Annotated in this window: 415 protein-coding genes, 8 tRNA genes, 3 other RNA genes, 7 riboswitches and 5 other annotated features (2 of these 438 cut by a window edge); of the genes, 366 read left to right on the forward strand and 60 right to left on the reverse strand. The window is 27.6% G+C overall.

The features are described 5' to 3' along the window. The 3 genes in view from BN1711_RS02650 to BN1711_RS02660 are tightly spaced (at most 25 nt apart) and all read left to right on the forward strand, a layout consistent with a single transcriptional unit that may run on beyond the window. Positions 1-903, forward strand: the 3' portion of a protein-coding gene (locus BN1711_RS02650; RefSeq protein ID WP_050606643.1) for a M16 family metallopeptidase. The gene continues 327 nt to the left of window position 1, outside the view; 903 of the gene's 1,230 nt are visible here — the last part of the coding sequence; the start codon falls outside the window, past its left edge; the stop codon is at positions 901-903. A gap of 20 nt (positions 904-923) precedes the next feature. Continuing rightward, a complete protein-coding gene (gene recX, locus BN1711_RS02655) occupies positions 924-1,760 on the forward strand; it encodes a recombination regulator RecX (RefSeq protein ID WP_050606644.1) in 837 nt (278 codons plus the stop codon). A 25-nt stretch (positions 1,761-1,785) separates the two neighbouring features. After that, positions 1,786-2,967: a transglutaminase-like domain-containing protein gene (locus tag BN1711_RS02660; protein WP_050606645.1), complete on the forward strand. Its 1,182-nt coding sequence runs from the start codon at positions 1,786-1,788 to the stop codon at positions 2,965-2,967. 22 nt (positions 2,968-2,989) lie between these two features. Here BN1711_RS02660 and BN1711_RS02665 read toward each other — a convergent pair whose 3' ends face one another. The 3 genes from BN1711_RS02665 to BN1711_RS02675 all read right to left on the reverse strand — a co-directional run bounded on the left by BN1711_RS02665 (position 2,990) and on the right by BN1711_RS02675 (position 5,087). Next, complete coding sequence (locus tag BN1711_RS02665; RefSeq protein ID WP_050606646.1) at positions 2,990-3,352, reverse strand: tetratricopeptide repeat protein; 363 nt, start codon at positions 3,350-3,352, stop codon at positions 2,990-2,992. A 173-nt stretch (positions 3,353-3,525) separates the two neighbouring features. Next, positions 3,526-4,329, reverse strand: coding sequence for an ABC transporter permease (locus BN1711_RS02670; RefSeq protein ID WP_050606647.1), 804 nt, complete (start codon positions 4,327-4,329; stop codon positions 3,526-3,528). Beyond that, entirely contained in the window at positions 4,326-5,087 is a 762-nt protein-coding gene (locus tag BN1711_RS02675; RefSeq protein ID WP_050606648.1) for an ABC transporter ATP-binding protein, read from the reverse strand. Before BN1711_RS02675 ends, BN1711_RS02670 begins: the two co-directional genes overlap by 4 nt. A gap of 242 nt (positions 5,088-5,329) precedes the next feature. Between BN1711_RS02675 and BN1711_RS02680 the strand changes: the two genes are divergently transcribed. Continuing rightward, positions 5,330-9,616 carry a 2-hydroxyacyl-CoA dehydratase gene (locus tag BN1711_RS02680; RefSeq protein WP_050606649.1) on the forward strand — a complete coding sequence of 1,429 codons (4,287 nt, stop codon included), beginning with the start codon at positions 5,330-5,332 and terminating at the stop codon, positions 9,614-9,616. Between the two features lie 52 nt (positions 9,617-9,668). Here BN1711_RS02680 and BN1711_RS02685 read toward each other — a convergent pair whose 3' ends face one another. After that, entirely contained in the window at positions 9,669-10,697 is a 1,029-nt protein-coding gene (locus tag BN1711_RS02685; RefSeq protein ID WP_050606650.1) for an ABC transporter substrate-binding protein, read from the reverse strand. A 101-nt stretch (positions 10,698-10,798) separates the two neighbouring features. Between BN1711_RS02685 and BN1711_RS02690 the strand changes: the two genes are divergently transcribed. The 3 genes from BN1711_RS02690 (at position 10,799) to BN1711_RS02700 (ending at position 15,458) form a co-directional block, all read left to right on the forward strand. Continuing rightward, positions 10,799-11,065 carry a hypothetical protein gene (locus BN1711_RS02690; RefSeq protein ID WP_050606651.1) on the forward strand — a complete coding sequence of 89 codons (267 nt, stop codon included), beginning with the start codon at positions 10,799-10,801 and terminating at the stop codon, positions 11,063-11,065. 88 nt (positions 11,066-11,153) lie between these two features. Then, positions 11,154-11,364, forward strand: a binding site (T-box leader). Positions 11,365-11,429: 65 nt separating this feature from the next. Continuing rightward, positions 11,430-14,075: a valine--tRNA ligase gene (locus tag BN1711_RS02695; protein WP_050606652.1), complete on the forward strand. Its 2,646-nt coding sequence runs from the start codon at positions 11,430-11,432 to the stop codon at positions 14,073-14,075. A gap of 90 nt (positions 14,076-14,165) precedes the next feature. Then, positions 14,166-15,458 (forward strand): bifunctional folylpolyglutamate synthase/dihydrofolate synthase, encoded by a 1,293-nt coding sequence (locus BN1711_RS02700; RefSeq protein ID WP_050608420.1) that lies wholly within the window; start codon positions 14,166-14,168, stop codon positions 15,456-15,458. A 128-nt stretch (positions 15,459-15,586) separates the two neighbouring features. On the opposite strand, the gene BN1711_RS02705 is transcribed toward BN1711_RS02700, so the two are convergent. Continuing rightward, positions 15,587-15,835 carry a TIGR03905 family TSCPD domain-containing protein gene (locus BN1711_RS02705; protein ID WP_050606653.1) on the reverse strand — a complete coding sequence of 83 codons (249 nt, stop codon included), beginning with the start codon at positions 15,833-15,835 and terminating at the stop codon, positions 15,587-15,589. A gap of 164 nt (positions 15,836-15,999) precedes the next feature. Here BN1711_RS02705 and BN1711_RS02710 point away from each other — a divergent pair, with 164 nt between their 5' ends. Continuing rightward, on the forward strand, positions 16,000-16,884 hold the full coding sequence (locus BN1711_RS02710; RefSeq protein ID WP_050606654.1) for a YncE family protein: 885 nt from the start codon (positions 16,000-16,002) through the stop codon (positions 16,882-16,884). A gap of 3 nt (positions 16,885-16,887) precedes the next feature. On the opposite strand, the gene BN1711_RS02715 is transcribed toward BN1711_RS02710, so the two are convergent. Further along, the gene (locus BN1711_RS02715) at positions 16,888-17,415 is read right to left on the reverse strand and encodes a DUF4364 family protein (protein WP_050606655.1); all 528 of its coding nucleotides are present in this window, start codon (positions 17,413-17,415) and stop codon (positions 16,888-16,890) included. 164 nt (positions 17,416-17,579) lie between these two features. Between BN1711_RS02715 and pdaB the strand changes: the two genes are divergently transcribed. The 3 genes from pdaB (at position 17,580) to BN1711_RS02730 (ending at position 19,832) form a co-directional block, all read left to right on the forward strand. After that, a complete protein-coding gene (gene pdaB / locus BN1711_RS02720) occupies positions 17,580-18,335 on the forward strand; it encodes a polysaccharide deacetylase family sporulation protein PdaB (RefSeq protein WP_050606656.1) in 756 nt (251 codons plus the stop codon). A 187-nt stretch (positions 18,336-18,522) separates the two neighbouring features. Then, positions 18,523-19,017, forward strand: a complete 495-nt coding sequence (locus BN1711_RS02725) for a hypothetical protein (protein WP_050606657.1) — start codon at positions 18,523-18,525, stop codon at positions 19,015-19,017. A gap of 89 nt (positions 19,018-19,106) precedes the next feature. Then, positions 19,107-19,832 carry a single-stranded DNA-binding protein gene (locus BN1711_RS02730; protein WP_129582115.1) on the forward strand — a complete coding sequence of 242 codons (726 nt, stop codon included), beginning with the start codon at positions 19,107-19,109 and terminating at the stop codon, positions 19,830-19,832. 36 nt (positions 19,833-19,868) lie between these two features. Here BN1711_RS02730 and dapD read toward each other — a convergent pair whose 3' ends face one another. Continuing rightward, positions 19,869-20,579: a 2,3,4,5-tetrahydropyridine-2,6-dicarboxylate N-acetyltransferase gene (gene dapD / locus BN1711_RS02735; protein ID WP_050606659.1), complete on the reverse strand. Its 711-nt coding sequence runs from the start codon at positions 20,577-20,579 to the stop codon at positions 19,869-19,871. 134 nt (positions 20,580-20,713) lie between these two features. Here dapD and BN1711_RS02740 point away from each other — a divergent pair, with 134 nt between their 5' ends. Continuing rightward, positions 20,714-21,865: a pyridoxal phosphate-dependent aminotransferase gene (locus BN1711_RS02740; protein ID WP_050606660.1), complete on the forward strand. Its 1,152-nt coding sequence runs from the start codon at positions 20,714-20,716 to the stop codon at positions 21,863-21,865. 80 nt (positions 21,866-21,945) lie between these two features. Here the strand turns inward: BN1711_RS02740 and dapB are convergent, their stop codons facing one another. From dapB to BN1711_RS02755, 3 genes are all read right to left on the reverse strand, one after another. Next, positions 21,946-22,701 carry a 4-hydroxy-tetrahydrodipicolinate reductase gene (gene dapB / locus BN1711_RS02745; RefSeq protein ID WP_050606661.1) on the reverse strand — a complete coding sequence of 252 codons (756 nt, stop codon included), beginning with the start codon at positions 22,699-22,701 and terminating at the stop codon, positions 21,946-21,948. A gap of 68 nt (positions 22,702-22,769) precedes the next feature. Next, on the reverse strand, positions 22,770-23,648 hold the full coding sequence (dapA, locus tag BN1711_RS02750; RefSeq protein ID WP_050606662.1) for a 4-hydroxy-tetrahydrodipicolinate synthase: 879 nt from the start codon (positions 23,646-23,648) through the stop codon (positions 22,770-22,772). Positions 23,649-23,673: 25 nt separating this feature from the next. After that, a complete protein-coding gene (locus BN1711_RS02755; protein WP_050606663.1) occupies positions 23,674-24,672 on the reverse strand; it encodes an aspartate-semialdehyde dehydrogenase in 999 nt (332 codons plus the stop codon). A gap of 468 nt (positions 24,673-25,140) precedes the next feature. Between BN1711_RS02755 and BN1711_RS02760 the strand changes: the two genes are divergently transcribed. From BN1711_RS02760 to BN1711_RS02830, 15 genes are all read left to right on the forward strand, one after another. Next, positions 25,141-26,832 (forward strand): peptide ABC transporter substrate-binding protein, encoded by a 1,692-nt coding sequence (locus BN1711_RS02760; RefSeq protein WP_050606664.1) that lies wholly within the window; start codon positions 25,141-25,143, stop codon positions 26,830-26,832. An 80-nt stretch (positions 26,833-26,912) separates the two neighbouring features. Further along, positions 26,913-27,836 (forward strand): ABC transporter permease, encoded by a 924-nt coding sequence (locus tag BN1711_RS02765; protein WP_050606665.1) that lies wholly within the window; start codon positions 26,913-26,915, stop codon positions 27,834-27,836. A 24-nt stretch (positions 27,837-27,860) separates the two neighbouring features. Next, entirely contained in the window at positions 27,861-28,781 is a 921-nt protein-coding gene (locus tag BN1711_RS02770; RefSeq protein ID WP_050606666.1) for an ABC transporter permease, read from the forward strand. A gap of 11 nt (positions 28,782-28,792) precedes the next feature. Next, positions 28,793-29,815: an ABC transporter ATP-binding protein gene (locus BN1711_RS02775; protein ID WP_050606667.1), complete on the forward strand. Its 1,023-nt coding sequence runs from the start codon at positions 28,793-28,795 to the stop codon at positions 29,813-29,815. Next, on the forward strand, positions 29,815-30,771 hold the full coding sequence (locus BN1711_RS02780; RefSeq protein ID WP_050606668.1) for an ABC transporter ATP-binding protein: 957 nt from the start codon (positions 29,815-29,817) through the stop codon (positions 30,769-30,771). Before BN1711_RS02775 ends, BN1711_RS02780 begins: the two co-directional genes overlap by 1 nt. Positions 30,772-30,977: 206 nt before the next feature. After that, positions 30,978-31,235 (forward strand): alpha/beta-type small acid-soluble spore protein, encoded by a 258-nt coding sequence (locus BN1711_RS02785; protein ID WP_050606669.1) that lies wholly within the window; start codon positions 30,978-30,980, stop codon positions 31,233-31,235. Positions 31,236-31,324: 89 nt separating this feature from the next. Then, on the forward strand, positions 31,325-32,077 hold the full coding sequence (locus tag BN1711_RS02790) for a class I SAM-dependent DNA methyltransferase (RefSeq protein WP_050606670.1): 753 nt from the start codon (positions 31,325-31,327) through the stop codon (positions 32,075-32,077). Positions 32,078-32,105: 28 nt separating this feature from the next. Continuing rightward, complete coding sequence (gene hslO, locus BN1711_RS02795; protein WP_050606671.1) at positions 32,106-32,984, forward strand: Hsp33 family molecular chaperone HslO; 879 nt, start codon at positions 32,106-32,108, stop codon at positions 32,982-32,984. 70 nt (positions 32,985-33,054) lie between these two features. Further along, positions 33,055-33,130 (forward strand) — tRNA-Val (locus tag BN1711_RS02800). Positions 33,131-33,138: 8 nt separating this feature from the next. Then, positions 33,139-33,215 (forward strand) — tRNA-Asp (locus tag BN1711_RS02805). A gap of 3 nt (positions 33,216-33,218) precedes the next feature. Next, a tRNA-Phe gene (locus BN1711_RS02810) sits at positions 33,219-33,294 on the forward strand. A 3-nt stretch (positions 33,295-33,297) separates the two neighbouring features. Next, positions 33,298-33,372: transfer RNA gene (locus tag BN1711_RS02815), tRNA-Gly, on the forward strand. A gap of 6 nt (positions 33,373-33,378) precedes the next feature. Beyond that, positions 33,379-33,452: transfer RNA gene (locus BN1711_RS02820), tRNA-Cys, on the forward strand. A gap of 98 nt (positions 33,453-33,550) precedes the next feature. Further along, positions 33,551-34,246: an ABC transporter ATP-binding protein gene (locus BN1711_RS02825; protein ID WP_050606672.1), complete on the forward strand. Its 696-nt coding sequence runs from the start codon at positions 33,551-33,553 to the stop codon at positions 34,244-34,246. Between the two features lie 3 nt (positions 34,247-34,249). Beyond that, positions 34,250-35,812: a putative ABC exporter domain-containing protein gene (locus BN1711_RS02830; RefSeq protein ID WP_050606673.1), complete on the forward strand. Its 1,563-nt coding sequence runs from the start codon at positions 34,250-34,252 to the stop codon at positions 35,810-35,812. A gap of 51 nt (positions 35,813-35,863) precedes the next feature. On the opposite strand, the gene BN1711_RS02835 is transcribed toward BN1711_RS02830, so the two are convergent. After that, complete coding sequence (locus tag BN1711_RS02835) at positions 35,864-36,568, reverse strand: DUF6873 family GME fold protein (protein WP_050606674.1); 705 nt, start codon at positions 36,566-36,568, stop codon at positions 35,864-35,866. Between the two features lie 146 nt (positions 36,569-36,714). Here BN1711_RS02835 and ytxC point away from each other — a divergent pair, with 146 nt between their 5' ends. From ytxC to BN1711_RS02890, 11 genes are all read left to right on the forward strand, one after another. Beyond that, positions 36,715-37,599: a putative sporulation protein YtxC gene (gene ytxC, locus BN1711_RS02840; RefSeq protein WP_050606675.1), complete on the forward strand. Its 885-nt coding sequence runs from the start codon at positions 36,715-36,717 to the stop codon at positions 37,597-37,599. Positions 37,600-37,665: 66 nt separating this feature from the next. After that, positions 37,666-37,887, forward strand: a binding site (T-box leader). A 53-nt stretch (positions 37,888-37,940) separates the two neighbouring features. Further along, a complete protein-coding gene (thrS, locus tag BN1711_RS02845; RefSeq protein WP_050606676.1) occupies positions 37,941-39,848 on the forward strand; it encodes a threonine--tRNA ligase in 1,908 nt (635 codons plus the stop codon). 81 nt (positions 39,849-39,929) lie between these two features. After that, positions 39,930-40,050 (forward strand) — a sequence feature (ribosomal protein L20 leader region). Between the two features lie 22 nt (positions 40,051-40,072). Next, positions 40,073-40,600: a translation initiation factor IF-3 gene (gene infC / locus BN1711_RS02850; RefSeq protein ID WP_050606677.1), complete on the forward strand. Its 528-nt coding sequence runs from the start codon at positions 40,073-40,075 to the stop codon at positions 40,598-40,600. Between the two features lie 22 nt (positions 40,601-40,622). Further along, positions 40,623-40,820, forward strand: a complete 198-nt coding sequence (gene rpmI, locus BN1711_RS02855; RefSeq protein ID WP_050606678.1) for a 50S ribosomal protein L35 — start codon at positions 40,623-40,625, stop codon at positions 40,818-40,820. Between the two features lie 30 nt (positions 40,821-40,850). After that, positions 40,851-41,210 (forward strand): 50S ribosomal protein L20, encoded by a 360-nt coding sequence (gene rplT / locus BN1711_RS02860; protein ID WP_050606679.1) that lies wholly within the window; start codon positions 40,851-40,853, stop codon positions 41,208-41,210. Positions 41,211-41,320: 110 nt separating this feature from the next. Further along, positions 41,321-42,667, forward strand: coding sequence for a TrkH family potassium uptake protein (locus BN1711_RS02865; RefSeq protein ID WP_050606680.1), 1,347 nt, complete (start codon positions 41,321-41,323; stop codon positions 42,665-42,667). A 10-nt stretch (positions 42,668-42,677) separates the two neighbouring features. Next, positions 42,678-43,340 (forward strand): potassium channel family protein, encoded by a 663-nt coding sequence (locus tag BN1711_RS02870; protein ID WP_050606681.1) that lies wholly within the window; start codon positions 42,678-42,680, stop codon positions 43,338-43,340. Positions 43,341-43,359: 19 nt separating this feature from the next. After that, positions 43,360-44,151, forward strand: coding sequence for a TrmH family RNA methyltransferase (locus BN1711_RS02875; protein ID WP_129582169.1), 792 nt, complete (start codon positions 43,360-43,362; stop codon positions 44,149-44,151). A 58-nt stretch (positions 44,152-44,209) separates the two neighbouring features. After that, positions 44,210-44,427, forward strand: a binding site (T-box leader). Positions 44,428-44,487: 60 nt separating this feature from the next. Further along, positions 44,488-45,507, forward strand: a complete 1,020-nt coding sequence (gene pheS, locus BN1711_RS02880; RefSeq protein WP_050606683.1) for a phenylalanine--tRNA ligase subunit alpha — start codon at positions 44,488-44,490, stop codon at positions 45,505-45,507. Positions 45,508-45,529: 22 nt separating this feature from the next. Further along, positions 45,530-47,908, forward strand: a complete 2,379-nt coding sequence (pheT, locus tag BN1711_RS02885; protein WP_050606684.1) for a phenylalanine--tRNA ligase subunit beta — start codon at positions 45,530-45,532, stop codon at positions 47,906-47,908. Between the two features lie 109 nt (positions 47,909-48,017). Further along, positions 48,018-48,626, forward strand: a complete 609-nt coding sequence (locus BN1711_RS02890; protein ID WP_050606685.1) for a cell division protein ZapA — start codon at positions 48,018-48,020, stop codon at positions 48,624-48,626. A 59-nt stretch (positions 48,627-48,685) separates the two neighbouring features. Here BN1711_RS02890 and BN1711_RS02895 read toward each other — a convergent pair whose 3' ends face one another. The 7 genes from BN1711_RS02895 to BN1711_RS02925 all read right to left on the reverse strand — a co-directional run bounded on the left by BN1711_RS02895 (position 48,686) and on the right by BN1711_RS02925 (position 70,556). Further along, positions 48,686-52,447, reverse strand: a complete 3,762-nt coding sequence (locus BN1711_RS02895; protein WP_050606686.1) for an Ig-like domain-containing protein — start codon at positions 52,445-52,447, stop codon at positions 48,686-48,688. A 175-nt stretch (positions 52,448-52,622) separates the two neighbouring features. Then, a complete protein-coding gene (locus BN1711_RS02900) occupies positions 52,623-55,649 on the reverse strand; it encodes an Ig-like domain-containing protein (RefSeq protein WP_050606687.1) in 3,027 nt (1,008 codons plus the stop codon). A 287-nt stretch (positions 55,650-55,936) separates the two neighbouring features. Then, entirely contained in the window at positions 55,937-60,544 is a 4,608-nt protein-coding gene (locus BN1711_RS02905; RefSeq protein ID WP_050606688.1) for an Ig-like domain-containing protein, read from the reverse strand. 274 nt (positions 60,545-60,818) lie between these two features. Then, positions 60,819-64,214, reverse strand: a complete 3,396-nt coding sequence (locus tag BN1711_RS02910; protein ID WP_050606689.1) for an Ig-like domain-containing protein — start codon at positions 64,212-64,214, stop codon at positions 60,819-60,821. A 102-nt stretch (positions 64,215-64,316) separates the two neighbouring features. After that, positions 64,317-66,860: a DUF11 domain-containing protein gene (locus tag BN1711_RS02915; protein WP_050606690.1), complete on the reverse strand. Its 2,544-nt coding sequence runs from the start codon at positions 66,858-66,860 to the stop codon at positions 64,317-64,319. Positions 66,861-67,050: 190 nt separating this feature from the next. Beyond that, positions 67,051-68,772, reverse strand: a complete 1,722-nt coding sequence (locus BN1711_RS02920; RefSeq protein ID WP_050606691.1) for an Ig-like domain-containing protein — start codon at positions 68,770-68,772, stop codon at positions 67,051-67,053. Continuing rightward, positions 68,757-70,556: an Ig-like domain-containing protein gene (locus BN1711_RS02925; protein WP_050606692.1), complete on the reverse strand. Its 1,800-nt coding sequence runs from the start codon at positions 70,554-70,556 to the stop codon at positions 68,757-68,759. The genes BN1711_RS02920 and BN1711_RS02925 overlap by 16 nt, the downstream gene beginning before the upstream one ends. 193 nt (positions 70,557-70,749) lie before the next feature. Here BN1711_RS02925 and BN1711_RS02930 point away from each other — a divergent pair, with 193 nt between their 5' ends. Then, a complete protein-coding gene (locus BN1711_RS02930) occupies positions 70,750-71,571 on the forward strand; it encodes a hypothetical protein (RefSeq protein ID WP_243128191.1) in 822 nt (273 codons plus the stop codon). 19 nt (positions 71,572-71,590) lie between these two features. After that, entirely contained in the window at positions 71,591-72,730 is a 1,140-nt protein-coding gene (locus BN1711_RS02935) for an aminotransferase class V-fold PLP-dependent enzyme (protein WP_050606693.1), read from the forward strand. Positions 72,731-72,749: 19 nt separating this feature from the next. On the opposite strand, the gene BN1711_RS02940 is transcribed toward BN1711_RS02935, so the two are convergent. Then, the gene (locus BN1711_RS02940) at positions 72,750-74,336 is read right to left on the reverse strand and encodes a hypothetical protein (RefSeq protein ID WP_050606694.1); all 1,587 of its coding nucleotides are present in this window, start codon (positions 74,334-74,336) and stop codon (positions 72,750-72,752) included. 155 nt (positions 74,337-74,491) lie between these two features. Here BN1711_RS02940 and BN1711_RS02945 point away from each other — a divergent pair, with 155 nt between their 5' ends. Beyond that, positions 74,492-75,370 carry a hypothetical protein gene (locus BN1711_RS02945; protein WP_050606695.1) on the forward strand — a complete coding sequence of 293 codons (879 nt, stop codon included), beginning with the start codon at positions 74,492-74,494 and terminating at the stop codon, positions 75,368-75,370. A 127-nt stretch (positions 75,371-75,497) separates the two neighbouring features. After that, the gene (locus BN1711_RS02950; protein WP_050606696.1) at positions 75,498-75,758 is read left to right on the forward strand and encodes a putative Se/S carrier protein; all 261 of its coding nucleotides are present in this window, start codon (positions 75,498-75,500) and stop codon (positions 75,756-75,758) included. A gap of 46 nt (positions 75,759-75,804) precedes the next feature. Here BN1711_RS02950 and BN1711_RS02955 read toward each other — a convergent pair whose 3' ends face one another. Then, complete coding sequence (locus tag BN1711_RS02955; RefSeq protein ID WP_050606697.1) at positions 75,805-76,350, reverse strand: hypothetical protein; 546 nt, start codon at positions 76,348-76,350, stop codon at positions 75,805-75,807. Between the two features lie 155 nt (positions 76,351-76,505). Next, the gene (locus BN1711_RS02960) at positions 76,506-77,042 is read right to left on the reverse strand and encodes a superoxide dismutase family protein (RefSeq protein WP_164995927.1); all 537 of its coding nucleotides are present in this window, start codon (positions 77,040-77,042) and stop codon (positions 76,506-76,508) included. 172 nt (positions 77,043-77,214) lie between these two features. Here BN1711_RS02960 and BN1711_RS02965 point away from each other — a divergent pair, with 172 nt between their 5' ends. The 10 genes from BN1711_RS02965 (at position 77,215) to dltD (ending at position 89,987) form a co-directional block, all read left to right on the forward strand. Then, complete coding sequence (locus tag BN1711_RS02965) at positions 77,215-79,560, forward strand: U32 family peptidase (RefSeq protein ID WP_050606698.1); 2,346 nt, start codon at positions 77,215-77,217, stop codon at positions 79,558-79,560. Between the two features lie 31 nt (positions 79,561-79,591). Then, the gene (locus BN1711_RS02970; RefSeq protein WP_050606699.1) at positions 79,592-81,955 is read left to right on the forward strand and encodes an endonuclease MutS2; all 2,364 of its coding nucleotides are present in this window, start codon (positions 79,592-79,594) and stop codon (positions 81,953-81,955) included. Between the two features lie 28 nt (positions 81,956-81,983). Beyond that, positions 81,984-82,451: a 2-thiouracil desulfurase family protein gene (locus BN1711_RS02975; protein ID WP_050606700.1), complete on the forward strand. Its 468-nt coding sequence runs from the start codon at positions 81,984-81,986 to the stop codon at positions 82,449-82,451. A gap of 117 nt (positions 82,452-82,568) precedes the next feature. Beyond that, positions 82,569-83,591 (forward strand): alpha-hydroxy-acid oxidizing protein, encoded by a 1,023-nt coding sequence (locus BN1711_RS02980; RefSeq protein ID WP_050606701.1) that lies wholly within the window; start codon positions 82,569-82,571, stop codon positions 83,589-83,591. A gap of 235 nt (positions 83,592-83,826) precedes the next feature. Beyond that, positions 83,827-84,729: a phosphate butyryltransferase gene (locus tag BN1711_RS02985; protein WP_050606702.1), complete on the forward strand. Its 903-nt coding sequence runs from the start codon at positions 83,827-83,829 to the stop codon at positions 84,727-84,729. Positions 84,730-84,938: 209 nt separating this feature from the next. Further along, positions 84,939-85,778, forward strand: a complete 840-nt coding sequence (locus BN1711_RS02990) for a hypothetical protein (protein ID WP_050606703.1) — start codon at positions 84,939-84,941, stop codon at positions 85,776-85,778. A gap of 89 nt (positions 85,779-85,867) precedes the next feature. Next, positions 85,868-87,385, forward strand: a complete 1,518-nt coding sequence (gene dltA / locus BN1711_RS02995; RefSeq protein WP_050606704.1) for a D-alanine--poly(phosphoribitol) ligase subunit DltA — start codon at positions 85,868-85,870, stop codon at positions 87,383-87,385. Beyond that, entirely contained in the window at positions 87,385-88,536 is a 1,152-nt protein-coding gene (gene dltB / locus BN1711_RS03000; RefSeq protein WP_050606705.1) for a D-alanyl-lipoteichoic acid biosynthesis protein DltB, read from the forward strand. Before dltA ends, dltB begins: the two co-directional genes overlap by 1 nt. A 24-nt stretch (positions 88,537-88,560) precedes the next feature. Further along, positions 88,561-88,788 carry a D-alanine--poly(phosphoribitol) ligase subunit DltC gene (gene dltC / locus BN1711_RS03005; protein ID WP_050606706.1) on the forward strand — a complete coding sequence of 76 codons (228 nt, stop codon included), beginning with the start codon at positions 88,561-88,563 and terminating at the stop codon, positions 88,786-88,788. An 8-nt stretch (positions 88,789-88,796) separates the two neighbouring features. After that, positions 88,797-89,987: a D-alanyl-lipoteichoic acid biosynthesis protein DltD gene (gene dltD / locus BN1711_RS03010; protein WP_050606707.1), complete on the forward strand. Its 1,191-nt coding sequence runs from the start codon at positions 88,797-88,799 to the stop codon at positions 89,985-89,987. 150 nt (positions 89,988-90,137) lie between these two features. On the opposite strand, the gene BN1711_RS03015 is transcribed toward dltD, so the two are convergent. Beyond that, a complete protein-coding gene (locus tag BN1711_RS03015; RefSeq protein WP_050606708.1) occupies positions 90,138-91,604 on the reverse strand; it encodes an aminotransferase class I/II-fold pyridoxal phosphate-dependent enzyme in 1,467 nt (488 codons plus the stop codon). Between the two features lie 202 nt (positions 91,605-91,806). On the opposite strand from BN1711_RS03015, the gene BN1711_RS03020 reads away from it, so the two are divergent. The 24 genes from BN1711_RS03020 (at position 91,807) to BN1711_RS03135 (ending at position 123,397) form a co-directional block, all read left to right on the forward strand. Then, on the forward strand, positions 91,807-92,343 hold the full coding sequence (locus tag BN1711_RS03020; protein ID WP_050606709.1) for a 50S ribosomal protein L25/general stress protein Ctc: 537 nt from the start codon (positions 91,807-91,809) through the stop codon (positions 92,341-92,343). Positions 92,344-92,461: 118 nt separating this feature from the next. Then, a complete protein-coding gene (locus BN1711_RS03025) occupies positions 92,462-94,183 on the forward strand; it encodes a phospho-sugar mutase (protein WP_050606710.1) in 1,722 nt (573 codons plus the stop codon). 130 nt (positions 94,184-94,313) lie between these two features. Next, on the forward strand, positions 94,314-95,393 hold the full coding sequence (locus BN1711_RS03030) for a tetratricopeptide repeat protein (protein ID WP_050606711.1): 1,080 nt from the start codon (positions 94,314-94,316) through the stop codon (positions 95,391-95,393). Positions 95,394-95,444: 51 nt separating this feature from the next. After that, entirely contained in the window at positions 95,445-96,338 is an 894-nt protein-coding gene (gene galU / locus BN1711_RS03035; protein ID WP_050606712.1) for a UTP--glucose-1-phosphate uridylyltransferase GalU, read from the forward strand. Positions 96,339-96,520: 182 nt separating this feature from the next. Then, entirely contained in the window at positions 96,521-99,334 is a 2,814-nt protein-coding gene (locus BN1711_RS03040; RefSeq protein WP_243128192.1) for an N-acetylmuramoyl-L-alanine amidase, read from the forward strand. Between the two features lie 170 nt (positions 99,335-99,504). Further along, entirely contained in the window at positions 99,505-101,376 is a 1,872-nt protein-coding gene (locus BN1711_RS03045; RefSeq protein ID WP_050606714.1) for a polysaccharide biosynthesis protein, read from the forward strand. A 122-nt stretch (positions 101,377-101,498) separates the two neighbouring features. Next, entirely contained in the window at positions 101,499-102,815 is a 1,317-nt protein-coding gene (locus tag BN1711_RS03050) for a nucleotide sugar dehydrogenase (protein WP_050606715.1), read from the forward strand. Between the two features lie 71 nt (positions 102,816-102,886). Next, a complete protein-coding gene (locus BN1711_RS03055; RefSeq protein WP_050606716.1) occupies positions 102,887-103,993 on the forward strand; it encodes a Gfo/Idh/MocA family protein in 1,107 nt (368 codons plus the stop codon). A 328-nt stretch (positions 103,994-104,321) separates the two neighbouring features. Continuing rightward, a complete protein-coding gene (locus BN1711_RS03060) occupies positions 104,322-105,164 on the forward strand; it encodes a polysaccharide deacetylase family protein (RefSeq protein ID WP_050606717.1) in 843 nt (280 codons plus the stop codon). Positions 105,165-105,486: 322 nt separating this feature from the next. Further along, a complete protein-coding gene (locus BN1711_RS03065) occupies positions 105,487-106,233 on the forward strand; it encodes an N-acetyltransferase (protein ID WP_050606718.1) in 747 nt (248 codons plus the stop codon). Positions 106,234-106,275: 42 nt separating this feature from the next. Continuing rightward, the gene (locus BN1711_RS03070) at positions 106,276-107,376 is read left to right on the forward strand and encodes a glycosyltransferase family 4 protein (protein WP_050606719.1); all 1,101 of its coding nucleotides are present in this window, start codon (positions 106,276-106,278) and stop codon (positions 107,374-107,376) included. Positions 107,377-107,786: 410 nt separating this feature from the next. After that, complete coding sequence (locus BN1711_RS03075) at positions 107,787-108,914, forward strand: O-antigen ligase family protein (RefSeq protein WP_164995928.1); 1,128 nt, start codon at positions 107,787-107,789, stop codon at positions 108,912-108,914. A 29-nt stretch (positions 108,915-108,943) separates the two neighbouring features. Then, entirely contained in the window at positions 108,944-110,110 is a 1,167-nt protein-coding gene (locus tag BN1711_RS03080; protein ID WP_050606721.1) for a glycosyltransferase family 4 protein, read from the forward strand. Positions 110,111-110,327: 217 nt separating this feature from the next. Next, positions 110,328-111,326 carry a GNAT family N-acetyltransferase gene (locus BN1711_RS03085; protein ID WP_050606722.1) on the forward strand — a complete coding sequence of 333 codons (999 nt, stop codon included), beginning with the start codon at positions 110,328-110,330 and terminating at the stop codon, positions 111,324-111,326. After that, positions 111,323-112,699: a DUF7033 domain-containing protein gene (locus BN1711_RS03090; protein WP_164995929.1), complete on the forward strand. Its 1,377-nt coding sequence runs from the start codon at positions 111,323-111,325 to the stop codon at positions 112,697-112,699. Before BN1711_RS03085 ends, BN1711_RS03090 begins: the two co-directional genes overlap by 4 nt. A 27-nt stretch (positions 112,700-112,726) precedes the next feature. After that, positions 112,727-113,788: a non-hydrolyzing UDP-N-acetylglucosamine 2-epimerase gene (gene wecB / locus BN1711_RS03095; protein ID WP_050606724.1), complete on the forward strand. Its 1,062-nt coding sequence runs from the start codon at positions 112,727-112,729 to the stop codon at positions 113,786-113,788. 19 nt (positions 113,789-113,807) lie between these two features. Then, a complete protein-coding gene (locus BN1711_RS03100) occupies positions 113,808-115,037 on the forward strand; it encodes a glycosyltransferase family 4 protein (protein WP_050606725.1) in 1,230 nt (409 codons plus the stop codon). 69 nt (positions 115,038-115,106) lie between these two features. Beyond that, positions 115,107-116,354: an O-antigen ligase family protein gene (locus BN1711_RS03105; protein WP_050606726.1), complete on the forward strand. Its 1,248-nt coding sequence runs from the start codon at positions 115,107-115,109 to the stop codon at positions 116,352-116,354. 76 nt (positions 116,355-116,430) lie between these two features. Continuing rightward, entirely contained in the window at positions 116,431-117,525 is a 1,095-nt protein-coding gene (locus tag BN1711_RS03110; RefSeq protein WP_050606727.1) for a glycosyltransferase family 4 protein, read from the forward strand. 18 nt (positions 117,526-117,543) lie between these two features. Continuing rightward, positions 117,544-119,100, forward strand: a complete 1,557-nt coding sequence (murJ, locus tag BN1711_RS03115; RefSeq protein ID WP_050606728.1) for a murein biosynthesis integral membrane protein MurJ — start codon at positions 117,544-117,546, stop codon at positions 119,098-119,100. Between the two features lie 87 nt (positions 119,101-119,187). Then, entirely contained in the window at positions 119,188-120,354 is a 1,167-nt protein-coding gene (locus tag BN1711_RS03120; protein WP_050606729.1) for a glycosyltransferase, read from the forward strand. A 38-nt stretch (positions 120,355-120,392) separates the two neighbouring features. Beyond that, positions 120,393-121,829, forward strand: a complete 1,437-nt coding sequence (locus BN1711_RS03125) for an oligosaccharide flippase family protein (protein ID WP_050606730.1) — start codon at positions 120,393-120,395, stop codon at positions 121,827-121,829. A gap of 86 nt (positions 121,830-121,915) precedes the next feature. After that, the gene (locus BN1711_RS03130) at positions 121,916-122,569 is read left to right on the forward strand and encodes a sugar transferase (protein ID WP_050606731.1); all 654 of its coding nucleotides are present in this window, start codon (positions 121,916-121,918) and stop codon (positions 122,567-122,569) included. A 111-nt stretch (positions 122,570-122,680) separates the two neighbouring features. Next, positions 122,681-123,397: a WecB/TagA/CpsF family glycosyltransferase gene (locus BN1711_RS03135; RefSeq protein ID WP_050606732.1), complete on the forward strand. Its 717-nt coding sequence runs from the start codon at positions 122,681-122,683 to the stop codon at positions 123,395-123,397. A gap of 88 nt (positions 123,398-123,485) precedes the next feature. Here BN1711_RS03135 and pdaA read toward each other — a convergent pair whose 3' ends face one another. Further along, the gene (gene pdaA, locus BN1711_RS03140; RefSeq protein ID WP_050606733.1) at positions 123,486-124,403 is read right to left on the reverse strand and encodes a delta-lactam-biosynthetic de-N-acetylase; all 918 of its coding nucleotides are present in this window, start codon (positions 124,401-124,403) and stop codon (positions 123,486-123,488) included. Between the two features lie 420 nt (positions 124,404-124,823). On the opposite strand from pdaA, the gene BN1711_RS03145 reads away from it, so the two are divergent. From BN1711_RS03145 to spoVAE, 7 genes are all read left to right on the forward strand, one after another. After that, positions 124,824-126,047: a sugar ABC transporter substrate-binding protein gene (locus tag BN1711_RS03145; protein ID WP_129582118.1), complete on the forward strand. Its 1,224-nt coding sequence runs from the start codon at positions 124,824-124,826 to the stop codon at positions 126,045-126,047. 223 nt (positions 126,048-126,270) lie between these two features. Then, positions 126,271-126,606, forward strand: coding sequence for an anti-sigma F factor antagonist (gene spoIIAA / locus BN1711_RS03150; protein ID WP_050608423.1), 336 nt, complete (start codon positions 126,271-126,273; stop codon positions 126,604-126,606). Between the two features lie 17 nt (positions 126,607-126,623). Further along, a complete protein-coding gene (spoIIAB, locus tag BN1711_RS03155; RefSeq protein WP_050606735.1) occupies positions 126,624-127,046 on the forward strand; it encodes an anti-sigma F factor in 423 nt (140 codons plus the stop codon). A 14-nt stretch (positions 127,047-127,060) separates the two neighbouring features. Continuing rightward, positions 127,061-127,816: an RNA polymerase sporulation sigma factor SigF gene (sigF, locus tag BN1711_RS03160; protein ID WP_050606736.1), complete on the forward strand. Its 756-nt coding sequence runs from the start codon at positions 127,061-127,063 to the stop codon at positions 127,814-127,816. A 119-nt stretch (positions 127,817-127,935) separates the two neighbouring features. Next, a complete protein-coding gene (spoVAC, locus tag BN1711_RS03165; RefSeq protein WP_050606737.1) occupies positions 127,936-128,391 on the forward strand; it encodes a stage V sporulation protein AC in 456 nt (151 codons plus the stop codon). Positions 128,392-128,414: 23 nt separating this feature from the next. Continuing rightward, entirely contained in the window at positions 128,415-129,428 is a 1,014-nt protein-coding gene (gene spoVAD, locus BN1711_RS03170) for a stage V sporulation protein AD (protein WP_050606738.1), read from the forward strand. 14 nt (positions 129,429-129,442) lie between these two features. Next, the gene (spoVAE, locus tag BN1711_RS03175; RefSeq protein ID WP_050606739.1) at positions 129,443-129,799 is read left to right on the forward strand and encodes a stage V sporulation protein AE; all 357 of its coding nucleotides are present in this window, start codon (positions 129,443-129,445) and stop codon (positions 129,797-129,799) included. A 198-nt stretch (positions 129,800-129,997) separates the two neighbouring features. Here spoVAE and BN1711_RS03180 read toward each other — a convergent pair whose 3' ends face one another. Next, positions 129,998-132,475, reverse strand: coding sequence for a transglycosylase domain-containing protein (locus BN1711_RS03180; protein WP_050606740.1), 2,478 nt, complete (start codon positions 132,473-132,475; stop codon positions 129,998-130,000). 203 nt (positions 132,476-132,678) lie between these two features. On the opposite strand from BN1711_RS03180, the gene yunB reads away from it, so the two are divergent. Next, positions 132,679-133,311, forward strand: a complete 633-nt coding sequence (gene yunB, locus BN1711_RS03185) for a sporulation protein YunB (RefSeq protein ID WP_279233083.1) — start codon at positions 132,679-132,681, stop codon at positions 133,309-133,311. A 67-nt stretch (positions 133,312-133,378) separates the two neighbouring features. On the opposite strand, the gene hpt is transcribed toward yunB, so the two are convergent. Then, positions 133,379-133,906, reverse strand: a complete 528-nt coding sequence (hpt, locus tag BN1711_RS03190) for a hypoxanthine phosphoribosyltransferase (RefSeq protein WP_050606742.1) — start codon at positions 133,904-133,906, stop codon at positions 133,379-133,381. 139 nt (positions 133,907-134,045) lie between these two features. Between hpt and hflX the strand changes: the two genes are divergently transcribed. The 28 genes from hflX to BN1711_RS03325 all read left to right on the forward strand — a co-directional run bounded on the left by hflX (position 134,046) and on the right by BN1711_RS03325 (position 160,746). Further along, complete coding sequence (gene hflX / locus BN1711_RS03195) at positions 134,046-135,827, forward strand: GTPase HflX (RefSeq protein WP_050606743.1); 1,782 nt, start codon at positions 134,046-134,048, stop codon at positions 135,825-135,827. Positions 135,828-135,939: 112 nt separating this feature from the next. Beyond that, on the forward strand, positions 135,940-136,161 hold the full coding sequence (locus BN1711_RS03200; RefSeq protein WP_050606744.1) for a hypothetical protein: 222 nt from the start codon (positions 135,940-135,942) through the stop codon (positions 136,159-136,161). A 109-nt stretch (positions 136,162-136,270) separates the two neighbouring features. Then, positions 136,271-137,167 (forward strand): nucleotidyltransferase domain-containing protein, encoded by an 897-nt coding sequence (locus BN1711_RS03205; RefSeq protein WP_050606745.1) that lies wholly within the window; start codon positions 136,271-136,273, stop codon positions 137,165-137,167. Positions 137,168-137,221: 54 nt separating this feature from the next. Next, positions 137,222-138,628, forward strand: a complete 1,407-nt coding sequence (pdxR, locus tag BN1711_RS03210; protein WP_050606746.1) for a MocR-like pyridoxine biosynthesis transcription factor PdxR — start codon at positions 137,222-137,224, stop codon at positions 138,626-138,628. Positions 138,629-138,647: 19 nt separating this feature from the next. After that, a complete protein-coding gene (locus tag BN1711_RS03215; protein ID WP_050606747.1) occupies positions 138,648-139,319 on the forward strand; it encodes a HEAT repeat domain-containing protein in 672 nt (223 codons plus the stop codon). Positions 139,320-139,359: 40 nt separating this feature from the next. Further along, positions 139,360-140,007: a YigZ family protein gene (locus tag BN1711_RS03220; protein ID WP_050606748.1), complete on the forward strand. Its 648-nt coding sequence runs from the start codon at positions 139,360-139,362 to the stop codon at positions 140,005-140,007. A 158-nt stretch (positions 140,008-140,165) separates the two neighbouring features. After that, positions 140,166-140,906 carry a YebC/PmpR family DNA-binding transcriptional regulator gene (locus tag BN1711_RS03225; protein ID WP_050606749.1) on the forward strand — a complete coding sequence of 247 codons (741 nt, stop codon included), beginning with the start codon at positions 140,166-140,168 and terminating at the stop codon, positions 140,904-140,906. A gap of 141 nt (positions 140,907-141,047) precedes the next feature. Further along, positions 141,048-141,659 (forward strand): hypothetical protein, encoded by a 612-nt coding sequence (locus tag BN1711_RS03230; protein WP_050606750.1) that lies wholly within the window; start codon positions 141,048-141,050, stop codon positions 141,657-141,659. 179 nt (positions 141,660-141,838) lie between these two features. Further along, the gene (gene ruvA, locus BN1711_RS03235; protein WP_050606751.1) at positions 141,839-142,429 is read left to right on the forward strand and encodes a Holliday junction branch migration protein RuvA; all 591 of its coding nucleotides are present in this window, start codon (positions 141,839-141,841) and stop codon (positions 142,427-142,429) included. 15 nt (positions 142,430-142,444) lie between these two features. Next, positions 142,445-143,473: a Holliday junction branch migration DNA helicase RuvB gene (gene ruvB / locus BN1711_RS03240; protein WP_050606752.1), complete on the forward strand. Its 1,029-nt coding sequence runs from the start codon at positions 142,445-142,447 to the stop codon at positions 143,471-143,473. A gap of 41 nt (positions 143,474-143,514) precedes the next feature. Further along, positions 143,515-144,540 (forward strand): tRNA preQ1(34) S-adenosylmethionine ribosyltransferase-isomerase QueA, encoded by a 1,026-nt coding sequence (gene queA / locus BN1711_RS03245; protein WP_050606753.1) that lies wholly within the window; start codon positions 143,515-143,517, stop codon positions 144,538-144,540. 14 nt (positions 144,541-144,554) lie between these two features. Further along, the gene (gene tgt, locus BN1711_RS03250) at positions 144,555-145,685 is read left to right on the forward strand and encodes a tRNA guanosine(34) transglycosylase Tgt (RefSeq protein WP_050606754.1); all 1,131 of its coding nucleotides are present in this window, start codon (positions 144,555-144,557) and stop codon (positions 145,683-145,685) included. 147 nt (positions 145,686-145,832) lie between these two features. Next, positions 145,833-146,144 carry a preprotein translocase subunit YajC gene (yajC, locus tag BN1711_RS03255; protein ID WP_050606755.1) on the forward strand — a complete coding sequence of 104 codons (312 nt, stop codon included), beginning with the start codon at positions 145,833-145,835 and terminating at the stop codon, positions 146,142-146,144. Positions 146,145-146,201: 57 nt separating this feature from the next. Beyond that, entirely contained in the window at positions 146,202-146,567 is a 366-nt protein-coding gene (locus tag BN1711_RS03260) for a TIGR04086 family membrane protein (protein ID WP_050606756.1), read from the forward strand. Positions 146,568-146,640: 73 nt separating this feature from the next. Next, entirely contained in the window at positions 146,641-146,778 is a 138-nt protein-coding gene (gene scfA, locus BN1711_RS03265; protein ID WP_034869559.1) for a six-cysteine ranthipeptide SCIFF, read from the forward strand. Positions 146,779-146,884: 106 nt separating this feature from the next. Beyond that, positions 146,885-148,258 carry a thioether cross-link-forming SCIFF peptide maturase gene (gene scfB / locus BN1711_RS03270; protein ID WP_050606757.1) on the forward strand — a complete coding sequence of 458 codons (1,374 nt, stop codon included), beginning with the start codon at positions 146,885-146,887 and terminating at the stop codon, positions 148,256-148,258. Between the two features lie 72 nt (positions 148,259-148,330). Beyond that, entirely contained in the window at positions 148,331-149,599 is a 1,269-nt protein-coding gene (gene secD, locus BN1711_RS03275) for a protein translocase subunit SecD (protein ID WP_050606758.1), read from the forward strand. 1 nt (position 149,600) lies between these two features. Next, positions 149,601-150,461, forward strand: a complete 861-nt coding sequence (gene secF / locus BN1711_RS03280) for a protein translocase subunit SecF (protein ID WP_050606759.1) — start codon at positions 149,601-149,603, stop codon at positions 150,459-150,461. Positions 150,462-150,630: 169 nt separating this feature from the next. Then, positions 150,631-151,509: a DHH family phosphoesterase gene (locus BN1711_RS03285; protein ID WP_050606760.1), complete on the forward strand. Its 879-nt coding sequence runs from the start codon at positions 150,631-150,633 to the stop codon at positions 151,507-151,509. A gap of 109 nt (positions 151,510-151,618) precedes the next feature. After that, positions 151,619-152,137, forward strand: a complete 519-nt coding sequence (locus tag BN1711_RS03290) for an adenine phosphoribosyltransferase (RefSeq protein WP_050606761.1) — start codon at positions 151,619-151,621, stop codon at positions 152,135-152,137. 102 nt (positions 152,138-152,239) lie between these two features. After that, positions 152,240-154,411, forward strand: coding sequence for a RelA/SpoT family protein (locus BN1711_RS03295; protein WP_050606762.1), 2,172 nt, complete (start codon positions 152,240-152,242; stop codon positions 154,409-154,411). 13 nt (positions 154,412-154,424) lie between these two features. Continuing rightward, positions 154,425-154,874: a D-aminoacyl-tRNA deacylase gene (gene dtd / locus BN1711_RS03300; RefSeq protein WP_050606763.1), complete on the forward strand. Its 450-nt coding sequence runs from the start codon at positions 154,425-154,427 to the stop codon at positions 154,872-154,874. Positions 154,875-154,887: 13 nt separating this feature from the next. Next, complete coding sequence (locus BN1711_RS03305) at positions 154,888-155,487, forward strand: MBL fold metallo-hydrolase (RefSeq protein WP_050606764.1); 600 nt, start codon at positions 154,888-154,890, stop codon at positions 155,485-155,487. Positions 155,488-155,550: 63 nt separating this feature from the next. Continuing rightward, positions 155,551-156,987: a coproporphyrinogen III oxidase gene (locus BN1711_RS03310; RefSeq protein ID WP_050606765.1), complete on the forward strand. Its 1,437-nt coding sequence runs from the start codon at positions 155,551-155,553 to the stop codon at positions 156,985-156,987. Between the two features lie 17 nt (positions 156,988-157,004). Next, the gene (gene hisS / locus BN1711_RS03315; protein WP_050606766.1) at positions 157,005-158,252 is read left to right on the forward strand and encodes a histidine--tRNA ligase; all 1,248 of its coding nucleotides are present in this window, start codon (positions 157,005-157,007) and stop codon (positions 158,250-158,252) included. A gap of 34 nt (positions 158,253-158,286) precedes the next feature. Continuing rightward, a complete protein-coding gene (gene aspS, locus BN1711_RS03320; RefSeq protein WP_050606767.1) occupies positions 158,287-160,077 on the forward strand; it encodes an aspartate--tRNA ligase in 1,791 nt (596 codons plus the stop codon). Between the two features lie 97 nt (positions 160,078-160,174). Continuing rightward, positions 160,175-160,355: non-coding RNA, 6S RNA (gene ssrS / locus BN1711_RS12180), on the forward strand. A 100-nt stretch (positions 160,356-160,455) separates the two neighbouring features. Further along, entirely contained in the window at positions 160,456-160,746 is a 291-nt protein-coding gene (locus BN1711_RS03325) for a hypothetical protein (RefSeq protein WP_050606768.1), read from the forward strand. 192 nt (positions 160,747-160,938) lie between these two features. Here the strand turns inward: BN1711_RS03325 and BN1711_RS03330 are convergent. The 3 genes from BN1711_RS03330 to BN1711_RS12510 form a co-directional block, all read right to left on the reverse strand. Next, positions 160,939-161,025, reverse strand: a tRNA-Leu gene (locus BN1711_RS03330). Between the two features lie 195 nt (positions 161,026-161,220). Continuing rightward, on the reverse strand, positions 161,221-161,436 hold the full coding sequence (locus BN1711_RS03335; RefSeq protein WP_050606769.1) for an alpha/beta-type small acid-soluble spore protein: 216 nt from the start codon (positions 161,434-161,436) through the stop codon (positions 161,221-161,223). Positions 161,437-161,593: 157 nt separating this feature from the next. After that, positions 161,594-161,734: a hypothetical protein gene (locus BN1711_RS12510; protein ID WP_164995930.1), complete on the reverse strand. Its 141-nt coding sequence runs from the start codon at positions 161,732-161,734 to the stop codon at positions 161,594-161,596. A 213-nt stretch (positions 161,735-161,947) separates the two neighbouring features. Here BN1711_RS12510 and BN1711_RS03340 point away from each other — a divergent pair, with 213 nt between their 5' ends. The 9 genes from BN1711_RS03340 (at position 161,948) to BN1711_RS03375 (ending at position 169,216) form a co-directional block, all read left to right on the forward strand. Then, entirely contained in the window at positions 161,948-162,376 is a 429-nt protein-coding gene (locus BN1711_RS03340; protein WP_050606770.1) for a SoxR reducing system RseC family protein, read from the forward strand. 114 nt (positions 162,377-162,490) lie between these two features. Then, entirely contained in the window at positions 162,491-163,627 is a 1,137-nt protein-coding gene (gene aroC / locus BN1711_RS03345) for a chorismate synthase (protein WP_050606771.1), read from the forward strand. Between the two features lie 33 nt (positions 163,628-163,660). After that, entirely contained in the window at positions 163,661-166,291 is a 2,631-nt protein-coding gene (polA, locus tag BN1711_RS03350) for a DNA polymerase I (protein WP_050606772.1), read from the forward strand. A 25-nt stretch (positions 166,292-166,316) separates the two neighbouring features. After that, positions 166,317-166,937 (forward strand): dephospho-CoA kinase, encoded by a 621-nt coding sequence (gene coaE / locus BN1711_RS03355; RefSeq protein WP_050608424.1) that lies wholly within the window; start codon positions 166,317-166,319, stop codon positions 166,935-166,937. Between the two features lie 18 nt (positions 166,938-166,955). Beyond that, positions 166,956-167,501 carry a lytic transglycosylase domain-containing protein gene (locus BN1711_RS03360; protein WP_050606773.1) on the forward strand — a complete coding sequence of 182 codons (546 nt, stop codon included), beginning with the start codon at positions 166,956-166,958 and terminating at the stop codon, positions 167,499-167,501. Between the two features lie 61 nt (positions 167,502-167,562). Next, a tRNA-Leu gene (locus BN1711_RS03365) sits at positions 167,563-167,649 on the forward strand. A 134-nt stretch (positions 167,650-167,783) separates the two neighbouring features. Further along, positions 167,784-167,970, forward strand: a non-coding RNA gene (gene ssrS, locus BN1711_RS12185) — 6S RNA. 154 nt (positions 167,971-168,124) lie between these two features. Continuing rightward, positions 168,125-168,562 (forward strand): ACT domain-containing protein, encoded by a 438-nt coding sequence (locus tag BN1711_RS03370; RefSeq protein ID WP_050606774.1) that lies wholly within the window; start codon positions 168,125-168,127, stop codon positions 168,560-168,562. 147 nt (positions 168,563-168,709) lie between these two features. Continuing rightward, complete coding sequence (locus BN1711_RS03375; protein WP_050606775.1) at positions 168,710-169,216, forward strand: GNAT family N-acetyltransferase; 507 nt, start codon at positions 168,710-168,712, stop codon at positions 169,214-169,216. A gap of 44 nt (positions 169,217-169,260) precedes the next feature. On the opposite strand, the gene BN1711_RS03380 is transcribed toward BN1711_RS03375, so the two are convergent. Beyond that, on the reverse strand, positions 169,261-169,956 hold the full coding sequence (locus BN1711_RS03380) for an SPOR domain-containing protein (protein WP_050606776.1): 696 nt from the start codon (positions 169,954-169,956) through the stop codon (positions 169,261-169,263). A 161-nt stretch (positions 169,957-170,117) separates the two neighbouring features. On the opposite strand from BN1711_RS03380, the gene BN1711_RS03385 reads away from it, so the two are divergent. From BN1711_RS03385 to BN1711_RS03510, 26 genes are all read left to right on the forward strand, one after another. Next, the gene (locus BN1711_RS03385) at positions 170,118-170,375 is read left to right on the forward strand and encodes a DUF4321 domain-containing protein (RefSeq protein ID WP_050606777.1); all 258 of its coding nucleotides are present in this window, start codon (positions 170,118-170,120) and stop codon (positions 170,373-170,375) included. A gap of 19 nt (positions 170,376-170,394) precedes the next feature. Further along, complete coding sequence (locus BN1711_RS03390; protein ID WP_050606778.1) at positions 170,395-170,979, forward strand: Maf-like protein; 585 nt, start codon at positions 170,395-170,397, stop codon at positions 170,977-170,979. 16 nt (positions 170,980-170,995) lie between these two features. Beyond that, positions 170,996-171,682, forward strand: a complete 687-nt coding sequence (gene radC / locus BN1711_RS03395) for a RadC family protein (protein ID WP_050606779.1) — start codon at positions 170,996-170,998, stop codon at positions 171,680-171,682. A gap of 23 nt (positions 171,683-171,705) precedes the next feature. Continuing rightward, positions 171,706-172,716, forward strand: coding sequence for a rod shape-determining protein (locus tag BN1711_RS03400; RefSeq protein WP_050606780.1), 1,011 nt, complete (start codon positions 171,706-171,708; stop codon positions 172,714-172,716). A gap of 8 nt (positions 172,717-172,724) precedes the next feature. Continuing rightward, positions 172,725-173,573 (forward strand): rod shape-determining protein MreC, encoded by an 849-nt coding sequence (mreC, locus tag BN1711_RS03405; protein WP_050606781.1) that lies wholly within the window; start codon positions 172,725-172,727, stop codon positions 173,571-173,573. A gap of 10 nt (positions 173,574-173,583) precedes the next feature. Then, on the forward strand, positions 173,584-174,075 hold the full coding sequence (gene mreD / locus BN1711_RS03410; RefSeq protein ID WP_050606782.1) for a rod shape-determining protein MreD: 492 nt from the start codon (positions 173,584-173,586) through the stop codon (positions 174,073-174,075). Positions 174,076-174,094: 19 nt separating this feature from the next. Then, positions 174,095-176,860 carry a penicillin-binding transpeptidase domain-containing protein gene (locus BN1711_RS03415; RefSeq protein WP_050606783.1) on the forward strand — a complete coding sequence of 922 codons (2,766 nt, stop codon included), beginning with the start codon at positions 174,095-174,097 and terminating at the stop codon, positions 176,858-176,860. 147 nt (positions 176,861-177,007) lie between these two features. Continuing rightward, positions 177,008-177,640, forward strand: a complete 633-nt coding sequence (minC, locus tag BN1711_RS03420) for a septum site-determining protein MinC (RefSeq protein ID WP_050606784.1) — start codon at positions 177,008-177,010, stop codon at positions 177,638-177,640. Positions 177,641-177,658: 18 nt separating this feature from the next. Then, positions 177,659-178,456 (forward strand): septum site-determining protein MinD, encoded by a 798-nt coding sequence (gene minD, locus BN1711_RS03425; RefSeq protein ID WP_050606785.1) that lies wholly within the window; start codon positions 177,659-177,661, stop codon positions 178,454-178,456. A gap of 10 nt (positions 178,457-178,466) precedes the next feature. Then, on the forward strand, positions 178,467-178,736 hold the full coding sequence (gene minE / locus BN1711_RS03430; RefSeq protein ID WP_050606786.1) for a cell division topological specificity factor MinE: 270 nt from the start codon (positions 178,467-178,469) through the stop codon (positions 178,734-178,736). A 95-nt stretch (positions 178,737-178,831) separates the two neighbouring features. Beyond that, positions 178,832-179,950, forward strand: a complete 1,119-nt coding sequence (gene rodA / locus BN1711_RS03435) for a rod shape-determining protein RodA (RefSeq protein ID WP_050606787.1) — start codon at positions 178,832-178,834, stop codon at positions 179,948-179,950. A gap of 179 nt (positions 179,951-180,129) precedes the next feature. Next, positions 180,130-180,915, forward strand: a complete 786-nt coding sequence (locus BN1711_RS03440; protein ID WP_050606788.1) for a M23 family metallopeptidase — start codon at positions 180,130-180,132, stop codon at positions 180,913-180,915. A gap of 71 nt (positions 180,916-180,986) precedes the next feature. Beyond that, positions 180,987-181,856, forward strand: coding sequence for a M50 family metallopeptidase (locus BN1711_RS03445; RefSeq protein WP_050606789.1), 870 nt, complete (start codon positions 180,987-180,989; stop codon positions 181,854-181,856). Between the two features lie 83 nt (positions 181,857-181,939). Next, a complete protein-coding gene (locus BN1711_RS03450; protein ID WP_050606790.1) occupies positions 181,940-183,784 on the forward strand; it encodes a TIGR03960 family B12-binding radical SAM protein in 1,845 nt (614 codons plus the stop codon). Then, positions 183,762-184,475, forward strand: coding sequence for a TIGR03936 family radical SAM-associated protein (locus tag BN1711_RS03455; RefSeq protein ID WP_050606791.1), 714 nt, complete (start codon positions 183,762-183,764; stop codon positions 184,473-184,475). Before BN1711_RS03450 ends, BN1711_RS03455 begins: the two co-directional genes overlap by 23 nt. Before the next feature lie 29 nt (positions 184,476-184,504). After that, positions 184,505-185,944 (forward strand): ribonuclease E/G, encoded by a 1,440-nt coding sequence (locus BN1711_RS03460; RefSeq protein ID WP_050606792.1) that lies wholly within the window; start codon positions 184,505-184,507, stop codon positions 185,942-185,944. Between the two features lie 126 nt (positions 185,945-186,070). Beyond that, positions 186,071-186,385 carry a 50S ribosomal protein L21 gene (rplU, locus tag BN1711_RS03465; protein ID WP_050606793.1) on the forward strand — a complete coding sequence of 105 codons (315 nt, stop codon included), beginning with the start codon at positions 186,071-186,073 and terminating at the stop codon, positions 186,383-186,385. Positions 186,386-186,387: 2 nt separating this feature from the next. After that, positions 186,388-186,714 carry a ribosomal-processing cysteine protease Prp gene (locus BN1711_RS03470; protein ID WP_050606794.1) on the forward strand — a complete coding sequence of 109 codons (327 nt, stop codon included), beginning with the start codon at positions 186,388-186,390 and terminating at the stop codon, positions 186,712-186,714. Between the two features lie 3 nt (positions 186,715-186,717). Beyond that, on the forward strand, positions 186,718-187,020 hold the full coding sequence (gene rpmA, locus BN1711_RS03475) for a 50S ribosomal protein L27 (protein ID WP_050606795.1): 303 nt from the start codon (positions 186,718-186,720) through the stop codon (positions 187,018-187,020). Positions 187,021-187,199: 179 nt separating this feature from the next. Beyond that, positions 187,200-188,474 carry a GTPase ObgE gene (gene obgE, locus BN1711_RS03480; RefSeq protein WP_050606796.1) on the forward strand — a complete coding sequence of 425 codons (1,275 nt, stop codon included), beginning with the start codon at positions 187,200-187,202 and terminating at the stop codon, positions 188,472-188,474. 36 nt (positions 188,475-188,510) lie between these two features. After that, positions 188,511-188,801: a ribosome assembly RNA-binding protein YhbY gene (gene yhbY, locus BN1711_RS03485; protein WP_050606797.1), complete on the forward strand. Its 291-nt coding sequence runs from the start codon at positions 188,511-188,513 to the stop codon at positions 188,799-188,801. Between the two features lie 32 nt (positions 188,802-188,833). Next, positions 188,834-189,442: a nicotinate-nucleotide adenylyltransferase gene (nadD, locus tag BN1711_RS03490; RefSeq protein ID WP_050606798.1), complete on the forward strand. Its 609-nt coding sequence runs from the start codon at positions 188,834-188,836 to the stop codon at positions 189,440-189,442. 85 nt (positions 189,443-189,527) lie between these two features. After that, entirely contained in the window at positions 189,528-190,097 is a 570-nt protein-coding gene (gene yqeK / locus BN1711_RS03495) for a bis(5'-nucleosyl)-tetraphosphatase (symmetrical) YqeK (protein ID WP_050606799.1), read from the forward strand. A gap of 10 nt (positions 190,098-190,107) precedes the next feature. Continuing rightward, a complete protein-coding gene (locus BN1711_RS03500) occupies positions 190,108-191,367 on the forward strand; it encodes an LCP family protein (protein ID WP_050606800.1) in 1,260 nt (419 codons plus the stop codon). A gap of 16 nt (positions 191,368-191,383) precedes the next feature. Further along, positions 191,384-191,764 (forward strand): RidA family protein, encoded by a 381-nt coding sequence (locus BN1711_RS03505; RefSeq protein WP_050606801.1) that lies wholly within the window; start codon positions 191,384-191,386, stop codon positions 191,762-191,764. A 98-nt stretch (positions 191,765-191,862) separates the two neighbouring features. After that, the gene (locus tag BN1711_RS03510) at positions 191,863-192,762 is read left to right on the forward strand and encodes an RluA family pseudouridine synthase (protein WP_050606802.1); all 900 of its coding nucleotides are present in this window, start codon (positions 191,863-191,865) and stop codon (positions 192,760-192,762) included. A 26-nt stretch (positions 192,763-192,788) separates the two neighbouring features. Here BN1711_RS03510 and BN1711_RS03515 read toward each other — a convergent pair whose 3' ends face one another. Then, positions 192,789-194,015: a serine hydrolase gene (locus BN1711_RS03515; RefSeq protein ID WP_050606803.1), complete on the reverse strand. Its 1,227-nt coding sequence runs from the start codon at positions 194,013-194,015 to the stop codon at positions 192,789-192,791. A gap of 136 nt (positions 194,016-194,151) precedes the next feature. On the opposite strand from BN1711_RS03515, the gene BN1711_RS03520 reads away from it, so the two are divergent. The 9 genes from BN1711_RS03520 to holA all read left to right on the forward strand — a co-directional run bounded on the left by BN1711_RS03520 (position 194,152) and on the right by holA (position 205,470). Further along, on the forward strand, positions 194,152-194,739 hold the full coding sequence (locus BN1711_RS03520) for a helix-hairpin-helix domain-containing protein (protein ID WP_050606804.1): 588 nt from the start codon (positions 194,152-194,154) through the stop codon (positions 194,737-194,739). A gap of 120 nt (positions 194,740-194,859) precedes the next feature. Beyond that, a complete protein-coding gene (gene selD, locus BN1711_RS03525) occupies positions 194,860-195,942 on the forward strand; it encodes a selenide, water dikinase SelD (RefSeq protein ID WP_082174051.1) in 1,083 nt (360 codons plus the stop codon). A gap of 45 nt (positions 195,943-195,987) precedes the next feature. Further along, positions 195,988-197,376 (forward strand): L-seryl-tRNA(Sec) selenium transferase, encoded by a 1,389-nt coding sequence (gene selA / locus BN1711_RS03530; protein ID WP_050606806.1) that lies wholly within the window; start codon positions 195,988-195,990, stop codon positions 197,374-197,376. Positions 197,377-197,394: 18 nt separating this feature from the next. After that, positions 197,395-199,302: a selenocysteine-specific translation elongation factor gene (gene selB / locus BN1711_RS03535; RefSeq protein WP_050606807.1), complete on the forward strand. Its 1,908-nt coding sequence runs from the start codon at positions 197,395-197,397 to the stop codon at positions 199,300-199,302. 127 nt (positions 199,303-199,429) lie between these two features. Next, positions 199,430-199,526, forward strand: a tRNA-Sec gene (locus BN1711_RS12515). A 169-nt stretch (positions 199,527-199,695) separates the two neighbouring features. After that, positions 199,696-202,305 carry a P-type ATPase actuator domain-containing protein gene (locus tag BN1711_RS03540; RefSeq protein ID WP_050606808.1) on the forward strand — a complete coding sequence of 870 codons (2,610 nt, stop codon included), beginning with the start codon at positions 199,696-199,698 and terminating at the stop codon, positions 202,303-202,305. An 82-nt stretch (positions 202,306-202,387) separates the two neighbouring features. Further along, the gene (locus tag BN1711_RS03545) at positions 202,388-202,657 is read left to right on the forward strand and encodes a hypothetical protein (protein ID WP_050606809.1); all 270 of its coding nucleotides are present in this window, start codon (positions 202,388-202,390) and stop codon (positions 202,655-202,657) included. Between the two features lie 9 nt (positions 202,658-202,666). Beyond that, positions 202,667-204,421: a ComEC/Rec2 family competence protein gene (locus BN1711_RS03550; RefSeq protein WP_050606810.1), complete on the forward strand. Its 1,755-nt coding sequence runs from the start codon at positions 202,667-202,669 to the stop codon at positions 204,419-204,421. A gap of 17 nt (positions 204,422-204,438) precedes the next feature. After that, entirely contained in the window at positions 204,439-205,470 is a 1,032-nt protein-coding gene (holA, locus tag BN1711_RS03555; protein WP_050606811.1) for a DNA polymerase III subunit delta, read from the forward strand. 32 nt (positions 205,471-205,502) lie between these two features. On the opposite strand, the gene rpsT is transcribed toward holA, so the two are convergent. Next, positions 205,503-205,769, reverse strand: a complete 267-nt coding sequence (gene rpsT / locus BN1711_RS03560; RefSeq protein WP_050606812.1) for a 30S ribosomal protein S20 — start codon at positions 205,767-205,769, stop codon at positions 205,503-205,505. A 230-nt stretch (positions 205,770-205,999) separates the two neighbouring features. Between rpsT and gpr the strand changes: the two genes are divergently transcribed. The 26 genes from gpr to ppdK all read left to right on the forward strand — a co-directional run bounded on the left by gpr (position 206,000) and on the right by ppdK (position 232,617). Then, entirely contained in the window at positions 206,000-206,974 is a 975-nt protein-coding gene (gene gpr / locus BN1711_RS03565; RefSeq protein WP_050606813.1) for a GPR endopeptidase, read from the forward strand. Between the two features lie 62 nt (positions 206,975-207,036). Further along, entirely contained in the window at positions 207,037-208,122 is a 1,086-nt protein-coding gene (locus BN1711_RS03570) for a stage II sporulation protein P (protein ID WP_050606814.1), read from the forward strand. A gap of 63 nt (positions 208,123-208,185) precedes the next feature. Next, positions 208,186-208,620, forward strand: coding sequence for a hypothetical protein (locus BN1711_RS03575; protein ID WP_050606815.1), 435 nt, complete (start codon positions 208,186-208,188; stop codon positions 208,618-208,620). 144 nt (positions 208,621-208,764) lie between these two features. Next, positions 208,765-210,573 carry a translation elongation factor 4 gene (lepA, locus tag BN1711_RS03580; protein WP_050606816.1) on the forward strand — a complete coding sequence of 603 codons (1,809 nt, stop codon included), beginning with the start codon at positions 208,765-208,767 and terminating at the stop codon, positions 210,571-210,573. Between the two features lie 30 nt (positions 210,574-210,603). Continuing rightward, complete coding sequence (hemW, locus tag BN1711_RS03585) at positions 210,604-211,749, forward strand: radical SAM family heme chaperone HemW (RefSeq protein ID WP_050606817.1); 1,146 nt, start codon at positions 210,604-210,606, stop codon at positions 211,747-211,749. A 196-nt stretch (positions 211,750-211,945) separates the two neighbouring features. After that, positions 211,946-212,977 carry a heat-inducible transcriptional repressor HrcA gene (hrcA, locus tag BN1711_RS03590; protein ID WP_050606818.1) on the forward strand — a complete coding sequence of 344 codons (1,032 nt, stop codon included), beginning with the start codon at positions 211,946-211,948 and terminating at the stop codon, positions 212,975-212,977. A gap of 21 nt (positions 212,978-212,998) precedes the next feature. Further along, complete coding sequence (gene grpE, locus BN1711_RS03595; protein ID WP_050606819.1) at positions 212,999-213,643, forward strand: nucleotide exchange factor GrpE; 645 nt, start codon at positions 212,999-213,001, stop codon at positions 213,641-213,643. A 56-nt stretch (positions 213,644-213,699) separates the two neighbouring features. Next, positions 213,700-215,562 (forward strand): molecular chaperone DnaK, encoded by a 1,863-nt coding sequence (dnaK, locus tag BN1711_RS03600; protein WP_050606820.1) that lies wholly within the window; start codon positions 213,700-213,702, stop codon positions 215,560-215,562. Positions 215,563-215,709: 147 nt separating this feature from the next. Continuing rightward, positions 215,710-216,849: a molecular chaperone DnaJ gene (gene dnaJ / locus BN1711_RS03605; RefSeq protein WP_050606821.1), complete on the forward strand. Its 1,140-nt coding sequence runs from the start codon at positions 215,710-215,712 to the stop codon at positions 216,847-216,849. 222 nt (positions 216,850-217,071) lie between these two features. After that, on the forward strand, positions 217,072-218,013 hold the full coding sequence (gene prmA / locus BN1711_RS03610; RefSeq protein WP_050606822.1) for a 50S ribosomal protein L11 methyltransferase: 942 nt from the start codon (positions 217,072-217,074) through the stop codon (positions 218,011-218,013). Between the two features lie 24 nt (positions 218,014-218,037). Continuing rightward, positions 218,038-218,796, forward strand: coding sequence for a 16S rRNA (uracil(1498)-N(3))-methyltransferase (locus BN1711_RS03615; protein WP_050606823.1), 759 nt, complete (start codon positions 218,038-218,040; stop codon positions 218,794-218,796). Next, positions 218,796-220,091, forward strand: coding sequence for a tRNA (N(6)-L-threonylcarbamoyladenosine(37)-C(2))-methylthiotransferase MtaB (mtaB, locus tag BN1711_RS03620; RefSeq protein ID WP_050606824.1), 1,296 nt, complete (start codon positions 218,796-218,798; stop codon positions 220,089-220,091). Before BN1711_RS03615 ends, mtaB begins: the two co-directional genes overlap by 1 nt. 79 nt (positions 220,092-220,170) lie before the next feature. Beyond that, a complete protein-coding gene (locus BN1711_RS03625) occupies positions 220,171-220,515 on the forward strand; it encodes a histidine triad nucleotide-binding protein (RefSeq protein ID WP_050606825.1) in 345 nt (114 codons plus the stop codon). 132 nt (positions 220,516-220,647) lie between these two features. Next, positions 220,648-220,824, forward strand: a complete 177-nt coding sequence (gene rpsU / locus BN1711_RS03630; RefSeq protein WP_050606826.1) for a 30S ribosomal protein S21 — start codon at positions 220,648-220,650, stop codon at positions 220,822-220,824. Between the two features lie 32 nt (positions 220,825-220,856). Further along, positions 220,857-221,300: a GatB/YqeY domain-containing protein gene (locus tag BN1711_RS03635; protein WP_050606827.1), complete on the forward strand. Its 444-nt coding sequence runs from the start codon at positions 220,857-220,859 to the stop codon at positions 221,298-221,300. Positions 221,301-221,413: 113 nt separating this feature from the next. Further along, a complete protein-coding gene (gene yqfC, locus BN1711_RS03640; protein WP_050606828.1) occupies positions 221,414-221,704 on the forward strand; it encodes a sporulation protein YqfC in 291 nt (96 codons plus the stop codon). Then, complete coding sequence (yqfD, locus tag BN1711_RS03645) at positions 221,700-222,866, forward strand: sporulation protein YqfD (protein WP_082174126.1); 1,167 nt, start codon at positions 221,700-221,702, stop codon at positions 222,864-222,866. Before yqfC ends, yqfD begins: the two co-directional genes overlap by 5 nt. A gap of 31 nt (positions 222,867-222,897) precedes the next feature. Further along, complete coding sequence (locus tag BN1711_RS03650; protein ID WP_050606830.1) at positions 222,898-224,985, forward strand: HD family phosphohydrolase; 2,088 nt, start codon at positions 222,898-222,900, stop codon at positions 224,983-224,985. Continuing rightward, on the forward strand, positions 224,985-225,485 hold the full coding sequence (gene ybeY / locus BN1711_RS03655) for an rRNA maturation RNase YbeY (protein ID WP_050606831.1): 501 nt from the start codon (positions 224,985-224,987) through the stop codon (positions 225,483-225,485). The genes BN1711_RS03650 and ybeY overlap by 1 nt, the downstream gene beginning before the upstream one ends. 33 nt (positions 225,486-225,518) lie before the next feature. Beyond that, a complete protein-coding gene (locus BN1711_RS03660) occupies positions 225,519-226,217 on the forward strand; it encodes a diacylglycerol kinase (RefSeq protein WP_050606832.1) in 699 nt (232 codons plus the stop codon). Between the two features lie 77 nt (positions 226,218-226,294). Then, a complete protein-coding gene (locus BN1711_RS03665) occupies positions 226,295-226,693 on the forward strand; it encodes a cytidine deaminase (RefSeq protein ID WP_050606833.1) in 399 nt (132 codons plus the stop codon). Positions 226,694-226,710: 17 nt separating this feature from the next. Then, positions 226,711-227,601: a GTPase Era gene (era, locus tag BN1711_RS03670; RefSeq protein WP_050606834.1), complete on the forward strand. Its 891-nt coding sequence runs from the start codon at positions 226,711-226,713 to the stop codon at positions 227,599-227,601. A 66-nt stretch (positions 227,602-227,667) separates the two neighbouring features. Beyond that, positions 227,668-228,429 (forward strand): DNA repair protein RecO, encoded by a 762-nt coding sequence (recO, locus tag BN1711_RS03675; protein WP_050606835.1) that lies wholly within the window; start codon positions 227,668-227,670, stop codon positions 228,427-228,429. A 2-nt stretch (positions 228,430-228,431) separates the two neighbouring features. Then, positions 228,432-229,034 carry a DUF4342 domain-containing protein gene (locus BN1711_RS03680; RefSeq protein ID WP_050606836.1) on the forward strand — a complete coding sequence of 201 codons (603 nt, stop codon included), beginning with the start codon at positions 228,432-228,434 and terminating at the stop codon, positions 229,032-229,034. Between the two features lie 238 nt (positions 229,035-229,272). Continuing rightward, positions 229,273-229,914 carry a transcriptional regulator CcpN gene (ccpN, locus tag BN1711_RS03685; protein ID WP_050606837.1) on the forward strand — a complete coding sequence of 214 codons (642 nt, stop codon included), beginning with the start codon at positions 229,273-229,275 and terminating at the stop codon, positions 229,912-229,914. 69 nt (positions 229,915-229,983) lie between these two features. Beyond that, the gene (gene ppdK / locus BN1711_RS03690; RefSeq protein WP_050606838.1) at positions 229,984-232,617 is read left to right on the forward strand and encodes a pyruvate, phosphate dikinase; all 2,634 of its coding nucleotides are present in this window, start codon (positions 229,984-229,986) and stop codon (positions 232,615-232,617) included. A gap of 17 nt (positions 232,618-232,634) precedes the next feature. On the opposite strand, the gene BN1711_RS03695 is transcribed toward ppdK, so the two are convergent. Then, positions 232,635-233,702 (reverse strand): CotS family spore coat protein, encoded by a 1,068-nt coding sequence (locus BN1711_RS03695; protein WP_050606839.1) that lies wholly within the window; start codon positions 233,700-233,702, stop codon positions 232,635-232,637. A gap of 160 nt (positions 233,703-233,862) precedes the next feature. Here BN1711_RS03695 and BN1711_RS03700 point away from each other — a divergent pair, with 160 nt between their 5' ends. The 13 genes from BN1711_RS03700 (at position 233,863) to BN1711_RS12805 (ending at position 247,803) form a co-directional block, all read left to right on the forward strand. Beyond that, on the forward strand, positions 233,863-234,891 hold the full coding sequence (locus BN1711_RS03700) for a deoxyguanosinetriphosphate triphosphohydrolase (protein ID WP_050606840.1): 1,029 nt from the start codon (positions 233,863-233,865) through the stop codon (positions 234,889-234,891). Between the two features lie 271 nt (positions 234,892-235,162). Then, positions 235,163-236,932 carry a DNA primase gene (dnaG, locus tag BN1711_RS03705; RefSeq protein WP_050606841.1) on the forward strand — a complete coding sequence of 590 codons (1,770 nt, stop codon included), beginning with the start codon at positions 235,163-235,165 and terminating at the stop codon, positions 236,930-236,932. Positions 236,933-236,957: 25 nt separating this feature from the next. Further along, the gene (rpoD, locus tag BN1711_RS03710) at positions 236,958-238,052 is read left to right on the forward strand and encodes an RNA polymerase sigma factor RpoD (RefSeq protein WP_050606842.1); all 1,095 of its coding nucleotides are present in this window, start codon (positions 236,958-236,960) and stop codon (positions 238,050-238,052) included. Positions 238,053-238,143: 91 nt separating this feature from the next. Beyond that, positions 238,144-239,031, forward strand: a complete 888-nt coding sequence (locus BN1711_RS03715) for a PH domain-containing protein (protein ID WP_050606843.1) — start codon at positions 238,144-238,146, stop codon at positions 239,029-239,031. A 24-nt stretch (positions 239,032-239,055) separates the two neighbouring features. Then, positions 239,056-239,739, forward strand: coding sequence for a tRNA (adenine(22)-N(1))-methyltransferase (locus BN1711_RS03720; RefSeq protein ID WP_050606844.1), 684 nt, complete (start codon positions 239,056-239,058; stop codon positions 239,737-239,739). Next, complete coding sequence (locus BN1711_RS03725) at positions 239,736-240,539, forward strand: Nif3-like dinuclear metal center hexameric protein (RefSeq protein WP_050606845.1); 804 nt, start codon at positions 239,736-239,738, stop codon at positions 240,537-240,539. Before BN1711_RS03720 ends, BN1711_RS03725 begins: the two co-directional genes overlap by 4 nt. Before the next feature lie 76 nt (positions 240,540-240,615). Next, positions 240,616-241,350 carry a zinc ribbon domain-containing protein gene (locus tag BN1711_RS03730; RefSeq protein WP_050606846.1) on the forward strand — a complete coding sequence of 245 codons (735 nt, stop codon included), beginning with the start codon at positions 240,616-240,618 and terminating at the stop codon, positions 241,348-241,350. 50 nt (positions 241,351-241,400) lie between these two features. After that, positions 241,401-241,744, forward strand: an RNA gene (gene rnpB / locus BN1711_RS12160) — RNase P RNA component class A. 836 nt (positions 241,745-242,580) lie between these two features. Continuing rightward, entirely contained in the window at positions 242,581-243,024 is a 444-nt protein-coding gene (locus tag BN1711_RS03735; protein ID WP_050606847.1) for a GNAT family N-acetyltransferase, read from the forward strand. Positions 243,025-243,503: 479 nt separating this feature from the next. Continuing rightward, on the forward strand, positions 243,504-244,457 hold the full coding sequence (locus tag BN1711_RS03740) for an ROK family protein (RefSeq protein ID WP_050606848.1): 954 nt from the start codon (positions 243,504-243,506) through the stop codon (positions 244,455-244,457). Between the two features lie 30 nt (positions 244,458-244,487). Next, entirely contained in the window at positions 244,488-245,219 is a 732-nt protein-coding gene (locus BN1711_RS03745; RefSeq protein WP_050606849.1) for a glycerophosphodiester phosphodiesterase, read from the forward strand. 153 nt (positions 245,220-245,372) lie between these two features. Then, the gene (locus tag BN1711_RS03750) at positions 245,373-247,535 is read left to right on the forward strand and encodes a YhgE/Pip domain-containing protein (protein ID WP_050606850.1); all 2,163 of its coding nucleotides are present in this window, start codon (positions 245,373-245,375) and stop codon (positions 247,533-247,535) included. A gap of 136 nt (positions 247,536-247,671) precedes the next feature. Beyond that, positions 247,672-247,803: a hypothetical protein gene (locus tag BN1711_RS12805; RefSeq protein WP_279233056.1), complete on the forward strand. Its 132-nt coding sequence runs from the start codon at positions 247,672-247,674 to the stop codon at positions 247,801-247,803. Between the two features lie 97 nt (positions 247,804-247,900). Here BN1711_RS12805 and BN1711_RS03755 read toward each other — a convergent pair whose 3' ends face one another. The 4 genes from BN1711_RS03755 to BN1711_RS03770 all read right to left on the reverse strand — a co-directional run bounded on the left by BN1711_RS03755 (position 247,901) and on the right by BN1711_RS03770 (position 250,183). After that, the gene (locus BN1711_RS03755; protein WP_129582119.1) at positions 247,901-248,419 is read right to left on the reverse strand and encodes an alginate lyase; all 519 of its coding nucleotides are present in this window, start codon (positions 248,417-248,419) and stop codon (positions 247,901-247,903) included. A 20-nt stretch (positions 248,420-248,439) separates the two neighbouring features. Beyond that, positions 248,440-248,883 carry a cell wall hydrolase gene (locus tag BN1711_RS03760; RefSeq protein WP_050606851.1) on the reverse strand — a complete coding sequence of 148 codons (444 nt, stop codon included), beginning with the start codon at positions 248,881-248,883 and terminating at the stop codon, positions 248,440-248,442. Positions 248,884-248,965: 82 nt separating this feature from the next. Further along, positions 248,966-249,643, reverse strand: a complete 678-nt coding sequence (locus BN1711_RS03765) for a Crp/Fnr family transcriptional regulator (protein WP_050606852.1) — start codon at positions 249,641-249,643, stop codon at positions 248,966-248,968. 27 nt (positions 249,644-249,670) lie between these two features. After that, positions 249,671-250,183 carry a tryptophan transporter gene (locus tag BN1711_RS03770; protein ID WP_050606853.1) on the reverse strand — a complete coding sequence of 171 codons (513 nt, stop codon included), beginning with the start codon at positions 250,181-250,183 and terminating at the stop codon, positions 249,671-249,673. 131 nt (positions 250,184-250,314) lie between these two features. After that, positions 250,315-250,576 (reverse strand) — a binding site (T-box leader). 265 nt (positions 250,577-250,841) lie between these two features. Here BN1711_RS03770 and BN1711_RS03775 point away from each other — a divergent pair. The 13 genes from BN1711_RS03775 to BN1711_RS03835 all read left to right on the forward strand — a co-directional run bounded on the left by BN1711_RS03775 (position 250,842) and on the right by BN1711_RS03835 (position 264,135). After that, complete coding sequence (locus BN1711_RS03775; RefSeq protein ID WP_050606854.1) at positions 250,842-251,123, forward strand: DUF503 domain-containing protein; 282 nt, start codon at positions 250,842-250,844, stop codon at positions 251,121-251,123. Between the two features lie 77 nt (positions 251,124-251,200). Continuing rightward, a riboswitch (TPP riboswitch) is annotated at positions 251,201-251,302 on the forward strand. 81 nt (positions 251,303-251,383) lie between these two features. Beyond that, entirely contained in the window at positions 251,384-252,757 is a 1,374-nt protein-coding gene (gene purF, locus BN1711_RS03780) for an amidophosphoribosyltransferase (protein WP_050606855.1), read from the forward strand. A gap of 42 nt (positions 252,758-252,799) precedes the next feature. Continuing rightward, the gene (gene thiC, locus BN1711_RS03785; protein WP_050606856.1) at positions 252,800-254,113 is read left to right on the forward strand and encodes a phosphomethylpyrimidine synthase ThiC; all 1,314 of its coding nucleotides are present in this window, start codon (positions 252,800-252,802) and stop codon (positions 254,111-254,113) included. Positions 254,114-254,134: 21 nt separating this feature from the next. Continuing rightward, a complete protein-coding gene (locus BN1711_RS03790; protein ID WP_050606857.1) occupies positions 254,135-254,902 on the forward strand; it encodes a TatD family hydrolase in 768 nt (255 codons plus the stop codon). 116 nt (positions 254,903-255,018) lie between these two features. Continuing rightward, positions 255,019-255,126: riboswitch (TPP riboswitch) on the forward strand. Positions 255,127-255,216: 90 nt separating this feature from the next. After that, positions 255,217-255,507: a thiamine-binding protein gene (locus BN1711_RS03795; protein ID WP_050606858.1), complete on the forward strand. Its 291-nt coding sequence runs from the start codon at positions 255,217-255,219 to the stop codon at positions 255,505-255,507. After that, entirely contained in the window at positions 255,479-256,252 is a 774-nt protein-coding gene (locus BN1711_RS03800) for an ABC transporter permease (protein ID WP_050606859.1), read from the forward strand. The genes BN1711_RS03795 and BN1711_RS03800 overlap by 29 nt, the downstream gene beginning before the upstream one ends. 52 nt (positions 256,253-256,304) lie before the next feature. Beyond that, positions 256,305-257,282 (forward strand): ABC transporter substrate-binding protein, encoded by a 978-nt coding sequence (locus BN1711_RS03805; protein WP_050608426.1) that lies wholly within the window; start codon positions 256,305-256,307, stop codon positions 257,280-257,282. Next, a complete protein-coding gene (locus BN1711_RS03810; protein WP_050606860.1) occupies positions 257,260-258,009 on the forward strand; it encodes an ABC transporter ATP-binding protein in 750 nt (249 codons plus the stop codon). The genes BN1711_RS03805 and BN1711_RS03810 overlap by 23 nt, the downstream gene beginning before the upstream one ends. Before the next feature lie 101 nt (positions 258,010-258,110). Then, positions 258,111-258,599 carry a GAF domain-containing protein gene (locus tag BN1711_RS03815; protein ID WP_050606861.1) on the forward strand — a complete coding sequence of 163 codons (489 nt, stop codon included), beginning with the start codon at positions 258,111-258,113 and terminating at the stop codon, positions 258,597-258,599. A 25-nt stretch (positions 258,600-258,624) separates the two neighbouring features. Then, complete coding sequence (locus BN1711_RS03820) at positions 258,625-260,259, forward strand: M20/M25/M40 family metallo-hydrolase (protein WP_050606862.1); 1,635 nt, start codon at positions 258,625-258,627, stop codon at positions 260,257-260,259. 97 nt (positions 260,260-260,356) lie between these two features. Further along, on the forward strand, positions 260,357-261,418 hold the full coding sequence (gene mnmA, locus BN1711_RS03825) for a tRNA 2-thiouridine(34) synthase MnmA (protein ID WP_050606863.1): 1,062 nt from the start codon (positions 260,357-260,359) through the stop codon (positions 261,416-261,418). 521 nt (positions 261,419-261,939) lie between these two features. Continuing rightward, positions 261,940-262,040: riboswitch (glycine riboswitch) on the forward strand. Between the two features lie 141 nt (positions 262,041-262,181). Continuing rightward, positions 262,182-263,567 carry an alanine/glycine:cation symporter family protein gene (locus BN1711_RS03830; protein WP_050606864.1) on the forward strand — a complete coding sequence of 462 codons (1,386 nt, stop codon included), beginning with the start codon at positions 262,182-262,184 and terminating at the stop codon, positions 263,565-263,567. A gap of 163 nt (positions 263,568-263,730) precedes the next feature. Further along, positions 263,731-264,135, forward strand: coding sequence for an HNH endonuclease (locus BN1711_RS03835; protein WP_050606865.1), 405 nt, complete (start codon positions 263,731-263,733; stop codon positions 264,133-264,135). A gap of 87 nt (positions 264,136-264,222) precedes the next feature. Here the strand turns inward: BN1711_RS03835 and BN1711_RS03840 are convergent, their stop codons facing one another. Then, positions 264,223-265,122 (reverse strand): MBL fold metallo-hydrolase, encoded by a 900-nt coding sequence (locus BN1711_RS03840; protein WP_050606866.1) that lies wholly within the window; start codon positions 265,120-265,122, stop codon positions 264,223-264,225. Between the two features lie 144 nt (positions 265,123-265,266). Here BN1711_RS03840 and BN1711_RS03845 point away from each other — a divergent pair, with 144 nt between their 5' ends. The 5 genes from BN1711_RS03845 (at position 265,267) to ribH (ending at position 271,099) form a co-directional block, all read left to right on the forward strand. Next, on the forward strand, positions 265,267-267,162 hold the full coding sequence (locus BN1711_RS03845) for a [Fe-Fe] hydrogenase large subunit C-terminal domain-containing protein (protein ID WP_050606867.1): 1,896 nt from the start codon (positions 265,267-265,269) through the stop codon (positions 267,160-267,162). 67 nt (positions 267,163-267,229) lie between these two features. After that, positions 267,230-267,347: riboswitch (FMN riboswitch) on the forward strand. Positions 267,348-267,472: 125 nt separating this feature from the next. Beyond that, positions 267,473-268,591: a bifunctional diaminohydroxyphosphoribosylaminopyrimidine deaminase/5-amino-6-(5-phosphoribosylamino)uracil reductase RibD gene (gene ribD, locus BN1711_RS03850; protein WP_129582120.1), complete on the forward strand. Its 1,119-nt coding sequence runs from the start codon at positions 267,473-267,475 to the stop codon at positions 268,589-268,591. A gap of 30 nt (positions 268,592-268,621) precedes the next feature. Continuing rightward, entirely contained in the window at positions 268,622-269,275 is a 654-nt protein-coding gene (gene ribE / locus BN1711_RS03855) for a riboflavin synthase (RefSeq protein WP_050606868.1), read from the forward strand. Positions 269,276-269,392: 117 nt separating this feature from the next. Beyond that, a complete protein-coding gene (locus BN1711_RS03860; protein ID WP_050606869.1) occupies positions 269,393-270,598 on the forward strand; it encodes a bifunctional 3,4-dihydroxy-2-butanone-4-phosphate synthase/GTP cyclohydrolase II in 1,206 nt (401 codons plus the stop codon). A 39-nt stretch (positions 270,599-270,637) separates the two neighbouring features. Continuing rightward, positions 270,638-271,099 (forward strand): 6,7-dimethyl-8-ribityllumazine synthase, encoded by a 462-nt coding sequence (gene ribH, locus BN1711_RS03865; RefSeq protein WP_050606870.1) that lies wholly within the window; start codon positions 270,638-270,640, stop codon positions 271,097-271,099. Between the two features lie 154 nt (positions 271,100-271,253). Here the strand turns inward: ribH and BN1711_RS03870 are convergent, their stop codons facing one another. Further along, complete coding sequence (locus tag BN1711_RS03870) at positions 271,254-272,006, reverse strand: sulfite exporter TauE/SafE family protein (RefSeq protein ID WP_050606871.1); 753 nt, start codon at positions 272,004-272,006, stop codon at positions 271,254-271,256. Positions 272,007-272,052: 46 nt separating this feature from the next. Next, positions 272,053-273,915, reverse strand: coding sequence for an LTA synthase family protein (locus tag BN1711_RS03875; RefSeq protein ID WP_050606872.1), 1,863 nt, complete (start codon positions 273,913-273,915; stop codon positions 272,053-272,055). A gap of 239 nt (positions 273,916-274,154) precedes the next feature. Between BN1711_RS03875 and BN1711_RS03880 the strand changes: the two genes are divergently transcribed. From BN1711_RS03880 to BN1711_RS03890, 3 genes are all read left to right on the forward strand, one after another. After that, complete coding sequence (locus BN1711_RS03880) at positions 274,155-274,547, forward strand: hypothetical protein (protein WP_050606873.1); 393 nt, start codon at positions 274,155-274,157, stop codon at positions 274,545-274,547. Positions 274,548-274,570: 23 nt separating this feature from the next. After that, positions 274,571-275,950, forward strand: coding sequence for a 23S rRNA (uracil(1939)-C(5))-methyltransferase RlmD (rlmD, locus tag BN1711_RS03885; RefSeq protein ID WP_050606874.1), 1,380 nt, complete (start codon positions 274,571-274,573; stop codon positions 275,948-275,950). Between the two features lie 445 nt (positions 275,951-276,395). Next, positions 276,396-276,593: a YbaK/EbsC family protein gene (locus BN1711_RS03890; protein WP_050606875.1), complete on the forward strand. Its 198-nt coding sequence runs from the start codon at positions 276,396-276,398 to the stop codon at positions 276,591-276,593. Positions 276,594-276,769: 176 nt separating this feature from the next. On the opposite strand, the gene pepI is transcribed toward BN1711_RS03890, so the two are convergent. Both pepI and BN1711_RS03900 read right to left on the reverse strand, forming a co-directional pair. Further along, on the reverse strand, positions 276,770-277,651 hold the full coding sequence (gene pepI, locus BN1711_RS03895; protein WP_050606876.1) for a proline iminopeptidase: 882 nt from the start codon (positions 277,649-277,651) through the stop codon (positions 276,770-276,772). A gap of 21 nt (positions 277,652-277,672) precedes the next feature. Continuing rightward, on the reverse strand, positions 277,673-278,761 hold the full coding sequence (locus tag BN1711_RS03900; RefSeq protein ID WP_050606877.1) for a M24 family metallopeptidase: 1,089 nt from the start codon (positions 278,759-278,761) through the stop codon (positions 277,673-277,675). 634 nt (positions 278,762-279,395) lie between these two features. Here BN1711_RS03900 and BN1711_RS03905 point away from each other — a divergent pair. The 14 genes from BN1711_RS03905 to BN1711_RS03970 all read left to right on the forward strand — a co-directional run bounded on the left by BN1711_RS03905 (position 279,396) and on the right by BN1711_RS03970 (position 295,430). Beyond that, positions 279,396-280,721: a peptide MFS transporter gene (locus BN1711_RS03905; protein ID WP_050606878.1), complete on the forward strand. Its 1,326-nt coding sequence runs from the start codon at positions 279,396-279,398 to the stop codon at positions 280,719-280,721. 277 nt (positions 280,722-280,998) lie between these two features. Further along, complete coding sequence (locus tag BN1711_RS03910) at positions 280,999-281,331, forward strand: PadR family transcriptional regulator (RefSeq protein ID WP_050606879.1); 333 nt, start codon at positions 280,999-281,001, stop codon at positions 281,329-281,331. Then, a complete protein-coding gene (locus BN1711_RS03915; protein WP_050606880.1) occupies positions 281,332-282,006 on the forward strand; it encodes a DUF1129 domain-containing protein in 675 nt (224 codons plus the stop codon). A 252-nt stretch (positions 282,007-282,258) separates the two neighbouring features. Then, a complete protein-coding gene (locus BN1711_RS03920) occupies positions 282,259-285,042 on the forward strand; it encodes a cell wall-binding repeat-containing protein (RefSeq protein WP_050606881.1) in 2,784 nt (927 codons plus the stop codon). A 179-nt stretch (positions 285,043-285,221) separates the two neighbouring features. Beyond that, entirely contained in the window at positions 285,222-286,370 is a 1,149-nt protein-coding gene (locus BN1711_RS03925) for a hypothetical protein (RefSeq protein ID WP_050606882.1), read from the forward strand. 73 nt (positions 286,371-286,443) lie between these two features. Then, positions 286,444-286,550, forward strand: a riboswitch (TPP riboswitch). Positions 286,551-286,854: 304 nt separating this feature from the next. Continuing rightward, entirely contained in the window at positions 286,855-287,424 is a 570-nt protein-coding gene (thiW, locus tag BN1711_RS03930; RefSeq protein WP_050606883.1) for an energy coupling factor transporter S component ThiW, read from the forward strand. After that, positions 287,369-288,205, forward strand: coding sequence for a hydroxyethylthiazole kinase (gene thiM, locus BN1711_RS03935; RefSeq protein ID WP_050606884.1), 837 nt, complete (start codon positions 287,369-287,371; stop codon positions 288,203-288,205). The genes thiW and thiM overlap by 56 nt, the downstream gene beginning before the upstream one ends. 263 nt (positions 288,206-288,468) lie before the next feature. Then, positions 288,469-289,620 (forward strand): methyl-accepting chemotaxis protein, encoded by a 1,152-nt coding sequence (locus BN1711_RS03940; RefSeq protein WP_050606885.1) that lies wholly within the window; start codon positions 288,469-288,471, stop codon positions 289,618-289,620. 176 nt (positions 289,621-289,796) lie between these two features. Beyond that, the gene (locus tag BN1711_RS03945) at positions 289,797-290,444 is read left to right on the forward strand and encodes a tetratricopeptide repeat protein (RefSeq protein WP_050606886.1); all 648 of its coding nucleotides are present in this window, start codon (positions 289,797-289,799) and stop codon (positions 290,442-290,444) included. Positions 290,445-290,547: 103 nt separating this feature from the next. Beyond that, the gene (locus BN1711_RS03950; protein ID WP_050606887.1) at positions 290,548-290,901 is read left to right on the forward strand and encodes a hypothetical protein; all 354 of its coding nucleotides are present in this window, start codon (positions 290,548-290,550) and stop codon (positions 290,899-290,901) included. Positions 290,902-291,280: 379 nt separating this feature from the next. Then, complete coding sequence (locus tag BN1711_RS03955; protein WP_050606888.1) at positions 291,281-292,276, forward strand: ABC transporter substrate-binding protein; 996 nt, start codon at positions 291,281-291,283, stop codon at positions 292,274-292,276. Next, positions 292,276-293,055 carry an ABC transporter permease gene (locus tag BN1711_RS03960; protein WP_050606889.1) on the forward strand — a complete coding sequence of 260 codons (780 nt, stop codon included), beginning with the start codon at positions 292,276-292,278 and terminating at the stop codon, positions 293,053-293,055. Before BN1711_RS03955 ends, BN1711_RS03960 begins: the two co-directional genes overlap by 1 nt. A gap of 10 nt (positions 293,056-293,065) precedes the next feature. Further along, entirely contained in the window at positions 293,066-293,821 is a 756-nt protein-coding gene (locus tag BN1711_RS03965) for an ABC transporter ATP-binding protein (protein WP_050606890.1), read from the forward strand. Positions 293,822-294,254: 433 nt separating this feature from the next. Continuing rightward, positions 294,255-295,430 (forward strand): class I SAM-dependent methyltransferase, encoded by a 1,176-nt coding sequence (locus BN1711_RS03970; protein WP_050608428.1) that lies wholly within the window; start codon positions 294,255-294,257, stop codon positions 295,428-295,430. A gap of 118 nt (positions 295,431-295,548) precedes the next feature. Here the strand turns inward: BN1711_RS03970 and BN1711_RS03975 are convergent, their stop codons facing one another. After that, the gene (locus BN1711_RS03975; protein ID WP_341472988.1) at positions 295,549-295,779 is read right to left on the reverse strand and encodes a glutaredoxin domain-containing protein; all 231 of its coding nucleotides are present in this window, start codon (positions 295,777-295,779) and stop codon (positions 295,549-295,551) included. 2 nt (positions 295,780-295,781) lie between these two features. Beyond that, positions 295,782-296,717, reverse strand: a complete 936-nt coding sequence (locus BN1711_RS03980) for an NAD(P)/FAD-dependent oxidoreductase (protein WP_050606891.1) — start codon at positions 296,715-296,717, stop codon at positions 295,782-295,784. Positions 296,718-297,044: 327 nt separating this feature from the next. Here BN1711_RS03980 and htpG point away from each other — a divergent pair, with 327 nt between their 5' ends. The 8 genes from htpG (at position 297,045) to BN1711_RS04020 (ending at position 307,568) form a co-directional block, all read left to right on the forward strand. After that, complete coding sequence (gene htpG, locus BN1711_RS03985) at positions 297,045-298,919, forward strand: molecular chaperone HtpG (RefSeq protein WP_050606892.1); 1,875 nt, start codon at positions 297,045-297,047, stop codon at positions 298,917-298,919. Positions 298,920-299,128: 209 nt separating this feature from the next. Further along, positions 299,129-299,881, forward strand: a complete 753-nt coding sequence (locus tag BN1711_RS03990) for a DeoR/GlpR family DNA-binding transcription regulator (RefSeq protein ID WP_050606893.1) — start codon at positions 299,129-299,131, stop codon at positions 299,879-299,881. Continuing rightward, positions 299,878-300,783 (forward strand): 1-phosphofructokinase, encoded by a 906-nt coding sequence (gene pfkB, locus BN1711_RS03995; RefSeq protein WP_050606894.1) that lies wholly within the window; start codon positions 299,878-299,880, stop codon positions 300,781-300,783. The genes BN1711_RS03990 and pfkB overlap by 4 nt, the downstream gene beginning before the upstream one ends. Before the next feature lie 94 nt (positions 300,784-300,877). Continuing rightward, a complete protein-coding gene (locus BN1711_RS04000; RefSeq protein ID WP_050606895.1) occupies positions 300,878-302,761 on the forward strand; it encodes a PTS fructose transporter subunit IIABC in 1,884 nt (627 codons plus the stop codon). 149 nt (positions 302,762-302,910) lie between these two features. Then, positions 302,911-304,137, forward strand: coding sequence for an ABC transporter substrate-binding protein (locus BN1711_RS04005; RefSeq protein WP_050606896.1), 1,227 nt, complete (start codon positions 302,911-302,913; stop codon positions 304,135-304,137). Positions 304,138-304,140: 3 nt separating this feature from the next. Beyond that, on the forward strand, positions 304,141-304,842 hold the full coding sequence (locus tag BN1711_RS04010; protein WP_050606897.1) for a GTP-binding protein: 702 nt from the start codon (positions 304,141-304,143) through the stop codon (positions 304,840-304,842). Next, positions 304,835-305,866: an ATP-binding cassette domain-containing protein gene (locus tag BN1711_RS04015; protein WP_050606898.1), complete on the forward strand. Its 1,032-nt coding sequence runs from the start codon at positions 304,835-304,837 to the stop codon at positions 305,864-305,866. The genes BN1711_RS04010 and BN1711_RS04015 overlap by 8 nt, the downstream gene beginning before the upstream one ends. Before the next feature lie 262 nt (positions 305,867-306,128). Beyond that, positions 306,129-307,568: a DEAD/DEAH box helicase gene (locus BN1711_RS04020; protein ID WP_050606899.1), complete on the forward strand. Its 1,440-nt coding sequence runs from the start codon at positions 306,129-306,131 to the stop codon at positions 307,566-307,568. A gap of 66 nt (positions 307,569-307,634) precedes the next feature. Here BN1711_RS04020 and BN1711_RS04025 read toward each other — a convergent pair whose 3' ends face one another. Further along, positions 307,635-309,638: an oxidoreductase gene (locus BN1711_RS04025; RefSeq protein ID WP_050606900.1), complete on the reverse strand. Its 2,004-nt coding sequence runs from the start codon at positions 309,636-309,638 to the stop codon at positions 307,635-307,637. Positions 309,639-309,819: 181 nt separating this feature from the next. Further along, on the reverse strand, positions 309,820-310,944 hold the full coding sequence (locus BN1711_RS04030) for a hypothetical protein (protein ID WP_050606901.1): 1,125 nt from the start codon (positions 310,942-310,944) through the stop codon (positions 309,820-309,822). Positions 310,945-311,086: 142 nt separating this feature from the next. On the opposite strand from BN1711_RS04030, the gene BN1711_RS04035 reads away from it, so the two are divergent. The 11 genes from BN1711_RS04035 (at position 311,087) to BN1711_RS04085 (ending at position 324,086) form a co-directional block, all read left to right on the forward strand. Further along, the gene (locus tag BN1711_RS04035) at positions 311,087-311,581 is read left to right on the forward strand and encodes a hypothetical protein (RefSeq protein WP_050606902.1); all 495 of its coding nucleotides are present in this window, start codon (positions 311,087-311,089) and stop codon (positions 311,579-311,581) included. 220 nt (positions 311,582-311,801) lie between these two features. Next, positions 311,802-312,962: an alanine racemase gene (alr, locus tag BN1711_RS04040; protein ID WP_423243704.1), complete on the forward strand. Its 1,161-nt coding sequence runs from the start codon at positions 311,802-311,804 to the stop codon at positions 312,960-312,962. 264 nt (positions 312,963-313,226) lie between these two features. Further along, positions 313,227-314,759: a spore germination protein gene (locus tag BN1711_RS04045; protein ID WP_050606904.1), complete on the forward strand. Its 1,533-nt coding sequence runs from the start codon at positions 313,227-313,229 to the stop codon at positions 314,757-314,759. Then, entirely contained in the window at positions 314,756-315,907 is a 1,152-nt protein-coding gene (locus BN1711_RS04050) for a Ger(x)C family spore germination protein (RefSeq protein WP_050606905.1), read from the forward strand. Before BN1711_RS04045 ends, BN1711_RS04050 begins: the two co-directional genes overlap by 4 nt. A 1-nt stretch (position 315,908) precedes the next feature. Beyond that, entirely contained in the window at positions 315,909-317,000 is a 1,092-nt protein-coding gene (locus tag BN1711_RS04055) for a GerAB/ArcD/ProY family transporter (protein ID WP_050606906.1), read from the forward strand. A 150-nt stretch (positions 317,001-317,150) separates the two neighbouring features. Continuing rightward, entirely contained in the window at positions 317,151-317,321 is a 171-nt protein-coding gene (locus BN1711_RS04060) for a zinc-ribbon domain-containing protein (protein ID WP_050606907.1), read from the forward strand. A gap of 83 nt (positions 317,322-317,404) precedes the next feature. Beyond that, entirely contained in the window at positions 317,405-318,976 is a 1,572-nt protein-coding gene (locus BN1711_RS04065) for a DEAD/DEAH box helicase (protein WP_050606908.1), read from the forward strand. Between the two features lie 154 nt (positions 318,977-319,130). Next, positions 319,131-319,988: a pyridoxal 5'-phosphate synthase lyase subunit PdxS gene (gene pdxS / locus BN1711_RS04070; protein WP_050606909.1), complete on the forward strand. Its 858-nt coding sequence runs from the start codon at positions 319,131-319,133 to the stop codon at positions 319,986-319,988. 424 nt (positions 319,989-320,412) lie between these two features. Beyond that, positions 320,413-321,903 (forward strand): spore germination protein, encoded by a 1,491-nt coding sequence (locus BN1711_RS04075; RefSeq protein WP_050606910.1) that lies wholly within the window; start codon positions 320,413-320,415, stop codon positions 321,901-321,903. Further along, positions 321,890-322,987: a GerAB/ArcD/ProY family transporter gene (locus BN1711_RS04080; protein ID WP_050606911.1), complete on the forward strand. Its 1,098-nt coding sequence runs from the start codon at positions 321,890-321,892 to the stop codon at positions 322,985-322,987. Before BN1711_RS04075 ends, BN1711_RS04080 begins: the two co-directional genes overlap by 14 nt. Then, on the forward strand, positions 322,965-324,086 hold the full coding sequence (locus BN1711_RS04085) for a Ger(x)C family spore germination protein (RefSeq protein WP_050606912.1): 1,122 nt from the start codon (positions 322,965-322,967) through the stop codon (positions 324,084-324,086). Before BN1711_RS04080 ends, BN1711_RS04085 begins: the two co-directional genes overlap by 23 nt. A gap of 58 nt (positions 324,087-324,144) precedes the next feature. Here BN1711_RS04085 and BN1711_RS04090 read toward each other — a convergent pair whose 3' ends face one another. The 3 genes from BN1711_RS04090 to hcp all read right to left on the reverse strand — a co-directional run bounded on the left by BN1711_RS04090 (position 324,145) and on the right by hcp (position 327,900). Then, on the reverse strand, positions 324,145-325,377 hold the full coding sequence (locus BN1711_RS04090) for an aminopeptidase (RefSeq protein WP_050606913.1): 1,233 nt from the start codon (positions 325,375-325,377) through the stop codon (positions 324,145-324,147). A gap of 120 nt (positions 325,378-325,497) precedes the next feature. Then, the gene (locus BN1711_RS04095) at positions 325,498-326,100 is read right to left on the reverse strand and encodes a DUF2238 domain-containing protein (protein ID WP_050606914.1); all 603 of its coding nucleotides are present in this window, start codon (positions 326,098-326,100) and stop codon (positions 325,498-325,500) included. A gap of 90 nt (positions 326,101-326,190) precedes the next feature. After that, on the reverse strand, positions 326,191-327,900 hold the full coding sequence (gene hcp / locus BN1711_RS04100; RefSeq protein ID WP_050606915.1) for a hydroxylamine reductase: 1,710 nt from the start codon (positions 327,898-327,900) through the stop codon (positions 326,191-326,193). Positions 327,901-328,251: 351 nt separating this feature from the next. On the opposite strand from hcp, the gene BN1711_RS04105 reads away from it, so the two are divergent. The 7 genes from BN1711_RS04105 (at position 328,252) to BN1711_RS04135 (ending at position 337,027) form a co-directional block, all read left to right on the forward strand. Further along, a complete protein-coding gene (locus tag BN1711_RS04105; protein ID WP_050606916.1) occupies positions 328,252-328,638 on the forward strand; it encodes a GntR family transcriptional regulator in 387 nt (128 codons plus the stop codon). Next, on the forward strand, positions 328,635-329,531 hold the full coding sequence (locus BN1711_RS04110) for an ABC transporter ATP-binding protein (RefSeq protein ID WP_050606917.1): 897 nt from the start codon (positions 328,635-328,637) through the stop codon (positions 329,529-329,531). The genes BN1711_RS04105 and BN1711_RS04110 overlap by 4 nt, the downstream gene beginning before the upstream one ends. Then, positions 329,515-330,570 (forward strand): ABC transporter permease subunit, encoded by a 1,056-nt coding sequence (locus BN1711_RS04115; protein WP_050606918.1) that lies wholly within the window; start codon positions 329,515-329,517, stop codon positions 330,568-330,570. The genes BN1711_RS04110 and BN1711_RS04115 overlap by 17 nt, the downstream gene beginning before the upstream one ends. Before the next feature lie 291 nt (positions 330,571-330,861). Next, positions 330,862-331,566 (forward strand): MIP/aquaporin family protein, encoded by a 705-nt coding sequence (locus BN1711_RS04120; protein WP_050606919.1) that lies wholly within the window; start codon positions 330,862-330,864, stop codon positions 331,564-331,566. Between the two features lie 66 nt (positions 331,567-331,632). Further along, entirely contained in the window at positions 331,633-333,129 is a 1,497-nt protein-coding gene (gene glpK / locus BN1711_RS04125) for a glycerol kinase GlpK (protein WP_050606920.1), read from the forward strand. A gap of 146 nt (positions 333,130-333,275) precedes the next feature. Continuing rightward, positions 333,276-335,357 carry a helix-turn-helix domain-containing protein gene (locus tag BN1711_RS04130; protein ID WP_050606921.1) on the forward strand — a complete coding sequence of 694 codons (2,082 nt, stop codon included), beginning with the start codon at positions 333,276-333,278 and terminating at the stop codon, positions 335,355-335,357. Between the two features lie 242 nt (positions 335,358-335,599). Further along, entirely contained in the window at positions 335,600-337,027 is a 1,428-nt protein-coding gene (locus BN1711_RS04135) for an MATE family efflux transporter (protein WP_050606922.1), read from the forward strand. Positions 337,028-337,340: 313 nt separating this feature from the next. On the opposite strand, the gene BN1711_RS04140 is transcribed toward BN1711_RS04135, so the two are convergent. Further along, positions 337,341-337,763 carry a flavodoxin gene (locus tag BN1711_RS04140; RefSeq protein WP_050606923.1) on the reverse strand — a complete coding sequence of 141 codons (423 nt, stop codon included), beginning with the start codon at positions 337,761-337,763 and terminating at the stop codon, positions 337,341-337,343. Between the two features lie 299 nt (positions 337,764-338,062). Between BN1711_RS04140 and BN1711_RS04145 the strand changes: the two genes are divergently transcribed. From BN1711_RS04145 to BN1711_RS04160, 4 genes are all read left to right on the forward strand, one after another. Continuing rightward, positions 338,063-339,346: a DUF5050 domain-containing protein gene (locus BN1711_RS04145; RefSeq protein ID WP_050606924.1), complete on the forward strand. Its 1,284-nt coding sequence runs from the start codon at positions 338,063-338,065 to the stop codon at positions 339,344-339,346. Between the two features lie 149 nt (positions 339,347-339,495). Beyond that, entirely contained in the window at positions 339,496-340,878 is a 1,383-nt protein-coding gene (locus tag BN1711_RS04150; protein ID WP_050606925.1) for an MATE family efflux transporter, read from the forward strand. Between the two features lie 271 nt (positions 340,879-341,149). Then, positions 341,150-341,249: riboswitch (purine riboswitch) on the forward strand. 71 nt (positions 341,250-341,320) lie between these two features. Then, positions 341,321-342,757: an NCS2 family permease gene (locus BN1711_RS04155; RefSeq protein WP_050606926.1), complete on the forward strand. Its 1,437-nt coding sequence runs from the start codon at positions 341,321-341,323 to the stop codon at positions 342,755-342,757. A 166-nt stretch (positions 342,758-342,923) separates the two neighbouring features. Then, complete coding sequence (locus tag BN1711_RS04160) at positions 342,924-343,514, forward strand: YdcF family protein (RefSeq protein ID WP_050606927.1); 591 nt, start codon at positions 342,924-342,926, stop codon at positions 343,512-343,514. A gap of 17 nt (positions 343,515-343,531) precedes the next feature. Here the strand turns inward: BN1711_RS04160 and BN1711_RS04165 are convergent, their stop codons facing one another. Both BN1711_RS04165 and BN1711_RS04170 read right to left on the reverse strand, forming a co-directional pair. Continuing rightward, positions 343,532-344,101 (reverse strand): GDSL-type esterase/lipase family protein, encoded by a 570-nt coding sequence (locus tag BN1711_RS04165; RefSeq protein WP_050606928.1) that lies wholly within the window; start codon positions 344,099-344,101, stop codon positions 343,532-343,534. 17 nt (positions 344,102-344,118) lie between these two features. Next, positions 344,119-344,436 carry a hypothetical protein gene (locus BN1711_RS04170; RefSeq protein WP_050606929.1) on the reverse strand — a complete coding sequence of 106 codons (318 nt, stop codon included), beginning with the start codon at positions 344,434-344,436 and terminating at the stop codon, positions 344,119-344,121. Between the two features lie 206 nt (positions 344,437-344,642). Beyond that, a riboswitch (purine riboswitch) is annotated at positions 344,643-344,744 on the forward strand. Positions 344,745-344,794: 50 nt separating this feature from the next. Here BN1711_RS04170 and purE point away from each other — a divergent pair. Genes purE through purD form a run of 7 tightly spaced genes read left to right on the forward strand, consistent with a single transcriptional unit; the run spans position 344,795 to position 351,829 of the window. Beyond that, positions 344,795-345,271 carry a 5-(carboxyamino)imidazole ribonucleotide mutase gene (gene purE, locus BN1711_RS04175; RefSeq protein WP_050606930.1) on the forward strand — a complete coding sequence of 159 codons (477 nt, stop codon included), beginning with the start codon at positions 344,795-344,797 and terminating at the stop codon, positions 345,269-345,271. Further along, positions 345,271-345,981, forward strand: coding sequence for a phosphoribosylaminoimidazolesuccinocarboxamide synthase (purC, locus tag BN1711_RS04180; RefSeq protein WP_050606931.1), 711 nt, complete (start codon positions 345,271-345,273; stop codon positions 345,979-345,981). Before purE ends, purC begins: the two co-directional genes overlap by 1 nt. A gap of 22 nt (positions 345,982-346,003) precedes the next feature. Beyond that, positions 346,004-347,410, forward strand: coding sequence for an amidophosphoribosyltransferase (gene purF, locus BN1711_RS04185; protein WP_050606932.1), 1,407 nt, complete (start codon positions 346,004-346,006; stop codon positions 347,408-347,410). Between the two features lie 20 nt (positions 347,411-347,430). Further along, positions 347,431-348,426, forward strand: coding sequence for a phosphoribosylformylglycinamidine cyclo-ligase (gene purM, locus BN1711_RS04190; RefSeq protein WP_050606933.1), 996 nt, complete (start codon positions 347,431-347,433; stop codon positions 348,424-348,426). A gap of 18 nt (positions 348,427-348,444) precedes the next feature. After that, entirely contained in the window at positions 348,445-349,062 is a 618-nt protein-coding gene (gene purN, locus BN1711_RS04195) for a phosphoribosylglycinamide formyltransferase (protein WP_050606934.1), read from the forward strand. Between the two features lie 2 nt (positions 349,063-349,064). After that, positions 349,065-350,564, forward strand: coding sequence for a bifunctional phosphoribosylaminoimidazolecarboxamide formyltransferase/IMP cyclohydrolase (purH, locus tag BN1711_RS04200; RefSeq protein ID WP_050606935.1), 1,500 nt, complete (start codon positions 349,065-349,067; stop codon positions 350,562-350,564). A 23-nt stretch (positions 350,565-350,587) separates the two neighbouring features. Continuing rightward, a complete protein-coding gene (gene purD, locus BN1711_RS04205; protein WP_050606936.1) occupies positions 350,588-351,829 on the forward strand; it encodes a phosphoribosylamine--glycine ligase in 1,242 nt (413 codons plus the stop codon). A 129-nt stretch (positions 351,830-351,958) separates the two neighbouring features. Here purD and BN1711_RS04210 read toward each other — a convergent pair whose 3' ends face one another. From BN1711_RS04210 to BN1711_RS04225, 4 genes are all read right to left on the reverse strand, one after another. Next, positions 351,959-352,837 (reverse strand): polysaccharide deacetylase family protein, encoded by an 879-nt coding sequence (locus BN1711_RS04210; RefSeq protein WP_050606937.1) that lies wholly within the window; start codon positions 352,835-352,837, stop codon positions 351,959-351,961. A 14-nt stretch (positions 352,838-352,851) separates the two neighbouring features. Next, positions 352,852-353,088 carry a hypothetical protein gene (locus BN1711_RS04215; protein WP_050606938.1) on the reverse strand — a complete coding sequence of 79 codons (237 nt, stop codon included), beginning with the start codon at positions 353,086-353,088 and terminating at the stop codon, positions 352,852-352,854. A 154-nt stretch (positions 353,089-353,242) separates the two neighbouring features. Continuing rightward, positions 353,243-353,593 carry a hypothetical protein gene (locus tag BN1711_RS04220; protein ID WP_050606939.1) on the reverse strand — a complete coding sequence of 117 codons (351 nt, stop codon included), beginning with the start codon at positions 353,591-353,593 and terminating at the stop codon, positions 353,243-353,245. 13 nt (positions 353,594-353,606) lie between these two features. Then, a complete protein-coding gene (locus BN1711_RS04225; RefSeq protein ID WP_050606940.1) occupies positions 353,607-354,782 on the reverse strand; it encodes a cation:proton antiporter in 1,176 nt (391 codons plus the stop codon). Between the two features lie 369 nt (positions 354,783-355,151). Between BN1711_RS04225 and BN1711_RS04230 the strand changes: the two genes are divergently transcribed. From BN1711_RS04230 to BN1711_RS04245, 4 genes are all read left to right on the forward strand, one after another. Next, complete coding sequence (locus BN1711_RS04230) at positions 355,152-357,107, forward strand: DNA gyrase/topoisomerase IV subunit B (RefSeq protein ID WP_050606941.1); 1,956 nt, start codon at positions 355,152-355,154, stop codon at positions 357,105-357,107. A 35-nt stretch (positions 357,108-357,142) separates the two neighbouring features. Further along, positions 357,143-360,007 (forward strand): DNA topoisomerase IV subunit A, encoded by a 2,865-nt coding sequence (locus tag BN1711_RS04235; protein WP_050606942.1) that lies wholly within the window; start codon positions 357,143-357,145, stop codon positions 360,005-360,007. A gap of 62 nt (positions 360,008-360,069) precedes the next feature. Next, positions 360,070-360,633, forward strand: coding sequence for a glycerol-3-phosphate responsive antiterminator (locus BN1711_RS04240; RefSeq protein ID WP_050606943.1), 564 nt, complete (start codon positions 360,070-360,072; stop codon positions 360,631-360,633). A 12-nt stretch (positions 360,634-360,645) separates the two neighbouring features. Then, positions 360,646-361,206: a DJ-1 family glyoxalase III gene (locus BN1711_RS04245; protein ID WP_050606944.1), complete on the forward strand. Its 561-nt coding sequence runs from the start codon at positions 360,646-360,648 to the stop codon at positions 361,204-361,206. Between the two features lie 44 nt (positions 361,207-361,250). Here the strand turns inward: BN1711_RS04245 and BN1711_RS04250 are convergent, their stop codons facing one another. Further along, complete coding sequence (locus tag BN1711_RS04250; RefSeq protein WP_050606945.1) at positions 361,251-361,661, reverse strand: GtrA family protein; 411 nt, start codon at positions 361,659-361,661, stop codon at positions 361,251-361,253. Between the two features lie 152 nt (positions 361,662-361,813). Here BN1711_RS04250 and BN1711_RS04255 point away from each other — a divergent pair, with 152 nt between their 5' ends. The 5 genes from BN1711_RS04255 (at position 361,814) to BN1711_RS04275 (ending at position 369,261) form a co-directional block, all read left to right on the forward strand. After that, positions 361,814-363,307: a cell wall-binding repeat-containing protein gene (locus BN1711_RS04255; protein ID WP_050606946.1), complete on the forward strand. Its 1,494-nt coding sequence runs from the start codon at positions 361,814-361,816 to the stop codon at positions 363,305-363,307. 164 nt (positions 363,308-363,471) lie between these two features. Beyond that, a complete protein-coding gene (locus BN1711_RS04260; protein ID WP_082174053.1) occupies positions 363,472-364,680 on the forward strand; it encodes a M16 family metallopeptidase in 1,209 nt (402 codons plus the stop codon). A gap of 147 nt (positions 364,681-364,827) precedes the next feature. Continuing rightward, positions 364,828-367,278, forward strand: coding sequence for a heavy metal translocating P-type ATPase (locus tag BN1711_RS04265; protein WP_050606947.1), 2,451 nt, complete (start codon positions 364,828-364,830; stop codon positions 367,276-367,278). A gap of 109 nt (positions 367,279-367,387) precedes the next feature. Beyond that, positions 367,388-367,603: a heavy-metal-associated domain-containing protein gene (locus tag BN1711_RS04270; RefSeq protein WP_050606948.1), complete on the forward strand. Its 216-nt coding sequence runs from the start codon at positions 367,388-367,390 to the stop codon at positions 367,601-367,603. A 260-nt stretch (positions 367,604-367,863) separates the two neighbouring features. Then, the gene (locus BN1711_RS04275) at positions 367,864-369,261 is read left to right on the forward strand and encodes a thioredoxin-like domain-containing protein (RefSeq protein WP_050606949.1); all 1,398 of its coding nucleotides are present in this window, start codon (positions 367,864-367,866) and stop codon (positions 369,259-369,261) included. Positions 369,262-369,388: 127 nt separating this feature from the next. Here BN1711_RS04275 and BN1711_RS04280 read toward each other — a convergent pair whose 3' ends face one another. Together BN1711_RS04280 and BN1711_RS04285 are read right to left on the reverse strand one after the other, a co-directional pair. Then, positions 369,389-370,204, reverse strand: a complete 816-nt coding sequence (locus BN1711_RS04280; RefSeq protein WP_050606950.1) for a TIM barrel protein — start codon at positions 370,202-370,204, stop codon at positions 369,389-369,391. Between the two features lie 81 nt (positions 370,205-370,285). Then, positions 370,286-371,101, reverse strand: a complete 816-nt coding sequence (locus BN1711_RS04285; protein ID WP_129582123.1) for a dimethylarginine dimethylaminohydrolase family protein — start codon at positions 371,099-371,101, stop codon at positions 370,286-370,288. 109 nt (positions 371,102-371,210) lie between these two features. Between BN1711_RS04285 and recJ the strand changes: the two genes are divergently transcribed. The 52 genes from recJ to BN1711_RS04540 all read left to right on the forward strand — a co-directional run bounded on the left by recJ (position 371,211) and on the right by BN1711_RS04540 (position 425,281). Then, positions 371,211-372,986, forward strand: a complete 1,776-nt coding sequence (gene recJ, locus BN1711_RS04290; protein WP_050606951.1) for a single-stranded-DNA-specific exonuclease RecJ — start codon at positions 371,211-371,213, stop codon at positions 372,984-372,986. A gap of 49 nt (positions 372,987-373,035) precedes the next feature. Continuing rightward, positions 373,036-375,126 (forward strand): PAS domain-containing sensor histidine kinase, encoded by a 2,091-nt coding sequence (locus tag BN1711_RS04295; RefSeq protein WP_050606952.1) that lies wholly within the window; start codon positions 373,036-373,038, stop codon positions 375,124-375,126. Between the two features lie 23 nt (positions 375,127-375,149). Next, complete coding sequence (locus BN1711_RS04300) at positions 375,150-376,223, forward strand: undecaprenyldiphospho-muramoylpentapeptide beta-N-acetylglucosaminyltransferase (RefSeq protein ID WP_050606953.1); 1,074 nt, start codon at positions 375,150-375,152, stop codon at positions 376,221-376,223. Positions 376,224-376,683: 460 nt separating this feature from the next. Then, positions 376,684-380,187, forward strand: coding sequence for a pyruvate:ferredoxin (flavodoxin) oxidoreductase (gene nifJ, locus BN1711_RS04305; RefSeq protein WP_050606954.1), 3,504 nt, complete (start codon positions 376,684-376,686; stop codon positions 380,185-380,187). 203 nt (positions 380,188-380,390) lie between these two features. Next, positions 380,391-380,771 carry a DUF1292 domain-containing protein gene (locus BN1711_RS04310; protein WP_050606955.1) on the forward strand — a complete coding sequence of 127 codons (381 nt, stop codon included), beginning with the start codon at positions 380,391-380,393 and terminating at the stop codon, positions 380,769-380,771. A gap of 68 nt (positions 380,772-380,839) precedes the next feature. After that, positions 380,840-381,499, forward strand: coding sequence for an HAD-IB family hydrolase (locus BN1711_RS04315; RefSeq protein WP_050606956.1), 660 nt, complete (start codon positions 380,840-380,842; stop codon positions 381,497-381,499). A 93-nt stretch (positions 381,500-381,592) separates the two neighbouring features. Beyond that, the gene (locus tag BN1711_RS04320) at positions 381,593-382,423 is read left to right on the forward strand and encodes an aminotransferase class IV (RefSeq protein WP_050606957.1); all 831 of its coding nucleotides are present in this window, start codon (positions 381,593-381,595) and stop codon (positions 382,421-382,423) included. A gap of 47 nt (positions 382,424-382,470) precedes the next feature. Continuing rightward, complete coding sequence (locus BN1711_RS04325) at positions 382,471-383,292, forward strand: PRD domain-containing protein (protein WP_050606958.1); 822 nt, start codon at positions 382,471-382,473, stop codon at positions 383,290-383,292. Between the two features lie 40 nt (positions 383,293-383,332). Further along, a complete protein-coding gene (locus tag BN1711_RS04330) occupies positions 383,333-385,204 on the forward strand; it encodes a glucose PTS transporter subunit IIA (protein ID WP_050606959.1) in 1,872 nt (623 codons plus the stop codon). A gap of 218 nt (positions 385,205-385,422) precedes the next feature. Further along, positions 385,423-387,444: a DUF342 domain-containing protein gene (locus BN1711_RS04335; RefSeq protein ID WP_050606960.1), complete on the forward strand. Its 2,022-nt coding sequence runs from the start codon at positions 385,423-385,425 to the stop codon at positions 387,442-387,444. Between the two features lie 12 nt (positions 387,445-387,456). Further along, entirely contained in the window at positions 387,457-387,903 is a 447-nt protein-coding gene (locus BN1711_RS04340; RefSeq protein ID WP_050606961.1) for a chemotaxis protein CheW, read from the forward strand. Positions 387,904-387,921: 18 nt separating this feature from the next. Continuing rightward, the gene (locus BN1711_RS04345; RefSeq protein WP_050606962.1) at positions 387,922-388,410 is read left to right on the forward strand and encodes a chemotaxis protein CheD; all 489 of its coding nucleotides are present in this window, start codon (positions 387,922-387,924) and stop codon (positions 388,408-388,410) included. 21 nt (positions 388,411-388,431) lie between these two features. Further along, entirely contained in the window at positions 388,432-389,475 is a 1,044-nt protein-coding gene (locus BN1711_RS04350; protein ID WP_050606963.1) for a protein-glutamate methylesterase/protein-glutamine glutaminase, read from the forward strand. 2 nt (positions 389,476-389,477) lie between these two features. Next, a complete protein-coding gene (locus BN1711_RS04355; RefSeq protein ID WP_050606964.1) occupies positions 389,478-390,248 on the forward strand; it encodes a CheR family methyltransferase in 771 nt (256 codons plus the stop codon). A 12-nt stretch (positions 390,249-390,260) separates the two neighbouring features. Then, positions 390,261-392,291, forward strand: coding sequence for a chemotaxis protein CheA (locus tag BN1711_RS04360; RefSeq protein WP_050606965.1), 2,031 nt, complete (start codon positions 390,261-390,263; stop codon positions 392,289-392,291). A gap of 24 nt (positions 392,292-392,315) precedes the next feature. Then, complete coding sequence (locus BN1711_RS04365; RefSeq protein ID WP_050606966.1) at positions 392,316-392,915, forward strand: chemotaxis protein CheC; 600 nt, start codon at positions 392,316-392,318, stop codon at positions 392,913-392,915. A 19-nt stretch (positions 392,916-392,934) separates the two neighbouring features. Then, positions 392,935-393,294, forward strand: coding sequence for a response regulator (locus BN1711_RS04370; RefSeq protein ID WP_050606967.1), 360 nt, complete (start codon positions 392,935-392,937; stop codon positions 393,292-393,294). A gap of 78 nt (positions 393,295-393,372) precedes the next feature. Then, positions 393,373-393,768, forward strand: coding sequence for a chemotaxis protein CheW (locus tag BN1711_RS04375; protein ID WP_050606968.1), 396 nt, complete (start codon positions 393,373-393,375; stop codon positions 393,766-393,768). 26 nt (positions 393,769-393,794) lie between these two features. Then, the gene (fliM, locus tag BN1711_RS04380; RefSeq protein ID WP_050606969.1) at positions 393,795-394,790 is read left to right on the forward strand and encodes a flagellar motor switch protein FliM; all 996 of its coding nucleotides are present in this window, start codon (positions 393,795-393,797) and stop codon (positions 394,788-394,790) included. After that, the gene (gene fliY, locus BN1711_RS04385; protein ID WP_050606970.1) at positions 394,783-395,949 is read left to right on the forward strand and encodes a flagellar motor switch phosphatase FliY; all 1,167 of its coding nucleotides are present in this window, start codon (positions 394,783-394,785) and stop codon (positions 395,947-395,949) included. The genes fliM and fliY overlap by 8 nt, the downstream gene beginning before the upstream one ends. Before the next feature lie 295 nt (positions 395,950-396,244). Further along, on the forward strand, positions 396,245-396,520 hold the full coding sequence (gene flgM, locus BN1711_RS04390; RefSeq protein WP_050606971.1) for a flagellar biosynthesis anti-sigma factor FlgM: 276 nt from the start codon (positions 396,245-396,247) through the stop codon (positions 396,518-396,520). Next, positions 396,520-396,924 (forward strand): flagellar export chaperone FlgN, encoded by a 405-nt coding sequence (gene flgN, locus BN1711_RS04395; RefSeq protein ID WP_050606972.1) that lies wholly within the window; start codon positions 396,520-396,522, stop codon positions 396,922-396,924. The genes flgM and flgN overlap by 1 nt, the downstream gene beginning before the upstream one ends. Positions 396,925-397,057: 133 nt before the next feature. Beyond that, positions 397,058-398,923, forward strand: coding sequence for a flagellar hook-associated protein FlgK (gene flgK / locus BN1711_RS04400; protein WP_050606973.1), 1,866 nt, complete (start codon positions 397,058-397,060; stop codon positions 398,921-398,923). A gap of 30 nt (positions 398,924-398,953) precedes the next feature. Beyond that, entirely contained in the window at positions 398,954-400,120 is a 1,167-nt protein-coding gene (gene flgL / locus BN1711_RS04405; protein ID WP_050606974.1) for a flagellar hook-associated protein FlgL, read from the forward strand. 21 nt (positions 400,121-400,141) lie between these two features. Further along, a complete protein-coding gene (fliW, locus tag BN1711_RS04410; RefSeq protein ID WP_050606975.1) occupies positions 400,142-400,573 on the forward strand; it encodes a flagellar assembly protein FliW in 432 nt (143 codons plus the stop codon). Then, positions 400,573-400,788, forward strand: a complete 216-nt coding sequence (gene csrA, locus BN1711_RS04415) for a carbon storage regulator CsrA (RefSeq protein ID WP_050606976.1) — start codon at positions 400,573-400,575, stop codon at positions 400,786-400,788. Before fliW ends, csrA begins: the two co-directional genes overlap by 1 nt. 36 nt (positions 400,789-400,824) lie before the next feature. Further along, positions 400,825-401,196: a flagellar protein FlaG gene (locus BN1711_RS12195; protein ID WP_082174054.1), complete on the forward strand. Its 372-nt coding sequence runs from the start codon at positions 400,825-400,827 to the stop codon at positions 401,194-401,196. Between the two features lie 17 nt (positions 401,197-401,213). After that, entirely contained in the window at positions 401,214-401,513 is a 300-nt protein-coding gene (locus tag BN1711_RS04425; RefSeq protein ID WP_050606977.1) for a hypothetical protein, read from the forward strand. Positions 401,514-401,545: 32 nt separating this feature from the next. Beyond that, positions 401,546-401,935 (forward strand): flagellar export chaperone FliS, encoded by a 390-nt coding sequence (gene fliS, locus BN1711_RS04430; RefSeq protein ID WP_050606978.1) that lies wholly within the window; start codon positions 401,546-401,548, stop codon positions 401,933-401,935. 42 nt (positions 401,936-401,977) lie between these two features. Next, on the forward strand, positions 401,978-403,576 hold the full coding sequence (fliD, locus tag BN1711_RS04435; RefSeq protein WP_050606979.1) for a flagellar filament capping protein FliD: 1,599 nt from the start codon (positions 401,978-401,980) through the stop codon (positions 403,574-403,576). A gap of 26 nt (positions 403,577-403,602) precedes the next feature. Further along, positions 403,603-403,944, forward strand: a complete 342-nt coding sequence (locus BN1711_RS04440; RefSeq protein WP_050606980.1) for a hypothetical protein — start codon at positions 403,603-403,605, stop codon at positions 403,942-403,944. Between the two features lie 149 nt (positions 403,945-404,093). Next, positions 404,094-404,921: a flagellin N-terminal helical domain-containing protein gene (locus tag BN1711_RS04445; RefSeq protein WP_050606981.1), complete on the forward strand. Its 828-nt coding sequence runs from the start codon at positions 404,094-404,096 to the stop codon at positions 404,919-404,921. Between the two features lie 195 nt (positions 404,922-405,116). After that, positions 405,117-405,944 (forward strand): flagellin N-terminal helical domain-containing protein, encoded by an 828-nt coding sequence (locus tag BN1711_RS04450; RefSeq protein ID WP_050606981.1) that lies wholly within the window; start codon positions 405,117-405,119, stop codon positions 405,942-405,944. Positions 405,945-406,049: 105 nt separating this feature from the next. Further along, positions 406,050-407,789 (forward strand): motility associated factor glycosyltransferase family protein, encoded by a 1,740-nt coding sequence (locus BN1711_RS04455; RefSeq protein WP_050606982.1) that lies wholly within the window; start codon positions 406,050-406,052, stop codon positions 407,787-407,789. Between the two features lie 3 nt (positions 407,790-407,792). Further along, positions 407,793-409,025, forward strand: a complete 1,233-nt coding sequence (locus BN1711_RS04460; RefSeq protein ID WP_050606983.1) for a motility associated factor glycosyltransferase family protein — start codon at positions 407,793-407,795, stop codon at positions 409,023-409,025. A 66-nt stretch (positions 409,026-409,091) separates the two neighbouring features. Continuing rightward, positions 409,092-409,439 carry a DUF8042 domain-containing protein gene (locus BN1711_RS04465; RefSeq protein WP_050606984.1) on the forward strand — a complete coding sequence of 116 codons (348 nt, stop codon included), beginning with the start codon at positions 409,092-409,094 and terminating at the stop codon, positions 409,437-409,439. A 55-nt stretch (positions 409,440-409,494) separates the two neighbouring features. After that, positions 409,495-410,502, forward strand: a complete 1,008-nt coding sequence (gene pseB, locus BN1711_RS04470; protein ID WP_050606985.1) for a UDP-N-acetylglucosamine 4,6-dehydratase (inverting) — start codon at positions 409,495-409,497, stop codon at positions 410,500-410,502. Between the two features lie 20 nt (positions 410,503-410,522). Then, complete coding sequence (locus tag BN1711_RS12200) at positions 410,523-412,010, forward strand: methyltransferase domain-containing protein (RefSeq protein ID WP_082174055.1); 1,488 nt, start codon at positions 410,523-410,525, stop codon at positions 412,008-412,010. A gap of 59 nt (positions 412,011-412,069) precedes the next feature. After that, positions 412,070-413,104, forward strand: a complete 1,035-nt coding sequence (locus BN1711_RS04480) for a hypothetical protein (RefSeq protein ID WP_050606986.1) — start codon at positions 412,070-412,072, stop codon at positions 413,102-413,104. 26 nt (positions 413,105-413,130) lie between these two features. After that, entirely contained in the window at positions 413,131-414,276 is a 1,146-nt protein-coding gene (locus BN1711_RS04485; protein ID WP_129582124.1) for an ATP-grasp domain-containing protein, read from the forward strand. Positions 414,277-414,363: 87 nt separating this feature from the next. After that, a complete protein-coding gene (locus BN1711_RS04490; RefSeq protein WP_050606988.1) occupies positions 414,364-415,800 on the forward strand; it encodes an alkaline phosphatase family protein in 1,437 nt (478 codons plus the stop codon). A 137-nt stretch (positions 415,801-415,937) separates the two neighbouring features. Continuing rightward, positions 415,938-416,987, forward strand: coding sequence for a DegT/DnrJ/EryC1/StrS family aminotransferase (locus BN1711_RS04495; RefSeq protein WP_050606989.1), 1,050 nt, complete (start codon positions 415,938-415,940; stop codon positions 416,985-416,987). A 64-nt stretch (positions 416,988-417,051) separates the two neighbouring features. Next, positions 417,052-418,032 (forward strand): UDP-2,4-diacetamido-2,4,6-trideoxy-beta-L-altropyranose hydrolase, encoded by a 981-nt coding sequence (pseG, locus tag BN1711_RS04500; protein ID WP_050606990.1) that lies wholly within the window; start codon positions 417,052-417,054, stop codon positions 418,030-418,032. Beyond that, positions 418,029-418,760, forward strand: a complete 732-nt coding sequence (locus tag BN1711_RS04505) for a cytidylyltransferase domain-containing protein (RefSeq protein WP_050606991.1) — start codon at positions 418,029-418,031, stop codon at positions 418,758-418,760. Before pseG ends, BN1711_RS04505 begins: the two co-directional genes overlap by 4 nt. Before the next feature lie 207 nt (positions 418,761-418,967). Continuing rightward, positions 418,968-420,017, forward strand: a complete 1,050-nt coding sequence (pseI, locus tag BN1711_RS04510; RefSeq protein ID WP_050606992.1) for a pseudaminic acid synthase — start codon at positions 418,968-418,970, stop codon at positions 420,015-420,017. Continuing rightward, positions 420,017-421,120, forward strand: a complete 1,104-nt coding sequence (locus tag BN1711_RS04515; RefSeq protein WP_050606993.1) for a DUF2920 family protein — start codon at positions 420,017-420,019, stop codon at positions 421,118-421,120. Before pseI ends, BN1711_RS04515 begins: the two co-directional genes overlap by 1 nt. 83 nt (positions 421,121-421,203) lie before the next feature. Continuing rightward, on the forward strand, positions 421,204-422,418 hold the full coding sequence (fliB, locus tag BN1711_RS04520; protein WP_050606994.1) for a flagellin lysine-N-methylase: 1,215 nt from the start codon (positions 421,204-421,206) through the stop codon (positions 422,416-422,418). A 75-nt stretch (positions 422,419-422,493) separates the two neighbouring features. Further along, positions 422,494-422,979 carry a DUF8042 domain-containing protein gene (locus tag BN1711_RS04525; protein ID WP_050606995.1) on the forward strand — a complete coding sequence of 162 codons (486 nt, stop codon included), beginning with the start codon at positions 422,494-422,496 and terminating at the stop codon, positions 422,977-422,979. A 29-nt stretch (positions 422,980-423,008) separates the two neighbouring features. Continuing rightward, positions 423,009-423,185 (forward strand): YjfB family protein, encoded by a 177-nt coding sequence (locus tag BN1711_RS12205; RefSeq protein ID WP_082174056.1) that lies wholly within the window; start codon positions 423,009-423,011, stop codon positions 423,183-423,185. Between the two features lie 333 nt (positions 423,186-423,518). Next, positions 423,519-424,337, forward strand: a complete 819-nt coding sequence (locus BN1711_RS04530; protein WP_050606996.1) for a flagellin N-terminal helical domain-containing protein — start codon at positions 423,519-423,521, stop codon at positions 424,335-424,337. Positions 424,338-424,472: 135 nt separating this feature from the next. Beyond that, positions 424,473-425,033 (forward strand): sigma-70 family RNA polymerase sigma factor, encoded by a 561-nt coding sequence (locus BN1711_RS04535; RefSeq protein WP_050606997.1) that lies wholly within the window; start codon positions 424,473-424,475, stop codon positions 425,031-425,033. A 62-nt stretch (positions 425,034-425,095) separates the two neighbouring features. Then, positions 425,096-425,281, forward strand: a complete 186-nt coding sequence (locus BN1711_RS04540; RefSeq protein ID WP_050606998.1) for a hypothetical protein — start codon at positions 425,096-425,098, stop codon at positions 425,279-425,281. A 31-nt stretch (positions 425,282-425,312) separates the two neighbouring features. On the opposite strand, the gene BN1711_RS04545 is transcribed toward BN1711_RS04540, so the two are convergent. After that, complete coding sequence (locus BN1711_RS04545) at positions 425,313-426,191, reverse strand: FUSC family protein (RefSeq protein WP_050606999.1); 879 nt, start codon at positions 426,189-426,191, stop codon at positions 425,313-425,315. 165 nt (positions 426,192-426,356) lie between these two features. Between BN1711_RS04545 and cls the strand changes: the two genes are divergently transcribed. From cls to BN1711_RS04730, 37 genes are all read left to right on the forward strand, one after another. Continuing rightward, complete coding sequence (gene cls, locus BN1711_RS04550) at positions 426,357-427,787, forward strand: cardiolipin synthase (RefSeq protein WP_050607000.1); 1,431 nt, start codon at positions 426,357-426,359, stop codon at positions 427,785-427,787. 187 nt (positions 427,788-427,974) lie between these two features. Continuing rightward, positions 427,975-428,268 carry a hypothetical protein gene (locus tag BN1711_RS04555; RefSeq protein WP_129582172.1) on the forward strand — a complete coding sequence of 98 codons (294 nt, stop codon included), beginning with the start codon at positions 427,975-427,977 and terminating at the stop codon, positions 428,266-428,268. Between the two features lie 96 nt (positions 428,269-428,364). After that, on the forward strand, positions 428,365-428,706 hold the full coding sequence (locus BN1711_RS04560; protein WP_243128194.1) for a hypothetical protein: 342 nt from the start codon (positions 428,365-428,367) through the stop codon (positions 428,704-428,706). Between the two features lie 119 nt (positions 428,707-428,825). Further along, positions 428,826-430,022 carry an argininosuccinate synthase gene (locus BN1711_RS04565; protein ID WP_050607002.1) on the forward strand — a complete coding sequence of 399 codons (1,197 nt, stop codon included), beginning with the start codon at positions 428,826-428,828 and terminating at the stop codon, positions 430,020-430,022. A 13-nt stretch (positions 430,023-430,035) separates the two neighbouring features. Next, entirely contained in the window at positions 430,036-431,364 is a 1,329-nt protein-coding gene (gene argH / locus BN1711_RS04570) for an argininosuccinate lyase (RefSeq protein ID WP_050607003.1), read from the forward strand. Between the two features lie 126 nt (positions 431,365-431,490). Next, a complete protein-coding gene (locus tag BN1711_RS04575; protein WP_050607004.1) occupies positions 431,491-431,859 on the forward strand; it encodes a DUF8042 domain-containing protein in 369 nt (122 codons plus the stop codon). Between the two features lie 144 nt (positions 431,860-432,003). After that, complete coding sequence (locus BN1711_RS04580) at positions 432,004-432,831, forward strand: flagellin (RefSeq protein ID WP_050607005.1); 828 nt, start codon at positions 432,004-432,006, stop codon at positions 432,829-432,831. Between the two features lie 400 nt (positions 432,832-433,231). Continuing rightward, positions 433,232-433,633: a flagellar basal body rod protein FlgB gene (flgB, locus tag BN1711_RS04585; RefSeq protein ID WP_050607006.1), complete on the forward strand. Its 402-nt coding sequence runs from the start codon at positions 433,232-433,234 to the stop codon at positions 433,631-433,633. 20 nt (positions 433,634-433,653) lie between these two features. Then, entirely contained in the window at positions 433,654-434,088 is a 435-nt protein-coding gene (gene flgC, locus BN1711_RS04590; protein ID WP_050607007.1) for a flagellar basal body rod protein FlgC, read from the forward strand. A gap of 11 nt (positions 434,089-434,099) precedes the next feature. Further along, entirely contained in the window at positions 434,100-434,399 is a 300-nt protein-coding gene (fliE, locus tag BN1711_RS04595) for a flagellar hook-basal body complex protein FliE (protein WP_050607008.1), read from the forward strand. Positions 434,400-434,414: 15 nt separating this feature from the next. Further along, positions 434,415-435,992, forward strand: a complete 1,578-nt coding sequence (gene fliF, locus BN1711_RS04600) for a flagellar basal-body MS-ring/collar protein FliF (RefSeq protein ID WP_050607009.1) — start codon at positions 434,415-434,417, stop codon at positions 435,990-435,992. Positions 435,993-435,998: 6 nt separating this feature from the next. Further along, positions 435,999-437,012 (forward strand): flagellar motor switch protein FliG, encoded by a 1,014-nt coding sequence (gene fliG / locus BN1711_RS04605; protein WP_050607010.1) that lies wholly within the window; start codon positions 435,999-436,001, stop codon positions 437,010-437,012. Further along, positions 436,996-437,769: a FliH/SctL family protein gene (locus BN1711_RS04610; protein ID WP_050607011.1), complete on the forward strand. Its 774-nt coding sequence runs from the start codon at positions 436,996-436,998 to the stop codon at positions 437,767-437,769. Before fliG ends, BN1711_RS04610 begins: the two co-directional genes overlap by 17 nt. 30 nt (positions 437,770-437,799) lie before the next feature. Next, complete coding sequence (fliI, locus tag BN1711_RS04615) at positions 437,800-439,116, forward strand: flagellar protein export ATPase FliI (protein WP_129582125.1); 1,317 nt, start codon at positions 437,800-437,802, stop codon at positions 439,114-439,116. 83 nt (positions 439,117-439,199) lie between these two features. Beyond that, positions 439,200-439,637, forward strand: a complete 438-nt coding sequence (fliJ, locus tag BN1711_RS04620) for a flagellar export protein FliJ (RefSeq protein ID WP_050607012.1) — start codon at positions 439,200-439,202, stop codon at positions 439,635-439,637. A gap of 5 nt (positions 439,638-439,642) precedes the next feature. Next, the gene (locus BN1711_RS04625) at positions 439,643-440,980 is read left to right on the forward strand and encodes a flagellar hook-length control protein FliK (RefSeq protein ID WP_050607013.1); all 1,338 of its coding nucleotides are present in this window, start codon (positions 439,643-439,645) and stop codon (positions 440,978-440,980) included. Between the two features lie 33 nt (positions 440,981-441,013). Then, the gene (locus BN1711_RS04630; RefSeq protein ID WP_082174057.1) at positions 441,014-441,742 is read left to right on the forward strand and encodes a flagellar hook assembly protein FlgD; all 729 of its coding nucleotides are present in this window, start codon (positions 441,014-441,016) and stop codon (positions 441,740-441,742) included. 11 nt (positions 441,743-441,753) lie between these two features. Continuing rightward, positions 441,754-442,158: a TIGR02530 family flagellar biosynthesis protein gene (locus BN1711_RS04635; protein WP_050607014.1), complete on the forward strand. Its 405-nt coding sequence runs from the start codon at positions 441,754-441,756 to the stop codon at positions 442,156-442,158. Between the two features lie 85 nt (positions 442,159-442,243). After that, positions 442,244-443,260: a flagellar hook-basal body complex protein gene (locus tag BN1711_RS04640; protein WP_050607015.1), complete on the forward strand. Its 1,017-nt coding sequence runs from the start codon at positions 442,244-442,246 to the stop codon at positions 443,258-443,260. A 102-nt stretch (positions 443,261-443,362) separates the two neighbouring features. After that, complete coding sequence (locus BN1711_RS04645; RefSeq protein WP_050607016.1) at positions 443,363-443,572, forward strand: flagellar FlbD family protein; 210 nt, start codon at positions 443,363-443,365, stop codon at positions 443,570-443,572. Continuing rightward, on the forward strand, positions 443,569-444,381 hold the full coding sequence (locus BN1711_RS04650) for a motility protein A (RefSeq protein WP_050607017.1): 813 nt from the start codon (positions 443,569-443,571) through the stop codon (positions 444,379-444,381). Before BN1711_RS04645 ends, BN1711_RS04650 begins: the two co-directional genes overlap by 4 nt. Beyond that, complete coding sequence (locus BN1711_RS04655; protein ID WP_050607018.1) at positions 444,374-445,108, forward strand: OmpA family protein; 735 nt, start codon at positions 444,374-444,376, stop codon at positions 445,106-445,108. The genes BN1711_RS04650 and BN1711_RS04655 overlap by 8 nt, the downstream gene beginning before the upstream one ends. Then, a complete protein-coding gene (locus BN1711_RS04660) occupies positions 445,105-445,620 on the forward strand; it encodes a flagellar basal body-associated FliL family protein (RefSeq protein WP_050607019.1) in 516 nt (171 codons plus the stop codon). Before BN1711_RS04655 ends, BN1711_RS04660 begins: the two co-directional genes overlap by 4 nt. 34 nt (positions 445,621-445,654) lie before the next feature. After that, on the forward strand, positions 445,655-446,062 hold the full coding sequence (locus BN1711_RS04665; protein WP_050607020.1) for a flagellar biosynthetic protein FliO: 408 nt from the start codon (positions 445,655-445,657) through the stop codon (positions 446,060-446,062). Positions 446,063-446,075: 13 nt separating this feature from the next. Beyond that, entirely contained in the window at positions 446,076-446,822 is a 747-nt protein-coding gene (fliP, locus tag BN1711_RS04670) for a flagellar type III secretion system pore protein FliP (RefSeq protein ID WP_423243705.1), read from the forward strand. A 12-nt stretch (positions 446,823-446,834) separates the two neighbouring features. Next, positions 446,835-447,104 carry a flagellar biosynthesis protein FliQ gene (gene fliQ / locus BN1711_RS04675; protein WP_050607022.1) on the forward strand — a complete coding sequence of 90 codons (270 nt, stop codon included), beginning with the start codon at positions 446,835-446,837 and terminating at the stop codon, positions 447,102-447,104. 22 nt (positions 447,105-447,126) lie between these two features. Continuing rightward, on the forward strand, positions 447,127-448,950 hold the full coding sequence (locus BN1711_RS04680; RefSeq protein ID WP_050607023.1) for a fused FliR family export protein/FlhB family type III secretion system protein: 1,824 nt from the start codon (positions 447,127-447,129) through the stop codon (positions 448,948-448,950). Positions 448,951-448,988: 38 nt separating this feature from the next. Then, complete coding sequence (gene flhA, locus BN1711_RS04685; protein WP_050607024.1) at positions 448,989-451,055, forward strand: flagellar biosynthesis protein FlhA; 2,067 nt, start codon at positions 448,989-448,991, stop codon at positions 451,053-451,055. Next, the gene (gene flhF, locus BN1711_RS04690) at positions 451,052-452,182 is read left to right on the forward strand and encodes a flagellar biosynthesis GTPase FlhF (RefSeq protein ID WP_050607025.1); all 1,131 of its coding nucleotides are present in this window, start codon (positions 451,052-451,054) and stop codon (positions 452,180-452,182) included. Before flhA ends, flhF begins: the two co-directional genes overlap by 4 nt. Next, positions 452,176-453,036 (forward strand): MinD/ParA family protein, encoded by an 861-nt coding sequence (locus BN1711_RS04695; protein WP_050607026.1) that lies wholly within the window; start codon positions 452,176-452,178, stop codon positions 453,034-453,036. Before flhF ends, BN1711_RS04695 begins: the two co-directional genes overlap by 7 nt. A 14-nt stretch (positions 453,037-453,050) precedes the next feature. Then, positions 453,051-453,713, forward strand: a complete 663-nt coding sequence (locus BN1711_RS04700) for a flagellar brake protein (protein ID WP_050607027.1) — start codon at positions 453,051-453,053, stop codon at positions 453,711-453,713. Between the two features lie 13 nt (positions 453,714-453,726). Further along, positions 453,727-454,473, forward strand: coding sequence for a FliA/WhiG family RNA polymerase sigma factor (locus BN1711_RS04705; RefSeq protein ID WP_050607028.1), 747 nt, complete (start codon positions 453,727-453,729; stop codon positions 454,471-454,473). A 23-nt stretch (positions 454,474-454,496) separates the two neighbouring features. Continuing rightward, positions 454,497-454,952, forward strand: coding sequence for a hypothetical protein (locus BN1711_RS04710; RefSeq protein ID WP_050607029.1), 456 nt, complete (start codon positions 454,497-454,499; stop codon positions 454,950-454,952). Between the two features lie 5 nt (positions 454,953-454,957). Then, the gene (locus tag BN1711_RS04715; RefSeq protein ID WP_050607030.1) at positions 454,958-455,146 is read left to right on the forward strand and encodes a hypothetical protein; all 189 of its coding nucleotides are present in this window, start codon (positions 454,958-454,960) and stop codon (positions 455,144-455,146) included. A gap of 11 nt (positions 455,147-455,157) precedes the next feature. Then, on the forward strand, positions 455,158-455,922 hold the full coding sequence (locus BN1711_RS04720) for a flagellar basal-body rod protein FlgG (RefSeq protein ID WP_050607031.1): 765 nt from the start codon (positions 455,158-455,160) through the stop codon (positions 455,920-455,922). Between the two features lie 22 nt (positions 455,923-455,944). Then, a complete protein-coding gene (locus tag BN1711_RS04725) occupies positions 455,945-456,727 on the forward strand; it encodes a flagellar basal-body rod protein FlgG (protein WP_050607032.1) in 783 nt (260 codons plus the stop codon). A 416-nt stretch (positions 456,728-457,143) separates the two neighbouring features. Next, the gene (locus BN1711_RS04730) at positions 457,144-457,506 is read left to right on the forward strand and encodes a hypothetical protein (RefSeq protein WP_050607033.1); all 363 of its coding nucleotides are present in this window, start codon (positions 457,144-457,146) and stop codon (positions 457,504-457,506) included. A gap of 68 nt (positions 457,507-457,574) precedes the next feature. Here the strand turns inward: BN1711_RS04730 and BN1711_RS04735 are convergent, their stop codons facing one another. After that, positions 457,575-458,513, reverse strand: a complete 939-nt coding sequence (locus BN1711_RS04735; RefSeq protein ID WP_050607034.1) for a manganese-dependent inorganic pyrophosphatase — start codon at positions 458,511-458,513, stop codon at positions 457,575-457,577. Between the two features lie 318 nt (positions 458,514-458,831). Between BN1711_RS04735 and BN1711_RS04740 the strand changes: the two genes are divergently transcribed. Next, positions 458,832-461,373, forward strand: partial view of a calcium-translocating P-type ATPase, PMCA-type gene (locus tag BN1711_RS04740; RefSeq protein WP_050607035.1) — the 5' portion only. The gene runs 8 nt beyond the window's last position; the window shows 2,542 of its 2,550 coding nt (coding positions 1-2,542); its start codon is at positions 458,832-458,834; its stop codon lies beyond the right edge, outside the window.

Genomic DNA, 461,373 nt, shown 5'->3' on the forward strand with positions numbered 1-461,373 from the left:
TCTATATTAGATGAAAAAGAAATAGAAAAGGAAAGAGAAGTTATATTAGCGGAAATAAGATCATGTAAAGATGACATAGAGGACTTTAGCTTTAAAAAAACAAATGAAGCAGCATTTAAAGATAGTCCTTTAAGATATGATATTTTAGGTAATGAAAATACTGTAAAAAGTTTTGATAAAAATGAATTAAAAAACTTTTATGAAAAATATTATGTGCCTAATAATTCATATATAGCTATTGTGTCTCCATTTCCTCATGAATATGTAATAGATCTGGTAAAAAAGTATTTTAAAGAGTGGATTTATAAAGAATTTAATAGAAACACTGTATTGGAAGAGTGTAATATTCCAATTAACAAGATATCCTATAGAAAAGATATAGAGCAAAGTACAATAGTTTATTTATTTACTTTTTATGGACTAGATAAGAAAGAAGAATTAGCCTTAAAAATATTAAGTTATAAATTAGGAGAAAGTTCCAATTCCATACTTTTTAGAGAACTTAGAGAAAAAAGAGGCTTTGCTTATGATATATATACAGATTTAGATTTATCAGCACATGTTAAGACCTTTTATATATATACATCTATTTCCAAGGAAAATTTAGATTCCGCTATTGAAGTTATAGATGAATGTATTAATAATATAAAAGAAAGAAAAATAAGGTTTGAAAAGGATACTATTGATTTAATGAAAAAAACATTAAAAACAGCTATAGCATTTACATTAGAAGATGTTACTGATTTAGGAAACTATGCCCTTCACCAGTCTATAGATGGTGAAGATTTGTTTCAATTTTATAAGGACATAGAAGATTTAAACAATATGGAAAAGGAAGATATTTATAAAATAGCAAGTAAGGTATTAAGAAACCCTACTATACATGTACTTTTAAATAATTAAATTACTTTTGGAGGGTTAATATGGATAAAGTAATAACAAAAATAGAATGGCAAAAAAGAAATAAGGATAGAGTTAATATATATATTAATGAAGAATTTGCCTTTGCTTGTAGTGGAGAATTAATTTATTATCATAACTTAAAAAAAGGATTGAAAGTAGATGAGGATAAATTATCCTCTATTATAAAAGAAGATAATTATATGAAATGTAAAAATTATTCTTTAAAGTTAATAGAGAAAAGCTTAAAAACAGAAAAATATATTGAAGATAAACTTAAAGAAAAAGAATATACAAATGATTGTATAAAAAGAGTTATGGAGTTTTTAAAAAGTTATAATTTTATAGATGACAGTCGATATGTAGATTTATTTATAAGAGAAAAAATTAATAGTTGTGGAAGAAATAAAATAAGATACTCTTTATTAAAAAAAGGTATAAAAGAGGAGTTATTGAATAGTAAAATAAGTGATATTGATATAGATAAAGAAGAAGTAGTAGCATATAAATTAGCTTACAAAAAGTATGATATAATATCTAAAAGAGAAAAAAATCTTATGAAAATATATAAAAAAATATGGGACTATCTAATATATAGAGGTTATACCTTAAGTGTAATAGAAAATGTAGTAAATAAATTAAAAAAGAATAATATAAGTTTAGTAGAAAATAAAAGAGAAGAAAGAAAGTATAATATTGATGAAATATATAACATTGCAACAAGAAGGTATAATATTATAATAAAGTCTGAAAGAGATGAACAAAAAATATATAGAAAACTGTATAATTATCTTTTAAGACGAGGATATGGTTTTGAGGAAGTTAAAAAAGTCGTAAACAGTGTTATTCATAAAACTTAGGATAAGAATGAGGTTGGTGATGTGAATGAAATATAATCCAATAAATTTAATATTGTTGTTAGTATTTTTATTTCCTATATTAAAGGGATTCCTCTATAAATTTTCTTCCAGAGACTTAAAATCAGATATTGAGGAAACTAATAAGACGATAGCTTTTATATTATCCTTATTTTTAGGTGTATATTATGGAAGAAAAATATTTATGGATCATAGTAGTGGTTTATATAAAGAAATATATATTAAAATACCAGACAATATAATTAGATATATAGATAATAATCAATTTATTATTTATATAGTTATAATACCGTTACTTACATTTATAGTATATAAGATTATAGAAATAATTTTACATGCTATAAATTCTGTAACAATATATATATTATTGGATAAACTAGAAAAATTATTGAAATCCACCAGTAGTTTATTTAAGAGAATTTTAGGAGCTATATTTAATCTACCTAAGTCTATATGTTATGTACTATTGGTTACTTTTACATTAAATATATTTTCTATGTTTGTAAAAAATAATAATTTTAATAGATATCTAGAGATGTCAAAACCTTATAAAAGCATATGCAAACAGATAATAATACCTATTACTAATTCAAAAATAGCAAGAAAATTACCGAATATAATAGATAATTCTTTTAAAATACAGATAAAAGAAATACAACCTAAAAATACTGGAAAGAATAGTACAAGTAAAACCCACGGAAGTAAAACTATAGTATATTACAATGGAGTTACTTTAGATGAAGGCGTAAAATCCAATAAAACTATAGACACTTTTGCTAGGGGGTTAGCTGCTAAGGAGGCATCTTCTAAAGAAAAGTCTAAAATTATTTATAATTGGGTTGGCAAGAATATAGCTTATGATCATAATAAGGCTAGTAGAGTTTTAAATGATGATTTCAATGTAAAATCTGGAGCAATAGCAACTTTTCAGACAAGAAAAGGAATATGTTTTGATTATGCCTGCTTGTATGTAGCTATGTGTAAGGCTAATGATATAAAGGTAAGATTAGTTACAGGTGAAGGATTTAATGGAGTAAGTTGGGTAAGTCATGCATGGAATCAAGTATATGTACCGGAAGAAGGAAGATGGGTTAATGTAGATGCTACATTTTATAATGGTGGAAATTATTTTGATACTAAAAGATTTGAAATAGATCATAGGAAGGCTGAGATTATAGGTGAATGGTAATTAAAGACTAGTTAACTAGTCTTTAATTTTGTTTTTCGTGTCTTAAGTTTCTGGTGATTATATTTATAGCTTTTTCACAATCTAAATCATCATTATTTAAAGACCAAGAAAGATTAAAATAAATTAACGCTTTCTTGTTATTTTTAAGCATAGCATAACAATAACCTAAATTAAAAAAATATTTACTATCTTTCTTTTTGTTTATGGCGCTTTTTAACAGAGGAATAGCTTTATTAAATTCTTTTAACTTTATGAAACATACAGCAGCATTATATAGGGAGGAAACTTCATTTTCCTCTATTTTAGCAGCTTTTTTATATAAGTCTATAGCTTTTTTATAATCTTTAGTATTATAATAATGGTTAGCTTTATGAAAGTAACTCATGATTTTTCCTCCTTATGTTTCTAATACATAATTTATATTAATTTATATTAAAAATATTGTTAATATATTCTTTTATGCTTTCGTTAATATGATATCCATAAATGTTATTTTTATACAAAAAGCAATAATAAAGAACAGTATATTCTGCATAATACCGTTCTTTATAGATGGCTTTAATAATTTAATTTTTTGGAAATTTTCTTTTCAAATAATGCTACTCCCTCATACATTAGGTATGCTAGTATAGATAAAATGATTATACTAAACATTACCATATCTAATTGAGAAATTTGTCCACCATATATTATTAAAAATCCTAAACCTTCTTTAGCAACTAGAAATTCCCCCATGATAACTCCTACCCAAGATAATCCTACATTTATTTTTAATGATGCAATTAGTGTAGGAATAGTAGCAGGAATTATTAAATGAATTAATATTTGCCATTTATTTGCACCAAGAGTTCTCATAAGCTTAATTTTATCTTTATCTACTTCATTAAATCCATTTAAAATGCCTATTATAGTAACTACTATAGATATTAATAAAGCTATTAATATTATGGCATTAGTTCCATTGCCTACCCAAAAAATTATAATAGGAGCTAAAGCTACCTTAGGAAGGGCATTTAATACTACTAAATAAGGATCCAATACCTCTGATGCGAAGCTAGACCACCATAGTAGTACTGCTATTAAAGCTCCTAACAGTGTTCCAGATAAGAAACCTACTATTGTTTCATAACAGGTAATTCCTATGTGTCTAAAAAGGGTACCTTCATTATATACTTGTACCATACTTTTCCACATTCTTGAGGGTGTACTTGTTAGGAAAGGATCTATCCAACCCAATCTTCCGGATATTTCCCATAATGCGAAAAACGCTACTAATATTAATAGTCTAGTAATGGTTATTAGTTCTTTTCTCTTGTTTACTTTTTTTATATATATTTGGTGTTCTTTTTTTTCATCTATCATAATGTATTCAGCTCCTTCCATACATTATTAAAATAAACTCTAAATTCTGGAGCTTCTCTACACTTTAAAGGGGAATCATATTGAGTAGAAAGCTCTATGTTTATTTCCTTTTTTAGTTTAGCTGGTCTACTGGATAATACTAATACTCTATCGGACATAGCCACGGCTTCTGAAATATCATGGGTTACCATTATGGCTGTTTTGCCTTCATTTTTTATTATTTTATATATTTCATCACCTATATTTAATCTAGTTTGATAATCAAGAGCAGAAAAAGGCTCATCTAAAAGTAATACTTCAGGATTTAAGGCCAAGGTTCTAATTAGAGCTACCTTTTGTCTCATTCCTCCAGATAATTCATCAGGATGATGATTTTTAAATTCTGATAAACCATAGTTTTCTAATAGTTTTTCTATAAATTCTTTGTTTTTATCATTTAATTTGTGTTGTATCTTAAGACCTAAGGTCACGTTGTGCCAAACTGTAAGCCACTGAAAAAGATGATCTTTTTGAAACATATATCCTATTTTACGAGAAATAGAATTTTGTTTTTCATCATCTATATAAACTTTACCACTAGATGCAGGTATTAATCCTGCAATTATATTTAATAATGTAGATTTTCCACATCCAGAGGGACCTACTATGCTTACAAATTCACCTTCTTTAATAGAAAATGAAATATCTTTTATAGCAGAGGTTGCCCCTTTTAAAGAATGATAGTTCATATATATATTTTTAACTACTACTTTATTCACTATATCATCTCCTAACGAGTTCAATATAACTTTCTTCATATCTCCATTTATTATATGAAAAATTATTAATTTGTGTTATAAAATATAGTGCTTTTACTAGGGTTAAGTGGTTATTTATATTACATAATGTTTAGTTGAATAATGATAATCGAAAGTATATAATATGCATATATATAATATCCATATATAGAAGAAATAGTATTTATAAATTTTAATATATAATAATGTAAAAGGTGAGTGTTATGAAAAAATTATTTCATATGGGATTAGATGTTGGTTCTACTACAGTTAAAATTATTATATTAGATAAAAATAATAAAATTTTATACGGTATTTATAAGAGGCATTTTTCTGATATAAAAAGTACTATAATTGGAATAATTAAAGAAGCATTTAATAAGTTTAAGGACATTGATGTAACTCTTATGGTTACAGGATCTGGAGGACTTTCTGTGTCTAAATGGCTTAAGATACCTTTTATACAAGAAGTGGTGGCTTGTACCAATACCATAAAAAGAATTATACCTCAAACCGATGTAGCTATAGAACTAGGCGGGGAAGATGCAAAAATTACTTTTTTTGACGATGGAGTAGATCAAAGAATGAATGGAACGTGTGCAGGTGGAACTGGAGCTTTTATAGATCAAATGGCATCACTTTTAAAGACTGATGCAAAAGGATTAAATGAAATGGCTAAGAAATATAATGTTATATATCCAATTGCAGCAAGATGTGGAGTATTTGCAAAAACTGATATTCAACCTCTCTTAAATGAGGGCGCTGCTAGAGAAGATATTGCAGCTTCTATATTTCAAGCAGTAGTAAATCAAACTATAAGCGGACTTTCATGTGGGAAAATAATAAAAGGAAATGTAGCATTTTTAGGAGGTCCTCTTTATTTTTTATCAGAACTTAGAAAAAGATTTATAGAAACATTAAAATTAAAAAAAGAAGAAGCTATTTTCCCAGATAATTCTCAATTATTTGTAGCTATGGGAGCAGCTATAGCATCTAAAGAAAAAGCATATACTTTAAGTTTTAAGTCTTTAGTTGAAAGGTTAGAAGCACTAGAGACGGTTAAAGTTGATAGTGTGGAAATCTTATCACCTCTTTTTAAGGATGATAAGGAATATGAAGAGTTCAAACATAGACATAATAAGCATAAAGTGAAACAAGGAGATATAAGTCATTATAAAGGTAATTGTTATCTTGGAATAGATGCAGGGTCTACTACTACTAAAGTGGTTTTAATTGATGAAGAAGGAAAACTTTTATATTCTAAATATGGAAGTAATGAAGGAAGTCCATTAAAATCAGTAATAGAAATATTAAAAGATTTATATGGTAATTTACCTAAAGAGGCTAAGATAATTAATTCTACAGTAACAGGTTATGGTGAAAATTTAATTAAATCTGCTTTGAAGGTTGATATAGGGGAAGTTGAAACTATAGCCCATTATAAGGCAGCAGAATTTTTTAGTCCAGGAGTAGATTTTATATTAGATATTGGTGGACAAGATATGAAATGTTTGATGGTTAAAGACGGAGTAATAGAAAAAATTATGTTAAATGAAGCTTGTTCATCAGGTTGTGGATCCTTTATAGAAACTTTTGCTCATTCTTTAAATATGACTGTACAGGAATTTGCAAGTTGTGCAATTAAGGCTAAGCAACCTGTAGATTTAGGATCTAGATGTACAGTATTTATGAATTCAAAAGTTAAACAAGCTCAAAAGGAAGGAGCAACAGTAGGGGATATATCAGCAGGGTTATCTTATTCTGTAATTAAGAATGCTCTTTTTAAAGTTATTAAAATAAGAGATCCTAAAGCTATGGGAAAAAAGATAATAGTTCAGGGTGGAACTTTTTATAATGATGCTGTGTTAAGAACTTTTGAAATCATATCACAAAGGAAAGCCATAAGACCCGATATAGCAGGTCTTATGGGAGCATTTGGAGCAGCTTTAATAGCTAAGGAAAGATATAAAAAAGGTAAGAAAAGTACACTGAAGACTAAAGATAAATTAGATAATTTTACTGTTAAGGTGGAAATGAAGCGTTGTGGAAAATGTGCAAATAACTGTTTGCTTACTATAAATAGATTTTCAGATGATAGATATTTTGTGTCAGGAAATAGATGTGAAAGAGGAGCAGGAAAAGATATAGAAGATAATAAACTACCAAATTTATATAGGTATAAATATAATAGATTATTTCATCAATATATTCCTATAAAAAAGGAAAAAGCAAAAGATAAGGTTGTTGGAATACCGAGGGTTTTAAATATGTATGAAAACTATCCATTTTGGTTTACTTTTTTTACAACTCTAGGATTTAGAGTTGAATTATCTTCGAGATCATCTAAAAGCTTATACGATTTAGGAATTGATACTATACCTTCAGAATCTGCTTGCTATCCAGCAAAGATAGTACATGGACATATTAAAAATCTTATAAATAGAGGAATTAATTTTATATTTTATCCTTGTATTCCTTTTGAGCAAAAGGAACAGAAAGAAGCCAATAATCATTATAATTGTCCAATGGTTACCTCTTATCCAGAGGTTATAAAAAATAATATGGATTTATTGAAAGAAAAAAATATAAAATTTATGAATCCATTTTTACCTTTAGATAATAAGAAAAGACTTATTAAAAGAATTTATGAGGAGTTAAAAAATAATGGATTTAAATTTGGATTAGATGAAATAAAAAAAGCTATTGAGCTTTCTTATGAAGAAGATTATAAAGTTAAAATGGATATAAGAAAAAAAGGAGAAGAGGTTTTAAATTATTTAAATAGGACGGGCAAAAAAGGAATAGTATTGAGCGGTAGACCTTATCATATAGACCCAGAAATAAATCATGGAATACCTAATATAATCACTTCTCAAGGAATGGCGGTTTTAACTGAAGATTCAGTAGCACATTTAGGAAAAGTAGAAAGACCTCTAAGAGTTGTAGATCAGTGGGTGTATCACTCTAGGCTTTATGCAGCAGCAAGTTTTATAGCTATGCAGAATAATTTAGAACTTATACAGTTAAATTCTTTTGGATGTGGATTAGATGCAGTAACCACAGATCAAGTAGCGGAGATATTAGCAAGATGGGGGAAAATATATACTTCTATAAAAATAGATGAAGGAAGCAATTTAGGAGCTATAAGAATTAGAATACGTTCATTAAGTGCGGCTTTATATGAAAGAAATAAAAAGAATTTTAAGCCAGTTGAACTTTACAGTGCTCCTAAAAGAGTGATATTTACAAAGGAAATGAGAAAAAAACATACTATATTGTGTCCACAAATGTCTCCTATACATTTTCAATTTATACAGGAAGCTTTTAGAGAATCAGGATATTATTTGGATGTATTACCTTCAGTTGATAAAAAATCTATAGATGAAGGATTGAAATATGTAAATAATGATGCATGCTATCCATCCATTATAGTTGTGGGACAAATCATTAAAGCATTAAAATCAGGCAAATATGATTTAAATAATACCTCAGTTATAATAACTCAGACTGGGGGAGGATGCAGGGCTACAAACTATATAGGATTTTTGAGAAAGGCATTAAGAGAGTCTGGTTTTGATAAAATTCCGGTTATATCATTGAATGCAGTGGGATTAGAAAAAAATCCAGGGTTTAAAGTAACACTTTCATTGGCCAATAAATCTTTAATAGCACTCATATATGGTGATCTACTTATGAGAGTACTATACAAAGTTAGACCTTATGAAAAAATTCCTGGTTCGGCTAGTTTATTATATAAAAAGTGGATAAATAGATGCAAAGCAAATATAAAAGACGGATCTATGAAAAAGTTTAAAGAAAATGTTTATGAGTTGGTGAATGACTTTGATAATTTAGAAATAAAAGATATAGTTAAGCCTAAGGTAGGAGTGGTAGGAGAAATATTAGTTAAGTTTCATCCAACAGCTAACAATGATATTGTAAATATTATAGAAAAAGAAGGTGGGGAAGCTGTAGTACCAGATTTATTAGATTTTTTCCTATATTGTTCTTATAATTCTAAATTCAAATATAAATATTTGTCAGGGTCAAGAGGTAATATGATAATGTGTAATATATTAATTAAAATTATTGAGTATTATAGAAAAGAAATGAAACAGGCTCTTAAAAACAGTAATAGATTTTCAGAGCCTAAGGAAATTGATGAATTAGCTAAAGGAGCAAAACAAATATTATCTATAGGAAATCAAACGGGAGAAGGCTGGTTTTTAACTGCGGAAATGATTGAACTTATAGAAAGTGGAGTACCTAATATTATATGTATGCAACCTTTTGCGTGCCTTCCCAATCATGTTACAGGAAAGGGTATGATAAAAGAAATAAGAAGAAAATTTAAGGGAACTAATATAGCTGCTATAGATTATGACCCAGGTGCTAGTGAAGTTAATCAATTAAACAGAATAAAGCTTATGTTATCTGTAGCTTTTGATAAATTAAAGAAGGATGAGTTAAATAAATCTCTAGAACAAACAGCGGTTTCAAAAGAAATATAAAATAAGAGGTAACTTCTTAAATAATTAAGGGGATAATTTATCCCCTTAATTATTATTTTTTTATAGCCTTTTCACCAAATTTATTTGTAACAATTTTATCAAAAGAAGGTCTTTGGGGAATAAGTTCCTTATTAGAAGATTGAATTATGTCCATTAATTTGTTTAATTCTTTTTCTTTAATTATAGGATTAGTAGAATAAGCGTTTATGCTCTTATAATTTTTTATTACATCTACTAATAATTTTTCATCAAATCCTGGGAAGAAGGACTTTATAGATTTAGCAATTTCATCCTCACTATGCTTTTCAACCCACATTTGAGCTTTATAGATAGCATTTGTGAATTTTTGAATTGTTTCAGGGTTCTTTTCCATATAAGATTTTGTAGTAAAGTAGCAAGTATAAGGTAAAGTTCCAGCAGACTTACCAATAGATGCAACTATGGACCCTGAATTATCTTTTTGGAGTCTACTTGCAGTAGGTTCAAATAAAGCTACGTAGTCACCAGTACCAGATTTAAAAGCACCAGCTGTGGCAGTAAAATCTATATTAGTAATAAGGTTAACATCTGATTCGGGATCTAAACCATGATTTTTCAGCACATATTCTAATGACATTTCAGGAACCCCACCAGGTCTACCACCAATTATAGATTTTCCTTTTAGATTTTCCCATTTAAAGTTTTTATCTTCATTCTTACCAACTAGGAAAGAACCATCTGTTTGTGTTAACTGAGCAAATAATATGGGATAGTCTTCTCTTTTTTGATTATAAATGTAAATTATTTGTTCTGGTCCACAGAAACCTATGTCAGCATTTTTACTTAAAACTTGTTGCATAGTTTTGTCAGCACCTTGACCAGTAGATAGTTCTATATCTAAACCTTCCTCTTTAAACATGCCTTCATTAATGGCTACATACATAGGTGCATAAAAAACAGAACGTACAACTTCATTTAATTCAACTTTTACAAGATCTTTGGATTTTTCTTTTTCTTTATTAGCTCCGCAACCAGCAAGAATACTTACAGAAAGTGCTAATACTAAAAGTAAAGAGAGTAAGTGAAATTTTTTTGCTTTCATAAAAACCTCCAAGATAAATTTTATATTAGTTCATAATATGAGGACATTATTAATTATGTTAAATACTCTTATTTAATTTTGGTTTTGTAGGAAATATTAAAATGATGAATCCAATAATACCAATTCAGTATTTAATACATGTTATTTTACTTATAAAAAACTATCATAACAAATATGAAAAAAATATTTTATATACAAGTTTACTAACTACAGAAATGGCTATTATTTTTATTGTGCTGTGCGGACTACAATCAAGTAGTGAATTTACTATATGGATTTGGATTCGAATATTTTTAGATGAACCAACCGGAAATTTAGATTCAAAATCTGCACAAATTGTAATAAATCAAATCATAGTATGCTTTTAACTACATTTATGTTAAAATAATTTTATTGACATATAATACAACCAGATATATAATGAACAAAATGAAGAATTTATAAAATTTAACATAAAATAAAGCTGTGATAAAGAGGAGTAGAGATAAAATATATAAAAGAGAGGAAAATTCTACGGCTGAAAAATTTTCTATATTTAATTTATCTTGAAGGTAGCTTTGGAGCTTCTTTACTGAGTTTAGTAAGTAAAGACGGATTCTTATCCGTTAATATATAAGAGCCTGTGTTAGCAGGAAAAAAGGTGGTACCGCGAGTCTTCGTCCTTTTAAGGATGACGGCTCTTTTTTATTTCATTGAAACCTTAAAATTATAAATACATAAGGAGGAATTAAAATGTCAGAAACAAGGGAAATGGAAAAAACTTATAGTCCTAAAGAATTTGAAGATAGACTTTATAAAAATTGGGAGGAAAAAGCATATTTCACACCAAAGGTGGAGGAAAATAAAATACCATACACTATAGTTTTACCTCCACCAAATATAACAGGAAAACTTCACTTAGGTCATGCATTAGATGATACATTGCAAGATATATTAATAAGAACAAAAAGAATGCAAGGATATAGTACTTTATGGCTACCAGGACAAGATCATGCAAGTATTGCTACAGAAGTAAAAGTAGAAAATGAATTACTAAAAAAAGGTATAGTGAAAAAGGAAATAGGAAGAGAAGCATTCCTTGAAAAAGTATGGGATTGGACAGACGAGTATAGAGGAAAAATAAGAAACCAAGTTAAAAAGTTGGGTTGCTCTTTAGATTTTACAAGAGAAAGATTTACCATGGATGAAAAGCTTGATAAAGCAGTTAAGCATTTCTTTGTTAAATTATATAATGAAGGATTAATTTATCAAGGAAATAGAATAACAAATTGGTGTCCAAAATGTAAAACTGCTATATCTGATGCGGAAATAGAATATAACGAACATGAAGGACACTTTTGGCATATAAAATATCCAGTAGTAGGTAGTGATGAATATTTAGAAATAGCTACTACGAGACCAGAAACAATGCTTGGAGATACAGCTGTTGCCGTTAATCCAAAGGATGAAAGATATGCTCATTTAGTAGGAAAAACCCTTATGTTACCACTTGTAAATAGGGAAATACCTATAGTTGCAGATGAATATGTAGATGTAGAGTTTGGAACAGGAGCAGTAAAAATAACCCCAGCACATGATCCTAATGATTATCAAGTAGGTAAAAGACATGATCTTCCAGAAATTAATGTAATGTTTGATGATGGAAGAATTAATTTTGAAGGTTCTAAGTACCATGGTATGGATAGATATGAAGCTAGACGTTCCATAGTAGAGGACTTAAGAAATGAAGGATTTTTAGTTAAAATAAAAGAACATAATCATAATGTAAGTTGTCATGATAGATGTGGAACAGTAATAGAACCTATAATTTCTAAGCAATGGTTTGTTAAAATGGAATCACTTGCAAAACCTGCTATAGAAGTTGTAAAAAATAAAGAATTAAAGTTTGTTCCTGAAAGATTTGAAAAGACATATTTTAACTGGATGGAAAATATTCAAGATTGGTGCATATCAAGACAATTATGGTGGGGACATAGAATTCCAGTATGGTATTGTAAAGATTGTGGAGAGGTTATTGTAAAAACTTCAGAGCCAACAAAATGTCCAAAATGTAATAGTGAAAAATTATATCAAGACAATGATGTTTTAGATACTTGGTTTAGTTCGGCTCTATGGCCCTTTTCTACATTAGGTTGGCCAGATAAAACACCAGATTTAAAATATTTTTATCCTAATAATACACTAGTTACAGGATACGATATAATATTCTTCTGGGTAGCAAGAATGGTGTTCTCTGGACTTTATTGTATGGATGATATTCCATTTAATACTGTATTAATTCATGGTATAGTTAGAGATTCAGAAGGAAGAAAAATGTCTAAATCATTAGGAAATGGTGTAGATCCAATTGAAGTAATAAATGAATATGGTGCAGATGCATTAAGATTTACTTTAGTTACAGGAAATGCTCCAGGAAATGATATAAGATATTATCCTGAAAGAGTAGAAGCTGCTAGAAACTTTGCAAATAAAATATGGAATGCATCTAGATTTGTTCTTATGAATTTAGATAAGGATTTAATGGATAAATATAAGGATAATAAAAATTATACAATAGCGGATAAATGGATATTATCAAGATTAAATACTGTAGTTAAGGAAGTTACAGAAAATATAGATAAGTTTGAGCTTGGAATAGCTTCTCAAAAAATATATGATTTCATATGGGGAGAATTCTGTGATTGGTATATAGAACTTGTTAAACCAGTATTATATGGAGAAAATGAAGAAGCTAAAGGTATAGCCTTCAATGTACTTCATAAGGTATTAGAAACTTCATTACAATTATTACATCCTATAATGCCATTTATAACAGAAGAAATTTATAATCATTTATATACAGAATTTGAATCAATAGTTATATCAAAATGGCCACAATATGATGAAAATTTAAAGAATGAAAAAGCAGAAAAAGATATGGAATATATCATAGAAGCTATTAAATCTATAAGAAATGTTAGAACAGAAATGAATGTGCCACCTTCAAGAAAAGCTAAATTAATGATTTACTTAACAGAAGGAGAAGCAAAGGGTTCTTTCAAAGAAGGAGAAGTTTACTTTAAGAAACTAGCTTCAGCTTCAGAAGTTAGCTTTATGGAAGAAAAGGAAGCTTCAGATAAAAATGTAGCTGTAGTTACAAGGGGAGCTGAAATATTTATACCATTATTAGAACTTGTAGATATAGAAAAAGAATTAGAAAGATTAAATAAAGAAAAAGAAAAGTTAGAAAAAGAAATTGAAAGAGTAGAGAAAAAATTATCTAATGAAAGATTTGTAAGCAAAGCACCAGAAGCTGTAGTAAATGCTGAAAGAGAAAAAGGTGAAAAATATAAAGAAATGTTAAAGTCAGTAATGCAAAGTTTACAATCATTAAAATAATATTATTAGAGGTAGGAAGAGGAATACTTCCTGCCTTATTTTAAAATAATTATTATGTGGTTTGGAAGTTTATAAATGGGAAGTGATATGATGAATTATAAAGAAGCCATGGAATATATAAAGTCTACCGCTAAGTTTGGTAGTAATTTAGGTCTCAGTAGAACAGAGAAGTTATTAGAACTTTTAGGTAATCCTCATAAAAAATTAAAGTGTATACATATAGCGGGTACTAATGGAAAAGGGTCAACCACAGCTATGATTTCTAGTGTTTTAATGGAATCAGGATATAAGGTTGGTATGTATACATCACCTTATATAGAGGAATTTGAAGAGAGAATTCAAATAAATAAAATAAATATACCAAAAGATAAATTGAGTGAAATAGTAACTAAAGTAGCTTATAAGGTTGAAGAAGTAATTAAACTTGGGTATGATAATCCTACTGAATTTGAAATAATTACTGCAGCTATGTTTTATTATTTTTATGAGGAAAAAGTGGATTATGCAGTAATAGAGGTAGGACTTGGTGGAAGATTGGACTCTACCAATGTATTAAATCCAATTTTAAGTGTCATAACTTCTATAAATTATGATCATATGGAAATTTTAGGACATACTTTAGATGAAATAGCAAAAGAAAAAGCAGGAATAATAAAAGGAGCACCAGTGATATTATATCCACAGTGTGGAAAAGTACAGGAAGTTATAGAAAAAACTTGTAATTATAGAAAAAGTAGATTGATAAAAGTAAATGATTATATAGAAGAAATAAGTATATTTAGTTCTTCTAAAAATATAGGTGTTCAGAAATTCTCTATAAAAACTAAAAAAAGTTTATATAATATAGAGTTACCATTGTTGGGAGAATATCAAATAAATAATTGTTGTACAGCTATTTTAACTATAGAAAAATTAATAAATATAGGGGTAAGTATAAGTAATAAATCTATAGAGGAGGGACTGAAAAAAGTTAAATGGCCAGCTAGAATGGAGATTTTAAATAAAGATCCTTTGGTTGTTATAGATGGGGCTCATAATATAGATGGAATTAAAAGCTTAACTAAAACTTTAAAAAAAACTTTTAACTATAATAATCTTATTTTAATATTAGGAATTTTAAAAGATAAGCAAGTAGAAAATATAGTAAAAGAAATAACTCCTAAGGCCCAAAAAGTAATTACTGTTACTCCACATAATAACAGGGCAGAAAATTGTGAACATTTAATCCACATTGTGGAAAAATATAATAATAATTGTGAGTATTTTAATTCCTACCATAAAGCTTATGAAAGAGCTTTGAGTTACTGTAATAAGGAAGACATGATTTTAGTTTGTGGATCTTTATACATGGTGGGGGATATGAGAAAAATAATTTTGAAGTAGTATGAAGTTTAGTAAACTAATAAAGTGGGAGATTATAACTTTTAAGTTATTTGACAAATTTTAAATTATGATAAATGACTTTGATTATAATTTCCCACTTTTATTTTCTTATAGATTTAAGAAAAATTCTATTTTTGATCTTTAATATTTTGTAGTGCTTTAGAAAGTTGATCAGGACAGGAAGTATTTTTTGAACCACAAGTTATCCCGTTTAATCTTTCTATGGCTTCATCAACATTCATTCCTTCTATTAGTTTTGATATTCCTTTAAGGTTTCCCTCACATCCTCCTTTAAATGAGACATTACTAACAGTATTGTCCACTATATCAAAATTTATTTGTACTGAACAGACTCCTTTTGGTGTATATGTATACATTATTAAATCCCCCTTTTATAAATATAATATATAATTAAACAATTATAATTATATATTAATTAATTATTGCTCTCAAGGTTATTTAAATTCTATTATCTTATAATACTTATCACCAAATGGCTTTAATTTTACATATTATATTATATAAAGCAAGGGGTGATAGGATGAGGCATTTATATATATGTAATACATCTACAGATTGTATTTCTAAAGTAAATATTGAAAATTTTAAAGAAGAAAATAAGATAACATTAAATAACTATAATAATGATAGTATGGGTCCCCATGGCATTTATGCCCACAGAGGGAATATATTGGTGACTAATAGTTATAATAATACTTTATCTATAGTAGATGCAGCACAGTCAAAGGAAGTAGATAACTATTTTGTAGGCATGCATTGTAACGATGTTGTTGCATATGAAGATAAAATCTATGTAATATGTGGAGATTCAGATGTTATAACTGTGTTTGATGCCAATAAAAAAAGAATTTTAGAACAGCTTCCTTGTGGAGATTTACCACATAGTATAGTAATTAATAAACGAGATAAATTAATAATGACTTCCAATATGGGAAATGATAGCATAACGATTGTAGATTGTAATGATACAAATAATATAAAAAATATAAGAGTAGGTTCGTATCCTACAAAAGCTATGTTTACAGTAGATGGTAAATATATACTAGTATGTGAAAGTAATATAGGGTCAGATTATAAAGGTAGTATAGGAATAATATCTGCTAAAAATTATAGACTTTTATATAGAATTTCAGTAGGAAGTTCTCCGGTTGATATGTATTGTGATGAAAAAATATGTGCGGTTTCTAATTTTGGAGACGGAACTGTAAGTTTAGTAGATATAAATTATTATGAAGAGATAAAAAAAATAATAGTAGGTGGAATGCCTAGAGGAATATATAAATTTAAAGACAATTTATATGTAGGTGATAACTATAATAATCAACTCTTAAAAATAAATATAACTAAAGAAACTAAAACTACTATACCTATAGGAGGTGAACCTACAGGTATGATAGTAACATGAGCATTAGTCTGAGTTTAAAATATCTAATATTTCTAAATAAAGCTCAGATGAATTTTTTTGCCATTTAGAGCACATTTTTTTAGCCTTTTCTTTTGAATCTACAGATACTTTTATATCAATTATAATTAAATCATCTTTAATAGCTTTTAAGTTTACAATAAGAGTGTCTTTGTCTTTAGTAGTATAATCTGAAATTATGCTAAGATCTTTTTGTAATAAATTTAATTTATTTTTTAAATATTCATTTATAATATTTAATTTTTCTTCAGATACTCTGTCTATAAACATTGAAAGTACATTACAACCCTTTTGAGTTATAGAGATTTTATGATTATTTTCTTTATTTATATATTTTAAAAAGTTAGCAGAAATTAATTCTGTTAAATTTTGCTGAAGGGTAAAATAATTTATTAAATTATTTTCTAATATAATATCAGTTATTTGATTGTTGGACACAGGAATGTCAAATTTACTAAATATGTATAGAATCAACAGTTTATTTTCTGCTAACTCTAAAGCATCATCAAACATTAAGTTTCCTCCCCAAAATTTTATTAATTAACAATCACATTTAATTATATCATAAATTTTAAACAGGATTGTTAATTAATAAAAAATATATAAAAATAATTTTTAGGAATATATAGAAGGTATTTTATGTATATATTACATAGAATCATTTTTGGGAGGTATATATGGAGAAAAAATTAAAAAATAGGATATATTCGGCACTATTTTTATTATTTATAGCTATTTTTTCAACTTTTGTAATTAATTCTAAGGGAAAAAATGCTGTTTCTTTAAATGTAAGAAAAAAAGTTCCTATTTATAAAGTTGACACTAAGGAGAAAAAGGTTGCTATGACTTTTGATGTAAGTTTAGGTGATGAATATATAGATGGAATTTTAGATGTATTAGACAAATATGATGTAAAAGCTACATTTTTTATAGTAGGGGAATGGATAGATAAAAATGAAGATAAAATGAAGGAAATACATAAAAGAGGACATGAAATAGGTAACCATTCTAATAAACATCCAGATATGGCTAACATATCTAAAGAAAAAATGATAAATGATATAAATATTAATGAAGCTAAAATAAGAAAGGTTACTGGTGAAGGAACGAAGTTATTTAGATGTCCAAGTGGTAACTATAATGATTTAGTATTAGATACAGCAAGGGAGTTGGGGTTTTATTCTATACAATGGGATGTAGATAGTATAGATTGGAAAGAGCAGGGAGCCGATGCTGAATATAATAGAGTGATAAAAAAGACTAAACCTGGATCTATTATTTTATTTCATAATACAGCTAAATATACCCCAGATAATTTAAAAAGGATAATTCCTTTATTGAAAGGAGAAGGTTTCAAATTTGTGAAGGTTGGAGATTTAATATATAAAGATAATTACTATATAGATTCTGCTGGTGTACAAAAAAGGAACTGAATGGCTAAAAAATAAAGGAATACTTGAAAAAATCTAGAAGATTATATAATGTAATGTAATTTATTTCTATGTAAGTTAATAAATATAAATTAGTTCATTTAAGAAGCGTTTATAAATGTAATTGTATAAAAATATACAGACTGATTAAAATAATTAGAAATAGTTGTTTTAATTAGGAGTGAATAGTATGAGAAGCTTATATATTTTTACAGAAGATAATAATTTTAAAGATTTTCTATGGAATTTAATAGATAAGTTGCATTTAAACTTTTATAACGGGGAAATAAAAGAATGTAATATATCAGATATGGATTATATTATTGTAAATAAAGATTTAGAGTTTAGTTGTGATACACTAAACTGCAAGTATTGTTTTATAAATATGGATTTATTTAAAAATAAAGATATAGATATAGATGGGAATGTTATAACCTATGGTTTTGGAAATAAAAATACTGTGACTTTATCTAGTATAGAAGAAAATAACGAATTCTTGTATTGTTTGCAAAGATATTTAAGTAAACCTTTTAATAGCATAATGGAGCCTCAAGAAATACCTTTCAAGGTTTCTTTTAAAACTACTAGTGAACTTTATGCTTATATGGTAGTTATAACTATAGCCCTTATAGAAGGAACAAAAGTTAATGAGCTACAAAAAATTAAACAATATAACAAAAATTAAAAATACTTAATTGGTTATATTTTTATAATTAAAAGAATATTTATAAAGTGTATGAAAGAAAATAATTCAAACTAAGGGAAAGAGGGGTTATGATGGACAATTTAATGTTAAACAATAAGATTTATTTAGAGGGTAAAGTAGTTGAAGGGTTAGAATTTAGCCATGAAATGTATGGAGAGGGATTCTACATGTTCAAATTAGAAGTTTCAAGGCTAAGTGATGTATCTGACGTTTTAAATGTAACTATATCTGAAAGATTGTTAGCAGGTATGGATTTAAAAGTAGGAGATGATGTATTAGTAGAGGGGCAACTAAGATCTTATAATAAATTCGTAGATGGAGCTAATAGACTTATATTAACCGTATTTGCAAGAAATATAGATTATTGTATTGAAAGAAGTAAGAATCCTAATGAAATATTCCTAAATGGGTATATTTGTAAGGAACCGGTTTATAGGACAACTCCTTTTGGAAGGGAAATTGCTGATTTGCTTTTAGCTGTAAATAGACCATATAATAAGTCTGATTATATACCAAATATATCATGGGGAAGAAATGCAAGATTTTGCAAAACATTGAAGGTTGGAGATAACATAAGAGTTTGGGGAAGACTTCAAAGTAGGGAATATCAAAAAAGAATTTCAGAGGATAATGTTATAACTAAAGTTGCATATGAAGTGTCTATATCTAAAATGGAAAGAGTAGAAGATTCGGAGTTAGAAAATGAAATTCTAGAAGAAAAACCAAAAGCTCAAGAAGATAATATAGAAGATATAAGCACAGAAGAACAAGAAAATAAAGAGATAAGTATATAAAATAAAAGTATGTATAGCTTTAAGCTATACATACTTTTATTTTCTTAGATCATCCACTAATTTAGTTTTATCTTTAGTTTTAGTATCTACATTCTTTATTATTTTAGCAGGAGCACCAGCTACTACTACATTCTCTGGCACATCAGAAGTTACTATAGAACCTGCAGCAACTACAGAACCTTTTCCTATTTTTACTCCTTCTAATATAACAGCATTAGCACCTATAAGAACATTATCTTCTATAGTACAAGGATCTTTACTAGGCGGTTCTAAAACTCCAGCTACAACAGCTCCAGCACCTAAATGAACATTATTACCTAATTTCCCCCTGGCGCCTACTACAGCATTCATATCTACCATAGTTCCTTCGCCAATTTTAGCACCGATATTGATAACAGCCCCCATCATGATAACAGCGTTTTTACCTATTAAAACTTTGTCACGTATAATAGCACCTGGTTCTATTCGAGCATCTATTTTTAACATATCTACTAGAGGAATAGCTGATTTTCTTCTATCTTGCTCTAGTTTACAATTTGTTATTTTATCTTTATTATTTTCTATTATAGAAATAATATCTTCGCTTTCTCCAAATAATATATATAGGTTTCCACTGTTGAATTTTTCTATATTAGAAAAGTCACAGTGAGATAAATCCCCTTCTATGTATGCTTTAATAGGAGTTGATTTTTTTGCTTCTTTTATGTATCGAGCTATTTCATATGGATCTGTTAAATTATAACTCATTTAAAGTCCTCCTTTAATTTATTAATAACCTTATTATAATAAATATCATTCCTTAAATAAAGGGGGCGTTTTATATAAGGGAAAATAATAGTAAAATAATATAATAAAGTCTAGTTAGGGGGAAGAATATTATTATGTACAATAAAGAATCATTAATTTCTAAAAATGTAAGAAACATAGAAATTTCAGGTATAAGAAAATTTTATAATAAGGTGATAAATTATGATAATGTTATATCTTTAACCTTAGGGCAACCAGATTTTAAGGTTCCTAAAGCAATAAAAAGAGCTTTGATAGAGTCTATAAATGAAGATAAGACTACTTATACATCTAATTCAGGTATAGTAGAACTTAGAGAAGAAATAAGTAGGTATTTAAAAACTATGCATATAAAATATTCTAAAGAGGAAATATGTATAACTGTTGGTGGAAGTGAGGGATTAATGAGTGTATTTAGTACTTTGTTAAATAAAGAGGATAAAGTATTAATTCCAGAAATAGCTTATCCAGCTTATGATAGTTGTATTAAATTATGTGGTGCAAAATCTATAGAGTATAAACTAAGTGAAGATTTTTCTATAGATTTAAATTATCTATCAAATCTAATAAAAAAGGAAAAACCTAAAGCTATGGTGCTGTCTTATCCAAGTAATCCAACAGGTGCAGTACTTAGTAGGGAGCAAAGGGATAGATTGCATGAAATTATAAAAGGAAATAATATTATTGTAATTAGCGATGAAATTTACAGTTCCTTATGTTTTGAAGATAAATACTATTCTTTAGCTCAATTTGAGGATATAAAAGAAAAAATAATATTAGTAAGTGGATTTTCAAAAATGTTTTCTATGACAGGACTTAGAATAGGATATGTTTGTGCCACTAAGTATTTTATGGATTCTATTATAAAGATCCATCAATATAGTGTATCTTGTGCTACTTCTATATGCCAATGGGGAGCTTATGCAGGATTAAAATATTGTATGGAAGATGTAAAATACATGAAAAATGAATTTAAAAAGAGAAGAAACTATGTATATAATAGATTGGAAGCTTTAGGATTTAAGTCATATAAGCCACAAGGGGCTTTTTACATATTTACATCCATTAAGGATAATTCTTCAAGTAGTGAAAATTTTTGTGAAAAATTATTAAAGGAAGCTAGAGTGGCGGTAGTTCCAGGCTCTGCTTTTGGAAAAGGTGGAGAAGGTTATATGAGAATATCTTATGCTTATAGCATAGAGGAATTAGAAGAGGCTTTAAATAGAATAGAAAAATTTATACATTAGGTTAGTGTATAAAATAAACCCTCTTGAAAAAATAGTTCAAGAGGGTTTAAGTTTATAATATTAAGTATGGAAAGTTAATATTATAAAGCTGATTGTATTACATCATCCATATTATATAGGCCTTTTCCTTTTCCTTTCATAAATAAACAAGCATTTAAAGCTCCTACTGCAAAAACTTCTCTAGATAAAGCAGTGTGCTTTATTTCTATAATTTCACCTTGGCCAGCAAAAATTACATCGTGTTCTCCAACAATACTTCCACCCCTAATGGCATGAACCCCTATTTCATTGTGTTCTCTTTTAGAGTTTCCTTCCCTTCCAAAAGTATATTTTGTTTCTTCTTTTATAGCTTCTTTTATAGTATCTCCCAATAAAAGAGCAGTTCCACTTGGAGAATCCACTTTTTGATTGTGATGTTTTTCTATTATTTCTATATCAAAGTTTTTATACATAAAGGCACTAATATTTTTTAGTACATTGTTTACTATATTTACACCTATTGACATATTAGCAGATCTAAATATAGGGATTTTTTTAGATGTTTTATTTATTAAATTTATATCTTCTTCTGAGAAGCCAGTAGTACAAAGTACTATAGGTATATTCTTTAAAGTAGCAAAGTTTAACAGTCCTTTTAATGCACTAGCTCTTGAAAAATCTAATATTACATCTGCATCTATATTGCATTTTTCTATGGTATCAAATACTGGATAAATAGAGTTTTCATTATTTTTATCTATGCCAGCTACTATTTCTAGATTGCTGTAGTTGTTAGCTAAGTTAGATATGACTTTTCCCATTTTTCCGTTACAACCATGTAGTATTACCTTTACCATAATAAGTCCTCCTCAAATTTAATTTTATTAATAAAGTGTAGAGGATAAACTCTACACTTTATATTATATTACATAAGATTGTAATTTTTTAATTCTTTTTTTAGTATTTCTAAATTTTTATCATTCATTTCACATAAAGGAAGTCTAAGATTTCCTACATTCATATCCATAAGATTCATAGCAGTCTTTACTGGAATAGGATTTGTCTCTATAAATAAGGCTTTAGTAAGAGCTAAACTTTTAAGTTGTATTTCTAAAGCTTCATTAACTTTGCCTTCTAAATAAAGAGAGCACATATTGTGAACTTCTTCTGGAATCACATTAGCAAGAACTGATATAACTCCAATTCCTCCTAAAGACAATATAGGAATTATTTGATCATCATTTCCAGAGTAAATATCTAAGTCATCTTTGCATAAAGCTTTAATTTCAGCTATTTGACTTATATTTCCGCTAGCTTCCTTAACAGCTACTATATTTTTATCCTTACATAATTCTTTTAATGTTTCTGGATTTATATTAAGACCTGTTCTTCCAGGTACATTATAAATGATAATAGGAGTATTAACTTCTTTAGAAATTACCTCAAAATGTTTAATTAATCCACTTTGAGTTGTTTTATTGTAGTAAGGAGTTATTACAAGTAATCCATCTATTCCTATGCTTTCTGCCCACTTACTCATTTCGATAGCGGTTTTAGTATTATTACTACCAGTACCTGCAATTACAGGAATTCTTTTATTAACTTTATCTACTACAAACTTTATTGTTTCTTTTCTTTCATCTAATGTCATAGTAGTTGCTTCTCCAGTAGTTCCACATACTATTATGGCATCTGTTTTTGATTTTATATGCCATTCAATTAATTCATTAAGTTTTTCAAAATTAACTCCATTTTCATTAAAAGGAGTTACGATAGCTACACCTGAACCTTTAAAGATACTCATACAAAAATCCCCCTTTAAAAATCTTTTATTTATTATTGCTATTAATTATGCATTCTGCAATTTGAATTGCATTTAAGGCTGCACCTTTTCTTATATTGTCAGCAACTACCCATAGGTTTAATCCGTTATCTAAACTAAAATCTCTTCTTATTCTTCCAACGTAAACTTCATCTTTTCCAGCTACATCTATAGGCATTGGATATACTAGATTGTCAATATCATCTTGTAATATAATACCTTCTGCATTTTTATATAAATCAAATATATCTTTAACTTCAAAAGGTTTTTCAAATTCCACATTAATACTTTCACTATGTCCATAAAATACTGGAACTCTAGCTGTAGTTGCAGTGATTTTTATATTATCATTATGGAATATTTTTTGAGTTTCTTGGATCATTTTCATTTCTTCTTTGGTATAGCCATTTTCTAAAAATACATCTATGTGTGGAAGAATGTTTCCAGCAATATCATATGGAAATTTTTTTGGAGGTTTCTCATTGTAACCTTCTTTTAAATCGTTGTATCCACTTAATCCAGCACCAGATACTGCTTGATAAGTAGAGTATACTATTCTCTTTATTTTATATTTATCATGAAGTGGTTTTAACGCTACAACAGCTTGAATAGTTGAGCAATTAGGATTAGCTATAATGCCCTTATTATTTTTAATATCCTCAGGATTTACTTCCGGTACCACTAAAGGAACTTCAGGATTCATTCTCCAGGCACTGCTATTATCAATAACTGTAGTACCATATTTTGCAAATACAGGAGCAAATTTTTCACTTGTACTTCCACCTGCTGAAAATAGGGCAAAATCTATTTTTTTATTTTTTATATTATCTTCTTTTAATTCTTCAACTATTACATCATTATTGTTGAACTTTAGGATTTTTCCTGCAGATCTATATGATGCGAAAAAGTAAATATTATTTATAGGAAACTTTCTAGATTGAAGTATTTCTATAAATTTTCTTCCTACCATTCCAGTAGCTCCTACTACTGCTACATTATAATTCATTATTTATACCTCCCCATATTAAAATTAACATAAGTTTATTGTAGTTACTACTATTATATAACTGATTAAATAAAAAAGGTATACTTTTTTATTTATATGTGTATAAATAAAAATGCATAAAGATTATTTAAAATAATAAATTCAAATGAATTTTTGTAAGAAGATTTACTTTCAATTATCAGAAAATAATTCTAAAAACACATATAAAGATTACTAAAAATCTAGTTTTAAAAGCGTTGACATAAAAAAAACATTATGATAATATAATTTAAAATACAAGTGTCCATTCATTTTTCGAAACATTTCAATGCTAATAAATTAATAAAATTACATATTTATGCATAAATATGAGAGGGGATAATAATTATTATATAATTAATTTATTATTGACACTATTTATGTAAATGATGAGTATGTAACTGCTTGTTATTTATAGAAAATATTAAAGACTGAAGAGGGGGAATTATAGTGAAAAGCAAAAAGTTATTAGCCACAATTGTATCCTGTCTAGTAATAGCTTCAACAGCTTTAGTAGGATGTGGTATAAGTACTGGGGGATCATCTGGTAAAGGACTAGATAAAGAACAACACTTAAATTTAGTTTTAGATCGAGAACCTAAAAATTTAGATCCATCTAAATCTACTGATTTATATTCATCACAAGTAATATCAGAAGTTTATGAGGGATTAACTAGAATTGAAGTAGATAAGGATGGTAAGGATGTAGTTAAACCGGCTGGAGCTGAAAAGTGGGAATCATCAAATGATGGACTTAAATGGACATTCCATTTAAGGGATTATGAATGGTCAGATGGAAAGAAAGTTACAGCTAAGGATTTTGAATATGGGATAAAAAGAACATTAGATCCTAAAATAGCTTCACAATATGCTTATTTATTATATCCAATAAAAAATGCTGAAAAATTTAATACTGATAAAAGTGGAAGTTTTTCAGCTAATGAAGTTGGGGTAAAGGCAATAAATGATAAAACATTGGAAATTACATTAGAAAAACCATGTGCATATTTTTTAAAAACAACATATTTTAAAGTTATGATGCCACAAAGACAAGATATAGTAGAAAAGTATGGTGAGAAATTTGGAACAGAAGCAGCAAATATGCTATTCTGTGGACCGTTTACAATAAAGGAATGGGTTCATGGTAATAAAGTTGAATTAGTTAAAAATGAAAAATATTGGGATGCTAAATCTGTAAAATTACAAAAAGCAACTATGAAAATTATAGATAATGAAGGTTCAAGAATGCAAGAGCTTTTAAATGGTTCTTTAGATATTGCAAAAGTTAGAAAACCTGAATGGAAAGAAAAATTTGATAAATCAAAAAATTTTGATTTAGTTAAATTACCAGAACCATCTACTAACTATGAATTTTACAATCAAAAGGATAAATTATTTAAGAATGTAAAAGTTAGGAAAGCCTTCTCGTTAGCTATTAACAGGGAAGATGTTTCAAAAACATTATTTAAAGGTATATTTACACCAGCTTATGGATGGGTACCACCTCAATTGCAAATAGGTGATAAAGAATTTAGAAAAGAGGCTGGAGAAGAACCAATTAAAAAATTAAAAGAAGAAAATAAGGATCCAAAAAAACTTTTAGTTGAAGGTTTAAAAGAATTAGGTATGGATCCAGATCCAAGTAAGATTACAGTTAATTATTTAACAGGAGCAACAGACGATCAACAAAAAGAAATATGCGAATATTTTCAGCAAATGTACGAAAAAGTTTTAGGTATTAAAGTGAAAATTGAATATGTTCAATGGCCAGTATACATGAATAGAATAGATAATGGAGATTATCAAATGTCAGGAATGGGATGGTCAGGGGACTATGATGATCCTATGACAGAATTTGATTTGTGGATGACTGGAATGAATATGGTTCCTACAGGTTGGTCAAATGGAAAATATGATGAATTAGTCAAAAAAGCAGCTTCATTGCCACAAGAAAAGAATGCAGAAAGAATGAAGGCATTTAAAGAAGCGGAAAAAATATTATTATATGATGATGCCGTAGTAGCTCCATTTGTATACAGAAATAAACAAATCTATAAAGGAAAATATGTAAAAGGAATAATGATTCCTTTGTTTGGATCTGAAATAGATATAAAATATGCTTATACAGAAGGAAGAAAATAATATTTAATATACAGCAGGGCATTTAAGGTTCTGCTGTATATCTTATACATACAGATATAAACATTTATGGAGGAGTGAAAATGGGAAAGTATATTTTAAAAAGATTAGGCTATATGATACTTACACTATGGATAGTAATTACTATAACTTTTGCACTTATGCATGCTATACCAGGTGATCCATTAGCAGCCAATGCTAGAAGATTACCACCACAGATAAGAGCTAATTACTATGCAAAATATGGTTTAGATAAACCAGTAACTACGCAATATGTAGTCTACATGAAAAATTTGCTAAAAGGAGATTTAGGTGAATCTTTAGCCTTTGCTGGAAGAAGTGTTAACACTGTTATAAAAGATGGACTTCCAGCTTCAGCAAGAATTGGTGTTCAAGCAGTATTTATAGGATTTGCTTTAGGAATAGCTTTAGGTATTGTAGCAGCATTTAATAGAAATAAATGGCCAGATTATATAGTTATGTTTATTGCTTTATTAGGGGTTTCTATACCAAGCTTTGTATTTGCTGCTTTACTTCAATATTTATTTACTGTTAAGCATATGTTATTACCAACTACTGGGTGGGGTACATTTAAGCATACTATACTTCCAACTATAGCTTTATGTTTATCACCTTTAGCTATATATGCAAGGTATATGAGAAATGAGTGTTTAGATGTTTTAGGACAAGATTATATTCTTACTGCAAAAGCAAAGGGTGTTAGTAAAATTTCTTTAGTTTGGAAGCATGTAATAAGAAATGCCATACTTCCTAGTATAACTATATTAGGACCACAAATAGCTAGTATATTAACAGGTTCATTTGTTATAGAAAGTATATATGGAATACCTGGGCTTGGTAATTCTTTTGTTGGAGCTGTGAATAATATGGATTACTCAATGATTATGGGACTTACTGTGTTTATGGCTGCATTATATATATTATCATTATTAATAGTAGATATATTATATGGAGTTATTGATCCAAGAATAAGAATTGCAGACTAAAATTCCTATAGAGGAGGGAAAATCGTGGCAGAGATAAGTAAAGATGAATTTGAAATTATAGGTATAGATAGAGAAAAAACTAATGAAATAAATAGACCTAACATTACTTATTGGCAGGATGCCTGGAGAAGATTAAAAGAGAATAAAGTTGCTATATTTTCTTTAGGTATACTTATATTAATAACATTAATGACAATAATAGGACCTTATTTAACGAAATATAAATATTGGGCTACGGATTCAAGTATTATAAATATGTCTCCTAATAAAGATCATTGGTTTGGAACAGATATGTTAGGAAGAGATATGTTTGCAAGAGTTTGGAAAGGTGGAAGAGTATCCATTATAATAGGAATTTTAGGAACTATTATAGAGATGACTATAGGTGTAATTTATGGAGGAATTTCAGGATATTTTGGGGGATTAGTAGATGATATAATGATGAGGGTAGTAGAAATACTATTAAGTATACCTTATTTGATGGTTGTTATTATAATTTCTATTGTACTTAAACAAAGGGGAATTATGTCTTTAGTAATAGCTATGACTATAACTGGTTGGTGTGGTATGGCTAGAATAATAAGAGGACAAATACTTCAAGTAAGAGAACAGGAATATGTACTAGCAGCCAGGGCTTTAGGGGCTAGTTCTTCACGAATCATTAAAAAACATTTGCTACCAAATGCTATTGGAATTTTAATTGTTAATATTACATTAGATGTTCCATCATTTATATTTGGGGAGGCATTTTTAAGTTATATAGGTTTAGGTATACAATCACCTAATACTAGCTGGGGTTCTTTAGCATCATCTGCACAACCAAATTTGATGTTTTATCCATATCAATTATTTTTCCCAGCATTATTTATAAGCTTAACTATGTTATCTTTTAATTTATTGGGCGATGGATTGAGGGATGCACTTGATCCTAAATTAAGACAGTAGGGGGGAAGTTAATGGATGAAAAAATATTAGAAGTAAAAAATTTAAAGGTTTCTTATCATACTTATGCAGGAGAAGTACAGTCAGTAAGGGGAATAGATTTCTATCTTAATAAAGGTGAAACTCTTGCCATAGTAGGTGAATCAGGTTGCGGAAAAACAGTAACGGCTAAATCTATTATGAGATTAATTCAAGAACCTCCAGGTGAGATAAAGAAGGATTCTGAGATTATATTTAATAAAAGAAATATATTAGACATGAATGAAGATGAACTTAGAAATTTAAGGGGATCAGATATAAGTATGATATTCCAAGATCCAATGACTTCTCTCAATCCTACTATGAAAGTGGGAAAACAAATAGCTGAAAGTTTAATTATACATCGAGGAATGAATAAAATAGAAGCTTTTCACGAGGCTATAAATATATTAAAATTGGTTAATATACCCAATGCTGAGAAAAGAGCTAATCAATATCCACATGAATTTTCAGGGGGAATGAGGCAAAGAGCAATGATTGCTATAGCATTATCTTGTAATCCTAAAGTGCTTATAGCAGATGAGCCAACTACTGCTTTGGATGTTACTATACAGGCTCAAATAATGGGTCTTATAAGAGAGCTACAGGTTAAATTAAATACAGCAGTTATTATGATAACTCATGATTTAGGGGTGGTTGCTGACGTAGCTCATAGAATTCAAGTTATGTATGCGGGAAAAATTATAGAAAGAGGAACTACAGATGAAATATTCTATAAACCAAAGCATCCATATACATGGGCGCTACTTCAATCTGTGCCAAGATTAGATACAGAACATAAAGGGGAGTTATATTCATTGGAAGGAACACCTCCAGATTTAATTAAACCACCTATTGGATGTCCTTTTGCTTCAAGGTGTGAAAATTGTATGAAAATATGCAAGGAGCGAATGCCAGAAATTACAAAAATAACTGATACTCATGAGGTTTCTTGCTGGCTTATACATTCTTTAGCACCTAAAGTCAATAATCCCATTGAAGACAGAGGTGAAGAGTAATGGTAGAAGAAAATTTAATAGAAGTTAAAAATTTAAAGAAGTATTTTAAGATTGGAAAAGATTCAGTTTTAAAGGCTGTGGATGATATAAGTTTTAATATAAGAAAAGGTGAAACATTAGGATTAGTTGGAGAGTCAGGTTGTGGAAAAACCACTTGTGGAAGAACTGTATTAGGATTATATCCAGCAACTGAGGGAGAAGTACTTTTTGAAGGGGTAAATATTCATAAATTAAGAAAAAAAGAAAAAAGAGAATTTACTAAAGAAGCTCAGATAATATTTCAGGATCCATATGCATCCTTGAATCCAAGAATGACAGTTGGAGATATAATAGGAGAAGGTATAGACATTCATAATTTATATAATGGAAAAGAGCGAATGGAAAAAATATATGAATTATTGAACTTAGTAGGATTAAACAAAGAGCATGTTTCAAGATTTCCCCATGAATTTTCTGGGGGACAAAAGCAGAGAATTGGAATAGCAAGAGCTTTAGCTATAGAACCTAAATTTATTGTGTGTGATGAACCTATATCTGCTTTAGATGTATCAATACAAGCACAAGTAGTAAACTTACTTATAGATCTTCAAAAAAAGTTAGGACTTACTTATTTATTTATAGCTCATGATCTTTCTATGGTACGACATATATCAGATAGAGTTGGGGTAATGTATCTTGGTACTATGGTAGAACTTACGGGTAGTCAAAAGCTATATGATAATCCAAAGCATCCATATACTAAGGCATTATTATCAGCTATACCTATTCCTGATCCTAAGGTAGGTAAGAGAAAGAAAAGGATAATGCTTAAAGGAGAAGTTCCAAGTCCTATAAATCCAAAATCAGGCTGTAGATTTGCAGCTAGATGTAAATATGCAAAATCTATATGTAATGAGGAAAGGCCTAAATTCAAAGAAGTAGAAAAAGATCACTTTGTTGCATGTCATTTATATTAATAATTATATTTAAGTGTTAATATTATTTTTGAAGTTAAATTATATTTAAAATATGCTTACATAAAATATAGAAATAAAATTAATTTAAAAGAGATTGATTATTATATCAATCTCTTTTAAATTGTTTTATAGATATGTCTTAGTATAAAAACCCCCTAAGTTGTGAAAAATAATAATTAATAATTACTTTTAGGAGGGTAAACATTATGGGGAAAACGCCGTTAAAGAAAGTTATTAAAGCTAAAATAAAAGCAAATAAAGAACTTACAAAGCATGAAAAAATAAGAGAAAATATGAAATATGAAATAGCAAAAGAACTAGGATTGCAAGATAAAGTAGATAAATTCGGATGGGGTGGACTTACCTCAGAGGAAACTGGTAGAATAGGCGGTATTATGACTAGGAGAAAAAAAGAACTAAAACTTCCTAAAAATGAGGATATATTAAAAATGGGTAAAGAATAATTTAAAGCTTATTGACTTACTTAGTAAAAATATATAATATTTATTAGTAGTGTAATAATTTATTTAATTTTAATAAGGGGATTTTGTTTATGAACTGCTATAGGGAATTTGCACATATATATGATGATCTTATAAACGACGATATAAATTATAAAAAGTGGAGTAACACTATAATAAATATTTGTAATGAATTGAATATAGATAAAGATAATTATTTAGATTTAGCCTGCGGTACGGGGAATTTAACATTAGAATTGGCTTCAAATTTTAAGTCTATTTGGGCAGTAGATTTATCTTATGATATGCTTACAGAAGCAGAGAATAAATTTAGAAATCATAAGATAAAGTCAAAATTTATTTGCCAAGATATATGTGATTTGAATTTAAATAAAAAGTTTAATTTAATAACTTGTTGTTTAGATTCAGTTAACTATATATTAGATAAAAATAAATTAGAAAGTTTTTTTAAAAATGTTTATAATCATTTAGAAGATGATGGAATTTTTATATTTGATATAAATTCTTATTATAAATTATCTGAGGTGTTGGGAAATAATCTTTTTAATTATGATGATGAAAATATAACATATATATGGGAAAATTATTTAGAAGATGATATAGTACAAATGAATATATCTTTTTTTATAAACAAGGAGGATAATATTTATTTTAGGTTCGATGAAGAACATAAAGAGAGGGCCTATAAAAAAGAAGAGATAGAAGATATTATAAAAAATAAAGGATTTAAAATAGTAAAATTACTAGATAGCTATGAGGAAAAGAAAATAATAGATAAAACAGAAAGAATAGTTTTTGTTATAGTAAAAAATAAACTATTTTAATAATTAATAGGATAGAGGTGCAATACAAATGAGTGATAAATTAGTAAGAGCTATAGCTAAAGATGGGGAAGTTAGAATAATAGGTGCCATAACTACAGAACTTGTAAATAAAGGTGTAAAGATACATAATTGTGCTCCAACAGCAGCTGCTGCTTTAGGAAGAATGCTTACAGCAGGGGTCTTAATGGGTTCAACTTTAAAAAGTGAAAAGGATACTTTAACATTACAAATTTCAGGTGGAGGAATAGCAAAAGGAATAGTTGTTACTTCTTATTCAGATGCTCATGTAAAAGGATATATAGGAAATCCTTTAGCAGATTTAAAACCTAATGATAAAGGAAAATTAGATGTAAGTGGTATAATAGGAAGAAATGGAAATCTACTTGTTATAAGGGATATGGGACTTAAAGAACCTTATATAGGACAGGTACCTATATATACAGGGGAAATAGGTGATGATATAGCGTATTACTACACTGTTTCAGAACAAACACCTTCTGCAGTAGGATTAGGAGTGTTAGTAGATAAAGATCTATCTATTAAATCAGCGGGTGGATTTATAATACAAATGATGCCAGGTGCTAATGAAATGTTAGCGGATTTAATAACTTATAGGTTACAAGAAATCCCTTCGATTACAGAAATGATATCAAAAGGAATGAGTATTGAAGAAATATTAGAATACATTTTTAAAGATATGGATTTAAAAATATTAGATCACACAACTCCAGAGTATAAATGTGACTGTTCTAGGGAAAAGGTTAAAAAGGCACTTATAAGCATAGGAAAAAAGGACTTAAACGAAATATATGAAGATGGAAAAGATGAAGAAATACAATGTCATTTTTGTAATGAATCATATACATTTACCCATAAAGAAATAGGTGATATTTTAAAAGAAATATAGTGAAATTTATTTAAATGCCTGTTGACAATATGTAGAATTTATAATACAATATTATTGTCGTTATTGGTATGGGCGCATAGCTCAGCTGGGAGAGCATCTGCCTTACAAGCAGGGGGTCACAGGTTCGAGCCCTGTTGTGCCCACCATACAATGCGGCCCAGTGGCTCAGCTGGTTAGAGTGCCGGCCTGTCACGCCGGAGGTCGAGGGTTCGATCCCCTTCTGGGTCGCCAAATGGCTGGATAGCTCAGTCGGTAGAGCAGAGGACTGAAAATCCTCGTGTCCCTGGTTCGATTCCTGGTCTAGCCACCAAATGCGGGAGTGGCTCAGTGGTAGAGCGTCACCTTGCCAAGGTGAACGTCGCGAGTTCGAATCTCGTCTTCCGCTCCATTATTTGGCGCTATAGCCAAGTGGTAAGGCAGAGGCCTGCAAAGCCTTTATCCCCAGTTCAAATCTGGGTGGCGCCTCCAAAAAGGTGATATCTTCAGAGATATCACCTTTTTTGTACATTAAAGTATAATTATTCTATAATTTTAAAACAAATAAATAATGAAATGAGGTATTTAATATGCTTTCAGTAAATAATTTATCTAAAATTTATAATAAATTTAAAGCTGTAGACAATGTTTCTTTTGAAGTAAATAATGGAGAAATAGCAGTGCTTTTAGGACCTAATGGAGCAGGGAAAAGTACTACTATAAAATCTATAGTAGGTCTTTTGAAATTTGAAGGAGAAATAAAAATTTGCAATAATTTAAATAAAACTATAGAGGCAAAAAGAAATTTCGCATATGTACCTGAAGTACCAGCATTATATGAATTATTAACTGTATATGAACATATAGAATATATGGCTAAGGCTTATAGTATAGATGATTATAAGGATAAGGCAGAAGAACTTTTAAAAAGATTTGACTTATGGGATAAAAAGGACAAGCTAGGTAGGGAACTTTCAAAAGGAATGCAACAAAAAGTTAGTATTTGTTGTTCACTTATAGTTAATCCTAAAGTCATTTTATTTGATGAACCTATGATAGGTTTAGATCCTAAAGCCATAAAAGAACTAAAAAAAATATTTTTAGAGTTAAGAGAGCAGGGTGTAGCTATAATTATAAGTACTCATATTATAGATAGCATAAATGAACTTTGGGATAAAGCACTTATAATGAATGAGGGTAAAATAGTGTTTTCAAGGACAAGACAAGAACTTATAGATAGAAATGAATCCTTAGAAGAAATATTCTTTGAAGTAACGGAGGGATAAAAAATGAAGTCACTTGGTTACATAGTTAAAAAAAGCATAAAAAATTCTATAAAGAATCTTAAAAATAACCCAACAAAACTTATACTATATGTTTTCTGTATAGGTATTCTATGTCTTATGATGATTTCAACTAAAGGTATGACTAATTTACAATATAATAAAAATTCAACAAAGTTATTTCAAGCTATAGCCACAGTATCAACTTTGATAGTAATATATTTTTCTGTAAATACAGGCTTAAAAAAAGGTGGGTCATTTTTTAGAATGAGTGATGTAAATTTAATATTTACAGCTCCTATTGAACCACAAAAAGTATTGATTTATGGATTTTTGAAGGAAATGTATAAGGATGTTATACTTATATTCTTTTTACTATTTCAAGTGCCTAATTTATATAAATTCTTTCCTATAAAGCCTAATGGGGTTTGGACAATATTTATAGGTATATTTTTACTTCAAATTGTTTACTCTGTTTTAGGAGTATTAATCTATTCTGTATCTTATCGTTCACCAAAATATAAAATAGGTATAAAATATTTAATTAATATTTTGGCAACTTTATTTGCAGGAAGTTTTTTACTTAATGTTTTAAGGGAAAAATCAGTGAAATCTGCTTTTATCTCATTTTTCAATCAGAGATTTTTTGAAAATTTAGGATTTATAACTTGGATTACAAAGGTATTTAATGCATCTGTATATGGAATTAATTTACAATTTTTTATAAATTTAATAAAGATTGTAGTAGTAATTGCACTTATAGTATATGTAGTATATACATTGCATATAGATTATTACGAGGATGCTATATCTAATGCATCAATAAAAGAGAAACAACTAAAGCAAGCCAAAGAAGGCAAGAAAGCTATGGATTTTAACAAAGGATTTAAAGCTAAAAAAGTAAAAGGAGCTTTAAGAAGTAATGGAGCTAAAATTATATTTGAAAAACAGATGTTGGAATATAAAAAGTTGGGATTTTTCTTTGTAGATAAAATGACTATAATTATTGGAATAGTATCTTTTGTATTTGCTTTTTGTGCTAAAATGAGCATAAATTTTACTTTGTATTTTTCAGTATATATTCTTCTAATATGTACTTTTCAAGGTAAATGGGCAGATGAGCTTTCAAAGCCGTATATATATTTGATGCCAGAAGATTCTAAATGTAAAATATTTTATGCAACTATAGCAAATCATATAAAAAATTTAGTGGATGGTACAATTTTATTTTCTATTACAGGAATAATATTAAAAACTAATATTATTTATCTAATACTTTGTATAATGTGCTATGTAAGTTTCGGAGCTATTTTTATATATTCAGATTTATTTATAAGAAGATTTTTTGGTGGAAAAATAAGTAAGACTATAGAATCTTTTATAAAAGTTATTATACTTATATTAATAGTTTCTCCAGGCATAGTTATATCTTCAACATTCATGATAATGTATAAAGGATTTGTTGGAAACTTATATGCTTATCTATCTATTATAATTTACAATTCTTTAATAAGCTTAGGGATTATATCATTATCTAAAGGAATATTTGAAAAGGTAGAAATGAAATAAAATTTATAAATAGAATTGAGTCTATATAAAATATAGGCTCAATTTTTTTAGTTAAAGTTCTGTTATAAGTAGACTACCCCTATCAATTAATTTATTATTGCTTAAAAATACAGGCTTTACATTATGTTTTTTTAAAAAATTTAAAACTTCTCTTTCATATTTATACTTATGTAAATCCCCGAAGAAAGCTATGGTATTAGAGTCTATAAGACCGCAACAACCACCTATAAATCCATAGTCTAATCCAGGAAGTGAAATATCACCAGGAGGTAATAAAAGTACATCTACATTATTATTATTTAAAATATTAGCTATTTTAACATCACTAGTCATTATAGCAGAGTTTGATACTATGGCAGTAGAACACTTAGAATATCCTTGAGATATATTTAATAATTTTTTATTTTTAACTAAATTTAATAACTGAGGATCTGTATATGCTAATTTATGCATAAATAAATTAGGGAGATTTACAGCATTTAATATTATATCATTAGGATATTCATTTTTTAGTGAATTCTTAGATAAAATTACATTAAAACCCAAGCAAGTTAATAGATTTATAAAATTTTTATCTATATCTTTATGAACTAATATTGTAGTATCATCTATTAAGTGAATAAGCATATCAGGATGACCACATACGGCATTATAAAGATTTGATGATAATGGACAACAGATTATTTTAATATTTAATTTTTCTAAATTGTTTTTCTCCTTTAAAGATGTTCTACTATCTATAAAAGCTATTTTCATATAAGATTCCTCCTAACTTATATAAACATTATACGTTTTAAATTAAGTATTATAAATGTTAAAAAATATTGTCGATATTTTTTTTGAAATATTAAGTATATGAATTGAGTTAAAACGCATACTATTTTTAAGAAAGGAGTGAGAGTATGTTAATATTTACTTTAGTTTATAATAAAGATAGAGAAAATATTATAGAAGATACAAGAAAATTAGTTGAAGATTTTAGAAAAAAAGGTGTAATAATAGGAATATCTGAAAGTATAGAGAATAAAACTCACTTCGTGAAGGTATATTCTGAAAAAACTTTAAATGATAGAGTGTTAAAGGACTTTAATATACATATGTCTAATATATTATACAATATTGTTGTGGATGAATTTATAAATAGTAACATGTATGACTTTATAAGAGATACATATTTTTTCTTGAAAAATGAAGACATAGTAAAGATAAAGAAAAGGATTTTACAAGTACTTAAAACTGATAAGTTTGATCTTGAAGATTCTATTTATTGTTTAAATAAAAAAAATGCTATCATAAATAAAATATCAAAAATTATTAATGAAAATAATGAGTTGAATATAGATGGTTTTATAACATTTAGAATAAAAAGTTTAAGTGAAGATTTGCAAGGAATAGTTGAAAAAATAGTTGAAAAATATATGGTTGATAAAGAATATAGTGAATTTATAAAATTACTTAAGTATTTTGTGGAAATAGAGGAAAGCAAAATAGATGAGATTAATATAATTATAGAAAAAGGTGGCAAATATACTTTAAAGGATTCAGAAGGAAAGGATCTAACAGAAGAAGTATATATAGATGTAGATGATATAAAATTTATAGAAAATATAAACTTAGAGGATATGATTATAAGTTGGCTTATAACTAATGTACCAAATAAAATAAAAATTTATGGATTAAATAATTGTAAAAATAAGGAATTTATAAATACTATCAAAAATGTATTTGAAAATAGGGTTTCCTGTTATAATAATACTATAGAGTTATTGAATAAAATTAAATTTTAATTAAAAACTTCAGGTTTATTGACAAGTGTACGTAATGGGAATATAATATATGATAAATTATAATATTAATAGACAATGATGAGGAAGAGTAAATAGGTTACTATTCAAAGAGAAGAAGATCCACTGGCTGAAAGATTTTCCGAATAAGTTCTGTTGAAAACCACCTTGGAGTTATATACTGAATATAGTAAGTATAATCGTTGCCTGCGTTATAAGGTTAGAGTGAGTAGTATTTTATATTAAATGCTATTAATTTGGGTGGAACCACGGTTATTACTCGTCCCATGTTTTGGGGGGAGTTTTTTATTTTGTCTAAATATACATAAAGAGGAGGAGTATTTATGATAAAAGTAACATTAAAAGATGGAAAAGTTATGGAGTTTGAACAAGGAACTACAATATCTGACGTTGCTATGAAGATAAGTCCAGCACTTTATAAAAAAGCTATAGCGGCTAAAGTAGACGGAGAAACTAAAGATTTAATGACAGCTTTAGACAAAGATTGCAATTTAGAAATATTAGATTTTAAAGATGAAATGGGAAAATGGACTTTAAGACATACTGCATCCCATATACTAGCACAAGCGGTAAAAAGATTGTATCCACAAGTAAAATTAGCTATAGGTCCTGCTATAGACACTGGTTTTTATTATGATTTTGATGCGGATTTTACTTTTACACCAGAAATGCTAGAAAAAGTAGAAAAGGAAATAGAAAAAATAGTTAAGGAAGATGAAAAATTAGAAAGATTTGAGCTTCCAAGAGAAGAAGCTATAAAATATATGAAAGAAAAAAATGAACCATATAAGGTTGAACTTATAGAAGATTTACCTGAGGGAGCGGTTATATCTTTTTATAAACAAGGAGATTTCGTTGATTTATGTGCAGGTCCTCATGTACCTTCTACAAAAAAAGTTAAAGCTATTAAACTACTTTCAGTAGCGGGGGCTTATTGGAGAGGCGACGAAAAAAATAAGATGCTTCAAAGAATTTATGGAACAGCCTTTACTAAGAAGAGTGAGTTAGAAGAATACTTAAACATGCTTGAAGAAGCTAAAAAAAGAGATCATAGAAAAATAGGAAAAGAATTAGATTTATTTACTATGCATGAGGAAGGTCCTGGATTCCCATTTTTCCATCCAAAGGGAATTGTTCTAAGAAATATTCTTGAAAGTTTTTGGAGAGAAGAACATACAAAAGCAGGTTATCAAGAAATAAGAACACCACTAATATTAAATGAAGCATTATGGCATCAATCAGGACACTGGGATCATTATAAAGAAAATATGTATTTCACAAAAATAGATAATGAAGATTATGCTATAAAGCCTATGAATTGTCCAGGTGGAATATTAGTTTATAAAAATTCAATGCATTCTTATAGGGAATTACCATTAAGACTTTCAGAACTTGGAATAGTTCACAGACATGAGTTATCTGGTGCATTACATGGATTAATGAGAGTTAGATGTTTTACACAAGATGATGCACACTTATTTATGACAAAAGAACAAATAAAAGATGAAATTGTAGGTGTAATAAGATTAATAGATAAATTCTATAAAGTATTTGGTTTTGAATATTTTGTAGAACTTTCAACAAGACCAGAAGATTCCATGGGTAGCGATGAAGATTGGGATGTTGCTACAGAAGGATTAATAGAAGCTTTAAAAGTTGTAGGAAAAGAATACAAATTAAATGAAGGAGATGGAGCTTTCTATGGTCCTAAGATAGATTTCCATTTAAAAGATTGTATAGGAAGAACATGGCAATGTGGAACTATACAATTAGATTTTCAAATGCCTGAAAGATTTGACTTAAATTATATAGGAAAAGATGGGGAAAAACATAGACCAGTTATGGTTCATAGAACTATATATGGAAGTGTTGAAAGATTTATAGGTATATTAATAGAACAATTTGCAGGAGCATTCCCAGCATGGCTTGCACCAGTACAAGTTAAATTAATGAATATAACAGATAATCAATTTGACTATTTGAAGAAGATTGAATCTGAGCTTAAAGAAAATAATATAAGAGTAGAAATTGATACTAGAAATGAAAAAATAGGATATAAAATAAGAGAAGCACAACTTCAAAAAGTTCCTTATATGTTAGTTATAGGAGATAAGGAAATGGAAAGTGGAAAGGTTTCTGTAAGAAGTAGAAAAGATGGAGATTTAGGTTCTATGGATTTACAAGAATTTATAAGCAGAATAGAAAAAGAGTGTGTTGAAAAAACAAATTAATAAAAATATACTATAAACCTATTGACATTAGATTATATTAATAGTATAATTCATTATTGTAATAAACCTAAATTTAATAGATGTTTAAAGAAGAAACAGGCCGTTTCTCACCTTACAGCATAGCTAGTAGGGTTGTATAGTGTAGAGATATATTTTATACTATGATATATAAGACGGCATATGCCGTCTTTTATTTATATATTAAGTGTTTTCGGTTTAATTATTTGGAGGTGGAAACTATTAATAAAAATTTCCTATTAAACGAGCAAATACGCGAAAAAGAATTAAGAGTTGTAAGTGAAACTGGTGAGCAATTGGGGATATTATCTTCAAGAGAAGCTCAAAAAATAGCTGATGAGAAAGAATTAGATTTAGTTCTTATAGCTCCGTCCGCTAAACCACCAGTATGTAAGATAATGAATTATGGTAAGTTTTTATATGAGCAAACTAAAAAGGATAAAGAAGCTAGAAAAAATCAAAAGGTTATCAACATTAAAGAAATTAGATTAAGTCCTACAATAGAGGCACATGACATAGAAATTAAAGCTAATAGAACTAAGAAGTTTTTAGAAGCAGGAAATAAAGTTAAGGTGACTGTAAGATTTAGAGGTAGAGAAGCTGATTACTCATATAAAGGAAATAAGATATTAAATGCATTCTTCGAAAAAGTAGAAGAAGTTAGCACAATAGAAAAACCAGCAAAACTAGAAGGAAGAAACATGATAATGATATTAGGGCCTAAAAAGGCGTAATAAGTGAGAGGAGGAATTCTAGATGCCAAAAATGAAAACAAATAGAGGTGCAGCTAAGAGATTTAAAGTTACTGGAACAGGAAAGTTAAAAAGAGCTAAGGCTTTCAAAAGTCATATATTAACAAAAAAGAGCACAAAAACAAAGAGAAATCTTAGAAAAACAGGTTATGTTTCAGATTCACAAGAAAAAGTAATGAAGAAAATATTACCATACTTATAATAGAGGATTGATACCAAGGAGGTAGTTTGAATGGCAAGAGTAAAAAGAGCAATGAACGCTCGTAAACGTCATAAAAAAATATTAAAGCTTGCAAAAGGATATTATGGTGGAAAAAGCAAGTTATTTAAAACAGCAAATGAATCAGTTATAAGAGCATTAAGAAATGCATATGTAGGAAGAAGATTAAAGAAGAGAGATTATAGAAAACTTTGGATAGCAAGAATAAATGCTGCTTCAAGAATGAATGGTCTTTCATATTCAAAATTCATGAATGGAATAAAAAATGCTGGTATAGATATAAACAGAAAGATGCTTTCAGAAATAGCTATACATGATCCAAAAGCATTTGCAGAATTAGTAGAAATAGCTAAAAAACAATTAAATGCTTAGATATTAAAATACGGCTTTAAAGCCGTATTTTTTAATATTATTTTTAAATTGACAAAAGTAGGTTAAATGCTATAATGAATTTGTATTTTAAATAGGAGGTATTCACTCAAATGGAAAATACAAGGTATAAAAAAATAAAATTAGCTCCTGTTCAAATATTGGCATTGGGTTTTGCTATAGTTATAGTAATTGGAGCAATATTATTAAGTTTGCCCATAGCAGCTGAAAGTGGTAATAGTACACCATTTCTAGATTGCTTATTTACATCTACATCTGCAGTATGTGTAACAGGACTTGTAGTTGTGGATACAGGAACTTATTGGACTTATTTTGGAAAAACAGTTATTATAATTTTAATAGAAATTGGTGGTTTAGGCTTTATGTCTTTTGCTACTTTATTTGCTCTAATTTTAGGTAAAAAAATTACTCTAAAAGAAAGATTGGTTATGCAAGAGGCCCTTAATGCATTTAATATACAAGGCTTAGTTAAATTAGCTAAGTATATTTTATTATTTACATTTTCAATTCAAGGTTCAGGAGCACTACTTTTATCAACTCAATTTATACCACAGTATGGTTTAGCTAAAGGGATATATTATAGTATATTTCATTCAATATCTGCTTTTTGTAATGCTGGATTTGATCTTTTTGGAAACTTTACTAGTTTAACAGGTGTGTATTATAATCCTGTTATAATACTTGTAATTTCTGCTTTAATAATAATAGGTGGATTAGGTTTTTATGTATGGCAGGAGATATATACTTACAAGAAGAATAAGAGATTGTCAACTCACTCAAAGTTGGTATTAATAGCTACATTTATATTAATAGTTGTAGGTACTATACTAATGTTTATATTCGAACATAATAATCCAGCTACTATGGCAAATATGAATTTAAAAGATAAAATATTATCATCTTTATTTGCAGCAGTTACTCCAAGAACAGCAGGATTTAATTCTATTTCTACCTCAGATATGACAATGGCAGGTAAATTTTTAACTATATTATTAATGTTTGTGGGTGGAGCTTCAGGTTCTACAGCAGGTGGAATAAAGATTACTACCGCAGGAGTTTTAATTATGACTGTGGTTTGTGTGGTAAAGGGTAAAGAAGATACGGAAATAGATAAAAAGAGAATTAGTAAGCAAGTTATATATAGAGCCTTAGCTATAACTGTTATAAGTCTTACTTTAGTTATAACAGTAACTATGATACTTTCTATAACTGAAGTTAGAGTTCCTTTTGAGTATTATTTATATGAAGCCACTTCAGCTTTTGCTACGGTAGGATTAACTTTAGGTATAACTACTAAACTTACTTCCGTAGGTAAAGTTGTAATTTTACTTACTATGTATGCAGGAAGGGTTGGACCTTTAACATTAGCTATGGCTTTTGCAAAAAGACTAAAGTCTAATTCTATTAAATACCCAGAAGGAAAAATACTAGTAGGATAGGGAGGATATTATGAGTAAAAAACAATTTGTAGTTATAGGTCTTGGAAGATTTGGTACATCTGTAGCTAATACTTTATATTCCCTAGGTAATGAAGTTTTAGCTATTGATTCTAATGAAGATATAGTTCAAAGTATATCAGACTCTGTGACTCACTCTGTACAATTAGATGCTACAGATGAAAATAGCCTAAAAGCTTTAGGAATAAGAAATTTTGATGTGGCTGTAATTACTATAGGTTCTAATATACAGGCTAGTACCATGGTTACTTTAATTGTAAAGGAATTAGGTGTAAAATACATTATAGCAAAAGCTAATAGTGAATTACATGCTAAGGTTTTATATAAAATAGGTGCAGATAGAGTAGTACTTCCAGAGAGAGATATGGGAGTTAGAGTGGCTCATAATTTAGTATCTAGTAATATATTAGATTATATAGAATTATCAAGAAATTACAGTATAGCTGAAATAGCAATACCTAAAAAGTGGTATAATAAGACTTTAAATGAATTAAGTATAAGAGCTAATTATGGTATAAATGTAGTAGCTCTTAAAAGAGGAGAAGAAATAAATGTGTCTCCAGTGGCTGAGGATATAGTAGAAGAAGGGGATATAATTGTAGCCATAGGTAGCGAAGAAGATCTTAGTAAGGTAGAGAGTATGAGCGGAGAATAATATAATGTATAAGGAAACAATAATTTCAAGTAAAGATAATTTAATGATAAAAGAAACAAGAAAATTAAAAGAAAAAAAATATAGGTCTGAAAAGAAAAAGTTCCTAGTTGAAGGATTTAGATTTGTAGAGGAAGCAATAAAATCTAAAAGTAATATAGATAGTATATATATAGAAGAGAATTCTTTAAATAAACTACAAAATTTATATGAAAAGTATAAAATAAATAAGGGTATAAAAACTTATGTGGTAACTAACAATGTATTAAAGACTATGAGTAATACTAAAACACCTCAAGGAATTTTAGCTGTAGTAAAGTATATGAATTTAGAAAATGTTAATTATAACAATGGATTCTATATTTTGGCGGATAAGGTTCAAGATCCAGGGAATATGGGAACTATAATAAGAACAGCCCATGCTGCTAATGCATTAGGTGTTATAACAACCAAGGGTACTGTAGATATTTATAATGAAAAAACTTTAAGATCTACTATGGGATCTATTTTCTATATTCCTATAATAGAAGATAACTCTTTAGAAGTTATAAAAGGTTTAAGAGAAAGTGGATTTAAACTTTTAACCAGTTCATTGGATACTAAGCATAATTTCTATAATGTTGATATGACTGAAAATATGATAATATGTGTTGGTAACGAAGGAAATGGTGTAAGCTCAGATTTAATGCAGTTAAGTGATTTAAAGGTTAAAATACCAATGCCTGGTGGATCAGAATCTTTAAATGTATCAGTAGCTTGCTCTATAATGACTTTTGAGAGAGTAAGACAGATGAAAATAGGAAATGATTCATAAATGGGTTGACAATAGATAAAACTATATGTAAAATTATGAAAAGAGTTAAACTTTTATATTTTAAACTATGATAAAGAGAGTAGATATTAAAGTTTTTTAAAGAGAGGAGGGGCTATGGCTGGAAACCTTCTAAAATTTTAATGTTGAAGTTCGCTTTGGAGTTCTAAGTGTGAAGTTGAGTAGCATTTAGCGGGGAAGTCTCGATAATACTTACACAAGAGAGCATAGGTATTCTATGTTAACTAGGGTGGTACCGCGGTTAAGTTCGTCCCTTTTATAGGGAGGGACTTTTTTTATTATAAAAATTAATTATTAATTATAGAAAGGAGTAAAATAATGCGCAATAAACTAGAACAAATAAAAAATAGTGCTATAGAAGAATTAAAGAAATCTTTAAGTAAAGAAGAATTAGAAAGTTTAAGAGTAAAGTACTTAGGCAAAAAAGGTGAACTTACACAAATTTTAAGAGGAATGGGAAGATTAACACCGGAGGAAAGACCTATAATAGGTAAAGTTGCTAACGAAATAAGAGAATATATAGATGAGGGAATTAAAAAGGCAGTTAGTGAAATTAAGAACAAAGAAAAAGCTTCAAGACTTGAAAAAGAAAAAATAGATATAACTATGCCAGGTAAAAAACAAAGAATAGGCAAAAGAAATCCACTTGATTTAACACTTGAAAGTATGACAGATATATTTGTATCTATGGGATTTACTATAGAAGAGGGTCCTGAAATAGAGCTTGATAGTTACAATTTTGAAGCATTAAATATTCCTAAGAATCATCCTGCAAGAGGAGAGCAAGATACTTTTTATATAAATGATAATATAGTTTTAAGAACGCAAACCTCACCAATACAAGTAAGAACTATGGAAAAGCAAAATCCTCCAATCAAGATGATATCACCAGGAAAAGTATATCGTTCAGATTCAGCAGACGCAACACATTCACCAATATTTTATCAAATGGAAGGTTTAGTGGTGGATAAAGATATAACTTTTGCAGATCTAAAAGGAACTTTAGAAACTTTTGCAAAGAGAATGTTTGGAGATACAATGAAGACTAAATTTAGACCGCATCATTTTCCATTTACAGAACCTTCAGCAGAAATGGATGCTACTTGCTTTGTATGTAATGGAGAAGGGTGTAAAGTATGTAAAGGAAGTGGATGGATTGAACTTTTAGGTTGTGGTATGGTTCATCCTCAAGTACTTAGAAATTGTGGAATAGATCCAGAAGTATATAGTGGTTTTGCATTTGGATTTGGTGTAGATAGAATGGTTATGATGAAGTACGGAATAGATGATATAAGACTACTTTATGAAAGTGATATGAGATTTTTAAATCAATTTTAAAATAATAGGGAGGTATTAATTTATGCTAGTTCCAATAAAATGGTTAAAAGATTATGTTAATATAGATATTTCACCAAATGAATTAGGAGATATGCTTACATTATCCGGTTCTAAGGTTGAAGAAGTTATAACTACAGGAGACGAAGTACAAAATGTAGTTACAGGAAAAATAGAAAAGATAGAGAAACATCCTAATGCAGATAAATTATCTGTATGTAGTGTTAATATAGATAAAGAAGAGAATATACAGATAGTAACAGCAGCTACTAATATGAAAGAACAAGATATTATTCCAGTAGCATTGCATGGTGCTTCATTACATGGTGGACTAAAGATAAAAAAGGGTAAATTAAGGGGAGAAGTTTCAGAAGGAATGTTTTGTTCTGAAGAAGAACTAGGATTAGCTGGAGATGAACCAGTATATGGTCTTATGATTCTTCCAAAAGACACTCCTTTAGGTGTAGATATAAAAAAAGTTTTAGATATGGAAAGTGCTACTATAGATTTTGAGATTACATCTAATAGACCAGATTGTTTAAGTGTAATAGGTATAGCAAGAGAAACAGCAGCAACTTTAAATACTAAATATACTATGCCAAATACGGAATACAAAGCATCTTGTATCGAAAATATAAATGATATGTTAAAAGTAGATGTAAAAGATACTTTATGCAGAAGATATATGGCAAGGGGAATTAAAGATGTAAAAATAACTCAATCTCCAGGATGGATGCAGGAAAGATTATTAGAAGCTGGAGTAAAACCTGTAAATAATATAGTTGATATAACTAATTTTGTTATGGTTGAATTAGGTCAACCAATGCATGCTTTTGATAGAAGAGAAATAAAAACTAACAATATAGTTGTAGAAAAATCAAAACAAAATGAAAAGTTTATTACATTAGATGAAGTAGAAAGAGAACTAGATGAGAATATACTTTGTATAAAAGATGGTAGTAACACAGTTGCCATAGCAGGTATAATGGGTGGATTAAATTCAGAAGTAAAAGAAGATACCAATGAAGTAATATTAGAATGTGCAAATTTTGATGGAACTAATATAAGAATATCTTCAAAAAAATTATCTTTAAGAACAGATGCATCCTCTAAATTTGAAAAAGATTTAGATCCCAATTTAGTACAATTAGCTATGGATAGAGCTTGTGCTTTAATAGAAGAATTAGATGCAGGAAAAGTAATGGAAGGAACTATAGATATATACAATGAAAAGGTAGAACCTCACACTTTAACTGTAGATAGTAATTGGATAAATAAATTTTTGGGAACTAATTTATCAAAAGAAGAAATGAAGAATTGTTTAGATAGGTTAGAATTATCAACAAATATAAATGGAGATATGTTAAAGATTAATGTACCTACATTTAGATGTGATCTAAATATAAAAGAAGATATAGCAGAAGAAGTTGCAAGAATATATGGATATAATAATATACCAACTACTACTATAAAAAGTGTTAGCTCTAAAGCAGGAAAAAATGAAAAACAAAAACTAGAAGAAGAAGTTATTAATACTTTAATATCTAGTGGATTAAATCAATCTATAAGTTATTCTTTTGTAAGTCCTAAAGTTTTTGATAAAGTATTAGTAACTGATGAAAGCCCTTTAAGAAAGGTAGTTAAAATAAAGAATCCATTAGGAGAAGATTTTAGTATAATGAGAACTACAACTATACCTTCTATGATGGAAGCTTTAGCTAGAAACTATTCAAGAAATAATGATTATGCAGCTTTATTTGAAATAGGTAAGATATATATTCCTAATGAAGATGCAAATAAACTTCCAGAAGAAAAAAATATACTAACTATAGGATTATATGGTAATGTAGATTACTATAATTTAAAAGGTATAGTTGAGAATGTATTAGAGGTATTTGGAATAGAAAATTATAAATTAAAAAGAGAAGAAGAAAACCCAACTTTCCATCCAGGGAGAACAGCAATTCTTAATATAAAGAAAAAATATGTAGGTATATTAGGGGAAGTTCATCCAGATGTTGAGGATAATTATGGTATAGAAGAAAGATGTTATATAGCAGAATTAAATTTAGATGAACTATATAAACAATCTAATTTAAAAAAAGAATATAAACCATTACCAAAATTTCCAGCGGTGACTAGAGATTTAGCTGTAATTATAGATAAGGAAGTAATGGTTCAAGAAATAGAAAATATCATAAAAAATCAAGGTGGTAATATTTTAGAAAGTTTTACTTTATTTGATGTATATACTGGAAAGCAAATACCAGAAGGAAAGAAAAGTATAGCTTACTCAATAATTTATAGAAGAATTGATAAAACTTTAAAAGATGAGGAAGTAAATAAAGTTCATAATAAAATTGTAACAACTTTAGAAAATAGATTAGGAGCACAACTTAGATAATGTTATTAAAATGTTGTTTTATATAATGCTATTTTATGATAGAATTAGTGTTAGATAATAAATATACTAAAATACATTTATAATAGCAAATGTCTAAGAGGGTGTATTCATGAATATTATAACGGTTAAAATAAATGGAGTTGAATATAATTTAAAAGGTGAGGAGCAAGAAGATTATTTACATAAAGTAGCAAGGTATGTAGACAAAAAGGTAGAAGAAATTTTAGAAAATAATCCTAAGCTTAGCACTTCTTCAGCTTCAATTTTAACAGCTATAAATGCTGCAGACGAAAAATTTAAAACTGAAGAGCAATTTTCTGATATGAAAAAACAGTTTAACAATTTTAAAGTTCAATTTGAAAAATTGGAATCATTAAAAAATCAGGAAATAGAGAAACTACAAAGTTTATTAGAAGAACAAAATAAAGAAAACGAAAGATTAAAAAATAAGTTAATAGAATTAAAACACCAAGATTCTAGTGATAAAAAAGAAGAAGAAGAAATAAACAAAATGAAAGTAGAAATGGATTTAATGCAAGATACGGCTAAAAAATATATGGAGGCGACTAATAAGTATAAATCTCAATCAAAAGAATTAAAGTTTCAAATACAATCTGCTAAATATAAAATAATGGATTTAGAAAAAAAATTATTAGATAGCCAAGTTAGTTTAGCTAAAGAAAAAAAACAAAATAATCCATTAAAGGTTAAAGGGTAACTAAATTTAATTTAGTTACCCTTTTTAAATAAAAGTCATGACGTTTTATTTAATATAAATCATTTTAGACAATAAGGAAATTCCCCTGATGGGTTTATTAAATTTGTAACTACTAAAATATTTATATCTAAAGTTATTGATCCAATATCTGCATTTTCTATTAATATAGAAAATTTATCCTCACCTAAAAAATTTACCTTTGGTGTATATCTAAAAATACCTTTTTCATTAATAGAGGCATATCCATTAGAAGGATAAGTTTCTATTGAATATGATAAGGAATTTGAAGAAATATTAGCGGATATAATTTTCTCAACAAGTGGTATATTTTTAGCAGTTTTATAGACCATATTTTTAAATGCTAGTGGATTAATAGTAGTATTGTTAGTTGCAAGATTAACAGTATTACTATTAATGGTATTAGTTAAATTTCCAACGGGACTAGTAAATGAATAATTTATAGTAAAGAAATTAGGATAAATTCCACCATTACTTGAAGCAGAGGTTACTTTAACTGAATATTTAATAATTATAGAGGTGCTAGTTGGTATAGCATCCAACTCAATAGGATTATTAAAGGCTGAATCTGGATAAAGGTCCCCATTGATAGTTAATGAATTTGATACAAATGATAAACCTTTAGGTAACTTAGTTGAAAAAGTAGCAGTATTAATGAGGGTAGAAGTACTATTTGTAACTGTAGCTGTGAAAGATGCGGTATCACCTACTACAACAAAGTATTTATTAGATTTTAAGTTTAACGTTGGATGTATAATAATAGATGGGGAATAGACTTTAACAGGATTACTATTGATATTACCTGTATTTTCACCTAAAGCGTTTTGAAATTTATAATTCACTTTAACTAAATTTTCATATGTGTTTCCAGTGGTAGGCTCAGCTTCCACAATTGCAGTAAATTTAATGGTGCTACTATTTCCATGATTTAAGGTACCTACAGAAACATTAGTAATAGGATTATTAGAAGAAATACCATCAATGGTTAATGAAGAAGTTTTATAGGATAAACCTTTAGGCAACATATCACTTAAAATTATATCATAAATGGAATTAGTATTAGTGTTAGTAGTTGGATTACTAATAGTAGCTGTATATTCTATGGTGTCTCCTATAGAAGTTACATAGGTTTTATTAGCGCTTAATACAACTGTGGCCCTAATAGGAATATTAATAGTTATACTATCTGTATTACTTCTAAGAGTATAATTTAATTTTCCTGCAACGCTTTGAAAATCATAATTTAAAGTAAAGGTATTAGGATAAGTTAATCCATCATTTGGAACAGAATCAACATGAGCTGAATATTTAACTACAACAGCATTACCGTTTGTAATATTACCCAAAGAAATATTACTTTCAAGGGATGTAGCTGGATTTGGAGTATCATTGATGGTTAAAGTATTTGGAATAAAGGATAAACCATTTGGCAGGCCATTGTTAAAGATAGCATTTTCAATTTCAGTAGCATTATTATTAGTAATTGTAGCAGTATATTCAATAGTATCTCCAAGCACTACAGAGGAAACATTAGAAGTTAAGTTTAATGTTGGTTTTACCACAATAGAAGATGAATAAATAGTATTAGAATTACTATTAGCTGTATTGGATTGTTGTCCAACAGGGCTATTAAATTTATAAGTTAAGGTAGATTGATTTACATATTCAAATCCAGTAGGGGGTTCTGTATTTACGTCAGCTGTAAATTTAATAACAGTAGTTCCACCATGAATTAATTGATTAGGTATATTTATTCCGGTTGTTGGAGAATCGCTTGAATTGTTACCATCAATTGTTAAGGTACCGGTTTTATAAGATAAACCATTAGGTAATGAGTCAGTTAAAACCATATCTGTCATGGCATTAGTATTTACATTACTGGAATCATTAGTAATAGATATAGTATATTCTACAGTATCTGTTCCTGAAGTTACTATTTTTTTATTAGCAATTTTATTAATAGTAGGATTTATAATTATTGCATTTGTATATATAGAATAACCAGGACTTGTATATTCATTATTATATGGAATTGAACCAAAAGTAGCTTGATATGCAACCTTTGCAAAGTTTTCATATTTTTCACCACTGCCTGGAGCAGAGTTTACATCAGCAGTAAATAAAATTTCATGAGTTTCACTAGGAGCCATTGTACCTAAAGAAACACCAGTTGTAACAATATTAGATGAATTATTGCTGCCATCAACAGATACACTATTGTTAGAAAAAGAGAGACCGTTAGGAAGTACATCAGTTATTAGTACATTATTCACAGTGACATTAGAATTATTAGTAACATTTATAGTATATTGTACTGTATCTCCAGTAGGATTGACAATTTTTTTTGTAGAGGTTTTAGAGATATCTACAGGAGCTGAATATAGAGTGATACTTCTACTATATTTGTCCCCTGTATAATCTCCGCCAATAAGATTAGCAAATTTATAGTATACATCTCCATAGACTACGTATTGGTTAGGATATTTAATTGGTTTAGCATAAACTTGAGCCAAGGCTTCTACTGTTATACTTTTTCCTACTTCTAATCCAGAAAGGGCAAATCCTTCATCTATACTAATATGACCTTGATTAACACCATCAACTGTTACAGAATCAAGTACACCCGTTAATCCATAAGGTAAAGCAGCTTTTATTAATATATAGTTGGCATCTGCTTCTCCAGAATTTGAAATACGCATTGTAATTTTAAATGTATCACCAATAGACCCTAACATATATTTAGATACATTTATTAAAATAACTATACTAGGAGATTTTATAGTAGTTACCAGAGCAAATGCATTAGGATAATAGCTATCATTGGAAGTCTGAAATTTTAAAATTGCCTGCTTTTGAGAATTAGTTATATTAGATTCAATATCTATATTTGTAATATCCCATCCTTGACGACCTCCAGAAACATTTGTAGCTGTTAATATATCATGGTTTCTATTACCAAAGGTTCCTGATGTATCTATAGATCCATTATTACCATTAATTTGAGAACCAAAGAAATTATCATCTGGGTTATTAGGACCAGATAATGCCGTCAAATTGGAGGAGTCAGGACCAAATAAAACTTGATCTCCTTTTACATCAGCGGAAGCTTGCATGGCACTTACTAAAAATCTTGCAGTATTTGCTCTAGGAGATGGTTTAGTTTCAAAATTTGTAAAAGTTGTTTCATAATTATCAGAGGTATTTATATGATCAAGACCATAATAAAAATTTATATATCTTGAATCGTATAGTTCAGGATTTTTGTAGATTACTACTAGAGTCCAACCACAACAGTTATATACATTATTAGAGGGGGAAGTTGTGCCTACAACTTGGCTAACTGTATAAGTTCCATTTCCAGCAGGAGCAACATATTTAGTAACATTCGCCATGTGGGAGTATAAAGAAACACTGGGATATGGTTGTGCATAATTAGTTTTATCAGCACTTAGATTACGTGGAGTGGGATTATTTGGGGCTGTAAATTTAATTTTATTATTTGGAGCGGAACTTAAATCAGTTCCTGGAACTACGTAAGTGCCACCCCATATCAAATAGGCAAATTGAATTTCATTTCCTGAACCTAAATTTAAGATAGCTGAAGAAGAATTTTCAGATATATTTAAGGTAGTGCCAGCAGGGTAAGTAGGTACAGTAAGACCTGTATTAGTGGTTATAAATGCACCAATAGCATCAGCGGTACCCATATCTTGACTATCTCGAGCTTTACTAAGTCCTAGGGTATTGCCTATAAATGTAATATTACCATTAATAACATTATTATAACGAGACTCTAAAGCCATAAATTCACTTCCTTTGAAGATTACTAATATTATAATATGATAATTATATTAATGTGATATAAGTACAAATTTTTAATGAAAAAACATAAGAGATTACGTATCTTGTTTTATAAGTATAAATTTTTATATAACAAAGCAAAGTGGTAAAAGAATTAATTTTAGCTTTAATATTTTATTAATTAAGACAGAATTTGCAATTTAAGAAATCGTAAGGTTTTTTTACTATAATAGTTATAGAAGAGATAGTTGAACCAAGATTTTTATCAGTAGATAATATAGAAAAACTATCCTCACCTATAAAATCTACTATAGGAGTATATGACCAAGAGTTGTCTGGATTAATTTTAAGATAACCATTAGTAGGATAAGAATGAATACTAGAATTCACAGGAGATTTATCTAAATTATCTGCATAAATTTTCTTTTTAATAGGAGTATTTTTATAGGTTATATATATAGAATTTTTAGTACAAAGTGGATTTAATTGTATGGCGGTAGCAATTTTAGAAATTACATTATTAATATTTGTATTAACACTATAAGAAAGGTTAGTACCAAGTATTGAAAAATTGTATTTTACCGTAGCTGAATTAGGAAAATTACCACCATCTGGTTCAGTAGTTGCAACCGTTGAAAATTTAACTATAATGGTTTGCTTTGAATTAATATTACCTAAAGGTACACCTTTTGTAAGACAGTCATCTGCAAGGGGAGGGTCTGGAGGATTTCCATTAATAGTTATGCTATTAGGTATATATTGCAAACCAGTAGGTAATAAATCAGTTAATACAGCAGAAGCAACATTTTGTGAAGTTGGATTTATAATTTTTATAGTGTATTCAATATTAGAATTTTTATCTATAACTATAATGGATTGATTTGAATTAATAGTGGCAGTTAATAAAATAGGGGCAAATGAGTCTATTGTATTAGTTGTTATAGTACCAGGTAATACTCCAACGGGACTATTTAAGACATAACTTGCAGTGGCTAAATTTGGATAATTAAGTCCTGTAGAAGGTATTGAATTTACATTAGCTGTGAATTTTACAGTAATAGAATTCTTGGGTAATATATTGCCTAAAGTTATACTTGTATTAAGATTAAAATTTGAAGGATTCCCATTGATTGTTAAACTATTTGGTATATATATTAACCCAGATGGCAAGATATCAGTTAATTTAACAGCTGAGATGGTAATTTTATGGGGATTAGAAATAGTTATTATATAGTCAATATTATCTTTTTGAGGAGTTACTACGGTATTAGTCTTATTAGATTGAATTGATATAGTAGGTTTTACAATATAGTCATTATTAATTATAGTAAGTTTATTACTATAATCTTGAGCAGTTTCGTAAGCTGGTGGAACACCATCTCCTCCAGGAAGATTCATGTTATAGACTAATTCTGCTTGAATAGTATATTCATAAGTATCAGCAGCATTTGAAGTTACATTAGCAGTAAATTGAATTTTAAGTGGAGTATTAGGAACTAAAGTTGGAAGATCAATACCTTTTTCAATTGAATTTGTAATAGGTGAATTATTAAGGGTTAATGAATCTTCATTATATGATAAGCCCAAAGGAAGTTTATTCCCCACAATTTGTAAATTAGGATTAATAGCATTGTACTTAGCTGGATTATTAATTAAAACGGTGTATTCAATAGTATTACCTACATTTACAATGTCTTTATTACAAGTTAAGTTAATTGTTGGTTCAGGTATATAATTTGTAGTATCTAGATATACAATGTTACTCATAAAATTGCCATCAACTTTACCAGTAGGAGTAGAAAAATTATAAGTTAAACTAGCAAAAGTTTTATAACGATTACTTTTAGGTATACCTATTGCAGTGGTGTCAAAGGTAACAATTACTTTCTCACCTACATCTACTGCTCCCAAGGATATACCTGTTATTATTGAACCAGAATTAGAAGTACCATTAATAATTACACTTCCTGGCGTAAATGACATTTCAGGCGAAATATTAGCTTTTAAAATAACATTTTCTGCAGGTAGAGTTCCGGTATTTACAATATATACTTTATAAGATACTATAGCCCCGGTGCTAGCAACATATGATCCGCAACTTAAGGCTGAAGTTAAAAAGTTAGGGGAGTTTACATCTATCTGAAATGCAACTGCATTTGGAACATATATGTTGGATGAAGTTTGATAACGTATTAAAGCCACGGTTTCAGAGTTTTTTAGAATATTTGATGCATCTACATTAGTAATATCATATCCTTGACGACCAGCAATTATATTTTCTCCAGTATTATTAGTAGCATTAATAATTTGATTTCTATTACCAAAAGTACCATTAGTATCAGTTTCGCCTAAATCGTTGTTGATTTGAGATGCAAAAAAGTTATTTGCTGCGTTTTTAGGCCCAGATAAAGGTGTTAAAGTTTTATTTGGATTAGAACCAAAGAGAACCTGATCTCCACCTATTGTAGCATCTCCACCTATTGCAGATAAGGCTATTCTAACATTTGTATCTCCACTTGAAGGAGTTTCAAATTGTCCTACAATTTGATTATCAATATAATCATTATTTATTAATACTAATCCACCTGCTAAATTTATATATCTAGAGGGCATGGTTGGATTTTTATATATTACAGCTAATGTCCAGCCACAACAATTATCAGAATTATTTGATGCATTTACCGTACCTAATACATCACCAACTGTATAAGTTCCACTTAATCCTTGTTGAACTAAACTTGTAACATTTCCTTGGCAACTATAAATACCTACGTTACTAGTTTTATTAACTTGTTGGAATTTATCGAATATAAAAGTGTATGTTATTGGAGGGGAAGTTGGAATAGTAAATTTAATTGGATCCTTTGTCTTGTGAATATAATTTACACCATCAACTTGATAAGTACCACCCCAAAATAATTCAGCATATACAACTTCACTATTACTCGGTAAATTTAATACTGCGGATGAAGAATTTAAGTTCATATTTAAAGTAGTGCCGTAAATAGTTGGATAGGTAGGAACATTAAATGAATTATTAGTTGACATAAAAGCTCCTATAGCATTGGCTGTACCAGCATCTTGACTATTATTAGCCTTACTTAATCCTAATGAATTTCCTATAAAAGTGATGCCTCCGTTAATTACTGTAGAATAAATTTCGGGTATCATGTTAATTAAAGGTGAATAATTATCCTTTTTCATTATCATATAACTCCTTTCTACTTATGTTATAGATACTAATTAATATAATATGATAACTTTTGTGTTATGTTTCATAAATATAGATTTAAGCTATTAAGTGTAGATTAGTTTTATAAAAATAAATTTAATTTAAAATTTATATTTTTTATAAAGTAAATTAAAGCATATATATTTCATATAATTCAACTTTTGATATCTTAAAAAGAACTGCTAAATATGTAAAATGGTAAATTTATGAACTAAATAAGGCTAATGGTGTAAAATCCAAAGCCTTATTTAGTTTTAAATTAACATAGATTATATTTAAAATCACTACTGCTTTTTATAATTACCGTAATAGTTGAAGTAATAGAACCTAATTTTTTATTTGATAATAATAAAGAAAATGTATCTTTACCTATAAAGTCTATTTTAGGTGTGTATATTAAAGTGCCATTTTCTGAAATAGATGCATATCCGTTTAAAGGATAAGTGTTTAAACTGTAAGTTATAGGACTGCTAGTAAGATTAAGCATATCTATATTTTCAATAAGTGGATTATTTTTAGAGGTTATATAAGTAATGTGTTTAAAAATAAGTGGATTAATAATAGTAGAATTAATAAAAATTATATTATTATTACTATTAAGAATATTAGTAAGCTCACCTCCTGGACTTTGGAAGTTATACTTTATAGTAGCTAGACTTAAATATTGAATTCCATCAGGGGGAAGAGAATTTACACTACATTGAAAAATTACTGTTGAAGTTTTATTAGGAGATATATTAGCTAAGGAAATATCATTTTTAATAGACTCTGATGAATTGCTACCATTAATATTTAAACTGTTAGGTATAAAAGCTAAACCATTAGAAATCTTGAATGTTACAATAGGATTTTCAATAATTGTACTATTGTTGTTTTCCACCAACAATGTAAATTTAACATAATCTCCTATACTCACAGAACGTTTACTAGAATTTAAGATTATATTAGGTTTTATAATAATTGCATTACTGTGTATAGTATTGTTAGCAGAAATTTTATTAGATAGGGTTCCTGCAATACTATTAAAGTCATAATCAAGATTAACATTATTTATATATTCAATACCTAAAGAAGGTGTACTAACAACAGTTGCTTTAAATTCAACAGTAACGGGGTTAGTTAAATCAATATTAGGCAAGGTTACACCAGTTTCTAAGGAATTTGTAGATTCAGTACCATTGACAGTTAAAGAATTTGCTTTATAAGTTAATCCTGATGGTAAAGTATCAGTCAAAACTGGATTTTCAATAATAGTGGAAGTATCATTTGAGATAGTAATTGAGTATATTACGATGTCGTTGATATTTACAATATTAGGATTAGCAGAAATATTGATATTAGGAGTAATGACAATGCTATCAGAGTAAATATTGTTAGTAGCAGAAACAGAGCTAGATAAATCAGTATTATCTGGGGATTTAAAAGTGTAAGAAAGTGTAGCAGAATTACTATATTTATTACCAGTAGTAGGATTGGAATTAACATTAGCAGTAAATTTAATAGTAGAAGTAGTATTAGGAGCTATAGTGTTTAAATTAATAGCAGTTATGGGATCTTTAGAATCAGTACCATCAATAGTTAAAGAATCATTTACATAAGAAAAGCCGTCAGGCAGAGTATCATTTAAAGTAACAGAGTCAATAGATTCAGTAAGACTAGTATTTTTAACAGAGATAGTGTACTGAACAGTATTGCCAATAGCAACTACATGCTCAATGGCATTACTAGATTTATCAGAGATGGAAATAGTAGGAGTAATAACAACGCTATTAGAGTAAATGCTGTTAGTAGAGGAAACAGAGCTAGATAAATCAGTATTATCTGGAGACTTAAAAGTGTAAGAAAGTGTAGCGGAATTAATATATTTATCACCAGTAGTAGGATTGGAATTAACATTGGCAGTAAATTTAATAGTAGAAGTAGTATTAGGAGCTATAGTGTTTAAATTAATAGCAGTTATGGGATCCGTAGAATCAGTACCATCAATAGTTAAAGAATCATTAACATAAGATAATTCGGGAGGTAAAGTATCGCTTAAAATAACAGAGTTAATAGATTCAGTTAAACTAGTATTTTTAACAGAGATAGTGTACTGAACAGTATTGCCAACAGCAACTACATGATCAATGGTATTACTAGATTTATCAGAGATAGAAATAGTAGGAGTAATAACAATGCTATTAGAGTAAATATTGTTAGTAGAGGAAACAGAGCTAGATAAATCAGTATTATCTGGAGACTTAAAAGTATAAGAAAGTGTAGCGGAATTAGTATATTTGTCACCAGTAGTAGGATTGGAATTAACATTGGCAGTAAATTTAATAGTAGAAGTAGTATTAGGAGCTATAGTATTTAAATTAATATTAGTTATGGGATCCGTAGAATCAGTACCATCAATAGTTAAAGAATCATTTACATAAGAAAAGCCGTCAGGCAGAGTATCATTTAAAGTAACAGAGTCAATAGATTCAGTAAGACTAGTATTTTTAACAGAGATAGTGTACTGAACAGTATTGCCAACGGCAACTACATGCTCAATGGCATTACTAGATTTATCGGAGATAGAAATAGTAGGAGTAATAACAACGCTATTAGAGTAAATATTGTTAATAGCAGAAACAGAGCTAGATAAATCAGTATTATCTGGAGACTTAAAGGTGTAAGAAAGTGTAGCGGAATTAGTATATTTGTCACCAGTAGTAGGATCGGAATTAACATTAGCAGTAAATTTAATAGTAGAAGTAGTATTAGGAGCTATAGTGTTTAAATTAATATTAGTTATGGGATCCGTAGAATCAATATCATCAATAGTTAAAGAATTAGCAACATAAGAAAGGCCGTCAGGCAGAGTATCATTTAAAGTAACGGAGTCAATAGATTCTGTTAAACTGGTATTTTTAACAGAGATAGTGTACTGAACAGTATTGCCAACAGCAACTACATGCTCAATGGCATTACTAGATTTATCAGAGATAGAAATAGTAGGAGTAATAACAACGCTATTAGAGTAAATATTGTTAATAGCAGAAACAGAGCTAGATAAATCAGTATTATCTGGAGACTTAAAAGTGTAAGAAAGTGTAGCGGAATTAGTATATTTATCACCAGTAGTAGGTGCTGAATTAACATTAGCAGTAAATTTAATAGTAGAAGTAGTATTAGGAGCTATAGTGTTTAAATTAATATTAGTTATGGGATCCGTAGAATCAGTATCATCAATAGTTAAAGAATCATTAACATAAGATAATTCGGGAGGTAAAGTATCGCTTAAAATAACAGAGTTAATAGATTCAGTAAGACTAGTATTTTTAACAGAGATAGTGTACTGAACAGTATTACCAACGGCAACTACATGCTCAATGGCATTACTAGATTTATCAGAGATAGAAATAGTAGGAATTATGGATATATTACTAGAATATATAACATCAGTAGTTGTATCGCTTCTATTTATAGTATCTATAGTACCTGAAGTAATTGTGTTATTGGGAACATCAAAGCTATAATCTATTTTGACAGAGTTAATGTATTTAGAATTACTATGGGCAGGACCATTTACGGTAGCTTTAAATTTTACAGGAATAGTTTGACCGATATTAATAGGTCCTAATGATACACCAGCTGTAGGATCTCCAGCAGTAGATGTATCGTTAACAATTAAAGTATTTGAATTATAGGAAAATCCACTAGGCAATGTATCAGTCAAAGTTACATTTTTAGCATCTACGTCTCCTGAATTTTTTACATAAATTGTGTATTCTACAATATCTCCTATACTTACAATATTTTTATTAGCAGTTATATTTAAATTACTAAATAGAGGAGTGGCTATATCTATTTGTGTAGCTATACCATTAACAAAATACTCACGAGCACTAGCCTTAAATTGTAACACTGCAGAAGTTTGATTATTACTCAATTTATTGCTTGCATCTACATTAGTTATATCTTGACTTTGACGTCCACCAGGGACATTAGTTGTATTTATAATGTCTTGATTTCTATCTCCAAAGGTACCAAAGGAATCTAGTTCTCCTAGGTCATTATTAATCTGTGACCCAAAAAAATTATCCACCATATTTCGTGGACCAGATAAAGGAGTTAAGTCAGAAATAGTTGATCCAAATAAAACCTGGTCGCCGGTATCAACTGCAGAACCACGTAAAGCAGATAATAATATTCTACCTTTAGCGGATCTAGATAATGGTGTTTTAAAATTAGATAAATTTAAGTCAAAAGTAGAATTGGGTGCTATAGGTTGAATATTACTGTATAGTGATATATATCTAGAGGGAAGAGATTGATTTTCATAACAAACAGCTAGTGTCCATCCACAACTATTATAAGAATTATTATCTTGTTGATTGGTTCCAATAGCTCCGCTTAGTACATAAATTCCAGACATGGATCTACTTACGTATTCTGTTACATTTGACCAATTTGTATAAAATGTACAACTGCCATCATCTGAAACTTCCAGTCTCCTTCCGTCCAGCTTAGATTTATCTATAGTTATTGACTGAGGGGGCGTTGTTGGTATAATAAATTGAATTGTAGCATTTAATGTTTCAGAAATATGATCTTCATGTTGTACTTGGCAAGTACCACCCCAAATTAGTTCTGCATGTAAGATAGTACTACCTTCTGGAATAGTTAATTTAGCGGAGGAAGAATTTGAAGTATAAGATAATGTGGTACCATTTGGATAAGTGGGAACAATATCGCTTGTATTGGTAGTTATATAGGCACCTATTGAACTAGCAGTACCAATATCTTGGCTATTAAGTGCTTTACTTAATCCTAAAGAATTTCCAGTGAAAGTAATAGCCCCATTTACGTTTTGAGAAAATACAGTAGTTATAGGCATAAAATACTCCCTTCTTAATTTTATAAAATTCTTATCATTAGTATAATATGAATTTAATTATAGTAAGTTTATAAATATATTAGAAATTTTAATATTATAAATATGTTAATTTAAAATAATAGTGGATATAAATCTTAGATTATAAAAATAAAAAGTATAGATTAAGATCAATAGATAATTAATCTATACTTTTTAAGAAAGTGTTTTATTATATTGAATTTGATAGTTTATGAGAGAAAAATTCAGAAGTATAATCATGAGTTGAATTTTTTAGTTAGTTTTTTAATGCACAAAAGTTATTTTTAACGTTATTATTATCTTTTACAATAACAATAATGGTGGAAACAACAGAATCTAGATCTTTATTTGATAATAGTAATGAAAACGTATCTTCACCTATAAAATCTATTTTAGGTGTATATACTAAAGTGCCATTTTCTGAAATAGATGCATATCCGTTTGCAGGATAAGTATTTAAATTATAAGTTATAGGAGTATTAGTAAGGTTAAGTCCACCTATATTTTGAATAAGTGGATTATTTTTGGAAATTGTATAAATAAGCGTAGGTGAAATAAGCGGATTAACTACAAAAGATTTAATAAAAAGTGAATTAATATTACTATCAAGAACATTAGTAAGCTGACCTCTTGGACTTTGGAAACTATATTTTATAGTAGCTAAGTTTAAATACCTAATACCATCAGGAGGAGTAGAATTTACCCTACATTGAAAAATTACTGTTGAAGTTTTATTAGGAGATATATTAGCTAAGGAAATATCATTTTCGATAGACTCTGATGAATTGCTACCATTAATATTTAAACTGTTGGGTATAAAAGTTAAACCATTAGAAACTTTGAATGTTACAATAGGATTTTCAATAGTTATACTATTGATATTTTCTACTAACAATGTAAATTTAACATAATCTCCTATACTCACAGAACGTTTACTAGAACTTAAAATTATATTAGGTTTTATAATAATTGCATTACTGTGTATAGTATTATTAGCAGAAATTTTATTAGATAGGGTTCCTGCAATACTATTAAAGTCATAATCAAGATTAACATTATTTATATATTCAACACCTACAAAAGGCGTACTAACAACAGTTGCTTTAAATTCAACAGTAACGGGGTTAGTTAAATCAATATTAGGCAAGGTTACACCAGTTTCCAAGGAATTTGTAGATTCAGTACCATTGACAGTTAAAGAATTTTCTTTATAAGTTAATCCTGATGGCAAAGTATCGGTCAAAACTGGATTTTCAATAATAGTGGAAGTATCATTTGATACATTAATTGAGTATGTTACTATGTCATTGATATTTACAATATTAGGATTAGCAGAAATACTAATATTAGGAGTAATTATAATAGAGTCAGAGTATACAGTACTATTAGCTGATACTGTATTACTTAAGGCAGTATTATCAGGAGTTAAGAATTCATAATTAACTACAGTATTAGTAACATATTGGGAACCACTAGATGGAGTGCCAGTAACATTAGCAGTAAATTTTATAGTAGCAGTACTATTAGAATTAATAGTACCTATATCTATAGAAGATATATTATCAGTAGAAGGACGATCATTAACGTATAAAGTATCAGGTTTATAAGTAAGACCTTCAGGAAGAGTATTTTCTAAAATAACATTTTGTACAAAATCAGATGCACTAGGGTTAGTAACTGTAATAGTATAATTAATGGTATCTTCAATTCCTGCCACATTTGGAATGGTATTACTAGATTTAGCGGTTTCTTTAACAGTAGGGATAATTACAATTGAATCGGAATATATACTGTTACTAGTTGACATATCATTACTTAAAGTAGCATTATCGTCAGTTATGAATTCATAGTCAATGTCAGCAGTATTAACATATTTAGAGTCACTAGGAGGAGCTCCAGTAACTTTAGCGGTAAAATTAATATTAATAACAGTTTCCTTAGGAACAATATCTACATTTATAGAAGATAAATCATTGGATGAAGGTTTACCGTTAACAATTAAGGAATTGGCTTTATAGGTTAAGCCTGTGGGAAGAGTATCTTTTACAACAGTATTAATCATTTCAGTAAGTGGCTGGTAATTAAAGATAGTAATAGTATAATCAATAGTATCCCCAGTACCGGCTACTTCTGAAATAGGATTGCTAGATACAGCTCTTTTTGACAAAATTGGTATTACAGCAATGGATTTATTATAGATAACATTAGGAGTAATTGCAAAATTTTTAACTACATCACCACCAGGATTTTTAAATGCATAATTAAGATTTGCTCGATTTATATAGGTATACCCACCTCCTGTAACAGGAGCATTTACAGTAGCAGAAAATGTTAGAGTAGTAGTTTGATTATGAGAAAGCTCCCTTAAAGGAACAACTGTTGTGACATCTGTGGAAGTTTGCCCACCATCAATTACTAGAGAATTAGGAACAAACGAAAATTCAGGAGGTAATATATCTTTTAAAGTTATATACTGAGCCAAAATATTGCCAGTGTTTGTAACTTTTATAGTAAAATTAACAGTATCACCTACAGTTACATATTTTTTATCTGTAGTAATAACTGATGTATCAAATATGGGCGAGTCTATATCTATTTGGGTTCCAAGGGTGCTGATACAATAAGTGTCATTAGTAGTATTAAATCTTATAGTAGCAGAAGTTTGATTATTAGTAAGAGCAGATGATCCATCAACATTTGTAATATCAATTCCTTGACGACCTGCTACTATATTAACTCCAGTATGAATATTTTGATTTCTATCTCCAAAAGTACCAGTAGTATCTGTATTTCCAGTATCGTTATTAATCTGAGAACCAAAAAAGTTATTTGTCAAATTTTCAGGGCCATATAGGGGAGTTAAATTTGATGTATCAGGTCCAAATAAAACTTGATCTCCGTTAATTGTAGCATCCCCATTTAAAGCAGAAAGTAAAAGTCTACCTTTAGGAGTACTATATACTGGGGTAGTAAAGTTTGTTGTAGTAATATCAACAGGTGTTCCTACACCAACGTAATCTATGCCTACATATAAGGAAAAGTTTCTTGCAGGTAAAAATCGGTTATTATATAGTACAGCTAGTATCCAACCACAACAATTAAGATTATTTTCATCTATAGCAGTGGTACCAACTACATTAGAGACTTTAAATGTTCCTGGATGTTGTACATATCTAGTTACATCAGCCCAATTAGTATAGAATGTATAAGGTTGACTAGAGCTAGGGGATGAAGGATATAGTTGCTTACCATCTGGGGAGATGGCTTGTGTTTCATAGGTAATGGAATCAGCAGTAGATGGACTTGTAGGAAATTCGAAATTTATTGGATTTCCTACAAGAGATTGATTATCCTGTGAACCTGACATTCCATATCTAACAATAGAACTCCCCCCCCAAATTAAATAGGCAGAGTGTATAGTAGAACCGTCAGGTATGTTTAATACTGCCTTAGAAGAATTGGTACTTATAGAGGAAGTAGTGCCTTCTGGATAATTAGTAACCTGAGAATTTGAATCAACAATTGTATATGCACCTATAGAATTAGCAGTTCCAGCATTAGAAGTATTATCTTCTTTGCTCAATCCTAAAGTATTTCCTGTAAACGTCATGCCGCCAGTAAGATTGGTTTGATATGCAAGATATAATGACATAGTGATCTCCTTTCTGATATTTATAAAATAATTATACTGATTTAATATCATAATATGAGTAAATTTATAATGGGTTTAAAAAATAAAAGTATAATGAATAATTTAATTATTATCGTTGCAACAATCTAATTCATCCAAAGAATTAGGAAAATCTTTTATCACTATAGTTACAGTTGAAATACTAAAATTACTATATTCGTCTTTTACCAATATATTAAAGATATCCATGCCTATAAAGTTAACTTTAGGAGTATATATCCAGAAACCTTCTTCGTTTATGTCTGCATATCCATTTTCAGGAGATTTATATAATGCATATTTCAATTTAGCATCATTTAAATTAAAGAAATCTATTTTCCCTGTAAGTGAATTGTTTTTATAAATAGTTTTCTTATAATTAAAAGTTATAGGTTTTATATTGAGATAAGAGGAATTATCAATATATACGTTATTTGTAGTTATGATACTATTATTTAATAAAGTGTTACTAGGTGATGAAAATTCATAACTTATACTTGCAGAGTTTTTATAACTAAAACCTACAGTTTTGGCTATATAATTAACTATAACAGTATCATTAGGTGATATATTTCCTAAATTAATACCAGTTTCGATATTTTCAGAGGTAGGTTTATGGTTAACAGTTAAGGAATCATGTTCCATTAATAGGCCATTTGGTATTGAATCTTTAAATATAACATTTTTGATTATTTTATTACTAGGATTATGGATAGTAATAGTGTAGTTAATGGTATCACCTACATTAGCAATATTGTGGTCTGGATTACTGGATACAGCATCTTTAATTAAAATAGGAAAAATGCTAACATTTGAATGGGTTATAATATTTGTAGCTGTAATGTTATTAGAAAGAGGACCATCCAGTGTATTAAATTTATAGCTTAAAGTTGCAGAATCAATATATTCTGAATTTACATTACTAGATTTAGAATTAAAAGTAGCTTTAAATTTAACTATAATAGTTTGCCAAGAATTAATAGTACCAAGAGAAATTATAGTTTCAGGAGTAGAATTTATTAATATATTATTTATAGTTAAAGAATTAGGCAGATAGGAAAGTTCAGGAGGTAGGATATTTGTTAAAATTGCATCTTCAATAGGAATAGTTTCAGTATTACTAATTTTTATTGTATATTCTACTATATCATCTACAGAAATTATGGTAGGATTGGCCGTAATATTTATGTTAGGTTCTACAATTATAGATGATGAATATAATTTACTCATGTTACTTTTAGAAGTAGCAGATACAATATTAGGTGCATTTCCAACTTTATAATTTATGGTAGCAAGATTTACATAGTTAAAATTATTACTGGGATCTGAATTTACCTTAGCCTTAAATTTTACTAAAATTGTTTTAGATGAAGCCAAATTACCTAAGTTGACGCCTGTTACAGGAGAATCATTAGAGGGATTTCCATCAATGATTAAGGAATTAGGAACAAAAGATAATTCAGAAGTCAATGTATCTGTTAAGAATAATTCATTTAAAGTGGCAGTAGTATTATTTGATATGGAAATAGTGTATTCTACAATATCTTCTACAGAAGCAAATGTTTGTGAGACAGTTTTTTTTATGTTATTAAGCTCAGGAATGTCTATATCGATTTGTAATCCTAACATATTCAATAAATAATTATTATTAGTAGTTATGAATTTTAAAATACTTGAATTTTGAGAATTTGAGAGTCCAGATGATACATCTACATTAGTAATATCCCATCCTTGACGTCCACCTACCATATTAGTTCCTGTTAATATATCTTGATTTAAATCTCCGAAACTACCAGATGTATCTATATTTCCATTATCATCGTTAATTTGAGATCCAAAAAAATGATTAGGTAAGTTTCTAGGACCAGATAAATAAATTAAATTATAATCGTTAGGGCCAAATAAAACCTTATTATCACCTAATGTGGCAGATGCATGCATAGCACTGAATAATGCTCTCCCTTTTGGAGAAACCAACTTGGGGGTTTTTGAAAATGAAGATGTTATACTAAAAGGGGTAGAAGAAGTAACTTCTTCCAATCCGCTATAAATAGATATAGATCTAGCAGGAAGGGTTGGATTAGTATATACAACAGCTAGTGTCCACCCACCACAATTATTAGAATTATCAGTGGCTTCACTTGTTACAGGAAATTCAGCTACTGAATATTTAGCACTCATGCTTTTTTTTATTTCATTTGTAACTACTGAATAGCAACTATAGAATACTACATCTTTAGTTTTATCTGTAAAATAAGTTTTATCTTGAAAAATATATTCTGTAGGGTAAGGTGGGTCTACGGCTTTTAATCTTACATTATTTGAAACTGGAGGTATTCGATTTTCACCTGGAACTTTGCAACATCCTCCCCAAGATAGTATTGCAAATGCCACATCACATCCTTTAGGAATGCTTAATGTAGCTGTAGAAGAATCGAATGAATAATTTAATGTTGTATAAGGTGGATAAGTTGCAACTTGGAGATAATCAAGATGACTCATAAGTGCACCTATAGAATTGGCAGTACCTGCATCTTGAGAATTGTCTTTTTTACTTAATCCAATTGCATTTCCAGTAAAAGTAATGCCACCATTAATATTTTGAGAAAAAATTAAATCAGTAGCCATGCAATACTCCTTTCAAATATTATTTATATGCTTATAAGGCTTTGATTTAATATATTTTATGATATAAGAATGATAAGGTGTTAGATAAAGCGTAATTAAAGATAGATACTAAATTAGCCCTTTTATATTATTTATAATATAAAAGAGCTAATTACATAATATTTATTATTAGTAAAATAATATTTTTCTTTTAAAAAAATTGATTTTTGCAACATTTCAAGTCTAAAGTCTTAGGAAAATCCTTTACTGTTATATTTACTACTGAAATAGTTGAACCAGTTCCAGGAGCCTCATCAGCAATTAGCACAGAGAATGAATCTTCTCCTACAAAGTCTACATTTGGGGTATATATCCAACTTCCATCAGAATTAATATCTACAAAACCATTTTTACAATCACTAGCTAGTGTATAAGTTAATGAGTAATCAGTAGGGGTAACAGCAAGAATCATTCCATTTACAGGATTATTTTTATAAGTGGTTTCTTTAAAAGTAGAAGAAATAGGATTTAATACTGAAAAAGTAGCTCCTACCTTAGTAGGTTTAGCACTTACAATCCCAGTAAATGAACCTCCACTATTTGTAAAATTGTAAGTTGCAGTAGGAGTAAGTGTATATAAAGGTTTATTAGAAGGAAGATGAAGAACATAAGCACTAAAAGTATAAGTTTCTGTAGCGGATGCTGCTAAAGTAGGATATGAAGGAAAAGTAGTAGTAGTTACCATATTGTTTTTATCATAAGATAAACCATCTGGAAGACTCCAACTTAAAGAAACATTTGTGGCAGGAGTGGTAGTACTTTTGTTAGTAGTAGTTATTGTGTATTCTATAGTACTACCTACAACAGCTAACTCAGAGTCAGAGCTCACAGTTAAAGATATATCTGGAGCATTTATATCAAATTGTACTGCAAATGCATTTAACAGATAAGAATCATTAGTAGTCATGAATTTTGTAATTGCAGAAGTTTGATTATTAGTTAAAAGCTTTGAAACATCAACAGAGGTTATATCTAATCCTTGACGACCACCTACTATATTTTCAGTAGATAAAATATTTTGATTCCTATTACCGAAGGTACCACTAATATCAGTGTTACCAGTACTATCATTAATCTGTGAACCAAAGAAGTTATTACTTAAATTTTTAGGACCAGATAAGTTAGTTGTAGTAGCTGCTGTGGCTCCAAATAAGACTTGATCTCCAGTTACATCAGCACTTCCATGCAGAGCGCTTATAAAAATTTTTCCATTATGATCTCCAGTTGTAGGAGTTTGAAAACCTAATGAAGATATATCAATTGTGTGTAAAGGACGTATAAAATCTGAAGCTGTAAATAACTTTAAATATCTAGAAGGCAAATTTGGGTTTTCATATACAACTGCTAAAGTCCAACCACAACAATTATCGGTAGAATTTGTTGGTGACGTTGTACCAATTACATTGCCAACTGTATAAGTTCCACCTAAAGATTCTTTTACATATTTAGTAACGTTGGCTGAACATATATAGTAACCAATGTCCTCTATAATGGATGAATCCAGAGTGTTAGAAGTTATTTTGTGTATAGTTGTTGGTGCAGTTGGAGTTGAAAAATTTATTGGTGTATCTAATATATTATAATAATTTTGACTATCTACTTTCCATGTACCACCCCAAATTAAATCTGAATACAGTATTTTACTTCCGGAAGGTATATTTAAAACTGCAGATGAAGAATTATTACTAATATCTAAAGTAGTTCCACTAGGGTAAGTTGGAACATTTATAAGAGAATTAGTAGTTATAAATGCGCCTATTGAATCGGAGGTGCCAATACTTTGGCTATTGGCTTGTTTACTTAAACCTAAAGTATTACCTGTAAATACAATTCCACCATTAGTTGTAGTACTAAAAATTAAATGTAATGACATGATTCAACACCTACCTTAGGAAAAATAATTTTGTTTACTTTAAGATTTATAGGATTTTGATATTTAAATACATCTTTTACAATTATAGTTATAGTACAAATGGAAGAATCCCCATTACTATCTGTAACTGATGTAGAGAAGGTATCTGTACCTGTAAAACCTACCTTAGGAGTATATAACCAACTTCCATCTAAATTAACATTTGAAAATCCATTAGTAGGATTGGAAGCTAATTTATAACTCGATATAGTTGTAGTAGAACTTATAGCACGTAATTTACCTGTGACCGGAGTGTTTTTATAAGTTATTGCTTGGACATTAGGAAGTAAAGGAGGAAGTAAGAATGCTGAAGTTTCTGTAGACAACGAATTACTTTGAGTAAGGCCCTGAATAAATCCAATTGTTGATTGAAAATTATAAGTTAACCTAGCTGAATTTGAATATGATGATTTGTCATATGGAAAATCTGTTGCGGTAACATTAAATGTTATTTTTATAGTAGTACCAGGAGCAATAGTACCAAGTTTAACACCATCTTCAATATTTTCAGTAGAGGCCTTACTATCAACTGTTAAACTATTTGGTACGAAATTCAAACCTTGAGGTAAAGTATCTTTTAATAAACAATTATTTGCAGGAATAGATCCAGTGTTATTTATAGTTATTGAATAAGGAAATACAGTATCATTAGGAATAACAAAATCTTCAGTAGATGATTTTGTTATAGTAAATACAGGGGCATTTATATCAATTTGAGTACCAATGGCATTAGGAAGGTAGGTATCATCAGTAGTAACAAACTTTACTGTAGCAGATGTTTGAGAAGGTGTTAAAGCAGATGTTATATCTATATTAGTAATGTCTAATCCTTGACGACCACCAATTATATTAGTACCTACATCACTTCCAGTTGTTGCAACAATTTGATTTTGGCTGCCAAAGGTCCCCAGAATATCCATTAAACCTTTAGAATTATTAATCTGAGAACCGAAAAAGTTATTAACAGGATTATTAGTTCCAGATAAAGCATTTAAATTATCAGCATCAGGACCAAACAAAACTTGATCACCAGATATATTTGCATCTCCTTCAAGAGCACTTACAAGTATTCTACCATGGGTAGGTCCTGTCGAAGGCGTTGTAAATCCTGAAATAGATATAGAAGACGAAGATGTTGAATCTATAAATTCTCCACCTACAAATAAATTTAAGTTTCTATAAGGTAATGTTGAATTTTTGTATACTACAGCAAGAGTCCATCCACAACAGTTGTTATTATTTGTAGGAGAAGTAGTTCCAACAACATTACCAACAGTGTAAGTTCCACTCAAGGCTTCAGTAACATAGTTAGTAATATTAGCAGAATTAGAATATAAATAAGTGTCGTTATAATTAAATGATGAATCCTGAATTTCAGGGTATATTTTTATAATGTCTGATGAAGAATTAGGTATTGTCAAATCTATAGGATTCTTTAAATAATTTGTATAGTCTTCTCCAGAAACTTTATAAGTTCCACCCCAAATTAATTGTGCATATAATATGGTACTTTCATCAGGTATATTAAGCACAGCAGAAGAAGAGTTGCTAAAATAAGCTAGAGTAGTTCCAGGAGGATAAGGGTATGTGGGAATATTAATTTTAGAGTTAGTACTTATAAAGGCACCGATTGAATCAGAGGTTCCAGCATTTTGACTATTAGGTGCTTTACTAAGGCCTAATGTGTTTCCTGTAAATACTATAGCACCTGTAGTAGTAGTACTAAATATATTATTAAATGACATAAGTCAATATCTCCTTTCTTTAGATGTAATATTTATTTGAATATATAAATCTAATATATATTATGAAGTTTTAAAAATTAAGTTTCTATATTTTAAAAATAATTATTGAATATAGGGTACGAAAAATGAGTAACATTAATATAATATAGTGATGTATGAATATATTTAAATATTTAAAGAGGTGAGTATTAATTTGGATACTAAATTATCTTCAGAAAATTATTTCAATGAATGTATGATAGGTATGAAGGTTTATGATATTTGTAGACAACAAGATTGTTTAGTACCTACCCTTAATAAAGATTTTCAAGAATCAGGAAAAATACCTATAGATCCAGCAAGAAATGGTACCCAACTTCCTGTAGAAATATTAAGTCAAGATAAAATGAGTTCAGTTACTATACAACCCAATGATTTATTTCGTCTTAAAGGATTAGTTTCAGATTTGAAAATTGTTCCTGATAGTTTAGAAACAACAATAACAGTAAACAGTATAACTAAGAGTAGCTGCTTAGGAGAGGGGTATTGGGATGTATCAATACAGTATAGATTTAATTATGCTATACAACTTTTTTATGCAAATGATGAATTAGCACATGTATTTATATTAGGTAAGCCTGCCAATGCAATTCAAGCATATAGCGTATATAAAAAACAAGTCACATTATATGGAGGAAAAGGTGTAAAAGGAGTAGTTAATTGTTTCAGTATATTTCCTAATTTTAATGGAATGAAACCTACACATTTTATACAAGCTAAAGCCGATATATTGTCAGCTAAAGTTGTTGAATTACCAGAAAATCAATGTAATCCTGATCCCGAAACTTGTACTGCCGTATGTGTAACTATAGGATTATTTACTATAATAGCTTTAGGAAGAATAGTAAAATATAATAATCTTTCTTTAGGACCTTGCAATATACCTGAATGTGATCAAGAAATACCTGTTATACCTTGCGAATTATTTAATGAACTTCCATTTCCATTTGAAGAATTTGATCCTGAGAATGAGTAAATTTAAATAAGGAGAAACTATGATATATTTAGATAATGCAGCCACTAGTTTTCCAAAACCCAATGAAGTTTATCATGAGGTTTTAGATTGCATGAAAAATTATTGCGCTAATCCCGGGAGAGGTTCTTATAGTATGGCAATAAAGGCAGAAGAAAAGATAATGGAATGCAGAGAAAGAATTTGTGATTTATTTAATATTAAAGATAGTATGAATGTAGTATTTACAAGTAATGCAACTGAAAGTTTAAATATTGCAATAAAAGGAATCTTAAGACCGGGAGATCATGTAATAAGTAGTTATATAGAACATAATTCGGTTTTAAGGCCTATAAATACTATGAAAAGTAAGGGAACAGACGTTACGTTGGTAAAGGTTAATAAGGAAGGATATATAGATTTAAAAGAATTAGAAGATGCAATAAAATATAACACTAAAGCAATAATAATAAATCACTCATCCAATGTATTAGGAACTGTACAGGATATAGAAAAAATAGGTAAGATAGCTAATGAAAATAATATTATCTTTATTGTAGATGCATCTCAAAGTGCAGGAAATATACCTATAGATGTAATAAAATCTAATATAGATATACTGGCCTTCCCAGGACATAAATGTCTGTTAGGTCCACAAGGGGTGGGAGGATTATATATTAGTAATAATATAGAGATTGCTCCTTATACAGAAGGAGGAACTGGAAGTGAGTCTGAACACATGTGTCAGCCTAATTTTTTACCAGATAAATTTGAAAGTGGTACCAAAAACACCCCAGGAATTGTGGGGTTATGTGAAGGATTAAAATTTATAAAAAGAGTTGGCATAGAAAATATAAGAAGACATGAAATGTATTTATGTAAATATTTAATAGAGTGTTTAAGTGAACTTCCTAATATAACTATATATGGACATACAAATTTTAAAAGTAGAACTTCTGTTGTATCTTTTAATATTAAAAATATAGATAGTTCTTATGTTGGATATATATTAAACAAGAGTAGTATTTGTGTTAGAACAGGATATCATTGTGCACCATTAATTCATAGTATAATAGGTACTAGAAATAAGGGTACTGTAAGAGTAAGTCCTGGATATTTTAATACAAAAAAAGATATAGGACTATTAGTAGAACAAATTAAAAAAGAACTAGAGGTCACATAGTGTATCTCTAGTTCTCATACTAATTAATACCAAAAAATTTTTTTAATAAAGATGAATTTTGTTTATTTATAAATTTATTTTTTGTATTATTAAGTTCATCAGTTAAATAGAAAATTTTTTCTTCATAATTTTTCAATTTACTATTTAAGTCATCTATAATAATTTTATACTCTTCTATTTCTTTTTCAAAATTATTTTTATTTTCCAGAGTTATGCTTTTGGACAATTCTAAATCAGAAAAATTTTTCTTGAACTCAGAAATAACTTTATTTTTTTCTAATAGTAAAGTAGTTAGTTCATTTATTTTATAATTATTTACTTCTAAATTCGATTTTTCATTTAATAAAGTATCATATTTTTGCTTTAGAGAGGAATAATTAGCTTGTATGTTATTTAGTTTATTAAACAACACTGATGATCTACTTCTTTCGTTTTGTATGAGTGAACTTAGTTGATTAATTATTTCATTTTTATTTAAAATTTCTTCTTTATAGGAAGAAAAGTTATCTTTTATATTAGTAATACATTTATTTTGTTTTCTGGGAATGTGTTCTTTATATTTAAAGTTATGATTTAATTCATAACTTTTTTTTATTGAAATAGATAGCGTAGTTGGGAAAAACGTTAATCCGTTATCAGGAGTAATATATAAATGATTTGTGCAAGCATATTTATTATTAAATTTTTCATTATGATAAAAATAAGCAGTTTTTAATAAAGATTTAGGCAAAGGCTCTTTTTTCAAAACGCTTACATTTAAACCATTGTCTTTAGAAAAACAACTATAAATAGAATTATTATTAATCCACATATCCCAAATAGTATCTTTTAATTTAAAAAAGCAAGGCAAGACTATATCCTTCGAGTTTTTAAATATAGTAATATAATTTAGATCTAAAAATAATCCAGAACAATGGATTAGTAGGTTTTGTGAATTATCATTTTTTATATATAAGATGTGGATTGTATTATTATTACAGCACAATGAGAAATTTTTATATGGTTTTAAATTTTTATCTATTGTATAGCAATCTGACCATTTACAATTTTGATGATTAAATAGTTTATATACTAATTCATAATCTTTAACTAATTTTTCATATAGAACTACAAAGCTTCCATCATCTAATATGTTTATATCAAATGGCTTATGGGCATTAATTATATTATTATCTATAACAATAGGTTCAGAAAGATTAAATTTTGAATTAATTGTTTGATAAAAAAGGATTTGAGTAGAGTCGGATGTCAAATTGATACTATAAAAAATATGAATAGTATCATGATAATAAAAAGCTTTTATATTTGCCTTCTTAATTGAAGTTCCTTTCCATTTAAGAATTTTTTTATGAGTCCATGTTTTATTTGAAAAAACACTCATTACAATATTTCCGTTAGTTTTTTGATATATTAAACATAGTTTATTTTTAGGAAGAGGTAATACAGTAAAAGAATTATTACACTGTTTTTCTAAAATAGAAGCGTTAGACCATTTATTATTAATAAGTTGTCTATAGACAATGCCAAATTTCGAATTGTATGTTATATTCCATAAATTTTTGTTAGACATTCTTATTGTATAGAAGTCATTATTTAAAAATTCCATAAAGAACTCCTTTTTAAAATTACTTTTTATAGAATATATGATTATTTGTATTTAAAAATTCATATAAATTTTTTCATATATATCACATAAATTTGGAAAAAACATATTATGTTATTAGGGATTATATATTAATAATTATTTATAGGAGGATATATATGGAAGAAAATTTAGATGTAAAAAGTTTGCCTAAAGCTGATGATACCCCAACTCCAACTGATCAATGTGTAATAGCTATGAAGGTTTATGGAAAATGCAGGCAACAAGATTGTTTAAAACCAGATTTTCTTGTACCGGGAGCTGGCGGAGATTCAATACCTATAAATGCCTCAAGATGTGGAGAAGAAGCAAAAATCCTTAAAATTGGATCAAGTACAATGACAACACCTATACAACAAGGTGGTATAGTAACATTTGCACCTAATATTGTAAGTAGTGCCCAGATAGTGGAAGGTAGTTTTGTAGTATCAGATATTAAAATATCAAACATACAGGCACAAAACTTATTTGTATCAGATGGGTACTGGAATGTTACTATAAAATATAGATTTAGTTATAGGTTAAATTTATTAGATGCAACAGGCGCAATTTTAAACATAGGATTAGGGCCTGATGCGGATGTAACTAAGACTCAAAATTATATTTGTGCATATAGTGAATATGAAAAACAAGTATTGTTATTTGGTGGAGAGGGAGGAAAGGACGTAGTTCTAGCTTCTAATTTATTTTCAAATAGTGGTCCATATTCCTACCAAAATGCACCATATGGATTAGTAGAGGCAAAATCAATGCCGCTTGCGGTAAATGTTGGTACAGTTAACAATCCATGTGCTGCTCAACAATGTGGAAATACTATAATAGGTGTTACTATTGGATTATTTACTATAATTAAGTTATTTAGACTTGTAAATACAACAATGTTAACTAATGGACCATGTGATATACCAGTATGTAATCCTATAGTTCCAGGAGATCCATGTTCATTTTTTAATGAAATACCATTCCCATTTGAAGATTTTGATCCAGCCTCTAAGTAGATATATTAAAATAATTATTTATATAAAACTGTTGATAACTAATAGTATTGTCAACAGTTTTTTTTATTTAATTATAAAGAACACATTTATAATTTTTAAAATACTATAATTAATGGAGGTGGAGAATATGAATAATATATGCATAGCTGTTTTTAATTCATCATCAAATAGTATTCATATGTTCAAAATATTAAAAGATCAAAGGTTAAAAGTGGAACTCATGTCAACTCCATGTACTATAGCATCTAGCTGCTCTAGAGCTATAAAATTCTCTTTAAATGATTTAGAGCGAGTAATAAAAGTTATAGAGGAATATAAAATAAATATTAAAGGTATATATGAGAGGGTATATTCTGGGAATAGATTTTTTTATAAAAAGGTTTATTAAATAATGAAAGGACTATCTAATATTAGATAGCCCTTTCATTATTTAATTATTGATTATTATTTGGAACTTCTATTAAAGTAAAAGAGTATAAATCATTTGCTTGTAAACCAGCCGTTTGTGTAGCATTTACAAGTCCTGGAGTATAAAGGTTAAAAGTATAATTTATTGTAGCACCTGGACAAGCGATAGCAGAATTAGGTGTACTACAAATATCAGGACACATTGATGGTGCTGGTCTTGCATCTAACCAATCAAATCCAAAGTGATTATTAAAAGCTAAATTAGCAGTATAAGCTATATTTTTAGCTTGAAATTCTGTTTGATATATAATTGTTTGAACGCCATCTACTGGACGGGTTACTTGTAAATATACTGGACCAATTTGTGTACCTGCAGCAGTGTCTGCTATACTACAAGTTGCATATGCGCATATTAAAACAGAACTATTAACATTATTTAAAGTTATAGGAAGAGATGCTATTTGTTCAGTTGATGCTGTAGTTCCTGAAACGGTAATTGGTGTAGTAGTTATTTTTTGTGATATATTTTGAATATTATTAGTACCAGTTCCTATAGTTAAATTTTGTGGCAAAATTATTACCTCCTTTGTAGGCTATTCAATATATATTATGAAATTTTATTGTAGTGTGTTACAAAAGAGAATATCAATAATTGAGCATTTAGTAAGTTTTTAAATTAATTACTTGTTTTTAAGATTGAAAATTTAATAATTATTCCATAAAAATTTTAATATAGTTGTTCAATTAATCCGCAAGCAATTCTTTTTCCAGAGTTTCCAGAAGGTTGACTTCTATAATCATCAGGGTTTTCATGTATTATTACTGATAAACCTATTATATCTTTAGGCTTAAATCTGTCTGTGAAGAAACTCATTTTACATATTCCATGGTTAGAGAATAAAACGGGAAAATCACCAGCATGATTGCCATGAGGTTGATTATCGGGATTCCAATGGCCACCTGCGCAGGTGAAAGGATTATTAGGAGTACCTATATCACAACAACCTACAGAATGAATGTGAAATCCAAAAGGACCTATAGGTTGGGAAGTTGGAGTTGCTGGTTTATAATTTGGAAGTCCTTGAATTGATACTGAAACTTCCGTTCCACCTAATACAGGGTAAAAATAGACTATTCCTTTTAAATTGGGATTGTTAGGTCCCCCATTTATATAAGATACTGCAATAATGTTATTTGTAGATGGATGATTAAACTTCCTATACCAAGGATTATATTCATAATTAGAATATGAATCAAAATACATATAATATACCTCCATAAAACTTAGATAATAATATATTCTATGCAAAGGTATTTTCACATGTTAATTTAAAAGGTTCTTTCAATATATTAAAAACACCTAGGTTGTTTAAGGTAGGTTTATTTTGATATAATGTATTATTAGGTGTAACAATAGATCGAGGAGAGATAAACATATGAATAAAATTGAGTTACTAGCACCAGCAGGAAATATGGAAAGTCTTTGTGCAGCAGTACAAAATGGAGCAGATGCAGTATATTTGGGAGGAGCTAAGTTTTCAGCAAGAGCATATGCTTCTAATTTTAATGAAGAAAATATGATTAAGGCAGTAGAATATTCTCATTTATATAATGTTAAGATTTATGTAACAGTAAACACAGCAATAAAGGAAGATGAAATTAAAGAGGCATTAGAATATGTTGAGTTTTTATATAAAATAGGAGTTGATGCATTAATAATTCAAGATACAGGACTTGCACAACTTATAAATAGAAATTTTCCTAAATTTGAAATTCACGCATCAACACAAATGAGTATACATAACGCAGAAGGGGCAATTTTTCTTAAAAATTTAGGATTTTCAAGAATTGTTCTGGCAAGAGAATTATCTTTAAAGGAAATTACTCATATATCAAGGGATTTAAATATAGAAACAGAAATTTTTGTACATGGAGCACTTTGTGTTTCTTATTCTGGACAATGTCTTATGAGTAGTTTAATAGGAGGAAGAAGTGGAAATCGTGGACGTTGTGCTCAACCTTGTAGGCTTCCTTATGAAATAATAGATAAAAAGAGAAAGAAAAAGGAAAAGGGATATATATTAAGTCCTAAAGATGTATGCACTATAGAAAATATAAAAGACATTATTAAAAGTGGAACTACTTCATTAAAGATTGAGGGAAGAATGAAAAGACCAGAATATGTAGCAGGAGTAGTTTCAGCATATAGAAAAGCTATAGATGATGCTAATTGTGATATTAAAAAAGAAAAAAAGAAGTTACTTCAACTATTTAATAGAGGGGGGTTTTCTAAAGCTTATTTATATGGAAATATAGGAAGAGATATGATGTCTTATAAATTTCCTAAAAATACGGGAGTGTTTATAGGAAAAGTAAATAAAGATTTAACAATAGAATTAAAAGAAAACATAAGACTCCAAGATGGAATAAGATTTAAAGGAGAAGGATTTACTATTTCTAAAATTATAAAAGATTCAAAGAATGTAGATGAAGCTTTTATTGGAGATAGAGTAAGGTTAAATCCTACTAAATACAAATCAGGAGATATGCTATTTAAAACTTCAGATAATGTACTTTTAAATTCTCTTGCTAAATCATATGAAAATGTATATGAAAGAAAAAATAAGCTTAATTTAAATGTAGTATTTAAAGTTGGAGAGCCTATTATAATAGAAACTTATTATAATAGTAAAAGATATAGGGCTTTAGGAGAAGAAGTTCAAGTTGCTAAGAATAAACCAATAGACAAAGAAAAATTAGTAAAGAATTTAAGCAAAACAGGAGACACCCCATTTGAATTTAAAGATATTAAGTTTGTTGAATTTGAAGATGGATTTATGCCAGTGTCTTCAATAAATTCAGTTAGAAGACAGCTTATAGATGATATTGTTAAAGATATAAAATTAAAAAATAAAAGAAATTATAATAATGATTTAGATTTAAAATTGAATATTAATAAGCTAAATAAAAAAAAATCTAATAATATATTGGACAATACTATAGTTACGGTTACAACAAAAGAACAACTAAAAGCAACTTTAAAATGTGGATTTGAAAGTATTGCAGTAGAAATATCTTTAAGAAATTGTGATATAAATCTAAAAAATATAAATTGTAAAAACTTATATATAAAAACTTCAACAATAATAAAAGAGGAGTTTGAAAATTTATGTACAGTAATTGAAGATAATTCTAACATAATTAAGGGAATAATTACTTCAAATTCAGGAATAATAAATAGATTTAAAGGTAAAACAGAAATTATTGGAGATTACAAATTAAACATATTTAATAGTTATAGTTTAGATTTTTATAAGGATATTTTAGATATAGCAACTATTAGTTTGGAATTAAATAAGAAAGAAATAAAAAAGATAACACAAAAGGGCAATTTAAGATGTGCATATATGATATATGGTAAACCAGAACTAATGGTTAGTGAATATTGTCCAATAGGATGCGTGTTTGGAGGAAGAAATAAAAATACAACATGTAATTTAGAGTGTCTAAAGGGAGAATATGTATTAAAAGATAGAATGAATGTAGAAATGGAAATAAGAACAGATAAATATTGTAGAAGTCATATTTATAATGCATCTCCTATTAATTTGATACCTAATTTAGATGAAATAAAGAGTATGAATATAGATATTTTTAGGTTGGAATTTTTAAGTGAAAGTTATGATGAAACACTGAATATACTTGAAAGTTTTAAAAAAGAAAAATTTCAGGAAGATTTTAAAAATTATACAAGAGGACACTATAAAAGAGGTGTAGAGTAAGTATAAGCAATACGGAAAGGGTGGTTACACTGTGAATGATAAGGCTATTAGAGTACTGGAATTTGATAAAATAAAGGATATTTTAAAACAATATACTTATACTAAAGCATCAAAAGATATAATAGAAGATTTAAAGCCTTATAATAGTTTATATGAAGTAAGAAGAAATTTAGAGGAAACAAGGGAGGCTTTTAGACTTTTAGTTACAAAGGGATCAGCTCCATTTGAAGGGGTTTATGATGTAAGAGATGGGATTACAAGAGCAGAAAAAGGTTCTGTATTAATTCCAGGACAACTTTTAAAAATAGCTGCAGTTTTAAGAACATCAAGAAAATTTAAAGATTATGTAAGTCATAAGGAAGAAGAGGAAAGTTTTAAATATTTAGAAGAACTTTGTGAGAATATTTTTCCTCTTATAAAAATAGAAAATGATATATTTAATGCTATAGAAGGAGAAGAAGAAATATCAGATAGGGCAAGTTCAGCTTTATATAGTATAAGAAGAAGTTTAAAAGATAAAAATTATTCTGTAAGAGACAAGATTAATTCTCTTGTTAGAAATTATTCATCCTTTTTACAAGATAGTATTTATACTGTACGTGGAGATAGATATGTTCTTCCAGTTAAATCAGAATACAAATCGTCAGTACCTGGACTTGTACATGATCAAAGTTCTACAGGTGCAACTTTATTTATAGAACCTATGAGTCTTGTTAATTTGAATAATGAAATAAAGGAATTAATGTTGAAAGAAAAGGCTGAAATTGAAAGAATACTAGGGGAACTTTCTAAAAAAATATATGACAATATAATTGCGGTTAAAACCAATGCTGATATAGTTTGGGAGTTAGATTTTATTTTTGCAAAGGCTAAATTTGCTAGTGATTATAATTGTACGTGTCCAGTAGTTAATGAGGATGGAATTATAGATATAATAGAAGGAAGACATCCTCTTATTGATAAAAAACAAGTAGTTCCTAGTAGTGTTAATTTAGGAACAAAGTTTAATTCCTTGATTATAACAGGTCCTAATACAGGTGGTAAAACAGTTACATTGAAAACAGTAGGGCTGATACATTTAATGGCTATGAGTGGACTTATGATTCCAGCTAAGGAAAATTCAGTTATAAGTTATTTTGAAGAGGTTTTCGCTGATATAGGTGATGAACAAAGTATAGAGCAAAGTTTATCTACTTTTTCTTCTCACATGAAAAACATTGTAAAAATTATGGAAGAGGCTAATGAAAAATCTTTGGTTTTATTTGATGAACTTGGTGCTGGAACAGATCCTACAGAAGGTGCAGCTTTAGCTCTTTCTATATTAGAAAATTTAAGAGCTAGAAACTGTAAGATAATAGCTACCACTCACTATAGTGAATTAAAAGGTTACGCATTAAAAACTAAAGGAGTAGAAAATGCTTCTGTAGAATTTGATGTAGAAACTTTAAGACCAACTTACAAGCTACTTATAGGAGTTCCAGGAAAGTCTAATGCCTTTGAAATTTCCAAAAGATTGGGATTACCTGATTACATAATAGATTACGCTAGAGAAAATATATCTAAGGAAAATCTTGAATTTGAAGAATTAATTCAAAATTTACAAGAAAAAAGTATAAAGGCTGAAGAAAATTCAAGATTGACAGAGATGTTAAAGATAGAAGTAGAAAAGGAAAAAGAAAAATATAAAAATAAGCTTAAAGCTTTAGAAAAATCCAGAGAAAGAGAACTTTTTGATGCTAGACGAGAAGCAAAAAATTTAATAAAGGAAGCTAAGGAAGAATCAGATAAAATACTTAAAGATATTAGACAACTTGAAATGATGGGATATTCTTCAGAGGCAAGACAAAAGCTAGAGGAAAAGAGAAAGCAGTTAAAGGATAAATTAGAAAAGGCAGAAGAAAAAGAAAATAAGGTTTTAGATAAAGGTAAGGCTGTAAAAGAAGTTAAAGAAGGAGACGAAGTATTTGTACCATCTTTAAATCAAAAGGTTATAGTTATTTCAAAGCCTGATAATAAAGGGGAAGTTTTAGTTCAAGCAGGAATTATGAAAATAACTGTAAAACTAAAGGATTTGAGGCAGGTAGAAGGAACAAGTTCTACTAATAAAAAAGAAAATAAAAGGGTTAAAAAACTTAATTTAAGAATGAAATCTGTAAGTTCATCTGTAGATCTTAGAGGTATGGATTCTGAAGAAGCAATTTATACCACAGATAAATATTTAGATGAAGCTTACATGGGAGGACTTGGAGAAGTAACTGTAATCCATGGAAAAGGAACGGGAATATTAAGAAAAGCTATTACAGATATGTTAAAAAGACATCCTCATGTTAAATCTTATAGATTAGGACAATATGGAGAAGGTGGTACAGGTGTTACTGTAGTTGAATTAAAATAATTTAACATATTAAAGAGAGGTAAGGATAATGATTTTAATAAGTGCATGTTTATGTGGTGTTAATTGTAAATATAATGGTAAGAACAATTTAAATGAAAAGGTATTAAAGTTATTCAAAGAAGGAAGGGCAGTATTGGTATGTCCAGAACAATTAGGTGGGCAAGAAACTCCAAGGGCTGCGCATGAAATAATTAATTCTACTGGTGCAGAAGTTTTAGACGGGAATGCTAAAATATTAGGTCCAGAAGGTGATGATGCCACAGAACAATTTATAAGAGGAGCCTATGAAGCTTTAAAAATAGCAAAGGAATGTGATGCTAAGATTGCAGTACTTAAAGCTAGAAGTCCTTCCTGTGGACTTTCTAAGATTTATGATGGAAGTTTTACAGGAAAGAAAAAGGATGGTAATGGTGTAACAGCAGAATTGTTATCCCGAAATGGTATAAAAATATATACAGAAGAAAACATAGATGAATTACTAGAGAAATTAGATTAAAAATATTATTTAGGTAAACTATATAAAAGTTTAATTATTTTATAGATTATTAAGAAAGTATAATAGAATTCATAAGAGTATTTTAATATTCATTTTAAATAAAAGGGGTAGATTATTATGGATTACAAAGAAGTATTAAAAAATGCTAGGGAAAATTTAAATGGTAGTTGCAGAGTATGTAACGTATGTAATGGAAAGGCTTGTTCGGGAGAAGTTCCTGGTATGGGTGGAAAAGGTACAGGAGAAGCCTTTACTAGAAACATAGAAGCATTAAATTCTTACAAATTAAATATGAGGCTTATACATGATGCCAAAAATCCAGACACTAGTGTAGAGATTTTTAGAAAGAAAATGGACATACCTCTTTTTGCAGCACCAGTATCTGGGACTACATTAAATATGGGAGGAAAATTTACAGAACAAGAATATATTTCTTGGGTTATTAGAGGGTGTATTGATTCTAATATATATCCAATGGTAGGAGATACAGCTGTAGATTCATTTTTAATTACAAATTTAGAAGAAGTTAAAAAAGTTAATGGACAAGGTATTGCCATTATTAAACCATGGGAAAATGATAATGTTATTAAAAAAATAAAATTAGCGGAAGAAGCAGGTGCCTTTGCAGTTGGAATGGATATAGATGCAGCAGGTCTTATTACTTTATCTCTACATGGAAAGCCAGTAGGACCTAAAACTGTAGAAGAAATAAGAGAAATAGCACAAAATACTAAATTACCATTTATATTAAAAGGGATAATGACAGTAGAGGATGCAAAATTAGCTGTAGAGGCAGGTGTTGATGCTATTGTAGTATCTAATCATGGTGGTAGAGTATTAGATCAAACTCCAGGAGTTTGTGAAGTATTACCTGAAATAGCTAAGGCTGTTAAGGGAAAGATTAAAATCTTTGCAGATGGAGGAATAAGAACTGGAGTTGATATGCTAAAAATGATAGCTTTAGGTGCGGATGCGGTTCTTATAGGAAGACCTTTTGTAACAGCCTCATTTGGAGGACAAAGTGAGGGTGTAAAAGTTTATGTAGATAAATTAAAAGGAGAACTAAAATCTGCCATGGTTCTAACAGGATGTAAAACTATAAAGGATATAAACCAAAAAGTAATCTATAATTTAAAATAAGTTATATTAAAGAATAATATATGAGTTAAAAATAATGTTTGATTAGAAGGGAATTTTTATAATGCGTTTTACGCATTGTGAGATACCCTTCTAAAATTTTTTCAAATATATTTTACTATATGTATTTAAATTTTTATATTGACAAAAGGATTTAAGTAGCATAATAATTATTGTAATAGATTACAAGGTTTGAGTACAATAAATTTATTCAACATTTATTATAGGAGGTTTTTATATGGTAAAGAATCTAGAAGAAATTTTAGAATTAGCAAAAGATAGAGAAAAGAAAACATTGTCCGTGGCAGTAGCAGAAGATAAACAGGTTTTGATATCAGTTGTAGAAGCTTTTAGATTAGGAATTATAAATGCTATTTTAGTAGGGGATAAAGAAAAAATTGAAAATATAGCTAAAGAAGAAGAGTTAAATATAGATGGAATAAAAGTTATAGATGAAAAAGATAAGTTAAAAGCTGCTAAAAGGGCAGTGGAGTGCATAACAAAAGGGGAAGCAAACTTTATTATGAAAGGTATGATAAGTACATCAGATATATTAAAGGCTGTGTTAAATAAGGAAGCAAATTTAAGAGGGAAAAATTTATTGTCTCATATAATGATTTATGATGTTCCTACATATCACAAGTTGATATTTGTAACTGATGGAGGTATTGTACCATATCCACAAATTAGTGAAAAGATGGCTATTGTACAAAATGCGGTTGAAGTAGCACATAGTTTAGGTATAAAAATGCCAAAAGTAGCTCCAATATGTGCAGTAGAGGTTGTAAATCCTAATTTGCAATCTACTTTGGATGCAGCAACATTAACTCAAATGAATAAAAGAGGTCAACTTTCAGGATGTATAGTAGATGGACCTTTAGCTTTAGATAATGCTATATCGAAAGAAGCGGCAGAACATAAAAAAATAAAAAGTGAGGTAGCAGGAGATGCAGATATATTATTGGTACCGAGTATGGAATCTGGAAATTTTTTGGCTAAATCTATAACTTATTTTGCTAGAGGAAGAAATGCAGGCATAGTTGTAGGTGCCAAATGCCCTATAGTTTTAGTATCTAGAGCAGATACAGCTAGATCAAAATTGTATTCTATAGCTTTAGGTTCTATAGCTTGTAATAAGTAAAAAATAATTTTATATAATCTTTATAAAGTATTATAAATGAAATTTTAGCCATAAATAAGTATTTATAAAAGAATATTATAAAAAATTCCTCTGAAGTTTTGTGAGGAATTTTTTATTTACATGAATTATGAAAAATATTTTAACTTTAGTATAATTGTATTTAATAAAGATTTATCATTACTATATAAAAGTATATTAGGAGGAATATTATGTTTAAATATAAAATTGCTTCAGAAGAAATTAAAGAAAAGTTATTACCTTATATGAATAAAGGAGAAAAATTATTAGTGTCAGATAGAATAGAGTTCAAAGGTAGTTATTATAGAGAAGTATTATTTAATAAAAAATCTTTTATAGGAGTTATGGAGGAAACAAAGGGGATTATATATATAGATGATAATTTTAATATAATAAATAAAATTAATGTACAAAATCAATTAATTAAATTGGGTTATTATTATGAAATTTTATTTGAAACTGAAAAGAGAAAGAGCATATTTAAGGCTATGAAAAATGATGAAGATCTAAAAAAAGATAAGAATGATATAGATATGTGTTTAATAGGTTTAGATATATTAAAAAATGAAAATATAGAAAATATAGAAAAAATTAAAAAAATAATTTTGGATTTAATTAAATTTAGGGAAGAAGAAAATGAAATTCTATTAAATCTTTATAATTTAGTAAATAGTATTTGGGAACAGGATGGAAAAATATCTGAAGAAAATCTTAAAAAAGTATATGCTTTATATAAAAAATTACTAAGATCGAATTTTAAAAATATAAAAAATATATATATTGGTGCTGATTATTATGATTATATAAAAGATATGACAAATAAAAAAAGAAAAAGTTTTTCTATAAGACTTAATAAAAAAATGTCAGAACCTCTATTTAAATTAGATTATGAAATAAATTATTTTAAGAAACTTTTAAAAACTTATAATAGAATACTTAATATGAATGAAAATGAATATTTTAAATTTATAGAAAAAATGGAGAAAAATAATATTACCGAAAGAATAAAAATTATAAGAAATAAAAAATAAATACCTTTATTTGAAAATATATTTACAGTTTGACATTATAAATATAAAAAAGTAAAATGTTATTAGTATTATAATAAGGAGGTGTATTTATGGATTTTTTAGATAAAATTGATAGTTATTCTAAAAGCAATAGAATAGCTCAGGTTTATAGAGATGATATATTAACTTATAAGGAATTAAAAGAAAAATCTGATGCTTTAGCTTTGTATTTTACGAAAAAACTAAAAAACAATAAACCAATTATTATATATGGACATAAAAGGAAAGAAATGATTATTTCTTTTTTAGCAGCTGTTAAATCAGGGCATGCATATATACCAGTGGATACGACTTTTCCAGTAAAAAGAGTGTATGATATTATAGACAACTCTGATTGTGAAGTAGTATTGAACCTTAGTGAAGAATATATTAAATATAATAATACTCAGGTTATGGAATTAGATGATATACTTAATGTTTTTGAAAAATTTAAAGGTAGACAAGTAGAGAGTAAAAATAGAGTTAAGAAAGAAGATGTATTCTACATATTATATACATCAGGAAGTACAGGAAAGCCAAAAGGGGTTAAGATAACTAAAGGTTGTGTTGAAAACTTTATAAATTGGTTTCAAAAGCAGTGCGTTGAAGGTGACGATTATACTACAGTTATGAATCAGGTATCATACTCTTTTGATGTTTCTGTTATAAGCTTATACATAGGACTATCTAATGGAAAAACTTTATATGTAATAGATAAACATATGATTAATGATTTTAAAGATCTTTTTGAAAATCTAAAAAAGTCAAAAATTTCTCTTTGGATCTCTACACCATCATTTTTGGAAATGTGTATAGTAGATAAAAATTTTAATAGCGAATTACTACCTAATCTGAATAAAATAGTAGTAGCGGGAGAGGTTTTAAATAAAAATTTAGCTGATAGGATATTTAATAATTTTCCTAATGTAAAACTTATAAATGGATATGGTCCAACAGAAACAACTGTTCTAATAACATCTACAGAAATAACTAAGGAAATGATGGAAAGTGAAGATGAATTTCCAATAGGAGTTCCAGGAGAAAATGTAAAATTAATTATTAAGGATAGTAACGGGGAAAATATAGAAGAAGACTGTAAAAAAGGAGAGCTATGTGTATCGGGGGAAAATGTAAGTGTAGGATATTACAATAATGATAAAGCCACTAAAAAGGCTTTTGGATATGAAGAGATTGATGGAAAGTTAAGCTGGATATATAAAACTGGTGATTTAGTATATAGGAAAAAGGGATTGTTTTATTATTCTGGAAGAAAGGACTTTCAAATAAAATTAAATGGATTTAGAATAGAATTAGGTGATATTGAAAAAAATTTATTAAAAATTGATTTTATAGAAAATGCAGTGGTTCTGCCAGTAAAGAAAGATAATAAAATAGTATATTTGGTTGCATTTGTAAAGTTAAATAGAGATTTTGAATTAAAGAATTTTCAAATTGCTATGAAAATAAAAGAGGAGCTTAATAAATTAATACCTAATTATATGATTCCAAGAAAAATAAAAATAAAAGAGGAATTCCCACTAAATACGAATGGTAAGGTTGACAGAAAATTATTGTTGGAGGATTTATAATGATACCATATAGTAACTTGTTATTTTTCTACTTAGCCTTTTTATTGTTAATACCTGCTTTTTTATTAGGTATATTCGAAAAACCCATAAAAAAGTATGGATTAATAGCAACTATAATTATGTTATTTTTATTTGTAGGCTCAAGTAAATTAGAGATGATATGTCTTATATGTTTTTATTTAGGACAAGTTATACTTTTAAAATTTTATTTATATATTCGAAGATTTAGTAAAAACATTTGGCATTTAAGAATAATTTTATTTTTAAGTTTGTTACCTTTAATACTTGTAAAATGTAATAGATTTATAACTGTTAAAACATTAGGATTTATAGGCATATCTTATGTAACTTTTAGGACAATAGAAATATTAATAGAGATATATGATGGACTAATTAAAGAAATAAGTTTAATAGATTATACTTATTTTATATTGTTTTTCCCTACTATTTTAAGTGGACCAATTGATAGATTTAGAAGGTTTAAATTTAACATAGATGAAAAGATATCAAGAAAAACTTACATAGAGGATTATTTTGCAGTTGGATTAAAAAAGGTGTTATTAGGAGCACTTTATAAATTTGTTATTGCTACATTTATATCTAATTTGTGGATGAATAAAATTCCAAGAGTACATACGTGTTCTAATATTTTGAACTATATGTATTCATATAGTTTATATTTGTTTTTTGATTTTGCAGGATATAGTTTGATGGCAATAGGTATAGGATATATTTTAGGTGTAAAGGTACCAGAAAACTTTAATAGACCATTTATTAGTAAAGATATAAAAGAATTTTGGAATAGATGGCACATGTCATTATCATTTTGGTTTAGAGATTTTATATATACCAGATTTGTAATGAATTCTATGAGAAAAAATAGATTTAAAAATAGATATACAGCATCTTACATAGGATTTTTTATAACTATGTTAGTTATGGGAATATGGCATGGAGTATATATTCATTATTTAATATATGGAGTGTATGAAGGAATTTTATTAGCTGGTACAGATTACTTTCAAAAAAATAGTAAGTTTTATAAACGAAATAAGAAGAAAAAATGGTATAAATACGTATCTGTATTTGTAACTTTTAATTTAGTATGTTTTGGATTATTAATATTTTCAGGATACTTATATAATAAATAATCAAAATTTAAGGGGGATTTTTTTATGGAACAAAAGGTTTTAGAAATTTTAGTAGATATATGTGGAGATGATGAAGTTACAGAAGATAAGGATATTAATTTATTTGAATCAGGACTTTTAGATTCATTAGGTATGATAGAATTATTAATAGAATTAGAAAAGGTTTTGAATATAAAAATACAACCTACAGAAATAAACAGAGAAGATATAGAAACTCCTAATAAAATTATTGAGTTAATATCAAAGAGGTAATAAATATAATGAAGAAATTAAAATCAATTTTTTTAGCAGTAATTTTGTTTTTTTCATCTTTATTTGTTTTAAATAGCTTTTTAGAAAAAAATATTAATAAATTTTATTCAAATGAGATATCTAGTATATATGGAAATACAATTAAAGATAAGGGACTTATATTGCAGAAAAAATCCATAGATAATAATAATTTAATGATATATGGGTCTTCAGAATTAGGTGTGAATATAGAACAAAATCCAGTAAAGTTTTTTCCAAATAAAGATAATAAATTTATTGTTGATTTGATAGGTCGAGGGTACTGTCAAAGTTTAAAACATGGTATTAATTTTGGTGCATTAGGCAATAAGTTAAATAATAAAGACGGAGTTTTTGTAGTTTCATTACAATGGTTTGTAGGTTCAGGTATTGATTCTCAACAATTTCTAATGAACTTTTCTGAGATGCAATTTTATAGAATTATGGATAATAAGCAAATAAGTAACAAAACCAAGAAAAAGATTTGTGAAAGAGTATATAAGTTAGTTGGAGAAGATCCTAATTTTAAACATATTTCTATGTATTGTAGTTTATATAGTAGCGGTAATTATGCCAAAAAGGTAGTATTTCAGTTTATGAAACCATATTATAGTTTAAAAAAATTAATACTTAAAACTGACGATAATTTAGAAGCATATAAGCTTGTTTTAAAGTATAAAGATAAAAGAAAATCTAGATTAAATGGTGAATTAAAGAATATTAGTTGGAGTCAAGAATTTGATAAAGCTGAACAACAGGGTAAAAATAAAGCTAATAATAATAAATTTTATATAAATAATGAATATTATAATAAGTATTATAAAGAAAAATTACCCGATTTGAAAAATACTTCTAAAAACACAGAATTATTAGTTTCAGAGGAGTTTCAAGATCTTGATTTAATGATGGATATATGTAAGGATATTAATTTTAAACCTATGTTTGTTTTAATGCCTACTAATGGAAGATGGTATGATTATATAGGAGTAGATAAGAAAAAAAGAGTTGAATTTTATGATAAAGTTTATAATAAAATAAAAGAGAGAGGATTTACTGTTTATAGATATGATCAGTATGAATATCAACCCTATTTTATGGAGGATGCTATGCATTTGGGTTGGAAAGGATGGTTAACTGTTGATGAGACAATTAGCAGATACTATAAAGAAAATGAAAAATAGTGTTTTTATAAATTCTATTATTTATTTTTTAATATTAATATCTATATTAATGGCAGGTATAATTTTTAAATGCGAGTATAGCTATGTGTATTCACAATTCTAAAAATAATAAAACAAATGAGGTTTCAAATATTTGAAACCTCATTTGTTTTATTGTTTTTTTACTACTTTTATAAATTCAACATTAGGATCTTCTGTACCTTGAACATATAATCCTGTTTCTTTTAATTCTTCAACATAATCTATAATTTCTTGAGTTATAATTTCTCCTGGACATAATACCGGAATTCCAGGTGGATAAGCTAGTAAGAATTCTCCACTTATCATGCCTACACTATTTTTTAATTCAATACATTCCTTATTGCTGTTAAAAGCATTTCTAGGAGATGTAGTACTTTTAGGTATTTCGGGAACATCTATGAATTTATTTTGTTTAGAATTTTTATTATAGTATTCTGTACTTATTTCTTGTAATGCAGATATTAATGTATCTATAGATTTTTTAGTATCTCCGAAAGAACCAACGGCTAGTACATTGTATAAGTCAGATAATTCTACTTGTATATGATATTTTTCACATAATATCATATCTAATTCATAACCAGTTATGCATAGGTCTCTACAAGTTATAGTGAGTTTAGTAGGATCTAAAGCATATACTCCAGGTTTTCCAAGTAATTCTTCTCCAAAACAATAAAATCCAGGGATCTTATTTATTTCTTCTCTAGCATAAGTTGTAAGCTCAATAGCTTTGTCCAAAAGCTCTTTTCCATGTAAAGCGATTTGTCTTCTAGCACAATCTAAAGATGCCATTAATATATAAGATGGAGAAGTTGTATGAAGTAAATTTAATACTTGTTGAACTCTATTTATATCTATTCTTTTAGAACGAACTTGAAGTAATGAAGATTGTGTCAGTGCACCTATTATTTTATGAGTACTTTGAGCACACATATCGGCACCAGCGTTCATAGCAGATATAGGTAATTTATTATTAAAACCAAGATGTGGTCCATGAGCTTCGTCTACAATTAAAGGAATATTATAACTATGAACGATTTTTGCAATTTTTTCTATGTCTGTTGATACACCGTAATAAGTTGGGTTTATTATTAAAACTGCTTTTGCATCTGGATTTTCTTGTAATGTTTTTTCAACTGTTTCAGGTGTAACATTATGGGCTATACCAACCCTTTTATCTATTTCTGGTTGCATATATACAGGTACGGCACCACTTAATATAATGCCGGCAGTAACAGATTTATGAACATTTCTTGGAATAATAATTTTATCTTTATCACCTACGACAGATAAAATCATAGCTTGTATGGCACCAGAAGTACCATGAATTGAGAAAAACGCTGCATCTGATCCGTAGGCATCAGCTGCTAATTGTTGAGCTTTTTTTATAGCTCCAGATGGATGATGTAGACTATCTACTAATTTAAAAACAGTTACATCAATTTTAAATGGGTTTTCTCCTATAAAATTTTTAAATTTCTCATCTATACCTTTACCTTGTTTGTGGCCTGGAACGTGAAAAGGAATAGTATCTCTATTTACATATTCCATTAAAGCATCAAATAATGGGGTTTCATTTTGATTTAATTTATACACCGCAATATGCACCTTCTTTCATAATAGTACTCCCGTGAAACTATGAAAGCTCAATGGTTCCCGTGGATATTTTCATTAAAACAATACTATTATAAGTTAAATGATATGTAAATGCAAGATAAATGCAGTATTTTAGTGAATATTTTTTAATTTGAATAATTAAAGCTATTTTGTAAATAATACAAAAAGCGGAGGGATGAAAATGGATAAATTAAAATTAAGTAAAAGAGAAAATAAAAGTGGAAATAATCTAAGAAAAAACGGAAAAATTCCAGGAGTTATTTATGGTGGAAAGTGCCAAAATACCTTATTTGAAGTAGGAGATATTGAATTGAATCGTTGTATCTTACAGGAAGGTGAACATGGAATAATAGATGTAAATTATGAAGGAAAAACTTATAAAACACTTATAAAAGAAGTACAGAAAGATCCCATAAATCATAATATAATACATATTGATTTAGAAAATGTAAAATCAGATAAAAATATAGTAAATACAAATATACCTATAACTTTTACGGGACAAGAATTCATCATGAAAAAAGGTGGGATTGTTCAAAAAGAAAAAAGCGTAGTAAAAGTAAAATGTAACGGAGAAAACATACCTAAATCTATAAATATAGATTTATCAAAGGCTAAGATAGGTAAAGCTTTAAGAATTTCAGATATGGAAGTTTCAAAGGATATAACGTTTATGGAAGATTTAGATACAGTTGTAGCATCTATATCTATAAGTTAGAGATTCAAATTATATACTGTTTTGTCTTAAAATAGGGGGAATATTAAATAAAATGTGTACTTAGTTGCTTATATATCATAGATATATATTAAGCGAATAAAATGGGGGGAATAGCTATATGGACTATAGATATAAATATAATTTATGGCTTAAGTCTTCTTTAGTGGATGATTTTACTAAAGAATCTTTAAAATCCATAACAGATGATAAAGAGATAAAAGATAGATTTTATAAAGATTTAGAATTTGGAACTGGTGGTTTAAGAGGGCTTTTAGGGGTTGGAACCAATAGAATGAATGTATATACCGTAGCTAAAGCAACTCAAGGATTATCAGATTTTTTAATAAATAAATATAAAGATAATATATCTGTTGCAATAGCGTATGATTGTAGGAATATGTCTTTAGAATTTGCTACAAAATGTTGTGAAGTTTTAACTGGTAATAATATAAAGACTTATATTTTTAATTATATTGTACCTACACCTATGTTGTCTTATGCAGTGCGAGAATTAAAATGTAATGCAGGAATAGTTATAACAGCATCACATAACCCTAAAGAATATAATGGTTATAAAGTCTATAATTCTAAAGGAGTTCAAATAACAGATTATTATGCTAATGAAGTATATAATAATATAGAAAAAATTAAGGATTTTTCCAAGATAAAATATATAGAATGTAAAGAAGCTAAAAAGAAAAAATTATATAATATAGTACCTATAAATATAATAAGTAGTTATTTTGAAAAAATAAAAAATAGTTTATTTAGGAATGATATGGTTAAAGAAAACAAAGAAAAATTAAAAGTAATTTATACACCACTTCATGGTACAGGAAATATACCCATTAGAAGAATTTTATGCGAGTTGGGATACAATAATGTATTTGTAGTAAATAAGCAGGAGAAACCTGATGGAAATTTTCCTACAGTAAAATTTCCTAACCCAGAATATAAAGAAGTTTTTAATTTAGCATTAAAAAAAGCTGAAAAGGTAGATCCAGATTTAATTTTAGGTACAGATGCGGATTGTGATAGGATAGGGGTAATGGTAAAGAATTCAGAAGGTAAATATATTGCTCTAACAGGTAATCAAATAGGAGTATTACTTACTTACTATATTATGGATTCAATGAAAGAATTAAGTAGAATGCCAGATAATCCTGTGATTATTAAAACTATAGTTACAACAAATATGATAAAGGTTTTAGCAGATAAGTATAACGTAGAAGTAGAAGAAGTTTTAACAGGTTTTAAATATATAGGTGATAAAATAGAGGAATTTAAGGACAAAAAAGATAAGGATTTTATTTTTGGATTAGAAGAAAGTTATGGATATTTATTTGGAGATTTTGTAAGAGACAAAGATGCTGTAATTACTTCTGCATTAATTTGCGAAATGGCCTTATATTATAAATTAAAAGGAAAAGATCTATATGAAGTAATGTTAGATTTATATGATAAATGTGGATATTTTCAAGAAAAACTCATATCTATAGACTTTAAAGGAATAGAAGGAAAAGAAAAAATAGAAATATTAATGGATAATTTTAGAAATAAGTATAATAGCTATATTGGAGAAAATAAAATAATTAAAAAGTCAGACTATAAAGCCAGTGTAGAAAAAAATATTTTAAATGGAAAACAAAAATCTATAAAACTCCCTAAATCAAATGTATTAGCATTTGTATTAGATAATAATTCATCTTTTATAATTAGACCTTCTGGTACAGAGCCTAAGATAAAAATTTATTTATCTTCAAAGGCTAATAATTTACAAAGTTCTATAAATAATATTAAAAACTTAGAAAAATCTATAAAAAAATTAATGAAACTATAACTTATTATTTAATAAGATATGTACAAACTTATTTTTGTACATATCTTAAATATTGTAGAAGCATTGTTTATTTATTAAGGTTGTTATACAATTATATTTAATAATAAATTATGGGTGTAGGTGGTGTAGAATGGATTTAAAGTCAAATTTTTCAGAAAAATTATCAAAAATATTATTTTTAGAAATAAAAAAACAAAAGGTATATGATATTTTTCATATTAAAGTAGATGAGAGTATTTATTTACCTATTAAATCGGATATGTTGTTAGGTGAAGTGAAAAGTGGAGATAACTTAGATAAAATACCCATGACTTTTTTTGTGGAGGGTATGTTTTATGTATTAGGTTGTGATGATAAGTTTAAGTTTAATAACATATATAAAGATATATTATTAAATATACCTAAAAGTTTAGATTACATAAAGGGAAGAATCTTTGACGAAGTTAAAAAAGAAAGTTATGAGGATGCTTATATATTACTTAATGGATTATCAAATATAGAATCTACAGAAGATGTATACGGTAAAATGATATTAGTACTTGAAAATTTAAGAAGAGTGAATCCTTTATATAAAGAAGAAGAAGTGAAAATTTTACAACAGGCTAAATCTATAAAAGGATATAATACACCTTATTTATATGATGCCATAATAAAAAGAGAAGATGGCAAATTCCAAGATGCTCTTAATTTACTAAATATATATATATCTATGGGAGGAGAACAAAATACACAAATAATAGAATTAAAAGATTCTTTAATGGATATAGTAGATTTAGAAACGGGAAGAGAATTTATGGATGAAGATCCCGTGGAAGCTTTAAAAAAATTGATACCTCTTTTAGACAAATTTGAGGAAGAACCTTCTATTTATTACTATGTAGCTATAGCTTATAGAAATTTAAAAAACCATGATAAGGCTATATATTATTTAAATAAAGCATTAGAAATAGATAATACTTTTATAGATGTAGTAAATGAATTAGCGATAAATTATGCTTCACTTGGAAATTATGATATAGCTATTTCATATTTAAGAAAAGCTTTTGAAGTAGAGAAATCTATAGAAATATGCACAAATCTTATAATGTGTTATATAAATAAGGGAGATTTAGAATCTGCTATAAAGCATATAAATATAGCTAAAAAGATAAATCCTAATGATGAAATATTAAAGGAAATAGAAGGAAACTTACGAAAATATAAAAACTAATTATTAGATAATTATATTTAATATTAACAATAGATGAGAGGAGAATATATTATGAGGGTAAAAAAAGCGGTAATACCTGCAGCCGGATTAGGTACGAGATTTCTACCTGCTACTAAGGCACAACCTAAGGAGATGCTACCTATTGTAGACAAACCAACAATTCAATATATAATAGAAGAAGCAGTAAAATCAGGTATAGAACAAATATTAATAATAACAGGAAGAAATAAAAGAGCAATAGAAGATCATTTTGATAAATCTGTAGAGTTGGAAAAAGAATTAGAAGAAAAAGAAAAAAATGAAATGTTATCTATGGTTAAAGATATATCTAATATGGCAGAAATTTATTATATAAGACAAAAAGAACCTAAGGGACTAGGTCATGCTATAAGTTGTGCTAAAACCTTTGTAGGAAATGAACCTTTTGCTATAATGTTAGGGGATGATGTAGTTTATAGTGAGGTTCCTTGTCTAAAGCAACTTATAGATTGTTATAATGAATATCAGACTACTATAGTAGGTGTTCAAGAAGTACCAGAAGAAGATGTACATAAATATGGAATAGTAAAGGGCAATTTTATAGAAAATAATGTTTATAAGATAAAAGATCTTATAGAAAAGCCTAATAAAGAAGAGGCACCTTCTAATATAGCTATATTAGGAAGATATATAATAAGTCCAACTATATTTGAAATTTTAGAAAACACCTCTCCTGGAAAGGGTGGGGAAATACAACTTACAGATGCTTTAAAAACATTAATTGAACGAGAAGCTATGTATGCATATAGTTTTGAGGGAAGAAGATATGATGTGGGAGATAAATTGGGATTTCTTCAAGCTACAGTGGAATATGCATTAAGAAGGAAAGAATTGAAGTATGATTTTGTTAGATACTTAGAAAATTTAAGGCTTAAGGAAGAATATAAAGAAATAATAAAGAAATAATTTAAATTTTAAGGCCTACAGTTGTTTTTAGTAGGTCTTAAAATTTTAAAATAATTTAATATTTTTGCTTAAATATTATTTTTATTATACGATAAAAGGGAATGTATATATTTTTTTAAGAAAGGATGTAAGTGATGCTTAAAGGAAGAAAAAGGACAATATTTAGTTATATTATAATATGTATGTTTTCTCTTTTGATATTTTCTTCTAATACAAAAGCCGATGGGACAAGCGGTCTCACTAGTATAATGGGACAAGCTCAGTTAAGTAAAGATCAAGCTTTTGAATATTTTAGAAGTAGAAATACAAGTAAAGATGACAAATATATTAGGGAGTTTATTTCAATTGTATGGGAAGAAGGACAAGCTGAGGGAGTTCGTCCAGATGTAGCGTTTATACAAATGATGAAGGAAACGAACTTTTTAAAGTTTACGGGAGATGTAAAAGAGGAACAAAATAATTTTGGTGGAATAGGTGCCACTGGAGGAGGAGTGCAAGGTTCTTACTTTCCAAATGTTAGGATAGGCATTAGAGTAGTTATCCAACATTTAAAGGCTTATGCTAGCAATAAAAGTTTGGTAAATGCTTGTGTGGATCCTCGTTTTCAATATGTATCAAGGGGGATATCACCATATGTAGAATGGTTAGGTATAGGAGAGAATCCTAATTATCCAGATAGAGGATGGGCAGCTGATAATAATTATGGTAAAAATATAATGGAGATGCTGAATTCTGTAAAACCACACAATACAGGACATTATGTGGCTAATATAGAAACCTTTGATATTATGTTAGGTAAGAACTATATATCAGGAACTAACAAATTAGATAAAGGAAAAACTTACACAATAAAAGGTTATGCAAATAGCCAAAATGGAGTATTATATGAATTTTGGGTAAAAGATCTATCTACAGGGAATTCAACAAAAATAAGAAATTATGGAGAAGATAGGTATGCCAATTGGACTCCAAACAAAGATGGAAGATATGAAATAACAGTAAATGCAAAAGATAAATATAGTAGTCAATCAGTAGATAGTAAATGTAGTAAGACATTTGAAATAAGTCAAAGAGCAGGAAAAGCAAGTATAGAAACTTTTGATATTATGTTAGGTAAGAACTATATATCAGGAACTAACAAGTTAGATAAAGGAAAAACTTACACAATAAAAGGTTATGCAAGCAGTCCAAACGGAGTATTATATGAATTCTGGGTAAAAGATTTATCTACAGGGAATTCAACAAAAATAAGAAATTATGGAGAAGATAGATATGCCAATTGGACTCCAAATAAAGATGGAAAATATGAAGTAACAGTAAATGTAAAAGATAAATATAGCAGTCAATCAGTAGATAGTAAATGTAGTAAGACATTTGAAATAAGTCAAAGAGCAGGAAAAGCAAGTATAGAAACTTTTGATATTATGTTAGGTAAGAATTATGTATCAGGAACTAACAAGTTAGATAAAGGAAAAACTTATACAATAAAAGGTTATGCAAGCAGTCCAAACGGAGTATTATATGAATTTTGGGTAAAAGATCTATCTACAGGAAAATCAGTAAAAGTAAGAAATTATGAAGAAAATAGATATGCCAATTGGACTCCAAATAAAGATGGAAAATATGAAGTAACAGTAAATGTAAAAGATAAATATAGCAGTCAATCAGTAGATAGTAAATGTAGTAAGACATTTGAAATAAGTCAAAGAGCAGGAAAAGCAAGTATAGAAACTTTTGATATTATGTTAGGTAAGAATTATGTATCAGGAACTAACAAGTTAGATAAAGGAAAAACTTATACAATAAAAGGTTATGCAAGCAGTCCAAACGGAGTATTATATGAATTCTGGGTAAAAGATCTATCTACAGGAAAATCAGTAAAAGTAAGAAATTATGAAGAAAATAGATATGCCAATTGGACTCCAAATAAAGATGGAAAATATGAAGTAACAGTAAATGTAAAAGATAAATATAGTAGTCAATCAATAGATGGTAAATGTACTAAAACATTTGAAATAGGAATAAAGCAAGGAAAAGCAAGTATAGAAACTTTTGATATAATGTTAGGTAAAGACTATATATCAGGGACTAACAAGTTAGATAAAGGAAAAACTTACACAATAAAAGGTTATGCAAGTAGTCCAAATGGAGTATTATATGAATTCTGGATAAAAGATTTGTCTACAGGAAATATTACAAAAATAAGAGATTATAAAGAAGACAGATATGCAAATTGGACTATAAATAAAGATGGAAGATATGAAGTAATAGTAAATGTAAAAGATAAGTATAGTGCAAAAGAATTAGAAGGAAATATATCAAAAACTTTTAATGTGGGAAATGTTTCCTTTGGACTTACCGGAAAAACTATTGTTTTAGATGCAGGTCATGGTGGCAAGGATTCAGGAGCTGTATCATCTGCTAATACTGGTAATATAAAAGAGGCAGATTTAACTCAAAAGATTACATTAAAGCTAGGAACATTGCTAAAGAATGCTGGTGCTAATGTTATATATACTAGAGATAGAGTAGATAATTGGCACTATCCTACTGTAGCAAAAAACTTAGATGATAGAGTAAAAGTAGCTAATAATTCTAATGCTGATTTATTTATAAGTATACACATAGATGCAGCAGATTCATCATCTGCTCACGGTTGTGGTACTCATTATAGTACTTATAGACCTGGATTAGATAACTCTGGTGTGTATGAGTCAGGTGGAATATATTATGATAGAACTCCTTGTGATGTAGCACTTAAAAGTAAGATATTAGCTCAATTAATTGTAGACGAAATATCATCATTAGGTTTAAGTAATAGAGGTATAAGTGATCATAATCTTTATGTTACTAAAAATACTAATATGCCTTCTGTACTTGTAGAATGTGGATTTATTTCTAATGATGCAGAAGCTAGAAGATTATCTAGCGATAGTATGCAAAGTCAAGTTGCTAATAAAATATATAAAGGTGTTGTAAAGCTATTTGGCATATAGCTTTGTAATATAAAAAACTGTTGACACTATTTTGTCAACAGTTTTTGTTCTTATATTAAAGATATTTAATATAAAAGCTTATTTAAACAAACATAATACAAAAAATTGTTGAATAATTTTATTAATGATGTAAAATAAATAAGTAGAGTTTGATTAAAGGAAGTGAGCTCATGAGAAAAGATAGGAAGTTAATTATTTGTGATATATTTTTAATAATTCTATCATTATATTTAGCTATTTTATTGAGATTTGATTTTGGAATGGCATCCATATTAGAATTAAAAAAATATATGGTATTTTTTAGGTCATCAATAATACCGGTAATTATAATTACTTTAATATTTAACAAAATATTTAACTTGTATAATAGTATATGGAAATATGCATCTATAGAAGAACTAATATCTATAATTTATTCAGTATCTATATCTAATATTATTTTTATAATATATAGTTATTTTATAAACTATAAAATATTTGAAAGTAGTTATTATAGATTTCCATTTACTGTACATATTATATTCTGGATTTTATCTATTGTATCATTAGGTGGATTAAGATTTATATGTAGAGTAATTGAAGATAAAAAAGATGCTAAAAATCATAAATGTACTTGTGAAGGAAAAAGAAAAAAGCTTTTAATAATAGGGGCAGGGGATGCAGCTGCTTTGATTATAAAAGAAATAAAGAGAAATGATGTGTTAAATTATAATATAGTCGGATTAATAGATGATAATATTAATAAAAAGGGTAAACATATAAATGGTATACCAGTTTTAGGTGGACGTGAAGATATTAATAAAATAACTCAAAATAAGAATGTAGATGAAATAATTTTAGCTATACCATCTGTACCTATAGAAGAAAAAAGAAATATACTTTCTATATGTAAGAATACTAAATGTAAACTAAAAACACTTCCAGGAATGGATGAAATAATAGATGGAAAAGTTAATATGAGTAAATTAAGAGAAGTAAATATTGAAGATTTGCTTGGACGTGAAGAAGTTAAATTAGATAATAGCAATATAAATAAATACATAAAAGATAAAGTTATACTAGTAACTGGAGGAGGAGGATCCATAGGATCAGAGCTTTGTAGACAAATAGCTAAGTTCTCTCCTAAAGAGTTATTGATACTAGATATATATGAAAATAATGCTTATGACGTTCAAATGGAATTAAATTATAAATATCCGGATTTAAATAAGGAAGTAATAATAGCTTCTATAAGAGATAAAAAAAGATTAGAGGAAGTATTTGAAGAGTATAAACCTAATGTAGTATTCCATGCCGCGGCTCATAAACATGTACCATTAATGGAAGGAAATCCAGCAGAGTCTATTAAAAATAACATAGTAGGTACTTATAATGTAATACAGTGTTCAGATAAATATAAAGTGGAAAAATTTGTTCAGATAAGTACAGATAAGGCTGTTAATCCTACTAATATTATGGGTGCTACCAAAAGATTCTGTGAAATAATGATTCAAGCTTATGATAAAGTGAGTAAAACAGAATTTGTAGCTGTAAGATTTGGAAATGTTTTAGGAAGTAATGGATCAGTTATTCCTTTATTTAAAAAACAAATATCTCATGGAGGCCCTATTACTGTAACTCATCCAGAAATAAATAGATACTTTATGACTATACCAGAGGCAGCTCAATTAGTTATACAGGCAGGAGCTATGGCTAAAGGCGGAGAAATATTTGTATTAGATATGGGAACACCAGTTAAAATTGCAGATTTAGCTAAAGATTTAATAACTTTATCTGGATATAAACCAAATGAAGATATAAAGATAGAATATACTGGACTAAGGCCAGGAGAAAAATTATATGAAGAACCATTGATGGATAAGAGTGCTTTAAATTCTACAGAGCATAAGAAAATATTTATTGAAAAACCTAAAGATACTAATGTAGAGTTTGTAGAACAATCTATAGAGGAATTTAAGAAAGTAGTATATAAGGATAAAGAAACTATATTTAAATTAGTAGCTGATAAAATTCCAACTTATTCAAGGAAAAAGAATAATTAATAAATGGTAGTAAAAGAATAGTTTTTAATAATATTATAATATTATTAATATTTAAGTGACAAAACAAAAATCATATATTATAATTTTAAACATATGGACGTTTTTACTAGGAGGGATAGAAAATGTCACAATATAAAGAAGTTTTATTAGAAAGATTGAAAAACAAAACAGCTAAACTTGGAGTAGTAGGATTAGGTTATGTTGGACTTCCTTTAGCTGTAGAAAAAGCGAACGCAGGTTATGAAGTAATTGGATTTGATGTTCAAGATAAAAAAGTAGAAATGGTTAATGAAGGAAAGAATTATATAGGAGATATAGTTGATGATGAATTAGCAGCTTTAGTTAAGGATGGAAAACTAAGAGCTACTACAGATTTTTCTTTTGTAAAAGACGTAGATGCATTAGCGATATGTGTTCCTACGCCACTTGATTTATATAAACAACCAGATATATCTTATGTAGTGAGTTCAACTGAAAGTATAGCTAAATATTTACATAAAGGTATGCTTGTAGTTCTTGAAAGTACTACATATCCTGGAACTACAGAAGAGATCTTAAAACCTATTTTAGAAAAATCAGGATTAAAATGTGGAGAAGATTTTTATTTAGCTTTTTCACCAGAAAGGGTTGATCCAGGTAATAAACAATTTAAAACTAAAAATACACCTAAAGTTGTAGGTGGTTGTACAAAAGATTGTATAGAAGTTGCAGCTATGCTTTATAGAAGTGTATTACAAGGAGAAGTATATACTGTATCTTCACCAGCAGTAGCAGAAATGGAAAAAATATTAGAAAATACTTTTAGAAATATAAATATAGGATTAGCAAATGAAATGGCTATTCTATGTAAAAAAATGAATATAGATGTTTGGGAAGTTATAGATGCAGCCAAAACAAAACCTTATGGATTTATGGCCTTTTATCCAGGTCCAGGTTTAGGAGGACATTGTATACCACTAGATCCTTTCTATTTAGAGTGGAAAGCTAAAGAATATGATTTCCATACAAGATTAATAGAAGTATCTGGAGAAATTAATGATAGAATGCCGGAATTCGTAGTAGAAAATGCTATGAAACTATTAAACGGAGCTAGAAAGCCAATGAATGGCTCTAAAGTATTATTGCTTGGAGCAGCTTATAAAAATGATATAGATGATATGAGAGAATCACCAACTCTTAAAGTTATAGAACATTTAGAAAAAAATGGTGCTGATATAATAGTAAATGATCCATATATATCTGAATTTGAACATAAGGGAAAACTATATAAATCAATAGATTTAGATAAGGGATTAGAAGAAGCAGATATAGTAATTATAACAACTAATCATAGTTGCTATGATTATGAAAAGATAGTAGAAAAAGCTAAGATACTTTATGATACAAGAAATGCTACTAAAGATGTTAAAAATAACAGAGAAAAAATACACAAACTATAATATTAGATAATTAAAATATATAGGATAAGTCTGCAAGACTTATCCTAATTGTGAAATGGGAGGGTATTAAAATGAAAAAATTGAAATTTGCAATAATTGGTTGTGGAAGAATTTCATACAAACATGTAGAAGCTATAGTTAATAACAAAGAAGAAGCAGAATTAGTAGCAGTTTGTGATGTTATTGAAGAAAAGGCAATAGAAAAGAAAAATGATTACTTATCTAAAATAGGGGAAGAAGTATCTGTATCAGTTTATACAGACTATAAAGAAATGTTAAATAAAGAAGATATAGATGTTGTTACTATAGCTACAGAAAGTGGATATCATCCAGAAATAGCTATTAATTGCTTAGATGATAAAAAACATGTAATCTGTGAGAAACCAATGGCATTATCTATAGATGATGCAAATGAAATGATAGAATGTGCAAAGAAAAATAATGTTAAGCTTTGTGTAAGCCATCAAAACAGATTTAATAAACCAATACAACAATTAAGAAAAGCTGTAGAAGCTGATAGATTTGGTAGATTAGTAAATGGAACAGCAAGAATACTATGGAATAGAAATATGGGATACTATAATCAAGCGCCATGGAGAGGAACTTGGAAACTAGATGGTGGAACATTAATGAATCAATGTATACATAATATAGATTTACTTCAATGGATGATGGGTGGAGAAATAGACACAGTATATGCTCAATGTGATACTTTCTTAAGAGATATAGAAGCAGAAGATTTTGGTGCTATAGTAATTAGATTTAAAAATGGGGCTATTGGTATAGTAGAAGGTAGTGCATGTGTTTATCCAAAGAATTTAGAAGAAACTTTAAGTATTTTTGGAGAAAAAGGTGCAGTGGCTATAGGTGGCCTTGCAGTTAACAAAATAGAGACTTGGAGATTTGAAGATGGAGCTGAAAATGAGGAAGAAAACATATTAAAAGCTCAAGAAGGCGATCCAGATACAGTTTATGGTTTCGGACATAATCCACTATTTAAAGATATGATAGATGCTATAAATGATGATAGAGAACCATTAGTTAGTGGAGAAGAAGGTAAAAAGGGAATGTCAATAATACTTGCAGCGTATAAGTCAAGACTTACAGGTATGCCAGTAAAATTCCCATTAACAAATTTCTCTACAATGGATATGATAGATGTGCAAAAAATAAAATAGTAAAAGCAGAAAAGTCACTATTGGAATAGAAACTAATATTAAAAATATTAGTTTCTATTTTAATAGTGATTTTTTATTTGACTATTAAATAAAATTGTAAACTATTTGTAACTGAAAAAATTCACAGTTTTAGTGTACAATTAACCATAGGTAATACAATTCCAATTATTAAAAATACTTATTGAAAATTATATGGATTTAATAGAAAGTTATAAATTTGGATATAATTACGAAAGGTTATAGTTATATTAATAAAAAATCAATAAAATCATAAAATTATATAAACAATTAAGTTTCGTAAAATAAATGGGGAGTGAATATTAAGAATATGAAAACAGGCAAATCATTTAACAGATGCGATGAGGGCATTAAATTTATATTGAAGAGTATTATTTTAAATAATAGATTTAAGTATTATGATTATTATATAAAGCTAGCTAAGGAAAAAGGTTATGTAGTAACATCTTTTAAGGATTTCTTGGAAAATTATAAGGATAAAGATAGAAAAGTTATGATATTAAGACATGATGTAGATAACATAGGGGAAAATGTAAAAGAGATGTTTAAAATAGAAAAGGAGAATAATGTTAGATCTACATATTATTTTAGATGGTGTACTTTTAACTCTGATTTAATTAGGGATATGGATAAATCAGGATTTGAAGTAGGACTTCATTATGAGACTTTAGCAACATATTGCTTAGAAAATAATATAGATAAAGTAGATGTAGATATAATAAATATATGTAAAGAAAAATTAAAAGAGGAAATAAAACTCTTTAAGGATAGAACAGGTGTAGATATAAAAACAATAGCTAATCATGGACATGGAAAAAATATAGAGATAGGTGTATCAAATAATATTTTATTAGAAAATGAACAGTATAGCAGCTTTGGGATTATAAGTGAGGCTTATGATAAAGATTTTTATAAACACGTAGATAAACATATAATGGATACTAATATATTAACCAATTTTGGTTTTGCATATAAAAGCAATCCTATAGAAAGTTTAAATAGAGGAGATAAGGTAATAGTATTTTTGGCACATCCAGAACATTGGAAGTTTGATTTTATAACTAAATTAAAATTAATAGTTAAGTTAATATTAGGAAGGTTTACATTAAGCACTAATAGAGAGTTCAAAAGAATAGAGAATAAAGGTATCTAATTATAAGTAGTACAAATAATATCATGGTGAGTATTATAATATAACCCAAAATGGTTAGAATACTTTATAATATAAGATATAATAGTAACAAATTTAAAAATAATAAAGAAAAAATGCACAAATTCTAGTGCTAAATAATGAATAATTAGGATAAGTCTTTTAGGCTTATCCTAATTATTATATTGAGAAAAATTGACACAAAAAATAAAAAAATAAATTATTTAATAACTTTTACATTAAAATTTTTAAATTACCATCAAAATATGATAATATATTAGGGTGGTAATTTAAAAATTTATTTATAAATATAGGAGTTGAAAATATGGAATTAAATTATATATCTGAAAAAGCTAAGGTAGGTTCCAATACATCTATAGGAAAATTTGTTGTTATAGAAGATGAAGTAGTAATAGGTGAAAATTGTATTATAGGAAATAATGTTGTTATACATAAAGGATCTATAGTAGGATCTAATGTAAGAATAGATGATAACACTATAATAGGTAAAGAACCTATGAGATCTGTAAATAGCATATTTAAAGATGATAAGAAGTTTGATGCTTGTAGAATTGCAGACGAGTGCTTAATAGGCGCAAGTACAATAATATATGTAGGATGTACTATAGGTAAAAAAACATTAGTTGCAGATTTAGCGGTTATAAGAGAAGATGTAACTATTGGAGAAAAGACTATAATAGGTAAAGGAGCAACCATTGAGAATTATTGTAATGTAGGTTCTTTCTGTAAAATACAAACAAATGTATACTTAACTGCATATTCGGAAGTAGAAGATTACGTATTTATAGCACCTTGTGTAGTTACATCTAATGATAATTACGCTGCTAGATCTAAAGAAAGATTCGGAAAATTTAAAGGGGTTACAGTAAAAAAAGGTGGAAGAATAGGAGCAGGGGCAGTAGTATTGCCAGGGAAAACAATAGATGAGGATGGATTTGCAGCAGCAGGTAGTTTAGTTACAAAAGATGTAGAAAAGGGTAAGATAGTTTTAGGCAGTCCAGCAAAAGCATTTAGAGATGTACCAGAGGATCAATTGCTTAAAAATCAATAGATTAACAATAAAATGTGTTGTAAAAAATGGAGTGTGTAAATTATGAAATTATGTATGATAACTTCAGGACATAGTCCTTATGATGATAGGATTTATTATAAGGAAGTATTAAGTCTGAAAAAATATTTTTCAGATATATTTATAGTGGCTTCATATGATAAAGATTGTATTACGGATGAAACAATAAAAATTAAGTATTTTAAAAAGAAAAAAGGTATGATTGGAAGAATAAAAAACCTAAAAGATATGTATAAAAGAGCAATGGAGATAAAAGCTGATATCTATCATGCACATGAACCAGATTCATTATTAATTGCATATCTGTTAAAAAGAAAGTTAGGATGTAAGGTTATATATGATTCTCATGAATATCATCCAGAAGCTTTCTCAGAACATTTTAAATTTGGAAAAGGAATTATAAAAAAAATTATATACAATTATGAAAAATTTGTGTGTGCAAGGATAGATGCAGTTATATCAGTAAATGATTTATTAGTAGATAAATTTAAGAGATTTAACCATAGAGTATTATTACTTCCTAATTATCCTGTATACAATAAAGAATTTTTTAAAGAATATAATGAAAAACCTACGTTTATATATGTAGGAGGATTAAGAGAAGATAGGGGAATATTTAAAATTCTAGAGGCTATATATAAGGTGGATTGTGATTTTAAATATTATTTTGTTGGTGGATTTGAAACTAAAGAGTTTGAAGAAAAAGTTAAAAATTTAATAAGTAATAAATCTGAAAAGAAAGATATTGAATTTACTGGACAAGTTTCTCATATGGAAGTATTTAATTATTTAAAGAAAGCTCATGCTGGATTTGTTTTATTACAACCAACAAATTGGAGGTATATAAATTCAGAACCTATAAAGTTGTTTGAATATATGATAAGTAATACAGCTATTATAGCTAGTGATTTTCCTATGATGGAGAATATAATTGAAAAATCACAGAGTGGTGTATTAGTAGATCCTAATTCGGTAGATAAAATAGGAAAAGCTATAAAAGCATTAGGTGAGGATTTAGACAAAACTAAAATTATGGGAGATAACGGTAAAAAAGCTGTTGAAGAATTTTACAATTGGAGTATCTGCGAGGATAAACTATTAAAATTATATAATGAATTATATTAAATTTTAATAAAAATATTTAATGATGCGTACAACATATAGAAGAAAAGTGAGAGGTTAGTGAGGAAATGGAGAGTATTGATGTAATTTCAAAGAATTTTAAATTTCTAATATTATTATTAAATGTGTTTTTACTTTTAATAGCTAGTATTTTTAATAGTACATTAATAGTAGTTAATTTGTTTAGTTTTATATATATTTTTATAATATATAAAAATTTTTCATGCAATAATAGAAAATACTTATATTATATTTTACTATTATATTCTTTGATAACTGGTGGAAATAGTAAATATGTATTTATATTCTATTTTATTTATTTTATATGTTTATTTTTAGAATGTAAGAATAATAAAATAGATATAATAAGAAATAAAAAATATTATATATTTTTTTCAATATTCATATTGTATATGATTCTTAGTATATTTATTGCTAATAATAAGATTGTAGCATTTGATTATATGTTAAGATATATGTTAATGTTAGCTATATTTATTATGATGATAATAGAAAATAGGAATAGAAAAGAGTTAAACGAAACATTCAAATTTTTACTTTTATTTTATATAGGCATGTTATTTTTAGGTGGATTAGAAGTATGTGGTATTAAGTATGGTCTTAGTAATATTTTTATGGATAAACATATGACAAGTAGTTATTTAACCAGAATACCGGAAGTGTTTTTTTATAATCCTAATAACTATTCCATAGTATTAGATGTAGGAATAGCTGCTTTATTTATTAGAAGTTTATTTGTTGAATCTAGAAGAGAAAGATTATTTTATTATTTTTTAATTTTCGTATCAGAAATAGAATTAATATTTGCAAGTTCAAGAATTGCATGGATTGTATTGTATGGAACATTTATACTTATATTTTTATTAGGATTTGTTACTATTAAAAATGATAAAAAGTTAGGGAAAAAATCTATAATTAATAGCATGGTAGCATTTATGCTAAGTTTTGTTTTATTTTTTTGTTTGGCTCTACTACCTAGTATGGCACCTTACTATAAAAAATTTGCAGATTCTATAATAATCAATAATGTTAGGGAAGCTGTATTACCAGATGGGTATGTAAATAAAATAAAAATAGAAGAGGATCATAATATTGATGCTAAAATAAAAATTGGTGGTAAGGGTTCCGAAAATGAAAGAGTAACATTAATAAAAAATGTTATTGATGGTGTTATAGTTGAAAAGAATTATTTAGGTTTTGGTGTTGGAAATATTGGTGTATACATAAAAAATAAAGCAAATACTTATGGAATAATTAATGTACATAGTTTCTGGTTTGAATTCTTAGGTGATTTTGGAATTCCTATGTTTATTTATTTAATAATTATTTATTGTATTATGTTATTGGATACATTTAAATTATATTGGAACAAGCAGGGAAGGTTAAAGCAATATTACATGATTTTACTTTTATTAGGTATTATAATGGTTCCATTGGCTTTTTCACCAAGTAGCGTTATGACAGTTTCACCATTTTGGATTATTTTAGGAATGAATTTTGGAATTGTTTCTGTTAAGTAAAATTATTTATGGGGAAAGGTGGATCCGCTATGAAAAAGGTTTTAATGATTGTGCAAAATGATTTTGTTAATGATTCTAGAATTATTAAAGAAGCTAGTACTTTAAGTAAAAATGGATATAATGTTAAGGTATTAGCACTATATAATGATGGATTAAAAGAAAATGAAGAAATGAATGGTTTTAAAGTTAAAAGGATAGAATTATATACAAGGAAGAGATTGGGAAAAAATAAATTTATTCAGTCAATAAAATATTTAGAGTTCAGGAATAAATGTAGGAAAGAAGCTATAAAATTTTGTCCAGATATTGTACACTGTCATGATGTTTATACATTACCTATAGGAATTTCCGTAATAAGGAGACTTAAAAGAAAAAAAGATGTGAAATTTGTATATGATTCTCATGAACTTTGGCCAGAAGCATCTAATAATTTAGTTATGCCTAAAATATTATTAAAAATACAAAATATTGTAGAAGGTAAGATTATTAAAAGATGCGATAAGGTTATAACGGTAAGTGATTCGATTGTTAGATATTTAAAAGAAAAATATTCTTTAAAGGAAAATCCTACACTTTTAAGAAATATACCATACCAACATAATAATGTAAAAAATAATAAGATACTTCATAAAGACTTAGGTATAGATTTAAATAAAAAGATAGTATTATATCAAGGGGTTGTAGGAACTGGTAGAGGAATAGAGAATTTAATAAAGTCTATGAAGATGGTAAATGAGAATACAGTACTAGTTCTTTTAGGGAATGGTAATAAGGTTAACGATTATAAGGAATTAGCTAAAAAATATGAATTGAATAATAGAGTGTACTTTCATTCGGCGGTAGATCCTAGTACTTTAATAAACTATACAGCATCTGCAGACTTAGGTATGAGTATGATAATGAATGTATGTTTAAGTTATTATTATAGTTTACCTAATAAAATGTTTGAGTATATTCAGTCGGAAATTCCTGTTATTTGCAGTGATTATCCTGATATGGGTAATATAATAAGTGAATATAATGTGGGTCAAGTAGCAAATCCTAATGATATAGAAAAAATAGCGTTAGCTATTAATAAAGTTTTGTCAGATGAAGAATCTATAAATTTATACAAAAATAACTGTAATCATGCTAAAAAAGAGTTAAACTGGGAGAAGGAAAGTATTAAGTTATTAGAATTATATAGTAAATTATAATTTTAATAAATATATATAAATTAATCTGTAAAAGATCATTAATATTTTATGAGAGTTTTACAGATTATATTTTTTATAAAAATATTAGACATAATAAAATAACACATTCTTTGATTTTACAATAACTTTTGATATAATAGATATGTTTTAGATCTTAATATAAAACAAATGCTTACATAAGTAGTTTTGCTAATGATTAATAATTAGGAGCGATTTTATGAAGAATATTACGGTTAGATATTTAAATAATGATGAATATGATAAATGGGATGCTTTTGTTGATGAGTCACCGTATGGTACTATTTTTAGTAAATCATATTGGCTTGAAAAAGTTTCTAAGGAATTCAAAATTTTAGTGGCTGAGGAAAATAATAATATAGTAGGTGGTATAGCACTACCATCTATGTATGGAAAACTTTACAGAAATCCTAAGTTAACCCCTCAACTCGGAATTGTTTTGGCAAGTCCTGATAAAAATCAAAAATACTGTACAACACTATCAAGAGAAATGGAAATAGTAGAAGAGTTAATTAATAAATTTCCTCAATTCAAACAATTAGATTATAATTTCAATTACAACTATACAAATTTTTTACCTTTTATATGGAATGGATTTGATGTTAATATAAATTATACATATGTTATAGAAGATTTGACTGATTTAGACAAAGTATATAATGATTTTGATTATAAGGTAAAAAGTATGATTAAAAGAGGAAATAAAAATAATCTAAAAGTAACTGATAAATTTGGAATTAAGGAATTTTATGAGGTTAATAAGAAAACTTTTGATAGGCAGAAAGTACAAATGCCATATACTCTAGATTTTTTAATGGAGCTAGATAAGGTATTGGAGGAGAATGGAAATAGAAAAATAATATTCGTAGTGGATGATGAGGAGAGAATTGTTGCAGGGGCATATATACTTTACGATGAAAGATGTGCTTATTATCTAATGGGGGGAGCAGATCCTGAATTTAGAAATAATGGAGCTCAAACATTTTTAATTTGGGAAAGTATTAAATTTGCAGCTACTGTATCAAAAAAATTTGATTTTGAAGGATCAATGATAAGAGATATAGAAAAACCCTTTAGAAGATTTGGTGGTAATCAAAAAATAATATATAATATATATAAAAGTGATAAACTTACTGAAATGGCCTATAATTTTGCTAGAAAGAATAAAAATATTATAAGAAAAATATTTAAGGTATGATGATTATGATAAATTTTGTTATTAATTCTAATATTAAAAATAAAAAAGCTATAATATATACAATTTACTATTTAACAAAGAATTTTAATTGTGATATTAAGGTTTCATACGAGAAAATTGAAGATGCTTTAAACATATATTATGGTATTAATTCTAATGATGGTATATATATACCTATAGATGATAAATGGGGAGAAATGTCATTTGTTAAATATAGAGATGATTTATTTGCGACATTTAACAAAGATATAAAGGAACCATTTTCTAATGTAGCAAATAAAATTCAGTTTAATTATGATATATTATTTATTTCAAAGTTTTTATTAACCTGTGAGGAAGAATATAAAATAAAAGATAGAGATGATAAGAATAGATTTATAGCAGCTTTAAGTCTAAGAAATGAAAAAGTAAATATTCCATTTTTTAATATAAATTCTTTTATTTTATTGGAAGCTATAAATGAATTTAATAAATCAATTAAATTTAAGGATAGTAATTTTGAGGTTTTTTTAACTCATGATGTAGATAGTGTTAATAGTAGAAATAGATATGTATTTTTACATAACTTAAAGTCCTTATTATTAAATAAGGAGAATTGTTTTAAAGAAAAAAGTAAAGAATTAATTTTAGATATATTATATAATAGACATCTTCAAATTAATAAATACATGGAAATTGAAAATAAGAGACATGCAAAATCAGAATTTTATTTTATTGCTGGAGAAAAGCATAGACTAGGTAAGCGATATGATTTAATGGATATAAAAAATGAAATAACAAATCTAAAAAATAGTCCTAATCATATAATAGGGATTCATACAAACTTTTTTTCATACAATAATAAGGAAAAGATACAAAATGAAATTAATGAAATTGAAGATAAAGCTGGTGTAATAGTTAAAAGCTGTAGAAATCATTATTTAAGATGCAATAATCCTGAAACTTTAAATATTCTAAGTGAATGTAGAATTATTTCTGATTCCACTATAGGATATTCAGATATAAATGGTTTCAGAGCAGGAATTTGCAATGGTTATGTTCCATATGATTTAAATAAAAATGAATGCATAGATATTTGGGAAACACCTCTTATTGTTATGGATGGAATTGTTATGGAGAAAAGTATACCCTTTAACCAAAAATGGCAAGAAATAAAAAACAATATTGATTATGCAATAAAGTATAATGGAACAGTTTCAGTTCTTTTTCATCAAAGGGTTATATTATCTGAAGAATACAAAAAAATGTATGAAAAGATACTGGATTATGTTGTTGAGAAAAAAGGAAAATTTGTTACATCTTTAGATTTTGAAGAAAGAAAAAATAATGATTTAAGAAAAATTAATGAATTAGTATCTAGTATAAATATATAAAATATTAATAATAAGGAGTAGTTAATTATGAGTAAAATATTAACTATTGTAGGAGCAAGACCACAATTTATAAAAGCAGCTGCAGTTTCTAATATAATAAGAAAAGAACATGAAGAAATATTGGTACATACAGGTCAACATTATGATGAAAATATGTCCAAGATATTCTTTGAGGAATTAAAAATTCCTAAGCCAGATTATAATTTAGGAATAGGTTCGGGAAATCATGGTGAACAAACAGGTAAAATGCTTATAGAATTAGAAAGAATATATTTAAAAGAAAAGCCAGATTTAGTATTAGTTTATGGTGATACAAATTCTACTTTAGCAGGGGCTTTATGTGCAAGTAAATTATTAATTCCTGTAGCTCATGTGGAAGCAGGTCTTAGAAGTTTTAATATGGATATGCCTGAGGAACAAAATAGAATACTTACGGATCATGTATCAAGGTTATTATTTGTTCCTACAGCTACAGCAGAAAAAAATCTTCAAACAGAGGGTGTAAAAAAAGGTGTATATAATGTAGGAGATGTAATGTTTGATGCAGTATTACACTTTAAAGAGTTAGCAAAGAAAAAGGAAAGTATATTAGATAGAATTTCTGTAAAATCTGAGGAGTATATTTTAACCACTATACATAGAGCAGAAAATACTAATGATATAAGTAGATTAAAAAATATAATAGAAGCATTAAATGAAAGTGGAAAGAAAATAGTTTTGCCACTTCACCCAAGAACAAGAAAATATATGGAAGATTATAATTTGAAATTTAATAATAATATAAAATTAATAGAACCAGTAGGTTATTTAGACATGATTACTTTAGAAATGAATTCTCAAAAAATAGTTACAGATAGTGGTGGAGTACAAAAAGAAGCTTTCTTTATGAAAAAGCCTTGTGTAACTATGAGAGATGAAACTGAATGGGTGGAAACAGTAGAAAATGGATGGAATGTTATAGTTGGAACTAATAAAGAAAAGATATTAAATGCTATAGTAAATTTTAATCCCAAAACACATCAGCAGGAAATATTTGGTAGTGGTCATGCAGCTGAAAAAATATTAAGTATAATAAATCAAATGAAGTAAATTATATTGAGGTGATTCAATGAAGATTTTATTTTTAACTCAATATTGTCCACCAGAAGTTGGAGCTCCACAAAACAGAATTTTTGAATTTGCTAAACAACTAAAAAGCTTTGGACATGAGGTTACTATATTAACAGCTATGCCTAATTATCCAAAGGGCGAAATATTTGATGGATATAAGGGTAAAAGGGTTGTAAAAGAAGAATTAGATGGAATAAAAATTGTTCGTACTAGTATATATGCTACAAAAGAAAAGTCTTTTATAAAAAGACTTAGAAACTATCTTTCTTTTACTTTTTCCTCTGTATTAACAGGGTCAAAGCATATAGAAAATCAAGATGTTATAATAACAGAATCTCCACCTTTATTTTTAGGATGGTCAGGATATGTTTTATCTAAGAAAAAAAAGGCTAAGTTTATTTTCAACATATCAGACTTATGGCCAGAATCTGCAGTTAAATTGGGAGTATTACATAATAAAGTACTTATAAAAGCATCTACTTGGCTTGAAGAATTTTGTTACAAAAAAGCAGCAGCAGTTACCGGTCAAACTAAAGGTATAGTTGATAATATTGTAAATAGGGGATTTGACAAAAATAAAGTTCACTTAATAACTAATGGTGTAGATACGGAATTCTTTAAGAAGGAAAATAGAGATGAAACTTTAAGGAAAGAGTGGAAGCTTCAAAATAAATTTGCAGTATGCTATGCAGGTATACATGGATTAGCTCAAGGTTTAGAGGTTGTAATAAAGGCAGCTGAATTATTAAAGAATGAAGAAAATATAGAAATTGTATTTATAGGAGATGGTCCAGAAAAATCTAAACTTATAAATATGGTAAAAGATAAAGGATTAAATAATGTTTCCTTTCATCCAGTACAACCAAAGCCTAACATGCCGAGAATAATAGCATCTATGGATGCTACAGTAGTTCCTTTGAAAAAATTAGATTTATTTAAAGGGGCACTACCATCAAAGATGTTTGAAGCATTAGCATCAGAACTTCCTATAGTGTTAGCTGTAGAGGGTGAAGCAGAGAAACTTATAAATGATGCTAAGGCAGGGATAACTGTGGAACCTGAAAATGAAAAAGAAATTGCAGATGCTATTTTAAAATTATATAAAGATAATGAATTAAAAGAACAATTAGGAAAGAATGGAAGAAAGTATGTCATAGGGAATTATTCAAGAAGAGTTATAACTAAGAAATTGGAAAGTATATTAATAGAATTACAAAAAAACAGTTAATTATAAAAGTAGAATTTATATGTTAATATATAAATTCTACTAAATTTTAATATTTAGGGAGAAAGTAATATGAGTAGATTTACTGATTTTATATGTCATATGATATGTATATATATATTTATACTTCCTATTGTACATAGTAAATTTAACTTTAAAGGGATACCTTTAAATGGGGACGTTATTTTAGCTCTTATCATTATTTTATATTTAATAAGTATATTGATAAGTAGTAAAAATAGAAAAAGATTTAAAAATGGTATAAAGGATTTTTTTACGAATTATAATACTATTTTTATGTTTTTATGGATAGCAATGATGTTTATATCAATTCTATATTCTACAGATATAAAGTTAGCACTAAAGGAATCAATAAGAATTAGTACTTATATGATGTTGTTTTTTATAATTAAGTATGATATGTATAAAAAATGTATGTTAGATAAAATAATATATTCTTCAATATTTGTATCTATTATAATTGGAGTAATTGGTATATATGAATATGCTAAGGGAGTAGGTTTTCAACATACAGGTTCAATGGAGACAGTTAACAGAGTGGCGTCTACCTTAGAGAATTCAAATAATTTAGGTGCCTTCTTTGTATTGTTAGCATTTCCTTACATAGTATTGTTTTTAAAAGAAAAAAATAAAAAGAGAAAAATTTTATTTGGTATAGCCACTATAATATCTATATTAAATGTAATATTCTCCTTTTCAAGAAATGCATGGCTTGGTCTTATAATAGGATATGTAGCTTTAATTTTTGTATTTAATTTTAAGTTGATATATGGTGCTATACTGGGTGGAGGAATTGCTTTATCTGTACCTAAAATAATTAATAGATTAAAAGAAGTAGGAGATACAAATCAAAATTTATCTAGAATTAGTTTATGGAAAGTAGCTATAGAAATGATAAGAGATCATCCAATATTGGGTGTAGGTAATGGAAATTATAGGACTTTATATTCTAAATATTATAAAGATGTGGAAAAGCTAGGATATAAAGCTCATGAAAATTTTCATCCTCATAATGCTTATTTAAAGGCACAATGTGAATTAGGAGTGGTTGGTAGTATATCTTTAATAGGATTTTTAGTAAGTACTCTTATAAAGAATAACAAGTTTTCTAATAAAATTAAAAATGAATTTTATAAAAACTTTTATAAAGGATATACAGCGTCTATAGTAGCATTTATATTTATGAGTCTTATAGATAATTTCTTTTCAGCTCCTAAAGTTATAGCATTTTTTTGGATATTTATAGCGGTTTCTAATTCTTACGAATATAACGTAAATAATGAACGAAATATAAATTAAAGGAGTTTAATAACTCCTTTTTTCAATATATATATTATAATATATATATCAATAATATTTAAGGCAGGGGATTTAGATGAAAATATTGCAAGTTATAACGGGAAATGATAATGGTGGTGGAGGAAAACACGTTTTAAATATTTGTACAGGTTCTAATAAATATTTTGAAACTGTTTTAGGATGTATTGGGAAAGGAGATCTTTATGAAAGGGCTAAATCTATGGGAGTAAAAACTAAATTATTTACTTTAAAGTCTATTATAAATGGTGAGCTGCAACGATATGTAAAAGATAATAATATAAATATTGTTAACTTTCATGGAGCAAAAGCTTTTTTTGCTCATAGTTTTATACATAATAAAATAAATATCCCTACAGTAGCAACAATACATAGTGATTATAAAAGAGATTTTATGAACAATAAATTTAAGTATTATTTTTTTACACCATTAAGTATAAAAGGTATAAAAACCTTTAAAAATTACATATGCGTATCTAATTATATAAAAAATATGTTGATAAAAGATAATATTTCCGGGGAAAAGTTTATAGTTAATAATGGTATAGATATAGATTCTATTAGACCCTGTAAAGATAAAAATAAACTAATAAAAGAGCTAGATTTAAATGAAAAAGATTTTATATATATAATGGTAGCAAGAATGCATCCTATAAAAAATCATAAATCTTTAATAGAGGCATTTTCTAAATTATGTAGGGAATATGATGATGTAAAATTATTGCTTGTAGGAGATGGGGTAGAAGAAGAAAATTTAAAATCTCAAGTGCAAAATTTAAAAATAAGTAATAAAGTTAAATTTATAGGATTTAAAGATAACGTATTGGAATATATAAATTTAAGTGATATAAGTTTATTAACTTCTTTTAATGAAGGAGGTGCTCCACCACTTGTAATATTAGAAAGTGGTGCTTTAAATGTACCAGTTATTGCATCTAATGTATCGGATATTCCCAAAACCATAAATGGTAACAATGGTTTTCTAATTGATCCTAATTCAGTTGATAGTATTTATAATAAAATGAGAGAAGCATACATTAGTAAAGATAAGTTAAAAGAATTGGGATTTAATTTATATAAAGATGTAGTTAATAATTATTCTATAGATAATTTTTGTAAGAGTTATTATAATTTTTACAAAAGTTTAATTTAATTTTGGAGTGAATTTTATATGAGTGAAAAAAAGGTTTTAAAAAGCTCTATTATTGTTATGATTTTAATAATACTAGGAAAAGTGTTTGCATTATTAAGAGACTCGTTAATTGCAGCAAAGTTTGGTGCAACCTATATTACAGACATATATAATTTTGGTTTGGGTATAGTATACCTTCTAACTACTATAAGTTATGGATTAACCACTACTTTTATACCTATACATACGGAAAATATTCAAAATACTAGTAAAAAAAGTAGAAATAAATTTGTAAATAATGTTTTAAATGTATCTACTATAGTCACTATTATTATTACATTATTAATGATTATATTTTCTAAATATATAATTTATATATTTGGATCTGGGTTTCAAAAGGATGTTCTAGTTTTTAACACAGCTATAAAAGTTACTAGGATTATGTTATTATCATTAATATTTGTTACTTTACAAAGTGTAATTACTGGTGTTTTACAATCTCATAAAGAATTTTATGAGCCTGCTGCTATGGCAATGGTATCTAATATAGTATATATTATATATTTACTATTTTTAACAAGCAAATATGGTACTACAGGATTTGCAGTAGCTACAGTTTTGGGATTCTTTACTCAATTTTTAATAAATATTCCTAAATATAAAAGATTGGGATATAATTATGATACCTATATAGATTTAAAAGACAGTAAAATGATAGAAATGTTTAAACTTATGATACCAGTTATAATAAGCACCTCGGTTATACAATTAAATAATGTTATTAATAGAGCTTTTGCTACTAATATATTTTTTGGTGCCCCTACTATACTAGATTATGCAAATAAAATTAATACTTTGGCATATGAGGTATTTGCTATAGGAATAGCTATGATAGTTTATCCAAGTTTATCTCAACTAGCGGCTAAGGGAAATATAAAAGAATATAAAAATGAGTTAAGCAAGGCTATTAACATAATATTTATTATAATGGTGCCAGCAGCTGTGGGAATAGCATTGCTTAGAAATCCTCTAATAACTGTAATTTTTAAAAGAGGTGCCTTTACTGAAAATGCGGCTAAATTAACAGCAGAAACTTTACTTTTATATACACCAGCTATGGTGGCATATGGAGTAAGGGACATATTAAATAAGGCCTTTTATGCTATTAAAGATACTAAAACTCCTATGATTAATAGTTTTATAGGAATACTTATTAATATAGTAATAAATATTTTTATACTTAAATTTATGGGGGTTAGTGGATTATCATTAGCAACTACACTTTCAGCTATTGTAATTACTATAATGATGTGTATAGATTTGAGTAAAAAATTGAATGGAATGGATTTTAGAAGTATATTAATTTCGCTAATAAAGATAATAATAGCTTCTATATTAATGGGAATTATAGTTATTTTTATAAATAAATTTACTATGATGAATTTTGGAAATGAATTTAAAGGTAGTATCATATCTATTTTAACTTCTGCCATATTAGGTGGGGGAATTTATATAGTAGCTATATATGTTTTAAAAGTAGAAGAAATACAATATATAATAAATATTTTATTAAGGAAATTAAAACTTGTAAAATAATAGTTAATTCTATTGTAAAAGAATTTTACTTTTGCTATAGTATAAACAGTGTTTTACAACTTAAATATATGAAGAGGGTAGAGATTTATGAAGAATGAAGATATGCATATTTTGGTGATACCATCATGGTATCCTACAACTGATGAACCAAATAGAGGAATATTTTTCAAAGAACAAAGTCATAATTTATATGATATTAACGTTAAGGTATCAGTAGTATATCCAGAGGTAAGATGGATACCAACATTTAGTTTAAGTAAATTCAAGGAAAATCATTTCCAAATTAGAGAATACAATGAAGATGGAATTATTACTATAAGAAAGCATGGATGGAATACTAGTCCTGGAAATTCTCAAAAGCAAGCTAAAAATTGGGTTAAACAAGCTTTAAAACTTGCAGAAATTTATATAAGTAAATATGGAAAACCCGATTTAATTCATGCTCATAGTACATTATGGGGTGGTTATACTGCAATGTTGGTGTCCCAAAAGTATAATATACCTTATATCATAACAGAGCATTCTACATCTTATGCAAGAAATGCTATTAAAGATTGGGAGATACCTTATATTAAAGAAGCTTTTAATAATGCAAGTAAGATTTTGGCTGTAAGTAGTCCTTTTGCAAAGTTATTACAGAAATATTCTAAAAATCCTATAGAAGTAATACATAATCCTGTTAATATTAGTTTTTTTGAAATACCTAAGAGTAGACAGAAAAAACCATTTACATTTTTAAGTGTGGCATTTTTAGAACATAAAAAGGGTATGGATGTACTAATAAATGCTTTTAATAAAGCTTTTAAAAATCAAAAAGACGTTATATTAAATATTGGCGGAGATGGAGAAGAGAGAAAAAAATTAGAAGAATTAGTAACAAAATTAGAATTAACTGATCAAGTTAATTTTATTGGAGGATTATCGAGAAATGAAGTTAAAGAACAGATGATGAAAAATAATGCCTTTGTTTTACCAAGTAGATTTGAAACTTTTGGGGTAGTATTTATAGAGGCACTATCTACTGGTATGCCTATTATAGCTACAAGATGTGGAGGACCAGAAGATATAGTTTCTGAAAAGGTAGGTAAATTAGTTGAAGTAGAAGATGTTGATGGATTAGCAAATGCTATGGTATATATTTATGAAAATTATGATTTATATGATAGTAATGAATTAAGACAATATTGTAATGATAATTTCAGTAAAGAAGTCATAACGAATAAATTAATAGATATCTATAAGAATATTCTATAATTATTATATAGAATGAATAGTTTAGGAGGAAACACAATATGAGTGAGAGTCCCAAGGATTTTATAAAAAGATTTATTGGATTTTCTTTAGGACCTATAATATCTGCTTTTATTAGTCTTGCTATAGTTCCTATAACCACACATTTTATAATTCCAGAAGAGTTTGGAAAGGCATCTATGTATACTATGGCTCTAAGTATTAGTTCTTTATTTATATATTTAGGTATGGATCAATCTTTTACTAGGGAATTTAATGCGGAAGATGATAAAAAGTGTTTATTTTGGAATTCCTTAATTATACCTTTAATATTTTCTTTTATATTAGGTGCAGTTTATACTATATTTTATAAGACTATATCTATAATAATGTTTGATAGTATTGAAAGATATATAATGATAGTTTTGGCTCTTTCATTACCTTTTGCAGTAATAGATAGGTTTAATTTACTTTTAATAAGAATGCAAGAAAAAGCTAGATTGTATTCTGTTTTAAATGTAATAAGCAAAACTATAAACCTGGTAGTTCTAATACCTTATCTTTTATATGTAGATAAAAGCTTTAAAGGAGTAATAAATGCAGGATTTATAAGTTTAGTCTTAATGTGCATTACAGAATGTTTTTTTGTTAGAGATTATTGGATTACTAAGTTTAAAATAAATAAGAAATTAATAAATAAAATGTTTAGATATGGAATGCCATTAATACCAGCATCTATAATTGTTTGGTTGTTAAATTCTATGGATAAAATGGCTATGAGATATTTTTTAAATGGTAAAGAAGGATTTGAGCAAATAGGTTTATATGGGGCAGCTTTCAAAATTGTTGCTGTAATTAACATAGTTCAAAGTGCATTTTGTACATTTTGGACACCTACAGCTTTTAGATGGTATGAAGAAAAAGTTGAGAAAGAAAAGTTTATAAGAGTAAGCAATATGCTAATGTGTATTATGAACATTATGTTTATGGGAATAGTTGTATTTAGAAACTTAATCATAAAAATATTAGCATCAAGCTATACAAATGCTTCAATTATAGTACCATTTTTATTATTTTTACCAATAATGTATACAGTATCAGAGGCTACTTGTTTAGGTATTTCTTTTTCAAGAAAGACTTATTACAATATAGTAGTTTCAGCAGTAGCTGCAATAGCTAATTATATATTAAATTATATGTTAGTACCTAAATATGGAGCATTAGGGGCATCTATAGCTACAGGAGTATCTTATATTATATTTTTCTGGATGAGGACTTTAATATCAAGAAAATTGTGGTTTAAATTTAAAGTTGGATTTTATTTTTGGAATACAAGCCTTATGTTATTATTGGCTACTTTAGATGTAGTATACAATAATATATTTATAAATTTAATTATCTGTGCATTAATATTATTTGTAAATAGAAAAGAGATAAGTGATATATTAGATTATGTAAAGACATTTCTAGGAAAAAAAAATAATAAGGTAGTAGCTTAAATTTATAATATTAAAAATAGGTTAATTGTAAATAATAAATTATAAAGGATGATTTATTAAAAAATTGTATTTGTAGGAGGGAATGTATGGAGTTTAATATGCCATTAATAGATATTGAAAAAGACATAGAAAGAAAAAAAATACAATTTATTATAAAAAGATTTTGCGATATAGCATTGTCTTTGGTGGGAATTGTAATTTTATCTCCTATTTATTTAATACTATCTATACTTATAAAAATAGATTCAAAGGGTCCAGTTCTTTTTAAGCAAGTTAGAGTTGGAAAAGACAATAAAAATTTTGTAATATATAAATTTAGAACTATGATAGTAAATGCAGATAAAAAAAGAGATGTGGCTTTAGAAATTGATGATATATCTAATTTTGTATTTCAAAGTAAAAGTGATAATAGAGTAACTAACATGGGTAAATTTTTAAGAAAAACTAGTTTAGATGAAATACCTCAGTTATTTAATGTTTTAAAGGGTGAAATGAGTTTAGTAGGACCTAGACCGGAAATACCAGATGTAGTAAAGCATTATTTACCGGAATATAATCAAAGATTATTAGTTTTGCCAGGGATAACAGGACTTGCGCAAATAAGTGGTCGAGGAGAAATAGAGCTTGGTAGGACTATATATTATGATTTACAATATATAAAGAAGTTTTCAGTAGGATTTGATGTGAAAATTTTATTTAAAACAGTTTTTAAGGTATTTAAAAGCGAAGGGGCTTTCTAAAAAAATGTACGATATTAAATTAATTATAATTTTACAAATTTGTATATAGTAAATATAATTAATTTATATTGTACATTTTTTATTAGTAACAAAAGTTAATGGGGTGTAAATATGAATAAGAAGATTTTAGAATATAATATTTTTGGTGGAACTAAAAAAGAACTTTTAAATATAATAAATGATTATAATAAGGTTAATATAATTTCAGGTAATCCAGAAGTGCTTTATAATGGATTAAATGACAAGGACTTATTTGATAATTTTACAGGAGAAAATTCCATAATAATACCAGACGGAGTAGGAGTAGTTTTAGCCTCAAAAATAGTGAAGAATCCTGTAAAGGAGAAGATTGCAGGCGTTGAACTTATGGATAGCATAGTTGAAATTTGTAATAATGAAGAAAAGGGCATATATTTATTAGGAGCTACACAAGAAGTTTTAGATAAATGCGAAGAAAATTTATTAAAAAAGTATTCAAAGTTAAAAATAGTAGGGAAACATAATGGATTTTTTCATATGAATAAATGTGATAATATAGTAGAGGATATCAAAAATTCTAAAGCATATGCTTTATTTGTAGCTATGGGATGTCCAAGACAAGAAAAATTTATAAGCAAGTATATGGACATACTTCCATGTAAGATTTATATGGGAGTAGGTGGTAGTTTTGATATTTTTGCAGGAAAGTCAAAAAGAGCTCCTAAACTAATGATAAACTTAAAATTAGAATGGCTGTATAGAGTTATAAAAGAGCCTACTAGAATAACAAGGTTAGGGGTAATACCTAAGTTTTTATTAAAAGTAGCTTTAGAGAAAAATAAAAGATAATAGAATGTATTTAAATACTTAAAATAAATTTTATGTGGAAAGTATAGTAAAATATTAGATCAATAAAAAAAGCCCTATTTTAGGGCTTTTATTTTTTAGGCAATTCATTTAAGGTTTTAAACTCATAACCTTGTTGTTTCAATTCTTTAAGCACAGAATCTAATATTTCAGTGTTAGTTTTTGATACAGCATGTAACAACATTATACTACCATTATGAGCATGATTTAAAATCTTTTGTTTTGCATTAGATGGGTCAGGTTGTTTGTTTCTATTCCAGTCATTATAAGCAAAACTCCAAAAGATGCTTTTATAACCGAGTTTTTCAGTATAATATAATGATAGTTCACTATATTTTCCCATAGGTGGTCTGAAAAATTTAGGCATATCTTTTCCAACTAGATTTTTATATAAATCTTCAACTACAGTAAATTCTTTTTTGAAGTTTTCTTCACCTTTTAAGGCTGTAGCAGCCATAGAAGGATGATGGTCAGAATGATTACAAACTAGATGTCCTTCCTTTTCCATTCTTTTAATTAAATCTTCATTTTGTTTTATATATGGTGCAGTAACAAAAAAAGCTGCTTTTACATTATTTGCTTTTAATATATCTAATATTTTACTAGTATAACCATTTTCATATCCCTCATCAAAAGTTAAATATATATGTTTTTTACTTGTATCTCCTAAAAAATAAGTAGAATATTTGTTTATTAAATTGTCTATGTTTTCAGGCACTGTAGCAGGTTTATTATCTTTATTAGGTTTAAAAAACCAATCTTGTTCTTTAGTGGATAAACTTGATGGATTTATATTTTTATTTTTTGTGCTGTCTATATTTTTTTCTTTTCCTTTATCCTTATCCTGTTTTTTATCTTCAATATTAGTTTTTATTGTAGTAGAGGTTTTTTTGTTATTTTTATTTTGATTATTAATATAGGCTAAACTGCCACAAGAACATAATAAAAATGAAGAAACTATAAATATAGAAATAATTTTTTTATGCATATATTAATCACCAATCCTTTCTATGTTATACTTTTTATAGAATAATTTTTAATTATAAAATGAGTTATAAGTATTATGAAGTTTTTAATATAAATAATATTATTTATACATTAATGTCTTTTAATAATAGTGTGTACAAATATGAAATTATTAATAACTTAAAAGAAAAATTATGTATTGGTAAATATGAAAATTTGTGTAATTATAAAGAAATGAATAAAATTTATGGCTTTATTTAATAAATTATGAAAATAGTATCTTAATTTTATTAATCATATATATAAATATAAAGAGAGTTTATATAAAGGAAGAAAATATAAAAAGGTTATATTTATACTTCAAATTAAGAAGGAAATAAGCTTAATAGAAAATTAGTATATAGGGGTGATAATTTTGAAAAGCAGATTGTACAAAGCCTTATTGAGTCTTATTATACTTATGTTTTTGATTGGAGGGTGTAACTATTCTATTAATAAAAAATTTACATATAACAATAAAGAGAAAAAAACAGAATTAATTTTGTTAGAGGATAAGGAAGGTTTCTATGATAATGCATTAGATTCTTTAATAAATCAATTTGAGAGTAAAAATAAAGATATAAAAATAATAAGAAAACATTGTGAAGATGTTAATTACGAAATTAAAAATGGAAAGGATAGTTGGGATACAGCCATTACTTTAAATACCCATATAGCAGAGCTTAATAAAGGTAAAAAAATAAAGGATTTAAAGGGTAAAATTCCAGAGGAGTTGATTTTGAGATTAGATCCTAAATCTGTAGATGCAGGAAAGTATAATTCTAAGCAATATTTGATTCCAGATAATATTATTAATTCAGTTACTCTTTTGTATAATAAAAATATAATTAGTAATCCTCCCCAAAGTTTTAAAGAGCTAGAACAAATAGGTGGAGATTTGAAAACTAAAGGAAAAATAGAATATATTATGGCATTTGATACCAATAATCCTTTAGAATATGTTCCATTTTTAGGAGCATTTCAGGGGAAGATATTTGAGGATCCAATGAGTTCAAATACCAAAATTATGCTAAATACTGAAGAAGTGCAAAATTGGATAGAATTTATAAAAACATTAGTGGACAAAAAATATATACCTTGGAATATTAGCGAAGAGGAAGTAGACAAGTTATTTTTAGAAAATAAAATACCTTTTATTATAACCTCAACAGATAAAATTAAAGAATATAAAAAACAAGGAATGAACTTTGAAGTATACACTATACCAAGCATAGAAGATAAGTATCCTAGTCCCTTTATTATAACAGAAGGGTATGTCATAAATGAGAAATTGAAAGACAAGAAAAAAATAAAAGCTTTAGATAAATATTTAAATTTTATTTTAAGTAAAGAAAGCCAAACAAAAATTATGAAAGTTCAAAATAGATTTCCAACAAATATGCAGTTAATAAAAAGTGATATTATATTGAAAGATCCTATTAAATTATTACAAAAAGAGCAATTAGATAAATCTGTGCCTAAACCGATAATACCTGAAACAGAATATGTATTAAGTTCTATGGCAGAAACTATAAATGAATTTATTTATGGAAAGATAAATTCAAAGGAAGCTATAGAGATTATGCAAAGAAAAGCAGAAGATGAAATTAAAAATATGAAAAGATAATTTAAATTAAAAAAATGTATGTATTTGAATTTTATTAGTACATACATTTTTTTAGATTTTATAAATTTATAATATAAAATTAATTTTTAAGTAAATAATGAATATAAAATAAATTAATGGTAATACTAAAAAATAGTAATAATGACAAAAAAAGAAGGAAAATAATTCCATGTATAGAATAATAAATATTGGAAGTAAAAATAAAAATAATGGGGGGAATAGGATGTATTTAGATTTTCAACAACAGGAAAATACACTTATAGTTTCTTTAGTAGGAGAATTAGATCATCATAGTGCAGAAGAAGTGAGAAATATTATTGATGATAGATTAGACAGGGAAAATATTAATAAATTTATTATGGATTTTTCTAAAGTAACATTTATGGATAGTTCAGGTATAGGAGTAGTTATAGGTAGATATAAAAAATTATCTGTAAAAAATGGACAAATTGCTATAACTAATGTACAAGAACCTGTTAAAAGGGTATTTGAGCTTTCTGGCATGTTTAAAATAATAAAACTTTATGATAGTGTGGAACAAGCATTGGAAAATCTATAGTGGGGGGATTTATTAATATGTATGAAAATAAGATGAAAATAGAATTTCTAAGCAAATCAGAAAATGAAAGTTTTGCTAGGGTAGCCGTAGCCGCTTTTATATCTCAATTAGATCCTACAATAGAAGAAATAACTGATGTTAAAACTGCTGTGTCAGAGGCAGTTACTAATTCTATAATACATGGGTATGAAGATAATCAAGGTATAGTTACCATTAGAACAGAAATAAAGGATAGAGAGGTGACAGTAATAATTTCAGATAATGGAAAAGGTATAGAAAATATTGAATTAGCTAAGCAACCATTATATACTTCTAGGCCGGATTTGGAAAGATCAGGTATGGGATTTACTGTTATGGAGACTTTTATGGATAATCTTAAAGTGGAATCTGAGAAGGGAAAAGGTACAAAAATAATAATGAAAAAAGTTTTTAATAATTAAGTTAGGTGAATATTATGAATAGTGAAAATGTAATTAAAGATAATAAGACCTTTGAAGATAACATAGAACTTATAGAAAAGGCGAGAAATGGAAATAAAGATGCCCTAGATAAACTTGTAGAAGTTAATTTACCTTTAGTTTCTGCCATAAGTAAAAAATTTTTAAATAGAGGATATGAATATGATGATATATTTCAAATAGGATGTATGGGACTTGTAAAAGCCATCAATAATTTTGAGTTAAAATATAATGTGAAATTTTCTACTTATGCTGTACCTATGATTATGGGAGAAATAAAAAGGTTTATAAGAGATGATGGTATAATAAAAGTTAGTAGAAGTATAAAAACAGCAGCTAAGAGACTTCATTATTCAAAAGAAAAATTAGCCAAACAGTTAAATAGAGAACCTACAATAGAGGAATTATCTAGCTTTTCTGGATATTCAGTTGATGAAATATTAATGGCTATGGATTGTTTAAATTCACCTCAATATTTATATGATATTATCCATCAAGAAGATGGAGCGCCGGTTCTACTTATAGATAAGATAAGTGAAAATAAAGAAGAAGATGTAAAAGTAGTAGATAATATTGCATTGAAAGAAGCATTAAAAACTTTAGATATTAAGTCACGTCAAATAATAGTATTAAGATATTTTAAAGACAAGACACAAGTAGAGGTTGCAAAACAACTTGGAATAAGTCAAGTACAGGTGTCTAGAATTGAAAAAAAAGTATTAAAAATTATGAGAAAAGAATTAAGTGGATAAAATTAAATTATTTTGAATAAATTAAGGTACTAAATTTTTATTAGTATCTTTTTTTGTTTAAAAATTTTTTTATTGTATAAACTAAATTTAATAAAAATTCTTATAAGGGAAGGGATTTTATGGCTATAGATGAAAAAAACTTAAGAAAGCAGTTTGATGATTTATCAACAAAGGTAGAACCTAAACCACAACTGTTAAAACACTGTATAAGTGCATTTATAGTAGGAGGACTTATTTGTGATGTAGGCCAATTCTTTATGAATTATTTTTTAAGTTTAGGTGTTCCAAAAGATGATGTAGGTACTTATGTATCAATTGTTATGGTGTTTTTGGGAGCGCTTTTAACTGGAGTTGGTATATATGATAAGATAGCTACTTTTGCAGGTGCAGGCACAGTTGTACCTATAACTGGATTTGCCAATTCTATAGTTTCTCCAGCTATGGAGTTTAAAAAGGAAGGTTATGTTTTTGGTGTTGGTGCCAAAATGTTTATTATAGCAGGCCCTGTATTAGTCTATGGTATAAGTTCATCTATAATAGTAGGTATAATTTATTTTATAATGACTAAATTGTAATTTAAAATAGAGGAGAGGGTATTTTGAATAAAAGAGTAGGAGAACAAACAGTAAAATTGGTTACTAATCCTAAAATAATATCTACTATGAGTTTAGTAGGACCTAAAGAAGGAGAAGGCCCTTTAAAAGATTATTTTGATCTTATATTAGAAGATGATATGTTTAATCAAGATAGCTTTGAAAAAGCAGAAAGTAATATGTTATATTCTGCTATAGAAGAAAGTATAAAAAAAGCTAACTTAAAGGATAGCGATATAAATTATTTGTGTTCTGGAGATTTATTAAATCAAACTATTTCTTCAAGCTTTGCGGCAAGAAATGTAGGTATACCTTTTATAGGATTATATGGTGCTTGTTCTACTATGACAGAATCTTTAAGTATAGCATCTATGCTTATAGACGGAGATTTTGCAAATTATGTAGTAGCAGCTACATCTTCTCATTTTGCCTCTGCAGAGAGACAATTTAGATTTCCACTTGAATATGGTTCACAAAGAGCACCTACATCCCAATGGACAGTTACAGGAGCGGGGGCTATGGTTCTAGGAAAAGAAGGTAACTTTCCTGGGGTAACGTATATTACAACCGGAAAAGTAAAAGATTTTGGTATTACTGATGTTAATAATATGGGAGCTTCCATGGCACCAGCCGCTATAGCTACTATATATCAGCATTTTGTAGATACTGGAAGAACACCACAAGATTATGATGTTATAGCTACAGGAGATTTAGGAAAAGTAGGAAGAGAGCTTACAGAAAAGCTTCTCTTAAATCATGGATATGATGTGAAAAATATATATATGGATTGTGGTGAAATAATATTTGATAACGAAAAGCAAGATACTTGTTCTGGAGGAAGTGGTTGTGGATGTTCAGCTGTAGTAGACTGTGGATATATATATAAAAATTTATTAAGTGGGAAATTTAAAAGAGCACTTTTGGTTTCTACAGGAGCTTTAATGAGCACTACATCTTGTCAGCAAGGAGAAAGTATTCCTGGAATTGCTCATGCAGTTTCTATAGAAATGGATGTATAGAAAGGAGTAAGGAGATGGATTATTTAAGAGCTTTTTTAGTTGGAGGATGTATTTGTGTTATAGCTCAAATATTAATGGATAAAACAAAATTAACACCAGCCAGAATACTTGTAAGTTTTGTTACTTTAGGTGTAATATTAGGAGCTTTAAATATATATCAATATGTTATAGATGTAGGCGGTGCAGGTGCAACTATACCACTTACGGGTTTTGGTCATACATTAGCTAAAGCTGCTATAAAAGAAGTAGATGAAAAAGGATTAATAGGTGCATTTACAGGAGGAGCAAAAGGTGCAGCAGGAGGAATAAGTGCAGCTATTTTATTTGGATATATAATGGCTTTAATATTTAATCCTAAAACTAAAGAATAGATAACTTAAAGCTAAGTTATCCTAGAGTGTAAATAAAATCAATACTCTATCATATTAATTTAAGATATAGTAATAAAATTTAAACAATATTATAAAAATACAATTTTTATAATATTGTTTTGAATAAAAGGCATATCCTATAATTTAGGATATGCCTTTTATTTGGTTATAAAGTAACTTAAGTTTTTTACTTCATTTTTAATGTTTATCTTTTGGTTTATTATTATCTGGATTAGGCTCCATGTTAGGACCTACATTATCCGTATTAGTATTATTATTCTCATTTGGTGTGTTTATATTAGTATCTAAGGAAGGTTTATTATTAGTATTGTCTTTATTTTTTTCCTTCTCTTTCTCTTTTTTCTTATTCTTATCTATACTTGGTTTAGGACTATTAATTTTATTTTGTATTTCAGTATCATATTCTTTAGGTAAAACCCATTTTTCATCTAATAAAGAAACGGTAGGTACATAATTTCGTTTTAAGAAAATCCTAGTTTCTGTAAGAAAATTTGGAGTAAAGTTTGAAGCTAATTTTCCAGTGATTTTATTTATTCTAGCTTCTACATGTATATCATCTTGTTCAGTAGGTACAGTTCCATTAATAAATAATTCTGTATAAACTGTACTTCCTCTAGGATCCTTATAAGATAAAGATGTAGGAAGTTTACCAGAAACTTTATCTACACTAGCAGTAACCACTCCATCAGGTTTTTGAACTTGTTTATAAGGTAAGTTTGCGTGGAACTCTCTCATTATATCTCCCCATAATCTTGCGGCAGTACTACTGTACACCCCACTTACTGTAGAAGAATCATCATTACCTATCCATACAGCAGCTGAGTAATAAGGAGTTAATCCACAAAACCATAAATTTTTCATATCACTGGATGTACCGGTTTTACCTCTTATCTCCATATTACCAAAGTTAGCCTGTGGACCGGTACCACCTGAGCTTACTGGGCCTTGAAGCATATCATAGGTTATAAAAGCTGCTTGTGCAGATAAGACCTGTTTTGATTGAGTTTTATTATCTAATAAAATATTACCATTTCTATCTACAACTTTTCTATAAAGTTTAGCATAAGTACAATTACCATTATTACCGAAAGTTCCATAGGCTTGAGCCATAATTAATGGATTGGTTCCTTTATGAAGTTCTCCTAGGGACAAAGATGCAATACTACTTTTATCATGGTTATCTAAGGGAATTCCAAATTTTTCAGCATAAGATATACTAGTCTCTAGATGCATCATATCAACTAGTTTAACAGCAACTACGTTAATAGAATTCATTAAGGCTTCCCTTAAAGTTACATATCCTCTATAAATATTAGGACTATTTTTGGGATTATAAGGATTACTAGAAGATCCATATTTAGTACCTATATCTGTAGGAACAGGTGAATCTTCTATAACTGTAGCTGCCGTAGCCTTTTTAGTGTCAATTGCAGGGGAGTATACTGTCAAAGGTTTAATACTTGATCCTGCAGCTCTTAGATAGTTGAATGAGGCTGCTCTATTGTAAGACCTAACTGGCTGATTTCCACGTCCTCCAATTACAGTTTTTACTTCACCATTATGATAATCCATAACTACAGTGGAGGCCTGAGGTTGTATTATTCCATTTACATCATGTGAATTTAAGTAACCAGCATTATTTATTATATTTTGAATCTTATCTTGCATAGATTTATCCATAGTAGTATAAATCTTAAGTCCTCCGTTCATAAGCATATTCTGAACTTGTTTATCATCATAGTTATATTTAGTTTTTAAATCTTTTTTTACTTGTTCAATAACGGGACTAGTAAACCATTCATAGTTTAGTCTTCCATTATTTGAAGAAGGTTTGCTAAAAGCTAATTTTTTTGCATCTAAGTTTTTTATAGAATCATCGTATTGAGCTTGATTTATATATCCATTTTCCAACATTTTATATAAAACTGTTTTAGTTCTATTTATGTATATAGAGGGATTTTTCTTAGAAGCTTCGGAAAAGGGATAATAAACAGAAGGACTTTGAGGAATACCTGCTAAAAAAGCACATTCTATTAAAGTTAAATCTTTAGCACTTTTATTAAAGTACTGCTTAGAGGCTGCCTCCACTCCCCAAGAATTACCACCAAGAAAGATAGTATTCATATAAGCTTCTAATATTTTATCTTTAGATAATTCTTTTTCTAACTTAATAGCTAAATACATTTCTTGTATTTTTCTTTTAAAAGAGATTTCAGAAGATAAAACCGTATTTTTCACTAATTGTTGAGTTATAGTAGAGGCTCCTTGAATTTTATTACTATTTCTAAATTTATTAGCTATATTAGCTAATATAGCTCCCGTAACTCTTATAGGATCTACACCCTTATGTTTATAAAAACGTTCATCTTCAATACTAGTAAATGCGTTTTTTAAATTACTAGGTATAGTTTTAGAATCCACAACTATTCTTTGTTCATTAGTGATAACTTTATCCATATATTGCGATTTATCATCGTATAACACAGATGGCTCATTTAAGGTTAGTATTTGTTGTACATCTAGTGGAGGAGCTGTTTTTATCATAGCTATAGCTATACCACTAAAAGCTACTAATCCTACTAAAAATAGTATAAGTATGGTTTTAAATATTATTTTAAACACGCTGGATTTGCGTTTCTTTTTCTTTTTTGCCATATATGGTCCTCCTTAGTTTATGTAAATAAAATATTGATTTTTAATATTATAACATATATTAATTTGCTTTGGTTATTAATAAGAGGAATTTGTTAATCTATATTTAGAATGAATATTTTATATTTTTACAAAGTAAAGATAAATAAGATAAATTTTATTAAAATAATAGGGAGGAAAAAAAAATAAAAAATAAAAAAATAAAAATAATACTATTACTTATGATTATAATTTGTGTAATTAACGTTTTTATGTATTTTTTTGATAAGCGTATAACTCCAAATATATTTAAGGTAGCTAATGCTCAAGCAAAGGTAGATATAACAGAAATAATAAATAGAGCAATAATAAAAGAGTGTTCTAAAAATTTTAATTATCATGAAATTATAAAAATAGATAAGGATCATGAGGGAAAAATAGTTTTATTAAGAGCAGATACATTAAAGATGAATAAAATTGCTTGCGATATTACATTAGATTCACAAAAACAACTAGAAAAATTACAAAATATGGGTTTGTATTTCCCAGCAGGTTATATATTTAAAAATAATATCATGGCTTATTATGGACCTAAAATTAAAGTTAAAGTAGAACCAATAGGTTATATTGAAACTAAATACAAATCAACTTTTGAAAGTGCAGGTATTAACCAAACAAGACATACTATATATGTAGAGGTGAAAACAAAAGCAAATATTATTTTACCTTTTAAAAATGATGCTATAGAGGTTAATAATGAGGTTCCTATATGTGAAACAATAATAGTAGGGAATACACCAGATTCAGCAATTGATATGAATTTAGACGGATTAGGATTTAAAGTTAAAAATAATAAATAAAGAGAAATAAAAAAACACTATCAAAAATATTTCTAGATAAATATTGGTAGTGTTTTTAAATAAGATATTAATTATTTTCCCAGTTAAAAACATAGGGTATATTTCTATAATAATCTCCGTAATTTAAACCGTATCCTACAACAAATACGTCAGGAATTTTAAAGCAATAGTAATCAGGAGTTAATTCTACTTTTCTTCTTTCTGGTTTATCTAAGAGAACACAACATTTTACTGAATTTGCACCTAAAGATTTAACATGATTCATTACAAATTCCATTGTTATTCCAGTATCTACAATATCATCTACGATAAGTACGTCATATCCTGTAATATCATCTGGTATATCATTTACTATATTTACAGTGCCAGAAGATTTTTCAGCATGACCATAACTTGAAGTAGTCATAAAACCTATTTTTGTAGGTACAGTTATTTCACGCACAATATCTGCAGCAAAAATAAAACTCCCTCTTAAAAGAGATAATACGTATAATTTTTTTTCTTTGTAATCTTCTGAAATTTCACTACCAACTTCTGAAATTTTTCTTTCAATTTCCTCTTTGCTAATTAATATGTTTCTCTTTTTTTCTTCCATTATAATCCTCCAATAGATATAATATTATGTATATTTACAATATTGTTTTTATAGTATAAAATTATATGAAAGTTGTCAAGTATATGATTAATGCTATAATTTTATGTAGATAATATTTCAACTAGAAAGGTAGATAAAAATGATATATGGAAATATAGAGGGAATTAAAAAAAGTTTCTTACAACAATTAGAATATATATATAATATAAAAGTACAAAAGAATTCCGTCATAAGTGAAGAAATTGTGAATGTAATGTGCAAATTAACAAAAGAATTAAATAGAGAAATTAGTGTAGCAGTTTCTAGAAAAGGAAATGTATTAGCAGTTTCTATAGGAGATAGTACTACAGTAGAACTTCCAGAAATAGATGTAAAGAAAAATAAATTATGTGGAGTTAAAGTGGTTCATACTCACCCTAATGGAAATCCTAAATTATCTTGTGTAGACTTGTCAGCTTTAATAAAACTTAAATTAGATTGCATTGCAGCAATAGGTGTTAATGAAGGAAATATAACAGGTATTACTTTAGGTTTTTGCGATTTACAAAATGATATGTTAGTTACAGAAGAAACAACTCCATTAACATTACAAGAAGTTGTAAACTTTAATATTCAAGGTAAGGTAAAATATATAGAAAAATTTTTAGAAAATACAGAGGATATAAAAGAAGATACTGAAAGAGCAATACTTGTAGGAGTAGATGATGAGGAAAGTATAAATGAATTAGGAGAATTAGCTAAGGCGTGTAATATTACAGTAGTAGATAAGGTGCTTCAAAATAGAAATAAAATAGATTCAGCTTATTATATTGGTACTGGAAAAGTAGAGGAGATATCTCTTAGAAGGCAAGCGCTTCACGCTAATGTAATAATATTTGATGATGAACTTGCAGCATCACAAATAAGAAATTTAGAAGAAGCTATAGGAGCTAAAGTAATAGATAGAAATACATTAATTTTAGATATATTTGCAAGAAGGGCAAAAAGTAAAGAAAGTAAAATACAAGTAGAATTAGCTCAACTTAAATATAGATTACCAAGGCTTACAGGATTGGGATCAGTTTTATCTAGAACTGGTGGAGGTATAGGTACTAGAGGTCCTGGGGAGAAAAAATTAGAAATAGATAAAAGACATATAAAAGAAAGAATATATGAGTTAAATAAAGAGCTAAGTAAAATAAAAAAGGTAAGAGAAACTCAAAGAAGTAATAGAAACGAAGTACCTAAAGTTTCATTAGTAGGATATACTAATGCAGGTAAGTCCACTTTGAGAAATAGATTATGTGATATAGCTTTAGCAAAGTCTTCAAGCAAGGAAAAAGTATTTGAGGCAGATATGCTATTTGCTACTTTAGATACTACTACTAGAGCAATTAGCCTTCCAGATAATGAAATAGTTACAATAACTGATACTGTTGGTTTCGTAAATAAATTGCCACATGAGTTAGTAGAAGCATTTAAATCTACCTTAGAAGAGGTTATTTATTCAGATTTACTTTTACATGTGATAGATATATCCTCTTTCTCAGCTGAAAAACAAATAGATGCTGTTAATAAGGTTTTAAAAGAATTAGGAGTAGAACAAAAACCAATGATATTAGTTTTAAATAAGGTAGATAAGGTTTCAATTGAAACTTTAAACTATTTTAAAGATAAATATAAGGATGAAAATGTAATAGATATATCTGCTAAGTTGAGTATAAATTTAGAAGAATTATTACAAAATATAAGCAAATCCCTTCCATATACTTTAATTGAAGTTAAATATTCTATTCCTTATGATAAACAAAATATAGTAGCATTTTTGCACAGAAATAGTAAAATTGATAAAGAAGAATATAGAGAAGAGGGAACATATATAGAAACTAAGGTAGATGAGGAAGTTTTTAATAAATGTAGGAAGTTTTTAATAGAAGAATAAAATTTTTATTTTTATATTTAAGCCATAATTCTTTTAAGATTTATGGCTTAAATTATTTTTAAAGTAAATGGGTAAAAATATATATAATATACAAATAAGAAAGGAGATTAATATGGAAAATATATGTCCAATATGTAATAAACTAAAAACAATAGAATTTGTTTGCAATAAGTGCGGAGGTAACTTGGTGGATAAAGGAAGAATGCAGGAATACTTAGATGATTATAGTGCTGATAGAGAGATAAAAGATTATAAAGAGTATTGTTTACATATATTTAGTTGTAACAATTGTAATCATAAACAAAGGGAGTATATACATAAAATATTATTATAATAATTGAACTTATAAAGTAAATTGCTTATAATATAAAAAATTAAGATTTTTATTTATACAATTTTTTGTTCTATATTTTAAAGTAATATAAGGGGGAGAGGGTGGCAATTTGAATAAGGATATAATTAGATATCAAAAGGCTTTTAATACTATAATAGAAAGATTAAAAGACAATGATAAGGTTTTAGCAGTTATGGTATTTGGAAGTATGGTTACAGGTGATTTATGGGAAGAGTCAGATATAGACTTGTTTATTATATTAGATAAAAAATCATCTTCCATAAAAAAGATTTATACAGAAGAAAAAGGTGTACCTATACATATTAAACTTTTAGATAGCAATGAACTAAATACAATATATGATGATGATTTAAGGGGAGGAAAAACTCATAGAATATTTGCATCTTCTAGATTAGTTTTTTCTAAAGATTTATCTGTTAACTCATGGTATGATAAGTGTAGGTATTACCCAGATAGGGATAGGGAAAGATGGAATTTAGTTTATTTAGGAAACTTATTTAAAAGTATTGGTATGTGCAAAAAATATCTAAAAAATTCTGGATTTTATGTGGCTTATAATGCGGCAATAAACATAGTAGAAGATTTTTCAAAACTTTATATTAACTATTCAGGATATATGATAAGTAAGGATGCTATAACTATGGCAACAAGTTTAAATGATGAATTTAAGAAAATTGTGGATAGTTTATTTTTTTATAAGGAAAATTTGAAAGAAATAATAAATAAATTAATAAAGTATATAGAAGATTTTTTAAATGATAATATAAGAAAAATTACATCAATATTAATGGATTATATGAAAGAGAAAGAAATATTATTAACTTCAGAAGAAATAGAAAAAGATTCTATTTTTATAAATTATAATATACATATGGAAGAAATATTAAATTGTTTAAATAAGCTAAATATTATAAAAAAAAGCAGTAGAAAAGTTAAGGTAAATACTGGGGAGCTATTATTTGAACAAAATGTTTATTTTATATAATGTTTTTAAACTAAAAATTATTTCGTTATTAAGTTATAAGATAGGGTGGATATTGTGGAAAAGTATAGTGTAACCTTTAGTCAATCTAAAATGCCTAAATATATGGTTGTATATGATTATATAAAAAATATGATTGATTCTAATGAAATTAAAGATAATGAAAAGTTACCGTCTATAAGGAAATTAGCAAATTTTCTAAAGGTTAATAATGTTACTATAGTAAATGCTTATAATAAATTGGTATCTCAAGGATATGCTACTAAAAAAGTTGGGAGTGGTACTTATGCTAAGAGAAAAGAAGTTACTAGAAATTTTAAAAGAGAGTATGCTGATAGATTAAAACATATATCCAATAGTGATAATGAAGAATATATAGATTTCATAGGTGAAGGTGCTTGTGGAGATTTGTTTCCTGTAGAAACTTTTAAAAATATGATTAATGAAGTTTTAGATAGGGATGGAAAAGATGCTTTGATATATCAAGAATCTTTAGGTTATGAAGGATTAAGAGAACATATAGATGAAGTATTTTGGAAAAATAAAATAGGTAAGGACAATATTCTCATAGTTTCAGGGGCGCAACAGGGTATTGATATAATATCTAAAGCTATAGTAAATATTAATGATAATATCTTGTTGGAAAAGCCTACTTATAGTGGTGCAATATCTGTATTTAAGTGGAGAAGAGCTAATATATTTGAAGTAGCTATAGAAAAGGACGGAATAGATATAAATGAACTAGAAAAAATAGTTAAAAAACATAATATAAAATGTTTTTATACTATGAGTTATTTTCAAAATCCTACAGGGGTAAGTTGTAGTTTAGAAAAGAAAAGAGCTATACTTAACTTGGCAACTATATACGACTTTTATATAATTGAAGATGATTATTTGTCTGAGTTAATTTATGATAAAAGTATAAAATATACTACCTTTAAAAGTTTAGATAGAAATGATAAGGTTATATATATAAAAAGTTTTTCTAAGATTTTTTTACCTGGAATTAGATTAGGATATGTTATTCCACCTAAAAAATTAAGGGAAAGCATTCAAAGTGTAAAAGTTAATACAGATATATCTACTTCAAGTTTAATGCAAAGAGCCTTAGATTTATATTTAACAAAAGGATTTTGGATAAGATATATAAATTATTTAAATGATTTTTATTTGTCTAAATATGAATATACGAAAAAATATTTAGAAGATTTATTAAAAGATAAAGTGGAAATTTACGTGCCTGGTGGAGGACTTCATTTCTATATGAGAATAAAAGAAAACATAGAGATTAATTCTATGAGACTTTTTAATGAATGCATAAAGAATAAAGTTTTAATTACTCCGGGAGTATTATTTTATAAAAATCCTAAGGAGGGATTGAGGTATTTTAGGATAGGTTTTTCAGAAAATACCAAAGAAGATATACTTAAAGGTATAACTTTAATAAATAATGTTTTAAAGTAATTTAAAGAAGGTGATTTGTTTGAATAAAAATATGTTAATTATAGATTGGGAAAAGATACAAGATTATTCAGAAGAAGAAATCACCTATTTTTTATACTCTGAGGGTAAATCTATACAAACATTAGCTCGAATAAGAAGACTAGATGAAGCTACTATAAAAAAACATGTGCTAGAAGGTAAGATTAAATATGGAATTTTAGCTAAAAGCTCTAATATAAAAGAGTTATTTACTATATTAAGTTCTTCTGGGAAACAAGATAAAATTGATACTATAAATTATTTAGATAAAATTACAAAAGATAAACTAGTTAAATTTATAAAAGAAAATTATGCGGATATGTATCCTAGAGAAAAGCAATCAGCGGTTTGGATTTTAGGAGAAATAGGTTATATAGAAGGTATTGATATTTTATTAAAAGCCTCAGTACACAAATTTATAAATATAAGAAGAATGGCGGTATCTGCTATGGGAAAAATAGGAGATAAAAAATGTGAGGAAGCATTGATAAGAGCATTAGAAGATGATAATCCACAGGTGGTTTTTTATGCCATAAAATCATTATATAAAATAAAAAGTAGTAAAGCCAAATTAAAGATAATTAGGTTAAAAGATAATGCAAATAAAGATTACATAAAAAATGCAGCAGAAGAATATTTAAGTGAAACGGATAGTGATACTTCTAAAGGTTAAATAAGAAAAGTTATAGGTCTTAAAAGGGAGTGAAAATATATTGACGTATTTTACCATAAGAAATTTCGGAAAAGATGAATTTGAGGAAAAAAAATCTGTATTCATAGGACGAGCCAAAAGAGTTTATACAGAGGATGAAGCTAAAGAATTTATAAATAAAGTTAAAGGAGAAGAAAAAGAAGCAAGACACAATATATATGCCTATGTAATAGGTAAAAATATGGGAATTCAAAGATATAGCGATGATGGGGAACCTCAAGGCACAGGAGGAGTTCCGGTTTTAGATGTTATTAAGAAAAAAGAACTTACGGACATAGTGGTTGTAGTTACAAGGTATTTTGGAGGAATACTGCTAGGAAAAGGTGGACTTGTAAGAGCATACTCAAAAGGAGCATCTATATCTATAGATAATGCAGGTATAGTGGCGAGAGTAAAGGGATCACCAATTTTAATTACTGCAGATTATGATGCTTTAGGGAAAATTCAATATGCTTTTGAACAGGAGTCATGGCATATTGAAAATATAGAATATACAGACAAGGTTACTATAACTATGCTATGTGAATCAAAATTAATAGATAGAGTGAGTAAAAAAGTAACTGAAATTACAAGTGGTAAAAGTAAGATAATTACAGGGGATGAAAAATATTATTTTAAAATGAAAAACAGATTATATAATGATGTATAAATTGTAGATTCTTATTAATTATTTGAATTTGTTACTTTTAATATGCTATAATAATTTAGTGTTTTAAACCTTAATAATAAAAATATTTTTTATATATTAATTAAAATGATTTTATTAACTCAATATAAATACTCGTAAATAAGTTAGGAGGAAAACGTATGTCAGGACATTCAAAATGGCATAATATACAAGCAAAAAAAGGTAAAGCAGATGCAAAAAGAGGAAAAATATTTACTAAAATAGGTAAAGAAATTATGGTAGCAGTTAAGGAAGGAGGACCAAATCCAGATATAAATGCAAGACTAAGAGATGTTATAGCAAAAGCTAAGTCTAATAATATGCCTAATGATACAATTTCAAGATCTATAAAGAAAGCTTCTGGAGAATTAGGTGGAGTTAACTATGAAGAAATAGTATATGAAGGATATGGTCCATGTGGTGTAGCTGTTGTAGTAGAATCTTTAACAGATAATAAAAATAGAACAGCTGGAAATGTACGTCACACTTTTGATAAACATGGTGGAAATCTAGGTGCTAACGGTTGTGTTGGTTGGATGTTCCAAAAAAAAGGACAAATCATAATTGAAAGAAAAGAAGAAATGGATGAAGAAGAGGTTATGATGCAGGCTTTAGAAGCAGGAGCAGAAGATTTTAATGCAGAAGAAGAAGCTTTTGAAATCATAACTACTATGGAAAGCTTTGGATTAGTTAGAGAAGCTCTAGAAAAAGAAGGCTTTGAATTTGCTTCAGCAGAACTTACTATGATACCAGATAATTATGTTGAAGTTAGCATGGAAGATGCAGCAAAAGTTCAAAAACTTATAGATACAATAGAAGATGATGATGATGTACAAAATGTATATCATAATGCTGAATTCCCAGATGAATTTGAAGGTTAGTATGGATACATAAATAAAAAATATATTAATATAGCTACTTTTTAAGACAAACATATTATTTGTTTATAAAAAGTAGCTTTTTTGTATAGCTTTGAATAAATTAGAAACTATATGTCCATAATAGACTATAGGAGGGATATTATGGATCTTAAAAAAAGAAATATAACTATAATTGCTGTTTCAATTGCAGTTTTATTTGTATCATTTTATTACATAAGATTAGTTAAAATAAAAGGAACAAAAGTGGATAGTAATAAAAGGCAAGTTAATTCTTATGAAAAACAACAAGATTCCTTAGCAGTAGGTGGAAATAAAGGTGCTATTTTATCAAAAGGTTGTAAGCTAATATTTAAAATAAAATATACAAAATCTAATGATGAATTAGTACAAAGTGAAGAGCAACTTAAAGAGGGGAGTAACTTATTAGGTAAAGGAAAAGAGGATGTAGAAAATTTCTATAAGGAAGAAGGATTTAAGATAGAAAAGTTTTCATCTAATGAAGTTATATTAGTAAAAAATGAAGATAAATATGCGCCTAATAAATATGTATTAGGTATTAAAGATGGAAAAATAGCCATATACAGAACAGATAAGAGTGGAAATATGCATATTGAAGATGAGCACAAAGATATAACAGATATTAAAGCTAATAGATTAAAAGAACAAGATATTGAAATGCTTACAAAAGGAGATAAGTATTTTCAGTGTAATACAAGAGAGGAAGCAGAGGCTCGTCTTGAAGATTATGAGTAGTGGAAAAATATATCCTTATAATATTTTATAAAAGTTTAAGATTGTATTTTAAATTATTTATAAAATATTAAAGGGGTATGTTTTTTTGTTTTCAGTAAAATGGTTTTAGTTGAATAAAGATTATTAAAATGGTAAAGTATAATATGTCTATTAATATTTATTATGGGGGTTTTTATAAGGTGTACGAGTATATAAAAGGTATATATATAGATATGTATAAAGATTATGTAGTAATTGAGAATAATAAAATAGGATACAAAATTTATACATCAGGTAGTACCATGGCCAAAATGCCATCGCCTAAGGAAGAAGTAATGCTATATACCCATCAAATAGTTAGAGAAGATTTTATGGGATTATATGGGTTTCTTACAAAAAATGAATTAAATATGTTTAATCTTCTTTTAACAATAAATGGAGTAGGGGCAAAAGCATCATTGTCTTTATTATCTATAAGTAGTGTTTCTAATTTAAAATATGCTATAAAAATGGGTGAAGAAAAGATTTTAACAAAGGCCCCAGGAATAGGCAAAAAAACAGCACAAAGAATAATATTAGAGCTTAAAGATAAAATAGAATTAGATAGTATAATTCAAGATGATACGGATGCATCAGATTTTAATAATGATAAAAAGGCTTTAGAAGCCTTAGAGGCTTTAGTAACTTTAGGATATTCTGAAAAAGAAGCTAAAAAGGCTGTAGAAGACTGTGAAGTATCAAATTCTTTAGAGAAGATAATAAAAGAAGCTTTAAAGAATCTAATGAAATAATTAGGGGGAGTTAGCATGGAGGAGAGAATAGTGACTCCTTTTGATGTAAATGATGATAAGGAGCAGTATAGTTTAAGACCTACCACACTAAATGAATATATAGGTCAAAAAAAGGTGAAAGAAAATTTAGATATATTTATAAAGGCGGCTAAAAGAAGAGGAGAAGCTTTGGATCATGTACTTTTTTATGGGCCACCTGGACTTGGAAAAACAACTTTAGCAAACATTATAGCTAGGGAAATGAGTGGAAATTTAAAAGTAACCTCAGGTCCTGCCATAGAAAAGGCTGGTGATCTTGCGGCTATACTTACAACTCTTACAGACTATGATGTTTTATTTATTGATGAAATTCATAGATTAAATAGATCAGTAGAAGAAATATTATATCCAGCTATGGAAGATTATGCTTTAGACATAGTTATTGGTAAAGGTGCAGCAGCTAAATCTATACGATTAGACTTGCCTAAGTTTACTCTTATAGGGGCTACTACTAGGGTAGGACTTTTAACTTCACCTCTAAGAGATAGATTTGGAATGTTATGTCCTATGGAATTTTATACAGATGATGAACTAAAAGAAATAGTTATAAGGTCAGCATCAATTTTAGATGTAACTATGGATGAAGATTCGGCTTATGAAATAGGAAAAAGATCACGAGGCACTCCTAGAATTGCTAATAGACTTTTGAAAAGAGTTAGAGATTATTGTGAAGTTAGAAGTGATGGAACCATAACTATACAAGAATGTAAAAAAGCATTAAATCTTTTAGAAGTGGATAAAGAGGGGCTGGATAAAATTGATAATAAAATATTAGAAGCTATAACGTATAATTTTAAAGGTGGCCCTGTAGGACTTGAAACTCTAGCTTATTTTATTGGAGAGGAACTAGACACTATACAGGATGTATATGAACCTTATTTAATTCAAAAGGGTTTTGTAATTAGAACTCCAAGAGGAAGAGTAGCTTCAGAAAAAGTGTATAAACATTTCAATATACAAAAAAAGAGCCATAATTTAGACCAATTATCTTTAATTAAAGATTAGAAAAATAAATAATAAATGTTTTTGTTTAAGGGGTGGAAAACTTGAAAGTAAAAGATTTTGATTTTTATTTACCAGAGGAATTAATAGCACAACATCCAATGGAAAAAAGAGATGAGGCAAGACTTTTAGTGCTAGACAAAAATACTGGAAATATAGAACATAAAATTTTTAAAGACATACTAGATTATTTAAATCCAGGGGATTGTTTAGTATTAAATGATACTAGAGTTATTCCTGCAAGACTTATAGGTTCAAAGGAAGAAACCGGAGGAAAAATGGAGTTTCTTCTTTTAAAAAGAAAAGAGAAAGATGTTTGGGAAACTTTAGTTAAGCCAGGAAAAAGAGCGAAGATAGGTTCAAAGTTTGTATTTGGAAATGGAGAACTTAAAGCAGAAGTTATAGGCATGGGTGAAGGCGGTAGTAGAATAGTAAAGTTTTATTATGAAGGAATATTTGAAGAAATATTAGATCAATTAGGACAAATGCCATTACCACCTTACATAAAAGCTAGATTAGAAGATAAAGAAATGTATCAAACGGTTTATTCAAAAGATCAAGGATCAGCTGCAGCACCAACAGCAGGTTTACATTTTACTGAAGAGTTACTTAAAGAGATTGAAAATAGAGGAATAAAGCTAGCATTTTTAACTTTACATGTAGGACTTGGAACCTTTAGACCGGTAAAAGCTGAAAATATAGAAGATCATGATATGCATTCAGAATTTTATAGAATAACCAAAGAAACTGCAGACATAATAAATTCTACTAAAAATAATGGTGGAAGGATTATAGCGGTAGGTACAACATCTTGTAGAACTTTAGAAACTGTAGGAGATGAAAGTGGAGAAGTAAGAGAAACTTCTGGATGGACAGATATATTTATATATCCAGGGTATAAATACAAAATAGTAGATGCCTTAATTACTAATTTCCATCTTCCACAATCTACGTTATTAATGTTAGTATCAGCATTGGCAGGAAGAGAAAATATAATGAAAGCCTATGAAAATGCTGTTAAGGAACAATATAGATTTTTCTCCTTTGGAGATGCTATGTTTATTAAATAAAAAGAGGTGTAAAAATGTATAAATTACTAAAGAAATCAGGAAAAGCTAGAAGAGGTGAATTTATAACTCCTCATGGAGTTGTACAAACACCTGTATTTATGAATGTAGGAACTTTAGCTGCTATAAAAGGCGCAGTATCCTCTATGGATTTAAAAGAAATAGGTTGTCAAGTAGAACTTTCTAATACATATCACCTTCATTTAAGACCTAGCGATAAAGTTGTTAAAAACATGGGCGGATTACATAAATTTATGAATTGGGATAGGCCTATTCTTACAGATTCAGGCGGATTTCAAGTGTTTTCTTTAGCAAAAATAAGAAAGATAAAAGAAGAAGGAGTATATTTCAATTCTCATATAGATGGAAGAAGAATATTTATGGGACCAGAGGAAAGTATGAGAATACAAAGTAATCTAGCGTCAACTATAGCTATGGCTTTTGATGAATGTATAGAGAATCCAGCTCCTAGAGATTACGTAGAAAGATCTGTAGCTAGAACTACTAGATGGCTTTATAGATGTAAGGAAGAAATGGGTAGGTTAAATTCACTTCCTGAAACTATAAACAAAAAGCAAATGTTATTTGGAATAAACCAAGGTGGAACTTATGAGGATATAAGAATAGAACATGCAAAAACTATAGCTAAATTAGATTTAGATGGATATGCTATAGGGGGACTTGCTGTAGGTGAAAGTCATGAAGATATGTATAGAATAATAGATGCAGTAGTACCACATCTTCCAGAGGATAAACCTATATACTTAATGGGAGTAGGAACTCCAAGCAATATATTAGAGGCTGTAGATAGAGGAGTAGATTTCTTTGATTGTGTACTTCCAGCTAGAAATGGTCGACATGCTCATGTGTTCACTAAGGAAGGTAAGATAAATTTATTAAATGCTAAGTTTGAATTAGATGATAGACCTATAGATGAGGGATGTCAGTGTCCAGCTTGTAGAAACTACTCAAGAGCTTATATAAGACATTTATTTAAAGCAAAGGAAATGTTAGCTATGAGGTTATGTGTACTTCATAATTTATACTTTTATAATAATCTTATGCAGGAAATTAGAGATGCTATAGATGGAGACTATTTTAAAGAATATAAAGAAAGAAAGTTAACTGAATGGGGCGGAAAAGCTTAATTTTAGCATAAAATATGAAAATTAGGATAAAAATACTAATGAGTAATGTATTTTGTAAACTATAAGTTAATATTGGAAAATACATTTTATATTTTTAAATAAAAATAGTAAAATATATTTTAGTATATAAAATAGGAGGGATATGAAATGCAACAAGGATTTATGGGACAGTTTATGTTTTTAATTGTAATGTTAGTTTTATTTTATTTAATGATTTTTTTACCAGAGAAAAAAAGAAAAAAGAATTTTAATGAAATGATAAATTCATTATCACTTAATGATGAGATTATTACAAGAGGTGGAATAGTAGGTAAGGTGGTTAATATTCAAGATAATCTTGTAATTGTGCAAACAGGACCTGAAAGAACAAGAATACAAGTAAGTAAGAGTTCTGTTTATAATGTAACTAAAAAAAGGGAAAACGAATCAGCAGATGTAAAAGAAAAAGAAGACAAATAATTGGTATAAAACACCCCTATTTTACATAAATAGTAATTAAGAGGGGGTGTTTTATTATTGAGTAAAAGTTATTCAAATTCCATTTTACAAGGAGTCTTAAGAGCGGTTATCTTTACGGTAATTATGCTTTTGATGTTTGCAGTAATATTAACATTTAAAAATATAAATGAAGGTATAAGTTCAATAATATATCTTTCTATAACTGTTTTAAGTATAATGTATGGTACAATATACTCTTGTAAAAAAATAAATAAAAAAGGTTGGTTGGTAGGAATTATTGTAGCTTTTTTATATATACTCATAATGTACATTATATCAATAATTTCAGGGAACACTCTAACATTTGGCAAGGACAAGTTCTTTAGAATAATGCTGGCAATGCTTGTAGGTATGCTGTCTGGCATGCTTGGAGTTAACCTTTAATATATTCTTTATTTTGTATGTAAATTATGTTATAATCAAACCGAAAGTAGAAACAGGATGGGAGGCATTTTAAATGAAACATATTAAAACTATAAATAAGTCAAATATTAAAGATAGTTTAAAGAAACCTGGTTGCAAAGAGTGTGCTAATTCTTGTCAATCAGCATGTAAAACTTCTTGCACAGTAGCTAATTTAGCTTGTGAAAATTAATATAAACTTAAGCAGTAACTTTAAGTTACTGCTTTATATTTATTAAATATAAATGTATAATATAAATGTTTTAAATTATATGTTAGATAATAAGGAGGAAAAACAATTGGCTAATATTCATAAATTTACTCAAATGGGTGAAAACTATGTTATTGATGTAAATTCAGGAGCAGTACATAAGGTAGATAATATAGTTTATGATCTATTAGATGAAGAAGGACTAAAAAGTAAAGAAGAACTTATAGGAAAATTTAAAGATAAATATTCTAAAGAAGATATAGAAGAAACATATAGTGAAATAGATGCTTTAATAAAGGAAGACATGCTATATTCTAAAGATAATTACCAAAATATAGCTTTTTCTCATGAAAAAGGAGAAAATTTTATAAAGGCATTATGTTTAAATATAGCTCATGATTGTAATTTAAGATGCAAATACTGCTTTGCAGATGAAGGAGAATATAAAGGCAAAAGAGAACTAATGTCTAAGGAAGTTGGTAAAAAAGCTATAGATTTTGTAATAGAAAAATCTGGTCCAAGAAAAAACATAGAAATAGATTTATTTGGAGGAGAACCTTTATTAGCATTTGATACTATAAAAGAAATAGTTGAGTATGCAAAAGAACAAGGAAAACTTCATAATAAAAATATACGTTTTACTATGACTACTAATGCTACTTTGCTAAATGATGAAATAATGGAATATTTAGATAAAAATATGGGAAATATAGTATTAAGTATAGATGGAAGAAAAGAAGTTAACGATAGTGTAAGAGTAAGAGCTGATGGAAGTGGTAGTTATGATGCTATAATACCTAATATAAAAAAGATGGTAGATATAAGAGATAAATCTAAACAATATTATGCAAGAGGTACTTTTACAAGAAATAATTTAGATTTTTATGAAGATGTAATGCATATGGCAAATGAGGGTTTTGATGAAATATCTATTGAGCCTGTAGTACTTCCAGCGGAACATCCATTATCTTTAAGAGAAGAAGATTTACCTAAAATTTTTGAACAATATGATAAATTAGTACATGAAATGATAAGAAGACATAAAGAAGGTAATTCATTTAAATTTTATCACTTCAACATTGACCTTCAAGGAGGACCTTGTGTTTACAAGAGAATATCAGGTTGTGGAGCAGGACACGAATATGTTGCTATAGCCCCATCAGGAGATATATATCCATGTCACCAATTTGTAGGTAATAATGATTTTGTTATGGGAAATTTATTCCAAGGATTTGATGTAAATAAAGATATAGCTTTAAAATTTAAAAAAGCTCATATATATAATAAGCCAGAATGTAAAAAATGCTGGGCTAGATTTTATTGTAGTGGAGGATGCCAAGCTAATAATTATAATTTTAATAATAATATGAATATGCCCTATGAATTAGGATGTACTATGCAAAAGAAAAGAATAGAATGTGCTATAGCATTAAAGTCTAATCTAATGGAGATAGAGGACTAAAAATTAACAATAAAATTTTTTATAATAAAGAAAGAAGATGTGTTTTTAATATACATATAAAGGGGGATAAATATGAGTTATAATACGCGCAAAAAAAACAAAAGTAAAAGCACACTAATATTTACAGCAGTAGTAATAATTATAGGCATATTAGCTTATTTAAGTGTTTATGGAGCAACTATAGGAGGATATAGAATTAAATCATTTTCCGAAACTATAAATAAGGGACTAGATTTACAAGGTGGAGTTTCTATGCTTGAAGAAATTCAAGGAAACAATGTAGATCAGAAAACTATAGACAGAACAATTGAACTTATATCTATGAGAGTTAATAAACTTGGGGTTAGTGAGACTACGGTTACAAGGGAAGGTAAAAAAAGAATAAGAATAGAAATACCTGGAAAGTATGATGCTAAATCAGTTATAGATAGTGTAGGAAAAACAGGGGAACTTAAATTTGTAGGACCAGATAAAAAGGTTATACTTACGGGAAAAGATGTTAAAGATGCTACGGCATATATAAGTCAAGATAATAGTTCACCTACTATAGGATTGGATTTAAATGACGCAGGAGCTAAGAAATTTTCAGATGCTACTAAAAAATATTTAGGCCAACCAATATCTATATATATGGACGAGGAACTATTGACAAGTCCTATGGTTCAGGCGCATATAACTAATGGAAAGGCAGTTATTACGGGAAGTAAATCTATAGAAGAAGCTAAAAGACAGGCCAATATAATAAAATCAGGAGCCCTTCCTGTAACAGTAAAACCTGTAGAAGTAAAAACCGTAGGGGCTACATTAGGGGCTAATGCACTTCCTTTAAGTATGAAGGCAGGGGTTATAGGAATTTCTTTTATATTTATATTTATGCTTCTATATTATAGGGTGCCAGGATTATTAGCAGATATAGCATTAGTATTATATATAATACTTGTACTGCTTACTTTTGTGTCAATTAAGGCTACTTTAACTTTATCTGGCATAGCTGGATTGCTTTTAACCATTGGTATGGCAGTTGATGCTAATGTACTTATATTTGAAAGAATAAGAGAAGAAATAAAAACAGGAAAGTCTATAAAATCATCTATAGATTCGGGATATCATAGAGCCCTTTCTTCTATCCTTGATTCCAACATTACTACTATAATAGCTGGTATAGTTTTATATAACTTAGGTTCTGGAGCAGTTAAAGGATTCGCTCTAACTCTTATGATAGGAATAATTTTAAGTATGTTTACTGCAGTAACTATTACAAGATTATTATTAAATTTAGCTTATAATATAGGAATCCTAGGAACACCAGCTGCTTTTAGAGTAAAGAAGGGGGAAGAATAATATGCTAAAGATAATAGAAAAAACAAAGATATGGTTTAGCATATCTTCAATAATAATTATTATTGGGCTAGTATGTTTATGTAAACAAGGATTAAATTATGGTATAGACTTTAAAGGTGGAACTGTAGTTCAAATAAATATAGGAAAAGAATTTAATAAAGAAGATGTAGATAAAATTGTAAAAAATCACACTAAAGATTATGTAACAAATAAGGTTAATAATACACAATTAGAAATAAAAAGTAACTCTTTAAATGATGCTCAAGTAGATGGATTGTTTAAAGAAATAAAAAATAAATATAAATTAAAAGATAAAGATTTAGTTTCAGAACAAAGAATAGGACCAGCGGTGGGACGTGAATTAAAGAAAAAGGCAAGTTTAGCAATGATTGTAGCGGCTGTAGCTATGCTTATATATGTAGGTATAAGATTCGAATTTAAGTTTGGTGTTTCGGCTATTTTAGCGTTAATCCATGATGTTCTTATAACTATATCTGTATATGCCATATTCCAATTACCAGTCAATGCTACTTTTATAGCTGCAATACTTACTATATTGGGATATTCTATAAATGATACTATAGTAATATTTGATAGAATAAGAGAAAATCAGAAGAAAATGAGAAAAACTGATGTGAAAGAAATAGCAAATATATCTATCACACAAACTATGACAAGATCAATAAATACAGTACTTACTACATTGTTTACTATAGTAGCAGTATATGTTTTTGTACCATCTATTAGGGATTTTGCATTCCCTTTAATAATAGGTATAGTATGTGGTGCTTATTCATCTATATTCATAGCTAGTCCATTTTGGATTATATTTAAAAGTAAATTAAGAAAAAAAACTGCATAAAATAATACTTTATAGATATATAGAGCATTATTGAGAAAATCCAGAGTTTATTTAAACTCTGGATTTTTTATTTGATGAATAATGTTGAATAACAACCTAAAGTATTTGTCAAAAATGATAATATAAATTATAATATATATGTTTTCTATAAAATTGGAGGATTATGTGCATGGATAAATTAGTAGATACTTTGAAAGGATATAAAAGTTATAATAAAAATAATCCGTTTCTATTAAAAGGAATGAATAGAGCCTTAGATAGGATAATTAAAGCTGTAAATTGTAGAGAAAAGATAGTTATATATGGATATTATGATTTTGATGGTATAGCTGCTATATCATTATTATTATTAGTTTTGAAATTTTTAAATGCAGATGTAGAATATTTTATACCGGATTATTTAGATAAAGATAGAAATATAAATTCTTATTATATAAAAAATCATATTAATTTTTTAGGAGCAGGATTGATAATAACAGTTGGATGTGGAGTAAATTCTGTTGAACAGGTAGAGCTTTGCAATAAGTTAGATATAGATACAATAATTACTGATTATCATAAATGTGATAGTGTTTTGCCAAATTGCATAGTAGTAAATCCTAACCAGATAGGTTGTTCATATCCTTTTAAAGATCTTTCAGCATCTGGAGTAGCTCATAAATTAGTAGAAGCCATGTCCTTATATTATAAAATGAAATGTGTAAATAAATTTATGGATTTAGTAATGCTCGGTACTATATCAAATCACAATACTATAAAAGAAGAAAATTTATACATATTAAAACAAGGCTTAAAAGCTTTAACTAATACTAATAATTATGGATTAAAGGCATTATTAAAGGCAAACAATATAAATAAAGATAACATAGATGTATATGATTTAAAATCTTTAACTTATAGTATATCTAAAGTTACTTTGCCTATTAATAAAATTGATAATGCTAGGATAGTAGTGGAGTTATTTACTACCACAAATGAGGATAGAGCCAATCAAATAGCAAAATACTTAAAAAATGAGATATATTTCAATAAACATAATAAGATATAAAATTTTAATATTTACTTGAATATGCTGTACAGTTTAATATATAATAGGTTGTGTACAAAATCAATGAAAAAATTTAAAATGTTCGTATAAAAGTATAGGGGGAATAAAAGTGGATTTAAAAAACTATATACGTGTAATAGAAGATTTCCCAAAACAGGGTATAAGTTTTAAAGATATAACTACATTGTTACAAGATAGTGAGATATTTAAATATACGATAGATAAGTTAGCAGAGGGTTTAAAAGGCAAGAAGATAGATAAGATAGTAGGACCAGAGGCTAGAGGATTTTTATTTGGAGTGCCACTGGCTTATAAAATTGGGGCAGGATTTGTGCCAATTAGAAAAAAAGGAAAACTACCATATGAAACTATTTCTGTTCAATATGATTTAGAGTATGGTAAGGACGAGCTTGAAATTCATAAAGATGCCATAAAACCTGGAGAAAAAGTAGTAATAATAGATGATTTACTTGCAACTGGCGGAACTATATGTTCTGTAGCAAAACTAGTAGAAGAATTAGGTGGAGAAGTTGTTGATATGAGTTTTGTAATAGAACTTACAGAGTTAAAAGGTAGAGATAAATTAAAAAAATATGATGTTACTTCTCTTGTAAAATATGATATTTAATATTTTAAAAGTTTGAAAGTTTAAAAAAAATATAATATAATAGAAATAAAAAATAATGGCTGGTTTAATAAACCAGCCTTTGATTTTGAGGAGTAATAAGGTATGCTAAAGGATTTAATGATTAAAATTGATAGTAGCCTAAATGAAAAGGAAAAAAAACTTATTGAAAAAGCTTATACTTTTGCATGTGATGCTCACAAGGAGCAAAAAAGGGTTTCTGGTGAACCTTATATAATTCATCCAGAGGAAGTAGCTATAATACTTTTTGATATGGGGATGGATTCAGATACAATAATAGCAGGGCTTTTACACGATGTTATAGAAGATACATCATATACTTATGAGGATTTAGAAAAAGAATTTAGTACAGAGGTTGCAGATTTAGTTAATGGCGTTACTAAGTTAAGTAAAATAGAATACAAAACAAAAGAGGAGCAACAAGCAGACAATGTGCGTAAAATGTTACTTGCTATGACAAAAGATATAAGAGTTATACTTATAAAATTAGCAGATAGATTACATAATATGAGAACTTTAAGATATATGTCTATAGAAAAACAGAAAGAAAAAGCCCAAGAGACTTTAGACATTTATGCTCCTTTAGCTCATAGATTAGGTATATCTAAAATTAAGTGGGAATTGGAAGATTTAGCTTTTAGGTATCTTAATCCTAATGAATATTATTTCTTAGTTAAGAAAATAGCAGAAAAAAGAAATGAAAGAGAAAAGTACATAGGAGAAATTATAAAAAATTTATATGATAATTTACAAAAGTCATCTATAGAGTCAGAAATTGATGGAAGACCTAAACATTTTTATAGTATATATAGGAAAATGGTAAATAAAAATAAAAGTTTAGATCAAATATTTGATTTAACTGCTATTAGAATACTAGTAGATACAGTGAAAGATTGTTATGCGGCTTTAGGTATAGCACATACTATATATAAGCCAATACCAGGTAGATTTAAAGATTATATAGCTATGCCTAAACCTAATATGTATCAATCATTACATTCGACTGTTATAGGTCCTCAGGGGAAACCGTTTGAAATCCAAATTAGAACTTATGAAATGCATAAAACTGCGGAATATGGAATAGCAGCCCATTGGAAATATAAAGAGGGAGTTCAGGATTCTAATAATTCTGATTTAAAGCTAACTTGGCTTAGAGAAATGTTAGAGTGGCAAAGAGAAGCGGCAGATCCAACAGAATTTATGCAAGGATTCAAAATAGATTTATTTTCTGATGAAGTGTTTGTATTCACGCCTAAAGGAAAGGTTATAAGTCTTCCCAATCAAGCAACGCCTATAGATTTTGCGTATAAAATACATACAGATATAGGGAATAGATGCGTAGGCGCAAAAGTAAATAATAAAATGGTTCCCTTAGATTATAAGCTAAAAACTGGTCAAATAGTAGATGTTTTAACTTCATCTATAGCGAAGGGCCCAAGTATTGACTGGTTGAATATAGTAAAAAGCAATCAAGCTAAGAGCAAGATAAGAGCATGGTTTAAGAAAGAAAAACGAGAAGAAAATATTAATAAAGGAAAAGATATATTAGAGAAAGAGTCAAAGAAACAAGGTTACAATTTTGGAGAACTAGCTAAGGGAGAAATATTAGAAAAGGTACTTACTAGATATAATATAAATAGTATAGATGACTTATTTGCATCTGTAGGTGTAGGGGCATTATTACCTTATACAGTAATAATGAAATTAAGGGAACAATACATAAAGAAACATAAACCAGAATTAAATTGGAATGAAGTTAGAGAGCAAATTAATAAAACAAATAAGCAACAAATAAAAAAATCCAAATCACCAGGAATAATAGTAAAAGGTGTGGACAATTTATTAATTAGATTTGCTAAGTGTTGCAATCCTGTACCAGGAGACCCCATAATAGGATATATAACTAAAGGTAGAGGAGTTTCTATACATACAAAAGATTGTAAAAATATAGAGCAATTAATAGAGGAAGACAAAACTAAGATAGTAGATGTAAGTTGGGGAAAACCAAAGGGAGAAGAGTATATATCAGAAATAGAAGTACAATGTGGAGATAGAGAGGGTGTACTTTCAGATATTATGCAAAGTATTAGTGAAAGTAAAACTAATCTTTATGCTATAAATGCAAAACCGTCTAAAAATAATATTATAATTATAAATATAAAATTAAAAATAAATAATGTAGATGATTTAAAGTCTTTTATAAAAAATTTAAGAAAGATTAAATCAGTAAAAGAAGTTTACAGAACTAAAAAGTAAAGAGGGGATTATTTTGAGAGCAGTAGTTCAAAGAGTGAAATCTTCAAAGGTTGAAGTAGATGGAAAAGTAATTGGAAGTATAAATAAAGGTTTAAATGTACTCTTAGGTATATCTAAAGATGATAGTTATGAAGATATCGAATATTTAAAAAGCAAAATTATGAATTTAAGAATATTCGAAGATGAAAATGGCAAATTAAATAAATCTTTATTAGATGTTAATGGAGATATTATAATTATATCTCAATTTACTTTATATGGAGATTGTAGAAAAGGAAGAAGACCAAGTTTTATAAAAGCATTAGCAGGCGATGAAGCTAATGGTCTCTATGAAAAATTTGTTGAAGAAATTAAAAAAGAGGTTAAGAATGTAGCTACAGGTGAATTTGGAGCAGATATGCTAGTATCTATAGAAAATGATGGTCCGATTACATTACTTATAGATAGTAAAAAAATATTTTAATGAGGTGTATATGATGGAAATTAGAACAATCCCTGTTGGAATATATGGGGCTAATTGTTATCTTATAATTTATAAGGATAAGTGCACTATAATAGACCCTGGCGCTGATGGGGATAATATTATAAATATAATAGAAAAATTAAAATTGCAACCACAATATATTATTTTAACTCACGGACATATGGATCATGTAGGCGCTGTAGAGAAAGTTAAGGATAAATATAACATACCTATATATATAAATGAAAGAGATCAAAACATGATAAATAATGTAGAAAATATATTTGGAAATTTCGGTAAATATAAAGTTGCAGACACATATATAAAGGAAGGAGAAATAATAAAACTTGGAGATTTAGACATAGAATGTATAGAGACTCCAGGCCATACTCCAGGAGGTATGTGTTTTAAGATTAATGATGTTGTATTTACAGGAGATACATTATTTAGAGATTCTATAGGTAGAACAGATTTTGTAGGCGGTGATCATGCAAGTATTATAGAAAGTATAAAAAATAAACTTATGAAATTAGATGATAATACAAAGGTTCTGCCAGGTCATGGACCAGTTTCCTCTATAGGATATGAAAGAAGAGAAAATCCATTTTTTTAATAGCATAAGAATATTTATGACAAGAGAATAAATAAAAGGTTTAGTAAATTAGGAGTAGATAAAATGAATTTGAGAGTAAACCTTAATGACATGAAATATAGATATGGTATTTATCAAATTTTAAATACTTATTATAATCTATGGAATATAACTTTTGAAGAAGAGAATTATGATATCAAGATAAATATAGAAGATAATTTTATTCTAATAGAAGATGAAGAAGGTAAACATATATATGATTTAAAAAAAGATATAGAAGATATAACCTATAATCAATGGGTTAAGAAAACAGTATTTTTATATCTTAAAAATAAAACTCATAAAACGTTACCTTGGGGAACATTGGTTGGAATAAGACCAAGTAAAATTGCTTTAGATTTAATTAATAAAAATTATAATGATAAGGACATAAAAAGGTATTTTTATAATCATTATGTAGCTAAAGAGGATAAGGCTAAGTTATGTGTGGATATAGCAAACATTGAAAATAAAATTGTAAATAAAGAAAAGGATAAAATAAGTGTTTATATAGATATGCCTTTTTGTCCTACGAGATGTTTATATTGTTCATTTACATCCAATCCTATAAGTAAGTGTAAGAAATTAGTTGAGCCCTATTTAGAGGCTCTTTATTATGAAATGAATAAGTTATCACAGTATATAAAGAATAAAAATTTAAAAATACAGTGTGTATACTTTGGGGGAGGAACTCCTACCTCTATAAATAATGAACAATTTCATAGAACAATGAAAAAGATATATGAAAATTTCATAGATAATAATAATGTGGAAGAATTTACTGTGGAATGTGGAAGACCAGACAGTATTACGGAATCAAAACTTAGATCTATGAAAAAATATAATGTTACAAGAATAAGTATAAATCCTCAAAGTATGAATGAAGATACTTTAAAAAGAATAGGCAGAACTCATTCGCCGAAAGATATACAAAATATTTTTAATATGGCTAGAAACTTAGGATTTGACAATATAAATATGGACTTAATAGTAGGGCTTCCAGGAGAAGGGTTAGATCATATAAAAAGAACATGTAAAGAAATTAAGAGAATAAATCCAGATAATATAACAGTACATGGTATGTCTATAAAGAGAGGATCAAGACTTTTTGAAAGAATACTAAATAACGAAGAATTTAAAGTTCCTTCACAAGAAGAATTAAATTCAATGTATGCAGAGACAATTAAATTATCTAAAGATTTAAATATGAAACCATATTATATGTATAGACAAAAAAACATGTTAGGCAATATGGAAAACATAGGTTATACAAAAGAAGGGAAAATAGGCTTATATAATATACAGATGATAGAGGAAAGACAAACCATAATAGCATTAGGTGCAGATGCGGTTTCAAAAATTATATTTTTAGAAGAAAACAGGATAGAAAGATGTCCTAACGTTAAAGATGTTATAGAATACACAAAGAGAGTAGAAGAAATGATAGAAAGAAAAGTTACATTATTAAATACTTTATATTAAAAATTAGGAGGTAAGTTATGTTATTACAAGCGCCAAAGGGAACAAGGGATATGCTTCCACAAAATGCATACAAATGGCAATATCTAGAGAATAAGTTTAGAAAGATAGCTGCGGAGTATTGTTGCAGAGAAATTAGGACTCCCATATTTGAATATACAGAACTATTTCAAAGAGGAGTAGGTGAAACTACGGATGTAGTACAAAAGGAAATGTATACTTTTGAGGATAAAGGTGGAAGAAGTATAACGTTAAAACCAGAAGGAACTTCTCCAGCTGTTAGAGCCTTTGTAGAGGGTAGACTATTTAATGAAAGTCAACCTACAAAGATGTATTATTTTACACCAGTTTTCAGATATGAAAATGTACAAAATGGTAGGTTAAGACAACATCATCAATTTGGAGTAGAAGTTTTTGGTGCACAAGATGCTTCTGTAGATGCAGAAATAATAAGTATACCTGTAAGAATATATAAAGAATTAGGTTTAGAAGGTGTGAAGCTTACTATAAATAGCATAGGATGTGCTAAGTGCAGAAAAAAATACAATGAGGCTTTAAAAGAATATTTAAATAAACAATATGATGAATTGTGTGATATTTGTAAAACTAGATTTGATAAAAATCCACTTAGAATATTAGATTGTAAAAATAATCACTGTAAAGAAATAGTTAAAGAAGCGCCTGTTATATTAGATTATATTTGTGATGAGTGTAAGGATCACTTTGAGAGCTTAAAAGGATACTTAGATGCTATGGATATATCATATGAAGTAGATCCTTTAATAGTTAGGGGATTGGATTATTACAGTAAAACAGTTTTTGAATTTATAATGGATGGTATGACTATCTGTGGCGGAGGAAGATATGATTATCTTATAGGAGAAATAGGTGGAACTGCTATGCCAGCAGTAGGCTTTGGTATGGGTATAGAAAGACTGTTAATTACACTAGAAGAAAAGGGAATAGAAATAAAGGAACCAGTCTATGTAGATTTATATTTAGGCTATATTGGTGAAAAGGCTAAAATGGAATCTATGAAGATTGTTAAAACTTTAAGAGAAAATAATATAAAATGTGATTTGGATCATATGGGTAAGAAAGTAAAGGGACAGATGAAATATGCAAATAAAATAAATGCAGCTTATACCTTAATCTTAGGTGAAGATGAGCTTGAAAATGGAAAGGCTAGTCTTAAGAGAATGTCAGATGGTGAACAAATAGAAATAGACATCTGTAATTTAAATAGTATAATAGAAGTGTTGAAATAAATTAACTTATAATTCTATATTTGGAGGAATTAAAATGGGAGAAGCATTAAATGGACTAAAAAGAACAATAATGTGCGGTGAACCTAGAGAAAATAATGCAGGGGAAAAAGCCACTGTTATGGGATGGGTTCAAAGAAAAAGAAACTTAGGAGGACTAATATTTGTAGATTTAAGAGATAGAACTGGTATAATGCAAGTTGTATTTGGAGAAGAAATAAATAAAGAAGCTTTTGAAAAAGCTGATACAGTAAAACCGGAATATTGCTTAGCAATTACAGGTGAAATAGTTAAAAGACAATCTCCAAACAATGAGATGCCAACTGGTCTTGTAGAACTTAAAGGAGAAAGTATTAAAATATTATCAGAGTCAGAAACACCTCCTATATACATAAAAGAAAATTTAGATGCATCAGAAAATATAAGATTAAAATATAGATACCTTGATTTAAGAAGACCTGATATGCAAAAAATATTTAAGATAAGACACAAGACAGCAAAGATTATAAGAGATTTCTTAGATGAAAATGGATTTTTAGAAATGGAGACTCCAGTACTTACAAAGAGTACACCAGAAGGAGCCCGAGATTATCTTGTACCAAGTAGAAATTATAAAGGAAAGTTTTATGCGCTACCTCAATCACCACAAATATTTAAACAACTTTTAATGGTATCAGGATACGATAAATATTTCCAAATAACAAAATGTTTTAGAGATGAAGATTTAAGAGCTAATAGACAACCAGAATTTACACAAGTAGATATGGAACTTTCTTTTGTAGAAGAAAATGATGTAATAGGATTAAATGAAGAATTGATAGCTAAAGTATTTAAAGAAGTAGCAGGTGTAGATGTGAAGCTACCAATAGAGCGTATGCCTTATAAAATAGCCATGGAAAAATACGGTTCAGATAAACCGGATTTAAGATTTGGAATGGAAATAGTTAATTTAAGTGAAGAAGTAAAAAATTCTGAGTTTAAAGTATTTAAGGGAGCTTTAGATAATAAAGGTTCTGTAAGAGCAATAAAGGCACCAAACTGTGCTAACATGGGAAGAAAACAAATAGACAAATTAGGTGAATTTGTTAAGACTTATAAAGCAAAGGGTTTGGCATGGATAGCTTATAAAGAAGATGAAATAAAATCACCTATAGCTAAATTTTTAACTGAAGATGAAATGAAAGCTATATTAAATAAAATGGACGCTAAAGTTGGAGATTTAATTTTAATTGTAGCAGATAAAAATAGTATAGTCTTTGATAGTTTAGGAGCATTAAGACTTCATTTAGGAAAAGAATTAGATCTTATAGATAAAAATGAATTTAGATTTGTATGGGTAACAGAATTCCCATTATTATCTTACAATGAAGAAGAAGAAAGATATCAGGCAGAACACCATCCATTTACAGCACCTATGGATGAGGATATAAAGTATCTAGAACAAGATCCAGGCAGAGTTAGAGCTAAGGCTTATGATATAGTATTAAATGGTGAAGAATTAGGTGGAGGAAGTATTAGAATACATGATACTAGTCTTCAAGAGAAAATGTTTAATGTTCTAGGTTTTACTAAAGAAAGTGCTTGGGAAAGATTTGGATTCTTATTAGAAGCCTTCAAATTTGGACCACCACCACATGGGGGATTAGCTTATGGATTTGATAGAATGATAATGTTCTTAGCAGGAACAGATAATATAAAAGATGTTATAACATTCCCTAAAAATCAAAATGCATTCTGTCCTTTAACAGAGGCACCAAATCTAGTAGATGATGTTCAATTACAAGAATTAGGAGTAGTTGCATTAAAAGAAGATAAAGAAGATAAATAGAAGAAATGTTAACAAAAATACATTTCTTAAACATATAGGTCTTAAAAAATATTTATATTTTGTAGTATAATATAAATGGACAATAAATAAAAAATTTAAACTCCTACTATGTACGTTAAAGAGGTTTTATTGAGTCAACATGTTTTTGAAGGGAATCTAACTCTTTTTGTGGATTTGACACTCATAATTATTTGAGGACATGAAACAAAAAGGCGATACCCACCTGTGAGAGAAGCGGGTTCAAAAATAATCTCTTATAGCGGCAAAGTGGGAGTTTGTTGTGTTTATAAACGTATATAAGTTAGCTGTTTATAATTCCTTATAATTATTATATTAAGGAATTAAGCAAATAATATTTTAGGATTAGGAGCAAATAAAATGAAACTTACTAAGTTAGATTTTATATTATATATAAAAAATGGTAATTTGAACTTAATATTATATGCTTTAGCATTGTTAGTAATATTTATTCCAATAAGTGTAGTTCTTATTACTAATAGCCCTTTTAGTGCTAATGTTAGTAAAATATTTATAACTATATCAGCTATATTCATTATGGTTGGTAAGCTTATTACAATATTTAAGAAACAAGAAAGAGAATCTAGATCTATAGATATTGGTATTATTGCAGGAATGCTAATTGTACTTTTATTTTATATTTTTATATAGTAAAGATATGATTTATATTATAAAGGTCTATATAAGATAAAAGGGTTGATTTAAAATAATTTTAAAACTATTTTGAGGATTAGCTTCTTTTTATTTTTACTTTAAAATCAGATATGGGTAATATTTATTTCTAAATATTATAGTATTAAGAATGTAAAAAAACACTTTAGATAAAATCTAAAGTGTTTTTTATGGTGCCGGAGGCGGGAGTCGAACCCGCATGGTATTACTACCGACGGATTTTGAGTCCGTTGCGTCTGCCAATTCCACCACTTCGGCAAAATAAGTAATTAAAAACCAACAAAATTATGATAGCATAATTTTTCTATTAAGTCAATAATTTAAAAGATTTTAGATTACAAAAGCTCTTTAGAATTATAATAAATACTATCTAAAGTATCTATTATAAAATTCTAAAGAGCTTAACTAACAGGTTACTTTATATCAAATATTAATTACATCACTATAATTTAACTATTTTTGACTAAGACCTTTTTCATAAGCTTCTACCATCTTCTTAGTCATAGTTCCACCTACATAACCGTTTTGTCTTGCTGTTAAATTTCCTTTATCAACAGTTTCATAATTAGTTAATCCTAATTCATTTGCAGACTCCATTTTTAATTGTTCTAATCTCTTTTTTGCTTCTGGTACGACTAATTTGTTTGAATTTGAATTTGAATTTGCCATTTTTTATTCCTCCCTTTAACTTTTGTTCAAACTTCTTTAATTAAGTTTGTAATATAAGTTTGTGTAAAACCTCCATTAATAAACTAGTAAATTGAATGCATTTAATATAATATATTCCATATGAACCATAATTAAGTTTTAATAATATTAAAAAGCGCTACTCTACAGGATCTCCTTTAAAATTTTCATATTTAGGTTCAAGTTTAGAATCTCTGCTGTCTGCATTATATTCTGGTCTTTTTCCATCAAGTTTTTTAGAACGTTTATGCTTTTCTGTTTTATAACTTTTAGTAACCATTTTATTTTTCATCTCCTAAGTTTTTTAATAATATATTAAAAATTTAATGATAATAATTAATATCATCAATTATTTGTTTCCCATGTTTTAAGATACTTATACAAAAAAATATTTTTGTATAACAAAATTAAATATTATAAAAATTTTACTTGTTTATAAAAAATATGATATAATGAGTAAAAAATAAATGGAAATAATCTAGGAGTTGATTCTATGAAAGAAGTAGGGTATATAAAATCTATTAATAATGGATATGCGTCTATGATGTTTAAAAGAAAATCTGGTTGTGGGGATAACTGTGCGAGTTGTAAAGCTCATTGTAGTGCAGCATCTATAACTACAGATGTAGAGGATACTTTAGGAGTTGCTGTAGGTGATATGGTAGAAGTTGATATACAAACTAAATCCTTTTTCGCTATGACATTTTGGACATACATATTTCCATTAATAATGATGACTATAGGATTGGTAATTTCTTTGATTATATTTAAGAAATTAGGAATTAAGCAATATGAACTATTAAGTACATTAGTTGGACTAGTATTTCTAGCCGTGGCTTATTCTATATTAGGTAAAATCGATAAGAAATTAGGTAAAAGTCAAGAATATAATATAAAAATGTTAAGAAAAATTTATAAATAACTTAAAAGTCTTGTATGTTTGCAAGACTTTTATTTTATTAAATTGTAAGTATAATTAATAGTAGAATTTAGTGTATAATAATATTTATTTAAGTTATTAAGGAAGTGAATAATTATGCTTAGATTTTTAGACGCAGGAGAATCTCATGGAAGAGCTTTAATAGCTATAATAGATGGAATTCCATCCAATGCAGATATAGATATAAACTTTATAAACAATGAGCTTAAAAGAAGACAAGGGGGATATGGCAGAGGAAAAAGAATGAACATAGAAAAGGATAAGGTTAAGATATATTCCGGATTAAGAGGAAATAAAACTACAGGAAATCCAATAACTATGATTATATATAATAAAGATTTTGAAAACTGGAAAAATGCAATGGAACAACAACCTAAAGAAAATGAAAGAATAACTATACCAAGACCAGGGCATGGAGATTTTGTAGGTTATTTTAAATATAATACTAATGATATAAGAGATGTAATAGAGAGAACCTCTGCTAGAGAGACGGCTATAAGAACAGCTGTAGGAGCCCTATGTAAATCTATATTATTTAAACTTAATATAGATATAAGAAGTAAAATTCAAAGCTTAGGAAAAATATGTGATGATAAGGTGGATATATATAATGATAATATATATGATAAAATAGAGAGTAGTCCCTTAAGGTGTTTTAATGAAAATATAGAAGAGAAAATGAAGAATAAAATAGATAAGTGTAGGAAAGAAGGAGAAACTTTAGGAGGAAGTATATATATATCTATAAAAGGTGTTCCTTTAGGAATTGGCAGCTACACTCAATGGGATAGGAAATTAGATGCTATATTAAGTTATTCTATTATGTCTCTTCAGGGAATAAAGGCAGTAGAATTTGGAGAAGGTTTAAATGTAGAAAAAATGGGTAGTGAGTTTCATGATAATATATATTATCATGAAGGAACTTTTATGAGGAATACTAATAATGCAGGTGGAATAGAGGCAGGAATTTCTAATGGTGAGAATATAATAATAAAAGCTTATATGAAGCCAATACCTTCTGTAAAGAAAACTATGCATACTGTGGATTTAAAAAGCAGGATAAATGTGGAAAGTAGATATGAAAGATCAGATATTACAGGAGTAGTACCAGCTTCTATAGTTTTAGAAAATATATGTGCTTTTGAAATACTAAAGCAACTAATAGATAAATTTCCTTCTGATACATTTCAAGAATTAAAAAATAGTTTAAAAGAATATAGAAATAAAATATAAATTGTTTTATTATACCGATTTGGAGGTAGTTTAATGGATAAGGAAAGATTATTAATATTGGACTCTAATAGTCTGCTTAATAGGGCATTTTATGCATTGCCAGATTTTATGACAGCAGAGGGCATACATACTAATGCAGTATATGGTTTTATGACTATGTTATTAAAAATGAAAGAGGAAATTAAGCCAAATTACATAGTAGCAACTTTTGATAGAAAAGCACCTACTTTTAGACATAATGCTTATAAAGATTATAAGGCTGGGAGAAAAAAGATGCCAGATGAATTGGCAGAGCAGTTTCCAATAGTTAAAGAATTGTTAACTTATTTAGCTATAAATATATTTGAGATAGATGGATTTGAGGCAGATGATTTAATAGGAACTTTATCTGTATTTGCAGAAAGTAAAGGCATAGAAGTATATGTAGTTACAGGAGATAAGGATGCACTTCAATTGGCTACAGATAATGTTCATGTAGTTATAACTAAAAAAGGTATTACGGAAAAAGAGATATATGATAAAAATAGAATGATAGAAGAGTTTGGTGTAACTCCTAAAGAATTTATAGATGTAAAAGGTCTTATGGGAGATAGCTCTGATAATATTCCAGGAGTGCCAGGTATAGGTGAAAAGACAGCTTTTAAACTTATAAAAGAGTATAAAAGTATAGAAAATGTACTTGAAAATATAGAAAGTTTAAGAGGTAAAAAGTTAAAAGAAAATTTAATAGAGTATAGAGAACAGGCTATATTTAGTAAAAAATTAGCTACTATTATGTGTAATGTACCTATAGATATAAATTTAGAAGATATAAAATCCAAAGAAGAATATGATGTAGATAAAATTCGAGAAATGTTTGTAAAACTACAATTTAAATCCTTAATGGATAAAATTCCATATGGAAATAAAAATATAAAAGAAGAAGAAAATATAGAATTTAAGAATATAAATTCTATAGAAGACTTTTATTTATTACAAAATAAGATACAAGAAAATTATAACGAAAATGATTTGTTTATCTATTTTGAACTTATAAATGAAGAAGTGTTTTCTAAATCTAATATTAAGAATATTTATTTAAATTTTAATAAAGATATTTTTAAATTAGAGTATTTAAATTTATTAGAGGAAGATGAGAAAACTACCATAAACATTTCCAAAGAAATATTTGAAAATAAGAATATAAGAAAAATTGTTTATGATGCTAAAGGTGCTTATACAGTACTTAGAAAAATGAAAATAGATTTAAAAAAGGTAGATTTTCATATTAATTTAGCAGCTTATTTAATAGACCCTCTAAGAAAAGAATATAATATTTATAGTTTATGCGGGGAATATTTAGGTAAAAGTATAGATATAGAAGATGACTTAATAAAAATAAAAGAAATAGCATTATTACCTGATTTATATAAGATATTACAAAATAAAATAAAAGAGTTTAATATGGAAGAATTATTATATAATATAGAGCAACCATTAACTAAAGTGTTGTCTTCTATGGAAGCTGTAGGTTTTAAGGTGGATAAAAACATTCTTTTAGATTTAGAAATAAAATTTAAAAATGAAATAGAAAATACCCAAAAGGAAATATTTAATATGTCTGAAGAAGAATTTAATATTAATTCTCCTAAACAACTTGGAAAAATACTATTTGAAAAGTTGGATTTACCAGTAATAAAAAAAACAAAGACAGGATATTCAACTAATGCAGAAGTTTTAGATAAATTAAGAGATAAACATGAGATTATAGATAAAATAACATACTATAGACAGTTAACTAAAATTTATTCAACTTATATAGAAGGACTCAAAAATGCTATAGATGTAGATGATAAGATACATTCTAATTTTAATCAAACTGTAACAGCTACTGGAAGGCTTTCAAGTACGGAGCCTAATCTTCAGAATATACCAATTAAATATGAATTAGGAAGAGAAATAAGAAAAGTATTCATACCTAATAATGAACAGTCAGTTATATTGTCCGCAGATTATTCACAGATAGAGTTAAGGGTTTTAGCTCATATAGCTGACGATGAAAACTTAATAAGTGCATTTAAAGAACATGATGATATTCATACTAAAACTGCTTCTGAAGTATTTAAAGTTCCACTAGATAAAGTGACTCCACTTATGAGAAGTAATGCTAAAGCAGTTAACTTTGGAATAGTATATGGTATAGGTGATTTTAGTTTAGCTAAAGATTTAAACATATCAAGAAAAGAAGCTAAACAATATATAGAAGCTTATTTTGAAAGGTATCCTAATGTTAAAAATTATATTGAAAATATAATACAAAAGGCAGAAAATATAGGATGCGTAGAAACTATTTTTAATAGAAGAAGATATATAAGTGAACTAAAATCTAAAAATAAAATAGTAAAATCAGCAGGAGAAAGGCTTGCCATGAACACACCTATACAAGGTAGTGCAGCGGATATAATAAAATTAGCTATGATAAATGTGGATGAGAGACTTAAAAAAGAAAAACTTAAAACAACTATAATACTTCAAGTCCATGATGAATTAATATTAAATGTATATAAAGATGAATTACAGCAGGTAGAAAAGTTAGTAAAAGAGGAAATGGAAGAAGTGTTGGATTTAAAGGTACCACTTGAGGTAGATATACATGTGGGAAACAATTGGTATCAGGTTAAATAAGGAGAAGATTATGATGGAAAAGGGCATTTTAAAAATAGGACTCACAGGTGGTATAGGTAGTGGTAAAAGTACTGTATCTGCTATGATAAAAAATAAGGGGATTCCTGTTGTAGATGCAGATTTGGTAGCTAGGGAGGTATTATATATTTATCCAGAAATTTTACAGCAAGTTAGAGAAATTTTTGGAGAAAAATTTATAAATGAACAAGGTGAACTTAAAAGAAGGGAGTTTGGTAATTTTATTTTCAAATATAAAGATAAAAGAATTGCTTATGAAAAGATAATAATGCCTTTTATAATAAAAGAAAGTTTTAATAAGGTACATTGTATTGAGCGGCAGGGAAAGAAAATATGTGTTTTAGATGCCCCTACTTTAATTGAGCAGGGTCTATATAAAGATATGGACTTTAATATATTGGTGTGGGTAGATAAGAACACCCAAATAAGTAGAGTTATGCAAAGGGATAATTTAAATAAACAACAGGTAGTAAATAGAATGGTCTCACAAATACCAATGGAACAGAAAAGTAAATTAGTAGATTTTATTATAGATAATTCTAAGGATTTAAATAATACTAAGTTACAAATAGATGAAATTTTAGAACTTATAAAATCTAAATTGGAAAAGAGGGGGGGAGTGCTCTAATATTAGGGCAAAATTAAAGTGAAATTTTTTAGAAGACTTATAATATTAGTACTTACCTTAATCGTAATATTTAATATAACTACTATAGCTAAAAGTATTTTCCCAGTTAAACATAAAAATTATATAGTTAAATATTCAAAGGAATATAATTTAGATCCTTATTTAGTAATGGCTATAATAAAAACAGAAAGTAATTTTAAAGAAGATGCAAAATCTAATAAAAATGCACAGGGGCTTATGCAACTAACTCCAGATACGGCTGAGTGGATAGGAAATAAAATGAATATGGACTATTTTACTTTGGATGAATTAAAAAATCCAGAAATTAATATAAAGATGGGATGCTGGTACTTAAATAATTTAAGGCAAGAGTTTAATGGTAATATGGACTTAGTATTGGCAGCATATAATGGTGGAAGAGGAAATGTTAAAAAATGGCTTAAACAAAAAGAGCACTCAAAAGACGGAGAAAATTTACACTATATACCTTTTAAAGAAACAGATAAGTATGTAAAAAAAGTAAAGGTAAGATACAATATATATAAATTTTTGTATAAGAGATAGTGTATAATTTATTGACAACTATAAAAAAATATTATAACATATCTATAAATCATTATAAAAAGCAGGCGTGCTGGAATAGGCAGACAGGCATGTTTGAGGGGCATGTGTTTATATAGACGTGTGGGTTCAAGTCCCATCGCCTGCACCATAAATTGCTATTGAAAAAGTAACTATAATTTGATATATTATAACTCTGGTTTAAAAGTTTTACGTTTAAATAAAAAACTATTGAAAAATTTATTATAAACATTTATAATAAAGAAGAAGAGATACAAAAGTTAATAATTTCTGGAATATACGCTAGGCTCTATATTTTGAACCTACATCATAATTACGGGAGTTCAATATTTAGATATGAATTTGACCTATAAGAACCAAAACATTGGCAAGGACAAGAAGTATCTGTGAGGACACCCACCTATCAGAAGATAGGGTGTCAAAATTGGGGCTACGGTATTTTGGATTATAATAATGAATGCAAAAAGAGGTTTTAAGAGCCTCTTTTTTTGTCGAACTTATTTAAAATTAGTCTATAATAATAAATATGTAAAATTTTTATATAAAAAATTTATTATATGTTATAATTGAATTGTAGAAACTAAAAGGTATTAGGAGGAAAATTTATGGCTAATAAATATTTAATTATAGATGCAAGTATACTCCCAGATGTTTTTGAAAAGGTTGTGAAGGTTAAAGAATTATTAGCTACTGGTAAGGTTAAAGATATATCAGAGGGAGTTAAAAAGTCGGGAATTAGTAGAAGTACATATTATAAATATAAGGATTTTGTGTTTTCTGTAGCGGAGGGTGTAAAAAGTCAAAAGGCTACTATAGGATTATTATTAGGACATGAAAGAGGAACATTATCAAATATATTAGATAGAATAGCAGAAAGTAAGGGGAATATTCTTACTATAAATCAAGATATACCCATAAACAATGCAGCTAATGTAACCATAACTTTTGATATATCTGAAATGAATATAGGACTAAAAGATTTCTTAGAAGAAATAGAAAGTATAAAAAATGTTGTAAGAGTTAATTTAATTGCTATGGAATAGTAAATAATTATTTAAAATTGCTACACTAGCTTAGATATAATGATGTATATATCTAAATTAGTGTAGCAATTTTAATTATAATATAAAAAATGAAAGGAATTTTAAGAGTTTTGTAGAATAAATTATTAAAAGTAAGGGGTGAATTAATTGTTAGATGTAAAGATTAAAAGTGATAATATAGAAATATTAAATGTAGAAGGAAAAGATATTTCTATGTTATTTCACTATATGAAATCAAATAAATTCAATGGAAATTTAAATTGTCATCCCGTAAGTAATGAAGATGAATTAAGAGAAACATTTATTGAATGCTATTTAAGCGAATGTGAATTTTTCATTAAGGTAATGTATAAAGATAAATTAAAGGGTATATTAAAAGGAAGAGCAGAATTTAAAAATCCCAATGAAATATGGCTATTATACTTTTTGAGATTTGAAAATGAAAATATAAATTTTAATTGGGAGGAAATAATAACAAAATTAGAAAAATACTTTTTTATGCAATATGGAATAGATAAATTTTATGTTATTATAAACAGGTTTAATTTGGATATGATTAAAATGTTTAAAAATAATGGATTTGTGCCTATAAGAATATATAAAAAAGTAAAAAATGGAAACTTAGATAATGATAATATTGTGTTTTTCAAATAATATAAAAGCAAGTAAAGATTACTTGCTTTTATATACATGAATTTTTATTTGTTGGCTAAGTTTTTTAAGATATTATATATAAATATATAATTTGTACTAGCTTCTTGTTTTGTTATTTCTTTTGGAAGTTTGTTTATATTAGATTTTAATTTATTTAAGGTTTCTATATTATCACTTTTATTATCTACTTTTTTTAGTGAATTGCACCATTTTTTTAGATTATCAGTTTTTATGGATTTAATATCTTTATCAGATAATTTATTTAATATTTGTAGATAACCATTTATTATTTCACATATTTCAAAATCACAAGAATCTTTTTTTGTTAATGTAAAAGTAATTTTAGAATTCTCTACTTTGCTATCAGATAAAGTTTTTATTATTTTATTTGCTTCATTCTCAGTATAAATTCCTAATACTACTCTTTGTTTGTCTTTATCTGCTACAGAGAAAGGATTGCCATAATTTTTTATAGTATTTATAGATTTTTCTGCATTGTTTTTGTCTTTAAACATTCCAGTTTGAATTGCTATAAATTTGCAATTATTATTGTTCTTGGAATTATTATAAATAGCATTTTGTTTTTTAGAAGATTTTATAGGGGTTTTTGTACTACTGCCAAAAAAGTTAAATAAGATGGTGCCCAGTATAAAAGCTAAAAACAAAATCAATAATACTATTAAAAAAAATACGAAATTAAATCTGTTTTTTTTCTTGAAGTCATATCGAGTGTATCTCATTTTTTCTTCACCTCATTTTGTTTTGTTATTAAATATTTCTCTTTATAAGTGTATATTCACAAAACTTTAAAAATATTACAGGTAAAAAATTATAGAGATACTTGTTTAACTTTTTATTAAATGATAAACTATATTAGATATAATTTTAAGGTGGGGTTATTATGAAAAGTCCAGAAAAAAATAAAAATTTATTTGGGGTTTTTATACTTTTAGGTTCTATATTGGGAACTATTTCGGGTGAAATAATAGGGAATAGCTTTGCTTCCTTAGCTTTTTTAAAAAATTCCTATAAAATAGGAACTTCCGCTCCACTAGTATTAAATCTGAAAATTTTAAATTTAACCTTGGGAATAAATTTTGATATAAATATTATGACTATAATAGGAGTAATATTGTCAATAATACTATATAGGAAGTAAAATTAAGGAAGTGTAGCAATTGAAACAGATTATATTAGCTTCTGCATCAAAGAGAAGACAGGAACTTTTAAAATTAATAAGTAATAATTTTCATACAATAGTGAGTAATTTTGATGAAAGTAGTATAATATTTAGTGGTGATGTAACTTCTTATGTTACTGAGTTGGCAGAGGGAAAAGCTTTGAATGTATTGGAAAATTTACAAGATAAAAAAGATAAAGTTATTATAGGATGTGATACCTTAGTGTATTATAATGATACTATATTAGGTAAACCTAGAGATGAAGAAGAAGCTTATTATATGCTCAAAAGACTGAGTGGGTCTGTACATGAAGTTTATTCTGGACTTGCAATTATAGATTCTGATTCTAAGACTATAAAAAAGGATTATGTTTGTACAAAAGTTAAGTTTGATACTTTGAAAGATGAGGAAATATATAAATATGTAAAAACTGGTGATCCTATGGATAAAGCTGGTGCCTATGGAATTCAAGGCAAAGCATCGATTTTTGTTGAAAATATATCTGGTTGTTATTATAATGTTGTAGGGTTACCTTTAAATAAACTATATAAAATGTTACAGGAGGTGGGGGTAAATCTTTAAAAGGAGAATGTAATATATGAATAGTATATTCAAAATAAAGGATTTACCTAAAGGTGAAAGACCACAGGAAAGGCTTATAAAATATGGGGCAGAAGTTTTGTCTAATGCAGAACTTTTAGCTATTATACTAAGGACAGGAACAAAAAACCAAAACATAATAGTTTTAACAAATAATTTGTTAAAACTAAGTGGAGGTTTAAATGGACTTTTAAGTCAGACACTACAAGATTTAATGGATATTAAGGGTATAGGAATCACTAAAGCATCTCAAATACTTGCTTTATCAGAGCTATCTAAAAGGTTTAAAGCTTATAAATCTGGTAATGAATATAAAATAACTAAACCTAAAGATGCAGTAAACTTAGTTATGGAGGATATGAGATATTTAAAACAAGAAAAATTGAGAGTCATAATGTTAAATACTAAAAATGTGGTTATATTTATAAAAGATGTGTTTTTAGGAACTCTGAATTATTCTATAGTACATCCTAGGGAAATATTTTGTGAAGCTATAAAGAAAAATAGTGCTTCCATAATAATATGTCATAATCATCCTTCAGGACATGTTACACCTAGTAGAGAAGATATAAACATAACCCTTAGATTAAAAGAATGTAGTAAATTAATAGGAATAGACTTATTAGATCATATAATTATTGGTGATAATCAATATATTAGTTTAAAAGAAAAGGGTACTATATAAGCTAATAGAGAGGAGAAAATTTTATGAGATTTTTTGGTATTACGCGTGATATGGGAGTAGATTTAGGAACTGCAAATACTTTAGTATATTTGAAAGGCAAGGGAGTTGTTCTAAGTGAACCTTCTGTTGTAGCTATAAATAAGGATGTAAATAAGGTGCTTGCTGTGGGAGAAGAAGCTAAACAAATGATAGGTAGAACTCCAGGAAACATTGTAGCTATAAGACCATTAAAAGATGGAGTAATAGCAGATTTTGATGTAACACAAATTATGCTTAAAAAGTTTATAGAAAAGGTAAGTCCAAAGGGAGGATTCACTAATCCGAGAATAGTAGTGTGTTTTCCATCAGGAGTTACTGAGGTTGAAAAGAGAGCTATTGATGAAGCTACAAAACAAGCAGGTGCTAGAGAAGTAGTACTTATGGAGGAGCCAATGGCAGCAGCTATTGGAGCAGGACTTCCAGTAAATGAGCCAACAGGAAGTATGATTGTAGATATAGGTGGAGGAACTACAGAGGTTGCTATTATATCACTAGGAGGTATAGTTACAAGCAAATCTTTAAGAGTTGCAGGAGATGAATTAGATCAGTCTATTATAAATTACATAAAGAAAGAATATAGCCTTATGATAGGAGAAAGAACTGCTGAAAATATTAAAGTAGAACTAGGTTCTGCTTATGATACAAATGAAGATAAAACAATGGATATAAGAGGAAGAGATTTAATATCAGGACTTCCAAAAGTTATAACTATATCTGAAAAGGAAGTTAGAGAAGCTTTAAGAGAACCAGTATTATCTATAATAGATTCAATAAAAACTACATTAGAAAAAACACCACCAGAGCTTGCTTCAGATATAATGGACAAAGGGATTATGCTTGCAGGAGGGGGAGCACTACTTAGAGGTTTAGATCAACTTATAAATGAAGAAACTCATATGCCAGTCCACATTGCAGAATCTCCTCTTGACTGTGTAGCTGTTGGTGCAGGTAAAGCACTAGAAACAATAGATAAAATATTAGAAGCTAAAAAATAATAAGAGAGATGAAGAAGTTTTTTAAAAATAAACTGGCAGTAACTATTATTGTGCTGTCAGTTACCTTTTTAATATTAATTACGCAGAGTGTGGGGAGAAGCAAGGTTTCTTTTGTGGAAAGTGGCATAGGTTCTGTTATAAATCCTGTTCAGGGTACATTATATAAAGTAAATAAAAAGATTAGAAATTTTGTAGGTTTTATATTGAATGTTCCAGATGTAAAAAAAGAAAATGAAGATTTAAAAAAGAGAAATAGTGAGCTTGAAAGTCAATTAATAGAGTATAAGGCTTTAAAAAGTGAAAATGAAAGATTAAGAAATATGGTTAACTTTAAGAACCAAAGATCTGAATATGACTATGTAGGTTGTGATATAATTGGAAAAAGTGGTGGAAACTACTTAGATGAGTTTACTATAAATAAGGGATCTAAATCAGGAATAGCTAAAGGTATGATTGCTATAACTGATGAAGGATTAGTAGGACAAGTTACTTCAGTAGGATCTACTTGGTCTACAGTTCAGTCCCTTTCTAATGAAAATTTAGCTGTTAGTGCTATAATTGATAGAACTAGGGAAAATAGCGGTGTAGTAAAAGGTTACAAAGATAGTACTAGTAAGTTATTGGCAAAACTATATTTTCTTCCTTTAGAATCAACAGTTAAAAAAGGTGATGTTATATTAACTTCAGGACTTGGAGGTTTCTATCCTAAAGGCATAAGAATTGGTAAAGTAACAGGTGTAGAAGAAGATAAAGGTAAGGTAATGAAAAATGCTATAATAGAACCTTATGTAGATTTAAGAAAAATAGAAGAAGTATTTATAGTAATACCTAAAAATAAAATAGAAGTTAAATATTAAGGTGATGGATATGAAAAGAAGTTTTATATTAGGGATTATTCTAATTTTACTAACCATATTAGACAATAGTTTTATGCCTTTTATAGCCATAAGAGGAATTTATCCAAGCTTATTATTTATATTTATTATAAGTTATTCTATTATAAATGGTAAGCTAGAAGGAACTTTAATAGGAGTATTTTCAGGGATACTTCAAGATATATATTTTAATAATATATTTGGTATTAATGCTTTATTAAATATGATTTTGTGTTTAATAGCAGCAGAGATAGGTGTTAATATAATAAAGAAAAAAAGAGTTATACCAGTGATAACTTGTTTCATATTAAGTGTGGTAAAAGGACTTCTAATGGTTCTTATAAACTATATTTTAAAGGTTAATATAAATTATAATACAATAATTTATTCCAGCATTTATAGTGCAGTAATAGCTATAATTATGTATAGGATTATATATAATTTTTGTAATACAAAATATATGGAGAAAGATTGGAAGTTCTAAAGGAATGGTGATTTAATTAATGAATTTAGGAAAAAATAATAAATTTACTAGGTTCACTGCTCTTGTAGTAATAATGATATTTATTTTTACTGCAATTGTATCAAGGCTTGTATATTTACAACTAATTAATTCTCAAGAATACAAAGAAAAAGCTAATAATAGATCTATAAGAGAAATACCAGATCCTGCACCTAGGGGTAATATATTGGATAAGAATGGGATAGTACTTGCTACTAATAAGCAAAATTATATGCTTGTATATAATGAAACGCCAGAAAGTAAAAAGATGTTTTTTAATACAATGGTTAAGGTATTTAGTATTTTAGATCAATATAAAGAGAAACAAACAGATGATTTTGAATTAAAAATAAATCCTTATAGATTTGAATTTAGGGCAGATAATGCAGAAGCTAAAAGGCAGCTAGAATTAAGGTTTAAAAAAGATAGGGGATTTGAGGAGGTAGTTGCTAAAAAGTTATTTAAGGATAAAAAACTTGAAGAACTAACTAAAGAAGATAAAATTAAAATAGATGATGCAATACTTAAAATAACTCCTGAAGATACATTTGAAAAGCTGATTAAGGATTATGAAATAGATTCAACTAAATATTCTCTTGAAGATCAGAGAAGATTTATGATGATTAGAGACACTGTTAAAATGCAGAGCTTTTCAGGATATAAACCTGTGACAGTAGCTAATAATATAAAAAAAGAGACAGCTTTTATATTTCTGCAAAAACTAAATGATTTACCAGGTATAGATGTTACTACTCAACCCATAAGAGAATATCCTTATAAGGAAGTAGGTTCTGCAGTGTTAGGTTATATGTCTAAAATAAGCGGAAACGATGAGAAGTATAAAGAAAAGGGATATGATCCAAGTTCAGATTATATAGGAATAAATGGAATTGAAGGAGTATTCGAAAGTAGACTTAAAGGCTCTAAAGGTGCTAGAATAGTAAAACTTAATAAAAACGGTAGAATTATTGAAGAACTGGGTAGTAGGGAACCTTATCCAGGTCAAAATATACAATTAACTATAGATAAAGATGTACAAGAAGCAGCGGAAAAATCATTAGATTCTGTAATGGAAGATTTACGCAATAATCCAGCAAGAGGAGACGTTAATACATCTAATGCCACAAGAGGAGCCGCAGTAGCTGTAGATGTAAATACTGGAGCTATATTAGCATTAGCTAGTAGGCCAGGGTTTGACCCAAATTTATTTGCAGCCCCAGGTAGGCTGACACCTGATTTATACAAAAAGTTTTTTAACCCAGATTTATCGGAATTTGGGAAACAATACATAACTAATAAAGGATTAACGCATTATTATCCAGGAGAAAGTTTAGATCAGGTCTTAGATAGATTATTTCCATTAGATAAGAGCATAAAAAATAATAAGACTATAAGACAAGATTTATATGATATATATCCTAAACCTTTTTATAATTATGCTACATTATCAGTAGTGCCACCAGGCTCTACGTTTAAAGCTATGACAGCTATAGCAGGACTTGAAAGTGGAGTTATAACTCCAGGATATACTATATCAGATAATGGAGTGTTTGATGATGGTAGAAAATTTGTTAAAAAGTTTGCTGTAGGTGGATATGGAGCGGTAGATTTAAGTAAAGCATTAGAAGTATCGAGTAATCCATATTTTATGACTGTAGGAAAATTATTAAGAGAAGCACAAGGTGATGATGTACTTGCAAAATATGCTTGGAAATTTGGACTGGGAGTACCACCAAATTCTAATGAAAAACCTTCTACAGGAATAGAGATACCTGAAAGATTTGGCCAAGTATTTAATACATATTCTTTAAAGAATGTGTATGCTACTCAATATTTATGGGAAACAATGTCTAGCTTAAAGGAAGGAAAAGATGCTAGAGGAAATAAATTTCCTGCTATAGATTTGTATGATAGAGAAGGTGACTCTCAAAAAGTAATTTCAATAAAGAAACAAATAAAAAATGCAATTCAAGAATCTATAAAAGAGGGAACTAAAAAGTTTGACAAGAATAATTATGCAAAATTACTAGGAGATTTAATAAAAGAGGATCCAAAATATAAAGATAAAAATATATCTCAAAGTGATATGAGCAGAATAGTAGATGCTATTTATTATATAACAATATCCGATGCGAACTTCCAAATAGGAGTAGGTGCTAATATGTATAATGCTGCTATTGGTCAGGGTATAAGTAACTTTACTCCTCTTCAATTAGCTAATTTTATGGCTACTTTAGCTAATGGAGGTACTAGATATAAACTTCATTTAGTGGATAAAATAACAGATCCAGATGGAAAATTAGTAGAAAAAGTTCAACCGGAAGTAGTGGAAAAAACTAATATAAGTCAATCTACAGTACAAGCGGTTAAAGATGGAATGGCTAGAGTTAATGAAGGTGTACAAGGTACAGCAGCTTCTGTATTTAGAGGTTTTCCAATAAAGACAGCAGGTAAAACGGGATCAGCGACTTTCAGTAATAGTCAAGATGCTTATGGTAGAACTTCTTATGGTGTTTATATAGGATTTGCACCTTGTGATAAACCACAGATCGCAGTAGCTATTATTATATTTGATGGTGGTCACGGTAATTTTATAGCACCTGTAGCAAAATCTATGTATGAGGCTTATTTTAAGGAACAGCTTAATAAGGGCAAGGAAGAAAAAGTTAAAAGCTCTACTGAAGAAACTAAAGAAAATACAAACAATTCAGATGCAAACGGAAATGATGCACAGGAAAAAGATAAAAAACCTAATGTAACGCAATAAAATAATATGTAGACTTTTAGTCTACATATTATTTTTATATGCATTGAGAAAGAGTAAAAATATTTTTATATTTTAGGAGGATTTAAAGACATTGTGTTGAAATATACATAAGATAGTGCTTTTAAATGGCTTTTTTGGAGGTTTAACATGCTAAGTAAAAATATAATAATTAAAGGTAACAAAGAGGGTCTAAATGCTATAATAAATATGAATAAATTTAGAGATTTTGATGAAATGTTGGAAGCACTAATAGAAAGATTAGCTACAGGAAGAAAATTTTATAAGGGAGCTACTCTTAAGATAACTACGCAGTTAAAATATATAAATGAAAGAAACTTAAGAAGATTAAAAGATGTCTTATTTGATGAATTTTTAATAAAAGATTGTATATTTGAAGATAAAGAAGAAAAAGGTAGCAAGGTTTTTAATGGAATATATGAGGGAAGAACTAAATTTTTAAGGCGAACTATAAGAAGTGGGCAAGTTATCAATTATAATGGCAATATTGTGATTATAGGAGACGTTAATTCGGGTGCAGAAGTGTATGCTGGAGGAAATGTAATAGTTTTAGGTACCCTTAGAGGATATGTACATGCAGGGTTTACAGGAAATACCAAAGCTATGGTGGCAGCTTTTTATATGCAACCTTCTATACTGCGAATAGCTAATATTATGACGAGATCCCCAGAGGATAGTATTAAACCTCAATATCCAGAAGTAGCTAAAGTAAAAGGCGATATCATAATTGTGGAACCTTATGTACCTAATAAATTCATATAAAAAATGGGAGGCGAAAGAATGGGAGAAACAATTGTTGTTACATCTGGTAAAGGTGGAGTAGGAAAAACTACGACTTCAGCAAATATAGGAACAGCCCTTGCATCAATGGGAAATAAAGTAGTTATAGTAGATGGAGATACAGGACTTAGAAATCTTGATGTACTTATGGGACTTGAAAATAGAATAGTTTTTACTCTTATTGACGCTATAGAGGAAAGATGTAGATTGAAACAAGCTTTAATTAAGGATAAAAGATTAAGTAACTTATATTTATTGCCAACAGCTCAAACTAGGGATAAAGAAGATGTAAAAGTAGAGGATATGTTAAATGTAGTTGGTGAATTAAAAAAAGAATTTGATTATGTCATTATAGATTGCCCAGCAGGAATAGAAAGAGGCTTCGAAAGTTCTATAGTTGGTGCGGATAGAGCGTTGGTAGTAGTAAATCCGGAGGTTACTTCAGTAAGAGATGCAGATAGAGTAGTTGGAAAATTAGATGCAAAGGGTATTGAAAATCATGAATTAATAGTTAATAGATTAAATTACGAAATGACACAAAAAGGAGATATGTTAGATATTCAAGACATAATAGATAGTTTGGCTATAAAACTTATAGGGGTAGTTCCAGATGATAGAAATATTACAGTATCAACTAATAAAGGGGAACCTATAGTTTTAGATAATAAAGCTTTAGCAGGACAAGCTTTTAGAAATATAGCAAAGAGAATTACAGGTGAACAGGTTCCTATTATGGATTTTAGTAATTCTGGACAAGGATTTTTAAAATCTTTTAAGAGATTATTTGGTTTAAAATAGGAGGGGTATAATGGATTTATTAAAAATTTTTTCTTCAAGACCTTCCTCAAAGGATCTTGCTAAGGAAAGATTAAAGCTTATTTTAATACAAGATAGGAATTCAATATCTCCAGAAGTGTTAGGTTCTATAAAAGAAGATGTACTTAAAGTTATATCTAAATATATGGAAATAGATGATCAAGATGTGGATATAAAGATGACTAGTACGGAAGAAGTTCAGGGATATTCGCCTGCACTGATTGCAAGTATCCCTATAAAGAGAATGAAAAATATAAAATAAAATTCAAATATTTTTAAAGCTATGTATAAATTTTTACATAGCTTTTTTTATTTTATGTGGTATAATCATATTTGTATTACAAGGGGGAGGATATAATGTTTGATAAGTTTATTATAAATAAAAAATTGTTAAAAGAGCTTGATTTTAGCATTATAATTATATGTAGTATTATAATGATATTTGGAGCTTTTAATATATATAGTGCTACTCACATGAAAAGTGGAACTCATTATTTTCAATATCAAATAATGTGGTTGATTATAGGACTTGCCTTAATTTATTTTATACTTATATTTGATTATGTTAATATAGAAAATTATGCCAATATATTCTATTGGATAAGTGTATTTTTACTTATATTAAATGATACTATTTTTAAAAAGACTGTTAATGGAGCAAGCTCATGGATGAAAATAGGTCCAGTTACTATACAACCTTCAGAGTTTGCAAAACTAGCTTTAATTATAATGCTTGCAAAGAAATTAGACGATATGGAAGGCGATATAAATAATTTACATAACTTTTTTACTTTAGCATTTTATGCTGTAATTCCAATGTGTTTAATAGTGATACAGCCTGATATGGGAATGACTATGGTATGTTTTTTCGCAGTATTAGGAATGTTCTTTATTGCAGGGTTGGATTTGAAGGTTATAATAGGAGGACTTGCAAGTTTGGTAGGTTTAGTAGCCATAATATGGAATTCACCTTTAATGCAAACTTATTGGAAAAATAGACTCACATCTTTTATTAATCCAGAAGCAGACGAATTAAATACAGGACTCCAACTGGTTCAATCTAAAATAGGTATAGGTTCTGGAGGACTATTGGGAAAAGGATTTTTAAAGGGTACTCAAATATCTGGTGGTTTTATACCAGAAGCTCATACAGACTTTGTATTTTCAGTAGTAGGAGAAGAATGGGGATTTATAGGAGCCTGTATATTGATAGTTTTATACGCCATACTGGTTTATAAATTTATAAAAATTGCTCAAAAATCCAAAGATATATTTGGAAATATGGTTACAATAGGTATTATGTCATCCTTTTTATTTTCAATATTACAAAATGTAGGTATGACTATAGGAATATTGCCTATAACAGGTATAACTCTTCCTTTTATGAGTTATGGAGGAAGTTCTACACTGACGAATTTTATGGCTATAGCACTAATTTTAAATATAAATATGCGTAGAAAGAAAATTAATTTCTAAAAATGATTTTATTTAATATAAAAATTTTTAAAACATTTAATAATGTATATATAGGGTTGCCTTATGTAGTATATAGAAGTTTTATGCTATGTAAAGGCAACCTTTATAATTTTATAAAGTAATAAAACCATAAAATTATAAATATAAATAAAAATATAAATGTTATAGGAGGAGCTTTATTGTATAACTCACAGTATGAAGAATATTATAATTCATTAAAAAGAAGAAATTTCTCAAGATACCAACCAAGGAGAGGTAGTTCTTATAATAATACCTTTAGGGATTCCAGATATAACAAAAATAATTTTACAAGAAGAATTATAAGAGATCTTTTAGGTACTTTTTTATTGTTTTTGATTGTTATAGGGATAAAGTCTATAAAAACTCCACATACACAAATGGTTTATAACTACTCTAAAAAAGTAGTAAACCAGAATTATAATTATAAACCTTTATTAGAAAAGACTAAGAACAAAGATTTTAAATCTTTAGAAAAAGAGGCCTTAGATTACATAGAGAAAATAAAAAATAAAATTACAGAAGAAAAAAGCATAGATAGCTTTATAAAAGATGAATTCCAAATACCTATTGAAGGAACTGTGAGTTCTTGCTATGGATATAGGAAAGATCCTATAAGTGGTAAAAAAAAACTGCATAATGGTGTAGATATAGGAGTAGATGAAAATACAGATGTAATTGCTAGTTTCAATGGAACTGTAAAGGACTGTGGATATGACAAAGAATTAGGAAAATATATATTAATAGATCATGGAAGAGGCATAGAAACTAAATATGCTCATTTAAATGGTATTAAAGTAAAAAAGCAAGGGAAAGTTAAAAAAGGTAAGATAATAGGTGAAAGTGGCAATACAGGAAAATCTACAGGACCTCATCTACATTTTGAGATAATATATATGGGAGAAAATAAAAATCCACAAAATTATTTTAAGGACTTTAAAAAATAATATTTGTATTAAGAATAAAAGTTTTTTTATTGAATAATTTAATTGTTGTAAGCATTTTTTAGAGGTAAAGTGTGGTAAAGATAAATAAGTATTTTATTCCATATATATTTTTTTTGCTTTATATAGGATATAAGGGAAATTTATTATTAAGTTTTTGTGTAGTATTTATGCATGAACTTACTCATTATATGGTAGCCAGAAAATTGGGTTTTAAGGGTTTTGATATAGAAATATTTCCTTTAGGGTTTTCTCTTAATTTAGAGGGCTTGGAAGAGGCCACTACTAAGGAAGATTTAATAATATCTATATCAGGACCATTATTGAATATTTTACTCTCCATGATATTCTATTTTTTATATTTTAAATTTCATAATTATTATTTATATAGTTTATATTTAAGTAATTTAATAATAGGTATTTTTAATTTTATACCAGCCTTCCCTTTGGATGGCGGGAGAATTCTAAGAGATATATTATGTTTTAAAACTTTTTATAGAGAAGCTAATAGAATAACTATGAATATAAGTATAATTATAGGAATACTTCTTATGTTTTTGTACATTTTTCTTTTTATGAAAGAAATAAATAATTTTAGTTTAGGTATAGCCTCCTTATTTATAATAATTTCATCATTAAAAGAAAAAGAAAGGATAGCTTATATAATTATGACCCATATAGTTAAGAAAAAGTATAAATTTATTAAAAAAGGGTATATAGAAAATAAAGATGTTTCTATATATTATAAGGTAAATTTGTTACAGGTATTATCTTTAATAGATAAAAGTAAGTATACTGTATTTACTGTATTAGATGATGATATGAAAGTTATAGATATATTATATGAAGAGGAAATAGTAGAAGGATTAAAGTCTTATGGTAATTTAACCTTAGAAGAATTTATAGATGTAGAGAATGAAGAATTTAACAATAAAGATGTATAAGCATGAATGAAATAACTAATTGTTTTCATTCATGCTTATATGTTAAAATTAAATAATGTGAGAAACCATGAGGAGGAATTTGGATGAATAGAATATCCGATGATATATTATATAGGGTAGAGAAACCAGCTAGATATATAGGTGGAGAACTGAACTCTTACAACAAAGATAAAAGCAAGGTAGACATAAGATTTGCTTTTTGTTTTCCAGATGTATATGAAGTAGGAATGTCTCATCTTGGAATGAAAATATTATATTACATATTAAATAATAGAGAAGACATCTTTTGCGAAAGAGTATTTGCCCCTTGGCCAGATATGGAAAAACTTATGAGGGAAGAAAACATACCATTATATGCATTAGAGAGTAAAGATCCTATAAAAGATTTTGATTTTATTGGATTTACTCTTCAATATGAAATGAGTTATACTAATATATTAAATATGTTAGATTTAGCAGGTGTTACTATAAGAGCATCAGAAAGAGGCCAAGACGAACCTATAGTAATGTGTGGTGGACCTTGTGCATATAATCCTGAACCACTTTATGATATAGCAGATTTATTTGTTTTAGGAGAAGGCGAGCAGTTAAATCTTCAAGTGCTTGATTTGTATAAGAAATATAAAGGGGACAAAAAGAAATTTTTAAGAGAGGCTTCTCATTTAAGAGGTGTATATGTACCATCATTATATGAGGTTACTTATAAGGAAGATAACACAATAAAGGAATTCAAACCTTTATATGATGATGTACCTAAAACAGTTAAAAAGGTAATAGTTAATAATTTAGATAATGTATCTTATCCAGACAATCTAGTAGTTCCATATACAGATATAGTTCATGATAGAATAGTTTTAGAAACTTTTAGGGGATGTACTAGAGGATGTAGGTTTTGTCAAGCAGGAATGATTTATAGGCCTGTTAGAGAAAAGAAAACAGAAACATTATTAAAAATTTCAGATGAATTGGTTAAAAATACTGGATATGATGAAATAACTCTATCATCTCTTAGTATATGCGATTATTCAGATATTCAAAATTTAGTATTTTCCATGGTAGAGAAAAATAAAGAAGGTAAAGTAGGTGTAACATTACCATCTCTTAGAATTGATTCTTTCTCAGTAGATTTAATAAAAGAAATACAAAAAGTTAGAAAAACAGGACTTACCTTTGCACCAGAAGCAGGGAGTCAAAGAATGAGAGATGTTATAAATAAAGGCGTAACTGAAGAAAATCTGATGAATTCAGTAAAAAGTGCCTTTGAAGCAGGGTGGTCTACTATAAAGTTATACTTTATGTTAGGACTTCCGTATGAAACAATAGATGATGTTATAGGAATTGCAGATTTAGGTCAAAAAGTAGTAGATAAATATTATGAAGTTCCGAAGGAAATAAGAAAAAAGGGTCTTAAGGTAACTGTAAGTACATCTATATTTGTACCTAAACCATTTACTCCATTCCAATGGGCGCCACAAGATAGAATGGAAGATGTAAGAAAAAAGATTATAACTTTAAGAGAATCTATAAAAAGCAAGCAAATTACTTATAACTGGCATGAATCTTTAGTGAGTTATATGGAAGCTATTTTTGCAAGAGGAGATAGAAGAATTTGTGATGTTTTAATTAAAGCTTTTGAAAAGGGTGCAAGATTTGATGGATGGAATCAATATTTTGATTTTAATATTTGGCAAGAAGCTTTAAAAGAATGCAATGTAGATGGAGAGTTCTATGCTTATAGACAAAGAGAATATGATGAAATTCTTCCATGGGATTTTGTAGATGTAGGAGTATCTAAAGAGTTTTTAATGAAAGAAAATGAAAGAGCCAAGAGAGAAGAGGTTACACCAGATTGCAGAAGAGGATGTAAGAATTGTGGTGTAAATGTCAATTTAGAAGGGAAGTGTTTTGAAGGTGCGTTATTTAATTAAATTTTCAAAAGAAGGTAATATAAAGTTTATATCTCATTTAGACCTTCAAAGAACTCTACAAAGAAATTTTAAAAGAAGTGGTTTAAAAGTAGAATACTCAAAGGGATTTAATCCACATATAATTATGTCAATGGCTCAACCATTAGCGGTAGGAATGTATTCTAGAGGGGAATATTTAGATGTAAGTTTTATAGAAGAAACAGATGAAAAAGAAATAATAAATAAACTAAATGAAACATCACCTTCTGGTATTAAATATTTTAAGGCTGTTAAGCTTAGAGAAGCATCGAAATCAAAACAATTTAAATCTATGGCTGCAGTTGCTGCAGCAGAGTATGTAATAAAGATAAAATATGATGATATAAGTAATTTAGACTGTGAAATAAAAAAAATGTTTTCTAAAGATACATTAAAAACTATGAAAAAGACAAAAAAGACTTGTAAAGAAGTAGATATAAAACCTATGATTAAGAGTTTTAACTATTCAATAGAAAAGCCTTATATTGTAATAAGAACTCTAATAAATTGTGGTAGTGTATCAAATTTATCAGCAGAACTTTTAGCAACTTTTATAAAAGAAAACACAACTAGTGTAAGAGAAAATAGTTTTGTAGATATTGAAAGACAAGAAACTTATGGCGAATATAATGGAGGGCTAGTACCGTTGTATAAATATGCTGAGAATTTTTAGAATTTATTTTTAAAGGAGTGTGCCTTTACATGAAGGAAATATTTATAGAAAGGCAACAGAAAGTTATAAGAATAGTTATAAGAAGTAAAGATAAATTAGAAGAAATATATATGGAACAAGAAATGGAAGGACCAAAGCCAGGGGAAATATATGTAGGTGTAGTAAAGAATATAATTCCTTCTATAAAGAGTGCTTTTATAGATATAGGATTTAATAAAAATGCTTATATGTATTTAGATAAAAAATTTAATAATAAACATATAAAAAAGGGAGATTATGTATTAGTTCAAGTAGTTAAGGAAGAATTAAATAAAAAAGGTGCAAAAGTAACTAATGCTATAAGTATTCCTGGAAGATATGCAGTTATAGAAACTTTAAATAAGGATATAAGTTTTTCAAAGAAAATAAAAGATATAGAATTTAAAGAATACATATTAAAGAATATAGTTAAACCTAAAGATATAGGAATTATGCTAAGAACTAATTCTATAAATGTAGATATGGATATAATAAACTCTGAAATAACAGAGATAGTTAATATATATAAAGATATAATAAAAAAAAGCAAGTGCAAAATGAAAGCTGGAATTTTATTAGATAATGGAGGTATTATAGGTAAAATACTCAGGGACAGATTGGATGATAAAACGGATAAAATATATACTAACTCTGGGAAGGATTATAATTATATAAAGGAGTTTTTAAACAAGTATTCTAAAATAAAAACTCAATTGACTTTGTATGATGGAGAAAGAACTTTATTAGATTATTATGGTATAGAAAAGCATATACTTTCATTAAGGAAAAATAGAGTTTATTTAAAATGTGGAGGATATATAGTAATAGATAAAACAGAAGCTATGTATGTTATTGATGTTAATTCTGGTAAAAATATAAAATCTGGTTCTATGAATAAAACAGCTTTTATAACTAATATGGAAGCAGCGGAAAAGATAAGTGAACAAGTATTACTTAGAAATTTGTCAGGAATAATAGTAATAGATTTTATAGATATGGAACATGAGGAGAATAAAATAAAAGTTTTAAACAAATTACAAGATGGATTTAAAAATGATAAAAATAAAACAGTAATTTATCCATTTACAGAGCTTAGTTTAGTTCAAATAGCAAGAAGAAGACAGGGAAGGACTATATATGAATATATAGAGGAGCCGTGTAATTTTTGCAGAGGAAATGGTAGTATGTTGAAATTTTCTTATATTAAACTTTTAATAAAAAATGAAATAATAACATTAGAAAATAAGAGACAGAAAGATAATATATATATAGAAATAGATGATAGATATAAAAAATACATAGAGGAAAATAAAAAACAATTTATACAGGATATAAATTGTAACGATAAAAAGCTATATTTAAAATATGTAGAAAATAAAGATTATTATAAAGTACAACTCTTAGTATTTAATAGTCAAATAGAAGAACTAAGTGATTTTATGTTAAGTTAAAAAGTTCTTTACAAAATATAGCTATTATGATAGAATGTCTTTTGTAGACCGCTCAGAAAAGGTGTTAAACATGTATTTGTGCATGTACCTTAATTGGCGAGACTGGATTGAGGAGGTGTTTTAATAATGTATGCAGTTATAACTACTGGAGGAAAACAATACAAAGTTGCAGAAGGAGACGTATTATACGTTGAAAAATTAACAGCTGAGGTTGATTCAACAATAGACTTTGACCAAGTTCTTTTATTAGGAAAAGAAAATGGAGAAACTGTTGTTGGAAAGCCAGCAGTAGAAGGTGCTAAGGTTACAGCTAAAGTATTAGCTCAAGGAAAAGCTAAGAAAGTTGTAGTATTCAAATACAAACCTAAGAAGCACTACAGAAAGAAACAAGGACACAGACAACCATACACAAAAATACAAATAGAAAAAATTAATGCATAATTATGGTTGAAGCAGTATTTAAGAAAAGTAATAATAAAATAGTATCTGTGCTAGTATCTGGCCATGCAGAATCTGTGAATGAAGGATATGACATGGTTTGTACAGCAATATCAGCTATTTCAATAACAATAGCTAATGGTATTACAGAAGTTATGAACATACATCCTATTATTAAAGAACATAATGGTTTTTTAAATATAGATTTGTCAGCTTGCACTGGAGAAGAAATTAATAAGTGCAGTGTACTTATGGATACTATGTTATTAGGTTTAAAAAGTATTGAAAAAAGTTACGGTAAATATATAAAAACTTATGTAGAGGAGGTGTAGCACATGTTAGTTATGAACCTTCAACTATTTGCTCATAAAAAAGGAGTAGGTAGTTCAAGAAACGGAAGAGACAGTGAATCTAAGAGATTAGGCGTGAAATGTTCTGATGGACAATTCGTATTAGCTGGAAATATTCTTGTAAGACAAAGAGGAACTAAGATCCACCCAGGAGCAAACGTAGGAAAAGGTGGAGATGATACACTATTCGCTAAAATAGACGGTGTAGTAAAATACGAAAGACTAGGAAAAGATAAAAAGAAGGCTAGTGTATATCCTGTAGAAGTAGAAGAAGTTGTAGCTGAATAATAAAAAAGCACCCTTTTAAAGGGTGCTTTTTTAGAATTTATAATATTAATTACATAAAACCTGAGAATATATAGTATAATATTACTTGGTTAATGGAAAAACTAAGTAATGTAATACTATAGATTATTTAAAATTTTTTGTAAACAATTTAAATAAACAGAATAAGAGGAGTGAAAAGCTTGTTTATAGATACAGCTAAAATATTAGTAAAGTCGGGAAAGGGCGGAGATGGGGCTATCTCCTTTAGACGTGAAAAGTATATATCTTTAGGTGGACCGGATGGGGGAGACGGTGGAAAAGGAGGCAATGTAGTATTAGTAGTAGATCCTAATATGACTACACTTTTAGATTTTACATATAAAAGAAAATATGTAGCGGAACCAGGACAAAATGGATCAGGGTCAAAATGTTTCGGAAAAAACGGTAAAGATTTATATATAAAAGTACCTATGGGAACTGTGGTAAGAGATGCAGAAACAAATAAAATAATGGCTGATTTATCTAAATCAGATGATTTTTATGTAGTGGCCAAAGGTGGAAAAGGGGGGAAAGGTAATGTGAGATTTACAACCCCAACAAGACAAGCACCGGATTTTGCAGAACCAGGTATGCCAGGAGAAGATAGATGGATTAAATTAGAACTTAAGCTTTTAGCTGATGTAGGTCTTTTAGGATTCCCTAACGTAGGAAAATCAACTCTATTATCTACAGTATCAAAAGCTGCACCTAAAATAGCTAATTATCATTTTACAACCTTAAAACCAAATCTAGGAGTAGTAAATCTTCCAGGAATAAAAAATTTTGTTATTGCAGATATACCAGGAATAATTGAAGGAGCGGCAGAAGGTGTAGGTTTAGGATTAGACTTTTTAAGACACATAGAAAGAACAAGAGTATTAATACACGTTGTAGATATATCTGGAATAGAAGGAAGAGATCCTTATGAAGATTTCTTAAAGATAAATGAAGAACTTAAAAAATATAATGTAAAACTTTATGATAGACCACAAATAGTAGCAGCTAATAAAGCAGATATGCTTTATGATGAGACAGTATTTAAAGAATTTGAAGAAAAAGTTAAGAAGTTAGGATATAGTAAAGTATTTAAAATGTCAGCAGCAACTAAACAAGGTGTGGATGAAGTTATGAAAGAAGCAGCTAGATTACTAGATACTATACCTGTTACAGATTTAGAAATAAGTGAAGAAGAAAGATTTATACCAGAAGAGAAGAAATTCACTTATAGTATAAGACAAGAAGGTAACGTCTATATTGTAGAGGGAAGCTTTGTAGACAGACTTTTATCTGCAGTAAATGTTAATGATCCTGATGATTTAAGATATTTTCATAAAGTATTAAAAAATAAAGGTGTTATGCAAGAATTAATAGAAATGGGTATCGAAGATGGAGATATAGTAAGACTTAACGATTTTGAATTTGATTTCTTACTGTAATTTATAATACTTTTAATAAGATAAGGAGGATAACTTATGATAAATACAAAACAAAGAAGTTACCTAAGAAGTTTAGCTAATAAAATGGATGCTATATTTAGAGTGGGTAAGGATGGAATAAATGATAACTTTTTAAAACAAATAGATGATGCACTAGAGGCAAGAGAGATTATTAAGGTATCAATTTTAAAGAATAGTGATTATAGCGCAAGAGAAGCTTCAGAAATTATATGTGATGAACTAAAATGTGATGGTGTTCAATGCATAGGAAATAAATTTGTTTTATATAGGAGATCGAAGAAAAAACCTAAAATAGAACTTCCTTAAGGGAAAGCAATAATACGAGGGGGAGAATATCAATGGTTAAGAAGGCAATATTGGGGGGAACCTTTGATCCTATTCATAATGGTCACATAAATGTGGCCTACGAAGCTCTGGAAAGGTTTAAATTAGACAAAGTTATATTTATGCCAGCAGGAAATCCACCACATAAATTGAAGATAGAAAAAACTCCTGCCAATATAAGATATGAAATGGTAAAAATAGCCATACAGGATGAAGAAAAATTTAGTATAAGTGATTACGAGATAAATAGAAAAGATATAAGTTATACTTATAAAACTCTAAAATATTTTACTAAATTAGAACCAGATACTAGTTGGTATTTTATAACGGGAGCAGATTGTTTATCCTACTTAGATCATTGGAAAAATTTAGAAGAAATACTTTCCATGTGTAACTTTGTAATATTTAGCAGGGAAGGATTTAAGCAGCAGCAAGAGATAATAAATGCAAAAAGGTATATGGAACAAAAATATAAAGACAAAATGCTTTTTATAGAAGCACCTATTTTGGATATATCATCTACTAATATAAGAAATCGTATTGAATCAGGTAAAGAAGTTAAATTTTATATGCCAGATAGTGTTTATGAATTTATAAAATATAAAAATATTTATAAAAAATAAAATAATTATAAAAATATTAAAATAGTATTATACTATAAAATAAAAGGATAGTATTTACTTCATATTTTATGGGGAGGGGTAAAATATGTGGACAGAAGAAGAGATAAACACATATTTAAAAGGAATTTTAAAAGAAAGTAGATATAATCATGTAATTAATGTAAAAAATACTGCAATGAAATTAGCTGAAAAGTATGATGTGGACATGGAAAAAACTAAATTAGCAGCCCTATGTCATGATTGTGCTAAAAATATGACAGATAAAGAACTTTTAAATATAATAAAAGAGCATAATATAACTTTAAGTTGGATAGAATTAAAGAATATTCAAATAACTCATGGACTAGTAGCATCTATAATAATGAGAGAAAAAATGGGAATAGAAGATAAAGACATATTAAATGCAGTAAGATATCATACTACAGGTAAGAATAATATGAGTATGTTAGAAAAAATAATATACCTTGCAGATATTATAGAGCCTTCAAGAGATTTTAAAGGTATAGAGGAACTTAGAAAATTAGCATTTGAAGATTTGGAAGAAGCTTTAATTAAAAGCTTGAATTCTACTATTAAATATGTAATTGAAAGAGGAGAGTTGCTTCATACTAACACAGTTATAGCTAGGAATTGTTTAATAAACGATAAAATGTAGGTGAATTTTTATGGGTGATAACAAGAAAAAAAGAAGAAAAAGAAATACTACAGCAAAAATATTAATAGTTTTATTTTCTTTAGTAATTCTTTTGGGTTCATTAGGATATTTTTACCTTCTAGGATTTGATAAGAGTTCAAGAGCAGGAGAAGGAGAAATAAAAACTAAAAAAGCAGAATCAGGAGAGCCAGTAAATATACTTGTTATGGGTGTAGATATAGGAGATCCTAAATATGCTTCTAAAGATACTCCCAAAAGAACAGATACTATGCTTTTAGTAAATTATAACCCTAAAAATAAAAAAATAAATATAGTTTCCATACCTAGAGATACTCGTATAAATATGATGGGCAAAAAGATGAAAATTAATGCTGCCCACGCAGAAAAAGGAATCAATGGGGCTATTGAAGCTGTAGAGAACCTATTAGGAATCAGTATTAATAATTACGCCAGAGTTGATTATAAAGGATTTAGAAAAATAATAGATTCTATAGGTGGTATTGATATGGAAATTACACGAAATATGTATTATGATGATCCGGGACAAAATCTACATATACATTTTAAAAAAGGAACTGTTGAGCATTTAGATGGTGAAAAGGCAGAGAAATTTTTTAGATGGAGAAAGAATAACAATGGTACTGGTTTTGCAGATGGAGATTTAGGAAGGATAGAAAATCAGCATAAATTTATAGAAAAGGTTATAGAAAAATTTAAAAGTCCAGCTATAATTCCTAAGATACCAAGTATATTATCAACTATTCCAGATTATGTAGATACAGATATGTCCCCTGAAGAAATAGTCAAATATGGATATATAGTTTCTAAATCGAGTGGTGGAAATATTTCAATGTCTACACTGAAGGGAGAGGCAAAATATATACAAGGAATATCTTATTTTATATATGATAGAGAAAAAAATAGGGATTTATTATATACATTAACAACTGGAAACATTACTTCGAATGAAGAAAGTTTAATGGATAAAAGTTCTGTCAAAATACAAATATTAAATGGTACAAAAATAAATGGTTTAGCATCTCAATTTGCTGAAAAATTAAAACAAGAAGGATATACTAATATATCCACAGGTAATAATGCAAAGCTAAGAGAAAAAAGTAAAATTTTATATAACACAGATAATAACTTCTTAATAAGAGAGATAAAAAATAAACTTAATATTTCACAAATAGAAAAAAGTACCCAATCAGATAATAATTTTGATATAATAATAATATTGGGAAGAGATTTTTCCAATAGAAATAATTAAAAAAGGAGTTTTGATTATGGAAAAAGCAATTATAGCTACTAAAAAAGCCCCAGCAGCTTTGGGACCATATTCACAAGCAGTAAAGGTAGGAAATTTATTATTTACATCAGGTCAAATACCTTTAATACCAGAAACAGGGGAATTGATTTGTGATGATATTAAAAGAGCTACAGAAAGATCAATGGAAAATTTAAGAGCAGTTTTAGAAGAAGCAGGAACTTCTTTTGATAAAGTAATAAAGTCTGTAATATTTGTTAAAGATATGAATGATTTTGCTGCTGTTAATGAAGTTTATGGAAAATATTTTACTTCAAATCCACCAGCTAGATCTTGCGTTCAAGTAGCAAAATTACCTAAAGATGCACCAATAGAAATTGAATTGGTAGCTATGGTATAAAATTTATTGAACATATTATAAATGAGGAGCTTTTATAGCTCTTCATTTGTTTAAATGGGATAAAACAACTTACATATATTCTAAAGGAGAAGCACACAATGGATAATAAATTAACTTTTATAGCTTCCAATCAACAAGAATTAGATATAAAAGATTATTTAAAAAATATAGAAAACTTATCTAGTAGATTAGTAAGAAAGGCTTTGAGAGAAGGAAGAATATTTTTAAATAAGAAAAGAGTAATAAAAAAAGCTAAAGTTGCTTTAAATGATATGATAGAGGTATATATGCCAGAGGAAGAACATCAAAATATAGAACCAGAAAAAATGAAGTTACATATTATATATGAGGATGATGATATTTTAGTTATAAATAAAGAACCAGGGATAGTAGTACACCCAACTAAAAGACATCCTAATGGAACCTTATCTAATGGGATATTATATTATTTTAAAGAAAACAATGAAAAATGTATAGTTAGATTAGTAAGTAGATTAGATATGGATACTTCAGGATTAATATTAATAGCCAAAAATCAATTTTCTCATATGGCATTAGCTAGGGATATGGGAAAAGAACACTTTAAAAAGATGTATATAGCAGTAGTTCATGGAAATATGCATGAAAAACAAGGAATAATAAATTTACCTATAGGAAGATCAGAAGAAGATTCTATAAAAAGGGTTGTAACAGATAGAGGACAAAATAGTATAACCAAGTATAAAGTCATGGAAAGTCTAAAAAATGGAGACATAATACAATTAGAATTAGAAACTGGAAGGACTCATCAAATAAGGGTACATATGTCACATATAAATCATCCTTTGTATGGAGATTCGCTTTATGGAAAAGAGGAAAAAGATTATATAAATAGGCAAGCACTACATGCTTATAAATTAGAATTTCCTCATCCTAGAACTGGTGAAATAATAAAGTTAAAAGCACCTATACCGGAAGACATTATTAATTTAATATCTAAAATAAAAGAGAACTGTTAATTAAAATAACAGTTCTCTTTTATTTATTAAACAGATTGTTGTTTTTTATTTTTAATAAATTTTATTAAAAATATTAAAACTACAATTAATAATCCTATTAATGGAACTATAAACTTAAGATTTAAATAACTTTTAGGTATTTCATTATTTAATATTCTTATTACTTGGTGATCAGCTCCGCTTTTTAATTTTAATACACCTAAATTTTGGTCATCACAATTAAGACAGGCATCTAAAACTATATCACCTTTTTTAAAATCTTTTGAATCTAAATCCACATTAGTTAATTCAATATTAGGCTTCTTATGCTCATTTTTTTTACTTAAATAATAAAAATCTTTAGAAGCATATAAAGGTATATTCAAATCCCTAGATTTGTAGGAAGTAACATAAGCATTTTTAGGATACAAAAGTGTTAAAGAATAATTATTAAATCCATAATCAAATAATTTTATAGAATCTTCAAAGAAGGTTTTTTTATTATCATGTACTAAAGCTACAATTAATCTTTGATTATTTTTAGTAACACTAGCCACATAAGAATGCTCTGATTGAGTAGTATAACCAGTTTTTCCTCCTTCACAACCTCCATAATAATAATTAGAACTTTTTTGTATTAATTTATTGGAATTCCACAAGGGCCTACTTTCTTTTGATTTATTAGTAGGAGCAATATTATAAGATGAAGTTGTAGCTATGGTTGTATATTCAGGATGTTTTACTAATTCTCTCATAATTATAGCTAAATCTTTAGAAGAGGTTTTATGATTTTTAGAATATAATCCACTAGGATTTTCAAAATTAGTATTTGTACAACCAAGTTCACTAGCTCTTTTATTCATCATTTTAGCAAAGTTTTCTTGAGAACCACCTATGTATTCAGCTAAAGCTTCAGCACAATCATTACCAGAGGCTAATAAAAGACCATAAAGTAAATCTCGTACTTTAATTTTTTCTCCTTCAAATACGTAAATTTTACTTCCATCAGCTAAAGGAGGATTTTTGCCTATAGTTACTATATTATTTAAGTTTGTTTTTTCTAAAGTTAAAAGGGCAGTCATTATTTTAGTTGTTGATGCGGGGGGATAGGCTTTGTCAGCATTTTTAGAATATAAAAGTTTACCCGTAGTAGCATCCATTAAAACTGCACTATCTGCTGAAACTTTAGGTATAGTTTCTTTAGCTTTTATAGTCATAGAGAATAAAGATATAAATAAAAATAAAGATATTAAAAACGAAAAAGTTTTTTTCATTATCTCCTAGACCTCCTATGTTATGTCATTGATATTCCTAATTATATCAAAAAAATAGGTAATATGCGAATTCAATAATGAAATCTGTCAATAATTAAAGTGTATATATAATTTAAATAATAGGGAGAAGATTTTAATGAAAAGTAAAAAGAAGATAATAGGTTCTATAGCTATACTATGTATTTTAAGTATATTTGCTATAGTAGGTTACTTTACTTCAAGACCCTCTAAAGTTCCAAAAGAAGAAGACATATTTGTAGAAAATACAAAGGATAAAGTGAAATCTAGTAAACAAATTTCAGTTTATATAAATGGAGAAGTTCATAAACCTGGGGTATATAAACTTGAAGAAAATGATAGGGTAGAAGATCTAATAAATAAGGCAGGTGGGTATACAAGTAATGCGGATACCTTTAAGGTAAATTTAGCTAAAAAGTTAAAAGACGAAGATTATATATATGTAACTGAAAAGAAAAATTCAAAAAACAGTGTTGAAGATAAAGAAAGTAATAGTTCATCAAACACAGATGAAGATAAAATAAATATAAATAATGCTAGTAAAGAAGAGTTAAAAACTATACCTGGAATTGGAGATGTAACAGCTCAGAAAATATTAGATTATAGAGAGAAAAATGGAGGTTTTTCAAAAATAGAAGATTTAAAAAAAATAGATAGAATAGGAGATAAAACATTAGAGAAAATAAAGGATAAGGTGGATATATAACAAGATTCAGTTGAATATTTAAAGTTTCTTACAAAATAATATAATCTATGTTGAATAAAATTAAATTATGTTACAATAAAATTATTAATTAAGTTTTTATTATAAAGGGGAGTGCTTTAAATGGCAGTTGATATAAACAATATTAAAGAGGGAGATTCATGCTCAATAAAAAAGAAAAAAGTTAGATTAACGGAACTATCAAGAACCTCAGGATGAGCTGCAAAAATAGGACCGGGGGTGCTATCAAAAATACTTTCTAAACTTCCTAAAATGGAAAATGAAAATTTAATAGTAGGGATAGAAACATCAGATGATGCAGCAGTTTATAAAATGGATGATCAAACAGCTATAATACAAACTTTAGATTTTTTTACTCCTATAGTAGATGATCCTTATATGTTTGGTCAAATAGCAGCAGCAAATTCATTAAGTGATGTATATGCTATGGGTGGAAAACCAGTTGTAGCATTAAATATAGTATGCTTTCCTTCTTGTTTAGATATTGAAATATTAGGAGAAATATTAAAAGGAGGAGCGGATAAGGTATTAGAAGCTGGAGCAGTGGTTATAGGTGGGCATACAGTAGATGATAATGAACCTAAGTATGGATTATCTGTTACAGGTATTGTACATCCAGATAAGGTTTTAAAAAATTATGGATCTAAAAAAGGTGATGTTCTTATAACCACAAAGCCTTTAGGTATAGGAATCATAAATACGGCAATTAAGGGAGAAATGGCATCAGAAGAAGCAAAAGATATGGCAGTAAAATCTATGAGCACTTTAAATAAATATGCAGGTGAAATAGTTACTAAATACCCTATAACAGCGTGTACAGATATAACAGGTTTTGGCTTTTTAGGACACGCTTATGAAATGGCATCAGCATCTGATGTATCTTTTAATCTATATTGGGATAAGATACCTTATATAAAAGAAGCCAAAGAATATGCTGAATTTGGGCTAGTGCCTGCAGGAGCATATTCTAATAAGGATTATATAGAGGGAAATTTTCAATTTGAAAATGTTCCTACATATATGCAAGATATATTATTTGATCCTCAAACATCAGGGGGACTTTTGATTTCTTGCAAAAAAGAAGATGCAAAAAATATAATGGAAGAGCTAAATAAGTTAGAATTGCAATCCGCTATTGTAGGAGAAGTAATTCCTAAAGAGGATAAATACATAATAGTTAAATAAATTAATGGCTAAAAATAAAAATTAACATAAGAATGGAGAACGTATATGGAAAAAAGAGAGTTATTAAGGAATTTGCCTAAAATTGATGAGCTTTTAAAAGAAGGTAAAGTTATTAATGATTTAAAAAGAGTTTCCAGAAACTTAGTTGTAGATAGTTTAAGGCAAAGTATAGAATATTACAGAAAAAGTATATTGAAAGGTAAAGTAAAATACTATGAAACAGAAGATATTTTAAATTATTATGATGATGTTTTATATGAAAATAAAGAGACAAAGTTTAAAAAGGTTATTAATGCTACAGGGGTTGTAATACATACTAACTTGGGGAGATCTCTTTTGGCTAAAGATGCTATAGAGAATATAATTAAGGTTTCAGAAAACTATAGCAATTTAGAGTATGATTTGAAGGAAGGAAAAAGAGGTTCAAGATATAGTCATGTAGAAGAACTTATTAAAAAAGTTACAGGAGCGGAAGCCGCTATGATAGTTAATAACAATGCTTCAGCAGTAATGCTTGCTTTAAATACCATTTGTGAAGGAAAGGAAGCTATAGTATCTAGAGGACAACTTGTAGAAATCGGAGGTTCTTTTAGGGTACCTGATGTAATGAAATTTAGTGGCGCCACATTAGTAGAAGTAGGAACAACTAATAGAACTCATTTATATGATTACGAAAATAATATAAATGTAAATACTGGAGTGTTATTAAAGGTACATACTTCCAACTTTAAAATATTAGGTTTTACAGAAGAAGTAACAAGAGAGCAGTTAGTTGAATTGGGTAAAAAATATGACTTACCTGTAATGGAGGATATAGGTAGTGGAACTTTAATAGATTTCTCTAAGTATGGATTTACTTATGAACCTACAGTGCAAAGTAGTTTAGAAAAAGGAATAGATATAGTTACTTTTAGTGGGGATAAAATGCTTGGAGGACCTCAAGCAGGTATAATAGTAGGTAAAAAGAAATATATAGACAAAATGAAAAAGAATCAATTAACAAGAGCACTAAGAATAGATAAGATGACTTTAGCAGCTTTAGAAGGAACTCTTAAATATTATTTGGATGAAGAAGAAGCTATAAAATATATTCCTACGCTTTATATGATATTAAGTTCTAAAGATATACATAAAAAAAGAGCTCAACGTTTAAAAAGAAAGCTACAAAATAATGTAGAAGATTTTAAAATTAAAATAGAAGAGGATTATTCTATGGTGGGCGGAGGATCTATGCCAGCAGAAAAAATTCCAACTTATGTTTTAAAAATAGCTAGTGATAAAATTACTGCAGAACAAATTGAAAAGAAACTAAGATTAAGTAGAAATCCTATCGTAGTAAGGGTTAATAAGAATGAAGTAATTTTAGATGTAAGGACTTTATTTGATAAAGACTTTGATATAATAGTAAATGAATTTAAAAAATTACTAAAATAAGTGAAAATGGTGATGTATATGAAAAATGTGATAATAGGAACAGCAGGACATATTGATCATGGTAAAACTACATTAATAAAAGCTTTAACAGGTAGAGAAACAGACACTTTAAGAGAAGAAAGAGATAGAGGAATATCTATAAACTTAGGATTTACTTTTTTTGATTTACCTTCAGGTAAAAGAGCTGGTATTGTAGATGTACCTGGTCACGAAAAATTTATAAAAAATATGCTAGCAGGAGTTAGTGGCATTGATATAGTACTTATGGTTATTGCAGCAGATGAGGGAGTAATGCCACAAACAAAGGAGCATTTAGAAATATTACAATTACTTAATGTAAAAAGAGGAATTATAGTTCTAACAAAAATAGATATGGTAGAAAAAGAGTGGCTGGATATGGTTAAAGAAGACATAAAAGAAGAACTAAAAGGTACATTTTTAGCAGATGCTCCTATGTATCCAGTATCATCAAAAACTAAAGAAGGATTAGAGGATTTAATAAAGACTATAGACAATTTAACGGAAAAAATAGATGTAAAAGATATATATGGTCATTTTAGATTACCTGTAGATAGAGTTTTTTCTATAACTGGTTTTGGTACTGTTGTAACAGGAACTGTAATTAGTGGAAATATAAAAGAAGGACAAACAGTTCAGATATATCCATCAAAAATAACTACTAAAGTTAGAGGAATTGAAGTACATGATAAAAAAACTAAAGAAGCTGAAGCAGGACAAAGATGTGCACTAAATCTATCTAACATAAAAAAATCAGATATTAATAGAGGGGATATAGTATCTATAGAAAATCTTATGGAGCCCTCTATGATGATAGACTGTAAACTTTATTATTTAAAAAGTGCTTCAAAACCATTGGAAAATAGACAAAGGGTTAGATTATATAATGGAACTAGTGAAATTATATGTAGAGTAGTAATATTAGATAAAGAAGTTGTTAACCCTGGTGAAGAAGCCTATGTACAATTAAGATTAGAAAAACCTTTAACTTGTCAAAGAAACGATAGATATGTTATAAGAAATTACTCTCCTATGGTAACTATAGGTGGGGGAACTATAATAGAACCTGTAGCAAAAAAAGCTAAAAGATTTAATGATAAATACGTAGAAGAGTTAAAATTAAAAGAAAGTGGAGATACAGGTAATATATTAGAAAAAACTATAGAAAAGTTAAGTGGTAAATTCCCAAGTAAGGAAGAAATATTAAAAGCTTTAGGAAAAAATGAAGAAAATATAAATGAACAGATAGAAGAACTTCTATCAAGTGATAAAATAATATCTCTTAAAAATGGAGATAAGTTTGTATATGCTCATAATATTTTTATAAATACTAAGTTAAAAGAAATGGAAGACATATTAGAGCAGTTCCATAAAAATAATCCTTTAAAGTGGGGTATTTCTAAAGAGGAAATGAGAATAAAAACTTTAGGCAAAGAAGTTAAACCGAAAACTTATGATAGTGTATTAAAGTGGTTGGAATCTAAAGAAAAAATAAAAATTCATGGTAAATATGTTTCAAAATATGATTTTGATATAGTTTATACGAAAGAGCAAGAAAAGATAAAGGATAAGATTATAAGTGAATATAAAAAAGGAAAGTATACTCCGCCTAAATATGATGAGTTATTTTCCAAGGAGCAAAATAAAGAAGAATTTAAAAGGGTTTATGAAGCTTTATTAGAAGAAGGAATCTTATTTAAAGTAAATGAAGAATGTGTACTTTTAACTGAATTCTATAATGAAGCAAAAGAGAGGGTAACAAATTTTATAAATGAGAATGGAAGCATAACTGTAGCTCAATTTAGAGATATGATGAATACTAGTAGAAAATATTCTTTAGCTATATTAGAACATTTTGATGGAATAAAATTGACTAAAAGAGATGGAGATAAAAGAACTTTATTTTAATATAAAATAAAACTATAATTTTAGGTATGTCAAATAAGTTTATTTAATATTGACTTTATGAAAAATTATATGTATAATATAAATCGTATTAAAAATAATGTAATATCTTGTTGATATTAAATGAAATGGGAGTAGATAGGTGCTGGTGTGCCTACCGGTCTTCAAAACCGAGTTGTCGTGCTAAGACCATGATGGGTGGGTTCGATTCCCACATATTCCCGCCAAAAAAGTTATATAAGGTTTTAAACAGAAAAATCTCTGTTTAAAACCTTTTTTAATTAAATTAATATGTTTGTTATAAATTAAAGACTTTATATATGTATACGAATATAATGAAGTATATACAAAAATATAAAAAGAGATTTTCATTTTTTATTTTGGGGGTAGAATATTTTGAATAATTACTATAATCGTACATGGATAGATGTAGTTAAATCCCTACATAGTAATGCTTATTGTGGTTTAACAGAAGATCAAGTTTTAATGCACAGAAAAAAATATGGAGATAACAATATAAATATACCAAAGAGAAGAAGTATTTTATATTTTATATTTAATGAATTAAAACAGTTTTGGGTTTTATCTATTATATTAAGCTCAATTTTATTTTTTATTTTAAAAGATTTTGTTTATTTATCCATTGGTGTATTTATTTTAATTATAGATATAGTAATAATGGTATACCTACAAAATAAGGAACAAAAAAATATAAAAACTTTAGAAAATTTGAATATAACCTCATCAAGGGTTTTAAGGGGAAGTTTAAGTAAAAATATAAATTCAACAGAGCTAGTAGTAGGGGATATTGTAAGAATAAGGCCTGGAGATATTGTACCAGCAGATATAAGAATAATAGAAAGTGAAAGAATTAGAGTTAATGAAGGAGTAGTTACTGGAGAAGACTATATAGTAGATAAGTATGCTACTAAAATAGAGGATAAAGAAATAACTACATCAGAAATGAAGAATATACTTTTTAAATCTTCAAAGGTAGTATCTGGTGAAGGTATAGGAATAGTTATAGCTACAGGAGATAATACTGAAATTTCTAATATAATAAGTAAATTTTCAGAAGAAGAAGAAGAAAAAGTTTCTTTGAAAATGAGAATAGAGAGAATAGCTAATGTATTTTCGTTAGCAATGTTTTGTATATTATCAATAATTTTTATTGTTAATTATCTTGAAAATAAAAGTATAAATGATATTCTATCTATAATAGCTGTATTAATGATTTCCTATATACCCTTAACAAACATTATAATAATATTATTGTCTAAGAATATTGTGCTAAAAAAGCTAAGACAAGAAGGTCAAATATTTAGAAATGTATCGTCTATGGAAAAGTTTTCTAAAACTAATATAATCTTTTTTAATAAATTAGGATCTGTATCAGAAAACTCTATGATGGTAAATAAAATATACACAAATGGTAATTTTGTTCCTTTGAATGAAGAAACTTTAAAAATAGAGGACGAGTTCAGAGAAGATTTAAATGTAGAAAGAATTTTAGAAATAGGTACTTTATGTAATGATACGGACTTTAGAATAGGTGAAGGAATTACAAATCCTAAGAATGATTTAATAGAGATTGGTCTAATACAGTTAGCTATAAAAAATAATATAAATAAAAATACTTTAGAAGATGAGTATAATAGAATATTAAAAATACCTTATGATAGAGACAAAAGAATAATGACGTGTATTAATAAAGTAGAGAATAATTATAGAGCTAACATAAAGGGTGATTTAGATAGTTTATTAAATAAATGTACTCGTATAATGAAAAATGGTATAGAAGTGGAAATAACAGAAGAAGATATACAACAAATAAAAATGGCAGATATGGATATGTCTAAAAATAGTTTATTTTCTATAGCGTTTGGATATAGAAGTTTTAATTACGAGCCAAGTCCAAAAGAAAATATAGAAAGTAACGTAGTATTCGTAGGAATAATAGGTTTTCAAAATCCATTAAGAGAAGATTTAGAGCAGACATTTATGTTATCTAGGTATCTTTGTGTGTCACCTATAATGATAACAGAGGATAATAAATTTACTGCTTATCATATAGGTAAAAAGATGGGATTTATAAGAGATATAAATCAAGTTACATCTGGTGTAGAAATTGATAATATGAAAGAAGAAGAGTTTTCTGATATGGTAGAAAAAATAAAAGTTTTTTCTAGAATAAATTATAAAAATAAAACTAAAATAGCTGAAGAATATAAGGAAAAGGGATATGTTACAGTAATGGAAGCTTCAAATTCTACAGATATTTCGGTTTTAAAGGTAGCAGATGTAGGCGTTACAGATGATGATAATAATTTATTAAAGAAATTTTCAGATATAGTATTAAAAAATAAAAGCTTAAAACAGTTATTATTATGTCTTTCAGATTGCAGGAGAATAATGGAAGTATTTAAAAACATAATTTTATATGTTATGATAGCCATGTTATCTACATTTTTATTTTCAACTATTATGTGTTCATATAGTAATATTTATAATTTTAGGCATGAAATATTGTGGATAAATTCTATTACTATACTTATTTCTTCTTTAGCTATGATAATTCAGTATAAAGATGAAGAGTATGATATGACAGATTATTATATAAATAAAAATATATTTATGGAGAATAAGACACAAATAATGATTACAAGTATTTTAATAAGTGCTTTTTCATTTTTAAATTTTAAGATTGTTTCAAGTTATTCTATAAATATTAACACTGCCATAGTATTTTCCTTTTTAATACTTAATTTTTTAATAGATACATTAATTTTAGGGTTTGCAAGTGGAAATATATTTAAAAACAAAGCATCTAATATTTTAATGATAATAAATATGATATTACCAGTAATTTTAAACATAATATTATATTATGATTTAACTATAAAGATATTTAATCTTATGTACTTAAAGTTTTTAGGAATTACTGCTGTCATTTGGATTTTAATACTTTTATTCTATAAAAAAGAAAAGAACGGAGCATTGTTATAAATAATAAAATTAAACCATTTTTATAACTGATTAAAGTGTATATATACTGGTTAGAATAATGTTATGGAGGTGGGCTAAAACTATGGATAATATTTTTGAAACAGTGGTTAAAGGAAGTAATATAGTATTTTTAAATGTACCTTATGAGGAATATTTTGCAAATTACCATAAATTGGATGGGAAATCAGCTGAATATATAATAGAAAATTATTTTAAAAATAAGGGAAAAAATTGTAGTGCAAAAATTTTAGATATTGAATGTGATGATGAAATTAATAAGATAAAGATAGCCACAGAGGTTAAGCAAAAAAATATAAGTGATAATAAAAAACACTATAATTCATTCAATTAGGGGAATAACATGGAAAGACCATTAGTTTATTTTGCTGTTTCAATTTTTATATCTTGCATTTCCACCTTGATATTTTTAAATAAAGCATTTTTAGGTGCAGTATTAGCTGCATCTTTTTTAATATTAATTTTTTTTACTCTAAACTATAAAGAGTTTATTGTAGTATTACTATTTTTTATCTTAGGTTGTTTTAGTTTTATAAATTATTTTAATGTGGATATAAATAAAGAAATTACTGTTAGGATTTTAAGAAAAGATAAGTTTTATTGTATAGCTGATTATAAGGGAAGAAATTTATCAGTTTTAGGAAATTTAAATAAAGTGGAAGAGGGAGACAAAGTAAGAATTAAAGGTGATTTTAAAAAGAAAGATATATATAGATTAGGTTCTATAGGAAGCTTTAAAGTTAAGAAACATTGCAGAGAAAAAAGAGATTTTATATACAAAATATATAATTTAAAAAAAATAGCTTATATTAAATTTAAACAATATTTAGGAGAAGAAAAAGCTGCTACTGTAATGTCCTTATGTTTTGGAGAAACTAAATATATGTCTAATAGTGAAAAAGATACATTAAAAAAGCTAGGGGTAGTACATGTAATAAGTGTGTCTGGTTTTCATATGGCTTTAATTTATAATGTTATAGAGAAGATAATAAAGTTTCCATTTTCTATACCAGTTGCCCTTTTATATGTAGTATTTACTGGAATGAAAGCATCATCTATAAGAGCGTTTATTATGATATTAATATTAAAATCTTCTAAAAAGTTTTTTAGAAAATATGATAGTTTATCAGCCCTTAGCTTAGCTTGTATTATAATTTTACTAAAAAAACCTTATTACATATTAGATATAGGATTTATGTTATCATTTTTATGTACTTTAGGAATTATATTAAACAACAAAAAAATGTCTAGATATTTATATAAATTACCTAGGAAATTAAATGAATCTTTAAGTTTAACATTAAGTGCTCAGATATATTCTTTCCCATATATATGTTTTACCTTGAAAAATTTTGGACTAGGTTTTATAATAGGAAATTTAATATTAGTACCTTTATATGCACCAGTAGTTTTATTAGGAAATCTAGCCTTATTTTTAATTAAAGTTCCTGTTATATTTCCAATTATAAATAAAATAATATATACTATTTTAACAATTATAAGAGGAGGTCAATTAATATTAGATAATTTAACTCCTTCAATTATGGGTGTATCCTATATACATGGTATACTTTTTAGTATAATATATATTAGTTATTTACTATATAATCATGGCTATAAAAAAATAAAATATTTACCTATATATTTTTTCTTTTTTTTAATGTTTTTAAATTATAATATTTATCCTAAACTTTATTATATAAGAGGAAATGGATATGAAGTATCGATTATAAAATACAAATTTGAAACTACTATGATTTGTAGTTATAATATAAATTCAGCTAAAGATATATTAAAAATAAAAGAAGAAGTAAAACCTAAAAAAATAATAACTAATCCTTCCATAAGTAAAAAACTAAATTTAGATAATAATTTTCAATTTTATATAAATCCTTATTTAAAAGAAGAATGCAGAAAATATAATTTAATTTTAAGCTATAAAAGAAAGATATATGTTTTTTCTCAGGATAAGCATAGTTTACCGAATATTAAAAATAAGTACACTATGATAAATTTAAATAACAAGAATGGATTAAGTAAAGAAAAAAATGCTTCTTTTATGATATTTTTAGGAAAGGTATATAGTTTTAATTATTAGTATAGAGGGTGAGAGGCTTGATAGATTTATTAGAATTAAAAACCTATATAAATGAGAATCCAAATGAAAATTGTTACATATTTACGGGATATGATGAACAAATTATAAAAGATAGTATAAAAAAAATAACAAATAATATTGTAAATGAAAATTTTAAAGAATTAAATTATATTACTTTTGATGGTAATTCTTTAGAAGAATTTGATGATATTTTTAATGCTTGTGAAACAGTACCTTTTATGAGCGAAAAAAAGGTAATAGTTATATATAGAGCGTCCTTTTTAGAAGATGATAAAAATGATTATAAATCTAAAAATTTATATAATAAAATGGAAAAGTATATAGAAAAAATGCCAGATTATTGTACCTTAATTATGTACTCCGTATTAAATAACAAAAGAGATAAAATAAGTAGTAGAATAAAAAAATTAGATAAAAAATCTTGTGTAGTACAGGTAGATAAACTAAAAGGAAATAATTTAGAGAAAATAATAGAAAAGCTTTTTATAAATAAGGGCAAAAAAATAGACAAAGTATGTTTAAAGGTTTTTGCACAGAATATGAAGGAAGAAAATTTAAGTATAATAGAAAATGAAGTACAGAAAATTTGTGATTATACTTTAGGAAAAGATATAGAAAAAAAAGATATAAATGAAATGTATCAAAATATTAGTGATGAAGATATATTTGATTTAATGAACTTTATTTCTCAAAGAAAGACTAGGGAAGCTATAGAAGTATTCAATGAATTATTGTTTAAAGGACATAAAGTCAATCATATACTAGCTATGATAGAAAAACAATTTAGAAATTTGTATTTAGTTAAAGCAGGTATAGATAATAATAAGACAAAGGATGAATTATCAAGAGAATTAAAAATTCATCCTTATGGATGTAGTATACTAATAAGTCAAAGCAAAAAATTTACGTTAAAACAAATAGAAAAAGCCATAGGGATGAGTTTAGAAGTGGACAAAAAAATAAAAACTACTTCTGTAAATCCAAATACAGAAGTAGAACTTTTAATTATTAACTCTATATCTTATTAAAATAAATAACCCGTGTTAACGGGTTTATTTATTTAAGCGTTTAATGCATTTAATTTTGCAGCTAATCTAGATTTTGTTCTAGCAGCTTTGTTTTTGTGTAAAATTCCTTTTGTAACTGACATATCTAAAGCTCTAGCAGCTTTTTCATAAGCAACTTTTGCTTCATCATAATTTTTTCCTTCAACAGATGTTAAAAAGTTCTTTATTATAGTTTTTAAAGATGATTTTAACATTTTGTTTCTAAGAGTTTTAGTTTCTATAACTTTTATTCTTTTCTTAGCTGATTTTATGTTTGCCATTTTTTCACCCCCTTGTATTTTTGGGTTCCGCAGCTTTTGGGGAAAATTTGCGTATGTAAATTAAATTTCAACACATGATATTATAACATTAAATCAGGTATACTTCAAGGGGATTTTAAATAACTTTATAAATGGAATAATGAAAATTATTAAGGGAAAAATAATATCAAATTTGCCTTTATTATATATTATAGTAAAAAATAAATTAATATAAAGAAGGGATGAAAAAAATGTTTAATGTAAGAACAGATTTAGCTATAGAATCAAAGGAACTTTATGAGAAAAAGAATAAAAGTTCAATATCTGGAGTAGAGGTTAAAAATACAGAATGTAATGATATAAAGATAACAGAAGTAAAAATATTAAATGAACAGGGAGAAAGATCTATGGGGAAACCTAAAGGTACATATACAACCTTAGATATTCCTGATTTTACGCATTATGATAGTGATACTATGGATGAAGTTAGTGAGGCTTTAGCAAAAACTTTAAGCAGTATTATAAATATAAATAAAGATATGACAGCTTTAGTAGTAGGACTTGGAAACTGGAATATAACAGCAGATGCACTAGGGCCCAAAGCAGTATCTAAAATTATGATAACAAGACACTTAAAAGAATTAATCCCAGATCAAATTGATGAAAATGTAAGACCAGTATGTGGAATATCACCAGGGGTATTGGGGATAACTGGAATAGAAACCGGGGAAATAATAAAGAGTTTAGTAGAAAAAATAAGACCTAATTTAGTAATATGCATAGATGCATTGGCTTCAAGAAAAACTGAGAGAGTAAATAATACTATACAAATAGGAACTAGTGGAATATCGCCAGGATCAGGAATTGGTAATAAAAGAATGGAACTTAGTGAAAAAACATTAGGTATACCTGTTATAGCAATAGGAGTGCCTACAGTAGTAGATGCAGCTACTCTTGCTAATGATACTATAGATATGGTGGTTTCTGATATGATAAACCAGTCGAAAGAGGGAGGCGAATTTTATAAACTATTAAAGTCTTTACAAGAGGAAGAAAAGTTGAGAATGATACAAGAAGTTTTAGATCCTAGATTAGGAAATTTAGTAGTTACCCCTAAAGAAGAAGATGCAGTGATAGATTCTATGTCAAAAATAATAGCTAATGGCATAAATATAGCTCTTCAACCAGCTTTAACATTAGAGGATATAAATAGATATTTAAATTAAAGGTAATAAATAAAAACCCCCCTGCATATAATTTTATATAATTACAAGAGGGGGATTTAAGAATGGATTACAAAAAGATAAAACCTAAAGTAAATAAGAAATTTAATTCTATATTGCTTTTCTTATTTATGATAATTATATTTTTTATGGTAGCATTACCGTGCGTAGTAAAAGCTAAGGAAAAAATAAATTTAAACAGAAGAAACATGTTTTATGTTCAAGTATTAAATTATGCTATGCCTACGGTTAAAGTCACTTCATTTAATGAAGAAGATATGGCAGAGAATAATTTTAGTTGTAAAAATATGTTACTTCAAATGCTAGGGGTAAATATAAATAATCCTATGTCTTTATTAGAAAAGGAAATACCAGTATTTTCTCAAAGTTCATCTAAAGATTTGGCTTATAATAAACAAGAGGCTCCGTGTGATTCTTTTAAACTAGAGGATAAAGAAATTTCAAAATATGATAAAGAAGTTAAAGATAATTTAAATATGCCTAATAAAGTAGTTAATGTTCAAGAACCTAAATTAAAAAAGAAATTAGATCCTAAAAAACCAGAAGTTTTTATATATCATACTCATACTACAGAAAGTTATAGACCAGGGGAACCTACTAACTTTGATACAGATAAAAATGTTTGTGCAGTAGGAGATGAACTTGCAAAAGAACTTTCAAATAATTATGGTATAAATACATTGCACGATAAAACAGTACATGATGCTCAGGCTTATACTCAAAGTTATGCTAGATCATCTGTGACTTTAGACAAATATTTGAAGCAATATGGGGACTTTAAATTAGTTATAGATTTACACAGGGATTCTGTAGATAATAAAAAAGCTGTTACTATTAAAATGAATGGAGAAAATGTAGCTAAATTTATGATGGTAATGGCTAGAAAGAATCCTCATTTTAATAAAAATATGCAAATGGCTAATAATATTATGAAAAATTCAGATAGGTTATTCCCTGGATTTTGTAAAGGCGTATTTTATTACAACTATGGCACTAGATATTTTAATCAAAATAAAAGTAATAATGCATTACTTATAGAAGTTGGTGCAGATTGTAATACTACTTTAGAAGCTAAAGGTTCAGCTAAATACTTGGCAAGGATCATAGCAGAATGTTTAAATAAAAATTAATTGAATAAAATTAACAAAAAAGTACATCCTTATAATAAGAGATTAGAAAGGGTGTACTTTTTTATGGAGATATTAAAAAGGAAAAGAAGATTTAAGATAAAGTGGAATAAATACAAAACAATTATTTTATTATGTTTTTTATTGTCTTTAGTAGGTTTTTTATGTATTGAAAATAGGATGCCCCAATTTATAAAGAATAGATCTAAGTTTTCTATATATTTTTCTATATCTCCATTCGATTTAAGATTTAAAACGGAAAATTACACATTATATTTTAATGATAAGGTATTAAATAATTTACAAAATAGAAGTTATAAAGTATTTAACAACGCAAAAGATTTTTCAAAAAATATTAATCCAAATAAAATAAAAATAAATACGGGATTTAATATAGGCAACAAATTAAATTTAAATGATAAACTAAAAGGTGTAGAGAATGTATTTTTACAAATTAAGTACAAAATAGAAGATGCTTTTTTTAGTGGTAGAGTAAAATAATATTTATATTATAGAACTTATAAAATGTAAAAGCGTATTAAGTTGACATAGTACAGGATGTTTATGATATAATTTACAGTGATTAATTAGCATTTTATTAAAACATATGCAAGTATACATTCTTATTTTGGGGGTAAATATATAATGCAAAGTGAAAGACAAAAACATATAAGAAACTTTTCAATAGTCGCACATATAGATCATGGAAAGTCTACTTTAGCAGATAGATTAATAGAAAAAACTGGTACATTAACAAAAAGAGAAATGGATACTCAAGTACTAGATAATATGGACTTAGAAAGAGAAAGAGGAATAACTATAAAGTCTCAGGCAGTAAGATTAATATATAAAAGAGAAGATGGAAAAGAGTATATATTAAATTTAATTGATACTCCTGGGCATGTAGATTTTAACTATGAGGTTTCAAGAAGTTTAGCAGCTTGTGAAAGTGCTATATTAGTAGTGGATGCAACTCAGGGTATACAAGCTCAAACACTTGCAAACTGTTATTTAGCTTTAGATAATGATTTAGAAATAGTTCCTGTTATAAATAAGATAGATTTACCAAGCGCTAGGCCAGATGAAATAAAACAAGAGATAGAAGATATAATAGGTATAGATGCAGAAGATGCCCCATTGGTATCTGCAAAAACAGGATTAAACATAGAAGATGTATTAGAAGCTATAGTAGAAAAAGTGCCAGCACCAGAAGGTGACGAAGATGGACCTCTTAAAGCTTTAATATTTGATTCTTATTATGATAGTTATAAAGGTGTAGTATGCCATGTAAGAGTTAAAGAGGGTACTATAAAAAAAGGCATGGAAGTAAAACTTATGAATACAGGTAAGATTTATGAAGTAGTAGAAGCAGGTGTCTTTGTTCCAAATTACATGCCTGTAAAAGAACTTAAAGCAGGAGAAGTTGGTTATATAACAGCTTCTATAAAAAATGTTAGAGATGCAAGAGTAGGTGATACCATAACTGGAGCGGAAATATCAGCTAAGGAGCCATTACCAGGATACAGACCTGCTGTTCCAATGGTGTTTAGTGGAATATATCCAGTAGATGGAGCTAAATATGGAGAATTAAAAGAGGCTTTAGAAAAATTACAAGTAAATGATGCAGCTCTATCTTTTGAACCAGAAACATCTATAGCATTAGGATTTGGATTTAGATGTGGTTTCTTAGGATTACTTCATATGGATGTAATACAAGAAAGATTAGAAAGAGAATTCAACTTAGATATTATAACTACAGCACCATCAGTTATATATAAAATAACTAAAACAGATGGAACGTTGATAGAACTTACAAATCCTACAAATATGCCAAGTCCATCTGAAATAAAAACTATGGAAGAACCTATAGTTAAAGCATCTATAATTACTCCATCAGATTATGTAGGAGCAGTTATGGAACTTGCTCAAAATAGAAGAGGAATTTTTAGGGATATGCAATATCTAGATACTACTAGAGTATCTTTAAACTATGAAATACCTTTAAATGAAATAATATATGATTTCTTTGATGCATTAAAATCTAGAACAAGGGGATATGCTTCCTTTGATTATGAACTTTATGGATATAAAGAAGCAGACCTTGTTAAGTTAGATATTTTATTAAACGGAGATATAGTGGATGCTTTATCTATGATAGTCCCTAGGGAGAGATCTTATGCAAAGGGAAGAGGTATAGCTCAAAAGTTAAAAGAAATTATACCAAGACAATTATTTGAGATTCCAATACAAGCTGCAGTTGGGGCTAAAATAATAGCAAGAGAAACAGTAAAAGCTATGAGGAAAGACGTACTTGCCAAATGTTATGGGGGAGATATATCAAGAAAAAGAAAGCTCCTTGAAAAGCAAAAAGAAGGTAAGAAGAGAATGAGGCAAGTAGGTTCTGTTGAAGTACCACAAGAAGCATTTATGGCAGTGCTTAAAACAGATGAATAATCTATATTTTAAAATATAGGAGTGATATATTTGAATATAAGGGATGAAAATAAAAAGATTTCCTTGTACATTCATATACCGTTTTGTAAACAAAAATGTTTGTATTGTGATTTTACATCTTATACTTGTAAGGAACAATTAATGATAGATTATATTAAATCTCTATCTAAAGAAATTTCTATAGTAACTGATAAAAAAATTATAAAGACTATATTTATAGGTGGGGGAACTCCCACCTATTTGTCATTAGAGGCTTTAAATTTATTAAAAGAAAGTTTGGATAAGGTACAAAAAACTAAAGATGTAGAATTTACGGTGGAGGGAAATCCAGGAACATTCACAGAGGAAAAGTTAAAAACTTTAAGGTCTATGGGAGTTAATCGATTAAGTATAGGACTTCAATGTTTTCAAAATTCAATGCTTAAAATGTTAGGAAGAATTCACACTGTAGAAGAATTTAAAGAAAGTTTTAAAATGGCAAGAAAATTAGGTTTTAATAATATAAATATAGATTTAATGTTTGGACTTCCAAACCAAAAATTAGATCAGTGGAAGGAAACCTTGGAAAGTGTTGTAAAGTTATCTCCAGAACATTTATCTTGTTATAGTCTTATTATAGAAGAGGGTACTCCTTTCTATGAAATGTATAAAAAAGATATCCTTAGTATGCCGGGAGAAGATGAAGAAAGAGAAATGTATGATTACTGTATAAGTTTTTTAAGAGAAAATGGTTTTTTTCAGTATGAAATTTCAAATTTTGCTAAACCTAATAATGAGTGTAAACATAATTTAGTTTATTGGAATTTAGAAGAATATTTGGCTTGTGGAGTATCTGCCCATTCATATATAAAAGGGAAAAGAATAAGAAATACAAATAATATAGAAGAATATATAAAAAGTATAAAAGAAAATATATTGCCACAAGCAGAAGTACATATAAATACACAAAAAGAAGAAATAGAAGAATTTATATTTATGGGACTTAGAAAATCGGAGGGGATTTCCATAACTAAATTTAGAAAAAGATTTAAGCAAGATATATTTTCAATTTATAAAAATCCAATACAGAAATATTTAAAATCAAATTTATTAGTTATAAAAGGAGATAATTTATATTTATCAAAGGATGCTATAAGTGTGTCTAATACTATATTATGTGATTTTGTGTTAGACTAATTTTAGAAAGATACAGATATCTAGAGAAAAAATGAGATTTTAAATAGTTAATTTAAAATTTTAGAATCTATCTGTTTTAAAAAAAGAATAATGTGAAATAGTTAGGTTGACAAATTATTTATACAATGTTAGATTTTAATCATAGTAATTAGCACTCGGCGATAATGAGTGCTAATAAAAGAGGTGGCAATAGAAAATGGATGAAAGAAAAATAAAGATACTTCATGCAATAATAAACGATTATATAAATACTGGAGAGCCAATAGGATCAAGAACTATTGCCAAAAAATATGACTTGGGAGTAAGTTCTGCTACCATAAGAAATGAAATGGCAGATCTTGAAGATATGGGGTATCTTGAGCAGATTCATAGTTCATCAGGAAGAAGGCCATCTGACAGAGGGTATAGATTGTATGTAGATAAACTTATGACATTATGTAGATTATCAGAATATGATGAGAAGTTAATTAAAGATAGTCTTATAAATTCTGAATTATATGAAGTAGATAAGTTAATAAGGCAATCTATAAGTTTGTTATCAGAACTTACTAATTTAACTTGCTTAGTGAGAACTCCTTCTATGGAAAGAAGCAATTTAAAATCATTACAAATAGTAAAAGTAGATGAGAATCACTTGCTTTTAGTAATTATAACTGATAGTGGAGTTATAAGAAATAATATATTGAGGATAAAAAATAACTTAGATAATGATGGTATTTTAAAATTAAATAATATATTAAATTCTAGACTAAGAGGGCTTAATTTACGTCAAATAAATACAGAATTAATATATGAATTAAAAAATACTTTATTAGGTTATGATGTTATATTTAATTCAATTATACTTTCAGTTTATGATATGCTTACAGAAATAGAAGGCGAAAAAATATATATGGAAGGTGCTACTAATATATTTAATTATGTAGAATATAATGATGTTTCTAGAGCTAAAGAATTTTTATCTATGTTAGATGATAAAAGCAAGTTAGATATGTTGTTAAATGTAGATTCAGGAATGTCTGTTAAAATAGGTGCAGAGAATTTTATAGAAGATGCAAGAAACTGTAGTGTAATTTCTGCAGTTTATAGTATAGGAAGAAAACCAATAGGAACTATTGGTGTTATTGGACCTACTAGAATACCTTATGGTAAGGTAATATCAACGGTAGCCACTATAGTAAAAGAAATAAATTTAAACTTAACTAAGGATAAAAATATAGATATTTAATTTAAGAATGGAGGTATATACTTGGAGGAAAAATGTGATTGCACACAAAATGAAGATATTAAAAAACAAAATTTTAAAGATCAATGTAATTGTAAAGAAGAGAAGTTAAATAAAGAAGTGGATGAAGCAGAAAAAGAAGATAAAGAGTTTGAAGGTATTGAGGAAAATTCAAATGAGGATAATAAAGAAAAGGAAAAAGATGAAATGATAAGTACTATAAAAAACTTAAAAAGTGAAAATGCTAAATTCCAAAATGAACTAGATGAATTGAAGGATAGACTTACTAGAACTGTAGCAGAATATGATAACTATAGAAAAAGAACAACTAAGGAAAAAGAAGCTCTATATGTAGGAGCTTGCGAAGATGTTTTAAAAGAAATGTTACCAGTTTTAGATAATCTAGAAAGAGCTGCAGAGGTTGATGGGAATTTAGAAGATATAAAAAAGGGTATAGAAATGACAATAAAGCAATTCCAAACTTCTTTAGAAAAACTAGGAGTAGAAGAAATTCCTACAAAATGTCAATTTGATCCCAATATCCACAATGCAGTAATGCATATGGAAGATAGTGAATATGGAGAAAAAGAAATAGTGGAAGTATTCCAAAAGGGATATAAAAAAGGTGACAAAGTTATAAGATATAGTATGGTAAAAGTTGCAAATTAGCTTAACTTTTAAAATAGAAATCTAACAAAAAAGTTTCATAATAGGAGGTAATATAAATGGCAAAAATAATTGGTATTGATTTAGGAACAACAAATTCTTGTGTGTCTGTTATGGAAGGTGGGGAACCAGTAGTTATAGCTAACTCTGAAGGAGCTAGAACAACTCCATCAGTAGTATCTTTCCAAGCAAATGGAGATAGATTAATAGGTCAAGTAGCAAAAAGACAAGCTATAACAAATCCAGAAAAGACAATAATTTCTATAAAAAGATATATGGGAACAGATCATAAAGTTAAGATAGATGATAAAGAATATACTCCACAGGAAATATCAGCTATGGTACTTCAAAAATTAAAGTCAGATGCTGAAAGTTATTTAGGAGAAAAGGTAAATCAAGCAGTTATTACAGTACCAGCTTACTTTAATGATAGCCAAAGACAGGCTACAAAGGATGCAGGTAAAATAGCAGGACTTGAAGTTTTAAGAATAATAAATGAACCAACAGCAGCAGCACTTGCTTATGGATTAGATAAAATGGATACAAATCAAAAGATATTAGTTTACGATTTAGGTGGCGGTACTTTTGACGTATCTATATTAGAACTTGGAGATGGAGTATTTGAGGTTAAAGCAACTAATGGTAATACAAAATTAGGTGGAGACGACTTTGACCAAAAACTAATAGATTATATAGCAGAAAACTTTAAAGCAGAAAATGGAATAGATTTAAGAAATGATAAAATGGCAGTACAAAGATTAAAAGAAGCTGCTGAAAAAGCTAAGATAGAATTATCTTCAGCTACACAAACTAATATTAACTTACCATTCATAACAGCAGATGCAACAGGACCAAAACACATAGATATGAATTTAACTAGAGCTAAATTTAATGAATTAACACATGATTTAGTTCAAGCAACATTAGAACCAATCAAGAAATCATTAAGCGATGCAGGATACACAGTTTCTGATGTAGATAAGGTTATAATGGTTGGTGGTTCTACAAGAATACCTGCTGTTCAAGAAGCAGTTAAACAATTTATGGGAAAAGAATTAACAAAAGGTGTTAACCCTGATGAAGTAGTTGCTATGGGTGCAGCTATACAAGCGGGAGTTTTAACAGGAGAAGTTAAGGACGTATTACTTCTAGATGTTACTCCATTAACATTAGGAATAGAAACATTAGGAGGAGTTGCAACTCCATTAATAGAAAGAAATACAACAATACCAACAAAGAAGAGTCAAGTGTTCTCTACAGCAGCAGATGGTCAAACATCAGTTGAAATACATGTAGTTCAAGGTGAAAGACAAATGGCTGCAGATAATAAGACACTTGGAAGATTTACACTATCTGGTATAGCACCAGCACCAAGAGGAATTCCTCAAATAGAAGTTACATTTGATATAGATGCTAATGGAATAGTTAATGTATCAGCTAAAGATAAAGGAACAGGAAAAGAAGCTAATATTACTATTACAGCATCAACAAATTTATCAGATGATGAAATTGATAAGGCTGTTAATGAAGCTAAAAAATTTGAACAAGAAGATAAGAAGAAGAAAGAATCTATAGAAATTAAAAATAATGCAGAACAAGTAGTATACCAAACAGAAAAAGCTTTAACTGACTTAGGAGATAAGGTGTCTAAAGAAGATAAAGCAAAGATAGAAGAAAAAGTAAAAGCAGTTAAAGATATAAAAGATGGAGAAGATTTAGAAGCTATAAAGAAAGCTACAGAAGAATTAACTCAAGAATTCTATCAAATATCATCAAAAATGTATCAACAAGCAAACCCACAAGGAGCACAAGGTGCAGGATTTGATCCTAACAACATGGGTGGAGCAACAGGAAATAATGAAGAAAAAAAAGATGATGATAATGTAGTAGATGCTGATTTTAAAGTAGAAGATGATAAATAAAATAATGACATATTATAAAAAGTATGTATAATATATAGTGTAACTATAAGGGAGGGAGTTTCTACTCCCCCCTTAATTTGAGTAAAAATAAAATTTACTATAGTTTATGCTAGCCTAGAAATTTATAATTAGGTGGTGAGAAAAAGCATGGCAAGCAAAGATTTTTATGAAGTATTAGGAGTAGAAAAGGGAGCTAGTCAAGAAGAAATAAAAAGAGCTTTTAGAAAACTAGCCATAAAGTATCATCCTGATAAAAACAAAGGAAATAAAGAAGCAGAAGAAAAATTTAAGGAAATAAATGAAGCTTATCAAGTGTTATCCGACCCAGATAAGAGATCTAAATATGATCAATTTGGTACTGCAGATTTTAATGGAGCTGGAGGATTTGATTCATCAGGATTTGGTGGATTTGATTTTTCAGATCTAGGTGGATTTGGAGACATATTTGATTCTTTCTTTGGAGGTGGATTTTCATCCGGTAGAAGAAGACCAGATGGACCTCAAAGGGGAGCAGATATAGAATATACAATTAATTTAACTTTTGAAGAAGCAGTATTTGGAGCTGAAAAAGAAATATCTATAAATAAACATGATAATTGTGATACATGTAATGGTACTGGTGCAAAACCAGGAACTAGTGCGAAGACTTGTGATAAATGTGGTGGAACAGGTAAAATTAAGGTTCAAAAAAATACCATACTTGGAAGTATGGTAACAGTAACTACTTGTGATAAGTGTAATGGTACTGGAAAAGTTATTGAAAATCCTTGTCATAAGTGTAATGGTACAGGCAGAGTTAAGAAAAACAAAAAAATAAAAGTTAAGATACCAGCAGGAGTAGATACAGGTAATGTAATCCCATTAAGGGGTCAAGGAGAACCAGGAGTAAAAGGTGGTCCTGCAGGAGATTTATATTTAAATATACAGGTAGCTCATCATAATACATTTAAGAGAAAAGGCTTTGATATTTATATAGAAACTCATATAAGTTTTGCTCAAGCTGCTTTAGGAACAGAAATAAAAGTTCCAACGGTAGATGGAAGTGTAAAATATGATATACCATCAGGAACACAACCTGGAACTATATTTAGATTAAGAAGTAAGGGAGTACCTAGAGTTAATAGTAACTCTAGAGGAGACCAATATGTTACCGTAGTTGTAGATATACCTAAAAAATTAAATAATAAACAAAGAGATGCATTATTAATGTATATGGAAGCTAGCGGAGAAAATGTATCAGGAAAAGGAAAAGATTCTATATTCCATAAGTTTAAAAAAGGATTTTAAAAATATTTAAGATTACAATAAGAATAATTAGAATATGGTAAACGTGAAAAGTGAAAATTAGTATCAGAGTTATATAAAGTTTTTTGTATAACCTCTGATTACTAATTTTTTCTTTTTTAATATGTTTTTGGAGATACTTTAATTCACAATATTTTTAGCTTTTGTTGTATAATATATAAAGGACAGTTTTAATAGCAATAATTTTTAGGAGGAATTTTTATAATGAACAAGGAATGGTTAGAAGTTATTATATATACAAGTAGTGAAGCCATAGAAGCAGTATCTGGAATAATGTATAATACTGGAGTGGAAGGGGTTTCTATAGAGGATCCTAAAGATATAGAATTTAAGAAAAAACATCCAGGAGATTGGGATTATTTTGATGAAACTTTACTTAAGGTTACTGATACAGCTATAGTTAAAGGATATTATAAAGAAGATGAAAACTTTAATGAATATGTAAAATACATAAAGAAAGCTATAGAAAATTTAAAGGATTTTGGGATAGATAAGGGTCAAGGATTAGTTGAAGTACATAAAGTTAATGAGGAAGATTGGGAAAATAACTGGAAAAAATATTATAAACCAACTAAAGTTTCAGATAAGATAGTTATAAAACCTATATGGGAAAGTTATGATAAAAGTCAAGATGAAATAGTGGTAGAATTAGATCCAGGTATGGCCTTTGGTACAGGAACACATGAAACCACAAGAATGTGTATGGAATCTTTAGAGGAATATGTTAAAGAAAATTCTATAGTATTTGATATTGGCTGTGGTTCAGGAATATTGTCAATAGTAGCATCAAAGTTAGGGGCAAATAAGGTTATAGGAGTAGATTTGGATCCTGCTGCAGTGAAATCTTCAAAAGAAAACATAAGCTATAATAATTTAAATAACATAGAAATATTAGAAGGTAATCTTATGGAAGTAGTTGATGGAAAGGCTGATATAGTAGTAGCAAATATTATAGCAGATATTATAATATTTTTAACAGATGGAGTTAAAGATTTCATAAAGGATAAGGGTTATTTCATATCTTCAGGAATATTAAATTCTAGAAAGCAAGATGTAATAGATAAATTAGAAAACTCTGGTTTTGAAATTGTAGAAGTTAAAGAGCAAGGCGAATGGGTTTGTATAATTTCAAGAAATGTAAATTAGTAATTTTATAAAGTAGGTGATTTTTTGCATAAGTTTTTTGTACCTTCTGATAATATACAAGAAAACACGGTATATATTGAAGGAGAAGATGTAAAACATATATACAAAGTTTTAAGACTAAATGTTGGGGATACAATAAATGTAAATAATTGTAAAGGCACAGAATATGAAGTTAAGATAAATGATATAAACAAAAAAGTGGTTTCAGGTGAAATAATAAAAAAGATAGATATCAATAATGAAAGTCCACTAAATATTTATTTATATCAAGGCTTACCTAAGTCTACAAAAATGGATTTTATAGTCCAAAAAGGTACTGAATTAGGAATTAAAGAGGTAATTCCTATAATAACAAAACGAGTAGTAGTAAAAGGGGATTTAAAAGAGTTTAAAAAGTTAGATAGGTGGAACAGAATAGCATTAGAATCCTGTAAGCAGTGTAAAAGATCCTTTATACCTAAAGTAAGAACTCCAATAACATTTGAAGAACTTATAGAAAATATAAAACTTATGGATTTAATTTTAGTTCCTTATGAAAATAAAGAGAATTATGGTATTAAAAAAGTTATGGAGTATGTTGCAGGACAAAAGGATAAAATAAAAAATATAGCAATTATTATAGGTCCAGAAGGTGGCTTTGAAGAAGAAGAAATTAACATATTGGAAAGTTTAAAGGCACATATAATTACTTTAGGGCCTAGAATATTTAGAACGGAAACTGCAGGTATAATATGTTCTACAATAATAAGTTACGAACTTGGAGACTTAGGAGGAAGTTTATAATGAAGGTTGCTTTTAATACATTAGGCTGTAGGGTAAATCAGTATGAAACAGAGGCTATGGCTGAAAAATTTTTAAAACAAGGTTATGAATTAGCATCTTTTGATGAGTTTGCAGATGTATATGTTATAAATACTTGTACTGTAACTAATATGGGAGATAAAAAATCAAGACAAATGATACATAGAGCAAGAAGAAAAAATGCTGATGCTATTATTGCTGTAGTAGGATGTTATTCACAGATAGCTTCTGAAGAAGTATCAAAAATACAAGGTGTAGATGTAGTATTAGGAACACGAAATAAAGGCGATATTGTATACTTTGTTAATAAGGCAAGAGCAGAAAAAGAACAAATTATAGAAGTTAATGATGTTCTTAAAAATAGAAAATTTGAAGAGCTTAATATAGAAGAATACCAAGACAGAACTAGGGCATTTTTAAAAATACAAGATGGTTGCAACAGATTTTGTTCTTATTGTTTAATACCTTTTGCTAGGGGAGCCGTATGTAGTAAGGATCCTAAAAAGGTAATTGAAGAGGTTAAAAGACTTGCAAGTCACAATTTTAAGGAAATAATATTATCAGGAATAGATATAGCTTCCTACGGGGTGGATTTAGAAGGAAAATGGGATTTGACATTATTATTGCAAGAATTAGATTCTATAGAAGGAATACATAGAATAAGAATAGGTTCCATTGATCCTACATTTTTTACAGATGATGTAATAAATAATATAAGTAAATTAAATAAGTTATGTCCGCATTTTCATTTATCTTTACAAAGTGGATGTGATGACACATTAAAGAGAATGAATAGAAAATATAAAATAGAGCAGTATAAACACATAGTAAAAGGCCTTAGAAAAAATATAAAAGATGTATCTATAACCACAGATATTATAGTAGGATTTCCAGGTGAAACAGAAGAAGAATTTAATAAGACCTATGAATTTTTAAGGGATATAAAGCTATCAAAAATGCACGTATTTAAATTTAGTCCAAGGGAAGGAACAAAGGCAGAGACAATGCCAAATCAGATAGATGGAAATATTAAAGAATATAGAAGCAGTAAATTAATAGAATTAGATAAGCAATTAGAAAAAGAATTTATGGAAAATTTCATAGGTAGGGAAATGCCTGTTTTATATGAACAAGAAAGCAGGGAACAAGGTTACTATGAAGGATATACTCCTAATTATATAAAGGTCAATTCTAAAAGTAATGTGGATATTTCTGGGAAAATTATAAATACTAATATAAAACGCTTAAAAAATGAATCACTATATGGCGAAATTTAGTGATATATAAGCTTTTAAACATAATATACAGAAGGAATTTAAAATATTTTATTGAATATTTTATGGAGGAGGTGAGAAAATGGAAGATTGTATATTTTGCAAGATAATAAAGGGAGACATACCAAGTAATAAAGTCTATGAAGATGAGTTAGTATATGCTTTTAAAGATATAGATCCTGTAGCACCTTGTCATGTGCTTATAATTCCTAAAAAACATATTTCAAATTTAAATGAGGTAAATGAGGAGAACAGTAAGGTGATTTCTCATATATATGTAGTAATAGGGAAATTAGCAAAAGAATTAAAAATAGATGAAGAAGGTTTTAGAGTAGTTTCAAACTGTAATGAAGCTGGAGGTCAAACAGTACCTCATATACATTTTCATTTAATAGGTGGTAGAAATATGCAATGGCCACCAGGCTAAAAATAAAATTTCTAACGAGTATTAAGTTGTTGACAGTTTCCCAAAATATGTTGTATAATAGCTAGTGTGTTATTTTCACCGCAATAACTGCTTTGTTTTATTAAATTGAACTAGCGGAGGGAGGGAGAAAACATGTCAGAAATAAAAGTTAGAGAAAACGAATCACTAGAAAATGCATTAAGAAGATTTAAGAAACAATGCGCAAGAGCTGGTGTTTTATCAGAAGTTAGAAAAAGAGAACACTATGAAAAGCCAAGCGTAAAAAGAAAAAAGAAATCAGAAGCTGCAAGAAAGAGAAAGTTTAAATAATCCATTCTTTTGAAAGAGGGTATTGGAAAATAATGTCTCTTAAAGAAACCTTACAAGAAGATTGGAAGCGAGCCTTAAAAGCCAAAGAGAAAGACAAAGTAAGTGTTATAACTATGGCTAAGTCTGCTATACTTTTGGCAGAAAAAGATAAGGGAGAAGCTCTTGACGATTCAGAAATAATAAGTATTTTATCTAAGGAAATAAAGCAAAGAAAAGAAGCTTTAGAAGATTTCAAAAAGGGAAATAGACAAGACTTAGTACATCAGAATAATTTTGAAATAGAAGTTTTATTAAATTACCTTCCTCAGCAATTGACAGAAGAGGAAATTACTGAAATTGTTAAAGAAGCAGTTCAAGCGGAAAAGGCAAATACTATAAAAGATATGAAAAAAGTTATGAGTGTTGTTATCCCTAAAACTAAAGGCAGAGCTGATGGAAAACTTGTAAGTGATATTGTAAAAAGTATGTTAAACTAATAAGAAAAAGCTGAGAGTTAAATCTCAGCTTTTTATTTATGCTTATTTTACTTAGTCATTTATTAAAAGATACTTTCATAAATTAATATGAAAGTATTTTTTTAGGGAGAAATATGAAAAAGAAATTTTATAAAACAAGACAAACCATGGCAGAAACATTTGATTTACCTAAAGATGTTATTTTAGATATGCCTAGAATAATAATAACTGGAGATAAAGAGATAACTATAGAAAACCATAGGGGAGTTGTAGTTTTTGAAGATGAACAAGTTAAAGTAAATTCAGGAATAGGACTAATATCTATATATGGTAATAATTTTGAAATTTTATTCATGGGGGGAAGTACAATTACATTAGGTGGAATATTTAAATCAGTAATTTATGAAGGAAATGGTGAAAATTAATTTTAAAAAATATAAAAATGCCTATATTACTATAGAAATTCAGTCGATGATTCCTGAAAGATTTATAAATTTATTATGGAAAAATGGGGTTCCTATAAAGAATGTTGTTAAAAAAAGTATAACCACTTTTTATATGGAAGTAAATTTAAAAGATTACGATATGATAGATAGCATAGCTAGAAGAACAGGAACCAAGATAAAAATAATAAAAAGAAGAGGAGTTTCTTTTTTACTATTATTTTTAAAAAGAAGATTTGCTCTTTTAATTGGAGCAGGTATATTTATATTTATTTTATATTTTATGTCTAATTTTATATGGGGTATAGATATAGTTTCTGATCATAAGGTTGCGCCTTATGAAATAAGGCAGCAACTTAAAAGTTATGGTATAAAGCCAGGTATAAATAAAAATACTGTAAATGTATATGAAATAGAGGAAAAGCTTACAAAAGATGTGGATAATATTATGTGGGTAAGGGCAAGACTTGAGGGGTCTAAATTAGTTGTTAAAATAGAAGAGAGGCAATCGCCACCACAAATAGTAAAAGATGAAGAACCATGTGATTTAGTAGCTAAGAAAGATGCCCAAATACAGAGAGTTTATACAACAGGGGGGACAGCTGTTGTAAAAAAAGATGACATTGTAAAAAAAGGAGACCTATTAGTAAAAGGAGAACAAGGCAGAGAAGAAGAACAAACCTATAAAGTTCATGCAGAGGGAAAAGTAATTGGAAGAACTTTTTACGAAAATATTAAAAACATAAAAGATTATAATATAAAAAGAAAGAGAACAGGTAAGAGTATAGAAAAAATATATATAAATATTAAAGGAAAAAAAATATATTTAAAAAATAATATAAATAAATTTGATAAATATGATAAAATAGAGAATAATAAGTTTTTTATAAATAAAGATATCTATTATGAGGTTAAGGAATATAAAGATAATGAAAATTTAAAAAAGATAGTAGATAAAACTTCTAATGAAATGTACAAAGATATAAGCAAAAACTTAGATAAGTCTGTAAAGATAGTAGATAAAGTTGTAAACTATATGCCAGAAGGTGACAACTGTACAGTAAGAGTGTTAGTTATAGCAGAAGAAGATATAGCTGTACCTCAGAAGATCATTGAAGATGAGACACCTGAAAGTACAAAATAAACGGTGTATGTTATAAAGGTGGTATATGATAATGAAAAAAGTTACTATGGGAAAAATGTTTAAAAATTATAAACTAAAGAGAAATTTAGTTTTTTTAATTACATTTATTTTTATGTATGTTACGTTAATAACAACATTAGTGACAAAAAAGTATGATTTAAAAGAAGGAGATATAGCAAAAGTAGATATAAAAGCGCCTAGGGAGATTAAAGATGAAGTGTCTACAAAGGCAAGAATGCAGCAAGCACTAGAATCTGTTCCAGTACAATATAGCAAAAGACCAGAGATTAAAACTGAAGTATTAAATGAAATAAATAGCTTTCTTTCTCAAGTACAATCTGTAAAATCTAAATCAATAAGTGACAAAGAGAAATTACAACAACTTTCAAAAGAGGCAAAAATAGATTTATCTAGTGATGATTATATGGAGCTAATAACACTAGATAAGGATAAGTTTCAATCTTTACAAGAGTCTTTGATTAAACTTATGTCGGATCTTTATGAAAATTTAACTATTAGTGATAATTCTCAAAAGGATAATCAGCAAGATATTAAAAAGGCACAAGAATATATATTTAGAAAAGTAAGTACATTTAAGTTATCTAAAAATTTAAAAACACTGTGCATAACTATATCTTATACTCAAATAAAACCTAACTTTTTTTATGATAAAGAAAAAACTGATGAGCTAAAAAAAGAAACAGTTAAAAATACATCACCAGTTATGATAAAAAAGGATCAAACAATAATAAAAGAGGGAGAGCCTGTAACAAAATATCAGTTAGATTTACTAAAGGATGTAGGACTCTTAAACAATAATGCTAATTTTGAATGGTATATTTTTATAAGTTTAGCTATAGTAATAGCCTTAGTACTTTTTATAGAATATGCTTATATTTATAAATTTTATAAGGAACATTTTGATAAGTTAAATGACTTAATATTAATAAGTTTAGTTAATTGTGTATCTGTTCTTTTGGCAAGAACATTAGCTACAGTATCCCCTTTTTTAATACCATTAGCTTGTGCACCTATGATTTTAACACTACTTTTAAATTATAAAATATCTTTGGTCACAAGTCTTCTTAATTGTATATTGGTTGCTATAGCAGTAAACTTTAACGTAGAAATAATACTTTTATCTATAATGAGTACAGCTTTAGGGGCTACTATACTAAGAAAAATGCAACAAAGAAATGATATATTATATGCTTCTTTATATATTACAATAGTAAATGTAGTGCTGACTTTTTCAGCAGGATTTCTATTAAGTAACAGTGCCGTAGATGTATCGCAAAAAGCTTTATTTTCATTTATAGGGGGCATAATATCAGCAGTATTAACAATAGGTTTTTTACCAGTACTTGAGAGTGCTTTTGATATTGTAACTACTATAAAATTGTTAGAGCTATCTAATCCTAACCATCCATTGCTTAAAAGATTACTTTTAGAAGCTCCAGGAACTTATCACCATAGTATATTAGTAGGAAACTTAGCGGAAGTTGCATCAGAGGCTGTGGGTGGAAATTCAGTTCTAGCCAGAGTATCTGCTTATTATCATGATATAGGAAAATTAAAAAGGCCTTATTTCTTTAAAGAAAACCAAATAGGAAAAGAAAATCCTCATGATAAAATATCTCCTAATTTAAGTACCTTAATAATTATATCTCATGTAAAAGATGGGTTGGAGATGGCAAATGAACATAAGATTCCAAAAGTTATAAAAGATATAATACAGCAACATCATGGTACTTCTTTAGTAAAGTATTTTTATATAACTATGAAAAATAATAGTGAAAGACCAGATGAAGTAAATGAAGAAGATTTTAAATATCCAGGTCCGATACCTGAAACTAAAGAAGCTGCTATTATAATGCTTGCAGATGGAGTAGAGGCGGCTGTAAGATCTATAAGTGATCCTAATAGTTTGAAAATAAGGGAAATGGTAAATAATATAATTAAAGCTAGATTAGATGATGGTCAGTTAGATGATTGTGACCTTACATTAAAGGATATAGGAAAAATAAAAGAAGCTTTTTTAAAGGTTCTTACAGGAATATATCATCAAAGGATAGAGTATCCTGAGGATAGATGGATGAAAAATAGGAGGAACAACTAATGATTTTTATAGATAATAGACAAGATAAAATAGAAGTAACAGAAGAATTTACAAATAAAATAAAAAAAATAATAGATTATGCACTAAGAGAAGAAAAGGTAGACATAGATTATGAAGTAAGTGTTATTTTTATAGATAATGAAAATATAAAAGAAATAAATAAAGAATGTAGGAATATAGATAAGGCTACAGATGTATTGTCTTTTCCAATGTTAGATTATGAAGAAGGTAAAGTTTTTAAAGATATATATTTAAATTATGAATTTGATGAAAGTGATTTAGATGAAGGTAATTTGGTATTAGGTGATATAGCTCTTTCTTTAGAAAGAGCTAAAGAACAAAGTGAAGAATTTGGTCATAGCTTTTTAAGGGAAGCTTGCTATTTGACTATACATTCTGTATTACATCTTTTAGGATATGATCATATGGAACAAGAAGAAAAGGGCATAATGAGGAAAAGAGAGGAAAATATATTAGAAAAGTTTAATTTAGAAAGATAAATTATATAAGCTATAAAGGGTGGTGTTTCTAATTTGAAAGTAAACAAACTTCTAGATAGTTTTAATTATGCCATAGATGGAATCATACATGCAGTTAGAACCCAAAGAAACATGAGAATACATATGATAACAGCTCTTTTGGTTTTGACTGCTTGTTTTTTTTATGATTTGAGTAAATTAGAATTGGTTTCTATATGTATAGTTGTAACTTTAGTTATATTTGCAGAACTTTTAAATACAGCAATAGAATTTGCTATAGATGCAACTACTAATTACTATCATCCTTTAGCTAAAGTGTCAAAAAATATAGCAGCTGGAGCAGTATTAATTACAGCTGTAAATGCAGTGGTAGTAGGATATATAATATTTAGAGATAAATTAAAATATATGAATTTTGTATTAATTAAAAAAATAAAAAACTCTAATCCTTACGCAATATTTATAGTACTTGCCATTGTATGTATATGTACTATTGTAGTGAAAGCTATATATGGAGAAGGAACACCACTTAAAGGTGGTATGCCAAGTGGTCATAGTACCATGGCTTTTTCTATAGCTACTATAATAGCTCTTATTACGGAGGAATTTCCCATAGTTGTTTTAAGTTATCTTTTAGCTCTTATAGTAGCACAGAGTAGAGTGGATTCAAAAGTACATTCGGTGATTGAAGTTATAGTAGGAGGATTATTTGGAACATTACTTACAACTTTATTATATAGGATATTTGGATAGTTGAAATAATAACCCAAAATGCTATAATTTATGTACATAATTAATATAGCGAATTTTATTCAATGGGAGGATTGAAAATGAAATATAAAGAACTTATAGATAAAGCTATTAAAGCAAGGGAGAATGCCTACGTACCTTATTCAAACTTTAAAGTAGGAGCGGCAATTATTACAGAAGATAATAAAATTTACTCTGGTTGTAATATAGAAAATGCATCTTATGGTGCTACTAATTGTGCAGAGAGAACGGCTATATTTAAAGCAATTTCTGAAGGTCATAAAAATATTAAAGCTATAGCTATAGTTGGAAGTGAAAAAGATTATACTTATCCTTGTGGTATATGCATACAAGTAATAAGTGAATTTGCAGATGGAAATATAGACATAATAATAGTAAAAAATAAAGATGAATACATGGTAAAAAAATTAGATGAAATAATACCAGTAACTTTTACTAAAAAAGATTTAATGAAATAAAGACAAGGAGATAGAATATGTTTAAATCAGGATTTGTAACTATTGTAGGAAGACCTAATGTTGGTAAATCAACTCTTTTAAATGCTATGATGAAAGAAAAATTATCAATAGTTTCTTGTAGACCACAAACTACGAGAAATAATATACAAACTATACTAACAGAGGATGAATATCAACTTATATTCGTAGATACCCCAGGAATTCATAAACCTAAACATAAATTAGGTGAATATATGGTAAAGTCTGCTTCTGATTCGATAAAAGATGTAGATTTAGTTTTATTTTTAGTAAACCCAGATGAAAAGCCAGGAAAAGGGGACCTATTTATAATAGAACAATTAAAGAATATAAATCAACCTGTATTTTTAGTAGTAAATAAGGTAGATGAAAATTCACCAGAAAAGGTAGCAGAAACTTTAAAAAATTATTCAGAACTTATGGATTTTAAGGAGATAATACCAATATCAGCTTTAAAAAGAAAAAATGTAGAATTATTAAAGGAACTTATGGTAAAGTACATGCCAGAAGGACCAAAGTTTTATCCGGATGATATGATAACAGATCAAAATGAAAGATTTATAGTTTCAGAGATAATAAGAGAAAAAGCATTAAGAATGTTAAAAGAGGAAGTTCCTCATGGAATAGCAGTAGAAATAATTCAAATGAGAAAAAATGAAAAAGGTATATATAGAATAGAAGGTAATATACTATGTGAAAAAAGTTCTCATAAACCTATAATTATAGGTAAAGGAGGCAACACATTAAAAACAATATCTAAATATGCAAGACAAGATATAGAGGAATTTCTACAATCTAAAGTATATATAAGATTATGGGTAAAAGTTAAAGAGGAATGGAGAGACAATCAAAAGCTATTAAAAGAACTAGGCTATAAAGAAATAAAATAAAATATATTTATTATAATATTTAGGATATACTAAATATAAGAAATTTGATTTTTAAAATTAAATTTTATTTTAGGAGTTGATTTTCTGTCTATTTTTAAAACTAGAGCTGTAGTAATAAAAACACAAGACTTTAAAGAAGCAGATAAATTAGTATGGCTTTATACAGAAAAATTAGGAAAGGTAACTTCAATAGCTAAAGGAGCTAAAAAAAATAGAAGTAAGTATTTATCAAACACTATTCCTTTTTGTTATGGAGATTATGTATTATATAAAGGTAAGAGTATGTTTAATCTATCAGAAGGAAAATTAATAGAATCTTTTCAAGATTTTTTGAAGGATTTAAATACATTAACTTATGCTTCATATTTTTGCGAACTTATAGACATATGTGCAGAAGAAGGAGAAAGTAATAGGGATTTATTTAGGCATCTTGTTACTGCATTTTATTTAATAAAAAATAAAGCTGTTGATATAGAAATTTTAGCTAGAGCTTTTGAGGTTAAGGTTCTACAAGCTACTGGATACGGATTGAATTTAGATTATTGTAGTATATGTGGTAAAAATATAACTACGTCTAATTACATTAATTTTCAAAATGTAGGTGGAGTTTGTAGAGAATGTGAAAAAATAAATGGTATAAATATAAATTACGCTACTTATAATATATTAAAATATTTTTCAAAAACGTCCTTAGAGAAAATATATAGGTTATCTGTAGAAAAACAAACTAAGAGAGAGCTATATAAAATACTAAATTCAATAATATCTCAAAATTATTTAAAAAAACCTAGAAGTCTTCAAATATTAAATTATATAGAGGAGGAGTAAACATGACTGAAATAACATTAGAAAAAATTGATATTATAAGAGAGAGGACAGGAGTAACTTATACAGCGGCAAAGGAAGCTTTAGAAGCTTGTAATGGAAATGTAGTAGATGCATTGGTTTATATTGAAAATAAAGAAAAAGAAGAAAAAGATAATATATATACTACTAAAGATGAATTTGTAAAATGGATAAAAGATACTATAAATAAAGGCAATGTAACTAGAATAAAAATAAAGAAAGATGATAAAACTATAGTGGACATACCAGTAAATGCAGGTATAGCAGCTACAGCTGTAGCTGCATTGATATGGGCACCATTACTTGGAATAGGTATAGCAGCAGCTTTATTTACAAAGGTAACTATAGAAATAACAAAAGAAGATGGTTCTGTAGAAGTAGTAAACAAAATAATAAAATGTACAGCTAAAGATATAAAAGAAACTGTACAAAATAAGACCTCAGATATAAAAGAAAAATTTACAAACAAGATGAGTTCAGAAGATGGTAATTTAGATGAACATGTATATAGTTATACAGTAAAATTTGATGATGAAGAAGCAGATAAAGAAGAAACAGATAATGAAAAGACTGATGAAGATAAGTAAAGAGCTATAATTTATATATACTTAAAAATCAGCAGTTTAAAGCTGCTGATTTTTTGAATTTATTTTTTAAAAAAATAATGAAAAAATGGCGTAATAGGAAGAAAAAAATAATAAGCATAACATAATTTTAAATAAATAAGCATAAATCGTAAAAGTGCTATACTATTTATTGAAAAATAGTGGTATAATATATATAGTTTAGTTTTATAATTTTAATAATTACTATATAAGGAAGAGGGTGAATACTATCAAGTTATCTGAAAGACAAGAACAAATAGTAGAACTAGTAAAAAAGAATGAACCGATAACAAGTGAAAATTTGGCTACTCATTTAGGGGTAACTAGAGCAGCATTAAGACCTGATTTGGCTATATTAACAATGATAGGAATATTAGAGGCAAAACCTAAAGTAGGATATATTTATTCTCATAAGCCTTCATATAGCTTTTTACAAGATTATATAGAAAGTATAGTAGTAAAAAATATAATGTCAGATCCAATTATGGTTGAAGAAAGTACAACAGTATATGATTCTATATTACATTTATTTCTAAATGATGTAGGTACAATTTTTATTCATAATGATGGTATATTAGTGGGTGCTGTATCGAGAAAAGACTTTTTAAAGATAGCCATGGGTGGAACAGATATGCATAAAGTTCCAGTAGGTATAATAATGACAAGGATGCCTAATATAGTTTATGTAGACAAAGAAGATAATGCATATGTGGCAGCACAAAAGATAATAGATCATGAGGTAGATAGTTTACCAGTAGTTGATAAAGTGGTTAAAAATGGTAAAGAAGAGCTAAAAATAATAGGTAAAGTTTCAAAAACAAATATAACTAGACTATTTGTTAAATTGGGGGAAAATTCCTAAGGTCTTTTGTTTAAAACAGATAATAATTATCTGATCATATAAACAAAATTATAAGAGGGGATGTTTACAATGGAAAATAAAAAGTATGTTTATCTTTTTAGTCAAGGAAATGCAAAGATGAGAAATCTTTTAGGGGGCAAAGGAGCTAACTTGGCCGAAATGACTATTCTAGGAATACCTGTTCCATCAGGATTTACAGTGACTACAGAGGCTTGTTTACAATATTATGAAGATGGAAAGAAATTAAATAATCATATAATAGATGAAATTATAGGGGCTATGAAGGATATAGAGAATAAAACTAATAAAAAGTTTGGAAGTAAAGAAAATCCTTTATTAGTTTCTGTAAGATCTGGGGCTAGAGTTTCTATGCCAGGTATGATGGATACTATATTAAATTTAGGATTAAATGATGAAACTGTAATAGCTTTATCAAAGCTCACAAATAATGAAAGATTTGCATATGATTCTTACAGAAGATTCATTCAAATGTTTTCAGATGTAGTTATGGGAATAGACAAGAGAGAGTTTGAAGACGTACTTGATGATATGAAAGAGACTAAAAATGTTAAATATGATACAGATTTAACAACAGAAGATTTAAAAGAGGTAGTAGTTAAATTTAAAGAAATCTACAAAAAAGAAATAAAAGAAGATTTTCCACAAGATCCCAAAGAACAGTTACTATCATCAGTAACAGCAGTATTTAGATCTTGGGATAATCCAAGAGCTATAGTATATAGAAGATTAAATGATATACCAGGTGATTGGGGTACAGCAGTAAATGTTCAAGCTATGGTATTTGGAAATATGGGAAATACTTCAGGAACTGGTGTTGCATTTACAAGAAATCCTGCCACTGGTGAAAACGAAATATTTGGTGAATATTTAATAAATGCGCAAGGTGAAGACGTTGTAGCTGGAATAAGAACACCTCAACCTATATCAAAATTAGAAAAAGAATTACCAGAGTGTTACAAACAATTTAGAGATATAGCTAAGAAATTAGAAAGCCATTACAAAGATATGCAGGACATGGAATTTACTATAGAACAAGGCAAGTTATATTTCTTGCAAACAAGAAATGGTAAAAGAACAGCACAAGCCGCATTAAAAATAGCAGTAGATTTAGTAGAAGAAGGTTTACTAACTCAAGAGGAGGCTTTATTAAAAGTAGAGCCAAAACAATTAGATACACTACTACACCCTAATTTTGATGAGAATGAATTAAAAAATTCTAATCCTATAGCAAAAGGACTTCCAGCTTCACCGGGAGCTGCTTGTGGTAGAATTTATTTTACAGCTGAAGAAGCTAAAGCTCATCATGATAAAGGAGAAAAAGTAATTTTAGTCAGACTTGAAACATCCCCTGAGGATATAGAAGGAATGATAGCTGCAGAGGGCATACTTACTATAAGAGGAGGAATGACATCTCATGCAGCAGTTGTAGCTAGAGGTATGGGAACATGCTGTGTAGCAGGTTGTGGAGATTTAAATGTAAATGAAGAAGGAAAATACTTTAAAGCTTTAGGAAAAACTTATAAAGAAGGCGAATATATCTCACTTGATGGAAGTACAGGAAAAGTTTATGGAGAAGCTATAAAAACAGTAGCTCCAGCTATCAGTGGATACTTTGGAAGATTTATGGAATGGGCAGATGAAGTAAGAGCATTAAAAGTTAGAACAAATGCAGATACTCCAAAGGATGCTTCTCAAGCAGTAAGTTTTGGTGCAGAAGGAATAGGGCTTTGTAGAACAGAGCACATGTTCTTTAAAGAAGAAAGAATACCTGCTGTTAGAGAAATGATACTTTCAAAAACAGAGAAACAAAGAAGAAAAGCTTTGGAAAAACTTTTACCAATGCAAAGAGAAGATTTTATAGGACTTTACGAGGCTATGGGCGAAAAAGCTGTAAATATAAGATTATTAGATCCGCCACTACATGAATTCTTACCCAAAAATGATGAAGATATTAACAGTCTAGCAAAGGAAATGGGCATAACCTTTGAAGAAGTAAAAGAAGCTGTAGTATCATTACACGAATTTAACCCAATGATGGGTCATAGAGGATGTCGTTTAGCAGTATCTTATCCTGAAATAGCAGAAATGCAAACAACTGCTATAATACAAGCAGCTATAGAAGTTACAAAGAGTAAAAATATAACTATAAAACCAGAAATAATGATACCATTAATTGGCGAAGTAAAAGAAATGAAGTATGTAAAGGATGTAGTAGTAGAAACAGCAAATAGAGTTATAGAAAATGCTAATATAGAGATGAAGTATCAAGTAGGAACTATGATAGAAATACCAAGAGCAGCACTTACTGCGGATGAAATAGCTAAAGAAGCAGAATTTTTCTCATTTGGAACTAATGATTTAACACAAATGACTTTTGGATTCTCAAGAGATGACGCTGCTAAATTCTTAAACGATTACTATGACAAAAAGATATATGAATTTGATCCATTCCAAAGAATAGATCAAACTGGTGTAGGAAAACTTGTAGAAATGGCAGTAAAACTAGGAAAACAAACAAGACCAGATATAAAATTAGGAATATGCGGAGAACATGGTGGAGATCCATCATCTATTGAATTCTGTCATAATGTAGGATTAAATTATGTATCCTGTTCACCATATAGAGTTCCACTAGCTAGATTAGCAGCAGCACAAGCTCAAATTAAAAATCCTAGAAAATAAATATAAAAGCCTGAATTTTAATATTCAGGCTTTTTAAATTTATCTTCTATATATTTACCCAATATATAGGAAAATTTAATTTGTTTTTCAGTATCCTGTATAGACTTATTTAGTATTTTTTGAAATGATTTCTTATTGCATTTAGTTATATTCTTATAATAATCTCTTGATATTTTCCAGAATTTCTGTGGGAAAGATAAATAGCTTAATATATATTTATATTCATCAAAATTTAAAGGATTTAATTTATTATAAGTATCTAGTAATTCTATAGTTAAATTTGCATTCCAATTGGTAGAAGATCTTCTTAGAATTCTTCTCAAAAAGTAGGATATATCATGTACCCTAAAATCTTTAGCGCATTTATCAAAATCTATCACCCATATATTACTTGTATCATCTATTATAATATTTTTATTTACATAATCCAGATGGCATAAACATCTAGATAAATTATCTGGATTAATAGTAGAAGCTATTTTTACAGAAGTTTTTGCCAGTAACAGGTTAAGATCAAAATTATTTATAAAAGTGTTAGAAAATTTGTCTTGATATTTAAAGGCATAATTATAACATTTTAGCATTTGATTTAGATGTTTCTCATAGGATAAATATATATTATCTTTTTTTTCTTTTCGGTATCCACCTTTTATAGGAATAAATTTTTCAGCACAATTATGCATTTTACTTAAATTTTCCATAGAATAAAAAATATGTTCTTTTTTATCATAATCACATTTTTCCCCTAATATCCATGGGGTAAGTATAAAAAGCATATTATTTAAATTTACAAATCGACCGTTATTTTTATTAGGTAATATTCTAGGAACATTTATGTTATGTCTATAGAGCCATTCCATAGAAGAATACACAAATAAAAGTTCCTCTTCTTTAAAATAAACTTTTTTAAGACAATAATTTTTGTCATTATGAGAAACTTTGTATACGGCACGTTGTTTATCAGTATTTTTAAATTTAATCTGTGAAATAGTGGAATCTTCTAAATTATATTCAGGAAGGATGTATTTTTTTACATTTTCTTCAGATAATAAACTTATATTAAATGACTTAGACTTATAAGCCATAAGAACACTCCTTAAAAAATATTTCTTCTATAATGATATTATTGAAATCTATATATTATACATTTCAATAAAAAAAGGAGTTAGAAAATTAATATAGAATTAATTAATAAAAATAGTTATTTAATAATTTGGTGATTTAAATGTTTAAAGGATGATAATTATGAGTATAAGAGAAGGTATAGAAAAAAATGAAAAGCTAATATTAAATAGTAAGGCATGTTTAGTGGTGGATTCTAAGGGAAGAGATAGGAAAGAAAAAAAAGATGAAATAAGAACAGATTTTATGCTAGATAGAGATAGAATTATCCATAGCAAATCTTTCAGGCGACTTAAACACAAAACTCAAGTTTATATAAAAACCTCAGGGGATCATTATAGAACTAGACTTACTCATACTCTAGAAGTATCCCAAATTGCAAGGACTATAGGACGTGGAATAGGACTAAATGAAGATTTAATAGAAGCTATAGCATTAGGACACGATATAGGTCATGTAGCTTTTGCACATAATGGAGAAGAAGTTTTAAATGAACTTCTGCCAAATGGATTTAAGCATAATGAAAATAGCATAAGAGTTTTAACAAGGATTGAAAAGCAAGGCTTAGGACTAAATTTAACTTATGAAGTGCTAGATGGAATTCTTCATCATAGTGGATTTTCTAAGAAAACTACTAGGGCTTATACACTGGAAGGACAGGTAGTTAAGTATAGTGATAAAATAGCATATGTAAATCACGATATAGATGATTCTATAAGAGCAGGAATTTTACAGATAAAAGATATTCCGATGAATTTACTAGAGTCCCTAGGGGATACTCATGGGAAAAGAATAGATACATTAGTTACAGACTGTATAGAAAATACTTTAAATAATATAAAGGAAGGAGTTTTAAAAGTATCTTTAAGTGTTAAAAAAGAAGAATGTTTATATGAGCTTAGAAGATTTTTATTTGATAATGTGTATAATGGTAATGCATTAAAGGAAGAAAGAGAAAAAGCGAAGTTTATATTAAGGCAAGTTTTTAGTTATTTTATGAAAAATCCTGATAGGATGCCAGAACTTTATAAAAATATAGCAAAAGAAGAAGGGTTATCTATTGGGGTATCAGATTATATATCTGGCATGAGTGACGATTATTGTTTATATTTATTTAATAATATATATGTTCCTAAAATAGTATTATACTAATTGTTATAATATTACAAAAAAGTATAAAAATCGTATTCTAATAGGTGAACTATAATATAAAAAATGTAAAAATACAATATCTTTATAAAAATTATACATTTTTGAAGGAAATTTATCATTTATAAAGAATATATATATATAAGTTTATAGTACAATTTAAAAAAACATTTAATTTATTAGAAGGAAAAAAGTAATTTTTGTCGAATATATTAATTTTGCCTAAGTATTTTTTGATTTTATTAAAATATAAAAAGTAAGGTGGGAGTAATTATTGATATCGGAAGATGTCATTCAGAGGGTAAAAGATGAAAATGATATAGTGGAAGTTATATCAGAGGATGTAAAGCTTAAAAGAGCGGGAAGAAATTATTTTGGATTATGTCCTTTTCATCATGAAAAAACGCCTTCATTTAGTGTATCACAAGACAAACAAATATATAAATGTTTTGGATGTGGTGAAGTAGGAAATGTTATAACTTATACAATGAAGACTAAAAATCTTAGTTTTCCGGAAGCTATAAAGTTATTAGCAGATAGAGTTAACATAGATATAGATATTGACGGTAAAGGGAATGAAAAAAATACATTTAAAAATAAAATGTATAAAATAAATGTAGATGCTGCTAGATATTTTTTCGGAAATCTTATAAAAAATAAAAAAGCAGTGAATTATTTTTTAAATAGAGGGGTTACTGGAAAAACTATAAAAAGATTTGGTTTAGGCTATGCTAAAGATAATTGGGATGGTACTTTAAGTTACCTTAAAAATAAAGGTTACAAAGAACAAGATATTTTAGAGGCAGGTTTGGCTGTAAGGGGAAGAAATAATTCTTGTTATGATAGATTTAGAAATAGAGTTATATTTCCAGTTTTCGATTATAAAGGTAGAGTTATAGGATTTGGTGGTAGAGTACTTGATGATTCTAAACCTAAGTATTTAAATTCCCCAGAAACATACGTATTTAAAAAAGGTACTAACTTATATGGATTAAATTATGCCATTAAGCAAAGGACTAGAAATTTAATAATAGTAGAAGGATATATGGATTGTATAACCTTACATCAATATGGAATAGAAAATGTAGTAGCTTCATTAGGTACAGCTTTAACTATGAATCAAGGAAGGCTTTTAAAAAGATATGCAGACAGAGTTATAATATCCTATGACGCTGATGTCGCAGGACAGGCAGCTACAATGAGAGGTCTTCAGATATTAAAAGAAGTTGGACTTGAAGTTAGAATTTTAACTGTACCAGAAGGAAAAGATCCAGATGAATTTGTAAGGAATAATGGTAAAGAAGCTTATTTAGAGCTTGTAGATAAAGCCCTTCCACTTATAGAATATAAAATAGAAATGGCTAAAAAGAATATAAATTTTAATAATCCTCATCATATTGCAAAATATGCAGAAAAAGTTATAAATATTACAACCCCATTAGAACCAGTAGAAAGAGACTTGTACATAAAGAAGTTAGCAGAAGAAACGAATATAAAAATTCAGACTTTATATGACCAATTAAATGATAAAATTAAAAAATCTGGAGAAAATTCTGAAAAAATGAATAGGTTAGCATCTTTTGGACAAAAATTATATTTAGAACCAGCTTATATAACAGCTGAAAGACTTGTTTTACAGGTTATGTTCAATAATAAAGATGTTTATGACAACATAATAAATAATTTAAAAGAGGAAGAGTTAGCATTAGAAAGTCATAAAAAGATATATAAATATATAACTGAAAATATAGAGTGTGAAGATATAGAAAAAAGAAAAATTCAGATAGAGGCTAAATGCGATAAGCAAGAGGAAACTTCGAAGGAATGGATTAAAATATTAGATACTGAGTTTATGTATGATGAAGAAAAAATAGAAGAGATAATAAAGGATTCAATTAAGAGTATAAAAAAGTATCAATTAGAAAAAGACAAAAAAGAGCTTATGGATAAAATAAAGCAACTAGAAAAAGAGGGCAAATATAAAGAATCTATAGATATATCTCAAAAACTTGTGAAGTTGCAGAAAACTATAGCTAATATGTAATAGGATCGAAAGGAGGCTATATTTCATGAAAGAAAAAAAGGATAGTAAAAATGTTCAAAAAGATAAAAAAGAAAAAATGAAGTTAGTTAGACGACTTATTGAAAAAGGTAAGAAAAGTGGAAACTTAACTTATAAAGAAATAATGGATGAATTAGAAGAAATAGATTTAGGTCCTGAGCAAATAGAAAAAATATATGAAGTTTTAGAGTCTATGGGTGTAGAAGTTGTAGGGGACATAAATGAGATAGATGTAAAGGAAGAGGATATGGATTTATCTGTACCAGAAGGTATTGCTATAGATGATCCAGTAAGAATGTACTTAAAAGAAATAGGAAAAGTATCTCTTTTAACACCAGAGGAAGAAATAGAATTGGCTAAAAGAATAAATGAAGGAGATATGGCAGCTAAAAAGAAGTTAGCAGAGGCCAATTTAAGACTTGTAGTAAGTATAGCTAAAAGATATGTAGGTAGAGGAATGCTATTTTTAGACTTAATACAAGAAGGAAATTTAGGATTAATAAAAGCAGTAGAAAAGTTTGATTATACAAAAGGATATAAATTTAGTACTTATGCTACTTGGTGGATAAGGCAGGCAATTACAAGAGCTATTGCAGACCAAGCAAGAACTATAAGAATACCGGTTCATATGGTTGAAACTATAAATAAATTAATAAGGGTATCAAGACAGTTACTTCAGGAACTTGGAAGAGAACCTCAACCAGAAGAAGTAGCTAAGGTTATGGAAATGCCAGTAGATAAAGTTAGAGAAATCACAAAGATAGCTCAAGAACCAGTATCATTAGAAACACCAATAGGTGAAGAGGAAGATAGTCATCTAGGGGACTTTATACCAGATGATGAAGCGCCAGCGCCAGCAGAAGCTGCAGCCTTTACTATGCTAAAAGAACAACTTATAAATGTACTTGATACTTTAACACCAAGAGAAGAAAAAGTATTAAGATTGAGATTTGGATTAGATGATGGAAGGGCAAGAACTTTAGAGGAAGTTGGTAAGGAGTTTAATGTAACTAGAGAAAGAATAAGACAAATAGAAGCAAAAGCACTAAGAAAATTAAGACATCCAAGTAGAAGTAAAAAACTTAAAGATTATTTAGATTAATGCACCATATTAAAGGTGCTTTTTTTTATAGTCATATATGATATAATAATTTGTGTACTATGTGAACAAAACATAAAGAAAGGGTGATAGAATGAACAAATTTAAACCTATAAGGGGAGCAGGATTATCTTCTATAATAACTAATAGCTTATTTTATAATGCTATAGTAATTATTACAATATTATTAGTGGATTCCTATGAAATTGTAGAATTATTAAAGCTATGTGTTATAGGTTTAAATATGTATTTAATTTATTACATATTAATGTATATAACTATGGAGTATTACATAGATGATGAAAAGATATATATAAATAGTATATTTGGTCTTAAGAAGGTAAGTATACCAATTAATACAATTCAGTGTTATAGAAAAGATGTAGGATATATAAAAAGCATAAGGGTATCTGGTTTTAGCAAATATTATTATGCTATAGGTAGAAATATAATAGATAAGATAGGAAATACCTATATGTATGTATCTTCAAATAAAAATATAATATATTTAAAAACAGATAAAATTAATTATGGTATATCTCCAGAAAATATAGATGAATTTGAAAATAAATTAAAGGAAAGAAATGTATTAGAATCTGATTGGAGTTATAAGATTAGTAAAAATTCTAATGTATTTAAAAATAAGAAATATTTATATCCATTTATTGTTGTAACTATAGTTACAATAATAATAACTTTAAATCCACTTGTTTTATATCTTTTAAATAAATTACCTAAAAAAATGCCTTTATTATTTAACGCTAAGTTTACACCATTAACTTTTGGAACGGGGAAACAATTTGCTTTTAAGCAAATGATATATGGTGCCTTAAATATGGTAATATTTTTTTGTATGTATTATGTATCATATTTTTATTCCAAATATGATAAGAATTATGCTTATAAATTCTTATATGTACCGTTAGTTTTATCTATATTATTTTTAATAATGCAAATTAGAATACTTTGTGTATATGGTTAAAATAAAATAATTAGGAGTTTTGATATGGAAATAAGTTTAAGGTTAAAAACTATAGCAAGTATGGTAGATAAATGTGATTGTATAGTAGATGTAGGAACAGATCATGCGTATATTCCAATATACTTAGTTAAAAATAATATCTGTAAAAGTGCTATTGCATCAGATATAAATAAAGGGCCTATAGAAAGGGCAGAGAATAATATAAGAACGAAAGGATTATCAAATAGCATAGAATGTAGATTAGGGGCAGGACTTAATCCTATAAAACCTAATGAAGCAGAGGGTGCTGTAATTGCTGGTATGGGTGGAAATATGATAAAGGATATACTAGAAGAATCCCAAGAGGTATTTAAACTTTTAGATTTTTTAGTATTGCAACCTATACAAAATCCAGAGGTTCTTAGAAAATACATATATGATAAAGGTTATAAAGTATTAGAAGAAGGAATAGTATTTGACGAAAACAAATTTTATGAGATAATAAAGATAAGGTATGATAACAATCCTAAAAAATTGGAGCCTATTTATTATGAAATAGGTAAGGATTTGATAGACAAAAATCATAAATTATTAAGTGAATTTATAAATTACAAAATAGATATTTATAATAAAATATTGATTTACATAAAAGAAGATACAGAAGGGGCAAAAGCTAGAAAAAAAGATATTATAAAAAAGATAACTAAGTTAAAGGAGCTGTTGAAATGAGTTTAAAAATAAAAGATATACAGGATATAATGGAACAATATGCACCTTTATACTTAAAAGAAAGCTATGATAATGTAGGACTTATGGTGGGAGATTCAGAAAGTATAGTTAAAAATATACTGGTAGCCTTAGACTGTACACTAGAAGTAATACAGGAGGCTAAGCGCAGGAAATGTAATTTAATAGTTACGCACCATCCACTTTTATTTAGGAAACCTTCTAGTATAACTACAGATACTATTTTAGGTAGAAAGATAATAGAACTTATAAAAAATGATATTAGTTTATATTCAAGTCATACAAATTTAGATTCTACAGAAAATGGACTCAATGATATAGTAGCTAAATTAATGGGATTAAAAAATATTAAAATAATAGATGATAATAAGCTGAATCCAAAAGCAGGTATAGGTAGAATAGGAGACTTAAAAGAAGATATTACTTTAAGTAGTTTATGTTATAAGGTGAAGGAAATCTTAAATGTTTCTACATTAAGATATTCTGGAGAGGATAACGTTAAAATAAGAAAAATAGCAATAATAAATGGTAGTGGAGAAAGTTATTTTAACAAAGCAAAAGCTTTGGGGGCTCAATGTATAATAACAGGGGATACTACTTATCATCATGTAAGTGATTTATTAGAAGAAAATATACCAGTTATTGATGCAGGACATTTTCATACAGAATGGCCGGCTTTAATAAAGGTTTATGAATATTTAAAAAATAAAATAGAAATTAAGGGCTATAACAATAGGATATTTTTATCCCAAAATAGCAAAAGTCCTTACAAGTATAAATAGAAAAGAGTAACTAATCTCCTTTCTATTTTTTTTATACAACTAGGGAAAAATTTTATATCTAAAGGAGAATGATTTTATGAGCAATTTAAATTTATTAATGGAACTTGAAAAAAACTATTCTTGTATGGAAAAAAATAAAAAAACACTAAAAGATGAATCTTATATAAACTTTTTAAAAGGGTTAAAGAAAAACTTTGAAGAAGCAAAAAAACAATATAAAATAAGAGAAAGTGAATTAAATGAAATAAAAAAAGAGTATAAAAATATAACCTTAAAAGTAAAAGAAGAAGATAGTAAAGTAGCTCATATGGAAAATGTTTTATATGAAGAAACAGGTAATAATATAAAACTTATATATAGTCTTCAAGAAGATATAAAAAAAGAAAAAGATAAAATAAAAGATTTAGATGATTTATCTCTTAATTTATTAGAAAGGGATGAAAAGATAAGCTCTGAGAAAGAAGAGTTATTAAAGAATATAAAAAAAATAAAGATAGAATTTGAAGAGTATAAAAAAAGTACTGTAGATAAAATAAATAAGGCTAAAAAAGAATTAATAGACTGTGAAGAAAAAATAAAAGAATTAAGAAAATGTATACCTGAAGATATGCTAAGAGAATTTGATAATATAAAAACTAAGAAAAAAGTAGCAGTAGCTTCACTAGAAAATCAAGTTTGTTTGGGTTGTAGAATGAAGGTGTCTAGTATAACTATGGATAAACTTAAAAATGAAAATAATCTAGTATATTGTGATAACTGTGGTCGTATATTGTACTATGATAAGAATAATACTAAAACTAAGAAAAAATAAAAAAAAAATTAATTTGATTTTTTATAGATATTATGATATTATAATATTTGCGAGTAAGCCAGACAATCGCTGCTGATTTAAATCAGGAGAGGAAAGTCCGAGCTCCATAGGGCAGGGTGCTGGGTAATACCCAGTCAGGGCGACTTGAAGGATAGTGCAACAGAGATATACCGCCGAGATTTTCTCGGCAAGGGTGGAAAGGCGAGGTAAGAGCTCACCAGCACATGGGTGACTATGTGGCTATGTAAACCCCACCTGGAGCAAGATCGAATAGGAGAGCGTTAAGGGGCTGCCCGTCCCGCTCTCGGGTAGTATCGCTAGAGTGTAATGGTAACATTGCGCGTAGATAGATGATTGTCTAATACAGAACTCGGCTTATAGGCTTGGTCGTGCCATTGAAAACACTAGGTTTCATATCTAGTGTTTTTTTGTTTTTACAGCAAACTTCCACCATTTATAATCCATCCATTAGATTTGTAAACTTTTCAGTAGCAGATTGTTGCATTTTTGGATTTACATGAGAATATACATTTAAAGTTGTATTTATATCAGAATGTCCTAGTTTAGTTTGGATAACTTTAAAATCTATTCCTTTTTCCTATGTCATTACAAAATTACATTTCTTAGAATTAAATATATTATCAATATAGTATGCTCAGTATTTAAGTTTATTTTCAATCTGAATTTTTTTTGTAAATTTTAGGAGTTTTATTAAATTATTTTTAAATAAATGTTTGTTTTTGTAAGCAAAGCTCTATATAATGAAAAATATATAAGAAAGAGATTCTCTATTATATTTTAGAGGGTACATAATAGTAAATTACTTATTAAGTTATTAAACATTTTATTATTTGTAATTTTAACTTTTAGTGGATGTGGCTTTGGTATTATTTTTATGGTGAATTATTAATAAGACAGACAAGAACCAATCTTGTTTTTATATTTTATTATAAAGTAAACCCTAAATTTCAATATGTAAAGCAAATATAAGAATAGTAATTTATCAATCAGTTTAAATTCAATGTTGCAAAAAAGTTAATACTATGATACTATACTTAACAATTAAATAACACGATGTTTATTTTTATCACTGGGTAAGAATATTAAAAAGCACTGAGTCTTGCTCCATTAGGGTCTTTTAAGGAGGAATGAGATCTGGTGCTTTTATCCTTATTAGAGAAGCTTAGGTATTATTAAAATATAATATTTCATGTATATGGAGGTACTTTGATGAATTGGAAACTAAAAAAATTTAGTGAACTTAATGTAGAAGAAATATACAAAATTTTAGCATTAAGAAATGAAGTATTCATTGTAGAACAGGATTGTGCATATCTTGACTGTGATTATAAAGATTTAAATTCATATCATTTCTTTTGTGAAGAAAATGAAGAAATAGTTGCATATTTAAGAATTTTGAAGAAAGGAGTTTCTTATGATGAAATATCAATAGGGAGAGTATCGGTTAAGAAGAATTATCGTAAAAAGGGAATTTCAAGAGAAATGATGGTAAAAGCTATTAAGATTGTGGAAAATAATTTAAATGAAGATATCATAAAAATCCAAGCACAAGCATATTTACTTAATTTTTATAGTAGTCTTGGCTTTAAGGCAATTTCAGAAGAATATTTAGAGGATAATATTCCACATATAGATATGTTATATAAAAAATAAATAATCCAATTTTATGTAGCTAATATTAATATATTAAATTTAAATATTAGCTTTTTCTAATACAGAACTCGGAGTTCCACAATGAGATAGAAAACATCCGTTTTTACGGGTGTTTTTTATTGTCCATAAATAAAACTACCTGCTATGCAGGTGTGACCAGAAAAGCTTAAGCGTTGAAAAAAAATACCTTACTTTGATAATATAGATATGGTTTCGTCAGCCAATCTAAAATTTAAGGAGGTATTATCCCAATGGATAATAGTTTAGCACATACTAATTAAAGATGTAAATAAATATCATATAGTATTTGCATCTAAATATAGAAGGAAGGAAATATATATCTACCTATAAAATAAATTTTATATAAATACTATAGAGTTATATAGAAAATATATATTATAAAAGTTAAAATGTAATCATAAGATTCTTAAAGTTAATGTAAGATTTGTTTCTTACAGATAATATAATAGGAGGGTGACATGTTAGAAGAAAAGTATGTTATAGGAGTAGATCTTGGAGGTACAAAAATTAATACAGCTTTATCTAATGTAGAGGGAAACATAGTTTCAAAATGTACTTTACCTACAAATTCTTATGAGGGAGATATAGCTGTATTTGAAAGAATTTTAAATTCTATAGAAGAGGTAATTAATAATTCTAAAGTAGATAAAGAAAATATTATATCTATAGGAATTGGTTCGCCAGGACCCTTAGATTATAAAAAAGGAAGAATTATAACTACACCTAATTTACCCTTTAAAGACTTTGATATAGTAAGTCCTATAGAAAATAAATTTGGAATTAAAACTTATTTAGATAATGATGCAAATGTAGCATCTATAGGAGAGTATATATTTGGGTCAGGAAAAGAAAGTAATAATATGATTTTTGTAACAGTATCTACGGGTATTGGTGCTGGAGCTATATTAAATGGAAAAATATATAGAGGAAATACTTCTAATGCATTGGAAATAGGACATACTACTTTAAAGAAGGATGGTACAAAATGTAACTGTGGAAATTATGGATGCGCAGAAGCTCTAGCATCTGGTACAGCTATAGGGAAAAAAGGTAGGGAAGCAGTAGAGAGAGGATTAAAAACGTCTCTTTCTCAGTATAAATATATAACAGCAAAAGAAGTTTTTAAAGAAGCTAAGAAAAATGATAAAGTAGCTTTAGGAATATTGGATGAGTCTTTAGAATATCTTGGAATATGTGTAGCAAATCTAATAAGTTCTTTTGATCCAGAAAGAATTATAATAGGTGGTGGAGTTTCTAAGGCAGGAAAAATAGTATTTGATAAAATAGAAAAGGTAGTAAAAGAAAGGTGTTTTAAAGTCATGTATGAAAACACTAAGATACTTCCAGCTATTTTAGGGGATGATGCAGGGGTTATGGGAGCTATAGCTCTTGCTATAATGGAAAGCAAGTAAGAAAAGTTAAAATATTTAGGGGGTAGAAAGATGATAGATACTAAAATTATGGCACATAGAGGAGCAGCAGCCTATGCTCCAGAGAACACTATAGCTGCCTTTACTAAGGCTATAGAAATGAAAGCAGATGCAATAGAGTTAGATATTCATTTAAGCAAAGATGACCATATTGTGGTTATACATGATGAAAAGGTGGATAGAACTACTAATGGAAAAGGTTTAGTTATGGAATTTACATTGGAGGAGTTAAAAAGATTAGATGCAGGTTTTTGGTTTAATAAAGAATTTAAAAATGAAAAGATACCTACTTTAAGAGAAGTATTAGAACTTGTAGCTTATAAGAACATTGATTTAAATATAGAAATAAAAGCAGGATATAGAGTGTATCCTAATATAGAAGAAAAATTATTAAGGCTTTTAAAAGGGTATGAAATTATGGATAGATGTATTATATCTTCTTTTGATCATTATTCTTTAGTAAAAATTAAAAATCTATGCCCTGAAATTAAAACAGGAATGCTTTATTCTGCATCTTTATATGAACCTTGGGATTATGCTAAAAGTATAAAGGTAGATGCGCTTCATCCTTTTTATATAACTGTTACGGAAGATTTTATAAAGAAGGCTTATATGAATTCTTTAGAAATAAATCCATATACGGTGGATGATGAAATTATTATGGGCAAACTTGCTTTGGGAGGGGTATCAAATATAATTACTAATTACCCAGATAAAGCAAAAAATATAATATCTAATATATAAAAAATATAATTAATAAAACTTAACTTTAATTTTGGTTAAGTTTTATTTTTTTACATAAAAATTCATGATGAATAAGAGAATTATAACCTTTTTATAAACACAAACTAAATTTATAAAATATTGTGTTTTACAATAATTGAAAGGTTGAAATATATGAAAAATATAATTAGGATTTACAAAAGAGATATAAAAAATATAGTAACAAATTGGGTAGCGTTAGTAATAGTTTTAGGTCTTATAATATTACCTTCCTTATATGCATGGTTTAATATAAAATCATCTTGGGATCCTTATTCTAACACTAAAGGAATATTAGTTGCTGTGGTAAACAAAGATAGAGGAGGTAGTTATAAAGAAATAAAAATAAATATTGGAGATGAAATCATAAAAGAATTAAAAAATAATAATAAAATAGGATGGAATTTTGTAAATGAAAAAGAAGCAGAGTGGGGAGTTACAAATGGTAAATATTATGCTAGTTTAACTATACCAGAGGATTTTTCTTCAAAAATGTTATCTATAGTGGGAGATAATCCTACAAAACCTAGCTTAATTTATTCTATAAATGAAAAAAGAAATGCGGTAGCACCTAAAATAACAGACAAAGGGATAAGTACTGTACAAAATGAGGTGACGAAAGATTTTGTTAAAACTGTAAATGGTATTATTTTCAATGTATTCAATAAGCTAGGAGTAGAACTTGAAAAAGGAAAACCAAAACTAAAAGATTTAACTAATATGATATTTTATATAGATAGTAAAATACCAGACATAAATAATGATATAGACAAATTAGAAAAGGGAGCCATAACTTTAGAAGAATTTATAAATAAAATACAAAAGGATATACCTTTAATTAAGGACACTATAAACAGGGGGCTAAATGTATTAGATAAGGGAGAGATTTTTTTACAAAAGTTTAAAACTAGTTTAGATAAAATAGCTCCATATATTAAAGAGGATTTGATTATCGCAAAAAATATAACATCTACAGCAGAAAATATAATGGAAGATGGAATAAATCTAATAAAAGATAATTCAAAAAAATCTAAAGAAATTTTATCTATATCAAGAGATAAATTTATTAAGAGCAAGGAAATAATTCAGAATATAATAGATTTATTAAATTCTATAAATAAAGATAGAAATAATAATATATTAAACAGCTTTATAAATAATCTTTCTAATGTAGAAAATAGATTAAATGACAGAATAAATAGTATAAATAAGGTAATAAATATAATAGATAAGGGCGAAAAGCCTTCAGTAGAATTACTAAATACATTAAAAAATAAAGCTTTAAATGTAACTCCTATATTAAATAATATAATAGATAATTTTGATTCAAAAATTTTACCTGCTATAAATAATGTGGTTAATGAATTAAATATAATAGCGAATAATACAACTAAGTTATTAAAAGATACTAAAAGTGAATTACCTGCAGCGGAAAACTTATTAAATGAAACCTATGAAGGAAGCAAGAAAGGAATAAATAGTATAAAAATAATTAAAAATAAATTGCCATCTATTGAAAAGTCTATACATGAAGTTGCAGGTAAATTAAGAAAATTAGATGACGATGAAAAATTAAATGAAATAATTAAAATCATGAAAAAGAATGCAAATATTGAAAGTGATTTTATATCTAACCCAATAGAAATTAAGGAAAATAGAATATATCCTATACCTAATTATGGATCAGCTATGGCACCATTTTTTACAACTTTATCTTTATGGGTAGGAGCATTAATTTTAGTATCTATTCTTTCAGTGAATGTATTGGAGTCGGAAAACATTAAAAACTTAAGAATTCAGGAAAAATATTTTGGAAGATATTTAACATTTATGACTATAGCTGTATTACAAGCATTGGTAGTTAGTTTAGGGGATATTTTTTTATTAAAAGTATATGTAAAAAATAAAATTATTTTTGTAGTACTGTCTATATTTATAAGCATAGTATTTTCTATGATAGTATATACTCTAGTTTCCGTATTTAAGAATGTAGGTAAGGCTTTAGCAGTTATACTTTTAGTTCTTCAAATATCATCTTCTGGAGGAACTTTCCCTATAGAAATGACACCACCGTTTTTTCAAAAAATTAACCCACTATTACCATTTACTTATGCTATAGCTGGTATGAGGGAAGCTGTGGGTGGGGTTATCAAAACTGTACTTTTAAAAAATGTTTTCATATTGAGCATATACTTTGTTTTATCTTTAATTTTAAGTTTTTTACTAAAGAAAAAATTAGAGGGCATAAATGAAAAGTTTGTAGAAAAGTTTAAAGAGAGTGGATTAGTAGAAGAGTAAGTTGTAAATAAAGACATAGTTGTTATACTTTTGTAACTATTATTTATTCATTTTGTAACAAAGATTATACTTATTAAAGTTATACTATAAGCATAGAATTATTATAGAGAGTTTATTATATAGGAGGATTGTTAAAATGAAAAAGCTATTTTATTTTACTATGGCAGTTGTTTTAAGTATAGGTATAATTGCGGGATTATCTATAAAAGGAACCCAGGCACAAAATTTTGAGGCCAAAAGTACAACAGTTGAAGCTATAGTTAAATAGGAGTGCCCCTATATAATTTGTTGACATATAAAATAAAATTTAACTGTTTTTTAAAATATAAAGCCCTACAGGTTTTGTAGGGCTTTATATTTTTATGTTAATCAAATATTCTTACAAATTTAATAGAATACATATCTGCCATTATTAAGTCGTTAGTGTCTACTTCTCTTATTAATAAGTAGCTTATTCCAACAGATAGTAATGTACCTTCTCTATCAATCAACATATTCGTACCTATTAAAAATTCTATTTTTACACGTCTACCAATTTGAGTCTTTAAAAATCCTTGATTGTAATTTATATTATCTTGCACAGGTTCGCTAGCTCCAATTATACCATTCATAGGTTTAGGAATAGGCATAGGAGGTATAGACATTTCTTTATTAGGTGTTGATTGAGTATTTTGTGTTGATGGTTTAGTAGTAGTGGATTGATTTTGCTCTTTAGTATTAGTCATATTAGATGTGCCGTACATAGGTTGCTGCATAGGTTGATTGCACCATGGCATAGAACCATAAGGCATAGGACCATAAGGCATAGATTGAGATGTCATAGGCATGTAAGATCCAGCACCTCCTCTAGCATTTTCAAAGAAAGGACAATTTTTGGACAACATAAAATTCCTCCTAAATATTATTAAGTTTCAGCATATAACTCTGTAGGATTGTAAAAGCAGTGTTGAACTACTTTCACTTGGAAAGAACCTACACCATTTGAAGGGAAGGTATAAGGACAGGTGGGTAAATATGGATTAAAATACCATAGAGAATATCCTACATTGTATAATCTATTCCCAGATAAGGCCCAGTCGGCTATATCATAGTGTATTTGTTCTGGGGGATTAGACCATATGGTTTGAGGATTAGGCTGACCACCCAGTGTATCTCTAACACAGTCGAATTGACCTTGTTGATAAATTACTTTTCTCAGATCACCTTGGCATACTCTTTGATATTCTCCATAAGGTATCCTAACTCTATTCATAACTACGGTGGCTACGGCCTTCATACCATCTTCACCTTCACCACCAGCTTCACATTTAATTATTCTAGCTAATAATTCCCTATCGGAATAAGCCATGTAATTTACACCTCGTAAATATTCCTCACACTAATTAATATATTCAAATAATCAAAAAGTGTACTAATAATTTTAAAATTTTTTAATATAAAATTTCTTCAAGGGTTTCTCTAGAATTTAAAACAATAATATTTTTGTTAAAATCTATTAATCCATCTTTTTTCATATTAATAAGCTCCCTAGATAAAGATGGTCTAGGGATGGCAAGCAATTCTGATAATGCTTCCCTTGATAGATTTAATTTTATAGTTAAGTTTTTTTGAGTAGAATATTGTTCTAATAAAAAACTAGCTATTTTTTCACGTAAAGTATTGTAAGATAAATATTTTACTTTTTTATTAAGCATTAATATTTTGTTAGATAATAAAGACATTAAATTGTTTAATAAAATAGAATTTAAACTGCAAAGTTTTAAAATGTATTCTTTAGTAATGAATAAAACAATAGTATTTTCAGAGGCAATAATACTAGATGGATAAGTATTAGTATTAGAAAATACTATTACTTCCCCAAATATATCTCCACTATGAAGTATATCTACAGTGACTGTCTTACCAGAAGAAAATAATTTTTGAATTTCTACTGTACCATCTAATAATATGCCAATACTGTTACATTTATCACTTTCTAAAGCTATAGTTTCCTGCTTTTCATAAGAACATATTTTATAATTTATATTGTTTAATATATGCTTGATTTCTTCTTCCTCAAAATTTTTAAATAGTATACAGTTTTTTAATACAGATATTATATTGTTCATAAAGTTCCTCCAAAAATGTTATTTCTATTAAATATTCATAGATGATCTTCTTAGAGACATGTTTATTATATTATATAGTATTACTGTAGTTATAGTATTTATAATAGATGCAGGTAATACTACTGATAAAACTAAAGAAATAAATGGAGCAGGAAGAGATATAAATAATAGTGATGAGCCTAAAAATACTGAACCACTTATAAAAGTACCTATAAAAGATAATATAATTACTTTAACTTTTTTATTGAATTTATTTTCAGTAGCTTTTATTAAAAAAAATAATAAATTAGATGTAATTATTTTGTCTATTATATTTGGCAACTGTCCTCCAGGGAAAGTTGTAGTAAAAGCAGTTAAAATTCCAGATAAAATTCCTATAACTAAAGTACTTTTATAATCTTTATTTAATATTAAAGTTATAAACATCATAATTAGTAAAAAGTCCGGTTTCATTCCAAATAATAAGGGAGGGGCTATTTGGTGTAGTAACAATCCCATAGCTAAAAGTAATGAACTAAGTATCATTTTTTTCAAATTCATAATAATATCTCCTTTCAATATAGAAAAATAACTTGATTTTATAAAAAATTTTAAATACCAATAACTATCTTCAGTTCAAGACACTTAAACCACCTCCTTATAAATTTATACATAAAAAAACCTTCATCCTTATTTAGGACGAAGGTTAACTCGCGGTGCCACCTAATTTATGTTTGAATTATGTAAATTATATAATTTAAACATCTCTTGAATTCAGGTACTAACATACCCTATCCCCTATAACGGTGGGCTTCCGATAAATACTACTATCTAAATAGAGTTCGCTTTATTTCTCGAAGGGCCATTCACTAAAATTTGTATTGTTAAGATTACACCACCCTTAACTCTCTTTAAATCTTCCTCTTAGCTACTATTCCTTGTTAATGAATTTTAATATTTAATTTTCTCAATTATATCACTTTAATTTTATAAAGTAAAGGTTTAATTAATAAATTTTAATTCTATTATACGATATAATTATTGTATAATAAGATAAAAATTTAATTTATTAATTTCTGCAAATATTTTAAACTATTTTGTTAAACATATTAATATATATATTTAAAATAATTAATTAAAGTAATTTACTTAAACGTTCTAGAATACTAATGATGTATCAAAAGGTTATTAATATCTTATAATTTAAAGGGGTGATACTATGATTATAGGATCTGTTAAGATATATTTATATGCCAATTGGGTGCATTCCTTGAAAGAAAAAAGAATGATAGTTAAAAGTATTATAGCTAAAACAAAAAATAAATTTAATGTATCTGTAGCAGAAGTAGAAAATCAGGATATGCATCAATCTATAGTTATAGGAGTAGTATGTGTAACTAATAGTACGAAACAAGCTAATAGTATAATACAAAGTGTAATAAATTATGTAGAAGGTAGTACAGATGCATTAATGGAAAGAACAGATATAGAAATCCTATAAAATATTTTGCTTAAAAACCTTTACATTAAATTGCTATAGATATATAATATATTTTAAGCAATTAAATAGAATAATGATGAAAAATGCAGGGGTGCCATATAGGCTGAGAAGAATTTCTTTTCTAACCCTTTGAACCTGATGTAATTAAAATTACCGTAGGGAGCATTGCAATATATATAAATTTATATGTTTTGTATATAATGTAAAAAAGCTTACCTTTCGGGGTAAGCTTTATTTTTTTATAACAGAAGGGATAAAGTATGCTATTAAACCAAGATAAAGATAGATTTCAAGAAGAATGTGGAGTTTTTGGGATACATAAATGTAATTATACTAATTTACCAGATATATTTCATGGAGCACTGACTTCTCTTCAACATAGAGGAGAGGAAAGCGTAGGTGTAACCTGTATAACAGAAAAAGGAATCATTACTAAAAAAGCTTTAGGTTTAGTTTCAAATTTATTTTCTAAAAAAGATGTATTAAAGATACAATATTCTTCTGCTATAGGACATGTTAGATATTCAACCTGTGGAGAAGTATCACTAAGGAATGCACAGCCTATACAAGATATATCAATAAAAAACAATATAGCTTTGGCTCATAATGGGAATTTATTAAATAAAAGTGATATTAAAGAAAAACTTGAAAAAGAAGGCTTAAAATTTGCTACTACCACAGATTCAGAGGTAATATTAAAGTTTTTAATCAAAGAATTAAATAATAAAAAGTCTTTAGAACAAGGAGTAGTAAAGGCTATAAAAGAATTAAAAGGAGCTTTTTCGGCTTTAGTATTAACAGAGAATAAATTAATAGGGTTTAGAGATGAAAAAGGTATAAGGCCTTTAGTTCTTGGAAAGGTTGGAGAAAGCTATGTTTTAAGTTCAGAGACTGCTGCTATAACCTCTGTGGGAGGACATTTTATAAGAGATGTAAGGGCTGGAGAAATAGTTATTATAGATAAATGCGGATTAAAATCTATAGAAACTACCAAAAATAAATCTAATATTTGTGCTTTAGAATATATATATTTTTCAAGACCAGATAGTTTTATAGAAAATATCAATGTTTGTGATTTTCGAATGAAATGTGGACAAATGTTATATAAGCCTTATGAAAAACAAGGAGATATAGTAATAGGTGTGCCAGACTCTGGACTTTTAGCAGCATTAGGCTATTCAAAAGCTTCTAATATACCTTATGAAATAGGCATTATAAAAAATCCTTACGCAGGAAGAAATTTTATAAAGTCTACAAAGAAAAAAAGAGAAAAAAATATTAATGTAAAATTAAACATAATAAAACCTATAGTAAAGAATAAAAAGGTTATAGTTATTGATGATTCCATTATAAGAGGGACAAGCAGTAAAAGAATAGTGTATGAGCTAAAAAGGGCAGGAGCTATAGAGGTACATTTTAAAGTAGCATCCCCAAAGGTAGATTTTAACTGTAATTTGGGTATAGATATAAAAAATACAAAAGAATTATTATCTTCAAATAAAAGTTTAGAAGATATGAGGAAATTTATAGGAGCAGATAGCTTAGAATTTTTAAGTTTAGATGCTATGAAAAAATGTTTAAAAGATGTAAATATTTGTACAGGATGCTTTGATGGTATTTATGCAGATAATTAAAAATTATTTATATAAACTTATTTAAGAAAGGGAGTATTTAATATGAATTATACAACTCAGATGGATGCTGCTAAGAAGGGTATAGTAACTAAGGAAATGGAAATAGTCTCTAAAAAGGAAAGCATGGATGTAAACAAACTTATGAAATTAGTTGCAGAAGGTAAGATAGCAATACCTGCTAACAAAAATCATAAAACTTTAGATCCAGAAGGAATAGGTCAGGGACTTAGAACAAAAATAAATGTTAATTTAGGTATATCAAAAGATTGCTGTAATATAGATATGGAACTTGAAAAAGTTAAAAAAGCTATAGATATGAAAGCAGAAGCTATAATGGATTTAAGTTGTTTTGGAAAAACTGAAGAATTTAGACAAAGACTTATATCTATGTCACCAGCTATTATAGGAACAGTTCCAATATACGATGCAGTAGGTTTTTACGATAAAGAATTAAAAGATATTACTTCAGAAGAATTCTTAAAAGTGGCAGAAAAACATGCTAAAGACGGAGCAGACTTTTTAACTATACATGTAGGTATGAGTAGGGAAACTGCAGAAGTTTTCAAGAGAAATGAAAGAAAAATGAATGTAGTATCAAGAGGTGGATCGCTTTTATATGCTTGGATGCAACTAAATGATAAAGAAAATCCATTCTATGAAAGATTTGATGAATTACTAGATATATGTGAAAAATATGATGTAACTTTAAGTCTTGGAGATGCTTGTCGTCCAGGATGTATAGATGATTCAACAGATGCAAGTCAAATACAAGAACTTATAATTTTAGGAGAACTTACAAAAAGAGCTTGGAAGAGAAATGTACAAGTTATAATAGAAGGACCAGGCCATATGACATTAGATGAAATAGAAACTAATATGAAAATAGAAAAGAAATTATGTCATGGAGCACCTTTCTATGTATTAGGACCTATAGTTACAGATATAGCACCTGGATATGATCATATAACATCAGCCATAGGTGGGGCTATGGCAGCCACTTACGGAGCAGATTTTCTATGCTATGTAACACCAGCAGAACATTTAAGACTTCCTAATTTAGATGATATGAAGGAAGGGATAATAGCATCTAAAATAGCAGCACATGTAGCAGATTTGGCAAAAGGTATAAAGGGTGCAAAAGAAATGGACAACAAGATGGCAGATGCTAGAAGAATTTTTGATTGGGAAGAGATGTTTAAATTAGCTATAGATCCGGAAAAACCTAGAAAATATAGAGAAGAATCTCAGGCTCAAAGTAAGGATTCTTGTACAATGTGTGGAAAAATGTGTGCAGTAAGAAATATGAATAGAGTTATAGAAGGCAGAGATTTAAATATGTTAAGAGAAGATGACTAATTAAAAGGAAGTAGATTAACAATGTATGTAGATGCACATACTCATTTATCTAATTATAGAGATAAGAATAAAATAAATGAAGCTTTGAAATGTATAAATGAACATAAAATATATACTGTAGATAATTCTATGGAATTGATAGACTATAAAGAAAGTTTAAAATATAGAGATATAAGCAAATATATTATTCCAAGTTTTGGAATACATCCTTGGAAAGCTTATGATTATATAGATAAATTGCAAGAGTTAGATTTTTATATAAATGATACGCCAATAATTGGTGAAATAGGTTTGGACTTTCATTGGGTTAAGGATAAGGCAAAGTATGAAAGTCAAATAAAAGTATTTAAATATTTTTTAAAGAAAGAAAAAGAACAGAATAAAATAATAAATATTCATACTAAAGGTGCAGAAAAAGAAATAATAGAACTTTTGGATGAGTATAATATGGAGAAAGTTATAGTACATTGGTTTTCAGGGGAAAAAGAAGAATTACAGGAAATGATAAAAAGAGGGTATTATTTTACTGTCAGTAGTGAAGTGTTTTATTCTAATAAAATAAAATCCATTGCCAGGGAAATACCTATAGATAGGCTGTTAACTGAAACTGATGGACCAGAATCTGAAAACTGGTTAAGTGGAAAGTTCCCTATGCCATCTATAATATCTTCTATAGTGTATTCCTTAGGGGAAATAAGAAACTTAGAAGAAGAGGAAGTAAGAATAAATGTATTAAAAAATTTTAATGATTTTATATTAAAGGATAGTAGTATTTTTGACAAATTATAGTCTAATAAACTAAAATCAAATAAATTTCAATTAAAGGAGTGTTCAAAGTTAATTTTAAGATAGTCCTTTAATTGACAATAGGAATTTTATTATGTAACATATTAGAGGAAAACAATTTCACAAAACAGGGGAACTAATAAATTGGTTGAGAGGAAGAGTGTTATCTTCGACCCTTATAACCTGGACTGGGTAATGCCAGCGGAGGGAGAATATTTGTATAATAAACTCTTTTTTCTTCCTTAGAAAAAGAGTTTTTATTTTATGAAACAAAATATTAAAAAGAGACATGCTTATTATAATAAGGAGGAATTAAAATGGCAAATGTAAATTTAAGCTTGCAGGTGTTACCAGTAGTTAAAGAAGCTGATATTTATCCTGTAGTGGATAAGGTTATAGAACTTATAGAAGCATCGGGGGTTAAATATGAAGTGGGAGCTATGGAAACTACTATGGAGGGAGAATTTGATGTATTATTAGATATTGTTAAAAAATCTCAAGATATATGTATAAATGAAGGTGCCTCTAGGGTAATTTCAGTAGTAAAAATAGACTACAAAAAAGAAGGCGTGACTATGGATGAAAAAACATATAAATACAGAAAATAAAGCTATACCTATTTTATTTCAAATGATTTTAATCGGAATATGGCAAATAGTAGTAGATGAAGGGAATATACCTAAGTATATTTTGGTATCCCCTAAGGATATAGTAATTACATTATTTAAAATATTACCTAATATAAAATCTCATATATATATAACTTTGAAAGAAGCCATGCTGGGATTTTTTATATCTATAATTTTAGCATTAATTATTGTTATATTAATGGATAATATAACAATAATTAAGAAATCGCTATATCCAATACTTATAATATCTCAAACTGTTCCAGTAATTGCAGTAGCACCACTTTTTATAATGTGGTTTGGTTTTGGAATGTTACCCAAAGTTATATCTGTAATTTTAGTATGCTTTTTTCCAATTGTTATAAGTCTTTTGGATGGATTGGATTCTGTAGATAAAGATATGGTAAATTTACTTTATTCTATGGGAGCTAATAAAATACAAATATTTAAATATGTAAAATTCCCAGCTTCTATGACTAACTTTTTCTCCGGACTTAGAATAGCAGCTACATATAGTATAATGGGAGCCGTTATAGGTGAATGGCTAGGGGGAGATGTAGGTCTCGGAGTATATATGTTAAGGGTTAAACGTTCCTATGCCTTAGATAAGGTATTTGCTGTTATATTAATTATAATAGCTCTTAGTATGGCATTATTTGGTTTACTTTTTTTAATACAGAATATATTAACTCCATGGCATAAAGAATTAAAAAATAAAGTTTAAAAAACTAGGAGGGATTTTTTTGAAAAAGAAAATAGCGTTATTGTTAACAGCTATGCTTAGTATAGGTCTTTTAGCAGGTTGCGGTAATTCCAATGAGGCGAAAAAAAATACAGATAAAAAAGAATTAAAAAAGGTAAAGGTTATATTAGATTGGCTTCCAAATACTAATCATACAGGCCTTTATGTAGCAAAGGACAAAGGATATTATAAAGAACAAGGTTTAGATGTAGAAATAATACAACCGTCAGAAGGGGGAACTTCAAGTTTAATTGCAGCAGGTAAAGGTGATTTTGGAATAAGCTATCAAGAAGATGTAACTTATGCAAGAACAGCAAAAGAACCATTACCTATAAGGGCTATAGCTACTGTAATCCAACATAATACTTCAGGTTTTGCAGCTCCAAAGGATAAAAGTATAAAAACGCCAAAAGATTTTGAAGGAAAAGTTTATGGAGGATGGGGTTCACCATCAGAAAAAGCTATATTAAAAGCTATAATGGAAAAGGATGGGGCTGATTTTTCTAAATTAAAAATGGTAGACGTGGGTTCTGATGATTTCTTTGCAGCCACAAAGAAAAATGTAGACTTTGCTTGGATATTTGAGGGTTGGACAGGAGTAGATGCTAAGCTTAAAAATGTACCTTTAGATTATATAGAACTTAGAAAATTAAATAAGGATTTAGATTATTATACACCAGTTATAATAGCTAATGAAAGTTTATTAAAAAAAGATCCAGAAATGGTTAAAAAGTTTATGAAAGCCACCACAAAAGGTTATAACTATTGTATAGATAATCCAGAAGATTCAGCTAAGATTTTAGTTAAAAACGTTCCAGAGATAGATGAAAAACTTGCAATAGAAAGTCAAAAATATTTAAAAGATAAATATAAGGCAGATGCGAATAGATGGGGAGAAATGAAGGAAAGTGTATGGGCAAACTATACAAAGTTTCTTTTAGATAATAAATTAATAGATAAAAATATGAATGTGAAAGAAGCATTTACGAATGAGTACTTACCAGAAAAATAAATTAGAGGTTAAAAATATAGAAAAGTCTTTTGATAATAATTTAATAGTAAAAGATTTATCTTTTTATGTAGGAGAAAATGAGTTTGTAAGTCTTTTAGGTCCTTCAGGTTGTGGAAAAAGTACAATTTTTAATATTATTGCAGGTCTTTTAAGAGCAGAAGAAGGAAAAGTAACTATGGATGGAGAAGACTATACAGGTAAGGTTGGAAGAGTAAGTTATATGCATCAGAAAGACTTACTTCTACCTTGGAAAAAAGTAATAGATAATGCTGCTATACCTCTTGTAGTAAGAGGTAAGAAAAAAAATGAAGCTAGAAAAGAAGTGGAAAAGTATTTTCATACTTTTGGATTGGAGGGTTTTGAATATAATTATCCTTTTCAATTATCCGGGGGTATGAGACAAAGGGTTGCACTTTTGAGAACCTATATGTTCTCAAAAGATATTATGCTTTTAGATGAACCCTTTGGGGCATTAGATGCTATAACCAGATCAAAAATGCATTATTGGCTTCTAAATGTAGTAAAAGAGTTAAATACTACTATATTATTTATAACTCATGATATTGAAGAAGCTATACTTTTATCAGATAGAATATATGTTTTATCTGATAAACCAGCAACTATAAAAGAAGAAATAGTTGTAGATTTACCTTCACAAAGAAAAAAAGACATTGTAACATCTTCTAAATTTAATGAGATTAAAAGAAAAATAATTAATGCACTTTAGAATTTTCCCCTACATATGTAGGGGATTTTTTTTACAAAATGCACATTGCTTGTTGTAGTAAATTTTACAAATATATATAATTATTATTAAGGAGTGATACTATGTTTAATATAGAAGATTTTAAAAATTTAACTCAAGAGCAAAAGTATAAAAATATGCTTTTATTTTTAAAAGGACAACTACAGGGAGAAGAAGATATTATAGCAAATTTAAGCAATGCTTCAGCTATTGTGATGGCTATGACAGAGGAAATAAATTGGGCTGGATTTTATTTATTAAAAGATGAGGAACTAATTTTAGGTCCTTTCCAAGGAATGCCGGCTTGTAACAGAATAAAAGTAGGATTAGGGGTTTGTGGTGTAGCTGTTAAAGATAAAAGAATACAAAGAGTAGAAGATGTACATAAATTTGAAGGTCATATAGCTTGTGATGCTCTAACTAGATCAGAGCTAGTAGTTCCTATAATTAAAGAAGGTAGGGTTTTGGGAGTATTAGATTTAGACAGTACAAAGATCAATAGATTTACAGCAGTGGATGAAAAATATTTTAAAGAATTTGTAGATATTCTTGTAAATAATATAAATTTCTAATAATGCATACTAAGGGGGAATATTTATGTCAATAAAAGAAAATATAATGAAGACTTTAGATAGATTAGTAAAAGTACCAAGTATATCAGGGACAGAAAAAGAAAATTTAGCATCTAAAGAGATATATAGCATATTAAAAGAAATTCCATATTTTCATGAGCACAAAGAAAGTGTACAGATAAATAAGATAGATAAAGATAGCTTTAATAGAGGATTTGTATCAGCATTTTTACAAGGAAAGAATCCTAAAAACAAAGATGTTATAATATTATGTGGACATTTTGACGTAGTAGATATAGGAGAATTTGGTTCTCTTAAAGATGTAGCTTTTGATTTTGAAAAATGTACAGAACAAATAAACAAGTTATCTTTGGATGAAGATACAATAAAGGATTTAAATTCTAAAGAGTGGATATTTGGACGTGGTACTGCAGATATGAAATATGGATTAGCTTTATACATAGAAATTCTAAGAGAACTTTCAAAAGAGGGAAACTTCAATGGAAATATTTTATTTTTAGCAGTACCGGGAGAAGAAAGTAATTCAGAAGGTATGCTAGGAGCTGCACCATATTTATCTAAACTGCAAGATGAAGGATTTAATTTTAAAGGACTGTTTCTTTCGGAATGTTGTACGCCAAAATATATAGGCGATGAGGTTAAAAAAATATATTTAGGTTCAGTAGGAAAAATTATGCCTTTATTTTTCTGTGTAGGAAAAGCTACACATGTAGGAAACCCCTTTGGTGGACTTAATCCTAATTTGTTAGTTTCAGAAATAAATAAACTTATGGAGGTTAATATAGAATTAAGTGATAGTTGGAAGCAGGATATAACACCTCCACCAGTTTGTTTGAAACAAGAGGATTTAAAAGATTTATATTCAGTACAAAGCCCATTGTATTCATATTCTTATTATAATTTGTTAACATTAAAGTGGACACCAGAAGAAATTATGAAAAAATTAAAAAACATAGCTTATGAGGCTTTTGAAAATACAGTGAATATAATCAATAAAAACTATCAAAAGTATGAAAAACTTTGTGGTGGAGATAATACTAATAATTTAGATATACAGCCTAAAATTTTAACTTACGAGGAACTTTATACTGAAGTTAAAAGTATAGATAAAAATTTTGAAAAGCAGTTAAACAAGAAAATAGATATATGGAAAAATGAAAAGTTGGACAATCAAACTATAGGTGTAAAAATAATAGAAGAAACTTTTGAAAAATATCCAAATAAAGAGCCAGCAATTATAATCGCTTATAATGTTCCCTATTATCCTCATAAATATTTAAACACAAGTAATCCACAATGTGAACAGTTTTTGAAATATTTGGATGAAACTTTAAAGTTTGCTAAAGAAAAATATAACTTAAATATTGAAAAAGAAAATTTCTTTATGGGTATAAGTGACTTGAGTTATACTGGATTGGAATATGGATTTAATATAGAGAGTGTATGTAATAACATGCCTGGTATAGGAAATACTTATATATTTCCTGAAAAAGATCTTAAAAATATAAATATTCCGTCTGTAGTCTTCGGCGGTTTTGGTAAGGATTTTCATAAGTATACAGAAAGATTGAATATTCCTTATTCTATGGATATAGTTCCAGAACTCTATATGCATATTTTAAATAAAATGCTTAAATAGTCATAAATTTATTATTGACAAATAATTATTAGCACAATAAAATAATAACATATCCTATCAGATTACTCTGAATTACAATAAGAAGTTAGGTGATAAAATGTCAAAAGGTACAGTAGCTTTAGGAATGAGTGGAGGAGTAGATAGTTCAGTATCTGCTTATTTACTAAAGGAAGAAGGATACAATGTTATAGGGATTAATATGAGTCTTTGGAATGATGAAACTAAAAAATACTGTAATACTAAAGCTATAGAAGATGCTAAAAGAGTTGCAGATAAATTAAATATTCCTTTTTATGTAGTAGATCTAAAAAAAGAATTTAGAGAAAATGTAATAGACTATTTTATAGATGAATATTTAAGTGGAAGAACTCCTAACCCATGTGTAGCTTGTAATAAATTTATAAAATTTGAAGCTTTTTATGAAAAAGCTAAAGAACTTGGAGCAGACTATATGGCTACAGGTCATTACGCTAGAATAGAAGATAGAAATGGAAGAAAGCTCATAGTAAAATCAGAAGATGATAAAAAAGATCAAACTTATATGATGTATAATTTAAAACAATATCAACTAGAAAGAACATTAATGCCTTGTGGTAAATATAAAAAAGATCATATAAGAAAAATAGCAGAAGTCATTGGATTAGAAGTTCATAATAAAAAAGATAGTCAAGAAATATGCTTCATTCCAGACAATGACCATGGTGCATTTATAAAAAGAGTTTATAAAAAAGGAATAAATCCTGGAAATTTTGTAGATAAAGAAGGAAATATATTAGGAAAGCATAAAGGAATAATATATTATACAATAGGTCAAAGAAAAGGACTTGGATTATCTATGGGAAAACCCGTGTATGTTATAGATATAAATCCTTGGAAAAATGAAGTAGTTATAGGGGAGGAAGAGGATATATTTAAAACAGAACTTTTAGCTAAAAATACGAACTTTATTCCCTTTGATAGGTTAGAGGAAACTATGGAACTTCAAGCTAAAGTTAGATATTCTGGTAAACCTTCAGAAGCTCTAATAGTTCCATTAAAAGATAATAAGGTTAAAGTTATATTTAAAGATAAACAAAGAGCTATAACTAAAGGACAATCTGTAGTTTTCTATGATAAAGATATGTTAGTTGGTGGGGGAGTTATAGAAAAAAGTTTATAAAATATTAAAAAGCCACTAAAGTGGCTTTTTTTAGTTGATACAAAACGTTTACATTAAATCCGAAATAATCAACTTAAAGGGTTTACATTAAATTCTTAAAAACATGAAAAGAATGAAAAAATGAAAAGAATAAAAATTTATTTTTCTATGTGACAATTAATATTATAATATAAATTTATTATAATTGCTATAGAAAATATGAATTTTTATAAAAAAAATCCGCATAAATATTATGCGGAGGGGAGTAATGGGTTTATAATTATAGGGTTATCAACAATAAATAATTAAATATTTATCAATTTAATGATAACATTTTAACATAAGTAAGTCAATATTTAAAAGATTTTAAATAAATAAATAATTGAATTACATAAGTAAAAATGTTATAATCAAAAACATAATAAAATATTGTTCGGATGAAGGTAATGGGAGAGTTATAATTTTTCTTAAATTTAAGTTAAATTATGCACCGAAGAAGTTAATCTTTCAGGTTTCCTAGATTTAGGATGAAGACCGTTACTGGACGGGCCTCTGGAGAGACTCTAAAAAGAGCACCGAAGGAGCAAGTTTGTAAGTTATATTTACAAATGAAACTCTCAGGTAAAAGGACAGGGGAAGGGTTAAGAAAAAACCAGAGGCTTTTTATGTATTTAACATTTAAGGCCTCTTTTTAGCTTATTATTTAACAAAATTATAGTTATACGTTTAAGTTAATCCTCTTTTGTCCCTAAGTAATTATTAAATTATAAAGGGAGGATAAAAAATGCAACAAATTACAAAAATTTTCAGTATTATGGATTCTTTTTTATGGGGTCCACCTTTATTAATTCTTCTAGTAGGTACAGGAGTGTATTTTACTTTTAGTCTTAAATCTATTCAAATTTCTAAACTTTCATTAGCGTTAAAATTAGTCTTTAAAAAAGATGAGGATGAATTAAAAGGGGAAGGAGATATTTCTAGCTTTGCGGCGCTTTGTACTGCTTTATCTGCAACTATAGGTACAGGTAATATAGTTGGTGTGGCCACAGCAGTAGCGGCAGGAGGTCCTGGTTCTATAGTTTGGATGTGGATCGCAGCCTTTTTTGGAATGGCTACAAAATATTCAGAGGGACTTTTAGCAGTTAAATATAGGGTGTTAGATGAAAATGGACAAATGTCTGGAGGCCCTATGTATTACATAGAAAAAGGATTAAAAAATAAAATTTTAGCAAAGTTATTTGCTTTATTTGGTATAGGAGTGGCCTTCTTTGGCATAGGAACACTAACTCAAGTAAATGCTATATCTAATACTATAAAAATATCTTTTAATATACCAGTGCAAATAACTGTTGGAATTATAACGGTTTTAGTAGCCTTAGTAACATTAGGAGGAATTAAAAGTATTTCTAAAGTTGCAGAAAAATTGGTTCCATTTATGGCAGTATTATATATATTAGGTGCAATTTTTATAATTATTTTAAATTTAAATAAAGTACCATATGCTTTGGAAATAATTATAAAGTCAGCATTTACACCAGCTGCAGCAACTGGTGGATTTTTAGGAGCTACAGTTATGATGGCTATAAAAAGTGGTGTATCAAGAGGAGTATTTTCTAATGAATCAGGTCTTGGAAGTGCTCCTATTGCAGCAGCAGCAGCAAAAACAAAATCTTGCGTAAAACAGGGACTTATATCTATGACAGGAACATTTTTTGATACTATTGTAATATGTACTATGACAGGTATAGTTATAGTTCTTACGGGAACATGGAATACAAAAGGATTAGAAGGTGCTGCTGTAACCAATACAGCTTTTCAAATAGGATTATATTTTGCTCCTAAGCTAGGAGAATTAATAATAACCTTAGGACTTATATTATTTGCATTTACCACTATATTAGGCTGGAACTATTATGGTGAAAGATGTACAGAGTATTTATTTGGAGTAAAAGGAATAAAGCCTTATAGAATTATATTTATAACTATAATTGCCGCAGGTGCTATACCTTCTTTAAAATTAGATTTGATTTGGATTATAGCTGACATAGTTAACGGACTTATGGCAATACCTAATTTAATTGGATTAATCGGACTTAGAAAAGTGATTATTTCAGAAACAAAAAAATTTTTTAATAAAGAAAATTTACAATATGATGATATTGCAATTTAAATTCTATACTTCATAAATCCTTATAATATATTTACATATATTCACAATATTTTAATAAAAGGAATAAAATAAATTAATAACAATCAATTTAGATTTGATCTATAAAATATTAAATTATGTTATAATTAAAATAAATAAAGTATTTATAAGGAGTGGAGTTTTATTGCCAAGATGTGAAGTATGCGGCAAGGAACATGCTGAAATACATCATGTAATTCATAAAAGTGAAGGCGGAATAGATCTTGAGATAAATTATAAATATTTATGTAGTGAACATCATAGAGGAAAATACGGACCTCATAAAAATAATAAATTAGATCTACAGTATAAGCTAGAGCTACAGAAAAAACTAAATACATTATTTAACAATCCCTATTATTCACAAACAGAAATGCAAATGAAACTTAGTATAAATAAAAGTAAAGCAAAAAAAATTTTAAAAGGACTTAAAATGTACAAAGAAGGTTATAAAAGAGAAGACATAATATATAATATTATGGGAAAAAAGAACTATGATGATTTAGATTTTTTTCACTTTAATGACTTTGTAGCTCTGAATTTAGCATAATTTTTTATTATATTGAAATACGTAAATAAAGACATGAAGTATATAGAAGTTATATGCTCCATGTCTTATTTTTAGTTTTTAAAAAGTTTATTTTTCTGGATTCTTAAAATAATAAAGCTTACCGTCTTCTATAGAATAGTTGATAAGATCCTTATTATACAAATAAGAAATAAATGCACTTATTGCAGAAAGATAAATAAGAAATTGATTAAAACTCATTTTGAAATTTTCTAAAATGGACAAATTCTCCATCAAGTCTTCTTTGGTTAAAGGTTGCTCTAAAAGTTCTAATATTAAATTTATATGCTTCTCTATATTTTTTATATTTTCATCTACTAGTTTAAGTACTTCATCTTTGCTTAATATTTTATTACAGTGACTTAGAATAAAGTAATCAGCTTCTATATTTCTAATGTTTTCTAATGTTTTTATAGATTCTTCTACGTCATAGTAATATGGAAGTGAGTATTTGCCTATTATTTCATCACTAAATAAAGCATCCCCTAAAAAGCATACCTTTTCTGGTGTTATTATCCCTATTTGTTCTATAGAGTGTCCTTTAAGAGGAATAATTTCAAATTTCTCATCATTGATTTTGTTTATACCATAGTCTAAAACATAATCAATTTCTATAGGTTTATTGCTTTTATGTATATGTTTAAGAGGAGAAGATGAAAAAGCTAAAGCAGTACCTAATTCTTGGTTCTCCATAAAGAGTTTTTCCTTGTAGGATGAATAGGTTAAACAACCAGGGTAATTATTTTTAAATACTATATTTCCTCCACAGTGATCTAAGTGGTTATGGGTATTTATTATGTATTTTGGGTGAAGTTTATTTTCAATTAAAACATTTTCTATTTTTTTACCATCAGTTTTATTACTACCAGTATCTATTATTAAACAATTTTTATTTTTAAAAATATATATTCCTATATTGGTTGGAAAATTTATATAATAACTATTACCTTTTATTTTAGTAAGTTCCATAAAGTGAAATCACATCCTTCTAATTATATTAAAAAAAATAACGATTATAAAATATAATAACATAATAATTTTTAAATAGTAAAGTATCACATTATATCACACAAAATTTGAATTTATCGTAATTTTATGGAGGAAAGATGAAATATGAAGAAAGAAGGATTAATTTTTACTAAAGAAGAAAATTGTATAGGTTGTAATCAATGCATAAGATATTGTCCTATATTTGAGGCAAATACAGCTTATATAAAAAATGGAGAAAATAAAGTAAAAGTAAATGTTGATAAATGTATTCATTGTGGAAAGTGTATAGAAGTATGTGAACACAATGCTAGGGATTACATAGATGATACAGAAAAATTTTTTAATAACTTAAAAAAAGGGGAAAAGATATCTATTTTAGCTGCACCTGCTATAAGAACAAATTTTTATAATTATAAAAAACTTTTTGGTTTTTTAAAAATCTTAGGGATAGATACTTTTTATGATGTGTCTTTTGGTGCAGATATTACTGTATGGGGATATTTAAAATACATAAAGGAAAATAATATAGAATCTGTTATTGCCGAACCATGTCCTGCTATTGTAAATTATATAGAAAAAAATAATCCAGATTTATTAGATAATTTATGTAAAGTACACAGTCCATTACTATGTTCAGCTATTTATATAAAAAATTATTTAAAAGAAGATTCCACTTTAGCTTTTCTATCTCCTTGTATAGCAAAAAAAGATGAAATAATGGATAAAAACTCTAAGGGCTTAGTAAAATACAACGTAACTTTTAAAAAATTAATAGAATACATAAAAGAGAATCATATAGATTTAAATGAATATAAGGAACTAGATTTTAACGGGGATAGTGGACTGGGATTTTTATTTAGCAGACCAGGTGGACTTAAAGAAAATATAGAAGCCTATGATAAGAGTTTATGGGTAAGACAAATAGAGGGACAAGACATGGTATACTCTTATCTTAATAAATATAGTGAAAGAATAAAAAGTAAAAAAGATGTGCCTAAAGTAGTAGATGCATTAAATTGTGAGTTTGGATGTAATGTAGGAACAGCTGTGTATAAAGAAAATATATCTATAGATGATATTGATATAAATTTTAATAATATTAAAAAGGGGAAGGGGAAAAAAGAAATATTAAAAATCCATAAAATTTTTAATAAAAAACTAAATTTACAGGACTTTTTAAGAGGGTATGAGATTAAAAGTAAGGAGAATCTTAAAGAACCATCCAAGGAAGTTTATGAAGATATATTTAAAGGTATGCTAAAAAATACAGAAAGTTCAAGAAAAATAGATTGTTCTGCCTGTGGTTATAGTAATTGCAAAAACATGGTAAAAGCAATATACAATGAATTAAATGTTAAAGAAAATTGTATGGATTATAATAAAAGAATTTTAGAAAATGAGAAACATATCATAGAAGATAAAAATGAAGAAATAGAAAAAGTATTAGAAAGGGTTAATAAATTAAATGAAGAAAAAGTAAAAGAAGCTGAAAGACTTAAAGAAAATGTAGATGATATAATAGTAGCACTAAAAGAAATAGCAAGTGGAAATAAAGAAAATGTTGATGCTATAGGCAAGATAGTTTATGAAACAGAAGAGTTAAATAATACAGCTAATTCTTTAGAGAAAAATATTAAAAATGTAAAAGAAAAGATAAAAAAATTTAATGAATCATCTAATAAAATAGTTTATATAGCTTCTCAGACTAATTTACTTTCTTTAAATGCTTCTATAGAGTCAGCCCGTGCAGGAGAAGCAGGAAAGGGTTTTAAAGTGGTAGCTTATGAAGTTAGAAAATTAGCGGATGCCACATCAAAAACTGCATCATCAACTATTGGGGAACAAAAGGAAATAAATATTGTTATAAAGGATATTGCTAAAGTTTCTGATATGCTAAAGGAGAAAAGCGAAAATTTAAGAGAAACTGTTGATAATATATCACAAATACTACAAGAAACTACAGTAAAACAGCAGGAAATTTCTTTAGTAGTATCTAATATAATAAAAAATAAAAATTAAAAAGACAAATAAATTTGTTGACATAAAAGTATAAATATAGTATATTGAAATCGTAAAAATAAATAAAACAATCCTTCAGGGCGAGGTGTAATTCCTCACCGGCGGTAAAGTCCGCGAGCTATATTAGCATGATTCGGTGCAATTCCGAAACCGACAGTTAAAGTCTGGATGAGAGATAGGATTAACATAATGTTATATTTATTATGTTTATTTTGTGTATAAGCCTTTGGAGGAATTTCCAAAGGTTTTTTTATATGTAAAAATACAATTTAAGTATTGATTATTTTAAAATTCAGAAGGGGGGATTTGTGTGAAAGACAATTATTATATGGAAAAGGCTTTAGAGCTTTCTAAATTTGGTGAAGGTAGGGTAAATCCTAATCCCAAAGTAGGGGCAATTGTTGTAAAAGATGGTGAAATAGTAGGACAAGGATATCATAAATACTTTGGTGGAGCTCATGCAGAAGTATATGCGTTAAAAGATGCAGGAAAAAAAGCTAAAGGAGCAACTTTGTATGTAACTTTAGAACCCTGTTCTCATTATGGTAAAACACCGCCTTGTGTGGAGGCAATAGTAAAAGCAGGAATAAAAAAAGTTGTAGTTTCTATGGAGGACCCTAACCCTTTAGTATCTGGAAAAGGTATAAAATTTTTAAAAGATAATAATATTGAGGTTACAACAAAGGTTAAGGAGGAGGAAGCTAAAAAGCTTAATGAAGCTTTTAGGAAATATATAATATATAAGGAGCCTTTTGTAGTTTTAAAAACAGCTTCTACTTTGGATGGGAAAATAGCTACTAAAAAAGGAGATTCAAAGTGGATAACAGGAGAAGATTCAAGATATATAGTTCATAAAGTAAGAAATAGCCTGTCTGGAATAATGGCGGGAATAGGAACTATATTAAAGGATGATCCACTTTTAACTACAAGAATAGAGAAAGGCAGAAGCCCTAAAGCCATTATAGTAGATTCTAATTTAAAAATTCCTATTGAATCTAAGATATTAAAAACTTTAGGGGAAAGAGAAATTTATATAGCTTGTATTAAAGAACATAGTAACCTAGAAAAGAAAAAAGCTTTGGAAGAAAAAGGCGTAAATATAATAGAATTACCTGCTAACGAAAAAAAACAAGTGCCATTAAAAGCTTTAATGAAAATTTTAGGGGAGAGGGGAATTGACAGTATTTTATTAGAAGGTGGAGGAACATTAAATTTTTCAGCTCTACAAGAAAATATAGTAGATAAAGTAATGTGTTTTATAGCACCTAAAATTATAGGTGGAGAAAAATCTAAGTCTATGATAGCTGGAGAAGGAATAGAAAAACTTAAGGATTCATTCTACATAAAAGATGAGACTATAGAAAAAATAGGAGAGGATATATTAATTACAGGATATATTGAAAAACTACAAAGCTGTAATAAGATATAGACCTAAGTAAAATATATTAGGGGTGATAGGTTGTTTACAGGGATAGTAGAGGAGATAGGGGCAGTTTTAAATATAAAAGAAGGAGAAAATTTTCTTCATATTATTATAAAAGCTACTAAAGTTACAGAAAATTTAAATTTAGGGGACAGTATAGCTGTTAATGGGGTATGCCTTACTGTTACTGATTTTAATAAAGATAGTTTTACAGCAGATGTGATGGGAGAAACTATTAGGAAAAGTAGTTTAAAAACTCTTAAAAAAGGAAGTTTAGTTAATTTAGAAAGAGCACTTACTTTAAATAAGCCCTTAGGTGGACATATAGTGTCTGGACATATAGATGGAATAGGAGAAATTAAAAATATTAAAACAGAAGCTATAGCTACATTTTTAACTATAAAAGCTCAAGAGTATATTTTAAAGTATTTAGTTTCTAAAGGCTCAGTGGCGTTAGATGGTGTGAGTTTAACTTTGGTTCAAGTAGAACGTGATTGTTTTACTGTATCATTAATTCCTCATACTAAAGAAAAAACTATATTAAATTATAAATCTAAAGGGGATATAGTTAATATTGAGTGTGATATTATAGGTAAATATATTTATAAATTTATGAATTTAAAAATAGAGGATAATGGTAAAAATAATTCTATAACATTAGAAATGCTAACTAATAAAGGGTTTTTATAAATTAAATATAAAAATAAGTTAACTTTTCTCGGAGAATAAAAGTTAATAAGGATGTTACTTAAAATTTATATGTAAAATTATATAAAATATATAAATAATTGTAAAGGGGTTGGCAATATGAATTATAAATTTAATTCTATAGAAGAAGCCATAAAGGATATTCGTGAAGGAAAAATCATTATAGTGGTAGATGATGAAGACAGGGAAAATGAAGGCGATCTTTTAATGGCAGCTGAAAAGGTCAATGGGGATGCTATAAACTTTATGGCAAGGGAAGGCAGAGGACTTATTTGTACTCCAGTAGAAAAATCTAGATTGGATGAACTTGGAATAGGACAAATGGTTCAAAATAATAAGGATAATTTTGGAACAGCCTTTACAGTATCTGTAGATGCAGTAGGTACTACTACAGGTATATCAGCCTATGAAAGAGCTTTTACTATATCAAAAATAATAGATAAAAATTCAAAGCCAGAAGATTTTTTAAAGCCAGGTCACGTATTTCCACTAGCAGCTAAAGATGGTGGAGTATTAGTAAGAGCTGGACATACAGAAGCGGCTGTAGATATGGCAAAACTTGCAGGATTTTATCCAGCAGGAACTATATGTGAGATTATGAATGAGGATGGAACTATGGCAAGAGTACCTCAACTTATAAAATTTGCACAAAAGCATAAATTGAAAATAATTACTATAGCAGACTTAATAGAATATAGAGGTAGAAAAGAAAAATTAATAAAAGCTTTAGAACCAGTAGATCTTCCTACAAAATATGGACATTTTAAAGCAATAGGTTATGAAAATATTTTAACTAAGGAAGAACACGTAGCTTTAATTAAAGGAAATATTAAATCTAATAGTCCAATACTTGTAAGAGTTCATTCAGAATGTTTAACAGGAGATGTTTTTGGTTCTTTAAGATGTGATTGTGGTGAACAGATAGCAGCTTCCCTTAAACAAATTGAAGAAGAAGGGGCAGGAGTTCTAGTATATATGAGACAAGAAGGAAGGGGGATAGGGCTTTTAAATAAACTTAAGGCATATTCACTTCAAGAAAAGGGATTAGATACTGTAGAGGCTAATTTAGCTTTAGGTTTTGAAGAGGATTTAAGAGATTATGGTATAGGAGCTCAAATATTAAAGGATTTAGGTATCAAAAATATAAAACTTATGACTAATAATCCTAAAAAAATAGCTGGACTATCTGGATATGGAATAAAAGTTGTAGAAAGAGTTCCTATAGATATGGGTTGCAGAAATGAAAATAAAATGTACTTAAAAACTAAGAAAGAAAAAATGGGTCATTTTATCAATGTGGGATAATTTTTAAAATATATTAAATATGGTTTAGGAGGAATTTAAGTGAAGATGTATGAAGGAAAGTTAGTAGGACAAGGGCTAAAAGTGGGAATAGTGGTTTCAAGATTTAATGAATTTATAACATCAAAATTACTGGAAGGATCTTTAGATTGTTTAAAAAGACATGATGTAGTAGATGAAAATATAGAAATGTGTTGGGTCCCTGGAGCATTTGAAATACCAGCTATAGCAAAGAAAATGGCAAAGAAAGAACAATATGATGCTATTATTTGTTTAGGCGCAGTAATTAAAGGTGCCACATCTCACTTTGATTATGTATGTAATGAAGTTTCTAAGGGAGTGGCTTCAGTATCTTTAGAAAAAGAAATACCTGTGATATTTGGAGTTTTAACCACAGATAATATAGAACAAGCTATAGAAAGAGCTGGTACTAAAGCAGGAAATAAGGGCTATGATGCAGCTATGTCAGCTATAGAAATGGCAAATTTGTATAAAATTTTATAAGTCTTTTAATATTTGAATTTATAGTATTAATATAAAAAATATTATTTTTTATAAAAAGAAAATTAAGGTAGTCCATACAGTGGACTACCTTAATTTATACCTTGTATTAATTATCTTATATATGAGGGTATAATGCTTTAATACTACACTAAACTTATATAAAGTTTTTATATAAAATTTTTATTGCCATGAGCAGTGACATAGTAATAAAAATAGGCTTTATAAGTTTAGAACCTTTGTGTAATGCTAGATGAGTGCCTACTTTTGCACCTATAATCATTGATACTGCCATAGGTATAGCTATTTTATAGTTAATAGATTTATTAAAAGCAAATAATATTACAGAAGTTACATTACTTAAGCAACTTAATGCCCTAGAGTTTCCACCAGCATGTACAAAATCAAACTTGTACACAGCTATAATTCCAAAGATTAAGAAAGAGCCTGTACCAGGTCCGAAAAATCCGTTATAAAAACTTACAACTAAAATTAATAATATACCTAGTAATATATTTTTTTTATTTAATCCTTGAAAATTATCTTTTGTGCCTACTTCTTTTGAAAATAGACTGTAAGATCCTACTACTATTAGCAAAATAACTACTATAATATTTAGATACTTTGGATCTACGTTTAATACTGCATTCACCCCTAATATAGCTCCAATTAAAGAAAAAGGAGCTAAAATTTTAAAGAGTTTATAGTTTACCTTTCCATTATAAGCATATTCTAAAGAGCTTGTAATAGAAGAACAACTAGCACAAAATTTGTTAGTGCCTAGTGCTATGTGAGGAGGTACTCCGCATAATAAGAAGGAAGGAATTGTAAGCATTCCACCACCTCCTGCTATAGAGTCTATAATAGCTGCTAAAAATCCCACAAAGCATAGGAACACTAAAGTAAGCAATAGAAACATCTCCAATCTAAATTTATAGTCTCTTTTTTATTAAATTTTATGGTTCAGTCTTAAATTTTTTTAAGAGATTATGTTTTAAAATATTATCTGAGAAATCTAGTTCTTTTACCATTTTTTGCTTTTTGTTTTTTAAGTTTTCAGTTTCGTTTATTTCTTTGCCTGTCTTAACATTATAATAACTATTTGTTTGAGATAAATAAAATATTTTTCCGTCTGTAAAAGAACCATTTCTAAATACTACATTACCGTTTTCTGTATTAAGAATATCTCTTCCAAACATATACTTATTAGATATATTCAATAAGTTAGCAAGGGTGGGATATAAATCCATTTCGCCACAATATTCAGAATTTAAGCCTTTAAATTTATCATTTGGTGTATGGATAATAAGAGGTACTTTTTGAAGTTCCATCCATTGTAGATTATTAAAATTATCTTTTCCTAAAAATTTAGCTAACTCTTGTTGGTTTTGTTTTGGAATGGCATAGTGATCACCATATATAACTAAAATAGAATTATTTAAAATCTTTTCTTCTTTTAATTTATTTATAAATATACCTAATTGTTCATCGGTGTAATGTATAGATTTTAAATAATTTCCTACAAGTGTTTCTTCAAATTCTTCTACAGGAAAGTCACCATATTTATCTATATCATTATAAGGAAAATGGCTAGTTAAGGTAATTATAAATGAATAATATGGTTCTTTTAAAGTTTTTAGCTTTCCAATAGTTTGATTTAAAAAAGATTTATCACTAATACCAAGTCCAATAGTTTCCTCTATATTATAATCTTTTTCGCTATAGAATTTATCAAAATTCATTTTTTTGTACATTAAATTTCTATTCCAAAAGGTTTCTTTATATCCATGAAAGGCTGCTGTAGTATATCCTTTTTCTTTAAGTTTAGAAGGTAGAGAATTAAATTCATTACCTGCATATAGAAAATAAGCAGCGCCTGATGAGGCTGGATATAATGAATTATTACACATAAACTCAGCATCAGAAGTACTTCCGGAAGCTATTTGGTAAAAATAATTATTAAAATATAAGGAGCTTTTTAATAATTTATTCAAATTAGGAGTTATTTCTTTGTTATGTATGGTTTTATTGATAACAAAGTTTTGAAGAGCCTCTACTTGAATAATTATTAGATTTTTTCCTTCTAAGGAACTTTTATAATTTTTAGATATTATTGATGAATTTTTTTTATTAAAGAAATCTTTTATTTCAGTTTCCTTTTTGGTACTTAAAGGTATTTTCTTTCTAATAAAATTTATAGAGGAAGAATAAAAATCTATATAATGATAGTTTAATACACCTAATTTTTTAGCGATATAAGGTTTATTATACATAGTAGTAATTAACCGTGGTTGCTCTTTAGATAATTTATAAAAGGATATAATTTCCATGGGTAATGTTATGATTAAAATAATTAAAAAAATAGTTAATTTAGGCTTTCTAGATGTTTTTAATAAATTTCTCTTTTTTATATAATAAAATACAGGTATTAAAAATATTATGTCTATAATATAAAATAAATCTGTAAAATTAAAAAGTTCTAATACACTAGAGCCTACATCTCCTAATTGAAGACTATTTACAAGAACAGGTAGTGAAACTAAATCTTTAAAATATCTAAAGTAATTTAAGTCACCTATAATAAATAATGATAATATAAAATTGCATATAAATAGGAAGATTAATCTTCCTTTTCTTTTAAATAAAATGCTTATACATATTAAAATAAGTATAGAACCTATGGAAGGAATAATTATTTTCATATACTTAAAGTATGCAATTTGTAGTGCTTTTCCATAGAATAATAATTTTGTAAGTAGTATAAGGAAAAATAAAAATAAATCCCAATACTTATATATAATTGTTTTCACATTATTCATAAGACATCGTTCCTTTATATGTTATAATAGATTTTGCAAGTTAGTGAAAGTAAATGATAGGATTTTTATAAGTTATATGTAAAATCCATCCTTTATATAGTATAGAACAAATGTAACCTAATTGTAATAAGATTTAAAAAATATAGTGTATTTTTATTTAATATATATTTACATATACTTAATACTATAGGATAATAATATTTGTTATCTTTGTAAAAAAATATGAGGAGGAATAATACATGATGGATAATGAAGAAATAAAGAATTCTGATGAAGAAATAAAAGACTCTAATAATGAAGAGAACATTGAAGAGAACAATAATGAAGAAACTTTAGAAAAAAATGAAGATGAAAATATAGAAGAAAAAGTAGAAAATAATGCAGAAGAAAATATTACACCAAGAAATAAAATAAATTTTGTAGAGTGTTTTAAAGAAGGCCTTAAACATACAGTATGTGAATTTTTAATATCTGCAGCAGTTTTAGTGGTTCTTGGTGTAGTGCTTAGATATATATTTGGATATTATATAGCAAATTTATGGGGCATGTCATTTATAGTATTTTTAGTAGTATCTATTTTTTACCCATATATAAAATTAGTATATGGAGCAAAGAAAAATAAAGATAGATAATCGAAAGGATGAAAAATAAACATATGCGAAAAGGTAAGGAATACGAATTTTTAATAGAAGAAACAGAATTTCCTGGAATGGGTATAGCCTGTAGTGATGGACTAAAGGTTTATATAAAGGGAGCAGTAGAAGGACAAAAGGTATTAGCTAGGATAACTAAAAAAAGAAAAGAGTATGCTAAGGCTAAGCTTATAGAAGTTTTAGAAAATGTAGATTATGCCATAGAACCTAAGTGTCCACACTTTAATCAATGTGGAGGATGTTCTACTCAATATTTGCCTTATGAAAAGCAATTAGAATTAAAAGAAAAGCAAGTATTAAAATTGTTTAAAAATAAGAATATAAAAGGTTTTGATTTTTTAGGAATAGAAAAAAGTCCAGAAAAATATGAATACAGAAATAAAATGGAATTTACCTTTGGGGATATGGAAAAGGGTGGCAACCTTACTTTAGGTATGCATGTTAAAAATAGAAACTTTGCTATTTTAACTGTGGATAGCTGTAAAATAGTAGATGAGGATTTTAGAAGTATATTAAGTTTAGTAGTTAATTATTTTAATGAAAAGGCTATACCTAAATATAGAGTTATGAGCCATGAAGGTTATCTTAGAAATTTAGTTATAAGAAAAGCTAAGAATACAGGAGAAGTATTAATAAATATAGTAACTACTTCACAAATGGAATTTAATTTTGATGAAATAGTAGATTTATTATTAAAACAAGAATACATAGGAGAAATAAAAGGAATTCTTCATACTATAAATGATTCCTTATCAGATGTAGTACAAATTGATAAGCTAGAAGTTTTATACGGAAGGGACTATATAATAGAAGAAATTTTAGGCCTTAAATTTAAAATTTCTCCAGAGTCTTTCTTCCAAACTAACTCTAAGGGAGCAGAAAAGCTTTATAGTATTGTAAAAGAATTTTTAGGGGATGCAAAATCAAAAACAGTATTTGATCTTTATTGTGGTACAGGAACAATAGGTCAGATAGTAGCAAGAGATGCTAAAAAAGTCATAGGAATAGAGCTTATAGAAGAAGCGGTAAAAGCAGCAGAAGAAAATGCTAAACTAAATGGACTTGAAAATTGTACATTTATAGCAGGGGATGTAGCTAAAACAATTACAGAAATAAAAGAAAAACCAGATGTAATAATATTAGATCCACCAAGACCAGGAGTGCATCCTAAAGCCTTAGAATATGTAGTTAAGTTCAATCCTAAGGGTATAGTATATGTATCTTGTAACCCAAAAACTTTAGTGGATGATTTAGAATATCTTATAAGTTGTGGTTACAAAGTAGAAAAAGTTAAAGCAATGGATATGTTCCCAAGTACACCTCATGTGGAAACTGTAGTAAAGCTAAGTAATATAAATGGTATAATTAATTTTAAACTATAAAAATCATTCATTTGCCACCCGTTTGCCACCGCTTTTTTATGCTTGGTGGCAAACCATTTTTATTTTAGATATAATAGTTTTAAATTGATTAACACTTCAAGCTTTAGGGTGTTAGTAACGTGGAAATAGATATCCATAGTAATAGAAATTTTACTATGGCCTAGTTTTTGTTGTATATCTTTCATATTTGCTCCAGATTCTAATACAATATAAAATAAATAAATTCTATTTTAATTTATTAATTTAATACATTTACCAGAATAATTAGCTTAAAATTATATATATTTATTTTAATAAGAATAAAGGAAGTTTTATCTAATCTGCTAGGGAGTAATACTTTGAAACAGGCAGGAAGTATTAAATTTAAAATTTATAGTAGTAAGGAGAAGGGATTAGTATAGTGTAGATGAATTAATACTAGTCTACTTTAAAGTATGATGAGGAAATGTTAGGTACTAAAGTTGGTTCAGCAACTATAATTGATACTAGTAATAGGATACAAATTGTTGTTGATAAAGAGGTTTTAGAGGAAGAGTGGTATGGATGTAGTGATGGTACAACTACTGGTTATATGAAGGTTAAAACTTATCAAGTAATGTATGATTTTTTACAATATGTAAATCATGTACCAAAGATTATTTAGTTATACAAAGAAATATAGATAAAAATTCAGGTTTCTAAATTACCAATTTAAAATAATAAATTAATTTTAAAAAAGAGTACCTATATTTATAATAAATTTATAAAAAGTTCACTATTCCATAATGGCATAGTGAACTTTTTTATAAAATGTACTAAAATTGATTATTTTACGTTAGATTAATCGTTTTTGTTTAACCATTTATTAAGTACTTCTATATATTTTTCATTTTCTTCTACGAATGGCATGTGACGACTGAATTCAAATAATTCCCATTCAGAATTTGGAATCTTATCATACATTGTTTTCGCAACAAGTGGTGAGCAAAGATCAAGTAGTCCACTTGTGATCAAGCAAGGTTCCTTTATATCTTCAATTTCTTTCATAAAATCAAAGTTCTTTAAGGTGCCAGATGGACTAAATTCATTTTGACCCCATGCAGTTAAATAAGCTTCAGTTCCAGGAACTTTTGCACGTCTTAAACATTCTGGAGAATCTGGTCCTACTTCACCTGCACAGTGACGAATCATGAATTCTGCTTCAGCTTCTTTATATTCTTTAGAAGAATAATCTCCAGTTTCTTCAGCTTTTGCAATAGCATCTTGCATTTCTTTAGGAAGATATGCAACTCTTCTACGTTGTTCTTTTTCCCATAATGCAGCAGATGGTAAAGTACTAGATAAGATATAGCTTTTAATTCCTTCTGGTTTGTATTGGCAAGCATATTGAATTGCTTGCATTCCTCCCCAAGATTGTCCTAATAAATGAATTTCATCTAGACCTAAATGTTTACGTAATGCGATTAATTCTTCAATCCATGTTTCTGCCTTCCACAATTCAGGGTGAGAAGGTGTTGCGGATAATCCGCATCCTAATTGGTCATACATTATAACTGCACGTCCATCTTCTGCAACTTTATCAAGAACTTCAAAATAATTGTGTGTAGAACCTGGTCCACCATGTAATAAAACCAATGGCTTCTTATTTCCAGTACATTCACCTACTATACGATAGTAAGTTTTATAACCTAAATATGGCATATAGCCTTCAGTAATCTTCATAACTATCTAATCTCCTTATTTTTATTTATCTTCAGGAACAACAATTATGTCTTTTGTATAACTATTTAATACATCGCAACCATCTTCAGTTGTGATAACAAGGTCCTCAATACGAACTCCTATTCCTTCTTCTGGAAGATAAATTCCAGGTTCGATAGAGAAACATTGACCAGGTTTAATTATATCTTCATTTACAGAAGAAACATCACCGAATTCATGGTCTTCTAAACCACAAGAATGTCCTGTTCTATGTGTAAAATACTTTCCATATCCTTTTTCCTCAATGTAGTTTCTTGCAGCTAAGTCTACATCGCACATTCTATTGCCAGGTTTTGAAGCAGCAATAGCTCTTAAGTTTGCTTCAAGAACTATGTTATAGATTTCTTTTTGCCTTTCAGAAACTTCACCTATAAATACAGTTCTTGTCATATCAGATGCGTAGTTCTTATAGAAACCACCAATATCTAAGATAACACAATCTCCATGTTTTCCTTTTGAATCATCTGTTACATGGTGTGGATCTGCTGCACCTTTAGCATATGCTGTAATTGGATCAAAAGATACTTCATTTATGCCATGTTTTTTATAAATTTCACGAACTTTAGCGTTTAATTCTTTTTCAGTTAAACCTTTTGCTACCCATGGAATTAATTCATCCATTACAAGGTCATTTAATCTTGAAGATTCTTTTAAAATGGCAATTTCATTTTCATCTTTAATCATTCTTACATAGTCAACTATTAAAGAACCGTTTACGAATTTACTTCCTGCACCAAGTTCTTGTAATCTTAATAAGAATTTAGATGGCCATACTTTATCTATACCTATAACTTTATCTTTTTCTACAAATTTAGATAAAATTTCAACTCCGTCTTGAATATCATTGTACCATACGATTTCTACTCCAAGGTCTTCTTCTTGTGGGAACAATTCATTAATAACAATTTTATGATTTCCATTAACATTTAAGTATAATGCCAATAATCTTTCGCCTGGGAAAATCCATTTTCCTGTTAAATAAAAAATAGCCGTAGGATCAGAGATAATCATTTGAGGAATATCATGTTCCTCCATTGATTTTAATACTCTGTTTAATTTGTTCATATCCATAGTTATTCCCTCCTAATTTAGTATTAATTAGTATTAATTACTAATATCATAATATGCTTGTCTTAAAATGTCAATCTAGATGATAGAATGATTGAAATTTTTTCATTTTTTTAAAATTTTTCAATATTGTATCTATACGAGATAATATTTTTGTGTTATTATATGTTATAAATAGGTTACATATTCTTAATATCTTATATTTTACATATTTTTGGAACTGATAGTTAGGATTATAAATTACATATATTGTGCAGTAATTTAATATAGGATTGTATATTGATTTTGTGTGGTAAGGGATATTGATATATTCAATATTTATAAGATATTATAAGCTATTCATATTTAAAATAATTTTACTAAAAATGAAATAAAATTTTAAATATAAACATATAAAATAATTAGTATCAATAAAAGATACTAATATTGTTATGTTAAATTAATGCTATAAAAATTTATTTAAATATAAATAATATTATGTTTAGTATAAAGCTAAATAGGAATTATCATAATAATTATTACTATAATTATTACCATATGGTATTTGAAGCCAGCACACTTTATTTTAATGAAAAGAAGTGTACATGGTTTTTAAAATACACGCGCAATAATCAATTTTTTTAGGGGGAATGGAATAATGGAAAATACTAATAAGAAGCCATTTGGATTCTGGATATGTTCTATTGCTTTCTCATTTGAGAGATTTGCATTTTATTCATCTAAATGGTTATTAACTGTATTTGTTGCAGCAAGTGTAGTAAAGGGAGGACTTGGACTTTCTACTGCCGAGGCAGCAAAAATGTCAGCAAATTTGGTTGCATTTACTTATATTGCACCAATAGTTGGATCATTCATATCTGACCGTTTTATAGGTGCTAGATATCTTGTTCCAGTTGGAATGATTTTAATGGGAATAGGATTTTTGGTTGGATGGAAAGCTACAAGTGCTAGCATGATGAACTTAATGATAGTTTTAGTTTCTATTGGTACAGGCTTATTTAAATGTCAAGCAAGTGCCATTACAGGTAGACTATTTGATGATCCAAAAGAGTTGGATAGTGCCTTTTCTGTACAATATTCTTTCGTTAATATAGGTTCATTTATAGGTACAACAATCATCGGTGCATTAGCAGGAACTAAGGGATATTCTTTTTGTTTCTTAATATGTGCAATAATGATGTTTATTGATGCTATTTGGTTTACATTTGGATGGAGATATTTTGGTGAAATAGGTAAAAAGCCATTTAAAGTTAATGATCATAAAGAAGAAAAAGAAGCGGCTGAGGAAGAAAAGAAACCTCTTACACCAATAGAAAAGAAAAGAGTTGCAGCTATTATTTTAGTATCTTTATTCTCTGTTATTTTCTGGGTGTTCTGGTATTTGGCATACATGCCAGTATACTTCTACTGGGCAGGAGATCATCCAGCTGCTAATTGGATGATTGGTAACTTTCAAGTACCAACAGCTTGGTTTGATTCATTAAATGCATTATCATGTATTGTATTAGGACCAATATTAGGTAAAGTATGGGAAAGACTAGCTAAGAGACCACAAGGTGACTTAAGTATGTTTAAGAAAACAGCTTTAGGTATGATGCTTTTAGGAGTATCTTATGTAATATTCGCATTAGCAGATGTTACAAGAGGTGGTAATTTAGCATCACTTGCATGGATTGTTGCTTTTGGTATTGTATTATCTTTAGGTGAAATGGTGTTCTCACCACTTGGAAACTCATTTATTAGTAAGTTTGCTCCACCTAGAGTATTAGCAACAATGATGAGTGTTTGGACTCTTGCAGTTTTCTTTTCAGCAAAATCTTATGGATGGCTATATGAATTTACATTAAAATTCAAATTTGCACCAACATATTTTGTAATAGCAGCTATTGCTATTGTATCAGGAATTATTCTTTGGTCATTAGATAGAAGATTAAATTCTTTAGTAGAAAAAGAAGAAGCTTAATAAAAATATAAGAAGCCATGTACCCATGGCTTCTTTTTTATATATTAAAGCAACGAAAAATCAATAAGCGTGAGTTTATTTCATATAAAGAATATGAAAATTATAACAGATAAACAAGATATGATGCATCTAGTTTATCTGTTATTATTTTTAAAACTAAAAAAATAAATGGGATACATTAGATTTATGAAATTGGATATTTACATTAAGACTATCTTGTAATACAATATAGTTAAGGTAACTTGTAATGCAATATAGCATCAGGAGGTGTTGAAACTTGGCAGATAAATCACAATTTTTTAGAGGAACTTTAGAAGGATGTATCCTTAAAATAATAAATGATGATAAAGTTTATGGATATGAAATAGCAGAGAAGTTAAAAGAATATGGTATCAATGAAGTTAGTGAAGGTACTATATACCCATTACTCTTAAGGTTAGAGAAAAATGGTTTTTTAAATTCTGTAAAAAAAGAATCTCTATTAGGACCAAAAAGAAAATATTATAGTTTATCTGAATTAGGTAGACAAGAATTAAAAAGTTTTTATGAAAACTGGAAGAAACTTAGAGATAGTATTGATAAAATATTTAAGAATTATGGGGGAATATAAATGAAAAAAATAGTGGAACTTAGAAAAGAAAATAATAAATTAGGTGAAACTTTAAATAAAGAAAATGACTTAATATTTACTGATATAGTTTGTTATTTAAGAGCTAGTGAAGTGAGTGAATATGATCAAGAGGAAATTATAAATGATATGTTAAATATGTTTTTGGATTGGCAGCAACAAGGAAAATCTATAAAAAGTATGATTGGATATGATTATAAAGATTTCACAGATAATGTTATATCCGCGGTAAATCCTAAAAAATCTTACTTAAATAAAATAAAAGAATATACTCAAATATTTTTAGAAGGTTTTTGTATAATGCTTACAATAGATTTTGCTTTTTTATATTTACCTAAGTTATTAAAAGGTAACTTAAATTTAACCTATGATTTAACAGTAGATATGTTAATGCGTTCCATAATTATAGTTACCACAGCTTCTGCAATAGTACATTATATATGTAAAAATAGTTTTGAACTATCTAATCAAAAAAAGTTTTCTAAAACTCATAATTTTATATTTGTTTTAAGTGTAGTATCAATTATTATAATTTTAATTCTAACCTGCATATTACTAAATAAAAAGGTTATTATATCTATAAATATTTTTTATGCTATAGGCCTTATAACAATATATTTGGGTTATAAAGCTATAAAAAAAATAGGAATACTTTAACAAAATAAAAGATAATAAAAAAGTTCTTATTATAGGAATTGTCTATAATAAGAACTTTTTTATTATGAATTATTTAAGGTAAATTCATGTGTTATTTTAAATATATGTAATGATTATAAATTAATAATAACAAATGAATATGTTGACTTATTGTCATAATTGTGGTATTTTAATTAAGAAAATGATAATCAATATCATATAATATTGAAATTTAATATCATGTTTTAAAATTAATATTAGGGGGAGAAGACTATGAATTTTAATAAAATAACGAGTTTAATTATAGCTGGATTAGTTTTATCTAGTACAAGCACAGTTTTTGCAGATTCAAGCAAATTAAAAGAAAAAAGAATTTGTGGAAAGGATAGATATGAAACTGCCACAGAAATAAGTAAAGATGGATGGAATAAATCTTCTTATGCAATAATTTGTAGGGGAGATACTTTTCCAGATGCCTTATGTTCAGCACCTTTAGCTAAAAAATATAATGCACCAATTTTATTAACGGAAAATAATAAGTTAAATAAAAATACTAAGGAAGAGCTGAAAAGACTTAATGTAGATAAGGTATTTATTATAGGTACTACTGGTGTAGTAAGTAAGAATGTAGAAGATGAGATAAAATCTTTAAATGGTATAAAAAATGTAATAAGATTAGGTGGAAAAGATAGATATAAAACTTCTGAGCTAGTAGCAGAACAAGTTGGAACAAAGGGAGAAATGATTTTAGCTACAGGTAAATGCCCAGCGGATGGTTTATCCATAAGTTCTATAGCAGCTGATAAAGGAATACCTATAATTTTAGCTAATGATAAAGAATCCATAAAAAACTATGTAAAAAAGAATAAAGTAACTAAATCCTATATAATAGGTGGAACAACTTGTGTATCTAAAGATATAGAAAATATATCACCAAATAGTGAAAGAATTTCTGGAAAAGATCGTTATGAAACTAATGAGAAAATATTAAGAAGATTTCAAGATACATTAAACTTTAAAAAAGTATATTTGGCTTTAGCAGAAAGTAAAAGAGGAGATGAATTTGCTGATGCTTTAGTAGGAGGAGCATTAGCTGGCAAAGAAAAAAGTCCTATGGTTTTAGTTAATGATACTATTGATGAGAATGTAAAAAAATATGTTCAATCCAAGTTAAGCAAGGATAGTAGTATAATAGCTTTGGGTTCAGAAAAGGTATTATCAAATTCTATATTACATAAGTTAGCTGATACTAAAGTTAATGAAGATAAAAAACAAAATGAAAGTTATGTTTTAGATTGGTATCAAGATGGAAATTATAGTGGTAAAAGTGCAAAAAATGCATCAGTAGAACAGTTTGTAGTGTATTTTAATAAGCCTGTTAAAAAGAATATAGGTAAACTTCAATTAATAGTTCCAAATAAAAATGCTAAAGATCCTTATGGCAAAGACAAGTTAGGTGTTATCGAATGTTCTTTAGATGGAAGTTCAAAGCCTAAAGCTTTGAAAAATGTTGAAGGTGGAGTTCCATCTACTTTATATATAGTAAAAGATAATGGTAAGAAGGAAGTGCCAGAGGGATATAGTGATAGATTGGTAATAGAACTTACAGAGGATTGGACTAGAATTTTAAATACAGAAAAAACAGGAATTCATTATTATGATGATATAGTTAAAGGATTAAGACTTCAAGCAGAAGGATTAGAGGATGAAAAAGGAAATAAAGTAGAGGTTACATCAAAGAGAGACATAAATTTAGTAAAAGATGAACAAAAACCATACATAGTGGCAGATGAACCTATATACACTCAAATTGGAGAGAATGGTACTCAAATAGCAGGAAAAACTAGAATTTTATTTAATGAGCCTATCCAATTATTAACAGAGAGAAATGTAGAAGATTTAAAGAAACTAAATGCAAGTCAACCTTATGTAGTCGGAAGTTTTGCAAAAGATAGATATGTACAATATAATCCAATAACTCCAAGTCAAGAACAATTAAAATCACAAGATAAGGGAGTACCAGTATTTAAGGCTCAATATAGAAAAATTGATGATAGTGGTAAACCAATATTAAAAGATGGAAAAGAACAAACAATTAAAGGCGTTTATGCCAATAGAGGAGACGTATTTGAAAGTAATGAAGCTATAGATGAAAATGGGGATAAAATTAAATTAAGATTAAATCAACTAAAATTTAAATTTGATTTTGATGAAAACAATAAAGGAATTACAAGATTTAGGGATTATGGTACTATACTAATAAGTCCAGAAGAATGTTTAACAGAAGGAAAATGGCAATTAATAGTTAGAAATGTAACTGATGATGCAGGAAATAAAATGGATGATTATATATCAAAACCTATAGAAATAGCTAAATATTTTGATGTGGTAGAACTTACACCTAATAAAGTGAAGATTAAATTTACAAAACCATTTAAGAAAAGTTATTTATGGGGAAATAAAATTCCTTTAGCAGTTACAGACGATAGAGGAAAGGCTTATGGATTTACTTGGATTAACAATATAAAAGAAGGACAAACTGAAGCGGAAGCAACATTTACAAAACCTATAAAGAATTTAAAGGGTACAGTATATGTAAATACTATGGAGTATAAGGTGAAAGGTGATTTTACATCTCTTGAAAAACCAAAGGAAAACACAGATTCTAAGAATGTTCAATACACGGACGGTGTATATGAAGGTGAAGGAAACGGATTTCAGGGTGGATCAACTAAAGTTAAGGTAACTATAGAAAATGGAGAAATAAAAAACGTAGATGTTGTGTCAACTGAAGATAGTCCAAGATATAAGAACGGAGGAGAAGAGCATACATTTAATAAAACTTTTGCAGCTATAAAGAAACAAATATTAAAGAATAAATCTACAAAGGTAGACAAGGTTGCAGGAGCTACTTATAGCTCAAATGGAATTAAAGATGCAGTAGATAATGCATTACAAAAAGCCAAGAAGACTGAAAATGTTGTAAGTGATGTTAAACCTTCTACAAATAATACAGTATCATCTGTAAGTGATAAAAAAAAACAGGGGTTAAATTAAATTGGTATCAGGATGGAAACTTTAGTGGTAAAAACTATAAAGATGCATCTGTAGAACAATTTGTTGTTACCTTTAGTAAACCTATAAATTCCAAATGCGGAACTTTAAAAATTATAGTACCTGATAAAACTAAAAAAGATCCTTATGGTAAAGATAAGCTTGGAACTATTGATGTTAAGATGGATGGAACAAGTAAAGAGAAACAATTAGAAAATCTTAAAATAAATGTTAGAGGTAAGGAAAGATTAGCAGGTGATAGGGTAGCTTGTTTTATAAGACCAGATGATACGGTTAAATCTGATAATAGATTTGTATTGGAGCTTACTCAAGATTGGGAAAGTATTTTAAATACAGAAAAAACAGGAATACATTATTATGATGATAAGGTTAAAGGATTAAGGCTTGTAGCGGAGGGCTTTCAAGATTTAGATGGAAATCCTATTGAGGATAGTAAAGGATTAGGAAAAATAACTGCTAGTAAGGACATTGAACTTAAAAAGGATGATAGTAAGCCTTATATAGTAGCACAAAAATTAATCTATGATAAAGCGGGAATAAATGGACTACAAAAGGCTGGATCTTTAGGCATAGTATTTAATGAACCTATACAATTATATACAAAGGAAATGGCAGAACAAGGGGTTATACCACCAGTAATATATAGAGATCATAATCCCTTAACTCCAAGTCCAACACAGATAGGAATGTATGAAAACTTTCTTCCAGAGCTAAAAGCTTATTATGAAAAATTAGATGATAAAGGAAATACAAGCAAGGACGAAACGGGTAAACCAATAGTTGTAGAAGGAAAATATGATTTAATGGCAGATATTCTTCCATCTGATTGTAAAGCTAATAAACAATTAGAGAATATAACTGTTAAAATTAGTGATATTCCGCATAAGTTTGATTTAGATCCAAATACTTCGGGAATAAATAAGTTTAGGGATTATGGATTATTTTATATAAACCCTAAAGTTTCCTTAGAACCTGGAAATTGGAGACTAGTAGTAAGTGGAGTAAGTGATGATGCTGGGAATGAAATGGAAATATATAAATCAAAATCTTTTGAAATAAAAAATTTATTTACTGTAGAAACTTTAAATAAAGATGAAATTAAAATTAAGTTTACAGAGCCTTTTAATAAAAAAATTGTGGGGGATGACAAGGTAATTTTAGTAATTACTCAATATGGAGAAATAGTAAAATCTGTAGCTGTAGAAAACTTAAAGGACGGTCAAACAGAAGCAGAAGTTAAATTTCCGGAGCCTATAGAAGATTTTGAAGGGGAATATTTTATAAATAATATATATTACAAAGTTAAATAATTTTAAATAAAAAGACTAGATATATTTTCTAGTCTTTTTATCATTTATTGAACAGGAAAAAATTATGTGATATAATTAAAAAAAGGGGAGCTTGGAATTCAGGCTGAGAGGAAATTTATATTTCGACCCGTAACTTGATTCGGATAATGCCGACGTAAGGAAATATTTGATTTATACCAATTATTTAAGTTTTACGAGTATAATAGGATACACCTTATGTGGTGTATCCTATTTTTATGCCATAAGTATTATTCTTTAGTAAGTAAAGGGGGAGCACCCTTAACTTATATGGCAAAACACAACTAAATAGCGAGGGAACTTGTGTTTCAAGGTGAGAGGAAACTTTTGAGTTTCGACCGACCCATATGCTGTATGTCATATAGGAAATAGCTATTTAGTTTCTATTATAAGTATATCTCTATAATAATATTTATTTCCAATATGGCATATTGGAAATAAATATTATTTATGGAGGTATTTTATTATGAGAAAAAATCCAAAATTATTAAAAAAACTTATGCTTTCTATGATGGTAGCAATGGGAGTTGTAATTTCTCCAATCCTTCGTATTGAAGGAATGTGCCCTATGGCACATTTTATTAACATTGTATGCTCTGTTACTCTTGGACCATGGTATTCATTTTTGTGTGCTACATTAATTGGTGTTATAAGAATGTTTTTCATGGGGATTCCACCATTAGCTTTAACAGGAGCAATTTTTGGAGCATTTTTATCTGGAGTTTTATATAGGGTATCTAATGGTAACTTAATTTGTGCAGTCATTGGTGAAATTATAGGAACTGGTATTATAGGGGCTATAGTTTCATATCCTATTATGACCTTTATTTGGGGAAGAACAGGACTTACATGGATGTTTTATGTTCCGTCATTTATTATGGGAACACTTATAGGAGGCACTATTGCTTTTGTTTTTTTAGTGGCATTAAGCAAGAGGGGTATACTTTTAAAAATTCAGAGAAGTTTGGGGGCAAAAGTTTATGACGCAGGAAGGATTAACAATAAACAAACTATTAGAAATAAAACAGAGTGTTAATTTAAGAAAACCGCTTATTCATTGTATCACCAATCCTATTTCAATAAATGATTGTGCCAATATGATATTGGCAGTAGGGGCTAAACCTATTATGGCAGAGCATCCATTAGAGGTTTCTGAAATTACTTCTGTTTCTAAAGCTTTGGGCATTAATCTTGGAAATATAACTGATATTAGAATGAAATCTATGATTATTTCAGGTAAAGTTGCTTTTCAAAGAAAAATTCCTCAAGTAATTGATCTTGTGGGGGTAGCTTGTAGTAAGCTAAGATTAAATTATGCAAAAGAATTTATTTCACAATGTCATCCTAATGTAATTAAGGGAAATATGTCAGAAATAAAGGCCATCTGTGGCATAGATAATTATTCAAAGGGAATTGATGTAGGATACTATGATGTTGTTACAGAAGAAAACTGCAACGAAACTATAAAGTTTTTAAATAAGTTAGCATTAAAAACAGGGGCAGTTATTGTAGCAACAGGAGTAATGGATATAATAACTAATGGAAATTATACATATTTAATAAAAAATGGTTGTGAGAAACTTTCAATGATAACAGGTACAGGATGTATGTTAAATGGCCTTATAGCAAGTTATATTTCTTTAGGATACATACTGGAAGGAAGTGTTTTAGCTGTAGAACTTATGGGAATATGTGGTGAACTTTCTAATAACTCAAAAGGAAATGGAAGTTTTAAAGTGGAACTTATAGACAATATGTCTACTATTTCTGAGGAGATGATAAAAGATAAAATAAATTGTAAGCTATTATGTATTTAATGTATTCTAAAAATACACATCGATATTTAATCGATGTGTATTTTTTTTATTTAGTAGTGATCCTATTATATCAATAAGGATTTACAATAATGTAAAAATATAGTGAATAAGAGAACAAAATAAAAATAAATGTGAATATTATAACAATAAATTAGCAAAAATGTAGCAAAATATTGTATTTTTATGTATAATTACAATATATAGTATATATGTTTAATAAAAGGATATTTTAAAACTAATATTTAATATGCGGAGGAATTCATATGATTTTACTAAATCAACTAGATAGTTTAAAGGCATTAGCTGAGGTAGAAGCAAATATAATTCAGGGAGGAATTATATTTGGGATAATAGAGAGAGATACCATAACTTGGGTAAAGTCCTCGGATTCACTTAATATTCATTTGCTTAAGGTAGGAAACAAGTTAAGTAGTAATAGTACTACTCTTGTTGCAATGCGTAATAGAGAGGTTTTATCTCAAGATATTGAACGTTCTGTTTATGGTATTAGATTAACTGTTACATCAATTCCAATTGTGGATGAAGAAGATAATGTAGTGGGAGCTTTTGCTATGGCAATTCCAAAGCTGCATTCTATAGGTAAGTCTTTCAATATTTTTGCACCAATGCTAGGAGAAATGTTTCAAGAGGGAGCATTTTTGTTTGCAACAGACTTAGAAAAAGTTGCCCTAGTACGATCTTCAAAAAAATTCAATGTTTCAACTATACAAATAGGGGATGAACTTAAGGAGGAGTTTATAACAACTCAAGTAATAAAAACAGGAAAGCCCAAGGTAGAGCATATAAGGACTTTAGAATATGGAGTTCCTGTTATGGTATCTGCATATCCTTTATTTGATGAGGAAGACTCAAATAGAGTGATAGGTTCTTTTTGTATAATTATGCCACAAGAACTTGCAGGTAAATTACGTATACTATCAGATAATCTTGAAGATAATCTTGCAGAAATTTCTTCTACTATTGAAGAATTAGCAGCTTCAGCATCTGAAATACATACTAATGAGCAAAATTTAAACAATGGTATAAATGAAATAACAACTGTTACAGAGGAAATAAATGAAATATCTTCTTTTATAAAGAAAATAGCTGATGAAACAAAAATGCTTGGATTTAATGCATCTATTGAGGCTGCTAGAGCAGGAGAAACTGGTAAAGGGTTTGGAGTCGTAGCGAAAGAAATAGGAAGATTATCAGAAAAAGCCAAAAGTACAGTTCCAAGAATCACAAAGTTAACAGATAATATTAAAGTAAAAGTAGATGAAGTTAGTAAAAAAAGTCAAAGTTCATTAAGTTCTAGTGAAGAACAAGCAGCTGCTTCAGAGGAAATTACGGCAAGTATAGAAGAAATAACATCTATGTCTGAGGAACTAAATACTATTGCACAACAATTATAATTAAGAATGTAAAAGTGTACTGAATATGTAAAGACAGTACACTTTTCTTTAAAGTTTTAGAATATATAATTAAAGAAAAATATATTGAAAAATATTAAAAAAACATATATTATTAAATAATATGATATTGATATTCGTTATCGTAAATTTGTAAGTGATATAAAAGGAGTGCTTATATGAAGTATAAAATTTCTAATAATAAAAGTTCGAAAATTCAAGAAATAGATAATAAAAAATTATTTAATATTTATTATAAAAAAGCTACAGAACAAGAAGATATGGATTCTCAGTATAATTTAGGATACATGTATGAAAAGGGTATAGGAGTTAATAAAAATATTGTAGAAGCAATAAAATGGTACACCAAAGCAGGAGAGCAGGGGGATGTAACAGCTCAATATATTTTAGGAGCTATATATGAATCTGGATTAGGCATAGAAAAGGATTATAAAAAAGCTGTTAAGTGGTATACTAAGGCGGCAGAACAAGGAGATGCAGATGCTCAATATGATTTAGGTTGTATGTATAGAAATGGACTAGGAGTTTTAAAGGATAATAAAGAAGCAGTAAAGTGGTATACGAAGTCAGCAGATCAAGGGGAGTCTATTGCTCAAGCTAATTTAGGATATATGTATGCAAATGGATTAGGTGTAGAAAAAGATTATAAAAAAGCTATGAAATGGTATAAGGAAGCAGCAATTCAAGGGGATAGAACTGCTCAAAATAATTTAGGATATATGTATGAAAATGGATTAGGTGTAGAAAAGGATAAAGAGGAAGCAACAAAATGGTATAAAAAAGCTTATACTAAAAGAGATTTATAAGTATGAATAAAAAGTCATGAATTTTATGCTATTGTTTTAAATCTTTATGGTACAATAAACATGAACTTTTAAATAAAGTACATATAATTAGGAGGAAAATAGCATGAAGTTATGGAAAAAGTACAAGCCCTTCATTATATCTTTTGGAATGTTATTTTGGATATTTGCAAAATTTTATAGAATTAAAAGATGGGGAAATATTATATTTTTAATAGCGATTTTGCTTTCTAAAATAGATGATGTTATAGACTATGCAAAAAAGATTGGAACTAAAAAATTTATTCTTTTATCAATTATATTTTTAGCTACATGTACATTAACAGCATTTATTTTTATTGAAATTTCAAGGCGTTTTATATTGTCAGATATTCATAAGGGAATAATTACTATTGTAGGACTAACAATTGATTTGTTAATTATGGGATATTCAACAAAAAAATTTGCTAGTATGTCTTAAAAAAGCATTATAAATTTACATAGTTTAAAATAAAAAAATGAACTGCTAGATTTACTTAATATTTTTATCTAGTAGTTTATTTTTTTTGTATAAACATTTTTATTATAATAATTTTATATAAATATTTTTTTAAAAGTGTTGCAGGTAATATATTAGATAATAACTTTTAATAAAATTACATTTGCAATCTAGAAAAGACTATTATATTTATTGATAAGTGCTTTATTTTATATTTATGAACTAAATAAGAAAGTATAGAAAAATAAAATACTAACAAGCAAATGTATAAGGAATACTTATTAGACACATATAATTTTAACCAATATAATTACAAATAGGTATGCAGAAAAATAACAATTTTGTCTGAAAGGGGATAAATATGAAGAAAAGATTTATTAAGTTATGTGCTATTTTATTTATTTTAATATTTGGGGTTACAGGTTGTGGACAAGCATCTCAAACAAAAGATAAAAAGAAGCCTAATGTTATTAAAATAGGATATGTTCCAAGTGCAGGAATATTGCAAGTATTACCTATAGTTGCAAAAGAAAAAGGTTGGTTTGATGAGGAGTTTAAGGGTTCAAATACTAAAATAGAATTTACTGAATTTAAATCTGGTCCAGTTTTAATGGAAGCTTTTGCATCCAAAAATATAGATATAGGACATATAGGAGATCAGCCTATATTTTCATCTAGGGCCAATGGAGTTGATGTAAAAGCTATAGCATTGCATTCTCAAGGAGATAAAAATTACGGATTAGTAGTTACAGAAAAGTCTGGAATTAAAAAAGTGGAAGATTTAAAAGGAAAAAAGGTAGCAGTTACTTTAGGTTCCATAGGTCAACGTATATTTAATTTATATTTAGAAAAATATGGACTAAATCAAAAGGATGTAGAGGTAATTAATGTGCCACCTGCTGATATAAAAAATACATTACAAACTAATAATGTAGATGCGGCAATTATTTGGCAACCGTGGATCGGAGCAATTGAAAAAGAAAAAATAGGAAGACAAGTTGCAGATACAAAGGGATTAAAAGTAAATGTAAATATAACAATTGCAACTGCAGATTTTATAAATAAGTATCCAGAAGATACAAAAAAACTCCTTAAAGTATATTTAAAAACAGAAAAATGGGTAAATGAGAATAAAAAAGAAGCAGCTAAGATAGTAGCTAAGGTTATGAAGATGGATGAAAATATAGTATTTGAAGCTATGAAAAAAGAACAGTATGTTGTAAAAATATCACCAGAAGCTATAGACTCTATGGAAGATACATCTAAATTTTTAGAGAAAATAGGAGTAATTAGGGAACCTGTACCAGCTAAGGACTGTGTAGAATTGAAGTTCTTAAAAGAACTAGGGGTACAATAATGAATTGTAATTCAAAAAAGTTCAAAAGAACCATTAGATCAATAATAGCCCCTATAGTATTAATATTAATCTGGCAAATATCAAGTTCTAAAGGAATTATTCCAATATATATATTGCCAAAGCCAAGTAAAATAGGAAAAACATTTATGGCTATGTGTTTATCTGGGGAGTTATTTGCTCATATTGCTATTAGTATCATTAGGGTGTTAGAGGGATTTTTTATTGGAACAATTTTAGCCTTAATAATAGGAATATTATGTGGTTTATATGAAAAAATAGATGATTATTTAAGTTTAATAATAGGATTTTTGCGTCCTATACCTGTTCTTGCATGGATTCCACTTTTAATTTTGTGGTGTGGAATTGGTGAAACCTCTAAGGTAGCGTTAATTGCTATAGGAACTTTTTGGACTGTATTAATAAATGTTATATGGGGAATAAAAAATACAGATTACAAATTATTAGAAGTAGCGTCTATATTGGAAAAGGATAAAAAAACTTTATTATTTAAAGTTATATTACCATCTTCCATGCCTTCTATATTTACAGGCATGAGATTAGGTATTGATATGGCTTGGCGATGTGTAGTTGGAGCTGAGATGATAGCTGCATCTAAGGGCGTAGGTTTTTTAATAAATTATGCAAGAGATATATCCCAGCCAGATGTGATGATTGTGGGTATGATTTCTATAGGGATTATAGGTATAATTATAGAAAAAATACTTAGATTACTAGAAAAATCAATATTAAAGTGGAATGTAAATATGGATAAGGATTAAGGGTGAGCATATGAATTTAAAGAGTGAGGATATTCTTGAAGTTAAAAATATTTCAAAAGCTTTTAAGGTAGATTCAAAGGAATTTAAAGTATTAAACAATATTAATTTTTCAGTAAGATATGGAGAAATTATATCTTTTTTGGGACCAAGTGGATGTGGAAAAAGTACATTATTAAAACTAATAGCTGGTCTTGATAGTGAGTATAGTGGAGAAATAATTTTTAAGGGAAATCACATTAAAGGTCCAAGCTTAGAAAGGGGTATGATTTTCCAAGAACCTAGGTTATTTCCATGGCTTAGTGTAGAAAACAATGTAGGTTTTGGATTAAGGGAAGATATCTCTAATATTGAAAGGAAAAAGATCATAGATAACCATTTAGAATTAGTAGGTTTAACAAAATTCAAAAATGCTATGCCACATCAGTTATCTGGAGGAATGCAACAGAGAATAAGTATTGCAAGAGCTTTAGTTAATAAACCTGAAATATTATTATTAGATGAACCTTTTGGTGCATTAGATGCTATGACTAGAATAAACATGCAGCAGGAAATATTAAATATATGGAAAAAGGAAAATATAACCATGATTTTAGTGACTCATGATATTGAAGAGGCTATCTTAGTATCAGATAGAATTATGGTTATGTCTAATAGTCCTAGTAGTATAAGAAAAGTTATAAATGTGAATATAGAAAGAATGGAAAGAAGAAATTCTGGAAAAGTTATAGAAATTAAAAATTATATATATGATGAGTTTTTTAAATAATGTTTTACTATAATATTAATAATAAAATGTATTGAAGTTTTATATTAAATTTCGCAAATAGAAGAAGTAGGGTCTACTATAATGAAGTAATAGCAGTAGATAATAAATCAGAAAGATTATGTAATTTATTTAAAAATGTTTTAAATTTATAATATATTTAGAAGAAACTGTGTGAAAATAAAAAGGTGAAAAGTTTTTATTTTCATACAGTTTTTTTATTGATATATGGAAAATTTCTATGAATTAGTTATGAATTTTATTTTTATAAATAATGTGTTAAAAGTAAATTTATATGGGATATTTAAGAATAAAATATAAAATTTTGGTTATAAATTAAAATAATATAAAATTACTTTTAAATGTATGAAAATTAACACATCTTTTAAATATATACAGTTTTGTATACAAAACTAGATGAAAGGGGATGCTTGCAATAGAGAAGTTTTTTATAAAGAAGTTTCTCAAAGGAATTTCTACAGAAACTTTTAAGATTAAATTTTGGGATGATACAGAAGAAATTATGGGTGATGGTAAAGTTGCTTTTGCAGTAATTTTTAATAAACCATTAAAGAAATCTGAAGTCTTAGAAGATGCTTGTTTAGCATTTGGCGAAGCATATATGAATGGAGATATAGATTTTGAAGGGGATCTTCAATTTATATTAGAATCTATATATAGAAATAAAAATAGTTTTTTACATAGTCACAAATTACTTTCTAAAATTATAAAATTAAAAGGAACTTCAATGAAAAAGCAAAAAGAAGATATATCTTATCATTATGATTTAGGAAATGATTTTTATAGTCTATGGCTAGATGAAACAATGAGTTATTCTTGTGGATATTTTAAAAATGAAGACGATACTTTATATGATGCGGAAATGAATAAAATTCATTATATATTAAAAAAATTAAACTTAAAAGAAGATCAAACTTTATTGGATATAGGTTGTGGTTGGGGATATCTTATTATAGAAGCAGCTAAATTATATAAGGTAAAAGCATTAGGAATAACTTTAAGCAAGGAGCAATACGAAGAAGTTAAAAGAAAAGTTAAAAATGAAAATTTAGAAGATTATGTAGATGTTAGACTTATGGATTATAGAGATTTAGAAAAATCTAAGCTTAAATTTGACAGAATAGTAAGTGTAGGAATGCTTGAACATGTAGGAAATTCTAATATACCATTGTATTTTAAAAATATAGATAAAGTTTTAAAAGATCAGGGGATATTTTTATTACATTTTATAACCGGTATGTTTGAGACAGAAGGAAATAGATGGATTAAGAAATACATATTTCCTGGGGGATATATACCTACTATAAGGCAAGTTACAGATGTATTTACTGATTTAGATTTTCATATAGTAGATCTCGAAAGCTTAAGACTTCATTATATGAAAACACTAATGTGTTGGGAAGAAAATTTTGAAAATAATTTAGATAAAGTAAGAAAAATGTTTGATGAGAAGTTTATAAGAATGTGGAGAATGTATTTATGTTCTTGTGCGGCATCTTTTCATTATGGAGTAGTAGATATACATCAATTTTTACTTACAAAAGGATTGAATAATGATATTCCAATGACAAGAGATTATTTATATAAATAATTTAATAAAATTATATTATATAAATTAACAAGATTTAACTTTTATAATAATTAAATCTTTAAATATGAATAAAAAAACTTGATGTAAGCTTTTAATAAGTTTACATCAAGTTTTTTATTTATAGCTTAAGCAATTCATCTAACTTATCTTTTTGAAATCCTATAATAACTTCACCGTCAATATCTATAACAGGAACAGATTTTTGGTGAGAAATTTCAAACATTTTTTGTCTACCTTCTAAATCACTTTCTATATCAATAGTTTCATATTGTACATTTTTTGAATCAAGATATTTTTTTGTCTTTTCACACCAAGAGCAAGTAGGAATAGAATATACTTTTACCAACATAATCACTCCTTTATAGAATTAATATATTTTTCAGCCATAAGAGCAGATATTGTACCATCGCTTACTGCTGTAGTAAGCTGTCTAAATAATTTAGTTCTTACATCACCAGATGCAAATACACCATCTATATTAGTTTTTGTAGTTTCATCTGCTAATATGTTACCAAATTTATCAAGATTTATATAAGGTTTGAATAACTCAGTATTAGGTATAAATCCAATATATACAAAGATACCATCTACATTTAATTCTTTAGTTTCTGTAGTTTTATTATTTTTTATAGTTATTTTTGACAAACTGTCTTCACCATGAGCGTGAGTTATTTCACTGTTTAATATAATATCTACTTTAGGATTATTGAAAATCTCTTCTTGAATTTTCTTTTCTGCTTGAAAATAATCTAGCTGGTGTATTAGTGTAATTTTACTTGCATATTTACATAAAAATTTAACAGCTAAAAGTGCTGAGTTTCCTCCACCAACTACAGCAATATGTTTTTCATTATACATATGGCCATCACATAGTTCACAATAGTGAATGCCTTTGCCATGAAATTTTTTTTCTTCTGGTATAGGCAGTTCTCTCCTTTTAGCTCCAGAAGCTATAATCACGACTTTGGGATTATATATATGATTTTCTGTTTCTATTATTTTTTCATGATTAGTAAGTTTTAATGATATAATTTTATCGAATTCATCTATAGTACAACCAGAATAAAGTGCTTGATCTTCAAATTTTTTTATAAGTTCTATGCCATCTATAGATTTAAAGCCAGGGTAATTTTCTATTAAAAATGCATCTCTAATTTGTCCTCCGATAAACTCATCTTCTAGTATAATTGTGGATAATTTAAACCTAGATGAATAAATACCAGCAGTTAGTCCTGAAGGACCGGCTCCAATAATTAATACATCTATATTTTTCTTTGATTTATTCATTTTATAACACCTCAGTTTATTTTAAAGCTAAATATATTTTCTACTTTAAAAATTTAAATATACTTATGATGCATTTAATATAACTTTAAATTTTAATAAGATAAATTTAAAAATATATTATATAATAAGAATGTTAAATTTAAGAAAAATGAATTTAAAAAATATATAAATTATAAACAAATAAATTATTTTTAAAATTTGCATTTGCAATATGGTTGACAAATAAGTTAAAATATGTTATATAAAGACTAGGGATTAGCACTCGATTAATGAAAGTGCTAACAAAAATATTTTTTCGTTAGTTTGTATGTGGGAGGAGAGATTAATTTGGAAAAGAAACAATTTAAAGCAGAGTCTAAAAGGCTACTAGACCTTATGATTAATTCAATTTATACTCATAAAGAAATTTTCTTAAGAGAACTTATTTCTAATGCTAGTGATGCTATTGATAAGATTTACTATAAAACATTAACAGATGATTCTTTAAAATTTGAAAAGGACAATTATTATATTAAAGTAACTTCTGACAAGGAAAATAGAATAATAAAGATTTCCGATACAGGTATTGGAATGACAAAAGAAGAGTTAGAAGAAAACTTAGGAGTTATAGCTAAAAGTGGATCACTACAGTTCAAAAAAGAAACTGAGCTAAAAGAAGGCTATGATATAATAGGACAATTTGGTGTAGGATTTTATTCTGCATTTTTAGTAGCAGAAAAAGTTACTGTTATAAGCAAAGCTTTTGGTAGTGATGAGGCTTATAAGTGGGAGTCAGAAGGTGCAGATGGATACACTATAGAGCCTTATAATAAGGAATCCTATGGTACAGAGATAATACTTAAAGTAAAACCTAATACAGAAGAAGAAAATTATGATGAATATTTAGAGGAATATACATTAAAATCTATAATTAAAAAGTACTCAGACTTTATTAGATATCCTATAAAAATGGATATAACAAAAACAAAAGCTAAAGAGGGTAGTGAAAAAGAAGAAGTTGAAGAATGTAAAGAAGAAGAAACAGTAAATAGTATGGTTCCTATTTGGAGAAAAAACAAAAGTGAACTTAAAAAAGAAGATTATGAAAACTTTTATTCAGAAAAACATTATGGTTTTGATAAACCAGTAAAATATATTCATACTAGCGTAGATGGTATGGTAAGTTATAATGCAATTTTATTTATTCCAGAAAAAACACCTTTTGATTTTTATACAAAGGAATATGAAAAAGGTCTAGAGTTATATTCTAATGGTGTTTTAATTATGAATAAATGTTCAGATTTACTACCAGATTATTTTGGATTTGTTAAAGGTATAGTAGATTCTGAAGACTTATCCCTTAACATATCTAGAGAAATATTACAACATGATAGACAATTAAAGCTTATAGCTAAAAACATAAAAAATAAAATAAAAAATGAACTAGAAAGCTTATTAAAAAATGAAAGAGAAAAATATGAAAAGTTCTATGAATCTTTTGCAACACAATTAAAGTATGGTATATATAGTGACTTTGGAGCTAATAAGGAAGTATTACAAGATTTATTAATGTTCTATTCTTCAAAAGAAAAGAAAATGGTTACCTTAGCAGAATATGTATCTAGAATGCCAGAAGATCAAAAATATATCTACTATGCTGTAGGAGAATCTACTGATAGAATAGAGAAGCTTCCACAATTAGAAGCAGTAGAGGATAAGGGGTATGAAATATTATACTTTACCAATGAAGTAGATGAATTTGCAATAAAAATGTTAATGAATTACAAAGAAAAAGAATTTAAATCTGTATCTAGTGGTGACTTAGGTATAGATAATGATAATAAAGATAATGAGGAAACTGAAGAAAACAAAGAATTATTTAAATCTATGAAGGATATTTTGTCGGATAAGGTTAAGGATGTTAGAGCATCAAAAAGATTGAAAAATCATCCAGTATGTTTTGCAAATGAGGGTGAACTTAGTATTGAAATGGAAAAAGTATTAAATTCTATGCCTAATAACCAAAATATAAAAGCAGATAAGGTATTGGAGATAAATGTAAACCATCCAGTATTTAAATCTTTAAAAGAATCCTATGAAAAGGATAAGGATAAACTTAATTTATATACAAATTTATTATATAATGAAGCTCTACTTATAGAAGGATTAACTATAAATGATCCAGTAGAGTTTACAAATAATATTTGCAAATTAATGGTATAAAGATATTGTAAAAATATATTAGCTTAATAAAATGCATTAGTTTATAGAGTGGTTTCTATAGCTAATGCGTTTTTATTTATATAATTAGGATATAATGGAATAAAATTTAAGGAAAATGAATGATTATGATTTATTCTGCTTTATTTTGATTGAAAATGATTGACTGTGATTAAAAATAGTTGTATTATTTATATAAGGAAGTGATGAAAATGTTAACAGAGGAAAGACAAGAGTTAATTCTTCAGGAATTAGAAGCTAATTCAGTAGTTTATGTTAGTGATTTAGTTGAAAAGTTAAATTCATCAGAGTCAACAATTAGAAGAGATTTAAATGCACTTCATAAAGAGGGAAAACTTAATAAGGTTCATGGAGGAGCCATGGCTATAGATAAAGATATAAATACTAGAGATGATAAAGTTACTATACGTAAGAACTTAAAAACTAGTGAAAAGATGGCAATAGCAAAATATGCGGCTTCACTTATAAAGCCTTATGATTTTATTTATCTAGATGCAGGAACTACTACTGAAATTATGATAGATTTTATAAAAGAAAAAAATGCAGTTTTTATAACTAATGGTATAGCTCATGCTAAAAAGCTTATTGAAAAAGAGTGTAAAACCTACATATTGGGTGGAGAAGTTAAATGGATTACGGAAGCCATTGTAGGAGTAGAAGCAATTAATAGTCTAAAGAAATATAATTTTACTAAAGGATTTTTTGGAGCTAATGGTATATCTGAAAATAGAGGGTATACTACGCCAGATATTAAGGAAGCTTTAGTGAAAGAAGAAGCCTTAAACAGAACTAAGGATGCATATATACTAGCAGATGAATCTAAATTTGATGAAATAAGCTCTGTAATTTTTGCAGATATTGAGAATGCAAAAATAATAACAACAAAACTTTCTAATGATAAATATAAAGAATTAACAGAAGTTATGGAGGTGTCAAAGCTTTGATTTATACAATTACATTTAATCCAGCTTTAGACTATGTAGTTAAAGTAAACAATTTTAATGTAGGAAATTTAAATAGAACGTCTTATGAAAGCATTTATGCTGGTGGTAAGGGAATTAATGTTTCTATAGTTTTAAATAACTTAGGGGTAGATAATATAGCACTTGGATATATAGCTGGTTTTACAGGAGATGAAATTGAAAGAAGAGTTAAAGATAAAGGATGTAATACAGACTTTATTAAATTAAAAAATGGAATGTCTAGAATTAATGTAAAACTAAAATCTACAGAAGAATCAGAGATAAATGGTAGAGGACCAGATATAGATGAAGATGCTTTAAATAATTTATTTAATAAATTAGATAAATTAAAAGAAAATGATATTTTAGTGCTTGCAGGAAGTGTGCCAAATACTCTTCCTAAGGATATATATGAAATTATTATGGAAAGACTTATAGAAAAGAAAGTGAAATTTATAGTGGATGCTACAGGCGAACTTTTATTAAAGGTTTTAAAATATAAACCCTTTTTAATTAAACCAAATCATTATGAATTAGCAGAATTATTTAATGTAGAAATTAAAAATCAAGAAGAAATTATTGAATATGGTAAAAAACTACAACAAATGGGTGCTGAAAATGTATTAATCTCTATGGCAGGAGATGGGGCAATATTTATCTCATCTACGGGACAAGTAGTAAAGAGCCATGTGCCAAAGGGAATATTAAAAAATTCTGTAGGAGCAGGAGATTCTATGGTGGCAGGTTTTATAGCAGGTTACTTAAAAAATAATAACTTAGAAGAAGCTTTCAAAATGGGAGTTGCAACTGGCAGTGCTAGTGCATTTTCAGAAGATTTAGCAACTTATGAACAAGTTAAAGAGCTATTAAAACAAATATTGTAAAAATAGCTTTGTTAATTATAAGAAATATATTTAAAAGTTATAAAATTACTAGATAACTTATTTTAAAAGATAAGAATAAAAGGGAGGAATGTGTATGAAAATTACTGATTTATTGAAGAAAGATGCAATAGAATTAAACCCTAAATTGGAAACAAAAAAAGATGCTATAGATAAATTAGTAGGATTAATGGATAATACAGGAGCCTTAACAGATAAGGAACAATATAAAAATGCTGTATTAGAAAGAGAAAAATTAAGCACTACTGGTATAGGAGATGGAATTGCAATACCTCATGCTAAATCAAAAGCTGTCAAAGAGCCAAGACTTAGTGCTATGGTAGTTAAACATGGATTAGATTATGAAAGTTTGGATGGTAGTCCATCAAAATTGTTCTTTATGATAGCTGTTCCGGAAGGAGAAAATAATTTTCACTTAGATGTACTTGCAAGACTTTCAACTATGTTAATGAATGAGGAATTTAGAAACAGTTTAATAAATGCAAAAGATAAGGAAGAATTTTTAAAATTAATAGATAATCAAGAAAATGATAAGATAGATAAAGAGAACAATAAGGAAGAAAATAAAGGATACAGAGTACTAGCTGTTACTGCGTGTCCAACAGGTATAGCTCATACCTATATGGCAGCAGAAAGTTTAGAAAATAAGAGTAAGGAAATGGGAATATCTTTAAAGGTTGAAACTAACGGTTCTGGTGGAGCTAAAAATGTTTTAACTAAGGAAGAAATAAAAAATGCTGAATGTATAATAGTAGCAGCAGATAAAAAAGTTGATATGGCAAGATTTGAAGGAAAAAGAGTTATTGAAACTAAAGTTGCTAATGGAATACACAAAGCTGAAGAATTAATTAATAAAGCAATAAGCGGAGAAGCACCAATTTATCATCACCATAATAAAAGTGAAGATAAAGAAAGCTTTGAAGAAAAAGAAGGAATAGGTCGTCAGATTTATAAACACTTAATGAATGGTGTATCACATATGTTACCATTTGTTATAGGTGGAGGTATATTAATAGCTTTAGCATTTTTATTTGATGATTATAGTATAAATCCAGCAAAGTTCGGTTCTAATACACCATTTGCAGCGTTTTTAAAAGAAGTAGGTGGTACAGCTTTTGGATTTATGTTACCAGTTTTAGCAGGATATATTGCTATGAGTATTGGAGATAGACCAGCTTTAGCAGTTGGTTTTGTAGGTGGTATGCTTGCAAATTCAGGTGGATCAGGATTTTTGGGAGCACTTTTAGCAGGTTTTATAGCAGGATATTTAGTTTTAGTACTAAAGAAAATATTTTCAAAACTTCCTCAAAGCTTAGAAGGATTAAAACCAGTACTTCTTTATCCGTTCTTTGGAATACTTTTAATAGGAGCGATTATTATGTTTATAATAAATCCTCCAGTTGCAGCTTTAAATAATGGAATAACAAATATTTTAAATAATATGGGAAGTAGTAGTAAAATAGCTTTAGGTGCTATTTTAGGTGGTATGATGGCCATAGATATGGGTGGTCCAATAAATAAAGCAGCCTATGTTTTTGGTACAGCTTCTTTGGCTAATGGTCAATTTGAATTTATGGCAGCGGTAATGATAGGCGGTATGGTTCCACCACTTGCTATAGCACTTGCTACGACTTTCTTCAAAAATAAATTTACAAAACGTGAAAGACAATCAGGATTAACAAACTATATAATGGGACTTTCATTTATAACAGAGGGAGCTATTCCTTTTGCAGCATCAGATCCATTAAGAGTAATACCATCTTGTGTGGTAGGTTCAGCGGTTGCAGGAGCATTATCTATGGCATTTGGGTGTTCTTTAAGGGCTCCTCATGGTGGAATATTTGTATTACCTGTTATATCTAATCCATTAGGTTATTTTATAGCTTTAGTTGTAGGTTCTATAATAGGTATGTTAATTTTAGGAATGTTAAAGAAAAAAGTTAATGATAATAAAAAATAATTAAATTATATAAATAGGCTATATAAGTTAAGGTTTAATACTTATATAGCCTTATTTTTATATGGAAATATTGGTAACATAAGATACTGAATTTATAAATAAATAATGATAAACTAATAATAAAATTAGGTTTAATGGAGGATTTTAATATGGGAAATAAGTATTTTAATATAAAAGATTCATTATTTGATATTACAGAAAAATATGATGAAGCTATAGATTTATTAGTATCTTTAGGCTTTAAAAATATAAAAGAAGAAAATCAGAGAAAAACTTTTGGGAAATCCATATCGCTAGAAAATGCTTTAAAAGTAAAAAAAATAAATATAGATAAGTTTGTAGAGAAACTAATAAATGAAATTGAAAGAAATAAAAATAAAACTCAAGGATCATTAGATAAAACTCAGAGTATAAAAATTGCAGGTGTACTACCTTGTCCTGTAAGATTCCCATTAACAGAAGCTTTTGAAGGGTGGTTGGAGGAAAATAAGAGTGATTTTGATTGTAATATAGAATATGAACTAAAGCCAGCATCTGTAGGAGTTAATTGGTTAAAGGATTTTTTACAAGATAATTCACAAGATAATTTACCAGATATATTTATATCTGCAGGTTTTGATTTATTCTTTAGTGAAGAATTATTTGGAAAATATAAAACTCAGAATGTATTTGAAGATATTACGGAATATGAGCATTACAATAAGGATTTTGAAAATGAATATATAAATTTAAAAGATCCAGATAGACAGTATTCTATGATAGGTGTTGTACCTGCAATTTTTTTAGTTAACAAAGAGGAGCTTAAAGGAAGAAAAATGCCTACTAGTTGGGAAGATATTTTAAAAGATGAATTTAATCATAGCGTAAGTTTACCTGTAGGGGATTTTGATTTGTTTAATTCAATACTTTTAAATATATTTAAAAAATTTGGAGAAAAAGGAGTAAAAAAGTTAGGGGAAATACTTCAAAGAAGCATGCATCCATCAGAAATGGTTAAGTCTAACATTGGAAAATCAGAAAAACCTACAGTCACAATAATGCCATACTTTTTTACTAATATGATAAAAGAAAATGGACCAATGACTCCAGTATGGCCTAAAGATGGAGCTATTATAAGTCCTATATTTATGTTATGTAAAAAAGAAAAAGCCAATAAAATAAAATTTATTGTAGACTTTTTCTCATCTAAAAAAGTAGGAGAAATTTTATCTCATAATGGTAAATTTCCAAGTGTCAATCCTGAAGTGGAGAATGGAATTTCAGAAAATAATAAATATATGTGGATTGGATGGGATTATATACAAAATAATGATATAGCAGCTCTAATAAAAACATGTAATAGTGTATTTAATAAATCAGTGAAAGGAGAATTATAATAAATGAATTTAGTAACTATATCAGGACCACCTTCATCAGGAAAGACCTCTATAATATTAAAATCTATTGATGCTATAAAAAAGACAGGTCTAACTGTAGGTGTTGTGAAGTTTGATTGTTTATATACAGATGATGATGTTTTATATGAAAAAGCAGGAGTACCTGTAAAAAAGGGATTGTCAGGAGCTTTATGCCCAGATCATTATTTTATAAGTAATATTGAAGAAGTAATAAAGTGGGGTACGAATGAGAAACTAGATTTATTAATAACAGAAAGTGCAGGATTATGTAATAGATGTTCTCCTTATATTAAAGATATTAAATCAGTATGTGTAATAGATAATTTAAGTGGTATTAACACTCCTAAAAAAATAGGACCTATGTTAAAAGCTGCAGACATTGTAGTTATAACAAAAGGGGATATTGTATCTCAGGCAGAAAAAGAAGTTTTTGCATCAAAAATTAATTTAGTAAATCCTAAGGCATTAATAATGCATGTTAATGGGTTAACAGGGCAAGGTGCTTTTGAGTTTAGTACTTTATTGTATGACAAAAATGCAAATATAGAAAGTATAAATGAAAAAACATTAAAGTTTCCAATGCCGTCTGCTCTTTGCTCTTATTGTTTAGGAGAAACAAGAATAGGTGAAAAATATCAGTTGGGAAATGTTAAAAAAATAGAATTAGGTGATAAAAATGATTAAAATAGATCAATTAGAAGTTATGAAAATTAAAGAGATAGAAAAAAAGTACCCATTTATATTAGGATTTTTTGAAAGCAATAAGTTAGATATAAAAGGATATGAAGATTATACCTTTCAAAATTATTTAAGAAGTTTTACGCAAGAGGATATAGAGAACTTAGCACTAGATGTAGAAAAAATAAAAGTAGATTTTGAAGAGTATATTAATCAAATGATTGAATTTTTAGGATTGGAAAGACAAAATGTGGAGTCTTTAACTATATTGGCTGGGAAAGATAAGCTTGGAAATGTAGAAAATTTTAAAAGTCTTACTATTAATAAAAGCGAAATAATTTCAATAGTTGGCCCAACAGGTTCAGGAAAAAGTAGGCTTTTATCTGATATAGAATGGGCAGCTAATGGTGATACTCCAACAGGTAGATCTATTTTAATTAATGGAGAGATACCAGATAAAAGTCTGAGATTTTCAACTAGTAATAAGTTAGTAGCTCAACTATCTCAAAATATGAATTTTGTAATGGATTTGACTGTAGAAGAATTTTTAAGATTGCACGCTAAAAGTAGAATGATTGATAATGAGGAGAAAGTTATAGAAAAAATAATAGATGCAGCCAACGAACTGTCAGGTGAAAAGTTTAATTTGAAAACTCACATAACAGGATTGAGTGGAGGACAGTCTAGAGCTTTAATGATAGCTGATACAGCTATACTAAGTACTTCACCTATAGTACTTATAGATGAGATAGAAAATGCAGGTATAGATAGGAAAAGAGCTTTAAACCTTTTGGTTAATGAAGAAAAAATAGTTCTAATGGCAACACATGATCCAACTTTAGCTTTGATGGCAAATAAAAGAATAGTAATTAAAAATGGAGGTATTGAAAAGATTATAAGGACTGAAGAAGAGGAAAAAAGTATATTAATTGAGCTGGAAAAGATAGATAATATTATAAATGCTATGAGAAGTAGTCTTAGAGAAGGTAATATATTAAAAAAGGAAATGATATTAGAAAATTTTAAATAAAACTTGTGTATTTAACTATAGATATAAAAATAAGTCGCTTTTTAATATAAGAGACTTATTTTTTATTAAATTTTACTATATAATTTTTTAGGTTTTGAGTAACACTATTTAATTAATTTAAAGTAGCTATCATTCTTTTAATTTGATAAGATTGTTGTTCAGTTATGATATAATTATGAAAGCTATAATTTAAATATAAAAAACCAATACTAATATACAGATAAAATTTTCTAAAGAATGTTAGAAATAAGGAGAAGACAAAATGAATGAATTAAATTTTGAAGATCTTGGAATAGACAAAATGATATTAAAATCTTTAACAAGGTTAGGATATAAAAAACCAACCGAAGTTCAAAAACAGGTTATACCTAATATCCTTAAAAATAAAGATGTAATAGTTAAATCTAAAACAGGAAGTGGAAAAACTGCAGCTTTTGCAATTCCTATATGTGAAAATATTTATATTGAAGAAAATAAACCTCAAGTGTTAGTTCTTACACCTACAAGAGAACTATGTGTTCAAGTAAAAGAGGATATAAAAAATATAGGTAGGTTTAAAAAAATAAGAGCTACCGCTATTTTTGGAAAACAACCTTTTAGTGTTCAGCAAAAAGAATTAAAACAAAGAGTTAATATAGTTGTAGGAACCCCTGGAAGAACTTTAGACCATATAAATAGAGGAACACTTAAAGTTGATGACATTAAATATTTAATTATTGATGAAGCTGATGAAATGCTTAATATGGGATTCATTGATGAGGTAAAATCTATTATCGACAAGTTGCCACAAAATAGAGTAACTATGCTTTTTTCTGCTACAATATCTGAAGAAATAGAGCATTTATGTAAAAAATATATGAGTGAACCCATTATTATAGAAGTTAATCCAAATCAAATAACGGAAAAGAACATAGAACATACATATTATGAAGTAGATGAAAAAGAAAAATTTAAATTTTTAAAAAAGATACTTATAAAAGAGAATCCAGATAGCTGTATTATATTTTGTAGAACAAAGAAAAACGTAGATACGCTTTTGAATTTATTTAACAAAGAAAAATATCCTTGTAAGGCTTTGCATGGAGGAATGATGCAAAAGGATAGATTAAATGTTATGGATGAATTTAAAAGAGGAGAGTTTATGTATTTAATAGCTACAGATGTAGCGGCTAGGGGTATAGATGTAGAAAATGTAACTCATATAATTAACTATGATATACCTTTAGAAAATGAAAGCTATGTTCATAGAACTGGGAGAACTGGTCGTGCAGGAAAAAAAGGAAAAGCTATAAGTTTTGTAACTCCTTATGAATATGATTTCTTTAGAAAAATTGAAGAATATATAGGCTTAAAAATACCTAAAGGAGAAGAAATAACATATGAAGACATTGACATAAGTAGTTTTAATAAAAAAATAAATTCATCTGTGAAATCTAAAAAAGTTAAAAGTGATGAGCTAAATAAAGATATTATGAAAATATATATTAATGCGGGTAAAAAGAAAAAAATAAGACCAGGAGATATTGTTGGTGGAATAACAAGTATATCAGGAGTTGTAGCAGACAATATTGGGATAATAGATGTACAAGATAATTTTTCTTATATTGATATATTAGATGGAAAGGGGAAAAAAGTATTAGAGGGATTAAAGACTGTTACTATAAAGGGCAAGCAGGTTAGAGCAGAAAAGGCAGCAAAATAAATTAAATGTAGAGTTATTATAGGGTGAAAAATATAGGTAGTTGTTAAATAACAACTACCTATATTTTTATATGTTTCTAGCTACCTCAAAAGCATCCCAAATAGCTGACATAATATTTTTAACTTCTCGAGCATCTCCTAACAGATAAATTTCTTTATTATTGAATTTCAAATCATTATATAGTGTTTTTTCAGGAGAATATCCAACAGCTAAAATTACAGAATCAGCATTAACCGTGAATTCATTTCCTTTTTGGTTTATTATAACTTTATTGTTATCTATGTTAGATATTGTGGAATTAGTTTTAATATCAACTTTATAAAATTTTAGTAAGTCCTTTAACATTTGGCTATTAGCATGGCATATAGAAGGACCTGAAGCTAGTAAATCATTAAGGTATTCGACGATAGTAACCTTTTTACCTTGCTTTACAAGCCAAAGTGCAGTTTCACATCCTACTAATCCACCACCTACTATAACTACTGAATCACCAGATTCTTTATTTTTCAAAAGTATGTCTTGAGCGGTATAAACTTTATCTTTATTACCTTTTAAATCTAACATTTTAGGAATAGAGCCTGTAGCAATAATAATTACATCGGGATTTAATTTATTAACTAAATCTTTTGTAACAGTAGTATTAAAATTAATTTTAACATGGTTTTCTTTAAGTTCATTTTCATACCATTTTATAAGATTTCGGTCATCTTCTTTAAAGTCAGGAACACTACCTGGTATAATATTACCACCTAATTTATTGTTCTTTTCATATAGTGAAACCTTATGCCCTCTAATTGAAGCTACTCTTGCAGCTTCACATCCTGCTATTCCACCACCTATGATTAACACATTTTTAATATGTTTTGCAGGTTCTAGTTGAAAATCTTTTTCTCTACCAGTAGATGGATTTACAGCACAAGAAATAGCTCCACCTAATTGTAACCTACCCATACAGCCATCTTGACAAGATAAGCATGGACGGATTTTTTTAAGTTTTTCTTCTTTTATTTTAAGGGGAATATAAGGATCTGCTAAAAGGGGTCTACCTAAAGCTATCATATCTGTTTTATTATGATATATAGCATCGCTAGCAAGGGTAGGGTTGTCCATTCTTCCAGCAGTAATTACAGGAACATTAAGTATTTTTTTGAGTTTTTCATTTAACATAAGATAAGGGGCTTTTTCAAAGTACATAGGGGGGTGATTCCAATACCATGAATCATAAGTTCCTGCATCAGAATTAAAGGCATCGTATCCAGCTTCCTCTAAGATTTTAGCAACTTTAAGACCTTCTTCAAGATCACGACCTTGTTCCTTAAAGTCTTCACCTGGAAGGGCTCCATCATTTAAACCTTTAATATAGCTTTTAACACTATAACGTAGTGATACAGGGAAATCTTTACCACAAGTTTCTTTTATTTCATTAAGAATTTCTATAGGGAATCTTAATCTATTTTCTAAGTTTCCTCCATATTCGTCAGTCCTTTTGTTAAATAAAGTCATAGTGAATTGATCAAGAAGATATCCTTCGTGTACTGCATGTACTTCAATACCATCAAAGCCTGCTTCTTTTGCAATTGCTGCAGATTCACCAAATTTTTTTACATAGGTTTTAATTTCATCTACTGTAAGTTCCCTACAAGTAATACTAGGAATCCATTTATGAGGGATGGGTGAAGGTGCTACAGGTTTAGAGTTAGTAACTACGCCAGGTATGCTAACACGGCCAAATCCAGCGCTTAATTGAAGAAATATTTTTGCATTGTAAGCATGAACTCTTTCTGTAAGTACTTTAGATGTTCTTATAAAATTTGTGGGATTCAGTGTTGGGCAGGGCATTGAAGGCATAACGCATTTTTCTATATCGTTTTCAACATAAGTAACACCAGTTATTATTAATCCGGTGCCACCCTTAGCCCTTTCAACATAATATTCAATACCTTTCTCATTAAATGTACCATCTTCACAGCAGAGACCACTAGGTCCCATAGGGGCCATTGCAAATCTATTTTTGATTTGTACATTACCAATATTTATTGGTTCAAATAAATTTGAATATTTATTCTTCATAGAAAAGACCTCCTCTGTAAAATATTTACTTAACAACTTCAATATAGTATATTGTTATATCTATGTCAATAAATAAAATACATTATTTTAATAAATATATATAAGAGTAAAAAAAGTTAAACTTTAAGAATATAAGCTTGATACTTTTATTCTTAAAGTTTAACTAGATAGGAATTATTTTTTAACTAGTAGGTTCTAATACAAAGGCCTTAGCAAAATAACGACTTTGATAGTCAAAAGGTCTTGGTTCAAAACCTGCTTTAGCAAAATTAGCTACATAGTTTCTATTTGGATCATTGAAGACATTAACTTTTGCCTTTAATGGGTCTGCCGCACCTATTTTATATTGTTCAACAAATTGATAAGTAGATATTCTTTGAGTTCTGTCTTGAGCTTTGAAGTTTACTGTATCTGTTGTAGTTATTTGGCTTGTTATAGATACACTTCCACCAAATGAGCTTGATAATTGGGCAGAAAGCTCTGTAGATATTTTTCCGATACCTTCTATACCTACCTCTACAGCAACTTTTGATCCAATAGTTAAAGACATGGAATAACTCTCTTGTTTTGTTATACCACTGGTAATAGATATGGATTTGCTAGCTGTTGATCCAGGATCAATGTTACTAAATTCAGTTAAGAGATTCCAATAACTTGTATTATCTATAGTACTTCCTTTACAAGCAGGATCATTTTTGTCTAATAATAATGTAAACAAAAGATTACCTTTTTTGAAAGGTCCATTCCATACTAGGGTTTCTGTAAATTTGTTATTTTGATCAAGATATCCTACACGATCAGGCAATTTAGGTAAAGTAAATTTTTCATTGCCATCTTTTGTAGCATAAAAGAATATAGGGATATAATCAATTAAAGCACCGTTGGCATTTCCTACAGTTAACTTAGTAGGAAATCCAGTATAAAACCAATTAGGATCTATTTTTGGAAAGACTGGTGCTATAACTGTTCCGTATCCAGGTTGGGCTCCACCACTGACGCCTTTAAGAGCTGCCATAGGTTTGAAGCCACCGGAAGTATTCATAAGTAATTCGCTACCACTATTAATAGGAGCACGATATTTATTAGGATATTTTTCTAAATAGCCTTGGTATATGTTATTATACATAGGCATAGTAGACTCATTAGGATTCATATAGGATATATTTACCACAGAGTACATATCCAATATTGATGGAATCCACATATTATTGTACCAATAATGGCAATATAGCCATCTACCAGATTTATAGCTAGGTTTAATCATAAAAGTCATATTATTATATAAGGTTACATAAGCAATATTCATATAAATCCTCCAATAAAGTATATCTAAGGTATACTATGCTATATATTTATAATTGTGAATAAAGTAGTTTTATTAATTATTTAATCACATATAAATTTTATAAGAATATTATATCTATATAAATATTATTGTGGAGGTAACTATGCATAACCAGTTTTGGAGACAAACAGCTTTTGATAGACCAATAGATATGTATATAAATAATAATACTGATTTACAATTTGAATTGGTTAAAACAGATTTGCAAAGTGGAATGTTGGAGATTTATCCACCTAATAGCATACCTCCAGGTGGAAGTGTGCACTTTAAGGGGGATCAAACTGGACTTGTAGGCTCATCTGGATTTGTAACATATAAAAGTAAATTTTCCAATTCTACTGTTTATATATCATTTTATTGGAGTCATCCAGAGGGTGCAACAGCTAGTATCTATTATGGTTACTCTAGTCCATATGGATTATTCTATGTAACACCCAAAAATAATTATGATCCAAATCAAAAGCCTACCAATCAAAATGCAGTATTAAAAAATTGGATTACTAATGAAAATGAGTATGAAAATGTACTTACATTAAATCCTCCAGGAATTAGTCAATCTGTTACCTATACAATACAATATAGTTTAGGTCATAAATAAGTAGATATAAGTAGCTGTTGAATATTCAACAGCTACTTATATTTTTGAAATATAGAAAATATTATAGAGCCACTTTACTATTATATTTATGAGTGTGTGGTGCTACCATAAAATTATAAAATAATTTAATATTATTAGTATAAGGTTATATATAAGTAAGCAGAATAATTGTAATAATTTATAAAGTTTAATTTTGTTAGTATATAATAAAGGGGTGGACATTATGGAAATATTAAATCCAGTATGGGCTGAAATTAACTTAGATAATCTTAATTTTAATATAAATAAAATCAAGGAAAAGGTAAGAGGTAGCAAAATAATTGGAATAGTAAAATGTGATGCTTATGGTCATGGCGCTATAGAAGTATCTAAGTGTCTTATAAAAAATGGGGTAAATAAATTAGCAGTAGCAAATATAAATGAAGCTATAGAACTTAGAAAAAATGGTATAGATTGTTCAATTATGATTTTAGGTATAACTATAGAAGAAGCTATAGATAAATTAATTGAGTATAATATAGAAAGTGCAGTATCAACTTATGATTTTGCATATAAACTTTCTAAAAAGGCAAAAAAATTAGGTAAAATAGCTAAAATAAATATAGCATTAGATACTGGAATGGGACGAATAGGATTTAGGTATAGTAAAGAAAGCATTGAGGATATAAAGAAAATAAGTGAGCTTGAAAATATGGAAATATGTAGTATATTTTCACATTTTTCTTCAGCAGATCATAAAGATAAAGAATATTGTAAATTTCAAATAAAAAACTATAATTTATTTCAGAGAGAACTTGCAAAATATAAACTAGATGTGTGGAGTAAGTGTGTAGCAAATAGTGCAACAGTAATAGATATGCCAGAATATAAATTTGACTATGTAAGACCTGGAATAATAGAGTACGGATACTATCCTTCAAATGAAGTAAAAAAACAATTATTAGAAATAAAGCCTGTACTTACATGGAAAACAAAAATAATTCATATAAAAGCTGTAGAAGAAAATCAATGTATAGGTTATGGGAGAAAATTTAAAACTAAAAGAAAGAGTATTATAGCTACTATACCAGTAGGCTATGGAGACGGATATTCTAGGAACTTATCAGGAAAAGCAAAAGTAATAGTTAATGGGCATATAGTTCCTGTAGTTGGAACTATATGTATGGATCAATGTATGATAGATGTAACGGATGTAGAAAATGTGAATCTTCATGATGAAGTAGTGCTTTTAGGAAAGCAAGGTGATGCTAAATTTGATGCAGAAGATATGGCAGATTTAATAGATTCTATAAGCTATGAAGTTTTATGTAATATAGGTAGGAGAGTACCAAGAGTTTATATAGAAGGAGAAAAGATTATAAAGATAAAAAATTATATGTAATTTATTAAGCATAATAAAGAGTTGTGTCAAAATAAATTGTTACAAAAGTATTTTAAAATAATATTAAATGTTATACTATAAGTGATAAGTTTTAAGAGAAAATTTTATTGTAAAATAGAAGGGACTTCTCATATTGCATTTTGTGCATTATGAGAAGTCCCTTTTTACTTTTTAATAATTTAAATAGTTAACTATTTTTAGCAGTGTATAAGGGAAAAAATATATGGAGATAATAAAAATAAAATATGTAAAGGAAGTGATTTAATGGACAATAAATTAAAAAATATAGGAAATAATGATAATAAAAATAACAATTATTGTTTAGAAAAATCACTTCAACGAAATATAGAATTATTTAGAAATAATTTACTTAATAATGATGATAATGTAGTATATAGAAGCTTTAAAAATAGAAACTCCTCTTTAAAGTTTTGTTTAATATTTATAGATGGTATGGTAAACAAAAGGATTATAAATGAAAATATTATAAGTCAGTTAATGAAAAATGATTTTAAATGCAATAGTAATAGTGTTATAAACTATATAAAAGAAGAAGTAGTAATAGTTGATGATGTAAAAGATACAAAGGATATAGACTTAATTTTAAGGTCTATATTGTATGGCGATAGTGTGTTATTTATAGAAAATGTTAGTAAAGCAATTATTCTTAATACTAAAGGATGGGAAACTAGATCTATAGATGAGCCTCAATCAGAAACTATAGTAAGGGGGCCAAGGGAAGGATTTATTGAATCTTTAAATACAAATGTATCCTTAATAAGAAGAAAAATTAATTCGCCAAATTTAAAATTTCAAAATCTAAAGGATATAGGTGTAAGGACTAATACTAAGGTTTGTATAGCTTATATGGAAGGTATAGCTAATGAAAAAATATTAAATGAAGTAAAACATAGATTGAGAAATTTAGATATAGAGGGTTTTTTCTCTAGTGGTACCATACAAGATCTCATTTCTGATTATCCATATTCACCTTTTAGAACTATAGGTTATTCAGAAAGGCCAGATGTAATTGCATCTAAATTACTACAGGGAAGAATAGCTATATTATGTGATGGATCTCCTGTGGTACTCACATTACCTTTTTTATTTATTGAGTATTTCCAAGTAAATGAAGATTATTATGAAAATTTTATTTATGCATCTATGAATAGAATCTTAAGGGTAATAGCATTTATACTTACCATAAGTACTCCAGCAGTTTATGTAGCTCTTACTACATATCATAAGGAGTTAATTCCAACTAAATTAGCTTTAAGTATATATTTGGCTAAGGAAGGAGTACCTTTTAATAGTGCAATAGAATCTGTAATTATGATTATTACTTTTGAAATAATAAGAGAGGCAGGTATAAGGCTACCCAAACATATAGGTGCTACAGTAAGTATTGTTGGTGCATTAGTCTTAGGAGATGCGGCAGTTAATGCAAGGTTTGTAAGTGCACCAGTAGTAATTGTAATAGCAATTGCAGGAATATGTGAATTAATATTATATGATATGAGGTCAGGAGTGATTGTTTCCCGTTTTATATTTTTACTTTTAGCCTCGATTTTAGGATTATATGGAGTTATATTTGCAATGATGGGATTAGTTATTCATTTAATGTCAATAAAAACTTTTGGTATACCTTATATGTTAAAATTAATAGATTTAAATAAATATGATGTATTAGATACAGCTATAAGAGCACCTTGGGGATTTTTGAAATACAGAACAAGATTTATTGCCAGAAATAGAATAAGAATTAAAAATTGTGGTAAGAGAAGGAATAATAAATGAAAAAGTATTTAAAAAAAATAGCAGTGTTATGTGTGATAATGGTATTTATTATGCCTTTAAGTGGATGTTGGGATTATACAGAAATGAATGATTTTAAATATGTAGCAGGTATAGCTGTAGATAAGGATATTAATACTGACGAATACATACTGACATTAGAGGTATTAGAAGCCTCTATAAACTCTAAAAGTATAAAGTCAGAGATAGTACAAAGTAGAGGCAAAACTATACATTTTGCATTTAGAGATGCAATTAAAAATACAGGTAAGATGCTTCAATTATCCCATGCAAAAATAATTATGGTAAGTAAGTCTATTGCAATGGAAGGAATAATACCAATTGTCGATATGATTAATAGAGATGTAGAGACACGAAATAATATGTGGATATTAGTGGCCAGTACTAGTAAAGCATCAGATATATTTAGTAATAAGAAGGATGTGGACAAAATAATGTCCTATGATATATCAGATGCTATTAAAAATGCTAACAAAACAGGAGAATATACGCCTATAGAAGTATTCAAATTGATGCAAAGAATATCTAATAATGGGATATCTGCGGAGACCCCCATGGTTGGCTTAGTTAACAAAAATGGTAGCACTAATTTTCAGGTGGATGGAACAGCTGTATTTAAAGGAGAAAGAATGGTAGGAGAACTAACTCCAAATGAGACATTAATATTACAAATCTTAAAAGGCAAAGATCCCAAATTTGTAATTCCTGTATCTTTACCTAATTCAGGAACAGTAAGCTTCGAAATTATGAATCTCAAAAGAAAAATAAGGCTTAAAGAAGAAGAAGATAAAATAGTTATAGATATGTATATAGAAATGAATGTATCCATGTCTGAATTAGCTGAAACACAAACCAATTATTTAGCAAAAGGTAAAAGAAAGGAACTTACAGATCAAGTTGAACATTGTTTAAAAAACAGAAGTAATAATTTAATAGAAAAATTACAATATGAATATAAAAGTGATTTGATTGGGTTTGGGAATGAATTTAAAAAAAGAAGACCTATTAGATGGCAGGAAGTTTCAAAGTATTGGATGGGGGAGTATGAAAATTCAAAAATAAATGTATCTATAGATTTAAATATTAAATATAGTGGATTAACAAATAAAAATATAAAAGTAGGAGATTAATATGGATATAAAGAATAAGGAAGGTATATCTAATGAACAAATGCAACTTTTTATGTTTTGCTACTTTATAGGGGCTTACTTATTGTTTAACATGGGAAATGCCATAAAACAGGATGCATGGATAGCCTCAATTATAGCAGCTGTAGGTACAATACCTATTGCTTTTATGTATGGAAAAGTTATGAATTTATATCCAGGAAAGAATATTTATGATATATCTGAAATAGTATTGGGGAGGATATTGGGAAAGCTTTTAAATATAATACTTATACTTCATTCAATATTTTTAGGCTCCTATATACTAAATGATTTTACTGATTTTATTAAACTAACATCACTTTTTAACACTCCTTCTATTTTCCCTACTATATTTATTAGTATATTAAGTGTATGGATATTATTAGAAGGAATTGAGGTTCTATCAAGTTGGACACATTTTTTTATAAGAATTATAGTGATTTGTATAGGTATAACTTGGGTTTTATTAATACCTGAAATGAGACTTGCAAACTTACATCCTATATTTTATCATGGTGGCAAAAGTATATTAACGGAATCTTTTAAGTTAGTTATGTATCCTTTTAGTGAAATTTTTATATTTACTACATTTTTTGATTATGTGGATTATAATAATAAAACTAAAAATATATTTATAAAACCCTTAATTATAGGAGGAATAGTGTCTATCCTTTCTACAATTATAAATATAATGGTATTAGGGGGAGAGGCTTACTCAATTTTTTATTATTCTAGTTACGATTGTATAAAAAGATTGAGATTTCAAGGTGAGTTTCAAAGGATAGAAATAATAGTAGCAGTAGCTTTTACTATAATTCAATTTGTTGAATTGAATTTTTGTATATTGGGGGCCTTTAAAGGGATTAAAAATGTATTTAGTTTAAAAAATGATAAAAGTATTTTGATAGGGGTAGTTTGTATAGTAACTATATTTTCAAATATTATGTTTAAAAGCATTATGGAATCTATGGAATTTTCAGAAAGCATATGGCCTTACTATGGTGTAATAATTCAAGTATTTATCCCTATTTTTATACTGATATGTGGCTTAATAAAGAAAAATATAAACAATTAAAATAAAATACTTGAATTATATATATATATGTGTTAACATTTATAAGGTAGTTTAATAAATATAAAAATTTACATTCTTCTTTTTTAAGAGATGTTAAATGAAAATTTGTGTTTATTAAATTAATTCTTAAAAAAGAGGAGATGTATTTAAATGGCAGATAAAAATTTAGTATGTTCAGATTGCGGAAACGAATTCGTATTCACAGAGGGAGAACAAGAATTCTACAAAGAAAAAGGTTTTGAAAATGAACCAAAGAGATGCCCAGAATGTAGAAAAGCTAGAAAACAATCTAGAAATAACAACAGATCTTTCGGAAGATAATTAAAGAGTAAATTAAATGGCTGTTGATACATATCAACAGCCATTTTTGATTAAGCTAATAATAAAAAAGAAAGGATTTTTCTATGGAGAATATAAAATTTAAAGATTTAAAATTAAGCGAAGAAGTATTAAAAGCTATAGAATATATGAAATTTGAAAAACCGTCGGAGGTACAAGAACAATCAATACCTTTAGTGTTAGAGGGGTATGATATAATTGCACAAGCACAAACAGGGACAGGAAAAACAGTTGCATTTGGAGCACCTATAATAAGTGAATTATCACATGATAAAGATAGAGGCATAAAATCACTTATATTAACACCTACTAGAGAATTAGCGCTTCAAATAACTTCAGAATTAAAAAGATTATCAAAATATACTGATTTAAAAATATTAACTGTATATGGTGGTTCATCTATAGATAAGCAAATAAAAGATCTTAAAAGAGGAGTAGATATAGTAGTAGGAACTCCTGGTAGAGTATTAGATCATATAAGAAGAAAAACAGTAAATTTTACAAAAATTAAATACTTAGTTATAGATGAAGCTGATGAAATGCTTAATATGGGATTTATAGAGGATATAAACACTATATTAGAACAAACTAATGAAGAAAAACAAACTATGTTATTCTCAGCTACTATGCCTGAGGCTATAAAAAAATTGGCTCTTAAGAATATGAAGAAGGATACTAAATATGTTTCGATAATAAAAAAATCTTTGACAGTAGATAAAATACAGCAATACTATGTTCAGGTTAAGAACAGAGATAAATTAGAAACTTTATTTAGAATACTAGATGTAGAAGAACCTAAAAGTTCAATTATATTTTGCAGAACTAAAAAGGGTGTAGATGAGTTAGTAGAAGCTATGCAATTAAATGGATACAATGTAGAAGGAATGCATGGGGACATGAGACAAAATCAAAGAATAAATACCCTTAAGAAATTTAAAAATGCATCTTTAAATTTCTTGGTAGCAACAGATGTAGCTGCAAGAGGCATTGATGTTCAGGACATAACCCATGTTATAAATTATGATATAACTCAAGATGTAGAATCTTATGTTCATAGAATAGGAAGAACTGGAAGAGCAAACAAAAAAGGAATAGCATATTCTTTAATAAATTCTAGAGAAAGATCTATGATAAGAGATATAGAAAGAGTTACCAAGAGTAAAATACGCGTAAAAGATGTACCAACAGTGGGAGATATTTTAGAAAAAAAATCTGATAATTTACTAAGTAATCTTGAAGAAATATTAAAAGGTAATGAATATAAAGAGTTTATTCCTATAGTAAATAATTTAGGTGATAGATTTGATTTAATAGATATTTCTTCGGCATTAATGAGTATGATTTTAAGTAAAGAAATAAGCTCACAATATACAAAGAACTCAATAAAGTCAGATAATACATTAAGATTATTTCTAAATTTAGGAAGAAAAGATAATATAAACCCTAAAGTATTGTTAAATTTCATAAAAGAAAATTCTAGTACAGATGTTTCTGAAATTGGAGATATAGACATATTAGAAAAATTCTCATTTATGGATGTATCACCAGAAGCAGCAGAAAACATGATAAAAGATATATCAGGAAAAAGATTTAATAAAAGAAGAATAAATATAGAAGTCGCTAAAAATAGAAAATAAAATCATCTATTTTTAATTTGGAGCTAAGAGGTAATTTTAATTACTTTTTAGCTTTAATTATTTATAAAATAAATGTACCCATACAATTGTAGCTGTTATGTTTTTATGAAATAATAATGGTGATTAAGAAATCAAATGTATAGGGGGCGTTTTTATGTTTAACAAAAAATTATCAGAAACTCTTAAAGGTGGAGTAATAATGGATGTTACTAATAAAGAAGAGGCAAAAATTGCAGAGGCGGCAGGAGCTGTAGCAGTTATGGCACTGGAAAGAGTTCCATCTGATATTAGAAAAGAAGGTGGGGTAGCCAGAATGTCTGATCCCAAAATTATAAGGGAGATAAAGGGCGCGGTTACTATACCAGTAATGGCTAAAGTTAGAATAGGTCATTTTGTAGAAGCTCAAATACTACAAGAATTAGATATAGATTATATAGATGAAAGTGAAGTATTGACACCTGCGGACAAATCTTTTCACATAAACAAAAAAGATTTTAAAATTCCCTTTGTTTGTGGTGCCAGAAATTTAGGAGAAGCTTTAAGAAGAATTGGAGAAGGGGCTTGTATGATAAGAACAAAAGGGGAAGCAGGTACTGGAAATGTAATAGAAGCTGTAACACATATGAGAACTGTAAGCTCTGAAATAAGAAAGTTACAACTTATGCCTAAAGAGGAACTTATGACTGCAGCAAAAGAAATGGGATCTCCTTTTGATTTAGTAGGGTATGTAGCCGAAAATGGAAAGCTTCCAGTAGTAAACTTTGCAGCAGGAGGTATTGCTACACCAGCAGATGCGGCTTTAATGATGCAACTAGGTTGTGATGGCATATTTGTGGGTTCTGGGATATTTAAATCAGATAATCCTGAAAAAAGAGCTAAAGCTATAGTAAAAGCTACAGCTAATTTTAATAATCCTAAAATACTAGCTGAGGTTTCAGAAGATCTAGGAGGGGCTATGTCTGGACTTGAAATTAGTGAATTAAAAACAGAATTTGCTGAAAGAGGTTGGTAATAACTTATAAATATTTTTACTTAATTTAAAGATTAATATATATTGAACTAATATTATATGTTTTAAAAGTCTTTAGCTGATTTTAAAACTTCTAACTTATATTTTTAGGAAATACAAGCTAGAAGTTTTAAAGTTTTTTGAATAACTCTATATTTTTTGATGTTAGTTTTTTATTTACTCTAATTGCTAGTAGGGATGTTATTATGAAACTTATTAAATCTGTTAGAGCTTCTATATCATTATTCTATTATTGATTTCATTTTCTTTGTTTTATAATGATACATTTATAAATAATGTTAATTGCTCTATTGAATAAAAATTTATATTAAATATTTATATTTATTTTATCAATAAGATTAAATTATAATTAAAATTTTTTTATTGGGTAATAATAGTATTATAATAAATTAATTGTGGTGATAATGTGAAAAATATATTAGATGAAAATTCAAAGTTCATATTGGATGAAGTAGAAAAGAATGGTGAAGCTACAATAAAAAAAATCAGTATTGGTGTAAAAAATCCAATAACAATTGCACTTATGTTTAATAAAGATTTAGCACATAATCCTAAAATTAGTGATTATATATTGAAACCCTTATTATTATATACACAGGAAAATTTAAGTTCCGTAGGAGAAATTGCTGAGTATTTAATGGAAAATTATATTTTTTATACTGGTATATACGTAGAAAAAGATATTAATAAGGTTTCTTATGCTATAAATCAAGGTTATACTGCTATTATATTTCCAAATACCACGGAGGTTATAATTGTAGATACCAAGCGTGAAGATTTTAGAGCAATAACAGAATCACAAATTGAAACTTCTCTAAGAGGGCCTAAGGAGGCCTTTAATGAAGATATTAGGGCTAATTTAAGTATATTAAGAAGAAGAATAAAGGATAGTAGTTTAGTTATTGAAAAATTCGTTATAGGGAGAAGATCTCAAACTGATGTAGCATTAATCTATATAAGAGATATTGTAGATGATGATTTAGCTAAAGATATAAAAAATAGACTTTTAGCTATAGATGTAGACCATGTTAAATCGTTAGGAACCTTAGAACAGTATATAGAAAATAATACGTATACTGTATTTCCTCAAACCTTTATAACAGAAAAGCCAGATATAATTCAAGCTGATTTAATGGAAGGAAGAATGGCTGTTATAATGGATGGAGCCCCTCATGGTATGGTTCTTCCTGCCATATTCATAGAATTTTTTCAGACTCCAGAAGGATATAATGAAAGATTTTTAGTTTCTAGTTTTACTAGGCTTTTAAGAATATTGGCTGCAATTATTGTTTTAACTATTACACCTATTTATTTAAGTTTAATAAAATTTAATGTAGAACTTTTACCGGATAAATTTATAGGACCTATTATTCAATCAAGAATAGGCATAGCTTTAAGCCCTATAATGGAAATAGTATCTATGGAGTTAATAGTAGAATTTTTAAGAGAGGGTGGAATTAGACTTCCTTCTAAAATAGCACAGACTCTGAGTGTTATAGGAGGTATTATTATAGGTGATGCAGCTATAAAATCCCATTTAGTAAGCTCTACTACTTTGCTTATAGTAGGAATTTCAACAGTTGCTACATTTCTTATTCCAAATTATGAGATGTCTTTAGCCGTTAGGATACTTAAGTTTCCTATTTTATTTTTAACCAATGCATTAGGCATAGTAGGATTAGCTATAAGTTGGTTTTTTATATTAGTTGAATTATCATCTTTAGATAGTTTTGGAGTACCTTACTTAAATTTGAGAGAATCTGATATGAAAGATACCTTTATAAGAAAACCATTATGGCAAATGAACAAAAGACCAGAAGCTATACCTAACAAAAATCCAAAGCGCCAGACAAATTTTAGATGGAAATTCAGGAGTGAATATAATGGAAAAAAGTAATTTGCTGACTCCAAGTGAAGTTACATATATTATTGTAGGTTCTATATTAGGGTTAAATGTATTAAGTTTGCCCGCTTCTGTAACTAAGATAGCTAATAATGATGGGTGGATTGGAGTAATATTAGGAAGTATTTATCCGTTATATATAATTTTTTGTTCATTTTTTATTTTTAAAAATAAAAAAAATATTAATATAATTCAAGTAGGACAAAAATATTTAGGGAAAACTATAGGAAATATTTTAGGAATTATATTTTCTATACAATTTTTATTAAATAGCATACTTATTACAGCTAGATTAGGTGATATGTTAAGAACTTATGTAATAGTATTTTTAAAACAAAATAAACTAGTATTCCCAATAATATTAGTAACTATATATGCAGCTTCGAAGGGAATAAAAGCTCTTGGTGAAATAAATCAAATTATATTTTTTATTTCTCTACCCTTAATTTTTATATTAGCTTTCTCAATAAAGGATGGAAATATTTTAAACATCAAACCAATGTTTAGTAGTGGTTTTATGAATATATTAAAGTGTGGTTTAAAGGCAGCAGATTCTTTTTCTGGAATGGAGGTTATATTATTAATAGTACCTTTAATGAATGATAAAAATACTATAAAGAAGTGTTTTTTAAAAGGCACATTAATAATAATTGCTATTTATTTATGGTTTACTTTTATGTGTATTTATTATTTAGGACCAGATGTATGTTCGAAACTTAGATGGCCAGTGTTATCCGTTATCGAAAATATTCATTTACATGGATTACTTAATTTTAAATATATATTTATGTTTTTATGGATTAATATTATATTTAAGGCTATATCTAATCATGCTTTTTTTTTAAATTATTCTTTAAGTTCTGTATTTGAAAAATTAAATTCTAAATTAGTTTTTATAGTAACTTTTATTATAATGAATATCGTAGTTAATCTTTCATCGGATACTCCTATAGTTAAAAAATTTATAAACAAATTAAGTATTATATATGTAATATTTAATATCATTTATATAACTATTATATTTTGTGTAGTATTATTAAAAAAGGAAGATAAAAATGAAAAAATTAACACAATATAGAATTACAATTATTTTATTAGTGATAGCTTTTATAAATTTATATTATTATGGGGGAGATGTAAGATTTATAGAAGAATTAGATATTCCTTCAGGTATAGGCTATGATATAGAGAATCACTTAGATGGAATAAATTACTATGCTATACCTATAGATAGTTATATTTATACACCTACAGGCGTTGTTAAAGATGTTATACATGTAGGGAAAGGAGAAACTTTACTAAAAACACGTCAATATAGGCAAAGATCATCCAATAGAAAGTTTTTGTTAGGCAACGAGAAGGTTTATTTAATAAGTGAAAAAATGGCTAATAGGGGGATTGATGATTTATCTAATTTATTATATTTTATTCCTAATGTAAATCCTTCTGCAGTATTTCTAGTTTGTTCAGGAAAACCAGAAGAGATTTTAAAATATAAGATAAATGGATATCCAACTTCTTCTGATTATATTTACGAGATAGTTAAAAATCTAGTACAATATAATTTTTTCCCTAAAGAAAAATATGATATTAAAAATATTTATATGGATTTAAATTCGGAAGGTAAAAATTTAGTTTTGCCCTATATAGAAATAAAAGAAGATGGATTAGAAATAACAGGTATGGGTATTTTTAAGGGAGATAAAATGGTAACAAAAATAAATTCCGAAGAGCTACAGACAATGAACTTGTTAAGGGAAAATAAAACAAAGGGAATAATTAGTATAATTGATGATCCAGATAATTATGCAGAAGTAGATTGTTATGTAAAAAGAAAAGCTAAATGTTATAGAGAGAATGGTAGGTATAAATTTATTATTAATCTTAAAATAGATGGAGACGTAATTAACTATAAATCTAATAAATACAGACTAAGTAGTGAAAAAGCAGATAAAGAGTTAAAAGATAATTTAGAAAAAAATTTACATATATCTACTGAGGAGTTTATTTCCAAAATGCAAAAACAATATAAAGTAGATGTTTTAGGATTAGGAAATTTAGCCGCTTCAAAATATGGTAGACATTCAAAAACAAATTGGAATAAAGTTATAATGGATTCAGAAATTAAAGTTAATACAGATATTAAAATAATTCGTAAAGAAAGATTAGAAAAATAAAATAAAACTAAAAAAGAAACTGTATAAATTAATTTATACAGCTTTTTTTACCTAAATTCTAAAAAGCCCAATTTCCATTTTTAAATATATCAATTTTTTCTCCAGAGTTAGTTTCACCTATTATGTTAAGGTCAAGTGAACCTATCATAAAATCCACATGAGTTAAGGAATTATTGGCTCCTGCTTTTTCAAGTTCTTCTTCAGTCATATTATCTCCATTTTTTAAACAAATAGGATAGGCTTCACCAAGAGCTAAGTGGCAAGAGGCATTTTCATCAAATAAGGTATTGTAAAATATTATGTCTGAATTTGAAATTGGAGAATCATATGGAACCAAAGCAACTTCTCCAAGATAATGAGAACCTTCATCAGTATCTATTAATTTTTTTAAAGTTTCATAACCCTCTTTAGCAGAATAATCTATTATTTTACCTTCTTTAAAAGTTAATGTAAAGTTATTAATTAAATTTCCACTATAATTAAGAGGTTTAGTACTTTTAACTACTCCATTCACACCTGTTTTTAAAGGAAGAGTAAAAACTTCTTCTGTAGGCATATTAGCAACAAAGTAGATATGTTTTGAACTATATTCTCCACCACCACACCAAATATGATCTTCTGGTAATTCTATTGTTAAATCTGTATCCTTAGATTTATAATAAAGTTTTTTAAAGTTTTTTTCATTTAGAAAGTTTACTTTTTTAGTTAAGTTTTCTAGATGATTTTCCCAAGCTTTAATAGGGTTTTCTTTATCTATTCTTACGATTTTAAAAATATTTCCCCAAAGTTTTTCTAAGGCTATATCAGGGTTATCATTAGGAAATACTTTTTTAGCCCAAGCTTTTGTAGGAATGGATATTACAGACCATGTTACAGTACTATTCATTATATAATTTGAATATTTTTTTAAAGCTGTAGATTTAGTTTTGTTAGATATAGCAATTCTTTTAGGATCTACATTTTTAAAAAGTTCAGGGTTTGAAGCAGATATAGAAAGAAAGGCTGCTCCCTCCTCAGCTAAAGTTTCAAGTCCAGTAGCTTCCCAACTAGGAAATTCATGAAAAGCTTTTTCTGGGGCATTCATATATTTTATAAGAGCTAATTCTTCATCATGCCATCTTACATGTACATTTTTTGCTCCGTTTTCATAAGCTTTTTTAGCTACAATTCTTGTAAAATAGTTACATTCAATAGGGGAATTAATTACAAGAGTTTGATTTTCTTGAATATTTATTCCCACTTTTACAATAAGATTGGCATACTTTTCCAAAAGTATTTCAAAATTGTCCATTAATAACACCATCCTCTATATATTGTTAATATTAGTTTATATCAGTTTTAGAATTTAAACAAATTAAAAACTACTTATATAAATTAAAATATTTTAATTTATATAAGTAGTTTATAAAATTTAGGACTTGAAAGTTTTTTTACCATAAGTAAAATAATAATAAATACAACTAATTATAGATCCTATAAGATCCGCAATAAGATCTACCATAGTATCTGTGACACCAGTAAATTTTGCACCTTGCATGTCTAAATTAAATAGAGTATCTGCTGTAAATTCATATATTTCCCATAATACTCCACATAAAGCAGTAAAAGATAATATAAATATTATTATAAATACTTTATCAAATTTTTCAAGGCGGGAATTACTGTCTCTCTTTTTTAATAATACTATTGCAAAGAGACCTATAATTATACCTGATATGGTATGAAGCATTGTGTCCCACCAAGAAAATCTATAAAAGTTATGCAAGGTACCCAAATATAAAGATATAAATATAAAAAATAATATACTAAAAGATAAACTTTTATCTTCTTCTATTTTTATAATTTTAAATATTAAACTAGGAATAAAGGTTAATACAAAACCAGCAATAGCTACAAGTATATTATAGTAGTTCTTATCTGATATATTGTGTACTAAATTTAACAGTATTAACATTCGTAATATTAAATTAAAAATACTATATATATTATCTATATTAAATTTCTTTTCATACATAGTATCACCCTATCTTTCTAAAAGATGAATTTTAATATAGTAATATTATTATATGCTTTAAAATAAATATTACAAATAAATTTTAAATATTTATTCCATAAACATTTTTATATCATCATCTACGTTAGAAATACCTCCTATGCCAAAATTATCTACTAATATTTTAGCTACATTCGCTGATAAAAAAGCTGGTAATGTTGGACCTAGATGTATATTTTTAACGCCAAGGTGAAGTAATGCAAGTAATACTATAACAGCTTTTTGTTCATACCAAGATATATTATAAGATATTGGTAATTCATTTATATCAGAAAGTTCAAATACTTCTTTTAATTTAAGAGCTATAACTGCTAAAGAATAAGAATCATTACATTGACCTGCATCTAAGACTCTTGGTATTCCATTAATGTCTCCTAAATTAAGTTTATTATATTTATATTTAGCACAACCAGCTGTTAATATAACTGTATCTTTTGGAAGTGATTTTGCAAAATCTGTATAATAATTTCTACTTTTCATTCTTCCATCACATCCAGCCATAACAAAGAATCTTTTTATATCTCCACTTTTTACTGCATCTACAATTTTATCTGCTAAAGATAATACTTGATTGTGAGCAAATCCTCCAATTATTTCACCTTTTTCGATTTCTGTAGGTGGAGTACAATTTTTTGCATGTTCTATAATAGCTGTAAAATCTTTTTTACCATTACTATCTTTATTTATATGTTTAACACCCTCAAAACCAGTTACCCCTGTAGTATAAATTCTATCTTTATAAGAATTTTTAGGTGGAACTATACAATTAGTAGTCATAAGTATTGGTCCATTAAAGGATTCAAATTCTTCATTTTGCTTCCACCAAGCATTACCATAGTTTCCTACAAAGTGTTTATATTTTTTGAATGCAGGATAATAATTAGCAGGAAGCATTTCACTATGAGTATATATATCTACTCCAGTTCCTTCAGTTTGTTTTAAAAGTTCTTCCATATCTTTTAAATCGTGTCCACTTATTAATATACCAGGATTGTTTCTAACGCCTATATTAACTTTTGTTATTTCTGGATTTCCATAAGTTGAAGTATTAGCTTTATCAAGTAGTGCCATAACATCAACACCATATTTTCCACATTCTAAAACTAAAGCTATTAATTGATCCTGAGAAAGAGAGTCATCTAATGTAGCAACTAAGGCTTTTTGCATAAAGTTATGAATATTATCATCATCATAACCTAAGTTATTTGCATGTTCTAAATAAGCAGCCATTCCTTTTAATCCATAAGTTAAAAGTTCCCTTAAAGATCTTATATCTTCATTTTCAGTAGCTAATACACCTACAGTTTCAGCTTTTTCTTCAAAATCTTTAGGGTTCTTTGCAGCCCAAATTGCAGCGTCATGAATTTCTTCTTCTTTGTTACTTTTTATGCCTAGTAAGTTTAAGAATTTTCTACTCCAACTTTTATTTTCATTTGATTCTACAGAGCCACCTTTTTTTACAATAGCTTCTTTTAATTCTCCCCTTATTTTTAGACCCTGTTGGACTCTTTTATTTAAGTCTATTTTATCAAAATTTGCATTAGTTATAGTGGAAAACAAACTTTCTACTATAAATTTATCAGCCTCTTTATTTAAAATATTCATTTCTTTAGCTTTAATATTGTAAATAGAGATTCCTTTTACTATATATATAAGTAGATCTTGAGTTTTGGCTATATCCTCTGTTTTACCACAAACTCCCTTTACAGTACAGCCACGTCCTCCTGCAGCTTCTTGACATTGATAACAAAACATGCTCATATTTTATTCCTCCATATATTAAAAATTTAGTTTTTAAAATTCATTTATTAACTTTAAATAAATTGTATAGGAAAAGGAATTTTAATTCTGTAACTTAGGTTACAAAAAATAAAAAAGTTAAAATACTGTTGACAAATACATGTAAAAAAGGTATATTATAAGTGTACTACTCGGCATAGTACACTTAATACACAATATACACCTGTTTTTTTATATTATGTATTAAAAATAAATTACACAAAACAAAATTGCAATAATAAGTGCTTTTTAAGATAAAAAATATAATATTTTATATTTAATTCAATATAGTAAAATTTCTAGGTGTGAACCAATAATTAAGGAGGTGACTTCATGATAAAAATAGACAGTAGGAGTAGTAAGCCCATATATGAACAAATAATAGATGGGATAAAAGAAAATATAGTAAGAGGAATATTGGAGCCAGGGGATAAACTTCCTTCCGTAAGAGAGCTTGCTATAATGATAACTACAAATCCTAATACGGTAAGTAAAGCTTATAAAGAGCTTGAGAGAGAGAAAATTATCGAAGTTCTGAGGGGAAAGGGTACTTATATTTCAGATTTTAAGCCAAAGGTGGATGAGGAAAAAATGAATTTTATAAAAAAAGAGTTAAAACAGCTTTTAATAGAGGCTCAGTATTTAGGCATAAACAAAGAAGAATTTATAAAAATGTTAAATAATATATATGAGGATTTAGATGGGGAGGTGACAAGATGATAGAAGTTAAGGATGTATATAAAACTTTAGGAGAAAAAAATATACTAACAAATATAAATATAGAAGTTAAAAAAGGAACTATATTTGGACTTATAGGAGAAAATGGTGCAGGAAAAACTACATTAATAAAATGTTTAACAGGTATATACAAACAAGATAAGGGATGTATAAAAGTACAAGGAGAAGAGGTCTTTGAAAATCCTAAAATAAAAGAAAAAATAGGATATATAGCTGCAGAGGGCCAGTATTATAACTCTTTTAAAATAAAAGAACTTATAAAATTTTATTCTATGACTTACAAATCTTTTTCCTATACTAGATTTAAAGAGTTAAATAAAATATTTAAAATATCAGAAAATAAAAGAATAAGGGAGCTTTCTAAGGGTATGAAGATGAGAGTTTCATTAATGTTGAATTTAAGTATATATCCTGAAATATTAATTTTAGATGAGCCCACATCAGGATTAGATCCCATTATAAAAAGAAAAGTTATAAATCTATTAGTAGATGAGGTTTCAAAAAGAGGAACAACTATATTTATATCTAGTCACCATCTTGAGGATTTAGAGAGAATATGTGATTCTATAGCTATTATGGAAAAAGGTGAAATAAAGTATATAAATAATATAGAAAATATGAAAAATAGTATAAAAAAACTTCAAGTTTTATTTAAAGATAAATCTATAATAAATGAAATTAAAAAGTATAAAGAAGTAATGACCATAGAAAATATAGGTAGGATAAATTATATAATAACTAAAAATTATACAAAAGAACTTAAAGAAAAATTAATGGGAAATGGAGCAGAATTTATAGAAGAAATAGATTTAAGTTTAGAGGATATGTTTATTTACTCTACGGAAGGAGGAGAAGAATATGAAGATATTATGTAAAGATCCTCTGTTTTACAAGGAATGGAAAGTTGGAAAATGGATGGCGATACTTATGACTTGCTCTTTATTTTTTTGCAAGACTAGGTATTTAATTAGTTCATTAAATAGGGATAAATATCTATTAAAAACTGATCCTGAGTTTATATTTAATAAATATTGGTTTAATGTACAATTAATGCGCTCTTATGGTTCATGTGCTATGTTGATGTTAGTTTTAGTATTATTATTTTCAATACTTCTTTTTAAAGGTGAAAAACAAGATTCTACTTATAGCTTAATGGCGTCTATGCCTTTTAAAAGAAAAGATATAATAGTTACTAAATTTAAAGTAGGAGTTTTAAGTATTTTTATACCATATTTTATAAACTTTATAATAACCACAATATTTTATTTTTCAAATACTCAGTATATATTTACTACGTATTATGATGTACCTGCATGGTTCTTAATAAATTTTTTATTTACTATATTTTTCTTTAGTTTTATAGTGCTTATTCATACTATGATAGGCCAATATTTTGTAGCTACTATAACGGCACCTATAATACTCATAGTTCCTTATGGATTAGCATGTTATCTATTAGATGTAATAAGAATGCAATTAAATATATCATTTAATAATCCTAATTATGTAAAAATAAATAATATAATAAACCATATGAATGTTTATAGTGTTCCTGGATCAGATTATACATGGTTAGGTGGAAATAGATCTATATTTGTATATTCAAATTACGGTAAAAAAGTAATAATTTTGGTTGCATTAATAACAGCAGTTTTTATTTTAGCTGTTACTATATATAATAAAGTTAAGTTAGAAAATATAAATAGTATATTAATATTTAAATCTTTAGAACCTATATTTAAATGGGGAGTAGCTATTTGTTTTGGAGTGCTAATATCTACCATTAATTCAAATGCAGTACAATATGAACAAAGTACCAAGTCTAGTTTACTTATAATTTATATTTTATTGTTTATAGGTACATTAATAGGATATTTTATAACTAATAAAATACTAAAAGTATATAATAAATAGTAGTTGTGTGTGTTTGCTTAGTTAATAAGATTTAAAGGTTAATATTTGCTTACAAATATAATTTAATTATATTTATAAGCAAATATTTTTATTTTTTGTAAATAAGAAAGTAAACTTGTTGAAAAACAAAAAAAATTATGATAACATATAAGACGTAAAAACATAATATAAAAAGGCGGAGAGAAGAGAGCCAATTAGATTTATATAGTCTATAAGTGGCTCTATTTTTATCTCTTTTTTACAAACGTTTACATAACGAGAGAAGAAATATCTAAAATAAGGAGGATAAAAATGTCTACTTTAATGGCTGAATTTTTAGGAACCATGATTTTAATATGGCTAGGAGATGGAGTCGTAGCTAGTGTAGCTCTTAATAAAAGTAAGGGTAAAGATGGTGGATGGATAGTGGTAACTCTGGCTTGGGGATTAGCAGTGGCTATACCTGTTTATATTTTTGGAGGTGTAAGTGGGGCTCATTTAAATCCAGCAGTTACATTAGGTAATGCAGTAATAGGAAATTTTTCTTGGTCTCAAGTTCCAGGTTATATAATAGCTCAAATGATTGGAGGTTTTTTAGGAGCAACTCTAGTTTGGCTTACATATCTTCCACATTGGGGTGCAACAGAAGATAAATCTACAAAGCTTGGAGTATTTTGTACAGCTCCAGCTATAAGGGATACTAAAGCAAATTTTTTAACTGAGTTTTTAGTAACAGCTTTATTGGTATTTGGATTAATGGGGTTAGGACAAGCTAAAATGGCAGATGGGTTTGGAGCATTAACTGCAGGACTACTTATAGTAGTTATAGGACTTGCCTTAGGAGGACCTACAGGTTATGCAATTAATCCAGCTAGAGACTTAGCTCCAAGAATAGCTCATAGTATATTACCCATAAAGGGAAAAGGAGATTCAGATTGGGGCTATGCTTGGATACCAGTTATAGCACCAATTTTAGGAGGAATTGGTGGAGCTATATTATTCAAATTAGTGTTTTAACTATCTATTTATTATTAATTAGTTTATTATAAAATTGAGGAATTTTAAGAAAAGGTGGAGTTTATAATGGAAAAAGAAAAATATATAATGGCTTTAGATCAAGGAACTACAAGTTCAAGATGTATTATATTTAATAAAAAAGGGGAAGTTGTAAGTGTCGCTCAGAAAGAGTTTAAACAAATATATCCAAAAGCTGGTTGGGTAGAACATGATCCACTAGAAATATGGGGAAAACAAGCTGGAGTTGCAGGGGAAGCTTTAAATATTGCCAGAATTTCACCAGAGCAAATTGCAGGTATAGGTATTACAAATCAAAGGGAAACTACTGTGGTTTGGAATAAAAATACAGGGATGCCTGTGTATAATGCTATAGTATGGCAATGTAGAAGAACTTCAGCTATGTGCGATGAAATAAGAAGTAATGGGTTAGATGAAATCATAAGAAAAAAAACAGGATTAGTTTTAGATGCTTATTTTTCAGCTACAAAAATAAAATGGATACTAGATAATGTACAAGGTGCAAGAAAACTTGCAGAAAAGGGAGATTTACTATTTGGTACAATAGACACATGGCTTATATGGAACTTAACTAAAGGGAAGGTTCATGTAACGGATTACACAAATGCTTCTAGAACTATGTTATTTAACATACATGAATTAAAGTGGGATGAAGAGCTTTTAAAACTATTTGACATTCCGAAATCTATGTTACCAGAAGTAAAGCCATCAAGTGAGGTATATGGTGAAACCGATGATATATTATTTGGTACTTCTATTCCTATTTCAGGAAATGCAGGAGATCAGCAAGCGGCTTTATTTGGACAAACCTGTTTTAAACCAGGTATGGCGAAAAATACTTATGGTACTGGTTGTTTCTTACTAATGAATACAGGAGAAAAAGCGGTAGATTCTAAAAATGGTTTATTAACTACTATAGCAGTAGGGATAGATGGAAAAGTTGAATATGCCTTAGAGGGGAGTGTATTTATAGGAGGAGCAGTTATTCAATGGTTAAGAGATGAACTTAGAATGATAAAAAGTGCACCAGAATCTGAAAAATATGCAATGGCAGTAGAAGATGCAAATGGTGTATATTTAGTACCAGCTTTTGTTGGCATTGGAGCACCTTATTGGGATTCTTATGCAAGAGGAACTATAGTAGGACTTACAAGAGGAGCTAAAAAAGAACATATTATAAGAGCTGCATTAGAATCTATGGCATATCAAACTTATGATGTATTAAAAGCTATGGAAGAAGATTCAGAAATAGAATTAAAAGCATTAAAAGTAGATGGTGGTGCTTGTCAAAATAATTTCTTAATGCAGTTCCAATCAGATATATTAAATGTTGAAGTAGATAGACCAAAAGTAGTAGAAACTACAGCTTTGGGAGCAGCATACTTAGCAGGACTTGCAGTAGGATACTGGAAGGATAGAGAAGAATTAAAGCAAAATTGGGCAATTTCACAAAGCTTTTCACCAGAAATGGAAGAAGAAAAGAGAAATGTACAAATTAAAGGATGGCATAAAGCTATATCAAAAGCTAAAAGTTGGGAAGAATAAAATCAATTAAGGGTAGTTCTGATAAAGAGCTGCCCTTAAATTTATGTATATTTTTAATAATTATCCATAAAATTAACCATGATTGCTTTAAAATTTTACAAAGGATATAATTATATTATTAAAATAGAGAGTTTTGGAGGAATAATATGCCTAAAGAATTTATAGATTACCCTAATGATTTTCCAATAAAAGTAGAATTAATAAATATAAAAAGATATCCCATTCATTGGCATGAGGATATGGAAATCATATATGTACTTAAGGGTAGTATAAATGTAACCATAGAAACGGAAACTCATAGAGTAAATAAAGGAGAAATAGAAATAATAAATCCTTATGAAGCACATAGTATGAAAACTATTACTCCTAATAATGAAGTGTTACTTTTTAAAATAAATACCTCCTTTTTTAATAGATATTACAATATAGAAAATATGTTTTTTTATACAGATTTTTCTATGCCTGAAGCTCAAAAGGATGAGAAGTATGAAATATTAAGAGAATATCTATCAATTTTGCTTTGTGAATTAACACAAAAAGGAGATGATTATGAAGATGTTGTAGAGGAAACATTAGTAGATCTTTTATATCACCTTATAAATAATTTTCATTATTTAATATATGATGAAGAAGAATTAAAGGTAAATGAAGTTCAATTTGAAAGATATGATAGGATAATAAAATATATTTATTCAAATTATAATAGTAAAATAAGCATACAAGATGTTGCTAGAATGGAATTTTTAAGTTCTCAATATTTATCAAATGAAATGAAAAATAAAGTTGGATATAGTTTCAATGATTTTGTAAACTTAACAAGAGTAGAAGAGGCCATAAAATTGCTTTTAGATACAGATAAAACTATATCTGAGATTTCAGAAGAATTAGGATTTTCACATACTAGATATTTTAATAAACATTTTAAAAAACATTATAAATGTACACCTATGCAATATAGAAAAAAATATAAATTAGATGAGGGGACTTACGAATCCTTAAAACAATTTGAAATGTTGAATGTAAAAGATGCTCTACAAGAACTTACATATTATTTAGAGGATTATCCTCGATTTAATTATGAGGGGAAAATTATAAGAATACATGCAGATTTATCACAAGAAGGAAAAGATCTTGAAAAAATTTGGTATGATATTATTAATTTAGGTAGTGGAAAGGAAGTCTTAAAAGGAAAGCATTATAAATTAGTTCAGGAATTTCAAAAATATGTACATTGTGAGTATGGTTTAGTACAAAATATATTTTCTCAAGATATGAATGTATTTTTAAAAGAGGAAGATAAGTTTTTTAATTGGTACGAAGTAAGGCAGTTATTTGAACTTTTATATAAAATAGAATTAATTCCAGCTATACTTATAGACGATTCTATAAAGGATAAAAATTTTTTGATTAGTCTTTTAAAGGATTTTATTGATTATTTTAGTGATTTTTTTGGGGAAAATGAAATTAAGAAGTGGAGATTTTATATAGACAAGGATTTATCAAAAGATTATATAGAAGACATAAAAGATATATTAGAAGAGTTTGGGAAGGATAATATTTTATATTGGAATATAAATTATAATAAAGTAAATTTAATATATGATACTGCATACATGATTCCATATATTATAAATAAATATTTAAATGAAAAATCTAATGTAATATTTTTAACCTTATTTGATGAGATATATGGAGGAGAATATATAAATAATGAACTTTTTTATGGTGGTTCCGGAATTATAAGCAGACAAGGAATAAAAAAACCTTCATACTATTCATACTATCTTCTATCTAAGTTGGGTAGTGAAGTTATAGATGAAGGTGAAGGATATATTATCACAAGAGAAGATGATGACATAGAAATTTTACTTTATACTTATACTGATGAACTTAGGGATTTAATTTCATTAAAGGATTTATATAAAAAAAGGGGATTAAAAAATACAGTAGAAAAGAAATTTTCTATAAATTTAGCGGGATTAGAGGACACTTACAAAGTAATAACTTATAAAATAGATGAAAAGAAAGGTTCTTCTTATAATAATTGGCTATCTTTAGGAAAACCTAAAAGGATTGATGAATATGAAAGGGAGATTTTACTAAAAACTTCTTTTCCTAATATAAAATTAGGTTTTACTAGAAAAACCCCAGTATATAATATAGTTTCTAGGATAGAGGGGTATGGTGCAATATTAATTACTTTACAAAAAGTACAAAAAACATCTTAAAGTAGGTGTTTTTTGTACTTTTTTAATAATGAAGAAAAATGAAAGTTCTTAGATATATGCCTTCATAGTCCTTACTTTAGTGAATGAAAGTATAGAGTATAAATAGTATACTTAATATATAATAGAAATTTAAGAAATATTTATAGTTTTGAAGTTAAATTTTATACATTATTTAAGGAGAGGATTTTAATGAGTAATAAAAATAACTTTTATAATATAAATAATAAAACGAGGTGCATAATATGGGAATTGACTATAAGGTTTTCTCGAAAGTTAAGGTAGAAAAGGCGTTATTCAAATTTGCAGTTCCAGCTATGATATCATTACTAGTTATGGAACTTTACAATATGGTGGACACAGTTTTTACGGGTATAGCCATAGGTCCAGAAGCTATAGGAGCTTTAACTATAGCATTTCCGGTACAAAGACTTATAGCGGCTTTAGGGATGATGGTAGCAGTGGGAGCTTCTACTGCAGTAGCAAGATGCTTAGGAAAAAAAGATTATGATAATTTAAGATCTGTGATCTTAAATTCAATAAATATTACTATAATAATTATGGTAAGTTTAACATTTTTAATTGCTCTTTTCAAAAATTCTATGATAAAAAATTTATTAGGTGCTAGCGAATCTATGTTTCCCTATGCCAATGAGTACATTTCTATAGTTATATTTGGAGGATTATTTCAAAGTTTAACTTTAGTTATATGTTATATAATGACTTCATTAGGGTATACAAATATAACCCTTAAAGCAACTAGCTTAGGAGCTTTACTAAATGTAATAATAGACTATATATTAGTTATGCATTTTTCTGTAGGAATAAAGGGAGCTGCAATAGCTACAGTTATTTCTCAGTTTATATCTTTTATATATGCATTATATAAATTTTTACAAGTAAAGAGAAAAATAGGTTTAACTATAGATTTTAAATTTAATTTAGAAAAAGACATATTAAATTCAATTATAGGTGTAGGATTTTCATCTTTTATAATAGAAATATCCGACGCGGTAGTAGCTATTATATTAAATAATATATTATCAGTTTATGGTGGAGATAATGCCATAGTTATTGTAGGAGCTACTACAAAAATATCTATGTTTTTATTTATAACGGTTATGGGAATAACTTCAGCTATGCAACCTTTAGCAGCTTTTAATATTGGAGCTAAAAATTACAAAAGGGTTCGTGAAGTAGTAATAAAAAGTATTATAGCAGTTACTGCGGCAACATCAATATTGTGGCTTATAATGTTGATATTCTCAAGTAGTATAATAGGTATATTCTTAAAAGAAACAGTTCTTTTGAAAGAAACAGTTAGGGCATTTAGAATAATAATATCTGTTTTTCCTACTATTGGTATATATTATGTGGCTATATATTATTATCAATCTTTAGGAAGAGCAAGAATATCTCTTATATTATCTGTATATAGACAAATGATAATATTTATACCTGTATTATTTATACTAGTAAGTATATTTAAATTAGAAGGTGCATGGATTGCATATCCTGTTTCAGATATAATATCGGCGGTTACAGGAGTAGTTTATGTAAGGAGAGCTTTAAAGGGAAAAGAAATGACAGCACGTTTAAGAGAACAAAGACAAGCGGAAAAGTCCGAAAAGAAATCCTTCAATGGAAGATCTTTAGAAGTAGGTGGTCTTTAAAGAGAATGAACTAGATAAAGATAATATAATAGCTTAACTAATATGGATAAAAGGATAGTTTCAATTTTATAAAAACTATTCTTTTTATTTTACAAATAAATTTCAAGTATCATAATATTAATATTATAATACTTGAAATAAAAAAGTCAGTGCAATAAATACATAATCTATACAAATAAAGATAAAAGATAATTGATAATTGATAATTTTCAATAGGATTATCTGTCTGGAGGACAGAGAATTTATAGATTATAATATTCTTGCACTGATTTTAACTTAGTTATGTTGTATAGTTTTAAATTAAATATTTAAATTAAGCTATAGTTTTACCTAATTCTATGCATTGGTTTAAGCAATCGTCGTCAGGTTCACCTTGATGTATCAAACCTTCATTTAAAAGTTTTGCACCATAGCCCTTCATTGTTTTAACCCAATTTCTCATCCATTCGCCGTCACCCCAACCATAAGAACCAAATAAGACTATTTCTTTTTCAGAAACACTATCTTTTAATGATTCCACGAAGGGTTGCATAATAGATTCCTCTAGTTGTTCATCTCCCATAGATGGACAACCTAAAATTACTACATCTGCAGAAGTTACATCAGAAACAGAAGCATCTTCTGCGTTGATTAATTTTACTTCTTCAGATTTTGATTTTACACCTTTTTCTATAGCTTGAGCCATAGTTTCAGTATTGCCTGTACCGCTCCAATATATTATGTTTATTTTTTTCATACCATCACTCCTAACAAAATGAAAATGATAATCATTAACAATTACATAATAATACTTTTATAAATATTTGTCAAGAGTTAGATTTAAACTATTTTATTTTTCATAATAATATAGTGATGTTTTTTTATCTTACAAGAGAAATAATATTGGGGTTATGATTTGCTTCATGTAGTTTGAAGGAAATATAGTAATATTTATAGAAAACTATAGTTATTGTTGTATTTAAAGTTTTTAGAAGTATTAGTCGTATATATTTACTAGATAAAAGTTTAAGAATGTTATGAGAGGATTTTTAGAACATGAATAATAATTTGGTAGAAGTTAATATAAAATTTAATGAATCAATAGATGGGAAATATATAAATGAAGATAACATATCTATAAAAGATATGAAAAATAATAATATACTTTTTAAGGTAAAATTACAAGAAAAAAATATATTAAATATAAAGTTAAATATACAAGATGAAAGTTCAGGAGAATATGTTTTAGAGTTTAAAAACGGAATATATTCAAAAGAGGGAAGAAAGCTTGAAGGAGCAAATAAGATAAAGTTTTTTCTTGGAAAAGATAAAGTTGTAAATAACGGAAATAGGGTAGTTAAAGAAGGTAATTGGATTTATTATAGTGGGAATAAAAAGTTTTATACTTATGTGGGATATAGCCCATATGGTGAGATGTGGAAGATGAGTATAGACAAATCTATAAAATACAAACTTTCAGATGATTTTGCTAGTAACTTATGGATAGATGATTTATGGATATATTATATAAATTATAAAGGTAATGAAGGTGAAAGCTGTCTTTACAGAATAAAAAAAGACGGAACTTATAGAGAAAAATTAACAGATACTACGGTTTATGACTTAGTTTTATGTGAAAATAAAATTTTTTATTCTGAATATATGGGGGATTTTAGTAAAAATAATTTTCAAATATATAGTATGAATAAAGATGGTGAAGAGAAAAATGATTTAGAAAATACTAAAGGAATTAATCTACAAATACAAGGACCCTTCTTGTATTATTTAAATTCTGAAGATAATTATAGTATACATAGAATAAGGTTAGATAATTTTGAAAAAGAGAAATTAAATGATGTTAATAGTAAAATATTTATGGAAGTTCATAAAGAGTGGATATATTTTATAAACCAAGATGAGGGTTTTACTTTATATAGAATGATTAAAAATGGAATGTACACAGAAAAGCTTAATGAAGACAATTGTAGTAATGTAATAATTTACAATGATAGTATTTATTATTGTAATATTTCTGAAGGTGAAAATTATCTATATAAAATGAATTTAGATGGTTCAAATAGACAGCTTTTAATAAAACAAGATTGTTCAAGAGAGATATGTATAAGTAATGATTACATATATTATGTTGGTAATGATAAAGAAGGCATTTATAGAGCAAAAATTGATGGAAATGATAATAGATTATTAATAGAAACTAATGCTGTAGGGCTAGATATAGTAGAACCATTTATATATTATTATTATTTAGATACCAAAGATTTAACCATGAATTTGTATAGAATGAAAATTGATGGGAGCCAAAATGAGAGAGTAAATTAATATAGTATTATTGAATATTATTACTAAATATGTTAACATATTTAGTAAAATATAATTTTTAATATTAAAATATTAGAAGTGAAGAAACCCACTTTGAAAAACTTTCAAGGTGGTTTTATTTTGTTTCAATTAAGGAGGGGAGATAACTAATGGAAGAGAACCAAACTACTTTTGTTGGAGAATTATTTTATGATAAGTATTTTTATAATAAATTATTTAAGATAGCATTACCAGTAATTATGCAAAATTTTATAGCCTCTTCTTTAAATATGGTGGATACTATGATGATAGGAAGAGTTGGAGAAAAAGAAATTGCAGCAGTTGGTATAGCTAATCAGTATTTTTTATTGTTTAATTTATTAGTTATAGGTTGCGTTTCAGGATGTAGTATATTTATATCTCAATTTTGGGGGAAGAAAGACAATAAAAATATACGAAAAGTATTAGGAATAGGTTTAAATTTAGGTGTTATTATATCAATAATCTTTACAGTTATAGCTTTAATCATACCTGAAAAGATAATATTAATATTTAACAAAGATCCTAATGTAATTGTATTAGGAGTTAAATATTTAAAAATAGTTAGTATAAGTTATTTATTTACTAGTATAACATTTAACTATGCTATAGCATTGAGATGCATAGAAAAGGCTACTATACCTATGTTGATTAGCTTAGTAGCACTTATCACTAATACCGTTTTAAATTATACTTTTATATTTGGAAATTTTGGATGTAAAGCTATGGGAGTAGAGGGAGCAGCTCTTGCAACTTTAATTGCAAGACTAATAGAAAGTATTATGTATGTCACATATATTTGGCGTACAAAAACAGTTTTAAAGGCTTCATTAAAGGAAATGTTTAGTTTTAATAAAAAATTTTTATTAAATACTATAAAAACTATAGTTCCTGTAGTTTTAAATGAAACCTGTTGGGGACTTGGTATGATTGTATACTCTGCAATATATGGCAGAATAGGTACAAAAGCTATAGCATCAGCACAAATATGTACTACTGTACAGAATTTATTTATGGTAATAAGTTTTGGAATGGCTAATGCATCTACAGTTATGATTGGACATGTAGTAGGCTCAGGAGAAGAATATAAGGCGAAACTCTATGCAAAAAGATTTGTTATACTAGGTTTTTTAGCAGGATTAATTTTAGGAATAATATTAGCATTAACGGCAAAAGATATACTTTCTATATTTAGTGTTTCAAAGGAAGTTTTATCAGATTCTTTAAAAATACTTTATATAACCGCAGCAATGCTTGCTATTAGGGTGTTTAATGTAACTTTAATAGTAGGTGTATTAAGAGGTGGTGGGGATACTAAGGTGCCTTTAGCAATAGAAGGATTTACTATGTGGTGTATAGGAGTTCCAGTATCTTTAATAGGAGCTTTTGTATTTAAATTACCAATTTATTTAGTCGTAGCATTATCTACTGCAGAAGAAATAACTAAATTTTTTATAGGAACTAAAAGATTAGTTTCAAATAGGTGGATAAGAAATTTAACTTATGATGTATAAAAATATGTAAAAATAAAATAACACTAATGAGAACTTACAAGTCTATTTTATGTAATTTATGCTTGTTAAGTTCTCATTTTAATTTGTTATAATCATATAAATTTTATTTATATTAAAAATTTAAGTTGATTAAAAAAATATAAAAACGAACATTAAATTTAAAAATATAATTTAATATTCAACATGGTTAGAATATTAAATTAAAAATTAGAATAAAAGCATTGACTTTTCATGTGATAAGGACTAATATATAAATATAATATATTTTATAAAACAAGTTATTAAATTTGTCCATATAATCTTAATGATAAGGATTAAGAGTTTCTACCAGAGGCCTATAACCTCTGACTATGGGCGAATCCACTTATAATAAACTCTTTCTAAAGTTTTGTTTTGGATTTGCTCATATTTAAAACAAATTTTTATTTAGGGGGAGTTTTTAATGTATGCAGAAAATAGAAATATGCAACAAAATAACAAATCTTTTTTAGATTCATTTTTTAAGTTATCACAAAACGGAACTAATGTTAAAACAGAAATTATAGCAGGTATTACTACATTTATTACTATGGCCTACATAATATTTGTAAATCCTAACATACTTATGCAAGCAGGTATGAATTCCAAAGGGCTCATGGGAGATGCAGCAATTAAGGCAGGAATCTCAGCTATTAATGATCCAGTAGTAGGTGCCATTTTTGCAGCTACTTGTATTTCAGCAGCTATAGGAACTTTAATAATGGCTCTTTATGCTAATGTTCCTTTTGCACAGGCTCCTGGTATGGGACTTAATGCATTTTTTACTTTTAGTGTTTGTTTAACTTTAGGTTATACATGGCAACAAGCTTTAGCAGCAGTGTTTATATCTGGAATATTATTTATCATAATAACTCTTACATCCATTAGGGAGAAAATAGTGGACGCTATTCCTCAAAATTTGAAATATGCTATATCTGGGGGAATTGGATTATTTATAGCTTTAATAGGTTTTAAATCTGGAGGAATAATAGTTTCAAATCCAGCTACTCTTATAACTTTTGGAGATTTTACAAATCCACATACAGTGTTAACTATAATAGGAATATGTATTACAGCAATTTTAATGTCAAGACAAGTAAAGGGTTCTATGTTAATAGGAATAGTTTTAACTACATTCATAGGTATACCTTTAGGGATTACTAAAATTGCAGGTGTTAGCTTTATTTCAGCACCACCATCTTTAGCACCAACATTTCTAAAATTAGATTTGTCTGGACTTTTGGGATTTGGTACTGCAGGAATAATTGGAGCTATAAGTAGTGTATTAACTGTAGTTATATCTTTTAGTTTAGTTGATATGTTTGACACTATAGGAACTTTAGTTGGAACTGCTCAAAAAGCAGGTATGATTGATGAAAATGGTAAAATGGAAAATTTAAACAAAGCACTGTTAGCAGATGCTGTAGCAACTACTGCAGGAGCTTTAATAGGTACAAGTAGCGTTACAACTTATGTGGAATCTACGGCAGGAGTTTCAGAAGGTGGTAGAACAGGATTAACCTCATTTACTACAGCAATTATGTTTATATTAGCCTTGTTCTTTAGTGGACTTGTGGGAATTGTACCACAAGAAGCTACAGCACCAGCACTTATAATAGTGGGAGTTTTAATGATGGGATCTATAACAAATATAAACTTTAATGATTTTACAGAAGCATTACCAGCTTTCCTTACTATAGCAATTATGCCTTTTAGTTATAGTATAGCTAATGGTATTGCCTCAGGAATAATATTTTATCCTATAGTGAAAGTAGTTACAGGAAAAAGGAAAGAGATTCATCCTATAATATATATATTAGCCATATTATTTATAATTAGATTTACGATTCTTCCTAAATAAGATTATATAAAATGGAGTTTGAGCTAATTAATTAAATTAGTTTTCAAACTCTATTTTTATGTAAAACAAATTAGTTACTTCTTCTTTTAATGATTATAGTATATTATTAAAATAGAAAGTATAAAGATATTATGAAAATTAAAATTTAAGTGGGGAGAAGGTTGATATGCATATTAGATATAACAAATTTTTAAAATATATTGAACGATTTATTATTTTTGTTTTTATAGTTGTGACTTTCTTGGCTTTTCAAATAGTTCATTTTTCTATTAGGGAAAAGCCTGTAAAATCTGATTGCATAATAGTATTAGGATGCAAAGTTAAAGGAAGTATTCCTACTCCATTTCTGGTATGTAGAATAGATGAAGCCATAAGGCTACATAAGAAAGGATTTTCAAAATATATTATAGTTTCAGGTGGGCAAGTACCTGGAGAAGATATAAGTGAAGCCAAATCTATGAAAGAGTATTTAATTAAAAATGGTATAAATAAGGAATTTATAATTATAGAGGATAAATCTATTAATACTTTAGAGAATATAAAATACTCAAAAGAAAAAATGGCAGAGAATAAATTTAAGTCTGCCATAATAGTATCTAATAAATATCATTTAAAAAGGGCATCATTAGTATGTAAAAAAGAAAATATAGAAGCAAGTTATTCAGGAATTTTAGTAAAATCTTATATAAGTTATGAAATTATAGGATTTTTAAGAGAGATACCTGCTTTATTAGTATATTATATTATAATTTCATGAACTAAAATAATATTATATTAAAAATATTTTAAAACTTCATTAAACATAATCTTATGCCCTAGTTCTGTAGGATGAATTCCATCTATAAATAATTCTTCTGGAGTACATTTATTTGTATATTCTTCAAAGATAGTGTAAAAATCTATATATTTAATGTTTTTTTCATTACATAAATTTATTATAAAGTCTCTATATTGTTTTAAATTATTATTAACAGATGCATAGTTTAAATTTGTAGTCCATATTTTTGAAGCTGGATTCGTTTCAATTTTCATAGGAATACCAATAATAGGATTCATATTGTTTTCTAAAGTTTCATTTATTATTAAAAGCAAATTTTCCATAGTATTTTTTAAAGAACGATTTAATAAAAAGTCATTGGTTCCTACTAAAATTAAAACATCAGTAGGATTATTTAAGATAACATCATTATGATATCTACTAAGTATACCAAAAGTGGTATCTCCATTAATTCCCTTATTTATAAATATGTTATCATTAGAATTTTTAAGAAGTTCAAACCAAGAATATTCTGTATTAACCCCATAACCTACCGTAATGCTATCTCCAATACATATAACTTTCATAAAGTCACCTCGAATACTTAAATTTTTCCACTGAATTTTTGTAGAGCTATAAATAACTCTTCTTGTTCAGCTATTTGATTTTGAAGAGCCCAAACATTATTAGCATAGTTAAAGTTTCTAGTTAATATACTTAAGAAGTTATTTTTCCATTTAGGATTAAGTAAGGATAAGAACTTTTCTTGATGATTATTAGGCATAGAATAGTAAAGTTCTTCTATTTCTTGGTTAAAGTTTTTTAAGTTATTATATAATTCTATGCTTCTATTTTTATAATTATTTCTGCAAATATATAAGGATACTGCAGATATGATTATGAAAATAAAAAAAATCCACATATATAAGTCTCCTCTATGTATAATGGTAATTTAATTATACACCAATATTGTATTTTAACAAATATACAATAAAATATATGAAGAAATACGAACTTTTGTTAAAATAAATATATATATAATTCATAAATATACGAACGATAAATTTAAAATTAAAATAAATGTATTGATTTTTGGAGTTTAAAGTGATAGTATAATATTAAGACAATAAATAAATTTAATAAGTCATCCATATAATCTCAATAATAAGGATTGAGAGTTTCTACGAGAAAACCGTAAATTTTCTGTCTATGGATAATCTTTTGGAATATTACCAACAGGTTCTTCATGGACGGTTGGTAATTTTTTTAGGGGGGATATAATGAAAATAGCAATAATTTTAGGGAGTAAATCAGATGTAGATAAAATGAAACCGGCTACAGAACTTTTAAGTGAATTTGGTATAAATTATAAGGGATATATTTTATCTGCTCATAGGGTACCAGAAAAGTTATTAGAAACTATAAAAAAGTTAGAAGCAGAAGAATATGAATGTATAATAGCTGCTGCGGGATTAGCTGCACATCTGCCAGGAGTTATAGCATCACATACAACTCTTCCAGTTATAGGAGTACCAATAGATGCAAAACTTCAAGGCTTAGATTCACTTTTGTCTATAGTTCAAATGCCTAAGGCTATTCCTGTAGCTACTGTAGGAATAAACAATAGTTACAATGCAGCAATGCTTTCTATAGAAATATTATCTTTGAAATATTCTATATTAAAAGAAAAATTAAAACAATATAGAAAAAATATGAAAGAAAAATTTATAAAGGATAACGAAAGGATGGGGTTTTAATGAAAAAGAAAGAAATGTTATACGAGGGAAAAGCAAAAAAGGTTTATGAAACAGAGGATCAGGACAAGGTGCTGGTATACTATAAAGATGATGCTACAGCGTTTAATGGAGAGAAAAAAGGAATAATTAAAAGTAAAGGAGAAATGAATAATGCCATAACATCTATGCTATTTGAACTTCTAGAAAAAGAAGGGGTATGTACACATTTTATAGAGAAAATAAATGAAAGAGAACAGCTATGTAATAAAGTAGAGATAATACCTTTAGAGGTTATAGTTAGAAATGTAGCAGCTGGAAGTATGGCAAAAAGATTAGGGATTAAAGAAGGAACTAAATTAAACACTACAGTATACGAAATAAGTTATAAAAATGATGATTTAAATGATCCACTTGTAAATGATTATCATGCAGTAGCCATAGGACTTACTAATTTTGAGGAATTAAAGGGTATATATTGTATAGCAGAAAAAGTAAATAAAATATTGAAAGAATTTTTTGAAAAACTAGGAATAATTTTGGTAGACTTTAAAATAGAAATAGGAAGGTTTAAAGAAAAACTTATTTTGGCAGATGAAATATCACCAGATACTTGTAGATTATGGGATGTAAAAACAGGAGAAAAATTAGATAAAGATAGATTTAGAAGAAATCTTGGTAATGTAGAAGAAGCTTACATGGAAATATTAAAAAGAATAAATAAAGCAAATTAGTAAGGATAAGTGGGGATTAAAAATGTGCTATATAAATGATGATAAATTCAAAGAGGAATGTGGAGTATTTGGCATTTTTTCAAAGGATAAAGATATAAATGTAGCTGCCATAACCTATTATGGGTTGTATGCTCTTCAGCATAGAGGACAAGAAAGTTGTGGTATGGCAATATCTGATGGACAAAAGCTTAAGTATCATAAAGATATGGGACTTGTATCTGAGGTTTTTAATAAGGAAATAATAAATGGCCTTAGAGGGAAAATGGCTATAGGGCATGTAAGATATTCAACTACTGGGGAAAATAGAGTAGATAATGCTCAGCCTATACTTGGAAATTATAAATTAGGATCTATTGCAATAGCTCATAATGGTAACTTAGTAAATGCAGAAGTTATAAGAGAACTTTTAGAGGATTGTGGATGTATATTTCAAACTTCAGTAGATTCAGAAGTGCTTTTGAATTTAATAGCGAGAAGCGCTAAAAAAGGCATAGAAAAATCAGTTGTAGATGCTATGCAAGCTATAAAAGGTTCTTATGCTATTGTTATACTTACAGAGGATAGATTAATAGGGGTTAGAGATCCTAATGGTATAAGACCTATGTGTATAGGGAAAATTGGGGATAGTTATATATTAAGTTCTGAAAGTTGTGCTTTAGATTGTACAGGGGGAGAATTTATAAGAGATGTAGAACCCGGTGAAATTGTTATTATAGATGAGAATGGTATTAGTTCCATTAAATTTGCAGAAAAAACAAAATGTGAAACCTGTTCCTTTGAGTATATATATTTTGCAAGGCCAGATAGTACTATTGATGGTATTGATGTATATGAATCTAGAGTTAGAGCTGGAAGGCGTCTTTATGAAGAATGTCCTGTAGATGCAGATATAGTTATAGGAGTACCAGATTCAGGGGTGCCAGCAGCAGTGGGATACGCTGAAGCATCAGGAATACCTTATGGCATAGGCTTTATAAAAAATAAATATGTAGGAAGGACTTTTATAGCACCATCACAAGAATTAAGAGAAAGAGCTGTATCTGTTAAATTGACTCCTTTGAAAACTAATGTACAAGGTAAAAGGGTAGTAATAGTAGATGATTCTATAGTGAGGGGAACTACAAGTAAGAGATTGGTACAAATTTTAAGAAAAGCAGGAGCGGTAGAAGTTCATTTCAGAGTATCTTCACCTATAGTTAAATATCCTTGTTATTTTGGAATAGATACTCCTTATAGAAAGGATTTAATAGGGTCAAATTTTACAGAAGATAAAATAAAAGAAGAGATAGGAGCCGATAGTTTAGGATATATAAGTACAAAAGGACTTATAAGTGTTCTAAAGGAGAATAAAGGTTTTTGTTTGGGATGTTTTAATGGAATATATCCTATGTCTGCACCTATAGAAATTGAAAAGAAAAGTTTAGAATAAATCAGAAGGGAAGATTTTAAATGATATCTTACAAAGAAGCCGGGGTCAATATAGAAGAAGGTTATAAGTCCGTAAGTCTTATAAAAGAACATGCCTTAAAAACGTTTAATAAGGGAGTATTAAATAATTTGGGAAGCTTTGCAGGTATGTTTGAGCTTCCTAAATTTAAAAATCCTGTACTAGTATCTGGAACTGATGGAGTTGGAACAAAACTTGATATAGCCTTTAGAATGAAAAAATACAATACAGTTGGAATTGATTGTGTAGCTATGTGTGTAAATGATATATTATGCCATGGAGCAAAACCATTATTTTTCTTAGATTATATAGCTTGTGGAAAGTTAAAAGCAAAAGTAGCAGCTGAGCTAGTAGAAGGAGTAAGTATGGGATGCTTACAATCGGATGCTGCCTTAATAGGAGGAGAAACTGCAGAAATGCCTGGATTTTATAGAGATGGGGAATATGATATAGCAGGTTTTACTGTAGGAATAGTAGAAAAAGATAAAATAATAGATGGAAGTTTAGTAGAAGATGGGGATACTTTAATAGGTATAGCTTCATCAGGCCCTCATAGTAACGGTTATTCTCTTATAAGAAAGCTTATATTTAATTTAGAAGAAGAGTTAAATGGAAATAAAATAGGAGAAATTTTATTAAAGCCTACAAAAATATATGTAAAGCCAGTATTTAAACTTTTAGAAAAGTATAATATAAAGGCTATGGCACATATAACAGGTGGAGGATTTTATGAAAATATACCAAGAATGTTTAAAGAAGATTTTACAGCTTTTATTAAGAAAGATTCTTTTCCAGTACCAGAAATATTTAAATATATAAAGAACTTAGGGGTAGAAGAAGATCATATGTATAATACTTTTAACATGGGGATAGGATTTGTTTTATGTGTAAATTCAAAAGATTCGGAAGGAATAATAAAACATCTGATAGAAATGGGCGAAAAAGCTTATAAAATAGGGTATGTAAAATCTGGAGATAAGGTTGTTAAATTATTATAATTTTAAAAGGAGAAGGAAATGTTTAAAATAGCAGTTTTAGTATCAGGAGGAGGAACTAATCTCCAGTCTATAATAGATAACATCGAAAAAGGATATCTAAAAAATTGTTGTATAGAATGTGTTATATCAGATAGGGATAATGTATATGGGTTAAAGAGAGCAGAAAATAAGAAAATTAAAACTTATGTTTTTGATAGAAAAATTTATAAAGACCAAATATCAGATGAAATACTAAAAGTTTTAGAAAATAAAGTGGATTTAATAGTTTTAGCAGGATGGCTTTCTATATTAGAAGGGGATCTAATTGATAAATTTGAAAATAAAATAATAAATATTCATCCATCTTTAATTCCAAGCTTTTGTGGAAATGGAATGTACGGCATAAGAGTTCACCAAAAAGCTATAGAATATGGAGTTAAAATTTCAGGGTGTACAGTACATTTTGTAGATCAAAAAACAGATAATGGTCCTATAATAATGCAAAAAGTAGTACCGGTATTTTCCAAAGATACTGCAGAAAGTCTTCAAAAAAGAGTATTAGAAAAAGAACATATGGCATTATCTGAAGCTATAAAACTTATAAGTGAAAAAAAGATTTGTGTAGAGGGTCGAAAAGTTACAATAATGGGGGAATAAAAATGATAAAGAGAGCATTAATAAGTGTATATGATAAAACAGGTATATTGGATTTAGCGCAATTTTTAATAGAAAAACAAGTAGAGATAATATCTACTGGTGGAACCTATAAATATTTAAAAGATCATGGTATAGATGTAATAGATATAGAAAGTATAACGGGATTTCCTGAAATATTAGATGGAAGAGTAAAGACACTACATCCTAATATACATGGGGGTATATTAGCTATAAGAGATAATAAAGAACATATAAATACAATAAAAGAAAAAAATATAAAGCCTTTAGATATGGTGGTAGTAAACCTATATCCTTTTTTTAATAAGGTGCAAGAGAATATATCTTTTGAAGAAAAGATTGAATTTATAGATATTGGTGGACCTACTATGATAAGAGCAGCAGCTAAAAATTTTAAAGATGTAATAGTTCTAACAGATACTTCAGATTATAAAAAGGTAATAGAAGATTTAGATGAAAAGAGAGATGTAGATTTTAACACTAGAAAATATTTTGCAGGAAAAGTATTTAATCTTATGTCATGTTATGATGCAGCTATAAGTAGTTTTTTATTGGAAGAGGAGAATCCTAATTACTTAACTTTATCTTATGAAAAGAAAATGGATTTAAGGTACGGTGAGAACCCACATCAAAGTGCAGCTTATTATGTTCAATCTGTAGGACAAGCCCCTATGAAAAATTTTGAAAAATTAAACGGAAAAGAGCTTTCTTATAATAACATAAAAGACATGGACATTGCATGGAAGACCGTATGGGAATTTGATGACATAGCTTGTTGTGCATTAAAGCATAATTCTCCTTGTGGTGTAGCTTTAGGAGAATCTACTTTAGAAGCTTATAAGAAAGCTTACGAATGTGATTCTGTATCTATATTTGGAGGAATTGTAGCTTTAAATAGAAAAGTAGATAAAGAAACTGCAGAGGAATTAAAAAAAATATTTTTAGAAATAGTTATAGCTCCAGATTTTGATGAAGAAGCTTTGCAGTTATTAAAACTTAAAAAGAATTTAAGAGTTATAAAGTGTTCTCAAAAACCAACTCATAGTAATGAAATTGTAAAGGTTGATGGTGGTATATTAGTTCAACAAAATGATGATGAACTAATAAAAGATATAAAAGTGGTTACTGATAAAAAACCAACAGATAAAGAAATGAAAGAACTTTTATTTGCTATGAAGGTAGTTAAGTATGTGAAGTCCAATGCTATAGTAGTATCAAAAGACTATATGGCAAAAGGAATAGGAGGAGGACAAGTAAATAGAATATGGGCAGCCAAGGAAGCTTTAAATAGAGCAAAAGAGGGGGTAGTGTTAGCATCTGATGCATTCTTTCCTTTTGATGATGTAGTAGAGGTAGCTTCAAAATATAATATTAAATCTATAATACAACCTGGAGGATCTATAAGAGATGAAGATTCAATAAAGGCTTGCAATAAACTTGGAATTTCTATGGTATTTACTGGAATGAGACATTTCAAACATTAAAAGTTGTATAGTGGGGGATAAAAATGAAAGTACTAATAATAGGTTCAGGAGGAAGAGAACATGCTATAGCATGGGCTATAGCTAAAAATAACAAAATTGAAAACATATATTGTGTTCCGGGAAATGGTTCTACAGCTTTAGAAGACAAATGTAAAAATATAAATTTATCATCTAATGAAGAAATATTAAAGTTTGCTAAAGAAAATTGTATAGACTTAACTATAGTAGGACCTGAAGTTCCTTTAATAGAAGGAATAGTAGACGAATTTAAAAAATCAGGATTAAAAATCTTTGGGCCTTCTAAAAATGCAGCACTATTAGAAGGTAGTAAGGCTTATGCAAAAGAATTCATGAAAAAATATAATATAAAAACAGCAGAATATGAAGTTTTTACGGAAAAAGAAAAGGCACTGAAATATCTTGAAAGTTGTGAGTATCCTATAGTTATAAAAGCTGATGGATTAGCGGCAGGAAAAGGTGTAGTTATATGTAAAGATATAAAAGAGAGTAGTAAAACCATAGAAGAATTTATGATTAATGATAAATTTAAAGGAGCGGGAAAAAAGATTGTTATAGAAGAATTCTTGCAAGGACATGAAGCTTCTATATTATCCATAACAGATGGTAAAATAATAATACCTTTTGTATCATCAAAGGATCATAAACAAATATATGATGGATCTATTGGACCTAACACTGGAGGTATGGGGGTTATAGCCCCTAATCCCTATTGTACAGAGAAGGTTTTAAAAGATTTTAATGACAATATTTTAAATCCCACATTAAGGGGAATAAAAGAAGAAAATTTGGACTTTATAGGAATAATTTTCTTTGGAATAATGATAACGAAAAAGGGGACATATCTTTTAGAATACAATGTGAGAATGGGAGATCCAGAAACACAAGCAGTTCTTCCACTTATGGAAACAGACTTTGTATGGTTAGTAGAAAAGGCATTAAATAAAGAACTAAAAAATATTAATATAGAGTGGAAAAATGCTTATTCAACTTGTGTAGTAGCAGCTTCAAAAGGTTATCCTTCAAAATATGAAAAAGGATTTATAATAGATGGAATAGATAAAGTAGACTTAATGTTTGGAGCAGGAGTAAAGCTACAACAACATAAATTAGTTACCAGTGGAGGAAGAGTGTTATGCACTCAAGCTTTAGGAGAAACCTTAGAAGAATCTATATGTAAAGCTTATGATAAAATTAAAAAAATAAATTTTCAAGGAATCTATTATAGAAAAGATATAGGAAAATAAGGGTACTTTAAAATATTTTCTTAAATTAAAAATTGGGAAATTAGTAATCAGAAATAACTTTAAAGTTATTTATATAACACTGATGCTAATTTCCCAATTTTATTTATAAAATTATAATATTTTCTATACTTAACGTGTAAGGCTTGCTCTAGGAGAATCCTTTGTTAGAACTTCAAATATAAATCCTTGTTCTTTTAATCCTTTTATAATTTCAGGAAGAGCTTGTACAGTTGTAACCTTTGGATTAGTATCATGCATAAGTATTACAGCTTGGTGAGTACCCCTAGATTGAGATAGTACGGAATTTACTATACGCTCTTTCTTTTGACAGAATGCTGATGCGTCTGTTGAATCTACATTCCAATCAAAATATACATAACCTTTTTTCTCCATGTATGGTAAGATAGATTTCATTACAGAACGTCCACCATATCTATGACTTATAGTGTTATTAGAACCACCAGGATATCTTATAATATGACTAGAATTTTTACCAGTAGTATCTTCTAAAAACTTGTCCAATTTCTTTACATCTTTTTCAAAGTTTTCAGGTGAAATATATACATTACTATAATCATGACTATAAGTGTGATTAGCTATAACATGACCATCTTGTTGTATTTCTTTATATAAATTTGCTAATTTAGGATGTCCATTTACAAAAAAGGTAGCTTTAATATTATTTTCCTTTAATATTTTTAATATATCTTTTGTATTATTAGAAGGACCATCATCAAAAGTTAAATAAGCTATTTTAACGTTCTTAAGTTTCTCTTTGTAGACATCTTCTTGACCTTTTATGTCAGATAAAAGTTTTGCATTTTTACTTTCCATGTTATTATTGTCTTGTTGTATTGTGGTTAATTTCTTATTTAATGAACTTTTTTCAATTTTCATAGCGATAACTTTACCTTCTGTAACCACAATACTAAGAAGTGCGAAGGTAAATAAAAGCATAGTTGTTATTTTTCTTAAATCCCATTTAAATCTGTTGTTTAATTTTATCATAATTTTATCACCTTTTAAATATTTTTTAATTTATCAATTTTAGTTTTTAAATCTTTATATTTATTACTTAACTTATTGTTTTCGGATTTTAAGCCATTATTTTTTTGCTGCAAACTTTGAACTTTAGTTTTAAGTTCTGCATTTTGAGATTTATAATTTTTTATTCTAGTATTATTAAAGACTGCAAAAGAACACATAAAAAATAATATCAATATAGGTAAAAACGGATTTTTAGATTTCTTCTTCCTCAATTTAATATCTTCCTTTCAATAAATAAAATATTTACAATATTAATTATACACATATTAAGTATTATATTGTAACAATAAAGTAACAATATTGATGCTTTATGTAGAAATATAACAAAAGATAGCTTAATATCACTAAGCTATCTCTTATTATAGATTATTCGTTATAATCTAATTTTGCATCAAAGCATTTAATTACTGGAATAACGAACATAAATCCAATACCAGGTTCTATTTCTAATTTTAGTTCTTTTCTTAAATTATCTATAACCTCATTTAATTTCTCTTCAGATTTTATTACACTTATAATAGTTTTACTATAAGGTACGTCTCCTTCAACTAATTTTCTTAAACCAGCGAATATAGGCACTTCCAGGTTGTTTTCTAGCAGTATTTTTCCAAGTCCTCTACTGTTTAATGTAGTAGCTCCACATTTATGTCCATAGAAGATTTCGTGTACTGCATGAAGTTTTTTTACATCATTTAATATTAAGACAATGGCATACATAGAAAGCCTCCTTTTATATATTAGCTTCTTTAGCTTTAATTATAGCACTTTTTGTGAATAATGGTCCTATAAGTTCTGTAATAATTGTTGTAGATAAAAGTATAGTTAATACTTTTATGTCAAGACCAGTACCTTTAAATTCCCTACTAACTATAATAGCAAGTCCTATTGCTACACCTATTTGAGAAAATAATCCATAACCTATATATTTTTTTACTGTTTTAGGAGCTTTAGAAATAGTTGCACCTAAAGAAGCACCTAAAACTTTACCAAGGATTCTAAACACAAGATATGCAAGACCTAAAATACCTAGTTTAGGTATCATCTTTACATCTAATCTAGAGCCTGCTAGTACAAAAAAAGTTGCTATAATAGGTGAGGATAGATTCTCTATAGAACTAAAGGATTCATTACTATGAGAGCATAGATTGGCTACAGTTATTCCTAAACACATACAAGCTAATAATGATGATAGGTTAAAATGTATGCATATACCTGTAAGTAGTACAATTGCCCCTAATGTAAAACCTTGAATTTCTGAATCTTTTACAGATTTGTTTAATAAATAAATTAAAATTATACCTAATATAAAACCTAATACTAAGGCAGCTATTATTTGAATAATAGGAACAACTATCATAGAATAAGTACTTACAGATCGTTTATTATCAATAAGTACCTTGGCTACAGAAGATGCTATTGAGTATATCATAAGACATATACCATCATCTACAGCTACAACACCTAATAGTGTGCTTGTTAAAGGTCCTTTAGCATGAAGTTCTTTTAATACCATTACGGTAGCTGCTGGTGCTGTAGCTGAAGCTACTGCGCCTAAAATTAAAGCAGTGTATATTTGTTCTCCTAATAAAATTACTATAATAGTAACTAATATAAAAGCACCAAATGCTTCAAAAAACGCTATTATGAAAATAGGTTTTCCAAGTTTTTTTATTACGGATACTTCAAGTTCACTACCTATGTTAAAAGCTATTATGCCTAAAGCAAAATCACTTATAAAAGATAACTTATTAAGCATTTCAGCATTTTGAATTTTTAATCCAGATACACCTAGTATCAAACCAGCGATTACATAACCAGCTACTGCAGGAATTTTAAATTTGTTCATAATTTTACCTAAAATAATACCTAATAATAAAGCTAAACCTACTCCTATGAAAGGATTCATTTGTTTCACCTCTTTTAAATTTATATAGAATAAGAGCTATACTAATTAGTATATAACATATCCTATATATTTTTCAAATTTAGGGTTATATATATATATGTAGACATCATATACATAAATTCTGATTTAACAGTGAAAAGATTTATAATGGCTATATATGAAGAAAATATGAATAACTTTCTATGAATAATATAGAACATTTGTTTTTTAAAATTTTTTTTGATATAATCGGAATTGATTTGACTAAAAGTATTATTTGCATTTATTATATAAAAATGAAAATATTAAATTAATAATAGATATAATTAGTATTCGATTACATTAAATGGTAGAATAATAAGAGTTATTATATAAAAATGGAGGTACAGTATGGAGGATAACATAAAAAAGCAGAAGGACTATGATGTAACAAAATTAACATCCCTAGAAAAGTTAGAGCCTGTTAGAATAAGACCAGGTATGTATATAGGTTCCACAGGCTCTAGAGGATTACATCATTGTATATGGGAAATATTAGATAACTCTATTGATGAAATTTCTAATGGTTACGGAAATTGTGCTGAAATTATATTAAATAAAGATAAAAGTGTTACTATAAAGGATAATGGAAGAGGAATACCTACAGGTATACACCCTATAAAAAAGAAATCTGGAGTAGAGATGGTTTTTACAGAGCTTCACACTGGTAGTAAGTTTGATAATTCTGTTTATAAAACATCTGGTGGACTTCATGGTGTAGGGGCATCTGTAGTTAATGCATTATCCGAATGGATGGAAGTGGAAGTTTTTCAAAATGGTAAAATATATAAACAACGATTTGAGTATAATTATGATAAAAATTTAAAAAAATATATGCCAGGGACTCCAGTAACAAAATTAAAGGTTATAGGAAAAACAGAAAATACGGGGACAAAAGTTACCTTTAAACCTGATGCTAGAGTTTTTTCTACTACAGATTTTAAATTTGATATTATAGATGAAAGGCTACAAGAATTGGCCTTCCAAAATAAGGGTATAACACTAAAAATTATAGATAAAAGAGAAGATGAAGAAGTTATAAAAGAATATCATTCAGAGAGAGGACTTTTAGATTTTATAGATTATTTAAATGAAAGTAAAACTCCAATTCATAATCCAGCTGTTTTATTTGAAGGAGAAAAAGAAATCAATTCTATAAAAATGGAAGGGGAAATATGCTTCCAATTTACTAATTCTTCTACAGAAAATATAACTAGTTATGTAAATAATATACCAACTTCAGAGGCTGGAACTCATGAAACTGGCTTTAAAACAGGAATGACCAGAGCCTTTAAAGAAGGAGCTAAAAGATTAAATTTAATAAAAGAAAAAGATAAAGAATTTGATGGTGGAGATTTAAGAGAGGGTATAACTGCTATAGTTAGAATAAAAATAACAAACCCTATATTTGAAGGACAAACAAAAACTAAGTTAGGAAATAATGAAGCTTATACTATGATGAATGAACTTTCTTATACTAAGTTTTTAGAATGGATAGAGGATAATAAAGAAATAGCTACATTAATTATAAATAACGCATTAGATGCGGCCGCTAGAAGAGAAAAGATAAAGAAAATAAATGAGGCAGAAAAGAAAAAAATAGGCAAGGGTACAGCGCCTCTAGCTGGTAAAATAGCAGTATGTACATTAAAAGATTCTACAGTATCTGAATTTTTTATAGTAGAGGGAGATTCAGCGGGAGGTTCTGCAAAACAAGCAAGAGATAGAAAATTTCAAACTATAATGCCTTCTAAGGGTAAGATTATGAATACAGAAAAACAAAAATTAGAGAACGTATTAGGTAGTGAGGAGTTAAAAATATTTAATACAGCTATAGGTACGGGAGTATTAGAAAATTACAATGAAAAAGATTTAAAGTATAATAAAGTAATTGTATTAAGTGATGCAGACGTGGATGGTTACCACATAAGAACCTTATGGATGACTTATATTTATAGATATATGAGACCTTTAATAATGAATGGACATTTATATATAGCAATGCCACCTTTATATAAAGTTTATAAGAATGTTAAAGGACAAGAGAAACTAATATATTGTTATAATGAAGAACAATTATATAAGGCTAAAGCTAAAATTGGAAAAGGAGCTTTAGTTCAAAGATATAAAGGATTGGGAGAGATGAATCCAGAACAACTTTGGGAAACAACTTTAAACCCAGAAACAAGAATACTACAAAAAATAACTATAGAAGATGGAGCAAAAGCCGAAAAGATGGTTTCACTTCTTATGGGTGATGTAGTAGAACCGAGAAAAAAATACTTATATAAATATGCAGAATTTTAAAGCTTATTAGTACACTTAGATATGGAGGATTTACAATGGCTAGAAAGATAAACATTCCTAAAGATAATAATATAATACATATTTCTTTAGAAGAAGCAATGCCTGATAACTATCTACCTTATGCAGTAGAGGTAGCAAAGGAGAGGGCACTTCCAGATGTTAGAGATGGATTAAAACCTGTACAAAGAAGGATATTATATGGATCTTATATGCTTAAGGCTTTTCCAGATAAACCTTATTATAAATCAGCTAGAATTGTAGGAGATATATTAGGTAAATATCATCCACATGGAGATACATCTGTTTATGATGCTATGGTAATATTAGCTCAAAATTTTACTACAAGAATGCCTTTAATAGATGGACATGGTAACTGGGGAAGTCAAGATGGAGATAGTGCAGCAGCTATGCGTTATACAGAAGCAAGACTTACACCTATTGCCATGGAAATTATGAAAGATATAGATAAAGATACTGTTAATATGGTAGATAACTATTCATCTTCAGAAAAGGAGCCAGAAGTACTTCCAGCAAGATTTCCTAATTTATTAGTAAATGGAGCTTTTGGTATAGCTGTAGGGTTAGCCACAAATATTCCACCTCATAATTTAGGGGAAGTTATAGATGGAACTTTAGCTTATATAGATAATAATGAAGTAACAACACAAGAATTAATGCAGTATATAAAAGGCCCGGATCTCCCTACAGGAGGAGTTATAATAGGCAAAAATTCTTTGTTGTCTGCTTATGAAAAGGGAGAAGGAAGAGTTACATTAAGAGCTAAAACTTCTATAGAAAGATTAGAAAATGGTAGACCAGCTATCATAATAACAGAATTTCCATATAGAAAAAGTAAAGCGAGATTACTTCAAATTATATCAGAGATGACAGCAGATAAAAAACATTCAAAAGTTTTAGAAAGTATTTCAGATATAAGGGATGAGTCAGATAGAAAAGGTATTAGAGCAGTTATAGAATTTAAAAAATCTACTGAGGAAGAAATTGTACAAAAGGTTTTAAAATATCTATTTAAAAAGACAGACCTACAAATTAATATCTCCTTCAATATGGTAGCTTTAGCAGAAGGAAAGCCAAAAACATTAGGATTGAAATCAATATTAGTACATTATGTGAATCACCAAAAGGAAGTAGTATTAAGAAGAACAAGAAGACAATTAGAGATAGCTGAAAAAAGATTCCATATAGTAGAAGGTTTTATAAAAGCAATTTCTATAATGGATGAAGTTATAAAAACCATAAGAAGTTCTAAATCTAAAAAACATGCTAAAGAAAATTTGATAAAGGAATATGGATTTACTGAAGTTCAATCAGAAGCTATATTAGAGCTTATGCTTTATAGGCTTACAGGACTGGAAATAGAAATTTTCGAGAAAGAATACAAGGAACTTGAAAAATTAATAAAAAAATTAAATAAGATTTTAAGTAGTGAAAAAGAGTTATTAAAAGTTATTAAAAAAGAACTTTTAGAAATAAAAGAAAAATATAAAGACGAAAGAAGAACAAAAATAATAAAGGATGATGAAAAGGCAAAAATAGATGTAGAGGAAATAATAATAAAAGAAGATGTAGTAGTTACATTATCTAACGAAGGATTTATAAAAAGAACGGCTTTAAAATCTTATAATAGAACTAATTTGGGTGTAGATGATATAGATTATAGAGAAGGGGACTTTAATAGATTTTTAATAGAAGGAAATACAAAAGATACATTGATGATTTTTACTGATAAGGGGAACATGTATCAAACTAAACTTATAAATATACCTGAATATAGATGGAAAGAAAAAGGCGATAGAATAGAAGATTTAATAAAAAATTTAGATTTATCTAAAGAAAATATAATAGATGTATATTCTATAGATGATATAACTTCTCAAAGAGATTTCATATTTATAACTAATAATGGTTACATAAAAAAGACTGCTTTAGATAAATTTAATACTAATTATACTAAAATTATGGCATTAAAATTAAAGAAAGAAGAAACATTAAAAAAAGTAAAATTATTAAATAGAAATAGAGAAGAAGAATTTATAGATATATATACAAAATTAGGACTAAAATTCACCTTAGAAGAACCAAAACTAGAGTCAGTAGATAGAAATATAATCGGATATAAATTATTTGATATGTTACCAGGAGATAGTATAGAAAAAGTAGAGTTGGCTCATGAATATGAATATAAAACATTTTATATAAATATAAAATCTAATGGAAAAATAAGTACTTCTATGCAGCATACTAGATCAAGTATAAGTTTAAAAGCTGATTCTTCTAAGACTATTGCAATATTCGATAATAAAGGAAGGCTATATTATGTAAAGGCTTATATGGTTCAGAATCTAGAAAATGAAACTTTAGATTTATCGAAAATAGTAGGAGAAAAATTAACTATATTAAATGTTCTTTGCGTAGATGATTTTCAAAAAGATATAAGTGTATTTTTCTTTACTAAAAAAGGATTTATAAAGAGAACTAAGTTACGGGATTTAAAAGAGGATGGGTTTTCGAATAATGTTTATAAATTTAAGGAATCAGAAGATATACTAATAAATATTTTATATAAATATGATGAAGAAGATAAAGATGTTTTAATAATAACAAAAAGAGCTATGGGAATAAGATTTAAGGCCAATACTGTAAATGCAATGGGGAAAATTGCCTCTGGTGTTACAGGTATAAGTTTGAAGGAATTTGATGAAGCTGTTTGGGGTTCCTTTATAGAAGATTGTGACAGAAGAATAAATATAGAGACTAAAAACAAAGATAAGAAACAAATTTTTATAGGAAAAATAAAATTGCAAAACAGGGCAGGTATAGGAAATAATTTAATGACATTGGTTTTAAATGACTATGTAAAGCAAATAAAAAAAGATTAATTTTAGAAAATAGTAGTGAAATAAATATAAAATAATATTTTAAGTAAAAAGGAGTTTAATTTATGAATTTATCAGAGATATTTGTAGAAAACCCCATTATAGCCGCCATAAGGTCAGAGAAAGATTTAAAAGAAGTAGTCAAAAGTAGAGCTTATATAGTTTTTGTGTTATTTGGTAATATATTAAATATAAAGGATATATGTAAGAAATTAAAAGAGAGTAATAAAATGGTATTTGTTCATGTAGATATGATAGATGGATTAAAGGGAGACACTCAAGGAATAGAATTTTTAAAGGAAAATGCAGGGTTAGATGGAATAATAAGCACTAAGTCTTCTAATATAAAACATGCAAAAAAATTAAATATTTATGCTATTCAAAGAGTATTTATGATAGACTCTCTTTCTTTAAAAACAGGAGTTAAAAATGTAATGGATAATGCACCTTCAGGTGTTGAAGTTATGCCAGGAGTGGCAAGTAAAATAATAAACAATATGCAAATTGAAATAAAAAAAGTTCCTATTATAGCTGGAGGGCTTATAAAAGAAAAAAAAGATGTGATAGATGCATTATCAGCAGGAGCAGTGGCAATATCTACTACGGCATATGAACTTTGGAATTTATAAGGAGGAATTAATATGAAAAAAGTCATAGTGCTTATGGCACCAGGTTATGAGGAAATAGAGGCTTTAACAGTGGTAGACGTATTAAAAAGAGGAGAAATTTGTTGTGACATATGTTCAGTGTCATCTCATATGGAGGTTAAAAGTAGTAACAATATATTAATTAAATCAGATAAGAAATTCAAAGAAGTGAATTTTGAAGAATATGATGCTTTAATAATACCTGGGGGAATGCCAGGATCTACTAATTTAAGAGATAATGTTGAAATTATAAATTTAGTAAAAGAATTTAATAACAAAAATAAATTAATAGCAGCTATTTGTGCGGGACCTATAGTTTTAGGAAAAGCGGGTGTATTAAAAGATAAAAGAGCTACTTCTTATCCAGGTTTTGAGAAAGAATTAAATTGTAAAGAGTATGTGGAAGAAATAGTAGTTCAGGATTCAAATATAATAACCTCTAGGGGTCCAGCTATAGCCATATATTTTGCTTTTAAAATATTAGAAAATTTAATAGAGGATAAGGAAAAGATAGAAAAAATAAAAAAAGATATGTTGTTACATATGATTAAATAAAATAAAAAATAAAGGTCTTAAATTTTTAAAGACCTTTATTTTTTTTAATTATTTTTAAAAACCAAAAACTTGTTTATTACGAAACTTATGATTCCTGTAGTAATGGAAGCTATAAGTGCAGATATATTTGCCCATAAAACAGATTTTAAATTAAGAAAGTTATGTATAGTTAAATTAGATAAAATAATTCCATTCAATAAAGCTGCAATTCCAACTACAGATATGTATTTAAAATAAGAATTTTCTTTCGAATTAAAAGTAAACTTTTTATTCAAAAAATAACCATTAGTAGAATAAGCACAAAATGAAATAAATTTAAATAAATAATTAATATTTCCTTCATAACAAGTGGTTGAAAACCATAATAAGTTTAATATTCCAAAATCTATTATTATATTAAGTCCACCAATTAAACTATATTTTAAAAATTGCATAAAACTTTTTTTATAAGGCATAAAAATCACCTCAAATATATTTCATAAGAAATCTATTAGTTAAATTATACCATAACAGAAAATATTTTAAATACCCTATAATTTAGTTTAAGTTATGTTATAATTTAAACTAAACTTTATATAAAATTTCAATTAAATTATTGGAGGTAGTTATGAAGAAAAAATTTATATCAATATTAATAGTAATGAGTATGGTAACAATACCTAAAATGGTACAAGCTCAGGAAAAAGTAGATGTAAACAGATTATATGGAAGAGACAGATATGAAACATCTATTGCTATAAGTAATGAATTTATTAGTGAACATGGAGAAATAAGTTCTGTTATATTAGCAAATGGAGATAATTTTCCAGATGCATTATCAGGTACAACTCTTTGTAAAAAATATAAGGCACCTATGCTTTTAATAAACCAATATAGTAAAAGTAAAGTATTAAATTATATATATAAAAATTTGAAACCTGGTAATACGATATATATTTTAGGATCAGAAGCAGTTGTAGATAAGGAAATAGCTAACGAATTAAAGGCTAAAAATTATAAAATAAAAAGATTAGCAGGAGATAATAGATTTGGAACTAATAAGGCTATTGTTGATGAAATGAATGTAGGTGTAGGAAGACCAGTATTTATTTGTAATGGTTATGGTTATGCAGATGCATTGTCAGCATCACCAATAGCTGGAGCCAAGGGAGTTCCTATAATCTTAGTAAATCAAAATAATATTTCGCAAGAAGTTAGAGATGAAATTAAAAAATTAAAACCTAATAAATTTTATATTATTGGAAGTGAAGGTGTAGTTTCAGACAAAAACGTTCAAGAACTATTAAAGCTTTCAGATAATTCCACATATGTTAGAATTGGTGGAGCTAATAGATATGAGACATCAGAAAAGGTAAATAATTATTTTAATTTAAATAACCAGTTAAGATTATCTATTGCAGATGGAAGAAATTATCCAGATGCATTATCAGGAGCAGGGCTTGCGTCTATTAGAAATAATGCAATTAAATTAGTATCACCAAATGAAGATAATGGTGTATTAGGTAATAACACAAGATCATTAGATGTATTTGGAGGCGAGTCAGTAGTTTCTAATTCTATAGTAGAAAAAATGATTAATAACAAATCAGTATCAGCTTCAAAGCCAAGTAGTGTACCATCAGTAAGTAATAAACCATCAACACCATCAGTAGTTAAACCAACTGCAAATAACAAATTAAATGAAGCTTATAAAAATGTCGTTACTAAGAGGATGGTTCAATTAGTTAATGAACTTAGAGCATCAAAAGGAGTACAACCACTTAAAGAAGTTGAAGTTTTAAATACATTAGCAGAAAATCGTTCAATTTATATGGCAAAAACCGGAGAATTTTCTCATGAGGATTCACGAGGTAATTTTATATTTAAACAAGATTTAGAAAAAGCAAATTACCGTTGGAATTTTGTGGGAGAAAATATAGTTCAAAATTACTATAATGAAGATCCAAACAAATTAGCAGAAGCTTTATTTACTCAATGGAAAAACTCACCTGGACATTACAAAAATATGATAAGTAGTAACTTTAATCAAATAGGATTCGGAATAGCAATTGCAAAAGACGGTAAACTTTATGGAACCCAAGGTTTTGTAGGAATTAGATAAATTTAAAAATTTGAATGTAAATTAATAAAAAAATATATAAAAAATATGTGGCATATGGTTTTTAATTTATTAAGACCTTATATGCCACATATTTATTTTTAAGGAGGATAAATCTAGACTTTTTTAAGATCTTTGAGTTATTCTATAATTAAAGGAGGTATAAAATGGATAAAATAATTTTAAAAAATGGAATGACGTTTTTATATAAAAAAAATACAGGAAATATAACTTCTTTATGTATAGGATTCAATGCTGGTGCATTGGAGGAAAATGAGTTTAGTTTTGGAACTGCTCATGCTGTAGAACATATGGTGTCTAAAGGTACTTTAAAAAGAAGTGAACAAGAGATAAATAATCTAGCAGATAGTATATTCGGATTTGAAAATGCTATGACTAACTATCCTTATGTAGTGTACTATGGAAGCTTATTGAAAGAGGATTTTGAAAAAGCTTTAGATTTTTATTCAGATATGCTTATAAATCCTGCCTTTAATGAACAGGCATTTAAAGAAGAAATGGAGATAATTTTGGAAGAACTAAAGGAATGGAAAGAAGATAATTATCAATATTGTGAAGATACTCTTTTAAAAAATGTTTTTAAAAAGCAAAGAATAAAAGAGTTAATTATAGGAAATGAAAAAAGTGTTAAAAATATAAAGCTAATAGAAGTAAAGGAATTTTATTATAAGTATTATACTCCGAAGAACTGCGTAATATCTGTAGTATCTTCCATAGAAATAGATGTTATAGAATCTTTAATTGAAAAATATTTCAAAGACTTCAAAAGAGAATTTAATGATTTACAGAAAGTAAATTATGAAAAAACTAATTCTAATAAATATATAAATTATAAAAAGGGAATAGAAGGAGCAAAAATACTGTATTCCTGTGCTATAGAAGATCTGAATAAAAAAGAGATAGAAGCTTTAAAAATTTTTAATGAAGAATTTGGATGTGGTACAAGTAGTATGTTATTTAATGAGATAAGAACTAAAAGGTCATTAGCTTATGATGTTGGAAGCTTAGTTAAAAATGAAAGAGGAATAAAACTATTTAATTTTTATGTAAGCACTTCAAAAGATAAAGTAGATGTAGTACTAAAAACTTTAGAAGATTTAATAGAAGATGCAAAAAATATAAATGGATATTTTACTCAAGATAAAATAGAATCTATAGTAAAAAATATAAAATTAAAAGTGGGAATAAGACATGAAAGTTCTATAAGGTTAGCTATGGATATGACAGTTTATGAGCTTATGTATAAAAGTAATATAGATAATGAATTTGAATATATTAAAAAAATTAATGAACAATATATAAAAGGAGTAATATCTAAGGTTTTAGAAAAAAGGAATATCCAAATTCTTAAATAATCATAGATTTATTTTTATATTATAGATTTTATTTATATGAGATTTTAATTTTATATTTGAAAATTTAAATATTAAGATATATATGTTATACTGTTACTGTAAATGAAAATCTTTATCGTTTAAACACATATAAAAGGAGAAGATATTATGGAAAAAGTTCTTAAAATAGGAGGAATGAGTTGTGCAGCTTGTGCCAAGGCTGTAGAGAGAGCTTCAAGAAAAGTTGAAGGTGTAGTTGATGCAAATTTAAATTTTGCATCAGAAAAACTTTATATAAAATATAATGAAGATGAAACTTCATTAGAAGATATAATAAAAGCTATAGAAAAAGCAGGATACTCTGCTAAAGAAGATATAGAGGTTAAGGAAGCTATTATATCTATAGGAGGAATGAGCTGCGCAGCTTGTGCTAAAGCCGTAGAAAGATCTGTCAAAAAGGTTACAGGGGTTATGGAAGGCAATGTAAATTTTGCAACAGAAAAACTAAATATTAAATATGATGGAGAAAAAACTAGGCTTTCTATTATAAAGGAAGCAATAAGGAAAGCTGGTTACGAGGCTTTAGAACAAGAAAAAGTAAGTATAGATAAAGACAGAGAAAGAAAGGAAAAAGAACAAAAGCAAATATTATGTAATTTTATATTATCATCTATATTTGCAGTACCATTGCTTGTAATATCTATGGGACATATGATGGGTATGCCATTACCTAAAATTATAAGTCAACATCATAATCCATTAAATTTTGCAGTAATGTTATTTCTTTTAACCATACCATCATTATATGCAGGAAGAAAATTTTATAAGGTAGGTTTCAAGTCTTTATTTAAGGGAAATCCCAATATGGATTCTTTAGTGGCCATAGGAACTTTAGCAGCAGAACTTTATGGTATATTTGCAATAGTTCAAATAGCTAATGGAAATGTACGCTATGCTCATGAATTATATTTTGAATCTGCATCAACCATAATAACTCTTATATTATTGGGAAAATATTTGGAGGCTAAAACAAAAGGAAAAACTTCAGAAGCTATAAAAAAATTAGTAGGACTTACGCCTAAAAAAGCTACAATGCTTCAAGAAGGAAAAGAAATTGAAATAGATGTAGAAGAAGTAGAAAAAGATGATATTATAATTGTAAAACCAGGAGAAAAAATACCAGTAGATGGAATAGTGGTAGATGGAGATACTTCTGTAGATGAATCTATGTTAACTGGTGAAAGCATTCCTATAGAAAAAAAAGTAGGAAATAAAGTATATGGTGCTACTATTAACAAAAATGGTAGAATAAAATTTAAGGCTACAAAAGTTGGAAAGGACACAGCTTTAGCACAAATAATAGAATTAGTAGAAAAAGCTCAAGGTTCTAAAGCAGATATTGCAAGGCTCGCAGATATAATAGCAGGATATTTTGTTCCTACAGTAATAATAATAGCAATAGTTTCTTCTATAGCTTGGGCTTTAGCAGGAAAGGACTTAATATTTTGTTTAACTATTTTTATATCTATATTAGTAATAGCTTGCCCATGTGCATTAGGATTAGCTACACCTACAGCTATAATGGTTGGTTCAGGAAAAGGTGCCGAATACGGTGTTCTTATGAAAAGTGGAGAAGCACTGGAAACAGCTCATAGAGTAAATACTATAGTTTTTGATAAGACAGGTACTATTACGGAAGGTAAGCCTAAGGTTACAGATATAGTTACATCAAAAGATATTACTAAAGATTATTTAATAAAATTAGCAGCTTCAGGAGAAAAAGCTTCAGAACATCCTTTAAGTGAGGCTATAGTAAATTATGCTACAGAAAATAATATAGAAGTTTTAGACATAGAGAAGTTTAAGGCAATACCAGGTTATGGTATTGAGGTTAATATAGAAGGAAGAAGAATACTTTTAGGAAATAGAAGGCTTATGGAAGAAGAAAATATATCTATAAAAGATTTTATAGATACTTCAAAGAAATTTGCTGAAGAAGGAAAAACTCCTATTTATATTGGTTCGCATAATAAATTTTTAGGTATTATAGCTGTAGCAGATGTAGTTAAGGCTAATAGTGAAAAGGCTTTAAAAAGGCTCCATAAAATGGGGATAAAAACAGTTATGCTTACAGGTGATAATAAAAAGACAGCAGAAGCTATTGCAAAACAAGTAGGAATAGATATGGTTTTAGCAGAGGTTCTTCCAGAGGATAAATCTAATGAAATAAAAAAACTTCAAAGTAGTGGAGAAAAAGTAGCTATGGTAGGAGATGGAATAAATGATGCTCCAGCTTTGGTGCAAGCAGATGTAGGTATAGCTATAGGATCAGGCACAGATGTAGCTATAGAATCTGCAGATATAATACTTATGAGAAATGATATACTTGATGTGGTAACAGCAGTTCAATTAAGTACTGCCACTATAAAAAATATAAAGGAAAATTTATTTTGGGCATTTGGATATAACAGTATAGGCATTCCAATAGCTGCAGGAGTTTTAACTTTCTTCAATGGTCCATTATTAAACCCTATGATTGCAGCAGCAGCTATGAGTTTTAGTTCTGTATCTGTACTTTTAAATGCTTTACGTTTAAAAAATTTTAAAAGGGAGTATTAATGGTTTATGTAAATTAAAATTATATTAAAGCTTATAAATAACTAATATATAAATTAAAATAGTATCTTATATATTTTTTATAAAAAGATACATAAAGGAGTGGTATTAAATGAAAAAGAAAATATTAATAGAAGGTATGAGTTGTTCTCATTGTGTAGCACATGTTAAGGAAGCATTACAAGAACTTAAGGGAATGAAATCTATAGATGTAGATTTATCTTCTAAGATAGCTTTAGTAGAAACAGATGGAGAAATAAAAGATGAAAGTATAAAAGAAGCTATAGAAGATTTTGGATATGAAGTAGTTAAAATAGAAACTTTATAATAATAAATTAAATAATTATATTATAAAAATATTAAAAAACTAAGGAATTTTCAAGCTTAAAAAGGGAATTTCTTAGTTTTTTAATAATAAAATTTTAGCCTTTCTTGTAAAAATGTTTGAAAATTATTATAATTAAATAAAATATAATAATAATTTGTATAAATATATATTAAACATATTATAAGCATATATATTATTAAATAAATGTTATAAATGTTTTTGGAGGGGGGCATAAGAGGATTTATAATATCCTTGAAGCTATGAAAAATATATATGATAAGTACAAAAAAATTAGGGTTCATGCACCGAATTTTCCAAGAAATACAGAATGGCTTGGAACAGAGAAGACTAATATAGATAGACTAAAAAATCAAATAATACTTTTAGATTTTTGGACATTTTGTTGTATAAATTGTATTCATGTAATGAAAGACTTAGCTTATTTAGAGGAAAAGTATAAAAATAAGCTTCAGGTTATAGGAGTACATTCGCCAAAATTTAAATATGAAAAAAATAATAAAGCCATATTAAACTCTATATATAAATATAATATAAATCATCCCGTTGTAAACGATAAAAATAGAGTTATATGGGATAGTTATACGGTAAATGCGTGGCCAACTTTTGTGCTAATAGACCCAGAAGGATATGCCTTTGCCATGCTATCAGGAGAAGGTAATAGAGATATTTTAGATGAAATAATAGGAGATACTATAAAACATTATGAAGGAAAAATACAATGGGCAGAAAATAATTTAACTATAAATAAAGAAAAACCAAAGGGAGAATATATATATCCATCTAAAATATCAATAAATGAAAATGGAGATATAGCATTTTCAGAAAAGGGAAGAAATAGAATTATTGTAACTAATAATAACTTAGAAGTTAAAATTGTTATTGGAAATGGTAATTATGGACTTGAAGACGGTGATTTTAAAAAAGCAGAATTTAAGGCACCAGAAGGGGTGAAATTTGTAGGGGATAAAATTTATGTAGCTGATACTGAAAACCATGTTATAAGACAATGTGATTTAGAAACACAAAAGGTAACTGTACTAATAGGTAATGGAGAAAAAGAATATAATCCAATAGCTAAAGGAAATGCCTTAAATACAAGTTTAAATTCTCCTTGGGATATAGAAGTAATCAATGAAGATATGTATATAGCCATGGCAGGAAATCATCAAATATGGAAGTATAATATGAAAGATAAAACAGTTCAAAGTTATATAGGTACAGGTGGAGAAAATATAAGGGATGGAAGCTTTGATAAATGTATATTAGCACAAACTACATCTTTATGTTATGATGGGGAAAATAAATTATATTTTACAGATTCAGAAACTAGCTCCATAAGATATGTGGACTTAAAAGAAAATAAAGTAAAAACTCTTATAGGAAAAGGTTTATTTGAATTTGGAAGTAAAGTAGGGAAATTTAAAGATGCATTACTTCAACATCCTTTATCAGTTGCTTATAAAGATAATGTAGTATATATTTCTGATAGCTTTAATAATAGAATATTAAAAGCAGACCTAGAAAAGGAAAAAGTTTCTATACTTAAAAGAGGATTAGAAGAACCTTCAGGATTAGATGTATACAATGGGAAAGTATATGTTTGTGATACTAATAGAGGAAAAATAGTTATTGTTTAGAAATAATAACTTAAAATTGTAGTTATAAAACGCATAAAAAATAATATGTGGTTTTAAAGGTATTTAGTTAATTAAAAAATTTTAAGTTTACATACCTTTATATCCCACATATTATTTTTAAAATTTTCTATTTATAATAATAATTTTTAAGAAGAAGAGCATCTTTTTCAAGGATAGGACTTTCACAAACTATGCATCCTTTTATATCAAAATCCTTAAAGGCCTTAAGGCATGCTTTATAGTTAAAGTCACTTTCCTCAAAAGGAAGATGATTTCTTTCTCCTTTTGGACTATAGTGTATTCCAGACATATGAATGTGCATATCTGAAAGAGCGTTCTCTCCTAATTCTTTTCCTATGTAGTCTAAAATTTTATAGAAATCTTCATATTTTTTTAGACTCCCATTGTACCTTGCATGGATATGAGAAAAATCTATGCAAGGTTTACAAGTTTTTACCTGTTTGCATAGGGAGACAATCTCTTCTAAAGATCCAAATTGAGTTTCTTTCCCTGTAGTTTCAAGTCTATAGTCTATGCCTAAGTCTGGCAATTTCTTTAGATTTTCTAATATGGTTAAAAAAGTTTCTTCTTTAGAATCTTTTAGATAAAACCCAGGATGAAATACTAAACTTTTTCCATGCACTTTTTTTAAACCCTCTGCACCTTTTACTATTCTTTCTATAGACTTTTCTTGTTTTTCTAACTCATCCGCATTTAAATTTATAAAGTAAGATCCATGGGCAGATAAGTAAAAATTATTTAAATACTTTTGATTTAAAATACTATCTTTATTTTTATCTGTAACATTTACAGAACGTACAAATGGAAGTTCCATTGAATCTAATCCAATATTATTTAAATATTCTATACCTGTTTTATAAGTAAATTTAGTTTCACCGTTTCCACGGGGAAGTCCTGATATTCCAAATAATAGTCTATCCATAAAAGCACCACCTATCTTAAATTTATACTTTTATGTTTATGTTATCAGTTTTTTTATTAAACTACAATAAAATGCATAAAGTTAGCTTCTTAATAAAGGTAGAGTGCTACAGGTAAAACTTCCACCCCCTTTTATTATTTCACTATAATCAGAATAGATAGCATTAAAGCCATTATCCTTTAAAGTATTATATACAATTTTATTACTAGTTATAATGTTTTTGTTTCCTAAAGCTATAACATTAGTTCCTAAATTATCTGCAGTTTCTTTGTTAATAAATATGGTATTTTTAATATATCGTTTTATTTTATCTATATCATAAACATAATTTGAAATAATGCAAGTATCTTTATCAATTATATTGAATACACAATCTAAATGAAGTTTGTGATTGTCAAAATTTATAGGTACTACTTTAACATTTATATTATTCTCTTCTAGAATCCTTTGAAGTTCATTGCAAGATTCTATTTTTGTTCTTGAACTAATTCCTACAAATACCACATCGTTATATAAAATAACATCTCCGCCTTCTATATTATTTTGCATTTTATGGTACTTAATGTTATATTTTTTAAGAAAACATTCTATAATAATACTTTCTTTCATTCTCTCTTTATTTTTAAGTTTACACATAAAAAATGTATCTTTTATGACAAAGCCAATATCCCTAGAATATACTTGAGATGGGCAATCAGATATTTGATCTAAAAATTGAACTTTAACATTTTTGTCAATGAGTATATTTATAAAATTATTATACTGATGAAACATTAAATCAAAATTTATATGATCTTTATAGGGATTATTGTTATCTGTAATTTTATAATTACAAGGATAACACATTAAACAATAGGATAGTTTATCATATTGATTATTTAAAAAAATTTCCAACATAAATCACCTCTAATTGTTATTTTTTCTATGAATTTATAAATTATACTAACCATATAATACCTACGAATTTTAATAAAATTATTATATAATGTAGAAAGGAGTGATTGTGTTGAAAAAGAAATGGATGTTAAGAAGAAAAAGTGTAAATATAAATGCCCTTTGTGAAGCCACAGGTATAAGTGAGACCATTGCTACTGTTCTAGTAAATAGAGAAATATATAAATTACAGGATATAGAGGAGTTTTTGCACCCTTGTATAGAAAATATGTATGAATCTTTTCTTATGAAGGATATGGATAAGGGTACGGAAATTATAAAAAAATCCATATTAGAACATAAAAAAATAGTAGTTTATGGAGATTATGATGCAGACGGGGTTACTAGTACATTAATATTATATAAGGCATTAAAAGATTGCGGAGCTAAAGTAGGTTATTATGTTCCTAATAGGGAAACTGAAGGCTATGGCATGTGTAGTGAGAGAGTTGAAAAATTAAAGGAGCAAGGAGCAGAAGTTATTTTAACTTGTGATAATGGTATATCTGCTATAGAGCCTATAAATTTAGCAAAAGATTTAGGAATGATAGTAGTAGTTACAGATCATCACGAGTTACCTTTCATTGAAGATGAAAATGGAGAGAGGGAATATATTTTGCCTAAAGCAGATGCTGTTATAAATCCTAAGCAAAAACAATGCAACTATCCTTTCAAAATGCTTTGTGGAGCAGGTATAGCATTAAAGTTTGCCAAGGTTATTTATGAAAAAATGAATAACAATCCAGATAAGTATTTAGAACTTTTGCAATTTGCGGCTATAGGTACTATATGTGATGTGGTAGATTTAAAAGATGAGAATAGAATAATAGCTAAACTAGGATTAGAGGCTATAAATCATACTAATAACATAGGATTAAGAGCACTTATAAAAGAAACAGGATTAGAGGGTAAAAGTATAAATTCATATAATATAGGTTTTATAATAGGACCTTGTATAAATGCTACCGGAAGATTAGATACGGCAGCTTTATCAATAGAATTATTTTTAAGTGAAGATGAAAAAGAGGCAGAAAAATTGGCTAGGGAATTAAAAGAACTTAATGCTAAAAGGCAACAAATGACTACAGAAAGTGTAGAGGAAATAATAAATTTAATAGAGAATTCTGATTTGAAAAATAATAAAGTTATTGTAGTGTATAAAGAGGATATACATGAAAGTATAGCCGGAATAGTTGCTGGAAGAATAAAGGAATTATACAATGTTCCAACTATAGTTATAACTAAAGGAAAAGACATGCCTAAAGGCTCAGCAAGATCCATTGATAAATATAATTTATTTGAAGAGCTTATGAAATGTAAAGAACTTATATGCAAATTTGGTGGACATCCTATGGCAGCAGGACTTACTATAGAAGAAAAAAATATAAAATTATTGAGAGAAGCATTAAATAAAAATTGTACATTGAAGGAAGAGGATTTTATTCCTAAAATAAGAATAGACAAAAGAGTTAGACTAAAAGATGTAGATATAAATTTAGTAAATGAATTAAAACTTTTAGAACCTTTTGGAAAAGAAAATACTTCACCCGTATTAGCAGAAAAAAATATAAGGGTAGAAGGAATAAAGATATTGGGGAAAGATGAAAATACACTGAAATTAATATGTAAAGTGGAAGACACTAATAGAAGGATAGATGCGTTAGGATTTGGAAGGGGTAAGGAGTTTAAAGAAGAAATTAGAAAAATATATAAAGAGGATTATGAGGAAGTTATGGAAAACCCTTTAAGAAAACCACTTATGGTAGATATTGTATATTATCCATTATTAAATGAATATAAAGGGTATATTACAACTCAAATAAAAATAATAGATTACAGAATAAGCTAATATAATATTTTTAAATGAAGTCAATTCACACTTAAATAGGGGGACATAAATGGAAAGAAATAAGGATTTTTTATTGGAAAATATAGATATTGTACTTACTAAAGTTATGGACGCAATCCCTTATTTTTCTTACATAATAGATTCAAAAGGTAATATTCTATATATAAATAAAAAAGGTAAAATGATATTAAATAATATAAACGAAAAGTGGTATGTAAATATATTTGATTATATTAAAGAAAAAAAAGTATATTTTATGAACAATGAAAGAGTAACAAAGGATAATTTCCCAGTGCTTAAAACCTTAAGAGAAAAAAAAGAAGTAAAGGAATGTATTCTAATTGTAGAGGAATGGAAAAATGGAACTGCTTATTTAAAATTATCATCCACTCCTTTAGAGGAGAAAGGGAAGTTTATTGGTTCACTTATAAGTTTAATAGATGTTACAGAAGAATACATAAGTAGAAAAAATATAGAAAGAGATAAGGAAAAGCTTTTAGATATATCAAATGAATTAAAAAATAAGTGTAGTTTAATAGAAGTCCTAAGAAAGAAAGAATTAAAGCATATAAAGTATTTAAGAGATATTATTAATAATGTGTCAGAGGGCGTAATAGTATTTGATAGCCGGGGAAATTTAAGTTTATATAACAAATCCTTAAGAGAAATTTTAGATATACAGACTAATGAGATAAACATACCAGAAAAAATACTATATAAATATAAAATTTATAGAATAGATGAATGTGGAGAGTCTGAGAGGGAAATTAAATCTGTAAACATTAATTTTAGAAAATCTGTAATAAATAATATTTTAAAATTAGTAAACAAAAAGGATAATACCATAAAATATATACAATACAGTCAAATACCTGTAATGGGAAAAAAGAACAAGATAGAATATACTATAGGTACTATAAAAGATATAACTAATTTAAAAAAGCATCAGATTAAATTAGAAGGAGGAGTAAATTTTATAAAAAATGTAGTGGATTATTTAGAAGTGCCTATAGCAGTATTAGAATACCCAAGTCTTACATATTCCCTTGTAAATAAAAAATATGAAGAAGTAGTAGGAAAATTTTATAATAGACAGTTACATAATATATTAATAAATAAGCATATATTAGAAATTTTTACGGAAGAAGAATTTAAAGAACAATTATATATTTTAAATAATGTTATAGAAAAAGAACAAAGTGGATATACTTTTCCACCTAAAAAGTTAATAGATGATATGGGTGAGGAGAGATTTTACAAGTTTAAGTACATATATCATAAAAATCCTAAGAACATAGAAAGAATATATATACATGGTGCGGATATAACAGAAGAATTAAAAAATAATATGGAGCTTAAAAAAATAACAAAATTGAAAGACGAATTCTTTACAGTTGTATCTCATGAGCTTAGAACACCTCTTACCATAATATATTCATCTTTGCAATTAGCTTATGATATTTATAATAAGGAGATAACACCTAATATAGATAAAATATTAAAGAGAATAAATCAAAATGAAGCAAGGCTTTTAAAGCTTATAAATAATATATTAGATATTTCCAAAGCAGAAGCAGGATTTTTAACATTAGATAATAGTAAATTTGATATTGTGCATGAAACGGAAAACATGGTAAATTCGGTAATAAGTTATGCTGACATGAAAAACATTAAATTAATTTTTGATACTAGTGAAGAAGAGGCAGAAGTAATTTTAGATAAAGAAAAATATGAAAGAATATTATTAAATCTTTTATCGAATGCTATAAAATTTACTCCGAAGAATAAATCTATATATGTAAAGTTAGTAATTTATAAAGATAATTTTAAACTTATAGTTCAGGATGAGGGTATAGGAATACCAGAAGATAAAATATATGCTATATTTGATAGGTTTATTCAGATAAATAGTTCTTTATCAAGATGTGCAGAAGGAACAGGAATAGGATTAGCATTAGTAAAAAAAATAGTGGAATGTATGCACGGAAAAATAAGAGTTTATAGCAATATAGAAAAAGGTACTATTTTTGAAGTTTATTTAAAAAGAAGTCTTAAAGATTGTAACAAAATAAATAAAAATACTGTTATACAAAATGATATAAAAAGTAAAATAAATATAGAGTTTTCAGATATAAATTAGTAGAGGAAAGGGGTATATAAATTTTGAAGAAGATTATAATGACAGGCGGAGGATCAGCAGGCCATGTTACTCCAAATTTAGCTTTGGCACCAGAACTTAAAAGATTGGGTTATGAAATTAAATATATAGGAAGTATAGATGGAATAGAAAGAAAAATTATAGAAAAAGAAGGAATAGAATATTATCCTATAGCTAGTGGAAAGTTAAGAAGATATTTTGATTTAAAGAATTTTTCAGATCCATTTAAAGTAATAAAAGGAATATTTCAAGCAAAGAAAATAATTAAAAAAGAAAATCCAGATATTGTTTTTTCAAAAGGTGGATTTGTATCTGTGCCAGTGGTTATAGGAGCACATATGAATAAAGTACCAGTAATTGCTCATGAATCAGATATTACTCCAGGTCTTGCAAACAAAATAGCTACACCTTACTGTACAAAGGTTTGTGCTACGTTCCCAGAGTCTTTAAAATATATAAAGGAAAATAAAGGTGTTCTTACAGGAACTCCAATAAGAGAAGAACTATTAAGAGGAAGTAAAATAAAGGGAAAAAGAATATGTGGATTTATAGATGATAAACCTATAGTTTTAATAATTGGTGGAAGCCTAGGCTCAAAGTTTATTAATGAAATTATAAGAAAAAATCTACAGGAATTATTAAAAAAATTTAATATAGTACACATCTGTGGAAAATCTAATTTGGATGAAAATTTAGAAAATAGAAAGGGATATGTACAATTTGAATATGTAAATGATGAGCTTTGCCATATATTAGAAGCAGCAGATCTAGTTATATCAAGGGCAGGTGCTAATGTAATATTTGAGCTTCTAGCTTTAAAAAAACCCAATATTTTGATTCCTCTATCTAAAAAATCTAGTAGGGGAGATCAAATATTAAATGCAGCATCTTTTGAAAAAAGTGGCTACAGCATAGTAATTCAGGAGGATGATTTAAAAGATAAAATTCTTATAGATAAAATATATGAGCTATATGAAAAGAGGAGTATTTATATTAATAATATGGAAAATAGCAATATAGATAATGGTGTATTTAATATAATAAAGCTAATAAAAAAATATACAAATAAAACTAAATAATGAACATACATAAGTATATACTTTCAAAATTTAAAAAACACAGTATTTTAACAATATATTTTATTAACAAAAAATATAGTCAACAAAAAACTAAAGGAAAAATCTTTTAAAATATACCATTGAATTTATTTATGTAAGTATTATAATATAGATGAAAAGATTATAGTATAAATAAAAATTTATTATGTTAACTTTAGTGGTCATACCACTTGTAAATTTTTCTTGAAAACTGTTTATAGGTGATGTTATATTAAGTTTAATAGTACAATTCAATGTAATTAATAGAGAATGTTATTTAAAATAAATTTTTTACTAATAAACATCTATTTGTGTACAAACAGTAATAAAAAATTTACATTTGTAATCTTTTACTGTATATTAAAATAAGTAATATGTTAATAAATTTTGCGGAATAATTCCGTAAATTTTGAAATAAAAAAGGGAAAGAAGGGAATTTTCTATGAGAAGAATGAAAACTATGGATGGTAATACTGCCGCAGCATATATATCATATGCATTTACAGATGTAGCAGCTATCTACCCAATAACCCCATCATCACCAATGGCAGAACATGTTGATGAATGGGTATCTCAAGGAAAGAAAAATATATTTGGTCAAGAAGTAAAGGTTATGGAAATGCAATCAGAAGCAGGAGCATCTGGTGCAGTTCACGGTTCATTACAAGCAGGTGCATTAACAACTACTTATACTGCATCACAAGGTCTTTTACTTATGATTCCTAATATGTATAAAATTGCTGGTGAACTTTTACCAGGAGTATTTCATGTAAGTGCTAGAGCGTTAGCAGCTAACTCTTTAAACATATTTGGAGATCATCAAGACGTAATGGCAGCAAGACAAACAGGATTTGCTCTATTAGCTGAAAGTAGTGTACAACAAGTTATGGATTTATCATCAGTTGCTCACTTAGCAGCAATCAAAGGAAGAGTTCCTTTCTTAAACTTCTTTGATGGATTTAGAACTTCTCATGAAATTCAAAAAATAGAAGTTTTAGAATATGATGAATTAGAAAAATTAGTTGATATGGATTCAGTTAAAGCTTTCAGAAGAAGCGGCTTAAATCCAGATCATCCAGCAATAAGAGGTACAGCTCAAAATCCAGATATATACTTCCAAGAAAGAGAAGTATCAAATGAATACTACAATAAACTTCCTGATATGGTTGAAGAATACATGGGTAAGATTTCTGAAATTACAGGAAGAGAATATCACTTATTCAACTACTATGGTGCAAAAGATGCAGATAGATTAATAGTTGCTATGGGTTCAGTTTGTGAAACAATTAAAGAAACTATCGATTACTTAACAGAAAAAGGAGAAAAAGTAGGTCTATTAGAAGTTCACTTATACAGACCATTCTCATTAGATCACTTCTTCAAATATATACCAAAGACAGTTAAGAAAATAGCTGTTTTAGATAGAACAAAAGAACCAGGATCAGCTGGAGAGCCATTATATTTAGATGTTAAGAATGCATTCTACGGTAAAGAATGGCAACCACTTATAGTTGGAGGAAGATACGGATTAGGTTCAAAAGAAACATTCCCAGCTAATATAACTAGCGTATTTGATAACTTAAAGAAAGAAGAACCAAAAGACGGATTTACAATTGGTATAGTAGATGACGTTACAAATACATCATTAGAAATCGGAGAACATATAAACACAACAGCTAAGGGAACTACTGAGTGTAAGTTCTGGGGATTAGGTTCAGATGGTACTGTTGGAGCTAACAAGAGTGCTATCAAAATCATAGGTGACCACACAGATATGTATGCACAAGGATATTTTGCATATGATTCTAAAAAATCTGGTGGTGTAACAATTTCACACTTAAGATTTGGTAAAGAACCAATAAGATCACCATACTTAATAACAGAAGCAGACTTTATTGCTTGTCATAACCAATCTTACGTTTATAAATATAACGTATTAGATGGATTAAAGAAAGGCGGTAATTTCTTATTAAATACAATCTGGACTCCAGAAGAAATAGATGAAAAATTACCTGCTGAAATGAAAAGATATATTGCTAAAAATGGAATTCAATTCTATACAATAAATGCAGTAAAGATAGCTCAAGAAATAGGTCTTGGCGGAAGAATAAATATGATATGTCAAGCTGCTTTCTTCAAGCTTTCAAACATAATTCCAGTAGAAGACGCAGTAAAATACTTAAAAGATGCAGTTGTTACTAACTATGGTAGAAAAGGACAAAAAATTGTTGATATGAACAATGCTGCTATAGATAAAGGTATAGATGCTCTTGTTAAGATAGAAATACCATCTTCATGGAAAGATGCAGTAGAAGAAAAAGTAGAAGAAAAAGAAGCTCCAGCATTTGTTAAGAATATATTAGAACCAATGAATAGACAAGAAGGAGACAAACTTCCAGTAAGTACTTTCAAAGGTATGGAAGACGGTACATTCCCATCAGGAACAGCAGCTTACGAAAAGAGAGGAATAGCTATAAGTGTTCCAGAATGGCAAATGGATAAATGTATCCAATGTAACCAATGTGCATATGTATGTCCACATGCAGTTATAAGACCAACACTTTTAACAGATGAAGAAGTTAAGAATGCTCCAGAAGGATTTAATGCAAAACCAGCTGTTGGAGCTAAAGGATTAAACTTCAGAATAACTATAAGCCCATTGGATTGTACAGGATGCGGAAGTTGTGCAGAAGTATGTCCAGCTAAGGAAAAAGCATTAATAATGAAACCAGCTGCAACTCAAGAAAAAGAAGCTATTAATTGGGAATATGCAGAAAAATTAGCACCAAAAGCTAACCCAATGAACAAGAAATCAGTAAAGGGTAGCCAATTTGAAAAACCATTATTAGAGTTCTCAGGAGCTTGTGCAGGTTGTGGAGAAACTCCATATGCAAAACTTGTAACTCAATTATTTGGTGACAGAATGATGGTAGCTAATGCTACAGGATGTTCATCAATTTGGGGAGCATCAGCACCTTCAATGCCTTATACTAAGAATCATAGAGGACATGGTCCAGCTTGGGCTAACTCATTATTTGAAGATAATGCTGAATTTGGTCTTGGAATGTACCTAGGTGTTAAACAAATAAGAGAAAAAGTAGCTGATGATATAGCAGCTGCTATGGAAACTTCTATAAGTGAAGAGTTAAAGGCTGCTCTAAAAGATTGGTTTGATAACAAAGACTTAGGAGAAGGTTCAAGAGAAAGAGCTGACAAAGTTATAGAAATATTAGAAAATGAAAAAGGAAACAATGAGCTATTAAATGCAATTTATGAAAATAAAGATTTCTTAGTAAAGAGATCTCAATGGATCTTCGGTGGAGACGGATGGGCATATGACATCGGATATGGCGGATTAGATCACGTTCTTGCATCAGGAGAAGATGTAAATGTACTTGTATTTGATACAGAAGTTTACTCAAATACAGGTGGTCAATCATCAAAAGCTACTCCAACTGCAGCTATAGCTAAGTTTGCAGCATCAGGTAAGAAGACTAAGAAGAAAGATCTTGGAATGATGGCTATGAGCTATGGTTATGTATATGTAGCACAAATAGCTATGGGCGCTGACAAGAATCAAACATTAAAAGCAATAGCTGAGGCTGAAGCTTATGATGGACCATCATTAATAATAGCTTATGCTCCATGCATAAACCACGGATTAAAAGTTGGAATGGGATGCAGCCAATTAGAAGAAAAGAAAGCTGTTGAATCAGGATATTGGTCATTATATAGATTTAATCCAGTATTAGGAGAAGAAGGAAAGAATCCATTCTCATTAGATTCTAAGGAGCCAAAATCAAGCTTCAAAGAATTCTTAATGGGTGAAGTAAGATATGCATCACTTGCTAAACAATTCCCAGACCAAGCAGAAAAATTATTTGATAAGACAGAAAAAGATGCTAAAGAAAGATTAGAAAACTATAAGAGATTAGCAGATAGATAATATATAATAAGAAGTAACCCGTAAGCCATGCTTATGGGTTACTTTTTATGTTGTTTTTTTATAAATAGGAGATAAAAAGCTGGTTTTTATTTATAAGTTTTAACTTTTACAAAAAATCTCTTTTAAAAATCACGAATTAAGGGTACAATTATAACATAACGCAAAAGGAGGTGAAAATCCTGGAACTAGTACCAGGAGATTTTATGAAAGATGAAATGAATAAATGTGGCTGCGGTTGTGATGAAGAATTAGAACAAGAAACTTGCGGTTGTTGCTCAGATGAACATAGTGAAGGTTGCGGTTGTTCTTCAGATGATCATGATGAAAGTTGTGGTTGTTGCGGAGGACACGATGCAGAAGAAGGAATATTCGTAGATTTACAAGACGAAGAAGGTAATGAGGTTACTTGCCAAGTAATAGATGAATTTGATTACGAAGAAAAAACATATGCATTAGTTCAAAATCCAAATAATAATTCAGTATATTTATTTAGGGAAGAGATTGATGGCGAAGAAGTACAACTTATAAATCCAGTAGATGATGAATTTGAAAAAGTAACAAAATACTACGAAAACTTAGAATAGTTATATGATAAGCCCTGCAATTTCTTGCAGGGCTTTAAAATATTTAATAAAATTAAAGAGGTGTTAGTATGGAAAAGAATAATAAATTAGAAAAACTAGCAATATTTGATGTAGACTATACACTTACAAAACAAGAAACACTTATACAATTTTATAAATTTATGTTAAGGAAGAATCCTTTTCTTATAAAACATATACCTAAAATACTAATATCCGGTATATTATATGGATTTAAGATATTAGAGGCGGGAAAAGCCAAAGAAATATTCATAGGTTTTATAGATGGTATAACAGAAGAAGATATGCAAAATTATGTTAAGGAATTTTATAAAAATAAGTTAAGTAAAATATTATATAAAGATGCCATAGATACCATGAGGAAATTAAAACGTAATGGATTTAAAGTATACTTAATTTCAGCTTCAGCAGAGTTTTATTTAAATGAACTTTACAATATAAAAGAAGTAGACAAAATAATAGGTACTAAATTTACAGTAGAAGATGGTTATTATAATAGAAAAATGAAAGGTGAAAATTGTAAAGGTGAGGAAAAGGTAAAAAGGCTTAAAGAAGTTTTAAAAGAAGAAAATATAGATGTGGATTTTAAAGCATCTTATATGTTTTCAGATTCACTTGCAGATTTACCTCTATTTAAATTAGTTGGACACCCATATCTTATAAATTCCAGAAAAAAATATAATAACATAAAAGTACTAAAATGGAGATAATATATTAAAAAAATTTTATTATTGTACTATAATTAATATTAAAAGAGTTAATTATACAAAAAATTATATATTAAGGAAGTAGTGAAGAGATATATGGAATGTGTAAATAAATTTTATATTGAGGATAATAATGTTTTAGATACAAAACTTTTTAAAGAGGATATAATAAGGAAAGGAAAATCCTTATACGAAGTTATAAGAGTTATAGATGGTTGCCCATTATTTCTAAAGGAACATTTAGAAAGATTTAATGCTTCCGCTTCTTTAGAAGGACTGTCTTTATGGATGAGTAATAAAGAAATAAAAACTAATATAAAAAGAGTTATAGAGGCTAATAAAGTATCATGTGGGAATATAAAATTAGTGTTTAATTTTAACCGCAAAAAAACTTTTTTATGTTATTTTCTAGAGCATCATTATCCAGAAGAAATAAATTATGAAGAAGGGGTAAAAACCATATTTTATCATGGGGAAAGAGAAAATCCTAATGCTAAAGTAATAGCGATAAATTTTAGACAAAAGGTAGGTAAAATAATAAAAGAAAGAGAAGCTTATGAAGCTATATTAGTAGATAGAGATGGATATATAACAGAGGGAAGTAAATCAAATATATTTATGATAAAAAATGATAATGTAATAACAGCACCTATAGATACAGTACTACCAGGTATAACTAGAAATACTATAATGGATTTATGTAATGGATTGGGATTAAAGGTTTTAGAAGAGAGAATTTGTTATAAAGATATAAATGATTTAGATGGACTTTTTATATCAGGAACTTCTCCAAAAGTTTTACCCATAAGATATATAGATCATATGGAGTTTAATTCTTCTAAAAATCCAATTATATTAAAAATAATGAATGCTTATAATGAAGAAATAAAAAAAGATATATTAAACTATAAAAAAGAAAATAAATAAATCTACCAATGTGTAAGTTTTATATAAGATAGATTTGGAGTGTTAAAATGGATAGTTATAAAGTAAAGAGAATTCTTAATAATAACGTTATAATAGCTGAATATAACGATGAAGAATTAATATTGGTAGGTAAAGGTATAGGATTTAATAGTAGAGCAGGAGAACCTCTTTCTAAAGAAAAGATAGAAAATATTTACATTAAAAAGACATCTAATATTACAGAGAACTATAATAAAGTTTTAAATAAAATTGATGAAAAGATAGTTGGTATTTCCGAAGAAATAATAAATATAGCAGAAAATAAGTTAAATGTTAAGTTAAATGAAGGGGTCCATATTTCTCTACCAGATCATATAAATTTCGCTATAAGAAGAATAGAAAAAGGTATAAATATAGAAAATCCATTCTTAGAAGAATTAAGAATATTATATCCAAAAGAGTATGAGATATCTTTAAAAGGATTAGATATTATTAATGAAAGATTAAATGTAAATTTACCTAAAGATGAAGCAGGGTTTATATGTCTTCACATCAGGGGCGGAATAACTAGACAAGATGTTTCAAAGTCTTTAGAGTATACAAAAAAGATAAGTAAAGTAATGGAACTTATAAATAAATTAACAGGGAGAAATATAAATAAGGATTCTTTGTCTTATGTAAGAACATTAACACATATAAATTTTATGGTAGAAAGAGTCAAAGAAAATAAAACTATTAAAAATCAACTTTTGGATAGTATAAAAAAAGAATTAAGTAATGAATTTAGTATAGCCATAAAGGTAGCTATGTTAATAGAAAAGTTATTTAAAATCAAAGTACCAGAAGATGAAATAGGATATATAGCATTACACTTAAAAAGATTATGCTAAAAATAATATTAAATTGTTAGGCAAATAAAGGAGCAAATATATGAAAAAAATCCTTAATATACTACAGAAAATAGGTAAATCTTTAATGCTACCAGTATCAGTTTTACCAGCAGCAGGTATACTTTTAAGGCTTGGCTATCCAGATCTTTTAAATAATATATATTTATTAAAAGCTGGAAATTCAATAATTAACAATTTACCTATAATATTCGCAGTAGGGGTGGCTATAGGATTTTCGGAGCAAGGAGAGGGTGTAGCAGCACTTTCAGCTGTAGTAGGAGAATTGATAATAAGAACTATTTGTATAGACAGTGGAGTATTAAGCGGAATATTAATAGGGTTATTATCTGTAGCTTTATATAATAAATATCATGATGTAAAATTGCCACAAATTATTGGCTTCTTTGGTGGAGAAAGGTTTGTAATAATAATTACTGCTTTTTTCTCATTGATTTTTGCAATAGGTAATGTTTATATAGGTTCAAGTGTTTGTAAATGTATAGATATATTTGCCAAATTCGCATGTACATCTATACTAGGTCCAGCATTATATGCTGCAGGAAAAAGATTTTTAATACCATTAGGACTTCATCATATGTATTATCCAGTTTTTTTATACGAATTTGGAAGCTTTGTAGCTCCTGATGGAATAAAATACTTTGGAGATTTCGGTAGATATTTTCATGGAGATCCTACAGCTGGCAGATTTATGGCATCAGAATATCCAATATTGATGTTTGGATTACCTGCAGCAGCTTTGGCTATAACTTTAGCTGCTAAGCCAGAAAATAGAAAAAAAACAGCAGGAATAATGATTACTGCAGCAGCAGTATCATTTTTTACAGGAATTACAGAGCCTATAGAATTTTCATTTATATTTGCTGCACCTCAGTTATTTTTATTTCACATATTAGCTGCATTTACTTCAGGAATAGTTATAAGCTATTTTAACATAAGGTTAGGATATACTTTTTCTGCATCTTTTATAGATTATATATTAGGATATAAATTTTCAAGTAATGGATTATTATTAATACCAGTAGGGATAGCTTATTTTTTATTTTATTTCTTAGTGTTTTATTTTACAATAACTAAAAAAAATATAAAAACTTTAGGTCGAGAGGATTCTTTTAATTATAAAAAAATTACAAAGGAAGACATTAATGAGATGGCACAAAAAATACTTAAAGCTATAGGTGGAAAAGAAAATGTAATCTTTCTGCATTGTTGCATTACAAGACTTAGAATATCTATTAGGAATACAAAAGCCATAGATGTGTCTATGTTAAAACAAATAGGAGCTCTAGGTATTATAGAAGTGGGAAATATAATTCAAATAATAATTGGAACTGAAGCAGAATCTATAAAAAACTGTATGGAATATATTATAAAAGGAGGTATAAATAATAATAAAGTAGAATATATACCTCATATGCATAAACAACAGGAAAAAGAAGCAAATTTGTATATTAATATTAAAAATCCTATAAGAGGTAATATAATTCCTATAGAAAGTGTAGATGATGATGTATTTAGTGAGAAGATATTAGGGGAAGGGTTCGGGATAATTCCTGATGATTGCAAAGTATATTCTCCTGTAGATGGAAAAATAAAATTTTTATTTCCAAGTAATCATGCCTTGTCTATTGAAACAAAACAAGGTTTAGAAATATTTATACATGTAGGTATAGATACTGCAAAGTTTAAAGGAGTAGGTTTTAAAACTTTTGTACAGAAAAATGAATTAGTTAAATGCGGTAAATTATTAATAGAATTTGATAAGGAATTATTATTAAAAAAGGCGGTAGATTTAACATCTCCCATAGTGATTACAAGCTCAGAAGATTTCGTAGTACAAGATATAAAATATGGATATAAAGAGGAAAAACAAATAATAGCAAAAATTCATTAAGAAAGAAAATGGGTTTTTACAGAAATTAACTATATTATTTAAGAAATATTACGAATATAAGAATATGTATAAGTCCCGTTTATTAATTTCAAGTTTTTTTAAAAACAAATTGTTTTGAAACACTATATGATATAAAATGTAAATATAAGAATAAAATATGAAATTTGTAATTTTAAGAGTGAAATAGGGGCAACATAATTATTTAGAGGAGGATTTATATGAAAAAGACTTATAGCTATGCTACCGTGGATAAGTGTATAGTAGAGGCTTGTAGGGATTTAAGACTTAGTCCAGAAGAAATCAACTATAAAATAGTAGAGAATAAACAAGGCATTTTTATAAAAAAGGCTACCATAATAGTTGAAATAGACGAAGAAACTAAAAAACCCGAAAAAGAGGAAGCATGTGAAGCAAAAGTAGCAAATACAGTAAATAATATAGATGACATAGATAATGTTAAAAAAGATCATGAAGAAGAGAAGAAAGATGAAGATAAAGGAACGGTTTCAGTAGTTAATGGTAAAATAATAGTTAAAAATCCTAGAAATAATGGAAATCCAGCTCAAGTATATGGTAATAAAAATGTTAAGTTATTACTAGATGGACAACAAATAAATGGGAAAACAGCAATTTTTCAAAGTAACCATTTAGAAGTTATATTTGAAGAAAATACAGCTATAAGAAATCTAAATATAAAAATAAGTGAAGATAATATGGAAGCCTATATTTCTATTGAATATAAGCCACAGATTGTATATGGATTAGAAGATTGTGATGAAAAAAATATTTTAGAGATAAAACCTAAAATAATAAATAAAATAAATCCACCTCAATATACTGAAGAAGAAATAAAAGAAGAACTAATAAAAAGAGGAGTAATTTATGGTTTAATAAATGAAAATATAAGTCAGTGTGTAAAAGGAAATTGTATAGATGTTTTAGTAGCTAAAGGAAAGCCTGTAATAGATGGAACCAACGATGAAATAGATATTAAATTTCCAACTAGTAAAGATGAAATAAAATTAGAAGAAGATAAAACAGGAAATGTAGATTTTAAGAGTATAGGATCTATAGAATCTGTAAAACCAGGAGATATAATAGCCGTAAGAGTACCGGGTTTAAAAGGAAGCTCTGGTAAAGATGTAAGGGGAGTAATAAAAAGGCATAAGGAAGGAAAAAAACTTTTATTAAAAGTAGGACAAGGTGCTTTTTTAAAAGATGAAAATACAGCTGCTGCAGCTATACAAGGAAAGCCTTGTATAAAGTCAAATGTATTTTATGTTTATGAAGTACATGAAGTAAAACAAGATGTAAGCATAGAAACTGGTAATATAAAATTTGTAGGTGATGTAATAGTACAAGGTAGTGTAAAAGAAGGAATGAAAGTAGAAGCTGGAAATGCAGTGAATATAAAGAAAGATGTAGAAAGATCAGAAATTATATCTAAAGGAAACCTACAAATAGATGGAAATATAATAGCCTCCAATTTATATGCCGGAGGAGAAGATATAATAAGATTAAAAGTTTTAGAAGAATTAGAGGAAATGGAAAAAACTTTAAAAAAGTTAATAACAGCAGTACAAGAAATAAAAAGATTCAATATTTTAGGTGAGGATAAAAAAGACGGTGAAATAATAAAAATTTTAATAGAAAATAAATTTAAGGATTTAAATAAATTATGTATAAAATTAATTGCTAATATAAATATACACAAACAAGATAAGGAAGATAAATTAATTAAATTAATGAGAGAGAAATTATTAGGAATAAGTCCTATAAATATAAAAAGTTATAATGAATTATATAGTCTAATAGACGTTATAGAAGAAAAGAAAAATTATTATGGAGAAAATTTAGCAATTCCTGTAAATGTTATTATAAATTACTGTCAAGATTCATTTGTACAAAGTACAGGAGATGTTTATATAAATGGAAAAGGACAATATATATCTAATATAAGTGCTCACAATGGAATATATTTTACTAAAGAAGGTAGTGTAGCTAGGGGTGGACATATAAAGGCAAAAAACAAGATTAAATGTAAAGAAGTAGGCAGTGAATCTGGAGTTTCAACAAAATTAGAAGTTTCAGAAACGGGTGATATATTTGTAGATGTTGCTTATCAAAACACTGTATTTATAGTGGGGAAATCAGAGTATATATTAGAAGTTCCATCAAAGGATATACATGTATATTTAAGCAAAAAAGGAGAATTGTTTGTAGATAAATTAATATTATAGGAGGAGAGGGTTATGCAAAACAAAGAGATAAAAGTTTTAATATTTAAAATTGGGGAAGAATATTATGCAGCTGATATTATGGAAGTAGAAAGAATACTAGGTTATGAAGAACCTACAGTTTTACCAGATGCGCCAACATTTGTAGAAGGCGTTATAAATTATCAGGGAAAAATTTTACCGGTAATTTCAATTTCTAAAAAGTTTAATATTCCAGAGGAAGAAAGAAAAAGTGATGCTAAGATAATAGTTGCAAAAGAAAATGAAAATAAAATAGGTGTAATAGTAGATGTTGTATCAGAAGTTAAAGATGTAAATTTAGATAAAGTAGAGGAACCACCAGAAATTGTTGCTGGTATATCTAAAAGATATATAAAAGGACTAATAAAAATTGAAGAGAAAATAATAATATTCTTAAATCTATCAACTATACTTACTGAAGAAGAAAAAAGAATGATATAGTTGAAGGAGTAAAAATTTATGGATGTAAAAGAGATAAAAGTAGGTATTGCAGATTTGAATGTTGGCAATTCACCTGATAAGATAATTACGGTAGGTTTGGGTTCTTGCATAGGTATAGCCTTATATGATAGATCTAAAGGTATTGGTGGACTTGCACATATAATGCTTCCAGATAGTGCAGATTTTAGCAGAATAACAAATCCTTTAAAATTTGCTGATTTAGCTATACCTATATTACTTGAAAAGATGGAAAAGATGGGAGCTAGGAAATCACTGCTTAAGGCTAAAATAGCTGGCGGAGCTTCTATGTTTAACTTTTCAGATAAAAGCATGATTATGGATATAGGTCATAGAAATGGGGAAGCAGTAAAAAGTAAGCTTAGAAACATGTCCATTCCGATATTGGCAGAAGATACTGGAGGGAATAAGGGAAGAACTATGATATTTGATACTTCTTCTGGTGTAGTATACATAAAGACAGTAGGTATGGGAACTAAAGAAATATAATTTTATTGGAGTGAGTTAAATTTGGATAAAATTAAAGTTCTAGTAGTAGATGATTCTGCGCTAATGAGAAAAATAATATCAGATATGATAAATGAAGAAAATGATTTAGAAGTTATAGATACTGCAAGAAATGGTGAGGATTTATTACATAAAATTGAAAAGATAGGGCCAGATGTAATAACTTTAGATGTAGAAATGCCTAAAATGGATGGAATAACGGCTTTATCAAATTTAAAGAGAATAAATAAAAATATACCAGTTATAATGCTAAGTAGTCTATCTAGTAAAGGACCTAATCTTACTATGGAATGTTTAGATAAAGGAGCTTTTGATTTTGTACCAAAACCTTCAGGAGCTATATCTTTAGATATAGATAAGGTAAAGGAAGGATTAGTAAAAAAAATAAGACTAGCAGGAAATAAAAAAGAAAAAATCTCAACTTCAAGTCATAACTATAAAGAAAAAAAGAATTGTAATACTATAAAAAGAAATAAAGATATAGAAGCTGTAGTTATAGGAGCTTCAACAGGTGGTCCTAAAGCGCTTTATACTGTTATTACGGCTTTTCCAGAAAGAATAAATGTTCCCATATTTGTAGTTCAACATATGCCTAAAGGATTTACTAAGGCTTTTTCAGAAAGATTAAATGCTAATAGTAAATTAAAAGTAGTAGAAGCATCCGATGGACAAACTGTAGAAAATAATACAGTATATGTAGCACCAGGAGGATTTCATATGGAGGTTTGGAATGATAAAAAAATACATTTAAACACAGAACCTACTATATGGGGGGTTAGACCTGCAGTAGATAAACTTTTTAATTCTGCAGCAAAGGTATATGGTTCAAATCTTGTAAGCGTAGTTTTAACGGGTATGGGAAAAGATGGTGCACAAGGTACAGCTACAATAAAAGATAAAGGCGGAATAACTATGTCAGAGGATAAGTCTACCTGTACCATATATGGTATGCCTAAATCTGCATATGAAACAGGGAAAGTAGATATGGTTGTACCACTACCTGAAGTTACATCTACGATATTGAATACCATAGGGATTTGGAGGTAAGTATGGATTTAGAATATTTTGAAGAATGGGTTTTAAAAGATTTTGGAATAAATTTAAAAGCTTATAAACAAAATCAACTTCAAAGAAGACTTTTAAGTTTAATGTCAAGAGTTGGAGTGAATTCTGTAGAAGAATATATAAATTTATTAAAAAGAGATCAGGCACAAAGAAAGAAGTTTTTAGATTTTATAACTATAAATGTAACAGAATTTTTTAGAAATCCAGAAATATTTGATGATTTAAAGAAGAAAGTTAAAGAAGAATTTTTTAAAAATGGTCCAAGACCCCTTAAAATTTGGAGCGCAGCTTGTTCTATAGGAGCAGAACCTTATTCCTTAGCTATTATAATGAATGAAATTGCACCAAACATTAAACATAAGATAGTAGCTACAGATATAGACGCCACTATATTAAATAGAGCCAAAATGGGAGAATATTCGTCTACAGAAATTAAAAATGTTAAGGATATTAGATTAAAAAAATATTTTACCCAACAACATGATAAATATATTATAAATCAAGATATAAAAAATATGGTTACTTTCAAAAAACATGATTTAATACTAGATAATTACGAAAAGGATTTTGATCTTATAGTTTGTAGAAATGTAGTTATATACTTTAATCAAGATATAAAGGATAAAATATATAGTAAATTTAGTACTTCTTTAAAAAAGCAAGGATTACTTTTTGTAGGTGCTACTGAAAGTATTTATAACTATAGAGAATATGGCTTTGAGAAAGCTTCCACATTTATTTATAGAAAAGCATAAGGGGGAAGAAATATGGATACATCTCAATACATGTCAATGTTCCTAGAAGAATCTATGGATAATTTGCAAACATTAAATGATTCATTGCTTCAATTGGAACAAGAACCAGATAACATAGATAAATTAAATGAAATATTTAGAGTTGCGCATACCATAAAAGGAATGGCAGCTACTATGGGATTTAACCAAATGGCAGAGCTAACTCATAAAATGGAAGATGTTCTATCGAACTTTAGAGAAGGGGATTTAAAAGTAACTCAAGATGTAGTTACAGTTCTTTTTAAATGTTTGGATACATTAGAACAAATGGTAGATAATATTTCTGAGGATGTAGACGAAGAAATATCAATAGATGAAATAATAAAGGAATTAGAGAAAGCAGCAAAAGGTGAAGTGGAAGAATCTAATGAAGAAAAAGAAGCTGATAAGGTAGAGGAGAGAGATGAAGATATTGCTTCATCAAATGAAATACCTTTAAATGAATATGACATAAACGTAATAAAACAAGCTGAGGATAGAGGATTTTTATCTTATGAAATTAAAATAATATTAGATGAAACTACTTTATTAAAATCTGCTAGGGCTTTTTTGATATTTAAGAGCTTAGAAGATTATGGAGAAATTATAAAATCAATACCTTCTGCAGAAGACATTGAAAATGAGAATTTTGAATTTGAAATTAAATTAATTTATATTTCTACAAAAAATAAAGAAGAAATTTATAGTATTTTAACAAATATATCTGAAGTAGCGAAGGTAATAGTCGATAATGTAGATGTAAAGGCTGAAAGAAAAGAAAAAATAAAAGAACAAGTGGAAAAGGTAGTAGAAAATAAAAAGCCAGAAATACAGAACAAAGAAAAACAGGAAAAGCCTAAAGTTTCTAAACCTAAAGAAAACCATCGTAATAAAAAGGCACATCAATCTGTAAGAGTAGATTTAGAAAGATTAGATAAGTTTATGAATATGGTATCAGAACTTGTAATTCATAGAACAAGATTGGAGCAAATAAGTTCTAACCATAAACTTATAGATTTAAATGAAACTTTAGAACAAGTAGCAAGGACTACTTCAGACCTTCAAGATTTAGTTATGAAGATAAGAATGCTTCCTTTAGATGTAGTATTTAATAGATTTCCAAGAATGGTAAGAGATCTTTCTGTAGAGCTTGATAAGGAAATGGAACTTATAGTTCAAGGGGCAGATACAGAATTGGATAGAACAGTAATAGATGAAATAGGAGAACCGTTAATTCACTTAATAAGAAATGCTGCAGATCATGGTATTGAATCAAAAGAAGAAAGAATACAAACAGGGAAAGATCCAGTGGGTAAAATTAAATTAATAGCATACCAAGAAGGTACAAAAGCTGTAATAAAGGTAGTAGATGATGGAGCTGGAATACCTGTTGAAAAAATAAGAGCCAAAGCAGAAAAAGTTGGCATTAATACAGAAGGTATGAGCAATAATGATATAAGAAATTTAATATTTGCGCAAGGATTTAGTACTAATGAAAAAGTAACAGATATCTCTGGTAGAGGCGTTGGAATGGATGTAGTTAAAACCAAGATAACAGCTTTAGGAGGTACTGTAGATGTTATAAGTGAAGAAGGTAAAGGATCAGCTTTTATAATAAGACTTCCTTTAACATTACAAATAATACAAGCCCTTTTAGTAAAAATAGGTACTGAAACTATGGCAATTTCATTAGGCTACATAGATAGGGTAATAGATTACGAAAAAGATATTATAAAGAAAACTAATAATAAGGAAGTTATAATATATAGAGGTAATGTAATCCCATTAGTTAGACTAAATGAAAAGTTAAATTTACAAGAAGAAGAAGATCATAAAAAGTATATAGTAATAGTTAAAGCAGGGGAAAGAACTGTTGGACTTCTAGTAGATGGGCTTTTAGGACAAAAGGAAATAGTTATAAAGCCTTTTGGAAAGACACTTCAAGGCATGAAAGAATACATAGGAGCAACTATATTAGGTGATGGTCTTGTAACTTTGATATTGGATGTTGCTGCTATTGTGTAATATTGTATAGGAGGTCAATACCATATGGATTATAGTAATTTAACAGAATTTCAGTTAGATGCATTAAGAGAAGTTGCAAATATTGGAACAGGAAATTCAGCTACAGCCTTATCCCAACTTTTAGGCAAGAAAGTAGATATGACTGTACCTTCTATAAATATAGTTCCTTTTGACCAAATAATGGAGGAAATAGGAGAAGAAAAAACTGTAGTAGGAGTATTAGTTAGAGTACTTGGAGATACTCCAGGAAACATATTATTTATTTTTGATAAATCTACAGCTTTAGATTTAGTATGTAGATTAACTGGTATGAAAGAAGATACTTTAACTGAAATGGGAAATTCAGTAATGTGTGAAATAGGCAATATAATATCTACATCTTATATGAATGCTATAGCTAAATTTACAAATTTGACTATAACACCATCAGTTCCAGCAGTAACATATGATATGCTAGGTGCAATATTGTCTACTACTTATATAGAATCAGGACAATTCAATGAATATGTTTTGGATATAGAAACAGTGTTTATGGAAGATGGTTCACAAATAAGCGGGCATTTTTATTATGTACCAATGCCTGGTTCATTAGAAAAAATATTAAATACATTAGGAGTAAATTAATTTTGGAGGGAATAGTAAAATGGCAAAAGTATTAATTGTTGATGACGCTGCATTTATGAGAATGATGATAAAAGATATATTAGAAAAAAATGGATTTGAAATCGTAGGAGAAGCAAGCAATGGTATAAAAGCTGTAGAAATTTATAAAAAGGAAAATCCAGATGTAGTAACTATGGATATAACTATGCCAGATATGGATGGTATAGAGGCTGTTAAGGCTATAAGAGAATATAATCCATCAGCTAAAATAATAATGTGTAGTGCTATGGGACAACAAACTATGGTAATGGATGCTATAAAAGCAGGAGCAAAAGATTTTATAGTAAAGCCATTCCAACCAGATAGAGTTTTAGAAGCTATAAAAAAAGTTGTAGGATAATGATTAGTACTTAGTTAATGCATTAGGTATAAACTCCTAATGCATTAAACTAATAAAATTTTGAGAGGAGGATTTCCTTTGCAAGTAGTTATATTTAAACTTAATAATGAACAGTTTGCAGTTGAGACAGACAAAGTTCAAAGTATAAATGATGCTATGGAAATAACTAGAGTTCCTAAAGCTCCAGCTTATATAAAGGGACTAGTAAATTTAAGAGGAAATGTAATTTCTCTTTTAGATATAAATCTTTTATTGGATATACCTAAAGAAGAAGAAAATCAAGATAATATAATAATATTAGAGATGGAAGACGAATTAGTGGGAATAGCAGTAGATGAAGTAGATGAAGTTCTTGAAGTAGAAGAAAATATAATAGAGAGAACATCAGACGAAAAAAGAAAAGACTATGTAGAGGGAGTAATTAATTTTAAAGATAGAATAGTAACATTAATAGATATTGATAAACTTCTTTAAATTTGACGAAGAAATGAGGGAAGTAAATGGCAGAAATATTATCTCAGAGTGAAATAGATGCCCTTTTGTCTGCATTGTCATCTGGAGAATTAACACCGGATGAGGTCCCTAAAGAAGAAGAAAAGCAAAAGGTAAAACCTTATGATTTTAGAAGACCTCAGAAATTTTCTAAAGACCATATAAGAACTTTAGAACTTATACATGATAACTATGCAAGAATAATATCAAATTATTTAACAGCACAAGTTAGAAGCAATGTAAAGGTAAAAATAGAATCTGTTCAACAGATAACCTATGAAGAATTCATTCACTCTGTACCTAACCCTACAATATTGACTATATTTAAGATGCCACCTTTAAGTGGTTCTATATTATTTGAAACTAATCCACAGTTTGTATTTCAAATAATAGATGTACTTTTGGGAGGCACTGGTACAGGAAAATATAAAATAAGGGAATTTACAGACATAGACAAAAACATAATGAAACAAATAAATACAGCTTTAATAGCTAATTTAAAACTAGCTTGGGAAGATGTAATTGAGGTAGAAACGGAAATAGAAGGACTTGAAACAAATCCAGCATTAAATCAAACATTAGCTCCAACAGAACCAGTAGCACTTATAACTTTTTCTGTAGAAATGGGTAAGGATAGTACGTTTATAAATATATGTATACCATATTTAAGTATAGAAAAAGTTTTAGATAAATTGGTAGTTAAATATTGGTTTAAAGAAAATGATGATGAAGCTTCAGGAGATTCTAAAGAGAAATTACAAAAACGCATGAATATAGTTAACATGGAAGTAACTGCTCAGTTAGGTGAAAATAAAGTAACTGTGGATGAATTTTTAAGATTATCTATAGGAGATGTAATATCCCTAGGTACAAAAACAGATGAACCTGTAAAAGTTTTGATAGAAAATGAACCATGTTACTATGCTAAGCCAGGAGTTATAGGAAGAAATATTGGCTTAGAGATACTAGATCAAATAGATAAGGATGTGGAGAATTATGAGTAACGGGTTTCTTTCACAGGAAGAAATAAATGCGCTTTTAAATGGAGATGAAGGTCAAGAACCTAAAGAAAATAAAGAAGAAATGAAGGCAAATACTGAAAATAAGTCACAAGAAGTTAAAGAAGATCTTACAGACATAGAAAAAGATCTTTTAGGAGAAGTTGGGAATATATCTATGGGATCTGCTTCTACAGCACTTTCAACAATAATAAACCAACAAGTAAGTATAACAACACCTATAGTTAGTATAACTACGCTAGAACAATTGGTAAAAACTTTTGAAATACCTAATGTAGCTTTAGAAGTGAAATACACTAGTGGCATTGTTGGAGAAAATCTTTTAGTGATGAACATAGATGATGCATCAGTAATATCTAATCTAATGATGGGTGGAGATGGAAAGGTAGATAAAGCTATAAAAGAACTTTCGGAAATAGAAATAAGTGCAGTGTCAGAAGCTATGAATCAAATGATAGGTTCAGCAGCCACATCTATGGCAACTATGTTTGCAAGGGAGGTTAATATATCTCCTCCATTGTCTAAAGTGTGGAGAGATTTAACTGAACCTTTAGCAGAAGGTATAGAACCCACAGAACCAATAGTTAAAGTATCATTTTCATTAACTATTGGAAATTTAGTAGATAGCAATATAATGCAGCTTCTTCCACTAAAAACCGCTAAAAAAATAGTCTCAATAATGATGGGACAGGAAGATATAAATGATTTAGAAATTGTAAAAGTTAAAGAGGAAGAAAGAATGAAATTAAAACAAGAATCTAAAAGAGAAACAGCTCCAGTATATGAAAAACCAATAGAAACTGTAAGACCTCAACCACAAGTAGAAGTAAAACAGGCTACCTTTGAAACACTAAAGCCTAAAGCTCCTGCAGCTAATATGCCAGATAATATTGATTTAATATTAGATGTACCTCTTAATATTTCAGTAGTTTTAGGAAGAACTAAGATGAGTGTGAAAGATATTTTAGATTTAGGTACAGGATCTTTAATAGAATTGGATAAGTTAGCAGAGGAACCAGTAGAGATTCAAGTAAATGGCAAAAAGGTTGCTTATGGAGAAGTGGTAGTTGTAGATGAAAATTTTGGAGTTAGAATAACTAGTATAGTAAGTGGAGCAGAAAGAGTAAAATCTTTAGGAAAATAAAAGAATTGCTATTGCAATTCTTTTTTTATCTATGTAATTTCGATGCATTTTTAATAGTAAATTTAATAAAATTAATTTTATAATTAAAGCAGTAAAATAGAGCTACATTGAGTATTAAATTAATAATTTACTTTTATTAAAAGGTATAAATCTTGACAGAGAGTTTACGATAATAGTAATACAAATCAAATATAAAAAATTAAATTGACAACAAAATTATAAAAATATAAAATTTCTATTGTCTGTGTTTAATTATAAGAATAATAAATTAAAATATTATTTAGGAGTGTATAATATGAAAATTAATAGTGTAAGTATTACAAAAGGCCTGAATACTTATAACTTAAGCAAAAAAAATATAGAAAAGAAACAAGTAAATAATAGTAAAAAAGATACAGTAGAAATATCTAAAGTAGGTAAAAGTTTAACTGCTTATTCTATAGAAGATAAATTTTTAAGCTCAAAGAATAGAATAGAAAAAATAAAGAAATTAATAGACGAAGGTACTTATAAAGTGGATTCAAAATTAATAGCAGAAAAAATGATAAATTCTATGAAGGGGAAATATTAATGGAAGAAAATCTTAAATTAATATTAAAAAACCAATATAAATCATTAAAAGAACTTTTAGAATTGTTGGAGAAACAACATAAATATTTATGTTGTAAAAATACTTTTGGTTTAGATAAAATTGTAGAGGATATAGAAGAAAAGAGTAAAGAACTTGCAAAATATGAAATGGAAAGAAGAAGCTTAACTAAAGAAAATTCTATTTTAGCTTTTATGAAAGAAAGTAAAGATGATGAACTTCAAAAGGCTTATAATGATTGTTTAAAAGTATTAAATGATATTAAACTTCAAAAGGATACTAATGAATTAATAATAAGACAAGGCATATCTTTGACCACCAGTGTTTTAACTATATTAAATCCAGACAAATCACCTAAAACTTATGGTCCACAGGGAAGAAGATAATTTTAGGGCAACAGACAATGAGTATTTTATATTAATATTGTCTTTGCCCATATTTTATATATTTCAAAAGTAAAGATTTATACGTTGAGCTACGAATATATAATTAGAAGAAAGAGATAGGGAGTTGAGAGTAATGTCCGGATTATTCGGAACCTTAAATATAGGAAAAAGTGGACTCTTTGCACAACAAGGAGCAATAAATGTAACAGGACATAATATAGCCAATGCTAATACAGAGGGATATTCAAGACAAAGGGTAGAACTTCAAACTACAAGACCTTATTGTAAACCAAGTATGAATAGTACTGTAGGTCCTGGGCAAATTGGAACAGGAGTACAGATAGCTGCTATAAATAGGGTAAGAGATAGTTTTTTAGATTACCAAACAAGGGTAGAATATGGGGTGCAAGGTCAATTTGAAAGTAGAAATAAATTTTTATCTCAAATAGAAAATATATTAAATGAACCAACAGATGTAGGTATATCAAATCTAGTAAAACAGTTTTTTGATTCATGGCAAGATTTATCACTGCATTCAGAAACATCTAATGCTCGTTCTGTAGTGATAGAACAATCAAAAGCTTTAACAGATGAGTTAAATCATACATATAACCAATTAAACCAATTAAAAACAAATACACAAATGGAAATAAACCATACAGTATTTGAAGTAAATAGTATATTAAATCAAGTAAATCAATTAAATCAAGAAATAATACAAGTAAAAATAGCCCATCAACAACCTAATGACTTAATGGATAGACGTGATTTACTATTAGATAAGTTAAGTTCAAAGTTTGGTATAGAAATAAAAAGAGAAAATTATGAGGGAATAGATATAACAACATCTAATTCTGCTAAGAATTATCAAAAGAAAACTTCGGAGTTAGGTGGAAAAGCTCCTACATATAAGGATAAAACAGGAAAAGAACATTCATTAAATTTACTTCAAACTATAAATCCAGATGATGTATATAGATTTTCTTACATTAAAGATATAAATCCTCCAAAAGGAAAAAAAGTAGGAGAAGCAGGAGAATATACAGTAACTTATTATAAAAATGGAGATACAAACTCAGATGAAAATAAAAGAACTATTAAGGTAAAGATAAATACTGAAGATGAATATAAAAGGTTAGATGAATGTAGAGTTATATGGACAGATATGGAGGGTAGGGCGATAACAGTTAAAAACGAGGCAACAGATAACACTCTAAAAGCTAAGTTAGATAATAATAAAAGTTGTAATTTTATGGAATTAAAATTATTTGAACCACCATCTGGTGAATTTAAGGGATTAATGTCTGTACAACAAGATATAGATAAGTATGAAGATGAACTTAATAAATTAGCTAAAGCTTTAGCATTTTCAGTAAATGCTATTCATATGCAGGATGATGGAAATGGAAATGGACTTAAAGATGGTAAGGCTTTCTTTATTAATGGTAAGAAATATAAAGACAATCCTACAGCTAAGTTGACAGATGATGAAATAACAGCAGAAAATATTACCATAAATGAAGAATTATTTGAAGATCCAATGAAAATAATTACAGGAGTAAACGAAAAAACTTCTGCTGAAGGAGATGGTAAAAGAGCTTTAGCAATAGCTCAATTAAGGGATACTCTTATGGAAATACAGAGTATTGAAAATACTACAACAAGAAAATCATTTCTTAAAGGCTATTTTGAACAAAACAAAAATCTAGGAGAAATCTTCACTATTGCTAAAAATACTAATGGAAAGACTTTAGATAGTCATTTTAATGATGTAATAGGTGCACTTGGAGTAGATGAACAAGAAGCTAAAAGAGTAGTTAAAAATGAAGCCGTTGCTTTAGCAGAATTTAAGCAAGCTAGAAGTTCTGTATCTGGAGTTTCTTTGGATGAGGAATTTGCAAATATAGTTCAATATTCTCACTGCTATCAAGCTAATGCGAAAATAATAAGTACTGTAGATCAATTATTGGATGTGGTTATAAACGGACTTAAAAGATAGTTTATAAATATTTAAGAAGAGGTGAATACTTTGAGAGTTACAAATAAAATGATGTCAGATATGTTTCTAGCTGATATGAATTCAAATTTAGAGAAATTAAATATCCTAGAAAAACAAAGAGATACAGGAAAGAATTTTTCAAAACCTTCCGATGATCCTGCTAATGTTATAAGATCAATGCAGCTTCATACAGGAATAGGAGTTAACAAACAGTATAATAAAAATATAAATACTACTATAAATTGGCTAGATGTTACAGATACAGCTTTAGGTCAGTTAGGAGATCAATTAGGTAAAATACAAGAGAAGTTAGTAGCTGCGGGTAATGGATCTTATAGTGATACTGAAAGAAAAGCTATAAAAGATGAAGTAAATGAAATTATAGGAAATATGTCACAAATACTAAACACAAGTTTTGATGGAAGATATATTTTTTCAGGAACAAGGGTTACATCAAAGCCTACAGATGCAGTAAAAGATTCCAAGGGTAATACAAAGTTAGTTTATGTAGATAAATCAGGTAAAAATCCTTTTGCTGATTTTAATATTGATGAACAACAAGTTATGTGCAATTTAAGTATAACTAAAGATGCAAAAGGTAATACAAAGATAGAAGATAAGTCGGGTAAATTAAATATAACATTGAAGGGTACAGATGTAACTATAGAGGGTGTTATATCAAAAAAAACAGTTAAGATGGATTTAGAGGAAGTAACGAATTATACTTCATTAAAAGAAAAATTAAAAGCAGAAACGTCTCAAGGTGTAACTATGGATTACAATGTAAATATAACTGAGATTATGAATTTCAAAGATATTGGAGTAGATAGTAGTATTCCAGAATTGCTACAAAAGATAGTAAATCATTTAGATGGAAATAATGGGGATGGAACTGTAGGAGATAAAGAAAAAAATTATAAAGAGTTATTTAATGGCGATTTAGAGTCTATACAACAGGCTACTAATAATCTTTTAAAGGTTAGGTCAGAAGTAGGAGCTAAACAAAATAGAATGGATGCAGCACAAAAAATGAATAAGGAAACAAATTTTAATATGACAGAAATATTATCTCATACAGAAGATATAAATGTAGTTGAAAAAACTATGGAATTTGCAGTACTTCAATCTGTTTATATAGCTTCACTTCAAACTAGTGCTAAAGTTTTACAACCTACTCTTATGGATTACTTAAGGTAATATTGAATTTGGAGGAGTAATATGAAGATTAATACCAAATGCTATGATGCCTTAAATTATGAGGAAAAAGATGCTATATATTTTCAAAAAGGTATTCCCGGTTTTGAAAAACTAAAAAAATTTATAATATTTCCAGTGGAAGATAATGATATATTTAGTGTATTTCATTCTATAGAAGATGAAAATATAGGAATAATAGTAATTTCCCCTTTTCATGTAAAAAAAGATTATGAAATTAAATTAGAAGAGGATTTAATAAAAAGACTTAAAATAAAAAATGAAGAAGAAGTTTTAATTTTGAACACAGTTACATTAAGCTCAGTTGTAAATGAAATAACTGTAAATCTAAAAGCCCCTATTATAATAAATATAAAAGAAAAATTAGGGGAACAAATAATAGTAGACAATGACAATTATAAAATAAAGCATCCAATTTTTAAGGAGGAAGCTTAATGTTAGTTGTAAGCAGAAAAAAAGGAGAGTCTATTATAATAGGAGATAATATAGAGGTTACAGTGGTTAAACTAGATGATGGAACAGTAAAACTTGCTATAGATGCTCCAAGAGATATAACTATTTTAAGAAAAGAACTTTACAAGGAAGTAAAAGATGAAAATATAAAAGCTACTAAATTTGATTTATCTATTTTAAAAAGCATAAAAAAATAAGAATATAAGTGATATTATTAAAAAGGAGTGTACAACATGGAAGTAAGAATATCTAGTCAAGGAAGACAAATGAATGCTAATTTTATAGAAAATAATATCAATGATTTAATGATAAAAAAGAATGATATTCAATTTTTTAATGAAAATGCATTAAAAAGTGAGAAGATTAAAGATGAAAAAATAGATATAAAAGATTTGGAAAAAGCTGTGGATAAATTAAATAAGCTTTTAGATGAAAAACAAACCCATATAGAATATGAAGTTTACGGAAAATTCAAAGATTTAACTATAAAAATTATAAATAATAAAACAAATGAAATAATTAAAGAGATACCACCCAAAAAGATAATAGATATGGTTGATAAGCTTTGCGAAATTGCAGGGATATTAATAGACCAAAAAGCTTAATATAGGGTGGTGTGTTTATGGAATTTAGATTAAATAAAATAGACACAGATGTAAGACAGAGGATAGAAGATCAAACAAAAGAAGGAAAAGTTCATTCTAAAAAAGGTATAAGTGTTCAAAAGGATAAGAAACAAAGGCAAGGCAAAAATAATGATTTTTACAGCAAAGTGAAGAAAAATTTAAAAAATAAAAAGAACAAAATAAAGATAAATGCAGTAAAGTATTCTGCTAATAATAATATAGCAATAGAAGCTACAAAAGAAAATAAAGATGAAATTTTTATTTTAAAAGGTTCTATAATTGATACAAAAAAGTAAAAATCTTCTATTTGAAGAGGAAGGTGTATTTAATGTATTCAGCAAATGCATATAATATTTATAAAAACAATAGTGTTAATTTTGCTTCTAAAGAGCAATTACTTTTAATGCTATTAGATGGAACTGTTAAATTTTCAAAGAGGGCAAGACAAGCTATTTTAGATAAAGATATACCAAAGGCTCATGAAAATTTAGTTAAAACTCAAAATATATATTATGAACTTATGACAACGTTAGATGTTCAAAAAGGTGGGGACTGGACAAAAAGAATAATGAGTTTGTATGACTATATAGTTAGAAGACTTACAGATGCTAATTTAAAAAAAGACGTAAAAATAATGGATGAAGTAATTCCACTTATAGAAGAAATAAGAAATATGTGGAATGAAGCATATAAATTATCAAAGAGGACTCAAGATTGATTAAGTAATATAAATTTTTAATTAACATATGGAGGCATTTTTATGGGTATGATGAGAATAGGTGGACTTGCTACGGGCATGGATACTGATAAAATGGTAAAAGATATGATGAAACCATATAACATGCGCGTAGATAAGATGAAACAAGATACTACAGTAGTTAAATGGCAACAAGATGCTTATAGGGAAGTAATGGATGACATAAGTGGAATATCAAAAAAATATTTTGACGTATTAAATGGAGATAAGTATATGTTATCTTCTAATAATTTTTCTGCTTTAAAGCCTATAGGAATAGATGAGAATTCAGGTCTTAAAATAAAAGCTAATACTACAGGCATGGAGGGACATTACTCTATAAAAGTAGACAAAATAGCTACAAAAGCTAAGCTAGAGGCCACACCTACAAAAGATTTTGATCCTAATAAGGAAGTTTCTACTATTTTAACTGGAAAAGTTCAATTTACTATAAATGGTGAAAGTTTCGAGTATGATTTTTCTACTACAGATAAAGAAAAAACTATAAAAGACATTTTATCAGATATATCTGGAAGTAAGACTAAGATAGATGCAAGATATAGTGAATTAACTAAAAAAATTATTTTTTCATCTACTAAGGAAGGTAAAGATGCAGAAATAAATATTGAAGATAGTACGGATTTTTTAGGAAGGTTATTTGGAAAATCTATGGTAGGCAAGGTAAAGGGTGAAGGATCACAAGTAACAATTACATCTCCAGACGGAACTAATACAGTAACTCAAAAATCTAATAGTTTTTCTATAGATGGAGTAAGTTATGATATATCTGGTGTAAAGGAAGGAAAAACTGTTGATTTTGTACTAGAAGGAAATTCTGATGAAGCCTTTGAAAAGGTAAAAGGATTTATAGAGGATTATAATAAATTAATAGATAAAGTTCAGAAAAAACTTACAGAAAAGAAAAATAGAAGTTTTAAACCTCTAACAGAGGAACAAAAAAAAGAAATGAAAGAAAAAGATATTGAACTTTGGGAAGAAAAAGCAAAGTCTGGTCTTTTAAGAGGAGACTCAAACCTTCAAAATATGTTAACAAGTTTAAGAAGGGCTTTTTTTGACAAAGTAGAGGGAGCAGGACTTACTTTAAGAGAATTAGGATTAAATACTTCTGTTAACTACAAAGAGGGTGGAAAGATAGTATTTGATCAATCTTTGGATAAAGATGGAAATAACGGGGAGTCTAGGTTAAAAAAACTTTTAAAAGAAGACCCTAATAAAGTATTTAAAATATTTTCAAAAGAATCAACAAATTATCCAAGCTATAGTCCTGATTTAACAATATCAGAGAGACAGAAAAGAAATAGCGAAGAGGGGATTTTGCAGAGGATAAATGATATATTTCAGGATTATACAAGAACTACAAGAAGTTCTAGTGGAAGACGAGGAATTTTTGTTGAAAAAGCAGGAATTAAAGGAACAACTTCTGAAATAAATAATAGTTTATTTAAGGAGTTAGAAAAAAGGGAAAAAATGATAAAAGAGATGGAGAAAAAACTCGCAGAAAGAGAAAATAAATACTATATTCAATTCAGTAAACTTGAAAAATACATGAATAAAATGAATGCTCAATCATCTTGGCTTTCTCAACAATTTGGAGGAAAATAAAATAAATTTAGATAAGAGTGATTTTAATGAATAGATTAAGAGAATATCTAATAGAATATAAAAAATTAACTTTAAGTATTATAGAAGCTGTAGAAAAGGAAGATTATGAAGCACCAGAAATATTTTTAAATAAAAAGCAAGAAGTAATATATAGTATAAATTCTCTAGAATATACTAGAGAAGAATTTATAAAATTAAGTAAGGAATTAGAATTACCACAGTTAGAACAAAAGCTCAACAAAGTAACTGTCATGAAAAAACAAAATTTAAAACAAAAAATTAATAGAGCATTAGAAGGCAAAGAAGTAAGTAGAAACTACAACATGATACAAATTAAGGATTATAATGTTTTAAATAGAAAAATATAAATTTATAGTTTAAAAATTTATATAAGGTATAAAGGAATAAGATTATTAAACGATAAAATATATTGTAAGATTTAATTCTTATAATATATTAAATATAAAATAATGGATGAACAAGGATGTTCACCACATAAACAGGGAGGATTTTAAAAATGATAATCAATCACAATTTAAATGCTATGAATGCTCATAGACAAATGGCATTCAACACAACTAACACAGGAAAGGCTATAGAAAAATTAAGCTCAGGTTTAAGAATAAACAGAGCAGGAGACGACGCAGCAGGTTTAGCTATTTCTGAAAAAATGAGAGGACAAATCAGAGGATTAAACCAAGCTTCAAGAAATGCCCAAGATGGTATCTCATTAATTCAAACAGCTGAAGGTGCTTTAAATGAAACACATGCAATTCTTCAAAGAATGAGAGAATTAGCAGTACAAGCAGCTAACGATACTAACGTATCAACAGATAGAGCAAATCTTCAAAAAGAAGTAACACAATTACAATCAGAAATTGATAGAATTTCAGGACAAACAGAATTCAATACTAAAAAATTATTAGATGGAACAGCTAGTAAAAATGCAGTTCAATTCCAAGTAGGAGCTAATAAAGACCAATTTATAAGCGTTAAGATAGCAAAAATGGATACAGCAGCATTAAGTGTCGGTGCAACTAAAGTTAAATTATCAGGAAGTGCAAAATCATGCTCAGCTGCTATAGCTATAATTGATAAGGCTTTAAATAAAGTATCAGAAGAAAGAGCAAATATGGGAGCTGTTCAAAACAGATTAGAACATACAATAAATTCTGATAACAATGCATCAGAAAACTTACAAGCAGCAGAATCAAGAATAAGAGACGTTGATATGGCTAAAGAAATGATGAACTTCACAAGAACTAACATATTAACTCAAGCTGCTCAAGCAATGCTTGCACAAGCTAATCAAGCACCACAAGGAGTTCTTCAATTATTAAGATAATTAATTGTATTAAGATAAAAGTCGGGGTAGGGGCCTCGACTTTTCTATTTTAAATAATTATATAGGATTATTAAATAAAATTAATGTAAAAAATAATTTTAAAGGTATAAAGTGTATAAATATAATATCGATTATATAAAAGTAACCAATAAAATTGCGCATGGAAGCGTAGCATAATCAAGGAGGAGTTTAAAAATGATAATCAATCACAATTTAAATGCTATGAATGCTCATAGACAAATGGCATTCAACACAACTAACACAGGAAAGGCTATAGAAAAGTTAAGCTCAGGTTTAAGAATAAACAGAGCAGGAGACGACGCAGCAGGTTTAGCTATTTCTGAAAAAATGAGAGGACAAATCAGAGGATTAAACCAAGCTTCAAGAAATGCCCAAGATGGTATCTCATTAATTCAAACAGCTGAAGGTGCTTTAAATGAAACACATGCAATTCTTCAAAGAATGAGAGAATTAGCAGTACAAGCAGCTAACGATACTAACGTATCAACAGATAGAGCAAATCTTCAAAAAGAAGTAACACAATTACAATCAGAAATTGATAGAATTTCAGGACAAACAGAATTCAATACTAAAAAATTATTAGATGGAACAGCTAGTAAAAATGCAGTTCAATTCCAAGTAGGAGCTAATAAAGACCAATTTATAAGCGTTAAGATAGCAAAAATGGATACAGCAGCATTAAGTGTCGGTGCAACTAAAGTTAAATTATCAGGAAGTGCAAAATCATGCTCAGCTGCTATAGCTATAATTGATAAGGCTTTAAATAAAGTATCAGAAGAAAGAGCAAATATGGGAGCTGTTCAAAACAGATTAGAACATACAATAAATTCTGATAACAATGCATCAGAAAACTTACAAGCAGCAGAATCAAGAATAAGAGATGTTGATATGGCTAAAGAAATGATGAACTTCACAAGAACTAACATATTAACTCAAGCTGCACAAGCTATGCTTGCTCAAGCTAACCAAGCACCACAAGGGGTTCTTCAATTATTAAGATAATTGGAAGTTTTTGTGAAAACCGAGGAATTTTTTCCTCGGTTTTTTATTTAAGAAAAAATAATTTTATTCGATAATAATTTTATATAAAAGAGGTGAAAAATAAATATGGTAGAATATGATTTTGATATTGAGAAAAGTAAAGATGGTTTTAATATAATTAAGATATATAAGGATAATAAAAAGATATATATAGGTAGTAAATATAATATGAAGGCTAAAATAGGTGAATTTATTAATAGCTTAAATAAGGATAAAGACGAAAAAAATGTATTTTTAATATTTGGAATAGGTTCAGGAGAATGCTTAAGTGAACTTAATAAATTATATCCTAAAAGTAAAATTGTAATATTTGAACCAAATTTAAAATTAATAAATTATATAAAGCAAAATCCCATACAGTATAAGTTTTTAGAAAAAGAAAATGTATATCTTATAAATCCTAAAAGAACCAATTTAACTGAAGGGCTATTTAATATAATAAAGGAGTATGAAATTACAAAAGTTACGTATAGGTCTATTATGAATTATGATAAAATTTATAGTAATGAATTTTTAGAATTTACTAAAATAGTAAAGGAATTTTTATCAGATAATGTTATATCTAGAAATACTAATTTAAGATTTTCAGAAATTTGGTTCAAAACTTTAATTAACAACTTGAAATATATTATTGATGCAATTAATGTGGAGGAGTATAAAGATAAGTATAAGAATATCCCAGCTATTATTGTATCAGCAGGGCCATCATTATCTAAAAATATAGATGAATTAAAAAATATAAGTAAAGATATGCTTATTTTATCTGGGGGCAGAACATTAAAACCTTTATTGGAAAAAGAGATAAATCCAGATTTAATAGGTGTAGTTGATCCAGGAGAAATATCTTATAAATTAGTTAAGGGTTATATAGATAAATGTAATGTTCCGCTTTTATTTTATGAAGGAACTAATTCTAATGTAGTAAGAGATCATAATGGAAAAAAGATTATATTTGGACAAAGTGAATTAATAAATAAAATTTTAGAGACCAATACTAAAAACTTAACAGCAGGTGGGTCTATTGCTCATACATTAACTATGAATGCTATATTTTTTGGTTGCAATCCAATAATATTTATTGGACAGGATTTAGCATATACAGGAGAGAAATTTCATTCAGAAATAGCTACCAATCACTTTGCAGTAGATAAAGATAATGATATAACAGATAAAGATGGATTATATGTTGAAGATATAAATGGACAGAAAGTTAAAACTAGTGAAATTTTAGATAATTTTAGAAGAGATTTTGAAAGTATTATAAAAGCTAATAAGGAAACGGTATTTATAGATGCTACAGAAGGTGGAGCTAAAATTGAGGGTACAACTGTAATGACATTGAAGGAAGCTATAGAAAAGTATAAGTTAAATAAAACAATGAATAATATATTTAAGGAAGAGAAAATTAACAATAAGAAAAGTAAGGTTAAAGAAAATACTATAAATATGCTTGATGAATCTATAAAGGCTATTAAATTTATTAATATTAAATGTAAAGAAGCATTGAGGATATTAGATGATTTAAGAATAGATTTAATAGTTAAAGAAAGTTCTAAAGTTAACAAGAGTTTAAAAAAATTAGATAAAATAGATGAGGAAATTAAGTGTAAATACAAAAACTTAGAAATTTTAAATAATTTATTATATCCATTAACTTATAGTATATTAACTAGTTACAAAGCGGAAACAGATGAAGACATAATAAATAAAAATAAATTTTTATATAAATCAATTTTGGAAGTTATAAATTATGCTCTTAATTTTATAGAAGATGAATTATTACAAATAAAAAATATGGAGATATAATTTATGTTAAAATTAGAAAAAACAAAGAGTGAATTATATACTGTTAAATATAATAATAAATATTTACATAGTAAGTATGATCCGTTAGAAGAAAGTAAGAAATTTATAAATAAGTATAAAAATTTAATAGAAAAATCCTCTATTATTTTAATATATGGATTAGGATTAGGATATCATGTAGAACAGGTATTTAATATTAATAATAAAGTACAAATTTATGTTTTTGAAGGAAATGAAGAATTAATAAATGTATGTAAAAAAACAAATTTTAAGTTATTCTGTAATAAAAGAATAAATATAATTTCTTATAAGGAAAGGGATTTTTATAGCATATTTAGTAAAGTGATAAAAGGAGTAAAGGATATAATAGTACATAGGCCTTCTTTGCAAACTATAAAGTATAGTAATAAGGAATTGTATGCTTTAATTAATAATTATATAATATCCAAACAAGCTGTAGATAATAGTGGAATGTTGGAAGAAAATTATAAGGAAAATTTTAAACAATGTTATAGTAGTATACATAGTCTAATAAAGCAGTTTAATAAAGAAAACAAACCATATATTATAACAGCAGCAGGACCATCTTTAGATGATGAATTAGAGATATTAAAGAATAACAGAAAAAATTTTATAGTAATAACAGTAGGAACAGCGCTAAAATCATTAATGAATAATAATATAAAACCTGATATTATAGTTATAATAGATGGAAAAAAACCAGTAGCTAATCAGTTAAGTGGATTTGAAAATGAGAATATATCACTTTGTTTTTTATCTACTGCATCTAGATGGGCAGTTAAAGGATATAAAGGTCCTAAATATATATTTTTCAACGCTATGGGAGAAGATGAAATTATAATTGAAACAGGAAAGACAGTGGCGGTAGCGGCTATGAATATAGCTATAAAATGTGGAGCGAAGGAGGTAGTTTTATTAGGCCAAGATTTAGCTTATTTAAATGGTAAATCACATATAAGTGCATTTAAGGATATCTATAATTGTGAGGATAATCCAATAATAAATGAACAAAATGATGTGGTTAAAGGTGTTGATGGAAAGATGCTTAAAACTACTAAGGGGTATATTTATTTTAAAAATCAAATAGAGAATGTAATTAAAAAGAACCTCAATGTAAATTTTGTGAATTGTAGCAAAGGTGCTTTAATTAAAGGAGCAAAGAATATTGATTTTAAACAGTATTTAAGTAAGCTATTTTGCGACATAAGCATTTAAAGAATTTAAAAATATTATCGACTATTATAGTAAAATGAAAGGTTATTTTATTTGGGAGGAAAAATAATGAGTAAAAAAATGGAGGCTTTAATAACAGCTAATGAATATATGGAAAATTTAAAAAAAGGGATAAATACATTAATAGAATACATTCAATTAGAAGAAGAAAATAGAGCTTTTTCTTTAATTCCAAGCATATCTGAAGGAATAGGTTGGATTATGGAAGTTATTAATTTAACTTCTGATATTCAAAAAGAGCCTATAGATATATCAATTATGGATGAGAAGCTAGAAGAAATAGTGCAAGCTATTGAAAATGAGGATTATGTGTTAATAGGGGATTTATTTAACTATGAGATACTTCCAATCTTGAATGATGTACATGCTAAAATAAAAAATATAATATTAAATTAATAAAAATATAAGACAATTTTATTATAAAAAAAAATTGCTGAAACAGGTGATAAATATGTTAAATAATAAATCTGTACTAATAACTGGAGGAACAGGATCTTTCGGTAAAAAATTCACTGAAATGATTTTAGATAGATATGATGTAAAAAAGATAATAATATATTCAAGAGATGAATTTAAACAAGATTTAATGAAAAAGGAATTTTCTATAACCTATCCTAATAAGGTACATAAATTAAGATTTTTTATAGGGGACGTTAGGGATAAGGATAGATTATATAGAGCTTTTAATGGAGTAGATTATATAATTCATGCGGCAGCTATGAAACAAGTGCCAGCTTGTGAATATAATCCTTTTGAGGCTATAAAGACTAACATTCATGGTGCACAAAACGTAATAGATGTAGCTTTAGATAGAGGTGTAAAAAAAGTTGTAGCATTATCTACAGATAAATCAGTAAATCCTATAAATTTATATGGAGGAACAAAATTAGTCTCTGATAAATTATTTATAGCTGCAAATGCTTATTCAGGTGAGGATGGAACTATATTTTCAGTAGTTAGATATGGAAATGTAGCAGGCAGTAGAGGCTCTGTTATTCCATTTTTTAAATCACTAATTGAAAAAGGATATGATGAACTTCCTATAACAGATTTTAGAATGACTAGATTTTGGATTACTTTGGAAGAAGGCGTAGAATTAGTATTTAAAGCATTAGGAGAATCTAAGGGAGGAGAAACGTATATATCTAAAATTCCTTCATTTAAAATAACAGATTTAGCTGAAGCAATGATGCCAAATTGTAAGTTGAAAGAGGTTGGAATTAGAGAGGGAGAAAAACTCCATGAAGTAATGGTTACGAAAGATGATTCAAGATATACTTATGAATATGAAGGCCATTATATAGTATATCCTCATTTTGACTGGTGGAATTCTCAAAAGTATTTAACACCAGGAGGAGCTTTGATAGAAGAAGGTTTTGAATATAATTCTGGAGCTAATAATGAATGGTTATCAATAGAACAATTAAAAGAAGAAATAAATAAATTACAATTATTTTAGTGATTAAGGAGTTGCTATAGTTGAAAGCTATTATATTAAATGCAGGTAAAGATAATATATTAAATGATAGGCCAAAATGTTTGCTGGAGATAGAAGGTAATTCAATATTAGAGATGCAAATAAATATTCTGTATACTTGTGGTATAAATGATATATCAGTTGTTAGAGGATATGAAAAAAATAAAATAGATATACCAGGAATTAAATATTACGATAATGATGATTATAAGAACACAAATGTATTAAATTCATTATTTTGTGCTAGGGAGGAATTAAATGATGATACTTTAATCTTATATGGAGACATATTATTTGATGAAGATGTAATACTTAGAATGTTAGATTCTAAAGCGGACATATCTATTGGAGTAAAATTGAATATAGATGATTATTTAAATATTAATGATTGTAGTATAGAAAATAAGGAAATGTTAATATTTGATGGGCAAAATAATGTAGAGAAAATAGGAAAAGGATTATCAGATATACGTAATAACAATTATGGATTATTTACAGGAATGATAAAATGTACCCAAAGGGGAACATATATTCTAAAAAATAATTATGATAGAATAAGTGAAGTTCAGGAATCTCATAATTACTTAAATAAAATAGATTTAAAAAATATTTGGATAACAGATTTATTAAATGAATTATGCAAGATGGGTATAGATCTAAAATGTGTTATTATAGAAAAAAACTGGGCGGAAATAGATACGTTAGAAGATTACAATAGAATTAAAAAAGATTCATTATTTATAAATAAGCTAATTAAGGTAAAAACAGATTGGAAGGAAAGAGCTAAAACCTATGATAATATAAGATGGGTAAATAGAAATGAAACATTAGATCAAATGGTAGAGTTTGCAGGTGATGTAAATAATAAAAAAATTTTGGACGTAGGTACAGGTACGGGAAAAGTTTTAAAAACTTTATATAATAAGTATCCAGAAGGTAATTATTATGGAATAGATGTGAGTGCTGGTATGATGAGCAAAATAGATGCTTCACTAGGTTTTAATCTTTCACAAAGTAAAGTTGAGGATTTAAGTTTATTTGAAGATAATTCTTTTGATGTTGTAACAGCCAGAATGATTCTTCATCATTCGGAAGATTTAAATAAAGCTTTTAGAGAAGTAAAAAGAATTTTAAAACCAGGTGGTAAATTTATTGTATGTGAAGGAACGCCTCCAGATAGATATAGTGTTAAATTTTATGAAGAAATGTTTAAATATAAGGAAAATAGACATACATTTTTATTGGATGACTTAACTAATTTATTTGTAAATGCTGATTTCAAAGATATATTCTCTAGAACTATAGTTTTAAATGATATGAGTTTAAATAACTGGTTAAATAATGCGGGAGTTCCTTTTAGAAACTTAGATATAATAAGAAAAATGCATTTTGAATGCGATAAACTAGTTAAACAAGCTTATGATATGAAAATAGTAGAAGATGATATCATTATGAATTGGAAGTTCGCAGTTGTTTATGGAATAAAGTAGAGTTTATCTTATATTTTTTAATAAAAATAAAAGGAAATTACTTGTAAGGAGAAAACAATATGGAATGCTATTTGTATAATTTTGAAAAGGATAGAGAATTAGTTGATTTCTTAAATAATAATGGGATAAATCAGCAACATTTTTTAAACAAAAGACTTTATGATGATATGCATAATTTTAATTATTTTTATATTGTATGTAAAGATAATAAAGATATACAAGGGGTGATGCCTTTTATTTTATATAAGAATTGTTTAGGAAATATTATCCATTCTATGCCGTTTATTGGTTACGGTGGAATTGCAAGTGTTAATAATAAGGAAGCAGTATTTAAGTCCATTAAAAATTTTTTAATGGACTTCTCACAAAAATATGATGTTAAACTTATGACTATATGTACACCGCCTTTTAAAAATTATGAGTATGATTTATATAAGAGGATTTTTGAACCAAGTTTTGAAAGAAAAAATTTTTATCAGTATTTAGATTTAAAAGAAGATATATTTAAAAATATGAAGTCTAAATTCAGAGGAAATTTAAGACGTAATATAAATAAATGTAGAAAATACGGAGTTGAGTTAATAGAGAGTTGCGATTTAGAATATTTAAGAGATTGGTACGATAATGTATATGTAAAAAGATTAACAGAAACTCATTGTGCTATATATCCTTATTCAGTATTTGAAACTATTGTAAAATATTATAGTAGGGATAAATTTAAAATGTTTTATACGATTTTAGAAGATAAAATAATAGGTGGTGGATTATACTTAAACCAAGGAATATCAGTAGATAATTTTATGAGAGTTGTAGATGGGGAATATATGTATACACAGGCTGGAACTTATTTGGATTATGCTAGTATAGAGTACGCATTAGAATTGGAAGTTGAGTATTACAATTGGCAATCTTGTGATGAAGTTGGTTCTAGTATATTTAAATATAAGGAAGATTGGGGTTCTGGTTTAGATTATCATTATTATTTAACTAGTATAGTTAGTAATATAGATAAACTTAGAGGCACTAGTTTAGATTTAATAAAAAAAGAATACAAGGGAATATATGTAATGCCTTATGAACAGTTTATCAAATAGACTTTTGTTGGAGGATTATTTTGGTTATGAGAAATATTATGATATTAGGAGCAAGTGAAACTCAAATACCTTTTATAAAGATTGCTAAGGAAAAAGGGTATGGCGTAATTATTACAGATATAGACAAGAATGCACCTGGATTAAAGTATGGAGATGTAGCTATAAATATTAGTGGAGAAAATAAGGAAAAGATATTGGAGTACGCTAGAAAGTTTAATATAGAAGGTATAATAACAAAAACGGAAAGGCTTTTAGCTACAGTAGCTTATGTAAATGAAAAATTAAATTTGAGAGGAATAAGATCCAAGGCTGCACGTGCTTCTATAGATAAAGTCTTTTTACGAAAATGTATGAGAGAGAACGGAATTGATATATGTAAGAGTTATCAGGTAGAGTCATTAGAAGATGTTAAAGCTATATCAAATAAATTAAGCTATCCGGTAGTTATGAAACCTATTGATGGAGGTGGGAGTAGAGGGGTAGTTAGGATAAATTCTAAAAATGAACTAGAAAAAAATTTTGATTATTGTATGACATATAGTAGGGAGAAAAAGCTTATAATAGAGGATTTTATAGATGGAAAGGCATGTTCAGTAGAACTTATAACGCAAAATGGACATACTCATGTGATTGCAGTATCTGAAGGCATAACTAGTGGATCTCCTTATTTTGTTGAAACACAGCATTTAATTCCTGCAAACTTTAGTATTAATATTTTAAAACAAATAGAGGATATGTGTATAAAAACTTTAAAGGCTGTCGAAGTGGACAATGCAGTATCTTTTTTTGATATGAGGATTACTAAAAATGGACCTATTGTTATAGAAATAGCAGCTAGGTTTGCAGGAGATTATATATGCACTGATTTAATTAAATTAGCAACAGGAATAGATATGTATGAAAGTCTTATAAACATAGTTATGGGAGAAGAAGTAAGTCATAAAAATAAATTTAACAAATATGCAGTAGTTAAATTTATAACTAAATTTAATTATGAAAATGCAATAAAAAATCATAAAAGTATTATACAAGATGATAATTATGTTAAGCATGAATATTATAATAGAACCAATGTATCTGGACTTTTTAATTCTTCAGATAGATTAGGATATTATATATTTAATGCAGAAAATAGAGAGTCCTTATTAAAAAGTTTAAGTTTAATAGATTAAAAGTTTAGTAAGGAACTCACTCAACATGTAAATTAATATAATTGAGTATCTAATTATTTATAAGGATAGTGAAGAGAGGTAGATTAAATGAAATTAATGATTTTTGCTATTGATGCATTACCACCAGATGTACTTTTTAATAATATAAATGAATATCCTAATATAAAAAAATTAAAAGAAAATGGGATGTATTGTCAGTATGATAGCTATACTTATGGATATGGATCAAGGGATAATTGGGTTTCTTTGTATACAGGATTAACACCTCAACAACATGGAGTTATTAATAATCAGTATAAAGATGAAAAAAGATATCCCAATATGAATGATTATAAGGAGAGAGAACCTTTTTGGAAAATGCTTAATAAACAGGGTTTAAAAGTTGGAATGATAAAGGGACTAGCCACTACTCCTCCAGATAATATTGATGGTTATATGATAAGTGGTGAAATAAATTATGATGCTGATGCAGAAATAATAGATGAGTACTACTCTCTAAATCCAGTTGTTACTAATAAAGATAGATATATATTAAAGTATATTAATACAAATTTAGAGAAACAACCTGTTCCTAGGTCAGAAGAATACTTTGGATATAGATGGAATGAAATAAAGGAAAGTCCTCAACTGTTAAATGGAATTTTGAAGGATGATTATTTTCACGAGGCTGTTGAATATTTAAAAAGTAATTTAGAATATTACAAAAAAGATATTATAAATTTACAAGATAATAGTCCTGTGGATGTATGTTTTTTTTATACGCAATTAATTGACTATATAAGTCATTTTCAATCTCATGATTTAGAAAAAAAGGAAATAAAAAAAGCCATAAAGATAATTGATGAATTTATAGGAATGGTTATATCTAAGATTAACCCAGATAATGTTTTGATATTGTCGGATCACGGAATAAAAGGGTGGCAAGAAAGTTTAGGAAATTCACCGGTAAAATTACAACGTGAAATGTTTGGATTAAGAGATAGTGCCATTTGGCTTGAGAATGGAGCTATTATAATTAAGGCTAGAAATAAGGGATTTTTATCAGCCTGCCATGATATAAAAGGAACATTTATTATTAGTGGCAAGGATATAAAAACTGGGAAAGTTAAGGATATGAGAACGATTGATTTTTATCCAACTTTATTAGAAATGTTTGATGTTAAAATTCCTTCTCACAGAAAAGGATTTGTTTTAGATGTATTTAAAAATAAAAAAATAGTTAATGAAGATAAATTTATTACAAATAGTGGTAACAATACTATAAATATAGGTATAATTCAGAACATAGATATACCTGCTTTTAATAAAGTAGTTAATGAGGTGTTTTTAAATAATCGTTTTTGTAATATAAAAGTTTTAGGAGAAGAGAAATATAAGGAAACTTTTTTATATAATCCTAGAATAGATGAATTTATAGGTATTAAAAATAAAAAAATAAATAAGCATGACTTACAAAATTTTGATAAGGTTATATTACCATATAAAAATTCATTAACGGGAGAAGTAAACTTTTATGAAGTTTAATAAGATTTATTAATGTTTAAATATAATAAAGAACTCTATGCACTAATATTTAAATTGAATGCACAAATTATTTTGTGCATTCTTTATTAATTATTTTGTATATATACTATAAAAATAAATAAGAATGGTGGATTATAATGAATAAGCTTGAAGAATGTTTAACTGAGAAATTTAATAAAAAATATTGTGTTTTTACTGGAAGTGGTACGACTTCTATATATTTAATTTTAAAAGCTTTAAACTTAAATCATAAAAAGATAGTATATCCCGCTATAACATGTATGACTCCAGTTAATGCAGCTATTTATGCCGGATATGCTCCTGAGTTTTGTGATGTAAATTTAGAAGATTATACTATGGATATAGAATCGCTAAAATCTATTATAGATAATGAGGATATAGGAATTATAGTACCTACCCATATTTATGGACATAGATGTGATATGAAGTCTATATATGAAATAGTTAGAGATAAAAATATTTTTATTTTAGAGGATTCAGCACAAAGTTATTATTTTAGTGGATATTCAGATGCATCTATCATAAGTTTTGGTAATACTAAGTTATTACAATGTAATAATGGAGGAGGAGCTATATTTACTGATGATGTAAAATTATATAATAACATTTTAAAATATAAAAAAGATTTACCCAGAAAACCGTTTGATATTGAAAATAAATTTAATTTATATAGAGATAGTTATTATGGTATTGTTAGGAATTATAAAGGTAAAGAATTTAATATTCATATGAAACAATTGCAGTTAGATAGTAGAGAAACTTTTATATATGATTTAGTATTTAATGAAGCTTTGTTGGATGTCATAAATGAATTAGAAAATATAATAGATAAAAGAAAAGAGAGACGAAACTTATATGATAAGTATCTTATAAAGAAAAATTTATATTTACCTAAATTAGAAGAAAATGAAGGTTTATGGAGATATACTTTTTTATACAAGGGAAATAGAGAAAAATTATTATTACAAGCTAGAAAGCAAGGTGTAGACATAAGTAATTGGTATATAAATTTGAGCAAAATACACAGTGATAATCAGAGAATTTTAAAAAATGCCGATATTGTAGAAAATGAAGTTGTAAATTTATGGATTGAAGATAAAAAAAAGATTGAAGATATAAAGAAAGATATAAAAATTATAAATGACATAATTATTAATAATAGATAACTATACTAAATTTGTATACAAACACTTAGTAAATAAATATTTAAATAAAGATAAGGAGTTTAATATGAATATTTGCATTAGATCAGATGGTGGTTCTCAAATAGGTATGGGACATATAATGAGAACTATGGTCATAGCACATGAATTAAAGAAAAAACATAATGTATTTTTTCTTTGTAGAGTAGATAGTCCATTAACCAATAAATATAAACCAGGTATAGATATTCTAAGAAGAAATGGATTTGAAGTTAAATATATAAGAGAAAATGCTGTAAAAGATGAAATATATAAAATAAATGCAGACTGTATAATTACGGATAGTTATGATGTAGATGAGGAGTATTTTAATATAATTAAGAAAAAATTTAAGATTAGTGGTTGTTTTGATGATGAAAAATGTTGTGAGTATTTTAATGTAGATTTTTTAATTAATCAAAATTCTTATGCTACAACCTTAAATTATAAGGTTAATAATGATACAAATCTTATGTTAGGAACTGAATTTGTTATATTAAGAGATGAATTTAGAAATATTAAATACACAAAACAAATAAAACCTAATATAGAGGATATTATGATAACAGTAGGCGGAAGTGACGATAATAATTTAACAGAAAAAATTATTAATCATTTAAAAGAATTTAATTATAATTTACATGTTGTTATAGGTTCTGGATTTAATAAAATAGAAGAATTGAAAAAATATAGTAGTAGTAAAATTAAATTATATTTTAATGCTAATATGAGTAAATTAATGAAAATTTGTGATATATGTATATCTTCATGTGGAACCACAATATTTGAATTAGCTAGAATGGGTGTTCCATCTATAGGGATTGTAGTAGCTGAAAATCAAGTATTAGCAGCAGAAACTATGGATAGATTAGGAATCATAAAATTTTCCGAAATAGAGAATTTAAAAAGTGCAATAAATATGTTAAGCTATGATAAAAGAATTATGTTAAGTAAAAGTGCAAGTGAGTTAGTAGATGGTAATGGAATATATAGAATAATTAAATTAATAGAGGAGAGGTTTAATTTATGAATTTATTAATAATACAAGCTCATATGGGATCTACACGTCTGCCAGGCAAAATAATGAAGAACATATGTGGCAAAGAAGTTTTATTACATGTATATGAAAGATGTAAAAGAGCTAATACAATAGATGAAATAATAATAGCTACAAGTAAAAATAAAGAAAATGATTTGATTGAGGAATTTTGCAATAAAAACAATATAGAATGTTTTAGAGGATCAGAAAATAATGTATTAGATAGATATTATGAATGTTGTAAACTCTATAAGCCCAATATTGATATAGTTGTTAGAGTTACTTCAGATTGTCCATTATTAGAACCTAAATTAATTGATTTTTGGGTGCAAAACTTATATAAAGATAAATTAGAATTTGTAGAAGAGGAAAAAGAAATTTTTACAGGGTTTGGATTAGATGTATTTACATTTGAGGCTTTGTGTAAAATGAAAGAATGTGCAGTAACAGATAAACAAAAGGAACATGTTGTTGGATACTATTATGATAATAAGGATAATTTTACACATAAGGTTTATCCATTAAAAGATGAATTAAAATATTTATATAGAAATTATAGACTAACTTTGGATACTAGAGAAGATTTAGAACTTATCAAAGTTATATATGAGAAATTTTATAATAATAATTATGTTGATTTGAGAGAAGTTATTAATTATATAGATAATAATAAGGAAATTCTAGATATTAATAAATTTATAAATCAAAAACAATATTAAGAAATGACATAAAAAGGTATAGAATAAAAGTATTAAATGCTTATATAAATGTATACTGGGGAAGGATACGTTAAAAGTATTTAAGAATAATTTATATAATATTGTAGACAAAGGAATTAATAAAATATATAGATGCTTCCTTAAAGAAAAAAAATATTTATACGATATAAGGTATAATTAATAATGATTTAAGAAGGTGATAAAAAGATGAATAAGTCTTTTATGATGAATAATAATAAAATAATGTATAATGATGAAACCTTTATAATAGCAGAAATGTCTGCTAATCATTTACAAGATTATGATAGAGCAGTTGAAATTATAAAAAAAGCTAAATGGGCTGGTGCAGATGCTATTAAACTTCAGACATATACCCCAGATACTATAACCTTAGATTGTGATAATGAATATTTTCAAATAAAGCAAGGTACTATTTGGGATGGAACTACTTTACATAAACTTTATCAAACAGCATATACTCCATGGGAGTGGCAACCAAAATTAAAAAAGGTGGCAGAAGAGGAAGGATTAATATTTTTTTCATCACCTTTTGATTACACTTCTGTAGATTTTTTAGAGGAGATGAAAGTTCCAGCTTATAAGATAGCATCTTTTGAAATAAATGATATTCCTTTTATAGAATATATAGCGTCAAAGGGAAAACCTATAATAATGTCTACGGGAATAGCACGTCTCGGGGATATTCAAGAAGCCATTAATGCTTGCAAAAGAATGGGAAATGAAAATATAGCATTGTTAAAATGCACTTCATCTTATCCAGCACCTTTCAATTCAATAAATTTAAATACTATACCTAATATGAAGGAAACTTTTAAAACTATAGTAGGAATATCTGATCATACCATAGGACATACAGTAGCGTTAGGTGCAGTAGCATTAGGTGCTAAAATAGTAGAAAAACATTTAACATTAAGAAGATCAGATGGAGGAGCTGATTCTAAATTTTCTATGGAACCAGAAGAATTTAAATATATGGTGGATTGTATAAGAAATTTAGAAAAGGCTTTGGGAACAGTTACTTACGATTTAACAGAGAAACAAAAAAAATCAAGAGAACATTCAAGAAGTTTATTTGTAGTGAAGGATATTAAAAAGGGAGAAATATTTACTAATGATAATGTAAAAAGTATAAGACCAGGGTTTGGACTGGAAACAAAATATATAAATGATGTATTAGGAAAAAAGGCACAATTTGATATAGAAAAGGGTACGCCTGTTAATTGGGAGATGATTTAATGTCAAAGGACTATACGGTGACAATACCAGGTCATCCTAGTGTATATAAAGAGTTACCTAGAGAATTGAATATATATTTTTCTGAACCACAAAGTGGAGTTAATGAGGAGACAGGTATTTTATTATTTATTGCTGGATTTGGTGGTAATGCAACCTCTAATGTATATAAAAAGATGAGAAAGAATTTTGCGGATAAATATAATCTAATTACGGTTCAATGTGATTATTTTGGATGGCAATATATGCAAGGAGCTGAAGATTTAAGTTTTAATCTTAATAAAGATAAAATTAAAACCATATTAAGTAATAAGGATTTTATTAAATTAGAAAGTGATAATTTAAACCAGGAACAGTTTTTTAATATAATTAAGGATTATCATATATCAATAGAGGCTAATGCTAATTTGAAAGAAAACTTAGAAGATTTTAATGATATGGGGATAATGCAAGCCATAGATAATATAAATGCTGTTTTAGTAGTAATGGCTATACTTGAAGATAATAATTTAAAATTTAATAAAAATAAATTAATTGTATATGGAAATTCTCATGGGGCATATTTATCATATATGTGTAATGCTTTTGCGCCTAGCCTATTTTCATTAATAATAGATAATTCGGCATGGATACATCCAAAATATTTATATAATGATAGAATTTTAATGTCATCCATTGGTAAATGTAATTTTGATATTAAATTTAAGTATTTAGCATCGTCTTTAAATTTAGATAAGGAAATATTGGATTTGAATAAATTATATGCTAAGTTTGATAATAATTGTAATATTATATGTTTTCATGGTACTACAGATAATTTAATAAGTAATACAGATAAATTTAAATTTTGTAGCAATATAAAAAGATGTGTATATAATGAAATATCAGAAGATAAGGTTGACGGAGTTATATTTAAGTCTACTAATCATGGATTAGATGCAGATTTTATTAAGTTATTTGACGTAGTGGAAGAAAAATATGAACAACTATTAGTTAAGGAAGAATTTGATTTATATAATATAACATATGAAACTAATAATTTTATATATAATATAGATTATTCTTTAGGGGTACCTAATATTTCCATTTATAAAAATAATAAATAATATAAAATAATAATTTTTGATACTAAATCTATATTTCAATTATTAAATAATCGATGATTTTAATTTTACGGGAGAATTAAAATATGAAAAATAAAATAATGTTAACGCCTACATATACGGAAGGGTTTGAGTGTATAGGAAGTAAATGTGAAGATACTTGTTGTAGAGGATGGCATATTTATTTAGATAAAAAAATATATAAATTGTATAATAAGTTAGATGTTAAAAAACTTAATGTTAAAGTAGATAAAGTAATAAAAAGAAATAGAAAATGTAAATCTGATTGGGACTATGGAGAAATAATTTTAGATAAAAATAGGAGATGTCCATTTTTATCTAAAGAAAATTTATGTGGCATATATACAAATTTTGGACAAGATAAGATGTCAGAAGTATGTTCTATTTATCCAAGAAAATATAATAAAATAGACCATATTATTGAAAAAACATTGACTTTATCTTGTCCGGAGGTGGCAAAACGAGTTTTATTAAATAAGAATTCTATGGAATTTAATGAAATTGAGTGTACTGAAGAAGTAAGGAATATTAATGTATCAATCAATACTCAGATATCTGGGGAATATTTAAGTAAGTATTTTTGGAATTTAAGAATATTTACTATAAATCTTTTGCAAAATAGAAATTATTCCATAGACGATAGATTAATTATTTTAGGTATGTTTTACAATGAAATACAAGATACATTAGATAAAAACAATTTTTCTAATATCTTAACTATAATTGAAAAATATGAGGAGAGAATATTATCAAGTATATATAAGGAAGTTTTAACTAAAATAAAAGGTGATGAAAGAATAAAAATTATATTTTTACAACAACTTATAGGAGCTAAAATAAATATAGATGAGAGTAGTAAAGAATTTATTGACTTACATAATAATAGTATTAAATCTTTAGATTATAATAAATTAAATGGAACTAGTAATTATAATAAGTGTTATGAAATTTATTATAAGCCATTTTTTAAAGATAGAGAATATATATTAGAAAATTATTTGGTTAATTATGTGTTTGCGAATGTTTTTCCTTTAGGTAAGAATAAAGTTTTTGAAGATTATAGTATGCTTATAACATATTATTCCATTATAAAAATTTATTTAGTTGGATTATCATCATATTATAAAGAAGATTTTTCAGATCAAGAAGTTGTAAATTTTATACAAAAGTTTTATAGATTTGTAATGCATGATTCAGGATATAATTCTTGGATTTTAGATACTTTAAAAAGCAATAATATAAACAATATGGCACACATGGCTTTGTTTATAAGAGATTAATTATTGAGTGTATAAAGTGTATATATACTTTAAATTTTTATATGATTAATAAATATATTTAATTAGGTGAAATATATGATTAAGTTTAATAGTGGAAAAAAAATATTAATAATTTTAACTCTAGTATTTGGTTGCATAAGCATAAGTTGTAATATTAATAATTTTAGCAAGGATATTAATTATATAAAATTTAATGTAATTAAAGAGAAGGAAAAGAATATAAACAAAAATGATGTGGATGGTAATATTGCTAATTTATGTTATACCATAGGGGAAGCAATAGATTATATTAAAAATAATTTATATAAGGAAAAATCATTAGAGCAAGTAAAAATTTTATTGAATGATTCTATAGTTGCATTATCCTCTATAGAAAATTCTATAAGTGGCTCTAATAAAAATCAATATAAAGAATTAATAATATATATTAAATCTATGAGGGATAACTTTATAAGATTAGATGAATCATTACAAAAAGATACAGATGATAGGAATAAAGAAAATCATATTTTAAATATCATAGAAAATGATTATAAAAATGTTATTAATTTATTAAAATAAAGATATTATTTAAGAAGAGAGGTAATTATATGGATATAGCAGCAATGTCTATGTCACTAAATCAATGGAAGTTAAGTGAGGTAGCAGCTTTGTCTGTAATGAAGATGACAATGAATTCTTCTAATGAAAATGCTGTTAGAATGACTGAAATGATGGAACAAGCACTAGATCCAAATTTAGGACAAAATTTAGATTTAAAAGCATAATTACAGACAGTTACTAATAAACAAGAACAAATATGTAAAATAAATTATTATATAATTATATTATAAGTATATAAACAAAGAATCCTAAATAGTAATATATTTTTATTATTTAGGATTCTTTTACTTACTATATAAATATATATTTTTAAAAAATAATTTAATTACTTTATTAATTTTATATACTATGTAGAAAATACAACAGATTCAAAGGATAATACTATAAAAACTAGTGAATTATATATTTTCTATAATATTAAGTAAAAAACAATAAAGCATATTAGTATCTTTACGATAATAAAATAGATTATTTTATAAAAGAAGGAGGTGTTATAAGTGCTTATAAATAATGTGAATGTTTTGAATTCTTTTAATAAAATTGTGAAAAATAAGAAAAAAACTGAAGGACTTATAGAAAAAGTAAGTTCAGGTAAAAGAATAAATAGAGCCGCTGATGATGCATCAGGGCTATGTATATCTGAAAGTTTTAAAGCTCAAGTGAGAGGATTATCTCAAGCTCAAAGGAATACTCAAGATGGAATATCATTATTACAAACCGTTGAGGGAGCTTTAGATGATATATCACAACATTTATATAAAATGAAAGAGTTAGCTGTAAAAGCAGCTAATGACACTTTAACGGATAAAGATAGGAAACTTGCAGATGAAGAGTTCCAAAACCTTAAGAATTCCATAGAGGATATTTCAGATAAAACTGAATTTAATAAAATAAAATTATTAAAAGAGAATAAAAGCTTAAATATACAAATAAAAGACTCACCATTTACAACCTATACTATTAATTTAAAGTCTTTAACAAGTAAGGATATAGGCATTGATGGAAGTTGTATAGATACTTTAGAGAATGCATCAAATTCTATAGAACATGTTAATAATGCTATAAATAAAGTTATAGAATATAGGGTAAATGTTGGAACAGATTATAATAATTTGTGTCATACATACAATGATTCTAGTAATGCAGAGGAGAACATTACATCGGCCTTATCTCGAATAGAGGATGAAGATATGGCTCTCTCTATAATGGGAATAGTTAAAGGAAATGTACTTATAGAATATAATAAGTCTATGGTGATAGGTGCTAGACAAAGCACAGAGTCCGTATCTACTTTATTAAGTAAGGGCATAAGTTAAACAGTGTTAAATTTTAACACTGTTTTTTTTATTGGACTTTTTATATCAAAATAGATAGAGGTATATCTTTAGTAACATAAATTCTTAAATTGCATATTTAATAATGAGGGGGGTAAAATAAGGGGGATTAAAAAAATGGACATTCAAAAGACGGTAAAGCGGGCAAAAGAAAATGATGAAGATGCTATAGAAAGCTTATTAAATAAATTTTATCCTTTTATATTAAAACAAGCCTCTAAAGTGTATCTCTCAGGATATTCTATGGAGGATTTAATTCAAATAGGATATTTATCTATTTTAAAATCTATCTACAAATATGATTTAAATAAGAATACTAATTTCGTATCTTATGTTACTAATGCAATAAGAAATAACTACTATTATTTAATAAGGAAACAAGCAAGAAATAATGAAATTATAAGTTTAAATGAAGAGGCACCTAAAAGTACTAATGAAATTATAGAACTGTTAGAGGCAGACATTGATATTGAGGAAGATATTTTAAAATTAGATGAAATAGATAGATTAAAACAGGCTTTAAATAAAATTTCTAAAGAAGATAGGGATTTTATTTTATATGTGTTTTCTAAAAATAGAGGGGCTTTAAAAGAATATTCAAAAGAAAAAGGTATAAATTATAATACCTGTAAAGCAAAAAAGAAAAAACTATTAAAAAAATTAAGGGACATGCTATAGATTTATAAAAATTAAAATAAAGGCAAAAATAGAAGTGTACTATAATATTTAGGAGGAAAAATATGAACGAATTACAAATGATGCATGTTGCCAATGTGTGTGATGGTTATGAAGCTATAGATGAAGGGTTTATATCAAATATTGGGAGCCATAATAGCAAAAGCTGTGTAAATTGCAAAAACTTAGTTAATGGAGAATGCATAAAGGATCTTTATGATAAAGTACTAACAAGCTTAGATCAAACTTAATGCGTAGGGTGGATAGTATCCACTCTACACTTTAAGTTTCTATATTATTAATGTTAGTTTTTAAAAGTTCTAAGTTAGCTATTATTTTAGATACATGATAGTTATAAACTATATTGATGTTATTTTCAATATAGTTATAATCTTCTTTTTCAATAGAAAATAAATTTTTTATTTTTTCGTAGTTTTGGGGATTTAATTCATAGAGTTTATCTATAGATTTTATAAAACATAGATTTGTATAAATTTCATTAAATATTTTTATTAGTTGTTTTATATGAGTTTCATCCAGCTGATTTTTCTTTACTATTTCTTTTGAATAGGCTGTAAAGTTAGCTTCTAAATTGCTTATTTGATTTTTTAACTTTGTTAAATCTATATTATCCATATTGTACATGATTTCCATTGATATTTTATAAATATAGTCTATGATTTTGTTACAGCTATTCTTTATTTGTTTTTCATAAGCAGGTGGTTTTATAAACATATTTACCAAAACAGATACAATAATTCCTATAAAAGTATCTAATGTTCTATGAATACTATAATAAAGGGGTGTCTTATCTGTAAGATTTATCATTATACCTATAAATACTATACAGGCTATGGTAATGGACTTATCCCATTTTAATAAATTACATATGTATATGACAATAATGATACCAAAACCGCACAAAAAAGCATTATTAGGAGATATTAAAGAAAAGCAAAGCCCTACAGTGGCTCCGGTTATAGTACCGAGCATTCTATTTCTTCCAGCTTTATATGAACCTGTAACAGAATTTTGCATTGATATTACGGCTGCAATGGCTGCATAAAAAGGTGAGTCCAATTTAAAAAAATTAGATATAAGTATAGAGACAGTGACGGCAATGGCAGTTTTTATATTTCTCATTCCTATGTTTTTTTTCATAGTATTCCTCTCCCATTTGTTATTATTATAAACATAATTATTATACAAAAATAACTAATAATGCTCAACTTTTATTTTGTACTTTAAAATACTTTTATACCTATTAATAATTGTATATAATATAAGTATCTTAATATAAATTTATATGTATAGGAGGAGGCTTTATTGTTACTTAAAACAGTTTTATCAGCATTTTTTATAATTAACATAATAATATCTATTATAGTAATTATATTAGAAAGAAAAAAACCAGAAAAAACTATTGCTTGGCTTCTAGTATTTGTTATAGTTCCTCCTTTAGGTTTATTCTTATATATTTTTTTAGGAAGAAACTGGAAGAAGAATAAACTTCATGAAAAAACTAGTATAGAGATAGAAGAACTTATACAAGAATCTATGTCAAAAATAAAAAAAACTAGATATAGTTCCTTAATTGAACTTTTATCTAAAAATAGTGAGTCACCTTTATTTAAAGATAACTCTATTAAAATATTTAAAGATGGTAGTGAAAAATTTGAAATTTTAAAAAAGGAATTAATGAAAGCAGAGCATCATATACATTTAGAATATTATATAGTAAAAAGTGATGGAATAGGAGAAGAGATAAAGGATATTTTAATTGAAAAGGTTAAAGAGGGAGTTCAAGTAAGATTTATTATAGATAGGGTGGGTTCTATTGGTATAAAAAAATCTTATATAAGAGATCTTATAGAAAATGGTGTGGATGTAGTACAATATTCTTATTTTTTAGCTCCTTTTTTGAAGCTCATTAATACTCAGATAAATTATAGAAATCATAGAAAGATAGCTGTGATAGATGGAAAAACAGGATTTTTAGGAGGTATAAATATAGGGGATGAGTATCTTGGAAAGAGTAAATTTGGATATTGGAGAGATACTCATATTATGGTCAAAGGAGATTTTGTTATGGGACTCCAAGCAGTGTTTATGGATGATTTTGCTACTATAAAGGAGGCAAATAAGGAGTTCTTTTATTATGGTGAAGATTTTAGTGATTATTTTCCTAAACCTGATGATTGTAATAAAAAATTAATGCAACTTGTAAAAAGTGGTCCAGATTCTCAATTTCAAGCTATAATGCAAGCAGTTTTTAAAATGATAAACTTAGCTAAAGACCATATATACATAACTACTCCCTATTTTGTACCTAATGATAGCATAATGAACGCTCTTAAAATAGCTTCTTTGGGAGGGGTAGATGTTAGAATATTATTTCCAGGAAAATATGATCATTTGGTAGTATATTACGCATCTAAAACTTATTTAGAGGAACTTTCAAACTATGGAATAAAAATTTATTTTTATGAAGATAAATCATTTATACATGCAAAAACCATGATGGTAGATGGAGAAATAGCTACAGTAGGGACAGCTAATATGGATATAAGAAGTTTTGAATTGAATTATGAGATAAACGCAGTCATATATGATGAAGAAACTACAGAACAATTGGAATATATTTTTTTTGAAGATTTAAAAAGAAGTAGACGAATATATAGAGAAGACTTTATAAACAAACCAATGCGTACTCGTATAAATGAAGGAGTAGCTAGAGTTTTCTCTGCTTTACTATAAAATTTTATGTATTCATAAAGTTTTTTGTAATTACGTCGTAATATATTAAGTAATGGTTAGTGCTAATAGTAATAGTAACTATATATATGTTATAATCAAAGTATAATTTAGTTGTGTTGTAGGGTGGTGTAACAGGGTGGATAATGATGAAAAAAAAGTTTTAATAGAAATTAAGTTTCTTAAAAAAATGTTTACAGAGTTAAAGGAAATTCAGGCTTTAAGCGGAGAAAGACTTATTCAACAAAAAACAGAAACTCTTATAAAGTATTTAGAAAATTTACTTAATGAAAAAGAGGACTTACCTTTTGAAGATGTAATATATAAAAAAATGAAAGAAGTAAAGTTTAAAGATCCAGAACTAAATTCAAAGCTTTATATACTATATAGAAAGTTAAGTGACGGTAAAATATCTGAAGAAGATGCTAGAATATTATATGATGTATATATTAAAACTCAAATATATGATAAAATGATATATTAGTAATATCTATAAATACCCCCAAATGGTCAATGATTTATTGACTTGGGGTATTTTTATAGATTATTTATTATAAAGTTTTAATAAAGGGGTGGTATTTTGGGTGAAGAAGAATTCATAGAATTAGATAAAAAAACTATGGAAAAGATATTATTTGATTTAAAAGAAATAAGAATAATATGTTCAGATAAAAAAATTAAGGAAAGAATACAATCTATTATAGAGTTTGCTCAAAGCGAAATTTATTCTCAAATGGAACCTTCTCTTAAAGAGTTAATATATAACAAAATGAAAGAAACTAAGAAGAATAATCCAGATTTAAGTAGTAAATTATATATTTTATATAGAAATTTAATTGATGAAAAAATATCTGAAGAAGATGCAAAAAAAGTATATGAATCTTATATTGTTATGGATGGATTTGAAAAAATAGTATGGTAAAAAACCTTTGTATATTGCAAAGGTTTTTTTATTTTTAAAATAATAAAAAAATATTGAATAAATATAATATTTATTGTATAATTATTAAAAAATTACATAAATACAGGGGGAAGATTAATATGGAAAATAAAGTGGTACTTGCTTATTCAGGTGGATTAGATACCTCTATTATAATTCCTTGGCTTAAGCAACATTATAAATTAGAAGTTATAGCTGTTTGTGTAGATGTAGGTCAGGGCGATGACATGAAATATGTAAGAGATAAAGCTTTGAAATCCGGTGCATCTAAGATATATATAGAGGATGTCAAGGAGGAATTTGTAATTGAGTATTTATACAAAGCTATAAAAACGGAAGCTTTGTATGAAGATGACTATATGCTAGGAACTTCCCTTGCAAGACCCTTAATGGCTAAAAAACTTGTGGATATAGCCCATAAAGAAAATGCTTTATATATTTGTCATGGTTGTACAGGAAAAGGAAATGATCAAGTGCGTTTTGAAGTAGGGATACATGCATTAGATCCTAGCATAAAAATAATAGCTCCTTGGAGAATATGGAATATAAAATCTAGAGAAGATGCTATTGACTATGCTATGAAAATGGGGGTAGATGTTCCTGTAACTAAAGAAAAGATTTATTCAAGGGATAAAAATATTTGGCACGTAAGTCACGAAGGTGGAGATTTGGAGAATCTAAAAAATGAGCATAAGGAAGAAATGTATTTAATGGTGACTCCACCAGAAAAGACGAAAAATAAAAGTACCTATATAGACATTTATTTTGAAAAGGGAGTTCCAGTAAAGATAAATAATGAGAAAATGTCTCCTGTTAAAATTATAGAAAAATTAAATACTATAGGTGGAGAAAATGGTATAGGTATAAAAGACATAGTAGAAAATAGGTTAGTAGGTATAAAATCTAGAGGAGTATATGAAACTCCAGCAGGAACCATTTTATATGAAGCTCATAAAAAATTAGAAACAGTAACTTTAGATAAATATAGTTATGAGTATAAAAAAATAATAGCTAAAAGATATGGAGAGCTTGTATATAACGGTTTATGGTTTACTTCACTAAGAGAAGCTATAGATGTTTTTGTAGATAAAACTCAAGAAAATGTAACAGGAAATGTTAAGCTTAAATTATATAAAGGAAACATAAAGTGTGCAGGTGTTGATAGTCAGTATGCTTTATATGATGAGGATATTTCTTCTTTTGGATATAGTGAACTTTATGATCATAAAGATGCAGAAGGATTTATAAATTTATATTCTCTACCATGTAAAATAAAAGCTTTAAAAAATTCTAAATAGAAAGGAGTGTAATATGAAACTTTGGGGAGGGCGTTTTAAAGAAGAAGAAAGCAAACTTATGGAGGATTTTAATAGTTCTTTAAGGTTTGATAAAAAATTATATTATGAAGATATAAAAGGTAGTATATCTCATATAAGAATGCTTTGTAGTTGTAACATAATCAGTGATAAAGAAAGAGATAAAATAATAAGTGGACTTTTAAGTATATTAGAGGATATAGAAAAAGGTAATTTAAAAATTCAAGGAGACTATGAAGATATTCATAGTTTCGTAGAAATTAATTTAATTAAAAGAATAGGAGAAGTAGGTAAAAAACTTCACACAGGAAGAAGTAGAAATGATCAAGTAGCATTAGATATGAGGCTTTATTGTAAATATCACAGTAGGGAAGTTGTAGATGCCCTTAAAAATCTTATAGATACCATTGTAATGGTAGGAGATAAAAATAATTATATTATGCCAGGATATACACATCTTCAAAAGGCACAAGTAGTTACTTTTAGATATCATTTAAAAGCTTATGAAAGTATGTTTAAAAGAGATATAAAAAGAATTCTAAACTCTATTTCTATAATGGATGAAAGTCCATTAGGTTGCGGTGCTTTAGCTGGAACTACTTATAATTTAGATAGAAATTTTACGGCTTTAGATTTAGAATTTAAAAGACCAATAGATAATTTTTTAGATGGTGTAAGCGATAGAGACTATATAATAGAGCTTATAAGTAATTTTTCTATAATAATGATGCATTTAAGTAGGCTTTCAGAAGAACTTATTTTATGGAGCAGTAATGAGTTTAATTTTATAGAATTAGGAGATGGATTTTCAACGGGTAGTAGTATAATGCCACAAAAGAAGAATCCGGATGGAGCAGAACTTATCAGAGGAAAAACTGGAAGGGTATATGGAGATTTAGTAAGTATTTTAACTGTTATGAAAGCAATACCTTTAGCCTATAATAAAGATATGCAAGAAGATAAAGAACCTTTCTTTGATGCTTTAAATACAGTTTTAAGTTGTATTAATATAATGGAAGGTATTATAGGTACTTTAAGAGTAAAAAAAGAAAATCTTACAAAGGCTGTAAAAAAAGGTTTTTTAAATGCTACAGAATGTGCAGATTATTTAGTAAATAAGGGAATGACTTTTAGAGATGCCCATAAAGTTATAGGAGAAATAGTTATATTTTGTGAAGAAAAAAATTGTGCTATAGAAGATTTGAAATTAGAAGAATTTAGAACATTCACTTTCCTGTTTTCAAAAGATGTATATGAATTTATAGATTATAAAAAATCTTTAAACAAAGGTATAAAAAAAGAAATGAATTTGCAGAAGTATTAGATTAAAATTCATAGTTAATTTTTTAAAATTAGCTATGAATTTGTTAATTTATTAAATTATGTGCATTTATATTTTTTTTATGTTAAAATATATTTTATATATTTGATTTTAAGGAGATTTTGTAAAATGAATGACTACATAGATGTTATAAAGAAAACTATACAACTTTCTAGTACTTTAAAAGACGGTATAGAGTATATAAGAGAAGGATTAATCTTTAAGGAATATGATGAAGTAGAGAAGGTTATAGAAGATACAATTACTGCTGTTGTAGTTATTGAGAAAGCCTTAAATCCAGTACTTTTAGAAATAAAGGGTGAAAAAATTAAAAAATCTTTAGAAGACTTACGAAAAAATTTGAATTCTTTAGAGGAGAGCTTTAATGCGGGGAATACGGATGAATCTTTTAATATTATACAACGAAAACTTTTTCCGATGTATAATGTTTTAGAGGATTCTTTAAATAGAGATTTAAAAAAATACACTTATTGTTAATAATTTATTAAAAGCCTAAAGGCTTTTTTTGTTTGTAAAGATAATATTTGAAATTAAAGAATATAGAGATTGAACCGATAAATTTATTATAGAATTATGTTGCATAATAGCAAATTTTAATATGATATACTGGAGGGAATTGTTATGAGATTAAGTCATAATCTTGCTTCCTTGAATGTATTTAGAGCTTATTCTAGGGCATTAGAGGAACAAAGTGTAGCTTTTGATAAAATTACTAGTGGATATAAGGTTAGAAATGCAAAAGATGATCCTAATATTATTGCACAAAGCGAAAAAACAAGAATTGATATAAGAAGTATTCAAATGGCAAGGAGAAATGCTCAAGATGCAGTTAGTATGCTTCAAACTGTAGAGGGAGGAATCGAAAGCATTACAAGTATGATCCAAAGAATTAGAGAACTTGCAATTAAAGCTGGTGATGGTTCAATCAGTAAAGAAGATAAACAAATTATAGTAAATGAAATAGATGAAATGGTTAAAGGAATTAATGATACAGCTAAAAATACAGATTTTAATACAGTAAAGGTATTAAATGAGGAATATAAAAAACAAGTTCCAATAGGAAATAAGGCAGGGGAAACTGTAGAAATGAATTTTAAAGATATGTCTGCAGATGGTTTAGGATTAACAAAAATAAGTGAAAGAATAGAAAATGGAGATATAGGTATAGCGTTAGAAAATATAGATAAAGCTTTAGAGGGAGTTCTATCTACTAGAAGTAAATATGGTGCGTTAGAAAATAGATTTGAAAATGTAATGGATAATTTAGATGAAATTACTTTTAGAATGGAAAATGCAGATAGTAACTTAAGAGATGCAGATATAGCAGAAGAGATGATGATCTATGTAAAAGATGATGTGCTTATCCAATCGTCTATGAGTATAATGCAGCAGACTAATAATTTTCCTATGGATGTTTTAAAGATATTAGAAAACATTAGCGGAAGATAATAATTAAAGCACTCATTAGAGAGTTAAAATAAAAATGTATAGTCTATTTTTATTTTCTAATGATGTGTTTTTTATTTTTTTTTTTTATTTTTTTAAAGTTTTATAATTTGATTTAAAAATACAATAGAAGTAAAAATATTTATAGCAAATCTCACATTAAAAGGTAGTAAAAGGAAAAGAACTAGTATATAATGAAAAAGGATATAATATATAGTCAAATTTAATTATTGTTATAATTATAAGTTAAATTTAATTAAAATAGTGATTTAAGGTTTAAAAATCATATGTACAAATTAGTGTTTTTAATGTAAAATAGAATTAAATTTAAGAAATTTTTCATAAATTTATATTTTTAACATATATTTTTAAGTCAAAATAACTTTAGGCAGGAGTTGATACTATGACAATAAATAGTATGTCACCAGAACAAAGAACGTATTATTTACTAAAAAAGAGCATGGATGCTTCTTCTTATAGAAGTAAAGTTATTTCAAATAATACATCAAATTTTAATACACCAGGATATAAAAGGCATTATGTTACTTTTGAGGATTCTTTAAATAATTCTATGGATAATTTATCTATGAAAATTACTAAAGGTCAACATATTAATGATGGAATATCTTACGGTGAAATAAAAGAAGAAGTAGATAGGACAAGTAGTATGAGAACAGATGGAAATAATGTAGATTTAGATCATGAAATGGTGAATAAATCTTCGAATGCTCTTATGTATAGTGCTTTAATTACACAAGCTAATAATAAATTGTCAACTACAAAATATGTAATTAATGGTAGATAACCTAAGAAGGAGGGAAAAAAATGATAGGTGCTTTTAATACTATGAGAATTAGTGCAAGTGGATTATCAGCAGAAAGATTGAGAATGGATACCATTGCTTCTAATATGGCCAACCATTTGACTACAAGAACAGAAAATGGGGGACCTTACAGAAGAAAAGTAGCGTTATTTGAAGAAAATTTAAATAGACAATTCGACAGTAAATTAGGAAAAAGTAAAGATGAGGTAATAGGGGTGAAAGCTGTGGGTGTAGTTGAGGATCAATCCCCTTTTAGAAGGGTTTACAACCCATCTCATCCAGATGCAGATAGGGAAGGTTATGTTTCTATGCCTAATGTAAATGTCTTAAATGAGATGGCGGAAATGATGACTTCTATGCGTACATATGAAGCTAATGTTACTGCTTTAAGCGCAGAAAAGACAATGTTTAGTAAAGCTTTAGAAATTGGTAGATAGGGGAGAATATTATGAGGATTAATGGATTTGTTCCAGATACTAAAGTGTTTGAAACATTTAATAAAGATAAGGATTTAAACAAAAATTTAAATAGTGGGTTTTCTGAAATAATAAAAGGAAAATTAAACGAAGTAAATAATGCTCAAATAAAAGCTAATGAGTCTACAGAGGCTTTTATAAAGGGTGATGAGAAAAATATACATAATGTGATGTTAAATGCGGAAGAAGCTAAAATGTCTATGGAACTTGCAGTACAAGTTAGAAATAAATTGGTAGAAGCTTATCAGGAACTAAATAGAATGCAGTTATAGTAAGGGGAGCTCAAGATGAATAAGCTAAAAGAAATTTTTAAGGGTTTAAAGGAAAAATGGATAAACTTAAGTAAAAGAAAAAAAATAGCTTTTTCTATTGTCATGGTAGGGATCATAGGTGCTATTATAGCTCTTAGTGTTTATTTAGGAAGAACTAAATATTCAGTACTTTTCTCAAACATGAATCCTAATGATTCAGGAGCAGTTCTTGAAAAATTAAAGGATAAAAAGGTAGAAGCAAAAGTAGAAGGAAATAATATATTAGTACCTAAGGAAGACGTAGATAAGCTTAGAATGGAAATGCTTTCAGAAGTGCCTATAACAAATGGAAGTCAAGGTTTTGAAATTTTAGATAAGAGCAAATTTGGTGAAACTGATCAGGAGATGAAGATAAACTATCAAAGGGCGCTTCAAGGAGAAATAGAAAGAACTATAAAGAGTTTTCCACAGGTAGAAGGAGCTAGAGTACATTTGGTACTACCTCAGGAGACTGCTTTTGTAAAAGACACGGAGCCTGGTAGAGCTTCTGTTACATTGAATTTAAAAAAAGGAAAGTCTTTAAGTAAGGATCAAGTAAAGGCAATAGTAGCTTTAGTAAGTGGTAGCCTTAAAAATGTTCCCAAAGAAAATGTAGAAATAGTAGATAATAATATGGCATTACTTACAAAGGATTTATATGATGAAAGTGGAGATTTAAAAGATTCTACAACTTCTGCTGAAAAGCAGCAACAAATAAAGAAAAGTTATGAAAAAGATTTAGAAAAAAGATTACTTACTATGTTGGAGTCTATATATGGAAAAGATAAGGTGAAGGTGAGAATAAATACAGATTTAGATTTTGATGCAGTAAAAACAGACTCAGTAAATTATGGTGCTAAAAATGTAGTGGTAAGTGAACACAATATAAAGGAAAAAAATCAAAACAATGCAGGAGGAACTAGAGCAAACGGTAGTGTAGTAGATAACAATATGGTAAATAGTGTAACTACTAACAACGGAGGAAGTCAAAATTCTTCAAGGGAAGAAAATACTAAAAATTATGAAGTGCCTAAAACTGAAGAAAAGACTATAAAAGCTCCGGGCTCAATAAAAAGATTAACTGCATCTGTAGCAGTGGATGGTAATATAGATGAACAAACTAGAAGTGCTGTTAGGAACTTAGCAGTTTCAGCTATAGGTTTAAATGAAGAAAGAGGAGACAATATAAATATAGAAGGTATTCCTTTTGATAATGCAGGAAAAGAAAAGGTAAAACAAGATTTACAAGATATGGAGAAAATAAAAAAGAGAAAAGAAAAAATTAAACTATTTTCAGCTATAGGATTAGCTGTGTTAGCCTTAGCTACAGCAATTATACTCTTTATAAGAAAGAGAAGAGAACAAGAGGATGAGGAAGAATTAGATGATACAGAAGGTCTTGATGTAATAATAGGTGATGAAGAAGAAAATGAAAAACCTAAATTTAAACCAATTGAATTAGAACAGGAAGATGAAAATACCCATATGGAGAATGAAATAAGAAAATATGCCAAGGAAAAACCAGATCAGGTGATAGAAATAGTTAAATCATGGATAGCAGAGGATGAGAGGTGATGACAGATGGCTAACGAAGCAAAACTAACAGGAATTCAAAAGGCAGCAATATTATTCATTACTTTAGGACCAGATGCATCTGCAGGAATAATAAAAAAATTACCTGATTCTGAGATACAAAAAATAACCTATGAAATTGCGAATATTAATGCTGTTAAATCTGAAGTAAAGCAAGGAATATTAGAAGAATTTATACAAATGAATAAGGCTAAGGACTATCTTCTGGAAGGTGGTTTAGATTATGCTAAAAACCTTTTATCTAAAGCTTTAGGAAGTCAAAAAGCTATGGAGATATTAGATAAGGTTACAGAGGCTACTCAACAGTTTAGGCCTTTTGCTATAGCTAGAAAGGCAGATGCTCATCAACTTTTAAATACTATATCTGATGAACATCCTCAAACTATAGCTTTAGTTCTATGTTATTTACAACCAGATAAAGCAGCACAAATATTATCGGCCTTACCAGAGGATGTACAAGCAGAGGTAGCTTATAGAATAGCTACTATGAATAGTACTTCACCTATAGTAGTAAAAGAAATAGAAAAGGTATTAGATGGTAAGCTTTCCTCTGTAGTTAGATCTGATGCAAATACTATAGGTGGTGTGTTAACTATAGTAGATATATTAAACCAAGTAGACAGAACTACAGAAAAGAATATCACAGAAGGATTGGAAAAAGAAGATGCAGAATTAGCGGAGAAGATAAAGGAATCTATGTTTGTATTCGAGGACATTATTACATTAGACGATGTATCAATACAAAGAGTTTTAAGAGAAGTAGAATCAAAAGATTTAGCCTTAGCTTTAAAGGGATCCTCAGAAGAAGTTGCCAATGTAATATTTAGAAACCAATCAAAGAGAGCTGCTGCTTCATTGAAAGAAGATATAGAATTCTTAGGTCCTGTAAGACTTATGGATGTAGAAAAGTCTCAACAAGGTATAGTAAATATTATAAGAAGATTAGACGAAGCTGGAGAGATAGTAATATCAAGAGGTGGCGAAGATGCAATCATCGTATAATGTTATCAAGGGCAGTAGCGTAGTTAAAAAAGGGACTAAAAAGATAAATACAAATTATATAGTTACAACTAAAGAAGAAGAAATCGAGGAGGAAAACTCCAAAAATTATATAGATAGTTATGAAAATTTAGCTAAAAATATACTAGAAAATGCTAGACGTAGTGCAGATGAATTTATAACTAATGCTTATAGGGAAGCAGAGGTAGTAGAAAAAGATGCTTTCAATAGAGGATATGAATTAGGTCATGAAAAAGGATATGATGATGGTTCTGAGAAAGGTTATAAAGAAGCATATAAAGAAGCATATGAAAAGTATATGGAAGCTGGCAAAAGAGAATATGAAGCTATAGTAAGTAAAGGAAATGAAATACTTTTTAATTGTGAAAAAGCATATGAAGAATATTTAAAGGAAAAAGAAGAAGAAGTAAGAGGCGTAGTTTTAACTGTAATAGAGAATGTATTAAAAAGGGAAGTAAAAGATAAAGATTCTATGAATGAAGTTATATATGATGTTTTAAATGAATGTAAAAAATCTAAGACATTTATAATAAAATGCAATAATACTTACTATGAAGAAGTTAAGGGTAAATCAGAATTATGGAGAATTCAACTGCCTTTTAAGGGTGATATGTTTATAATAGAAGATAATTCCGTAGAAGATGGAGAAGCAATTATAGAAACAGATGAGGGCAAAGTACAGGTTTCTATAAATATAGCTTTTGATAAGCTAAAGGATATAGTAATAAAAGAAAGATAGGTATTTAAAACCATAAAGGTGTGAAGTAATATGGCTATGTTACAGGTAGATTTTAACAAAATGCAAAAGAGAATAAAAGAAACTAACTTTAATTACATGGAAGGCACTGTAACCAAGGTTATTGGTCTAACTATAGAAGTAGAAGGAATAAAAGCTTTTGTAGGAGAGGTATGTATTGTATATAACGAAAAAAATCAAGAAATACCTTGTGAGGTAGTTGGTTTTAAGGAAGATAAAGTTATATTAATGGCTTTGGGAGAACTTATAGGTATATCTCCAGGATGTAGGGTTGTACCAGAAGGAAAGCCTTTAAGTGTAAATTGCTCTCAAGAAGTTTTAGGAAAGGTTTTAGATGGATTGGGAAATCCACTAGAGGGTTATGATTTACAGGTAGGGGTTCCCTATGCTTTAGATAGAGAACCTCCAGATCCTCTTAAAAGAAGACGAATAACGGATGTAATTCCTACAGGTATAAAAGCTATAGATGGTTTTAATACTGTAGGAGAAGGACAAAGAATAGGTATATTTGCAGGTAGTGGAGTTGGAAAAAGTACGACCTTAGGTATGATAGCAAGATATGCAAAGGCAGATATAAATGTAATTGCATTAATCGGTGAAAGAGGAAGAGAAGTTAGGGATTTTATAGAAAAGGATTTAGGAGAAGAAGGACTTAAAAAATCTGTAATAGTTTGTGCAACCTCTGATAAACCTGCATTAGTTAGACTAAAAGGAGCTTTTACTGCTACTGCTATAGCAGAATATTTTAGAGACCAAGGGAAAAAGGTAATACTTATGATGGATTCTGTAACTAGATTTGCTATGGCCCAAAGGGAAATAGGCCTTGCTATTGGAGAACCACCTGCTACTAAAGGTTATACTCCTTCGGTTTTTGCAAAGCTTCCAAGACTTATGGAGAGAGCAGGTATGTCTCAAGAAGGATCTATTACAGCTTTTTACACAGTGTTAGTAGATGGAGATGATTTTAACGAACCTATTGCAGATGCCGTAAGAGGTATATTAGATGGACATATAGTTTTATCTAGAAGTTTAGCTTCTAAAAATCATTACCCAGCTATTGATGTTTTAAGTAGTGTAAGCAGACTTATGTCTGAGGTTGCTAGTAAAGAACATAAAAAAATCGCAGGTGTTGCAAGAGACCTTTTAGCTACATATAAAAATTCGGAAGATCTTATAAATATAGGGGCTTACGTGAAAGGAAGCAATAAAAAAGTAGATATGGCTATGCAGTATTATGATAGTATTATATCTTTTTTAAAGCAGGGAATGAAGGAGCATTATTCCTTTGAGGAAACTGTAAATATACTGGAAAGCATATTTAAATCATAAGTAATGATAAAAAATAATTTTTTAGTAATAACAAAATGTATAAAATAATTTAATTAAAATCTAAAAAGAAGGGTTCGAGTTTAATGAAAGCTTATTCCTTTAGGCTTCAAAAGCTTTTAGATATAAGAGAAAAAAAAGAAGATCAAAGTAAAATGCAATTTAAGGAAGCTCAAATGGCTAAAGTAAATGTGGAAGAAAAACTTTTAAATTTGAAAAATAATTATAAAAAGTATAATAATATTGATTTAAAAGATTCTGTAATAGAAAAGAAAATAAGACATAATTATTTAAATGCATTAAATTTTTGTATAAATGAAACATCTAAAGAATTTCAAACTAAATGTGATGAATTAGAAATAAAAAGAGAGGAATTGAAGGCCTCCCAAATAAAAAGAAAGACTGTAGAAATTTTAAAAGAAAAGGATAAGTTAGCTTTTGAAAAAGAACAGAAATTAATAGAACAAAAATCTAATGATGAGTTTGCTTTGTATGGATTTATAAGGAAATTTGAAAGGAGGTGAAAAGTATGGACATAAAATCAATAAATACTATAATAAATGCTAATAGAATTAATAAGTCTAATGAGAAGATAACTAATAAAGAATGTAGAAACACTTCTTTTAATTATTTATTAAATTCGAGGAAAGAAAATAGTATTAAGAATGAAATTCCTAAAGAAAAATTAAAGGAAATAAAAAATAAGTTACAGGATATGGGTTTTTCTAAAGAAGATGTAGAATCTATTAAAAACTTAGATGATTTAAAAAAATTAGTAAAAAAATCATTAGATGATAGGGAAAGTAAAGATACTGAAGATATACTTTTAAAAATGATAGAACTAATTTTAAAATCTATGAATAATAAATTAGATATTTCAAAGGAAAAATTAAGAGGTAATAAGGATATAAATGATTTATTAAAAATTATGGATAAAGATTCTTCTAATAAAACTTATGATTTGCTAAATAAGTTAGAAAGTTTACTAAATAAATTTGCTGAAAATCAAGGAAATGATGAATTAAGTAAAAGTATATTAGAAGCTATACAAAATAAATTAGACAAGCTATCTTTAGAAGATGTGACTAAAGATGATAAATCTACGTCTATTTTAGAAAACATAAAAAATAAATTAAATAAGGCTTTATCTGAAGTGGATAAAAGTTCTAAAACTCAAGAAAATTCATTAAATTCTTTAGGTGATAAGTTAAATAAAACTGTGAAATTAGATAATGTAAGCTCTGGAGATAGCAATTTTAAAGAATTTAATAACAATCCTGAGAATGGAGAAAAGGATTTTTTAGAAGGACTACTAAAAAATGGAGAAGAAAATAAAGACAAAATAGATAAAACCATTAATTTTATGGCTAATATTAGACAAGATAATAAAATGAATCCCTCATTATCAAAAGATGCATCAACTAATATAGTTCTAAATAAGGATACCTTAAATAATGATTTAATTAAAGCTATTAAGTTTATGAATATTAATGATATAAAGGATTTAACTGTAAAAATAATGCCTAAAGAATTAGGTGAAGTAGTTATAAAACTTACTATGGAATCTGGAATTATGAAGGCTAATATAGCAGCTACTAGCAAAGAAACTTATAATTTATTAAATGCTAATTTAAATCATATAGAGGATCAACTTCAACAAAATAATATAAAAGTTCAAGATGTTTCTCTTAATATTTATGATGAAGATACTACTTTCTTTAAAGACGGATTTAATCAGAATGAAGGTTCTTTTAACGAAAAACAAAATTCTAAAAATAATAGAAATTCAATAAATTCTATAGATAGAGAAGACGATTTGAAAGATAATATAAGTAATTTAGAAAGTAATGTAAATATGTTAGCATAGTTATCCTTAAATAATATAGAGAGGAGTGAAATAATGCCTAAAGAAATTAATAATTTATATAATACAAGTTTTTTTAAAGATAATGTTAAGAAAGATAGCAAGAAAGGAATTATAGAAAGATCTACAGAAGCTACTTCAACTAAAACTGCAAAAGGTACTAGGATAGTTAAAAAAGGTCAAGATTTAGATAAAAATGCCTTCTTTAAAATATTAGCAGCAGAACTTGCTCATCAAAATCCAATGGATGCTAAAGATGGTACAGAGTATGTATCCCAAATGGCTCAATTTACAACTTTAGAGCAAATGTCTAATTTAAATAGTATGATGAAATTAACAGGAGCTTCAGGATTTATTGGAAAGGCAGTTTTATTAAGAAAATTTGACGATTTCGGTAATCAATATGCAGGTATTGTAAAAAATGTAATTAAAGATGGAGACAATATTGTTTTATCAGTAGAATATGGCCCAGGAAAAACAGAAGAATTTGCTATGGAAGATGTAATAAATATAACAGATGATTTAAATGAAAATATAAAATATAACAATAATTTATTAAATGCAGTGGCTTTAATAGGTAAAAAAATAGAATTTTATAATGAGCAAGAAAGTGGAAAAGATAAACTTACAGAAGGTACGGTTAAATCTGTAAGTAGAAATGGAATAGGTGTAGCTCTTAAAGTTATTGTAAATAAAGATGGAAAAGAAAAAGAATTAGATATACCATTTGAATATGTGTCTAAAGTAGAACAACCTGAAAAGTAGGATGTGGTATTATGGGATTTAAAGTTATAAATGGAAAACTTCAATTTTATAGCGACTATAATGTAACACCCTCTAGAAATAATACAAAAGATAAAAAAGTAAATAATAATTTTGAGAATTTATTAGAAAAAAAGATAAATAATAAATACTCTTCAAATAAAGATAGTTTTACTATTTCAAAACATGCAGCGGAAAGATTAAGATTAAGAGATATAAACTTAAATGAAGAAGATATGAATAACATAAATAAAGCTATAAACGAGGCTGAGTTAAAGGGATGTAAGGAAGGACTAATACTTTTAAAGGATACAGCATTAGTAACCTCTATTAAAAACAGAACTATAATTACAGCTATGACTAAAGATGAAAGTAAAGGAAATGTATTTACTAATATAGACAGTGTAGTAATACTATAGGCTGGACCTGTTTGGAGGCCTCTTTGTGGAAGGATGGAAACAAAATTTTAGTATTCTACAGATTAAGTACAGGGGGAGTAAAAATATGTTAAGATCAATGTATTCAGGTATAAGTGGACTTAAAGCTCAACAAAGTAAATTAGACGTAGTAGGAAATAACATAGCTAATGCTACAACTACATCTTTCAAATCTCAAAGCATGAGATTTCAAGATTCTTTAAGCCAAAGTATGACTCAAGCATCAGGACCTAGTGCTAATATAGGTGGAACTAATCCAAGACAAGTAGGATTAGGGGTACAAGTAGCAGGTATATATACAAAAACTTCAGTAGGTAATATGCAAACTACATCAAGAAATCTAGATGCAGCTATAGATGGACCAGGATATTTTATGGTAGCAAGAGGACTTTTAACAGATGGAGATGGACCCAAAGTTGAGATTGAAGCAGATAAGCATACAATAGATAAAACTGGTGGCATGGATATATCTTTTACAAGAGATGGATCTTTTACATTGGATTCAAAAGGAAATCTATTGAATGCAGATGGATTAAGAGTTTTAGGATATCAAAATAATAAATGCAAAATAAGTTATAAAGTTACAGATGATAAGGAACAACATGCTATAAAGCAGGAAGATGATGATATTGAGTTTGACAAAGATTTAAAACCTTTAGTAATTCCAGACTCAATAAAAGATACAGATGATAAAGATGTGAGAATTCAATCTTTTTCCATTGGTAAAGATGGTGTAATTACGGCATCTTTAGCTAGTGGAAAAACCGCTGTTATAGGACAAATAGGTATGGCGTCTTTTAAGAATGATGGTGGTTTAACTAAAATGGGAAAAAATCTTTATCAAACATCAGCAAACTCAGGGGAGGCTATTATAAGATGTAATGCAACTGATGCAAAGGATGATACTAAAAATAACAGTAATGGATATGGAGACATGCTTCAAGGAATGATTGAAATGTCTAATGTTGATTTAGCGGAAGAATTTACAGAAATGATTGTAGCAAGTAGAGCTTTTCAAGCTAGTGGTAAGATGATTACTACTGGTGATGAAATTCTTCAAGAATTAGTTAATTTAAAGAGATAGTAAAATAAAATATGGGGACTAGTTTTTAGGCTCTTGCGTAATTTCTAGTCCCTATTTAAAAATATTAATCTTTTTTATTTACAACTGGAAGGGTGTGTTACTATGATAAAAGTTACAGGTATGAATAAAGAACAATTTATACTAAATGCAGAACACATAGAAAAAATAGAACAGGTACCAGAGAGCTTAATTACCTTAGTTAATGGTAAAAAGTACATAGTTATGGAAACACCAGTGGAAATTATAGACAGAGTAAAAAAATACAAAAGTGGCATAATCACTTTAGGCTTACAGGGGGAAAATAGGAAATGAAAAGAAAGGATATTTTAACATCAATAGGATTAGTTCTTGGATTTGGATTAACTTTATGGGGAATGGCTATGGGCGGCGCCAAGCTTGGCATATTTTGGGATCCAGCGTCTGTCGCTATAACTTTGGGTGGTTCTTTTGCAGCAATGCTTGTTAACTATCCTCTTTCAGAGTTTAAAAGACTTATTGTAGTTATAAAACAATCCTTTAAAGAAAATGGTATGTCTAATATGGAGGTAATAGAAAGTTTTATTGATTTATCAAGAAAAGCTAGAAGAGAAGGATTACTTTCTTTAGAAGATGCCATAAATGAGTTGAATGATGACTATATGAAAAAAGGATTGAGAATGGTAGTAGATGGTATTGAACCTGAAACTATAAGAGATATTATGGAGCTTGAAATAGATGAAATGGAAAAAAGACATAAAACTGGTTCAGAAATGCTTAGAGCTTGGGGTGGATATGCACCAGCTTTTGGTATGATAGGAACCTTAATAGGACTTGTACAGATGCTTGCAAATCTTAGTGATTCAAGTAAGATTGCAGGAGGAATGGCAAAGGCTTTAATTACTACCTTCTATGGTTCAGTTTTAGCAAATATAGTATTTAATCCTATGGCAGCTAACTTAACATATAAAAGCTCTATAGAGATTAGTACAAGAGAAATGATTTTAGAAGGTGTATTAGCTATTCAATCAGGAGTTAACCCAAGAATAGTAGAAGAAAAACTTGTAACATATCTTTCTCCAGATGAAAGAAAAGCTTATAGCAAAACACAAGTATCTCAGGAAGGAGTAGCTGGAAATGTCTAGAAGAAAAAAGAAGGGTGGAGATGGTCCACAGCTTACAGGTGATGAATGGATTCAGACCTATTCAGATACTATAACCCTGCTTTTAACTTTCTTTATATTATTATATTCTTTTTCTAGTGTAGATGCTCAAAAATTTAAGCAAGTAGCTACAGCTATGCAAAGTGTTCTATCTGGTCAAGCGGGTGATGGAATTATGGATTATAGCGGTGAAGTGCCTTTAGTAGGGGAAACTTCACAAACTGTACAGGGAAGTGGTACCGAGTCAAAAGAAACTTATGAAAAGGTAAAGAATTTTTTAGATAAAAATGATCTTAAATCTTCTGTAGAAGTTACACAAGATTCAAGAGGAGTTGTATTGCAACTTAGGGATAATGTTTTATTTGAAACAGGTCAAGCAGACATTAAACATGAAAGTAAACCTATATTAGAAAAGTTAAATGATCTTATAAGTAAATTTCCCAATAATATAATTGTAGAAGGACATACGGATAATATACCCATTAAAAATTATAAATACGAATCTAACTGGGAATTATCAACAGAAAGAGCAGTTAATGTGTTAAGGTACTTTGTCCAAGCTAAAAATCAAAGTCCTAAAAGGTTTGCTGCGGCTGGATATGGAGAATATAGGCCTATAGCTCCTAATGATTCAGATAGTAATAGAGCAAAAAATAGGCGTGTAAGTATATTAATAGTGTCAATGGAAAAGGAGAAGAATAAGAAATGAGCGAAAAATATGTAGAGAAACAAAGCGGAAAATCAACAAAAATTATTGTAATAATATTAGCTATTTTAGTTATTGCAGCAGGAGGTTTTGGAGGCTACATGATATTTCAAAAGAAAAAGGCACCTAAAAGACCACTAGCTGTTCCACAACAAAATACTCAAATAGCTTCACAACAAACTTCTAATGGAGTATATCCTCCACAAGTTATAGTATCTTCTAAAAATTATTCTTTAGATGAATTTTTAGTTAATTTATCTGATGAAGATGGTAAAAGATATTTAAAAGCTAAAGTTTTTGTAGGATATAATGAAAAAAAATTAGATAAAGAGTTAGAAGAAAAAAAACCTATATTAAGAGATATAGTAATAACTGTATTAAGATCTAAAAAGGCAAAGGATATTAGTCCTAAAGGTGTAGACCAAATAAAGAGTGAAATAATCACAAAAGTAAATCCAATGCTTCAAAAGGGCCAAATAACAAGTGTTTATTTTGATGATTTATTAGTTCAATAATGAGCCACATTTATTTTTAGTAAGAGGTATATGTATGTATTTACAAATTTTGGGAATGTTTTTAAAAATAATAGTCCTTCTACCCTTTATAATACTTATTTTATATATGTCTTTAAAGTATGGTGGAGATAAACTTCAAAAAATACAAGATGGTAAATATATAAAAGTAATTGAGCGAGTTTCTATTACAAAAGAAAATTTTATTTTAATAGTTATGTTAGGAGATAAAGGATATGTTATGTCTTCTACACCTAATAATATAGAAATTTTAAAGGAACTCTCTGAAGAAGAAATAAAAAGAATACAGAAGTTAAAGTCAGAATCTATGGTAAACTGTGTTGATATTAAAAAAATATGCAAAAACAACAATTTATCTACATTATATGATAAACTTAAGTTAAATAAGTTAAAAAAGGAAGATAAAAATGAAGAAAAAAAATAGGAAATGGATTGTAATGGCTACAGTATTTTTAGCAGCAATATGCTTTTTTTCGGTAAAAGCTTATGCAGCACCAGATAATACTATGCCTATACCTAAAATAAATATTTCAGTAGATAATGCTAATAGTCCTAAAGAATATGTAGATAATATAAAATTATTAATTTTATTAACAGTCTTAACTCTATTACCTTCTTTTATAGTAATGATGACAAGCTTTGTAAGGATAATAGTAGTATTTGGATTCTTAAGAAATGCTATGGGAACTCAACAATCACCACCTAATCAGGTGCTTATAGGACTTGCATTGTTTTTAACTTTATTTATAATGACACCAATATATAATAAAGTTAATACTACAGCTATACAACCTTATGTACAAAATAAAATAACTCAGCAACAGGCTATAGAAGAAGGGGCCAAGCCTCTTAGAGAGTTTATGCTTAAACAAACAAGACAAAAGGATTTAAAATTATTTGTAGATATGGCTAAGCCTAAGTTTAAAGTAACAAAGAATAATGTTCCATTATATATTGTAGTTCCAGCCTATATAATAAGTGAACTTAAAACTGCATTCCAAATAGGATTCCTATTATTTATACCATTTTTAATAATAGATTTAGTAGTAGCAAGTGTGCTTATGTCTATGGGAATGTTTATGTTACCACCGGTTATGGTGTCATTACCTTTTAAGTTATTATTGTTTGTAATGGTAGATGGATGGCACTTGTTGGTGAAGTCCTTAGTGATGAGTTTTAGTTAGGGGTGACTTTTAATGAGTGAAAATATGGTAATAGGGATTATTAAGGATGCTATACAAACAGGACTTATGGTATCTGCACCTATTTTAGGAATCTCTATAATAGTAGGACTTTTAATAAGTATATTTCAAGCCACTACTCAAATACAGGAACAAACGTTAACTTTTGTTCCTAAGCTTATAGCAGTAGCTGCAGTAGGACTTTTAACTGGAAGTTGGATGCTTCACGAAGTTATAGCATTCACGCAGAGAATATTTGGACTTATAGCTCATATAATTCAGTAGACAGGGTAGGAGAGGATTAATTTTGATAAGTGCAGCATATGCTACAGCAATAGTTCTTATTTCTTTTAGAATGTTTGCTTTTTTTAAAGCAGTGCCTATATTTTTCCCGAAAGGTACACCTAACATACTTAAGGTTTTTATGTCTTTAGTTATGGCATATATATTAATACCAGGTATAGATATATCTAAAATCAATAATATTTCTAGTTATACAATGCTTGTATTAAGTTGTGTAAGTGAAATATTGACAGGATATATGTTGGGTTATATTACTAATGCTGCTTTTTTTGTAGCAAGATATGCAGGAAATGTAATGGATTTGCAGGTAGGATTTGCCATGATGAGTATGTTTGATCCTAATACAAATAGTAATGCTACTTTACTAGAAAGAGTTCTATATTGGTTTAGTGTTATCCTATTTTTTATAATAGATGGTCATCATATGCTTATAAGAGCTCTAGTAGAAAGTTTTAATGCTATAAATTTAGGGAAATTCTTTTTAACACAGGGAGGCATAAAGGTAACTATAGATGTTTTTATACAGTATTTTTACATAAGCTTAAAAATATCTATACCTATTATGCTTATAATTCTTATAACAGATTTAGTTTTAGGATTGGTAGCAAGAACGGTACCACAGCTTAATGTAATGATATTAGGCTTGCCTGTCAAAATCCTTATAGGACTTATAGCTTTTTGTTTTGCATTACCCTTATTTTTGAAAATATTAGAGCAAGCTTTTTATAGTTTACCAGATGCCATAAAAAGCTTTTATAGAACAATACCTATTTTAATAGTTTTTGCGTCGGAAGATAAGACAGAAGAGGCAACGCCTAGAAAGAAAAGTGAGGCTAAAAAGAAGGGACAAATTGCAAAAAGTAAAGAAGTAGGACTTGCTCTTACTTTATTAGCATCGACTATTATTATAGTAACTTTAGGAGAATTTACAGTAACTTCGCTAAAAGATACTATGGTAGGGTTTTTATCTCATTACTTAAATGTAGAATTAAATTATAATACTTTAACTAATATTACTTTGATAACTTTGGGAAGACTAGCACAAATTATATTACCTATAGCAGTACCTATTATGATAGTAGGAGTTTTTGCAAATTTTCTACAAAGTGGTTTTATTTTTACTAAAGAACCTTTAAAACCAGATTTTAAAAAGTTAAATCCTATAAATGGTTTTAAAAGAATGTTTTCCTTAAGAAGCATTGTGGAACTTTTAAAGGATATAGCAATAATTACCGTAGTAGGTTTCGTTGGTTATAAGTATGTTAAGGATAATTTTATTAGCATATTAAATTTGGGTACTTTAAAGCCTTGGGCTATGATACAAACTATGATAGATTTATCTGTGGGTATATTTTTTAGGATAACTTTGATCATGATATTTATATCTGTAGCAGATTATATGTATCAAAGGTATCAATATAACAAGGACCTAAAAATGACAAAACAAGAAGTAAAAGAAGAGTACAAACAAGATGAGGGGGATCCTCAAATTAAATCTAAAATAAAACAAAAACAAAGAGAGATGGCTATGAGAAGGATGATGCAGGAAGTACCTAAAGCTACAGTGGTTGTTACAAACCCAACTCATATAGCTGTAGCTTTAAAATATGAAAAAGGAGATAATGCCCCTTTAGTTGTGGCAAAAGGTGCAGATAATGTAGCTATAAGAATAAAAGGTATAGCTAAGGATAATGAAATTCCTATAATGGAAAATAAACCCTTAGCACGACTTATTTTTAATGAAGTGGAAATAAATGAAGAAATACCTATGGAAATGTATGAGGCTGTAGCAGAAATATTAGCTTTGGTTTATAAAATAAAAAAATAATATACATATAGAGTTTGTATAGTAAACGAGGTGATTTTGTGGAAGGAACTAAAAAGAAAATTAGTTTAAAAAATAATATAGATGTTATTGTAGCGTTTGGGGTTATAGGAATTATACTTATGATTATAATACCTCTTCCTCCAACAGTTTTAGATATACTTTTGGCTCTTAATATAACCTTATCTGTAGTTATAATTTTAATCACTATGTTTACTACGGAGGTACTACAGTTTTCAGTATTTCCTACTTTACTTTTAATAACTACACTTTTTAGATTGGGGCTTAACGTTTCGTCTACAAGACTTATTTTAAAGGATGCTTATGCAGGAAAGATTATAGAAACCTTTGGAAATCTAGTAACAGGAGGAAATTATGTAATAGGTATAATTATATTTCTTATTATAGTAATAATACAGTTTGTAGTTATAACCAGTGGTGCTACTAGAGTATCAGAGGTTTCAGCTAGATTTACATTAGATGCTATGCCTGGAAAGCAAATGAGTATAGATGCAGATTTAAATGCAGGTCTTATAGATGAACAAGGAGCTAAAGAAAAAAGAAAAAAGCTTCAAATGGAAGCAGATTTTTATGGAGCAATGGATGGTGCGTCTAAGTTTGTAAAAGGTGATGCTGTAGCAGGACTGATTATAACATTTATAAATATAATAGGTGGTATAATAATAGGTGCTGTAATGCTTAAAATGGATTTAAAAGTATCAGCTCAAACTTATACACGACTTACTATAGGTGATGGGTTAGTAGGTCAAATACCGGCTCTTTTAATTTCTACATCTTCTGGTATATTAGTTACAAGATCAGCCAATGAACAAAGCTTTGGTTCGTTACTAGGAAAACAATTAACAGGTTTCCCTAAAGTTTTAGCTATAGCTTCTGTAGTACTTTTATTTTTAGCTATGATACCAGGACTTCCACATTTAGCTTTCATAATTTTATCTATAGCATGTGGTTTTGCAGCTTATCTTTTATATAAAGAGGATAGAGAAAATATTGAGTTAGAAATGGAAGCTCAGCAAATGGAAATTAGTGAAATAGAAAGTAAAGAACCAGAAAATGTTATGAATTTAATATCTGTAGAGCCTATGGAAGTGGAAATAGGTTATGGACTTATTCCTCTTGCAGATGAATCATCAGGTGGAGATTTACTTCAAAGAATAACCTCTGTTAGAAGACAGTGCGCAATAGAAATGGGAGTTGTGGTACAACCTATAAGAATAAGGGATAATTTGCAACTTAAAACTAATGAATATGTAATTAAAATAAGAGGTACTGTTATAGCAAAAGGAGAACTTATGCCAAGCATGCTTCTTTGCATGGATCCCTCAGGAGAAGTTGAAATACCTGGCATAAAAGGCATAGAACCAGCTTTTGGATTACCAGCAATTTGGATAAATAAGGATCAAAGGGAAGATGCAGAGATAAAAGGACTTACGGTAGTAGATCCTACTACAGTTATGGTAACTCATTTAACTGAAACTATAAAGAATCATTCTTATGAGTTATTAGGAAGACAAGAGGTAAAACTTATTATAGATTCTATGAAGGATAAATTTAGTGCTGTGGTTGAAGAACTTATACCAGATTTAATGACTATAGGGGAAATACAAAAGGTACTTCAAAATTTATTAAAAGAAAGAGTTTCTATAAAGGATATGGTAACTATATTAGAGTCTTTAGCAGATAATTCTAGAAATACAAAAGATATTGAAGTACTAACGGAGTATGTAAGATTTTCTTTAGCTAGGAGCATATGTAATCCATTGATAGATGAAAATGGTGTTTTATCTGTTATTACATTAGATGGTTCTATAGAAGAAACAATAGGCAGCAATATACAAAAATCTATGCAAGGCTCTTTTCCTGCTTTAGATCCAGATACTACAAGTAGGATACTAAATAGTTTAAAGATAAAGTTAGATGAAGTATATTTTTATAATAATCAACCAGTGGTTTTAGTATCACCCAATATAAGGCCAGCTTTTAGAAGGCTTATAGAAATGGTATTCCCTGCAGTTAATGTACTTTCTTTAAATGAAGTTCCAAATGATGTAGAGATTAAAACTGAAGGAGTTGTTACCTTACAATGATTATAAAAAAATATGTGGTAAATGATATGAATGAAGCTATGAGTAAAATTCGTTGTGAGCTTGGATCAGATGCCATAATATTAAGTGAAAGAAAAATTAAAAAGGGTGGATTTTTAGGAATATTTTCTAAGAAAATGATAGAGGTAACGGCTACAACAGGAGGTCCACCGGAATATAATAAGGAAGATAGTAATATTGAAAAATTAAAAAGATTAATAGAAAATAAAAATATTGCAATGCAAGAAGAAAAAAAAGTTATGAAGAAGGACTTAAAAAAAGAGAGTCCTTCTTTAAATAAAGATGAAAATTTGGCTTGTGAAGTTAGAGAAATGAAAAAAATGTTAGAAAAATTTACTTTAAATAGTTTAGAAGAAGAAAATACTTTAAAGAGAAGATTATGTTCAAGGGATATAGAAGAGAAAATATTAGAAAAAATAATAGAAAATGTAGAAAACTTGAAGGAAAATATAGAGGAAAAAGAGAAATTAAGAAAAGTATTAAAAAGTATGATAGAGGTTTCTACAAATACTTTAAATAAGGTAACAGTATTAGTAGGGTCTACTGGAGTAGGAAAAACTACAACTATTGCAAAGTTAGCTGGAAGGATTTCTTTAATAGAAAAAAGAAAAGTAGGACTTATTACTATAGATACTTATAGGATAGGTGCAGTGGAACAATTGAGAACTTATGCGGATATTATGAATATACCCTTTAAAGTTGTATTTTCAATAAAAGAAATGGAAAAAGCAGTAAAAGAACTTGATTATTGCGATGCAATATTAATTGATACTACAGGAAGAAGTAGTAAAAAGCTAATGCAAATTTCTGAGCTTAGGGCTTTTATAGAAAAAGTAAATGCAAATAATATACATCTTGTAATAAGTGCTACTACTAAGAATAGGGATATAGAAACTATTATGGATGGATATAAACAATTAAATTATAATAATATAATAATAACTAAGTTAGATGAAACTAGTACTTACGGTTCTATATTAAATATATGTGAAAAAGGAAAAAAACCAATAAGTTTTGTAACCACAGGGCAAGACGTACCGGATGATATAAAAGAAGCAAATAAAGATGAAATTGTAGAGCTTATTTTAGGAGAGGATAGTATATGCTAGATCAGGCAGAGAAGTTAAGGCAGCTAGTAAATAATAAAAATATTAAAAGATGTAACTCTCCTAAAGTAATTACAGTAACTTCTGGAAAAGGCGGAGTAGGGAAAAGCAATTTTGTAGTAAATTTATCTATAATGCTTCATAAATTAGGGAGAAAGGTACTTATAATGGATGCAGATGTGGGTATGGGCAATGATGATGTACTTATGGGGTTTATGCCTAAATATAGTATATATGATGTTATATTTAAAGAGAAGGAAATAAGGGATGTTATAATTGAAGGTCCTTTAGGTGTTAAACTTCTACCTGCAGGTACAGGGATTATGGATATGGAAGGTATAACAGAAAATCAAATAGATAGGTTTATGTATAAATTATCATTTTTAAAGGATATAGATTATATAATAATGGATACAGGGGCAGGAGTTAATAGAAGTGTTTTAGGGTTTGTAGCTTGTTGTGAAGAATTGATAGTTTTGACTACTCCAGAGCCAACCTCTATTACAGATGCATATAGTCTTTTAAAAGCAGTATCGCATTTTAAATTAAAAAAACAAGTTAGCTTAGTAGTAAATAAAACTCTGGATAAGTATGAAGGTGAGAAGACTTATAGAAAATTTAAAGCTGCTGCAGATAGATTTTTAGATATAGATTTGAAGTATTTAGGCTTTATATCAGAGGATAGAAAAGTTATACAGTCTGTTAGAAATCAACAACCTTTTGTAATAAATTATCCTGATTGTGAAAGTACTAAAGACATTTATGCTATTGCAAATAAGATAATAGGAAATGTTGCAGAAAAAAAGGAAGTTACACTGGAAGGATTTTTTAAAAAGCTATTTAACATATTTTCATAGGGGAGTTGAAATTTGTGAATGATAACGTAGAATTTCATGTGAATAAAAAGGTAGAAATAGAGTGGGAGGATGGATATTATATATGTACTATTCAAGATGTTACAGAAGATAATATTTATGTAAATATACCTGTTAAAGACGGGAAATACTTACCACTTCATGCTAGAGAAAAAGTTACAGCACTATATTTTGTTAAAAATTATATATTTAGATTCCATACTATAGTAGTAGGAAGAAAAGTAGATAAGATTTTACTAATAGCTCTTAAAAAACCACAAAAGTTGGTTAGAGTTCAAAGGAGAAATTTTGTAAGAATAAGTGTTGTTTTGAAAACTTCTGGTGCATTGATCAAAGAAATTGATGATATTCACAATATAAAAGAAGGAATTTTACCTAATCCGCAGTTTGACTTTTTTAATATGACTATATTGGATTTAAGCGGTGGTGGAGCAAGGATTTCCACAGAGAAAGATTTAGAGTTAAAGCAGGAAATTATATTAAATATTCCTTTTAAGGAGGAAACTATAACTGTAAAAGGAAGAATAGTAAGAAAATGTAGGGATAAAGGAAGAAGTAACATATATGGTATTAAATTTTTAGAACTGGAAGATAAAAACCGAGAGACTATTATAAGATTTATATTTTCAACTATGCGCAAACAGGTAAAAAGAACTTAAAGGAGGATAAACCATGGTAGCATTACCTAGTGGAGATGATAAATTAGATGTGCGAGAAGAAGTAGTAAAAAAGTATATACCACTTGTAAAATATATAGCCTCCAGAGTTATTATAGGAAAAACTAAGTATATAGAGTATGAAGATTTAGTTAGTTATGGAATGATTGGACTTATGGATGCATTAAATAAATTTGATGTAAGTAAAGGAATGAAATTTTCTACCTATGCATCTATAAGGATAAAAGGTTCTATGATAGACGAACTAAGACGAAATAGTCCTATATCTAAAGGGGCTATGGATAAATTAACTAGATATAATCATGCTGTGGAACAGCTACAAAAAAATTTCAAAAGAGAGCCTAAAATGTTGGAAGTAGCAGAATACTTAAATATTACATTAAAAGAAGTAAGTGATATAGAAAATTATATAAACTATATATCTGTAGTATCTCTTGAAGATTTGATATTTTCTCAAGAGGATGAGGTTCCGCTTATAGGAACTATAGAGGATCAAAAAAGTCCAAGTCCTGAAAAGTATGTAGAGGAACAAGAAAAATTAGAATATTTAACTAAAGCTATTGATATGTTAAATGAAAAGGATAGACTGGTTTTAACACTGTACTATTATGAAGAACTTACATTAAAGGAAATAGGAAAAATATTAGGAGTTTCTGAATCAAGGGTCTGTCAGCTTCATAGTAGAGCTATAGTACATTTGAAAAAGTCTATGGAAAAATTAAAGTATTCTGCAAAAATATGATTTGATATTAGGAGTAAGATTATATGATTGCATTAAGTTTGGTTATTATTGGAATAGTTCTTATAATTTTGAATGTTAAAGCCATAAAAAAGGATGAGGGTTCTTTTAAAAAAGAACTTAATAATAGTATGGAAAATTTAGATGATTATAAAGAAGAAATTGGACTTTTAAGAAAGGAATTTGCAGAAACTTTATTAGATGTACAGAAGGAAGTTGAAGATTTAAAAAAAGAAATAAACTTATTAAAGAAAAATAATATAAATAGAGATAACTTAGATGAAAAAGTAAAGGTTTCTTATAAAACTTCCGATTATAAGAAAGAAGAACCTATTATAAAGGAAAATATCAATGAAAATAATATTAAAATTGAAGAAGTAAATAGTTTATTAAAAAAAGGACATACCATAGATGAAGTAGCAGAAAAGTTAGGCATGGGCAAGGGGGAAGTAATATTAATAAAAGAATTATACTCAAAATAAAACAAGTGTTTAATTTTCTTTGTGATAGAAAAATATTAATAGGCATAGGCATAGGTATAATTTTATCTACTGGAATAATGACTTCAGTTAAAATAAATTATAATCTAAGCAGAAGTGAAATAGAAAAAAAAGCTATGGATTTAGGTATGAAATATCCTGAAGAGATGAAAGTTATAAATAAAAAAGTTAAATAAGGAGCGGTATTATGATAAGAAGTTTGTATACAACTGTTTCAGGTATGATTTCACTAGAAGCAAAGCAAGATACTATAAGTGCTAATTTATCTAATGCTAATACAGTAGGTTATAAAGGAGATAATTTAGCTTTTAAAAAGTTTGATGATGTATTAATAGAAAATTACGATAAAAAGTTAGGTAATAAGAATGTGCAAAATATTATTGGGTCATTAAGTATGGGAAATAAAATAGATGAAGTGAATACTACGTTTACTCAAGGCATGATTAAAGATACAGAAAAACCTGCGGACTTTGCTATAGAAGGTAGAGGTTTTTTTACTATAGAGAATAATGGTAGAAGATATTATACAAGAGATGGTCATTTTCATGTAAATACAAGAGGATTTTTAGTAAATGATAGTGGATATAATGTGCTTGGTGCATCAAGAAATGGTAATGTAGAACCTATATATGTAGGTAATAGAAAAATGGTCTGTGATGCAAATGGTAATATTTCTTTAGATGGCAATCCTTCTTATAGAATGTATACAGTGGATTTTAATAACTATAATAATTTAAGAAAAATAGGCGGAAATCTATTTGAAGGGGGTAATCCTCAGCAAAGTAATGCTACAATAAGACAGGGTGCTCTTGAAAAATCTAATGTAAATATAACTAATGAAATGATAGATATGTTAACTACTATGAGATCTTTTGAAACAAATCAAAAAATAATACAATCCATAGATGAAACTTTAGGTAAAACAGTAAATGAAGTGGGTGCTGTTAGATAGAGATTAAAAAGGAGTGGTATTTTTGTTAAGAGCTTTATGGAATAGTAGAGCAGGACTTATGGCGGAGCAAAATAAATTAGATTGTATATCTAATAACTTAGCTAATGTAACTACAGATGGATATAAAAGGGAAGATGTAAGCTTTCAAGACTTAGTTTATGAAACTTTAAAAAGACAAGGATACCCTACATCTGATAGAGAGGTTATACAAACTGGTACAGGTGTTAAGCCAACTAATTGGATAAGAGACCAAAAGCAGGGTACACTAAAAAATACAGGAAATAATACAGATTTCGCCATAGATGGAGAAGGATATTTTTGTGTTATAACACCACAAGGTACTAGAGCATATGAAAGGGCTGGAAGTTTTAATATTGATAGCTCAGGAGATGTAGTAGATGAAAATGGTAATAGATTAGATATAACCTTCACTAATGAGGGTAGACAAATATTAAATGAAACTAATGGATTTAATAAAAATAATTTTATAGTAAATGAGGATGGAACTGTTTCTGTAAAGGATAGAAATACTATAAAAAGAGTTGGTAAAATAAATATATATAATGCAGTTGGAGAAGATGCTCTTTTGTCTATTGGCAGAAATTTATATGAAGCCAAGCCAGGAGTTAATATGTATGTAGTAAATGATTCTTCTATAAGACAAGGGTTCTTAGAAAATTCTAATGTAGATATAGGGGATGAAATGACAGAAATGATTTTAACTCAAAGGGCTTTTGAACTAAGTTCTAGGGGAGTAAAAACTGCAGATGAAATGTGGAGTATGATAAACAATATGAAAAAATAAATATATATTATTTAAATCTAAAAATATATAAATATATAAATAATATGTGTAATATAAAAGATATTAAATTTATTAAGATCTACTAATTTGAATTTTTATGTATAGCCTAAAAAGTAAATTTACTAAAATTGAAATAGTATATTTTTTGTCGACTATATTTAAAAATTCAAATAATTAGCTTCAAAGCTTTTAATATCTTTTATTGCACATATTATTTTTTATATATTAAATTTAATTTACTCCCTTAAGAATCAATAATAATTTTGTATATTTTATTTATAAGGGTTAATCTACTTTAAGGCATAATTATATTATTTTTGTAAACATATAATAAAACTTCTCATATACTAATATATAAATACTAATAAGGTTTAGAAAAAATTAATTTGATATGAATATTAATAGGAGGAGTTTGAATGAATAGAATGCCTTATTATTGTCCTTTAACTAATATGTGGATAAATCCGTATTATCCATATTATTCACCAATGTATAGGTTTTGTGAGATGTGCCCTTATAAGAATAAACATTCTGAAGTTAGCATGAACTATGATGAAAATATGACAAGGAATGCTTTAGAAAATGAGGAACATATAAATTTTCCAGAGGAAGAACCTAAAGAAAGTAATAATGTAGAGTGTGACATGCAAGCTGATATTCCAGAAGTAATTGATTTAAGCAGTATAGGTAATGATACTAGGGGAGCACAAAATAACATAGAAAATGAATTGGGGCACATTAAAATGAAAACTATAGGATTAAACGAAATAATGGACTAGTTTTTTATGTATTATTTGAATTTAAAAATAGTGGTAGATCTTATAAAAATCTACCACTATTTTTAATATTATTTATTTGTCATAGATTCTGTTATTGGTGGGATTACCTGTTTTTTTCTTGATAGAACACCTTCTGCATATAGGGAATAACCATTTTCTAATGGTTTATTAAAGGCAGAAGCTATAGTATCTTTATGTTCTCCTACAACATAAATAAAAGAACCCTCTTTTAAAAGATCTGTAAGTATTAATACTAAATCTTTATAATTACCTTTTTGTTTTTTTTCTTCCATATATTTAATCATTTTTTCCTTTAGTGGATCAAAGCTTGTAGCATCCATAGTAGATACTTGGCCTACTCCCATTTTATGACCTGCTATGTTAAAATCTTTAAAATCACTATTGTAAAGTTCTTCTACAGTTTTTCCCTTTAGAGAGGTACCTGCTTTAAACATTTCTAGTGAATAAGTTTTAGGATTTATTTCTGCAACTTTGGCAAGTTTTGCTAAAGTATTTCTATCTAAATCAGTAGATGTAGGTGATTTAAATAGTAATGTATCTGAAATAATTGCAGAACTTAATAATCCAGCTATTTCTTTAGCTGGAGTTATTCCTTTTTCAAAGTACATGTTGGCAACTATAGTGGAAGAACTTCCAACGGGTTCATTTCTAAAGTAAATAGGGGAAGCAGTGCTTATTCCACCTATTCTATGGTGATCTATTATTTCTAATAATTCAGCTTCGTCTAATCCATCTATAGATTGATTTTTTTCGTTGTGATCTACAAGAATAATTTTTGTATTAGGCTCTATAGATTTCATAAGCTTTGGAGCATCTACATTAAAATAATCTAATACAAATTGTGTTTCATTATTTATATCGCCTAATCTAATAGCCTCTGCGTTTTTAAATCCAAGTTCTCTTTTTAAATTAGCATAACATAGGGCAGCACAGATAGAGTCTGTGTCTGGATTTTTATGTCCTGTTATATAAATAAAATCGTTCATTGTAATATCCTCCCGTTTAACTTTATATTAAATATTAATAATAACTATTTTACCATAAAAACTCAGTAATAACTCTAAGTTTTAATATTTATTAAAAATATTTTAATGTGTTACTTTCTTTCATACCTTAGAAAGTATTAACATATATTATTATATAAAAATATATAATTTTGTCCAAGTAATATAGGTTAGTTATGATCATATTTACGGACAAATTTATACTGAAGTTAAGATTAATTTTATAAAAATCATATTATGTATAAATAATCCTATATTAATTATACATAATATAAGAAATTTAAGTAAGGGGGAATTAAGGTGGTACATGAAGTTAAGGAGGAATTTACAAGTGGTTTGTCTAGTAGGGAAGCTAAAAAAAGGCTAAAGCAGTATGGACCTAATGTGCTTAAAAAGAAAAAGAAAATATCTCCTTTTAAAATATTTTTAGAACAATTTAATGATTTTATTACTTGGGTTTTAATAGGAGCTACCATAATATCAGGACTCATGGGGCAAAAAGCTGACGCTATAACTATACTTATAATAGTTGTTATGAATGCAATTTTGGGGTTTATACAAGAATTCAAAACGGAAAAGTCCTTGGAAGCGTTAAAGGAGTTGTCTTCACCTACAGCTAAAGTAGTAAGAGATGGTAGTGTAAAGGTAATTAATGCAGAAGAATTAGTTATGGGAGATTTACTCATACTAGAAAGTGGTGACAGGATACCCGCAGATTGCATATTAAAAGAAAACAGTAATATTATGGTAGACGAATCCTTGTTAACAGGTGAATCTATAGGCGTTGAAAAAAATACTAACTCTAAAAATAATATGCTTTATATGGGAACTATTATATTAAAGGGCAGAGGAAAAGCTAAAGTTATAGAAACTGGCATGAAAACAGAAATGGGTAAAATTGCAGAAATGCTTGAAGATATTGAGGAGGATAGATCTCCTTTAAAAGAAAAGTTAGATTCTTTAGGAAAGGTTTTAGTTGTATTGTGTCTTATAATATGTGCTGTAGTAACATTTACAGGTATATTGAGAGGGCAAAATAAATATGATATGTTCCTTTTAGGAGTAAGTTTAGCTGTAGCTGCAATACCAGAAGGATTACCTGCCATAGTAACTGTAGCTTTAGCATTAGGTGTATCTAGGATGCTTAAAAGAAATGCTTTAGTTAGAAAACTACCAGCAGTAGAAACATTGGGATGTACATCAATTATATGCTCAGATAAAACAGGAACCTTAACAGAAAATAATATGACTGTAAAAAAAGTATATTATGATGGAAAGTTTTACGATATAGGTAAAAATGTTTCTATTGATAATTTAATTTTAAAAAAGGCTTTTACATACTGTAATGACTTTAATTTAGATTTACAAGCTAAAAATTTTAATGACAGTATATTAGGAGATCCTACTGAAACAGCCCTGGTAAAGGCTTCTTTTAAAAATAAAACAGATGTTAAAAAGTTTTTAGATAAAGGTAATAGAGTTTATGATATTCCCTTTGATTCAGATAGAAAGATGATGTCTGTCATAGTTAGGGAAAATGGAAAAGAGACTTGTTATGTAAAAGGTGCACCAGAAAGAATTATAAGAAGATGCAACTATATAAATATAAGGGGGCGTGTACAGGAATTTACTCCTTATCACAAAGACTCTGTATTAAAGGCTATTGAAAAGATGTCTTATGAGGCTTTAAGATGTATAGCTGCAGCTTATAAAGAAAATAATATTTCAAAAAATTCATCTATGGAAAGGGATTTAATATTTTTAGGGGTGGCAGGTATTATAGATCCTCCAAGACGAGAAGTTAAAAATGCAGTTTTAGAATGTAAGATGGCAGGAATAAAACCTATAATGATAACGGGAGATCATCAAAATACAGCTTATGCTATAGGACATGAATTAGATATTTGCAAGTCACAAAAAGAGGTTTGTACAGGAGATTATATAGATAAACTTAACGATAAAGAACTTGGTAAATTTATAGAAAATACTACAGTTTTTGCAAGGGTTAGTCCTAATCATAAATTGAAGATAGTAAAAGCCTTTAAAAATAAAAATAAAGTAGTAGCTATGACTGGAGATGGTGTAAATGACGCACCAGCAGTAAAAGAGGCAGATATAGGAATATCTATGGGAATAACAGGAACTGATGTTACAAAAGAAGCTTCTTCTATGATATTGTTAGATGATAATTTTAAAACCATTGTAGCCTCTGTGGAGGAAGGTAGAGTTATATATGATAATATAAGAAAATTTATAAGATATCTTTTATCCTGTAATTTAGGGGAGGTTTTAACCATGTTTTTATCCTCTTTACTATATTTACCTACTCCACTTTTGCCTATACAAATTTTGTTTGTTAATTTAGCAACAGATGGATTACCTGCTATAGCTTTAGGTGTAGATCCTGCGGATAGAGATATAATGCAGCAAAGGCCTAGGCCTAAAAATGAAAGTATATTTGCAAGGGGCCTTAAAGAAAAGATAATTATAAGAGGTTCCCTAATAGGAATTTGTACAGTACTTTCTTTTATAGTAGGTAAACATTATGGAATGACTCTGGAAACTTGTAGAACTTTAGCTTTAAGTACACTTATAATGTCACAACTTATTCATGTTTTTGAATGTAGATCTGAAAAACATTCTATTTTTGAGATAAACTTATTCACTAATATGAAACTTGTAATGGCAGTGCTTATTTCTATAATAATGCTTATATCTATTATATATATGCCATTTATGCAAGGAGTGTTCCACACTGTAGCTTTAACCTTTGGACAATGGTTTATAGTTTTGTTTTTCTCTGGAACTATAGCTTTCATAAATAGCTTATATTTATATATTA

This window comes from Clostridium niameyense (assembly GCF_001243045.1).
GTDB lineage: Bacteria > Bacillota > Clostridia > Clostridiales > Clostridiaceae > Clostridium_F > Clostridium_F niameyense.

Excerpts from the sequence above, each read along its gene's own strand:
- thiC (WP_050606856.1), top strand. The coding sequence starts at position 252,800 with ATGAATTATACAACTCAGATGGATGCTGCTAAGAAGGGTATAGTAACT.
- BN1711_RS04010 (WP_050606897.1), top strand. The coding sequence starts at position 304,141 with ATGAATTTAGTAACTATATCAGGACCACCTTCATCAGGAAAGACCTCT.
- BN1711_RS04735 (WP_050607034.1), bottom strand. The coding sequence starts at position 458,513 with ATGAACGATTTTATTTATATAACAGGACATAAAAATCCAGACACAGAC.
- BN1711_RS03100 (WP_050606725.1), top strand. The coding sequence starts at position 113,808 with ATGAAGATTTTATTTTTAACTCAATATTGTCCACCAGAAGTTGGAGCT.
- BN1711_RS03875 (WP_050606872.1), bottom strand. The coding sequence starts at position 273,915 with ATGAATAATGTGAAAACAATTATATATAAGTATTGGGATTTATTTTTA.
- BN1711_RS03050 (WP_050606715.1), top strand. The coding sequence starts at position 101,499 with ATGTCACAATATAAAGAAGTTTTATTAGAAAGATTGAAAAACAAAACA.
- BN1711_RS04140 (WP_050606923.1), bottom strand. The coding sequence starts at position 337,763 with ATGAAAAAAATAAACATAATATATTGGAGCGGTACAGGCAATACTGAA.
- BN1711_RS04035 (WP_050606902.1), top strand. The coding sequence starts at position 311,087 with ATGCATAACCAGTTTTGGAGACAAACAGCTTTTGATAGACCAATAGAT.
- thiM (WP_050606884.1), top strand. The coding sequence starts at position 287,369 with ATGACGCAGGAAGGATTAACAATAAACAAACTATTAGAAATAAAACAG.
- BN1711_RS02835 (WP_050606674.1), bottom strand. The coding sequence starts at position 36,568 with ATGAAAATAGCTTTTATAGATAGTAGAACATCTTTAAAGGAGAAAAAC.
- BN1711_RS04145 (WP_050606924.1), top strand. The coding sequence starts at position 338,063 with ATGAATAATAATTTGGTAGAAGTTAATATAAAATTTAATGAATCAATA.
- BN1711_RS04555 (WP_129582172.1), top strand. The coding sequence starts at position 427,975 with ATGTTTACAGAGTTAAAGGAAATTCAGGCTTTAAGCGGAGAAAGACTT.
- BN1711_RS03750 (WP_050606850.1), top strand. The coding sequence starts at position 245,373 with ATGAAAAATATAATTAGGATTTACAAAAGAGATATAAAAAATATAGTA.
- BN1711_RS03335 (WP_050606769.1), bottom strand. The coding sequence starts at position 161,436 with ATGGCAAATTCAAATTCAAATTCAAACAAATTAGTCGTACCAGAAGCA.
- ytxC (WP_050606675.1), top strand. The coding sequence starts at position 36,715 with ATGTTAATATTTACTTTAGTTTATAATAAAGATAGAGAAAATATTATA.
- fliS (WP_050606978.1), top strand. The coding sequence starts at position 401,546 with ATGTATTCAGCAAATGCATATAATATTTATAAAAACAATAGTGTTAAT.
- fliF (WP_050607009.1), top strand. The coding sequence starts at position 434,415 with ATGAATAAGCTAAAAGAAATTTTTAAGGGTTTAAAGGAAAAATGGATA.
- BN1711_RS04460 (WP_050606983.1), top strand. The coding sequence starts at position 407,793 with ATGTTAAAATTAGAAAAAACAAAGAGTGAATTATATACTGTTAAATAT.
- BN1711_RS02960 (WP_164995927.1), bottom strand. The coding sequence starts at position 77,042 with ATGTATTTTGATTCATATTCTAATTATGAATATAATCCTTGGTATAGG.
- BN1711_RS02780 (WP_050606668.1), top strand. The coding sequence starts at position 29,815 with ATGGTAGAAGAAAATTTAATAGAAGTTAAAAATTTAAAGAAGTATTTT.
- polA (WP_050606772.1), top strand. The coding sequence starts at position 163,661 with ATGGATAAGGAAAGATTATTAATATTGGACTCTAATAGTCTGCTTAAT.
- BN1711_RS04315 (WP_050606956.1), top strand. The coding sequence starts at position 380,840 with ATGGAAAAGAATAATAAATTAGAAAAACTAGCAATATTTGATGTAGAC.
- pheT (WP_050606684.1), top strand. The coding sequence starts at position 45,530 with ATGCTAGTTCCAATAAAATGGTTAAAAGATTATGTTAATATAGATATT.
- BN1711_RS03045 (WP_050606714.1), top strand. The coding sequence starts at position 99,505 with ATGAGAAAAGATAGGAAGTTAATTATTTGTGATATATTTTTAATAATT.
- BN1711_RS02790 (WP_050606670.1), top strand. The coding sequence starts at position 31,325 with ATGAACTGCTATAGGGAATTTGCACATATATATGATGATCTTATAAAC.
- BN1711_RS04090 (WP_050606913.1), bottom strand. The coding sequence starts at position 325,377 with ATGGACAATTTTGAAATACTTTTGGAAAAGTATGCCAATCTTATTGTA.
- BN1711_RS03990 (WP_050606893.1), top strand. The coding sequence starts at position 299,129 with ATGTTAACAGAGGAAAGACAAGAGTTAATTCTTCAGGAATTAGAAGCT.
- BN1711_RS02865 (WP_050606680.1), top strand. The coding sequence starts at position 41,321 with ATGGAAAATACAAGGTATAAAAAAATAAAATTAGCTCCTGTTCAAATA.
- BN1711_RS03795 (WP_050606858.1), top strand. The coding sequence starts at position 255,217 with ATGGCAAATGTAAATTTAAGCTTGCAGGTGTTACCAGTAGTTAAAGAA.
- BN1711_RS04275 (WP_050606949.1), top strand. The coding sequence starts at position 367,864 with ATGAAAAATATATATGATAAGTACAAAAAAATTAGGGTTCATGCACCG.
- BN1711_RS03720 (WP_050606844.1), top strand. The coding sequence starts at position 239,056 with ATGGAAATAAGTTTAAGGTTAAAAACTATAGCAAGTATGGTAGATAAA.
- BN1711_RS03545 (WP_050606809.1), top strand. The coding sequence starts at position 202,388 with ATGGATAATATTTTTGAAACAGTGGTTAAAGGAAGTAATATAGTATTT.
- BN1711_RS03070 (WP_050606719.1), top strand. The coding sequence starts at position 106,276 with ATGAAATTATGTATGATAACTTCAGGACATAGTCCTTATGATGATAGG.
- BN1711_RS03040 (WP_243128192.1), top strand. The coding sequence starts at position 96,521 with ATGTTTTCTCTTTTGATATTTTCTTCTAATACAAAAGCCGATGGGACA.
- BN1711_RS02705 (WP_050606653.1), bottom strand. The coding sequence starts at position 15,835 with ATGTATACATATACACCAAAAGGAGTCTGTTCAGTACAAATAAATTTT.
- BN1711_RS04480 (WP_050606986.1), top strand. The coding sequence starts at position 412,070 with ATGGAATGCTATTTGTATAATTTTGAAAAGGATAGAGAATTAGTTGAT.
- BN1711_RS04115 (WP_050606918.1), top strand. The coding sequence starts at position 329,515 with ATGAAGATATTATGTAAAGATCCTCTGTTTTACAAGGAATGGAAAGTT.
- BN1711_RS12510 (WP_164995930.1), bottom strand. The coding sequence starts at position 161,734 with ATGGTTACTAAAAGTTATAAAACAGAAAAGCATAAACGTTCTAAAAAA.
- BN1711_RS03925 (WP_050606882.1), top strand. The coding sequence starts at position 285,222 with ATGGATGGAACAAGTAAAGAGAAACAATTAGAAAATCTTAAAATAAAT.
- BN1711_RS04540 (WP_050606998.1), top strand. The coding sequence starts at position 425,096 with ATGAACGAATTACAAATGATGCATGTTGCCAATGTGTGTGATGGTTAT.
- BN1711_RS04660 (WP_050607019.1), top strand. The coding sequence starts at position 445,105 with ATGAGCGAAAAATATGTAGAGAAACAAAGCGGAAAATCAACAAAAATT.
- BN1711_RS03815 (WP_050606861.1), top strand. The coding sequence starts at position 258,111 with ATGTTTAATATAGAAGATTTTAAAAATTTAACTCAAGAGCAAAAGTAT.
- BN1711_RS04225 (WP_050606940.1), bottom strand. The coding sequence starts at position 354,782 with ATGAATCCTTTCATAGGAGTAGGTTTAGCTTTATTATTAGGTATTATT.
- BN1711_RS02775 (WP_050606667.1), top strand. The coding sequence starts at position 28,793 with ATGGATGAAAAAATATTAGAAGTAAAAAATTTAAAGGTTTCTTATCAT.
- BN1711_RS02940 (WP_050606694.1), bottom strand. The coding sequence starts at position 74,336 with ATGGAATTTTTAAATAATGACTTCTATACAATAAGAATGTCTAACAAA.
- ppdK (WP_050606838.1), top strand. The coding sequence starts at position 229,984 with ATGGAAAATAAAAAGTATGTTTATCTTTTTAGTCAAGGAAATGCAAAG.
- dltB (WP_050606705.1), top strand. The coding sequence starts at position 87,385 with ATGATACCATATAGTAACTTGTTATTTTTCTACTTAGCCTTTTTATTG.
- BN1711_RS03800 (WP_050606859.1), top strand. The coding sequence starts at position 255,479 with ATGAAAAAACATATAAATACAGAAAATAAAGCTATACCTATTTTATTT.
- BN1711_RS03125 (WP_050606730.1), top strand. The coding sequence starts at position 120,393 with ATGAGTGAGAGTCCCAAGGATTTTATAAAAAGATTTATTGGATTTTCT.
- BN1711_RS04630 (WP_082174057.1), top strand. The coding sequence starts at position 441,014 with ATGCCTAAAGAAATTAATAATTTATATAATACAAGTTTTTTTAAAGAT.
- BN1711_RS03090 (WP_164995929.1), top strand. The coding sequence starts at position 111,323 with ATGATGATTATGATAAATTTTGTTATTAATTCTAATATTAAAAATAAA.
- minD (WP_050606785.1), top strand. The coding sequence starts at position 177,659 with ATGGGAGAAACAATTGTTGTTACATCTGGTAAAGGTGGAGTAGGAAAA.
- BN1711_RS04265 (WP_050606947.1), top strand. The coding sequence starts at position 364,828 with ATGGAAAAAGTTCTTAAAATAGGAGGAATGAGTTGTGCAGCTTGTGCC.
- BN1711_RS04055 (WP_050606906.1), top strand. The coding sequence starts at position 315,909 with ATGGATATAAAGAATAAGGAAGGTATATCTAATGAACAAATGCAACTT.
- BN1711_RS03380 (WP_050606776.1), bottom strand. The coding sequence starts at position 169,956 with ATGAGATACACTCGATATGACTTCAAGAAAAAAAACAGATTTAATTTC.
- BN1711_RS04160 (WP_050606927.1), top strand. The coding sequence starts at position 342,924 with ATGCATATTAGATATAACAAATTTTTAAAATATATTGAACGATTTATT.
- BN1711_RS03890 (WP_050606875.1), top strand. The coding sequence starts at position 276,396 with ATGTTAGGTACTAAAGTTGGTTCAGCAACTATAATTGATACTAGTAAT.
- fliG (WP_050607010.1), top strand. The coding sequence starts at position 435,999 with ATGGCTAACGAAGCAAAACTAACAGGAATTCAAAAGGCAGCAATATTA.
- BN1711_RS04720 (WP_050607031.1), top strand. The coding sequence starts at position 455,158 with ATGATAAGAAGTTTGTATACAACTGTTTCAGGTATGATTTCACTAGAA.
- pdxS (WP_050606909.1), top strand. The coding sequence starts at position 319,131 with ATGTTTAACAAAAAATTATCAGAAACTCTTAAAGGTGGAGTAATAATG.
- BN1711_RS02895 (WP_050606686.1), bottom strand. The coding sequence starts at position 52,447 with ATGGCTTTAGAGTCTCGTTATAATAATGTTATTAATGGTAATATTACA.
- BN1711_RS03625 (WP_050606825.1), top strand. The coding sequence starts at position 220,171 with ATGGAAGATTGTATATTTTGCAAGATAATAAAGGGAGACATACCAAGT.
- BN1711_RS03845 (WP_050606867.1), top strand. The coding sequence starts at position 265,267 with ATGAAGAAAGAAGGATTAATTTTTACTAAAGAAGAAAATTGTATAGGT.
- csrA (WP_050606976.1), top strand. The coding sequence starts at position 400,573 with ATGTTAGTTGTAAGCAGAAAAAAAGGAGAGTCTATTATAATAGGAGAT.
- BN1711_RS04360 (WP_050606965.1), top strand. The coding sequence starts at position 390,261 with ATGGATACATCTCAATACATGTCAATGTTCCTAGAAGAATCTATGGAT.
- BN1711_RS04000 (WP_050606895.1), top strand. The coding sequence starts at position 300,878 with ATGAAAATTACTGATTTATTGAAGAAAGATGCAATAGAATTAAACCCT.
- murJ (WP_050606728.1), top strand. The coding sequence starts at position 117,544 with ATGAGTGAAAAAAAGGTTTTAAAAAGCTCTATTATTGTTATGATTTTA.
- BN1711_RS04665 (WP_050607020.1), top strand. The coding sequence starts at position 445,655 with ATGTATTTACAAATTTTGGGAATGTTTTTAAAAATAATAGTCCTTCTA.
- BN1711_RS02980 (WP_050606701.1), top strand. The coding sequence starts at position 82,569 with ATGGATTACAAAGAAGTATTAAAAAATGCTAGGGAAAATTTAAATGGT.
- BN1711_RS02765 (WP_050606665.1), top strand. The coding sequence starts at position 26,913 with ATGGGAAAGTATATTTTAAAAAGATTAGGCTATATGATACTTACACTA.
- BN1711_RS04210 (WP_050606937.1), bottom strand. The coding sequence starts at position 352,837 with ATGATAAAATTAAACAACAGATTTAAATGGGATTTAAGAAAAATAACA.
- BN1711_RS03790 (WP_050606857.1), top strand. The coding sequence starts at position 254,135 with ATGTATGTAGATGCACATACTCATTTATCTAATTATAGAGATAAGAAT.
- dapB (WP_050606661.1), bottom strand. The coding sequence starts at position 22,701 with ATGGTAAAGGTAATACTACATGGTTGTAACGGAAAAATGGGAAAAGTC.
- secD (WP_050606758.1), top strand. The coding sequence starts at position 148,331 with ATGAGTTATAATACGCGCAAAAAAAACAAAAGTAAAAGCACACTAATA.
- BN1711_RS04065 (WP_050606908.1), top strand. The coding sequence starts at position 317,405 with ATGGAGAATATAAAATTTAAAGATTTAAAATTAAGCGAAGAAGTATTA.
- BN1711_RS04230 (WP_050606941.1), top strand. The coding sequence starts at position 355,152 with ATGGAGGATAACATAAAAAAGCAGAAGGACTATGATGTAACAAAATTA.
- BN1711_RS04505 (WP_050606991.1), top strand. The coding sequence starts at position 418,029 with ATGAATTTATTAATAATACAAGCTCATATGGGATCTACACGTCTGCCA.
- BN1711_RS04325 (WP_050606958.1), top strand. The coding sequence starts at position 382,471 with ATGGATAGTTATAAAGTAAAGAGAATTCTTAATAATAACGTTATAATA.
- fliQ (WP_050607022.1), top strand. The coding sequence starts at position 446,835 with ATGAGTGAAAATATGGTAATAGGGATTATTAAGGATGCTATACAAACA.
- fliM (WP_050606969.1), top strand. The coding sequence starts at position 393,795 with ATGGCAGAAATATTATCTCAGAGTGAAATAGATGCCCTTTTGTCTGCA.
- spoVAE (WP_050606739.1), top strand. The coding sequence starts at position 129,443 with ATGGATTATTTAAGAGCTTTTTTAGTTGGAGGATGTATTTGTGTTATA.
- BN1711_RS03310 (WP_050606765.1), top strand. The coding sequence starts at position 155,551 with ATGAATTTGAGAGTAAACCTTAATGACATGAAATATAGATATGGTATT.
- glpK (WP_050606920.1), top strand. The coding sequence starts at position 331,633 with ATGGAAAAAGAAAAATATATAATGGCTTTAGATCAAGGAACTACAAGT.
- BN1711_RS03650 (WP_050606830.1), top strand. The coding sequence starts at position 222,898 with ATGAAAAAAGTTACTATGGGAAAAATGTTTAAAAATTATAAACTAAAG.
- fliW (WP_050606975.1), top strand. The coding sequence starts at position 400,142 with ATGAAGATTAATACCAAATGCTATGATGCCTTAAATTATGAGGAAAAA.
- rodA (WP_050606787.1), top strand. The coding sequence starts at position 178,832 with ATGTTTGATAAGTTTATTATAAATAAAAAATTGTTAAAAGAGCTTGAT.
- sigF (WP_050606736.1), top strand. The coding sequence starts at position 127,061 with ATGAATAGTGAAAATGTAATTAAAGATAATAAGACCTTTGAAGATAAC.
- BN1711_RS03775 (WP_050606854.1), top strand. The coding sequence starts at position 250,842 with ATGATTATAGGATCTGTTAAGATATATTTATATGCCAATTGGGTGCAT.
- BN1711_RS04295 (WP_050606952.1), top strand. The coding sequence starts at position 373,036 with ATGGAAAGAAATAAGGATTTTTTATTGGAAAATATAGATATTGTACTT.
- mreD (WP_050606782.1), top strand. The coding sequence starts at position 173,584 with ATGAAAAGAAGTTTTATATTAGGGATTATTCTAATTTTACTAACCATA.
- mtaB (WP_050606824.1), top strand. The coding sequence starts at position 218,796 with ATGAAGGTTGCTTTTAATACATTAGGCTGTAGGGTAAATCAGTATGAA.
- BN1711_RS04525 (WP_050606995.1), top strand. The coding sequence starts at position 422,494 with ATGATTAAGTTTAATAGTGGAAAAAAAATATTAATAATTTTAACTCTA.
- nadD (WP_050606798.1), top strand. The coding sequence starts at position 188,834 with ATGGTTAAGAAGGCAATATTGGGGGGAACCTTTGATCCTATTCATAAT.
- BN1711_RS03415 (WP_050606783.1), top strand. The coding sequence starts at position 174,095 with ATGAATTTAGGAAAAAATAATAAATTTACTAGGTTCACTGCTCTTGTA.
- BN1711_RS02925 (WP_050606692.1), bottom strand. The coding sequence starts at position 70,556 with ATGTCATTTAATAATATATTTAGTACTACTACTACAGGTGCTATAGTA.
- ybeY (WP_050606831.1), top strand. The coding sequence starts at position 224,985 with ATGATTTTTATAGATAATAGACAAGATAAAATAGAAGTAACAGAAGAA.
- BN1711_RS03730 (WP_050606846.1), top strand. The coding sequence starts at position 240,616 with ATGAGCAATTTAAATTTATTAATGGAACTTGAAAAAAACTATTCTTGT.
- fliI (WP_129582125.1), top strand. The coding sequence starts at position 437,800 with ATGGCTATGTTACAGGTAGATTTTAACAAAATGCAAAAGAGAATAAAA.
- BN1711_RS03075 (WP_164995928.1), top strand. The coding sequence starts at position 107,787 with ATGATTCTTAGTATATTTATTGCTAATAATAAGATTGTAGCATTTGAT.
- BN1711_RS02660 (WP_050606645.1), top strand. The coding sequence starts at position 1,786 with ATGAAATATAATCCAATAAATTTAATATTGTTGTTAGTATTTTTATTT.
- prmA (WP_050606822.1), top strand. The coding sequence starts at position 217,072 with ATGAACAAGGAATGGTTAGAAGTTATTATATATACAAGTAGTGAAGCC.
- spoIIAB (WP_050606735.1), top strand. The coding sequence starts at position 126,624 with ATGTATGAAAATAAGATGAAAATAGAATTTCTAAGCAAATCAGAAAAT.
- BN1711_RS03305 (WP_050606764.1), top strand. The coding sequence starts at position 154,888 with ATGGAAATTAGAACAATCCCTGTTGGAATATATGGGGCTAATTGTTAT.
- BN1711_RS04710 (WP_050607029.1), top strand. The coding sequence starts at position 454,497 with ATGATTGCATTAAGTTTGGTTATTATTGGAATAGTTCTTATAATTTTG.
- BN1711_RS02910 (WP_050606689.1), bottom strand. The coding sequence starts at position 64,214 with ATGTCATTATATCTTGCATATCAAACCAATCTTACTGGCGGCATGACG.
- dnaK (WP_050606820.1), top strand. The coding sequence starts at position 213,700 with ATGGCAAAAATAATTGGTATTGATTTAGGAACAACAAATTCTTGTGTG.
- BN1711_RS02915 (WP_050606690.1), bottom strand. The coding sequence starts at position 66,860 with ATGGCTACTGATTTAATTTTTTCTCAAAATATTAATGGTGGCATTACT.
- BN1711_RS03135 (WP_050606732.1), top strand. The coding sequence starts at position 122,681 with ATGAATAAGAAGATTTTAGAATATAATATTTTTGGTGGAACTAAAAAA.
- BN1711_RS02825 (WP_050606672.1), top strand. The coding sequence starts at position 33,551 with ATGCTTTCAGTAAATAATTTATCTAAAATTTATAATAAATTTAAAGCT.
- BN1711_RS04030 (WP_050606901.1), bottom strand. The coding sequence starts at position 310,944 with ATGAATATTGCTTATGTAACCTTATATAATAATATGACTTTTATGATT.
- BN1711_RS03470 (WP_050606794.1), top strand. The coding sequence starts at position 186,388 with ATGGTTGAAGCAGTATTTAAGAAAAGTAATAATAAAATAGTATCTGTG.
- wecB (WP_050606724.1), top strand. The coding sequence starts at position 112,727 with ATGAGTAAAATATTAACTATTGTAGGAGCAAGACCACAATTTATAAAA.
- BN1711_RS04580 (WP_050607005.1), top strand. The coding sequence starts at position 432,004 with ATGAGATTAAGTCATAATCTTGCTTCCTTGAATGTATTTAGAGCTTAT.
- pheS (WP_050606683.1), top strand. The coding sequence starts at position 44,488 with ATGCGCAATAAACTAGAACAAATAAAAAATAGTGCTATAGAAGAATTA.
- BN1711_RS04340 (WP_050606961.1), top strand. The coding sequence starts at position 387,457 with ATGCAAAACAAAGAGATAAAAGTTTTAATATTTAAAATTGGGGAAGAA.
- yqfC (WP_050606828.1), top strand. The coding sequence starts at position 221,414 with ATGAAAAAGAAATTTTATAAAACAAGACAAACCATGGCAGAAACATTT.
- BN1711_RS04625 (WP_050607013.1), top strand. The coding sequence starts at position 439,643 with ATGGACATAAAATCAATAAATACTATAATAAATGCTAATAGAATTAAT.
- BN1711_RS02740 (WP_050606660.1), top strand. The coding sequence starts at position 20,714 with ATGTACAATAAAGAATCATTAATTTCTAAAAATGTAAGAAACATAGAA.
- BN1711_RS04320 (WP_050606957.1), top strand. The coding sequence starts at position 381,593 with ATGGAATGTGTAAATAAATTTTATATTGAGGATAATAATGTTTTAGAT.
- BN1711_RS03965 (WP_050606890.1), top strand. The coding sequence starts at position 293,066 with ATGAATTTAAAGAGTGAGGATATTCTTGAAGTTAAAAATATTTCAAAA.
- rpmI (WP_050606678.1), top strand. The coding sequence starts at position 40,623 with ATGCCAAAAATGAAAACAAATAGAGGTGCAGCTAAGAGATTTAAAGTT.
- BN1711_RS04105 (WP_050606916.1), top strand. The coding sequence starts at position 328,252 with ATGATAAAAATAGACAGTAGGAGTAGTAAGCCCATATATGAACAAATA.
- BN1711_RS03760 (WP_050606851.1), bottom strand. The coding sequence starts at position 248,883 with ATGGCTTATTCCGATAGGGAATTATTAGCTAGAATAATTAAATGTGAA.
- BN1711_RS02935 (WP_050606693.1), top strand. The coding sequence starts at position 71,591 with ATGATATATTTAGATAATGCAGCCACTAGTTTTCCAAAACCCAATGAA.
- BN1711_RS04515 (WP_050606993.1), top strand. The coding sequence starts at position 420,017 with ATGTCAAAGGACTATACGGTGACAATACCAGGTCATCCTAGTGTATAT.
- BN1711_RS02975 (WP_050606700.1), top strand. The coding sequence starts at position 81,984 with ATGATTTTAATAAGTGCATGTTTATGTGGTGTTAATTGTAAATATAAT.
- dltA (WP_050606704.1), top strand. The coding sequence starts at position 85,868 with ATGGATTTTTTAGATAAAATTGATAGTTATTCTAAAAGCAATAGAATA.
- BN1711_RS04155 (WP_050606926.1), top strand. The coding sequence starts at position 341,321 with ATGTATGCAGAAAATAGAAATATGCAACAAAATAACAAATCTTTTTTA.
- BN1711_RS03515 (WP_050606803.1), bottom strand. The coding sequence starts at position 194,015 with ATGAAAAAAACTTTTTCGTTTTTAATATCTTTATTTTTATTTATATCT.
- fliJ (WP_050607012.1), top strand. The coding sequence starts at position 439,200 with ATGAAAGCTTATTCCTTTAGGCTTCAAAAGCTTTTAGATATAAGAGAA.
- BN1711_RS02680 (WP_050606649.1), top strand. The coding sequence starts at position 5,330 with ATGAAAAAATTATTTCATATGGGATTAGATGTTGGTTCTACTACAGTT.
- purE (WP_050606930.1), top strand. The coding sequence starts at position 344,795 with ATGAAAATAGCAATAATTTTAGGGAGTAAATCAGATGTAGATAAAATG.
- flgK (WP_050606973.1), top strand. The coding sequence starts at position 397,058 with ATGTCCGGATTATTCGGAACCTTAAATATAGGAAAAAGTGGACTCTTT.
- BN1711_RS03745 (WP_050606849.1), top strand. The coding sequence starts at position 244,488 with ATGATAGATACTAAAATTATGGCACATAGAGGAGCAGCAGCCTATGCT.
- BN1711_RS03700 (WP_050606840.1), top strand. The coding sequence starts at position 233,863 with ATGAGTATAAGAGAAGGTATAGAAAAAAATGAAAAGCTAATATTAAAT.
- BN1711_RS04220 (WP_050606939.1), bottom strand. The coding sequence starts at position 353,593 with ATGTATGCCATTGTCTTAATATTAAATGATGTAAAAAAACTTCATGCA.
- radC (WP_050606779.1), top strand. The coding sequence starts at position 170,996 with ATGAATAGTATATTCAAAATAAAGGATTTACCTAAAGGTGAAAGACCA.
- BN1711_RS03550 (WP_050606810.1), top strand. The coding sequence starts at position 202,667 with ATGGAAAGACCATTAGTTTATTTTGCTGTTTCAATTTTTATATCTTGC.
- BN1711_RS02830 (WP_050606673.1), top strand. The coding sequence starts at position 34,250 with ATGAAGTCACTTGGTTACATAGTTAAAAAAAGCATAAAAAATTCTATA.
- purM (WP_050606933.1), top strand. The coding sequence starts at position 347,431 with ATGATATCTTACAAAGAAGCCGGGGTCAATATAGAAGAAGGTTATAAG.
- BN1711_RS02920 (WP_050606691.1), bottom strand. The coding sequence starts at position 68,772 with ATGTCATTACATTTAATTTTTAGTACTACAACTAATGGTGGAATTGTA.
- BN1711_RS04345 (WP_050606962.1), top strand. The coding sequence starts at position 387,922 with ATGGATGTAAAAGAGATAAAAGTAGGTATTGCAGATTTGAATGTTGGC.
- BN1711_RS03805 (WP_050608426.1), top strand. The coding sequence starts at position 256,305 with ATGCTTAGTATAGGTCTTTTAGCAGGTTGCGGTAATTCCAATGAGGCG.
- minC (WP_050606784.1), top strand. The coding sequence starts at position 177,008 with ATGCTAAGTAAAAATATAATAATTAAAGGTAACAAAGAGGGTCTAAAT.
- rlmD (WP_050606874.1), top strand. The coding sequence starts at position 274,571 with ATGCGAAAAGGTAAGGAATACGAATTTTTAATAGAAGAAACAGAATTT.
- BN1711_RS03680 (WP_050606836.1), top strand. The coding sequence starts at position 228,432 with ATGACTGAAATAACATTAGAAAAAATTGATATTATAAGAGAGAGGACA.
- BN1711_RS03400 (WP_050606780.1), top strand. The coding sequence starts at position 171,706 with ATGAGATTTTTTGGTATTACGCGTGATATGGGAGTAGATTTAGGAACT.
- BN1711_RS04465 (WP_050606984.1), top strand. The coding sequence starts at position 409,092 with ATGAGTAAAAAAATGGAGGCTTTAATAACAGCTAATGAATATATGGAA.
- mreC (WP_050606781.1), top strand. The coding sequence starts at position 172,725 with ATGAAGAAGTTTTTTAAAAATAAACTGGCAGTAACTATTATTGTGCTG.
- purN (WP_050606934.1), top strand. The coding sequence starts at position 348,445 with ATGTTTAAAATAGCAGTTTTAGTATCAGGAGGAGGAACTAATCTCCAG.
- rpmA (WP_050606795.1), top strand. The coding sequence starts at position 186,718 with ATGTTAGTTATGAACCTTCAACTATTTGCTCATAAAAAAGGAGTAGGT.
- BN1711_RS03295 (WP_050606762.1), top strand. The coding sequence starts at position 152,240 with ATGCTAAAGGATTTAATGATTAAAATTGATAGTAGCCTAAATGAAAAG.
- scfA (WP_034869559.1), top strand. The coding sequence starts at position 146,641 with ATGAAACATATTAAAACTATAAATAAGTCAAATATTAAAGATAGTTTA.
- nifJ (WP_050606954.1), top strand. The coding sequence starts at position 376,684 with ATGAGAAGAATGAAAACTATGGATGGTAATACTGCCGCAGCATATATA.
- aspS (WP_050606767.1), top strand. The coding sequence starts at position 158,287 with ATGGGAGAAGCATTAAATGGACTAAAAAGAACAATAATGTGCGGTGAA.
- rplU (WP_050606793.1), top strand. The coding sequence starts at position 186,071 with ATGTATGCAGTTATAACTACTGGAGGAAAACAATACAAAGTTGCAGAA.
- BN1711_RS03715 (WP_050606843.1), top strand. The coding sequence starts at position 238,144 with ATGAACAAATTTAAACCTATAAGGGGAGCAGGATTATCTTCTATAATA.
- thrS (WP_050606676.1), top strand. The coding sequence starts at position 37,941 with ATGATAAAAGTAACATTAAAAGATGGAAAAGTTATGGAGTTTGAACAA.
- flgB (WP_050607006.1), top strand. The coding sequence starts at position 433,232 with ATGACAATAAATAGTATGTCACCAGAACAAAGAACGTATTATTTACTA.
- BN1711_RS03385 (WP_050606777.1), top strand. The coding sequence starts at position 170,118 with ATGAAAAGTCCAGAAAAAAATAAAAATTTATTTGGGGTTTTTATACTT.
- BN1711_RS02710 (WP_050606654.1), top strand. The coding sequence starts at position 16,000 with ATGAGGCATTTATATATATGTAATACATCTACAGATTGTATTTCTAAA.
- dltD (WP_050606707.1), top strand. The coding sequence starts at position 88,797 with ATGAAGAAATTAAAATCAATTTTTTTAGCAGTAATTTTGTTTTTTTCA.
- BN1711_RS02905 (WP_050606688.1), bottom strand. The coding sequence starts at position 60,544 with ATGCCTATAACTACTGTATTTTCTCAAAACGTAAATGGGGCTATTACT.
- era (WP_050606834.1), top strand. The coding sequence starts at position 226,711 with ATGTTTAAATCAGGATTTGTAACTATTGTAGGAAGACCTAATGTTGGT.
- BN1711_RS03765 (WP_050606852.1), bottom strand. The coding sequence starts at position 249,643 with ATGAACAATATAATATCTGTATTAAAAAACTGTATACTATTTAAAAAT.
- BN1711_RS03460 (WP_050606792.1), top strand. The coding sequence starts at position 184,505 with ATGAAGGAAATATTTATAGAAAGGCAACAGAAAGTTATAAGAATAGTT.
- BN1711_RS04130 (WP_050606921.1), top strand. The coding sequence starts at position 333,276 with ATGCCTAAAGAATTTATAGATTACCCTAATGATTTTCCAATAAAAGTA.
- BN1711_RS03505 (WP_050606801.1), top strand. The coding sequence starts at position 191,384 with ATGGAAAAAGCAATTATAGCTACTAAAAAAGCCCCAGCAGCTTTGGGA.
- hslO (WP_050606671.1), top strand. The coding sequence starts at position 32,106 with ATGAGTGATAAATTAGTAAGAGCTATAGCTAAAGATGGGGAAGTTAGA.
- fliP (WP_423243705.1), top strand. The coding sequence starts at position 446,076 with ATGGCTACAGTATTTTTAGCAGCAATATGCTTTTTTTCGGTAAAAGCT.
- dltC (WP_050606706.1), top strand. The coding sequence starts at position 88,561 with ATGGAACAAAAGGTTTTAGAAATTTTAGTAGATATATGTGGAGATGAT.
- BN1711_RS03200 (WP_050606744.1), top strand. The coding sequence starts at position 135,940 with ATGGAAAATATATGTCCAATATGTAATAAACTAAAAACAATAGAATTT.
- BN1711_RS02725 (WP_050606657.1), top strand. The coding sequence starts at position 18,523 with ATGAGAAGCTTATATATTTTTACAGAAGATAATAATTTTAAAGATTTT.
- BN1711_RS04655 (WP_050607018.1), top strand. The coding sequence starts at position 444,374 with ATGTCTAGAAGAAAAAAGAAGGGTGGAGATGGTCCACAGCTTACAGGT.
- BN1711_RS03080 (WP_050606721.1), top strand. The coding sequence starts at position 108,944 with ATGAAAAAGGTTTTAATGATTGTGCAAAATGATTTTGTTAATGATTCT.
- BN1711_RS04565 (WP_050607002.1), top strand. The coding sequence starts at position 428,826 with ATGGAAAATAAAGTGGTACTTGCTTATTCAGGTGGATTAGATACCTCT.
- BN1711_RS04545 (WP_050606999.1), bottom strand. The coding sequence starts at position 426,191 with ATGAAAAAAAACATAGGAATGAGAAATATAAAAACTGCCATTGCCGTC.
- BN1711_RS03570 (WP_050606814.1), top strand. The coding sequence starts at position 207,037 with ATGGATTACAAAAAGATAAAACCTAAAGTAAATAAGAAATTTAATTCT.
- BN1711_RS04645 (WP_050607016.1), top strand. The coding sequence starts at position 443,363 with ATGATAAAAGTTACAGGTATGAATAAAGAACAATTTATACTAAATGCA.
- pdaB (WP_050606656.1), top strand. The coding sequence starts at position 17,580 with ATGGAGAAAAAATTAAAAAATAGGATATATTCGGCACTATTTTTATTA.
- BN1711_RS04610 (WP_050607011.1), top strand. The coding sequence starts at position 436,996 with ATGCAATCATCGTATAATGTTATCAAGGGCAGTAGCGTAGTTAAAAAA.
- pdaA (WP_050606733.1), bottom strand. The coding sequence starts at position 124,403 with ATGCATAAAAAAATTATTTCTATATTTATAGTTTCTTCATTTTTATTA.
- BN1711_RS04120 (WP_050606919.1), top strand. The coding sequence starts at position 330,862 with ATGTCTACTTTAATGGCTGAATTTTTAGGAACCATGATTTTAATATGG.
- spoIIAA (WP_050608423.1), top strand. The coding sequence starts at position 126,271 with ATGTATTTAGATTTTCAACAACAGGAAAATACACTTATAGTTTCTTTA.
- BN1711_RS04695 (WP_050607026.1), top strand. The coding sequence starts at position 452,176 with ATGCTAGATCAGGCAGAGAAGTTAAGGCAGCTAGTAAATAATAAAAAT.
- BN1711_RS03180 (WP_050606740.1), bottom strand. The coding sequence starts at position 132,475 with ATGGCAAAAAAGAAAAAGAAACGCAAATCCAGCGTGTTTAAAATAATA.
- BN1711_RS04650 (WP_050607017.1), top strand. The coding sequence starts at position 443,569 with ATGAAAAGAAAGGATATTTTAACATCAATAGGATTAGTTCTTGGATTT.
- BN1711_RS03325 (WP_050606768.1), top strand. The coding sequence starts at position 160,456 with ATGAAACTTACTAAGTTAGATTTTATATTATATATAAAAAATGGTAAT.
- BN1711_RS12205 (WP_082174056.1), top strand. The coding sequence starts at position 423,009 with ATGGATATAGCAGCAATGTCTATGTCACTAAATCAATGGAAGTTAAGT.
- BN1711_RS03980 (WP_050606891.1), bottom strand. The coding sequence starts at position 296,717 with ATGAATAAATCAAAGAAAAATATAGATGTATTAATTATTGGAGCCGGT.
- BN1711_RS04135 (WP_050606922.1), top strand. The coding sequence starts at position 335,600 with ATGGGAATTGACTATAAGGTTTTCTCGAAAGTTAAGGTAGAAAAGGCG.
- rpoD (WP_050606842.1), top strand. The coding sequence starts at position 236,958 with ATGAAAGAAAAAAAGGATAGTAAAAATGTTCAAAAAGATAAAAAAGAA.
- BN1711_RS03695 (WP_050606839.1), bottom strand. The coding sequence starts at position 233,702 with ATGGCTTATAAGTCTAAGTCATTTAATATAAGTTTATTATCTGAAGAA.
- ruvB (WP_050606752.1), top strand. The coding sequence starts at position 142,445 with ATGGAGGAGAGAATAGTGACTCCTTTTGATGTAAATGATGATAAGGAG.
- BN1711_RS04450 (WP_050606981.1), top strand. The coding sequence starts at position 405,117 with ATGATAATCAATCACAATTTAAATGCTATGAATGCTCATAGACAAATG.
- BN1711_RS03575 (WP_050606815.1), top strand. The coding sequence starts at position 208,186 with ATGGAGATATTAAAAAGGAAAAGAAGATTTAAGATAAAGTGGAATAAA.
- fliD (WP_050606979.1), top strand. The coding sequence starts at position 401,978 with ATGGGTATGATGAGAATAGGTGGACTTGCTACGGGCATGGATACTGAT.
- BN1711_RS04025 (WP_050606900.1), bottom strand. The coding sequence starts at position 309,638 with ATGAAGAATAAATATTCAAATTTATTTGAACCAATAAATATTGGTAAT.
- BN1711_RS04440 (WP_050606980.1), top strand. The coding sequence starts at position 403,603 with ATGAATAGATTAAGAGAATATCTAATAGAATATAAAAAATTAACTTTA.
- BN1711_RS03230 (WP_050606750.1), top strand. The coding sequence starts at position 141,048 with ATGGATCTTAAAAAAAGAAATATAACTATAATTGCTGTTTCAATTGCA.
- BN1711_RS04015 (WP_050606898.1), top strand. The coding sequence starts at position 304,835 with ATGATTAAAATAGATCAATTAGAAGTTATGAAAATTAAAGAGATAGAA.
- yajC (WP_050606755.1), top strand. The coding sequence starts at position 145,833 with ATGCAACAAGGATTTATGGGACAGTTTATGTTTTTAATTGTAATGTTA.
- spoVAC (WP_050606737.1), top strand. The coding sequence starts at position 127,936 with ATGGCTATAGATGAAAAAAACTTAAGAAAGCAGTTTGATGATTTATCA.
- BN1711_RS03810 (WP_050606860.1), top strand. The coding sequence starts at position 257,260 with ATGAGTACTTACCAGAAAAATAAATTAGAGGTTAAAAATATAGAAAAG.
- BN1711_RS04250 (WP_050606945.1), bottom strand. The coding sequence starts at position 361,661 with ATGCCTTATAAAAAAAGTTTTATGCAATTTTTAAAATATAGTTTAATT.
- BN1711_RS02715 (WP_050606655.1), bottom strand. The coding sequence starts at position 17,415 with ATGTTTGATGATGCTTTAGAGTTAGCAGAAAATAAACTGTTGATTCTA.
- BN1711_RS02985 (WP_050606702.1), top strand. The coding sequence starts at position 83,827 with ATGGTAAAGAATCTAGAAGAAATTTTAGAATTAGCAAAAGATAGAGAA.
- BN1711_RS03285 (WP_050606760.1), top strand. The coding sequence starts at position 150,631 with ATGGATAAATTAGTAGATACTTTGAAAGGATATAAAAGTTATAATAAA.
- BN1711_RS03945 (WP_050606886.1), top strand. The coding sequence starts at position 289,797 with ATGAAGTATAAAATTTCTAATAATAAAAGTTCGAAAATTCAAGAAATA.
- BN1711_RS03770 (WP_050606853.1), bottom strand. The coding sequence starts at position 250,183 with ATGAATTTGAAAAAAATGATACTTAGTTCATTACTTTTAGCTATGGGA.
- hisS (WP_050606766.1), top strand. The coding sequence starts at position 157,005 with ATGTTATTACAAGCGCCAAAGGGAACAAGGGATATGCTTCCACAAAAT.
- BN1711_RS03500 (WP_050606800.1), top strand. The coding sequence starts at position 190,108 with ATGGGTGATAACAAGAAAAAAAGAAGAAAAAGAAATACTACAGCAAAA.
- argH (WP_050607003.1), top strand. The coding sequence starts at position 430,036 with ATGAAACTTTGGGGAGGGCGTTTTAAAGAAGAAGAAAGCAAACTTATG.
- yhbY (WP_050606797.1), top strand. The coding sequence starts at position 188,511 with ATGATAAATACAAAACAAAGAAGTTACCTAAGAAGTTTAGCTAATAAA.
- BN1711_RS03880 (WP_050606873.1), top strand. The coding sequence starts at position 274,155 with ATGATGGATAATGAAGAAATAAAGAATTCTGATGAAGAAATAAAAGAC.
- BN1711_RS03635 (WP_050606827.1), top strand. The coding sequence starts at position 220,857 with ATGTCTCTTAAAGAAACCTTACAAGAAGATTGGAAGCGAGCCTTAAAA.
- BN1711_RS04635 (WP_050607014.1), top strand. The coding sequence starts at position 441,754 with ATGGGATTTAAAGTTATAAATGGAAAACTTCAATTTTATAGCGACTAT.
- BN1711_RS03860 (WP_050606869.1), top strand. The coding sequence starts at position 269,393 with ATGAATTATAAATTTAATTCTATAGAAGAAGCCATAAAGGATATTCGT.
- hrcA (WP_050606818.1), top strand. The coding sequence starts at position 211,946 with ATGGATGAAAGAAAAATAAAGATACTTCATGCAATAATAAACGATTAT.
- BN1711_RS03915 (WP_050606880.1), top strand. The coding sequence starts at position 281,332 with ATGAAAAAAATAGTGGAACTTAGAAAAGAAAATAATAAATTAGGTGAA.
- BN1711_RS04445 (WP_050606981.1), top strand. The coding sequence starts at position 404,094 with ATGATAATCAATCACAATTTAAATGCTATGAATGCTCATAGACAAATG.
- flgM (WP_050606971.1), top strand. The coding sequence starts at position 396,245 with ATGAAAATTAATAGTGTAAGTATTACAAAAGGCCTGAATACTTATAAC.
- BN1711_RS03060 (WP_050606717.1), top strand. The coding sequence starts at position 104,322 with ATGAAAACAGGCAAATCATTTAACAGATGCGATGAGGGCATTAAATTT.
- BN1711_RS02665 (WP_050606646.1), bottom strand. The coding sequence starts at position 3,352 with ATGAGTTACTTTCATAAAGCTAACCATTATTATAATACTAAAGATTAT.
- BN1711_RS04235 (WP_050606942.1), top strand. The coding sequence starts at position 357,143 with ATGGCTAGAAAGATAAACATTCCTAAAGATAATAATATAATACATATT.
- BN1711_RS04060 (WP_050606907.1), top strand. The coding sequence starts at position 317,151 with ATGGCAGATAAAAATTTAGTATGTTCAGATTGCGGAAACGAATTCGTA.
- BN1711_RS02755 (WP_050606663.1), bottom strand. The coding sequence starts at position 24,672 with ATGAATTATAATGTAGCAGTAGTAGGAGCTACTGGAATGGTAGGAAGA.
- hpt (WP_050606742.1), bottom strand. The coding sequence starts at position 133,906 with ATGGAAGAAAAAAAGAGAAACATATTAATTAGCAAAGAGGAAATTGAA.
- BN1711_RS04050 (WP_050606905.1), top strand. The coding sequence starts at position 314,756 with ATGAAAAAGTATTTAAAAAAAATAGCAGTGTTATGTGTGATAATGGTA.
- pepI (WP_050606876.1), bottom strand. The coding sequence starts at position 277,651 with ATGAAGATTACTGAAGGCTATATGCCATATTTAGGTTATAAAACTTAC.
- BN1711_RS03920 (WP_050606881.1), top strand. The coding sequence starts at position 282,259 with ATGAATTTTAATAAAATAACGAGTTTAATTATAGCTGGATTAGTTTTA.
- BN1711_RS04020 (WP_050606899.1), top strand. The coding sequence starts at position 306,129 with ATGAATGAATTAAATTTTGAAGATCTTGGAATAGACAAAATGATATTA.
- BN1711_RS02965 (WP_050606698.1), top strand. The coding sequence starts at position 77,215 with ATGAATAAAATTGAGTTACTAGCACCAGCAGGAAATATGGAAAGTCTT.
- BN1711_RS04270 (WP_050606948.1), top strand. The coding sequence starts at position 367,388 with ATGAAAAAGAAAATATTAATAGAAGGTATGAGTTGTTCTCATTGTGTA.
- BN1711_RS03120 (WP_050606729.1), top strand. The coding sequence starts at position 119,188 with ATGAAGAATGAAGATATGCATATTTTGGTGATACCATCATGGTATCCT.
- BN1711_RS03030 (WP_050606711.1), top strand. The coding sequence starts at position 94,314 with ATGGATTTAAAGTCAAATTTTTCAGAAAAATTATCAAAAATATTATTT.
- BN1711_RS04455 (WP_050606982.1), top strand. The coding sequence starts at position 406,050 with ATGGTAGAATATGATTTTGATATTGAGAAAAGTAAAGATGGTTTTAAT.
- purD (WP_050606936.1), top strand. The coding sequence starts at position 350,588 with ATGAAAGTACTAATAATAGGTTCAGGAGGAAGAGAACATGCTATAGCA.
- BN1711_RS03065 (WP_050606718.1), top strand. The coding sequence starts at position 105,487 with ATGGAATTAAATTATATATCTGAAAAAGCTAAGGTAGGTTCCAATACA.
- BN1711_RS03900 (WP_050606877.1), bottom strand. The coding sequence starts at position 278,761 with ATGGATATGAACAAATTAAACAGAGTATTAAAATCAATGGAGGAACAT.
- BN1711_RS02685 (WP_050606650.1), bottom strand. The coding sequence starts at position 10,697 with ATGAAAGCAAAAAAATTTCACTTACTCTCTTTACTTTTAGTATTAGCA.
- BN1711_RS02730 (WP_129582115.1), top strand. The coding sequence starts at position 19,107 with ATGATGGACAATTTAATGTTAAACAATAAGATTTATTTAGAGGGTAAA.
- gpr (WP_050606813.1), top strand. The coding sequence starts at position 206,000 with ATGTTTAATGTAAGAACAGATTTAGCTATAGAATCAAAGGAACTTTAT.
- BN1711_RS03020 (WP_050606709.1), top strand. The coding sequence starts at position 91,807 with ATGGATAAATTAAAATTAAGTAAAAGAGAAAATAAAAGTGGAAATAAT.
- aroC (WP_050606771.1), top strand. The coding sequence starts at position 162,491 with ATGCTTAGATTTTTAGACGCAGGAGAATCTCATGGAAGAGCTTTAATA.
- BN1711_RS03510 (WP_050606802.1), top strand. The coding sequence starts at position 191,863 with ATGGATAATAAATTAACTTTTATAGCTTCCAATCAACAAGAATTAGAT.
- BN1711_RS04170 (WP_050606929.1), bottom strand. The coding sequence starts at position 344,436 with ATGTGGATTTTTTTTATTTTCATAATCATATCTGCAGTATCCTTATAT.
- galU (WP_050606712.1), top strand. The coding sequence starts at position 95,445 with ATGAGGGTAAAAAAAGCGGTAATACCTGCAGCCGGATTAGGTACGAGA.
- BN1711_RS02695 (WP_050606652.1), top strand. The coding sequence starts at position 11,430 with ATGTCAGAAACAAGGGAAATGGAAAAAACTTATAGTCCTAAAGAATTT.
- thiW (WP_050606883.1), top strand. The coding sequence starts at position 286,855 with ATGAGAAAAAATCCAAAATTATTAAAAAAACTTATGCTTTCTATGATG.
- BN1711_RS03370 (WP_050606774.1), top strand. The coding sequence starts at position 168,125 with ATGGCTAATAAATATTTAATTATAGATGCAAGTATACTCCCAGATGTT.
- BN1711_RS04575 (WP_050607004.1), top strand. The coding sequence starts at position 431,491 with ATGAATGACTACATAGATGTTATAAAGAAAACTATACAACTTTCTAGT.
- purC (WP_050606931.1), top strand. The coding sequence starts at position 345,271 with ATGAAAAAGAAAGAAATGTTATACGAGGGAAAAGCAAAAAAGGTTTAT.
- pseG (WP_050606990.1), top strand. The coding sequence starts at position 417,052 with ATGAATATTTGCATTAGATCAGATGGTGGTTCTCAAATAGGTATGGGA.
- BN1711_RS03820 (WP_050606862.1), top strand. The coding sequence starts at position 258,625 with ATGTCAATAAAAGAAAATATAATGAAGACTTTAGATAGATTAGTAAAA.
- fliE (WP_050607008.1), top strand. The coding sequence starts at position 434,100 with ATGAGGATTAATGGATTTGTTCCAGATACTAAAGTGTTTGAAACATTT.
- fliY (WP_050606970.1), top strand. The coding sequence starts at position 394,783 with ATGAGTAACGGGTTTCTTTCACAGGAAGAAATAAATGCGCTTTTAAAT.
- secF (WP_050606759.1), top strand. The coding sequence starts at position 149,601 with ATGCTAAAGATAATAGAAAAAACAAAGATATGGTTTAGCATATCTTCA.
- pseI (WP_050606992.1), top strand. The coding sequence starts at position 418,968 with ATGAATAAGTCTTTTATGATGAATAATAATAAAATAATGTATAATGAT.
- BN1711_RS02900 (WP_050606687.1), bottom strand. The coding sequence starts at position 55,649 with ATGAAAAAGGATAATTATTCACCTTTAATTAACATGATACCCGAAATT.
- BN1711_RS04485 (WP_129582124.1), top strand. The coding sequence starts at position 413,131 with ATGAGAAATATTATGATATTAGGAGCAAGTGAAACTCAAATACCTTTT.
- BN1711_RS03940 (WP_050606885.1), top strand. The coding sequence starts at position 288,469 with ATGATTTTACTAAATCAACTAGATAGTTTAAAGGCATTAGCTGAGGTA.
- BN1711_RS03735 (WP_050606847.1), top strand. The coding sequence starts at position 242,581 with ATGAATTGGAAACTAAAAAAATTTAGTGAACTTAATGTAGAAGAAATA.
- BN1711_RS03105 (WP_050606726.1), top strand. The coding sequence starts at position 115,107 with ATGAGTAGATTTACTGATTTTATATGTCATATGATATGTATATATATA.
- BN1711_RS04495 (WP_050606989.1), top strand. The coding sequence starts at position 415,938 with ATGAATAAGCTTGAAGAATGTTTAACTGAGAAATTTAATAAAAAATAT.
- BN1711_RS04705 (WP_050607028.1), top strand. The coding sequence starts at position 453,727 with ATGGTAGCATTACCTAGTGGAGATGATAAATTAGATGTGCGAGAAGAA.
- BN1711_RS12195 (WP_082174054.1), top strand. The coding sequence starts at position 400,825 with ATGGAAGTAAGAATATCTAGTCAAGGAAGACAAATGAATGCTAATTTT.
- rpsT (WP_050606812.1), bottom strand. The coding sequence starts at position 205,769 with ATGGCAAACATAAAATCAGCTAAGAAAAGAATAAAAGTTATAGAAACT.
- recX (WP_050606644.1), top strand. The coding sequence starts at position 924 with ATGGATAAAGTAATAACAAAAATAGAATGGCAAAAAAGAAATAAGGAT.
- rplT (WP_050606679.1), top strand. The coding sequence starts at position 40,851 with ATGGCAAGAGTAAAAAGAGCAATGAACGCTCGTAAACGTCATAAAAAA.
- purF (WP_050606932.1), top strand. The coding sequence starts at position 346,004 with ATGTGCTATATAAATGATGATAAATTCAAAGAGGAATGTGGAGTATTT.
- BN1711_RS03755 (WP_129582119.1), bottom strand. The coding sequence starts at position 248,419 with ATGTTGTCCAAAAATTGTCCTTTCTTTGAAAATGCTAGAGGAGGTGCT.
- BN1711_RS04260 (WP_082174053.1), top strand. The coding sequence starts at position 363,472 with ATGGATAAAATAATTTTAAAAAATGGAATGACGTTTTTATATAAAAAA.
- BN1711_RS03950 (WP_050606887.1), top strand. The coding sequence starts at position 290,548 with ATGAAGTTATGGAAAAAGTACAAGCCCTTCATTATATCTTTTGGAATG.
- BN1711_RS12805 (WP_279233056.1), top strand. The coding sequence starts at position 247,672 with ATGAAAAAGCTATTTTATTTTACTATGGCAGTTGTTTTAAGTATAGGT.
- BN1711_RS04535 (WP_050606997.1), top strand. The coding sequence starts at position 424,473 with ATGGACATTCAAAAGACGGTAAAGCGGGCAAAAGAAAATGATGAAGAT.
- fliB (WP_050606994.1), top strand. The coding sequence starts at position 421,204 with ATGAAAAATAAAATAATGTTAACGCCTACATATACGGAAGGGTTTGAG.
- yqeK (WP_050606799.1), top strand. The coding sequence starts at position 189,528 with ATGTGGACAGAAGAAGAGATAAACACATATTTAAAAGGAATTTTAAAA.
- BN1711_RS02700 (WP_050608420.1), top strand. The coding sequence starts at position 14,166 with ATGAATTATAAAGAAGCCATGGAATATATAAAGTCTACCGCTAAGTTT.
- lepA (WP_050606816.1), top strand. The coding sequence starts at position 208,765 with ATGCAAAGTGAAAGACAAAAACATATAAGAAACTTTTCAATAGTCGCA.
- BN1711_RS03110 (WP_050606727.1), top strand. The coding sequence starts at position 116,431 with ATGAAAATATTGCAAGTTATAACGGGAAATGATAATGGTGGTGGAGGA.
- BN1711_RS02870 (WP_050606681.1), top strand. The coding sequence starts at position 42,678 with ATGAGTAAAAAACAATTTGTAGTTATAGGTCTTGGAAGATTTGGTACA.
- BN1711_RS03055 (WP_050606716.1), top strand. The coding sequence starts at position 102,887 with ATGAAAAAATTGAAATTTGCAATAATTGGTTGTGGAAGAATTTCATAC.
- BN1711_RS04335 (WP_050606960.1), top strand. The coding sequence starts at position 385,423 with ATGAAAAAGACTTATAGCTATGCTACCGTGGATAAGTGTATAGTAGAG.
- purH (WP_050606935.1), top strand. The coding sequence starts at position 349,065 with ATGATAAAGAGAGCATTAATAAGTGTATATGATAAAACAGGTATATTG.
- BN1711_RS03960 (WP_050606889.1), top strand. The coding sequence starts at position 292,276 with ATGAATTGTAATTCAAAAAAGTTCAAAAGAACCATTAGATCAATAATA.
- BN1711_RS04095 (WP_050606914.1), bottom strand. The coding sequence starts at position 326,100 with ATGTATGAAAAGAAATTTAATATAGATAATATATATAGTATTTTTAAT.
- BN1711_RS03905 (WP_050606878.1), top strand. The coding sequence starts at position 279,396 with ATGGAAAATACTAATAAGAAGCCATTTGGATTCTGGATATGTTCTATT.
- dnaJ (WP_050606821.1), top strand. The coding sequence starts at position 215,710 with ATGGCAAGCAAAGATTTTTATGAAGTATTAGGAGTAGAAAAGGGAGCT.
- tgt (WP_050606754.1), top strand. The coding sequence starts at position 144,555 with ATGTATAAATTACTAAAGAAATCAGGAAAAGCTAGAAGAGGTGAATTT.
- BN1711_RS02690 (WP_050606651.1), top strand. The coding sequence starts at position 10,799 with ATGATGAATCCAATAATACCAATTCAGTATTTAATACATGTTATTTTA.
- BN1711_RS04640 (WP_050607015.1), top strand. The coding sequence starts at position 442,244 with ATGTTAAGATCAATGTATTCAGGTATAAGTGGACTTAAAGCTCAACAA.
- BN1711_RS03225 (WP_050606749.1), top strand. The coding sequence starts at position 140,166 with ATGTCAGGACATTCAAAATGGCATAATATACAAGCAAAAAAAGGTAAA.
- BN1711_RS04310 (WP_050606955.1), top strand. The coding sequence starts at position 380,391 with ATGAAAGATGAAATGAATAAATGTGGCTGCGGTTGTGATGAAGAATTA.
- minE (WP_050606786.1), top strand. The coding sequence starts at position 178,467 with ATGGATTTATTAAAAATTTTTTCTTCAAGACCTTCCTCAAAGGATCTT.
- BN1711_RS04365 (WP_050606966.1), top strand. The coding sequence starts at position 392,316 with ATGGATTATAGTAATTTAACAGAATTTCAGTTAGATGCATTAAGAGAA.
- BN1711_RS04285 (WP_129582123.1), bottom strand. The coding sequence starts at position 371,101 with ATGTTGGAAATTTTTTTAAATAATCAATATGATAAACTATCCTATTGT.
- BN1711_RS03830 (WP_050606864.1), top strand. The coding sequence starts at position 262,182 with ATGCAACAAATTACAAAAATTTTCAGTATTATGGATTCTTTTTTATGG.
- BN1711_RS03340 (WP_050606770.1), top strand. The coding sequence starts at position 161,948 with ATGAAAGAAGTAGGGTATATAAAATCTATTAATAATGGATATGCGTCT.
- BN1711_RS04080 (WP_050606911.1), top strand. The coding sequence starts at position 321,890 with ATGGAAAAAAGTAATTTGCTGACTCCAAGTGAAGTTACATATATTATT.
- dapD (WP_050606659.1), bottom strand. The coding sequence starts at position 20,579 with ATGAGTTATAATTTAACAGATCCATATGAAATAGCTCGATACATAAAA.
- BN1711_RS02785 (WP_050606669.1), top strand. The coding sequence starts at position 30,978 with ATGGGGAAAACGCCGTTAAAGAAAGTTATTAAAGCTAAAATAAAAGCA.
- flhF (WP_050607025.1), top strand. The coding sequence starts at position 451,052 with ATGATTATAAAAAAATATGTGGTAAATGATATGAATGAAGCTATGAGT.
- BN1711_RS04085 (WP_050606912.1), top strand. The coding sequence starts at position 322,965 with ATGAAAAAATTAACACAATATAGAATTACAATTATTTTATTAGTGATA.
- BN1711_RS04355 (WP_050606964.1), top strand. The coding sequence starts at position 389,478 with ATGGATTTAGAATATTTTGAAGAATGGGTTTTAAAAGATTTTGGAATA.
- BN1711_RS04005 (WP_050606896.1), top strand. The coding sequence starts at position 302,911 with ATGGGAAATAAGTATTTTAATATAAAAGATTCATTATTTGATATTACA.
- BN1711_RS03955 (WP_050606888.1), top strand. The coding sequence starts at position 291,281 with ATGAAGAAAAGATTTATTAAGTTATGTGCTATTTTATTTATTTTAATA.
- BN1711_RS02990 (WP_050606703.1), top strand. The coding sequence starts at position 84,939 with ATGTTTAAATATAAAATTGCTTCAGAAGAAATTAAAGAAAAGTTATTA.
- BN1711_RS03975 (WP_341472988.1), bottom strand. The coding sequence starts at position 295,779 with ATGTTGGTAAAAGTATATTCTATTCCTACTTGCTCTTGGTGTGAAAAG.
- selB (WP_050606807.1), top strand. The coding sequence starts at position 197,395 with ATGAAAAATGTGATAATAGGAACAGCAGGACATATTGATCATGGTAAA.
- BN1711_RS02950 (WP_050606696.1), top strand. The coding sequence starts at position 75,498 with ATGAATAATATATGCATAGCTGTTTTTAATTCATCATCAAATAGTATT.
- BN1711_RS04110 (WP_050606917.1), top strand. The coding sequence starts at position 328,635 with ATGATAGAAGTTAAGGATGTATATAAAACTTTAGGAGAAAAAAATATA.
- rpsU (WP_050606826.1), top strand. The coding sequence starts at position 220,648 with ATGTCAGAAATAAAAGTTAGAGAAAACGAATCACTAGAAAATGCATTA.
- BN1711_RS04490 (WP_050606988.1), top strand. The coding sequence starts at position 414,364 with ATGAAATTAATGATTTTTGCTATTGATGCATTACCACCAGATGTACTT.
- hcp (WP_050606915.1), bottom strand. The coding sequence starts at position 327,900 with ATGAGCATGTTTTGTTATCAATGTCAAGAAGCTGCAGGAGGACGTGGC.
- BN1711_RS03450 (WP_050606790.1), top strand. The coding sequence starts at position 181,940 with ATGAATAGAATATCCGATGATATATTATATAGGGTAGAGAAACCAGCT.
- BN1711_RS03085 (WP_050606722.1), top strand. The coding sequence starts at position 110,328 with ATGAAGAATATTACGGTTAGATATTTAAATAATGATGAATATGATAAA.
- BN1711_RS03665 (WP_050606833.1), top strand. The coding sequence starts at position 226,295 with ATGAAATATAAAGAACTTATAGATAAAGCTATTAAAGCAAGGGAGAAT.
- BN1711_RS04425 (WP_050606977.1), top strand. The coding sequence starts at position 401,214 with ATGGAATTTAGATTAAATAAAATAGACACAGATGTAAGACAGAGGATA.
- BN1711_RS04280 (WP_050606950.1), bottom strand. The coding sequence starts at position 370,204 with ATGGATAGACTATTATTTGGAATATCAGGACTTCCCCGTGGAAACGGT.
- mnmA (WP_050606863.1), top strand. The coding sequence starts at position 260,357 with ATGTCAAAAGGTACAGTAGCTTTAGGAATGAGTGGAGGAGTAGATAGT.
- selA (WP_050606806.1), top strand. The coding sequence starts at position 195,988 with ATGGAAAAAAGAGAGTTATTAAGGAATTTGCCTAAAATTGATGAGCTT.
- BN1711_RS03740 (WP_050606848.1), top strand. The coding sequence starts at position 243,504 with ATGTTAGAAGAAAAGTATGTTATAGGAGTAGATCTTGGAGGTACAAAA.
- dapA (WP_050606662.1), bottom strand. The coding sequence starts at position 23,648 with ATGAGTATCTTTAAAGGTTCAGGTGTAGCTATCGTAACTCCTTTTAAT.
- BN1711_RS02670 (WP_050606647.1), bottom strand. The coding sequence starts at position 4,329 with ATGATAGATGAAAAAAAAGAACACCAAATATATATAAAAAAAGTAAAC.
- BN1711_RS03840 (WP_050606866.1), bottom strand. The coding sequence starts at position 265,122 with ATGGAACTTACTAAAATAAAAGGTAATAGTTATTATATAAATTTTCCA.
- flgC (WP_050607007.1), top strand. The coding sequence starts at position 433,654 with ATGATAGGTGCTTTTAATACTATGAGAATTAGTGCAAGTGGATTATCA.
- flgN (WP_050606972.1), top strand. The coding sequence starts at position 396,520 with ATGGAAGAAAATCTTAAATTAATATTAAAAAACCAATATAAATCATTA.
- pseB (WP_050606985.1), top strand. The coding sequence starts at position 409,495 with ATGTTAAATAATAAATCTGTACTAATAACTGGAGGAACAGGATCTTTC.
- hflX (WP_050606743.1), top strand. The coding sequence starts at position 134,046 with ATGATATATGGAAATATAGAGGGAATTAAAAAAAGTTTCTTACAACAA.
- BN1711_RS03130 (WP_050606731.1), top strand. The coding sequence starts at position 121,916 with ATGGAGTTTAATATGCCATTAATAGATATTGAAAAAGACATAGAAAGA.
- BN1711_RS03725 (WP_050606845.1), top strand. The coding sequence starts at position 239,736 with ATGAGTTTAAAAATAAAAGATATACAGGATATAATGGAACAATATGCA.
- BN1711_RS04165 (WP_050606928.1), bottom strand. The coding sequence starts at position 344,101 with ATGAAAGTTATATGTATTGGAGATAGCATTACGGTAGGTTATGGGGTT.
- BN1711_RS02890 (WP_050606685.1), top strand. The coding sequence starts at position 48,018 with ATGAATATTATAACGGTTAAAATAAATGGAGTTGAATATAATTTAAAA.
- BN1711_RS04730 (WP_050607033.1), top strand. The coding sequence starts at position 457,144 with ATGAATAGAATGCCTTATTATTGTCCTTTAACTAATATGTGGATAAAT.
- BN1711_RS04255 (WP_050606946.1), top strand. The coding sequence starts at position 361,814 with ATGAAGAAAAAATTTATATCAATATTAATAGTAATGAGTATGGTAACA.
- BN1711_RS04240 (WP_050606943.1), top strand. The coding sequence starts at position 360,070 with ATGAATTTATCAGAGATATTTGTAGAAAACCCCATTATAGCCGCCATA.
- BN1711_RS04150 (WP_050606925.1), top strand. The coding sequence starts at position 339,496 with ATGGAAGAGAACCAAACTACTTTTGTTGGAGAATTATTTTATGATAAG.
- BN1711_RS04330 (WP_050606959.1), top strand. The coding sequence starts at position 383,333 with ATGAAAAAAATCCTTAATATACTACAGAAAATAGGTAAATCTTTAATG.
- BN1711_RS04245 (WP_050606944.1), top strand. The coding sequence starts at position 360,646 with ATGAAAAAAGTCATAGTGCTTATGGCACCAGGTTATGAGGAAATAGAG.
- purF (WP_050606855.1), top strand. The coding sequence starts at position 251,384 with ATGCTATTAAACCAAGATAAAGATAGATTTCAAGAAGAATGTGGAGTT.
- BN1711_RS03025 (WP_050606710.1), top strand. The coding sequence starts at position 92,462 with ATGGACTATAGATATAAATATAATTTATGGCTTAAGTCTTCTTTAGTG.
- BN1711_RS03520 (WP_050606804.1), top strand. The coding sequence starts at position 194,152 with ATGAAAAGTAAAAAGAAGATAATAGGTTCTATAGCTATACTATGTATT.
- BN1711_RS04370 (WP_050606967.1), top strand. The coding sequence starts at position 392,935 with ATGGCAAAAGTATTAATTGTTGATGACGCTGCATTTATGAGAATGATG.
- BN1711_RS02945 (WP_050606695.1), top strand. The coding sequence starts at position 74,492 with ATGGAAGAAAATTTAGATGTAAAAAGTTTGCCTAAAGCTGATGATACC.
- BN1711_RS04045 (WP_050606904.1), top strand. The coding sequence starts at position 313,227 with ATGGACAATAAATTAAAAAATATAGGAAATAATGATAATAAAAATAAC.